This is a genomic window from Synechococcus sp. A10-1-5-9 (assembly GCF_047716785.1).
Lineage (GTDB): Bacteria > Cyanobacteriota > Cyanobacteriia > PCC-6307 > Cyanobiaceae > Synechococcus_C.
Window position 1 is genome coordinate 425033 of sequence record NZ_CP180406.1, and the last position, 445355, is coordinate 870387.

Here is a 445355-nt window from a genome sequence, read left to right on the forward strand (position 1 = left end):
CCGCTCGATGCCCTGAACCATCCTGCACAGATCGATCACTACCTCTCAAATTGCACATCGCTCACACGCCTGATCGTTGTGCGCCTCCTCGGAGGACGGGGGCATTGGTCCTACGGATTGGACCAGTGCTCTCTCTGGGAATCCGCCAGAACTGAGCGGAGACTTCTCGTTCTTGCTGGAACCGCCGATCAGGATCGCGAGCTTCACAGCCTCGGATCACTTCCTGAAGGTCTCTGCGACGCCATGGCTCTTCTGCTCCGAGAGGGTGGAGCAGACAATCTGGACATCTGGCTGTCGGGTCTCCGTTGGATTCTCGAGAGCGATCCCGACCGATCGGGATCCCAGGCACCACCGTTGCTCACGGCAGTTCCCACTCCTGATCCTGATCCCTACGACTGGCAGGAGGAGTCGGGCACACGGGTCGGCGTGGTCCTCTACAGAGCGCATCGCCAGTCTGGTGATCTGCTCTGGTGCGATGCACTGCTGAGCGTTCTTCGCCAGCGCGGACTCTCTCCCCGAGCTCTCTGGGTGAGCAGCCTCCGTGACGCCGCTGTGCAGGAGGCCGTCCAACGGATGTTCAGCCATCAGCAGGTTGCCCTGGTGATCACCACGACATCCTTCGCATCGGTTCAGTTTTCGGAAGCTGGTCTGGGCGCTCCGCTCTGGGACGGTCTCGATTGTCCAGTCCTTCAGCTCCTGAGTTCATCGCGTCCACGCAGTTCCTGGTTGTCGTCGTTTCAGGGTCTTGATCCCATCGATCTCTCTCTGCAGGTTGTTCTTCCTGAACTGGATGGGCGGATCACGACAAGAATCGGCGCTTTCCGTGAAGTGCTCAAAGCCGACGATCGGCTTTGCACGGCCGTGAAGCGACTCGAACCCGACAGCGCAGGGATCAACTGGACCGCTGACCATGCCCTCGCCTGGGTCGATCTTCAGACGACCGGTGCAAGTGAACGGCGCCTGACGCTCCTTTTGGCCAACTATCCAGTCCGCAATGGACGTTTGGCGAACGGTGTTGGGCTCGATACCCCAGCCAGTTGCCTGAACATCCTTCGCTGGCTGCAGGACGAGGGATTCGATCTTGGACGTCAGCCCTTGCCCCAGGATTCCGATGCTCTGATGGCGATGATTCTTGCCGGGCGAACCAACGATCCGGAGAGTCATCTCAGGCCTCCCCTGACCCACCTCCCGCTCGAGACCTATCTGAGCTGGTGGTCAACGCTTCCGCAATCGGCCCGCGACGTGATTGAACGCCGCTGGGGGCAGCCCCGTAGTGCTGAAGATCTCGATGCCGACGGATTCGCCATCCACGGAATCCGATTCGGAAAGGTCACCGTGCTGGTGCAACCGAGTCGTGGGTATGACCCGGAGCAGCTCAGTGATCTCCATTCACCGGATCTTCCTCCTCCCCATCGCTATTTGGCCCAATACCTCTGGTTGCGACTTGTGGAGCGCTGTCAGCTGATGATCCATGTGGGCAAACATGGAAGTGCCGAGTGGTTACCGGGTAAGTCCGTCGGACTCAGCGCGTCGTGTGGCCCTTCCCTGGCCCTTGGTCCAATCCCCCATCTCTATCCCTTCATCGTCAACGACCCGGGTGAAGGATCCCAGGCCAAACGTCGCGGCCATGCCGTGATCATCGATCATCTGACCCCTCCGCTTGGCAGGGCTGGATTACACGGATCCCTGCTCTCTCTTGAATCACTGCTGGATGAGTACATCGAGGCGCGTCAGCTCGGCGCGTCCCGCTGCCGCGCTCTGGAACAACAACTCAGTGCACTGCTCGTTGAATTGGATTGGCCTGGTCGTCCTGAAACACTCGATGCGGTCTCCGAGTCCTCACACTGGAGCGCAACCCTTGAGCAGGTCGAAACCTATCTCTGCGAGCTGAAGGAAGCCCAGATCCGCACCGGATTGCATCGACTGGGTGAACTGCCCTCATCAGCATCGCTTCTCGAACTGCTGATCGCTATTGCTCGAGCTCCTGTTGCAGACCGACCGGGTCTCACCCAATGGATTGCTCGCGAGTGCAAGCTCAATGTTGATCCTTGGGGCGATGAGGACGGACAGCTCCTGGTTGATCACGACAGAACCGTTCTGCGTGCCCTGGGTGCGCCAGCCTGCCGTCGGGTCAGTGATGCGGTTGAGTGGTTTGAGGGGCAAGCGCAACGGCTGTTGCAACGGTTGCTGGGTCTAGAGCTCGAAGCTTCAGGCGATGCTTCGTTCGCGCTGGCTGATCCGCTGATCCGCGTTTTCGAGGGACCATCGCTTCCTGCACCGCTTGAGTTCATCAGGACGGACCTTTGGCCTCGACTTCAGCACTGTGGGACACGGGAACGAGATGCCTTACTTGCTGGGATTTCAGGGCGACGCGTATCGAGCGGTCCGTCCGGAGCACCCACCAGGGGACGGGATGACGTGCTTCCAACAGGACGTAACTTCTACTCCGTTGATCTGCGTGGACTGCCCACGGAGGCAGCCTGGGATCTTGGTCGGCGCAGTGCCGAACAGCTGGTGGAGCTCTACGAGCTGGAGCACGGTGAACCGTTACGCCACCTTGCCTTGTCGGTGTGGGGGACAGCGACCATGCGTAATGGTGGGGAAGACATCGCCCAGATGTTCGCCTTGCTCGGCGTCCGCCCTGTCTGGGACGGGCCGACCCGTCGGATGGTGGATCTCGAGCTGATACCCCTCACCTTGCTTGAACGGCCGCGGGTGGATGTGACTCTGCGCATGTCCGGATTGTTTCGGGATGCCTTTCCCCAGCTTCTGGGCTGGGTGAATCGTGCGCTCACCCTGGTTGCTGGACTGAATGAGCCGGACTCGGAGAATCCCCTGGCTTATCTCACCCGATCGGAAGGACCACAGTCCAGGCTGTTCGGTTCAGCACCGGGAGCCTATGGAGCCGGTCTTCAGGCTCTGATCGATTCAGGTCAGTGGGAGCGGCGGTCTGACCTGGGCGAGGCTTATCTCGCCTGGAGCTCCTGGCGTTACGACGGCGATGCCGTGGGCCATGCGGACCGAATTGGTCTTGAACAGGCTCTTCGCTCGGTGCAGGTGGTGCTCCACAACCAGGACAACCGTGAACACGACCTCCTGGATTCCGACGATTACTACCAGTTCCAGGGAGGTCTGGCCGCCGCTGTCGAGCAGGCCGGTGGTCAGACACCCAGCCTTCTGTTCGCAGATCACTCTCGTCGCGAACGTCTGCGCATCCATGGCCTTGAACGGGAGATCGACAAGGTTGTCCGCAGTCGTCTGCTCAACCCCCGTTGGATCGAGGGGATGCAACGGCATGGGTATAAAGGGGCCTTCGAAATGGGTGCCAGCCTCGACTATCTCTTTGCCTACGACGCCACAACAGGAGCTGTTCCCGATTGGTGCTACGCCCAAATTGCGGAACATTGGTTGCTGGATGACGACGTTCAGGCGTTTTTGCAGAGAGTGAATCCCTGGGCTCTACGGGACATGGCTGAACGGCTGCTCGAGGCATCCCATCGCAAGCTGTGGAGCAATGCAGATGATTCCCTCCTCCAAGGGATCAAAGCATTGCTTCTGGCGGCTGAACGAAGGGTCGAATGCGGTGGTGGCTTGTACGAATGACGTACTGGTCAGTTGTTGAGGTCGCGGACCATTGCACGGAAGGGATCGATTGAGCCGGGTTTGCTGCTTGGAGCGGCACCACCACGAGTCGGGACTGGTTCTTCCTGAGGCTTGAGTTCTTCCTTGCGTGCAACGGGCGCGGAATCAGGCGCACTGGGAGTATTGACTCCAGATGCCTTCAGAGCACTGCCTTTGAGCTTTTGATCCAGCTCCGTCTTGGTCATGGTCTCGGCGAACGTCTTTTTCACCGGCTTGGGAATCCCGTCCTTGATCAAACTTTCCATGGGCTTTTCAGCCTTCCGATCCCCGAGACCATCGCTGCGTTTGTCCACCTTGAGATCGAGGGCGTCCACCTCAGTGACGAGTTCTTTGCCGCCAGGGTTATCAAGCGTGCCAGGGAAGGTACGACGGATGGTCTTGGCTTCCCGCATGTAATCCCTGTTCCCAAGGGTCGAGGAACTGTCACTATCGAGGTAATAGGCCTCGGGCTTGGGTTTTGCCTGCTTGGGTCCGGTGGCCTCACGGGTCCGATCGGAATCGGAGGAACCGGAATTGAGCAGACGGTCGAAGAAACCCATACCCGAGATCAGGGACGTTGGTTGAACTTAGCGACCTCTTAGGTCAACTCCGTGGCTGTCGGTTCCACACGTACGCAAAAGGCCAAGGTTCTTCAACTGATCATCGATCTGTTCACAGACCATCGGAGTCCACTGCCACTGCGTTTGCATGTCGTAGTCGTACCAGGCTTCGCCACCATCGATTCCCAGATCGGCAGCGGCATTGATCAGGTCACGGAATCCCAGCCTGTAACGCGCTGGATGAGCCAATACGGCCAGTCCACCAGCCTCGTGAATCGCATTAACAACGGTGTCGGCACGCAACGCTTCACCGACGGCTGCATCCCCGTGGTTATAAACCGCCAGAGCTCGATGCCTCGGCTCGAAGCCGAGGGCCAGGACGTGCACCAAGCAACCGCGCAGAGTGCAGCTGATTTCCATTCCAGTCCAGAGCGTTGGTGCTGGATGGTCCAGCTCTTTTTGGGCCTCTAGCCAACTCCGCATGGGCAGGTAGGCAGCAGAGGAATGGTGATCTGTCACTGCGAGGTGACGCAGTCCATGACTGCTCGCTTGTTGGATCAAATCCTCTGGTCGAAGACTCCCATCACTGCAGATGGTGTGACAGTGAAAATTGAGCTCGTCAGGACAGCTCAAAGGACCGACTGTCTCTAAGACCGCGCGGAGAGGATGCTGCTCAGCTGGCATGACCAGACTCCGCAGCGATGGATTCAGCTTTCAGCCGGCGCCACCGGGCATAGAACTGAATGGAAGCAGCCATGAAGACCACCAGACCCACGATGAACCAGGTGGCTGCACTGGTTGGGAATTGTGATTTGAAGACCACAAGCATCACCACGATCACCAAAAGCAGCGTTGGCAGTTCATTCAGGGCTCGTAACTGTTTTCCGCTCCACTGACAGTGACCTGCCTGGAGTTGTCCCATCAGCCGGTAACAGAACCAGTGATAAACAAGCAAAGCGGCAACGAACGCAAGCTTGACGTGCATCCAACCCTGTTGCAGCCAGGTCGGTTGAGCCACCAGTAATCCGATCGCCATCGTGACCGCCACGATCATCCCCGGGGTTGTGATGATGTTCGCCAGTCGCTTTTCCATCAGCCCGTACTGGCTTTTGAAGGCCAAGCTCAGGTCTGGATCCATCTCATCGGCCTCCACGTGATAGATGAAGAGACGCACGAGATAGAAGAGGCCTGCAAACCAGACCACGACACCAACGATGTGAAGGGTCTTGAACCAGAGATAGGCCTCGGGAGGAAGCGTCATCGCTAGGGAAGGACTAAAAGGGACCATAAGCAGGCTTCAGGCCAGCCCGTCAAGAAACTCAGACGCGCATCGCTGGTGAGCCAGGAGAGTTTCTGGATCCATGCGATCAAGGTTCCTTGCCATCATCGCCAGTCGGTATTGCTTTCGGAAAAAGTCTTCGTGGCGCTTGATGAAACTCCAGAACAGTCCGTCCCAGACGTCACACCAGGCACCCTTCTTGTAGTCGGACATCTTGCGGACATAATTCGAGCCTGAGAGATAGGGCTTGGTGGTGAAGAGTCCTCCGTCAGCGAATTGGCTCATCCCGAAGACGTTGGGAACCATCACCCAGTCGTAGGCGTCCACAAACAGCTCCATGAACCATTGGTACACCCGTTGGGGGTGAAAGCCGCAGAGAAGCATGACGTTTCCAAGCAGCATCAACCGTTCGATGTGATGGCAGTAGCCACTGCTCAGGGCGTGGCCGATGGCGTCATCAATTGGAGGGAGTCCCGTTGTCGCGGTGTAGAAAGCATCTGGTATTGGTCTGTCCTCAAACTTCCAGAAATTGCTGTTGCGCATGGCCACACCATGCCTGCGATACATCACGGCCATGAATTCCCTCCATCCCACGATCTGACGGATGAATCCCTCCAGGGAATTGAGGGGAATGTCACCGTCCGCAGCTCGTTCCAATGTGCGATCCAGAATCTGCTGCGGCGTTAGAAGGCCGATGTTCAGCATGGGTGTGAGCACGCTGTGCCACATCACCCGATGCTGGGTGCTGATTGCATCCTCATACGCACCGAAATCCCGCAGGCGATACTCGAGAAACGTTTGCAGCCACCGATCCGCGTCCTCATGCCGAATTGGGTAGCTGAAGGCCTCCCAGCTGCCGACGAAGGGCAGCGCCTCAGACTCGAGTTCTTTGCGGGCTTGTTCGATTTCGGCACCGTTGCGGTGCGAGGGTTCGGCTGGAACGCTGATCTCTTTCGGAAGCTTCTTGCGATTGTCGGCATCGAAACTCCAATGGCCACCGAGCGGTCCTCCGTCGTCTTCTAGAAGCAAGCCCATCCGCCGGCGCTGTTGCTCGTAGAACTTGGCCATGAAGGGTTTGCGTCCGCTGGCGAAGTGCTCCTCAACCATCGACGCTGGAGTGAGGAACATCGGTGAGGCCAGGATCCGTAGCTCTCCCCCCGTGCGATCCACGAACCGACGCAGGCGCTTCTCGAGCAAATCGTCGAGCGGATCAGCAAGGTGGTAACTGACGAACCCTGATGAACGAAGAGCTTGAAGGTGATCCTCGGTTGTGCTCGCTTCGTGATGTCGGCGGTAGAAAACTGTGTAACCCCGATGTCGCAATGTCTCGGCATAGACCGTCATCGTGGCTCTGTGCAGCAGAAGACGTTGCCTGTGAACCCGGATCGGCCAGTGAGGATCGGTGCCGAAAAGGAGCGGGTCTTCGATCAGGGCTACGGGACGACCTTTGGTGATCGCCGGATGGTCCGCGAACAACTGATGGGGATAAACCAGAGCGATCTCCATCGTCAGCGGCCCTCACCCGCTAAACGGCAGGCCCTGCGGCCGACGGCGGTTGCATAAGCACGGTCTACGGGTCCAGAGCTTGGGCTTAGCTGCCCTGCCAGGCAATTCATCACCACTTTTTCCCGATGACCCTGCTGGTCATTCAGTTTCAGCACCAGTTGCCAGTGGTTCTTCGCACTGCGCGTGATGTCATCAGCGCAGACCGGCCCCGTACAGAGTCCTGGTGAGGCGTTCGCTGCTCTAGGACACCAGAGACTTGACAGCATGCCAATCAGGCAGAGGATCAACGGCAGAACGCGGATCATCAGCTGATCGACTCCGAGACTTGAACCGCACCATCCTGCTGTGTGTCCTCCTCAGGGTGAAAGAAACAGCGAATATCGCGCGCTAGAGCGAGCCCCACACCTGGGGCTTTGACGAGGGTCTCAACAGAGGCCAATTGAATGGCATCGATCGAATGAAAATGCGCAAGCAGGTCTTTCACCCGCTTCGGTCCCACTCCTGGGATATCTGATAAACGCGACCGTTTCATGCGTTCCCCACGCTGCTGACGATGAAAGCTGACGGCAAAACGGTGGGCTTCATCGCGGAGTCTGCGCAGCAGGGCAACGCCCAGCTGGTCCATATCACTTTCGAGGGGCTGAGTCTCGCCCGGTAGAAACACCTCTTCCCGTTGTTTGGCAAGAGAGCAGATGGTGAGGTCTTCGTGCAGATCAAGTTCCCGTAACGCTTCCATCACTGCCGATAACTGACCTTTTCCACCATCGATCATCACCACATCAGGCCAGTCGTTCAGTCCATCGGTCTGCAAAGCACTGCCTCCTTTCTGTCGCAGTGCTCCGACATCCACACCCTCTTTCTTGGCCAGGGACCATCGCCGGAAGCGCCTGCGCATGATCTCTGCCATGGCCATGAAATCATCGCTGTGACCTGCTCGGATGCTGCTGCTGCGAATCTTGTATTTGCGGTAATGCTGCTTGGCAGGCAGGCCATCAATAAACACAACCTGGGACGCAACGGCATCGCTCCCCTGGATATGACTGATGTCGTAGCCCTCGATTCGTCGCGGCGGTATGGGCAGCTCGAGCAGCTGGGCCAGATCCTCCGTTGCCAAAGCCTGCTGTTCTTGTCCTTGTTTGGCGCGCTGCAGTTCGTAGTCAGCATTGCGCTGAACAAGCTCAATCAGATCAGCCTTCTGGCGCTGCTTCGGACAGTGAATCTGAACCTTGCGTTCCCGTTGCTCAGAAAGCCATTCTTCAATCAGTGGCTGCTGCGGCAGCTGATGCTGAACCAGCAGTTCGGGAGGAATTTCAACGGAATCCACCTGGCTGTAGTGCTCTTCGATCACTTTCTGCAGCGTCAGTCCGGACGGTTGGTTGGATGCGTCCGCGAGATAGCCCAGGCGACCGACAAGCTTGCCAGCCCGCATCTGGAACAACTGCACTGCTGCCAAACGATCATCACCGGCCATAGCGATCACATCGCGACTCACCGAGGCGTCAGGCAGGCTCATCTTCTGATCAGCGGTTAGTTGATCCAAACCCTGCAGCTGATCCCTGATCTTTGCTGCAGATTCGTAATCCATCCGTTCCGAATAGCGCTCCATCTGCTGATGCAGCAACATCTGCAATTCATCACTGCGTCCTTGAAACACCATCGCCACCTTGCGCAGCGTCCGGTGGTAGTCCTCAGAGCTGATTTTTTCCTGACAGACCCCAGGGCAACGACCAATGCTGTAATTCAGGCAGGTCCTGTCGGCATGAAGAGGTCGGGGTCGTTGCCTCAGCGGGAACACTCGCTTCACAAGAAAGAGAGTTCGTCTGAGTAGACCCACATCCACGTAAGGGCCGTAGAAGCGATCGAGCGGGCTGCGAAAGCGGCGGCGTCGAGTGATGAAAATGCGCGGATAGGGTTCACTCCAGGTGATGCATAGATAGGGATATTTCTTGTCGTCTTTGAGCAGCACATTGAAATGCGGCTGTTGGTTCTTGATCAAGTTCGACTCGAGAGCCAGGGCCTCGGCCTCGCTGTCGGTCACGATGAATTCAATCTCACAGATCTGACGCACCATCAACCTGATTCGAGGGCTGAGGTCGTGTCTGCTGCGGAAATAGCTGCGTACGCGACTACGCAAGCTCTTGGACTTCCCTACGTAGAGAAGTCGGTCCTCACCATCCCGCATCAGATAGCAGCCGGGTTCAGAGGGGATCTCCTTCAGGCGCTGTTCGAGCCGATCCGGTTGTTCGATCAGGGTAGGCATGGCTCGAATCCTAGGAATTGTGAGTGCATAGGATCCGTCCAAACCGCCATCGAGATTGGATGAAAGCGCTGTATCCAGGCAGCTTCGACCCTCTCACCCTTGGGCATCTTGATCTCATTGAGAGGGGTGCTTCTCTAGTGGATGAACTGGTCGTTGCTGTTCTGAAGAACCCTGGCAAGTCGCCAGCGTTTTCCCTTGATCAGCGTCTTGCTCAGATCAACGCTGCCACGAAGCACCTCAGCAATGTGTCCGTGACCAGTTTTGACGGGTTGACCGTGGCCTGTGCCAGAGCACAGGGAACTCGCCTGATCCTGCGTGGACTCAGGGCAATGAGCGATTTCGAATATGAGCTGCAGATTGCACACACCAATCGATCGCTCGATCCGGAATTTGAAACCATATTTCTCACGACGGCAGCCCACTACAGCTTTCTAAGCAGCTCAGTCGTGAAAGAAGTGGCCCGTTTCGGTGGTGCAGTTGACCACATGGTACCCAGAGAGGTGGCGGAAGACCTCGAGAGGTTCTTTAATTCGGCTTTCATACCCCCTTCACGATGAGCGAGATCCGGCTTTCCGTACTCGACCAGCTTGATCTGCTCGAGGAGATCATGCTCGAGGGAAGTCGTATCCCCTTCAGCGGAGGGAGGCTCGTCAATGAGCAGGACGCCGTCGAGCTACTGGATGCTGTCCGTGACGCGATGCCCTCCCAGGTTTCTCAGGCCGAACAGTTGTTGCTGAAGCGCGATGAATTCATCGCCACAGCGCGTTCCCAGGCTGATGAGATCGTCTCGAATGCTCAACAACAGCGCGAACTCCTTGTTGCCCAGGCGTCCATTCGACAGGAAGCTGAGCGACAGGTGAATGAGATGCGTGATCAGGTTCGTCAACAGTGCGAGCAGCTCCTGCACTCGGCTCGGGGTCAGGCCGCTCAGATGGAACAGGAGATGCAGTCGAAACAGGCTCAGCTGGAACAGCAGTACGCGTCCCGCAGGCAGCAGCTTGAGCAGGAAGCTTTACAGCGACGTCAGCAGCTTGATCAGGAAGCCACCGAATTGAAGCGTCAGCTCACGGAACAGCATGAACGGAGCCGTCAGCAGTCACTGCAGGAGCTCGATCAGATCCGTCAGGAAGGCTTGAGGATTCAGAAGGAAGCTCAGAGTGAAGCCGAACGCCTTCATCAGGATTCGCTGCAATTCCGTCAGCAGACCCAACAGCAATGCGAGTCCTTGATTCAGCGGAGTCGCCAGGAGGCTGCCTCTGTTCAGGACGGTGCCAATCGTTATGCAGAACAGACTCTTGGTGAACTCGAACAGCGCCTGAAGGAGATGTCTCAGGTGGTGTTGGCTGGCCGACAGGAACTGGTGAAAATTCAAACAGGTCGGAGTGAAACTCCGACTCCTGTCAATGAAATCAATGAGTCAAAGGCTGTTCCAATCAGCCGGGCACGCCGTTCTTCAGCGCGGATGAGGCAGATGAAGGGCACGGGCTGAATTTCAGTACAGAACGCAGAATTTGGCCGATCACCGTGTTCGGCCGAACGGAACCGTTGGAAATCATGCTCACGTAGCGGGGTCCATCAGCGGTTTGCAGAATTCCTGAAATGCTGCGAACCCCGCTTATGGTTCCGGTTTTGCCGCGAAAGCGTCCATCGATTGGAGTTCCTCTGTAGAGATTTCTGAGCGTTCCCCGGCGACCAGCAATGGCCATGGATGCTTGGTAATAAGCGGCATAGGGATGCTGATCCATACGCATCAGCAGAGCGGCAACGGTCTGGCTGGTCACCTTGTTGTTCCTGGACAGCCCGCTTCCATCAGCAACCCTCAGTCCTTGGATGGGAAGACCCTGTTCCCACATCCAGCGCTCTGTCGCTCTGGATGCAGCCTTCACGTCCCACAAGTCGGCCGCCTGACGCATCAACACCTCTGCGGTGAAGTTGTGGCTCTCAGTGTTGGCGAGACTGAGCAGAGCATGCATGGGGGCTGAAGTCTCTTCATGCAGAACCACCATTTCCTCTCGATCCCCCAAATCAGAGATCTCAGCCATGCTCAGAGGTTGGATCTGCTGAATGCGCACTGCACCGCCCCGCCGTTGCACCTCTTTCTGAAACAAACGCTGCAGTCGGTTGTAGGGATCACTGACGGCACCGCCAACAGCGTTGCTGGTGAGAGCAAGTCGCGTGATAGGTGCCCCGTAGGCATAGCCACGGTCCGCCGGATGCCAGTCACTCGGCCACCAGTTGCGACGTGGCTCCTCACGCACCATGAGATTGACAGGTCCTGACGTCACCCCTCGAGATCCACCTTGACGAAGAGCAGCGAGAGCAAAGCGCTGCAACCCGGCAATACTGAGATCGGGATCACCCTCTCCATTCAGTTCCATAGAGCCATCCGGTCGCTGGATCAGGCGCGTCTTCAGTCGGAAATCCGGTCCGAGACGATCGAGGGCGTAGGCCGTACTGATCAGCTTCTGATTGGAAGCAGGAATACGGGCGACCGAACCATTGATATCCCCCAGTACATCCCCATCACTATTCAGAACTGTGACTGACCAGACTCTCGTTTCGGAACCGAGATTGGCCTGAATAGCCGTCTGAAGCGATGGGCAGGAGCGGGGTTCCTGCAGCTCAGGGAGTGGTTGTTGTGTCTCTGGAGGAGGAGGCGAAATTAAGGGGATGATTTCAGCTCTGACCCCTTCCTGGAGTGTTCCCAGCAAGAGAAGGAAAGGAATGATTAGTGTCTTCATTGCAAGTCAATCCCGCTGACGATCCCATTCAGTCGATAGAGGCGGCCATCCAGTTCGACAGGAGTGCCGACTTTGAGTTTGGTCCCTGCAACAACAACTCCTGAAGGAGTGATGGTGGCATTGCTTCGCAGGATGAATCGGGCATCGATGATGCCTTGAATCTGCTGATTGGGATCATCAGCAAAAACCACTTGACCATCGGGTTGCACAGCCACGAGTTTCCTGCGGATGTCATCCACACGGATAAGTTCAGCGCTGCCAGCTGGTTGATTGCGAATGATCAGATTGGTGCTTCCGTTTCCAAGAGCTTCCTTGATCAGACGTTCAGGGTCTGCAGCTCTCGAATTGCGGACATCAACACTTACCAACACCGGTTTCACGGATCCTGTCGCCCTGGCAACCGTGTTGCTGAGTTTCGGGCTCCAGAGCACGCCAGCAACTGCGACCATCGCCACAAGAGCGGCAACGGTATCAACGACCGACAGGGAGCGGAAACGATCCTTGATGCCCATGACGCTCCGAGGGAGACCGCACACTAAAAGTGTTGCGGCCAGGGATCAACCTTTCAAATCATCGATCAACCGATCGACAGCACCCAATGTCTGTTTCAATCCATCCGCTGATGGGTTGATTGCTGCGTCGATCTGCTCACGCTCAGGTCGTTGTTCAAACCGCTGAATCCATCGGTACCCATCGGGATCACAGCGGAAAAGGTCCCATTCCTTCTCTCGTTCCATCAGCAGTGCGCCCTGAGGGAGCGGCTCCAGATGGAATGCGACGGTCCAGGTGGACAAAAAACCGCGACGTCTGGAACGAGCAACACTGCCGATGCCGACGCCGGCATCTTCAAGCCGTCCGTTGACGAGCACCACGGGTTCTTTCCAGAGGTTGCAGATCGCCTCAACGGTTTCATAATCGCTGGGTTGGGCACCAACGAGCAGCAGCAGTTCGCCTCGATCCGCCCAGGCAGGATCCCTCTGCAGCTGCATGAAATCAACGCAACAGTCGGCAAGATCGGTCGCGTCTCGTTTGGCGAGAGCCGCTGCGCCAGCATCGGGAAAAGCCACGAGCAGAGGACAGCCTTGTTCCCGAAGCGTTCTGGCCAAACGCAGTGCCGGACCCATGACTCTCAGACCTTCAAATCGCCAGGTCACCAACCATCGTCCTCGCCGGGCCCCACCGAGAACAGACTCCAACGCTGAAACCGTGCGCTTCTCTGCCTCGAGAAGATCAGCGGGAAGTACAGCGCTCACAGTTCACTATTGCGTCTTGGGCGGAGCGTACAGCGATCGATCCGCACTCATTCACTACAGACCTGCATTGCTCGTTCAAAACGTTCAACAATGCTTCCGATCTGGTTTGAGCTGTTCCAGAAACCGAGGCTGAGCCTCAGACCTGAGCGTCTCATCTCCTTTGGCATGCGCATCGCTGAGAGCACGCTGCTGTCGGTGTCTCGTCCTGAAGAGCAAGCACTGCCGCTGCTCACGGCCAACCCTTCTTGATCGAGTACTCGCACCATGCGTCGTCCTGAAAGCGGCTTGCCTGAACGATCGCGAAGCATCAAGGCGAGATGATGAGGCAGGCGTTGTTGAGGTTGACCGAGCGTTGCGACACCAACTGTCCGGCAGAGCTGCAGCTCCAATTCATCCCTGATTCGCCGGATGCCGTCGCCACTGTCAGGCAAGCCATCCACGTCACATCGTTGAATCTGCGCGAGCGCCTCAGCCATTCCAGCCACCAACACGACGGATTCAGTTCCACTGCGCAAGTTGTTCTCCTGCCCGCCGCCCGTCAGCAGGGCGGTGAGTTGCTGTTTCCAGGCTCGACGAATCAGCAGCAGGCCAACACCTCTTGGCCCCCCGCATTTGTGGGCAGACGCGCTGAGTAAATCCACTGGCAGGGTGTTCCAGTCAGGCAGGGCCTGGCTGATCACCTGGGTTGCATCCGTGTGGAAGGGAATTCCGTATCGACGGCAAAGAGCGCCGATCGTCTGAAGAGGTTGCAGCGTGCCCACCTCACTCTGCCCCCAAATCACGGACACCAACCGCGTGGGTGGGTGCAGTAGCTCCTCAAATCGATCCAGTTGCAGGCTGCCCTCAGAATCCACCGGGGCCGTGGCCACCTGCCAGCCCAAGAGGGTGAGTGCATGAGCGGCCGCCGTGACGGCTGGATGCTCAACAGCGGAGATCACGATCCGTCCTGGAGCGAAGGACGACGCCAAGCCCCGGATTCCGAGATGTATGGATTCAGTGGCTCCTGATGTGATCAGAACGTCATTGGCATCGGCGCCGAGCAATGCACCGATCTCAACCCTTTTGCGTTCCAGGGCTTCCGCTGCTGCAATCCCAAAGGAGTGCAGGCTGGAAGGATTGCCCCAGGCCTGGTTCTGTACATCCAGCATCCTCTGCTGCACACCCGGACGCAGAGGTGTCGTGGCACAAGCATCGAGGTAAATGGGCCCCGAGTCAGCTCTGACCATCACGCTGAATGCGGGACAGAGTGCGTTGTTCGAGGGACTCTCCGGCCAGGTTGATCATCGAGTCCAGCGATGTGGATGCCAGGAACGCCTGAACCTTTGCCTGAGCCTCCTCGCGCAGACAACGTTCAGGTTGCATGCAACCCTCCTTGCAGTCATTGGCACAGTCCAGAGCTGGAGGTGTTGAAGCCACTGCAGGTTTCAGTTCAGCAGCCATCTCTTCGGAACGCCCCCCAGGCATCAGGTCTGGATTCATCACGCCATCGAAGACGGCCACTGCTGGACCAGTCATGAAAACCGACCCCTGTTGATCAGGCCAGCTGATGCTCAGCGGTCCGCCTGGAAGCACGACGGTTGCCTCGCTGTCGCTGAGCCCAAGCAGAAATGCAGCCACCAGCGTGGCGCAGGCACCGGTCCCGCAAGCCAGTGTTGGACCCGCTCCCCGTTCCCAGACGCGAATCTCGAGATGCTGCCGACTGAGAACTTTGAGAAAGTGAACGTTGGTTTTAGCTGGAAAGATTGGATCACACTCCAGCTGGGCGCCGAGTGCTTCAAAAGGGATCGTCTCCAGATCGTCCACAGGAACCACCATATGGGGGTTGCCCATACCCACCGCGGCCAAGGAGAGGGTGAGACCTTCGCGGGTGACTTCGCCACGAGGCAGACCGTTTTCATCTGGGCTTAAAAGCGTCGGAACCGCCTCTGGTTTCAAGAAGGGAGCGCCCATATCGACGCGGATCTGTCCGTCCTGTTGAAGTTCGGGAATGATTTGACCAGCTGGTGTTTCGATCCTCCAGCTCCGTCCAGGTAAATCACCATCACTATCAGCAAGGAAGCGGGCAAGGCAGCGGATTCCGTTGCCGCACATTTCAGCCTCCGAACCATCGGCGTTGAAAATGCGCATGCGCAGATCTCCTTGGCCCTGCGGGGGCAGGGCAAGGATCAAGCCATCGCCTCCGAGGCCAAAGCGACGGTCACAGACCTTACGGACCCAGTCAGCATCGGGAGAGGTGATGCTCTCAGGAAGCCGACCATCCCGACCCTCCACCAAGATGAAGTCGTTGCCGAGACCTTGGTATTTGCTGAACTGCAGCATGGCGCTTCGTTACCCCTGAGTGATCCTATGGAGCCGACAAGCTTTGATCCCAGTCTTCCCGGAATCCGTCTTCTTCAATCCTGGATCCGCGACCAGCGCACTCTGAGTGTTGAACTGAGCGACGGAAAACGCATAGACGGCCGACTCTCATGGCAGGACCCCCTTTATCTGGCCGTTCAACGTGATGACGCGTCCGATCCGATCTTGATCAATCGTCAGTCCGTGCTCACCATCCGAACCTTGATCTGAACCGCCGGGTTTGATCCCTGGTTATGTCACGATCGCCCCAGGTGTTTTCGTGCCGTGACGGCCTCCAAGTCCTCCTCCGCCACCGCGACGGCCTCTGCACGACCGGATCGGTACGATCCCATCGCGCTCGAGCAGCGCTGGCAGAGCCAGTGGCAACACGACGATCTCTATGCAACCCGTTCACCGGAGCCCGGTCAGAACGCGTTCTATGCCCTTTCGATGTTCCCCTATCCGTCGGGAACCCTGCACATGGGACATGTGCGCAATTACGTCATTACCGATGTGATTGCCCGGGCTCAACGCATGCGGGGCGATGCCGTTCTTCATCCCATGGGGTGGGATGCGTTCGGACTCCCCGCTGAGAATGCAGCGATTGAGCGTCAGATCGATCCAGGGATCTGGACCGATCGCAACATCGAACAGATGAAAGCTCAGCTCGATCGGTTAGGCCTGTCAATCGATTGGTCAAGGGAGCAAGCCACCTGTCATGCCGATTACTACCGGTGGACCCAGTGGCTGTTTTTGGAGCTGCTCGACCAGGGATTGGCATACCAGAAAGATGCCACGGTCAATTGGGATCCTGTCGACCAAACCGTTCTCGCCAATGAGCAGGTTGACAGTGAGGGACGTTCCTGGCGTTCTGGCGCTCTTGTGGAGCAGAAAAATCTCAGGCAGTGGTTCCTGCGGATCACCCACTACGCCGACGCCTTGCTTGATGATCTTGACCTGCTGAATGGATGGCCCGAGAGGGTTCGCACAATGCAGGCCAACTGGATCGGTCGATCCATCGGAGCAGAGATTGATTTCCGTGTCAGCGGTCATGACGACGCGTTGATCACAGTCTTCACCACACGAGCCGACACGCTGCATGGCGTCAGCTATGTAGTGCTGGCTCCTGAGCATCCGCTGGTTGACGCTCTCACATCGGACAAACAGCGCGAGTCTGTCGCCGCTTTTAGAGATCTTGTAAGTGAGCTGAGTGCTGATGAACGCACGGCGGATGACCGTCCCAAGCGAGGTGTGCCCATCGGTGCCACAGCAGTGAACCCGGTCAACGGTGAATCAATCCCAATTTGGATCGCCGATTACGTTCTAGCCGGCTACGGCACCGGAGCCGTGATGGGTGTCCCAGCCCATGACGAACGCGATTTTCTGTTTGCACGCACCTACGAACTTCCGGTGAAACGGGTGATCGTGGCCGCCGGTGCCAACGAACATCTCAGTGATGGCGAGGCATGGACAGGACCGGGGATTCTGTTGAACAGCGGCCGCTTCGATGGCCAGTCAAGTGACGATGCCAGGCAGGCGATCACGGCTCACGGTCACGATCTGGGCTGGGCCCGACCCAAACGCCAATTCAGGCTTAGGGACTGGCTGATTTCGCGCCAGCGCTATTGGGGGTGTCCGATTCCGGTCATTCACTGCGACCACTGTGGCGCCGTACCCGTTCCAGCGGATCAGCTTCCGGTGACCTTGCCCAAGGATGTGGATCTGCAAGGCAAAGGAGGATCCCCCCTAGCCTCCCTGGAATCCTGGGTGGCCGTGGATTGCCCGACATGCGGGCGACCCGCCCGACGGGAATCGGACACCATGGACACCTTCATGTGCTCATCGTGGTACTTCCTTCGTTTTGCCGATCCGCACAACACGGAGCGTCCTTTCGATCCTGATGCTGTGGAGCGTTGGCTGCCCGTGCAGCAATACGTTGGCGGTATCGAACACGCGATCCTCCATCTTCTCTATTCCCGTTTCTTCACCAAAGCGCTGCGTGATCGTGGCTTATTGAACATCCGCGAACCCTTTGAGCGACTGCTCACGCAGGGGATGGTCCAAGGTGTGACCTACCGCAATCCCCGCACGGGTCGGTATGTGGCGCCCTCGGAAGTGAGTGACGAGAGCGCACCCAAAGACCCGTTGGACGGCGGCGATCTGGAGGTTCTGTTCGAGAAGATGTCGAAGTCGAAATACAACGGTGTAGATCCCGCCGCCGTCATCGACCGCTATGGCGCAGACACGGCTCGGATGTTCATTCTGTTCAAAGCACCCCCTGAAAAAGATCTGGAATGGGATGATGCAGACGTTGAAGGTCAGTTCCGTTTCCTGCAACGGCTCTGGCGCTTGATCGAGAGCATGCGCTCAGATCACCAGGATCAGCTTCTCAGCGAACCTGCCGTTGTTCCTGAGGGTTCTGTCCTGTCTGAACAGGAGTCTGGGATCCGCCGAGCAGTGCACACCGCGATCGAAGCCGTGAGTGACGACCTGAGGGGGGAGTACCAATTCAATACGGCGATTTCGGAGTTGATGAAACTCTCCAATGCCCTTTCAGGCTCGCTCGCTGAAGCATCAAGGGGTGTTCAGGCTGAAGCGATCTCAGCGCTGATCCGCCTTCTCGCTCCGTTTGCCCCCCACTTGGCTGAGGAATTCTGGTTCAGCCTCGGCGGACAGGGCAGCGTTCATAACCAACCATGGCCGGTGCATGACCCCGCTGCATTAAGACGAGACACCGTGGATCTTGTGATCCAAGTGAAAGGCAAGGTGCGCGGATCAATCAGCGTTCCGGCCGACTGCAGCAAAGAGAAACTGGAGGAATTGGCTTTGGCCAGTGAAGTGGCGGAGCGATGGTTGGAGGGCAAGCCACCCCGGCGCGTGATCGTGGTGCCGGGGAAGCTTGTCAATCTGGTGCCGTCCTGACCCTGCTTATCCCTTAACGAAGCGCAGAGATGCCGGGCTGTCCCAAGTTCCCTGAGCCTGGTATCCACGGTTGTTTCCAGTCAAATGACGCAGGATCCAGAAGATCGCTTCATCGGATCCCTCCCCGATCGCCTGCTGAATCTCCAGAACGGAACGGGATGTTCCATCACTGAGCACGTCCTCCACTTGTTTCTGAAGTTTCAGAATCGCTGCGGCTGCTTTCTTCCCTGCCTCAACTCCTGGCTGGTGATACGCATTGATGTTGACAAGCTCGCCGTAGAAGCCAACAGCACGTTCGAACAGGGCGATGAGCGCCCCGAGTCTGCGGGCATCGAATGTCCGCATGCTGATGCTCAAACTTTGACGCCCGCCTTCGGTGAGGGCAGAACGTGTTCCCTGGACAAAACCATCAAGGAAGTCACCAGGACGCTCACCCTTGATTTCAGGGATGTCTTCAACATCACGCAGAACTTCGATGAAGGTGACGAAGAAGTTATCGACGCCATCGCGAAGCTGCTGAACATAGGCATGCTGATCTGTAGAACCTTTGTTTCCATACACAGCGATGCCCTGGTGCGCAATGGCTCCACTGCGATCAAGGCGCTTACCCAGGGACTCCATCACCAACTGCTGCAGATAGCGGCTGAAGACTTCCAGACGGTCGCGGTAAGGCAGCACCACCATGTCGCGCTTGCCCTTCCCTTCACCTGCGAAGTACCAAGCAGCTGCCATCAGAGCCGCAGGGTTGCGACGTACATCGGCGAGGCGGGTGGCCTCATCCATCTGAGCAGCTCCGGCCAGAAAATCTCGGATGTCGGTGCCGATCAGCGCACCTGGCAAAAGACCGACGGCGCTGGTGATGCTTGTACGCCCACCAACCCAGTCGAACATGTCAAAGCGTTTGAGCCACTTCTCTTTCGAAGCCTGTTGATCAAGAAGGCTTTGAGACATTGTGATCGCTACAGCCTGAGCCGCCCATTGGCCCCCTAGCGACTCCAAACGGTGTCGCGCTTGTTCCATTCCCAGATGGGGTTCGGGCGTTCCGCCAGACTTGCTGACGGTGACCACAAGTGTCGTGAGCAGGTTATTTCCCAGTTCACCGAGCACCCGGCTCATGCCGTTCGGATCGACATTGTCGAAAAAGTGAAATGGCAGCCCTTGTCCGTTGTCCTGCAAGGCACGGACCATCAGCAGGGGGCCAAGACCGCTACCACCGATGCCAATCCAGAGAATGTCGGTGAAGGGTTGACCAGTGGGCGACTTGATCTCGCCACTGATGACAGCCTTGCCGAACTGCTCAATATCGTTGACCTCTGAGGCAATGTGCTGGCTGACCTCTGGATCGGGTGACAATCGAGGATCGCGAAGCCAGTAGTGGCCTACTTGGCGGTTTTCATCAACATTGGCGATGGCTCCACCCTCGAGCTTCTTCATCGCATCGAAGGCCTTCTCCAGCGGGGCAGTGAGCTCGTCCAATGCTGCGGAGTTGAGATGCATGCGGCTGACATCCAGCCAAATCCCGAGATCGTCGTGGTACCAGAGGAGATCGCAGAAGCGTTGCCATTGAATCTGTGTATCAGTGGCGCTGAAATCCGGGAAGCTCATCACGAGGTGCATGCACGCTCTGAAGGTATCCACAATCCGCTTGGCTGCCCATCAAATGGAACACCGGCGCTAATCTCCGAGCATGTCCACAGACAGGTCTCCGGTTCGGGTTGTCTCCATCCGTGGAGTTCTCTGCGGTGCCGCTGCGCTGGCAGCAACTTGCCTGGCATTTCATTCGTCGTTGCGTCCGATCTCTCTTTCGGATCTCTCTTCGCGTTCATCGAAGCAAGCTCGAGATCAGTCCTCACCCGGTGAACTCAATCCGGACCCAACTGATTTCAGTGTGGAGGAACTGGAGCTCCTGCAGCGCCGTTTTGGTGTACATGGTCCCCAGACCCCTCTGGCTCAGCTCTTCACCCGAGGAGTAGATCAGTTACAGCCACTTCGCGCCAACACACTCTCAAGGTTGAGGAGTTTGAAACCTGTGATTCAGCGGGAGGCTTCCCGCCATCGCATCAACCCGATGTTGATCACAGCCATACTCTTTGATGAAATTCAGCACTCAAAGCCTGGAGAAGATCTTCCTTTCGTAGTGCATTCCGGGTTGGTTGATACCCATGGACCAGCTCAACTTGGGATCAGTGAACTGATTCACCAGGGCCGCTTACCTGCAGAACCCACCCCCAAACAGATCAGCGAAGCCCGAGATCTGCTGATGAACCCTGATGCCAACATCGAGCTCCTGGCAGCGAAATTGTCGAGAATCAAAAATGAGCTTGGTCTCGACCAAGGATCGATCTTGATCGCTAGTCGCTCCTATGTGGATGCGAAGGCCATTGCCACCCTGGCCTATTTGCACAATGGAAAACTTGATTATCCCGCCAGGATTTTGCGCTACATGCAAGATCCTGCTCTGCATGGCCTCATTTACAGCGTTCGCCAATCGGCGAAGCCTTACCTCATCTAATGGTCATCCCTTATCGATGATCGTTAAGTGCAAAGCTTTCCAAGAGCTGCCAATCGAATTTGAAGGTCACTCCAAGAGAAACTGCGTGGGTCCCCACGCTCTCCGCCAAGGTCCACATGCTGATGCGTGGTGATGGCTGCGGGCTGAAACCCAAAGCGTTCCATCCATTCGTCGAGAACAAGAGCCATGGCGTCATATTGCGCCTGGGTATAACCACTGTGACGTCTGTCATTATCATGACCATCGTTGGGTGTTTCCAGACTCAAATGAAGCGCGAAATTATTCACTGAACCTTGGAATTTGGCATTGGTGACAGCCCATTCGCCAAGGAACGACGAGTAACCAGCACCGAAGGCCCGCTGAAGGGGATCAACGAGATCCACAATTGAGCCATCTAAACCAATCAAGGTGTGATAGCTGACCTGATCCTCATCACGGGGATGGGGCGTCACGAACGTGTTAATGGCGGACCCAAGTGAATAAACAGTTTCATGCAATACCACCACCCTCGGATCGGGGTTGAGTGGTTGCCCCCATGGATTGCGTCGATAGCGGCTTCCGAAATTGCTCGGATCGGCGGGGATGTTCTTCCGCTCTTCAGCAAGAGAGAGCTTGCGTTTCAGCAAACGCTCTCTCACGTTTGGATCAATACCGGAACACTGGCGGGCCAATGGAGAGGCCCAGGCCAGAGCCTTCGGAGGAACGGGTGGCTCACCCTTGATGGTTCGGCCGGAATCCTTGTCCTTGCCGACCTCATTGAGAAGGTCAAGCAGAGAAGGGCGCCTCGCTCCTCTGTCTTTTTCCGCTGTGACACCAACCAGAGCCACGACCACAAGCAGTGTGGCCGTACTGACCAGGACGATCCCCACACCGGGACGATGCAACCGCTTCAACACGGCTGCCAGGTTCTTTCTCAGAGAAAGGCGAACCATTGATCGCGGAGAGAACGTGCAGCCAGTGATGCACCAGGATCCCAGGCCAGTTCATGTCGGTCCACCCCTGGATCGTCGAGTGAGAGTTCCGTGGTTCTGAGGAGACCCCTACGGCTGTAGGTCACCTTGAGGGTTGAGTTGCCCTGCAAAAGCTCTGAACAGCGTTGCACCGAGCTGCATCGCCAGTCACGCAGTGCGATCAGTTCATCTCCCGCCACCAACCCTCCCCTTTGAGCCGGACCATCGACTTCGGTGCGATCAATCCAGACACGCCCCTGACGTTCACGAATCAGCCAGCCAGCTGAGGGCGTTTGGTCACGCACAGGATTGAGTGATAAACCAATCATCTGGAGGCTCGCCTCGATCGGCAGTGCCGAATGACCATCCAGCCAAACCGGCAGCAGTGTCTCAAGATCCTTGGAATACTCGCTCAAACAGTTGATTAGATCAGTGCGTCGGTAACCCCGTCCATGGACACCGAAGCGCTTCCAGAGACATCGCAACACCTTTGCAAGTGAGTGCTGCGAATGACGTAGATGAACATCAAGGCAAAAGGCCAACGCTGTTCCCAGTCGGTAGTAACTGATCTGACTGTGAGCATTCGCTGGTGTCTGTTTGTAGAGCCTCACCCACGCTTCCCTGGAACTGTCGGCGAGCGATTGAATGGCGTAACCAGGATTCAGCAGCACATGGGAGAGATCGGCGCCTAAGTCCTTGAGAAGATCAAGGCGAGAGGAGAGTCCAGCAAGCAGTGGAAGGGCAAGATCGAAATAACTCGTGACTCCTTCTGCGAACCAGAGGCCATCACTGATGATGGGCCTGTCGTAGCGATAAGGAATGAACTCGCTGGGACGGAGTCTGCGCACATTCCACTGGTGCAGATATTCATGGCCGACAAGTTGAAGAAGCTTGCGATAACCGCCTGGCTCCTGAAGGGTCGGCCAGGGAAACTGCATCACAGAGGAATTGTCATGTTCTAAGCCTCCATAACCTTGTTCCAAAGACTGGATCACGATCTGATACTCCTGATCAGCCGGCGGTTCTGAATCAACGAGATCGCAGACGGCCGTGCAAACAGCCTCGAGATCGTGCTTAAACCCAGACGGCCAGCCGAATGGCGGGGATCCGATCAGGATTAGTTGATGATCGTGCCCGCGAACGCTGAGCCTCTCGGGATGAAAGGTGCCGGCATGAACCGGAGCATCCACAAGCTGATCAAAATCCTTGGCCAAAAACACCGAGCCGATCGAATCATGCGGCAGCGGAACCGCCACAGACCAATGCTCTGGTACTGACACCTGAAGGCGATGTTCATTCCAACGTTCACCTTCAACCAACATCACCACAGCGGGGAGGCTGAGAGACGCGAAATCGGGGTCTAAGTGATTGGTGCGCACCGTGAGCTGCCTGGCCTCAAGCCGGTAGCGAATGCACAACGGCTCGCCTGGATGACACGTGAATTCCCAGCGTTCTGGTGAACGCTGTTCCAAAAGCAGAACTCGATCACCCTGGATTGCTGAGAGGCTGTGGAGGTGTTGGGAAGGATCACGAACTGTGTAAGAGCCTGGCGTCCAGACAGGGAGCGACAGGGTCTGCAGGGACAGTTGTGGCGTCCAATGCAACGCAACACCAAACGTCTGAGTGGCCGGATTGGTGAGATCCAGTTGGATGTTGACGCCTGCCATCAGCTCCTGACGGATGCTGGCGTTAGGAACCTGATCTCTTCATCAACACTGGCCACAGCAAGGTTCTGATGGTCGGCATTACGCAGCGCCTGCTGCAAGGCATAGCGACGCAGAACCAGGCTCAGCATCCGCTCCGCAGAAACGGCCGGCAACGGGCTGCCGAGATCCACCACAACATCGAGGGAGTCGTGATTGCGGTTCCAGGTCCAGCCAAGGGCCAATCCCATGGAATGCGTGGCCGCAAGAGCCATGTTGTGGGGCGTTCCGAACGAACAGATCTGTCCTTCGAGCTCCACGACGAAACCTTCAGCACGCAATGCTGAGGCCAGCAAATCGAGATCGTTGATCAGTGTGGGCAGGATGGAGAGATGGGACATGAAATCCGAATGCCCGCTTTTGTAGACACTAGCCAGGTCCATGAAGAAGAATCCACTGAATTCATTGTTCCGGCACTCGGATCCTGGCCACGGTTTACGCCGCCGCTCCGAATCGGCGTCATGGCATCCGGCTCTGGCAGCAATTTCGAAGCTCTTTACAAGGCGACGACACAAGGACGCCTCGATGCATCGTTGCGATTGCTGATTGTGAACAACCCGAACTGCGGAGCCAAGGAACGGGCTGCTCGTCTTCAGATTCCCTGCCAGCTCATTGATCACCGACTTCACAGCACCCGTGAATCCCTGGACCACGCCCTGGTGTCTGCGTTCCGGGCTGCCGATGTCGAAGCCGTGGTGATGGCTGGTTGGATGCGAATCGTCACGCCAACGTTGATTGACGCCTATCCCGGCAGGCTGATCAATCTCCACCCTTCTCTCCTTCCCTCGTTCAAAGGATTGGATGCCGTTGGTCAAGCCCTCGCCGCAGGGGTCAGAATCAGCGGATGCAGCGTCCATCACGTTCAGGCCGATGTGGACTCAGGAACAGTGATTGCTCAGGCAGCAGTCCCTGTCTACGCAAGCGATGATAAGAATGCTCTCTCCAGGCGCATTCAGAGCCAAGAGCATCGGCTCCTTCCCTGGGCCACAGCGTTAGCGGGCTTGCGATGGAGAGACGAGGGAGATGCAGATGTTCAGGGATAGAACGGTGTCAGAGGAAGCCCTTCGGTGGATTTCAGGCCGGCCATCAGGTTTAAACACTGAAGGCCTTGGCCTGCCTGGCCTTTAAGAAGATTGTCAACAGCGCTCATCAGCACGAGACGACCAGTTCTTGTATCCACTTGTACCGAAAGCATGGCTCGGTTGGTGTGTTTGGCCCATTTGGTCGCTGGATAGGTTCCTACGGGAAGAACCTCCACGCAGGGATGCTGCTGGTAAACGGTCTCCAGCACAGTTGTGCAGTCCTCTGCTGTTAGTCCCGGATCTCTCAACCTGGCGTAAACGGTTGAGAGAAGCCCTCGCACCATCGGTACAAGATGGGGCGTGAACTGAAGTTGGATGGGGCAGCCTGCGACGTTGCTAGCCAACTGTTCGATTTCAGAGGTATGGCGGTGACCGATCACGCCATAAGGGGCAATCGATTCAGACGCCTCGGCAAGAAGAAGGTGTTCCTTCGCGGCTCGCCCTCCACCTGACGTCCCTGTTTTTGCATCGATAATTAAGCCATCACTCTCGATCAATCCCTGCTTGAGGAAAGGGAGTAGTGGCAAGAGACTTGCTGTCGGGAAACAACCCGGCGCAGCAACCAACCGAGCATTGGCAATGTCCTGGTGATGCCATTCGGGCAGACCGTAGACGGCCTCCTCGCAGAGATCATGGTCTGTTCTTGCTGCGCTCCTGGCCTCCTGCACATACACGGAGGACCAATGGTCAAGCGATTTGTAGCGATAGTCCGCGGACAGATCGACCACCCTCACACCTCGCTCCAGCAAAGGTGGAACCAACTTGCTGGCCAGTCCGTTGGGCAAGCTCAGCACAGCCAAATCCGACGTTGAAGCGATGCGATCCGGGTCCGCAGCTTCAACGATCGGATCACCGTCCAGTGGGAGAAATGGGCAGATCTCCTTCCAGGGACGGCCAGCAGAGCGCTCGCCAGCCAGAAAGCTCACCTGAAATGAGGGGTGCTCTTTGAGAAGGCGCAAGGTCTGGAGCCCTCCATATCCCGAGGCACCCACCACGGCAACCCGTTGATTCACCATCCCTGCGCCAACACATCAACTGATCGTACCGGCGTCGATAATGGAGTTTGAACTCAGGACATCGAGAGCTCTGCCCGAATCTGTCGATCAATCAACGCAATCTCAAACCCTGTTTGACACCATTCCTGATGCGCTCAAAGCCATTCGCAACGGTGAATGCGTTGTTGTCGTCGACGATGAACGTCGGGAGAACGAAGGAGACCTGATCTGCGCAGCTCAGTTCGCCACACCCGAACAGATCAATTTCATGGCGACCGAAGCCAGGGGGTTGATCTGTTTGGCGATGCAAGGTGATCGCCTCGATTCCTTGGATCTTCCTTTGATGGTGGACCGCAACACCGATGCGAACCAGACGGCATTTACGGTCAGCATTGACGCGGGACCAGAGCACGGAGTCTCCACGGGTATTTCCGCTGAAGACCGGTCTCGGACCATTCAGGTGGCCATTCAATCCGAATCAAGACCTTCTGATCTACGGCGACCCGGACACATCTTTCCTCTCAGAGCCCGACCCGGTGGTGTGCTGAAACGGGCGGGACATACCGAAGCTGCGGTTGACCTCGCCCAATTGGCTGGACTGAATTCATCAGGCGTGATCTGTGAGATTCAAAATGCTGACGGATCCATGGCTCGTCTGCCTGAATTACAGGATTACGCGCGCCAGTGGGGGCTACGTCTGATCAGCATTGCCGATTTGATTCGGTACAGATTGGAGAATGAACGATTTGTCGTTCGTCAGGCCCAGGCATCCCTCCCAAGTCAGTTCGGCAGTTTTCAGGCCATCGGTTTTCGCAATGCCCTTGATGGCAGTGAACATGTGGCGTTGGTCAAAGGCACGATCGGATCGATGAAGGAACCTGTGCTGGTGCGGATGCATTCAGAATGTCTGACGGGTGATGCCTTTGGTTCACTGCGTTGTGATTGCCGTGGACAGCTTGAGGCCGCATTGCGTCGGATTGAGCAGGAGGGTGAGGGTGTGCTGGTGTATCTGCGCCAGGAGGGCCGGGGCATCGGTTTGATTAACAAACTCAAGGCCTACAGCCTTCAGGATGGAGGCCTGGATACGGTGGAAGCCAATGAAAAGCTTGGTTTTGCGCCAGATCTGCGCAATTACGGAGTTGGCGCACAGATCCTCAGTGACCTAGGAATTCATCGTCTTCGCCTTCTCACCAACAACCCCCGCAAAATTGCTGGCCTGGGAGGCTATGGCCTTGAAGTGGTGGATCGAGTCCCTCTAGAAATTGATCCAGGGGATTACAACGCCCAATATCTCGCGACGAAGCGCGAGAAACTAGGCCATCTGTTCGAAGAGCGCCCCGAGCGTTCCCACTGGGTGATTGGCCTCGACACTGATGCCACCGGTGAAACCGTCCTCTCCAAGCTGGTTCAGCGAATGGAACAGCTTGCGTTGGAGCACAAGCTGCAGCTGCAGGCCGAACACAATCCACGGTTGCTCGCTCTCTGGGAGCGGCCGAGATTCGTTTGGTCCATTCAGAATTCTGATCCCACGCTCTCAGTGGTGCAGAAGCTGCTGGTCACGATGGCGTCCTGGCAGGAGACTTCCCGCATCGGAGTGCTTCATACGGTGAAAACGATTCAGATCAGTCATCCTCCGCAGTGGCTCAACAGGGAAGAGCGCTCATTGGAGTCGCTTCGATCAACCATGGAGAAGGCCGACTGGTTCCAGAGAGAGAACCAGCCGGCGTTGATTCACTGGTCCTGAACCGTCACCGTTTGGATTTTGGTGCCATTTTTGATAGCCAGCACCACGTCCATATCTCCAGTTTGACCGAAAACGGTGTGAACTCCATCGAGATGGGGCTGGGAATCATGCACGATGAAAAATTGGCTTCCGCCCGTGTTGCGTCCAGCGTGGGCCATCGACAGCGCCCCGGGAACATGTTTCTTGCTGTTGATCTCACAATCGATCGTGTACCCCGGCCCACCGGTTCCAGCCATGCCACGGGCACCCTCACGGCTGTTGGGGCATCCACCTTGGGCCATGAAACCATCGATCACTCGATGGAATGAGAGGCCGTCATAAAAGCCTTCACGCGCAAGTTTGACAAAGTTGGCCACGGTGTTCGGGGCATCGTTGTCGAACATCTCCAGCTTGATCTGGCCGGCGTCCGTGGTCATCAGAACCGTGGTCAAAGCATCAACACCAAAACACCATGCTAGGCAAGTGCATAATTCCAGCGCCGCACCCTTGCTATGACCAACATTTACACTCCGCCGTCGCTGGATTCGGCCCGGGTTGGGGTGATCGGTGGAAGTGGTCTTTATGCCATTGATGGGTTGGAGGACGTGCAGGAGGTTGAACTGGAGACCCCGTTCGGTACACCTTCCGACGGCTTCAGGGTTGGTCGCCTCAACGGTGTGGACATCGTCTTTCTGGCCCGCCATGGACGTCATCACCATCTTCTTCCAAGTGAGGTGCCATACCGGGCCAATGTGTGGGCCATGCGCTCCCTCGGTGTGCGCTGGCTGGTGTCAGTGTCAGCGGTTGGATCACTTCGGGAGCATCTCCGTCCCCGCGACATGGTGGTTCCCGATCAATTCATTGATCGCACGATGCAGCGTCCACAATCGTTTTTCGGCGATGGTTGCGTTGCCCACGTGAGTCTGGCTGAACCCTTCTGTTCCAAACTCAGTGACCTTTTGGCCTCAGCAGCATCAACGGCGATGCCCGCCGGACACCATCTCCACAGGGGCGGAACCTATCTCTGCATGGAAGGGCCTGCGTTTTCCACGCGAGCGGAAAGTGAGCTTTACCGCCGTTGGGGATGCGACGTCATCGGCATGACTAATCACACGGAAGCTCGCTTGGCAAGGGAAGCTGAGATCGCCTACGCCTCCTTGAGCATGGTGACTGATTTTGATTGCTGGCACAACAATCACGACGCCGTCACAGTGGAGATGGTGGTGGGCAACCTCAAAGCCAACGCCCTGGCAACCGGCCCCATTCTTGGCCGTTTGATGGAGAGCATCCGCCAAGAGCCTCCTACGTCTAAAGCGCACTCCGCCCTGGCCGATGCCTTGATGACGCCTCCTGACGTTGTCCCTGATGCCACACGACACCGGCTTGATCTCTTCACCTCTCCTTATTGGGGAAGCGTGACAGCCTCCTGAGGAAGGCTGACTCCTCGGCTCAGCAGTGCTTGCCGGAGGTCAGATCCATGGTCGTTGAGCAGGGCATCAGCTGCGGCAGTATCCAGATTGCAGCTGCCCATCAGAAGGGCTCGCTTCACGGAACCTCCAGCTGAACCGAGCAGTGCTTGGGACGCAACGCGGTCCAGCCCAAGAAGATCACGAAGAATGCGCATAGAGCGGTCCACAAGCTTGCTGTTGCTCGCTGCGACGTCCACCATCCGATTGCCGTACACCTTTCCCAGCCTGACCATCACGCCAGTGGAAAGGATGTTTAGCGCCATCTTGGTGGCTGTCCCTGCTTTCAATCGGGTGGAGCCCGTCAGAAGTTCAGGCCCTGTCAAGAGACGAATGTCGATATCGCATGGCAAAGGAGCCTGATCAGATGGAACACAGGCCATGGCGATAGAGAGCGCGCCAAGCTCGCGGGCATAGTGCAATCCACCTTTCACATAGGGCGTCGTCCCGCCTGCGGCAATGCCAACCAGGCAGTCATTCCCCTTGAAGTCCCGACTCTTCAGATCAGACGCTCCTGCCGATTCAAGATCTTCCAGCCCTTCGGAGCTGCGCAACAGTGCCGCAGGCCCCCCCGCCAGAACACCTTGAACCAGATCAGGCGGGCTGCAGAACGTCGGCGGGCATTCGGCTGCATCCAACACACCGAGTCGTCCGGATGTACCGGCACCCAGATAAAACAAGCGGCCGCCAACTTTCAGGCGCTCCGCGATGGCATCCACAGCCTCAGTCAAAGCGCTGATGGCACCTTGCACGGCCATCTGGGGGCGTCGGTCTTCCTCAACGAAGAGACTGATGAGCGCATCGGTGGGGAGCAGATCCAGGCTTTCACTGGACGGATTGGTCTGCTCGGTCAGCAGATGGCCTCGATCAGCAGACGGCTCGATCACAGCAGTCCCTCAAGACGCCGACGCACCGCATCGAGATCAGAACTGTCTGGATCTGCCTGAATCTGGGTGCTGCTTGGATCATCGTCCTGCCAGTTGCTCACATCCCGATTGGCGGAGGGAGGCGCGAGCATCAAGCGATCCTCCTCGGATTGGGGAACAAAACCCGCTGAGACCAGGCGAGCCTCATAACCAGCTTCACGGCAGAACAACTCAACCTCCTCTCGATCAAGGGCTTCAACACTGGGAGTGGGGAAATCTTGCGCTTCGAGAAGTCCCGCGTAACGCTCAGCATCGTCGCTGTTTTCGAACATGAGCACCACGGTGTGACCTGAAAGCTCCAGGGAGTGAATGCCTTCGCTGTCCTGACCTGCGTCGAACAGGAGAACGTGAACCAACATGCAGATGTATCGCCCATGCGAGTCTCTCATCGCTCCCTGCTCAGGTCACTCCAGAGCGTTCGAGACTGATCTCCTGCAACCGCTGGTAAAGAGCGCGCTCATCGTCCTCCAGTGATGAGGGGATCACGATCACGATCTCAACAAGTTGATCGCCCCTCTGGGTTCCGAGTTCAAGACCTCTCCCTCGCAGCCTCAGCAAGCGTCCACTGGACGATGCAGGGGGAACCTGAAGTGTCACAGAACCCATCAGGGTGGGCACGTTGACGGCGCAACCAAGCGCAGCATCAGGAGGGAGAAGTTCCAGTCGGTAGTGCACCCGGAGTCCATCAATCCGTAACCCCTCCTCGGTGATCACACGCAATTGCAGAAAGTGATCCCTGCCGCCGGGCGCTACGCCTTCTAGTCGCAAACGCCATCCATCACCTGCCTGGGGTGGCGTCTTCACTTCCACAAGGGTTCCGTCACCTAGTTCAAGCTCCACCAGGGTTCCATGAAGGGCTTGGTCAGGAGAGAGTTCAACCACCGTCTCGAGATCATCGTGGGATCGAATCGGTGGTGACGGTTGTGGGGAGGGTTCAGGCCAGTGGTGGTTGTCATGTTCGAATCGAGGGTCTGGATCCACGGGATCGTCGATTCCAGCGCTTGAACTTCGATGGTGCCCCGAGCCAAACACCACATCGAGATAATCCTCGAAATCGGGGAATCCTGTGCTGAAGGGATCGGCACCCTCGCCCTGTCCCTGACGCAAACGGATCCATTCCGTTTTCCGTTCAGGATTGCTGAGGACCGCGTAGGCCTCATTGACGAGCTTGAAACGCTCTTCTGCCTGAAGGTCATTACCGTTGAGGTCGGGATGCCAGCGGCGTGCTTCTCGTCGGAAAGCACGCTTCAACGCCTCCTGATCCGCATCCGGAGTCAGACCTAAAAGAGACCAGTAATCGGTGTCAGCGGAAGTTGTCATCGTCCCAGGGGTCAAGGCCTCTTCGTCCACTCCGCGGACGAGAGTCGTAGCCGTAGCGGTCCTGGGGCGTTGACCAGGGATCATCATCCCAGTCATCGTCAGCGAACAACTCGTCTTTCAGGGTTCCAAGCGTGCTTTTCAACCCCTGGAATGGGCCCGATTCCGTGCGGCGCTCTGCCGTGAGCCGACGATTCAGCCCGAACAGCGCTTCCTGTAATCCGCTCACTGCCAGTTCCAGTTCCTGGAGATCCTCTTGCTCGAGTAAGTCCTGCACGTCACGCATGGCCATTTCAACTGCTCTTTGCTGGCGTTCTGCTCCGTAGGGGCCAAATTCGAGTGCCGCATCCCTCAGCCGCCGTTCCGCCTGAGCCACCAGGGTCAATGCCGAATTACGGCGCTCGATGGTGGCGCGGCGGCGGCGGTCTTCATCGGCACGGGCCTCGGCCTCGGCTAGTAGAGCTTGGATTTCATCTTCACTGAGGGTTGAACCACCCTGGATGGTCACCGATTGTTTTCGTCCGGTCGTTCGATCAGTTGCGTTCACCTGAAGAATGCCGTTGGCATCAATGTCAAAAGCCACCTGGATCTGAGGAACACCTCTGGGGGCTGGAGGGATACCGGAGAGACGGAAACGCCCGAGGGATTTGTTGTCTGCCGCCATCTGGCGTTCCCCCTGCCACACGTGAATCTCAACGGACGACTGATTGGATTCGGAGGTGCTGAACACATCGGACTGGCGTACGGGAATCGGCGTATTCCTCGGAATCAGGACTTTCATCAGCCCGCCGATGGTTTCCAGGCCGAGAGATAGAGGGGTTACGTCATTGAGCAGAAGATCTCTGAGGTCTCCCGTAATGATTCCGGCCTGAACCGCAGCCCCAATGGCCACAACCTCATCAGGATTAACCGATTGACATGGATCGTTTGGGACAAGCGTTCTCACCAGTTGCTGCACCATCGGCATGCGCGTGCTTCCTCCAACCAGGACCACATCGTCGATCTCTTCCGCGCTCCAGCCAGAATCTCTGAGGGCCGCCTGCACAGGCAACATCAGGCGATCGAGGAGGTCAGGACACAACCCCTCGAACGTTTCTCGATCGAGCGTGGTTTCGATATGCAGGGGACCGTCAGGTCCCGTGGCGATGAAAGGGAGGGACACGGGCGTCGTGCTGACACCTGATAACTCTTGTTTGGCCTTTTCAGCGGCTTCCGTCAGTCGCTGCAGGGCTTGGCGATCACGCCGGAGATCGAGATTGTGTTGTTGGAGAAACGACTGCGCCAGCCAATCGACAATGCGTTGATCAAAGTCGTTGCCACCAAGCTGGGTATCTCCATTGGTGGCTTTCACGTCAAAGACACCGTTGGCGATCCTCAGCAAGGACACATCGAAGGTGCCTCCACCAAGATCGAACACCAGGGCACGGCGCACAGCACTACGGTCGAATCCGTAGGCCAGAGCGGCTGCAGTCGGTTCGTTCAGGATCCGTTCAACCGTTAACCCGGCCAAACGCCCGGCGTCGCGTGTGGCCTGACGTTGCGCATCATTGAAATAGGCAGGAACAGTGATCACGGCTGATTCCACCTCTTCACCCAAGTAGGTGGAGGCATCGTCCACAAGCTTGCGCAGAATGCTGGCAACAAGCTCCTCAGCGGCGTATTCCCGTTCGGTTTGCGGGCAAGCCACACGCACATTGCCCTGGCTGTTGGCCCTCACGGTGTAAGGGACCGTGAGGGAGCCGTCGTCGAGTTCGTCCCAGCTTCGGCCAACAAAGCGTTTGAGGTTGGAAAAGGTGTTGCGTGGATTCAGCACCAGCTGCCGACGGGCAGGCTGGCCAACCAACAGTTCGCTGTCCTTGGTGTAACCAACAACGGAGGGAGTGGTTCTCGTACCTTCGGCGTTAGCGATCACCACGGGGCGACCTGCCTCTAGGACAGCCACAACGGAGTTGGTCGTACCCAGGTCGATTCCGACGATCCGTCCCATAGACGCCTGTGGGGACTCCCAAGTTAACGGCCGAAACCATTGTCTCCCAGTCCTAGACAAGGACAGATGCAGCTTGCGTTAAAGCGCTCTTAGTGAATTCGATACGGTCTCACCGTTACGTTTCAATCGTCTTTGCCTGAGCGGGATGTCCGAGTCCAAGGAGTTGTATCTCCTGAGACGCCGTCCACCATCTGAAAAGTTGGTGGATGTCAGTTTCAGGTATCTCGCAGTGACCCTGGCGTCGATGGTGGCTGTGGTCTTGTTCGCCATCCTCATCGTCGTCTTCTGGGGGTCGCTCGAGTCGATGGGTCGTTACGGCTGGAAATTTTTGGTCACGTCCAACTGGAATCCCGTCGATGACGAGTACGGAGCATTCACAGCCATCTACGGAACGATCGTTACGTCATTGATGTCGTTGCTCATTGCCGTCCCCCTCGGCGTGGGAACGGCTGTTTTCATTACTGAAAACATCATCCCTCGGCGGATCCGCAACGTGATCGGCGTGATGGTGGAGCTACTGGCTGCCATCCCCTCAGTAGTACTCGGTCTTTGGGCCATTTTTGTGATGGAGCCTTTCATCAGGCCCTTCCTCGAGTTTCTCTACACAACTTTGAACTGGTTGCCAATTTTCTCATCTCCACCCATTGGACCAGGCACGGCGCCAGCAATCTTGATTCTCGTGGTGATGATCCTTCCGATCATCACGTCTATTTCAAGGGACTCATTGAATCAGGTTCCCGACAAACTTCGCCAAGCTGCCTATGGCGTCGGCACCACACGCTGGGGAGCGGTTCTCAATGTATCATTGCCAGCTGCAATTTCTGGAATTGTTGGTGGTGTGATGCTCGCTTTGGGAAGAGCTATGGGTGAAACGATGGCCGTTACGATGATCATCGGAAATTCAAACAACTTCAGCCCCTCACTACTTGCTCCTGGAAACACCATCGCCGCAATGCTCGCGAATCAATTTGGAGAAGCCGATGGCAGTCAGGTTTCGTCACTGATGTATGCAGCATTTATTTTGATGATCCTCAGCCTGGCAGTGAATGTTTGCGCCCAATGGCTGGTTAAGCGCTTAAGCCTTAAGTACTGATCATGACATTTTCTTCTACAACTCGCTTAGCGAACGGCGTCCCTGATCTTGCCTACAAGCACGGGCTAAAACGGAATCTGATCAGTCGCTTGCTCACACTGATTGCTGGATTGTTTTCAGGAATCGCGGTGCTGCCACTGATCGCAGTTTTGATTTATGTATTGATCAAAGGTGGGCAGAAAATCAGCTTCACCCTGTTTACTGAGCTACCTCCCCCTCCCGGTCTTGAAGGAGGTGGAATCGGGAACGCCATCATCGGCAGTTTTGTCGTCACCATTATTGCGGCTCTCATTGCCATACCAGTAGGAGTTGGCGGAGGCATTTTCCTTGCCGAATACTCGCGTGGTGGAAGATTTGCTCAATTCATCCGCTTTGGAACCAACGTTCTTTCAGGTGTTCCCTCGATCATTGCAGGTGTCTTTATTTACGGAACAATCGTTACCAGTCGATTGTTGTTTGGCAACGCTTACAGCGCTACTGCCGGCGGTATGGCACTTTCAATTCTGATGCTTCCAACGGTGATCAAAACCACAGACGAAGGTCTGAAGCTTGTGTCAGATGATCTTCGTCGAGGTGCCCTAGGCATCGGAGCCTCCAAATTCGTAACGGTGGTGAGAATTACGCTCCCCACAGCATTTACACCGATTGCCACTGGAGTGGTCCTGTCCATTGCCAGAGCGGCTGGCGAAACGGCTCCACTGATTTTCACTGCTCTCTTTTCACCATTCTGGTCAGAAGGCATCGATGGAATCTTCAATCCCATCGCCACGTTGTCCGTTCTGATCTACAACTTCGCAATCATGCCCTACGAGGCGCAGAACGAGCTTGCATGGGCGGCCTCATTTGTCCTGGTTCTCTTTATTCTTGTCATGAATTTATTCGCGCGCTGGCTGGGTCAGTTTGCGAATAAGTAATTGATTCATCCTTTATTTACCTGTACTTCCTCATTACCAATGACTGTCTCCACCTCATCCCCTCAGTCAATTTCCGAGAACACCTGCATCTCGATTCAAAACGCAACCATCAGTTACGGCAGTTACGATGCCGTCAAGAACGTCTATTGCGATATCCCACGCGGAAAAGTCACAGCCTTCATTGGGCCATCAGGTTGCGGAAAATCAACCGTTCTGCGTGCTCTCAACCGCATGAATGACCTCATCGAAGATTGTTCGTTACGGGGACGTGTGCTGTTTGACGGCGCAGATCTCTACGACCCAAAGGTTGATCCTGTTGAAGTCAGGCGCAGGATCGGCATGGTGTTCCAGCAACCGAACCCTTTCCCGAAGACGATTTATGAAAACATCGCCTTCGGCGCACGAATCAATGGTTTCACAGGCGATATGGATGAGCTTGTGGAACGCTCCCTTCGCCAAGCCGCCGTTTGGGATGAATGCAAAGACAAACTCAACGAAAGCGGCTACTCACTGTCCGGTGGTCAACAGCAGCGTCTCTGCATCGCCCGCACGATTGCGATCCAACCCGAAGTCATCTTGATGGATGAACCCTGCTCGGCCCTCGATCCGATCTCCACTTTGAAGATCGAAGAAACAATGCATGAACTCAAAAAGAGCTTCACGATTGTGATTGTGACCCACAACATGCAACAGGCTGTTCGGGTGAGTGACATGACCGCCTTCTATAACGCTGAAGCCGTTGAGGGGGGATCCGGAAAGGTTGGCTATCTCGTTGAATTCAACGAGACTGAAAAAATCTTCAACGCACCGTCTCAACAGGCCACCCAGGACTACGTCTCTGGTCGGTTCGGTTGATCTGACTTGTCGGATCATCTGGTGGGGACTGCATCAGTTCCCACCAATGGCAAAAAAAAACCGGCCGTTTGGCCGGTGTAGAAGCGGAGAGGGAGGGATTCGAACCCTCGATAGAGTTGCCCCTATACAGCATTTCCAGTGCTGCGCCTTCGACCACTCGGCCACCTCTCCAGCGGCTGACGGGGCAATGGAGAATGTAGCAGGGCAGTCCTAGAGGAGTCGTATTGAAGCCAAGTCATCGCATCACCATTCACTGGCGCCAGCAGGGTCGTGTCATCAGCCATGACGTGTTGGACGGCGAGTACATCCTGCAAAGCTTTGAACGACAGGGAGATCCGCTGCCCTTTTCCTGTCGCAACGGGTGTTGCACATCGTGCGCGGTCAGGGTGTTGAGCGGTGAACTCGATCAGCGAGAAGCCATGGGCTTGTCTCGAGAACTGCGCGCCAAGGGTTATGGACTCCTCTGTGTGGCGCGTGCCATAGGTCCATTGGAGGCTGAAACCCAAGATGAGGATGAGGTGTATGAACTTCAGTTCGGACGACACTTCGGCAGCGGCGTCGTCACCCGTGGCCTTCCGTTGGATGAGGAGTGATGCCTGAACGTTTTGATTGTTGTGCCGTTGCTGCCGATGCTGGGTTGTCCCATGAGCGAATGAGAGCTCTGTCGGCGGTGGCGATTCAGGCCGCCGAACAGGGAGGCCAAAAGTTGATGGAGCACTTCGGGAAGCTGACGTCGATTCGCGAGAAAGGCCGATCAGGTGACCTGGTGACTACGGCTGATCATGCAGCTGAAGCTGAGGTTCTGAGCGTCTTGTCCCGTCTATCACCAGACATTGCCGTCCTCGCAGAGGAGTCTGGCGCCAGTGACACTGTGGCCGATCTCTGCTGGTGCGTGGATCCACTCGATGGAACAACGAACTTTGCTCACAGCTACCCATTGTTCGCAACGTCAGTCGGACTTGTCTGGCGCGACCAACCAGTTCTGGGTGCCATCGCAGTGCCTTTTCTCAAAGAGCTGTACTGGTGCTGCCCTGGTGATGGTTCATTCCTAAACGGTCAGAAAATATCTGTGTCGGAGTGCTCCTCTCTCGAGGAGAGTCTTCTCGTCACGGGATTTGCTTATGACCGCCGTGAGGTACTCGACAACAACTATGCCGAATTTGCGTGGATGACTCACCGCACACGGGGAGTGCGCCGCGGCGGTGCCGCTGCAGTGGACCTTGCGTTTGTGGCTGCAGGTCGGCTTGATGGGTACTGGGAACGGGGCTTGGCACCATGGGATCTGGCCGCTGGTGCAGCACTCGTTCAATTGGCGGGTGGATGGGTTGACGATTACCGCGGAGAGGGATTCGAACTTGGATCTGGAAGGATTCTGGCAACTGGCACTCAGCTCCATCAGCCTCTGAAACGCGAACTCGCAAGGGTGTCTCCGATTCCTACTTGTCTCTATGGGGGGAACCTGGACGTGGGATCCTGATCAGGTCAATGATCAAGTGTGATGGCCCTTCAGCCTGCCTCTGGTGTCAGGGATCTGAACCCTCAGCAGGTTCAACGCAATCATGAATTGCGTGAAACTCTGGCAGAGGTATTCAGACTCTGGGGGTACGAGGAAGTCTCTCCACCGAGGGTTGAGCGCATGGATACGCTCAAGGCTGGAGGGGCCATCGACAGTCGGGACATTGTCCGTCTAGTCGCTGATGAGCCCCTGGGCTTAAGGCCGGAAATGACGGCATCCATAGCCAGAGCAGCGTGTACGCGATTCCAGGATCGACAACGCCCCTTGCGACTCTGGAGTCACGGCACTGTGTTTGAGGGTCGTCAGGCTGACGAAGGCGGCCTCTGCATCGAAGAGAACCTGCATTGCGGCGTTGAGCTCTTCGGAGCCAGTGGTGATGAAGCAGAGCTGGAGCTTCTGACACTTCTGATGGCATCGTTAAAAGCCCTGAGACTTCCACTGAATGATCCTCCGAGACTTCTGATCGGACATACCGGATTGATGCAATTGCTGCTTCGGGATGTTGAACCAAACCTTCAACAAGCCTTCCGTGGCTGTCTGACGCGACTGGATCGTCTTGAACTCCAGGAACTGCTCAAGGGACAACCCCAGCATGCTCACCTGCTGCAGTGGCTAGATCGGCGGGGATCACCTGTGGGAGTCATCAAGCAACTTCAGGACGTCTTCCCGGAAGCGCCAGTACTCAAACAACTGTCCAGGTTGGTGGCCCATCTCAGCCCTCTTGCTGAAGAAACTGGTGTAGGCCTTCAACTCGATCCAACATTTCAACCGATCTATGAGTTGTATGACGGCGTCGTATTCCAGCTTGTCTGTCGTGGCGTTTCATCACCCGTTGTCGTTGCCCGTGGAGGAAGGTACGACACTGTTGTTCAGCGTCTTGGAGCACAAGGGAAAGATGCCACGGGCCTTGGATTCAGTTTTTGTGTGGATGATCTCAGAGATCTCCCTGGGGCATTCTCAATTCAGGCAGGAAAGCAGGAGAGAATTCTTCTGTGTTACGCACAGAATCAATCAATGGAGAAAGCTCTTCAAGTACAAGCCGAATGGCATCGCAGAGGCCTGAGCTGCCAAGTCGACCATCACCCATGCTTAACCAGAGTTGAAGCAGAAGCGCGCGTTGCAAGGGCAGGATGCAACACATTGGAATGGATCGGCGACTAAGATTTTGATGGTCTAAAAAAATCTATGGCACACACCATCGTCACAGACATCTGCGAAGGAGTAGCGGATTGCGTTGATGCATGTCCTGTCGCATGCATCCAACCAGGCAAAGGCAAGAATAAGAAAGGGACTGATTTCTATTGGATTGACTTTGAAACTTGTATCGATTGTGGAATCTGCCTTCAAGTTTGCCCCGTTGATGGAGCAATTCTGGCGGAAGAGAGACAAGAACTTCAAAAAATCAAATAGTTCACGTGTTCGGTGTCGCAACGAATCAATACGTCTCGGTACGGAAAACCCAACCGCAAGCACCTTGGGCAGTTGTTCACTAATGGATAAAATAGAATTTTAACGACAACATGGCAGTGGCAGAAGAAAACGGACAAATTCAAATTCATACTGAAAATATTTTCCCAATTATTAAGAAAGCAGTTTATTCAGGTCACGAAGTTTTTTTGAGAGAGCTCGTCAGCAATGGTGTTGACGCCATCAGTAAAAGACGCATGGCCTCGATAGCAGGAGACTGCTCAGAAGGAGACGAAGGAGTTATTCAGATCAGAATTGACCGCTCAAATAAGACCCTCACAATCAGTGATAACGGCATCGGTATGACTGCCGACGAAGTCAAGCGTTATATCAATCAGGTTGCTTTTTCAAGCGCAGAAGATTTCCTTGAAAAATACAAACAAGATAGCGAAGCAATCATCGGCCACTTTGGTTTGGGCTTTTACTCAAGCTTCATGGTTGCTGAAAGGGTTGAAATCTCAACACGATCAGCTCGCCCTGAGAGCCTTCCAGTGCATTGGAGCTGCGATGGATCACCGAGTTACTCACTGACAGAAGGGAATCGCGATCAACCAGGAACAGACATTATTCTGCATCTTCTTGAGGACGAACTCGAGTACCTAGAGCCGTCACGGATTAAAACACTTATCAATACATACTGCGATTTCATGGCAGTCCCTGTTCAATTAGAGGGTGAAACAATCAATAAAATGAATGCACCTTGGCGGAGCAGTGCCAGAGAGTTGCAAGATCAGGATTATATTGACCTTTATCATTATCTTTATCCTTTTCAGGGTGATCCTTTGCTGTGGGTTCATCTCAACACCGATTACCCCTACAGCCTGCAGGGAATTTTATTTTTTCCGAAACAGACTGGTCGAGCTGACTGGGAGAAAGGAGATATCAAGCTCTATTGCAACCAGGTTTTTGTAAGCGACTCAATTAAAGAAGTTGTACCTCGCTATCTTTTACCTCTCAGGGGTGTCCTCGACTCACCTGACATTCCACTGAACGTAAGCCGGAGTGCCCTTCAAACGGATCGAAGAGTGCGCTCGATCGGGCAATTTGTTTCAAAAAAGGTTGCCGATAAACTTCGCGATCTCAAAAAGGATAATCCTAATCAGTATGCAGAGGCTTGGGATGCGCTAGCTCCCTTCGTGAAGATCGGGGCGATGGAAGACGACAAATTCTCGGAGCAAGTTTCTGATTTAATACTCTTTCAGACAACAGCAAAAAAAGAGGAGAACGAAGATTTATTAGAGGGTAATGGTCGTACATATACAACAATATCGTCCTACAGAACACGTCAGACAAGTGAAAGTCAAAAACGCATTCTCTATTGTACAGATGAAATTGCTCAAGCTGGCGCACTCTCACTCTGGAAAAGTCAAGGTTCTGAAGTGCTATTCGCCGAAACTGTTTTGGACAGTCAATTCATTCCATGGCTGGAATCAAAAGAGAACGAACTGACTTTTCAACGTGTTGATTCCGAGCTTGATTCGAGTCTCCAGGATGATCAACCTGAGATAAGCGACCAGGAAGGAGAAACCAAAAGTGAATCACTCAGAACATTGATCAAGAAAGCGTTGAACAACGACAAGGTCACCGTTCAAGTGCAGTCGCTAAAGGGAGGAGCAGATGCGCCCGCTGCCTTGATACTGCTTCCAGAACAAATGCGACGAATGAACGACATCGGAGCCCTAATGGAACAAAGACTGCCCGGACTTCCTGATTACCACGTTTTACTGGTGAACCGACAGCACCCATTAGTCGAAGCTCTGCTCAATCTTGAATCGGGTTCGGTAGTGATCGCCGATGGAGCGACATCGCCCAGTCACCAACTCGCTGTGGACCTGGCTCAACACCTCTACGATCTGGCACGTCTGGCCGTTAATGGATTAGAACCTGCCGAACTAGGTCAATTTCAGTCCCGAGCGACTTTGCTGATGTCGAGCCTCCTGCGACGGGCGGCGTAGGTCCCTTTGCTAGGATTGCTTCTTGGCAGGTGCCATTTTTTTCAAGGAACCGGATCATGTCCAGGGTGTGTCAGCTCACAGGTACGAAAGCTAATAACGGTATGGCTGTCAGCCATTCCCATATTCGTACCAAGAAGCTGCAACAAGCCAATCTGCAACAGCGTCGCCTTTGGTGGGCAGAAGGAAAGCGCTGGGTGAATTTGCGGATCACAACACGTGCCTTGAAAACAATTCAGAAGAAAGGGTTAGGTGCATACGCCAAGTCCCTTGGAATTGATCTGGCCCGTCTTTGAATCTGGACGTCAAAATGAAACGGCGGCATTTGCTTCAAAAAGGCATCGTGGCTGCCGTTGCAATCACTCTTTTTCCGAGTAGGGGTTGGTCACTCGGGGGCACCTCCCCAGACATTGGCAGTTCAGCGCCTGACTTCGATCTTCCCGGTACAAATTTGCTAGTACCGCAACAGTCGCGTTGGTCTTTAGCAGACTGGAAAGGACGCTGGCTTGTTCTTTACTTCTACCCTCGAGATTTCACGTCAGGCTGCACCATTGAAGCCCATGGATTTCAAGATTCATTGGCGGATTTTTCAAGTCTCAATTGTGATGTTGCTGCAATCAGTGCCGATTCTGTAGAAGATCATGAATCATTCTGCAGTAGCGAAGATTTAGGCTTCACATTACTGTCTGATCATGACGGTGAAGTGAGTCGAAACTACGGTTCCTGGATGGCACCTTATTCACTGAGACACACCTTTTTGATCGATCCTTCTGGTCTTGTACAAGCACGTTGGACGGGTGTGAGGCCGGTTGGTCACGCAAAAGAAGTGCTTGAAACACTACAGAACTTGCAATCCACTTAAACGATTGACAATTCCGAGATTTTGTTCAATGGTATAAGAGGTTCTTGAGCGCTTGCTGAACATGACTATAAGTGAAGGGAAAAGTGACTTTATTATTCTTTATCATCGCACCCCATTTGATGAATCCGTCGATGATCAGGGGAATCGACTTTGGAAAGATCAAAAAAGCCCTAATGGAATCATTCCTACATTAAGGAATCTATTTCGTAGTCGAGACAATGGTACGTGGATAGCTTGGCGGCAAGTTGAGGATATCAATAGCCAGGAGGATGAGAGGATTCTCATGAATTATCCATCCAACTTTACACTCAGACGCATTCCACTGGAACAAAACCAAATCTCAAGCTTTTATCATGTAACGTCCAAGGAGTCTGTGTGGCCAATTCTTCATACCTTTCCAACTTACTTTGACGTCAATAATACTAATTGGTCAATCTTTGAAGAAGTCAATCAACGGTTTGCCGATGCTGCCTGCTCAGAAGCAGCCCAGGGTGCAACAATATGGATTCACGATTATAATTTATGGCTTGTTTCGGGGTTCATTCGTAAAAAACGACCTGATTTAAAAATAGCATTCTTTCACCATACACCTTTCCCTGGAAACGATGTATTTGCAATTCTCCCATGGAGGAAACAAATTGTTGAAAGTTTGTTGTCTTGCGATGTCGTTGGTTTTCACATACCACGTTACACTGAAAACTTTGCCCGAGCTGCAAGTTGTCTACTTGGAGTAAAAAAAGGGCCAAAGATTGATGTTTCACCAAAATTTCTTAAATTTGGATCAGCTTTAACAGAACCTTCTGAAACACCTTGGCTTGAATACAATGGTCGAAAAGTCAAATTGGTCTCTTCACCAGTAGGAACATCACCGGATGTCATTCAATCCTTGGTCGTGAGAGACGACGTTGCAACTTTAACAAAGCAGATTGACGAAGATACCAAAAAGGGGCGAAAACTAATTCTTTCGGCAAGTCGTGTTGACTATACAAAGGGAAATGAAGAGCTACTACTAGCTTTTGAGCGATTGCTTGAACGACGTAAGGATCTACGAGGCAAAGTTGTTTTGATGTTGGCGTGTGTAGCGGCCGCTTCAGGTATGAAAATCTACGAGGATACCCAGCGCCTTATTGAAGAAACAGCTGGGCGAATCAATGGTCGCTTTAGTTTAATTGATTGGGTTCCAATCCGATTCTCAACAAATCGCATTCCCTATGAAGAAATGGTTGCTTGGTTTTCGATGTCTGATATCTGTTGGATTACACCATTACGCGATGGTCTCAACCTTGTCGCTAAGGAATATGTAGCCGCACGAAAAGGAAGAGATGGTGTCTTGGTACTGTCAGAATTTACAGGAGCGTCTGTGGTGCTTGATGGAGCAGTACTAACCAATCCCTACTCTCACAAACAAATGGATCAGGCGATTGAATCAGCTCTTGAAATGCCTGAGGATGAGCAAAAAATAAGAATCAGCAAAATGGTTTCAGCTGTGGAAGATTTTACAGTTTCAGATTGGGCTAATGAACAAATGCAATCACTCGAAGTAGAATATAAAAACACATGATGTTCTCTCGTAGAAAATTTTCATCACTTCTTATTGGATTGATTTGCCTGGTTGCCTTAATAAGCACGACTCCAGCTTTAGTTGCAAGCCAAGTTGAAACAATTTCAATTTTGATGCCCGCTCCTTTCGCTGATTCAACAGTCAAACTTGTTGAGAATTTCAACACTCTCTATAAAAATCAAATTCATTTGAATGTCATACGTGGTCCAAGACAAACAGAATCTATGTCAGATCTTGCTATTAGTAGCTTGCTCTTAGGAGATACACCATTTGATGGACTATTGATGGACATCACTTGGCTACCCAAATACGCTCGCGCGGGCTGGCTAGAAGGTCTAGATCCATATTTCGATGAGACTGATATTGCAGACCTTGCTAGTGGTGCAGAAAAAGGAAATGATTTTGAGGGAACTCTTTATCGATGGCCATTAGTAGCTGATATGGGGCTCCTTTTTTGGCGTACTGATTTGATGAAAACTCCACCCAAAACTCCTTCAGAGTTAGTATCGATTAGCAATCAGTTGCAAACGCAAGGAAAAGTTCCCTGGGGATACGTTTGGCAAGGTCGACAATATGAGGGTTTGAGTTGCGTTTATTTGGAAATGATTGATGGATTCGGAGGAGATTGGTTCGATGTCAATAACCAATCATTAGGATTGAATGAGGTGCCCGGTGTCGAAGCAGCTCAATGGTTAACGGATCTAATTGAAACTGGTATTAGTCCTAGAGCTGTCACTACATTTGCTGAGCCAGAGGCTCTACGAAATTTTCAATCTGGTGAGAGTGCTTTTATGAGGAATTGGCCGTATGCATGGGCAGAACTTCAAAAACAAGACAGTCCGGTCAGAGGGAAAATTGGAATCTCAACAATGGTTTCATTGCCTGGTGTGGAACCAGCCTCAACGCTAGGAAGTTGGGGATTTACTCTGCTTCGTGGTTCAAACCATAAAGATGCAGTCATTAAAGCCATCAAATATTTAACCTCAGCCGAAGCACAGAGAGTTATGTTCATCGAACACGGTTATACACCGACGGTGAAAGCGCTTTACGAAGATCTAGAACTAATTCAGGACTATCCACACTTGGCGTTGCTATCCAGAGCATTAAATAATGCGGTGCTAAGGCCTGAAACTCCAATCTATGCACAAATCAGTGACGTTCTTCAGCGATCCCTTAGTGCCTCATTAACTGGGGAAGAAAAGCCTGAGTTGTCAATGAATAGAGCAGATAGATCATCTGAACAAATTCTAGTCGCTGCTGGTGGGACTCCATCATGATCTTGATCGCCTTATTACTTCCATCAATTATTTTTTTAGGAATCGTATTTGGTTTTCCTTTACTAAGCTATTTATGGTTAAGTCTTCACGCAAATTCTGTTTTAACATCTTTCAGGTCGATCTTTAACGGATGGGCAAACTGGAATCGTTTTATCCATGATTATCGTTATTGGCAAGATTTTCTCCAAACAATACGTTTTTCGGTTGCTTCAGTTGGAATAGAATTATTACTTGGATTGATCATTGCTTTGATCCTTCACCGCCCAATGAAGTTTCGAGGGTGGATACGTTCGTCATCATTAATACCCTGGGCTTTGCCTACAACAGTTATGGCCCTTGGATGGCGTTGGATCTTTAACAGCCCCTTCGGTCCTATTGATCAGTTCACCACTGCTCTGGGTGCTCAATCCCTCAATATTCTTGGCAATCCATCCACTGCTTGGATTGCTACTGTTTATTCAGATGTCTGGAAAACGACACCCTTTGTTGCCTTAATACTCCTTGCTGGCCTACAAAGCATTCCTGCAGACCTATATGAAGCCTGCAGACTTGAAGGGGCATCCGCTAGTTCCTGTTTCAGAAGAATTACCCTTCCCCTTCTTGTGCCTTACATTGGACTTGCTGCTATGTTTCGGTTAGCTCAAGCGTTTGGTGTTTTTGATCTTATACAGGTCATGACTGGAGGTGGTCCTGCTAGCAGCACTGAAAGTATTGCTCTGTATGCATACTTAAATGCTTTGCGATTTTTAGATTTCGGATACGGAGCAACGATTATAATCGGTAGCTTTATTTTGTTAAGCATCCTCGTTGCATCTTGTTGGTTTTTTGTGCACTTATTTAATAGAAAGCGTTCAATTATCATAACAAAATGAAATTCAAATCCTCCTTGATCGTCCTTCTTCTTGTTTGGTCAATCATGCCATTGCTTTGGCAACTTTATACCTCATTCTCTACTGATCAGGCTCTTGTGACACCCTTCGCTGAGTTATCAGAAAGATGGACATTGGACCATTATCGAAATGTCATTTCATCTGATCCACCTTTTTTCATGTACTTAGCGAACAGTTTCTTTGTTGGGATAATATCAACATTATTAACATTGTTTGTGGCTCTTCCTGCTGCTTATTCGATTAGCAAGCTCTCAAGAAAGACATCAAATTATGTGAGAGTTATTCTCGTTGCTTGTGCACTTTTTCCATATGTTCTCTTATTTCTTTCTTTACTAGAATTGGCGAGAACATTCTCTCTTGGCAATAATCTCATTGCACTTGCACTGCCCTACACAGCGTTATCACAGCCACTTGCTGTACTTCTGCTATCAAGCGCTTTTGTTTCCCTTCCTTCAGAACTGGATGATGCTGCAAGGGTCGAAGGCCTATCGCTAATAAAACGTTTTAGATGGATCTACATCCCATTACTGTCCCCAGCAATTGCGAGTACTGCAATCCTGATCTTTCTTTTCTCTTGGAATGAATATCCAATTGCACTAACTTGGATTAGTGATAATTCTAAGCTAACGCTTCCCGTTGCTATGGCTAGAATCGCTGGTTCTTCTATTCATTCTGTTCCCTACGGTGCTTATGCAGCTGCAACTGTACTTGGTGCCATACCTCTTATCTTACTAGTGATAGTATTTCAGAAGCCAATCGTATCTGGACTAACCAGTGGAGCCATCAAAGGATGACACTTGTTCTCAAATCTGTCGGTCGAAAAGTTGGAAATAACTGGATCGTCAAGGATCTCAATTTTTCTGTAAGGCAAAACGAGTGTCTTGTAGTCGTTGGTCCGAGTGGATGTGGAAAGAGTTCTACTCTTCGCTTAATTGCTGGATTAGATCGATGTGATCATGGATCAATCAAAATTGACGACCGTGATATCACTAATCTTCAACCATCAGAGCGTGCTATTGGTATGGTTTTCCAAAGCTATGCACTACTCCCTCATTTAACCGTCTATGAGAATCTGGAGTTAGGTTTGCGAGTTCGAGGTATGCGAGCAGAGCAGAGAGCAAGAAGAATCCAAAATATTCTTGATATAGTTCAATTAAGTGATCGTCCTAACCATTTACCGTCTGCATTGTCAGGTGGACAAAGACAGAGAGTGGCATTAGCTCGTGCTTTGCTGCGTGATCCAAAGGTTTATTTACTTGATGAGCCGATGAGTAATCTTGATGCTCAACTGAGAGAAAAAATCCGACCTGAACTAAGGAGCCTCATATTGAGTCAGGAAAAACCTACGCTTTATGTTACTCATGACCAAAATGAAGCCCTAGCTATGGCCACTAAAATTGCCATCTTAAACAATGGACAGATTGAACAACTAGACACTCCATTTAATGTGTACCATAACCCACAATCACTTTTTGTAGCACAGTTTTTAGGTCGCCCACAAATTAATTGCCTCAAAGTACGTAATAATACTATTGATGCTGTTAGGCCCGAAAATTTAACCATCAGTGATTCTGGACTACCATGCCGTCTACTCGCCCGTGAGTGGTTAGGTAATACGCAACTTCTCTATCTAGATTCTGATGAAGGTGAATTAAGAATGACAATTGATCCATCATTCGTCTGTCCCGAGCGGATATTCGTACAATGGGATAAGTCTAAAGTTTTTCACTTTGATGCTAAAACTGGACAGCGTAAAAGTTTTCATTGACTGCAAGTAGCTTAAGCTAAATTAACGACTTATCTATTTATTTGCTGTGTTAAGTCTGCGTACTGCATTATTATAATTGAAAAGTCTAAGGTGTGTCTTTCTCCTATATTGGTGGATTTAGCTCATGCTTTATTGGGTTGAGTATTAAACACATATGCATTGAGTGACGAATATTTTTTAACGACAGCTTCAATTTATTGTTAAACGAATCCGCGATACAAATGAATCTTTCAATGCACCTTCATAATGTGGTTGTTAGAGTCGCAACATGTCCGAACCAACATCTGATCAATCGTTATTTAAGCCTGGCGATCGATTGTCCCCTGATAGTATTCCTGAACCATTGCCTTTGCTAGAGCGTCCGGGTAACTTACCTGCACATTTATTTCTACATGGTGGAAAGGCACCATTTTCGTGCAAAATACTGCAATTTAATGATGAGCAAGTGTCAACCTTTAATGTTCGTACTAGTGAAGACTTACAGGAATTTCTTCCCTCTCAATCATTAATGTGGCTGCAATTTCGTGGACTTGGAAATTTAGAATGCCTTAGAAGATGCTTATCACTTTTATCATTGGATCAAAGTGTTGTTGATATATTGGTTACATTTCCGCAGAAGTCGAGGGTCACCTCTACGAACAATTGTGTTCTAGCTGTTCTGCATGAATTCTCGCTAGCTTCAGACCCTACGCATTTAATTAGCACCCAATACAATTTGGTTTTGACAAATCGAATGTTGATTACCATTCAAGAAAATCCGCAACGAAGCTTTAATGATCTTGAAGCATGGCTCAATGTAAAGACAAATCATCTTAAAGAAATTGACTTAGATAACCTTTTCCACTTTGTTATTGATGACATTCTTGATAGTTATCTGCCTATGCTTGAATCGATGAGTGTTTTTCTTGATGATCTTGAAGAACGTGCACTGTTAAAACCTAAACCATCAATTCTCAATAAGGCTTATCAGGTCAGGTTTAATCACAGGGTTACACGTCGACAGCTGTGGCCATTACGTAATGAATTGATTATTTTTCTTAGACAAAGCCAACGTTTGTTAGGACCAGTAGCACGCGACGGTCTTCATGATATGGCCGATCATGTCAATACACTTCTTGAAATTGGAGATAGTATTCGATTGCAGTTGAATAGTATTACTGAGGCTTACATGGCAAGCACTGGTAATGTAATGAACCAAATTATTAAAACGCTGACTATTGTTAGTACAATTTTTGCTCCTTTAACCTTTATCGCTGGTATATATGGAATGAATTTCGAGAATATGCCTGAATTAAAATGGAAATATGGCTATCTTTATTCATTAGTTTTAATGTCGTTAATTGCACTTTTTCAGGCTTATTTTTTGTGGAAGCGCGGATGGTTTCAGGACCTATCCGGTCGCAGTCGAAAATTTGGTTCCTAATGCATTGTTAACCCAAAGCTTCTTTGGCTTATCCACAATATAAGTATCGACTTTTACACAATGGGATTAAGTCGCTCTTTGGTCCTCGCTTCCATCGCAGTAGTTTCTTCTCTCTTGCCAACAGCTTCTGCTGCTGGAATTGCTATTGCAGGCTCTAGTACTGTCTATCCAGTTACATCACTTGCTATTAAAAAGTTTAGAGATACAAGCCAAGGAAATAAGATTTCATTTAATCTTCGTGCAACCGGATCTTCAGCAGGTTTTAGAGATTTTTGTAGTAATAAAATTCCTCTTGCTAACGCCTCTAGGCCTATCAGTTCAAAGGAGATCAAAGCTTGCCAACAAAATGGTGTTAACTTTATCGAATTACCCATTGCTTTTGACGCTATAACTGTCGTCGCCAATCAATCGAATGGTTGGCTGAATTCGCTAACACCTTCCGAACTCTCACGCTTGTGGTCCAAAGCTTCACAAGGCAAGGTATCAAGCTGGAATCAAGTCAATCTTGATTTTCCTGATCAACCAATCAAATTATGCGGACCAGGAAAAGACTCAGGTACATTTGATATCTTTAATAAAGCCATAAATCGCTCTGCTACTAATTCTAGAACTGATTACAAGGCAAGCGAAGATGACAATGTAATTGTCAGTTGTGTAGCAAATAACACCAATGCACTTGGCTATTTTGGTTTTTCCTATTTTCTCAATAATCAATCTAAATTAAAAGCCATTCGGATTGTAAATGGCAAGGGGATTTCAGTTCTTCCCTCTGTTGCAGCGGTGCAAAAAGAGTTCTATCAACCGCTTTCGCGTCCTCTTTTCCTCTATGTCAACGATCGTTCATTGCGCAATAACACCCCTTTGCGAAATTTTATTACCTTTTACCTGCGTAATGTTGAACAACTTGTGAAACAAACAAATTACATTCCTCTTCAAAGCGCAACTTATCGCCTTGTTGATTCAAAGCTGTATCGACATATCCTTGGTTCTTCCTTTGGTGGTAATATTCCTGTCGGATTAACTATTGGCCAGATACTTCAAACAAGTTTTGACGTTCATAAGAAGCCGCAGTTCCGTTGACAGATTCTGTGTTGACCTAGAGAAGATGGTGCATTAAATTGTCAGCTCCTGTAGCTTTTCATTTAACATTAACGAATGGACTTTGGCTTCATTCGTTAATGTGTTGATGTTGCTACTGTCGAGTGGTTTTTGCATCGCTATAGACCATTGATCAATTAATTCTTCTTCTGATATTGTATTGCTGAGCTCAGTACACAAAATGCTTGAAAGTTCTGCCGCTGCCTTCACTTTTGGATCGTAACTCAGTGCACTTGTTGGTACACCTCCGACTGCTGCCAAAATCAGAGCATGCAGTCGCATCGCAATAACCATTTTGGATTGACTGAAAAGTTTTTGAACTTGTCTTATTGACTCTGCAGTAACTGTTGACGATCGCTTCTCCAGATTTGAAGGAACAATATTTTCTTGAGAAAGATGATGGAATAAATCGGAATCTTGATGTGCATGGAAGGCTAGCCAAATGACATGACAATCATGCATCTCACTCAATCGTGAGAGAGCATTCACCAGCTTCAGCCAACCCTTGTGATTAAGAAGCGGAGTAGGTCTCCAACATACGACCAGCGACTTGCCGGATCTCCAGGTCGGTGCTGGGTGAGTCCAAACAGGATCTGGCCCCATCTTCATTGGAACTTTCAACTTCCATTCAATCGCTTGCTTCATTGCGCCTGGATCTCTCCACGTAACAGAGCTAAGCGTTTTCAACGTTGTTCGAACCAGCAACCGACTGATCCTTCGCTTCAACGGTCCTAAGCCTTGACCCCATAGAAAAACAGGCTTCTGAAGACTCTTCGCGCACCAGATAAGGATGATGTAATACATCAAACTTCGGGTACTTGTTGCGTCCTGAAGCAAGCTTCCACCACCCAGAACCAGAGCATCAACGTTCCTCAATGCAGTCAGCACAGATTTCAAAGATCGCCTGTTGACAGTTTCACTGCCTGGTGCCATGGCTTCCACTGCCTTTTGATCATTTGCCGTGATCACTGGGATCCATTGCCCCTGGATTTGACTCAAGAGAACGGCGAGTAGCGCATCGTCGCCAAGATTATGTTCTCCGTAGTATCCACAAATCAGGATCCTGCGTCGGCTGCCATTGCTTAAGTGCGCCACAGAATTCCTTTCGCTGCAATCCATTATCGAATGGCAGTGCCATTACGGTGTAGAGATTCGATCACTTGTCATGCACGAACTGTCCCTTGGAACCTGGTGGATTCACTGGGCATCTGTTGTTGAGTGGCTTGCTGCCATCGTTCTGATCCAACGCCGTTTCCCTGGACCCAGGTTTGCCGGTGCAAGCCTGTTCGGCCTAGCCATGATTCCAGCACTGATCAGTGCGATGGCGGCATGCACCTGGCACCTCTACGACAATTCTGAATCATTGCGGTGGTTGGTCACGCTTCAGGCATTCACCACCCTGATCGGCAATTGTTGTCTCGCCTTGGCAGCAGCGAACAGTCATGCAGCATCGCGTCCCGCATCTCCAGTGTTGGAGGAGCAGTGATGGGCAACTTTGATCCGGCACCCATTTTTGCGCTTTCACTTTTTCCGTATCTCTTCTTCCTGAACAAACTTGGAAGCAACGGCTGGTTCAACCGGCTTGTGCGCGTTGGCTTTCAACTCACACTTCTATTCGTTGGCGTCACCATCGTTGCTGCGATTGTGGCTCAGGTTCGCTTTCAGGCCGAACTCGTTGCCATCGATCCCCTTCATGGCGGTGCTGAAGCCTTCCTCACTTTCAGCAACGCTCTGATCGTGGCTGGTCTTCTCAGAGTTGATCTGCCAAAGCGATGAATATCTCTTACGAGAGGTGGGCTTAGGCTGTGTAAACGTTGAAGATAAAGCGTCGCCTGTTTACAGAATGTTCCTGTCCCTCCTGGCCATCACCCCTGCATCCGTGACCTGGACACCCAAGGTTGCTCTGGTGATGATCATCTGCAATGTGATTGCGATCGCTATCGGCAAGGCCACGATCAAGTATCCCAACGAAGGCGCGAAAATGCCCAGTGCATCCTTCTTCGGTGGGATGAGCCATGGTGCCATGCTGGGCTGCACCAGCTTCGGCCATCTGCTTGGAATGGGTGCCATCCTCGGCCTTTCAACCCGCGGCGTTTTCTGATCAATTGATGAACTCAGGAGGGCACTGTCCCTCCTGAGTCTTTAGCTCTCAACGACGGTCACACTCGGGTTCTGGATGAAAGGAGTGACTGATGCTCCTTTTGGACGCTGAACAAACGTCAAGATCGTTTCTGCCATCTGTGCGGGTGTCAGACCCAGCTTTTCGAAACTCTGCTGAGGGGTTGCATGATCAACAAGAACATCCGGGATTCCCAACCGCAGGATTGAGGGCTTGATGTCTGCGTCACTGAGTGACTCCGTGACCGCAGATCCGAATCCCCCTGACAACGTCCCCTCTTCAATGGTGACAACCTTGCCGATTCGTTGTGCCAGTGGATGCAGCAGCTCATCATCCAGAGGCCTGAGGAACCGCGCATTCACAACCGTGCTCTCCACCCCTTGAACAGCCAGCAGTTCGGCGGTCGCCATCGCTTTTGAGTTCATGGCTCCGTACGCCACGATCAGAAGATCGTTACCTTCGCGAAGCAGTTCGCCTCGACCAATCGGCAGTGGTTCCCAGCCCTCTTCCATCAGCGGTACTCCTTCACCCGGTCCACGAGGGATCCGAATGGCACAGGGCCCTGGATGCTGGAGGCTGCTCACCAGCATTCGTTGCAATTCGGCTTCATCTTTGGGAGCCATCACTGTGAAGTTAGGAATGGCCCGCAGGTAACTGATGTCGTACTGACCCTGATGCGTCGGGCCATCGGCACCAACGATGCCGGCGCGATCGAGCACAAACGTGACAGGAAGATTCTGAATCCCCACATCGTGGATCATTTGATCGAAGGCTCTCTGCAGAAACGTGCTGTAAATCGCGACGACCGGTCGAAGTCCATCACAAGCCATACCTGCAGCAAGCGTCACAGCATGCTGTTCTGCGATACCAACATCAACATATTGATCTGGCACAGCTTTTTGAAGCAAATCCAGTCCAGTTCCAGTTGCCATCGCTGCAGTAATGCCAACCACCTTGGAATTCTGTTCGCAGATTTTCACAAGTGTCTGCCCAAACACCTTGCTGTAACTAGGAGGTTTTGGGGTTTTGCTTGGACGTGCCTTACCGGTTCCAAGGTCAAATGCCGACTGAGCGTGATAGCCGACCTGATCAGCTTCCGCATAGGGATAACCCTTGCCTTTTGTGGTGATCACATGCACGAGAACAGGGCCGCCGATGCGATGCGCTGCCTGGAACGTGCGGATCATTTCCGCCATGTCATGGCCATCAATGGGTCCCATGTAGGTGAAACCCAGCTCTTCAAAAACAGCGCCGACCTTTGGCACCGCCAGTCGCCGCATGCTTTCTTTCAACCGATTCAGCTCCGGAGGTAAATCGCCGCCCATGAATGGAAGATGGCGCATGCTTTCTTCCACACTCCCGGATAGGAACTGCATCGGCGGGCTCAGTCGCATCCGATTCAGGTGGCTTGACAATGCTCCGACCGGAGGAGAGATCGACATGTCGTTGTCATTGAGCACCACAAGGAAGGGGCTGTGAGGCATATGCCCGGCATGGTTGATGGCTTCGAGGGCCATTCCGCCGGTCAAAGCGCCATCCCCGATCACTGCGACACACTTGTGGTCTAAACCCTGCCTGTCGCGGGCCATCGCCATCCCGAGAGCTGCAGAAATCGATGTGCTGGCGTGCCCAGCTCCGAAATGGTCGAACTCACTTTCACAGCGCTTGAGGTATCCAGCCACCCCCCCCTGCTGACGGAGAGAGTCGAACTCGGCGTAGCGCCCTGTGATCAACTTGTGCGGGTAAGCCTGATGGCCTACATCCCACACCACCCGATCTTTGTCCAGATCAAGAGTTTGATAAAGAGCAAGCGTCAGTTCAACAACGCCCAAGCCGGGGCCAAGATGCCCTCCGCTATTGGACACAACCTCGAGATGGCGTTGTCTGATTTGTTCGGCAACGTCTTGGAGCTCTGCAACAGAGAGTCCATGCAGCTCATTGGGATGGGCTAAGTCGCTCAGGTGCATGGGCCCGATTCTGATTCAGGCAATCTACGGGCCCTCCTTACCAGCCGCGACAACCGCTCAGTTGTCACACTGGGAAGATGGACGACTATCTCCAAAGGATTCTTCGTGCGCGGGTCTACGACGTTGCCCGTGAAACCCCCCTCGACGCTGCCAGCAATCTCAGTCGCCGGCTCTCCAACACCATCCGTCTTAAGCGGGAGGATCTTCAGCCGGTTTTTTCGTTCAAACTTCGCGGGGCTTACAACCGGATGGCCCAGCTGTCCGAAGAGGAGCTGAGTCGTGGGGTCATCGCCTCCAGTGCTGGAAACCACGCTCAGGGTGTCGCTCTCAGTGCTTCCCATCTCCACTGTCGGGCGGTGATTGTGATGCCGGTCACCACTCCGAGTGTGAAGGTCGAGGCCGTGAAGCAGCTGGGGGGCGAAGTGGTTCTCCATGGCGAGACCTATGACGAGGCCTATGCCGAGGCATGCCGGCGCAGCGAAAATGAGCATCTCTGCTTCATCCATCCTTTCGATGACCCTGATGTCATCGCCGGCCAAGGAACAGTTGGGATGGAAATCCTTCGCCAAAGCCCCCGCCCTCCAGATGCCATCTACATCGCCATCGGTGGGGGAGGTTTGATCAGTGGAATAGCGGCCTATGTCAAGGCCCTCTGGCCCGATGTTCAGATCATTGGTGTTGAACCACATGACGCTGCTGCAATGACCCTTTCACTGGAGGCCGGTGAACGCATTCGACTTCCACAGGTCGGATTGTTCGCAGATGGTGTGGCCGTGCGCGAGGTCGGAGAACACACCTTCCGCCTGGTGCAGCGTTATGTGGATGCGATCGTTACGGTCAGTACCGACGAGATCTGTGCTGCGATCAAGGATGTCTTTGAAGACACCCGATCCATTCTCGAGCCGGCGGGGGCTCTTGCGGTTGCAGGCTTAAAAGCGGATGTCGCCCGTCGCGGACTGAAAGATCAAGAGCTGGTGGCCGTCGCCTGCGGCGCCAACATGAATTTCGATCGGCTGCGCTTTGTGGCGGAGCGAGCTGAATTGGGTGAGGAGCGTGAGGCCATGCTGGCCGTGGAGATCCCGGAACAGCCGGGAAGCCTGAAGAATCTTTGTGAGCTTCTCCAGAAGCGAAGCTTGACGGAGTTCAGCTACCGCATGGGTGCTGGAGAACGTGCGCATATTTTCATGGGTGTGCAGGTTGCCGATCTGCAGGATCGTTCGGATCTTCTGAACTCCCTACGCAGTCACGGATACGACTGTCTTGATCTCAGTGACGATGAACTTGCGAAGGTTCACCTCCGACACATGGTGGGTGGGCGTCTGCCAGTCCGGACTGATGCGACGTCTTCACAACCCAAGGAGCTCCTCTATCGCTTCGAGTTCCCAGAGCGACCCGGAGCGCTCATGCGCTTTGTGAGTGCCTTGCGTGCGGACTGGTCCATCAGCATTTTCCACTATCGGAACCATGGAGCAGATGTCGGTCGCATTGTGGTGGGCGTACTGGTGAAGCCCGATGAACTTCAAGACTGGCAAGCAGTGTTGAGAGAGCTCGGCTACGCCAGCTGGGAAGAAACGTCCAATCCCGCCTACCGCATCTTTCTGGGTGCCTGATGGCCTTTAGGCATGCGCACGTTACTTTGAATCATCAGGTTGAAAGGTGGTGATTTGAGTGACGCCAAGTTGCCTCTGGTCTCGGGTTTTGAGCATCCGATCGAACAGGCTCTCTCTTTACCGGCTCGTTTGGAGGCCATCCTTTATTTAAAGGGGCGTCCACTCACTCTCCAAGAAGTGGCAGACCTCTCCGGTGTATCTGTTTCTGAAGCGGAGCAGGGGTTGCTCGTTTTGATTGCTGGTTACGCGCAAAGGGATACAGCGTTGGAGATCAACCACGCCAACGGCCGCTACGGCCTTCAACTCAGACCAGGTTTGGGCGATCTGGTAAGAGACCTTCTTCCCGTTGACCTTTCAACAGCTGCTCTGAGAACACTGGCCACGATCGCCTTGAAAAAGCGCATCCTGCAGTCGGACCTGGTGGATCTGCGCGGATCCGGTGCCTATGACCACATCAAGGAACTGGTGAGTCAGAATTTCATCGAGCGCAAGCGCCAGAGTGATGGTCGGTCGTTTTGGATCACGCTGACTGAGAAGTTTCATCGAACCTTTTCCGTGCTTCCTGAAATCGGCGGCACTGAACCGCCTCAAGCTGCATAGAGTTCGTTGAGTCCTTCCACTCCCATGGCTATCGAGTTGGTGTCCACCACGCTCCAAGTGTTGGCGCAGACCCTGCAGATTTACTCGCTGGTGCTGATTGTGCGCGTGCTCCTCAGCTGGTTTCCCAATATCGATTGGAGCAATCCTGTTCTGAGCACCGTGAGCTCGATCACCGATCCTTATCTCAATGCCTTTCGCGGCTTGATCCCTCCACTGGGCGGACTCGACCTATCGGCCATTCTTGCCTTCTTCGCGCTCAGCCTGATGCAGCAACTTCTCGTTTCCGCCAGCTATTCGTTTGCTGGCGGGTTTGGCAGCATCGGCTGAGTCTTTCAGCGATGGTCTCCATCGCCGTGCAAGGTTCCCCGTCGAGAACGGCTGTTTAGTTTCTCGATGTTCTTTTCCGCCACGTCTTCGAGGGTCATCCCCAGTTCCGTACAGAGCTGCGCGATGTACCAGAGCACATCTCCCAGCTCTAGAGCGAGGTCTTGCTTGAAGTTCTGGTCGACAAGGCCGTCACGGTCCCGGATCAGTTTCTTGACTTTGTCAGCCACCTCTCCGGCCTCCCCTGCGAGCCCCAGCGTTGGATAAATCAGATTGTTTCCAAGATCGGGGTATCGGGCAGTAGCCCTTGATTCCCGCTGATAGTCACTGAGATGCACGTTGATGGAGCGTCAATGGGCTTGACGGTAGATTCCGCTGGTTTGTGGCGCCAAGAATGGCCGTGATCGATCTGAACCGTAGAACCAAGATCGTTGCCACGATCGGCCCAGCAACCGAAAGCGCCGAGCGGATCCGTGAGCTGATTCAGGCTGGTGCCACAACCTTCCGTTTGAATTTTTCCCACGGAGATCACAGCGAACATGCCACCCGGATGGCCACGATCCGTCAGGTGGCCCATGAGCTTGGTGTTCATATCGGCATCCTCCAGGATCTTCAGGGTCCGAAAATCAGGCTCGGGCGTTTCGAGGAAGGACCGATCACCCTTGGGAAGGGTGATCATTTCGCACTCACTTCCAAGAAGGTGCGCTGCAACCAGACGGTTGCCACCGTGACTTACGACAAGCTTGCTGATGAGGTCACCGCAGGCAGCCGCATCCTTCTTGATGACGGACGCGTCGAGATGCGTGTGGACAGGGTGGATCTCGCTGATCAGACCCTCCATTGCGTCGTCACCGTTGGTGGCGTGCTCTCGAATAACAAAGGAGTGAATTTTCCAGACGTGCAGCTCTCAGTGCGTGCACTGACCCCCAAAGATCGTCAGGATCTCGCATTCGGTCTTCAGCAGGGTGTCGACTGGGTGGCCCTGAGTTTCGTGCGCAATCCTTCGGATATGCAGGAGATTCGAGAACTGATTCGTAAACATGGCTTCACCACCCCGGTGGTGGCCAAGATCGAGAAATTCGAAGCGATCGACCAGATAGATGCGATCTTGCCGCTGTGCGATGGGGTCATGGTGGCTCGCGGAGATCTCGGGGTTGAGATGCCTGCTGAAGAAGTTCCTCTGCTTCAGAAGGATCTGATTCACAAGGCCAACAGCCTGGGTATCCCAATCATCACGGCAACCCAGATGCTCGACTCGATGGCATCAAGCCCAAGACCCACCCGAGCCGAGGTGAGTGATGTGGCCAACGCGATCCTGGATGGAACCGACGCGGTGATGCTCTCGAATGAAACCGCCGTCGGGGACTTTCCCGTTGAAGCCGTTGAAACGATGGCGACGATTGCACGTCGGATCGAACGGGACTACCCGCAGCGACCGATTGATACACATCTGCCCAGCACGATCCCCAACGCAATCAGCGGAGCCGTGAGCAGCATTGCACGACAGCTGAATGCTGCAGCGATTCTCCCTCTCACCAAAAGCGGTGCCACAGCTCACAACGTAAGCAAATTTCGGCCATCCACTCCGATTCTCGCCATCACCTCGGAAGTGGCTGTCGCCCGCAAACTGCAACTGGTCTGGGGTGTCACCCCCTTGCTGATCGAAACGCAGAAGAGCACGACGGCAACATTCACCTTGGCGATGGCTGTCGCCCAGGAGATGGGGGTGCTCAAAGACGGTGATCTCTGCGTTCAGACGGCTGGAACCCTCGCAGGTGTGAGCGGTTCCACGGATCTGATCAAGGTCGGGATCGTGAGCGCCGTGCTCGGACGAGGAACCGGGATTGGGAATGGTTCGATCAGTGGCAAGGTCCGCATTGCACGCACCGCCAGCGACTGCGCACGGCTAGAGCCAGGAGAAATCCTTGTCGCCAGTGACACCAATGCTGATTACCTCGATGCGTTCCGTGAGGCCGCTGCGATCATCACTGAATGTGGAGGTGAAGAGTCGCATGCTGCAGTGATTGCCCGTCGGCTCGGCCTCTCCGTGATCACTGGCGTCGCCAATGCAACCAGGGATCTGCGTGAAGGTGAGGTAGTGACTCTCCATATCAAGGAAGGTGCGGTGCATCGCGGCACTGGCAGCAACATGCTGATGAAACTCGACACCATGCTTTAAGCACGAACAGAAGAATGGCGAGCAACCTGCCAATCGCCGAAACAGTCGGGATGGCTCTCACCACGCTGAGAGCCAATCGCCTTCGGAGCCTGCTGACCATGCTTGGCATCGTGATCGGTAATGCATCCGTGATCACCCTCGTTGGAGTGGGACGAGGCGCACAAAATCTGGCTGAAAGTCAGCTCAGCACCCTTGGTGCCAATGTGCTTTTTGTTGTTCCCGGCAACAACGACACCCGCAGGCAAGGTGTGGCGTTTCCGAAAACGCTTGTTCTGGAAGATGCTGAAGCAATTGCGGAGCAGGTCCCAAGCGTGAAGCGGGTAGCACCGCAGATCAATGCCAACGAAGTGGTCCAAGCTGGAGCGAGAAGCAACACCGCCGCAATCTTCGGAGTCACGCCAGAATTTCTTCCTGTGAGAAGTTTTGAAGTATCCAGAGGACGTTTCATCACGGATCAGGACGTCCAAGCTGCACGCAGCGTCGTGGTCATTGGCCCTGATCTGCGCAACAAACTGTTCCCCAATGGCGGTTCCATTGGGCAAACCCTGCGGATCCGTGATCAGAGTTTCACGGTGATCGGCGTGATGGCACCGAAGGGTGCTGTCTTCGGCTCCAATCAGGATGAAAACGCTTACATCCCCCTCTCCACCATGGTGAGCCGGCTGACCGGTCGTGATCCCACCTATGGCGTCAGTTTGAGTTTCATCAGTGCTGAAGCTATTTCAGAGCAGAGCACTGGCGCTGCAAAGTTCCAAATCTCCAACCTTCTTCGGCAGAGGCACAAGATTCTTCGCAGCGATGACTTTGCGGTGCGATCCCAGAAGGACGCCCTGACGATTGTTGGAACCATCACCGGAGGCCTCACCCTCATGCTGGGAGCGATCGGTGGTGTCTCGCTTCTAGTGGGTGGAATCGGAATCATGAACATCATGCTGGTGTCGGTCAGTGAACGCACTGAGGAGATCGGTCTGAGAAAAGCGCTCGGAGCCAGAAGTTCCGATGTTCTGCGTCAGTTCCTTGTCGAATCTCTCGTTCTGGCAAGCCTCGGCGGTGTGATCGGCACGGCAGCCGGTTATGGAGCCATTGCATTGGTCGCTGCATTCACTCCCCTGCCGGCCGCCATCGGCGCATCCACAGTTTTTGTCACCGTTGGGTTATCGGGATCCATCGGTCTATTTTTCGGAGTTGTACCGGCCAGACGAGCAGCTCGACTTGACCCGATCACGGCGTTGCGGAGTCTTTAGTGGGATCTGCGTCTGCAGTTCAACACCTACAGCTCTTACGATCTTCGAATTGGTACGAGAACCATGAACCAACGCTGGCGCCAGATCCTTCTTTGGGGTCTTCCAATCACGATTGCACTGGTGCTGGCTTGGCAGGTACTCGGGAGCGGTGGTCTCAATAGCCTGAAGCCTGGGGGTCCAACCGTTGCACCGCGGAATACCGCAGTTGCTCGCATGAGCTACGGACGCTTCCTTGATTACGTCGCAGCGGGTCGTGTCACGTCTGTTGATATCTACGACGGCGGTCGTGATGCTGTCGTAGAAGCTGTCGACCCAGATCTCGATAACCGAGTTCAACGCCTGAGAGTTGATCTTCCTGGGCTTGCTCCTGAACTCATCAACACACTCAAAGCTGAAGGCATCAGCTTTGACATTCACCCACCCAAGACAGCTCCACCGGCCCTAGGCCTTCTCGGGAATCTTCTGTTTCCTCTGCTCTTGATCGGATCGTTGATCTTCCTGGCTCGACGTTCCAACAACATGCCTGGCGGCCCTGGTCAAGCCATGCAGTTCGGAAAAACCAAAGCCCGCTTCGCAATGGAAGCAGAAACCGGCGTGATGTTTGACGATGTCGCCGGTGTGAATGAAGCGAAGCAGGATCTTGAGGAGGTTGTGACCTTCCTGAAGCAGCCTGAGAAGTTCACCTCTGTTGGTGCTCAAATTCCAAAGGGTGTTCTGCTGGTTGGCCCTCCAGGAACCGGCAAGACCCTGCTCGCCAAAGCCATTGCTGGAGAGGCTGGCGTTCCGTTTTTCTCTCTTTCCGGCTCGGAGTTCGTCGAGATGTTCGTGGGCGTTGGTGCCAGCCGCGTTCGCGACCTGTTCAAGCGAGCTAAAGAGAACAGCCCGTGCCTGATCTTTATCGATGAAATCGATGCCGTGGGTCGGCAGAGAGGAGCGGGTATTGGTGGAGGGAATGATGAACGTGAACAGACCCTCAACCAGCTGCTCACAGAAATGGATGGTTTCGAGGGCAACAGTGGAATCATCATCATTGCCGCGACCAATCGTCCCGACGTTCTTGACTCAGCGTTGATGCGTCCCGGTCGTTTCGATCGTCAAGTGACCGTTGACGCCCCTGATATCAAAGGTCGACTGTCCATCCTGGAAGTTCATTCCAGAAACAAGAAACTCGATCCAGACCTTTCACTCGACAGCATTGCCAGACGGACACCAGGATTTACAGGTGCAGATCTTGCCAACCTTCTCAACGAAGCAGCGATCCTGACAGCCCGCCGTCGTAAGGAAACCATCAGCCTTTCCGAGATCGACGACGCCGTTGACAGAATCATTGCCGGAATGGAAGGTCAACCTCTGACCGATGGTCGAAGCAAACGATTGATTGCGTACCACGAAGTTGGTCATGCGCTGGTGGGCACCCTGGTGAAGGATCACGACCCTGTTCAAAAAGTCACCTTGATTCCAAGGGGACAAGCCCAAGGTCTGACCTGGTTCTCTCCGGATGAGGAGCAGATGCTGGTGTCTCGCTCTCAGCTCAAAGCTCGGATCATGGGTGCACTTGGTGGCCGAGCAGCCGAAGATGTTGTTTTCGGTCGTGCAGAAGTCACCACTGGAGCGGGTGGTGACATTCAGCAGGTCGCGTCGATGGCGCGCCAGATGGTGACTCGATTTGGCATGAGCAACCTTGGTCCCATGTCTCTTGAAGGTGGGAGTCAGGAAGTTTTCCTTGGCCGCGATCTGATGACGCGGAGTGATGTTTCGGAAGCTATTTCAAAACAAGTCGATGATCAGGTGCGCAGCATTGTGATGCAGTGCTATCAAGAAACACTTGAGCTGGTGGGAGCTCAAAGGGAGGTGATGGATGATCTGGTCGAATTGCTTATTGAGAAAGAAACGCTGGATGGAGATGAGTTTCGTGAACTTGTTGCCAAAGTGACTGAAATTCCCGAAAAAGATCGTTTCTCTCCCGTTCTTAGCTAAAAGTTAACCTCCGGATTCCATGATGGTCTTTTAAGTTGATCTATGGAATCCGGAGGTGGAACACATTCTCCACTTGAGAGCTTCAGTAGTTATCGAGGAAATGATTGGTCACCAGAGCGCTTAGTTTTCCATCAGAATTTGGAGCAATTTGCTGAGCGTGTTGGTTTAATCGTTGGCTTGCAGGCCAATGGAAAAATCGAACAAAGCGAAGCCTACGCTGAAATCAAAATTCTATGGAATGAGTTGCGTTCTAGCAAAAAAGACTTATCTATTTAAAACAATACAAGACACCCATTCAGACAGCTTTTCATTGCCTGAATGGGTTTGTAGATTAAACAGAGTGAACGGGTCTTTTGTCAATCACACTATCGATTAATCCATAGTCAACTGCTTCGTGTGGAGACATAAAGAAATCACGGTCTGTGTCTTCCTGGATTTTCTCCAAAGGCTGGGATGTGCGATCAGCCAGCTCTTGGTTAAGACGATTTTTCAAAAATAGAATTTCATCGGCTTGGATTCTGATGTCACTTGCTTGGCCGCGAGCACCACCCAGAGGTTGGTGAATCATGATCCGAGAATGACGAAGGCTACTCCTTTTCCCCTTAGCACCTGCACAAAGCAGAAAAGCACCCATGCTCGCCGCGAGACCGACACAGACCGTCTGAACATCAGGCTTAATGTGCTGCATCGTGTCAAAAATTCCCAGTCCGTCGTAAACGGATCCACCTGGTGAATTGATATACAAGAAAATATCTTTCTCCGGATCCTCAGCTTCTAAAAACAACAGTTGAGCAACAATGCGGTTGGCGGATTCACTTGTGACAGCTTCTCCAAGGAAGATGATGCGCTCCCGCAACAAACGGGAATAGATGTCGAAGGCTCTTTCCCCGCGCCCGGATTCCTCGATCACGATGGGGATCATGCTGCTCTTGCACACTGACTTAATCCTAACGGCGGCATCGGCAGCGCTATGGTCATGCCTTGAATCAACTGCAGAAAACCTTGACAGGGCTTCGGACGATCGCAGACAGCAAGAGAGCGTTTCACGCAGCCTTTCCCTACGTGATTCCATCGCTCTATCGACGCACTGCCGATGAGTTGCTTGTGGAACTGCATCTGCTCAGCCACCAGACGCAATTCAAGTCGAATGCTCTCTTCGCTGTCGGACTCCGGCAGGTCTTCACTGCCTTTACCAAGGGATATCGACCTGCTGATCACCTCACCGAGCTGTTTGATGCCCTGTGCAGCTGCAACGGTTTCAACGCCCAAGAGCTGAATTCCGTTGCAGAGGGATCAGAAAAAGCTGTAGCCGGCCACAGCATGGAGGAGGTACAGGCTTGGTTGCAGTCGAAAGGAGAAGGAGCTCCAGAACCTCTCGCCACTGGTCTTGCCGACATCGCTGGTGAGCAGTTCCATTACTCAAGACTGATGGCCGTCGGTCTGTTTTCTCTTCTTTCCTCAGCGCAGGGCGTTGAGTCACAGGATCCAGAAGACCTCTGCAAGACAGCCCACAACATCGGTGAACAGATTGGACTATCCAGACCTCGTCTGGAAAAGGATCTCAGCCTGTACAGAAACAACCTTGAAAAGATGGCCCAGGCGGTCGAACTGATGGAGGAAACGCTGGCTTCAGAACGGCGGAAACGTGAGCGACAGTCCTCTGAAAGCAACCAGACTCAGGATTGAGGCAGCAGGAGCTGTCCTTGCATCCTCCATAGGCCCTTCGTCAGCCCTTTGGCATCCAGGGGACTGACCTGAAAGGTCATCGTTGAAGCCTTGGTCATCGGCTTAGGCCAACGTCCGCTCAGAAGATCCATCGATACAAGGGTGGACGGGTCAGCCTGAACAACCAACCCAGATCCCTTGGGTTGGTCAAAACCACGAATGAAAGCAGTCCCTTCCGGTTCAATACCGAATCCAATGCTGAGCAGCGGATTCTTTTTCATTCGGAGCCAACGCCAGCCACCGACGACCGTTTTCTTTGGATCATCCCCTTTAATCCAGAGTTGCTTCCCCTGATCAGACATCCCTGTTGCTGATGGGAGCGAAGCGTATCCCCGACTCCGAAGCCGTTCACTGACGGTGTCGAGCACTTTGTTCCATGTACCTAGATCTCCTGGAACAGGAATCTGCAACTGAAGCCCGGCTCTGTAAAACCCTTTGGGTCGGCCTCTGAGTCGAAGAGAAAAAGGCGATGCACTGATCTGCGTTCGCAACACTTCGTTGATGCCGTAATTCTGCTCAAGAGGAACCTGGATGATCTGCCGACTCAGCAGGGTGCCGAGAATCAACTGCAATGCAGATCCTTCAACCTGCAACAAGGTGAATTGATCGACTGGAGCCGGTTCAGTTGCAGCATTGTTCCAAACAACCAGTTTTGCTTGCGCAGGATTGTTCCGGAGAGGGCGTTGTGAAATCACGCCATTCCACTGCAGAACTTGTCCCTGCAGACGCAGTTCCATGCATCCTTCTCGTCCTCTCTGAAGTAACGGAGCAAGTGTTCCGCTGACAGATGCCAATGCATCTGCTGTCCAGTAGACGCTGGTTTGCTCTGCCAACGATTCAAGGCATGACGCAAACAACCCAGCCTCGGAGAAGGATCCAGATTGAGAATTTCCAGCATTGATGCGTTGCGAGAGCTGTTCGCGATGCAGTTGATCCGTTCCAACCACCACAAGATTTCCGTAGCGCTGGCTGAAAGAATCTTGCGATCGTGGCGGAATCAGAGTCGCAGGAAGAATTAAATAGGCTTCTCCATCGAGAGACCAGGCCTGCCACCAGAGCATTTCACCTTGGCGTTGCCAGAGGTCTCCAGCCGGTTTCACTCCAAGGCGTGCATTCCAGAGGGAAGGAACAGGACGACGAGGATCACCCTTGAAACTCTGAATCAGGATGAATGCATCAGCCACTCGGCCGAGAGAACGAATCGTTCCACCGCGATCAGACAGTCTGCGACTTTCAGTGAAAACAAGCCCAGTAATTGATCCGATTACGAGCAACAGGATGCCAAGTCCTGTAACGGGTAACGACCTCAGTGCAAAATCAAAAAACCTACGGCCTAATGAAGGGGACTCAACTGCGACCACGTGGTGAACGCCGACGACGGCGGTCTCTCCACTCAATGGTAGACAGATAAATCACAGCGACAGAAACAAATACGAGCAAAGCCGTGGCCGTGACAGCCAAACCTTGATTCAGTAACTGGGTTTGAACTGTGTTGAACACCTCAGAAGTTCAGCGTGCCGTCTCCGTTGCGACCCCAAACCACCATGGCGATCGAGAAACTGAAAACAGCTGCGAGAGAAGCCCAGGCCAGGGTGAACAGCATGTCTTAAACGAGAGTGCTCTGAGTTTACCTAATGTATTTGGTGGATCAGGCCAGTTGTTCACGAGCTCTCATGACTTCGTCATCACCGGGCGTTTCCACCGTTCTTGAACGGGATCGGCAAGCGCTGCGCTACCCCCAAGCTCGCGTGATCGTCCTCAACGACGACGTGAACACCTTCGAGCATGTTGTGGAGAGTCTTTGCAGGATCATTCCTGGCATGAACACTGACAAAGCCTGGGCTTTGGCACGTCGTATCGATGGAGAAGGTGCCGCAGAGGTCTGGTGTGGCCCTCTCGAGCAAGCGGAGCTTTACCACCAGCAACTGGGAGCTGATGGCCTAACGATGGCTCCAATCGAACGTTGCTAGTGATCGTAGGGTTCACTGGCATGCGATCGACCACGTGGGTTCGGCCCGGTTTTTTTTCCTCGCTTTTCGTCTGGGTCTTTTTCAGGCTTGTCTTGGAGCGTTATCAGTTCTCACCCTGGGGATCTTCAACAGGCTTCTGATTGAAGAATTCGCCGTGCCTGCAGCGTTGACGGCCCTTGCCCTTGGCTCACAACAGCTCGTTGCTTTTACTCGCGTGTGGTTCGGCCAACGATCGGATCGCTGCCGCTGGAAGGGACTTCGCCGAACCCCCTTCATCATTGGCGGAGCCGCTGCATTCTGCGTGCTCACCTGGATCGCAGGACGGCTGGTTCTTTGGATCGCTGCTGCATCCATGCTCGATGACGCCTCCGCTGTCATCGGACGAGGGCTGTTGTTGGCAGTCGTCTTTCTGTTCTATGGCCTGGCGATTTCCGCCAGTTCAACACCATTTGCGGCACTGTTGGTCGACGTGAGCACCGACAAGCAACGACCAGTTCTGGTCTCGATCGTCTGGTCCATGCTGATGGTTGGGATTGTTGTCGGTGCCATCCTCTTGAGCTCCTTTCTGGGCTCCTCCTGTGCAAGCTCGGAACTCACGGATGTCATTGATGGGGTGAGGCGACTGATCACAGTCGCCCCCATCGTGATCTTTGGCCTCGTGCTGGTCGCGATCACTGGCGTTGAGCCAAGAATCACCAAAAGCAATCGGATTGGTGAAGGTCAGAGCACGGATCAGGAGATCTCACTGGCGGTGTCCTGGAGAATTCTCCGATCCTCACCACAGGTGGGCTACTTCTTTGCAGTGTTATCGCTTTTCACGTTTTCGCTCTTCCTGCAAGAAGCCGTCCTAGAGCCCTACGCAGGAGCGACCTTCGCAATGGATGTCTGCGCCACCACAAGGCTGAATGCCATCTGGGGGATCGGAACGTTGCTCGGGATTGCCACGACAGGCTTTCTGTTTGTGCCCAGGCTCGGTGCTCAACGCACAGCTTTGGTGGGAGGTCTCCTGTCTGCGGTTTTTGTGCTTCTCATGGTGGTGGCCGGCGGCATGGGATCTGAACCTCTGTTCAGGGGATCGCTGTTTCTTTTTGGTACGGCTGCCGGGATTAGCACGAATGCCAGTCTCACCCTCATGCTGGGTCTGACCTCTCCGCTGATGGCAGGAACATTCATCGGAGTCTGGGGGCTTGCACAGGCTTATGCCCGGGGACTGGCCACCATCGGCGGTGGGGCTCTCCTCAGCTTCTTTGGTCAATTCACCGGATCTCAGAACAGTTTCAGTGCCTATGCAGGTGTCTTCATCGTGCAAGCCATCGGGCTTCTCATCGCAGGTGTGATGCTGCTCCGCGTTGATACCAATCTGTTTCAACGCAAAGTCGAGCAGGCGTTGTCCTCCGTTCTCACCAGCGAGCTCGATTGATCGAACCTCAGGCAGCCGGTTGGCGGCTGGCTCGGGTGAGCTTGAGCAGTTCCGTGGTTTTCAATTTCTGATTCTGAGCGACCAACACATACCGCATCACTTTCCCAGGACAGAAAGCCAGCCCCCTGACTTCATCACCGTGAACCTCCGCTGTTAAGACTCGGGCCTGAGGACCGCAGCGATCCCGGAGTGGGGCGGTCACTTCAAGACGAAGTCTGTCAACAGATCGGAGCATGTCAGGACAGCATCGCTGTCTTCTCTGTAGCCAAATCCCCTAGCTTCGACCAACTTGTTTCGCATTGTTGGTCTGGTTGTGGGACGCCTGGTAATCACGCACAGCACTTACCTGGAAGGTCTGATCCCCTGGCTCAAGGTGTTGGTTGCTGATCCTGCCATTCAAACGATCACTCCAGGTGTGATCAGTCGCGTGAGAGGTCGCTGCACAGCTTTACAGCTTCGAATCTCAACGCCGGTGCAAGGGGGATTCAAGGTCATGGCCCGCAGAGGCTCCACCGTTCAGGAAGTCTTTGTCGTGACACCGCTGAGCAAAGAGGAATTACGGGTAAGGATTGACGAATCGAGCCCTTGAAAGGGGTGAACCACCCAGCCGTGCAAGCCCCAGTGTTCGACCTGGAGTTACCAGAAGGGGCGACAAAGTGAGGCTTCGTTTCCGGCTACGAGGCCGGTCTACGGCACCATCACGACAGTTGCCCCAAGTCGAAAGAGAGTCAGATCAGAGCACTAGAAAAAGGCTGTCACCAACGGGGTAGTTCACGGTTCAATTTAGGGGATTCGGCCACACTTCTCGGATTTGGCGAAGGATGGCCATCGCTGTTTGGCGACGGGTCCCTGCGTTGTGCTCATGCAGCACAACGGTGACGTGACCCACTTTGCGGCCAGGTAGTTCCTGCTTTCCATACCAATGCACGTGGGCATTGGGTATCGCACGAAGCTTGCCAAGACGTTCGTTGAGGTCTGAGTGGCCATCACCTGCCTCAGCTTCTGGCAAGCCAAGAAGGTTGACCATAAAAGCGCCCTCCACCACGAGCTCTGTTGAAGGAACGGGTAGCCCTGCCGTGATGCAGAGCTGCTGATCGAACTGACTGCTGGAACAGGCTTCGATGGAAAAATGACCGGAGTTATGGGTGCGCGGAGCGATTTCGTTCACGAACAAACCTTCCGGTCCGTAGAAAAATTCCAGAGCCATCACACCCACATATCCCAGGCGCGTCAGCAGGGAGGCCGCGATGTTGTAAGCGGTTGCTTCCAGCAGGGGTTCCGCTTCGGCAGGGGCGAGAACCCAGTCACAGATCTGATTCTTCTGTTGGGTTTCCACCATTGGCAGATGGCGGATACGACCATGTCGATCGCGACTGACTACGAGAGCCAGCTCCCGTTCAAAGCGGACCCATGCCTCGAGCAACCAGTCCTGTGCTCGGACATTGCGCATGAGATGGGCCAGATCATTGAGATTGCCAATGATTTGCGTGCCCTTTCCGTCGTACCCACCGGACGCAGCCTTGGCCATGACGGGGAAGTTCCAGCCAGGAGGCAGAGCTGGCGAGCCTGGGTTGATCTCAGCCAGACAGATCCATCGAGGGCTGGGAATGGAGAGATCGTCGAGAAGTCGGCGCTGGGAGAGTTTGTTGACGAGGGGAACCAAGCTGGCCAGCGAAGGAACAAAGCTGACACCCTGACGTTCCAGAGGCATCAGGGCGTCCACCGACACCCATTCATTCTCGAAGGTGATGCCACTGCAATCGCGAGCCAATTCTCGGGTGGCGTCCTGGTCGGTCGGCAAAGCCTTCACCAATCGGCTGGATGCAGCAACGGCGCAATCGTCCTCGGACGAGGTTTGAACCAACACATCAATGCCGCGGAGAGAAGCCGCCTCCGACAGCATGCGGGCCAGCTGCCCGCCCCCAATCACACCGATTGCGCCGTCAGCGCTGCCCATGTCAGTTCTTTGCTCAACCTGAAGCTTGCCATCCGAGCGGAGATTGGACAGCTGATTCGGTCAAGCACATGATTCAGATGAGTGGACGATCATCCGTGAAGGCCAGTCGAACGGCTGACAGCAACAGGACGATCAGGAATAGAGCCAGACCGATTGTGCAGGCATAACTGATCTCAAGCTCCGCAAACGCTTGGTCGTAGACGTAATAAACAAGCGTGCGTGTGGAATCTGCAGGTCCACCCTGAGTCATCAGAAACACCTCTTCAAATACCTTGGTGGCTGCAATCGCTGAAATCACTGCAACCAAAGTGAGATATGGGCGTAACAGAGGAAGGGTGATATCAAGATGTTTCCTCCAGCCTTCACTGCCATCGAGTTCAGCTGCCTCATACAGCTCAGCAGGAATCCCTTGAAGTCCGCCCAGGAAAATCACCATGTAGTAACCCAATCCTTTCCACAGCGTGACCAACATCACCGAAGGAAGCGCCAGAAGAGGGTTGGTGAGGAAATCAATCGGAATGAATCCAGAGCCGATGAGAGCGCCGAGCCAGCCGTTGATCAGTCCGTTTTCCGCATAAAGCCATCGAAAGGCGATGGCTGCAACAACAATCGAAACGAGCACCGGGGTGTAAAAAGCAGCCCTGATGATGTGAATTGATGGAATCGCCCTGTTCACAAGCACAGCCAAACTCAGGGCACCGAGAACAATCGGTGGTACAACGCCGAAGAGATACAACAAAGTCGTTCCTAGAACTTTGTAGAACATCGGATCGCCTGCCAACCGCCGCAGATTGGCGAATCCGATGAAACGCAAAGGTTCTGAAACATCAAGACCAGTTTGCGTGAAGCTCATGACCAGCGCCATTGCGGCTGGAATCAGCACCGACAAACCAAGCAGGATGAGCGCAGGACTCAGAAAGCCCCAGGCCGTGAGGGTTCTGCTGCGATCAACCTCGGATTTCATCAAAATCCAACCCGAAACGTTTCGTGCTGAGGATAGGGTCAGTGACCATCACCCCAGAGACAACAACGGCAATGGAACCACAAGCCAGGATCCGTGTTGCCCTCGAACGCAACCCCTATGACGTGATCATCGGTCGGGGACAGCTCAACCATGTGGGTGACGCAATCTCTGCGCTGCAAGTGCGAGAAGGCACCCGAATTCTTGTGGTGAGCAACCCGGATGTCGCCGATCACTACGCCGCTCAATGCCTGACCAGTCTCGAGACAGGAGGTTTTAGGCCGGTGCTCCTCCAGATCGATGCTGGCGAGGAGCAGAAAACCCTCGACACCTTCAGGATCATTCTTGACGCCGCACAACGGAATGGTCTGGAACGCACCTCCTTGATGCTGGCCCTAGGTGGCGGAGTGGTGGGTGACATGACTGGATTCGCTGCTGCCTGTTGGCTACGAGGCATCCCGGTGGTGCAGGTTCCCACGACACTTCTGGCGATGGTGGATGCCTCGATCGGAGGCAAAACCGGAGTCAATCATGCCTGTGGAAAAAACTTGATTGGGGCATTTCATCAACCATCGCTGGTGTTGATTGATCCCCTCACATTGAGAACACTGCCCACAAGGGAGTTCCGTGCTGGGATGGCGGAAGTGATCAAATACGGAGTGATCGGCGATCCTGAACTGTTTGATCGTCTCGAACAGGCTGACGATCTCAGCGAGCCAGGCAGGATGGATCAGGAGTTGCTGCAGATGATTCTCGAGCGATCCGCTCAGGCCAAAGCTGCAGTGGTTGCCGCCGATGAACGGGAAGGCGGACGCCGGGCGATTCTCAATTACGGCCATACCTTCGGTCATGTCGTGGAGACACTCACGCGCTATGGCACGTGGCTGCATGGTGAGGCCGTTGCCATCGGAATGGCAGCTGTTGGTCATCTTGCCGTCATCAAAGGCCTCTGGACGGAGTCAGATCAGCAACGTCAGTTGACCCTGATCCGTAAGGCCGGGCTACCCACCCAATGGCCTTCACTGGCAATCGACAGAGTGCTTGACACACTTCGCTCTGACAAAAAGGTCCGCCACGGGCAGTTGCGATTTGTCGTGCCGAATGCCATTGGATCGGTGCTAATCAGTGATCAGATCAGTGATGACGACGTCAGGCAGTGTCTAGAGGGCCAGCACTGACCTGTTGAGGATCCCGCAGTAAACGGCTGAGTTGCCCGAGGGCATTCTCTGGTCTTTCGTTCTGCCGATGGAACACCATCCAGCGCAGGTCACCGAGACAGGAAGGATCCACCAGGCGCAGCAGAGTTTCTCGACGGCGCAGTGCCTCTCCCAGTTGCGCAGCGGGAAGGGATTGAAGGGCACTGAATCGTTCGGCCAAGCCAAGAGCAAGAAGAGCCTCCCCTTGACGGCGTTGTCCTTCAAACATCCAGCCATGCATTTCAGCTGCTGCAACCACACCGTCCACACAGAGATGGGCCGTGATGTCCTGGGTACCGGCATTGCGAAGGACATCATTGGTTGCGACCTGCTGTTGATAGGACAGCAACGTTCCATCGCTGCGATGGCAGGTGTAATAGCGATCAGCTTCAAAGGCATAATCCACCACCAGCAGCACACCCTGTTTCACTGCCGCAGCGGCATCACGCATCCAGGGGGCAACGGATGCATGCCATTCCGTGGTCCAGCCATCCTCGGCTCCAACGGGTGGGATCACCATTCCTGAGCGATCACATTCACTCTGGAACCGTGCCCTGAGCTCTCCATCGAACGGCCCCTCCGCCAGATGAATCTGTGCTGAGGAACCCTCGTCTCGGAGACGAACCATCTGACGTTGCAAGGTTCCGGATCTGAGCACCAACCGCTCAACGGAGAGAGCATCCAGCAGCTCATGTGCCACCACAACGCCGACCAAGGGGTTGAGGCGTAAGTCCTCGAGTGAACTCCAGCGGCAGGGAATGGCAGGGCTAGCGCCTAGGCGCTGCTTCTGCCGCAGTTCCATGCCTGGGTTGCACTCCACAAGAACGCAGTCCAAACGATCGACCAATCCAGGTGCCTTGCTGAGAAGCAGGGGGATGAGCTGGGCGGTGAGAGTGCCTTCACCCGGGCCCACATCCACCACTGAGAGGCGGTCATCAGGATGGAATTCAGCCAGGGCTTGAAGCCACTCCACCAGCTGATCCACAAGCAGTTCAGCGAAGTCCTCCCCGAGGGATGGCGATGTTGTGAAGTCGCCTTCCGGCCCGACCGCAAGACGGCCCGATCCATACGCCCCATGGTCGGGGTCGTGAAGGGCCCAGTGCATGAACAGTGAGAAGGGAACCTCTCCTCCGGATTGCCGAAGTCGGTCCAGCAACCAGGCTGGGCAGCACACATCCGAGACCATCAGTTGGTGAGAATGGCGGGCAGACGTTGACGATCATGGGCTTCCGCCGAACACTCTGTCGCTGGGCGGCAGTTCTAATCCTTCCTCTGCTGCTTCTGCTTGCAGCACCCGTACAGGCCATCGACAACCCTGAACTGCTTCCGGATCACCCGACCCCTGTGATTGATCTGGCCAGAATTTTCAGTGCAAAGGAACTGCAATCGCTAGAAGTGTCATTGGATGCCTTCGAGCAACGCAGCGGCTGGAAGATCAGGGTTCTGACCCAATACGAACGCACCCCAGGATTGGCTGTGAAGGAATTCTGGGGGCTCGATGAACGCAGCTTGCTGATGGTGGGGGATCCCCGCGGCGGCAATCTGCTCAATTTCAACGTGGGCGACGCGTTCTTCGCCCTGATGCCCCGTACTTGGTGGGTCGAGTTGCAAACGCGCTATGGAAATCAGTACTACGTGCGTGACCATGGCGAGGATGGATCGCTCATCGCCGCGATTGATGCTGTGGAACTCTGTCTTGACCGCGGTGGTTGCCAGGTGGTTCCCGGTCTTCCCACCGAGCAATGGCTCTGGACACTCAGCACCTCAGTACTCGGAGGCTTGATCGCCGGCTTTGCGGCCTATCCACGCAAGGAGGGGGAGCGTGTGGCGTGGGCGTGGTTACTGCTCCTTTCTCCTCTCTGGATCATGCTGTTTGGGGTCTTCGGGATCGCTCCGGTCGTGACACGCACCAGTGAGCTCCTACCTCTCATCCGCAACGCCATGGGATTCATCGGAGGGGCGGTTGGTGCGTATTTAATCGCGCAAGCAACGGTGGGCCGACGTTTAAGTGAATCAAACGATTAAGGGGTGAAATGCATCGATCCCTGAGGATTTTCCTCAGGGCATGTCACAAAGAATGGTGGGGCCTGTGCAAACAGGGGCTTTCGGCATGCCGGAATCAGTTTGAGAAGAATCGGCCGACAAGGATTCTCTCTTGGCATCACGAATCTGGCGCAGCTGGGCCAAATTCAAGTTGTAAAAACCTTTGAGATTGGTGAAACGCTTCACGGGCTGCCCGTAATAGCTGCGTCCGCGCAGTGTGGGAAAGGATGCCCATTCTGGGGCCAGTTTGGCCGCAAGAATCGGTGTCATGACACCTGTATCGGTCAGGCTCAAAGCCTTGCGGCGCTGAATCAGAAACAGCGCACCCTGATCCTGAACTTCCGGACCGAAACCACGAACGCCGAGGCTGCGCTTCACTAAATCCCAGGTGAAGGGCATGAACTGATAAGCACCCGCTGCAGCACTGGCATAACGGGAGGAATAAATCACCCTGTTGGGATGACGATCCAACGATCGCATCAGTCCACCACCGAACATCACCCTGTAACCCAGATCGAGGCCACCCTTCCAGGTTCCCTCTGCAAAACGAATGGTGTTGAGCATCGCCCGACGTTCCGGGGTGATGACGTAGGGGAGAGCCGACATCTGGGCTTCCTCAGGAAGCATCACCAGACGAGAACGATCGTTCCCCACCGGAGGAAGAACGGCAAACGCAGGAGCTGATAAAGACAACAAGGGCAAGACGCTTGCTGATACCGCCGGAAGAACACGACAGATCAAACGAGCAAGGGAAGTCATGCAGATGAAGCCGTAGAACAGGAAGTTATGAACGCTTTAAAAGCGAGATTCAGAACTCCAATGTTGAGAACAACACGGCCTGACTGTGTCGAATAGCGGGGTTGCCACCTAGATCACCTGTGACACGCCGCAAATCGTCCAACCCCCGACCAGCTGCCTCGACCCCGAGCAGGGCCAGATCAGCACTGCGATCACAGCAGAAATAAGCCAGGCCTATGGAGGCCATCAGATCCGCTGAACAGTATCGATTGCGACTCTCTTCACAGCCTTGGCGGCCTCAATCGCACCAGTGGAAGCAAGCCTGCCGTGGGTGGGCGGCTGCAAGGGCTGATCCAATCCCCAGCAACCCGATTCAAGCTCCTCCCGCCGAAGAATGCGATGGGACGCGTGCTGCCTGAGCCCTTCCATCAAGGTTTCGGCTTCGGCGAATCCCTGACGCTCCACCACATGCAGTCCCAGATCCGCTGCCATGGCCTCGCAGAAACTGCTGAAACCCGGTTTTCCGAGATGTCGCCTGCAGTAGGGCATCACATCCAGGGGGCGAACGTCGTCGGGGAGCAAGGTCACGTTGTTGATCAACGCGAGATGCTTTCTCAGATCGGGATTCCGCGGCCTGTTGAGCAAGAAGCGATGATCAGGCCAACGCGTAAACAGCGAAGGCTCCAGTCCCAGTCCGAGCCCTCCGAAGCCCACCAGCACGTTCGGAAATGAGTCCTTTTGCAACTCGGCCTCAAACGCTGCGGGAAGGGACCTGGGTTCAGCAGCGACCAACGTCAAACTGATTTCCCGCAGGTGCCAGTTCATCGCCAGGGAGAACGGGCAACGCAGCAGCAAGGACCCGCGTTGATAGCACTCCTGCGCGCGGCGGACCCATCCCTCGAAGGCGGATCCGAGAGGTGTGTAAATATCATCCCAACCGAAATTACCCATCCAGACCAATGGAGCCTGCAGCCGCTCGGCGAGCTCAGCTGCGACGGGTGGAATATCGCCGATAACGAGCACTGGCGTCTCCTGGTTGGATATCCAAGCCACTTCCTGATCCAACCGCTGGGGCAGGGCATCCTCCAGATCCTGCAACGCCTTCAGAGTGGCGGCCGGGTCAGCACCGAGAGCATCGGCCTGGAGCATCCCCACATCCCATTGCACAGGACGAAGCACCACGGGAAGGTCCCGAAAAACGAGCTCGAGGAAGCAGCGATCCACCATCGTGCTGATGACCAAGGTCCAGTCGGGACAGAGCGCATGCAGCTCCCGCAGCATGGCGGCCTGGCGGGCTGCATGGCCAAAACCATGACTGCTGATGCAGACATAGATCAACATCAATCGGGTCCCCGCGCGCTCAGGCGGTGGAGCGTCTGTTCGTAAGCGAGGTCCCCCTGCGGCCTATACCAGCGATGACTCACCAGCGTGGGCAGGGTGCCATCAAATTCAACCCAGGTGAAGTGATGGAGGGGTTGCCCCGATGCATCCACCCCCGTGCGTGGGACACAGGCTGCATTCACGTACAGCGTGCCCACCCGGTCGCGGTGAAAGGTGATGCGTTCGCCTTTACCCCCGCGCAGATGGTGGTGCATATGCCCAAACACCACGAGATCAGCACGCCGCCGCCGTTGCATGCGATCCAAGGCCAACGCAAGATCACGATCACCCCAATCAATCGCCGGTTGTTTCCAGTCCCGCCCGCAGGGACTCGAAGCATCAGACCCCAACCCAGTGGGACCGCTATGGGCAAGCACCACAAGCGGCCAGTCGTCGGGAACACGACCTGCGGCTGCAACGATCCGCCTGGCTGATTCCTCTTCCGTCACCGGACCGAACACAGCTTGAACCGCGTGAGAGAGGTGAAACCCTCCTCCGGCGCTGCAGGGACGGGCGCCGACAATGCCGACAGCAGGGGCCTGCCAGGAACGGAGTGCCCATGAACAGTTGAGTTCGCCCAGCAGAGTCAACTGCTGCTGGAGAAGAGCACCACTACGGTCTTTGCCCCGATCATGGTTGCCAAGGATGACCGCCACCGGACAGGCCAGCTGCTTGATCCGTTTGACCAGCCTCAGGTCACCATCACTGAGATCACCCACGAACAAGAGGGCATCGGCGCCCAGTTGCTCCACCAGCTCAGCATCACGGTCTCCCCAGTCACCGTGCAGATCTCCGGCAATGGCGAGACGGAGCGTCGTCAGAGCAACTGCCTAGGCTGAGTCCATCCTGCCCCAGAAGGCTCAGATGAGCGCTGACACCGCCCTTGTTGCGGCGATCAACCGACTCCGCAAGGAGCGCAACGCTGTGATCCTTGCGCATTACTACCAGGAGCCGGCAATCCAGGACATCGCTGATTTCATCGGCGATTCCCTCGAGCTCTCACGAAAAGCGGCAAGCACCGATGCGGATGTGATCGTGTTCTGCGGCGTTCATTTCATGGCTGAAACCGCAAAAATCCTCAGTCCAGAAAAAACAGTTGTTCTGCCGGACCTCGACGCGGGATGCTCCCTGGCGGATGACTGTCCAGCCGATGAATTCGCCAGATTCCGCGCTGAGCATCCGGATCACCTTGTGGTGAGCTACATCAATTGCACCGCGGCGGTGAAAGCACAGAGTGATCTGATCTGCACCAGCAGCAATGCTGTGGACCTGGTCAATCAGCTGCCGGCCGACCGGCCGATCTTGTTTGCTCCAGATCAGAATCTCGGCCGTTGGGTGCAGCGCCAGAGCGGCCGTGACCTCACCCTCTGGCCAGGACGTTGCATCGTCCATGAAACCTTCAGTGAAGAGGCGGTGTTACGCCTGAAGCTCGAGAATCCCAAAGCTGAGGTGATCGCTCACCCGGAATGCCAGGAGAATCTTCTGGATCTGGCCGATTTCATCGGCTCCACCAGCAAACTGCTCAATTACACACAAACAAGCTGTTCCGACACTTTCATTGTGTTGACTGAGCCGGGGATTCTCCATCAGATGAAGCAGCGGGTGCCGGACAAAACGCTGATCGATGTACCAGGACTCGATGGCTGCAGCTGCAACGCCTGTCCCTACATGCGTCTGAACACGCTGGAGAAGCTGCGCGATTGTCTTGAAAACCTTGCGCCTCAGATCGCCATGGAGGAATCGCTCCGTTCTGATGCCGAGGCTCCGATCCGCCGCATGCTCGAGATGAGTCGCTGAACGGCATTGGTGGGGATGCCGCTTCTCGAACACACCGACAGCGGTCTCTATTGCCGCGCTGCTGATGCCTGGATCGATCCGTCTAGACCTGTCAGACGCGCGCTGATCACCCATGCCCACGCTGATCATGCCAGGCCTGGCTGCCACGAATACTGGGCTGTTGATTCATCCGAAGGAGTCCTGAGACAACGCCTTGGGCAGGAGATCACTCTCCATGCCATGCCCTACGGCCGCCAGTTCTGGCTCAACCAGGCCTGCGTGTCGTTTCACAGTGCCGGGCATGTGCTCGGCTCTGCCCAGATCCGCCTGTGCGTGGAAGGTGAGGTGTGGGTGGTCACCGGTGACTACAAGCGATGTGACGATCCAAGCTGTGAACCGTTTGAGCTGGTGCCGTGCGATGTGCTGATCACCGAGGCCACCTTCGGGCTGCCGATCTATGCCTGGGAGCCGGGGTACCGCGTTGCTGAACAGATTCGAGCGTGGTGGCAGGGGGAACAGGAGCATCCATCCTTGCTGTTCTGCTACTCCTTCGGAAAGGCTCAACGGTTGATGGCGGAGCTGCACGCCATCGGCGTTGAAGACGAGGTGCTGCTTCACGGCGCCGTGGAAACCGTGACCCGCAGCTACCGAGAAGCCGGAATCGCCATGACGCCAAGCCGGCCAGTGAGCGCCATTTCCAGCAAAGATCCTCTTGCCGGACGCTTGATCCTTGCTCCGCCATCGGCCCATCGCTCCGCCTGGATGCGTCGGTTCCGTTCCCCCCAGACAGCCTTCGCCTCGGGCTGGATGGCTGTGCGAGGTGCACGTCGACGCCGCGGCTACGAACGTGGCTTCGTGCTCAGTGACCATGCCGACTGGCAGGGATTGATCCGCACCGTTCTCGACTCCGGAGCCAGAACGATTTACGTGACCCACGGCCAAAACGATGTGCTGTCGCGGTTTCTGAGGGAGCGCCATGGGCTCGATGCCCGCCCCCTTGAACAGCTCAGCTGACCTAAGGTCGGAGCACCGTTTCTTCACGATGCTGCTCAGACGTCTTGCTCTGGTGGGGACCGGTACCACTTTGGTTGTCCTGGTTTCACCGATGGCGGCTTAGACAGTGACCATCACGATTGAACAGATCAACAGCGTTGTGTTCCCCGCTGATGGCAAGTCCGCAGCGACGGACATCTGCACGGGCTTAAAAGAAGTTGTGCTCAGCAGAGATCGGATCGGAACAGCGCTCGCGGAGGTCCAGCAGGCTCTATGGCGCTATGCCGATCGGAGCTACGTAAAGTCAAACGAAACAGGCTTCAACCGTGCTGCTTTGTCGGTGCCGGGATGCAATGTGCAAGTGACTGGACCTGAGAACAGCAACCTCAATCGCTGGAGTTTCTGAGCGGCTCGCAGGCTGTCTGCACGGTTATGGATGCCTTCGCCACGTTGATTGACAGCCTGGATCAATCCACAGGCACGACGCGCAAGGTTGACCTGATCGCCGAGCATCTGCACGCCGGCGACGCCCACGACAACGCCTGGAGCACATTGCTGCTCATGGGCGAAAAACGAAGGCGACTGATGACCGGTCGCCGGCTTCGGGACGTTCTTCAGGCCTGCGACGCCATTCCCGACTGGCTCTTCGAGGATTGCCAGAGTCACGTCGGTGATTCCGCTGAAACGCTGGCCCTGCTCTGGCCGCAGCTCAAGGGGGCGATCCCGCCACAGTCGGTTGATTCCACGCTGAAACACTGGATCAGCACAATTGAGACCCATCCACCACTGCATTGGTGGATGGAACAGCTGCTACCGGCGCTGGCTGCGCTTGAACCCCAGCTCCAGAGCGCCGCGCTGCTCACGATCTGGAGCACCCTGCCTGACGAGCGCCATTTTCTGTTCAACAAGCTGCTCACCGGAGGCTTCCGCATCGGAGTTGCCAGAGGGCTGGTGGTCAAAGCGATCGCCAAGGGGTTTTCGCTTGAGGAGGCTTTGGTCCTGGAACGATTGATGGCACCACAGGAGCCGTCGCAACGCTGGTTTGAAGGACTGACGGCAGCACCAGAAGCGGAGCGGGTCAATCGTGGACCGGTCCCCTATCCCTTCTTTCTGGCCAGCCCCCTTCAGAGCGACACCCTTCGGGACACGCAAGCCAAGGACTGGTGGGTGGAACACAAATGGGATGGGATCCGGGGTCAACTGATCAAGCGCGAATCCGGAACGTATCTATGGAGTCGTGGAGAGGAATTGATCAATGAACAGTTTCCTGAGCTGATCGAGATGGCGGCTTCCCTTCCGGATGACACGGTTCTCGATGGCGAAGTGATCTGCTGGAGAGTCGATGCGGATCGGCCCCGACCCTTCAGTGATCTGCAGCGCCGTCTGGGACGCAAGAGTGTGAGCCGCAAACTCCGTGAGGAGTGCCCGATCTGCTTCGTGGCCTATGACCTGCTGGAAAGCCAAGGACAGGATCGTCGCAGCAGAACGCTTGAAGAGCGTTTGATCGCGATGGACGAACTCCTCTCCCCAATGAACAAGGCCCGATCTGCGGGACAGTTACGTATCAGCGCCGGGGAGACGCTCAGCGCGTGGGAGAACCTCGACACCCTTCGCCAGCGTGCCGTCAATGAAGGTGCTGAAGGGCTGATGCTGAAACAGATGCAGTCCCCCTACTTGAGTGGGCGCAAACGCGGTCACTGGTGGAAACACAAGCGCGATCCCATGACCCTGGATGCGGTGCTGATCTACGCCCAGGCAGGACGTGGACGCCGGGCCAATCTGTTCACCGATTACACCTTCGCGCTCTGGGACCGTCGATCGTCAGATCCTGAAGAACATCAACTCGTGACCTTTGCCAAGGCCTACTCCGGCCTAAGCGACCGAGAGATTCTCGATCTCGATCGCTGGATTCGCTCAAACACGCGGGAGCGTTTCGGACCCACCCGCTCTGTGAACCCGGAGCTGGTGTTTGAAGTCGGTTTCGAAGGCATTCAGCCATCCAAACGACATAAATGTGGACTGGCAGTTCGATTTCCCAGAATTCTGCGTTGGCGCCAAGACCGTTCGGCTGAAAGTGCCGATTCGCTCGAGCAGGCGAAGCAGCTTTGCGAAAACGAAGATCTGAGAATCCAGTCAGAACAAATGACTCACCAAAATGGTCTAAAGAGAATTTAAGAATGATTGATGAAGTCGCCGTTGGCAGGGTTGTTCTGATCTGACTGATCTCCTGACTCCCATCGAGCGCTGGTTTGCGCGTCAAGGCTGGACGCCCATGCCGTTCCAGCGACGGGCCTGGAACGCCCACCTGAGCGGTCAGAGCGGATTGATCCAGGTTCCAACCGGGTCTGGGAAGACCTACGCCGCCGTGATGGGCTCGATCGCTCGCATGCTCGAGGCACCTTCTGAGCAGAAAGGCGTTCGACTCCTTTACATCACGCCCCTGCGCGCCCTGAGCCGTGATCTCGCTCTGGCAATTCAGCAACCGATTGATGCCATGCAATGGCCTTTGAGGGTCGGCATCCGCAATGGAGACACGCCAACAGCCGAGCGCTCACGCCAGATCAAAACGCCTCCGGAGATTCTGATCACCACGCCCGAGTCTCTCTGCGTGCTTCTGGCTGGTCGCCACTGCGAGCGTCTCTTTCAAACTCTCGACAGCGTCATCCTCGATGAATGGCACGAACTGATCGGTAGCAAGCGAGGGATTCAGGCCGAATTAGCGCTCAGTTGGTTGCGACAACAACGCCCCGCGCTTCAGACCTGGGCCATCAGCGCCACCATCGGCAATCTGGAGGAGTCGGCACGGCATGCCCTCGGAGTCCGTTGCGATCCCTGTCTGATCACCGGAGCGCCGAAGCGGGGCCTCAGTGTGAGCAGCATCCTTCCGGACAGCATCGATGGCTTTCCCTGGGGAGGCCATCTCGGCCTCAGACGTTACGAAGACCTTGTCGGATCCCTGGTCCCCACCACCAGCACACTGCTGTTCACCAACACCCGCAACCAGGCGGAACGCTGGTTTCAGTGCCTGCGCTACGCCTGCCCTGAGATGGAGGGCCTGCTGGCTCTCCATCACAGCGCTTTGGATCGCAGCGAACGCGAAGCCATTGAAGCCTCGGTGAAAGCAGGGTCCATGCTTTGGGTGGTCTGCACCAGCTCCCTGGATCTGGGGGTTGATTTTCAGCCGGTTGAGCAGGTGGTGCAAATCGGATCTCCCAAGAATCTGGCCCGCCTGCTGCAAAGAGCCGGGCGTTCGGCCCACTTGCCCGGTGGCACATCGAAGGTGTTGTTCATGCCAACCAACGCCTTGGAGCTGCTTGAGCTCAGTGCCGTGCGTCGCGGACTGGAAAACGGTTTGGTGGAAGAAAGACGGCCACCCAAGTCACCGCTCGATGTGCTCCTTCAGCACCTCACCACACTCGCCTGCGGCCCGGGCTTCAAGCCTGCATCAACGTTGGATGCGATTCGCACCACGGCCAGCTACCGACACCTCAGCGAGAGCGACTGGCAGTGGTGCCTGCGCTTTCTCGAGCAGGGAGGCGATTGCCTCGGGGCTTACCCCCGCTACAGAAAGTTGGAAGCCACAGACGACGGACGCTTCGTGATCCGTGAAAACGCCATTGCCAGGCTGCATCGCTTCAACATCGGCACGATCACCTCCGCTCCATCCATTCGCGTGCGCTTCGTGCGTGGCTCGGTGCTCGGTCACGTCGAAGAAAATTTCATCAGCCAGCTCAAGCCCAAGGATGTGTTCTTCTTTGCCGGACGCCAGTTGGAATTCGTGCGCCTCAGGGAGATGACCGCATATGTAAAGAGCACCACCAAGAAAAGCACTGCTGTACCGGCCTGGGCTGGTGGGCAGATGTCGCTGTCTGATCTGCTCACCCATCATCTGCGCGAAGAAGTAGCCCGGGCCGGGCGCGGCGAGCTCGACACACCGGAACTGAAAGCGCTTGAGCCCTTATTTGAGCGGCAGATGGATCTCTCCACCCTGCCTGGAAGCGAACAGTTGCTGATCGAAACCTGCCGAACCCGGGAGGGGATGCACCTTTACGCCTATCCCTTTGAGGGCAGGTTTGTGCATGAAGGGCTTGGCTTTCTCTGGGCAACGCGCCTCACGCGCGTTCAGCGGGGAACGATCACCGTATCTGTGAACGATTACGGATTTGAACTGCTGGCTCCGAGGGGCTATCCGATGGACCAGCTGCTGGAGGACCACCTCGACGAGCTCCTTGATGACACAACGCTGGAAGAGGATCTGGAGCAGGCCCTGAACCTTTCGGAACTGTGCCGACGCCGGTTTCGCAGCATTGCCCAGGTGGCCGGACTGCTGGTGCAGGGATTCCCGGGCCAGAACAAATCCACCGGCCAACTGCAGATCAGCGGTTCCCTGCTCTGGGAAGTGTTCAGCAAACACGAACCCAACAACCTCCTGCTCCGCCAGGCCAGAGACGAGGTGCTGCAGGAGCAGCTCGAGCTCCCTCGCCTGCGATCCGCTCTACAACGGATACGCAAGGGCGACACCCTGCACTGCCCCACGCCGCGTCCAGGGCCACTCGCTTTTCCCCTGCTCGTGGAGAGGCTGAACAACCGCATGACCAACGAATCCGTTCAGGAGCGCGTGGAGCGGATGATGCGCGAAGCGTTGAACCAGGAGCAGTAGCGCCAATCAAATCGCTACGGCACGCACATCTACACCATCATTAATCTAATTTTCAAGCCATCAATCATTCCAGCCAAGGCCCACCAATAACCTCTCAATACCGCATCAAACCAAAAGAAGCGTCAAAACCAGTGAGTACACTAGGCGTCACAAAGAGCTTGCCTAAAAAACATTATGAACCGACAATTTTGCTATCGCAAAAGCGATTGCAGGCACCAGAAATCAGCACATTTCAACAAATTGACTGAGCAGCATCAGCACAAAACAAGAACTTCAAAAACGCAATCAACCTCGAGGCGCACCCTGCCGTAGAAAAAGACAATTTATAACCTTATGGATGACCAGCCAAAACGACGCAGACAATCACCGAAAGCACACAAAGCAGCAATGATCAAAAGTGCATCATAATTTACTGAACCTAAAATAACGCTCGCTAGGCTTGGCTCATCTACAAGCAAAGTCGTATGCTGAGCACGAAACAACGACTAAAACTAGAGTCGATTTGCAATCGAATAACAAAAGCTGTTGAAGTTGAACTTGATGAAATGATTTGGGTGTCAAAGCTGGCCAAAGCTAATGGCTCAGCAGGTGAGATGCTGCGCAAGGCAAGGCGAACTGTGGCTACACCAAACATGCAACCTGGTAACTTTGATGATTTTTTGAATCAGATGGACATCGGCTTTGTCGACCCTTGCAACCATCGCAATAACCTTCAAGGAGTCGATGACATTACACAATTCTTCAGCCAAGACAAGCCGGATGACTGGCGCCAACGAGACTAAGACAAACGCATTCAATAGACAAAAGTTAATAGAAACTGAAAAATGGTAGAGAACTGAGCATGCGTATACAACGACTCTAAAGATCATTTCATTCAAAGGATCCTTGCTACGACAGGAAACCTTCTGAGTAGCCCGGCAAAACCGAACGAGAAAAGAGTTGTCAGAACCATTGCATTGAGTGCAGTCAGCCAAGGATTGAGTCCAATGAAGCCGACCGCCATTAGAACCAACACCAACACCATTGGATGAATCACATAGGCCCCGTAGCTGTTCGATCCTGCAACTGACAACCATTGCCCAAAGCAGTCTTCATGCCTGTGAAACCACATGATTAGATACGACAAGACTCCCCATGCGATCGCAGGATAAATAAACTGTCCAAACAAAATAAGTGATGCTGGGTTTTTAAAAATGTCGGTATTAAAAGTCAAAGTCATATTCAGAAGCACCATCGAAAAACCGAATTGGCTCAGAAGCAAAAACATCGACAATCGGAACCACTTTATGACCAGATGCGGATCAATCCGCTCAAACCAGTGATGAAACGACGCTTTGCATCCAATAAAGAATAAAAATGCATAGGTGAATACATGCATTCCTTGAAAGCCCAGTCCATTCAAAGGTGTACTGCGCAAAAAGGCCCAGAGATCAGTTTGTGTTGACATAGCCACCTCAATGAATCCTAAAACGACAGCACTGATAACCCATGAATGCATTGTTGGTACTGGAATAGCTGTATCGACTACATAGTGATCACCCCTTAACTTAACCCAAGCACAATAAATCAAATCGAATACAAGTAGAACTAGCAAAAACCACAAAACGCCGATTCTGTTGAATGGAATATCGCTCAGAGATAAAAACTCTAATGGACTCGAGGGAGAAAGTCTACCAATTAGAAGTGAGAGGTTATTGACAATAAATAAACCAAAAACAAATGGAATACCGATGCGTATTGAGCGATTTTTTAAATACTGCACGACTCCCTTCTTATGCACTGATCGAGGAACAAAATAACCCGAAATTAAAAACATCATTGGCATGATGAAAGAATTAATGGCGTAGATGTACCAATTGAAGAATCCTATAAATCCTTCCCCTACCATTCCTTCAATGGGAATACGGACCCCACTCCAGCCCGTCGGGAAAAAGGCAACTGGAACATGGAGTGCAATGACCAGACCAACTATGACTGCCTTAATTTGGTCCAGATAAAGTAAACGTTTATGAGACATTGACAATCGAACAACCATCGAGCGGATTTCAATAAAACTAGCAAAAGGCTTCACTTCGCCATGGAAGCGAAGCAAAACTGAAATGTCAGTTCGTCCAAGGGACAATATGAAGCCTTAAGGAGTACAACTTCGCGCTTAAGTACTTCAAGGATACAGAGCAAAGAGATGATGATGCATACGCTTATCAATAGAGTTATTTATTTTTCTTTTAGTTCCAACGATCTTCACGGTCAAGCTTATTTGAAAAAGCTCGATCGTGTTATGATTATATTTTTACGCATCAAGGAGGCAGTCAATCAAGCCTTTCATTCCCTATTACTCTTATATTTAATCGTCAAGTCGTATCTCTAAAAAGCTTGCATGAATAGATCTTCACTCACACTCACAGCTCTTTTACTCGGTGGTTTATCTGCCATGGCCCAGGGAGTCGACCCCAAGATCCATGCAATGTGTCTTGAAGCCAAGGACTACGTTGGATGCGTTAAGGCGATGACCACTGACGTCAGTCAACAGAAAGTTATGCAGGTTGATCAAACCAACCGGCCTGGCCTGCAAAATGAAATGGGAAATTCGTGTCCTGCTGGTTACGCCTATTCAGGTGCAGGTCAATGCAGATCAATCGTCTGTCAATACCAAGGCATTTTTGGTCAAAATGAGCCTCAATTGGCTGGAAAGGGGCATACCTGCAAAGGCGCGAATCGGCGCTATGGCCTGTTAACCGGTCGTGCCACCTTGTTATGGGGTAACCAATACATGCGTGCTGTCAACAATCCGAATTGCCCAAATAGGGAACCTTCCATTGGTGGTCGATCAAGCTGTAGCTTGACCAGTCTGAATGATCGACTTCCAAAAACCGACTCAATGAACATCGAGGATTGGGAATCCGATGAATAGAATGAAGCGCGATGTTATGTGGTTTCTACGAAGCAGGGCTTTTCAAATGGCATTCTTCCATTGATGGACAGCCATCTGGAAAGCCTTGATTCAAAGCGCTGCACAAGGTGTCCTTCGCTGCAAAACAGCAGCTGTCTTGTTAGCAAACACAGCCGCTTTAATCGATTTCACGATGGAGTCCTGCAGCTCAATCGGTTCCTATCGTTGAAGAGTTAGACAATAATCAATGAATCGCACTGCAACCGCCGCAGTTATCATCGCCTTGAGTGCACCCGTGATGGCTCAACCGGTCATTGACCCTGTCGCAGTTGCAGACAAAACATGCGCTGCTTTCAAGGATCCATCCATGCCTCAGTCTTACAAAGACCAAATGCGAGACAGAACTTATATCAACATGGCTGGAGTTGTTCCAGCTGGAGCAACCGACGCTTATCGATCGATGTGGGAGGGCTACGCCCTTGTTCGCCAGCGAGGTTGCGGAAGATAATCCTCACAACACACCAATACACGTGAAACATCCGGGAACATCCATGGAAGGCGTGGTCGAGGTGTTCCGCCAATTCCTGCTGCTCGGATGCTCATCGTTCGGTGGACCGGTGGCACACCTCGGATATTTCCGTGAGCGGTTCGTGCAACGGGAGAAGTGGCTCACCGACGCGGCCTATGCCGACCTCGTGGCCCTTTGCCAGTTTCTGCCTGGCCCCGCCAGTTCCCAGGTAGGGATGGGCCTTGGCCTGATGCGTGCTGGTTGGCCAGGAGCCTTGGCGGCCTGGATTGGATTCACGTTTCCGTCGGCGATCCTGCTTGTGCTTGCGTCCGCTGTGCTGTCAGCCAATCCGGACTGGCTGGCCGGAGGCTGGGTTCAGGGCTTGAAAGTGGCCGCCGTTGCCGTGGTGGCGCAGGCCGTGCTGGGCATGCAGCGCAAGCTGGCACCTGATCGGAACCGAGCGAGCCTGATGGCTTTTGCAGCGGTGTTGGTGCTGCTGGTGCCTCTGGCCTGGGTGCAGCTTCTGGCACTAGTGATCGGAGCGGTCGCAGGTCTCACCCTGTTGCCTCCCCCCGACGATCGCTCCATGAGCCATGAACTGCTCAAGGTGCCCGTGCACAGAGGCGTGTCCCTTCTTCTTCTGGTGGCGTTGGTCGGCATGCTTGTAGCTCTGCCATGGCTTGCCGCAGAAGCCAGACCGGTGGCCATCCAGCAGCTGGCAGGTTTTCTTCAGGCTGGATCGCTGGTGTTCGGGGGAGGCCACGTTGTGCTCCCGCTGCTCGAGCAGTCTCTGGTGCCCCCTGGGTGGATCAGCCTTGACCAGTTTCTGGCCGGCTATGGAGCAGCTCAGGCTGTACCCGGCCCCATGTTCAGCTTTGCCGCCTTCCTCGGCTTTGATCTGCGCGGCGGGTTGCAGGGCGTCGGCGGCGCCCTGCTTGCCCTCCTGGCTCTGTTTCTTCCAGCCTTTCTGCTGGTTGGAGGCGCCCTGCCGTTCTGGAGTGTCCTCGGGAAGCGAACAACGATGCGACGCGCCCTCAAGGGCATCAATGCTGCTGTGGTGGGTGTGCTGCTTGCAGCACTGTTTCAGCCGGTCTGGCTGGCTGGCATCAAGTCCAGTGCCGATTTCAGTCTGGCGTTGATGGCCTTTCTGCTGCTGGTGGGTTGGAAGCAACCGGCCTGGCGGGTCGTTCTGGTTTGCGGGCTGGTGGGAGGCTTCGCCCTGTCGTCATGACCGATCAACCGACCCTGTTTCTTGTCGTCCTCGGAGGACGCACGGCGACATGCCACGTGGAACTCCACGATGTGCGCTGGATGGTGGGGTCTTGCATCGAAGACACCATTCCAGCACTGAAGCGCGAATGGTTCGGCTTGCAGAAGGGTCTGCATGTCGACAGCTACAAGGCCATCACTCATGTGGATGGCTTTGCAGTGCGCCCGCTGCCTGCAGCACCGATGCCAGAGAAACTCCTGACCTCAGCGAATACGCAACCTGTCGATCGACTTTGGTTCGTCAATCTCGGCGGTTATCAACGTGAGTCACTTCAGGAACAGCATCAATTCGGCCTGGTGGTGGCCAGATCTCAGCAGGCTGCCAAGGCACGGGCCAAAGCCCGTTGGTTGAAGGAATCCCTACAGGTTCACAAGGATGATCTCCATGGGATCGAGTCCATTAGCGACGTCGATGACTGTCTGCCGATCGACGGCATCGGCGGATGGCGAATCAGTTTGCAGTCAGTACCCAATCCACCGGAGACGGATCTGAAGCCTGACTGGTTCGGCTACTGGCGCATTGATGGCCGATTGCCGAAGCCAAGGCCGGATGCAGTGATCTGATCCAACGTCAACCCTGAACGAACCGCCACCAGGACTGAACGCTCTCAGGGCTTCCGTACCAGGGCGCACCGAACAGCCCACCATGGGCGGTGGAGTTCAGCACGAGATGACGCGCATCCTTCAACAGAGCTGAAGAGACCGGAACGAGGCCATCGCCTGCCACTGCAGCATCCCCGACGATGCTCCTGTAGCTGCCGGAAGCACTGCGTCGACTGAATGCTGACGCTGTCGAACCACTGAGATCCAACGCGCCAGCTACAGCCACGTAATCCACGCCGGGGTGATGGCAGCCCGGAAAGCGGCGGTCCACCATGGCGCGCAGGGGCGTTGCTCGGACGGCCTGATGGGGACTACCGAGTGTGACCAGGCGATTGCAGCGATCAGAGCCGCCGTATCGGCAACCCTGGAACTCCACATCACTGAGATAAAGACGCAGCATCACACCGCCTGAGCTGTGGCCGACCAACGTGACCTGACCACTTGCCGAGAGGGGTTGCAACGCATCAACAGCGGCAGCGACGCGATCCAGAACACGTCGCCAGCCGAATCCCCAGCTGGTGAGCAGCCAGTCGAACCGGCTGACCGGAACGACCACCACGTGCTCCACCCCCGAGAGCCGCAGGGCTTCGGCCATCGGCTGATAGGCCTCCTCGGTGATCAGAAATCCACCAAGGATCACCACCGGCTGGTGGGGGTCGACAGATCGCATCACTCCGGTGCAGCTGAGGCAGCGCCATCATCAGGTCAAATGATGACGACGCCATGGCACCAGAGAACGTCGCCGATTACCCCCGACCACCACGACTGGAACCAACCGATGATCACGTTCTGATCAAAGTCGCCGGTGAGGTGCTCTTCGATGGCAAGGGCTGCCAGCGCGTGCTCGAGACGTACCACCCTCCCACCTACTACTTGCCGCCGACGGGGATGGACATGGCCTTGCTCTCACCCGCAGCGGGACGAAGTTTCTGCGAATGGAAAGGAGTGGCGGAGTACTTCGATGTGGTGACATCACAGGGCAGGATTCATCGCGCTGTTTGGCGTTATCCATCACCCACAGCAGGGTTTCAAGCCATTGCTGGTTGGTTTGCGTTGTATCCGGGTTTGATGCAGGGATGCTGGGTCAATGCTGAACCGGTGATCCCCCAGCCAGGAGGTTTCTACGGTGGATGGATCACATCAGCTGTTCAAGGGCCATTCAAAGGCGATCCAATGCACCCGGAGCTGATCTGATCCGATGGACAAACTGATTCAGCTCCTCAGAGACCATCCCAACGACCCGTCCATCCCAGACTTGATCAAGAACGCCGAAGCCGGGTCTGATGTAGACCTCAATCAGCAGAGCGAACAACTCAGCGGGGTGTGGGAATTGCGCTGGAGCAGCGCAAGCCAACCCTGGCTGAAACAGGCGGCATGGTTGGACAATCTGCAGATCCTGGACCCAGTTCACAGCCGAGGCATGAATGTTCTCAGGCTCAATGGTCCCCTCAGAGGGTTAGCGGCGATCACTGTTGAGGCAGAGCTGTCGATCGCGAGTGCGACCCGGGTTTCAGTCTGCTTCCGCAAAGGAGGCTGGGTCGGACCTGGGTTGCCAGGAGGAGGCCGCCTGGAGTTCATGAAAAAGGTGAATCAATCATTCCCAGCCTGGCTTGAAATCACAGCCCTGGATGACATCCTGCGCATCTGTAGGGGAAACGCAGGCACGACCTTCGCTCTTCTGCGCCGCCGCGAGATGCGCATTGATTCTTTTCTACGACCAAAAGACAAATAATCTCATCGTTGACATTCGCCGAAGGTGCCTAAACAAATGATTGAACGCATCTGCGTCAATGATTGCCTGTGATCTGAACCACGACCGAATCAATTTCCTGTTAATTTCAGCCCGTTTTCAACCCTGCTTAATTCATGAAAAAGCTGATCTGGCTGGCGGCACTCGCTCCCCTGTTGACTCCAGCGTCAGCGCTAGCGCAGAAAGAGATCCCCAAGGCTCCCGGCTATGAGGAGTGTCCGCTGGGTTACGTCAACACCCTTGGAACAACCTGCGTGTCGCCGATCTATTACGAAGTGGCTCCCACCAACGGGAAAGCCTGCCTGTCCGGCTGGATGAATATCGGCGCCGGATATTGCAAGAAGAAGAAGCTCGGCATCTTCTGAGCAGCCGATGCCATTCGATGTCTCCATTGCCATGCTCCGACGTCATGGACGTTGGTTGCTCCAGCTTCGTGACGACATCGATGGCATCGCGGCTCCTGGATGTTGGGGCCTGTTCGGCGGACACCTTGAATCAGGGGAGACCGCTGAACAGGCACTTCAAAGGGAGCTGATCGAAGAAATCGGTTGGTGCCCCGCCAACGTCAGGCTGTGGATCAGATACAGCACCGCCGAACGCACTGCCCACGTGTTCCTGGGAGAGCTTCAAAGAGATCTTCACCTGCTTGAACTGAATGAAGGGCAGGACATGGTGCTGGCTTCCGCTGCAGAGCTGCGAACTGGGCAGATTCTGAGCCCCAGACTCAATGAACTCCGCCCCCTGGCGCCAACCCTGAAGCTGCTCACCGGCAGACTTCAGGACATTCAGAGCGACTGAACAACCAGAACGAGCACGAGTGCCATCAGGGCCAGAATCACCCAGAACCTGATGCCTTTGCGGCGCGGCCCGACCGAGGCGCGACCCTCGCTTCGCACGCGTTGGCCAGCAGGTGTCCCGCAATGGGAGCAAACGAGACGACCTCCGAGAGACCGATCGGCACGGAAACTGGTGGAGCCGCATCGGCTGCAGCGGTTGATCATCGGGATCCCATCGGCTCAGCAGCCACAATCACTCCATGCCCCTTCAGCACGCAAGCCATCAAAACGCACCATGGCTAGACCTTCAGGGCATTGAAGCCTGGGCTGGAGGTCAACGCATCGTCGAGGATCTGTCACTGCGTCTCTGGATCGGTGAATCCACAGCGATTCTGGGTCCGAACGGGGCCGGCAAGAGCACGCTCGTCAAGCTCATCAGTCGCTGCCTTCACCCCGTGGTTCAACCGCAGTCCTACCTGCGCATGTTCGGCGAGGAGCGCATCAATCTCTGGGCCCTGCGTGAGCGTCTGGGAGTGGTGGATTCGGAGCTGCAGCAACGTATCCCCGATGCAATGACCTGCCGTGAACTCATGCACTCCGCCTTCTTCGGAGCCATCGGGCTTAGACGCGGTCTTGATCCCAACCCAGAGCAGGTTCAAAGGTCCTTGGCACTCCTGAATCAGTTCAACCTTAAGGAGCTTGAATCCTCCTCTTTCGGAAGACTGTCCGAAGGACAGAAACGCAGGGTGCTGATCGCAAGAGCCATGGTGCATCAGCCGCAGGTCTTGGTTCTCGATGAACCGACCAACGCCCTTGATCTGCGAGCCCGGCACGGGTTGCTGGCCCAGCTGAGGCTGCTGTGCCGAAGCGGAACCACCCTGATCCTGATCACCCATCAAATCGACACGATCATCCCTGAGATCAACCGGGTGGTGGGAATGCGCAAGGGTGGTGTCGTTGTGGATGGTGCACCAGCAGAGGTCCTCAACGATGGCGTGCTGTCCGATCTTTTCGAGACTCCGTTGAAGGTTTTGGAAGCCGCTGGTTTTCGGCAGGTCGTACCAGCATGACCCCAGCGATGGCTTGATCGAAGAGGTCATGAAACAGGCCTATGCCCAGAGAGAAAAGAGCCAGGTGTTGGCAATCTGGCCTCGGTCAACCCTGGCTCATTGTCTGATTCCTAACGCCCGATGAAACGCCTGCTGCCCCTGGCGCTTTATGGCCTCCTGAGTGTTTTGAGCGCTCATTCCGGTCGGTCGGAAATCGTCGATACAACCCTGTCTCCTACCCCTCTTGAGCCCCATCTGGCGCGTCTGCTGCAGATCGCTGGCTGCACAACTGAGATCTCTCCAACAAATTCGCTCAATCGTGTTCAGGCGGCTTCATTGCTGCAGGACTGTTTACAACGTCAGGGATCGACAAGCGAAGCAATCCAGAGATTGCTCGATGAACTCAGCGATGAACTGATTCAACAGCGCAACAAGCGCGTGAACCACCTGGATGATGCCGTCAGGAGCCTTGAAGCCACAGCGTTCTCGCCCACGACTCAGTTAAAAGGAGTCACCACATTGGTTATCGGGGCCAATGCATTCGGCGGTAACTCCGCAGCGCAGCGCAACGACATTCGCAGCAGCTTTGGAGCGACGATCGTCGGCTATGACGAGAAGTTGATCCTGCGCACGAGCTTCACGGGCCAGGATGTTCTCAATGTCCGTCTGAGAGCTGGCAATCTCGATTCAAATCAAAATACTTTCGGTGGTGGTGGACCGAGTCAACTTTCAGAGCTGGATGTGGCCTTCCAGCAGGGACCCAATCCCAATAAGCTCGGCATCAATCGTGCCTGGTACAAGTTCCCAGTTGGGGAGAACTGGACTTTCACCGTTGGTAGTCGTGTGAATCAAAGCGTGATGCTGGCGATGTGGCCCAGTGTCTACCCCGAAGACTCGGTTCTGGATCTCTTCACCCAGGCAGGGGCTTCGGGTGCGTACAGCAGCAACCTTGGCGCCGGTGGCGGTGTGATGTGGGAGCGGGGGCCGCTGAGCATCAGCCTCAACTACATCGCCGGACAAGGCGAAAGCGGATCGTCCGGATCTGGACTCTTCGGGGTGGATGCAGGCAGCAGCGCAACCGCGCAGGTGGGTTACGCAGCTGATCAGTGGGGAATCGCGGCTGCCCTGGCAACCATTCAGAACGGATTCGGGATCATTGACTACGCCAGCCCCTTCACTCTTCGCAGCTTCAACCAACCGGGGATCACAACAAGCACGGCACTCAGTGGTTACTGGCAACCGGCCAGGAAGGGATGGGTTCCGTCCATCAGCGCCGGTTGGGGTTGGAACAGCACGCGCTACCAGAACGGTGTGAACAGCGAGGGACTGGTTTCCATCTCCCAGTCGTGGACAGTGGCGCTGCAGTGGACCGACTGGCTGTTGGACGACACGTCGTTGGGTCTAGCCGTCGGCCAGCCGATCTTTGCGACGGCATTGAAGGGTGGGGCGACTCCTGACGATGCGAGTTTCGCCATGGAGGGGTGGTTCATGGTTCCGATCTCGGATTCGATCAGCGTTACACCAGCCGTTTTTTATCTCAGCCGACCTCTCGGGGCTGATACGCCCCGAGGAACGTCCCTGAGCCAGCTGGGCGCTTTGATGAAAACCACTGTGCGCTTCTGATGCGTGGCTCCCGATGTCATAACCTCGCCACGCGTCTGACGTGACATCTTGAACAGCAACGCCAGGATCGATGCTCTTCAGCTGATGCTGACCGATCTACGCACACGCAATGAACCGATCCGTCATAAGGCCGCGTTCCGTGGATGCCAACCTGAGTTTCAGGCGCTCGTCACCCAGCTGATCGAACAATTAGAAGCCGAACTCTTGGAGGAGAAACAACGCTTTCGAGCGGCTCAGCGTGACTGATTGCGGTAAGCGGCTGGTGCGATCACGAGAAACAGCACCCACCAGCACACCACAGCAATCGCGATGGAGCCTGTCACCCAGAGGCGGTGGAGCATCAACCAGCTGCCACCCACCACGATCAGGCCGGTGAGAACGATCGTCCATGGCTGACACCACCATGGTTTGTGCGACCAAAGTCCGGTATCCGATGACTCACTCATCGAAGGGAATCAATCTGACCGCTCTGATGCAGCTGATGGAGGGCGGTGTAGTCGCCAAAGAAGTCGCCATCAACAAAGATCTGGGGAAACACCCTGAGCCCACTGCGTCTCTGACAGGCTTCGAAGGTGCTGTCGGAGTCGACAGCGATGATGCGATGGGGAATCGCTTGCCGCTCGAGAAGCTGGCGCGCTCGATGGCACCAGGGACAACCTTGGAGAACAGCCAACTCGACCCGCTCGTTGCTGGTTGGTTGGCTCTGTCCTGGTAATTCATTCAGCCCGACCAGCAGCTGGACACCCTTGTGAACGATGGTTCCAGGTTCGAGATGTCCACCCCAAACCTGACAAGCTCCATCCGAGAGGCTGAGATGGAGATGAACACCTTGTGGTGACAGCGTGCCGTTCAAGGTGATCACTTCCAAAATGCCTCGCATCTGGGTGGGATGGGGCTGACCGGGGCACTGAAAACAGGCCACTGAAAGATCGCCAACAACCCCCAGAACGAAGCCGCTGAGCTGGTGATCAGACGCAAGTTGATGAAGGGACTGATGAAGATCCTGACCGGGTTCCAGCTTGAGGGTCAGAGTCTCCATTCAATCCCTGAGAAAGCCGCAACAGAATAACGTCAGACGACTATCAGCCATTACGATACGATAGCGTTACGCCAGCGAGACGAAAACGTGTCGTTCCTTCAGACATTGCTCCATGAACTCCAGGAACAGCTGCAGTCGGAGCATCAGGACATCACTGCCGGACAGGTCGCTGAGGCCGCTGAATCGGAACGGGTGAATGTCACCCTTCCTGCCGGCGTGATGAATCGACTCAAGCAACAGGCACTGGCAGAAGGCCGGAGCTGCAGCAGTCTCGCCACATTTTTAATCGAGGATGGCCTGCGCAGGCATGGAACGCTGCTTTAAGGGCTGAATCTGAACGATCCCAGTCATTGCAGTAGAGAATCCGTGATCTTTTTCACCTCTCCCTTGCGCTGCAGATCGAGCAACACCACATCAATCGGAGTCCGCAATGGGCTATCGATAGGCACAACAAAACCGAAGGTCTGATTCGCAAGACTGAATGGGGCCATCTTGTAAGGAGCTCCAGGATTTTGCTGGAGGTAGTAGCGCAAGGGCGCTCCATCGAAAATCACCGCTTCGACCGCCTGCTTGCTGAGCAAATCAATGGCTTCATTCAGTGTTGAAGCTGTCTTCGCCCGCGCCCCATAAATCTTCGCCCAGGTTTGGCTGGACGTTCCATCCACAACAGCAACGGTCCTTCCGCGTAGATCCGACTTTTCGCGGACGCCCGATGGGTCAAGTCGAGTCAGCGAGACAGTGAACGCTGAGGCCAAACCCGCAGTGATGGATGAGAGCGCCAGGAGCGACATCACCATCCAAACGCCTGCGACGGCGCGACCGGTTTTGGAGAGCGGAGCCCGATCGCCATAACCCACTGTGGTGAGCGTCACCAGGGCAAACCACATGCCGTTACCCACACCCCTGAGGTAGTGACGAGGGAACTGAGCGGCGTTCCGCCGCCGTTCCGCCAGCCAAATCAGATTCCCAACCAGAAACAGCAGCAGCATCAATCCGCCAGCTGAGGACAACGCCGCCCAACCAAAAAAGGGGCGAAGTCGTTCCAAGAGCCCGGGTGCTCGCAACGGCAACAGCAGATCTTCTGTGCCGTGGAAATAAGGTTGGGTGAAATCGATTTTGGGGTTAGCCAGTCGATTAGGGGTGATGCTGATCGGCCCGATGGCGAGATCCACCTGTCCATTCACCACGGCTTCGATATTCGCCTCGGTGGTCGGAAATCGAACCAATTTGTAGGGCTTATTGAGGCGTGCAGCAGTTTCAGCCCAGATCTGGACACTGATACCGGGCAATGAACCGCCATCCTTCATCACGAAGGGGGGAGAGCCACTCACACCCACACGCAGGGTTTGGGCCAGACCATCTGCAGGCCAAGCGAGCGCCGTTAGACCCGCTAAAAGAAATGCGACCTTCACCTTCACCGCCTCAGCCGTTGTGCTCAAGCCGCCTCACGATGAAACCCATGGCGATCAGCGAACCGAGCAAAGCCAGCAGCAAGGCGAGTGTCATTGAGGTTCGGGAAACCGTGGAACTTTGAGATTGCCATCTTCAGCTCCAAGAATCCACTCCGCGATCTCCATCCTCAGGGCATAGGCACATTCAAAGCGCTCTTGCCGCTCGAGAGACATCAATCGACGCTGGAGCCAATACAGAGTTTCTCCTGCAGGTGCGAAGGGTTGGGAAGCACGTGACATTCAACCGACCCAGAATGAGTCGACAATGAACGATCAAGGGACTCATTGGCTGCCATCGACGCTACAGATGCAGATTCGGCGATCCCGGCGGGCTGCTTCAGCTGGCGTTGGCGTGAGGAACAGCTTGTGCTTCTGCCGGATCGAGGGATCTGGAGAGAGGCGAGCCGAGATCTTCTAGTGGCTGATCTCCACCTCGGGAAGGCCGAGGTGTTTCAGGCTTTTGGTATTCCAGTGCCAAGTGATGAGGATCGCGGAACGCTCCAGCGTCTCAAGCAGATTTGTATCACCTTCAATCCCGACCGACTCATTATTTTGGGCGATCTAATTCATGGTCGCCAAGGGCTCACACCCCGGTTGATGCACGACCTAGCCACGTTGTCTGAACGGCTTGGAACCAATGTTCTTCTGGTTGGAGGGAACCACGACAGGGACCTGCAAATGCCGGTGCTTCCCCGAACAACAGCATTCCGCCTGGGCGAACTCTGGTTGAGCCACGAACCCGAAGAAGGCCCAGACAAGGCCGAACTACTTAATGTTTGCGGCCATATTCATCCAGCAGTAACCCTGCGCCATGGTGCTGACCGCTTGCGACTTCCGTGCTTCGCCTTCGACAAACTCGAGCAGCGAATGCTGATTCCTGCCTTCGGAGAGTTGACGGGAGGGCATGACTGCGGTCACCGTTACCGCAAATGGCTGGTGGCCGAGGGCACCATCGTTCCTTGGCTCACTCCCGAACCCCAACCAAAAAAGCGACGGCAGGCCCGGTGAAACGGAACACTGCACCCGCGACCGGCAAAGAACGTCGGCGGCCTCAGCGAAGAAGGAAAGGGCTTGGGTTACGGAAACGATGGCTGGTTCTCGGGTTTCCACTCGCTGTCTTTGCAGGTTTGCTGGCGCTCGCACCAAGGACTCACGATCTTGACGTCACGCCGCGCACTGACAAAGAGATTGAAGGTGACGCGCTTGGCACCTTCAGGTACCAACCGGATGATGAGGTGTACGCCCTCGATTTCGACCCACGCAAAGTCAGGCTGGGTCTGCTCGAAGGATGGGATCGCGAACAGGATGCCTTCGAGGACTCAGCAGCGCTGGCCTACGTGTCCGGTCCAATGTACGAACGTCACATCGATAACGGTGGACAGGAGATCACCGTTCCTCTAGGCGATCTGAAATTTGGTCAACGCATCTGGCGAGGGCGCAACCGCACGGCTTCCCGCCAAAGGGCCTTCGTTGGAATCCGGAACGACGGAGGTGTGGACTTCGGCTACGGAGAACTCAACCCCGAACGCGAGCAGACCTACGACATGTTCATCGGTGGACTGCACAGCATCTACAACGATCTTGAGCAAGCCCCTAACAGCTACAAAGGCGCTTACAGCATCAGCATGGGGCAGAGAATCCGCTACTACTTGCCACGGATCAGGATGATCTTCGGCCTGCGCAGTGACGGACGCCTGGAAATGCTGATGAGCAAGGACGGCCTCACTCTCGAGCAGACCAAGGAATTGGCGCGGCGACGTGGACTGGTTGCGGCCTACATGCCAGACCATGCGTCCAAAAGCCGTCTGATCATCCCTGGGGTGAAGGGATTCACAGAGGAAGATGCCAACTGGATCAGCGGAGGGGCGACAAGTTTTGTCCACGTCCCCTACCTCCTCCGTCTGAGTGAACGGCGCAACCAGCTGCAGGGAGGCCTGATGGCCAATCTTTCGGAACGCCTGCAGTCTCAGGAATCCTGCAGCGGACCGTTGGACTGCGCCCAGTTGGTTGGAACGCGTCTTGCTGACAGGGCATTGGCTGGTCTCAACCGGGTGATGGAGCAAGGGGTTGAACCCATCGCCCGGATGATCTGGACACCGAAACCAACAACAAGAGACAGCAACACGGAGTCTGCAGATTCGCCCGAGGTCAGAGATCGGTCTCCGCTGCCTGAGCCGCCAATCACCGCTGACCCGTTGGTTCTGCTTGAACAGCCTCCTCGAGACGGGCTGACCGAACAGCTGGACCCAGCTCTTCCTCCATTTGAGATCAATCTGCCTCCGGATCTACCACCACCCGAAGTGATCGAACCCGATATTCAAGTCAGGCCCGCTCAGTCAGATTTAGAGAACGATGATGTGAGCGTTGACTCTATTGACTTGGTTCAGTCAGAAGAGAGTGGGAGAACATTGATTGGCGCGCCACCGCCTCCGCTTCTTCCACCTTCCCTCCCCTGAAATCAGCGGCGGAAGAGACCGTTGCAGTCCCCACGTGGGGGCTTGGAAAAACACACATTGTCTGGGGACCAGTAACCGATCGCCGGGAACTGCAGACCTTGGCGACGCGCTTCCGCGTTTACAGCCTCCACCCCTTTGGCGGTGATCAGAACATGACCGGGACCCTCGACCTGATCGAGAAACTTCTGTTCCGGCATCTCCTTCATCGCATAGGCCACAGCTGCCGATGTGGCCAAGGAGGCGAACCCTGTGATCAGCAGGGAGGGAAATAAGCGCTTGAACATGGCTGAGTTGATGAAGTTCAGTTGGTAGTTACGACCACAGGGGTGCCGACATCCACCTGCTGGAAGAGCGTGACGACATCCTTGTTGAGCATGCGAATGCATCCCAAGCTGACGGCGGCACGAAGCTTGACCCAATTCGGCCAGGCTGTGCCATGGATCGCGTACTCACCGGAACCGATCTGGAAGTAAGCCATGTAGCGAACACCAACTGGATTCTTCGGACCGGGTGCGATGACCTTGCCGCCCTTGTGGTAGACGGGAGCTTCTTCTTTGCGCGTGATCGCGTAACTGCCTGCGGGGGTCGGAGATTCCGGAGCACCGATGGCGACAGGGAAGCGTTCCACGACCTTGCCGTTGTCAAACAGCGTGAGGTATCTCTGCTTGAGGCTGATCTCGATGGTTTTTTCAGCCCGAGCCTGCATCGGAGCCAAGCCCACGCACAACAGGGCCAGCCCCGCCGGCAGGGCGATGCGCCAGGAAGGGAAGGGCATGGCTGAATTCGCGTTTGCGCGGCCATTGTGACCTAAATCGGGTCGGGCTAGCGTCACCCCACTTATCAGACTTTCCCGTGTCTCCCACCTCCGCTCTCCGATCCCTGCTCCGCTGCGGACCCTTGCGGGGTGTGATCGGTGCAGGCCTTGGACTCACGGCTCTGCTGGCTCCTGCCGCTAATGCAGGGTTCTCACCCGAAGAGCTGGCTGCATTTGAAGTCACCGAGATGCGAGCCACGGTGACCACCGCTCTGCCCGAAGAGAAAGTGATCGAGGTGATCGATCCCCACGGTCACAAAGAGATCCTGACGGTGGGCATCGATCTCACTCCCCTTGGCCTGAAAGCGGGGGACGAAGTCAACCTCTCCATTCTCGACGGCCTGGTGGTGGAACTTGAACCAAGTTCCAGCAGTGATTTGAGCTTCAATCGCGAAGACATCATCCTGCCCATGGACATGGGCAGGCTCAAGAAAGGCATGCGCGTGGCTCTGGCATCTGGAACCGGCCGTGTGATCCGCATCGATGCCAAGGACAACTCCATCGATCTGCTGGGTCCTCTTGGCGGAATCAACAACCTCGATGTGGTCCCCACACCCGGGGTGAACCCTTTTGACAGCCTCAAGGTCGGAGACACCGTTGACTTCCGGCTGATCCAGCCACTTGCGATCGATGTGCGCAAGCTCCCTGCATCAGAAGCGGCAATGCAGAGCTACAGGTTCAACGGACAGGCGCCGATGGTCAGCACCGTGATCGATGACGGCGCGGCCCTCAAGAGCGAACTGCTTGAAGCCTTCGAACTGGCTCAGCTGCAGGCCACGATTCAAAGAATCATTCCCGGTCAGAAAGTGATCGAGGTGAAAGGTGCCCAAGGCCACACCAGCCTGCTGACCAGTGCAATCGATCCCACCGCAGCGGGCCTCAAATCTGGAGATCACGTGTCCATCGAGCTTCTCCAGGGCCTGGTGGTGGATCTCAGGCCCTCGAACCAGACCAAACTCAGCTTCCAGCGGGAAGATCGCCGACTCGGAGATGACTTCGGTCCACTCCCGTCGGGAACGCGGGTCGCCATGGCGACCGGAACCGCCGAAGTCGTCCGGCTATCACGCACAGATAACAAAGTGACCCTGCGCGGTCCCCTCGGAAAGATTCACAAATTGGACATTCGTCCTGAACTCGAAGATGAAGTGTTCGCTGATCTCAAGGTGGGCGACATGGTGGACTTCCGGCTGATCAAGCCGATTGCCATCCGCATCCAGCCCCTCGCCCAGCGCTAGGGCTGGGCGGATGCCAGGGCTCTCACCACATCACCGCGGGTGAGCATGCCAACAGGCCGGCGCTCTTCATCCACCACGATCAATCGCTGCGTTCCTTTCTCGTGGAGCATGGAGGCAGCCTTCGGCAAAGGCAGGGAGTGCGCACAGCAGTGGCTGTCACGACTCATGAGATCGGCCACTGTGTTGCCCAACACCTGGTGAACCTGCTTATCCCAGTTGAGGGGATTGCGTAAATAAATCACGCTGTCGAGAAGCATCACATAAGGCCCCGCATCCACCCCGCTTTCGCGCACCATCAGGTTCTGTTCGGTGAGTTCACCCACAAGAGTGCCGTCATCACCTACCACAGGCACACCACTGATGTGGTGGTCACTCAACAGGGTCACGGCATCCTTCAAGGGCGTGGCAGGAGTGACTGTCAGCACCGGAGCGGACATCACCTCCCCGACCGTCTGCTGGAGCACCATGGAACCCGATCAACTGAACGCATTCTGAGCCTTGATCTCTCCCTGGCGATCCTGGGCGGATCGACTCACCCTGTTCCGTGCTGTTCTGGGCGCCCCCGTGCTGCTGGCTCTTGCCGCCGAGCAGCTCTCAACGGCTTGGGTCCTACTGCTCCTGGGTGCCTTCAGTGACTGGGCTGATGGCTGGATGGCCCGCAAGGCCGATGGCGGCAGCAGCTGGGGGGCCAGACTCGATCCCCTGGCGGACAAGCTTCTGATCAGCGCTCCATTGATCTGGCTCGCCAGCGAGCAGGTCCTCCCCCTCTGGTCGGTCTGGCTTCTGTTGGCCAGGGAACTGTTGATTTCGGGCTGGCGATCAGCAAGCCAGAGCGGAGCTCCGGCCTCCTGGCTCGGCAAAACAAAAACCACCCTGCAATTCCTAAGCCTGTTTTTGCTGATCTGGCCTCCGAGCTGGGGGGCCGGTCCAGTCGTCCTGGGATTGCGTCAGCTGGGCTGGAGCCTCTATTGGCCAGCCCTGGGGCTGGCTCTCTGGTCTGGGCTGGCCTACATCACGCCGCCGAAAGCAGGGCATCGTCACCGCTGAACTCAGGATTGGGCGTGGGGTTCAGCTGGTAATCCCGCTGAAAACTGTCAGCCATTGAGGTGGCAGCATCAAACCGGGGCATCCAGGCAAGTTCGCGCTCCGCCCTGGAGACATCGGTCAGAAAGTGACTGAGCCGCAAGGGGAACGCTTTGCGGGCTTTCGGATCCAGACCACTGGGGTCGAATGAACGCAGATCAAGATCAGCGCACTCGCGCCCACAGGCCTCGGCGGCGGCAGCAATCAGACCTCGGAAAGTGATTCCGCGATGGGACGAGCAGTTGTAAATGCGGTTGCAGGCGGCATCCACTTCAAGGCTGCGGGCCATGGCCTCAGCAAGATCCTCCACATGGCCAACCTGGGTGATCGTGGTTCCATCACCCGGAAGTGGGATCGGGCGCCCATGCACGATGCGGTCGAAGAACCAGCGCTCCACCGGGTTGTAATTGCCGGGGCCGACGATGTAGGTAGGCCGGAAACTCGTGAATGGAATCCCCTCACGCATCAGCCAGGCTTCGGTTTCAGCCTTGCCGGCATGGCGACTCTGCGGGTCCAGCGGACTCTGCTCATCAAGAGGCCAGCTTTCACTGCCGGCGTAAACCCCAGCAGAGCTCACGTAAAGAAAACGGTGGGAGGGAGCTCCAGTCCGTTCAATCACCTTTTGGCTGTCAGCAAGAGTCCGTCCAGAGCTGTCGATCACCACCTCGAAGCGGCGGCCACGGAGCTGCTCCAGGGCGGTGTCGTCCTGGCGATCACCGACGCAGGACTCAACACTGTCGGGCAGGGGCTGCCGACCACGAGTGAACAGGGTGAGCTGATGACCCTGCTGCAGAAGGCGACTCACGAGAGGTTTCCCAACAAAGCGGGTCCCACCCATCAACAGGATTTGCACAGTCAGTCCAGCGGATCGGCAGCTATTGAAGCGCGCTCAACCCAGCCATGCAGGATGGGGGTTGTTCCCTGACCCGGCCATGCAGATCATTCCCGCCATCGATCTGCTGGGGGGCAGCTGCGTTCGTCTGCACCAAGGTGATTACGACAAGGTCACTCGCTTCAGTGATGACCCCGTGGCCCAGGCCATGCGCTGGCAGGAACAGGGCGCCGAGCGGCTGCATCTGGTGGATCTCGATGGAGCCCGCAGTGGGGAACCTGCCAACGACAGCGCCATCCGTGCGATCACGTCAGCACTCACGATCCCCGTTCAACTCGGTGGAGGTGTGAGAACTGCGGAGCGGGCGGAGACTCTGCTCACCTGTGGTCTCGACAGGGTGATCCTGGGAACCGTGGCCCTGGAGCAGCCCCAGCTGGTAATGGATCTGGCCGAGCGCCATCCCGGGCGGGTCGTGGTGGGCATCGACGCCCGCCACGGGAAGGTAGCCACCAAGGGATGGCTCGAGGACAGCAACACTGAAGCCACCGCGCTGGCCGGCCGCTTCAGTGCCTCCGCCATCGCAGCGATCATCAGTACTGACATCAGCACCGATGGCACCTTGGAGGGACCGAACCTGCAGGCCCTTCGAGAGATGGCTGAAGCCAGTTCCGTTCCTGTGATCGCCTCCGGTGGTGTGGGATGCATGGCCGATCTTCTGGCCTTGCTGACGTTGGAACCGCTCGGGGTCGAAGCCGTCATTGTTGGTCGTGCGCTCTACGACGGACGGATTGATCTAGGCGAAGCGTTAAGAGCACTGGCGAATGGCCGGCTTCAAGATCCCCCATCGGACCTGCTTCAGGATTTCGCCTGAGCCATGCACCCTCCCGGGGAGGGTTTTAAAGTGAAGTCATTCCGACTACCGCTGTGGAGTCTCCGCTCGTGTCACCCCTCACTCAGGATGGAGGCAGACACAGGAGCCTTCAGCAAGCGTTCGAGCAGTGCCGAACACTCGGCATGCGCTTGAGCCGACAACGCAGGATGGTGCTGGATCTGCTCTGGAGCGAGGGAACCCATCTCAGTGCGAGGGACATTTTCGAAAAACTGAACCAGAGGGGCCGGAGCATTGGCCATACCTCGGTTTATCAGAATCTCGAAGCCCTGCAGAGCGCTGGAGTTATCGAGTGTCTCGATCGTGCCAGTGGTCGTCTCTATGGGTACCGCAATGACCCCCATAGCCACATCACTTGCCTGGAAAGCGGCGCGATAGAAGATCTTGACGTTGAACTTCCCCCGGCCTTACTTCAGGAAATTGAACAGCGCACCGGCTACAGGATCGAGTCCTACACGCTTCAGCTCAGTGGCCGTCGTGCAGAAACCACTGGAGGATCCTGAACAGGACCGTTACCTTGACGCCTGTAGGCATCAGAGCTGAGCACCGTGAACGTTCAGGCCAGGGAGATTCTCCTTTTCGCTCCCGACCTACTCGGTGAAAGCCTCGTAGCTGAACTCTCCACCGCTGAGCATCCCCTCAGCATTCGGCGCAGCAGTGATGCATTGGAGGGTCACCCCGACCTGGTGATCTGGTCGCTCCCCGGCCGCAGCCAGCCACTCCTTCTTGATCGTGAGATTCTCCAGCTCCAGCAACGCTGGACTCCGGCTCCGATCCTGCTTCTTCTTCCCTCGGATTTCAGCCGTGATCCAAGGGAGCTTTTGGCTTTGAACTGTGAGGGGATTCTTCAGGATCCCGATCTTGAGGGTCTGCGTTCCGCCATCCATCGCCTGTTGCAGGGGGGCCGGGTGCTCAACATCGAATCCCGCGCATCGGCTGCTGAGCATCCAGGCCAGCCTGTCGGCGCTGCCAGTTGGCTGCTGCTGAGCGGTCTGCAGCAGATCAGTGCCGATCTGCAGGTCATCGAGGCACTCTTGAATCCTCCACCCGACCAGTCGCTACTGCGCTTGCTGCTGGAAGGACGCCGGCGGGAGCTGTTGAGTGCGCGCAATCTGCTGCTGTGGCTCTGGGGGCCTCTCCAGATGGGTCTTGACGATGCCGTTGCCCTCTCGCAGCCGACGGAAAGCATCAGTCTCAGCCTCAGTGATCGCAACACGGAGGCGGTATGGGAGGCCATCCAGGACCGGCTTCAAACCGCCGTAAGCGGAGGCCTGGGCAATGGCACCGGACAGTTGCTCGCGATCGAGGGATTGCTTCCGGAGCGTCGCCGCGATCTGCTCCTGGCCCTGCTCAAACAACTTCATGCCGTGCTGCTGCGCCTACGGCATGAAGCCCCCGCGGCTCCATTGAGCCAACAGGACCTGAGAACGCGATGGAATGCCCTGCAGCCGGAGGTCCGCCAACAAGCTCTACGCAGTGTGGCGGGCAGCTACGTGCGCGTGCCTTTCGGCGAATCCATGCAACCGGTTGCAGAGGAGCTACTGAAACGGACCGATCTGTTGCGAGGCGATGAGGAACTTCCCGACCCCATGACCATGCTTGCGGCGTTGGTGCAGGACCAACCCGTTCTTGTGGACGGAAAACTGCTTCCCTCCGACGATCCCAGGGCCTTACTCCAGCTCGAGACACTCATCAGCAACTGGCTGGTTCGCACAGCGGAGTTGATCGGAGGCGAGTTGCTAGGCGTCTGCGGCGAGTGGCCTGAACTGCGTCGTTATCTGCTGGATCACGCGCTGATTTCCACCCGTGAACTCGAGCGGCTGCGCAACCAGCTCAACAGTCAGTCCCGTTGGCAGGAATGGATTGAACGTCCGATCCGCCTGTACGAGAGTCGCAGACTGCTGTACAGACTGCACTCAGGCCAGATCGAGCCCCTGTTGCTGACGGAACCGAGGGATGAGGAACTGAGACAGCTGCAGTGGTGGCAACAGCAGGTCGCCCTTCTGGTTGAAGCCCGCGATGCCATCGCTCCCCAAGTGCAGAGTCTGGTGAAGCGATTCGGTGATTTGATGGTGGTGGTTCTCACTCAGGTTGTCGGTCGCGCGATCGGTCTCATCGGCCGGGGCATTGCCCAGGGAATGGGGCGCAGCCTCGGGAGAAGCTGAGCGCAGAGCTAACAGGGTGCGGAGAGAAGGGTTCAGAATGCGTTGTCTTTTCTGCTGAACCATGGCTGGGTTCCTGTTTCGCTCCCTTTCGATGGTTCTTGCTTTGGTTCTGATGGCACTCCCTGGACAAGCTGCCAGGGAGACCGACAGCTACGACGGAAACATCTTCGCTCTGTACGCAGGCAACGGATCGTTGGTTCCACCCGCCACAACCCTGGCCGAATCGCAGGCCGCAGGCCGCACCAGCGTCTTGGTTTATTACCTCGACGACAGCAGCACCAGCAAGGTGTTTTCCTCATCAGTATCGGAACTGCAGCGCGTCTGGGGCAACAGCGTGGACCTGCTGCCCCTCACCACCGATGCCCTGCAGGATCGCGGTGACCAGGGTCAGAGCGACCCTGCCCATTACTGGAAAGGAGTTGTTCCTCAGGTGGTGGTGCTCGACGGCAATGGTGCAGTGATTCTTGATTCAGAGGGACAGGTGCCTCTCGAAGAGATCAATGCGGCGATCAGTGCTGCGACCGGAATCCCCGCCCCCACAGGCGGAAGTACGAGTCTGAGTTTCAACGAGCTCAACACCGAGGTGATCACCCGCTGAGCCCCCGGCTCGGACGCCTTACGCTGCGCGCCATTGCTTCCGGTCCAGGACCGGCGATTTCATGGATGGTCTCCTGCTGATTCTCTTGCTGCTGGGGCTGGCAATCGCCTGGATCGAAGCACGTCATCGACTCCGACCCGCTTCCCCTCTGGTGCTGCGTCAGAGCGACTGGTCCATCAACCAGAGGGGAGCATCTCTGGTCATGGAGGGGTGGCTGGAGATCAGCAATCCCCACGCGCGCATGGAGGTGATGGTTCCGGAACTTGAGGTCCACCCCACCCTGATCGGCAGCGCCGATCTGCGCGACATCGTGACCTCCACCCGAATCACACCGCAGCACCCCGACGAGGACACACGGGCCGATGGCTATTGGCCCGCATACATCGTGAAGGGTCACAAGAGCACCAAGGTCCACGTGGCAATCACGCTGACTGGTGACGCACCTGCACCTGTCGGCAAGAGGGTGGACACGGTCTGGGTGGACGTGAAGTGGGTGAATTACGGACCCTTTGGTCGCTTAAACCGTCGCCAGGGTGTGGTCGTGCCCCTGCGCCGACCGGCGGTCATGGCAGCCGCTCAGGCTGCATTCCGATCGGGCGAAGGATGCTCGGTGCTGCCGTTGAAGACCCATCTGCTCGGACCTCTCGATGACTCCATCGAGGTGTTGCGTCACTATGCCGGCGAGTTGCTTCAGAAGGGCGACATCCTCACGATCGGGGAGACACCAGTGGCGGTAATCCAGGGGCGTTATGCCCATCCCTCCACGATCAGTCCGGGATGGCTGGCCCGGCTGCTTTGTCGCGTGTTTCACCCCACTAGCAGCCTGGCCACCGCCTGCGGTCTGCAGACCTTGATCGACCAGGTGGGACCCACCCGGGTGTTGCTGGCCTGGCTGGTCGGCTCTCTACTCAAACCATTGGGACAGCGTGGCTGGTTCTATCGACTGGCTGGCGAACAGGCCCGCCTGATCGATGACATCACCGGAACGACGCCTCCTTACGACCAAACGATCGTGCTGGGGCCACAGGACCCTGAGCGCCTGTGTGATGAAGCGGCTGCAGCCCTCGGCGTTTCAGTGGCCATCGTTGATGTGAATGACCTCGGACGCGTCAAGGTGCTGGCGTCGAGCCGTGGATGTGACGAGGAACTGCTTCACCTCGCTTTGAAACCGAATCCCGCAGGAAACGCCAACGAGCGCACGCCTCTGGTGTTGGTGCGCCCTGCATGAACACGAAGTGAGAACGGCGGCGATACATTTGGTAGAAGCAGGAGGCCTGCGGTGGGACAGTCAGCGGGATTCCGGCTTCGGATCGAACCACTGAAGGCGGGTCACATCGCCAGGAACCCCCACAACGGAGAGTGCAACGAAGGGCTGCCGAACACCACTCTGCAAACTCTGCTGGTTCAGAACTGGGCCAGCGGATTGGGAGGTCTGATCCGCTCACCGCTGACGACCCGCACCACCCGGGTGCTCTCGCTGCTTGAAACGGCCTCCATCCATCAGGACCGACTGCTGGCGCTTGCCCTGCTTCGGCCTGGAAATCGCCGTTCTACCTGTTGGCATCTGGATCTTCTTCAGTTCCAAAGCCCTGAACGTTTCAGCCGCCCGCAGGCATTGCGACTCCTCATTCAGGAATCCATGAAGGATCCTGTGGCTCAATCGCCCAGCTGGCTGGTGCGGTGTGACCCACTGGATCGCATGACGCTGGATGTCTTGCGGGAGTCAGGTTTTCAGCCACTGCTTCAACGCCGCATCTGGACAGCCCCGCAGAAGCACCGATCGGCTCCAGAGGAACAAACCCTGGGCTTACCTGACGGTGTTCGGTGGAGTCCGATTTCGCGGAGCAATGTGAAGCCATTGTTGTCGCTTGAGCAGAGCAGCATCAGTCCCCAGCACCGCCATATCATTGATAGGCACTGGAGTGACCTACTGGATCGCCGGCAAGGATCGTTGGTGCTGATGGCGGGGGTTGACAAGGAACCGGTGGCCATCGCCGGGCTCCTCAACCGACCTTGGGGGTTAGACGCGTGCCGTTTCGAATTCGTGCGCGGTCCCGCATGGGATGCACGAATCAGCTCGGCTTTCAGTGACATCGTCCTCCGATGGGTGGTACGGGGCCGAACCCCAGAGCTTCTCGTGAATGAAGACGATCACAGGATGCAGAAGCAGCTGGAAAGCCTTGGCTGGACATCTGAGAAATCGGAGCTTCTCTTGGGGCGAAGCCTGTGGAGAAGGGTCAGTCAGAGAGAACCGGGAGGCCTCCGCTCTTTGGAGACCATGCTCGGCCATCTGCAGCCGCAGCATCCGCCGCTGCCTACCCCAACCCTGGCACCGAGGCGTTGAATCCTCGGCCTGTTCCCCGCTCGATGCTCAGTCTCGACGTCGGCCGGCGCCGCATTGGACTCGCCGGTTGCGATGCCCTGGGCCTGACGGTGTCACCCCTTCCGGCTCTGCACCGTGGCTCCCATGCACAGAATCTCCATCACCTACGAACCCTTTGCCAACACCGGAATGTGAAAGGACTGGTGGTGGGGCTCCCCCTGAATGATCAGGGACAGCCCACAGACCAGGCCCACCACTGCCGACGCTATGGACGAAGGATCGCCCGAGATCTCGGTCTTCCTCTCGCCTTTGTGAATGAACACAGCAGCAGCTGGGCAGCAGCTGAACGCCATGGATTGCAGGGAGATCGCAGCGGTCGGCTCGACAGTGCAGCCGCTGCATTGCTGCTGGAACAGTGGCTAGCGGAGGGCCCGGATGTGAAACCGGTCATAGCAGCGCCCGATGAACGTGGCGGGAATGAGGCTGATGAAGGATCCTGATCACATCCATCCACGACCCCATGAGTTCAAGCGGCCCGTCTTCCAGCGGTGAAGTCCCCACCGTTCTCGTTAAGGACAGCGAGGGACGCGATCTGCTCTGTTTTCTAGAGCAGCTCATCCCACTGGATGGCCAGGACTTTGCCCTGCTCACACCAGTGGACACACCCGTGTGCCTGTTCAAGCTCCGCGATGGCGAAGATCCCCAGCTGATCGACAGCATTGCCAGTAGTGAGCCGATCCTCTCGGTTGCTGATGTTGTGCTGCAGGAACACGACCTCACCTTGGTGCGCTCGGCCGTCACCCTCACTGTGAATGGTGAACTCGATGAACCCGATCCAGAGGACAACGAAGACGAAGAAGGAGACGATGATTCCGAAACGTACGAACTCCTGGTGAGTTTCCTCGTTGAGGATCAGGAATATGGGCTCTACATCCCTCTCGATCCATTTTTTGTCGTGGCACGCATGGACGACGGTTGCGCCGTTCTCGTTGAAGGGGAGGACTTTGACAGGATCCAGCCCAGAATCGAAGCTGAGCTCGACGAGCGTGATCTACCCGAGTGATGCAGCGTCACTGGTTACGGCCCGACTGGGACCCTGGTCTCACGTTGGCTCATCTGCCACTTGAACCCCTGCTAGGCCGAGGAATCAAGGTGCTGCTCCTTGATGTGGATCGCACTCTTCTGCCTGGGAAGGATGTCGTGCTTCCACCGGCGATGCGCCGCTGGCTGGTTGACGCCTCACGACAACTGCATCTGCACTTAGTCAGCAACAACCCCTCAAGACAGCGGATCAAAGCCGTTGCCGATCAAATCGGGGTTGACTTCACTTGCGGTGCGTCCAAACCCCGCAGGAGAGCCATCAGCCGGATAATCGAACAACTTCCAATCCCCTCCACGCAGATCGCCATGGTTGGCGATCGATTTTTCACCGACGTCCTGGCTGGCAACCGCCTGGGATTGTTCACAGTTCTGGTCAGACCTCCCAATGCTGAGGGGTTCCCCTGTCAGAACGATCGCGTGCAGCGCCTGGAACGCCGCCTGGCACTCCTGCTCGGGAGTCCATGTCGATGAAGCTCAGGGTTGTGAAGGTTGGGACCAGCCTTCTGAGGGAACGACCTGGTGCAACAACAGCTGATGCCATTGCGCTCTTGGCCAGCAGCTTGGCGGACAGCATGCAACACGGTGACAAGGTTGTTCTCGTGACCTCAGGAGCTGTCGGACTGGGGTGTCAACGCCTCGGGATGTCAAATCGGCCGACAAGCGTCAGCGGCCTGCAAGCCGCTGCAGCCATCGGTCAGGGGCATCTGATGAGCCTTTATGAGGAAGCCTTGTCGCACCGATCCATTCCTGTGGCGCAGGTGCTTCTGACGCGCTCGGATCTGGCTGACCGCCGGAGCTACCACAACGCGTCAGCGACCCTGCACCAATTGCTGCAGTGGGGTGTTCTTCCAGTTGTCAATGAAAACGACACGGTGTCGTCTGCCGAATTGCGCTTCGGCGACAACGACACCCTCTCGGCACTGGTGGCATCAGCCGTGGGCGCCGATGAACTGATCCTGCTCACAGACGTGGACCGTCTCTACACCGCTGATCCACGCTCTGACAGGGATGCAACACCAATCACTGATGTGCATCATCCCTCTGAAATCGCCCAACTGGAAGAGGGCGCCGGTGTCGGTGGCCGCTGGGGGACCGGTGGGATGACCACCAAACTGGCAGCCGCACGCATCGCCACAGCCAGCGGCATCACAGTCCATCTTGGAGACGGACGCGACCCCAACGGACTGCGCCAGATCCTTCAGGGAGGGCGGGGCGGAACGGTCTTCCATCCCCACCCCGAACCCCTGGGCAACCGCAAAAGCTGGCTGGTCCACGCTCTCCAGCCCACTGGGAGTCTGTCCATCGACAGCGGTGCCTGCAGGGCCGTAAAGCAACGAGGTGCATCCCTCCTTCTGGTGGGAATCACCGGTATTGAGGGTCAGTTCAGCGCCAATCAGGCCGTGCGCGTGCTGGACCCTGATGGGCTGGAAATTGCCCGCGGCCTGACATCGATTGACAGTGAACAACTCTCGTTAAGCATGAATCAATCATCCAGACCCAGAACCATCGGAGGTTCCCCCGTTGTGATTCACCGCGACGCCATGGTGCTGATCACACCTACGATCCGCCAGCCAGCCTCCTGAACCCATGCGATTCAATCAATTGATCGCCGTGCTGAAGAACGGTGAAGCAGGCATTCTCTGCACCTCTGAAGGCCGGGATCCGGAGTTGCGCGGTGCCGCCTCACTGGAGCGTGCAGTGGCGGATCAACTCAGTTTTCTCGAGAAAGGAAACGCGCTCGTTGGCAGCCTTGAACGCAGCGATGCTGGCGCGGTTCTGATTCCTGATCAACAGGAGCTCAGAGATCTAGCCGAGCAGCATCAGCTGGCCTGGGCCGTGTGCAGTGATCCCCGGCTGGCTTTTGCCGAAGCCCTCGAACAACTGCACCCCAAGCCATCTCCTCAGGCAGGGATCCACGCCAGTGCCGTCATCGCTGATCGCGTTCAACTTGGAGCCGGTGTCAGCATCGGCCCCCGGGTGTGCATCGGCGATGACACCAGAATCGGCCCACGGACCGTGATTCATCCGGGTGTGGTGATCTACGGGAATGTGGACATCGGTGAGGGCTGCGAGCTGCATGCCAACGCCGTTCTCCATCCCGGCAGCCGGATCGGTGATCGCTGTGTGGTGCATTCCAATGCCGTGGTGGGATCTGAGGGCTTCGGCTTTGTGCCCACCGCCAAGGGATGGCGCAAGATGCCGCAGACCGGTCTTGTGGTACTCGAGGACGGAGTTGAAGTGGGCTGCGGCAGCACCATCGATCGCCCCTCCGTTGGCGAAACCCGGATCGGCAGCGGCACAAAAATCGACAACCTGGTGCAGATTGGTCACGGTGTGGTGACAGGCCGCGGCTGCGCCCTGGCCTCTCAGGTGGGAATCGCCGGTGGCGCCCAACTGGGCAACGGGGTCATCCTTGCGGGCCAGGTGGGCGTTGCCAACAGAGCCGTGATTGGCGATCGAGCGATCGCAAGCTCCAAGAGCGGAATCCATGGGGAGGTTGCCGCAGGCGAGGTGGTGAGCGGCTACCCAGCCATTCCGAATCGGCTCTGGCTGCGCTGCTCGGCGGCATTTTCCAAACTGCCTGACATGGCGAAACAGTTGCGAGAACTGAAGAAGCAAATCTCTTCCGAAGAGACCAGGGGATCAAGCGAAGTCAATCAGTAACCTCAGCACCATCGTTGTCGGTCGGCTCAATGACTCACCATCGCGTCGTCCTGCTTCCGGGAGATGGCATCGGCCCTGAAATCACAGCAGTGACGCGCCAGTTGCTCGATGTGGTGTCCGAGCGCCACGGCTTCCAGCTGGACTTTGATGAACAGTTGATCGGAGGGGCTGCGATCGATGCCACCGGAGAGCCCCTCCCCGGTACAACCCTGGAAGCCTGCCGGTCAGCGGATGCGGTGCTGATGGCTGCGATCGGCAGTCCACGGTTTGACAGCCTGCCCCGGGAGAAACGACCTGAAAGCGGCCTTTTGGCGTTGCGGTCGGGACTGAAGCTGTTTGCCAATCTCCGCCCGGTGAAGATCGTGCCGGCACTGATCGAAGCCAGCAGCCTGAAGCCTGACGTGATAAATGGTGTGGATCTGATGGTCGTGCGGGAGCTCACCGGAGGTATTTACTTCGGCCAACCCAAGGGAAGAGTCGAGGCCGATGGTGAAGAACGCGGCTTCAACACCATGACCTATTCGGCGTCAGAGGTGGATCGCATTGCCAAGGTGGCCTTCGAACTCGCCAGGGAGCGAGGGGGGCGGCTCTGCTCTGTGGACAAGGCCAATGTGTTGGATGTGAGCCAGCTGTGGCGCGATCGTGTTGACGCCATGGCCCCCTCCTACGGGGATGTGGAGGTGAGTCATCTCTATGTCGACAACGCAGCCATGCAACTGGTGCGTGCACCTCGGCAGTTTGATGTGTTGCTCACCGGCAACCTGTTTGGCGACATCCTCAGTGATGAGGCCGCCATGCTCACTGGCTCCATCGGCATGCTCCCCTCCGCATCCCTGGGCAGCGATGGCCCAGGACTGTTTGAGCCGGTCCATGGATCCGCTCCGGATATCGCCGGAGAAGACAAGGCCAATCCAATGGCCATGGTGCTGTCTGCGGCCATGATGCTCAGAATTGGCCTCAAGCAGAAAGCCGCCGCTGACGCCCTTGAACAGGCCGTCGACCGCGTCCTTGCCGCTGGTTTCCGCACCGGTGATCTGATGGCCGAAGGATGTACACAGCTGGGATGTGAAGCCATGGGAGAGGAGCTTCGGAAGGTGCTTTAAACAAGTCGTACGAACGAAAATTCAGATTCGGCCTCGCGACCTGCCAAACTCGTCGGGCCAGATCTGCCTCCGTCGATGTCGAAGCGTCACCCCGTCGTGGCTGTCACGGGTTCCTCCGGTGCAGGAACCAGCACTGTGAAGCGTGCTTTCGAGCACATCTTCGCCCGTGAAAGCATCACTCCGGCAGTCGTTGAGGGTGACAGCTATCACCGCTTCGAGCGGATGGAGATGAAAAAGGCCATGGCCGAGGCCCTCTCCAAAGGGGAGAACTTCTCCCATTTCGGCCCTGAAGCCAACCTTTTCGACAAGCTCGAGGAGCTGTTCAAGGTTTACGGCGAGACCGGCGGTGGACAAAAGCGTTACTACCTTCACAGTGGCGAGGAAGCGGCTGAACACAACGCCCGTCTCGGCGTTGATCTCAACCCAGGACAGTTCACCCCCTGGGAAGACATTCCCGGTGGAACCGACCTTCTTTTCTATGAAGGTCTGCACGGTGGTGTGGTGGGCGACAGCTACGACGTGGCTGCTCAAGCCGATCTGCTTGTGGGCGTGGTGCCCATCACCAACCTGGAGTGGATTCAGAAAATCCACCGAGACAATGCCGAGCGGGGCTATTCCGCCGAAGCCATTGTTGACACCATCCTGCGCAGGATGCCGGATTACATCAACCACATCTGCCCACAGTTCAGCCGCACAGACATCAATTTCCAGCGGGTGCCCACCGTGGATACCTCCAACCCCTTCATCTGCAGAAACATTCCCACTCCGGATGAAAGCTTCGTGATCATTCACTTCCGCAAGGGAGCCAGAGAGAAGTGGGGGATCGACTTCAATTACCTTCTCAGCATGATCCACGATTCATTCATGTCGAGCCCAACGAGCATCGTGGTGAATGGCGGCAAAATGGGTTTTGCGATGGAGCTGATCCTGACGCCGATCATTCACAGAATGATCGAAGAAAAGAAGAAGCTAGGCTGATTTCAGCTCTGTTCCAGTCACGACGAACCGTCCTATCGTGGGTTCATCTGAACGATCAGGTGAACCCATTTCTTCGTATTCACCATCCTTTGTGATTTCAGGTGCTGGTGGTCATGCCGGACTGACACCACGCTGGGATCAAGTGGACAGCAGGCGTTTGATCGCCCTCGCGCGCAGGGTTTATTTCAAGCACCTCACCACCAATGGTTACCACTTGGATCCATTTGGAGTGGTCGTGAATAGTGACAATGATGACGGTCGCGTTGTGTTTGAAACGCCGACCCTGCTGCCCGAAGAGCAGTTCATCAGCGCAGAGCTGATCGGAGTAAGGCTCAAGCGCGCCAAAAGCCCGAGAGAACGGCAGAAAGGAGGCTCGCTTTAGTGACTCTTGTGCTGATCTCCCTGGCCCTCTTCGGTGCCTGCATCGGCAGCTTCACCAACGTCGTGGTGTGGCGACTGCCAAGACAGGAGTCTCCGATTTGGCCAGGCAGTCACTGCCCGAGCTGCGGTCATGCCGTGCGATGGCATGACAATGTCCCGGTGCTCGGGTGGTTGCGACTGAGGGGCCGATGTCGCGACTGCTCGGCAGCGATCTCGGCCCGTTACCCAATTGTCGAAACCTTCAGTGGTTGCCTGTGGGTCAGCGCCCTGATAGCGGCCCAACGCAGCAGCGACAACAGCATGGTGCTGATCACGCTGCTGATGGGGCTTGTGCTGGTGAGCCTCCTGCTGCCGCTGGTTCTGATCGATCTCGACCACCTGTGGTTGCCGGAACCGATCTGCCGAGCAGGGGTGATCTGCGGCGTCCTTGCCACAGCCCTTCTGGCCTGGGGGGGAGGCAGTGACAACCCAAAAGCGGTTCTGCTGAACCATCTGATCGCCAGCGCGACCGGACTTCTGGTGATGGAAAGCCTGAGCGCCCTCGCTGAACGAATCCTGGGCCAACCTGCCCTCGGCCTCGGAGACGCCAAACTGGCCTCTGTGGCTGGAGCCTGGCTCGGGCTAGGCGGCCTCGGGATCTCCATGGCTCTTGCGGTGTTCTCCGGTGCTGCAGTTGGAACAGTGGGTCGATGGACCAGCCGCCTTGGGCCCAGGCAACCGTTCCCCTTCGGTCCCTTCATCGCCTTCGGGATCTGGATGACATGGCTGATGGGAGCCTCGTGGTGGTGGCAACGCTGGCTGGCCCTGATGGGGGGGCCTGAACTCTCGTCTTAAATGGTTTCAGTAGAAGGGATTGCGTGTCGCTGTTCGACTGGTTCGCGGATCGCCGTAAGGAACAGTCCGTCGTGAAAGTTGTTCAAGAGCCCGAAGAAGGCGACGGTCTCTGGAGCAAATGCCCTGAATGCGGCCAGGTGGTGTACCGCAAAGATCTGCTGGCCAATGCCAGCGTCTGCAGCAACTGCGGACATCACCATCGGATCTACAGCGCTGAGCGCATCGCTTTGATTGCCGATGAAGGCAGTTTTGAAGCGATTGACGAAGCCCTGGCCCCAACCGATCCTCTCGTTTTTAAAGACCGTCGTGCCTACGCCGACCGACTGCGTGAGACCCAAGCCGGTACAGGGCTCCGCGATGGGGTGATGACAGGATTGTGCCGGGTGGACGACATCCCCATGGCCCTGGCAGTGATGGATTTCCGCTTCATGGGCGGATCCATGGGATCGGTTGTGGGAGAGAAGTTGACCCGCCTGATCGAAACAGCCACAGACAAGCGGCTGCCGCTGCTGATTGTCTGCGCGTCAGGGGGAGCTCGCATGCAGGAAGGCATGCTCAGCCTGATGCAGATGGCCAAGATCTCAGGCGCCCTGGAACGGCATCGCGAAGCAGGTGTTCTTTACATGCCCCTGCTCACCCACCCCACCACGGGAGGGGTGACCGCCAGCTTCGCCATGCTGGGTGACCTGATTTTGGCAGAACCGAAAGCCCTGATTGGCTTCGCCGGACGCCGAGTGATCGAACAGACCCTGAGGGAAAAGTTGCCCGACAACTTCCAGACGGCGGAATACCTCCAGGACCACGGATTCGTGGACACGATCGTTCCCCGCACCCAGCTGAAATCCACTCTGGCCATGCTGATGAAGCTGCATGGCTGCCTGCAGGGGAGTGCCGCAGTCTTATGAGCGTTGGCCCCCTTTTCAAAACCGCACAGTGGATCGGCATGGTGGTGGTTTCACTCCTGCTTCTCCTGCTTGCGGGTCCCGTCCTGGCAGGTCCTGTTGATTGGCGAGAGGTTCCATCCAGTTCCGAAGGCCAACAGTGGTGGGACGCTGGCAGTGTTCGACGTAGCAAGGACGGCACCGTTTCAGTGCTGAGCCGCTACAGCCTGAGAACGGAGGATGAATCACCGGCCTTAGGAACCTTGGTCGTGATGGACATCGATTGCGACCAACGCCTGTATCGAGACACGCAGAAAAATGGTCTTCCCCGCCTCAGGGCCTCCTGGGAAGCTCCGGCTGACGATGATCTGATCTCCGAAGTGATCGATGCTGTCTGCAGCTCCGGATTGGCCTGATCCCTCTTTGCTCTATTTCCCCCCTGATGCCCCATGGCTTTGAGCTCCAACCGAGATCCAATTGGTGTCGCCGTTGCCGGTCTTGGTTTCGGGGCATCCGTTCACCTTCCTGCACTGGAAGCGAACCCTGATCTCAAGGCCGTAGCGCTGTGGCACCCACGCAGGGAGCGCCTGGATCAAGTGGGCCGAGACACCAGCTTGAAGGGTTATGAGGCGTTCGACGCCTTGCTCGAGAATCCCAGTGTGGAGGCAGTCATCATCGCCACACCACCGGGACCGCGTTATGACCTCGCTCTACGCGCTCTGGCCGCCGGGAAGCATCTTCTGCTTGAAAAGCCAGTTGCCCTGAATGCTGATCAGGTGGCTGACCTGCAGCGGACAGCCTCGAGCGCAGGTCTCAGCGTGGCTGTGGATTTTGAATATCGGGCAGTGCCGCTCTTTCAGCAGACAGAAAAGCTTCTGAGCAACGGCGCAATCGGCACACCCTGGCTTGCAAGGCTCGACTGGCTGATGAGCAGCCGGGCCAATCCAAAACGCCCTTGGAACTGGTATGCCAAAGCCGACGAAGGCGGAGGTGTGCTGGGTGCCCTCGGCACCCATGCCTTCGACATGCTGGCCTGGCTGATCGGTCCGGTGCAGACCCTGCAATCAATCACGCAAACCGCCATCGCGCACAGGCCGGATGCAAGTGGTGACAGTCAGGCCGTCACAGCGGAGGACATCGCCCTGATCAACACAACGCTCACGACCCATCAGGGAGCACCACTGGCCGCACAGGTGGCTCTGGCATCGGTGGCGCGCAATGGCAGGGGTTGCTGGCTGGAGATCTACGGATCGGAGGGAAGTTTGAAGCTGGGCAGTGAGAACCAAAAGGACTACGTGCACGGGTTCTCCCTCACCCTTCAACGGGACGGCGAACCCCCTCGCAGCATTCAGGCGGATGAGGAGTTCCGCTTTGCGAAAACCTGGAGTGACGGGCGCGTTGCCCCTGTCGCTCGGCTGCAAGGTTGGTGGGCGGAGAGCATGCGCAGCGGCCGGCCGATGGTGCCAGGTCTGTTGGAAGGGCTTGCCAGTCAGAAGGCATGCGACCGCTGCCTTGAGATGGCCTTGGGACAGTGATCGAGGGGAGACAAGAATCCAGGGGTTAGATCCGGTAGATTCGCCCCCATTCGTCTCTAAGACGTTCCACCTCGAGGTTCTTTCCCATGGCGCTCGTTCCGCTTCGGCTTCTGCTCGACCACGCCGCCGAAAACGGCTACGGCATTCCTGCGTTCAACGTGAACAACCTGGAACAGGTGCAGGCGATCATGGAAGCGGCTGATGAGACCGACAGCCCCGTGATCCTGCAGGCCTCCCGCGGCGCCCGCAGCTACGCCGGTGAAATCTTCCTTCGTCACCTGATCCTGGCCGCCACCGAGACCTATCCCCACATCCCCGTGGTGATGCATCAGGACCACGGCAACGCTCCCGATACCTGCTACTCCGCTGCCATCAACGGTTTCACCTCCGTCATGATGGATGGCTCCCTGGAGGCCGACGCCAAGACTCCCGCCAGCTACGAGTACAACGTGGCCGTCACCAAGCAAGTGGTGGATTTCGCCCACTCCGTGGGTGTGAGCGTTGAAGGTGAGCTGGGCTGCCTGGGTTCCCTGGAAACCGGCAAGGGTGAGGCTGAGGACGGCCACGGTTTCGAGGGTGAGCTGTCCAAGGACATGCTGCTCACCGATCCTGCTGAAGCAGCTGACTTCGTTGCCAAGACCAAGTGTGACGCCCTGGCCATCGCCATCGGCACCAGCCACGGCGCTTACAAGTTCACCCGCAAGCCCACCGGTGAAGTACTGGCCATCAGCCGCATCGCTGAAATCCACAAGGCCATCCCCAACACCCACCTGGTGATGCACGGCTCTTCCTCCGTTCCCCAGGAATGGTTGGAGATGATCAACAAGCACGGTGGTTCCATCCCCGAGACCTACGGCGTTCCCGTCGAGGAGATCCAGGAAGGCATCCGCAACGGTGTGCGCAAGGTGAACATCGACACCGACAACCGCCTCGCCTTCACCGCTGCTGTGCGCGAAGCGGCCATGGCTGATCCCTCCAACTTCGACCCCCGCCACTTCAACAAGCCGGCACGCAAGTACATGAAGCAGGTGTGTCTCGACCGCTATCAGCAGTTCTGGGCCGCCGGCAACGCCAGCAAAATCAAGCAGGCCAGCATCACCCACTACGCCGGCCTTTACGCCAAAGGTGCTCTCGATCCAAAGGCTGCTGTCGCAGCCTGATTGTTGCCATCGAACCCATCAGAAGCGGGGGCCTGCAAAGGCCCCCTTTTTTGTGCTTAGGCAGACACCACATCCAGATCCATCCGATTGTTGGCCCTGCGACCTTCCACTTCGATCACCAGCTGTTCTGGATCGGCGATGACGGAGATTCTGTGGTCGCCCTTTGGCAGAGACAAGGGCATGGTGAAGTCTTCACTTTCACCGGCTTTGAGCCATGGAATGCGTACATAGCGGTGGTTGCTGTAGCGGTCATCGATCACGACAGCGACGCCCACATCACTGACGTCCATGCTGCCGATATTGCTGACACGGAAGTGAAGTGCACCTGCTCGATAGACAAGGCTCTCGATCGCCAGGTCACTGGCCAGTGCCTTGATGCTGCGCAGCGGATAAATCCATAGGCTCTCAAGCCGTGACAGGCGGGTTGAAGGATGTTCATGGTGGAGATGGCCGCCATAGGCCAGGTCGGTGCTGCAGCCATGCAGATGCAGATGGGCGCCTTCTTGTGGAACGGTCACCCGTCCCAGTTCCGGCTCCGTATCGAAGAACCCACAGCAATCCCATTGCATGGAGCGGCCGAGGTACCGGATTGGATCGTTTGCATCGACCCCAGGTTGCGGTGCGAGCCGGTAGTGCTGAAGCATGTCGTAGAGGCTGAGGCCGGCGACTGTGGTGCCTGCCTCACTGGAAGCAATCCCGAGGTTTCTGCGCTGTTGTCCCATGCAGAGCTTGGAGGCCACGGTGATCACCAGTTCATGCCAGTGCGCGATCAGACGCACGCCGTAGATCGGTGCCGCCTCCAGGGTGCCAAGACGCTGCCCCTGGGCGATGGCGTCCTCCACAAGGCCTTGCAGTGGCCGTCCCTCCGGGTCTCCGAGGATCTCGAGATCGACTGGTCGACGCAGAGCCCTGGCATCCCCGGTGAAACACACATAGGGGAAATGACCGCTGCCATCGCCAGGGGTGAGTCTGACGATGCTTCCGTCGTGGGCAACACATCGCCAGATCGAGGACTGCTCGTCGCCATTGCGTAGGAAAGTCAGTTCACCGTTATCGACACTGGTGGTTGTGCCAAGCCCTAAGACATCACCTTCCAGGGGGATCTTCTCCAGCGGAAGATGTTCACGCACATCCCCAAGGATCAGATCACAGACAGTGTTCGCAATGGTGAGGTCGGACATGAAACGGTGCGATCTTGCTCAGCGCTAGCGGACTTCAGCCCAGCCAACCAGCGTCTGTTGTTGATTCATCCAAAAAGTTGAAGGGTGCCATTGTTCCCATTCAGCCGTGCCTGCGCTCCCAATGGCAGGGACAGATTGGGCAGACCATGGCCCAGAGGCAGATCTAATACAAGAGGGACTCCGAGATCCGAGAGCCGTTCCTCGAGAATCTCAGCCATCGAAAAATCACCGGGAAGAATGTCGTCCTCCTTCCAGCTGAAACGACCGCAAGCCACACCCGCCACGTTGTTCAAAAGCCCCGCACTGCGCCACTGCGTCAGCATGCGATCCACGCGGTAAGGAGCCTCACCCACATCTTCAAGCACCAAAACAGATCCCTGAAGGGACGGAAACCACGGGGTGCCGATCAGATGAGTAGCCACCGTGAGATTGGTCACCACCAGGGGGCCCTGGGCTGAACCGGCACGCAGCGGGCGACCCTGCAACGGTGCTGTCGGCTCACCTTTTAGAAGCGAGACTGTGCGTTGCCATTGCTCCTCCGGTCCACCGGTGGAGCCATGAATGGCGCCAAGAAGTCCGGCTTTCCACTGCGCTAACAGCAGGGCGCTGCTGTCTGAAAAACCAAGCGACCAGAAGGACCGTTTCGGAAACCGAACGCCCGCTTCAAGGATCCGGGCAGCACCCCAGCCCCCACCCACATACATCACCCCATCCAACGTGGGATCGTTCCAGGCGTCCTCCAAGACCTGGCGTCGCTGAGCGTCGGTTCCCGAAAACCACTGCCACTGCCCACGCACTTGCGCTGGGACCTCCAGGACCCACCCCTGGGCCTCACAGCGTTGCACCAGAGGAATGAAATCCGTGTCTGGATCAATCCAGGTCCCAGGGTTGAGAGCGCGCAGCCGCGAGCCTCTCACCAGCGGTCGTAGAGGTGGAAACGATCGGGGCGTTTGGCGTGCCCTCACGCCACCAGGCCAGAGTGAAGCCATCGCCCCGGAACCGACCGCTAACGACGCCAGCTTCAGCAGCGATCGACGGCGCATGATTCAGGAGAGCAGAGCCTCCAGGATCGCGCGACCGGCGGTACTTCCGGTCACCGGATCGCAGGCGCGCTCCGGGTGCGGCATCAGACCCAGCACATTGCCCTGCACATTGGTGATACCGGCAATGTCGGCGACAGAACCATTGGGATTACGGCAATAACGCAGAGCGATGGCGTCGTCGTCCTGCAGCTTCTTCAGCGTGTCGTCACTGCACTGAAAGCGGCCCTCCCCGTGGGCGATCGGCAAGGAGAACTGGTCATCGCGTGCGCAGGTCGCCAGCCAGGGAGTGCGATCACTCACCACCGCAAGGGGAGTGGACTCACAGATGAAGTGGAGATGATGATTCCTAGTCAGGGCACCAGGCAGCAGACCGAGTTCCGTCAGCACTTGAAATCCGTTGCAAATTCCGAGAACGCGCCCTCCCTGAGAGGCGAAATCTCGAAGGGATTCGAGCACAGGCGCGAAACGGGCAATGGCGCCACAGCGCAAATAGTCGCCGTAACTAAATCCACCCGGCAGCACGACGGCCTCTAAACCACTGAGATCGCGATCCTCGTGCCAGAGGTACCGGGTCGGGTGACCGAGACACCCTTCTGTGGCCCAGCGGACATCGCGGTCACAATTTGATCCTGGGAAAACGACAACCCCAATGGTCATGACTGCGAGAGCTCCAGAGTCCAGTTCTCGATCACAGGATTGGCCAGAAGGCGATCACTGAGCAGTTCAACCCTGCGCCGCGCCTCTGCCTCATCAGGAGCATCCAATTCCAATTCCACTGCTTTGCCGATGCGGAGATGGGTAATCCCATCCACTCCAAGTCGCTGGGCAGCGGCACGGGTGGCTTCTCCCGCGGGATCGAGGACCGATGGGCGCAGTTGCACCAGAACGCGGGCTTGAAAACGCGGCACGAGCTCTGAACGGGGATTGTTAAATCTTGACAGGCCAGGGACCCGCAAAGACTCTGCCGACTGCACGTTGAAGACAGTTGAGTCAACCCGCTGACGCGTGACTGCCTCCAGCAACGCTGTTCGTCAATACGCCGCTCTGCTGATGGTCGCAGTGTCTGTCTTCTCGACTCCGGCCAAGACTGAATCCGCTGCAGCCGACACAATGGAGTGTCGCAATGCGAATCAGGCCTGGTCTCCCTGCCGCTACGTGAGCGAACAACCGGGAGCTCGCTGGGAGCTGGCGTTCAGCAACCAAGTGGTGCGTTTTCAGCACGATGGCAGCGGCACGATGCAGATGCAGATCGGAGACCAGACCCCCTGGGCCGAGGTGCAGACGCGCTGGAGTGCGGATGGAACGCTCTGCTGGAACACGGTCTGCGCCCGCGGCGACATTCCGCTGGACTGAGGTCAGCTTTCAAACGTGGCATTCACCGACAGCTCAAAGGGCACGGCAGATGTCGGCAGATTGAGCAGGTTGGCGCAGAGAGTCGCGAGGTCGCCCGGCTGCGTCATCAATTCGGGTGCCAGAGGACTCGTTGCGCGCGCCATATCGGTGTTCACCCAGCCTGGACAGATGGCGGTCACGCGGATTCCCTGATCCCAGCCTTCGTTGCGCATCGCCTGGCAGAGGCCCATCAAGGCGAACTTGCTGGCGGAATAACCCGCCAGCTTGCCCTTGCAGCGTTTTCCGCTCATGGAGACCAATACCTGAATCCGACCCTTTTGTGAGGCCACCAGCGCCGGCCAGGCTGCACGCGTCAGCCACCAGGGGCCCTTCACATTCACACTCCAGAGCTCGTCGGGCTCATCGGACTGCGCATCACTGAACAGCAACGGTGTGTTCCTGAGAATTCCGGCGCAGTGGATCAGGGTGTCGAGTGCTCCGAACGCCTGCTGCACCGCCTGCACAGCCCGCTCCGCATCCTCTGGATCCCTGGCGTCGTAGCGACAGAGCGAGAGGGCATCGCCATTGAGATGCGGATCAAGCCCTGTGTTGCGGAGGCGTTCAGGATCGCGAACAGCCAGACAAAGGCGATGTCCCTGAGACAGCAGCAAGGTGGCAATCGACCGGCCTATACCCCGGCTCGCACCTGTGATCAGAACCGTTCGCATAGTGGGATGACGTAGAGGAAGGCAAACCCATGGCGGACTGGACCCAGGCGTTCCAAGGCTGGAACCTGAGCTGGAAAAGCCTGCTCAGCAATGAACAGGGGGAATGGTGGCTGGTGGCCCAGCTGCTGCTGATCGTGGGGCATCTGGCTCGTCCATGGCCGAGCCTGAACGCGCTTGGCGTCCGCTGGCCGCTGGCAACAACAATGATTGGCCTTGGGGTCTTGGCCGCAGGACTGTGGATGGCCATTCAGGGATTCCGTGCCCTGGGACCAAGTCTCTCGCCCTTGCCGGAACCAAAGAAGGGGGCTGCACTGGTTACGACAGGGGTGTATGCCCACTGCCGCCACCCTCTTTACAGAGCGGTTTTGGTGTGTTCCTTCGGAGTGACCCTCGCCTTGGGAAGTCTGCTGCACATGGCTTTGCTTCTCGGTCTGGTGTTTGTCCTCACAGGAAAGGCGCACCGGGAAGAGCGTGAACTGCTCAAATGCTGCCCCAATTACGCGGACTACATGAAAACCACAGCATCAATCGTGGCTCGTATCCCTGGCCTGGACTGGCGCGCAACAGGGGCCGGATAAGAAACCGTTTATTTATTTTTGAACTGATAATGATTGCCCGTAAGACAGGTTCGTTTTTCTGTCAGCGGGATGCAAATCGTCCGAGACCGCCAAACCCTCTGCCGCTTCTTTGTACGAGCGGTTGTGGCCACAGCCTTGATCGGACTGGCTGTTCCCTCCGCAGCGCGCGCTGACCTTCGGGATGGCGAGCGTTCGTCCCTGATGGCCCTGCTCGAGCCCGTTGAACCGCAGATTGAGCCTGTCCCCACCCTTGTCCTGGAAAGGACCGACCGCCGCATCACCTCAACAGGCGATCCGATCTGGGATCTGAGGCTCGAGATTCCAGGGAAACCCACCCGTCGTTTTGACGCCGTCAGCGGACGGGCCAATCGTCAGAACGCTGACCGCGACCGCATGGGAAGCCGGGCTCCCCTGCCTGCAGGCACCTACAGCGTTGGCCCGGTGGAACCCCTCGCCGACGGGGCCTATCCCGAGCTCGGCCCTGTCTGGATCAGCATCGAGCCCACGTTCACAACAGGGCGCAGAGTTCTGGGAATCCACCAGGACCCCAGCGCCGGTCGCCTAAATACCCAGAGCGGCACTCTTGGTTGCATCGGCCTGGTGAACCGCAAGGACATGCTCGATCTCTCCGCTCTGATCGAACGGTCAGGAACACAGCGACTAGTGGTGATGAACTGAAAGGTGCAACCACGCCTTTTGCAGCGCTAGCGACTGGTCAGAAGCCTGCTCTCGAGACTCTCCGCTGCACCCTTTTCAAGGCCGATCACGACGAGCTCGAGACCGATGCCTTCAGCAGGCATCCAGGCATGGTCCGGAGCTGCCTCAAACCAGCTGTCCAACCTGGGGCCGACCATCTGGATCTGTAAAGGGAGGCTCTTCCCTGGAAGCCAGACACGACCTTTGAGTCGGATCACGTGATGCGTGCGGACGAACTCCGGCAGGAGCCGCTCAAGCGTGGTGCGATCAAAGGATCCATCCAGACGGATCTGACCGCTGATGGCCTCCACATGGCTGTGATCGTGATGATCGTGATCGTGATGATCGTGATCGTGATGCCCAGTTTCGTCAGCGTGATCAGCGCGTTGGCGCGATTCAAGGGACTCAAGCCCGAGCACCAGAGCTGGATCAACCTGCCCTCGGCTGATCGCCAGAGTGCCCGCACCGGGGCGCAGACGTGGCTCGATCGCCTGCAAAACGGTCTCCAATTGCGGAGGCTGTAGACAATCGGAACGGCTGATCAACACCAGATCCGCAGCCTGAAGCTGGTCCTCGAACAGATCCTCAATAGCGGTGAGATGGTCAAGGCTCTGATCCTCCTGTCGCTGACGTTCCAGCGCCTCAGGATCACCGACGGGACTGCCACCACTCATCGCTTCACCATCCACAACGGTGACAACCCCGTTCACATGCACGCGCCGACGGATGGCAGGCCACTCCAGAGCCTGGAGCAGGGGACGGGGAAGGGCCAGACCACTCGTTTCAACAACAATCCCATCGAGCTGATCCGACCGCTCTAGGAGCGTTTCCATCGTGGGCAGGAAATCGTCCTGAACGGTGCAGCACAGACAACCGTTGTTGAGTTCCACAAGGCGGCTTTCCACCTCATCCTCCGGGCAGAAACCGCAGCTGCGGATCAGATCGCCATCGAGCCCGACGGTGCCGAACTCATTCACCATCACGGCAAGACGCTGACCGCTCTGAGTGAGAAGGTGACGAAGAACCGTGGTTTTACCGGCACCAAGAAAGCCGGTGATGACCGTGACGGGGAGTCGCTTGGCCATCAACGGCAACCCAGAGATTCCCTGGTGCTCACACCACTGAGGCTGTTCACCCCGCTGGCGCGTCCGCAGAGAGCCTTGAGCTGGGAAAGGTCGATCACGGCATCGGTGAAATCGGTTCCTTCAATCTCAGCGTCGTTGAAGCGGCTCTGCATCAACATTGCGTTGGTGAAGTTCGCATTGCGCAGATCGGCCCCATCGAACCGGCTGGAGAAAGCCACTACATCTTCAAGATCAGCACCCCGAAGATCTGCCCCCTGAAGCTGTGACGTGTTGATCACAGCTCCGCGGAGATCGGCTTCCCCAAGATCTACCTCGCGCAGATCAGCTTTGAGAAATTCCTTTTCCTTTAGATCCCGTCCATGCATATCGGACGTGATGTCCTGCACCGCGCGCTGCCCGCGCAGCTCCGGAGCCGTGATCGCCTCAGCGGAGGGTCCATCAATCAGAACACCTGTGAATACAACCAAAGCGGCGAGCAAGGCAGTGGTCAGGTGGCGACGCAAGTTGCAGAGAAGCGCAGATACGGGCATGGGGAAGAAGCTCGGCGGGTGCCGGAAGCAGCTGCCGTAATTTGAACAGTCACGTTATGGCAGAGATCTGCCCAGCCACGTGTCATGGCCAAGACTCTTCGGGTGGTGGTTCCACCCCACCCACTCATTGCCCACTGGCTGACAGTGCTGCGCCATGAACGAACGCCAGCAGCTCTGTTCCGAACAGCTATGGAGGAACTGGGCCGATGGCTGAGTTACGAAGCGCTCCGCGATTGGTTGCCGCACCGCCGGGAGGTGGTCAAGACACCACTCGCAAGCACCGAAGGAACGATGGTCGAGGCAGGCGTTCCTTTGCTGGCGGTTCCGATTCTTCCTGGAGGCCTGCACCTTTGGGAGGGGGCACGCCAGGTGCTTCCGAATGCAGATCTATGCCTGGACGGAATCCCATCTGGAATCGATTCCCAGGCCGGGCTCCTGCTGTTTTTCGATCAGATCCGTGATGGTGAGGGTGTTGTTTCGATTTTGGAGAACCTGCAACAGGAAGGCGTCGACGGGCGTCGCCTGCGCGTGATCACCGCGCTCTGCGCGAGCCCCGGATTGAAACGGATCGGTGAGGCCTTCCCTGATATCACCATCCACACCGCCTGCATCGATGCCGATCTCGATGAACAGAACCGAATTGTCCCTGGAATCGGTGACCCCTTGCAAAGGCTCGGGATCAGATCAGGGCAAGCCACCTAAGGTTTAAAAATTGACTGGTTGCCCATGGTGCGACAGCAAGACTCTGCTTCAACAACGCTGGCAACGCTTGTCAGCGGTGTCGTTCTGGGAGCAGCCGGCCTTAGCTGGTGGCTGATCTCAGAAGCGGACCGCCGCAGGCGTCTGCGTTACAAGCAATCGATGTTGTATGCCCCGCGCATGCAGGATGGAAGCGAGGCACTGAGTCCGGGCGAGCGGCTGCCACTTGAGACAGACAGCCAGCTGGAAGCGCGGGTTGAGCAACTGAATGCCGCCATCGCGGATGTGCGCAAGCAGCTGGAAGATCTGGGCTCACGAGGGTCATCGGAGTGACCGGTAGGTTGACCTGAGTCTCGTGCCGGATCACGGCCTGATTCATGCTCCGCTCCGATGCCGTCACCAAGGGGATCCAACGCTCTCCCAATCGGGCGATGCTGCGGGCTGTCGGATTCGGCGATCAGGATTTCGGCAAGCCGATCATTGGCATCGCCAACGGCTACAGCACGATCACTCCCTGCAACGTCGGCCTCGACGATCTTGCTCGCCGTGCTGAAGAAGCGGCGCGATTGGCCGGTGGAATGCCGCAGACCTTTGGAACCATCACCGTCAGCGACGGCATCTCCATGGGCACCGAGGGAATGAAATATTCCCTCGTGAGCCGGGAAGTGATCGCTGATGCCATCGAGACGGCCTGCAACGGTCAGAGCATGGATGGCGTGCTGGCCGTAGGGGGGTGCGACAAGAACATGCCGGGCGCCATGCTGGCGATGGCAAGGATGAATATCCCTGCAATTTTTGTGTACGGCGGCACCATCAAACCGGGAAAACTGGGCGGCTGCGACCTAACGGTGGTGAGTGCCTTTGAGGCTGTGGGCCAGATCACCAGCGGCAAGATCGACGAAGAACAGCTGACAGCCATTGAGAAAAATGCCTGTCCTGGTGCAGGCAGCTGTGGGGGGATGTTCACAGCCAACACGATGAGCGCAGCGATCGAAACGATGGGACTGAGCCTTCCCCACAGTTCAACGATGGCCGCCGAAGATGAGGAGAAAGCCGACAGCGCTGCACGATCGGCTGAAGTGCTTGTGCAGGCGATCCAGGCCGGGATCCGCCCCCTCGATCTGATGACCCGGGAGGCCTTTGAAAATGCCATCAGCGTGATCATGGCGGTGGGTGGCTCCACCAATTCCGTGCTGCATCTCCTGGCGATTGCCCGCACAGCCGGCGTCGAACTGGCCATCGACGACTTTGAACGGATCCGCCAACGCGTTCCTGTGATCTGCGATCTCAAACCGAGTGGTCGTTACGTCACGGTGGATCTGCATCGTGCCGGAGGCATCCCGCAGGTGATGAAAATGCTGCTGGATGCCGGTCTGCTCCATGGTGAATGCCGAACGATCGAAGGCAAAACACTCAACGAGCTGCTTGCGGATGTGCCCTCCACTCCGCCCGCTGATCAAGATGTGATTCGGCCACTCTCCAATCCCCTGTACGCCAAGGGCCACCTGGCCATTCTCAAGGGCAACTTGGCCTCTGAGGGAGCTGTCGCCAAGATCAGTGGGGTGAAGAATCCAGTGATCACAGGCCCTGCAAGGGTGTTTGAAAGCGAGGAAACCTGCTTAGAGGCCATCCTCGACAACAAGATCCAGGCTGGCGATGTCGTGGTGGTTCGCAATGAAGGACCAGTTGGCGGTCCTGGGATGCGCGAGATGCTTAGCCCAACCTCCGCAATCGTGGGTCAGGGGCTGCTCGACAAGGTGGCTCTGATCACCGACGGCCGTTTTTCCGGGGGGTCCTACGGGCTGGTCATCGGACATGTGGCACCCGAAGCCGCCATCGGAGGCACCATTGGTTTGATCGAAGAGGGTGACAGCATCACCGTGGATGCCAATCAACTGCTGCTGCAGCTGAATGTGGACGATGCCGAGCTGGAACGTCGCCGGAATGCCTGGACCGCTCCGGTACCGAAATACCGAACCGGAATCCTGGGCAAATATGCGCGGCTTGTGAGCTCTAGCAGTCAGGGTGCTGTCACCGATCAGCCCTGATCAGCCAGCCCTGTCACCCTCAGCCAGGGTCCTCATGGGATGCGGAGTCCTCTCAGCCTGACCAACGTCGATGCCTTCACGGTGGTCATCCAGGCCTGAAGCGATGGTTCGAGGCTGATCACTGGCCAGACCTCCCGGTAACTGGTCTCCAGCCGCAATCCGCCATCCGTGTCCAGGACCCGTGCAGGTGCACCCGACCACGTGTCCTCAGCGGAAACCTAAGAGCCCCACAAGGCTCGGTGCTGACACTTTGCCTAGCCGAATCATTCCAGACCAGAGTTCAGTGCGGAACCACAGCGGAAGGTACCAGCCGATCATTGATCAACAGCTCCTGAAGCTGATGCAGCGAAAGTGCGCCGGAGCGATCGCCTGAGCCACCGACAGGGCGGCTGCAGCTCCCACTGGCTGGCCCACGTTCAACACCAACGGCTGCAACCGCGTGGCGCCATTCGCCATAAGGCTAGTGCTGATTGCCTTGTCGGGTACCAGCAGATTGGCGATGACCGAACTCACCAGCGCGCCAAAAGGGATGCAGAACGGTGTGCCGGTACAGCGGCCAAACCAGCGGCATCTGTTCGGTGCCAGGGGCCAATCCGGTCCCAGATAGTGATAGCCATTGGCGAAGTTGCCCACCGCAATCGACAGCACCACCCCGGCGGAATCACGGGGGAGTGCGGCCCCCAAAGCCCCGTTAAGAAAACAGAGCCATCCAACGCACCATGAGGCGCGACCGCGTCCATCCATGCCTCCAGATTCAGCAGGGCCTGAAGGTGGGCGTTTTCATTGATGATCAGAATGCAGCTGGTGTGATTGACATGCATAGCCAAAATCCCAGTCCAGAAAGCGCTTTTAGCGAGACAAGCATTCGGATCAGCGATGATGTCTGTAAAACCTTTCCTTGACTGATCACATACCAGCTCACAAAGGCCTTACTTCATGGTCAGAAAGATACACAGCAGGGCAGCCCTCCACAGACCCAGGCGCCAGGCGCTATTCGTAGTCCTGATCACAGTGGAATTCGATAACTTTGGCCTGGATGTCGTGAGCAAGTGAGAAATAACGGCCATTAACGCTTTGCAATCGTAAGCTGAACGAAAAATACTCAAAAACATTGAATTCACACGCAGATCACAAATGACTTGACAAAGGCGATGACACACTTAAGATAAATATAGAAAAAATTTGATGATGTCACTTTTCGACAAACTCAACGAAATTGACAAAAACATTAGCAGTTTTCAATCAGCAGAATTCGGGATCTGTCTGCTGACGTTTTTAGCCCATTGGCAATCAGATTCCGACAGTCACAACTTAAGCCCGAACGAATTACTTAAGAAAGCTGAGGATGATGGTTACGACTGCACAAGTTTCACCTCAATTCTCCGGCAGATCTCAAGCTACGAGTTAGGAACGGCATCGACCACCTCTCTCATCTCTTACATTCAATCAATAGCAGACAATCCAAATGGGGTTAACTTATTAAGTGAACATATTGCAGATCACTTTCCCAAGTTGGAAATGAAACTGATGGACTTCGGAGCAATAGCAGCAGAAGAAAATAAAGATCTCTCGGAAACAGCTGGAGGCAAAGGCATCGGAGAAATTGCTGGAATTTCAACTGGAGGTTTAGCACTTATTGGTCTTGGTGCTGTAGGTATTCACAAGTGGCGCAAAGCTTCGGCGAAAAAAAAGACCTTCTTAGCGCAGAAAGCAGAAGCCGACAGTCAAGCAGCTAAAGAAGCAGCTAATAAAGCTTACAACAAGGAAATTAATAGTATTTTAGAAGATGCCTTTACTCCACTAGATTTCAAGGAAGGCCAAATTGTGGAAAATGCTACGAAGGATTATGATGACCTTATGGAACATCAAGAACTGTTTGCCAAGATTTCTAATGATTTTGACTTCAAAGCTTATGCACGAGATGCAGCCATGAAGGGTGAGAGATCGCTCGCATTTGGCGAAAGGGAGTTAGAGTTAAAAGTGGCTAAAAAAATAAGAGTAGGGGGACTTAAAGATCTCAATGATTTGAGTGATGTGGAACGAAAATTATACGAAACAGCAAAAAAGAATGAAACAATTGGAATATCATTCGAGCAAAAGCTGGTTGAAGATCCAAGATTCAAAGATTGGGCGAAAGGAAAAATTGTTACAGACAAGTATTATGAAACATTTGCAAACAAATTTGGTAGCATTAAATCCGATGCCGAGATCAACGACATCCTTGAACAACTTCATAATGATCATCCGAAGTTTGTAAGAAATAAACTTGTAAAAGAAGAAGGGGTCCTTGAGACTGATGTCAAAAACGAAGCAGAGAAAGCAGTAGATAAAGCAAAGACGGACCTCTTAGAGACAGCAAAGGTGGAGGAAAAAACGTTGGAAAGCGATGTAGTTGGTGCAACAGATAAAGCTGCGCAAAAAGCTGAGAATGAACTACTAAGTAGCATTGGAAGTTTAGAGGATGCTGCAAAGAACGCAGCCGGCGATATCGAAAGTGTATAGTTTCAGCATATTTGACAATTAATGAAAGTCCGTCTACGAATACTTTCACAATGTTCAATGCCATAGACGTTCGTCACGTACAGTGCTCTCACGTCTAGTTAAGATCTCTTTACGCGGCATGCCAGTGAGCCGCCTCAAGTAACAACATCCCACGGAAAACCTCGTGTTGGTAATGTCGTAAGCTGCTATATTCCCGGCGAGAGCTGTTGTCACTGTCCCGTGCCATACCAACCGTGATGAACAGCTCAAAGTACAAAGAATCATGCTTTAAGGAGCATCATCCGGCAGCCCAACATGAATAGCGACTAATTGATAAAAAATCTCAGAATAAATATATAATAATTCACCCTGAAACCAAAAAACATAACATCAAAAGTTGAACATATTAAAGAAGTCGAAAAACAACATGAATCAACTGATCAAGGATCCCTTGCCGATGCATAATAAATTCGATCAAGAAAACATATGAGCATACGATGGATACATAAAATAAGTTAAATAAGACTTAATTACTGTGCAAAAGTCACAAAGAGGATAAGGCATCAGTAGCAATAGTATCAGCCTCTTGCGTAACAACATCGATATCTTCGCTAATTTTTGGAGCAACGTCAGACACCGTCGCATTGATTTTATCGACAGCAATCTCAATAAGAGCATCAGAATCTGTGATGAGATCATCTGTAAGACTCTGAGTAAGTTCATCGCAATCCGTTTTTAATTGATCGTCCAGATCACCTTTCAAACTACCGGTATCATATGATTCAATATCTTTAATTTGGGATTTAGCACGCTCAATCTCATCACTAGATTCAATTTTATTTTTAACTTTAGTATCGAGATGCTCACGCCGAAAAAGATCTTCTTGCATATCAACAATATCTTGTTCTGCCGCTTCCCATCTTGCTGCTGATTCCTTAAAGCCAGAGTCAGACAAAAGATCCGATTCAACTATATCTTGTTCTGTCGCTTCCCATCTTGCTGCTGATTCCTTAAAGCCAGAGTCAGACAAAAGTGATTCATCCCATTCTTCAGTCTCTTTTTCTGCCAAATCTTTCTTGTTAGATCCTTTGAATCTTTTTATGACTTGCGTATAAAGGAATATGGATTGCAATGTTGTGTGAAGTAGATTCACTGAAATTGTGTGCGAATTATTTGGTTGAGAGGAATGTGAATCACCACCTGATTGCGAAGAAGGAGTTGCATAGTTTTGAATCTGGGTAATATCAGCAATAGGTTCCCATTTGCTACTTGACGGCATGCAAGTTTTTACAATTTGACCAATGGTCATATTGGCACCCGAATTAATAGACTTAACATCTGTCTTTATGTCAAGAAAGAAATAATAATCAAATTTAGTATCTTTAGATAGACTCTTAGCAATCAATTTTTTTAACTCTTGATGCTTGTTATCATAACTTTTAATTGCATTATAGTTATTGATAATATTTTCCTGTTGGCTTTCAGATAGTGATGCCCATTTTGCAGAGCTAAGAACAATATTGACAATAGGCTGCAGAAGAATATGGTCTTTCCATTTACTTGTAAGGGAAGATATCGTTTTACTGGAAATTTGAATAGAACCTATTCTCTGAAAATTATAAATTACTTTAAGACGCTTATTCAGAGATTTAAATCTGTCGATAATAGAAGAGGAACCAACAAAAAACCTAAAGATAGAGCCTAGGTCCTTGTCAAGTTGCTGATGCGAATATTTAAAACGAGATGCAGAGGCATTAACATCCTGTAAGAAACTGTGCGGGATAGCATAAGATAACAGAATATCCGAAAAAACTTTATAACCTAGATTCTTATTTTTAATTAGGGTATTAAAATTTTTCTTTGTTTGGTTGTTCTCAATAAGTAAGCTGTCAATACCGAACCTAAAGCCTTCAAATATTTGCTTACCTCCTCCTTGGACCCAATCATTTTTGATCTCTTTTTGAACAGCATTAATATAGTTTTTTATTGCTGAGCTTTTGTGAATAGCACTGATGATACCAACATCATGAAAAAAGGAGTGATGCTTTCTTACGTAATGGCTAATGCTGCCTTGGTTGGCAACCAGTATTGTTAGAGATCCTTTTTCTATGCGATCGATTACTCGGTTTTGAATATTTTTAGTAATATCTTGGATCTTAGAATATGACACCCAACCTTGGGCAATGTCTTTGGAATAAAAAGGACTTGAGATACTATAGGAAAAGCCTCCTGATGAAAGTTCTATATTCATATTAAGTAAGTTATCATTGTTTTTATTGAATAATGCTATCTGTTGCTCACCTTTAAAATAAGAAGACCAGGTAGCAAAGCCAGATTTTCTATTGGCTATCACATTTTTGGCATAAAATCCATTCCAAGAAATGAAATAACCATCATTGTTAGCCGTAGTTCTTAACTTGGATATAAGAGCTGTTTCCTTCCGTCTCAATTCTTTTTTAGATAGATAGCTAAGGTCTCGCTTTAAATGATAACGATACGAAATATAGCCATCTCGAAGCAATCTATGATCACCTGCGAGAGAGCGAACAAACTTATACTGGCTTAAATCAGTAGAGAGCTGAGATTTAGACCATGCTTCTAAGGACTTAGCTGTAACATTAATGTAAATCCATTTATATGCTGCAACTTTGGCTGACTTTTCATAAGTTATTAGAGCGGCTTTTTCGTGGGAGATGATTTCAGATCTATTATTATAGGCTTTATTAGCTTCAGCTAATGCTTGCACAGGATTAGAATCGAAAAAAGCCTTTCCTTTAGCTATTTTAAACTCAGCTTTATCATATGCTTTAGATATAGAAGGTATCTGTAGTAGATATTTATTCGGATGTAGAATATGAAGCCTAGAGTGAATGTCGGATTTAAGACTATGCTTTAATAAGTCTAGATGTACGGCGCTCTTGAGAGCAAGTTTTTTGGGAAAAATGCCAATTATCTTAAAAACAAATATAAGCTTCATCTCATCTTTAATTATAACATTGTTGAATACCAAACCACCTGTAAAAAACCAAGCTGTTGCTTCACCTGCAAATTTGAGAGTCTTTTGGAGTCCCTTTGTATCACGGTCTAATGCAGCGCCCCAGCCCTTAATACCATTGCCATTGACACGACAACCTTTAATAATTTGGCGCGTTAAGAGATCAACATTTTTTCCAAATTTTACTGGTAAATTGAGTAAACTTTTTCCAATAAAATGCAATGTATCGCCAAGACCATGCCAAATTGCAGAATCAACATTATGTAGCCACGTACTATCAATATGGAAGACGTTTTTAAATATAAAGTGCATTGAATGACCTATTGAATACCAGATATCATGGCCAATTGAGCCAAGAAAATGCTTAAAACCTCTCCATGGATGAAAACCCTCTAATGTATTGAGAGCATAGTTTTGAGCCTTAGCGATATTGTTTTCAACAAAATTACCTCTAATAACATCAAATCTAACCCTTGTCTTCCATAAAAAAGAATGCCTATCGATACGAATAATTGATTTAGCAATATTTATTTGTCGATGAAATGCCAGAGGAAGGTATGGAGTTAATGTTGATGAAATCGGCCGGTCATTCAATAAAAAAGCGAAAGCCGCCAACTTCATATCTGAATGAAGGAGTGAGCCAAAATAACTTAAGGACGCAAGATTTCTTGCTTGTCGTGCTGTATCGCCATATTTAATGTCTGCTAAATAGGTAGCTTGCGCTTGCTTGTAGGCTTTCTTCTCAGGATTATAAAAGTAATTTTGCTCTTGATACACCCTGTTGATGAAATGTCCTTTTTGATGGTCGTTGTCTTTTTGGTAATTATTATAAGCTGTCTTAATATTAAAGCTTTGGTATTTGTTCTTGCCTTTCTGCCATTCAGTTCGAAATGAATAAAAATCGTTATTACGCTTACTAAACTCCTCCGAAAGCAGCATTTCGGTTGTAAACGAGATTCTTTTATCTTTTAGATTGCTCCTTAGTTCTTGAATCCTTGATCGGTCATGATTATAATCAGAAATCAATGAATTCTTAAAATTAATTAGCTCTCTATCAACTTGCGAAACTGACCCAAACTGAGTTTGTAATATGGCATGCCAATGCTCGGCCTTTCGCAAATCAGATACGACCAATTTGATATGCTCTCGATCCTTGATATAGATAGATTTAAGTCTATTGATAGTTTTTGAAAGTTCTTTTTGCTCCTTCCAAACAGTATACAGTTTTTGTTTATTACTACTAACCTTGAGTTGCAATTGCGATGTATGTTGGGACCATTTTGTATTTAGCGCGGTCTTTTCTTTTGACTTAACATCAGAGGCTAAGAGTCTGCGCTGATTATCAGAGAGTTTATGGAAAGATGAATACTGCTTTCTATCTTTAGAGAGCTGACTAGAGAGCCCTGGTTTTGAGCTTTTAGCATTAGAGAAGAAGTTATGTATTTCTCTTCTTTGATTTTCCGATTGATGAATATCCTTCACCCCTGCTGGAGAAAGTGCCTCGTGTACTTCTGACGCAGCTTTCTCAATCAAGATAGATTTCGATTTAATTTTATTCTGTCGTCTGAGACCAATCGAAACCTGATGAAAGGATAAACCACCAGCAGTATCACGACTTGGATTGTTGTAGAAAGAGGAACTTTTCTCTAAATAGTAAAGGTAGGATTTATAGTCATAAGAAATTTTATGAATCAAAAGATGATAAAAAATCTGTCCAAGCCAAGAACCATAAATGTTTATAACAATACTAGAGAGCTCTGGCGAATGGAGTAGGTGTACGTCAAAACCATTATCAACAATCCAATCCTGCCAGTCGTTTCCCTTTCCCGCATTACACCATTGTTCAAATAGCTCTTCTGACGAAAGAATGTAAATTAAAAGGGCTTGTATCTCCGAAGAATAGATGCTCATCGAATTTAACAAGCTAATTTATTTTAACAGGGTTGGTTTAAATGTCAAGTCGCGACCATGCCTGAACAAAGACACTAAAGAGATCAACAAGTATCACAAATGGAAAAATAGCAGCTCAATATGCACTTGATCGAAGCGTCTTCAGATTACTGGCTCTTGCATAGTTCAATAAAAGAAGCTATAGGACAAAAGGGAGACAAACGCACGGAGACGTGTAAATGGAATTCGTTAAAAATTACGTTCTGACTTGAAAAAAGAGTGAGCATTATACATAACAAAACATAATCTATTTTGGTGCAGTTTAGGTTTGAATATCAACATCTTGAGGGGGGGGTGATTCATTCATATTGAGGTCCATTGGCTGTATATTCCGTAGCAGGCCAAGAACAACTTCTAAAATCCCAAGATCCCTGGTCCAAGCGGCTGCTTGCTTAGCGTCATTCGTATTAATAGCTTCCTCTAAGCCTGATTCATGTAACTTGGCAAGGGTATCAAGCCATATCAGGGCCCTGGCTTGGGCTTTCATTGGAGTGGAATCTTCAAATTCACCTTGTATCTTTTCTGCTTCTTCTTGAAGACACTTTGTGAAGTTAGCAGAAAGCTCTTCTGTCATGGCAGCTTGTTGGGTACCGCTCATACCAGATTGACGGGAGTCTTCAGGCATTTGTTTACAACAATATTATCACTATAGCTGGTAAATAGCGCATTGCAGCGCCTTTTTAAGAATTCTTTTTACTCAAAACTTCTGCATCGCTCTCTGTCTAACCATGGGAATACTTACTCTTAGAGTGCTAACTAAATATGCCTTCCGATAATTTATCTAAACATCAAACTTGTGTACAAATAGTCTAGCCTAATGGTCCTACAAAGAAAAACAACAAGAGATACAATTGATCTTGAAGATTATACAGGGTTGCTGAGGAAGAATGGTTTTCTTGCGTGCATACTTAAGTGCATTTCGAAAAATAGACGATGCTGCAAGGGTTTAACGGCATTAGAAAGCCGCGACATGGCAGCAACATCCTATGCACTCATAAGCGCGCAGGTGCATATCTGATTAAGTCGATAAACGCACAAATTGCGAAGCCCTTCCTTAGTAAGATGCACCCTCAGGCAGACTGGAAGCGTGCTGGAGATATCGGGGGAAGTTGTACAAAAGGTTTTTGAGTCCCTAACATGCCTGGTTCTCGACAGCAATCGTTTTGGTCGCCTTTCAGACCATTTAAATTGACATGCGAACAAAGTCGTTCTCAACACATACTCTGGTTGCAAATTTGATGCGTTTCAGTTCTTTAAAGGCTTCGCTAAAGCTTGCGCGCGCCCTTTTCGTGGATCAAGCATTCGCAACGGCCGAGACTGAATAGATCCTCGAAACATTCTCCTGTCTACGCCGAATCGGCACAGACATAGTCGTGTTCATTTTCGGGATTTAGCAGGAGTGGAAAAATTTGAGCGTCATGGAAATTAACAGGTATAACGGCGTAGCGGCAGATCAAGCCATGGTCGACATCAATGCAGATACTGCTCTTGTATCCGTAATGATTGACGCCATTCTTGTTGACCCAATAAACATCTAAGTCCCACTGCTGCGAGCGATCTGGTTTTGATCCACAACCATTCGGTAGACACTCAGCTTTGATCTCTGCATCCTCATCACGGGTATTGCGTTACATGAAAACGCGAACAAAAATTGCATCGATGATCTAACCGCCTCGGGCTTGTAGACCCTACGAAGGGAGATAGGGCTTCCTAGAGAAAGACAGATGCCTGCAGTGCAAAAGATCTCCACAGTTATTGGAAATAAATTGTGTAAAATAAATTAGGCCTAAATACCGTACAGATTTCTCCAGGTGTATCGGCGCAAGAATCTTTCGTTCAAGGATTTCATCCTACTATTTGGATGTCAAGTCTCAGGTATCAACAGCTAAATCAAGCTGGCGGAGCTGATCCCATGGGAAGAACTTGAAAATAACTTGCAGTCAAGTTCATCAAGGAGATTGGTTCGCCTGCGAAGCCATTTCGCATGACACTGGGAACATTGATCATCAAAGACCGCTAGGAGCTCACAGATGAGGAACTCGTTGAGCAGAACAAAAAGAATCCTTATCTCAAGTTACTCATTAGCTTAGAGAGATTTCAGTCTTCAGCAACATTTAAACCGGCGATGATGGTGTGTTTCCGTAAACGGCTACCGGAATCGGGGGTGAATGACTGCAATGAACGAATCGTGTGTCATGGCCTGAATGCGATCCATTCCTCCGGCGCTACTGATCGCGATGACGACAGCAGCGGTAAAGCGGATGCTCAGGTCCAACTGATCAGCAGATTGGAAATGACAGAACACAATCAGGACAAATTACTGATTGATGCAACGTGTGGACCTGTAGAAGTTCGCCATCCAACTGATTTCTCGCTGCTCAATGAAGCCCAAAAACTCACCGAGACACTAAGCGACACAATGATTTCGCAGGTCAGAGACTCCATTTGATGTGGCCCCCGGAAACCGGTCCAGGGTTAATGAGAATCCTCAGCTGGACAAATTGGGACAAGGACTTGACCATGAAACACGCCAAGCACACGACCAAGCAGATCATTCGAAAGCTCAAGACCGACGAGCTGATTGCCCAGGACAAGACCGTCGAAGAGGTCTGTCGTGTCATCGAGATGCCCCAAGATTTCGCCCAGCGAGACTTCAGAGCCAGGAACGGCGCCGCAAGGCTGACGCGCTTCTGCAGAATCGTTAGTGAGCTTCAGAACGGTTTTTCTGCCGAGTGGCGGGGCAGCAACGCAGCACACAGCGCCATCGCAACAAACTTGTCGACATCGAGGGGGATAAAGCTTCGCCATCGGCTCCGCAAGATCGCCGCTGGGGCCAGCGGATGGCCTACGCCACTTGCAACGGGAGGGCTGGTCGGTGAACCACAAAAGGGTTCCAAGTCTGTGGCATGAGGTAGCCGTGCAAATGCCCATTCCCCGAATAACTAAGCAAGCACGTCCCGAGGAAGGCACAGTGCGGAGTCAACGGGCTCAGCATCCCCACTGCATAGTGGCCATGGTCTTTCAGTTTGATGCAACCGCTGATGGTCGTCGTCTCAGTTGCTGAATGTGTTCAAAGAGAACAACCGCGTCTGCCTGGCCATCCGGGTAGAAAGGCGTTGCAAGGCCAAGGATGTGGTTGGGATGTTGGAGGATCTCACCAGTGTTTACGAGGCTAAGGCGTTTATCCGCGGGGGCAACGGCCCGGAGTTCAACACCCAGGCCCTATGGAAATGATACGAGGCCATCCACACCACTTGGACGGCCTACTTCACGCCAGGGTCCCCTGGGAGCAGGGATACGCCGAATCGTTCAATGGCCGATTCAGGGATGAGTACCTCACACGGAGTTGTTCAGTACGGCTCCAGAGGCCCAGATCCTGGCTGGTTGCTGGCGCTGGGAGTGCACTGACTCAGCCCCCACTCGGCCTTCAAGGGGCTGACACTCCAGGACGCAGCTCAACAGGAAAATAGAGCATGAGCACATCCAACCACTCTCATAAGCACATGAGCAATGAAGGGAGTCACCGCGTTGATTAATGACATGACGAGCGAGCAAATGAACAAATAGCAACTGCTTATACATCTGGTTGTCAAGTACTAGCGACCACTCATCGGCAGACGCCAAGAACGAAATCATGACGTTCGATAATGCCGACAGAAGCAGCAGAAAGACCAGGTTGCCACTGGTGCAGTAGCGATGCGAATGAACGTATTGGACGACATGCTCTTGAGTATCTAGCAGAAAGCTCACTAGAGGCCTTTACAGCGGTTAGGAAGTTATTTTCGTTAATACATACGATATAAGTGACAATAATTTAAAAGCTCACCATCGACAGATTGCGCAAGAGTATCAATAGAGGATTCAACGCTAGAAGAAACCAATCGATCAACCACTTTCGACAGAGGTCAACACAAAGCCGTCTTAAGCACCACAACAAGCAGTGGCATTAGAATCAACAGGTCGACAATTGCTTTCAGAAGTCAAAGCAGACAACCAGACTGTTCTTCTCAACGATAAGCGAAGTCTTGAGGATCAGAAGATTCGTGAGCATTAGGAGTCAACACAACTAAAAAAGAGGTTGATGCAGTTGGAGATGTTGGCATAAAGCTGTAATACAATATCCTAGGTCTGTCTCAACCAACGTTGAGAAGGTTGCGAGCAGCAGTTGAATAGGAAACTCTCAATATTGGCTCACTTTGGCACAGGCATCGAAGCAAAAACGAACAAAAACAACTATCGAGAGGGCTTGAATGTCTTCTACTTTAAATATTGAAACCTAAATTTTCTATCGTTAGTTCATCTATCGTCTCAAGAAACGAAAGGCTAGATTTCTAAATCATCAACTATGTCTTCGGCGACATTTTTTATATCTCCTAAGCCTTCTTGAACTGTGTCGACAGTTAATTTAAAGAGATGAGATTTCAGCTCTTTGCTGACATCAGTTGCAATTTCTTCTAGAGGTATATCGTCATAAAGATTCGATAGAGTTTCCTTTGCGTCCTTGACTCCAGCCCTTTCGAGGGCTTGAATTCGTCCATCAACCACACTTTGTATCATTTCACCGTAGGACTTAGTTGCCTCGTTAAGTATATTGCTATCAAGAGTTGTCGTTAGATCATCAGTCAATTCTCCTAGGTTGGCTTTATTAGCAACTTTGTACGTCAACTGCGTAAGCAAGTCTTGGTCAGCGCAATATTTCATCAGTTTTTTATCTAGATAATTTTGACAAGCAGGAAGCAGATCGGAATCCTCCCCTAACCTTTCTGAAGCTATCTTTTCAATGTCCATCCCAGCTTTGAATTTCCCCAATTCACTCTTAAAGTCGCTGTAGGCCTTGTCTGTAATTGTATTAATATTTGTCGGGACCTCTTCAACTGCATCTACCAGAGCTTTCCCGAAACTCCTTTCAATTAGATCTTTGCCTAGTCTTTCACTTTGCCTTGCGGCACTTTTTAAGACAGGATCTAGGTCACTTTTCGATGTCTCGATCACAGTATTTCTTAAGTTTCCTTCCTTGAAGTCCATGCCAGCCTCATACAGAACTCTTTCGGGATCTCTCTCAAGGTTATCAACAACACGATCCTCAGACCGAGCTGCATCTGCCTTAAATGAACTCTCAAGAGAACCTAGTGATTCGTTGATAGAGCCTCGTACTTCAGGGATATCATGGGCAAAATCTGCGTTTAAGTCATCCACAAAAGCCCTATCAACATGTGCTCTTTCTGCGGCTAAGCCTCTATCTAGCCTCTTTTTGAGCGCCGCGGCAAGTCCAACTCCACCAAAAATCGCACCCGCAATTCCTAAGCCTTTTAATCCATCTTTTTCCAAATCCTTAAGCCCGCCGGCAGTTTTTAGAAGAGAAACATCTACAGTGGAATCTCCTATTCCATCTAACAACCCAGCAAGAAAAGTGTCACCGAGGTATAAGTTAATCTCCTGAAATGATATGTCATCGATAAGCGGTTTATTTGCGCAAAAGGTACTCACGCCTGGAAAAAACTCAAGCAGTGAACTAACTATATCTCCATAATCTAGGCCCTCCTCTTCGCAAGCAACAAGAGCTTGCTTGAGGGTCAAGCGAAGAAGCGAATCTTGATCTTGATTGTATCTATCATAAAAGTAGAGCAACGTAGCGCAGGACTCTGGATTCTCAATGGATAATGAGGCAAACATGTAAGCCCTTACTGTTGAAGTCATTCAACTGCCTATATCTCTATAAATCATAGTCAAGAGGCGATGGCTGAGGGATAGAATTAACAAATAATTCTCAATTCAGTCATTTCTCGTATATGCTTCAAGAATGGATGTTATTCAATTGAGGGGATTCAAGATTAATACTTTTTATGCGTAAAAGTCTCCTAGGCCATAGCTCCTGACAGACACAAAATAATGAGGATCGAGATTTTGCTAGTGCGCATCTTTGCTCGTAAAAAAGTATATAGATTAGTGGGCTCTGAATACTGTCTCTCTTCCAATCTATGTGTCCCCGTGGGCAGTTGTTGCTTCACATGTAACCTTTCTTGCCTCTTCTGATTTGCTTCAATTCGTACATTAGTACATGCAATTGGATACTTCTGTATGCGGATTAAAAAACATGAGTATCAACAAGCAGTAAAGCCTGACGTGGCGCCAGTTTTCTACGTTTTATTCAATTGATCTTAGTCTTAAGATTCATAAAGGGCTGTTAGGGCTCGCCGGAAGTACAGCATGGTCTCCCGTTCCTAAGGCTCTAAACATCGGTCAAAAAAAAAGATAACCACCCGAACAGACGCAAACTCAGCGATGTCGATTTCACGAAAAGCATCGCCGCTCAAGAATGGCACTTGTGTCATGGGTCGTGATGGTAGTGGTCAATAGAAAGAATATTCACGTGTGTTGGATCGTGTCCGAAAAGAGTTGAAAGCCACAAAGGATCCCCGCACTCAATTATGCAATACCGATTATGCTGGGTAAGGAGTAAAAAATGAAGCCAAGTCACTCATTCCTCCTCGAGGTTAGGCCAAGTTCAATCTAAGCCAACGATTGAAGCGGCTTGCCCACGGGTTAACTTAGTAATCATTATTCTTTTACAGTGGTTTTACCTTGTCAGGCGTGAGCAGCTTTCGATCTACACTTTCTACAAGTAATACAAGCAGATCTATACCGGTAGGAGCTAATCCCAATAATCACCTAGAGAAAAAGTTACCTAGATGACTTTTAATCCGCTCATTTGTTTGTCAATCAAGTTGCTACCATCTCAATCGATACTTTCCACCACATCCATGGAACCGTGTTCTAGATGAAACATTACATCCAAATCAGCCTTAGCGAGGCCTGTAGGAACGACACGCGAAATGCGGCGTTCAATTCAACCGACCGCGTTGAATGACTGACCACGTCATCATCGGAGTGACGAGCAAACGAACAATCCAGTGCCTCACTCATGTGCTTAGAAGCCCTGTAATGAAAACGACGCACCACATCAACATCATCCAATCCCCCGCTAGCAAAATTCTCGCTTTCGTCGCTGTGGCTCCTTAAGGAATATCTCTTTTCGGTCTGGCACAAAATCTTCGTAAGCAGTCACAAGGATTTCCCCTTGTTCGATCGCATAATGCACTGCACTCGAGTTAGTAACAGGAAAAGGATTATCTCTACACCTACGAAGGATATCCTCTTTTTGATTTCATCAAAAAGCTCCGACCGAACAGGCTCTGGCCGCTAGCGGGCGTAATCCATAACAATGCTGAATGTGAATCGTAGGAGCTGCTTCAATATCGCTAAAAAAATACTAGACAATTCCCTTTCTTACCATGAGAACGATATTAATACCTAAAACATTTGAAGGAGCAACAAAATTCTGCTGGTCAACGCAGTGCCCAGGCGCTGAGCGTAAATCACTCTATGCCTGCTTCTTCTCGAACTATGATTAACAGCTTGTTTATCGATGTTGATCAAAACTTGAAGTATCCTTTCTCATATAATAAAGGTCTTGCATTTAGTTTCTGGTGCTTGATCCCTTGATGGATATCCTCTAGATCCTGGCCAAGCCTTTAGTAAAAACAATCCAGATCAACCCAACAACTCTCACGGATCAAGCATACATTGGCTTTAAAGGACATGCTCCTGTGACCACAAGGATAGCCCTCACTTTTCAGCAAAGGATTCTCTGCTTGTGGTTTTATCGCAAGCAAGGCCTGGAATCACCTGAGTTCTTTTCAGGTTCTTGCTTGAGATGCTCACTTTGCTAAGCAGAACCAACTTATTCCACCACAAACATTTTTTAATATCCCACTAAACCAGCTGAAAATACTACTGCAATACTAACTGAGGTGCCACAACCACGTACCTGCACTCTCACGTTTTTATTACGTGAGCATTTGGTGCACAACATGGTCGTACCACTTCCGCCCAACAATCCAATCTTTGTACAATCCGATGTCTGCAGCAACCCATCAGCATCAACCAAGGCCAAGAGGGCTGCTGAACTATGGTCTCGATCAGGTCATATGCCAACACCGGATAGTAGTCTTGAATCTCGCGCGGTGATAAAGCCTAAATTGCACTCTCTTGTATCTGATCTAGCAGCACACGGCCGTGATCAGAACCGACACTCAGATTTGCTTCAATCGCTTCCCACACCAATAAACCGGAAGAATCCTCCACATCAAATTGCCCCAGAATGGCTGAGAGGTTTTCGCAGCAAACACTAAATCAATCTGGCATCCTCTGCCACGGCTCGGAGTAATGCGACAAGTTCAGCTGTGGCAGCCGAGCCAGAATTAGATGATGCAGAAGTCATCAATCGCAATCACTCACATATTGGAAATTAAGATGCTGTAGGTTCATTAATATGAATAAATCATATATTTTTCACAGGCAAATACCTTCAATCTGTTTAAGGCCAGATTTCGCACAGAATTAAAGACTATTTAGATGCTTGTGTAGAAAAAAGATCTTGATCTTTATAGGAACCAGCCAACCTCTTGAGCTCTCCAAATGTTTTAATGTAAGAAGCTAACGACTGAATCAACTGAAGTCGCGATTGATGAACTTGAATCTTCGAACTCAAGATATCACTCTGTTCTGCAAGACCCACAGCGGCACGAGCTGCTGTATCCGAAGAAATCTGTTCTGCACTCTGTAGATCCTGCAAACTAAGAGCAATTAGCTGCTCACTACCGACGAGTTGATTGAGGCTCTCGAGTGTCTGTGTCTTCAGCTTTGTTGCAGCATCACGATATTGAGCTTTATAAGATACAGCTGTTTGTTCATAAGACTTCGCCTGATTCCGCGTTGCGTAACCATCAAACAAGTTCCAAGAGATTGATAAACCAGCATAGTTACTGAGTGTTGATGACCTTGCTCCGCTCGGCTGTGTTGGTGGTGCAAAATTCTGGCTGCCGGCTGTATATTGATATGTAACATACCCAAGCAGACCAATAGTCGGCAATATACCTCCCCATTGCTCGTTGGCATTATCTGTTGCAATTGCAGCTTGAAGCATCAGCCGCTTCAAGGCTTCTGAGTATGACAATGAACGTTTTATGGTTTCATCTCGATCCCATGGCCATGCTTCCAAGCTCGGGCCAAGTATGTTGTGCAGGCTCAGAGGAGAGAAAGCAGTAGCAGCATTGCTGAGTTTCTTCCCATCAGATTCCACCAAGGGCAACAGCAGCGATTCGAGCTTCACAGCAGCATTTGACTGCTGAATCTGCGTAGACCTGAGCTGTCTTTGGTAAGATAAAAAAGTACGAAATTCCTGATCAGCTTGAAAGCGAGGAAGAAGTTTAAGATTTACACGTGCACGAGCCTGGCTAACTATCTGCTGCTGAAGGTTAACAAGTTGTAGAATCTCAGCAAGCTTGAAACCTGATAACAAATAGTCACCATAGGTGAGCATGACTGCTGAACGCGTTTGCTGGGTGGCCTGAAGCAGCTGAGATTTTGAGAGAGCCAGCTGATGTTTAGCCGCAGCAATCTGTGGATATCGAGTTGGGTCAAGAAAATTCCATTGGATCTGGATGACTGGATAGGCCTGAGTATAGGTTGCGGAGCTCTCAGAGAAGCCGGTCAATTCGCTACTGGATGAACGCCGCGATCCATCACGCTGTGAGCTGCCATTAAATGGATTGAACGCGCTCCCTGCCGTGGCCGGTGATGATGATGCGTTTGGCGCACCACCATAATTCTGTGATGATAAAATATCGGTAAAAAGTACCGAACTATTAGACATAGAAACGCTGGGCCACCAAGCTCCATTCGCTGACTTCAATGAATATTCCGAAGACTTTACCTGCATTGCGTAAGACTGTACTGAAGGGTTTTGCTCGATAACATTATCTAAAAATGACGCATTATTCTCTCCTTCGATGTTAGTTTCAATTTCACCCTTGCCAATGACTGGGCTACAAAAAACCAATGCGGGCAGTTGTGGTACTGACGGTAACTCTGTGCCCAATTCCACTTGTTGGCATGCCATGTCTTTACTGACCACCCCAGCCAAAGAAGGGAGTGGCATGAGAAACAACACACCGCTGAGTAGATGAAGTTTACGAATAAGTGGATTCATGATTAAGAGACAGGTACAGGATTCATGCTGATGTAACCTTGACGGTCGATCTCAATTACTTCATCAAAAAGATGAAGAGCTGATGTGCGATGTAGAACTGAAAGATGAATTTTGCTTCTCTGATTCAGAAGCTGCATCATTTCAAGATGCTGATCTTCAGGTAAATGACATGTGGCTTCATCACTAATGATGATGTCGTAATCAGCAACTAACGCTCGCGCTATCTTGAAGCGTTGCAATTGCCCCAAGGAGAGATCACGACTGAACTCATTAATTGGTGTCTGCCAACGCAGCGGAAGACTATCTAGCAGGTGAGTGAGATCAAGTTGTGCGCAAGCTTCTTCAAGCCTTTCATACGGAATATTCTTTGAGGGGTCGACGACATCAGACAAGCGACTTCCATAAAGGTTCGTCTCTTGGCTTAAAACAAGTAGCCGACAATCGATCAGTGAATGGTCAAGCCTTTGCTGATTCTCGTCGAAAAGTTGAATCGATCCACTCTTTGGGCTCAGATGACTAGTCAGAAGTCCAATCAAGGTGGACTTTCCTGATCCAGAAGGTCCCACTAGCGCGTAGCTTCTATCAGCTCTTAGCGTGAGGGAAACCGGTTGACTAAAGGGATAGTCAGCATCTACAGCGGTGTAAATAACTTCGGAAAATGCTACAGATGCCGGGCACGGGATGGGTTGGGGTGATGGTGCATTTCTAAAAACATTGATATCACGAATTGCGTTTGGCATCCAATACGTGGGCAAGCTCTGAGCAATCGAAACAAGATCATCCGCAATAGAGCTGAGTGAACCACTTAATGAGCCGATTGCGAAATAAATAACAAGTAAAGAACCAACAGATAGGTTCGATCGAGCAGGATCAAGGTAGCTCTTGTAATATTCATAAAAGATGAACGCATACAAGAAACCCTGGAAGAGGTTATTGAGAACTGAACTTACTGCATCCAACCTTCCTGCTCGCAACAGGCTCTCTGAGATCGCCACACGAGCCCGAGCAAAACGATCAATAAAAATTGCCTCTGTATTGCTAAGCCAAATGCCCCTAATCTGTCTGACTGCTTCATAAATCGTTGACTGAATTGCAGACTGCTGACCAATTACACGTATCGAGATATTAGAGCTGAGATATGTAATTCCAATGCTTAAGGCTGTTGGAATAAGGAGAATGAGGAATAGGTTCCATACAGCAGATAAATCCGTAAAGGCACCAATCACCAAAATGTTAGCCGCCATAGATATAACTGCTAGCGGTATTGATATGAATAGAGAGTTGATAGAGCCCAGAAAAGCGCTTGACACACTGAAAGTGAGGCGCCAGCTACCAATGTCTTTCTGTGGTAAAGCACTTGCCTTGGCCAGCAAGTAGCGTTGTGCCGTTGAGACTTTTGTTTCTAGATCCAGATTCTGCGTAAAATAGCTCTGCGTCAGAGTCTGCATCGTGCCGATAATCTGACCTGTCAGCTGAAGAGCAATCGATGCAAAGCCAACTAAGACGATTGCTGGAATCTGACCTTCTGGAACAAAGTTGTCAAACAAAGGCTGCTGTAACAGCTCAGCTAAGGCCCCCCCAATAATTGGCGGGGTTCCAAGCGCTAGCGCCAGTCCGATGATGGACCAGCGTCGATCCATTAACGTGTTGACAAACTGTTTCTTCGATAGCTTTTGCTTTGGCAGTGCTGCAGATAAGAAATACATGCGGATTTCATCCGAAGCAATTGAATTCGATTCAAGGCCCCTGAAATATTCAGAAGGCAAAATACTATTACCCTTCACCAAGAATGCCACTTGAGACAGTCTCACCACTGAATCCACCTGCCCTTCGTGAAAAGGTATTTCATTCACTTGCATCATGCCTTCTAGGTATTGAAGGAGCTGCGAAGTTAGCAACCCTTCTTGTTCACTTAGGAAGAACAAAGTTTGCTGAATTTGCTCTCCATGGAGCAAAGCGCAGTTTTTCTTTTGTGCAATGAGATAAGTAACATATTCCGATGCCGAGATCCAACGTGCACGTATTGGGACATTTGGTGTGTTCTGCATCAACATCAGTTTGCCTCCTTCTGCAGATCTCTCATCGCAATCGTTGGTAGATTGCTGATGACTGGACTGTCCCCATGTTGCACAACTAATGTATTAATCCGCATCTTGAGAAGCCCCTGAAGGACAGGCTTATGAAGTTCTTGAGGTATGCTGACTAAGGACTCATCAATTAGCAAGAGTTGTGGTTTCATCAAGGCTGCACGAATAATTGAGATCATCACTGACTGACCTGTACTGACCGACGTCTCATCTTGAAGAAGCCTTGCATTCTGTTGGCTAAAAATGGCCTCTTGAGCAAGCCCCAGTCCTGACAGAGTCTGTTCATAGTCTTCGTGGCTGGCATGTGTGCCCAGACGTGCATTAAATTCAACAGTTCCTCGGACTATCAATGCAGAGCGATCAACATATTGAACTATCTTTCGTTTGTCGTCTAGTTTTAAACGCGCAAGATTAGCACCACATATACTGACCTGCCCTGACACTGGGCTGATCAGCCCCATCAGTAAATTGAGCAGAGTACTCTTACCTGAACCGCTATCTCCATCAAGCCGAATAGCGAGCGGTCTTCCTGATTTTGACCTTATTTTTAGATTGGCAGCATTTAGGATTGGTTCTGAATACTTAGAGTATCTGTAAGTGACGCTCTGTAGCTCAATTAGTGGAGCAGTTTCAATCTTTGCAGGTAGAGACTCATTAGCAGATTTATTGTTTTCAGTTGTCGTTTTTGTGGGTGGCCGCAGTTCCGCAGCAGACTGGAATGTGAGTCGCGAATTCTGGAACGTTTCGAGTAATTGAGATAAGGAACGTATGGGCTCCAATGCTGTACCAATGATTACATTGATTGCTGCATAAGTACCGGTTGTTAGGTTACCATTCACAATCAGGATTGAAGAAACTACCAGTAGAAGGGCATTGAGTGATTGATCGATACTACCTAAAAATAATTCGTTGATCGCCCCAATCCTTGATGTCGCCAACTCGGCTTTACCTAAGGAGGCGTAGCCTGCAGTTAGTTCACGCTGAGTAGCATCCTCTGCGTGCTCGAGAATGATTTGTTCTCGACCCTTGATCAACTTGAACTCAGCTGTGGCAACAACGCACTCAGCCTCTCTTATCATGTAGTTATTCTGAATATTATAACCGTAGAATTTCAAGCCAACATAAATAAATGCTGCTATACCCGCAGCCGAAACAAGCGCAAGTGGTGTGCTAACAAGCATCACTGCAATCACATAAACCAAGAGATTTAAACAGCCGGTGAAGGCTGCCAGTACCGCTGATTGATAGCCGGATAAAGCTTCCTCAACCTGGCTAAATCGTGATGCAATTAACCCCGTAGTCTTATTGATGAAGAATGAATAGGGAGCTGTAAATAGCGACTTAAATAGATCGATATTCCAGGCCTGAATGACAGTCTGCAACTGCCGCTGCACAGCAACCTGCATCATCAGGCTTGACAATGCGATAAGGACAGACAGCGCGATGGTCACAAGGATCAGCCCCCTTGTCCAAAGAATCTCCCCTTCCTCAACGACATAGGTCATAAACACATCCTGCGCACCTGCATTCAGCAAGGCGAGGACAGCAGATACGGATGCGAGGATACAAATCAGCAACACAATCACTGTCTTACCGATCAGCAGCGATGACAGCTTCTGCGATACATGCCCTGCTTGCGTTAGATCCTGGTTCTCGAAAATACGCTTAATCGGGCGGAATGTAATCTGAAGACCAGAGTAATACTCGATGAAGTCTTCCTCTCCAAAGCAAAGAATGCCATCGCTGGGGTCGGCAATGTGGTACGTTCTGCCTTGTTTTGCATCTTCTTGAATTTTCCACAACACACTGAAGTGATCAGTGCGTACAAAAATAATCGATGGCGTCTTCTCTAACTTGTCTTCTTCCAACCTTGCAGGAATTCCCCTGAGGCCAACGGTTGCTGCAAACTCACATAACTCACCGACAGTCATTCCTCCTCGCGTCGAGCCATAGAGAACTCTGAGCCGCTCCAATTCACAGGTTGATCCCAAACCTCTTAAGACCATGGTCAGGGATGCCAGGCCACATTCCGTTTCATCCGACTGAATCGCCAGTGGGAAGGGGGGGTGGCGATTGATTCGTTGGAACAGCTCTTGCGCCAGATTTATAATACTCCTCATAATCCGCGGAAGAAGGGGATCAAGAGGCTGATTGGACGCACTTGCTCAGAGATAATGCGAGCTGTTGCCTGGCTGCCAGATCGAACCCCCCAGGGTGGTTGCCGTCCCAACGTCCATACCGGCTGTTGATTCTTCTCCTCGAGTTGAACTTTGACCAGATAGGGAAGATTCACCTGGCGGCCCTGACTAAAACTTTGTTGCAGAGACTGAACGATGTCCTGGCTGCCAAAGGCCTTAAGCAACTCAGCTCCTGTGGCTGGGGCGTCCGCTTTTGCAACCACTTTTCCTTTGATATAGCCGAAGCGGATCGAGGGGCTCGCAGAAGGCGAAACCAAGACCCGATCACCCTTTTTAATGCGTCCAAACTGATCCGAGCCAACAAGCATGATTGCAGTTAAAGGGCCAGTCTTCGGGGAAATAGTTATAAGAGGATCACCTCGGTTGACAAACCCACCCAGTTGCACGTCATAACTGACCATCGTGCCATCTATAGGCGAGCGAATCAGCTCTGATTGGTCTAGAACAAGTTGCGACTGAGCCACATTTGAAGCCGTGGAAATATTCTGCGATTCCAGATTAATTTTTCCCTGAGCATTGGACTGCCTGATCTGCTGGTAATTAATCCTCTGTTCTCGAACACTATTCTCAAGTCCAACCAATTGCTGCTTGAGCTGCACCAAACTTGAATAAGCCGAGGCGAGTTCATCACTGCTAACTTTATTGCTTGAATACAGCGTTAAGACTCCATTGTATGCATCCTGCTGTTTCTGAATTAAACTGCGCAGAGAGTCTGCATTGCGTTTATACATCTCTTCCGCAGAGCGAATATTCTCTATTGCAATAAGCTCAGCACGTTTGCCAGCTTGATCATTCAGCAGCGACAGCGGCTTTGTTACTTCCAGAGTTTTGGCCGCTGCGTTCAAACCAATCTGATTGGTCTGCGTATCAAGAGACATCAGCACGTCGCCAGCCTTGACCTCTTGATCAAGTTCAAAGTATTGCTTTGAAATGACACCCTGCTGCTTACTACTGACGGTAACAAAATGCTTGCCTCGAACAATCAAACCTACACCTGTAGATTCTAGCTTCAAGCTGCCAAATAAAGACCACAACAGTGTGCTGACAGTGAGCACAGCTAAACTTCCCGAAACATAAACGAAAGGCCTATCAACTAAGTCGTTAGCGCGTTGTTCAAGCACTCGCGTAATGCAAATAAAAAACAATATAACTGTAGTACATTTAAATACCACCCACAACCGAGGATTCGTGGACGCCCTGCAAATCGGCATACATTAACTGTAGATTTATATCATTGAGCACAACTTTTCCCACTGGTTGCATTCAACTTAACCATCAAGCTCCATATTTTTACAAATTGTGTCAGGCGATACTGACAGGCTCATTACGGTTTTAATTGTCATGTCCAGCTGAAAGCGTTGCAGCACTTGCTTGTGCACGCTGCGTCAATACCTCCGTTCGCTTTCGGAAATGATTCTCTGAAATGTTGGGTCTCGATAGCGCCGTTCGGCCGACAGCCCTGTCAGCGCATCCTCAATGATTTCCGTTTCAATCGAGGCTACTAGCACCACTGCATCAAGATTAAAACCCCTTATGACTACTTCAAGCAACCCATCCTGAAGGATTATTAATATTCTAATTAGTTTTTCTCATTATTCTGCAGTTTTTAATGAGCTAAAGGTGAAGGCCATGATCAACCCCAAAGACTCGTTCCTTACGTTTAGTGTAGGTCATAATGTTGTAAAACCTTATTTTCGACCAAACCGCAGATACAAAATTGGGGATGCAATTACTCAGGCTAAGTCCTTATGAGTTGCGCTTCAACGGTCGAGCCAGTAGCCTCAACAACATTGAATAGCTTCAATACATCATCTGTTCTTGCTATTCTTATCTCAAAGATGTTTTTTCTTAGGTCAAAGCGATTAGTAGCTTCGGTTGAGTCCATCACCCCTTAGTCGCCATTATTGTTCTTGCTAAAATCCAAGGGCCGGCTGAATTGTATGTCCCTACAATCGAAACCTCTAATGGCACACTGAGCTGATTGAGGACTGCTTCCACTGAAGGCTCTAGTGTGATAACCGGCAACATCGCTCCATCACTCATTTTGAGAAAATAAGATTGATCTGACATCGGCTCCAATGTTCCCTCTATTGTTTGCAATCGCTTGTGAACAGGCTCGATTTGAGCACTTTCGCTGCCGATGTTACTGATCAGAGTGCATCGATCAACAGTTTTGTTCATCAGGCACAACTGCCGGTCAAGCCAACTGGTGTGATGCCAGGCGATCTGCCAATCGGGTGCCACTGCGGCTGGTGCCTGAGCATCAAATAGAAGAGATTTCTGCACGTCCCACGCCTCGATCTGGCACGGTGTAGAGCCTGATGCCACAGCCAGAGCGGCAGCCGCTCCCGCGGCTTGGCCAACATTAAGTACCAGCGGTTGCAGGCGCGTTGCCCCGTTGGCCATATGGCTGGTGCTTATCGCTTTATCGGCAGCTAGCAAATTATCAATGGCATCGCTTTGCAAGCAGCCATAGGGAATGCAGAAGGGTGTGCCCGTCCAGCGGCCGCCCCAACGACAACTTTTCGCGGCCAAGGGCCAATCCGAGCCAGGATAGTGATGGTCGTTGACGTAATTGCCAATAGCAATCGATTGCAGGTCACCGGACTGATTCCGCGGCAGAGGCGCGCATGATGCTCCTTCCGAAACGGGCAATATGTCCTGTTCAATCACCGTGGATCGACCCACCATCCGTCGACCTTCACGCCAGTAGGGCATCGCTGCCAGCCAGGGTGCCGGGCTGCCCGATTCCCGCGGGAACCCATCACCCAGCTGAAGCCACCCACCACTCGCTTCCTGCAGCGCCTCAGCGAAGCGGAGGCCGTGGGCCTGCATCTCCCCATACAGCTCGGCTTCCTGGTTGAGATCACCACTGAAAGCTCGCTCCAAGCCCCAGTGCCAGTCGTTGCCCTGCAGAGGCCAGTTGAGCATCACCAACCCGCCCGGCAAGCGGCCGTAGGTGATCGTGCGCTCGAGGCCAAAGCTTTGGCAGGCATGCTCAAACGGTGCTTCCAGGTGCGGAGAGCCATCTGGATCAATGCCTCGGGACGGATCCGATCGCAGCCGATCGCTTTGAAGCTGCCCCATCACCACCCAGGTGGGCGACTGCACGGGCTGCTCGCGGAAGAAGGCCTCCGAGTTGAGCCGCTCCTGGCTGGGAGCACTCGGTTCCCCCCACTGCTCCTGCGCTTCCCAACCCAAGCGGAACGCGGCCTCGGCAAACGGCAGCAGATCGCCACGATCGCTGCCGTCGATCACCACCTGGCAGCGCACACGCCGCTGCTCGCCCTCGACCTCAACGCGCACCGCTGTGATCAGCGAACCTTCACGCTCCACCGCCAGCAACCGGCAGCCGGGCCACCAAAGCAATTTGGGTTCGGCGCGCACCCAGTCCTGCAGGATCGCCTCGGCGGTGGCGGGCCGGTAGCCAAAGCAGCTCACCCAGTTGTGATCCAGCCCTTCCGGTTCACGGCGCTCCAGTTCTCTGAGGAAAGCCCCCCAGAGACCGGTTTGCCAGGGGGTGAGCTCATTGCCATCCGGGCAGCAAACCCCGGCGGCACTCACCATCCCGCCAAGCCACCGGCCGGGAGTGAACAGAAGCGTGGAGGCACCACCGCGGGCCGCCTGGATCGCAGCAGCCACTCCGCCGGTCCCGCCTCCCCACACGAGCACCTCAATCGCATCGATGGGCGTGGTCATCACGTACCGCAGTCCCTGAGGCTGATCCGCAACTGCTCGTCCTGCGGGAGGCGGCTCAGGCAGCGGAAGCGCAGACCCAAGAGTTGGTCGTAGAGCGGATTCAGTTTGCACATGGGCGGAATGTGCACGAGTTTGTGGCCAAAGAGCACGATGTCCCTTTCAAACGGACATTGGGCCGGGATCAGGCTCACGATGAAGCCCGCGACGGACGGGTCACTGGGCTCCAGTGCATCCAACCACTGCTTCAAGGGCTCAAGTGGATGCACATCCCGCGCCTTGGTCGGGTTTTCGCACGCCTGCAATCCCTTCAGAGGTGACGGATCACAGCCGAGTACTTCCACCCAGTGGTGCAGAAGATCCAGTTCACTCCCACTGAGATGGCCATCGGCCAACGACACCACCACGGCTGAGCGGAGAAACTGCTCGGCGAGGGGCCGATCCTCTGCGAAGGCCTCGACCAGATCTCTTTCCTGAACAGGAGGCAAGCCATCCCAGTCGAGGTTGACGTCAGGCAACGTGATCGCCAAGTGGTCGGCCAGCGCCTTGCGCTCATCGCCGCTGAAATCACCGTCTGCAAGAGCCAGTTGATGCAGGGCTGACAACCAGACGCTCCGAAGCGTTGCCCGTTGGATTGAGGAGGTCATCGAAATCAGAACGCAAAAAGGGGGTCGTTAAGATCCAGCCCCAGAGCCAGAGGCTTCAGAGGAGAGCCGAAGCGATGACCTACAGCCTCACAACCCCGCTTTATTACGTCAACGCCAAACCACACCTCGGCAGCGTTTACACCACCCTTGCCTGCGATGCGCTCGCCCGCTTTCAGCGCCTTGAGGGCGAGCAGGTCGTGTTCATCACAGGCGTTGATGAACATGGTCAGAAAATCCAACGCACAGCAGAGGGGCAGAGCATCAGCCCCCAGGATCACTGCGATCGGATCTCCGCTCTGTACACCGATCAGTGGGCCCGTTGGGACATCTCGAATGATCGCTTCGTTCGCACGACGAGCACTCGCCACCTGCCACTCGTGCAGGACTTTTTCAAACGCTGCGAAGCGGCCGGCCATATTCGCACCGGCCATCAGGAGGGTTGGTACTGCGTTGACTGTGAGGAATTCAAGGATGATCCGGCTGACGCGGAGAGTCCTGACTGTCCGATCCATCGCAAGCCTCTGGAATGGCGCGACGAGGAAAATCTGTTTTTCTGCCTCTCGCAGTTTCAGGAACGCATCGAGGCATTGATTAGAGATCCTGAGTTCATTGCACCAACCAGTCGTCGTCGGGAGATCGAAAATTTCGTGGCCGGTGGTCTGCGGGATTTCTCCATCTCCCGGGTCAACGTGTCATGGGGTCTGCCGGTTCCCGGACATTCAGGGCACACGTTCTATGTGTGGTTTGACGCTTTGCTGGGGTATCTCACAGCCCTTCTCGATGACGGTGGCCCTGTCGATCTCGATCGCCTCGCCTCGGTGGGCTGGCCAGCGAGTGTTCATGTCATCGGCAAAGACATCCTGCGCTTCCACGCGGTGTACTGGCCGGCCATGTTGATGTCGGCGGGATTACCGGTGCCGAAACGTGTCTTTGGGCATGGCTTTCTCACCCGAGAAGGTCAGAAAATGGGAAAAGCTCTGGGCAACGTGCTCGACCCCGACACCCTGCTGGAACGATGCGGAGCTGATGCCGTGCGCTGGTATCTGCTGAGGGACATTCAATTCGGAGAGGACGGAGATTTTCAGCAGCAGCGATTCATGGATCTTGTGAACAACGATCTCGCCAACACCATCGGCAATCTGCTGAATCGAACAGCCTCGATGTCGCGCAAATGGTTCAACGGCTCACTGCCTTCAATCTCGGAAGACGTGCGAGCGGACCATCCTCTCAAGAAGAGCACGGAACAGACGATCGACCTTGTGCGGCAATCGATCCCATCGCTGGCATTTCAGAACGCCGCCGAAGCGGTGTTGCAACTCGCAATCGAGGCCAACGGCTACCTCAATGAACAAGCGCCATGGAGCCTGATGAAACAACCGGGCCATGAACAGAAAGTGGGGGATGATCTCTATGCAGTTCTGGAATGCTGCAGGGTGATCGGCCTCTTACTTCAACCCTTGGTGCCGGGCCTCAGTTCCAGGATCCTGGCCCAATTGGATCAGCGTCCCAGCGAGAAGGGTTGGGCCCATGCGCTGAGCTGGGGACAATTAGAGCCTGGCGCCAGCCTTTCAAAACCTGAACCGGTGATGCAGCGACTTGAGCTTGAGTCCCCCCTCTGATGACCATGCCTTCGCGCCATGCATGGTTTTCAAGTTGTCTGCTCGCAAGCCTTCCCTGGCTGGCCGGTTGCGCCGATGGGGATGCTCCAGTCGCAGTCGAGGCACCCCCTTTCGTCTTTCGTTCACTTGAGCTTGAACAGAAGTCGAGTACCGGGCAGAAGGAATGGAGCCTGTCGAGCCCAGAAGCCCGTTATGAGCTGAACAGACGTTTGGTTCGCGCCCGACGGCCGGTTGGACTTCTGTTTCGCAACGGGAAGCCGTCCTTTCGGATTCAGTCTGATCTGGCCCAAGTGATCAACGACGGCGAAAAAATTCTGTTGGAAGGGAACGTCAAGCTTCAGCAACTCACTGGCTCGAAATTACTGATCCAAGGCGACCGGCTGCGCTGGCGTCCCGATCAGGGCGTTCTGACCATGGAGCAGCGGCCCCGCGCTTCGGATCAGGAGTCGCGAATTTCTGCCAGCGAAGCCGAACTTCAACAAACCACCAATGAACTCACGCTGACGGGCATCGTTCAACTGGATCGCTGGTCAACCTCCGATCGCAACGCCCGACCTGACAGCTCCCTGCGCAGTGGTAAGGCCCAATGGAATCTTGATACGGGGCTACTCAACGCCAAGGGACCGATCCTCGGCCAGCGCAGAGATAAGGAAGGGACTGTTCTCGAACAACTCGAGGGCCAATCCCTGGAGGGAAACACTCTCAAAGGAGAGATCACGGTGCAAGCACCAGTGATTCTCAGAATCCCCCGCGAGAAGGGCGTGTTGAGGGCCAAAGCCACAACCTGGGTGTTCCGAGATCAGATCATTCGCAGTGCAAAGCCGTTTAAGGCTGATCTTGATCGCACCACAATTCGAGGTGAAAGCTTCCGCGCCGATCTCGGTCAAAGCTACGTGGATGTGAACGGAGCCTGCGAAATCCGTCAGCCAGGAGAAGCATTGAAAGCTGAACGCTGCCGTTGGAACTGGAGCAACGAAGCCGTCTTGGCCGAAGGCAAGGTTGAGTTGCGTCGAGATGAGAATGATCAGGTGACTCGAGCTACTCGGCTGGAGGGAACCGTGGGGAAGGAGGGGCGCATTTCCTTCACCGCGCCTGGATCCAAGGTGCAATCGGAAGTCAGGATCCCGACTGAGGGGCCGGAAGGGACACCGGAAGCCCGGCCCCAACCGAATCCAGTGTCCTTCTGAGGCGCTCGCTCCATCCCGCCAACCAGCGTTCGTCTGATCGGGTAAAGCAGCGCTCGGACCACCCCCCCAGGACGACCCAGCCCCTTTGCCCTAGGGGGTGCACCATCACCGATGGCAAGCCCGGCAGCACAGGATCAAATTCTTCGCGTCCGGGATACAGCGCCGTTTTTACAAGAGAGATCAGTTCCTGACGCTGGGTCGCTCGTTGACAGATGGGACCAGGCACAAATGAATCCGCCGTGATCAGCCCCCGACGGAGAAGAACTTGCCCATCCCACATCACAAGAATGGAGGCTGCTGATGTAGCAGTCAGAAACTGATGGCTACCCCAGGCCAGTTCCAACGTCAAGGCTTCGTCCAGCCCCTCGATGAAACGAAGACCCTGCTCACCGCTGAGTTGCGCTGCTTCAGCGGGACGGGGAATGGCACGTGTCCAAAGGACAGCAACCAACATCAAACCAACGGCTGACAATCCAGCAAGAACCTCTGCACGCTGCAGGGAAGGGGGGAACTCTCCAGCCGTCAGAGCATTAACAAGTGACAGGGTCAGCACCAACACTCCGGCGATCAGAGAGAGACGGGCGGAGCCAGGCATGGTCTGCAACGTGCTGCGGTCAGAACAACACACTCTTGCTCAAATGAGAGAGAACGGACCAGCCGACATGACTGACGCTGAAGCCTTTGCCGCCATCGCACTCGCCGCAGTGGCCTGTGATGGAACGCTTGGGCGCGATGAGGCCCACGCTCTGCGCCGCTCACTCGAATACCGCACGCCTTACAAGGACAGAAGTGAAAAGGAGATGGCCGCCCTGTTCGATCGCCTCTTGGCTCAGCTGCGAACCGACGGAGTTGAACGTCTTGTAGACGATGCCCTGCCAGTGCTGACTCCTGTTCAGCAGGAGACAGCACTGGCCGTGGCCGTTCAGCTCACCCATGCCGACCGGGACGTCACCCCCGAAGAAAAACACTTTCTGAACAATCTGACGGGACGTCTCAATCTTCCTGAGGGACGCGCTGTGATGGTGCTGGAGGCGATCATGGCCCTGAACCGGGACAGCCTCGCCACTTAAAGGCAGACTGACTCGACGCTGAGCATGACCATGAATCGCTTCACCCAGCTCACAAGCGGAATTCTGGCCGCGACTCTCTGTTTGCTGTTCTGCGCGCCGATCGCGTTTGCCGTCTCTCCCCAAGACTTCCCTCCCCAACCACCTGACGAGCTGGTTCTCGATTCAGCAGAAGTGTTGAGTCGTTCTGGACGCAACGAAATCAGCAGCAGCCTTCAGGAGCTGGATCGGTTTCACGTTGATGCACGGCTGGTCACCCTGCGGCGTCTTGATTACGGCCTGAGCCTTCCAGCCTTCGGGGAGGAACTGCTCAATCGCTGGACTGCGGCCACAGGCGAATCCGACAGGCCCCTTTTGCTGTTTCTAGAGGAAAGCCAAAGCAAACAGGCCGCAGTGGTCGCCTCACCGGCCCTGTTGGAGCAACTGCCGGAGAGCCTGTTGCGCAGCACAGGGCGAACAACAATGAGCCAACCCTTGCGGGATGGCGATCGCTTCCGCCAGGCCACCCTCGACGGTATCGCGCGACTCGAGATTGTGCTCGACGGTGGCGAAGATCCAGGCCCCCCGGTTCAGGTGGAGAGGGTTTCGCTTCCAACCAATGTTCCAACTGCTGAAGAAACCGAAGAGAGCAATGCCTTCACTTGGGTTGTCGTTCTACTGGTGGTCGGCACGATAGTTCCGATGGCCACCTGGTGGATTTTCTCCCGGTAACAGCACGATGGCAGGACGCAACTGGCTCGACACCTTCGGAAGGGCCAAGTCCTTCGATGTGAATGCCGATCTTGATCGCGGCTATGAAGCCGCTCTCTTGATTCAAAGCCTGGAACTTGAATATTACGGAGACCGGCCGATCCGCCCCGATCTTGAGCTCTCCGTTCCCAGATCCGTGCAGGCCACCGTTCTGCGTAAATTCCGTGCTGCCATCAACGTCTGCCGGGCTTCCCTCGACAAGTTGGAGTACCAACGGGGCCAACTTGATCCCCAGGAGTTGCGCCAGTTGCAACTGATCGAGGGCGTTGTCAACCGCTACAGCCCGCGACGTGAAGCCTCAGCTCCGACCATCAGCCGAACGCCTGATCCGCTTCCACGCTCTCTGCTCGGAATCTTCGACACCCTGCGACGTCAACTGAATCCCACCTCAGAAGCGACTCTGGTGGCTGGATTCCGGCGGCGTCGCGATTCAACCTTGATTTCACTCAAGGTGCTGCTGCTGCTGATTCTTGTTCCCCTTTTGGTGCAACAAGTCAGCCGCACGTACATCATCAGCCCTGCCGTGGATCGTTATGCGCCAGACCTGCCATTTTTGAGTTACCCCAAACCGCAACTTGAAGAACAAGCTGTGGAGAAGCTGCGTGTTTATAAGGCCGAGATCGAATTTGATGCACTTCTGCGCGGCGACTCAATCCCTACACAGGAAGAGCTGCAGAAGAAATTATCTGCAAAAGCGGAAGAGTTAAAGGAGGAAGCAGATTCAGAAAGTACCCATGCCGTGAAGAATGTACTCGCTGATCTAGCCGCCACAGTTGCGTTCGTTGTGGTCTGTGTGTTCAGCCGAGAAGAATTACGCGTTCTCAGGGGATTTTTCGACGAAGCTGTGTACGGACTCAGTGATTCAGCCAAGGCGTTTGCCATCATTCTCTTCACTGATATTTTCGTTGGCTTCCATAGTCCCGAAGGCTGGACGGTTCTTCTCGATGGAATCGCCAATCATTTCGGATTCCCCGCCCGAGAGAATTTCATCCTTCTTTTCATCGCCACCTTCCCGGTGATCCTGGCGACGATCTTTAAATATTGGATCTTCCGCTATCTCAACCGCGTCAGCCCTTCCTCGGTGGCGACGCTTCGCGGTATGAATGGTGGCGGCTAATCATCCTGAAGGTCTGGTTCTTGTTACTGGCCCGAGCCGTGGAGGCAAGAGCCAATGGGCCGAACATTTGGTGTCCTTTTGTTCTGAGGTGACCTACGTGGCCACATCCCCTTCCTTCCCTGAGGATGAATCCTGGCAGGAACGACTGCGCCTCCATCGTGAGCGTCGACCTCCCACCTGGACTCTTCTGGAGTGCGACGGGCAGCTCACCAGTGCACTCGAGGAAGCCCCCGAAAACCATGCGTTGCTGATTGATGCTCTCGGTAGTTTCACGGCCGCTTATCTCCAGAACGATGCGGAGCAATGGAACGCCGTGCAAAACGATCTGCTGATCACCCTGAAACAGCGCCGTCAGCCTGTCGTGATCGTGATTGAAGAAACAGGCTGGGGAGTGGTTCCCCCTACAGCGATTGGCGGACTCTTCCGCGATCGCCAGGGACAATTGGCCCAGCGATTGGCCAGGCAGGCCAACCGAAGCTGGCTCGTCGTTCAGGGCAGAGCTCTCGATCTTCACGCCTTAGGCCAAACCATCCCGCTGTGACCCTTCTCAAGCCCTCCCCGCTCAGCGTTGCTTTATTCGAACCACGCATTCCTCCGAACACGGGGAATATCGCGCGCACCTGTGCTGCATTTGATCTGCCACTGTCTTTGATCGAGCCCCTGGGCTTCTCGATCGACGACAGACAGCTCAAGCGAGCCGGACTGGACTACTGGCCCCATGTCAATCTCTCTGTTCACACCGATTTCAAAGCGTTCAAAACCAGTCTTGCCAAGCCTTCCCGTGTGATCGGCTGCAGCCGCAGGGACGGCGTTGCACTGCAGGATTTCTCCTTCGAACAAGGGGATGTTCTGCTGTTCGGACGAGAGGACACAGGGCTGCCTGAGCCAGTACGAGACCAATGCGACGACATTTTGACGATTCCGATGCCATGCAGCGCTGGGGTTGATGGACAAGGAGGCGTGCGCAGCCTGAATCTGTCTGTCGCTTGCGCGATCGCCTGCTTTCAGGCAGGCCTGAAACTGCAGCTGTGGTAGTCGATGATCTGCCACGAGCACCCTTGCGGGGAGGTGTTCAGCTCGCTACCTTCAGCCAGATCTGATGCTGTGGCGTCGTCGGATCTGTTCTTCACTTTTTCGATGAATGAAGCCTTTGCTCCTCGCCGTGACCGTTGTTGCTTCCAGCGGTGCTTTATTCGCGATGTCACACGCCTCCGGTTACGCAGATTCCGATCACATCAGCTCGAAACAACTGCTTTCGGCTCTTTCAACGGAGCCATCGCAGATCTGGGTTCGCCTCATCAAGCGCAGCGATCTTGAAACACTGTCGCGTGACCTTGATCAATCCCTAAATCAGCTCAAAAAGCTGAATGAGCTGGATGCCAATACGCCACTTGAAGCTGGAACCTGGGTGGTCCTCCCTTCAGAGAGTACAGAAAGCATCAGTGCATCCAAAGCTCTTGACGGAACTGAAATCAGAGAATCACCACCTTTGCAGACTCCTCCTGCACCAATGGAGGTCGTTGTGAAGACTCCTCCTGCACCAATGGAGGTCGTTGTGAAGACTCCACCTGCACCAATGGAGGTCGTTGAAATCCAGTCCAATCAATCGTTGATGTCCGTGGTGCGGGAGCACGGCATCACTCTGACGCAGCTGAAGGCTTTTAACCCTGGGGTCAAACTCTCCAAACTCGTCGTGGGAAGCAAGGTGCGTGTTGCCAAAGCCAGTAATGTGTTGGCTGTGCGGCCCTTGCGTTCCGGTGGAGCGAGCTGGCCAGACCTTCCTGCACTTCCCGGAGTTGGTCAGTTCGATGCGTCCCAGACGTATATCTGGCCGACGAAAGGTGTGTTCACCTCTGGATACGGATGGCGCTGGGGAAGGATGCACAAAGGCATTGATATTGCCAACAATGTCGGCACTCCAATTCTGGCTGCAAAGGATGGTGTGATTGCTTATTCCGGCTGGAGCAGTGGCTATGGCTATCTGGTTGAAATGTCCCATGGAGATGGTTCTTCAACGCGTTATGCCCATGGCAGTCGACTCTTAGTGAAGAAAGGACAATTGGTTCCTCAAGGTGCTCGCATTGCGCTGATGGGTAGCACTGGGCGAAGTACCGGTCCTCATCTCCATTTTGAAATTCGCAAGCCTGGTGGAGCCGCGATGGATCCATTGGCCATGCTCCCTTCCCGTAGAGGCTAGGTGAAGAGTTTCATTGCATTTAACAAGAAAACTACAGACAAAGTGAGTTCACTCGGAACCACAGATGTTTTTGAAAATGTCAGAGGAGAGACTTGAACTCTCGACCTCAGGGTTATGAATCCTGTGCTCTAACCAGCTGAGCTACTCTGACGAAAGGCCTTTCAGGCCAGTTGCCATCATACATCTTTGGGGGACAACTTCAGCGCATATCAATGGCGTTGAGTCTCTCTCGGAATGATTTCGGCGACGATGTGACAACAGCATCAGAGAGCGAGGACATGCCTTCAGGCATGGCATTCGGCCTTCGCTGTTGACGGACCGGCTGTCCGCGATGCGGTCTGGCCTTGAGCAACAGAGCCCGGCTGGAAGGATCGCGCACTAAGGGCTGACTGCTGAGCTCACTTCGGACCTGATTGAGCAAGCGGAAGTGACCTGTGCTGCTGAATTTTCTGAGAAGCGCCTGATCCCAGGCCATGGATGCATGAATCATCTGTTCAGCTTAAGAGCCAGAGAGAGCACCGATGGGTACGGCGGGTGACCGTTGTGTCGCGCGACAGCGTGATAAATTGTTGCCCGCAATTGGAAGTCGTAACGACTTCGAGCTAGGTCCTCACGCTTCCTTGCCTTCCTTCGCCCGTTCATCATGACCGCCAACGGTTGTCTGCGCGTGGGTCATCAGGCCCCCGACTTCACCGCCACAGCAGTGGTTGACCAGGAATTTAAGGAGATCAGCCTATCCCAGTACCGGGGCAAGTACGTTGTGCTGTTCTTCTATCCGCTGGATTTCACCTTCGTTTGCCCGACTGAAATCACGGCCTTCAGCGACCGCTACGCAGACTTCTCCAGCAAAAACACCGAGGTGCTCGGCGTTTCCGTGGACAGCCAGTTCAGCCACCTGGCCTGGATCCAGACCCCTCGCAATCAGGGTGGACTGGGAGATATCAACTATCCCCTCGTTGCTGACCTGAAGAAGGAAATCTCCACGGCCTACAACGTCCTCGATGAGGCTGAGGGTGTTGCTCTGCGTGGTCTGTTCATCATTGATCCCGATGGTGTGATCATGCACGCCACGATCAACAACCTGCCCGTTGGCCGCAACGTTGATGAAACCCTGCGCGTTCTGCAGGCGTTCCAGTATGTGCAGTCCAACCCCGATGAGGTTTGCCCTGCCAACTGGACTCCTGGTGAAAAGACCATGAAGCCTGATCCCAAGGGTTCCAAGGAGTACTTCTCCGCCATCGGCTGATCAAGCCAAACCAACTGAATCTTTCCGTGCCCTGTCGCCGTTGGCGACAGGGTTTTTTGTCTTAGAAGCTAGAAGGAGCCAGGAAGAGTGTCGACCAGCGTGATCGTTCTCCCATGATGGATCACCATCTGTATCTGAGAAGGCAAGCCTCCAACACAGACCCACAGAGCAAAAAGTTCGATAGAAATAAGGACGTTATAACGTAATCCAAAGGCTAAACATCTTACTGATTTAAGAGACCTGAACAATCAGCGCGGTTTTTATCGCTGGGATTCCGCTGAATTCTTCAAAAGGGCCTGCAATCCTTGCCAGAGATCATTCGCCATCGCAACGCGTCGCCCATCACTGACAACAACCCTTGTCAACGTCGGCAGACCTCCCTGACGCGCCTTGAGATAGATCGGCTCCACGTATAGCAGCGAATCGCCGACAGGAACCACCAGGAGGTTTCCCTGAACAACCTGAGAACCTGCTCTATCCCACAGACCGAATTGCTGACTAATCTCAGGGTTTTGATTGATTAAAGCCTGAACTTGCTCAGGGCCAAAGGTGGCAATATCGCTCGGGAAACGCAACAGAATCAATTCACCATAATTCTCTCCATCACTGCGTGCAGCTAGCCACGCCGAAAGATTGGGACGAGCCAATGGAGTGAGTGGTTGAAGAAGCAGAAATTCAGATCGTTCATTCGATTTGATCTGAGCGGTGATGTGATAAGGAGCAACCGGTATCTGTTTGCGCCCATAGAGCTCAAGTGGAACCTGCCAGACATCATCTCCGCTATAGAAAATCCTTGGATCAGTGACGTGATAACGCAAGAGTTGCTGAACCTGAAGCTCAAATTGATCTTTGGGAACCATCAAATGGGCCCGAAGAGTCGAGGGCATCGCATCCCAAGATTCAAACAACGTAGGGAATATTTTGCTCCAACCACGGATAATTGGATCCTCTTTCTCACTCACATAAAAATGAACTTTACCGTTGAAGGCATCCACAATAACCTTTACCGAATTGCGCAGATAGCGGAGGGGTTGTCCATCGGGGAGGGTGGCTGCGTAGGGATAGGTCCTTGATGTGGTGTAACCATCAACAATCCAATACTGATGCTGATCCTTCGAATAACCATCAGGAGGATCCTCCAGCGGAACGGATACAAGATACGGATCACCCATGAAGGTGAGGAATGGAGCCAAAGCCTTGACCCTCTGTTTTACATCGCGCCTCAAAAGCAATTTGGATTGCGCCGTCAACGCACCGGTGTTCAGCAGTCTGGGATCAGTGAGATAGGTGGCCGCAATGATGCGCTGCCATAGCGTGGACAGTGGGATCCCCGCTGATCCAGAGTAATGGTTGTAAGTATTCTGATCACCCTCGGGATAATCAAATTCCTCGATTCGCGTGGGTGCCACTGCGTAAGGGGAGGGCAATAAGCCGAAATACAGTGCAGCTTGGCCAATCGGCACTTCACGCTTAACATCGGCCTGAGTGATGCCAAGAGAAAGATTTCCTTCAATCCTGGTTGAACTTCCCAGATCACTGATGAAGTAATCAGGAAGACCATCTGGCGCGCTCGTATTCACTGGATTAAGCGTGAAACCGAAGCCGTGGGTGAACACGAAATGTCTGTTCTGCCAAGTTCTGGATCGCCTGGGAAGGGCTGTTTGATCCAGTTCCCGCGCCGCCATCATCACCTGCTGCCGTTCCTTGCGATCAGGACGCAACGGATAGCGATCCACTGCAGCTCTGGCGAAGCGGTAATACACCCTGAGCTGTTGAAGTTGCCGATTCGACGCCAGCAACGGTTGACTGTCCCAGAGACGAATGTTCTTTAACGTGCTTTCTCCTCGAACCAGATCGTCCGCCTCGAGTTGCTTCGACGGGTTGTACGGTCGCGTCGTCATGCCGTCGAGTTGAAAAGCATCGCGGGTAGCTGTGATGGCATGACTGAGGAACGGCTTCTCGAGCTGAAATTCTCGTGGGCGGACCACCATCCACTGCAATAGGGGTGCCAAAAGAAGTTCGGCAAGCAAGAGCACCATTGCCAAGGCCACAACCACCCCCCTGACACCACGTCGTCGCCGCGAGGACACTCCCGGCCAGGGACATGTGGTCGCCGCCAGAAACAGCAGGAGAACAGTGCCCCCATCCCTGAGTGGCAACACCAGATGCACATCCAGCCAACCTGCGCCTGCCACAACATCGTTCTGGGTCCAGAGCAACTGATGGCGTGACAACCACAACAGTGCGGCAAGCACCAGGAACAACGCTGCGAGCAGAGGACGGAGCAAGCGACGCTCCTGCAGTGTCCAACCAGGAAAGCCCCAGTCACTGAGACAGGGACTCCGAGTCAGTCGGCTCCAGATCGCGGTGCTAAGGACCAGGAGCAGATGAAGCAGAAGCAATTCCAAGGCCAGAGCCATGGCCGAAAAACGACCAAGCCCAAAGCTGACGTCAGCTCCAAGTAGTGGTTCAAAGCGGTTGGCGTCAGGAATCGTCAGCGCCAAGGCCCAAAGTCCCCAGGCTCGAGCCGTAATCAGACAGAAGCAGGCACTTCCATAGAGATGGGCCAAACCCAATCGATGGCTTCTCGTCAATCCGAACGTGATCGTCAGGATCAGCAGAATGGAGAGCGTGAACAGCGGCCAGGTGCTCTGGAAGGGAACACTCCACCAGTGCGCAAGGAGGAAGGGCTGGGATAAGGCCAGCCACGCAAGGCGGGTGTACACCACCAGCACACTCAGCAGCACCAGAAGCGCGCTGGCCAAACAAAGGGCATAGGTTCTCCCCCTCAGGGCAGGAAGTTCCCCCCTGGGCGTGGGCTCATAGGCCGCCATCCACTTCTGCCGCCAAACAGTCGTGAGGACCGCAAGACCAAGGGCAGCAGCCCCTCCAGCACCTTGAAGGCCAAGCCGTTTGAGGTAGACCTCCTCGAGGTTGAACTGTTGAAACCAGGCCACTTCGACCTGAAGACGGGCCAACAGCACAAACAGTGGAACCAGCAGCAGCAGCCAGCGTGCAGATGCGGGACGGCGAAAGAAAAGGGCTTGCTTGGACAGATTCAAGTCCAGGCCGGCAGTTGCCCCAGGCTATTACTCCGATCTGGTGGATCCATCCCTAACAGGGCATGAAAGCGATCCGATTGAAGCGTTTCCTCCTCAATCAGAGCGTCAACCAGGACATCCATCTCTTCCCGCCTGGACTCGAGCAGATGGATGGCTTGCTGCAGAGCTTCGGTTGCCAGGGAGCGAACGCGGAGGTCAATCTCGCGACCGGTTCGTTCGCCGTAAGACGGCCGGGTATGAATCAGATCTCGGCCCAAGAACACCTCCTGGTCCTGTCCCTCGAGGGCGACAGGACCCAGATCTGAAAATCCGAACCGGGTCACCATCTCCCGTGCAAGTTGCGACACCATCTGAAGATCACCGCTGGCACCTTGGGTGACCTCGGACGCTCCAAACACAACAATCTCTGCTGCACGGCCTCCAAGAGCCATCACCAAACGGGCCTGGAGGTAGGCACGGCTGACCAACCCGGAATCAAGCACTTCCTCATCAGGGAAAAAGCGCGTAAATCCGCCCACACCACCACTGCGAGGCAGAAGCGTGACTTTGTCGACGGGATCGGCATGGGGCGTCAATGCTGCAACAAGCGCATGACCGATTTCGTGGTATGCGATCAATCGCTTCTTGGCACCATCCTGGAGTGGGGCAGCTGTTAGCCCCATGGTGATCCGCTCGAGAGCCATTTCCAGCTCCTTGTTGCCGAGGGTTGTCGACTGATGGCGGGCCGTGAGGATGGCCGCTTCATTCAGCAGATTGGCCAGGTCAGCTCCGGAGAAACCAGGCGTGCGTCGGGCCCAGTCCGCCAAGGACACCTCTTCAGCCAAAGGCCTGGTACGAGCATGAACAGCAAGAATCGCCTCGCGCCCTTTGCGATCCGGCAGTCCAACGGCAATCCTGCGGTCGAATCGCCCGGGACGCATCAAGGCTGTATCAAGGACATCGGCACGGTTGGTGGCCGCCAGAAGAATGACGCCGGAGTTATCAGCGAAGCCATCCATTTCAGTGAGCAGCTGATTCAGCGTCTGCTCCCGCTCATCGTTCCCTCCGCCAATCCCTGCACCTCTCTGCCGGCCGACAGCATCGATCTCGTCGATGAACACGATGCAAGGAGACTTCTCCTTGGCTTTGCGGAACAGATCGCGAACGCGGCTGGCACCCACACCCACGAACAACTCAACGAATTCGGAGGCGGCAAGTGAGAAAAATGGAACACCAGCTTCCCCGGCAATGGCTTTCGCCAGCAGGGTCTTGCCGGTGCCAGGAGGGCCGACCAGCAGGACTCCGCGGGGAATACGCGCTCCCAACTGAATAAACGTCTCCGGTTGCTTGAGGAAGGTCACAACCTCTTGAAGCTCGTCTTTGGCTTCTGCGATCCCGGCCACATCTTCAAAGCGCACAGTCACATCGCTCTGTGGATTGGTACGCGCCTGGGTACGACCAAAGCCCATCGCCTTGTTGGCCACCTGGGCCGATCGTCTCAGCAGGAACGACAGTCCAACAACGATCAGCATGATCAGGGCCAGATTGCCGACCAGCCCGGCCAGGGCCTGTTCCTGCCGGACATCCTTGACGAGGAGGGGAGTCCCAGCAGCCTCTGCGGTTCGCAGAATTTGTTGATCATTGGCCAGGATTGCCACCGTCGCGCTGCGTCCGTCGGGGTAGGTGACGATCACCTCACGACGGGCCGGTACCAACTGCAGCTCTTTGACCTTCCCGGAGGAGATCTGCTTCAGCAATGCGCTGTAACTCGGAGGTGGTTCTGAACGGAAGCGAGAAAATGGATTGCTCGGTTGATCCGTTCCGATCGACCTCTGGGCGTCAGGACCCGGCTGCGACTGACTCTTCTGCTCTGGGCTCACACCGCTATTGCGTTAAGTCAAGACTAGCGATTTGACGTGGGGGCTCTCCAAAGTGGATCATGTCTGTTTGGCAGTGATCAGCCCGAGATGGCCGTCCCGAAGAAGAAAACCTCGAAGAGCAAGCGCAACCAACGGCATGCCGTCTGGAAAGCCAAGGCTGCAACTGCAGCGCAAAGGGCTCTTTCCATCGGCAAATCCGTTCTGAGCGGTCGTGCTCAAGGTTTCGTCTATCCCGTGGCGGAAACCGACGACTCCGAAAGCTGAGTTAGCTGAAACGGACTTCACGAACGGCTCTTTCGCTCGTGAGGTCCACAATGATCGTGGCTCCAGGAATCCAGTTAAGACAACTTTTTGGGAGAGCCGCCTCAACCATTCGATTGAACCCGGAGAGGTCGTTCTCAGCAAAGCTCACTCCGGTACTTTCAAAGAGGGTGTTCAACTGCTGACGCTTCCAACGCGCGGAAGCATCAATGTTTTCGATGCGCAGATGCCAGAGCTCGTTGAGCATGGACCAGATTGACGCGTACTCCCTGAGTTGCCTGAGTGCTTGGGGACGCCACTGTCGTTCGGCTGGCGTCAGGGAGTGCTCCATTGCATCATTTCCTTCCTCACCAACAACCGCACCGAGGAACCATCCCTCCAGCAACACCACCCGTGGCTTGGAAATGGATGAACCGCAACGGTCACCACGTCCTCCCCTAAGGGATTTATCAAACCGCGGAGCTTGCAGTCTGCCCCCTTGCAACCAAGTCTGCAGAGAACGTTCCATACCGATTAGGTCATGACTGCCAGGCAGAGCCCGGGGCACCCCCCAAGGGTTACCGGCCATGCTGCGTTCCAGTTCGTCTGCAGGCCAGTAGAAATCATCGATCGATAAATGCTCCACCGACCAGCCGAGATGGTCGGAAGCATGTTTGATCCAGCTGCAAAGGGTGGTCTTGCCACAACCCGGCAGGGCGCTGACACCGATCAGCTTCAGACCATCCTCGACATGGGCTTGTTCGACTCTGGTGAGCAGGGGAAGAGCCAGGGACGCGATCCAGGCGTCATCGACAGGAACTGACCAACGATCCCGCACCAAGTTGACACCACCACGGGCCTGCCAGTGGTGCCACCAACCCTCGGGATTGGGCCAACCCAACAGCTCAAGCAGGGCATCCCCCCCGAGTGGTGCTGGCGGCCGACGGTCAAGATCCAAGCTTGAAAGCCTCAAACACAACGGCGTAAACGGTTCCAATCCTCAGATTGTCGAGAGCCAGCCAACTCAGAGGCCATTGGTCGATTCGGACCCGGCTCCTCAGCCTCACTTGCATTTCCAGAACCAGAACCACCATCAGAACGGCAAAGGGCCGTTGCTGACCCGATTTCTGAAACCAGTACATGGTGACGTTGCTGCCCACGATGAAACCGAACAGCAAAGACAGAAGTCCCACACTCCTGCGACGCCAAGAACCGACCAGCGCCTGGGACAGATGGGTTCCCACCCGACGCTGAAACTGGTCGTATCGCGTATCTTGCAGCGTCATCCCTGACCCAGATCAAGAAGCATCTCCAGATACTTCAGCGTGACCCGGCCGCCTTCACAAGGGGGCCCACTGAAGATCCGGCACGAGGTTTCAGCTCCAAAGTGATCCATAACTGCCGTGGCATGGTGATTCTCCATCGGCAGTGCAGAGTCCCAAGGGGATGGAGTCAGCAAGCAAGGCAGTCCCGCTGCACGAGCCGAACGCAAGCCGGGTGCTGAGTCTTCCAAGGCAATCGCGCAATCTGGATCGACACCACTGCGTCGCAGAGCAAGAAGATAGGGCTCTGGATCAGGTTTTGAACAACGGACATCGTCCGCTGTCACCCAACCGCAGAAAGGGCCTGCGCTGAAACCGTTCAGAACCTCGAGAAGAGCCTGAACGGACGCAAGTCCGCTGCTGGTGACGATCCACTGCTGGACACCGGCCTGCTGAAGGTCCTTGAGAAGCCGCAGCACTCCTGGTCGCCACTGCACGGCACCGGAGCGAATCAAGGCGAGGTAGTGACGCTGCTTGGCCTCGCGTAACCGTTGGAGCAGGTCCGGTGTCAGAGATACAGAGCTCATCTCCGCAAACCGCTGCATGCGCTTGGTTCCCCCGGGAATGGTCAAGAGCTCGGCATACAGGGCAGGGTCCCAGTTCCAGTCGACACCCAGCTCGGCGAAGGCACGGTTGTAAGCCACCCGATGGCCGGACATCTCCGTATCAGCAAGCGTTCCGTCCACATCCCAAAAGACGGCTTGCAGTTGAGACATTGCAGCGATTCAGCATGGGTTCAGCCTGATGGAACACCATCGGTGGCGGAACCCCCCACAATGCGTCCATCGGAGATGAGGGATGGTTGAGGTCGCCCGACAGCAGCAGTGGCGCCTGCCGCGGCCCATCGATGGCATCCCCCTTGATCGCGCTGCTTTACCCCAACCGCTCAGAGCTGTCCTTTATCGGCGCGGCCTTCTTACAACAGAGGACGTGGAGGCTCTCCTGAGCGATCAGGACCCGCCGGCTCCTCACGACCACTTCCCCCAGCTCGCCCCTGCGCTTGCACGCCTTAAGACGGCGTGCGGGTCGGGGGAGGCTCTGGCCGTTTGCGGTGATTACGACGCCGACGGCATGACCAGCACCGCCCTGCTCCTGCGAGCCTTTCGCTGTCTTGGTGCCCGACCCAAGGCGGCGATTCCAAGCCGAATGGATGACGGGTATGGGTTGAACCCAGGGATGGTGGAACAGCTCCATGCAGAGGGGATCAGACTTTTGATCACGGTCGACAACGGAGTGGCCGCGAAAGAAGCACTGGAGCGCGCCGAAGATCTCGAGGTGGATGTGATCCTCACGGACCACCACACCCTTCCGGATCAGCAACCGAAAGCCATGGCCCTGATCCATCCGGCCACAACTCCTGAAAACTCGCCGTATCGAAGTCTTGCGGGCGTTGGTCTCGCTTACATCGTGGCCCGCACTCTGGCGTTAGAGATGAACAGGCCCGAAGCGATTGCCAACTCCCGGGATCTGTTCTGCATCGGCACCGTGGCCGATATGGCACCCCTGACAGGGGCCAACCGCAGTCTGCTGAAAGAAGGTTTGAAGCACCTTCACCGCAGCAGCTGTCCGGGTGTGCAGGCCCTGCAGCAGCTGGCTGGACTGGGTGATCGCCCCCTTGTCGCTGATGACATCGGTTTCCAGCTGGCACCCAGGATCAATGCCGTCGGCCGCATTGGTGATCCGGTTCTGGTGGTCGACCTCCTCACCGCGGAGGATCAGAACCAGGCCTATGAACTGGGACGCCGCTGCGACGTCCTCAACCGTCAACGCAGAGACCTCTGCGATGCGATCGAAGCGGAAGCCATTGCGTTGTTGGAGAGCGACCCATCCCCCCTACCGTCCTTCGTTCTGTTGGCCCAGAGCCATTGGCATCATGGGGTGATTGGGATCGTGGCCGCCCGTTTGGTGGAGCGTTACCAAAGGCCGGCGGCCCTTTTGGCAGCGGATGGAGAAGGATTGATGCGGGCATCCGTCCGTGCCCCTGAGGGTTTCGCGGTGGATGAAGCTCTGCGGCACTGCGGCCATCTGCTCGAACGCTTTGGCGGACATCCGGCCGCGGGAGGCTTCACGGTTCAGGCATCGGCCGTGACGGAGTTACACGAAGAGCTCAACCGACTGGCCACAGCCTGGATCGATCAGAGAGGGCAGGGTTTGCTCGTGGAGCCTGAAGCTCTTCTGACGCTGGAAGAAATCAACCATGACCTCTGGGCAGGTCTGCAGAAGCTGGAACCCTTCGGAGCAGGCCATCCCAAACCGCTGTTCTGGTCGAGGGGATGTCGGGTGACAGATCAACACTTCCTGCGCGGTGGGCATCGACGCCTGACGCTTGAACAGAACGGAACGGAGCGACAGGCCATCTTCTGGCGCTGGCCAGCCACCGAAACACTTTCCCAGACGATTGATCTGGCCTACCGGATCACCCAGAACCACTGGAGAGGGGAAACCCGGTTTCAGCTTGATATCCAGGCCCTGCGAGCTCACCATCCCGAAATGGAAGTCCAGCGAGGTTCTGGGAGTTACAGGATGCAGCGCCTTGGGGAGAACAGCCTGAAACTGCTGAATTCGGCCGGCGAGTCCATGATCTGCAGGATCAACGACAACGGTGTGCTGGAAAGCGACGACAGCCGAGCCCGACACCCCTACGTTGCGGAATTACTACAAGAGGCCTGCATAGGTCTTGGCCTTTGCCCATGAGTCCGGACAGTCGCCAGGACGTTGCCCTGATTCCAGGGATGCTGCCTTCACAAAGCCGGATCGAAGGCTTAGCCCGTCATTTCATTGGCCTGGTGATCGTTGGCGTTCTGATCGGCATCGCTTGCCTGCCGCTCAATCTGGTGGATCGCGTTCAGGAGCAGTTCTACGCACTCATGCCAACGGACGCATCGAGCCCGTGGACTCTGCCCGGCATTCTTGTGGCGCTGGCGCCACTGGTCGTGATGCCGGTCCTGCTTCTGCTGCAGCGAGGTCCATGGCATGAGGGAGCAGGGTCTGGAATTCCATCCACGATGAATGGATTGAAGGATCCGTCCCTGCTGCCAAGGGCCATGGCCGCTCCAGGCACGGTGCAACGCGGCATCCTCTGGTCGATCGCAACCGTCGCCATGTTTCCTCTGGGAAGGGAAGGGCCTGTTGTGCAGTTCGGTGCAGCGGTGGCCAGGGCCTTCCATCAGCGTTTCAAGACATGGCTGCCGTCGCTGAGCGAACGTCAGATGGTGGCCATTGGGGGAGGAGCCGGCCTGGCCGGCGGGTTCAACACACCTCTGCTCGGAGCCGTTTTCATGCTGGAAGAGCTCACGGCCGATTACGCCATCGTGACGATCTGGCCGGCTCTTGTGATCAGCGTTGCAGCAGCAGGACTATCGAACATCGGCGGGCAACCGATGTTCGGCCTCGGCGTTCTCAACGTTGTGACTCCCGAGATGGAGCAACTGATGATGGCGATCCCGGTTGGACTCGTTGCAGGACTTTTTGGAGGGCTGTTCAACAGGGGACTGGTCTGGCTGACCAGGACACTGTCGGAATCAGTGAAACGCTGGCCACTACAAACAGGTCTCTACCTGGGGGGAGGTCTCAGCCTGCTGGCTTTGATGAGTTGGGGAACATCGACATCAGACGGAGAATCCCTGGTGCGACAGCTGATCGAGCAGGGCATGCCTGATCCGGTTCGCGAGGGTAATCACTTGACCGCAGGCCTCACCAGTCTCTGGATCACCACCGTGCGCATGATCGGTCCGATGCTGGCTCTCAGCCCTGGAGTGCCTGGAGGCCTGATTGATCCCTCACTGTCCTTCGGAGCCGTGCTGGGTTACACCATCTGCAGCAGCGCGGGATACAGCGGTCAATTGGGGATCGGACTGGGTCTCGCTGCAGGCCTATCAGGCGCGACTCAACTCCCCCTGGTCTCCATCATTTTCGCCTGGCGACTTGCCGGTGATCAGCAGTTGTTCGCAGGCGTGGTGCTGGCGGCTGTTCTTGCTTCCTACACCGGTCGCCTGGTGTGCAGGGATCCGGTGTATCACGGATTGAGCAAGCTCAATCGTCAGAGTGCGCCGCGGCGATAGAAGAGGATGAAGATCACTGCTGGTCCAGCCAGGGTGATCAAGGCCAGTGCGCCGAAATTGGCGATCAGGTGGAAATCGATTCCCATGGGTTGAAACAGGTAAGCAACAGTTTGCCGAAACTAGGTTACGAGCCTTCCGCCAGAAACAATTCAAACCGGGCTGGCCTCTGTGATGGCTTGTCACAGCCCGGACAGAACACAACCAACCACGGATTGTCATCATGAGTCGCCATTCCCTGCACTGGGCCTGCCTCCAGCACTGCGGAGCCTGCTGCAGGCTGGCCCCAGAGGAACGTCAGGAAGCGATCGAGGCACTGACACCTGAACAGCAGAGCCAATACCTCGCCATGGTGGGGGCCGATGGATGGTGCATTCACTTCGACAGTGGTGCCAGGCGATGTCGCATTTACGAAGAACGCCCAGATTTCTGTCGTGTCGCCAGCCTCTGCAGCCTCTTCGACGTTCCCAAAGACCATGCTGATGCCTTCGCCATCTCCTGCTGCCGCCAGCAGATTCGGTCGGTTCATGGTGGACGCAGTCTGGAACTGCGTAAGTTCGAACGACTGATTCGATCCACGCCTCCATTGCGATGACCGACGCCGGAAGCTCTCAGCGTCCAGGATTCACAACCGTTCTGGTCAGTACCTTCTCCACCGTGTTCCTGGCGGAACTTGGGGACAAGACGCAGTTGGCGACGTTGCTGCTCTCTGCAGAATCCGGACAACCGTGGCTGGTTTTTGGTGGTGCCGCTCTGGCTCTGATCTGCTCAAGCCTGGTCGGCGTGCTGGTGGGACGCTGGCTTTCCTCAGTTCTGCAACCCGAACGCCTGGAACAAATGGCAGGGCTGCTGATGGTGGGGCTCGGACTATGGCTCGGATCCCAGGCGCTGCGATCAGTCCTAGGGGACCATCTCCTCTGAGCGACCCGGTCGACTCTCAGCCCAATCCAACCAACTCAACGATGAATCTCACGCTGCTGCTCTCAACCTTCGTCACTGTGTTTCTGGCTGAGCTCGGAGACAAGACGCAGCTGGCGACCGTGGCAATCAGCGGGACCTCGGACCGACCGCTTGCCGTCTTCCTGGGATCATCGAGCGCCCTTGTGATCGCCAGCCTGATCGGGGCTGTTGCTGGGGGATCTCTCTCGGCGATCATTCCTGCTGACTGGATCCAGCTGTCGGCATCCATCGGGTTTCTGGTCATCGGACTCCGCCTTCTTTGGCCGAAGCTCAATACTGAGTCCGGTGTCCTTCCAGAACAGGACTGAATCACATCCCGTCAAGGCATCGGCTCGTAAGATCGAGTGGATTAAATGGTTGCGCGGTCCCTCTGCTGCTTGCGCACCCGTTTTGTCCTCCTCCCGGACCTGAAGTCCGGTTTCCGAATCCGTTCTGATGAAATTCACGGTTGCTGATCTACTCGACCAGGTTCCTTCCGATGGAACCCTGGAAACGACAAAGCTCGAGAAGATCCTCCGTTTGAGCAATCGATCAGAGAAACACACTCTTGGATTGGCTTTAGAAGCCCTCACGCGCCTTGGAATCCTGAACACGGATGAGAGCGGTGGCATTCACAAATGCATCACCGATGATTTGGTGCAAGCCCGGCTTCGATGCAGCACCAAGGGTTTTTGTTTCGCCATCCGAGATGACGGTGGTGATGACATTTACATCCGCGATCATCAGTTGAATCACGCTTGGAACGGTGATCGCGTGCTCGTGCGCATCACCAGGGAAGGCGGCCGCCGCCGTTCACCTGAGGGAGGTGTGCAATGCATTCTCGAACGGGCCACAACAAGTCTTCTGGCCACTGTTGAACAACAAGAAGAGAAACTCATCGCCATTCCCCTCGATGATCGTCTTCTTGCGGCCATCGACCTACCGGCTGAGGATGCGAGCTACGCAACGACTTCAGCGGATGAGGCAGTCGCGGAGGTGGTCCTGGACCGTTACCCCGTGGCCCAATTTTCGGCCCAGGGCCATGTCGCTCGCTCTCTTCCTCTCAATGGAGGAGCGGAGGATGACAGAGATCTGATGTTGACAAAAGCCAATCTCCATCAACGTCCCACTCCACCACGAGCTTCGCTTAAGTCACCCGCAGCAAAGAAGAGGAACGATCTCACTGATCAACCTGCTCTTCTTCTCAAGCCCTGGTCTGACGATGAGGCTGTCTGTTTACCGGCCATCCATGTCATTCCTCATGAAGGAGGGACACGCCTGTGGGTCCATGCGCCAGCGTTGGCCGAACGCCTAACGCCAGGAAACAGTCTTGACCAATGGCTCTCGAACCAATCAGAAAGCATCTGTCTTGGCCGGCAGTGGATACCGCTGCTGAGCCCGGCACTGACCAAGGCAAGCGCATTCCGCGTCGGCGAGGTTCAAGATGCAGTCACGCTGCGGCTAGACATTGGCCCTGACTGTGAATGGAAAGACTGGGAGTTCTCCCTGACCAAGATCCGTCCAGTTGCAGAACTCACACACGAACAACTGGCAGCTCTCGACAATCGCAAACCGAAATCGCGGGCGATCCCAGCGTCCCTTAAACCGATCAAAGAGCAGATCAACCAACTAGAGACTCTGATTTTTTGTGCCAGGAACGCCCATGAGTGCGAAAAGTCTGCAGGCCTGATCGAACTTGACCTGCCCAAACCGCAACTCGACAGTCTCGGGGATTTAAATCAAGTGTCCCCTGATGGTGATGGCACCAACTGGACGGAACCGTTCAATGCTGCCGCTCCGGAATGCCTGATGGCAGTGCTGCTGCGCACGGCACACCGTGTGTGGAGTTATCACTGCAAGAACCTGAATCTTCCAGCTGTGCTGCTTGAAGCTCCCCCTGCCGATGATTCAGCACTGACGGATGTTGCTAAAGCTGCAGTTGCGCTTGATGTGCAGCTGGAGCTTGACGAGGACGGCACGCCTTCTGCGGGCGAACTCGCCAAGGCCGTCGCCGGTTGCCAGTACAGCCGCGTTCTGAATCTGCAGCTTCGCCAGGCACTGCCCTACACCATGTACCGACTTGCTGATGTTGCTGAGACCGCAACAGGTGTTCAAGTTGATGACGCGATCACGGAGTCTGAAACTGAGGTTGCGTCAGAGATGCAGGCCGATGATCAAGACAGCCAAAATCCCAAGACTGATGGTTCATTCTGGTCTCAATCCCTAGCACCCTGGTGTTGCCCGACACTCCATTACGCCGATGTCCTGAATCAACAGGTCCTGTGTCAACTGCTGAATGAGGGAAAGGATCGTCCCAACGTGCGTCATAAAACCAAGGTGGAGATCGGACGTCAGGGAGCTGGTGATCAGATCACCTGGCCGCTTTTCACCGCATCCCAGGATCAAAAACTGGCAGAACTGTTCCGGGAACGGATGCTTCAGCGTCTCAACACGCGCCGACGCCAGGTTTCAGATCTACGCAAGGACATGATCGCGATGGCTCATGCCAGAAGCGCCGAGCCCATGGTGAATCAGGAGCAAAACGGTGTGATTAGTGGAGTGCAAAGTTATGGATTCTTCGTCGAGATTCCGCCATCGATGGTGGAAGGGTTAGTGCACGTCAGCTCGTTGAATGACGACTGGTATGAATACCGTTCTCGGCAGAATCGACTGGTGGGACGGCGGAGTCGACGGGTGTATCAACTTGGAGACCTCGTGAAGGTCAAAGTGCTGAAAGTCGACGTATTGCGCAATCAGATCGACCTGGAAGTAGTACCCACTGATCAGTCCACTGAACAGGACCCCTTGCCTGTTGCCGTGTCAGACGCATGATCTCTCCTTTCGTGATCGGCGTGAGCGGCGCGTCCGCCCAACAATTAGCGGAACGAAGCATTCAATGGCTTCTTCGCGGTGGTCACAGCGTTCATGTGATTGTCAGCAGGGGAGCTCACGAAGTTTGGAGAGCTGAACGGGGCATCGCTGTCCCTGTGGATCCCGACCAGCAGCAACGGTTCTGGCGTGACCATCTCGACGTGCAAACCGGCGAGTTGATCTGCCATCGCTGGGATGATCAAGCCGCTGTGGTGGCCAGTGGCAGTGTGGTGACGCGGGGAATGGTGGTTGTCCCCTGCTCGATGGGAACCGTGGGGCGCCTGGCGGCTGGACTGGCAGGAGACCTGCTGGAGCGCAGCGCGGATGTGCACCTCAAGGAAGGCAGACCCCTCGTCATTGCCCCGAGGGAAATGCCATGGAACCTGATTCATCTGCGCAATCTCACAACGCTTGCCGAAGCTGGAGCCAGGATTGCTCCGCCCATTCCAGCCTGGTACACCCAACCGGAATCCCTCGACGACATGCTCGACTTTCTTGTCATGCGCCTGTTTGACGGTTTGGGCGAATCGCTGACTGAACAGAGCCGCTGGCAGGGACGACGCCCATGACTCCGCTGCAACGGCTGCTTCTGATTCCATGCCTGTCACCCTTGCTGCTCACGTTGCTGGTCGCAGGTCTGAATCTCGGGAAGGGAGGAAGCCTTCGGATCCTCACCTGGCAGCTTCCCACTCTGCCCATCGGTGCCTGGATGGCCATTGCAGCTGCAACCGGCGCGGCACTGGGTTCAGGAGGTGCCTTGGCGGCATCTCCCCAGCAACCCACGCTCCAGCGCGAAGTGCGGCGGCCCTTTCAATGGCCGCCTGAGCGTTCGGAACCACCTGAACAGCCGAATTCTCCCCCCGATGCCGCGTCCGTGACGTGGCCTGAACGGGATGTGCGTGATCCAGCGCCAACCGTTTCCGTACCCTTTCGGGTGATTCGACGCGGCGAAGCACAAGCTGAGACGGTGCCGATGGATGATCAGGCGAAGACCACGGCAGCTGGAGCATCCAAGGCTGCAGAGCCTGATGACTGGAATCAGCCCCTCAGCGAGGACTGGTAGGCGGCGATTGGTGAGGTAACACCAATGCTGTCTACAGTCCCGCCAGTGACCGACAACCGGTGAGCGAAACCCCTGCCAAGCCGAAAGGCACGACCAAACCCGCTGGTGAAGGCAAAGCAAAACCTGCCGCCAAACCAAAGCCCGAGGACAAAGCTTTCGCCTCCTTTATCCAAGAGGACTTCCTCCCCTCGCTCTCGAAGGCCTTGGCCGATCGAGGACATGCTCCAGTGAGCCTTTCTCTCTCGGAGGGAGAGCGCCCCGTGGTGGGTGGTTTGTGTTGGATGGTGAAAGGAGAGCTCAGTAGCGAGCGCAGGTTTTGGCTCTGCTTCGAATCCGATGCCATCACCTCCGGCAAAACCATTGCCCTTGCCGAGTCCGCAGCCGAACCAAGCCTGCTGGAATCGTTTCTGATCGACGAGAAGCGAATTACCCTCGCGCTTCTGCAATCGCGACTGCTCCAGCGGCTCAACGGTCAGAAATGGCTTGGTGGCAACTGAACCACTCGCTTCACAGAGACCTCGGCAACCTCACGGTGCCACTTACGATGACTAGTACTGAGCAAAAACAGATGGTGCCTCCTACCGCCGTCAACGACGCACCTGCCGCAGGATCAGCCGTTGCCGTTAAGGATCCGGCCAAGGACACGATCCTCACGCCGCGCTTCTACACAACGGACTTCGAAGCCATGGCCGCAATGGATCTGCGGCCAAACGAAGCAGAACTGGAGGCCATCTGCGAGGAGTTCCGCAAGGATTACAACCGTCATCACTTTGTTCGCAACGCAGAATTCGACGGAGCCGCCGACAAACTCGACCCGGAAACACGCCGTGTTTTCGTTGAATTCCTTGAGCAGAGCTGCACATCAGAGTTTTCAGGCTTTTTGCTCTACAAAGAACTCAGCCGTCGCATTAAGACAAGAAATCCGCTTTTGGCTGAATGTTTTGCTCATATGGCCCGTGATGAAGCCCGCCATGCCGGGTTTCTGAACAAATCGATGAGTGATTTCGGTTTGCAGCTCGATCTGGGCTTCCTGACCGCTAATAAGAAGTACACATTTTTCAAACCCAAATTCATTTTCTACGCCACCTATCTCTCTGAAAAGATTGGTTATTGGCGCTACATCACGATTTTCCGTCATCTGGAGAAGAACCCCGACAGCAAGATCTTCCCGATTTTCAATTTCTTTGAAAACTGGTGCCAAGACGAAAACCGCCACGGTGATTTCTTTGATGCCTTGATGAAGGCACAACCCAATACTGTTCGTGGCATCCGAGCACGCCTCTGGTGCCGCTTCTTCCTACTGGCCGTTTTCGCGACGATGTACGTGCGCGACGTAGCCCGCAAGGAGTTTTACGAAGCTCTGGGACTTGATGCGCGTGACTACGACCGACTGGTGATTGACAAGACCAACGAGACAACCGCCAGAGTTTTCCCCGTTGTCTTAGATGTCAAAAATCCTAAGTTTTTTGCAGGGCTTGAAAACTTGGTAACCAACAACGCAGCCCTGGATGCCGTAGATGCCAGTGCTTCACCAGCACCGATCAAGTGGTTGCGCAAACTTCCCCACTGGATTGCCAACGGTGGGCAGATGGCGTCGCTCTTTTTGATGGCTCCAGTGCGCAGCGAGCAGTTTCAACCCAGCGTGCGCTGATGCAAACCACGACAACTTCTACAACCGGGATCTTCAACCTGGATCCCTGTTGTTTTCCATGGGAGCAACGTCTCAACACCTTGTTGAGTGTCGGTCTGGCAGCAGGAGCCGATCTCGTTGAAGTCTTCCTCGAGCGCACCGACCACTTGGGAGTGCTCGCTGAACAAGACAAGATCACCAGTGTTTCGCCGGCCTTCGGAATGGGAGCAGGCATCCGGGTGTTCCGGGGTGCGAGGGATGGATTCGTGAGCACCAACGATCTCAGTGACACCGGTTTGACCGAGGCACTGGATCAGGCTTTGGCCATGCTTCAACTGGAACGATCCACCCTCTCCGGTTCCAATTCATTTCAAGGTGTCAGCGCTCTCAGAAATTTCGCTGCGACGAAAAACGATTGGTTGGAGCGCACACCCAACCTTGATGTCATCACCCAGCGACTGCTTGAAGGAACCCAATGCCTGCAGCGCCTTGGCCAGCATCTTGAAGTAAGGCGCGGCAATTTCTCCCGGGACTGGCAGGAAGTGCTCGTGGCTGCCAGTGACGGCACCTTCGCTCGCGACATCAGGCTGCATCAATCCAGCGGACTCAGTGTGCTGGCTGCAGACGGTGACCACCGCGCCAGCATCGCTCGTCGGTACGGAACCACCGACAAACCCAATGATCTGTGCGACTGGAACATCGAAGCCTCCGCTCAAGAGGTGTGCGGCAGTGCGTCCACCATGCTGCGTGCTGACTATGTGGACGGTGGCCAGATGCCTGTGGTGCTTGCCAACCGATTTGGTGGCGTGATCTTCCATGAAGCCTGCGGGCACTTGCTGGAAACAACCCAGATCGAACGCGGCACCACACCATTCGCCGAGAGCATCGGCGAATCCATAGCCCATCCAGCCGTAACTGCCATCGATGAGGGGTTGAGTGACGGGGCCTTTGGCTCCATGTCCATGGACGACGAGGGAATGGAACCGCAGCGAACAGTTCTGATCGAAAAAGGAGTCCTGAAGCGGTTTATCAGCGACCGTGCAGGAGAGCTGCGCACCGGTCACGCCCGTACCGGCAGTGGTCGCCGCCAGAGCCACGGATTCGCAGCCGCAAGTCGGATGCGCAACACCTACATCGCTGCTGGTCCTCACAGCATTGATGATCTGATCGGATCCGTGGATCGCGGGCTTTACTGCAAATCCATGGGAGGCGGAAGTGTCGGCCCCACAGGACAGTTCAACTTTTCCGTTGAAGAGGGCTATTTGATTGAAAACGGAACCCTGAGCAAGCCTGTGAAAGGAGCCACCCTGATCGGTGAAGCCAAAGAGGTCATGCCACGGATTTCTATGTGTGCCGATGATCTTGATCTTGCCGCCGGCTATTGCGGTTCAGTGAGCGGAAGCGTCTTCGTGACCGTGGGACAACCCCACGTCAAAGTTGATTCCATCACCGTGGGAGGCCGCTGATCGTGGGAAATACACCTCTGAACGTCTCGGCTCTGCGTGATCGGCTCCACCATCTCGCATCCCGTGAAGGGATCTCGCAATGGGATCTCGGAGCCAGTCGGAGCAACAGTGCATCTGTTCAGGTTGATCGCGGTGAAGCCAAACAGCTGAAAGCGTCCCAACGCAGTTCCATCACCGTGCGTGTGTGGAATCAGCAAGGCCTGGTGGGAATCACCAGCACCTCCGATCTTTCGGAATCAGGCCTGGAAAAGGCGTTGATGGGCGCCCATCAGGCCAGCGCCTTCGGGAACAGCGATGAGGTTCCCCACTTCTCCCCCCTGGCAAACGCTCCAACAGAACCTCTGGATCGACCTCTCAAGGACTCCGAAGGCATTCAATCCCTGCTCAAGCATCTTCTTGAGGCAGAGAAGGAGCTCCTCAGCAGGCACCCTGCAATCGAAACGGTCCCTTACAACGGCCTCAATGAGGGGAGCAGCGAGCGCATCTACCTCAACAGTGATGGCGCTCTCCGTCAGGCACAACGCACCCAAGCCAGTCTTTATCTGTTCGCCCGCGCTGAAGAACAGGGACGGAAACCCAGAAGTGGTGGTGCGGTACGACTGGCTCTCGGCAGCACCGATCTGGATCTCAAGGGATGCATCGATGAAGCAGCCGAACGCACCATCAGCCATCTGAACTACAGACCGATTGATACGGGTCGCTATCTGGTGTGCTTTACACCGGAAGCTTTTCTCGATCTCATTAGTGCTTTCAGCAGCATGTTCAATGCCCGCGCCGTGCTCGACGGTGTGAGCCTGAGCAAGCCCGACACGATCGGCCAACAACTGGCCGTTCCCTTCTTCAATCTCATCGATAACGGGCTTCACCCTGCCCACGTCGGAGCGATGCCCTTCGATGGCGAAGGAACACCAACCCGTGCCCTGCGACTGATTGGGGATGGGCATCTGGAGAGCTTCCTGCACTCAGAAGCCACCGCCAGAAAGTTTGGGGTGCAACCCACCGGACATGCCGGTTTAGGAGCCAAGGTTTCTGTTGGACCGGACTGGTTTGAGGTTCATCGCAGTGAAGGGTGCAGACCTCCAGCCGATCATCTGGATCACAGAAAAACCCAGGATTCGTTCGTGATGATCGAGAGCCTCAATGCTCTCCATGCCGGAGTCAAGGCCAGCCAAGGATCGTTCTCGCTTCCCTTCGACGGCTGGATGGTGAATGGAGGTGAGCGCATTTCCGTTGAGGCAGCAACGGTTGCTGGCGATATACGAGAGCTCCTTCGATCCATTGTTCAGATCGAAGCCGATTCCATCGTCACCCACGAAGGGGTGTGTCCCCATGTGTGGGTGGATGGTCTCGCCATCACCGGCGAAGCCTGATTCAATCACAGCGCGACTGCTTTGGCTTTAAAGATCCTGTTCTGGGGCACACCGGCCTACGCCGTACCAACCCTCGACACACTCCATAAGGCAGGGCATCAGATCGTCGGAGTGGTGACCCAACCGGATCGGCGACGAGGTCGAGGCAAACAATTGGTGGCGTCGCCTGTCAAAGCAAGGGCTCAAGAGCTGGGCTGTCCCGTGTTCACTCCGGAAAAGATCCGACGGGACTCGGAGTGCCAGCAAGAGCTGAATGCTCTGGATGCCGATGTGTCTGTGGTGGTGGCCTTCGGCCAGATCCTGCCCAAGGAGATCCTTCAACACCCGCCTTTGGGCTGCTGGAACGGGCATGGCTCTTTGCTTCCCCGTTGGAGAGGTGCGGGACCGATTCAATGGTCAATTCTCGAGGGGGACCCAGAAACAGGCGTAGGGATCATGGCCATGGAAGAGGGCCTGGATACGGGTCCGGTGTTCCTTGAGCAACGCCTGCCGATCGGCCTCCTTGAGAATGCCCATCAACTGGGAGAACGACTCAGCCTGCTCACCGCCGATCTGATGCTGGAGGCGATGCCAGCGATCGAGGCGGCTGGACCAGGGCCGGAAGCAGATCGTTGGTCGCGACTCAACGTGCGCCGACAACCAGACCAGGGCACCTACGCCCGCATGCTTACCAAAGACGACGTTCAATTGACCTGGAGTGATCCAGCTCTAACAACCCATCGAAAGGTGATGGGTTTGTACCCAAGAGCCTTCACGGCCTGGAAGGATCGCCGCCTGAAGGTGCTGGCAACGGAACCGCTGATCGAGCGTCTCAAGGATGCACTGTCTGAAGACGCCCGCGGCTTGGTAGGGCGTTGGAGCACAGGTGCGCATTCCCCCGGCCAGGTTCTTCACTGCTCTGGTTCAGGCCTGGTGGTGAGTACCAGTGGCTGTCCAATCCTGATTCGTGAAGCCCAACTGGAGGGGAAGGCAAGAAGCAGCGGGCAGACTCTGATCCAACAGCTCCAGGCAGTCCCTGGAGACAGCATTGGGCGCGAAGCAAACCTCTAACGATGACGACCGCGCACTGTTGAAGAAGGTGCGTTGCGCGCTCTGGGTTTCCCAGGTGGGCGCTTGCGACCACCGCTGAGATCCAGGGGCGGAGCCTTGAGCACAGTGGGCTCAAACCCGTTCACGGTCTGACGCTTCAGCTCTTCACCCGTCAGCCGCTCGATCGCTTTGAGGAGAAGAGCTTCTTCAGCGGCAACCAGGGACACTGCATGCCCCGTTTCCCCCGCACGACCCGTACGACCGATGCGGTGCACGTAATCTTCCGCAACATTCGGCAGATCCAGATTCACCACATGGGGAAGCTGCTGAATATCGATGCCTCTGGCGGCGATATCCGTAGCGACGAGCACCCGGATGTTTCCTTGCTTGAAACCCTGAAGGGCACGGGTTCTGGCCCCCTGACTCTTGTTGCCATGGATGGCCGCAGCGGAAAGGCCTTCCTTGCTGAGACGGTCAGCAACCCGATTGGCTCCGTGCTTGGTGCGCGAGAACACGAGCACCTGACGCCAGTCCCCCGCACGAATGAGATGGCTGAGCAAATCACTCTTGCGCGCCATGTCACAAGGATGCACCACTTGCTCCACCGATCGCGCCGTCTGATTTTCAGGCGTGACTTGAAGATGCACTGGATCGTGGAGAAGGCCCGACGCCAACTTGCGAATTGGTGCACTGAACGTGGCGGAAAACAGAAGTGTTTGACGCTTCACAGGCATCAGCCTGATCAAGCGACGGATGTCATGAATGAAACCCATATCGAGCATGCGATCAGCTTCATCAAGAACCAGACACTCCAGCTGATCAAAGTGCAGGGCCCCCTGTTGATGGAGATCAAGCAACCGGCCGGGCGTGGCCACCAGCAGATCCACTCCCCCACGAAGGCGATTGATCTGTGGGTTGGCCTTCACGCCGCCGAACACAACATCGCTGCGGAGAGGCAAGTGACTGCTGTAAGCCCTCACATTCTCCAGGACCTGGGCGGCGAGTTCCCTGGTGGGCGTGAGGACAAGAGCGCGAATCTGGCCTCGTCCAGCCGGTTTGCCGTGCCGAAGTCTCTCCAGCACCGGCAACGTGAAACCAGCTGTTTTCCCTGTACCGGTTTGCGCAGCTGCCATCACATCCCTGCCATCAATCACTGCAGGAATCGCCTGCGCCTGAATCGGTGATGGATGGGTATAACCCTTGTCCTGGAGTGCCTCCAGCAGGGGTTCACCTAATCCCAGATCCGAAAACAAAGCCTGAGGATCAATAGAGACAGAAACTGCGCTGATTGTGATGCCGCCGCAAGCCACACCCTACGGGGCCATCCATTCACCTCTTAGTGATCGGCGTAGAGCAACTGCGCCTGGTTCCAGACCTCATCGAGCTGCTGATCACTGAGCACGAGTGCCTGGGGGTGAACGCGCGCCAGCCAGGCACGACGGTGCTCGGGGGTCTCATCACTGAAAAAGGTCTGCTGAGCTGCGAGAACGCGAAATTTGAGAAATTCCAAAAGCACAGCTCTGACCCGCAAGGAGGAATGCTGCATCCAAGGGCCCTCAGAACAATTGCCAAGCAGCATTGTCAGGGATCTCTGGAGCGGCATGGGGATCACTGGGTTCCTGCTGCGTGACCCTCCAAGCAGGAACCCTGCAATCGCGATACGTCGAGTGCTGAATCAGGATCCCTTCCTGATCATCCGTGGAGGCATAAAAACCACCGACCCACTGGGGCAACTCATTGATGCCACCTCGAAACCACACCCAGCATCGCTCGCGTTTCATCGATCCTCAGTGTTTTCACCGCTCCATTCTGAAAGCAGAAGCTAAGGCGCAACCTCACGGTGCACACAGCGTTCGCAGGGACCCTCCGGGAGCACGGCACAACGCAAGAGTGGGCTTCGTGCATTAAACCGACAACTGGGATCGCCGATCACCCAGCCATGAAGGAACCAGCGAGCATCGTCCGGTTGCTTCTGTGTCTTCACCAGCAAGACAACAGACCGGAGTTCATAGCGTCCAGAGCGAAGGCGGTACCGATGCCGCCTCTGCATCACCAGGAAACTTCTGGAGTCGATCGAAAACCAACGGCCTGGGTGGGGAGGATCCTCCATTTCCAACCGATCAATCGGCTGCTCACTTCCGAACTGACGAATCTCGATGAGCACGGCTATGTCTCTTCAGCAATGAGAGGCAGACGAATCGAAAATCCCCAGACCATCAAAAGGGCCACCACCGATAGGGTCAACAGCTCAGGAACATCGATCATCGGGAAGACCAGCTGGATCAGCAACTTGAATCCAACGAATGCCACTGCGAGGTATCCAGCCGATTCAAGTCTTGAATAGATCTTCAGCCATTGGATGAACAAGCCGGACGTGAAGCGCAGAGCGACCACACCGATCAGAGCGCCAGTGATCACAAGGAACAACTGATCACTGATCGCAACAGCGGCAGCGACACTGTCGATCGAGAAGGCCAAATCAGTGACTGCCAGAGTGACGACTGTTCGGCGAAAGCTCACCGTCGACGAAGAGTCCAATGAGGTCTTTGAGTTGTCATCAAGGTCTGTGGGTCGCCAATGTTGATAACAAAGCCATAGGAGATACCCACCTGCCAACAGCTGGATCGGTGGGAAGGCGAGGACCCATTGCGCCATGAGGATGAGGGCCACACGGAGCACGAACGCCATCAACACACCCAGATTGAGAGCCTGGCGTTCGAGAGCAGGATCACTCTGCTTTCGGGCAATCGCGGCCAGCGCAATGGCATTGTCAGCCGATAACAGCAGTTCCAGACTCACTAAAACCGGTAACAACGGGAGTAGCTCACCAAGGTGATCAACGCCATCCAGCCAGGCGGTTAAGGAGGGCAATGCAGCTGTGTCCATCAACCCAGCCTAGAAATGGGACGCGCCGACCAGTGGCATGAAAACTCAAGCCCAGCTTTGCCACCACAACGACCAGCGCTGCATTGTTCGAGTGGAAGGCTTTGACGGCGACACGTCGCTGGGCAGTGCCCTGGGCGAAGCACCCACGGCAACCGAAGCAGAGGATCAGGCCATTGCCCGACTGAAGCAAAGACTGGACACGTTCAGGGCACCCGCAGCAGGCAGCAAAGAACTCGTGCGCAGCAGCAGCCAGGAAGGAGATCGAGTTGCACAGAAGCCAACACCTGTCTCTGAGCCGCCGATAGCAACAACGGTCGAACCAATCCAGCCCTCGGGCGATCACGCGGCACCCACCGCGGTCAATGAGGCACCCACTGATCCCGACGATTGGAGCGAAGAGCTCACGGCAATCGATCTGGAATTGCAACGCATCGGCTGGGATCGTGCCAATGAATCCATTTATCTTGAGCGGGCGTTTGGTCACAGCAGCAGACATCGACTCACACGCTTCAGTGATCTCGTGGCTTATCTCAAGCGCCTGCGTGAACTACCAGCTTCTAGCGATGCAAAAACTGCTGGAATCCCTTTACGGCGTTCTGATCTTGTCAATCAGTGCGATGAGATTCTGAAACGCCTCAATTGGGAGCAACAGCAGGCTCGAGAGTTTCTCCAAAGCAACTTCCAGGTGGGATCAAGGCAGCAATTGAGTGATGAACAACTACTCGGATTCAACATGCTGCTGGAGGAGCAGTTGCTGAAATAGCCATGAAACCAGTGACACCGTCGAAGAATCCTTTCACCATTGCGATTAGCCGCACACATCCCCATTGCAAGGGTGGAATTGCACCGACAACAGACTGATGCCAGTCGCCAATGACCAACTGAAGCCAGCAGCAGCAGGGTGAGTTCTCAAAGGCTGTGCCTGACCCTTCAAGAGCGACACTGCCGAGTGGATGGTCGGAGACCTCGGTTTTCAGGAGGTTATCGACGGATCCAATCCCGATTGCTAAGTAATTAGAAGACCCCCTTTTTGATAATGGGCAATCTCCTGCGTTTCAACTTCCTGGCAGCGATTTTGATCATGCTCGGAGTTTGCGGATGCACCACGAACCAATCCTCAGCCAACTCCTCTTCAGTACCAGAAGCGCCGACAAAGGCCGATGAAACAGAGTCGAAACAAAAGCCGCACTTGGCAAGCGAAGACACCGTGAAGACGATGAAAGGGAGAGCCACTTGGTATGGCCCGGGGTATTACGGACGCAAAACCGCAAGCGGTGACGTACTCAAAAAGGGAACAATGACGGCGGCTCACAGCAGCTTGCCGCTGGGCACTGAGGTAAAAGTCACCAGAGTCGACACCAATGAAAGCGTGACGGTGGTGATCAACGACCGCAAGCCCTACAAAAAGGGCACGGTGATTGACCTAGCCCACCGTGCAGCCGATGCCCTCGACATCGATGAAGACGGCACAGCCAGCGTCATCGTTGAGGTGATCAACTAAGGACGATCAGGTTCTGCTCAAGAGGAGATCCGCCTCCTCTAAGCCTTAAAGGTTGAACGTTGCCGTCGGTGTGAGTATTTCACCGGGGGGGGGTCATCGCAGCAACAAGTCCATGACAGAAAACAACTTCTCACCGCAAGTGAGAGTGTATTGCGAAACGCTTGCTGCCCAGATTGTGATTCTAACGAGCTAACATCCTCTTTCTCATTGCTTACTCGAATTCCCAAAGCATCAGATCTGACAAGTGATGGAAGTCACGAGCACGCGATTCAAAGCTCATGTGGCAAGTTTATTACAATCATGGAGACTCAATCGAAGCCATTGCCTTAGTGAGCCACTGGATCCACATCCAAAACCAAGGGTTTTTGTCGTCAACTTCGAATGGGTTATGAATCAATCTTCCTCATCAACCACCAAGGCAAGGTCTGCGTAGGGGAAGAGGGACTTTGCTTGAGCCCAAGCGGCTTGCAAGCTATCGGCTTCGATGGTGCTGATGAGATGGGTCTTGGCGCTGATGGATCACCGTTGCAAGACCTAGCCCCATCACGAATCCCACATTGGAGTGATTTTTGCGTACCAACATCTGAAAATTTCAGACAGAGCCCAAGCTCCCGCTGGGTTTCCTTGCTGATCACCTGCTGCAGAGGCGCAAGGATGGCATCACTGAATGGATTCAACTGATCCCTAACCAGTCAGCCTCAACGGATGTCAACCCAGGAATTTCGACAAATCCGTCAGCTCGCTGATCGCCATCATCATCAATAGCCAGACTGACACCCTGAATCATCCAAGGCTGCAGATTGCCTTCTTGGCCTGGTATCAGATCTACCATCCAAGTAATGGCTTGAACCTCACCCGGACGTCCTGTAAACCCCTGTGAACCAACGAAATGGCTGGCTCCTTCAATAAGAATCCGATCTCCCTGATCCGGACGAAAATCCGTGATGGTGTCAGAAAAAATAGAGTCAACACGCTCCGAGTCGCGAAAGAGGAAGAGATCAGCGCCTGCACCTCCAGACAGAAGGTCATCACCCGAACCGCCGATCAGGATGTCATCACCCGAGCGACCGAAGAGTATGTCATCGCGGCGACTTCCTATTAACTGATTGTTTCGACGATCACCCGATATCAAACCGCGTTGTCTGAGCTTTGCATTTGTTTCTGCTTTAACACGAATTCCCAGAGACTCCGGCAAGCGATCAAGAGGAGACTCTTGAGGCCTTCGATTCAATTTGACTGCAAGCGGAAGCTCCTCGAGGTCTGACAGCCGATCCACCAAAAGTGAATTGCGTTTTGCGAAACGCTCATAAGCACCCCAACGGGTGCTGCTGATCCCTCCGAGAACGGGATGAAGCCGGTAGTCCTTGGTTTCAACCTGCAGGCGAGAGAATTGTGGGCTGATATAAAACGCTTGTGCCAGTGCTGAAGAGGGCATCATCACCACAGATCACCACGGCTCAACACTCCATTTATAAGAACGATCCACTGATTGAACAGCAGTCCCAAAAAAAATCACAACCAGGGATAGTCTTTGTTGGTTGCATCCTCAGGACACGGATCCTGGCCACGACCTCCCTGGAGATCCTCATCGGTCACGATGTGATCCAAATAGGCAACACATCATTGCTCTGGGCTAAGGCTGTACACCCAAGACTCCAAAGCACCAACAGCATCGGAACGAACAGGGAGACCATTGGTGCAAGCAACCACCAAACCAACCCATTCTGAGTCGAGATCAGCTCAGGGAGGCCAGGGGATCTGGGATGGTGTTGGTGGGAGCCTCAAAACGACCTTCAAGCACAAATTCAAGACGCAACTTCATAAATGTTATGAACGTTGCGTCGGTGGACACCACAGCTGCAGAGGGCTCAGGGACCTCCTTCTTTACCACTGAGAGTTCCGGACTGCTCAGAAAAGCTGGTCTGCGCACCAGCCAGAAATCGATCTCTCGTCCTTCCTCGGCGTAATGACGTCTGCGCTCCTTCAGCACCTCTTCAAGAGGCTCCTCCTCAGTGAGGAAACGCTCGCTGGCAGCGACGAAGTGATAAGTGGTCATCCTGGATAGCTTCCGAACAGAGGTTCCCGACGAGGATTCTGAACCAAGGACCTCATCTCCCGGACGGCCTGCTGCAGCCCCACAGCAAGAGACCTGGCCACGATCGAATGACCGATATTCAGCTCTTCCATCCCGTCGATGCAAGCAACCGGTTCAACGTTTTGATACGTGAGGCCATGCCCCGCATTCACTCTCAGGCCAAACGAGCGAGCCAAGGCTGTCGCTTCAATCAGCCGAGCCAGTTCTGCTGGTTGATCGGTCCAATTTGATTCGGCATAGGTGCCGGTATGCAACTCAACCCAACGGGCCTTGCAATCACGGCAAGCCTGCAGTTGACCCTTTTCTGGGTCCACAAAAAGGCTGACTGGAATCCCCGCGTCCTGCAGAGAGCTGATCTTGATGGTGAGGTCAGCGCGTTGGCTGCTTACGTCGAGTCCGCCTTCGGTCGAAACCTCTTCACGTCGTTCCGGCACAAGAGTGACCATATCGGGTTGTACCCGAAGCGCGATGGAGATCATTTCATCGGTTGCTGCCATCTCAAGATTCAGGCGGGTACGCACCGTCTGACGCAACAGATCCACATCCCTGTCCTGAATGTGGCGACGGTCCTCGCGAAGGTGAACGGTGATGCCATCAGCGCCGCCGAGCTCTGCCAGAAGAGCCATCGGCACAGGATCGGGTTCCACCGTTCTCCGTGCCTGGCGCACGTTGGCGATGTGATCAATGTTGACCCCGAGGCTGGCCACGGCGAACGATTTCAAACCTGAATCCTATGGAGCCAGGTGAGCGCACCGTCCGCAGGATCAACTGCCCTGCAAGATGCTGGGAAGTGGAAGGCCAAGGCCTAGCTTTCTCAACGATGAACTGTGGCTCAAGGCGGTGCCCAGCAGCCTGGCAACACGAGCTTCCGCCCTTGAAACGGGTATCAACCCTTTTTGGGCGCCTTTGGCCATGGTGGTCACGCAAGATTTCGCGCTGCGCGGATTTTTTCGAGAAAGAATCGTGCTTGGACGCCACCATCTGCCGATGCAGGGCCCAGTCCTTCTGGCCCCCACCCATCGCGCCCGATGGGACGCATTGATGCTTCCTATGGCAGCCGGTCGTCGCGTCACCGGACGGGACTGTCGATTCATGGTGACGCGCACGGAAATGGCAGGGCTCCAGGGATGGTTCCTACAACGACTGGGGTGCTTCGCCGTTGACCAGGACAAGCCATCCCTGACAACACTCCGTTTTGCGCTGGATCTGCTGGCGAACGATCAACAATTAGTAGTTTTTCCGGAAGGACGCATCAATCGTGATGACGAGCCGATCGTGGTGAAAGAAGGGTTGGTACGCCTAGCTCAGCTCGCCCTAAGACAAGGGGTGCAGGTTCCTGTGGTTCCTGTTGGTTTGGCGTACAACCCGAACCGACCGGCCCCCTTCAGTCAGGCTGCCATCTGTTTTGAGGAGGTGCTGAAGATTTCAGGCCGGGGCAAAGAAGAGACCAAGCATTTCAACCAATTGCTTGTGAAGGGCATGAAGGCGGCTGAACAAGCGGCAAGGATGGCCGTTGGACGACCTATGGAATGCCTTTAAAGTCCGCTGACCAGAGGTTTTCATCATGCGCTCACGCCTCATCTGCTCAGCGCTCGCACTGACGGCTGGATTATTCGTCAGCCCAGCACTGGGTCAGACCGCGTCGGACGCGACTACAGCGACCGTCAATAAGGTTCTTGCCTCGACCGGTGCGGGGTTCAACGTCGCAGCCGTCGAATCGCTCATCCAACGCGGAGATTCCGCTGTGTCATCCGGCAATTTGGATCGGGCCAAAAAGGATTACGACAATGCACGCACCGCAGCAAAACAGCTCCTTGCTTTTTATCGAGACTTGAGTGGAGCTTTCCGAGGTCTCGACGCCAGAATTCCGCGAGAAATGGATGCAAAGGGGCGCAAAGCACTGTCTCTACTGGCGCAGGCAAACCTGAGACTCGCTGCTCTGTTCCGCCGCCAGAATCAACCTGAAGTGGCCGTGCCTGTGCTCGTTGAAGTGGTTCGCCTGATGACACCGGCAAAACCGGAAGGTCAGAAGGCCTACCAAAGTCTTTTGGAGCTGGGTTTCGTTGACACTCCCTTTCGGGGCGGCCAGAGCGCAACAGGCAGCTAAATCCGACCAACTGTCGCGCTCATCTGCCAGCATCAGTGTCTGTATTGTCTCGACTCCATGGTTCAGCCAGATGCAGTTGGCGCTGCCATACGCAGTGCCTTGCCTGATGCCAAGGTCAGCGTGGAAGATCTCACCGGTGGCGGTGACCACCTTCAGGTGAGTGTGGTGTCTGAAGCGTTTGAAGGTCTCAATCGCATTCGTCAGCACCAGCTGGTATACAAAGCTCTGAAGGAGGAACTGAAAAGCGAAGCGATCCACGCTTTGGCTCTCAACACCTCTACGCCAGACTGACTCTCTCTAGTACTAAGAAGAAAAACCATGGATGCTCAAACCAAGACCCGTATCGAAACTCTCATCAATTCCAGCCCAGTGTTCGTCTTTATGAAGGGCACTAAATTGATGCCCCAGTGCGGATTCTCGAACAACGTAGTACAAATCCTCAATGCACTCGGAATCGGCTTTGAAACGTTTGACGTTCTCACTGACATGGAAATTCGCCAAGGAATCAAAGACTTTTCCGATTGGCCGACGATTCCTCAGGTTTATGTGAAAGGTGAATTTATGGGCGGTTCAGATATCCTGATCGAGATGTATAACAACGGTGAGCTGAAGGACAAACTAGAGATCGCACTCGCTAGCTGAGATCAATATTGCTGAGGATGCTGGTAGAGCGTACGTAGATCACCATCCGGACCAATGAAACTTGATGGGTCCATGATCCAGCGTTCGACCAGCGCCTCGAGCTTGGCAAGCTCTCTGGGATCGAGACTGCCCGTTCGTCTGAGAGCATGCAAATAACCATCTGCGTAGAGACGCAGTTCGGAAGGACCATGGAAGCGACTGGTCAGTTCCTGACAGGCATCACACAGCGATTGGAAGTGACGAATAGCTTCCGGATGCTGAAGGGATGTCATCTTTGGTGAGGTCGGCAGCCCCTGCTACCAGATTGCCGTTGAATTGGGCTTAGCCTATAGCCGCTTGACCACATCGTGTGACTCCTCTTTCCCGAGATCTGCTCACTAACGGATCCGGACTGGCGCCGGTCCAGCAGAACCCAGCTCCAAGCACCCCGGCACGTGAACCGGCGCGCGTGCTTGTGGTTGAACCCCATCCAACCCTTCGAACCGTTCTCGTGCAGCGCCTGCGTCAGGACGGGCACCTCACGGCGGCAGTGGCCTCATCAGCTGAAGCCATTGAACTGTGTCAGGACCAATCACCCGATCTGCTGATCAGCGCAGAGATCCTGGAAAAGAGCTCGGCATTACGCCTCGGCCAGCAGCTGCGATGCCCTGTGATCGTTCTCACGGCTCGCAACGGTGCGGAACCCGTTGTGGGCCTGCTCGATGACGGTGCAGATGATGTACTCCGCAAGCCGTTCGGCTTAGAGGAGCTCGCTGCACGTTGCCGGACCCTCTTGAAACGGGAACGCAGTGGCCTCCAGGAACGTGTCAAAGTTGGCCCCCTCGAAGTGCATCTTCTGCTTCGTCAGGTGACTTTGAGCGAAAAACCTGTTGAACTGAGTCCTCGCGAATTTGCTCTCCTCTGTGCACTGCTGATGCCTCCTGGCATGGTGCGCAGTCGGCAAGAATTGCTGAGAATGGCGTGGCCACCGTTCAGCGGAGGTCCACGATCAGTCGATACCCAGGTTTTAACTCTTAGGCGAAAGCTTGAGCAAGCTGGCCTGGGTGATGGAGGAGGAATTACAACTGTTCGCCAGCAAGGTTATCGTTTCAGCCTTGATAACCTGCTGGAATAGCCAGCCAGTTGAATTGAATAGCAGAAGCAATCGATAATTCCGCGATAAGCATCAAAATAGCAAGCATTGCAAGTAACTGGTAAGTCCAAGGAGGCGTTAGCCTTCCAATGCCACGTGTATCGATACCCGTTTGTTCCTCAACAACCTTCAAAAATTGATCAAAACGCTCTAATCGTTGGGGGAGAAGACGATGTCCCTCACCTAAGGTTTTGAGATAATAAACAGTGCCGCCTTGACTGGTACCAACAGGTACAACTCGGCAAATTTGATCCCAGCGCAGCTGCCATCCCCGACGCAACAACCATCGGCACCAAAAAGGATATCCAACGACAAAACCATTGTCATCCACGGAAACTTCTTCACTCAATAATGCCACCACGAAGAAAAGGCCGAGTGGAGCGGCTAGCCAGAGCCACAGTTGTAGGGGATGCGGTGCCATCAAGGGCAGTGGAAGCACCAGGGCCAGATAAACACATATCAAGGTTCCACGGATCAATATGGAAAGGCGATATCGATCGTTCACTGTTCACCGATCCTCTGGAGATCCTGGCCTGGGTTCGATCACCTGAGAAGGGACATAACCACCGGTAAACACCTCGGATTCACGGCCTTTCCAGAATTCGCCCATGCGCATCAGATCGGCATGAGCGTCCTGCAGACTTTTTATATAAGCCTCGGGCGACATCGAAGACTTAGCTTCTTTGAGCTTCGCCAGCCGCAACATCTGCAACATCCAAGGCTTACCAAGCTCCCCGCGTTGCTCCATGTACCGAGCGAGATCCGCTGCGCTGGGTTGAGACGGCGGGGCCATAACCGAAAGAGCTACCTGAAAACCTTAAGAAGCAACGCAAAGACCTGTGGCTCGCTAAGCCGGCAACGCCCAGGCGTTTAGGCCTAGATCGGCGCCGATGCGATGGCTGCAGGCATAGCCACTGAACGCCACCGCATTGAGACCCTGTCCAGGGAAACAGGAGTCACCCACGCAGTACAACCCTTTCAAACCGGTTCGGTTGAACGGCATCGGCAGCAATCCCGGCAGGCGCATGGATGGAATCGGGCCATAGCTACCTCCCATTCGCCCGAGGAAACGGCGATGGGTGCGAGGTGTCCCCACCTCCTTGAGTTCGATAGAGGCACCAAGGTTCGGCAAAATCGATTCCAATCGTTGAATCATCCGTGCGGAATCGGCCTCTTTCTTGGCCTTGTACTGGGTGGGAGTCAGTCCAGACCAGGCGGAAATCTCACTCATCGTGAAGGTATGCACGATGTGGCGACCTTCAGGAGCCAGAGACGGGTCAAGCAAGCTGGGAATCGAAACAAAGATCACCCCCTGTTCAGACTCGAGCTCATTCCAGTTTTCAAGGAGGAGGTGATGGCAGTGCATCCCCTCTGGAATGACGCCGGCCCTGACGCCGAGATGCAACGACAGAAATGAACTCGAAGGTTGGTAGCGGCGACGCCAGGTTGCTTCCGCGACTGGAGTATTGCCTGAATCCACGAGGGTTGCAGAAGGAGAGCCATCCCCCGCAAAGGTGTCCCAGCGGGTGGCGTTGCTCACCACGCGGCGGGCAAAAAGTTCCTGTCCATCGGCGAGGCGAACGCCCACGGCTTGCCGGTCTTCGATGATGACGTCAGTGACTCTGGAGCGATAGCGAATCTCACCGCCATGGCTCTCGAGGCCAGCAACCAGTTTCTCGGCGATCGTGCCGACGCCTCCCTTCGGGTAATTAATACCACCGGCGTGACGATCGGAAAACACCATGCCCGCATTGATCATTGGTGTGCGGTCGGCGGGCATCACCGACCAGCAGAAGCATTCCATGTCAATCAAACGCAGAAGCTCTTCATCGCGGATGTGCTGACGTGCCACATCTCCGACGTTGAAAGGAAGCCAGCGAGCCAAACCAAGACAGGCCAGGGGAGCACGGAAAAACACCTTGGCCAGATAAGCCGGATCCTCGAGGGACAACAGCGGCATGGCATCAAGACAACGAAACACCTGCCAGCAGGTGTCATAAAACGCACGGATGCCCTTGGCCTCGTGGGGAAAGCGAGCCGCCATGCGAGCAATGAATCCGCCGTAATCACGGTCCACCTGCATGGTGAGACCGTCAGGCAGGTGGTATTCAAGCTGCACGGGGTCCGGCACCGTTTCACAGCTCTGACCTACATCAGCCAAGGCCCGAGTCAGCAGATTGGTATGGCCGTGCTCTCCGAACCCGAAAATCATCGAGGCACCCACATCAAAGGTGTATCCATCCCTCCTGAAACTCCCGCCCGACCCACCAGGAATCACGTAGCGCTCGAGCACCAGCGTCTTCGCCCCTTTGGCAGCCAGCTGAGAAGCAGTCACCAGACCACCAATCCCCGAGCCGATCACGATCACATCCCAGTTCGGCTTGGTGCTCGAGGCCACGTGCTCGGTTCGCGTCAGCGTCCAAACCTAGGAGGCGCTGCTTGCTGAGAAGGGAGAAATGGCGGTAAGAATCACCTCCGTCCGAACAGGTCTGGCCAGCAAGTCACGACAGCGTTCCTGGATCCGGTCGCGAATCACATCGATGGCAGCACCATCCATGGGTTGGTTTGGATTGAGGTACACCACAACAAAGGCAGTGCGCCCCATCTCGTAAACCGTGAGATCGAGCAACCAGCACGAGAGTCCAGCAAGAAGATCCTCCAAAGCCAGTCGTGTGCTGCGGATCAGATCGGATTCAGCCGACATTCCAGCAGCCTGGCCGAGCGCGGTCAGAAATCCCTCCAGTGGTTCGCGCAGCACCGCAACACTCACGACCAACACAAGGACTGAATCCACGATCGGTATCAGTACGGCCAGCACTGAGCCCTGAAGCAGAGGCGTCCCCAGCAAGGCGAGCCCTGTCAACCCACTGATCAACCCATCCACGCGCGCAGCCTTCGCCTCAGTGAGAAGGATCCGGGAGTGGCGACCTGCCATCACCCAGTCATATTGGTGACGCCAGGCCAGGCCCCAGCAGATCACCACCATGGCCAGGGAATAGAACGCCACAGGACCGAGGCGAACGGCCATGACGGGAGTGCCGTTGGCGTAATCAACAATTGTGCTGAATGCCGAAACAGCGGCAAATGACAACACACCGATCAAGACAAGAGAACGGAACAGCACATACAACGCTTCCTGACCGTCGTATCCATAGGGATAGGCCCGATCGGGGGGGCGCACCACATTGCGGCTGATCCGTGCTGCGACCAGTCCTGATCCCACCATCACCGCGGAATACAGACCATCAAGGAGCACGGCATAAGATCCGGAAATCACGTGGACACCGATCCCGGCTGCGGCCATCACAGCGCTGGCGATCACCCCGATTTTCAGGGACCGACGTTCAATTAGTCGGTCTTCAGGCCGGACAGGCGACATCCAGAGGGGTCCTTTTCTCCGTTGCTAGCAGAAGATCGGCTAGCGCCCTGTCCCGATAAGCGCCGTAGCGGGCGCGCTTGTCGCGGATGCGCTCGGGAAGTTCAGGCAGCAACCCGAAATTGGGAGGCATCGGCTGAAATTTTCCGGACGGTGCTTCGCTGATGAAATGCGTCAACGCCCCAACCATCGTGGTGCGAGGAAGATCAATGGGATGTTCTCCCTGCACTAGGCGGGCTGCATTGGTGCCAGCGAGCCAGCCTCCGGCCACGGCGGCGGCGTAGCCCTCTGTACCGGTGATCTGGCCAGCAGCCAACAGGGTGGGCCTTGAGCGGAACTGCAGGGTGGCATCAAGCAACGCTGGAGCTTCCAGAAACGTGTTGCGGTGCATCACGCCGAATCGAACAAATTCCGCCTGTTCAAGGCCAGGAATCATCTGCAATACACGTTTCTGCTCCCCCCATTTGAGATTGGTCTGAAAGCCCACAAGGTTCCACAACCGGCCGTCCTTGTCTTCCTGACGGAGCTGCACCACCGCATAGGCACGTTTGGCCCGGCGAACATCCCGGTCATTCACATCACCCCAACGCGGATCCCAAAGGCCAATTGGCTTGAGGGGGCCATAGCGCATCGTGTCTTCACCGCGCCTGGCCAGTTCTTCGATGGGCAAACATCCTTCGAAGAATGTGGCATTCGCTTGATCGAAGTCTTTGAGCTCTGCCTGTTCTGCCTCCAACAAGGCATCGCGGAAAGCCAGGTACTGCTCACGATTCATTGGGCAGTTGATGTAATCCGCGTCGCCTTTGTCGTAGCGACTCGCTCGAAAAGCCTTGGTCATATCAACGCTGTCACCTTCAACGATCGGGCTCGCGGCATCGAAGAAATGACAGTCCGCCCGTCCGGTGAAGCGGCGCAGATCATCAGCGAGAGCATCACTAGTGAGTGGGCCCGTCGCGAGAACGGTGACCTGGTCAGAAGCAGGAAGCGCAATCTGCTCTTTGCGCTCAAACGAGACCCGGGGATGCTGATCCAGCAATTGGGTCAGCGATGCGCTGTAACGGCCACGGTCAACGGCAAGAGCCCCTCCCGCGGGAACGGCATGACGATCGGCCATCTGAATCACGACAGACCCCAAACGCCGCAATTCTTCCTGGAGAAGGCCCGCCGCCCTGTCACTACTGAGGGCTCCAAAGCTGTTGCTGCACACAAGCTCCGCACATTCAGAGCTGTGATGAGCCGGAGAGCGACGAATGGGCCGCATCTCCACCAAATGAACATCGATGCCGGCTTCAGCCACTTGCCACGCTGCTTCCGTGCCAGCGAGTCCAGCACCGATCACCACAACGGATGGAGTTGCCAAATGGATCAAGGTCGGTGGAACTCAACCCTATCGATCCAGGCGGTCGATCTCAATCAGACCCGACTGCGCTTGATCATCAATTGAAGCTGCCCAACAGCGGCACGACCGATGTTGAAGCCGGCCCAACCCAGAGCAAGAAGGATGGGAGATGCCACGAGGACGAGCCGGAGGTCCATGAATCCAGTCGGGAGATTGGGAGATCCTAAGGATTGCAGAGCCCAACGACGCTGCGTTGCATCAATGCGTTTGGATTTGCAGCATTTGCTGCCAAGTGCGCGCCAGTTCGGCATACCGGCGTGCATGCTCCCTCTGAGCATCAAGTGCGTCTTCATCCTGCTGACGCTTGACCTGCGCCGGCACACCAGCAACAAGGCTCCCCGCCGGAACATCACGCGTCACCACGGCACCCGCAGCCACAAGGGCACCACGGCCGACGGTGACGCCATTGAGGACGATGGCACCGATGCCGATCAGACACCCATCTTCAAGGGTTGCGCCGTGGATGACGGCTCTGTGCCCGACGGTGACGTCGCTGCCGATGATGACGGGTGCTCCCGGATCACCGTGCAGAACGGCTCCATCCTGAACATTGCTGCCCGATCCGATGGCGATCGGTGCCAGATCTCCACGCGCGACAGCCATCGGCCAGAGGCTTGCAGCAGCGGAAATCTGGACATCACCCATCACAACAGCACTATCAGCCACCCACGCGCCTGGATCGACCCGGGGGGAGGAAAAGACTTCGTTCAGGGGGCCGGTCGGTTCAGTCATCGGACCTGCTGCGGGATGAAACCCATGCTTTCAGCTCATCTGAACTCATGCAGGGCGGCCCCTTGGACGAAGGTTCCCCCGGGTGATACTTTTCAGGGGTGCTTCACGGCACAACCTGTACCTGTGTCGATGCACCGGTTCAAGTAGGGTCGCTAGCTCAGCGGTAGAGCACTCGGCTTTTAACCGATTGGTCCTGAGTTCGAATCTCAGGCGACCCATATGCTTCATTCTTTACATGTCTAAAGCGACACCCGCGCAGTTGTGAACCATGGGTGATCTTTATAAGGTCGCAATCGTTGATGACGATCCACGACTTCGCAAATTAATTGCGGAGGAGATGATCGACGAAGGCGTAAATGCTTTTCCTTGTGAGACAGGTCTTAAGCTTCTTCAATTACTGGAGCGCGAATCAGTTGATTTGATTTTTCTCGATCTAATGATGCCTGAAATGGATGGCTTTGCGTGTCTTAAGGAACTTAAAGACCGATCGATCACTGTACCCGTCATTGTAGTAACCGCACTTAACGATGAAACCAAGCGCCTGCAAGCTAACGATCTTGGCGTAGTCGACTACATCCTTAAGCCTGATCTGTTTGAACATCTTCCTGAACTTTTGGATCAACATCTGCCTGGACCACGTGTTCCCCGGAAATAGTTTTAACAATAGGAAAGCGAAGATTGACCTTGAATGGCTTCGAAGCTCCAGCTGCAGGACTCTCTCCTTCAAACAGAACCTCCCCCCGCATCCCTTCGACAAGACTCTTCACAACACACAAGCCAAGGCCGCAACCATCACCTTCTCCAAGGGTTCGGTGAGCCTCTAGCCTGCTGAAACGCTCAAATAGCGTGCTGACGTCTTGATCATCAGGAATCCCGGGGCCATTATCGGAAAAACTCAGATCGACGAAAGATGAGTTGACGACAACGTTGATCGTGAACGTGACGTCAGATCCACCAAACCTCAAGCTATTGCCGAGAAGAGAGTCAAAGATTCGATTCACCGCAAGCTGATCAAACTCCATCAAGCAATTTGAAGGGGCACTTTGCCAATGCATATGAACTTTCGATCGATCATCTGCGACAAGCGAGTTCAACCATTGATCAAGAAATTGATCCAGTGGCGCACGCTTGAGATTCCAATTAAAGCGATCAGTATCCAGTTCTGAAAGAAGCAGTAGTTTGTCAACGAGAGCGGCCATTCGCTTGGTTTCATCGATGGCATTGTTCAGAGCTCTGTCCAGGGGGGCCGCCAATGGACTCTTCCGATCGAGGCGACGCAAACTTCCAGAGAGAATGGCAAGAGGAGTTCGCAACTCATGAGCCAGGGAGTTGATGAAGGCACGTTGCTGTTGGAGCGACTTTTCAAGTGGCTCAAGATCTCTGAAGATCAGCAGTGTGAAGACACCGCCCATTTCGGTGATTGGCCGCCAAGACACCATGCGTTGAAGGACATCCGGTTGGCTGCTTTCAAGGGACGAAATCGCCTGAACCAACAAGGAGACCTGCCCTTCACCCAGACGAGATTGATTGAGAGGATGGTTAGAATCAGTCAACGGAAGCAACCGTTGATCCAGATGGCGTAAGCAAATAAGGGCTTCCAAGCGCTTACCAATCACGCGCAAAGGAAGCCCGCCCCCCCAAAGTTCAGCGGCTGTCTGATTCACCCAGCGCACCTGGCGCTCGGAATCAACGATCAGCATGGCTTCACCCGTGGCATCGAAGGCCACCCTCAGCAAACCGAGTGACTGTCTCAGCTGGGAGACGAGTGCAGAAGTCTCGCTCTGCGGTGTCGCGGATCCTTCAGCAGGCATGGGGGCCCTCCAAGGGCCTCAACGTGGCCGCAAAACTCCAGCCTTCTTTCGAATCTTTTTCAGCCACGATGAAGTGCTCACTGCGAATCACCGAGCCGTTGGCACAGATTGTGGCCAACTCAAGAGGATGATTCACCACCTGCGACGACTCGGTGATCTGAAAACGGGCGAACCCAGCATGGTGAAGTTCACGGAACTCCTCCGGAAGGATCATCCCGAGCGTCTCCCCAAGGAGAGACGAATCCCATCCGTAGATCGTGCCGAAGCGATCATTGAACTCAACCACAAGCCCTTCGCGATCTGCACGCACGAAGGGGAGGTCGAAACGTTCCCGCAAGGACGCAACCGCTCCGGGGGTCCAGTCCATTAAGGAGTAATCATCTTCTCTAAGGGTAGGCATGAGAGTTGATGGCACACACAAGCAAACAACCAAGCAGCGCACGGGCCAGCACTTACAATCTTGAAAACGGGGCGTGGCGCAGCTTGGTAGCGCGGGTGCTTTGGGAGCACTAGGTCGCAGGTTCGAATCCTGTCGCCCCGACTGATAAAAAGCTTGTAACCGCAACGGTTTCACGCGACAACCCAACTCCACCCTATACGCCCGGCGGGTTGCAGAGATGCGTGGATTCGGGCGAGATGCAACTCGTGGTGCAACTCAAGCGGGTTGCACAGGGCTATATTTGTGCAACTCGAAGCACCCGTGCATTGAGGTGGGTCAGCGCGGCGGCAACCGCCTGACCCATGACCAACCCAACCACTGATTGGATTGATGAAATCAATTCTGACGGCTGCACTGCTGATGGCAGTGGCCAGCCCTGCATTCGCCAGGGAACATGTCACCATCAAACGCTGCTATGACGGCGATACCTGCACCACAACTGCAGGTGAAAAGATTCGCCTCGCTTGCATCGACACGCCCGAGCTGACGGGCAGCAGGGCTAACCCAGTTCCAGCCAAAGCAGCACGCGACTATCTGCGCAGTTTCCTCTTCGGAAAGGAAATTACGCTTGAGCGCATCACCACTGATCGGAATGGCCGCACCGTGGGGCAGTTGTATGCCAACGGCGTAAACGTTCAGCAGCAGCTCGTGCGTTCTGGTCATGCCGAGATCTATTGGCGTTATGCCAAGCCCTGCAGTTGGACCCGGTGGCAGTGATGGCAGTTAAGACAAAAACCCATCCCGTCGTCGGTCCGTTCCAGCGCAAGGTCGCGACGGTGATCAAAGAGATGGAATCCCAGAGCGTTCCCGATGCCCAGATGACGGCGATCGAGCTTCAGCACGAGATCGGATTCCTGTTGCGTCTGCACCAGTGGTCTGAAAACAGCTGGCAACACCGGCAGCTGTCAGCACTGATTGATGAACTCGAAGAGGCCATCGTCGGACACACCACCATCGAAAAGAAGTGCCGACCGTCCGGCGCTTCTGTGGAAAAGAAGGTGGTGCAAGTGACTTCACGCAGGCGGATGCACAGCGAGGTTCGAGTTAGTCACGGATTGATGGTGGCAGGGCTATTCGCTCTGACCTTCTTTTTTGCTGCTGCACCACTCGCGGCGTTTGTATTCACAGCGGTCGTCATCGTTCCAACGGCGATGGTCTGCTGGTTTTGGTTTCTGTAGGAGAGATATGGCCAGCTCCACAACACCGGCATGGGTCACCACGCTTCGAGCGATGGTGAAAACTCAGTTCCCACTGGGTGGCTTCACCGTCCACGAAGGCAACAGCAGAACCGGCACCCCCAACACCCGATTGCAGAAGCGCTGGAAGGACGGCACCCGCCAAAACGCAGTGCTGCCCATCAAGTGGGAAGCGGCGAACAGCATGGAGATCCTCGGAGCAATCAAGACTGTTCACGAGCACATGTGCAGCCGCAGTGGAATGTCACTGCAGGAAGCAGTGCGTCTGCTGACTGCCGTTGAAACCACCACAGGGCTGGATGTGAAGGTCAGCTGGAGTGATGTTGTGGATCGGTACCGAAGCCACCTCGTCGACTCCGGCATGGTGAAAGCTGAGGTTTTCGATGTTCAGCACGTCTATGCCCTGCGGCGTGTGCTGGAAGTGGTGACAGGGCTTGGCGCACCCACCACTGCAAAAGGTGTTCTGCAACGGATCGCCACCGGCAAACCAGGAACACGTGGACGGGTTGTGCGCGTCGAACGTGCAGCAGCGTTCTTCAGATTCGCGGTGAAGGAGGTGGGGATGGATGTCCGCTGGTGGCCGCCCGAGGGTGAAGAGCTGGTGACGATCAAAGGCAAACGCCCACCGAATGACACCAAGACCACCCGCGAAGGCAAAGCCGCCTATCTGCTGGATGATGCATTTCTCCGGTTGTATGACTCGATCGCTGATCCACGTTGGAAGCTGGCGTTCGGTCTGCTGGGAGTGTTCGGTCTCCGGGGCGTCGAGCTGAAGTATCTGGAAGTTCGCAGCGGTCGGTTGTTCTGCAGTTACCGGAAGCGGAGCGGTCGGGGTGAACCAACACCACCGCGATACCTGGAACCGCTGGATCCCAAAGGTGCAACAGGGATGGGCGAGAGATTGCTGGTGCAACTCAGCAGCGGAATCACGGGATTGCCGCCCCTAGGCACCAAGGACGGTGAGACGAGCGACAAGCTGCTGAAGCACCTGAAGCGGAATGAGGTTTGGCAGCAGCTGCAATCCGAAGCGCAGGGCCAGACCGATGAACGAATGTCGATCTACAGCTTCAGGCATGGTTTCGCCTATCGCAGCAGCATGGTCTACAACCTGCCCATCAGGGTGGCGGCGAAGCTGATGGGTCACTCGGTCGACACCCATATGAGGGATTACGGCGAGCGTCTCTATGGCGATGATCTGCGCGATGTAGTGGAAGCAGCCCGCACCCGCCTCAAGGCCGAGGTGGGATGAGTTGGGAAGTGCCGCTGATCTAAGTGGCACATCTCGGGGTTGGGGGTTGCTGCCCTGATCCATAGCTTGTCACCACCGAGGGTCGAGTGTTGTTCTGCTCCACCCCTGCCGGTGGCGGCAACTTCAGCGCCGAATTGTGGGAACGAGCGAAGTCCACACCTGGATGGGACCGCTGGAGCTTCAAATCAGTTGACGGTGGCTGGATCAGCCCCGAATTCGTGGATGAAGCCAAAGCAACGATGGATCCCTCGCTGTATCGGCAGGAATTCGAAGCCTCGATCGAATCCCTCCTAGGTGCCATCTATGCGGACTTCAGCAGGGCCAACAACGTCGGCGCCGGCCACTACGACCCGAACGAACCGCTGCTGATGGGATGCGATTTCAACCGCAATCCGATGTGCGCCTGTGTCGGTCAGCTGCAGGGCGAAAAGCTGGTGATCCTGCGGGAATTCGTGCTGATTGACGCCGACACCAGGATGCTGGCGCAGGAAGTCCGCAGGGCCTACCCGCGCATGGAAATCATCTGCTTCCCCGATCCAACGGGCAGCAGGAGCCAGACCAGCAGCATGGGACTGTCGGACCATGCAATCCTTCGCCAGTCCGGCTTCAAGGTGAAGGCACCGAAAGCACCTTGGGCGATCCGCGATAAATACGCTGCCGTTCGAATGTTCATCCGCGACGCACAGAACCGTCGCAAGTTGCAGATCGACCCCAGCGCCAAGCGACTCGTGCGTTCCCTCGCCTCACTGGAATACGCCCCAGGTAAATCAGTTGCCGACCCCAAGAGCGATCACGGGCATATGAGCGATGCTCTGGGATATATGTGCCTCGGCATCGCCAAAGGTCTGCTGCCGTACAAGCTCGGCGTCAGCAGCTTCAAGATGTACGGCAACTAGCCGACCACTGGGGGTCGGTCAGGTTGATAGCTCAAGACGCCATCAAAAAATCCGATCCGTTATCGATGCTCAGATGGGTCCTCACGCAGGTGATGACACATTTCCCATCATCGAGGTCGCACTCGCTGATGCAGTCGAAATAATCATCGACGGCCTGCCATCGTTCAGTGATGGATTGATGCTCGTGTTCTCGTTTGAGTGAATGCATTTAGTTCTCCCAAGTGCAACACTCCTACCAGTACTTTTGAGTCAGATCAATTTAAGTATTGCAATAAATAGAATACCTAGGAAAATCCTCTCAGGCGCAAATACTTAGTCTTAGTCAGTCAAACTGGATCAGTTGCACTGATAGTGATGGGGATAGCGAGTCCTGAGTAGATGCGACCTATGCCAGGACTCGCTATGAGCATCAGCCCCCAATCGACGGGGTATCCCTGTCCCATCGACAGTTCAAGTGAAATCCAGATTGCAGGATGAAAACACCCCCAAACGGGGTCAGTTGCACGGGCAGTGAGCGACTTGTGCAGATTTGTGAAATCTCGGGAATTCTGCAACTTTCGCTGCAACTCAGCCCTGCTGCTGCCCGACAAAAGCCAGTGATTGCAAGCACTCTCAGCGATTTTGAGGACGCTTTGGGAGCACTAGGTCGCAGGTTCGAATCCTGTCGCCCCGATTAGTCTTGTCATCTCAGCATTCGTAGCTGTTGAGACGTTTCTTATCGTTGACAAAGGTCAATGTTTGGTGAGTTGTCAATGAAACGGTGGAAGTTCTTACTGCCCTAGCCATCCTTCCCTTTTTGGCTGCCCTCGTCGTCGGAGCTCGTGAAGCCGAAGAAGCCAGCCGCAACAGCTAACCCCAAACACACTTGAACACTCGAATGTGAAGGTTCGGGTCTGATAGGGGTTGTATCGGTGGTACTCGCCTGAATTCCGTTGCTAAGCCGGAGTCAGAGCCCTTTAATGCAATGCGCTGGAAGCTTGTCCTGGCCAGTCTCATTCTGGGAAGTTTTGCATCGACATCCAAGGCCGACACCTCCAGCGTGACCCTGCAAAGCGGTCAGTCCATCGTGCAAGCCAATGCTTCTCTCACTGCATCGGGATGGCGTCCTGCACCTGAACGCCCAGTTCTTGACTTTGAGAAGACCCTGTCAGGAACTGATCTACGGGCTCTAGCGTCTTGCTCAGGCACAGGGCCAGGCTTTTGTCGGTACGACTATCAACGCGATGGTCAGCGTCTGTTCGTTGTCACAGTTGCTGACGGCAGCCGTTCAGACAATGCTGGCATCGTGTCGCAGTGGTGGACTGAACCCTAAGGGCAGCCTGGTTGGTCTTAAGCCAACCCGTTGACAAGACGAAGGGTTCCCCAGAGATCGAATACACAGAAGACGATTCCGATCACAATCAGATCCCAGGCTTTGTGGCGCAGGGCCCAAGGAGCAAGAAACACTTCGGCAATTCCATGAAGAGCTGTGCCTAGGGCAATGTGCTCGAGCACCAGCAGTCCATGAGCCAGGAGAAAAAGACCACTGGCGACGAATCGCATCGACACCGTCCAGGAAGCTGACACCCTCGTCCTCAAACAGGACGCCACACTATCCGGTTCACTCTGGATCGTCCTGGACTGAAGACCAGCGCAAGAGTCGCTCCTGCACAGAACCATCTCCCATGAGATCGAGCACACGTCCTCCGGGGTCCCAGGCCCTTCCGAGCGGACAGGGCTGCACAGGATCAAATGAGGCAAGCGTCGAAGGGCAACCGAGCAAGGTGAGCTGAAAGTCGGGGCTTAGCTCGTCCTGCCAATGCTGATGAATGTGTCCGAACAGCACAGCCCTAACCGACGAAAACATTTTCAGAACATCCATCAGCTGCGCTCCATCAAGGAGACCGATGCTGTCCATTGCAGGATCACCAATCGGAACAGGAGGGTGATGAAGAGCAACCACCACGAACTTTCCGAGCGTCTCTGCCTCCCTGAGCTGACTGGTGAGCCAAGACATCTGAGCACCACCGATCAGTCCGGCGCATCCCCCTGCTCGGTGACTGGACAGAACAAGCACACGCCACCATCCTTTATCCACCATCCCGGGAGCTACGACCCAGCGGCGCCCAAGAACGGCCCGCAGCCGTTGGGGATGATCATGATTGCCGGCCAACAGGCCAAAGCGAAATGCACTTGCAGAGTTTTTTGGGATCGCATCGTCAAGCGAGTCCCGCAGCCGCACATAACCGCACCAGGTTTCGTCGTGGCAGCAATCTCCAGTGACCAGAACGAGGTCAGGCTGTTCATGCAAGGCCCGATCGAGAGCCTTTCGGAACAAAGACAACGCTGATCGTCCGCGAACCCTCCCATCGGCTTGCGCCACCAGGTGTGGATCACTGAGTTGGATCAGTCGTGGCATGAGCAGCGTCAGGAAGGCCAGCGCCAGGCACTGCGGTCCAGCATGGTCTGTTCAGGGATTTTTGTGGATCCCAGCTCGCGCTCCAAATACACCTGGTGACAGCCGTCACCATCCGCTAGGGCGTCGATCAATCTGGGGGAGTGGGCGATCACCCAGACCTGCGTGCGTTGAGAAATGGAACGAATCAAACGGGCGAGACAAGCCATCAGATCACCGCAGGCAGCGGCCACGATCAGCGTGCGGGCACGGACAAGATTGGATTGATCGCTGCCGTTGGCCCATAATCTCAATAAACATTACTATTGAGAAACGCTGCAGGATTCGGTTGCCTTCTGTCTCCACGCAACCTGAGGTTGGCGGGTCCTTAAAGCAAGGGCTCCATCAAGAGGGACGTCGACTCACACCCCAGCGACGTCTGATCCTGGAGCTGTTCGAATCGCTGGGAAGTGGACGACATCTCAGCGCGGAGGACGTGCACCACCAACTGCTGCACCTTCAATCAAAGGTATCGCTTGCCACGATTTACCGCACATTGCGACTGTTGGTGGAGATGGGGTTTCTCCAAGAACTGGAAACCAGTAACGGCAGTCGGTTCGAACTCGCTGACGCCGAACACATCCGCCATCACCACCTCGTTTGCGTGCGATGCGGACGCACAGAGGACTTTGAAAGTGAAGCTGTTCTGAATGCAGGACTGAAAGCCAGCACAGGATTTGGATTTGACCTCATCGGGTCCAGTCTCACAGTGAGCGGCATTTGCCCTCAGTGCCAATGAAGCGGGATCAGTGATGTCCCTTCGGATGCTCCGAGCACGGCATCCAGAAATTCCCCATTTGATGGGCCCCCTTGCAGCCAAGGTTCTTGGCTTGGTCTTCGGCGAGCTCTCGGGTTGGATAGGCGAGAGTACGAGGATCGCCTGCGGTAGCGGACTGTGAGCCTCCACCGCCATGGTGCGCGTTGTGATCATGAACACCAGGCTGTGCTCCCATTCGCACTAAACCCATACTCATCGGTCCAGCGGTCCACACCCCCATGGTGTTCACTCCAACTGCCAGCAGACCCATTCCCACGATCGAGAAATTGATCACCCCCATGGCCACAACGCCAATGGAGACAACACCCATCGGCACGATTCCGATGCACACAACGCCCATCGGCACGATTCCAATGGACACCGTTCCCAACGGAGCGATACCGATGGCAAGACGTTTGGGTTTGCTGCCGCAATGGGCCGGCCCCTGATCAGACAGTTGTGAGGCGTTCATGCTCCCATGATGACGTTTGTTCCCACCGCACCTTCACCTCGCCAAGTTGGATGTGATGAATATTGGTCAACTCCAAGCATTCCACGAGGTTCTCGTGATCACCCCCCTGAGATTCGAGCAGGGAGCGGAGGCGGTCCTTGCCGTTCGCGAACAATGCATCGTGGTCCTGAATCTCACGGCCATGGAACCGTCTTTGGCGCAAAGAACTGCCGATTTCGTTTCCGGGGGAGTCAGAGCACTGGATGGCCAGGAACATCGCGTTGGAGATCAGGTTCTGCTCTTTGCGCCAGCAAACGTCGACGTGAATCTCAGCTGAGCGAACCGCCACAGCTGGAACCTTGTCCAGCTGTGCAACCGAAGCAGTGATCCGCTACGGCAATCGGCTGATCGACCAAGCCATCCTTCGTTGTCAACAAATCCTCGAGCACAGCTGGCTCTGCGCCGACTGAACAACCGAGTTGTTGGTTGAAATCGCAGTCATGAAGTGCACCGGTCCAGCTGACGCTGATTAACGTCCGACACATAACCCCATCCAGATTGTCTGAACAATGCGCCTCTCGAAGGAGGGTTTGATAACCCTCTAGCTCTCCGCTGACCTCCAAGTCTCGAGCAAAACGCTTGATCGGCATGTTGGCAAGCGTCAGCAGATGATGAAAAGAAATCCCGTGGGATGCCTTCAATTGCTCCCTGTATTGCTCTTCCAAAGACTGCTGGGGCGGAGGCAAGGAAGGACCTGATGGGTTGTAAACAAGATCCAGCTCCAGAGGAGATCCAGGCATTCCATATCCCAAGTGATTCAGCACTTTCAAGGCATCAAGACTGCGCTCGAACACACCTCTGCCCCGCTGCAGATCGACCCGTTCCTTTTCATAACAAGGAAGCGAGGCCACGATGCGCACACCTGACTCGGCTAGGAATTCAGCTAGTGATTCCTGCCCAGGTTCCGACAAAATCGTGAGGTTGCAGCGATCAATCACCGCAACGCCTAGGGCTCGGGCGGCACGTACAAGGTCTCTGAACTGCGGATGAAGCTCGGGGGCACCCCCTGTCAGATCAAGGGTTTTCAACTGGCAGTGCCTCAGGACCTGCGGAATGAGCTCAACCTGGTGAGACTCCATCATTTCCGTACGCCAGGGACCTGCATCCACATGGCAGTGACGACAGCTCTGATTACAGCGGTAGCCAAGATTCACCTGAAGTGTTTCAAGGCGTCGTCGTCGTAGAGACGGGAATGGCGAGGGCAGAACACTCATGGCGTCAGGACTCAATTTTAAGGACGCCGCTTTCAATGATCCGCAGCCATCCGGTCGAGTAACGCCACCGTTCAAGCATCACCTTGGGTCTGTCGGTGAGCAGCACACGGCTTGCACTTCCCTGCTGGTCACGCGTCACGGTGAGGCCACAGGCGGACACTTTTTGCCAACGTCTCTGATAGAGGATTTCGCTGTAGCGACGTCCAATACGTAGAAAGCGTCGACCACGGACCGATCCATCCTCCGACCAGGTCTCCAGCTGCAAACCACCCAGAAGGGCATCGCCACGCTGACCCTGGCGGATCACCAGAGAACTGCCAAGACGAGGAAGAGCGCAGTCCGCAGAATTCAGCAAATTGATCCATTATCGGTATGCGATTTTGAGCTGCAGCTGTGCGCATCTGGCCGCTGATCGCACTCGGAGTATTCGCCGGGATCGCCGGGGGAATCAGTGCCCGCATCTTCAGTGGCGGAGCCTTGAACTGGCCTGAGCCGTCAACTGCACTGATCACGGTCCTGCGCAAACAGCCGCCGCCCCAACCCCCATCACGGGATGAGATTGCTCGCCTCGTCCCTGATCAACGTGCCGAACTCGTCCGAGCGAACGGAGACCCCATCGCAGTTGAATACAGCAGTGTGATTTTGGATCCACGCTGGATTGATCTGGAATTTTTCGGAGGTTGGAACCGGGAATTCGAAGCCAATGAGGATCCCGAGGCCCTGCTTTTTTTCACCGGCCCAACCTTCGAAAAGCAGTTCGGCCGGGGGGAACTGGATATGGCTCTCCATGGCGATCTGATGCTGAGCAATGGAACCTGGCGGGCTGGAAATCGAGCGGCGGCGGCTGGAAGGGCCTACATCGCTATTACACGTGAAGGAGAACTGGTCTTCGGATACGGGGATCTCACACCGTCTCGAGAGGAGAAATTTCGTCTCTTTGTTGGTGGATTGCATGCCTTCAGTCATCAAGATCAGATTCCTCCAGCCGACTATCGCGGTGTCTACGGAGAGATGAGGCTGGCCGACGTTCGCATCATCTATGCACTGCGATCCGATGGCGCTCTTGAAGTGATTGAGACAGCCGACGGTGTCCATTTCAATGACCTCAAGCTGCTGGTGGAACAACGCAACTTCACGGCAGCCTTTCTGCCCGACCATGCCTCGAAATCCCGGCTGATCGTTCCGGGCACCAGGCCGTGGAGTGAGGAACAGGCCGTCTGGGTGAGTGGAGGCAAACCTTCCATCACCCAGTTGCCGTTCATGCTGAGAGTGCTCGCCCGTGATGCGCTTCCGCAAGCGCGATAAACCAGTTCACATACCGCTCCGGGCCTTCAGGGATGCAGACATCAAACCGCAGTGAGTCGTTTGGATCACTGATCCCCTCGAAGCAACCATCAAGCAGGGAAGGACGATCCACTTCCCCGCCGCTGCTATCGACGAGAACAACCCGGTTGTGGAGCCCATAACTCTCACCAAGCTCCTGGAGAAGGGTGAGAAATCCGCGGTCACTGCCACCACGTAACCAACCCTCCCCTGAAGGACAAGGCGTTGAGGTAACGGTGTCGCCAACGCCAACAAGGTGGGGCATCAGGTCCTTGGCAATTCTCTCATGGCAGAGCGCGAGCAGTGCCCCATGGTCGTGTGGAGCTGTACGCACGTTGAAGTTCTCACCCAAGGGTGCATTACCAGTTCGATTGGCAATGTGGCGATTGATCAAGACCAACAATCCAACTTCCTTGATTGCACCCCGCAGCATGAACTGAATATCGGTGCTTCCCACATCGCCGGCTTCAGATGGTTTGAGGCGCTCAAGACCTTCCTGATCCCGTCCAAGGTTCGGAGCCACATGCAAAAAGAAGGAATGGCCCAGACCTTCGGCTGCTGCCATCGCCATCAACTGATCCATGAGCTCCTGAAGCATCGCCTGCAGCTGCCGTTGCCGGGCCACGTCATTCGGAATCAGGCTGAAGAGGCTGTTGAGATTGATGGTTGGCGAGACCTGGGTGTCGAGGATCGCCCGCTGAATCTCCATAGCCATTGCTTCGTCTCCGAGCTCGGGCATGACGGAAGGAAGGCGCTGGACAAGAAGACCTTGCATACGCGTTGGCACCTGGGCGAGAAACGCCATCTCCGCATCACTGACGCCTGGATGGGTGAGCTCTCCGTAACAGTCCTGCAGCTGCACGCCACCAGCTGCCAGTCCCGGGAGGTAAAGGCCTTCCCGTGCGGCCGTTGCAGCATCACCAAGGGCAGCCTCCACAAGCCGGTTCACACCACGGCGGCCCTCATGCTCTCCGTTGGTCAGAACTTGAAAGCGACCCTTCAGTAGCGCGGCCGCTCGCACATAATCCGCTGGCATCCGGCGGGTGAGCGGATCCTTCACCAGCGGCATGCAAACACCGTCCAGGTCCTGAACGATCAACAGATCAGAACTGGAGAGGAGCTCCTCATGGAGTTGGGCAAGATCCATCCGAAACACCTCGATCGCTAAACCGGTCGTCACGATCCCACGATCAGGCCATCCAGCCAATCACTCACTGGAGGCAGCTTGCCGGTACGTATGAGATGGATCGTGGCCACTGCTTAGGCTTAGGCATCAAGGCTTGATCAAAGGAGATTGCGCCGAACGCATGAACACGGCCCTGAACAGCAACGGCTTCTTCCCTCGCAGCTTGGATGGCGATCTGGTTCGGCAACGCATCCGCGATCTTGAGTCAGGGAAAGTGGGCTTCTACAGCGTGGGGTTGTACCCCGCCTCACTTGCCTACAACTGCGCTATGCAGCAGGACGAACCTGCGTCACTGCTGCTGGCTGCCCGCCCTGGGAGAGAACTTCTGGGTGCCTTCTCCCAGGATGCTCTCGATGGGATGGACCCGGATCACGTTGCCAGCGTGGAGCGGATGGGAAGTCATCTCCAAAACGGTCAGCGCTGTCCCAACACCCTCAAGGACCTGTTGCAGCGCTGCGAGCTGGTTGTTCTCAGCGCAAACAGCAATCACGTGGAGGAAGACCTGCAGGAAGCCTGCCGATTGCGTGAGGAACTCGGCCGTGAACATGTGGTTCTGGCCTGCCTAGCCGGGTCATTCAGCCACGACCACATCGCCAACGAGTCGTATGTGCTCTGTGAGAAAGTCCCCAATCTCGGATTCTTCTCCGGATTCCATCGGCACGGGGCACTGCGCAACCCCCACGACAGCTTCACGGCCAACTTCTGCCACCCCAGTGCCCTCACAGCCCTGCTTGCAGCACGGATGCTGGATCGCCTCTCCCCGAATATCCAGGTCTCACCTGGGGTTCACAACATCGAGGGGCAATACATCAAAGCCGCCAAGAACATGTCATCGGTGTTCGCTGGTTTCGGCTACACCTACCACCACGACAATCCCGGGGTTCTCCCCACCTTGCTCACCCTGCTGCTGGATCAATGCCTCGATCAGGCAGCCACCGTGTCGATGGCTCGCCGGAACAGGCAAAGCCTCTACAACCGGCAACCCTTTCCCCTCACTGAACTCGGCTACGGGGTCCAGAGAATCGAAGCCGCTCTTGTTCGAGGAGGGGATATGGAGAAGGTGCGGGATCACACCTTTGCCCAACTCACGGCGATGGTCGCCGATGTCCGCGGCAGCATGATGCGTCCTGTTTCCGGAAAGCCAACCCGGAATTTCCAGGCAGGACAAGTGCTCGCCGAACACATGCGCGCGGAGCAACGCTGCCCTCAATCCATGGAGGAACTGGAAAACTGGTGCGAAGACGCAGGCTTGCGCAAGGGAGGACTTGAGGGACTCAAAGCACTGCGCTACTGGCCTCAGATCGCCCGAAAATATGCGATTCCCGTCCATGACGCCTCCATGGTGAACCTTCTGTATATGGCGATCTATGGCCAATCCAGCACCAAGGATGTGGCCTTTTCGGTGATGACCGAAAGCCGGGAGCTTTCGAATTACTGTCAGGAATCTGTTCGCCCCACGCACAGCCGTCGCTACGCGGACGCGCTTCAAAACCTTGATCAGCCAGAAGCGATGGACCTGGTGGTGAATGCGGTGATCGCTGACAACGCTCGCCGGTTAATCCGAGACGACTCAGGAATCGAGGAGTCGGAGGCCAACGCCGAGCCTCCCGCCTATCTCAAGGCCATGAATGTGATTGAGAATGCGCTCTGAACCGATGGCTACACAGGCGGAAGCATCACGCAGGAATCGGCAATCTCGCGGTAGGGCTCTGGATCACAGCTCAGCACGACCACCTGAAGCCCAAAATCAACAGCTTGGCGCAACATCGTCAGTACTGAAACCAAACGCTTGGGGTCGGTGTTGGTGAAGGCATCGTCGAACAGCAGGGGCAGGCAACCGTCATGACTGCTGCTCAGGGTGTCGGCCATCGCCAGGCGCAGAGCGGCATTGAACTGCTCCTTCATGCCTCCACTGAGCTGGGCAAAATCAAATGACCGCCCGGATCGTTGCAGCCGCAGGGCATTCAAGCCTTCAGTGGGATCGACATTCAGCTCACACTCGTCCGAGGCCTCCAGGAGTAGAGGAGCCATAAAGCGATTGATGCTTTGCCTGAGGGGCATGGAATAGCGCCTGGACAGATCCCGTCGCGCCTCCTGGAAACGCCTCAGAAGCAGCTGGCGCGCCTCAGCCACCAAAGTTGCCTGTTGTTCAGCCCGGATCGCCAGATCCCTTGCGGCTGCTGTCTCCTCGACCAGCGCGTGCAAGTCGCTACGGCCGAGACGATCGCAACGCTCAAGCAGGCCACCTTGTTCACGATTGAGATCCTCACGCCGACGGGAAAGAGTTTGTTCTTTCTGTTCAAGAGAGGCGAGCTGCATCTTGGCGTCGGCCGTTCGATCAAGACCAGCCTCGGCAGCCAGCGCGAGAAGCTTGGACTGCTGCACGCGGCTTGTCTCCATCAGAACGTCCAGCTGACGCTGGATCTGTGCCGATTCACCGTGAGTCTCCACCAAGGCTTGGCGTTGTTGGCGTCGTTGAAGCTGCTGGGCTTCCAGGCGTTCCACAGTCACCCGTCGCTCTTGCCGTTCCGACTGAACAGCGATCAGGCTGCGTTCCAGGGCCTCAAGGCCCGCGCGAAGCGTCCGTGTCTGCTCCTGGACCGATTTATAGGAGGCCCGGCAGTCGAGGAGTGCCTGATCTAGAGCCGTGGCATCCATCGTGAACGCTGTCTCAGGTTCGAGGTCCTGCTGAAGGGCTGACAGTGTTTGCCGCAGGGTTTCAAGGGATTCATTGCCGTCACCTTGGGCAGGACGCTGATGATCCAACTGCTGGAGGCGCGCATTCACAAGAGCGAGCTCCTGGGTGAGTTTTTGCTGCTGAAGCAGCTGCTCCCTGGCCTCATCCAGGGATGACGCGCCCCACTGACGCAGTCCTTCGTCGAACGCCGCCTGGAGTTGTGAGCGCTCAGTGGTCAGTGAGGCCATGCCTGTGCCTTCTCCGGGAATCACCTGCACCATCACCCCCCCACCAACTTGGAGTCGGAACGCCCCATAACGCTGCAGGGTCTGTCCTTCCAACAACGCATCACCATCGAGCACCACCTCCTGATCAGCCGCTTCCAGATGAATGGACGACGCCATGCTGTTCAGTCGGATCTGCAGTTCTCGAAGACGCTCCTGCAAACGCTGCAGGGCAGAGAAAGCCTCGGTGGTTTGTCCCGGTGCAGCATCAAGCTTGTTCCGGAGTGATGTCTGTTGCGATTGAAGCTGTGCTCGCAGATCATCCCGTTGTTGATGGTCACGAATCCGGGTTTCGAGGGTCCGGAGCTCCTGCTGTCGTCGCAGTGCATGACCGCGCTCCTCAAGCGCATGTCGCTGCTCTTCTAGAGCGTTGAGAGAGGCCTGCCTCGTTTTGAGTTGCTCGGACTGCTGTGTGGCCAGCACCACCGCTTTCTCCAGATCGTGGCGGTGGGCCTGGATTGAACAGCTTGTCGACTCTGTTTCGGCATCAAGAGACTTCAGGCTGTTGAGCTGCTGCTTGAGCTGTTGTTCCTCCTGAATCAGCGGTGCGAGCGACCGCTGCAGATCGAGCAGGGTGGTTAGCCGGCTGCGCTGCTGTCGTAGTTCAGGAACAGCGCCAGTCTCAAGATCTCGCAGGGCCTGCTCATTGCGATCGAGCTCTTCGCAGGCCGATTCATAGATCTCCAGCTGTTGGCACGCGTCCTGATGGCGCTGCTCAGCCTGCTGCAACTCCTGACGCCGCTTCCAGAGTTCGCTCTGCTGCTTGACGCCACGACTGGTGAAGCTGGAGGCGACCAACGCCTCCAGCTGATCGTGAATGTCTTGATCCAGGGGTGATTGCAGTGATTCCGAAGCCTGGCTCTCCAAGGCAGCAATGAGGCCATTGAGGTCGTAATGGCTGCCATCGAGATCAAGAAGATTGCGGCCTGCAAGCCCTTGCATCACCCAGAGATGGGCCCAGCGGCTGGGCAGGACCCGGTTCACTTGCCGACTGCCGATGATCTCCTCAACACCGAGCAGTGAAGCCAGGCGATCCTCGGCTTCTCCGCCCAGATGCGCTGACGCACCGATCCGACTGAGGCGGCAGGTGCCACCGGAACCACTGAAAGATTTCTGCAGAGACCAGTGATGCCCATCCGCTTCGAAGTCGAGTTCCACTTGGGGATGACCGGCATGCACCGCGGAGCGCAGATCACGAACGGCGGCACCGGTAGCTGTGGCACGCACGAACAACGTGCGATGCATGGCCTCCACCAGTGAGCTCTTCCCCGTTTCGTTGCCACCGCCGATCAACGTCAACCCCGGAACAAACGCCACCTCCAGTTCTCGGTGGCGGCGCACACTCTCCAGCCGGCAGCGGATTAAGCGCATGAAGTGGCGACGCAGAGCTGATGGAGTTCAATCAAAGCCTGCTCGATCAGTGGGTCAGCACCACCCTCGAGCTCTTGTTTCAAACCTGCCGCAATGCTGCTGAGGAGAGGACCATCGCTCCGGTTTAAACACTGATCGAGTTCTCCATCGGTTGGATGTCGCCGAAGCTCACCTCGCAAGCGCAGATGCAGAAGCTGCTCTGAAAGCTCTTCAAGAAGTGCTTGCAAACGACAATGGGCGTCCAAGCCAAGCCGGCCGTTCAGTTCAAGTCGCAGTAGATCCCTGCCCACGCGACTGCCGATGCAAGCGTCGAGTTGATGGTGCAGGCGCTCCAGATCGGGCATCCCCTGGAGCTGCATGGTGATCCGATGCCAAGCAACCCGCCCTGTCGTGAACATCTGAACCCGAGGATCGTCCCCCCTTGTGAGGTCGGCCAAAATCACCTGCGACCGCTGATCATCTGGACCCGTTGGGAATCGATCAGGCTCAGGTGTACCGCTATACCAGGCATTGCTCTGAACCTGCATCAATCCATGCCAGTCACCGAGAGCGATGTAATCGAGCTCTCCGGTGGGAAGTTGCTCCAGGTTCAAGGAATTGACATCAGTCCCTGAGCCGAAGCCCTGCACCGATCCATGGGCCAGCAGAACGCGTGGAGCCTCTGGATCCAGATCCTGCCAGTTGAGCTGATCAAGCCAGCGCATCGGACCGACACTGTCGTGACGACGAAGCAGGGGACAGGGCAACAGGGTCAACCCCGCTCTGCTCATGGGCTCGGGTTGGGTCAGAAGCTCCAGATTCGGGGCCCGTTCACGCATCCGGCGCTGAAGATCCTCCCGCCGCCAGATACCACCCGCACCACCGTGGTCATGATTGCCGGGGATCACAAGAACAGGGCACGGCATCGCACCGATCAGCTCCATCACCTCCAAGACCTCCGCGGCCGGAACGGTTGAGGAATCAAAAAGGTCGCCGGCCACGAGAAGGGCATCCACCGATTCATGGCGGGCAACGTCGCCGATGCGGCTGACGACCTCGACACGTTCTCTCTGGAGACGAGCCTGTTTCTGAGGATTAGTAATCCATCGGTAGGGCTTGCCGATCTGCCAGTCAGCCGAGTGAAGAATGCGGGGCACGCGCTCCCTTGATGCTGTCGGAGCCCATGGTGCCGCCTCCCCGGCTGTTTTTCCGCACACTCCTTACTGGCAAATCGGTTGGAAGACGGCATGGTTTCGCTGTGAGACCCAGGCGATACACCGTGACCAAGGCTCCCTCTGGCTCCAGCACATCCCTGGAGACCATCGCCGGACTGTTCCATCCACCAGAACAGATCAAGGCCATCGATCAGCTGGGGGCTGGAAACGTGAATGACACTTTCTTGGTCACCCTGGAAGCCACCGCACCGAGGCAAGCCTTCGTGATGCAGCGTCTCAACACGGACGTGTTCGAGAGCCCGGAGCTGGTGATGCGCAATCTCCTGCGCCTTGGTGATCACGTCGAGCGACGATTAGCTGAGGAACCACCTGAGCTTTCGGGGCGACGCTGGGAGATTCCAAAGGTTCTTCCCACCCTCGATGCCGACGGGCACTGGGTTGAACACGAGGGTGAATTCTGGCGATCGATCTCTTACATCGGAGCAGCAACAACAACTGATGTCATCAAGGATGAAGCCCATGCCTGGGAGCTGGGTTACGGCCTTGGGATGTTTCACCACCTGATCAGTGATCTGCCCACGGAAGAGCTGGCGGACACCCTTGAAAATTTCCACATTGCACCGGCGTATCTGGCTGAGCTCGATGCCGTTATCAGGAGAACAGCTCCCATCACAGACGCCAGAGTGAATGAAGCACTTGCCTTCGTGGATGCGCGTCGTGAAGGCCTAGATGTGCTTGAGCAAGCGTGCGCCAGGGGTGAACTGAAGCGCCGACCCATTCACGGAGACCCGAAGATCAACAACGTGATGATTGATGACCGCACCGGGCATGCGGTGGGGTTGATCGATCTCGATACGGTCAAGCCCGGATTGCTCCATTACGACATCGGCGACTGTCTCCGCTCCTGCTGCAACCGCCTCGGCGAGGAAACCGCAACGCCGGAGCAAGTGGTTTTTGATCTTGGGCTCTGCCGCTCGATCCTGGAGGGTTACCTCAAGGTGGGGCGATCCTTTCTCAGCGATGACGATGTGCGCCACCTGCCTGCGTGCATCCGCTTAATCCCCTTGGAACTGGGTTTGCGTTTTCTCTCTGATCACCTTTCAGGCGACACTTATTTCAAAACCGAGCGAGCCGGTCACAATCTGGATCGGGCCTGGGTGCAGTTTGCTCTCACCCGCTCGATCGAGCGGCAGTGGGATGAGCTGGTTTCCCTGATCGAGAGCCTTCACGGAGTGAACTGAAATGGCACGCCATCCTGTGATGGTGCGTCAGGTCTGCCCGCTGGTCCCCTTCTCTCCAGACGCATCCCCGACCCTTCTGACCAGTGCCGAATTCGTATGGGAAGAACACAACACCCTCGAATTGAGTTTCAGCCTGAGGCCAACGCGATTGGGTCAGGAGCTTCCCATGCTGGATTTCATGGACACTGCACCTGGCTCGAGCCTGCGCAGCGGGCAGCGCCTCGATGGTCTCTGGGAACACACCTGTTTTGAAGCGTTTTTTGCCCAACCCAACCAAGATCGTTATTGGGAGCTGAATGTTTCACCAACGGGCGACTGGAATCTCTACCGATTCGAGAGCTATCGGACTGATCGAGTGCGCGAACAGACTCACAAGCCAATAATTCATTGGCAAAGCTCAAAGCGGGATTGTCGCTGCACCATCGTGTTGAGCCTTGATCCCTGGTGGACTCCGGTGCAACTGCCGGAGTTAGCGATCTCCATGGTCCTGAAAGACAGTCACAACGACCTCAGCTACTGGGCTTTGTCTCACCACGGAAACGAGCCAGACTTTCACGACAGGCGAGCCTTTCTCAGCGCATGACCCGGTTCCTCATCCGTCGTCACCACTGGGCGACTCTGCTAGTGGGTCTGCCGCTTCTGTTCACGCCTCTCACCGTTGCCTGCAGGCAGCTGAACGCGCCGGCATCGGAGCCCCCTGAAGCCGTCAAGCCAACGCTGGCTGGCGTTGGAATTGAACTGCCAACCCGATCAGACCTTCCCGTGGCCCCGAACGGAAACCACTACCCCCTGGTCCCGGCCAAAGCAGATAACACAGCCTCTCTTCTGGTCAGCATCGAAACCGCTTTGGTGGACTCGGATCACGATCCAGCGGAGATTCCTCAACTGGCCCATCAACAACAGGTCATCTACCGGGTGTTGTCCCATAACCCGGTCTTATCTGAAGCGGTGCGGAATCGTCTGCCCTCGCGGTGGCACTGGGTGTTCGATCAACACATCTCCGCAAGACGCTCGTTCCTGGCCATGCACCGCGGACCAGCCTCCACAACCCTGCCCGCGTGGCGGATCCAGGCTCCTGCACCACAGGAGGATCTTCTCAAGGCCTACCGCAGCGCAGCGGATGCCACCGGAATTCCATGGGAAGTCCTGGCCGCTGTGAATCTTGTGGAAACCGGAATGGGCCGGATCGATGGTGTGTCCGTCGCCAATGCGCAGGGACCCATGCAATTCCTGCCCACCACCTGGGCCGAGCCTGGAATCGGCAGAGATGGAGACATTCGCGATCCATGGGATGCCATCCACGCAGCCGCGCGATACCTTGTGCGTCGTGGCGGCCTCAACGACATCCGCCGTGGTCTCTGGGGGTACAACAACAGTGACCATTACGGCAAGGCCGTTTTGCATTACGCCGCGTTGCTCCAACGGGAACCACTCACCTATCGAGGCCTTTACAACTGGCAAATCCATTACGCCGCCTCAGCGGGTGATCTCTGGCTGCATGAGGGATATGCAGCAGCGTCACCTGTCCCTGTGGCCGAGCATCTGAAGCGCTATCCCCACAGTGCGCCTCCTCAACCTGCAAAACCCAACTGAACCCTGCACGATGGCGACCAGAAGATGGTCAGCCCCTCACCTTTAAACCTCATCCCTGAGTCAACTCGCTGGCGCGATCGGCAACACGTTGGAGTGATTCGATTTCGCTGTGTATGGCGACTTCGCTGAATCAATCGGTGCAGCTTTTCCCCAGAGGATTCACCAACCCTGCAATTTCTGAGCGCCTTTGGGGTCTTTGCCGCCGAATACCTGATGCGTCCAATCGGGGGACTGGTGTCGGCCCCATTGACGACATGTTCTGACGACGAATCTGTTGCTGCTCCTGCGGATGATTCAGGGTCTTTCAGTTGGGGGCGGAAGACTCCGGCTCGATCCCCTGAAGTGTGAAGACATCCCCCCAGCAAACGCGTTTGCTTTGCAATCAGGCAAGCCATGGTGCTGCTTCCAATCGTTTTCTATTCAGGGATCACCCCCCTGCTCCACCCGCTTTTTCCTGGGGGGATCGCGATGCGCCAGTTTCTCCTTCTCTAACAGCCTCGTGGTGGCCGTGGTCGGAGGCACCGCCTCACTGCTGTCTACCTGGCTCAAGGATCTGAAGGGCTGGCCCAATGGGCTGATTCTCTACCTGCTGATGCAGGCCGATCCCAGCGTTCTGGGCCTGGTCTTCCAGCCCCTGGCATTTACGCTTCCAGGAACAGGACTGAACAAGCTGCGTGTCCAAGGAACTTACCCATCGCGCCGATGAACTGGCCTCTCTTGGCTGGTCAGCGGAAGACGTGAACCGCTACGCCGAGCTGTGGGACTACCGGCAACGCTGGGGTGCGATGAACCTTGAGCGGGAAGACCGCCTGTTTCTGCGCAAAGCCGAGGCTGCACTCCCTGTACTCATCACAGGAAAGTCTGCAGCGAAAAAAAACACCAAAGACAAGTCGTACTACCGCTGGCTCACCTTTCATCTGGATGCCATGACGGCATTCGAAGCCCAGATGACCATTCCCGATGGAGCCCGCGGGGCATGGCCGATCCTTCTCGAGGAGGAACTTCGGCTTCTGGATCATTACCAGCCCGTTCTCGGATTGCCTGACACCCTGAAAGCCAAGGCGTTCGATGCATTCCGTGAGCTCATGGGCGAACAGGCAGCGGCTCTGCCTGAAGGAAACATGCAGATGGGCAGTTACGACTTCCAGAACGCGTTACTCGTTCTCAAAGAGAAAGAAAACAGCAAATGGCGCCATTTGCGCGAACAGAGCGGCGAGCAGCCCTATCCAGTCCTCTTGCCGGGAGTTGTTGACACCTTCCGTACCGACGTACGCAGCCAGTTCACCCCCCTACTCCGTGAGACCCTCCCATCGCTCAAGGACAGCGACAAGCCCGAACCCACAGAACCAACAGCCGGTTGAGTCGCGGCCGAACGACCAGTGGCTAGAAAAGGGGATAGACATCAACGACGCCGTGACGGATCAGCGTTTCGAAACCCTCCAGCTCCACGCAGGCCAGGTTCCTGATCCAACCACGAACGCCAGGGCTGTTCCGATTTATCAGACCAGTTCCTACGTGTTCAACGACGCCGAGCACGGCGCCAATCTGTTCGGACTGAAGGAATTCGGGAACATCTACACCCGTCTGATGAACCCCACCACCGACGTGTTCGAGAAGCGGGTGGCGGCTCTTGAAGGAGGTGTAGCCGCTCTGGCCACCGCCTCCGGCCAGTCCGCACAGTTCCTGGCGATCACAAACTGCATGCAGGCTGGTGACAATTTCGTCTCCACATCATTCCTTTACGGGGGCACCTACAACCAGTTCAAAGTTCAGTTTCCTCGGCTGGGAATCAATGTGAAGTTCGCCGAAGGTGATGACGTTGACAGCTTTGCGGCACAGATCGACGAGGGCACGAAGGCGATCTACGTGGAGGCCATGGGCAATCCTCGATTCAACATCCCCGATTTCGAAGGTCTTTCTGCCCTTGCACAGCGAAACAACATCCCACTGATCGTGGACAACACCCTCGGAGCTTGCGGTGCTTTGCTCCGGCCAATCGAACATGGCGCGAATGTCGTGGTGGAGAGCGCCACCAAATGGATCGGTGGCCATGGCACCAGCCTTGGTGGAGTGATCGTGGATGCCGGCACCTTCAACTGGGGCAACGGCAAATTCCCTCTCATGAGCCAGCCGAGTGCCGCATATCACGGACTCATTCACTGGGATGCCTTTGGTTTCGGCAGTGACATCTGCAAGATGCTGGGTCTTCCTGATGACCGCAATATCGCCTTTGCGCTCAGAGCACGCGTGGAAGGACTTCGGGATTGGGGGCCAGCCGTCAGCCCCTTCAACAGTTTCCTGCTTCTCCAGGGACTCGAAACGCTGAGCTTGCGAGTAGAACGCCATGCACAGAATGCAATGGCGCTAGCCACCTGGCTGCAAGCCCATCCCCAGGTGTCGGATGTCAGCTATCCCGGTTTACCCGGTGACCCGTACCATCCAGCGGCAAAGAAATACCTCACCGGCCGCGGCATGGGCTGCATGCTCATGTTCTCGCTCAAAGGTGGCTATGACGATGCTGTTCGCTTCATCAACAGCCTCAAGTTGGCGAGTCATCTGGCCAACGTTGGCGATGCCAAGACGCTGGTGATTCATCCAGCTTCAACAACCCACCAGCAGCTGAGCGAAAGTGAACAAGCCTCAGCCGGTGTCACCCCCACCATGGTGCGGGTCTCCGTGGGCCTGGAACATATTGATGACATCAAGGCTGACTTCGATCAGGCCCTTGCATCAGGTGGTTGATGGGGAGGAGTAGCTGAATGGCGCTGATCCTTCCGCCCAACTATCACAAGATCACAGCGGTTGAACGCAACCGCATCTCCTGGATCGAACCGAAGGAGGCTGAACGACAGGACATCCGTCCTCTACGAATCGGCATTCTGAACATCATGCCGCTGGGAAAGCAGTATGAGTTCAACCTCCTCCACCCTCTCGGCCTCTCTGTGCTCCAGATCGAGCCGATCTGGATAAGGCTGCAAAGCCATGCCTACAAAAGCTGGGATCAATCCCATCTCAAGGACCTGTATGTGAGTTGGGATGAAGCCCTTGCCAAGGGCCCGCTCGATGGCCTGATCATCACCGGTGCCCCCGTTGAACATCTGCCCTTTGAAGAGGTCACCTACTGGCGAGAGCTGGTGGCTCTTGTGGAGGAGGCTCGCTACACATGCGCCAGCACGCTTGGACTCTGTTGGGCTGGATTTGCTTTGGCCTATCTGGCCGGCGTAAACAAGGAGACCTTCAACCGCAAACTGTTTGGGGTTTATCCAATGCGCAGCCTGGTTCCAGGCCACTCGTTGATGGGCACCCAGGATGATCAATTTCTCTGTCCCCAAAGCCGCCATGCCGGCTTGCCAGACGCAGCCATGGAATCAGCGCAACGGCAGGGACGGCTGCGCCTGCTCGCCCATGGTGAATCGGTTGGCTACACCATTTTTGAGACCCCCGATCAGAGGCAGCTGATGCATCTCGGGCACCCTGAATACAACGTTGGCCGCATCGTCGCTGAGATGGAGCGAGACAAAGCCCGAGGTGACGTACCACCACCGGAGAATTTCAACGCAGACCATCCCAGGACCCTCTGGCGTTCCCATCGGAATCTGCTGTTCCAGCAATGGCTCTGGTTCTGTTACCAGCGGGTTTCATTACTGGGATAACCGCCGACCAACCACCTCGATGCATCCACTTGATCTGTACGACCAATGGCGGCGACGTGTCCTTCGCTGGCTGCCGATTCGACAGGCGTTTGACCGGACTCCCGATGACGTCGCGCCCCACGGATCAGAGGACTGGTTGTTGGAGCCCATCGATGTCGATGAAGCCTGTCGACTGTTCCCGCACCTTGAAAAAGACCGGGCGGTTCTGCAGTACCAAAGATTGCGTCTGCAAATCAGAGAGCAGGACGGCCGAGGGTTCTAAAACGCGAACCGTTCAATGGCAGAACTCAATCGAGACCTGACAAGCTACTTAGAAACCTTGACAGGAAGTTGAGCTTCTGCAGGGCTGGCTGCAGCACGGTTCAACTCCCGTTCCAGCGATTCAACCCGCCTCTCGCGCAGGCAATGGCGGCACCCTCCAGTTGTTTGCAGATGCTTTTCCGGAGTGATGGTGATGGGGTGAACCGGATGCTTACGGCATCGGATTTTCACCGGACTCTTGTAGCTTCTCCATTGGATCTCCGAGTAATCAAAAAGGTCACCGAAGCGCTGCTTAGCCCGCTCCAGGAAGATCTCGAGGGTAATTCGTGCTGCCATTCGGGCAATCTATGGACGAATGGATTCGGAACTCCTCTGCTGTTATCCGTCTTCACGTCGACACGATGAACTGGACCCTTCAGTCCCACTGGCTTCCCCAGGACTGCTGTCGACAGTGGATGGAGCGGTGCAACGAGCAAATCAACTGGGAGCAGACCAAGGTCAGGGTCTATGGGCGGTGGCACAAGGTGCCGAGGCTCACAGCATTCCTTGCCGAACGATCGGTGTCCTATCGCTACAGCGGCGCTCTTCACCGGGGCTCAGGTTGGCCGCCGTGGTTCCTCCCGCTGCTCGAGAAAGTATCGATACAGGGCAACGCACCCTTCAACGGGTGTCTGTTCAACCTCTATCGCAACGGCGAAGACCGGATGGGTTGGCATGCCGACGACGAACCAGAGATCGACGCTTCATTCCCGATCGCCTCACTCTCGTTCGGAGCAACGCGAGACCTGCAGTTTCGTCACCGACAGACTGGGCAGCGACTTGATCTCACGCTCTCAGATGGCGACTTGTTGCTGATGGATCCTGAGTGCCAGAGTCTGTGGATGCACGGTCTTCCGACCCGCCGCAGGATCACAACGCCGCGACTGAATCTCACCTTCCGTGTGTTCAGAACAGACGATTCAGTACAACGCTCCACAGAGGCACACTAATTAAAGCGATGAGCGTGCTTCGCAGAATCAACTGTGCGGAAGCCGATGCATCACATTGCCCAGATTCCGCTATCAACAACACCGAAATTGCTGTCGGAGCAGCGGCCTGAAGCACCAGAGCTTTCTTGGCGAGGAGAGGCAATGGCAGGGGAAGACTGATCAGCAGCATCAGCATCGGAAACAGCAGCAGCTTGCAGACCAGGGGAGACAGCAGACGCTCGGGCACAGCCGAAGGCGCGCGCGAGGAAATGGTTCCCAAACGCATCCCCACCACAGCAAGTGCCAGAACAATCACCACCCGAGAAGGCAACCACAACCCCGCACTGATGGCGTCATGCCATGGGGTGGCCAGAACGATCAGGGCCCCGATCAGACCGCGCGTCGCAGGGCTGGCCATGAGATGGCTTGCCAACGAGCCCCAGTCGTAACCATGGCCTTGATGGTTGGCCTGGTGCAGCCAAAGAGGGCCCAGTCCCCAAGCTAGAAGCGTGGCCCCGAAGTCGTAGCCGATGCTCACTGGAAGCGCCTCGGATGGAAGCAGTGCCAACGCAGCGGGAATGCCGAAGTAGGCCGTATTGCCGATACAACTGGCCAGCTGTCGGTCAGGCATGGCCAGAGCGTCAGTGATGAGCCCCGACCCACGCAACAGAGCAAGCATGAGCCCGATCGCTGTCACGGAGAGCAACGCCATCAACAGAAGAGAGCGGTTGAGCCCACCGTGAAGCAGCAACCCCATCAAGCTCAGGGGAACGCCAAAACGTACCAAGGGTGTGGCCAGCGGAGTGATCCATTGCGGACGACAACGACCGATCAGTGCCCCTGTCAAAAGACTGGGAACCATCTCCCAGAGCAAACTCAGCACATTTCACCAAAAGAGAAGGCGAACAAAGACATCAGACCTTGCAAAAATCCCTGACCTTTTTCTAGAAGTTGCTTCGCCATATAATTATGTCGTACAGGTTCAAGAAGAAGTCGTTATTTTGCACTAGCCCCATATGATCTGTAAAGAAAAACATCGCATCGTACCACGGGATAATTGAGTTATTATAGGGAGAATCAATATCCCTTTTCTTCGTGCTCTCCAAGGTATAAGCGCTCGCCCTTAAGACCGCTCCATCGCCAGCTTTTTCTCGTTTCGCTGACCATGTTTTGTTCTCAGTATTGACAGTCACTTTCGATTCCGTGGGCTTGCCAACACCAGCAAAAAGCCAAAAGTAGAGACCATTGGGAGATTCAACTTTTTTGTCCAAGCGTGAGTGGAATAACCTTGCATTGCCAAGTAATTTTGCCTGAAGGCGTTTTGCCTGGAGGTATTTTGACGATGGCCGTTCTGCTCCTTTGGTGGAGATTTGGGTCAAAACTTTTTCTTGATTTGGGTCAAGTAGCCCCCAGCTCATATCTTGCCATAATTGCGGATCAAGAAGATCAACCTCTTTGCCCTCGTGATTGGTCGCCTGGGAAATATCTTGTCTTGGCAAGAGCTCGTACATCGAAGGCCATGTACCCAGAACTGCAGGGGGATATTTCAAAAGTTTAATTTGATGCAAATAAAAGCCATTCGTGAGATTGCTCAATGCCTCTACCGAGCCTTTATTTGGCGGTGCGACCATAATAATATTTTCAATTTTATCACTGCCGCGCCAATCAAGTTCAGGAGGGTTGTCGGACGTGCCAAGGCCTTGATTACCGTAGCGAAGATAATATCTAGAGACAAGACATCCCATCGAATGGCAAATTAAATCAAATTTTTGGTTGTCGCCAAAACGCTTTTTAATCATTGGATTTTCGGACTTTTCCCTGACAAACTTGTCTAAAATGACGGCATTTTCCGCATTTGACTTGCGCCAATCATATGCAAACTCGAACAACGGAGTTCCTTCATTCTTTGTATTTCCAATCCTGGACAACACCTCCTTTTCAGAAATGTATCCCGCGGCGATCATGGATTTTTTTATTGTCGCGTAGACGGCAAACTCAATGGACGAAAAAGGGAAAAAGCTGAGTCGCCATGTTTCCAGGACTGACTTGGGTATGGCCTTGTTGAATTCCTGAGCGGAAGATGTATTTTCAGGCTCTAAAGGAAGTGACAACAATTGATTGTCTTTTTCTGTTGATGGCCAATAAGTGTTAAAACCATAGGACCCCCAGGCCGTTTTTCCGCTTTCTGCGTCTACAAGTTGAGTGCCGCCAATTCCTGGCACAACGATGATCGGATTTGAAGTTTTTATCTTAGGAATAATTTCATCTGTCAGCGGCCCAAAGGTTGGGGTATACACGGAGTCGACTCTTGCACAGGCAGTTAGCAGGCCTACAGCTGAGAGCAATAATGATGTCTTAAAACGACTCAGCATTGCCACTAATTACAAAAAGATTCGCGTAGCGATGTCGTTACTAATTTAAGCCAAGCCTTGGACATGTGCCATTGACATCCTTGGGCTTGCTGATAGCTGTGACTGCAGTCGTGTGGATTAAGTTGAGGCCGTAGCACAAGCCAAATCAGCTTCCACAAGCCGACTCCCCAGATCGGATCCATGTCGCGGATGAAGTGTGTCGCAAGTTGGGTTGATTCGATGATCAGAAGTGTTTCAGCTTTGGTGTGTGCAGCGGCTGGGCTTCAGTTGAAACTGCCGGTGATCACGGTTAGCCATCGATCACAGCGAAATTGTGATGCAGCTTGTCGCCAAGACTCAGCCGGGGGTGACCACGTTCCTTAAGGGGTTTGTCCAAGGGTTGTTGCCAGCCTCCAGCCGACAGCAGTGGACGGCTGCCGGCTGGCACTGCAGATCAATTCATTCGAAACAACTCCTGTGGGCAAAGACAAGATCCACCAGCACCCTGATCTCCACGCTCTGCTTACGCCTGATCGCCAGCACATCGGCCAAATCCTGGGCTGAGAACAGAAACAGAGGCAAATCAATGCTGCGTTTGGCTTGATCCTGCTGCTGACGCATCAGCGCGAGGTCTTGATGGGAGGGGCATCGCGCTGCGGGTGGGGCAAACAAAGACACCAGGCCTTGTGCCAAAATCCTCACCGTCCTCTTCTGACCGGCAGCATGGCCTTCGCTGCACCGTCCTGCCTGATCCAGCAACATCTTCTGCAACTCAGCACTGCGCTGATGGAACGCTGTGAACAGCTGCAACTTCATCTGGCCGAACAGGTCGACCAACTTCCGCTCGGCAATGAAAGCTGGCTTCAGACGGAGCGGGAACTGGTTGCCGCTGAACAAGCTCTGGATCGACTTCATCACGCGTATCAATGGGCCATCTGATTGAGAAAACGTTGAGAACGTTCTTCCTTGGCATGGGTGAAGAACTCTTCAGCATCGGTTAGTTCAACAATCCGTCCCGCATCCATGAACAACACCCTGTCCGCCACCTCACGGGCGAAACCAAGTTCATGGGTGACCACCACCATCGTCATTCCATCGGCAGCCAGTTGCCGCATGGCATCGAGAACCTCCTTCACCCGTTCAGGATCAAGGGCGCTGGTGGGCTCATCGAACAACATCAACTCTGGATCCAAGGCCAACGCTCTGGCGATGGCGACCCGTTGCTGCTGTCCACCACTCAGCTGAGCGGGGTACTTGAGTGCCTGATCAGCAATTCCCATTTGATCGAGCAGAGCATGCGCCCGGCGTTCAGCCTGGAGCTTTGGGATCGACTTCACCTGAATCGGCGCCAGGGTGATGTTCTGAAGAATCGTGAGGTGGGGAAACAGGTTGAACTGTTGAAACACCATCCCCACACGACGACGGATTCTGCGGATCTGACGTTCGTCGTGGTCGGAATCCAAAGGAATGCCAACCACTTCCAGCGATCCGGAATCGATTGACTCCAAGCCGTTGAAGGTGCGAATGAGCGTGCTCTTCCCCGAACCGGAAGGTCCCATGACCACAAGGACCTCACCATGGCGAACAGTGAAGCTCACTTCGTCAAGCGCGCGATTCCCGGCTTTGAAGCTCTTGTTGACTGACTCAGCACGAACAACAACGGTCATGAACGGCGGGCTGCAAGGAGATTGGAGGGGTCTTGGCGTTCAAACTGCCGCGCCATCAGTGCCATCGCAGTGCAGAACAACCAGTACAACGCCGCGAGCCAGACATAGACCTCCAGGTGGCGTCCGATATAGGCCGGATTGGCCAGCAAACTTTGGCTGATCCCAAGCAATTCCACCAAACCAAGAATGGCCATCAGACTTGTGTTCTGAAGTAAACCAACAGCCTGGTTCGTGAGCGCAGGAACGGCAATGCGCAGAGCCTGCGGAAGAATCACCAGGCGCTGGATCTGCCATGGTCCGAGTCCAAGTGCAGCAGCAGCTTCAATCTGCGTCGGAGACACCGCCTGCAGTCCACCTCTTAAATCCTCAGCCACATAGGCAGCTGCAAACAAGGCAAACGCCACAACCGCACGAAAGACACGATTGATTTCGATCTGAACAGGCAGGAACAGCGGAAGCAGTAGCTGGCCAAAGAACAGAACAGCAATCAGCGGAACAGCTCGCATCCCATCGATGTAGATCTTGGAGAGAAGGCGTGCCGTAGTGAGCTCGCTGCAGCGCCCCAGAGCGAGAAGAATGCCGAATGGAAGAGCAATCAATCCACTGAACAATGTCAGCAAGAGGGTCAGAACAAGACCTCCCCAGAGACGGGACGGGACGGGATCAAGCACACCACCACCGGCCAGCAGCCACAGCCCGAGGGGCATCATCAACAGCCAGCTCCAGGACAGCATTGTGCTGTTGAGGCGTAACCGCTGCAGGAGAAAGGGCTGAGCCAATGTGAATCCCGTCAGCAGGACCAGCAACGCGAGCCAAAGGATTGGCCTCCATCGGGAGGCCTCCGGGTAGCCACCGACTGCGAAGAGCGGCAGATTTCCTGAGACCACCGACCATTCGGCTTGCTGGACAAGCCAGAAGCCTGTTGACCAGATCGACCAGGCAATGCAACCCAGCAGAACAACACTGAAACAAGCTTGAACAGGATGCCGGCGGAAATGTCGCAACCCAACGCGAAGGGACGAAGACCTTGTCAATGCTCAGACGCCAGGCTGGTCAGAGGCAGTCTGAAACAGATTCAGGGCTGAGAGAAACAGAGCGACACCGAAGAGAGTGCCCAAAGCCCAGAGACTGTCCGTTGGCCACTCAAGAACGAGGAGCAACCCCAAGATCGACGTAACCACACCATCCACAACTGCCAAACCAGCAGCAGCACCAGGGGTTGTGGCGCCAGAAGCCAGTTCCATCACCCCTTCAACAAGGAGAAGAACGCCTGCGAACAGCGTGAGACTGATTTCACTGTCGATCGGGTCGACCAAAATGAAGACCGCGCCACCGATGTATAGAAGCGCAGACAACACTCGAAACAGCTTGCCCTGAGATGTCGACTCAGCACCAAGGCGAAGTAGTTGTCCGATTCCGGCGGAAAAAGCAATCCCACCGATACCGATGGTCAGCAATGTGGCTGAAACGAATGGGAGAAGAATTGCTGCAATGGCCGCAACAACCAATAGAACAGCGGCAATACGGCGCGAGCTCATGAATCCAACCAAGGATGATCAACGCTAAGTGCGCTTCCCCTTGTTGAGCACAGAGTGATTGAGAATCTGCATGCTGCTGTTGATCAGCAGGTTGAGCAGAAAGAAGCTCAGCAATAAGAGCAGAAACCCTTCAATTGCACGTCCCGTCTGGGTGATGGCCGTATCACTGACGGCATAAAGATCTGCGTAGCCAACAGCGATCGACAAGGTGCTGTTCTTGGCAAGATTGAGATATTGGCTGCTCAGAGCGGGGAGAATGGCAGGAAGAGCCTGAGGCAGAACCACGCGTTGCAAGCCCAGACCCTCACCGATTCCTAGGCTGCGAAAGGCTTCCCACTGTCCCCGCGGAACGGCATCCAGTCCTCCACGAACCACCTCGGCGATAGCAGCGCCTGTGAAAACACTGAGACCAACCAGCACAGCTGCGAACTCAACGCTGAGATTGAGTCCCATTACCGTGATCGCCTGATTGGAGACTCGGATCAGTGCCCCGAGGGGAGCCAGCGGTTCGGATGGCAGACCGAGAAAGGCCACGAAATACCAAAAGAGCAGTTGCAGAAGCAGAGGGATCTGACGGATCAGCCCTACATAAAGACCTGCAAGTGCGCTGAACAGTGGGTTGTTGCTGCGAGATGCCGCGCCTGCAACCACGCCCAAGACCGTGGCAAAGGCAATGCTGCAGGCGATCACTCGAAGACTGTTCAACCATCCCATCAGCAAAGCCCAAGCCATGCTGTCGCCGGGTTGAAACGGCAGTAGATGCTCGCTGATTGCAAATCCTGCTGGCCGACTCAGCCAACGAAAACTCAGTCCTAACCCTGTACGGATCAGATTGACGGTGAGATTGTTGATCAGAATTCCAGCCAGCGTGAGCACTGCCACCAACAGCAGAACCTGGATCCACCAGCGTTGACGACGCGTCATTGGAACGGTGGAGCAATCAGAACACCACCATCCCGATGCAGCTGATTAAGTCCTCGCGGGATGGGGACGGCACTCTGCGGGCCGAGATGGCGGTCATAAATCTCGCCATAGTTGCCGGTGGTCTTCAACACGCTGACAACGAAATCATTTCGCAGCCCCAGCTTGGATCCAAGCTCTCCATCAACCCCCAAAAAACGCCGCAAAGCAGTTTTGCTTGGATCGCTCGTCGCTTCCTGAAGCTTGACGTCCACATTGGCCTTTGTAATTCCCATCTCTTCAGCAGTGATCAAGGCGTAGACCACCCAGCGCATGGCATCAGCCAACCGTTGATCCCCTCCGGAGGAAAGGGGTGCCAAAGGTTCCTTACTGAGCACTTCAGGCAAAATCTGATGGTTATTCGGTTGTGCAAATCCGGAGCGAGCTGAAGCCAATTGGGATCGATCCGATGTCATGGCTGAGCAACGACCCTGCAAATACCCAGCCACCAACTGATTCAGATCCTGATATTTGACCGGTTTGTAGGCAATGCCCCTGGCTTGGAAGACATCATTGAGGTTTTGCTCCGTCGTGGTTCCCGATCCCACACAGATGGTCTTATCTCTGAGATCGTCCAGTCCATTGATACCGGAATTTCTGCGAACCAGAAGACCTTGACCATCATGAAAGACAACCGGTGCAAAGGTGACGCCATTCCCACCTGATGCATCGCGGCTGAGATTGAACGTTGTATTTCTCGACAGAAGGTCGATTTCACCTGTTCTCAGAGCCGTGAAACGCTCAGGTGCCGTCAATGGTCTGTATTCAACCTTGCTGGAATCCCCGACAAACGCCGCGGCAAAGGCTTGGCACATGTCCACATCCAATCCTGCGTAACGGCCATCGCGCTCCAAAAAACTGAATCCAGGGATCTTGCCGCTGACGCCACAGCGAAGTTCACCACGCTGCCTGATGAGATCAAGACGAGACGCGCCACCCTCTCCAAGGGTGGCGCAGGCGTACAAACCGAACAGCAAGACGCCAAAAGGGACAAGACGACAACACTGCACCGCGCGAATGATCAAAGCCAGCCCAATTGTGTCAGAGATTGCACATAGCTCTGAATTGAATTCAGCGCTTTGCTGGACTGAACTTAGTGTATTTAAGGTTTTTTTGAACGTAATGCTTCGATCCCTCCAGGGATCAGTAGTGCTAGGAGCAATCGGTGCTCTTTTAGCCTTCTCACCCGCTGGAGCCTGGGAGATGGGTGACCGCCAGGCTTACAACAACAAAATGACCATTCTTAAAGTCATGTTGGAAAGCGCTCGAGAGCGAGCAATTGAAAGTGACGACCTTGAGACAATGTGTCTCATCATGAGTATTGGAAACGATGTTACCGAAACTTATCTGCGGGCTAGCACCGGTGAGGAAATGATTCAACAACGTCTCAATGGAATGCGCAACGATCTAACCGCATGTCTTGCATTGCTCTACAACCGCCGCTGATCAATCAGCCGTGTGCACCCTCCGGTTGAGAGCCGATGCGCTCAAAAAGGTCACGACTTTCTGTGTTAAGCCCTAAAACCTCCACCTCAGATCCACCTTGTTTTAGTTTTCTGATCAACTGATTAAGCGCTCCAACACCACTCTGGTCCCAAATGTGCGCTGACGTCATATCAATGATGATTTTCGCTGGATGGTCATGCACATCAAAACCTTGAAGAAAATAGATCTTGCTCACGAAAAATAGTTGACCTGTCACCACATATCGACGCAGATCTGGAGCAACATCCACAGGCTCCACTCGAATCACTTTCGCTACTTTTCTGCTGAACAGGATCCCGGCCAGCGCCACACCGGCCAACACACCGAGTGCAAGGTTGTGGGGGGTGGTCAGCATTGTCACAGCAAAGGTCATCAACATCACCGCTGTATCACTTTTCGGAATGGAGCGGATCTTGCGCAGGCCAGCCACATCCGCGGTGCTGACAGCGATGCTGATCATCACGGCAACCAGTGCAGCCATGGGAATCTGCTGAAGCCAGGGTCTGGCCAGAAGGATCATGGCTAGCAGGCTGACGCCTGAGAACAGCGTGGAAAGCCGCGAACGCCCCCCGTTATCGATGTTCATCACGGATTGCCCCACTAGAGCACATCCCGCCATCCCCCCGAAGAACGACGAGACAATATTGGCGATGCCCTGCCCGCGTGCCTCCCGGTTTTTATTGGACGTGCTGTCAGTGCGGTCGTCGAGAATGTCCTGGGTAAGGAAGGTTTCCATCAGTCCAACCAGAGAGATAGCCATTGCCGTTGGCAAAACGATCCCAAGGGTTTCCAAACTGAAAGGCACGCGCCCATCCGCCAATGCACCAAAGGGGATCTGAAACACAGGCAGACCTGAAGGCAAATCACCAAGGCTCTGAACGGTAGGAATGTCAAAGCTGAAGCTCATTGAAATCGCAGTGAGCACAACAATGGCCACCAACTGTGATGGCAAAGCACGGGTCAGTCGTGGGAGGCCATAGATGATCAGAAGTCCCAACAGCACCAACCCCCAAACCACAGGCAGCTGAGCACCTTGAGGGAGAAGGTCGTGCGCATGGCCTGCAGCCTCCGCCTCACCGAAATGGAGATTGATGCCGAGTTGGGGGAACTGAGCTTGGAAAATCAACAGTGCCAGAGCATTGACGAAGCCGCTGAGAACACCCAGAGGCACGAAACGCATCTGATAGGCCAGGCGCAACCAGCCCCACAACAGCTGCAAGAGGCCTGTGACGATCCCTGCCACAAGCAGGTAAGTCAACCCCAGTCCGGGCCCCCGGGATTCACCTGTTGCCACAAGGCCTGTCATCAACAGGGCGGTGGATCCCGTCGCCGACGTGATCATTGCGGAACGCCCACCGACAAAGGCGATCGTGATCGACAGGCAGAAGGCTCCGAACAAACCAACCTGGGGGTCGACGCCTGCAATTCCTGAGAAGGCAATGGCCTCGGGAATCATGGCGAAGGCCACCACCAAGCCGGAAAGAAGCTCCTTGCTGGGGTTACCGATGAGGGACTCCAACCGCAGCGCCGCGGGTCCGGTTGCCATAAAACAATCTGTGCGTGAGGCGACCGTATCTCAAAGCCGGCACAGACGTTGGTCGGGATCGAGCTCGACCTTCAATTGCTGGAGTGATGGCAACCAGGATCCAAAGGCATCCTTCAATTCCTGGTCATGACAGGGAAGATGATCATGGAGCTGAGCGAGATGAACCCCTGGGTTCAGCGCCATCAAGGCATGGCTCACACTATCCATCCATTCCAAGGCATGCTTCCGTCCAGGAAGGTCCCCAGGTGTCCAGGCCGCAGTGATCCAGGGTTTCCACACTGCATCGCGATAAATGAAGGATGTCGAAGCTGCCGCAACAGTGCCGGTTGCCCCACCCAGTTGCTGAGCGCTGATTCGGCAGGAAGGATGCGGTCTCCTCATCATCTGCTCCCGAAGACGATCAACAACTGACTCGGCCTGCTCACCCCAACTGCTGCCGAGCCTGCCGAGCACCTCACAGTGGAAAGGCGAGGGTTTTTGATCACTCGTCAGCCGGCCGAAAACCGGAAGTGACAGCTGATCAGCACAGATCTCAGCGGCTTCCCCCGCCAACGCCGGGAGCAGATCAGGTGTGCCCCCATCGGGAACACATTCCACGGCGTAGACCTCGACGTGGTCACCCCAGGACCATTGGAGACTGGCTGAAGGGGGCCACTGCTCTGCCGAACGGATCCAATTCGGCAATGCATCAACAGTGATGCGCTCCTGCAGAACGGCCAAGGGCTTGATCGGGCGAGTCCTCAGGTCCAGTCCTGTCACGACGGCAAGAAAAGGTGCCGCTCCAAGAAGGGCACGCCAGTACCTGGCAGCCCGTTCATCACCGATGACGTCATGACGGTGAACATTGAAAGCAACACCATTGCCCCAGACACCCTCGATCCGCTGGATGTGGTCCATGGCTAAACCTTGTAAGCGACTCAGCGGACCCATGCCACCGGTGAGAAGGAAGCCAGATCCAGGCACTCCCGACAGCCCGATCGGCAGAGCGCGTTGATGGGAGCGCAGGCCTTCCAGCAGTTCAGCCATGGTGAGGCCGGTACCGATTGTGACCAGAGAAGATGCCTCGTGATACCGGAGCTCCCGGTAATGCCTTTTGAGATCAAGCGTCCAGAGTCCATTGCCAGCACAACGACTGCTGGTGGCACCGGAGCTCACCAACAATGGGGTTGGATGCAGAGGGTGAGCCAGAACGGCCGGAAGTAGATCAGGGTTAAGGCTCAGCCGTCCTTCAGACCTTGCATCCTTAGCCAAAGCATTCATGAGATCACGCGCACTGGAGACGAATAGGTTCGTTGCAGATGCACCCTCAGTGTGACCCTGCCGCTCGATGCTCTTTCTGATCGGAAACATGGTGTTCTGATCTGCGGCCATGGGAGCCGGAACCGGCTGGCGGTTGAGGAATTCGAAGGCCTCGCCCACGGCCTGAAGGCCAGGCTTCCAGATCTTCCTGTGGAGTACGGATTTCTTGAATTTGCACAACCCATTCTCCGTGAAGGACTCGATCGCCTCCGGGCCCAGGGAGTTGAAAAGGTTCTGGCCATCCCAGCGATGCTGTTCGCCGCTGGCCACGCAAAGAATGACATTCCATCGGTCCTTAACACCTACAGCGCTGAAACGGGTCTGGACATCGATTACGGACGGGAACTGGGCGTTGATCGACTGATGATTGCGGCGGCGGGGGCACGGATCCGCGAGGCCCTTTCGGCGGCGGGTCCATGCCCAGCGGCGGACACCCTGTTGGTCGTCGTTGGACGTGGATCGTCCGATCCCGATGCCAATTCGAATGTGGCCAAAGTGACTCGCATGCTGGTGGAAGGCTTTGGCTTCGGCTGGGGCGAAACGGTGTATTCAGGCGTGACATTTCCCTTGGTCGATCCAGGTCTGCGGCACGTCGTGAAGCTGGGGTTCAAGCGAATCGTCGTCTTTCCTTATTTCCTGTTTTCAGGGGTCTTGGTCAGCCGGATCCGACAGCACACCCATGGCGTTGCGGATGATCACCCCAACGTCGAATTCCTTGAGGCCTCTTATCTCGGAGATCACAGCTTTGTGCTCGACACCTTCATGGAGAGGGTGAAGGAAGTGCTGGGGGGAGAAGCGTCCATGAACTGCTCGCTATGCAAATACAGGGCACAGGTGCTGGGGTTCGAGCAGGAGGTGGGTCTGGACCAAGCCAGTCACCACCATCACGTAGAGGGCCTGACAGAAGCCTGCGACCTATGTGAAAAGGAGTGCACCGGCGCCTGCCAACCTGACGGAATCCCAATCCCGCTTGGAGGCGCCCACCACCATCATCACAACCATGATCACGGACATCACCATCCTTACCCCCACGCCGACCACCCCCTCGGACCGAGCACACTTCGGCGGGCCCCGTCAAAAGAAGACACACCTGAGGCTGAAAGCTGAAGCAAATCAGTCATATCTCCATGCTCACCCGTCTCTGTCGCGACGAGTCCAAGAAGACACAAGATCATCAGCGAAACTAATCGGTCATTGAATTTGTGGAGAAGACGGGTCTTTTTCCACTGATTGGCGAACTTTTCCACAGCTCTTCTCATGAAACGACTGTTCCAGCGATGAGGCTGTGGTTATTTCAAACTGCAACCAAATCGACTTGACAACTGAGACATTTCCGCTGAGGGAGCCGATCAACACCGCAACTTGCGCAAAGAACACTCTCATGGCAATGAGTCTCAATCAAGATCAGGATTTGATCGCATAGAAACGCCTGCTTTGACGAGAAGGGGTTTGTTGTGGCTTCCTTGCGTGTGAATGATCGCTGCCTGAAGGGCTTAATGGACCGCAACCACCTGGAACGCTGCATTGATACGGAAGTACCCCTTAATGAAGCTGAGGCTCCTTTTGTGAGTCTTGAAGCGGAAATTCCTGAAGTTCTCTACAAGGGCCTGAAGGAGTTCATCGTCTCCAATCCTTCTTGGGACCAATACCAGGTCATGAGCTCAGCACTCGCCCATTTTTTGTTTCAAAATGGTTGTTCCGAAAGGGCTGTCACGCAGCGCTATCTCGATGATCTGTTCAGCCGCAAGCAGGCTTGAGAGCTTCCAGGCAGGCTCGACGGGTGATGGCCATCATTGTGAGGGTTGGGCTTTGCCACCCGGATGAAGGCCAGCAGGCACCATCCACCACCAGCACATTCCGGCACCGCCACAGACGGTTGTAAGCGTCCACCACACTCGTTTGTTCACTGTGGCCCATGGGCGCCCCACCCACTTCATGGATGTAATAGCCCGGCGGAGGGGAATCCTCCTGAACAGCGATGGCTCCACGAATGAGTGGTTCCACGAAAGGGAGATGAATCAAATCAGGAAGTGATGCAGGCGTACCGCCGGCAACGCCAATGCAGTCTTCGATTGTCCCTTGCATATGGGTCACCATTGCTTTTTCGTTGTCCCCCCAGCGACAGCTGATCATGGGCATCGGCACCCCAAACTGATCACAACGATCGGAGAGCGTGACTCGATTGGTCTCTGAGGCCAGGACCTCTCCATGGCCAATCAGAAAGCCGAGGCGTTGATCCTGGTGACGCTTCAGCCACCAAGGGGGATCAAAGCGATTGATCGCCCCCCAGAGTCCATATCCCCGCAGAAACGAACGCCCCTTGCAGTGGGCAGGATCATTTCCGAACGGCAGGAAAAAGCTTCCCGCACCGGAAAGGAGGCTCGAAGGATCATGCACCTGCATGGGCTTGCGGCCGGTCAGCGATGGCACCGAAAAGAATCGGCAACAGGACACGTGATCCATGAGGCCCTGTCCCAGCAAGCACGATGGATCGTGGAAACCGCGGGAATCCTGCTTTTGCTCCGATTGCAAAAGCAACCGAAGGCTGGCGATGGTGGAAGCGCACAGCACAATCAAATCGGCCTCGAGCAAACGCTGCTCTCCGCTGGAACGATTCACCACAACGACGGCTCGGGCTTTGTCCTGTCCGGGATGCAGCACCAAATTCACGGCCATGAAGCCACTGAGCATCTCCACTCGGCCCGTGGCCATGGCACGACGCAAAGTGGATCCGTTACTGCTGGACTTGGGCCAGGACGACTGGGAACCAGCCGCGTGTGCTTCAAAACCGCGGGAGTGAATGAATGGAACATCCCGATGCCTGAGCAAGGCGGTCCGGAAGCGCTCTTCCTCAGGGAGCAGGGGCAGAGGAGGTGCCAGCAAGCCATCGGGAAGATGCTGGAGGCCATCGGTGTTCCCCCTCACCTCAAACAACCGCTCTAGAGCGCCGTAATGAGGGTCAAGATCCTCGTGACCAATCGGCCAGCTTTCCCCGTAGCCATCGGCATCAGCGGCCTTGAAGTCATAGTCAGAAAGACGCAGAGTGATTCCACCCCAGGTCAGGCTGCGACCACCCACCTGACGGCCTTGAGTCCAAAGGAAAGGCTGATCCGCGGGAGTGCTGTAGGGGTACTGATATTCATCGGCATAGAGCGCTGGATTCTGCTTCCAGTAACCAGGATGCTGGGATTGCCGTTGATGACGGCCGCTCAACAGCCCCTCGGCTCGCCGACAGCTATTTATCGGTTCTGATCCCAGTGCTTGTTCAGAGGAAAGATCAGGGCCTGCTTCTACAACAAGAACGCGAACGCCTGCTTCGGCAAGGGTCATCGCAGCCACACCTCCGGTGGCTCCGGATCCGATCACGATGGCCTCAAATGGATGATGCGGCATTGGTTTGGAGTCGATCCAATTCAGGGCGCTCGATTGTCAGAGAATCCAGAGGAGTTGCGATGTTGCGATGGCCAAGAAACCCTGCAAACATCTTCTTGCCAAAACGAACAATCGCCAAAAAGCAATAAAAAAACCCCACGACTGTGGGGCTATTTTGGAATTGGTGGCGGGGGGGAGATTTGAACTCCCGACCTTCGGGTTATGAGCCCGACGAGCTACCAGACTGCTCTACCCCGCGGTGACTCAATCATCATACAACTTGGTGTCGAACGACACCACGAATCTCGTTTAAGAACGCAGCTCTCCTTCCACCACGAGCTGAACCCCAGCGTTGAGAAGGAGGAGTTGCTCCTCCAGCTCCTGAAGACCGCTGGGCGTGAGCCAATCCAACTGGCGCAACACATGCAAAGCAACAGCCTGCTTGGCGCGACGAGCACCATCGACCACCTTGATGGCAACACCGAGGCCGTCGCCTGTTCGACTCAGGCATTGCATGCCCTCAGCACCTCCTTTGCTAATCACCTGCTTGTGTGAGCGGCGCATCAGCTCAGTATCAAACCGTCCCTCCCCTGCCACAATCTCGGGGTGAGCCAGCATGGCCCGACTGATCTGCTCCATCTCCGCATGAGTAGAAGCACCGAGATGGGCGTAGAGGAGACCGATCTGGGCTAACTGCAATCTGAGAGTGGGAGCTCCGCAATCGTCCCGTTCCGCCACGAGCTCTTCCACAGGTAGACCGAGCAGTTCAGCGACACGACGATTCACCTCTTGCTGAACGGGATGATCTCCACGCAGATACGTGTCGAGAGGCCAACCCATCTTCTTGGCTGTAATCAAGAATCCGGCATGTTTTCCGGAACAGTTGTGTTCGAGTGGACTGCGAGCGCCATCAGGAATGGGGCATTGGAGATGGTGACTGTCCAACTCGGCATTCCACAGCAGACGAAACGCCTCCCTGGCATGGGATGGAGTGCCGGCATGAGAAGCACAGCTGATTGCGATTCCACGTTCCCCACAGCTGTAAGACTCCGATGCTCCGCTGCTCAATAAAGGCAAAGCCTGAAAGGGTTTGAGTGCAGAACGAACGAACGTCTCATGATCCGGCTCTCCGGCTCTCATCAACACACGACCGCGGCTGTCACACACCACGACATGAACCCGATGGGTGGATTCAATCGACGCGCCTCGCTTCAGGTGCACTTCCAGTGGGGGAGTCGCGGTCGATCGAGCAGAACCTCTGTATCCGGATGGAAGCGGCATGAAAGTGACGATGTCCCTCGGATTCAGAGAGCTTGACAGATGCTCGCGCCCCCAAGCATCAGACCGGTAACAAGCGCCATTGCACGGCCGAGGCGGCCGAGAATCGGACGAACTTCGTGTTGGGCAAGAAGGAGATCACGCTCGCGCCAGGACAGGGGCTTTTCCCAGACCTGACCGTCGTACCAACCTGACTCTTCATATTCGACTTTCTCTGACAGCAAGCGTTTATGCACATAGCTCCATCCAAGCCATTGACGCACCAGAAGCAGCATCGGCAGCACGAGGGCTGCGACACCCCCCGCCAGACACAGTCGTACCGGGTCATGACGAAGGGTCCAGCTTCCACTGGCTACAAGAACACTGACCGGTGAGATCAAAAGCCAATTGATCAGAAGAGCCCGGTCGAGATCATTCTGCGACTGACAAGGCCACGAAAAAAACCAAGAACGGGTGAATTCAATGAACTCCTCCTGGGGACGCTGCTCAGGAGGAACAGGACAGGACACGCTGGAGACCATGAAGGGATCTCAGTCCTCGGTGGATGTGGAGGTTAGATGGGGACGTCGATGGCCGTGGCTCCAGAACGCTTCCAAGTCGTAGTAACGGCGCTCTCCTGGCTGAAGAACATGAACGATCAGTTCGCCGTAATCCAAAAGGGCCCATCGCCCTTCATTGATGCCTTCCTTGCGGAGGGGCAGGCGCTGAGCTTCGTCCTCCAGCCGATCTTCGACGGAACGGGCGATTGCGCGAACCTGAACGTCGCTCTGTCCACCAGCAATCACCATCCAGTCCGCCAGGCTTGAGACTTCATCCACGCGAATCAGCTGGATGTCCACAGCCTTGCGGTCATCACAGGCCTCAGCTGCCAGTTCAGCCAGCTGCTCACTATCCATAAACGTTCTCACTGGTGACGGATTGACGGGACCCCTGTTGCTGGGCCATTTCGGCCCGCGCCTTTCCAGCACTCTTGCGCAAAGCCTCGAGACGGTCCTCATAAAACCCCCTCTTCTTCTTCTTTCTGGTCTTCTCCACCAGATCCTTGAGAGCGCCACCGAGGCTCTTGTATGCATTCGGAACGCTGTAACCGAAGCGGCAGGCGAGATCGATCGCCCGCTCATCTGCCGCAATGGCATCTCGCAAGCGCTTCTCGGCGTTGTTTTTCAGGTAGAGCCGGTAACCCGCGAAACCCGATAACCCCAAGGCCATGATCAGCAGGAGTCCATCCTGGACCCAGAGCTCGCCGATCGCACCCCCAAGACCGATGGCCAGCGCTGCCATCTCCCAACCATCCCTGGGGATGGTGTCGTTCTGAATCCGCCCCACCTCATGCCAGAAGAGCAAGTTGCGGTAATCCAGAGCCAGGCTGTCCCAGGCATCGAGATCAACCTGGATCTCCACTTCGTCGCGACCGATTTCCTCCAGGGTGATCAGAGCAGGATCAACTGCTGCTGCGGCCTCAACGAACACCCAGCTCTGCATTTCGGGAGGCAGCAGCCCCTTCAGGCGCTGGAGTTCGCTCATAATCGTCAATGATTCACCTGACCCTCAAAGTTAGCGACTGATCAGCTCGCTCTGCTGTAGGCGCGAGCAAACCCAATGGGCTGCGTGGGAGACTAAGCATGTTTGGCCACTGACGATCTATGCCCAGGCGGAACGATCTGCATCGCATCCTCCTGCTGGGTTCGGGGCCAATTGTGATTGGCCAGGCCTGTGAATTCGACTACTCAGGAACGCAAGCCTGCAAAGCCCTGAAAGCAGAAGGATATGAGGTTGTTTTAGTTAATTCCAATCCCGCCTCGATCATGACTGATCCGGAGATGGCGGATCGGACCTACGTCGAACCGCTCACTCCAGAGGTTGTCACGCGGGTGATCGAGCGGGAGAGACCGGATGCTCTTCTACCAACAATGGGGGGACAGACAGCGCTGAACCTGGCTGTTGCGCTGGCAGAGGACGGCACTCTGGATCGCTTCGGCATTGAATTGATTGGTGCTGACCTCAAGGCGATTCGCAAGGCGGAGGATCGGCAGCTCTTCAAGGAGGCCATGGAGCGGATCGGTGTGAAGGTTTGTCCTTCGGGAATCGCTTCCTCGATGGACGAAGCAAAGGATGTTGGAGCCTCCATCGGCACATTCCCTCGCATCATTCGTCCTGCCTTCACGCTGGGAGGCAGCGGTGGAGGCATTGCCTACAACCCAGAGGAGTTCGACGCCATCTGCAAGAGCGGCCTGGATGCAAGTCCGGTTTCGCAGATCCTCATCGAAAAGTCACTTCTCGGCTGGAAGGAATTCGAACTTGAGGTGATGCGCGATCTCGCCGACAACGTCGTGATTGTCTGCAGCATCGAAAACCTTGATCCGATGGGGGTGCACACGGGCGACTCGATCACAGTGGCACCCGCCCAGACGCTCACCGATCGTGAATACCAGCGCCTGCGGGACCAGTCCATCGCCATCATCCGTGAGATCGGCGTCGCGACAGGTGGCAGCAACATTCAGTTCGCGATCAATCCTCAGGATGGCGACGTTGTGGTCATTGAGATGAACCCTCGAGTGAGCCGATCGTCTGCTCTGGCCAGCAAGGCCACGGGGTTCCCGATCGCAAAGATCGCTGCAAAGTTAGCCGTTGGATACACCCTCGATGAAATTCTGAACGACATCACAGGCAAGACACCGGCCTGCTTTGAGCCGACCATCGACTATGTCGTCACCAAAGTCCCCCGCTTCGCCTTTGAAAAGTTCCGCGGGTCACCAGCCGTTCTGACCACGGCGATGAAATCCGTTGGTGAAGCCATGGCGATCGGCCGATGTTTCGAAGAATCGTTCCAGAAAGCCCTGCGATCTCTTGAAACAGGCCTCTCAGGCTGGGGAGGGGATCGTCCTGAACCAACGCTTGAGCCAGCCGAACTTGAACGGTCCTTACGAACCCCTTCACCCGAACGGATTCTCAGTGTTCGCTACGCGATGGTTGCAGGTCGGACCGATGCCGAGATCCATTCCCTCAGCAGCATTGACCCCTGGTTCCTCGCCAAACTTCGCCGCTTAATTGATGCCGAGGAACGGCTTCTGCGTGGAAAGCGTTTGGATCAGCTCTCAAGCGACACCATGCTTGAGCTGAAACAGCTCGGCTTCTCTGATCGTCAAATTGCCTGGCAGACAGGCAGCAAGGAGCTTGAAGTCCGCGCCCGTCGCAACACACTCGCCATCCAACCGGTCTTCAAAACCGTCGACACCTGCGCGGCTGAATTCGCTTCCTCAACGCCATATCACTACTCGACGTATGAGCGACCAGTGGGTCGCATCAACACCAAAGGAGATCTGGTTTTTCAGGCGCCAACAAGCGAAGTGTCAACTGACACCCGACGCAAGCTGATGATTTTGGGTGGTGGTCCGAACAGGATTGGCCAGGGCATTGAGTTCGACTATTGCTGCTGCCATGCCTCATTCTCCGCGCAAAACCAGGGGTACTGCACGGTGATGGTCAACAGCAATCCGGAAACGGTCTCCACCGACTACGACAGCAGCGATCGCTTGTACTTCGAGCCTCTCACCTTCGAGGATGTGCTGAACGTGATTGAAGCGGAGCGGCCGGCAGGGGTCATCGTTCAATTCGGTGGTCAGACGCCCCTCAAGCTCGCTCTTCCTCTCCTGAGATGGATTGAAACATCGCAGGGCCAGACAACCGGTACTCAGATCTGGGGGACCTCCCCTGAATCAATCGATCTTGCGGAAGACCGTGAACAGTTCGAAGCGATTCTCCGGGAACTGGAGATTCGGCAGCCACGCAATGGCCTGGCACGCAGTGACGGGGAGGCCAGGGCAGTCGCTGAAACGGTCGGATACCCGGTTGTGGTCCGCCCCTCATACGTTCTGGGCGGTCGCGCCATGGAAGTGGTCTACGACGAGAGCGAACTCAATCGCTATATGAACGAAGCCGTTCAGGTGGAGCCAGATCATCCGGTGCTCATCGACCAGTACCTCCAGAACGCCATTGAGGTTGACGTGGACGCCCTCTGTGATCAGGAGGGCACAGTTGTGATCGGAGGGCTAATGGAACACATCGAACCGGCAGGCATTCATTCCGGTGATTCCGCCTGCTGCCTTCCATCAATATCTCTGGGGGCTGAGGCGCTGAACACCATCAAAGCCTGGACAAAAGCCCTGGCGCTTCGGCTGAACGTACGGGGATTGATCAACCTTCAGTTCGCCGTGCAAAGAGCCGAAAACGGTGAAGAGAGGGTCTTCATCATCGAAGCCAACCCGAGAGCATCAAGAACCGTTCCTTTCGTCGCCAAGGCCACGGGGGTGCCTCTCGCTCGCATAGCAACACGCGTGATGGCAGGAGAGAGTCTCGCGACCATCGGGTTGTTGAACGAACCAAGTCCACCCCTCCAGGCGGTGAAAGAAGCAGTGCTGCCGTTCAGACGATTTCCAGGGGCAGACTCGCTTCTGGGCCCTGAGATGCGTTCCACTGGAGAGGTGATGGGATGGGCCCCCGACTTCGGAATGGCTTATGCCAAAGCCGAGATCGCTGCGGGTGATGCCCTGCCAACGGAAGGTACGGTCTTCCTGTCAACCCACGACCGGGACAAACCTGCGTTGATCCCCGTGGCACAGCGCCTAATCGCGCTCGGTTTTGATCTGATCGCAACCTCTGGAACAGCTCAGACCCTCTCTGGAGCAGGGCTATCGGTGACCCCTGTGCTCAAGGTCCATGAAGGTAGGCCAAATATCGAAGACCAGATCCGCTCAGGAGGAGTTCAGCTTGTGATCAACACCCCCATTGGTCGCCAGGCCGCCCACGACGATCGCTACCTCAGGCGTGCGGCCCTCGACTATTCCGTACCAACTGTCACCACCCTGGCTGGAGCACGTTCAGCGGTTGAAGGAATTGAGGCTCTCCAGTCGAAGAACATTGAGATTCATGCCTTGCAGGATGTTCATGCAGGCGCTGAATCCCGGTAATGTCAAAGAACATTGACCCACGTCTGTGACCGTCAGCACACCAGCGCTAGTAACACCAGGCAGTGACTGCCGCGAAGCATTCAGGGCGGCCTATGAAAACCGTTACACCTGGGATCCTGGCTTCTCCGGATACAGCGGACGTTGCATCTGGCAACAGGGCGAGCGCACTGTCGAGGGCCGCTTCGAGGTTGGTGCCGACCTGAAAGCCAAGTTGACAGGAGTTGACGATGCAGAGGTGGAAAAGGCCATGGCATCCCAGCTCTGGGAAGTTGCCATCCACCGCGTTCGGAGGACCTTCGATCAGGTGCACGGTGACAACACCTTCACCGCAGGTTCAACCACGGATGAAGGATTAGAAGTGTTGGTTGGCGGCAAAGGTGAGGGTGACCGCTACTGCATCAAGAATCGGGTTGTCACCATGGTTCACCGCCATATTCACGGCACAGTCGTCACGATTCACACCGGCAGCACGACGGACACGGGGAGCGGTTACCTCAGTCGTACATACACCAGTCAGTACGCCGATCCCACCACGGGTGAGTTGAAAGGCGGAAAAAGTACGTTTGATGACAGGTTTGTACCTCTCAAGGGAGAGGGTCCTTGGGTCCTCGCCTCTCGGCGTGTCATTACGGCTGCAGGCTCCGGCGAAGACGCCTCTGAGCAGACATTCTTGTTTGAAGACTTACAGCCTCTGGCGTAAAACACGAAAAGCTGGGCATACTGGCCAAAGCTATTGATGAATATTGGACTCTTTGCTTGCTGCAATCAATGGTTTCGTTTGGGGCCCGTTTACCCTTTGGCTGATAGGTCTGACCGGACTCTATTTAATGATGGGGCTGAAGTTTCAGCCCCTGCTCAGAATTGGGTTTGGATTTCGCGAAGCGATTACATCTATTCGCAATAGTGGTGGTGAAGGTAATGTCAGTGCATTCAAAAGTCTGACAACCGCTTTAGCGGCAACGATTGGCACTGGAAATGTTGCCGGTGTTGCAGGTGCTATTGCCGTCGGTGGTCCTGGAGCCGTGTTCTGGATGTGGCTCATAGCCCTGGTAGGTATGGCAACGAAATACGCCGAGTCGCTGTTAGCAGTTCACTACCGCGAAGTGGATGAGCTGGGCGAGCACGTCGGCGGCCCGATGTATTTCATTCGCAACGGTCTTGGCAAAAATTGGGCCTGGATGGGCTGGTTGTTTGCCTTCTTTGGTGCCCTTGCTGGTTTTGGTATTGGAAATGGTGTACAAGCCAACGCGATGGCCGAAGCCCTGCAAGCGTCATTTGGGGTACCACCATTGCTCACTGGAATCGTGGTGGCCTCGATCACCTTGGCGGTTCTAATTGGTGGCATCGAGCGGATTGGTCAAGTCACTCAGATTGTTGTGCCAGTGATGGCAGCTGTGTATGTCATCGGTGCGCTAACCATTCTCGTAGCCAATCTTGACCAGATTCCTGGCGCATTGGGTCTCATTTTTTCCAATGCCTTTAATGGAGAAGCTGCTGCTGGTGGTTCGCTCGGTGTGGTAATTCAACGAGGAATTGCTCGGGGTGTGTTCTCGAATGAGTCAGGGCTTGGTACGGCACCGATTGCCCAGGCTGCAGCCAAGCCTGGTGATCCTGTTCTTCAAGGCTCTGTGGCGATGATTGGAACGTTCATCGACACCATCGTGATTTGTTCAATGACCGCTCTTGTGATCATTATCAGCGGCTTGTATTCCCAGGCTGATTATGTTTCTGGGGCTAAAAATGTTTCTCTAACCATTAATGCGTTCGGAACTGCCCTTCCTGGGTTTGATTGGATTGTTGTTTTCGGCACAGTTTTCTTCACGTTGACAACGATTTTGGGATGGGGTTACTACAGCGAGAAGTGTCTTGAATTCTTGGCTGGGGTCAAGGCAATCCGTCCTTTCAGGCTGGTTTGGGTTGCTGTGGTGGTATTCGGTTCTGTGGCTTCAGGCGGTGCGGTCTGGACAATTGCTGAAATTCTCAATGGACTGATGGCTATTCCCAACCTGATTGGCTTGCTGTTGTTGTCTCCCGTCGTGTTTCGCTTGACACGTACCTACGATTTCAAAACTCGCCAGCAACAACCAACGCTCCGTTGATCGTTGTTTCGTTTGCTGCTTGATGTCAAAAGAGGGGAGACTTCCTTGAGTCACTCGTTCAGCTGCATGGCCGTCGACTGAAGCCCTACTGCCAGTACCTCAATGATCCCAACCACGGAATGTTTAAGTGCAACGCGCCAATCGCTGTGGTTGAGAGGTTAACGGTGCTGAACGATTTCTTCTACAGAACGGCTTTTTTGCCAGGGCTCAGCAGCGAAGGCCGCGCACTAGATGCACTCCTTTAATGGCCTCTCCAAGCAGGCCTGCCAATTCGCTGACTGTTTTGGCATCGTTCTGTGGAAACCATCACACTCGCGCCAATCAGGCTGATCAACCAGGCAACGAAGGCTGCGAGTAGCAGGATGCATTGCAGATCTCCCAATCCCACATCGGGCAACTAGTCGACCCAGCAGTCGCTTCAGCACCAATTGGCCGTTGACAAAAATCAGCATTCGGAAAGTACCGATCAGTCGGGAGATGGAGAGGTCAGCACCTTTCAGAGATTGATGACTGTGCTTGCAGCAACAATCGACGCCGGGGGACAAGGGACTGTGTTTTGGATGTGGCTCGCTGCATTGCTTGGGATCACCACGAAATATTTCGAGTGCATGTTGGCAGGATTCGGGATCGGCAACGGCGTGTAATCCCTTGAGATGGCGGGCGTTCTCAGCAGCTACGGAATCCCAGATTGTCGGAGGAATTCGACGCATTGGCTGAGTGGCTGGTGTTGTAGTTCCTTTAATGGCTGGGATTCCTGCAGCACTTCAGGTGATTGTGCAGGATGCCTTCACCTCTAAAGCAACTGCAGGAGGTGCTGTGGGTGTGGTGATCCAGAAAGGAATCTCCCGAGGGGTGTTCTCCAATGAGGCTGGTCTTGGCACAGCGCCAATTGCTCAAGCCTCCGCCCGCCCTGTAGATCATGTGTTGCAGGGATCGGTGGCGACGCTCGGCACAGTGATCGACACTCTGATTATCTGCACGATGACAGCCCTCGTCATTGTGATCAGCAGCAAATATCTCTGCTGCGGCCAGGGAGTGATTCTGACAAAAAGTGCATGTGATTGGGCTTTCCGGGTGTTGGCCACCTCGTGAGCTTTGCGGCAGTTACGTTCACAGCAACCACTATTCTCGGTCGGTGATTTTATAGCGAACGTTGTTAAGAGTTCTTGGCAGGCGTTAACCGATTCGTTAGTTTTGCTTGATTTGGATGATTACAGATATTCTGAATGGATTGATGGCTATCTCCACTCCAGATCCCTTCCCCTTTGTCCCCAGTGATCTTAAAAATCACTGGGGACTACAAACTCAGCCGTTCTCAGGCAGAGGAGTCACACTCTTCAGTTGTTCGTTGAGCTGAGCTGCCATGGACTGACGACCAACTGCAAGAACTTTAAGGGTGTCTTCATGCATACGGAGCTGAGCATCAGCCACCTGCATACCTTTGACCAACTCTTTCAGTTCTTTAGAAAGACTGTTTAAGTCATAGCGCTTTCCTTCAAACGTAAGGATGGCGTTCTTTTGAGGGGATTCAGACATGAAGCAGTGCTAATAGCGCGCAAAGCTGGGCGATTTTAGCAAATTTCCTCTCGAATCATCTGTTTTTGACACAATTCCCGGTAACGCCCGTACTGTTTCATCAGAGCATCGTGCGTTCCCTGCTCGATGATCGAACCCTTCTCGAGAACAACGATCCGATCCGCCTCTTGTACGGTTGCCAGACGGTGAGCGATCACCAGCACCGTGCGCCCCCGCATGGCCTGGCGAAGACCAACCTGAACTGCTGCTTCCGCTTCAGCATCAAGAGCACTGGTGGCTTCATCAAGCAGCATCACCGCAGGGTCTCCAAGAACGGCGCGGGCGATGGCAATGCGCTGAAGCTGTCCCCCGGACACATTGGTTCCTCTCTCCTCCAGATGGGTCGCGTATCCCTCCGGCAGGTTGATGATGAAATCGTGGGCATTCGCCAGACGAGCTGCCTCCATGACCTGTTCTTGGCTCGCCGCTCGGCCAAAGCGAATGGCCTCGGCGATGCTGCCTGAGAACACGCTGCTTCGCTGCGGAACCAGGGCCACCTGCTGGCGCAAGTCCCGGGCCCTCACTTGGGCCAGATTCTTGCCGTCAAGCAGAACCTGGCCACTCTGTGCTGTGTTGAAGCGCAACACCAATGAAAACAATGTGCTCTTGCCGGCACCCGAAGGACCCACCAGGGCCACGACACTTCCCGCTTCTATCTTGAGGTTGAGGTCATGCAGAACAGGTTGATCGGAGCGATAGCCGAACTGCACATTCTCGAAGACAAGATCACCGCGAAGGCGATCCAGGGGAAGAGCCGGATCGGGATCAGACGGCTCTGAAGGCTCCCGTTCGATCGCCCTCAGACGGCGCAACGAGGCCTGACCTTGCTGAAACTCGTTGTAGTTCGTGGTGAGGTGCGCGATGGGGTCGATCAACACCACGAGACCCGTTACATAGCTGGTAAGTCCCTTGCTATCAAGATCACCATTGCTCAGCCTGTAAGCAGCAAGAACGAGAACCACTGCAATACCGAGCACTTCAATGATTCCAACAACAGGATGTTGCAGGGCAACCAACCTGTAAGTGTTGTAGCGGGCCCGCCTGTGCTGATCGATCTCCTGTTCGAAGCGACCCTGCAACCAAGGTTCTGCCGCAAAAGCCCGAACCAAGGGCAAGCCCTCAATCGCTTCGCCGAGAAGACCAGCCAACTCACTGACTTTTTTCTGACTGCGTTCGGTGGCGGCCATGACCCTCCCACCAAACAAACTAATCAACCAAATAATCAGCGGCGCCAGCAGAAAAATCCCCAGGGTGAGTTTCCAGTCGAGCCACAGCATGTAACCCAGAACAGCCAGAAGCTGAAGGGCGCTGGGGATCGTGTCGTGGAGAGTTTTGTAGATCACTTCACTGACACGGTCTGCGTCTTCAGTCAGCCGGTACGTGAGATCCCCAGCCGAAAGCTTCTCCAGGGCACCAAGCTCCACCTGCTGAAGCTGCTGGAAGAGATCCCTGCGCAAGCTCTGGCTGACCTGCAATGCTGGGCCGGCCAACAAAGAATCCTGCGCAAACTGAGCCAGCTTCTGAAGCAGAAAAACCACCAGAACAAGCCCGATCACCGGAAGAACAATCGACAAATCACCGGAGCCAAGAGCAGGGATCAGGCGCCCCACCAGATTCATCAACAGCGGCCAGCTGCTAACAAAAAGGATCATGCTGAGCGCACCCCAAAGCAACTGGACGGAATGCGGCCGCAGGAGGGGAAGAAGTCTGCGGAATCCGGCTTCGGAAGGGGTCAGCATCGGTGCACACTATCAATGGCATCCAGACGCACTGCCCTGATGAAGCTCGATCAGTTCCTCAAATGGCAGGGATGGGTTTCCACAGGAGGCGAGGCCAAACTGCGTATCCGCGATGGCCAGGTGCTGGTCAACGGCATTGTGGAATCCCGACGAGGCCGGCAGCTGGCCGCGGGAGATCAAGTCGAACTTGGAGGAGAAACCGCCACAGTCCCTGAAGAGCCTCAGGCAGGGCCTTAAGTTGGCTGCTGCTGAACAGCAGAGGACGCAAGCGTGCGCAAACCGGTGATCGCAGGCAACTGGAAGATGCACATGACCTGTGCCCAGACTCGGGACTGGATGGGTACGTTCCTACCCCTGATCGCTGAGACCCCGGATGACCGTCACTTGGTGGTGGCACCGCCCTTCACCGCGATCAGCACATTGGCGACTGTGGGAGCTGGGAGTCGGGTTGAAATCTCGAGTCAAAATGTGCACTGGGAAGGCCACGGGGCCTACACAGGCGAGATCTCACCAGCGATGCTTCAGGAGCATGGCGTGAGTTACGCCATTGTTGGCCACAGCGAGCCTCGTAAATACTTCAGCGAAAGTGACGAACAGATCAATCACAGGGCTCGTTCAGCGCAAGCTCACGACCTGATCCCCATCGTGTGCGTAGGCGAGAGCGATGAGCAACGCAGCCGTGGTGAGGCGGAACGAGTCATCCGTCGACAGGTGGAACAGGGCCTTGAAGGTCTCGATCCGGCTCGGTTGGTCGTGGCCTACGAACCAATCTGGGCCATCGGAACGGGAAAAACCTGTGAGTCCGCGGAGGCGAATCGAATCTGTGGACTGATTCGAAGCTGGGTGGGTTCACCTGATCTGATCATTCAGTACGGAGGTTCGGTGAAGCCGGCAAACATCGATGAGCTCATGGGCATGAGCGACATTGATGGTGTGCTGGTCGGTGGAGCATCACTTGACCCGGAGGGCTTCGCGAGAATCGCGAACTACCAGAAAGCCTGAGCGACCGATGCGCCATCCCACCTGCTGGGGACAAAGACCAGCTGTGATGGGTGTGATCAACCTCACCCCAGACTCCTTCAGTGATGGAGGCCAGTTCAACGGTGAGGATCAGGCCACAAGAGAAGCCGATCGACAGATCCGTGATGGAGCCGATGTGCTCGATCTTGGTGCTCAAAGCACTCGACCTGGGGCCAAGGAAGTGGGTGCGGAAGAAGAACTCAGTCGTCTGATCCCCTGCCTCAAAGCGATCAGACACGCCCATCCAAATGCCATCATTTCCGTCGACACGTTCCTGGCTGCTGTGGCCTCAGCGGCACTCGATGCAGGTGCCGACTGGATCAATGATGTCAGCGGAGGCCTCCACGATTCAGCCATGCTTCCGCTCATTGCTGAAGCGGGATGTCCTTATGTGTTGATGCACAGCCGGGGAAACAGCGCAACGATGGACTCTTGCACCAATTACGGGACGGAGGGTGTGGTGAACGCAGTCCGGCGAGAACTGAGAGATCGCACCAAGCACGCCATGAACGAAGGGGTGAATCAGGAGCAACTGATTTGGGATCCAGGCCTTGGTTTTGCCAAAGACGATGAACAAAACTTGGAACTGATCCGCCGGCTAGAAGACCTCAAAAACGATGGCATTCCGTTGTTGCTGGGCCCCTCACGAAAACGTTTCATCGGCGCGGTTTTAAACCAGCCACAACCCAAAGCAAGAATCTGGGGGACTGCTGCAGTCTGTGCCCGTGCACAATCCGCAGGCGTGCATGTCTTGCGGATCCACGATGTAGGTCCGATCCATCAAGTGGTGACCATGGGGGCTGCAATCAAACGAAAGCCATGAAGGAATTCGCTAGAAAGGATCAATTCACTCAATCTGTATGAGAACGGGCATCGAACTCACAATCCTTTACGACGGAGGTTGCCCACTCTGCCTCAGAGAAGTGAACTTTCTCCAAAGACGAGATCAATGGGAAAGGCTAAAATTTGTGGATGTGAATGAAACTGAGTATTCACCCGAACACTTTCAAAACATCACATATCGGCAAGCAATGGAACGAATTCATGCAATCCGCTCAGATGGCACTGTCTTAAAGGATGTAGCCGTATTTCGCGAAGCGTACAAACTCATCAATTTAGGCTGGATTTATAAACCAACAACATGGCCATTATTCGGATACTTCGTCGACAGGCTTTACACAATATGGGCGAAAAACAGACTTAAAATAACAGGGAGAATGAGTCTTGAGCAACTGTGCAGTGAGCGATGCGTCAAGAAGGAAATCTAAAACAAACTAGGAAACCGCCCCGTCAATAACAAAAAAACTTATAGTTAAAGAAAAGACAAGGAGCAAAGGCAATAACTGATAACAAGAAGTTATCTCATTAATACTAAACTTACACAGAGTTTTCACTGAGATGGATCCGACCCGTTTCATCGACATAAACGACTTGAAAAAAATTCGCAGTCACAGGCGAGATAAAACCGCTTTTAATTAAGGTCTCAGCGAGAGCACCATCAATATCTTGCTCTTGCTGACACGCTGAAATGAGATCACGGTTTCCGATGAGACCTAAAGAACAAAGTCGTTGGCCTAAAGGCATCTGATTAAATCCTTGACGTTGGAAAACATCTGGTTCAAGGAAAAAACGTATGACACCGTGTGGAATTCGGTGATTAAGCCTCAAGAATTCGCCAAAACGAAACTGAGTTGAAAGGGATTGATACTGAAGCAAGAGCTGGTCCAACTCATTCTTATCCAAAACCCCTGCCTCAACGAGCTTCAATCCAAGTGGTTGATCAGAAAAGCAAGGCATTAAGGAAATATCAATTGCCTCAAGATCACCACTAACAAGCTCAGGGGCATCAAAAAATTCACCAATCCAGGGATCTTGGACTAAAAACAAAAACAAACACAGATAACCTTACCAAGCTATCAAATAGAGTTTCTTTTGAGCTCGAAATAGAAAAATTATCAGCAGAAAAGAATAGACATCAATATCGATATTCTTTGCTTATGCTCGATATTGATAATTTCAAACTTCTCAATGATATAAATGGCCACATCATTGGTGATCAATTTTTAAGAGAAATAAGCAATCGTTTAAGGCTTATACTTAGACCAATGGATTTTATTGCAAGAATTGGTGGTGATGAATTTGTAATCATCGCTCGATTTCCTAATAGCAATGATGAGGATATCATAAGACGAAGTCTCGCGATTGGTGAAAAAGTCAGGAAAGCAATATCCAAGCCATTTTTAGTTCATGATCTAGCATTACAATACAACTGCAGTATCGGTATATGCATCGATAAAGACCAATCAGATAGTCCATTATCTATTCTTGATAATGCTGATCTAGCACTCTACGATGCAAAAGACAAGGGAAGGAACAAAGTTTCTTTCTTTAAGAATTCCATGAAGGATGTTGTTACTCGAAGAGCATCACTGAAAGAAATGATTAGCGAAGCCATAAACAAAAAGATGATTTATATTCACTACCAACCAATATTTGACATATCCTTAAAAAAAAGAGGCCAACAAAAGCTTCAAATAGTTGGGTATGAGGCTTTATTTCGATGTGATCAAATTAATGCTAGTCCAGGTCAGATTATAAAAACTGCCGAAAGAACAGGTCAGATAGATCAAGTAACAGAAGCTGTTATTGATGCTATTGGCAATGACATTAAATACAATAAGATTCGTCTCATCTCAACTCAAAAAATATCTATTAATGTCAGTGCCGTAGAAATTTTAAATCCTAATTTTTCAAAACAATTGCTTGATCGTTTAGCGCAAAATAATATCAATAATCATCAGATTTGCATTGAAGTAACTGAAACTGCATTTATCAGCAACATAGAATTGGCAAAAAGAAATATTGCTCTACTGAGGTTAGAAAATATACAAGTTGCAATGGATGACTTTGGAACAGGATATGCATCAATCCAGACCCTGAGAAATATTAAATTTGATCAAATAAAAATTGATCAGTCGTACATACAAGGGCCGATGAATGATATCAATTTGGCGTTAATCAAATCATTGATATGGACTGCAAGAGCAATCAATGTTGATTTAGTAGCAGAAGGGATTGAAACCGAAGAACAACTTAACACCTTGAGTTCACTGGGATGCACATTAGGCCAAGGTTTTTTTCTTGATCAATTTGATGAACGTAATATGGAAGCCAAAACTCCACTCGATAAACATATCTGAAATAACTAATGGCAAATACTGCGCGATAAGGTTTTTGGGCAAAACATTTGGTTACAAACAGAATACTTTACGAAGTTACGCCCTCGATCCGATCTTCTACTTCCTGATAAAGCTCTTGAAGCTGTTGAATATTTTCATCGGATGTTTCCCAATAACCGCGTCCATTCACTTCCAGCAGCGTTCCAACAATGCGCCGGAAACTATGAGGGTTCAACTCCAACAGACGCTTCCTCATCTCAGGATCATTGATGAAGGTGTCATTGGCTTCCTCGTAAACGAAGTTGTCAACAGCGCCACTGGTTGCACTCCAACCGAGAGTGAAGTTGAGACGCTTGGCCACCTCACGAACGCCCTCGTAACCGGAATCAAGCATGCCTTCGTACCACTTGGGATTCAGGAGCTTGGTCCGTGAATCCAGGCGAATCGTCTCACTCAGGGAACGAACCTGGGCATTGGCTGTTGTGGTATCAGCGATATAGCTGGTTGGTGCTTTACCGTCGTCACGCAACCCTTTAATTAATTTAGTGGGATCACTATCGAAATAATGGCTCACGTCCGTGAGTGAAATCTCTGCGGAATCAAGATTCTGGAAAGTGACATCAGCAGTTTTCATCACGTTCTCAAACACATCACGCTTCTGGTTCATTTCACCAGGATTATCCGCATTGAATGCAAATGTTTTACGGGAGAGGTACATCTCCTGCAACTCTCCTTCCTCTTCCCAAGTGCTGTTTTCTACAGCGAGGTTCACATTTGAGCTGTAGCTGCCACTCGCATTCGAGAACACTCTGCAAGCCGCATCGCGGAGACTTGTACCCTCCTTCTCGGCCTGTTCCAAAGCATGGCGACGCACAAAATTCTGCTCGAGCGGTTCATCAGCTTCAGCGGCCATTTTCACAGCCTGATCAATCAAGGCCATCTGGTTGATGAACAGATCACGAAAAACACCCGAGCAGTTCACCACCACATCAACCCGAGGGCGTCCCAACTCCTCGAGGGGGATCAACTCAAGCTTATTCACCCGACCGACAGAATCAGCCATCGGCTTGACGCCAACAAACCAGAGGATCTGCGCTAGAGATTCACCGTAGGTCTTGATGTTGTCCGTACCCCAGAGAACACAGGCAATGGTTTCAGGCCACGTGCCCTGCTCTTCACGCTGTCGCTCAATCAACTTATCAACCACACCCTTCGCAGCTGCGACAGCAGCTCGAGTTGGTATCGCCTGCGGATCAAGGGCGTGAATATTCTTGCCGCTGGGAAGAACACCGGGGTTACGGATGGGATCTCCGCCTGGCCCTGGAAGCACGTATTCACCATCAAGCGCCCGGAGCAAACTTTCCATCTCCATATCCGCGCAGATTTGCTCAAGGCAAAAACGCAGGTAGGCGAAAAGCTTGTCGAGCTCGGTGGAATCGATGCTGGTAAAACCAGCGCCACAGCATGCCCTCAGCCAGGGAGTGGGGAGCTTCAGGCCGAACTTGGTGAGGAGATCAAGAAGCCAACCGAAATTGCCGCGCATGTTCACCCGGCCATCAAGACCGGTCAAGGAACGAACCATGGAGCCGATGGCCGCCCGGGATGTTTCGGTGATTGTGCGATTCAGTTCAACATCAGCAAGAACCCCCTCATCATTTCCTCGATAAATGTCTTCGATGGTGCGTCCCATCGCTTCAGCGAGAAGCCCCGGGAGTGAACGAAGACCGTCTTCCTCACGCTCAAGTGCCGCAATATTGACCAAGGTTGCGACAGCCTCTTCAGCAGTCGGAGGCTTGCCAATGGTATGGAGACCGCAGGGGAGGAGACGACTTTCAATCTCCATCAATTGGCGGTAAACAGCTCCAACCAGAGCATCCCGTCCATCGAGATCAAGGGATGCGGCATCGTCCTCAGGAAGGTCAACATCCTTGTCCAGATTGCATTGTCGGGCCGTTTCAACAATCGTGTTCACGATTTGAACGCCGCGACCACCCTCGCGCAATTGCTGATAGGAACCGACGAGTTCACCAAGCTCTTTGAGGCCCTTGTAGAGGCCGGCATTCTCTGCAGGTGGCGTGAGGTAGCTGATCGTGGAGGCATAGCCGCGGCGTTTGGCAATCGTGGCCTCAGAAGGATTGTTTGCTGCGTAGTAATAGAGATTCGGCAAGGAGCCAATCAATGAATCCGGATAGCAGGTTTCGCTCATGCCCATCTGCTTGCCCGGCATGAATTCGAGCGAGCCGTGGGTTCCGAAGTGGAGAACGGCATCAGCGCCCCACACTTTTTCGAGGTAGGTGTAATAAGCAGCAAAACCGTGGTGCGGGCTAGCGCTGCGGGAATAGAGAAGGCGCATGGGATCACCTTCGTAACCAAATGTGGGCTGCACACCAACAAACACATTGCCGAAGTGACGGCCGTAAATCAGCAGGTTCTGCCCGTCACTGTTGAGATTTCCGGGAGGCTTCCCCCAGTTCTCCTCCAAACGCTCTGAGTAAGGAGTCAGCCGCACGTACTCCTCCACACTCATGCGGTGGGCAATCGAGAGCTCTGGTGCTCCCTGCATCGCTTCGGGGTCATTGATCACCGCTTCCATCAGAGTTTTGGAATCACGCGGAAGATCCTGGATGTCGTATCCCTTCGCCTTCATCTCTTCGAGAACACGATGAATGGATCCGAACACATCGAGATAGGCCGCCGTTCCCACATTTCCCTTGTCCGGTGGAAAGCTGAAGACGGTGATCGCTAACTTCTTCTGATTGCGCGGCTTGATTCGCAGAGAGGACCAGCGAATCGCCCTCTCGGCGATGGCATCAACACGATCTTGGAGGGTATGAGCTTTTCCGGTTGCATCATCACGACCGGACAGAACAATGGGTTCGATGGCACCATCCAGCTCTGGAATCGCAATCTGCAGTGCCACTTGCACGGGGTGAAGGCCGAGGTCGCTGTCCTCCCATTCCTGGGTGGTCTGGAAAACCAATGGCAAGGCCACCATGTAGGGGCGATTGAGCTTCTTGAGCGACTCGATTGCCTTGGGGTGGTCTTGGCGAGCCGGACCACCAACCAGTGCGAAACCAGTCAGCGAGACGATGCCATCAACCAATGGCTGTTCCGGATTCAGCGGGTCATAGAAAAAAGCGTTAACAGGCTTGGAGAAGTCGAGACCACCGCAGAAGATCGGGATCACCCGAGCACCGCGGAATTCAAGTTCCTGAACCACAGCAACGTAGTGAGCGTCATCACCGGTCACGATGTGACTCCGTTGAAGAACAAGACCAATCACAGGGCCTTGCCAAGCCTCATCAGATAAATCGGTTCGGCTCGACGTCCAGTTGAGGTATTCCTTGAGATCCTCAAACATGGTGGGAGCGAGTGGGTGCCAAATCCCCAGATCAGGGAACACCTCCGGCTCCGCCACCTCCATAGCCGGACGCTCTTCACCCTCAACAGCTGGAAAAACGTATTTGTCGGCAAGCATCAGCAGGAAATTCCTGAGGTTGTCCGGCGTTCCGCCCAGCCAATACTGAAAACTGAGCATGAAGCTTCTCGCGTCCTGTGCCTTCTCCACTGGCAGGTATTTGAGAACAGTCGGAAGCGTGTTGAGGAGCTTGAGCATGGCGTCCTGAAAGCCAGCTCCGCCGGCTTCTTTCCGCTTTTTCATGAAGCCGGCAATGGCGCTCTTGCTCTGCCCAAGCTGCGCCATCGAAAAGGAGCCGAGCTTGTTCAGGCGCATCACCTCCGGCATCGAAGGAAACACCACAGCCGCTTTGAGACGGTCGCGGTGGGGGGCCACTGCCTCGACGACCTTCTGCGCTAGATCCTCAATAAAAATGAGAGAGGCGATAAATACATCCGCCTCACTGACATCCTGCTTGAAATTTTCGTAATTATCAGGATCACGTAGTTCCTCAATCAAATAGCCGCAAAGATCAATGCCCAGATCGCCTTCAGCCGCATTCAGAGCGGTGGCGGCCTGAGTGAGTGAGTTTTGGTACTGAGGTTCCAGAACCACATACACCGCCTTCATCACGGACTTGTGGTTTTGACCCTCCACAGGAGCAACGCGACGATCTGCGGAGCGGACCTGTGTAAACATCTGCACTCTTTGAGCAATGTGAAGAACATACGGCGGTCTGCGCTCAAGATGCGAGTGTTTGGGGTCTGGTGTTACAAGTCCCCCGAGCCCATAGGCTCAAGCGAGTGACAGCAGTGCCATGAATTCAGCAGCGGGTGGTTCAATCCCTGTCGTGGTAACGGGAGCCCTTGGACGGATGGGTGCCGAAGTGATCCGAGCCATCAGGGCCGCCGAGGACTGCCACCTTGTAGGTGCTGTTGATACCACTCCCGGGAAGGAAGGTGAGGACGTCGGTCTTGCCCTTGGCCTGGGAGAGCTCGAGGTGGCCGTCACAGCAGATCTCGAAGGCTGCCTGTGCTCATGCAGCCAGGCTGTGCGAGATCAAGGCCCCGGCGGGGGTGCCGTGATGGTGGACTTCACCCATCCATCGGTCGTTTACGGCAATACCCGCGCCGCAATCGCTTACGGCGTGCACCCCGTGATCGGCACAACCGGTCTATCACCGCAGCAGATGAACGATCTCAGTGAGTTTGCGCAGAAAGCCTCCATCGGCGGCGCCGTGATTCCCAATTTCTCCGTGGGAATGGTTCTGCTGCAGCAGGCAGCAGCTGCAGCGGCACGCTTCTACGACCATGCCGAACTCACGGAGCTCCATCACAACCGCAAGGCTGATGCACCCAGCGGTACCTGCATCAAAACCGCTGAACTGATGGAAGAACTTGGCAAATCCTTCAACCCTGAGGAGGTTGAAGAACATGAATCGCTCGAAGGCAGCCGGGGGGGGAGCCGCCCCAGTGGGCTTCGCCTCCATTCACTGAGGTTGCCAGGCTTGGTCGCCCACCAGGAGGTGATGTTTGGTGCTCCGGGAGAGACGTACACCCTTCGCCATGACACGATCGATCGTTCGGCTTACATGCCTGGGGTCCTTCTATGTGTGCGCCGGGTTCGTCAACTCGAGGGGCTTGTCTATGGCCTTGAACGCCTGATCTGATTCACGATGCTTCTGCCTCTGCGACCGGGAGAACTCCAGCGTCTGATCCCGGCAGTCGCCACGGGAACTCAATTCAGAGCAACCCTCGGTAATCCACGCAAAATCCTCCAGCGCTTGCTGATTTCTGGAATCGGTGGGGTGATCACGCTTCTAATCAGCCAGAGCTTGTCATTCAATCGCTGGGGGTCGGTCTGGCTCATCGCAGGGGTCATCCTGCTGCTTTACATCCTCTGGGGCCCGATCGTTGAAGCGGGTCGCCGCAATGCCGAGCTTCGGCGCTATCCCGCAGCTGCACTTTTTGAAGGCGAGGTGGTGGAAGCCTTCACACGAGAACGCGTGGAGAACCAGCGGGAACAGGCCGATGCCAACGGTCGTCTCGAACTGGTTGAGAACAGGCGAACCTGGATGGTCCTTGACCTCGCCGATGAAGATGGTTACCTCGGACGCATCAGCTTTCCGAAGACCAAGGCCCATGGATTAATTCGGGCGGGGATGGTGGTCCGTTGCGTCGTGCTCAGTGATCGCAAGGATTTCGGCCGCTTGGGAGCGTTGACCGATGCCTGGTTGCCTGAAGTCCGGCTCTGGGTTGGGGACTACCCATTCCTGCTTAGGCCAGCCTTCGAAGATCTTTGCCGACTGCGCTTGCATGCGAGCTCTCGTCATCCAAAGTTCTGAAAAGATGCGTTACGCTATGTAAAGACGCACGAGTCAAATGTCCCAAGTACCTGCAAATTCGCCAGTCATTCGCGGAGCAACCGTCACCACTGAGGATGGTGGTCGTTTGAACGCATTTGCCACTGAGCCCAGAATGGAAGTGGTGGACACTGAAAGCGGCTGGGGCTTCCACGAGCGCGCTGAAAAACTGAATGGACGCATGGCCATGCTTGGATTCATTGCTCTCCTGGCAACCGAATTCGCCTTGGGCGGCGAAGCCTTCACCCGCGGCCTTCTGGGCATCGGCTGATTCCTTGCCAGACGTTGCGGCATTTCACCGGTTCCTCATCGTTGGAGCCGGTCCAACAGGTTCACTTCTCGCCCTCGGTCTTGCGCAGCAGGGATATCAAGTCCTCTTGTGTGATCAACTGTCACGAGCCGAACTTGCCGCAAGAAGCCGTGCCTACGCCTTAACTCATTCGTCCAGGCGGTTATTGGAGCGACTTCACGTTTGGGATCAATTAAAAACGTCTCTGGCGCCATTTGAATCCCTGCGGCTGGACGATCGAGTTCTGGGATTAACGGCTTGGTTCCGCCACCGTGATTTAAGACTCGGTAATCGAGGGTTTGAAGCGATCGGATGGATTTTGGATCACAAGCCGTTGATGACGGCGCTTCTGAGTGAGCTTGAAATCAACACACTGGTTGATCTTCGCTACGGAATTGACGAACGATCTTTCTTTCAATTCCATAAGCATGCCGATTGGGTTGTCGCTGCAGACGGTGCTCGCTCCACGCTTCGTCGCTCCAGGGCTATCCCGTTCTGGAGTCACACCTATGAGCAAGGTTGCTTAACAGCCAAGGTTTCTCTTGAGGGCACTGAACAACGTTGTGCCTATGAATTGTTCAGGTCAGAAGGACCGATGGCTGTTCTGCCGTTAGGTGGAACGCGTTACCAGGTTGTATGGAGTGCACCCTTTCAGCACTGTCAGGAGCGCTCCAGCCTGCAAGCCGATCAGCTGCTCCAGCAGTTAGCGGCCGTGCTTCCGAAGGGAGTTCGTCCCACTGCTCTTTTGGATCACCCAGGAGCCTTCCCTCTGGAACTCAGTCTCGCCCCACAACTCAACCGCTCCAACCTGTTGTTGGTGGGGGAATCGGGGCATCGCTGCCACCCCGTTGGTGGTCAGGGATTGAATCTCTGCTGGAGGGACGTGAGCGACTTGCTCGATCTCACGCAATCCAGAGGTGTCAGCGGATCCCTTCCATCACATCTGGGGCGCCTCTACACCTGGCGACGCCTTCCTGATCTGATCAGTGTTCTGCTCTCCACAGACCTCCTGATCCGATTGTTCTCCAATCGACAGCCACTGATTCTGCCGATACGGATCCTGATCATGAAGCTTCTGGCGAACCTCCGTTGGGTTCGTCGCATCAGTCTTTCAGCCATGACCGACGGGCCTGGCAACTTGTTCTCCCGCTTGCCAAAGTGTGGCCAAACGATTGCCCACCATGGTGATCAGCAGCGATCCACAACCTCAGCCAAGTCCAGCTCTGCTCAGTTTTCTTCAGCAGAAAATGGGACTTAGTGACAACGCACTCAATTTGGGATTGCGTCAAGCCGCATTGGAGCAGGCTCCACTCCCTGTCGTGCTTTGGAGCTTCGGACTGCTGAACCTCAGCCAGTACCAAGTTGTCCTGGACTGGCAACATCAACACGAGTGAGGAATCACTCGTAAATAATCAGAGATTCGACAGGAACACCAGCTGGCAGCTTCCTGCGCCCATCAAGTTCCGCTAGTTCAATCACGAAACCGCAACCGACGAGCACTCCGCCGGCCTTGGTCACCAATTCAGCCGAGGCCGAGGCAGTCCCCCCGGTGGCCAGCAGGTCGTCAACAAGCATCACCCTCGGATGATCAGTCAGAGCATCCGCGTGAATCTCCAGTCGATCACTGCCGTACTCGAGGGTGTAATCGATTCCGATCACTTCACCAGGCAATTTGCCTGGCTTGCGAACGGGTACAAACCCCTTCTGCAGCTGGGTTGCCAGCGCCGTTCCAACAATGAACCCCCTGGATTCGATGCCCACGATCAGATCCGGTTGCCATCGCTCACACACAGCAATCAGGCGTCGGATCACCTCAGCCCAGCCGGTGGGTTCTCGAAGCAAGGGGGCGATGTCTCGGAACAAGATTCCGGGCTTAGGGAAGTCGGGAATATCACGGATGTATTGCTGCAACTGGATTTCGGGCATGTGCTCAAAAATTGCTCAAAAAATATACCGTGACGTAATTGGAAATCAAAATGTCCAATACAGAAACGGCGGAACCGCTGAAATGCCTTTATACAAGAAGAGTTTGCCTGATAAGGAAATTTTATTATCCAATCTAAACTACGACAAAGACACTGGTATTTTTACTTGGAAGAAAAAATCTTCCAGAAAAGGGCGTGCAAACGATGGTAACGTCGCTGCCCATTTCGAGGTTGCCTCATCCATGAAAAATGGCTATAGAAAGAAAGTCTTTTCTTTTGTGCCATGTTTCGCTTCAAGCCTGTATTGGGTAGCTTTGCAGCGGTTGGATTAGGGCTTTTTAGTGCTGCACCTGCATTTGCTGAACCTTATCTACAAGTTTTCAATAACACCATCACCGTCAATGAAGTTCTAGAAGCCCAAAGGGGTTGGTGTTCAGCGTTGCTCGCTATCAGTGACGCTTATCAGAAAGGAGGCTTTAAGGCTGCAGAAGCCAAAGCAAGCGGTGTAATCGATGCTGCTTATGGATACCAATATGGTCCCGTGGCGTTCAAACCCACCTATGCCACAGGAGAAGGTACATTTCGCCTAGAGCGTGCTGGAGCCTTGGCTTATTTCGTTGGACCTGATCCTGAGATTAAACAGTTTGGTGAGGATCAGGGGTTTGCTACATATCGCCACTGGAAGAGCTGTGAAATTGTTGATGAAGTGGTGCAATTATTTGGTCAGACAGCTAATACGATGGGATTTGTGAAGGTTGTTGATTCGAAAGGTGTTGAAGGGAAAGTGGAAAAAACTTGGACATTTTTAAGGACACCGGATGGAAGCATTCGGATCGTTCTGCATCAATCGTCAGTCCCCTTTTCGGCTCGTTAAGTCCAAAACCTGTCCAGTGGAACCTGATGCATCAAACTCAATGGGTTGCAACCAACTCTGGCGATGCGCCTCTCCCCATCCGCTGGGCTGCTTTTGAGCTTGCTGGCTTTTACGACTCCGGCAATCGCACATCACGAGATTGGTTCTAACCACAGTGGTGCATTGCTTTCGATGGGCAAGGAGCCTGCCGCGTCAAAACCCGGCAGACCTAAGGGATAAACAGCAGACCGCTCAAAAACTAAGTTTCCTTTCTTGCCTGCTCACAAAAGCGCTCAAAAACACACAGCTGTAACTGGGGTCTGAGTACAGCTCAATTTCGGCTCAAAACTCAAAAGCCAGTCCACCACTGGTTCTTGAGTTGTCGGGAATATCGCGAACGTACTGACGAAGATCCACAAGGTGGTGACGTAAAGGCCTTAACCCTGGCATCATCGCAGCCATGACCGATGTTTCAGTTCCGGCGGTATCCGATCCGTCTCAACCCGAAGCCGTTCTCGGCCGTCGTTCGCTTGAGCGCCTGGACCTTCTGCTGCTGACCGTGGAGTCACTTGATCTCAATGGTGGTGAAGCCATGCTTTGGGCAACCCGACAGCTGGGATTCGAAGCGGTCTTCCCCAATCGTGTGGAACTCTGGAAGCGCCGATGCCACAACCCTCTGCGACGCTCAACCCGTCGTGGCTCTCTCTCAGCCGTTGAAACGGAAGCCTTGATCCGCATCCTCTGCGCGATGGCTGATCGTCTTTATCCGATGCTGCGTCAATTGCTGTCAAGCAGGGAACCGAAAAATCTCACCAGCGAGCGCTGGGCTCTTCTGGATGAACGCCTCAGGAACCTGATTGAGGAGCGCATGAACCTCCGCAGAGGAGCGATTCAACGACTTCTCGATGGCGAACAATCCAAGCCCCTCCAACGCCAGCTTGTGCTCACACTGGCCTTGGCGGCCGGTCCCGGGGGAGTCGATCGACTCCGCGCCAGTCTTCTCGATCCAAATCCCTAATGGTGATGCTGAAACAGTCCTTCCGATACGACCAGACCGCTGCACGCTTGGAAGTTGAGGGTCTTCCCGACTTTTCAGCTGACCATGGCAGCAATGCGATCGGAATTCTCTCCAGCTGGCGACTCACCATGATCGGTGCACCGGAAATGGAAGGACAACGGGACCATCTCGAAGCCCTCATGGCTTCAGTCATCCCTTATGCCCGTCTTCAGCTTTCAGGAGTAGGAAAAGTCCAGGGCAACGATGACGGCCCTGTGCGGATCCATCCCGCCGAGCAGGGGCACCAACTGGAACTGATTAGCAGTCGCAGTGGAGTGCCTCCTCTAACCCTTCAGCTCGATGACGCGGACCTTGCAGACCTGGTTCGCTGTCTCGATGCTTTGCGCGGCGATCCAAGGGTGCGTATCAATTGGCCTCCAATTGTTCATACCCCCCTGCCAAAACGGGAATTAGCAGAGCGAACCCCTCTGCATCAACGCTTGGCTGCTCCTGTTCTCGGTGCCGGAACCTTCATGATCCTCGGACTTGCAGGCCTGCTCGTGCCCATTCCTAATCCTGATGCCCCCTCCCAGACAGAGAACCAGACGAATTCGCAGGAAAATCTGATTAGCAATCCTTCACAAGCCGATGGAGAGCCTTGACCTCATGAGAGAGATCCTCAGAATGATGAAAGGAGATCAACGATTGAATGACATCAAGCTGGTCAGATCTCCGACGTAAGGTTGCGAGAATTGGAGCGACACTTGATGTCGTCGTCCGGAGCGATCCGGAAGTTTGCGGTCTCAGTGGATCTGGCTATCACATCACTCTCCATCACAGTGGATATGGAGATTGCACAGTCGGCGATCTCACCTTGATCGATTGTCCTAATGAGCTTGTGCTGACGGAGTTCGAGCGGTGGATGCGAGGTGCCGGCCATGAGGCGACGTCATGAAACCCTCGAACTTTCGTCCTGTGCTCAAGGGCCAGTCCCAAAAAAAAGTCTTCAGTAAAGGACGGGCTCACCAATCGACATCGATTGTCCGGCAGCTTCTCGAATCTGTTCTGCTGCTCAGCCTCGGAGCAGGTGCCTTCGCCTTTCTGAGCTGGCTTCCTCAGAAACTCGATGCCATGGTTCTGGTGAGTGAAGCCATCGCGGATCTCATCCGTGGAGTCACTCAACTTGTGGAAGCCTGCCTGGGTATTGCAGCGGTGATCCTGATCGCCCTGTTACTCATGTTCGCTTTGGTCACTTTCTTCGCCGGAGCTATGCGATTGATCAAAGGGTGCATCAGGCTGTCACAAGTAATGTCCAAGAAGCGCGTTCGACCAATCCATCCACAGCCAAAACGCAGACGTTGAAGGACGTGTATCCGATCAAGGTGCTGGAGCTCGAGGAGCGAGTGCGCGCTGAACAGTCCAAAGCTCCTCAAGAGTCAGACCTCCATTGCCATCGAGATCGAAGCTGACGAAATTACGGTTCAGCCAAGGCAAAGAACGACATTCCGCTCGATTCAATTGACCATCGTCGTTACGGTCTGCCTGACGAAAGCGTTGCTGCAGACGCAGGCCACTGGGATGCGTCGTTGAGGGCCTGAGATCATCCAGACGCAGGAAGCCTCGCGAATCTTGCCGTCGCAGTCTTCGTTCCAAGTAAGTCACCCCCTTCACCTCTCCTGACTCCAACCGGCCGTCGCCATTCACATCCATACGCACAAACAGGGCCTCCATCCGTTTGCCGTAATTAACGACAGGTCTGGCTTCAGGCCACACGGGGACAGCAGTCAGTGGAATGATCAGAAGGCCACTCGCCCCGATCAACAGTGATGGCGTTGAAAACATCATCAAGACAGATTATGGACATTCAGGGACGTGAGGATGCCTCAGTAGTGACAATGCTTTGATCAGCTGTGACAAGGTCCTTCACTGAGCGACAAGGCGCTGCCATCTCCATACCATCAATGCAATGAAATTCAGGGATGGGAACCATGGGACGCTCTTCAATGATCTGGGTCGTCGACGATGATCCTGAGCTGCGCCAAATGGTGGGTACATACCTGATCGACCAGGGGTACGACGTGCGGAGCCTCAGCGACGTCAAGCAACTCGAGGCAAGGCTCGAGTTTCAGAGGCCTGATCTTGTCGTTCTCGATCTCATGATGCCAGGAGACGATGGTTTGACAGCCCTTCGCCGACTTCGCGATGCGGGAGACGACTTACCCGTCGTCATGTTGACGGCCCGCGGCGAAGGAGTCGACCGCATCATCGGCCTCGAACAGGGTGCTGATGACTATCTCGCCAAACCTTTTCTACCAAGGGAACTCTCAGCGCGAATCGAAGCGGTTCTTCGGCGCCGCAGCTCTTTGCCGGCCGGCACCCCTCTGGCTGAGGGAGGGGATGTCGTCTTTGGCGAAAACGTTCTCGATTTGGCCGCCAGGACGCTATGCCGCGATGGAAAGTGTGTGGTCATCACCAGCGGGGAATTCAGCCTGCTGGCCGCTTTCGTACAACACCCCCACCGTCCGCTCTCAAGAGAACGACTCATCGAGCTAGCTCGGGGGCCTGGTTGTGACACCGACAGCCGCAGCATGGATGTGCAGGTCTCCAGGGTGCGCAAACTGGTGGAACCTGACCCGACGCGCCCCCGCTACCTGCAGACCGTCTGGGGGTATGGCTATGTGTTCGTTCCTGATGGCCAGCCACGCTCTCGCTGAACCCTTCCCATGCCCTCGACGTCCTGGCAGAAGCGCATCAGCTCACTACTTGGATGGGGAACCCTGGCGCTGGGAAGTTCAGCGTTCTGTCTAATCGTCTTCCAAGCCCTATTCGGTCGCCAGTTGGAGCAGCTTCAGACCATTCAGCTCGGACGCGACTTAGCCCTCAACGTCAGACTCACAGAACTGGCCCTGGAACGCTACCCGCCACACCTTGTGGCAGAACTGACAGGACTGGACTTGGTGGTCACGGTGCGACCCAAACTCTCGCCACTGACTCCATCAACTGCGTTCAAGCGCCAGGCTGAAGCGCTGCAACAACAGCTTTGCAAACGGTTGTCCCACTGCCCCATGGTGCATCCCCATCACTCGGCCCGGGAGGACCGAAGTGTATGGATCGAGTTGATTTCCCCCCTGGAACCCATCTGGTTGAGAGTGAAAGTGCCTTCGATGATGCGATGGCCCCCGGAGCCGACCCTTTTGGGCCTTTCACTGGTGGGAGCGGGCATCATCTGTGGAGGTCTGTTCTTGCTTGTGGAGGTTGAAGCCCCTCTGCGCGGCCTGGAAAAGGCACTTGCCAGAGTCGGGGAAGGGGGCGGTCCTGATGCGGTGCCAGCTCGAGGCGCACCGGAAGTGCAACGCCTGACCCAGCGCTTCAATGCCATGGTTCAGCGGTTAGCAGCCAGTCGGCAAGAGCGGGCAACCATGCTGGCTGGGATTGCCCACGATCTACGGGCACCGATTACACGCCTTCAGTTCCGGCTCTCCTTACCTGAACTCTCCCCGGAAGACCGGGAACGTTGCGCCGGAGATCTCCAGTCCCTCGAGCGGATCACAGGACAGTTTCTGCTGTTTGCAGGAGGAGGTGAAAGTGAAGCTTCGGTTGAGGTCCCGCTCGAGCAGTTGTTGGCAGAAGTCGCCAATAGTCATCCCGCTGACGAACTCCAGCTGGATCTGTCGCCTCTGTCTTTGGCGGTGAAACCGGTGGCCTTGGGCCGGGCGGTTGCCAATCTGATTGACAATGCCTTTGCTTACGGTTCGGCACCAGTCGTTCTACGACTACGTGAGGTCGACTCACGGTGCATCATCGAGATCTGGGATCAGGGTGAAGGAATGCCCGCAAACCAATGGGAACAGGCGCTTCAGCCCTTTCACCGCCTCGATCGTTCCAGAGGGCAGCAGGGTCACTGCGGGCTTGGGCTGGCGATTGTGTCCCATGTGGCGAGGATTCATGGTGGACGTCTGGAATGTTTGCGAGGAAAACTTCAATCCCAACAACCCCCTCCGGGGCGATTTGCCATCCGCCTCAGCATCCCGATTGCTTTGAACGATCAGCCCTCTGCACCGATGCAAAGCTGATAAAAAGATAAGCACTGACGACGTGACGCCAAGAATCAATCACCAATGCAGAGGAGCGTTGCAGAACCATGGGCCATAAAGAGAAGGGGAAGGAAAAGGGTCACGACAAAAAAAAGCACAACGGCGACAAGCTGCCTGACACAGTGTTGGAAAGAATGGCTGGAAGCGAGCACGATCTCGACAGTCCGTCAGAGCTGCTGGAGGACCTGCTGGAAGGTCGGAATCACAAGATCGAAAGGCTGAATAAAAAGCTGTACGAAGACGAACTGGAGAAACTCCAGACCCAGCTTGTGAAAATGCAGTACTGGATCAAGGACACCGGTTACCGGATGATCGTGCTGTTCGAAGGTCGGGATGCGGCTGGAAAAGGCGGCACGATTAAACGCCTTACAGAGCCGATGAATCCAAGGGGCTGTCGTGTTGTCGCTCTTGGAACACCAACCGAACGACAAAAAACACAATGGTATTTCCAGCGCTACGTGGAACATTTCCCCGCAGCCGGTGAAATCGTGGTGTTCGATCGCAGCTGGTACAACCGTGCCGGAGTGGAACGGGTAATGGGCTTCGCGACGCCGGAGCAAGTCGAACAATTCCTTGATGATGTACCCGAATTCGAGCGGATGTTGGTGCGCAGCGGCATCCTTCTGCTGAAGTACTGGTTCTCTGTCAGCGACACGGAACAGGAGGCCCGTTTCCAATCGCGGATCGACGACCCCACCAGACGCTGGAAGCTGAGCCCCATGGATCTGGAAGCACGTAATCGTTGGGTGGATTTTTCCCAGGCGAAAGACGCCATGTTCAACCGCACCAACATTCCGGAGGCACCCTGGTTCACCGTTGAAGCCGACGACAAGCGCAGAGCACGCCTCAACTGTCTGCGACATGTGCTGAGCAAAGTTCCCTGGGAAGACATGACTCCTCCAGCCATCGAACTTCCCCCGCGGCCGAAGCAGGGCAACTACACCCGCCCACCCATCAACGAACAGTTCTTCGTGCCGAATGCCTACCCCTACAACTGAAAGAACAGCGGAGTTAATGCATGCCGTATGAAATCCCCGCACAAGAACAAACGCGCAAATGGTTCCGTAGCCATCTGCTCGGTCGGGAGGTGGAATTGCAGGATCTCTACGAACTGCCGCAAGAAGAACTTGACCTCTTGATGGCAGAAACGGCTGAAATACGCTCGGATCCTGAAAACCGAGTTCGCAGCCACGGTCGCTGGTGCACTGCAGGCTATGTACTAGAACTCGCCCGGATCATTGATGCGCGACGGTTGAATGATTAAAACGCCAGAACTTCCAGAGCTCGGCAATGCTGGCTATGAAAAGACACAGCTGCATCACTCCAATGCCAAACATGATTCAGATTTTCGCAGCATTGATCCTCACTAGCGGCGCCATGGCAGCTCATGCGGGATCAGTGACCATGGGTGGGGTCAGCGAGGAGCTTGCAACCAATCGAGCACTAGCCAAAGTACCTCAGGGAAAATCCGTAACGGATACAACCTGTGAAGTAATTGGAACAGCAGGACATTCGAAGACCTACCGATGCACGGTCACATGGGACTAAATAAAAAGATCCGAGCTCTGATGGATGCTTCCTGTCAGGTTCAACCCCGGAGCTGCGCAAACCAGAATCCTGCAAGCTGCCAGCTGGACCAGAGAAAAATACCCAAGAACAGCCAGTTCACCCAAGCAGGACGATTTTTGTTCTCAAACATCGAAGCTAGGATCTGGAATTCCATTCTGATGGAGAACCAGCCGTTCAGACAGGGGAGTGAATGGGTTGTTTGCGCTTGAGATCGTGCATCCCCTCGAGCTGCTGATGCACGGCCTTGAGTTGTCGTTGAATGTGATCGCTATTGGGAAGAGCACTGAGAGATGTCAACGCAAGCTCGAGATGGTGCTTGGCGTCAATTAACAAACGGCAATCCGTGCTTCCTGGTTCGTAACTCATCACGTTGATGACTCTCATATTATTCAGATCCACCTAGACAGAATCGGCTGTGTCAACCACAACGGTTTTGGATCGTTCAGGGAGCAAGGCGTCCACCAGACGCCTCAATCAGATTCCACGGGCGTTGGATACCTCCTGGAACGCTCCAGATCCCGAGCTGAGCTGTTTTGGCAGTGCTCTCAAAACGGTCATAGTCGAGGTCATTGCACTGACCCAAATAACCGTCGTAGGCGAACACTGCACCTTGTCGCAGCAGTGGAGCAGCCACATCAGCCCCATCGTTGATCAATCGCGCCACAACCCTGCCGTAGACATCCCTGGCCCTTAATTCGAGAGCGACGATGCTTCCGGGCTGGAGTGAACGACGAAGCTGGGCCGTGGCACGCTCCGCCCAGGGCTTCTGCTCAGCAAGCGGCGCCTGAATGCAGGCCAGTCGGACAGCCCGCCCTTCACCCTGAAGATCCACAAGAACTTCTTGCCCATTATTCACGGTCAGAACCGTGACCTCCCGACGCGGATGAGGGTCAGCAACGGCAGTCGTTGTTAGGAGCGCGGGCCAGAGCATCACCGCGCCAGCAAAGCTGATCGGTCTTGGGAAGAGTTTTGGTTGCAGTCTTCTCATCAGCCCGCCACCGCCTCGACATCGATGAAGTCACCAGATTCCATGGCCTGCGCCGTGAGATACCGGAGCGTTCGATGACGAATCAATTGAACCTCAACAGCATTCCAGGTGCCACCAATCACGCACCCCACCAGGGGAACCGTCTTGGTGATCAAGGCACGTTGGCTCACTCTGCGTCCGAACACCCTGGTCATCACACCATTGATCAGCGCGAGGCTGCGCTTGTTGATCAGTTTCAACACCATCTCGCGAGTCGCTGTGTGAGCAGCCTTCAACCCCAACTCCACTCCTACCTGACTGATCACACTGGACCCGAAGACCGGGAACAGCAGCTCGTGGCGGGCGTTCTCACTCTCCAGAAAACCTGGGATTAAGAGCTCGGCAGCGCATGCAGCTGCGAACAGCTGGGTCCGGGTCGTGACTGACAGATCAGCCAGCGCACCAGCAACACTCAGAACGGGATTAGCGGCGAGTCCCGAAGCGGCACCGGCTGTGATCACGCGCAATCGTGCGTCGCCAAAGGCACGTTCAGCGAGTTCGTACGTTGTGGCATCCGGATAACGGCGGCGCAGACGATCAACTTCGAAACGAACCTTCTTGGCATCAAAACTGATGACCCAGTCGAGCAAGTCGGCAACGGAGTTCAGCGGCAACGCACAATCCCGCACATCATTCACCCTATCGGGATTAGCAAGAGTGAAGCCTTAGCGAACAAAGAGCATCTCCCGGTAAGAGGGCAAGGGCCAGCGATCATCATCCACGAGTTCCTCCAAGCCATCCACAGCCTCACGCAACTGCTGCAGACGGGGAAGGATCACACCCGCGCAGTGGTTCATGGCTGCGGCGGTGTCTCCGCTATGTAATTGATGCAAGTCCCCTTCCAGAGCCGTTGCATGGTCGTCCATACGCCCGTGCAGCAAAGCGATCTGGTGGAGAACACGGGTTTCAGGCTGAAGTCCGAGAGCCTGTTGCTGCTGAAGGCTGCGTGCCAAACCGCTCAGATGCTTCTGAACAGCAGGACTGATCTGCGTACGCACCATGGAGAGAGCCACCTTGGCCTCCACTTCGATCGCGAGGGAATACTGCTCTCCATACACCTCATAACGGCTTTCCATCTCCACAGGTGAAATCACCCCATGCCGCTGGAACAGGCTTCTCACCTCCTCCCGGCGCAGCACCGGCAGTGCTTCAGCGGTATTGCGGAGATTTTCCAGGCCACGATCATCGGTCGCTTCCCGATGCCACGCGTCGGAATAGCCATCACCGCCGAACACAACGGCACCATGCAGCTCCATGATCTGCCGGAGCACTGACGCCGCCGACTGTTCGAGACTCTGGCCAGAGCCCATTTCAGCGTCGAGGCGATCGCTGATCCATTCCAGAGAATCAGCCAATACAGTATTCATGGCCACAAGAGGGCCAGCAACAGACTGGCCGGAGCCAACCGCTCGGAACTCAAATCGGTTTCCGGTGAAGGCAAAGGGGGATGTGCGGTTGCGATCTCCGGCATCTTTGGGGAATTCAGGAAGAGAATCCACACCGAGACACATAACTCCGCCACTGGAGCTTCCTGTGACCTCTCCCTGTTGAATCTGCTGAAAGACCTTCTCCAGCTGCTGTCCGAGATAAACGGAAATAATCGCCGGAGGGGCTTCATTTGCGCCAAGGCGATGGTCATTGCCTGCCGTGGCCACAACAGCACGCAACAAAGGGCCATTGCAGTGCACACCACGGATGACCGCGGCGCAGAACAACAGGAATTGAAGGTTGTCGTGGGGAGTATGTCCGGGATCCAGAAGGTTGCCCTGGGTGCTGTTGCCAACCGACCAGTTCACATGCTTCCCAGACCCGTTGATCCCAGCAAAGGGCTTCTCATGAAGCAGGCAGGTGAAACCATGACGCTTAGCGGTGCTGCGCAGCGTCGACATGATCAGTTGCTGATGATCCGTCGCGACATTGGCGGCTTCATAAACCGGCGCGATCTCGAACTGACCGGGCGCAACTTCGTTGTGTCGAGTTTTGGCTGGAATTCCCAGTCTGTAAAGCTGATTTTCAACGTCCTGCATGAACACCTGCACCCGTTCCGGAATCGCACCGAAATAGTGATCATCGAATTGCTGCCCCTTGGGTGATGCCGCGCCGAACAGCGTGCGACCCGCGAGAAGGAGGTCGGGCCTGAGGGTGGCGAACTGAGTATCCACCAGGAAATATTCCTGCTCGGCGCCACAGGAGCTGTTGACAGGGGCCACATCCACATTGCCAAGGATGCGAAGCAGCCTCTGCGCCTGCCGGTTCATGGCGGCATTCGAGCGGAGCAGCGGTGTCTTTTTGTCGAGGGCCTCACCTGTCCAGCTCACAAACACTGTGGGAATGCAGAGCGTCACCCCATTGGGAGTGCGCATTAGGTAGGCCGGACTGGTGATGTCCCAGGCCGTGTACCCCCGGGCCTCAAAGGTGGAACGGATACCTCCATTGGGGAAGGAGCTGCCATCAGGTTCACCCTGCACGAGGAGCTTGCCTGAGAACTCATGGATCGCCTGACCATCACCTTGCGGGCTGATGAAACCGTCGTGCTTCTCCGCAGTGGAGTTGGTGAGGGGATAAAAGACGTGGGCGTAGTAATGCGCGCCCTTGGACACAGCCCAGTCCTTCATCGATTGAGCGACGACATCCGCCACATCGAGATCGAGACGCCCGCCATCACGGATCACTCGACGAACAGCCTTATAAGACTCCTTTGGGAGAGCACTCTTCATCCTTGCGAGCGTGAACACATCGCTGGCCCAAATGTCTTCAAGGGGTTGTGCAGGGGCACAATCCACAGGAGTGCGCTGCTGGATGGCCTGAAGAGCAGCCAGACGGGCGGGATGGGGCATGGTGAGGAACCCGCAGAACAGCGGGATGGGGCTCGTTAATCCGACGCTAAGCCGCCGACCTCCGAACAGCAGGAAGCCGCAGACTGGTGAACCACGAGAGGAAGACAAGGAGAGATGAAGTCCAGAGGCAGGCCTGCATCCCTGAGGAGGGAGTTCCACCGATCAGAAACACGGCACCGGAAAGCAAGGTTCCAACCAGACGGCCTGCCGCATTCGCCATGTAATAGAAGCCCACATTGAGGCTCACGTTCTCCTCATCGGTGTAAGCCAGCACCATGTACGAGTGAATCGAGGAGTTCATCGCGAAGACGACTCCAAAAGCCGCCAAACCGCCCACGATCGCGACCGCCACATCAACCTCACGAAGAAGGGCGATGGCAATGAGCGCGGGAATTGCGGTGAGAACGGCACTCCAAAACTGCACAGCAGACGCCCCGGGACTTTCACGCTGTCCCCAGAGGCGACGCAGCCCGGGGGCTGTGCCCTGCACGATCCCGTAACCAATCACCCAGAGGCCGAGGAAGCCGCCGATTTCCCAGAACCCCCAGCCAAGGGAGGCTTCCAGAAACACCGGAAGTGCCACCACAAACCACACATCGCGGGCACCGAACAAAAAGAAACGAGCGGCCGAAAGCACATTGATGCCTTGGCTCTTCGAAAACAGAGACGAAAACGCAGGCTTGGCCTTCATTTTTCCGATCTCGCCCGGCAACACCAGAGTGACGAGAAAAGCCAGTGCCAGACCTGCAGCCATCCAGGCCACGGCAGCATTGAAACTCAATGCTGTGAGCAGAACTCCGCCAAGGAAAAAACCAACCCCCTTGAGAGCATTTTTGGAACCGGTGAGGATCGCCACCCACTTAAATAATTGCTTCTCACCTTTTTGAGCATCATCTGGGGTTTCGGGAACCACCGTTTTAATGGCGCTCTTGGCGCTCATCTTGTTGAGATCCTTGGCAATCCCACTGATCGCCTGAGCAACCATTACGTACACCACGCTCAGGAGCTTTGGCCAGGATTCCGCGACGGGAACCAGCATCAACAACGCAAAGATCTGCAGAAGCGTCCCGACCCAAAGGGTGAGACGCAATCCATAACGAGCTCCGATCCAGCCTCCATAGAGATTGGTGAGAACCCCGAAGAATTCATAAAAGAGAAATAGAAAGGCGATCTCGAGGGTGGAGTATCCGAGCTCGTGAAAATGGAACACAACCAACATGCGCAAGGCGCCGTCAGTGAGGGTGAACGCCCAATAATTGGCCGTCACAATTCCGTACTGCTGCAGAGCGGAGAGCTTCATGCCTCACTCTCCACAACATGGCAAGTGAGATCAGCCATTCTCGAGCTGTAACCCCATTCGTTGTCATACCAAGCGAACACTTTCAACTGAGTGCCATCAACAACCATCGTGGACAGCGCATCAATGATCGAACTGCGATTGTCGTTGGTGTAATCACAAGACACCAAAGGGCGCTCCTCGTAACCCAGGATCCCCTTGAGTTGACCTTCCGCAGCAGCCTTGAACGCTGCATTCACCTCTTCAACCGTGACGCTGTGCTTGAGCTCGAACACGGCATCGGTGAGGGAACCATTGAGCAGCGGTACACGGACCGCATGACCATTGAGCTTGCCCTTGAGCTCAGGGAAGATCATCGCGATCGCCTTGGCCGATCCGGTCGTGGTGGGGATCAGTGAGGTGAGGCCAGAGCGGGCCCGTCGCAGATCACTCTTGAAGGCATCGATCGGCACCTGGGTGTTGGTGATGTCGTGAATGGTGGTGATCATTCCGTGCTCAATGCCGAAGCTCTCATGCACCACCTTCACCACAGGCGCCAGGCAGTTGGTGGTGCAGGAAGCCGCGGTCACCAACCGGTTCCGATCCGGCTCGTAAAGGTGATGGTTGATGCCGTAAACAATGTTGAGAGCTTCCGCACCGGCAACGACACCCTTCACAGGGCAAGCCACAACAACACGTTTCAGCCCTACCTGCTCGAAATAGGGGTTGAGGGTCTCTGGCGTTTTGATCTTGCCGCTGGCCTCCAGCACCATCTCCACCCCGCGCTCAGACCAAGGCACAGCGGTGGGATCTTTCTCACTCGACCATGTCAGAAGGGCCCCCTCCACGGTGAATCCCTCAGCGCTGCTGCTGATCGCGCGATCCCAGCGGCCATGGACCGAGTCAAACTCCAGAAGATGAGCGGCGGTTGCGGCATCACCGGCGGGGTCATTGACGTGAACCAGTTCGATGCCGGGTCGCCCCCACAGCGCTCTGAACACAAGGCGACCGATGCGCCCGAAGCCATTGATGCCGATCCGCATGAGATCAAAGGGCTCGATCGCCCGAAAAGATCAAACTATCTTGATTGATCAACATTGATTGATGCAACCACCTGGTTCCCAGGACGAACCCGATGGGCAGCCTCATGGGTCGCGCTCGACGGACAAGAACGCTTGAACACAATGAGCTTGCAGGCAACGCCGATCCCTAGCAAAATTTTCAGAAGTGAATGAATCGCCAATGAACGTGAGTCATCTCCTCTGGACCGTTCTGGGCGGCGCAGCAATCACCTTGGTGCTTTCCTACCTGTTGCGGCGAGTTTTACCTCAACTCACTCGCAAAACAAAAGGCGATTTTGACGATTTAGCGATCAGCGCACTCGCGGATGCCGTCATCCCCATCGGCATCATCATCATCCTGGTTCTCACCGAGCAGGATCTTGGCCTAACCAGCAACTTAAAGGTGGCCTATGGCGTCGGCCTGCGGACCGTCGTCACAATCGTGATGGTCCGCTATGCGAATCGAGTCGCCTCCCGATTCCTCACCATTGCCGCGAGGCGCTCTGGAGGGGAAGAGCTGCAACAGCTGCTCACAAGCCTTCTGCCTTTGCTTAGGGCTTTGGTGTGGATCGTCGGAATCTTGGCCCTCTTACAAAGCCTGGGCGTGAAAATGACCGTGATCTGGGGTCTGCTCAGCGCCGGCGGCATTGGCATCGGCCTCGCCCTGAAAGAACCCGCCCAAGAACTTTTTGCTTACCTCATGATCCTTCTGGACAAGCCCTTCACTCTGGGGCAAACAATCCAGTCAGGATCGATGACGGCAACGGTGGAAAAGATTGGGGTTCGATCCACTCATCTACGAAGCCTGCGTGGTGAGCTTGTGGTGATGAACAACTCCACTCTCACGGAAAATACAATTCAGAATTTTGCTGAAATGAATCAGCGACGAATGATTTACTCCATTGGCGTCACATACGACACGACCGTGGATCAGATGAAAGCGATTCCGGCGATGATTGAAGCCATTATCGCCCAGCAGGAACACAGCACCTTCTCCCGTTGTCATTTCACTGAATTCGGAGACTCCAGCCTGAATTTCGAGCTTGCTTACTACATCGATACACGCGATTACACCGTCGCCCTCAATGATCAGCAGGCGATCAATCTCAAAATCATGCAATCCTTTGAAGATATGGGCATCGAATTCGCATTCCCGAGCCAAACCGTTTACCTGGAAAGCGATTCAGGGCTGAACAAGGAATCCTGAACAAGTTGCAGACCTGCAGACAATCCCTCGAAACTGGCCCACTTACGCTGGCATGAATGCCGACGTAGTCCATGACGTCCTCCGTGGACAAAGTGCTCAATTTGGATAGCGACCAAGCCCAGAGCCTGCTCAAAGCACTCTCAGACCCCCTGCGACTCCGGATACTCGATCAGCTGTCCACCGGCGAGCGCTGCGTGTGTGACCTAACAGAGGCTCTGACCTTGTCCCAGTCACGCCTTTCATTTCACCTCAAAGTCATGAAGGAAGCAGGTCTGCTGGGGGATCGTCAAAGCGGACGCTGGGTGTACTACCGCATCCGAGCTGAAGCCCTGAACGCGCTGCAGGGATGGCTTCACGAGCTCACTCGCTCCTGCGAAACACCGGCCAACAGCTGCAGCGACTAATCCTGATGGATCTCTCCAGTCCCGACGCAAGGCTGTTTTTTCCAGCGACGCAACGCAATAGGAGGCCGATCGGGGATGTCCTGGCCGAGGCTCTCCCCCCGAAGGGACTCATTCTCGAACTGGCCAGTGGATCGGGCGAACACGGCGTTGCCTTTCAAAAGCGATTTCCCCAGATCACCTGGCAGTGCAGTGATCCAGACCGTAATCACTGCCGCAGCATCAGCGCATGGATCAGCAAAGAAGGACTGACCACTGTGATGCCGCAGCCTTTGTCATTGGATGTGTGCTCCCATGACTGGTTAGCGCATGGTTCAGAGGCTCCGGTCATGGTTGTGGCTGTGAACCTGCTCCACATCTCCCCCTGGGAGTGCACACGATCTCTCATGCAGGGATCCGTCCGCCACCTGAAACCAGGAGGGAAGCTCTTGATTTACGGCCCATTTCGGGTCAGTGGAAAGCATGTGAGCGAAAGCAATCAACGCTTCGACGACGCGTTGCAGGAACGCGATCCGAGCTGGGGAGTCCGCGAGCAGGAGGCTGTGGTCGAGGAGGCCCGGAAAGCCGGACTCGCCCTTCAAGACATTCGCTTAATGCCCTCAAACAATCGAATCATCCTGCTTGAACGATGAGAGCGTGAGCATTAATCCAGCTCAAAGCACCTTCAGAGATACCCAGCAGCTACCCACAAGTTGCTCAGCAGCATCTCTAGGCTAAATTTGACTCACTCCAATCTCCCGTCGTATGGCTGTCCCACGGGAAAACCAGGTGAAGCTGACGGTCTCTGTTCCGCCAAGCCTTCACGTCTTGCTGCGCAGCTGGGCTCTCTGCGAAGGTCGCGAGCTCACCAGTGTTGTCTTGCAGTGCGTGGAACTGTCCGTACGCCAGCTAAAAAGCAACGGCTCCATCCCTGCCGGCGCGATCCGCAATTACGAAATGGCGTGCGAAGAGCGCCTGACCGCTGGAGGAGCACTGTCATGACCCTCAAGCAAGCCTCAATCGAGCAGGCGTTGCTGGCTCCGTGCATGGAAGCGGTGATCGCCGTGACCGAGCGGTATCAATTTCTGGAGGATCACCGAGGAGCGCGCGTTTTCACCGCTTACAGGGAGATCGACCACGTGATCCAGCTCGGCTTCAGTGAAGACCTCAGTGGGCAGACCCGGATTGATCTGGAGGAACGGGGGTTCCAAATCCTGGAAGCGCGGGAGGGAACCCGACGGGAACATCGCCTGCTGATGCTCACCTTGAAGGAAATCGGCTACGCGCCTCAGTACAGCAATGGGTACTACCAGGCCTCGAAAGGCCTGCTTCGCCATCTACGCAACCTCGGATGGCCCCTTGGTGAGCTTGCTCAACTGCTCAAAAGCCAGCACACTCACTGATCACGCCGACGACGGCGGATTCCGCGCCCGCTGAAATCCCAATCCAAGGGCGACAGTTCACCGGTTCAGCATCTCGCCACGACTCAGAACGTGTCTCCGATACCAGGGCCATACCAACCGTCCGGCCAGAAATCATCGTCGTAATCCACACTCCACTGATCTTTGGGAATGGGCCCCGATGAGGGTTGACTTCCATCCAGGCAGCCATCAGGCGTGGTGAAACCGCTGGAAAATGCTTCACAGGTCACCGAATTCTTCTGTGCAAGAACTGGTGTCGCCTGAAGTGCGGCGGCCAAGACAACAATGAACACGCGCATGCCCGATCTCACATCTCAAGCAAGTCTGATAGGCCTCAGCCCAGGGTGAGCTGTGCCTGCAACTCCAGACCTGCCCAGCTCTGGAGAGCACCCCACGACCGGACCCGCTGCTCGATCCAGTAATGCCCGTCACTGTTGAGATGGATGCCGTCAGGCTCAATCCAGGCCAGCCACCCCGGCTCTGCCTGCATCGCCGCGTGGAGAGGCATGAAGGGAACATCCACCTCGAGGCAAGCCTCTTCAATTTGGGCTTCATGCACAGCGATGTCGTTGTTGCTGTACCAAAGACAGTCAGCAAACGGCATCACCTGTTCATCCACCGGCGACAGTCCCAGAACAAACACCTGGGTTCGAGCCGTCATGGCGTGAAGCATCTGTTCGAACCCGAAGCGCAAGGCCTGAGCATCAAGTGGTTGCCGGCCGTCGGCACGACCAACCCTGGCTGAATCATTCAGGCCCACCGCCACCAGCAAAGCCTTCGGATGTTGGCGTCGCAGCTCCCCACGACAGGCCCATTCATCCTCCCATCGTTGCGACACCGACTCGAGTCCGTCACCGCGAATCCCCAATGGATAGATCACAGGTGCATCCGGAAGCGCCATCCAGGAGCGCCGTAACCGCTCGCACCAGCCGCCACCCTCGGTGTCTCCCCAGCCGACCACGCCACTATCACCAATCACCACCAGTTGACGGGGATGGCGCATGGATTCAGTCACTCACAACGGGTGATCAGCTTTGCAGCCAGCGGTCCCGACACTGATCATTGAGCCACTCCCCGAGCAGGGTGATCAAGGCATAGGCCCCGATCAACACCAAAACAGCATCCCAGTGGAAGGAACTGAGCGATTCCAGCAACTGCCAGCCCAGTCCACTTCCACCGATCAGGCCCACCACAACGGTCTCCCGCAGGATCACATCACTGCGATAGGCCCCATAGGCCAGGTATCCGGGGCTGCGCGGCGTGAACAGGCCATAGAGCCAGCTGAGCCGTGCAGAAGCTCCCAACGCGCCCATGGCCTGCTGTTGATCAGCAGACTGCTGCTCCAATTCTTCGCGCAACAAACGTCCCATCACCCCGCCGTTGTGCAACCCGAGCGCCAACGCACCGATTGCAAGGGTTGGACGGTTGCTCAGCAGCAGAAGCAACACCGTGAGCGGTGGGGGGATGAGACGCATCAGAGCCCAGACAGCGTTGAGAACGACCTGCCACGGCCGTGAGGGGACCAACAACATCGCCAGCGGAGGAAGTCCTACCGCAATCCCAGCGGCCAGCACTGTGAGCAGGAGCGTCTCATAGATCAGCCGCAACCAGGGAAGTTCTGCAGCGGCCAGCATCAGACGGCCCCAATCCGGCAACGCCAGTCCCTGCCAGACGACACTGCCGGAATCCGGCAACAACACATGGAGCCAGGTGCTTCCTGTGATCCCCGCCACAATCACACCGGCGAGGAAGAGACACAGGCGTCGCTGGCCTGCCTGGGCCTTGTGGGATTGACGTCGCCAAAGCGTGAGCAGGATCTCCAAAGAAACACTGAGAAGGCCAAGCAACCACAGCCCACTCCAAAGCTCTCTGAACTGCAGCGACTGCAGGCTGAGTTGCAGATCAGTGCCCAGGCCTCCCAGGCCAAACACACCCAGAAGCGTTGCACTTCGCAATGCGCACTCGAGTCGATACCCGCCATAACTCATCAACACTGTGCCCATGGCGGGGGACAGTGCGGTGCAACAAGCGGCGAGGGGGGGCGCACCGCCCTGCAGCAGTGCCTGAAGCCTGGATGGATCAAGCGCATCCAGCTGGTCGCGCCAAACGCGAGCGACCAGGGCCGCATAGGGAATCGTGATCGCGGCGACCGCCACCCAGGGATGCAGACCGAGAACCTGCAGAAGCAGCAGTCCCCAGATCAGCTCATGCACCGATCGAGGCAGTGCCAGGGAGCGGCGAAGGATCCACGCCGGCCAGGTTGGCCATCTCCACGTCTGCATGAGACGTTCTGAGGCAAAGCACCCAAGCAGCACCCCAAGAACCAGGCTGAGACTCCATCCAGCCAAAGCCATCGCCAGCGTGACCTGCAGAGCTCTCAATAGAGCTTTGAGCAGTAGTGGGTCGAGGGACGGATGAACCGCTGCAGAGAGAAACGCCATCCAGATTTCAACGCCACCGGCGTGAATCCCAGCGAGAACGGTGATCAAGACCGGCAGCAGTGCCAAGGCTGGCAGCACGGCGAGCGCGGGTGCACTGGGTCGGGGCAGAGCCATCACAGTGCGTAGAGATCCTGAAGCTCCCCAGGCGTCACAGCCCTTGCCGGTGCATCGATCAACAGACGTCCATCCCGCAGGGCCAGGACACGATCAAAACGATGAATCAGATCCGGTCGATGCAGCGACACCATCACCGCTTCCGCACCGTAGGCGAGGGAGCCATCAGCGTCTCGTTCCAGAAGGCGATCGAGCACTTCGGCGGCAATGGCTGGGTCCAGACTGGCCAAAGGCTCATCGGCAAGAACCAGAGACGGTTGTTGCCGGAACAACCGGGCCAGGGCAACCCGTTGTCGCTGTCCTCCCGACAGCCGTTTCACGGGGCGATCCAAACCTTCAGAGCCCAAAACCTGGGGCTCCAATCCAGCCTGGCGCAAGCACTGCAGACAGGGCTCTGAGCCGATGGTGAACAGAAGATTCGCCAACGCCCAGGGCAATCCACGCCGACCAAGGACGCCGGCATTGATGTTCTGCCCAACACTGAGTTCCTCAATCAAGCGCAGGTCTTGCCAGAGGGTGCCGATCTCACAGCGCTGACGGCGGTTGCGTTGCTGCAGACTCCTGCCTCGCCAGAGAACCGTTCCCTGTTGTGGGATCAGGGTGCCATTGATCACAGACATCAATGAGCTCTTGCCGGCGCCGCTGGGGCCCAAGAGAGCCACACGCTCTCCGCGGTGGACCTGCAGCGACAGGCTGATCAGCCGGTCTCTCTGCGAGCCGACCAACTGAACCTCTTCAAGCTGAAGCAGGGAACTCAACGAATTTTGCCGAGCTGGCGACCCACCGTTTCGATCGGCTTGTACTGGCTGGCATCAGCAGGAATGAAACGTTTGGCAGCGAAGAGCTCGAGAATCGTGGTCTGGCGGGGGGTGGTTGGCTGTAAAGCCAGGATCGCCTTCTGCAGGCGCGTTGTGAAACCCGAACCGAAGCGCTGATCAAGATCAGGGCGTGCAACCCAGTGGTAGTCAACATATTCAGGGGTTCGCCAGATCACAGCGACCTTGTCGGTGTTGACCCGACCCTCTTTCAGAGCGGACGTCCAGACCTGCTCATTCAAGGCACCTGCCTGGTACGCCCCGCTTTGCACCAAAGCGATGGTGGCGTCATGACTGCCGCTGAAGCCCGCCCGGCCTCCGCTGAACTGACTGGGAGTGACCCCGGCTTTCTCGAGGAAATGCTGCGGCATCAAACGGCCGGACGTTGAGCTCTCCGAGCCAAAGGCGAAGCGCTTCCCGCGCAAACTGGTGAGGCCGCCGATGGACTGGATCGGTTGGAGACCCGCTGAGGCATTGGCGATGAACACACTGCGGAAGCGAGCATCGATATCCCGCTGCGCCAAGACCTTGGCTCCGGGAGTCTGGAGACGGGCCTGAACCCCGGTCAGGCCACCGAACCAGACCAGATCCAAGCCACCGGTCCGGAAGGCACTAACAGCAGCGGGGTAGTTGCTCACCGGCACGTAGCGAACGGTCACCTTCAGACGGTCGCTGAGCTCATCACCAAGCTGGCCATAGAGACGATTCAGTCGCTCGGGGTTCTGATCGGGAATGGCGCCGACGCGAAGCGCCGGTTTGGCCATGGACGGCAGGACCGTCAACCCCTGGCAAAGAGACAAAGCCAGAAGGGCGACGGCCCCTCGTTCTCGAATGGGCATGAACTGGTTTCTGGTGAAACGATCCTTCAGGAACTGCGAAAAAGGTGTCAATTCACAGCAAGCAGGCGGGCCAGTCGGGCCAAGCCATCTGTAATCGTCTCACGCGAGACCGCACAGGACACCCGTACACAGCGGTCGTCACCGAAGGCGACTCCGGGAACGATCGCCAACCCTTCATCTTCCAGGGCCCTGCGGCAGAAACTCATTGAATCGCCGCACCCTTCAGGCAGCTGAGGAAATGCATAAAAGGCACCCTGGGGGGGGACCAGGGTGATACCGCTCATCGCCTGCAGGCCTGCCACGAGAAAGGATCGGCGGCGGTTGTAGCTCTCAGCCATCGTCTGAACGCAGTCCCGTGGAGCCGTCAGAGCGGCAATGGCTCCCTGCTGGGCAAAACTGCAGACATTGCTGGTGCTCTGGCTCTGGAGAGCGGATGCAGCTTTGATCACGGATTCAGGGCCGCTGAGATAACCCAGGCGCCATCCGGTCATCGCCCACCCCTTGGCGAAACCATTCACCATGAAACAGCGATCCTGAAGATCTGGAGCAAGAGACGCAAAGCTGTCGTGGGTCACGCCGTCGTCGAGCAGGTATTCATAGATCTCATCGCTCATCACCACAAGCCGAGGGTGACGACGCACCAGCTCAGCGATGGCTAACAGCTCATCGCGACTGAGCACACGGCCTGTCGGATTGCCAGGAGAATTGATAATCAGCACCCGGGAGGCCGGAGTGATCGCGGCTTCAAGCGCATTGAGATCCAGGCGGAAGCCATCGTCAGCCGACGAGGGAACAGCAACCGGACGGGCACCGGCGAGGCGAGCCATCTCCGGATAACTGAGCCAGTACGGCGCAGGAATCAAGACCTCGTCGCCGGGGTTCAGCAAAACCTGAAAAAGGTTGTAAATCGCCTGCTTCCCGCCATTGGTGACCAGAACCTCGGCCGCTGAGGTTGGAATGCCGTTCTCCTTACTGATCTTGCTGGCGATCAGCTCACGCAGGGTGGAATCCCCGGCAGCGGGACCGTAACGAGTCATGCCGTTCCTCAAGGCCTCAACAGAGGCCTCAACAATGAACTCAGGAGTATCGAAATCTGGCTCTCCGGCGCTGAGGCTGCAGATGTCGCGCCCCTCCTGTTGCAGGGCCTTGGCCCGAGCGCTGATCGCCAGCGTGAGCGAAGGCTGCAGGGCTTCGGCCCGGCTGGATAGAGAGAGCGGGCGTGACATCAGCGCGGCACCCCTCCAGTGGATGCGCAGGTACGAAAGAACTCATCCTGCCTGATGTGGTGTCACAGACAACCAAGCGCCAAGGCAGAAGGGCCTCGATCCGAGGGAGGACCATGGGGAAATGGACAACCCAAAGCCCTCCCTCAGCTGGGTCCTGGCCGCACGGGACCCTCAGAGACTGGCAGCGTTTTATGCCGGTCTTCTTCAGACCAGAGCCCAATCGGGCCTGGCTGAACACCACTGGATCGTCCCCTTACCGGAGGGAGGGTCGCTGCAGATCTACACCCCATCACGACGTCGCCCCTGGCCGGCCTCAGGCGCCGTGCTGGCACCTTGCCTTCAACGGATCACACGCCACAACCCCCTGCAGGAACTTTGCTCCTGGCGAGATGAGGTCATCGCTCTGGGCGGATCCAGTGCGGAAGAACCCCGCCAAGAATCATTCGGCGCAGAAAGCTGGCTCAAGGATCCTGAGGGTCAACGCTTTTTGCTGCTGGTCACTCAATCAAAAGAATCACCCGAGGAAGCGAAGTGAAAGCTCTCGACGCCTTAAACAGCCAATGTGCAGCCTGCCGGCGCTGTGATCTCGCTCATCATCGGCAAAAGGCAGTGGTTGGCAGGGGAAACCCCGGGTCCGATCTGATGCTGATCGGTGAAGCACCCGGAGCCGACGAGGACAGCCTGGGGCTGCCCTTCGTCGGCCGCTCAGGCCGGCTGCTCAGTGCGCTGCTCAAGGAAGCAGAACTGGATGAAGACCAAGACCTTTACATCTGCAACGTGATCAAGTGCAGGCCCCCCAACAACCGAAAGCCCACGCTTGAGGAGATCAGGCAATGCAGACCCTGGCTAGAGGAACAACTCGAGCTCGTGAACCCTTCCTTGGTGCTGATGGCTGGAGCAACGGCTCTTAAGGCGCTGCTAGGGATCAAAAGCGGGATCAGCAAGCTGAGAGGTCAGTGGCACGAGCAGGAGGGAAGGGCCTTCATGCCGGTGTTTCATCCCTCCTATCTCTTGCGGTTTCAATCGCGGGAAGCAGGATCCCCCCAGGCCCTCACCCTCCAGGATTTGCAGGAAGCGAAACGCAGGCTTAGCGCACAAGGGGGATAGGTATGCCATGGTTTGGCCAAGGTCCCTGAACGATCCATGACCGGCTCCCTGGCCACCGCTTCTCAGACCGGCAATGACACCGCTCGGAGTCAGCGGTACGACACGGTGATTCACCGGCGTCGGACCCGCACCGTCATGGTGGGCGACGTGCCGATCGGCAGTGAGCACCCGGTCGCCGTTCAGTCGATGATCAATGAAGACACCCTTGATATCGAGGGTGCCGTGGCTGGCATCCGAAGGCTCGCCGATGCCGGCTGCGAGATCGTTCGCGTCACCACGCCCTCCATGGCGCACGCCAAGGCCATGGGAGACATCCGCGCAGCCCTCCGATCGCAGGGCTGTGGTGTTCCTCTTGTTGCGGACGTGCATCACAACGGCATCCGCATCGCCCTTGAAGTGGCAAAGCACGTTGACAAGGTGCGCATCAACCCGGGGCTGTTCGTGTTCGATAAACCCGACCCGGATCGGCAGGACTTCAGCCGTGAAGAATTTCAGGCGATTGGTCAACGCATCAAGGACGACTTCGCTCCCCTTGTTGAAGTCCTCAAGACGCAGAACAAGGCCCTTCGCATCGGCGTGAACCATGGATCACTGGCCGAACGGATGCTGTTCACCTATGGGGATACACCGGAGGGAATGGTCGAATCCGCCATGGAGTTTGTGCACCTCTGCGATGAACTCGACTTCCACAACATCGTGATCTCGATGAAAGCGTCCCGGGCCCCGGTGATGCTGGCGGCTTATCGCCTGATGGCCGACACCCTGGATCGTGAGGGCTTCCACTACCCCCTTCACCTCGGGGTGACGGAAGCGGGTGATGGGGACTACGGCCGGATCAAAAGCACCGCCGGGATCGCCACACTCCTGGCCGAGGGCCTCGGAGACACGATCCGTGTGTCTCTCACCGAAGCACCTGAGAAAGAGATACCTGTCTGCTTTTCAATCCTTCAAGCCCTCGGATTGCGCAAAACGATGGTCGAATACGTGGCTTGCCCAAGCTGCGGTCGCACTTTGTTTAATCTTGAGGAGGTTCTAAATCAGGTTCGGGATGCCACATCCCACCTGACCGGTCTCGACATTGCTGTGATGGGTTGCATCGTGAATGGCCCAGGTGAGATGGCCGATGCCGACTACGGTTACGTCGGCAAGACCCCTGGAGTGATTTCCCTCTATCGAGGGCGTGATGAGATCCGAAAGGTGCCGGAAACCGAAGGAGTTGAAGCGCTGATCCAGATCATCAAGGACGACGGACGCTGGGTGGATCCCGACTGATGTCGTTACTGTGAGCTATCAGTCCTCTAGGACGTTATGCCCACTCCCCGACTGCGCCCTGAGCACTCCCATCGCCAAGGCATTCTGCTGATTCTTGGTGCCGGAGGCATCGCAGCCGCCGTGGCGATCGCGGCACCGGGTCTGGGTCTTCCCAGTACAAATTCATCGTCGATTACTGACAGCCCGAAGGAGGTCATTGACCAGGTCTGGCAGATCGTCTATCGCGACTACCTGGATTCCACCGGCAACTACTCACCGGAGCGCTGGACACGCCTGCGCCGTGACCTGCTGACCAAGAATTACGCAGGCACCGATGAGTCGTATGAAGCGATTCGGGGAATGTTGGCCAGCCTCGACGATCCCTACACGCGCTTTTTGGACCCCAAAGAGTTCAAACAGATGCAGATTGACACCTCAGGTGAACTCACCGGGGTAGGCATACAGATCACTCTCGACAAGGACACCAAGGAAATCGTGGTGGTGTCGCCGATCGAAGGAACTCCGGCATCGAAAGCTGGCGTTCTACCTAAGGACGTGATCGTTTCGGTCGACGGCAAGACAACCAAGGGGATGACCACCGACGACGCGGTGAAGCTGATCCGCGGCAAAGAAGGCAGTGAAGTCACCCTCGGTCTGCGCCGAAAGGGAGAGGTGGTCATCGTTCCCCTCAAACGGGCCCGCATCGAGATCAACGCCGTCGAGAGTCGGCTCAATACCAGTGCAGACGGCACAAAGGTGGGCTACATCCGCCTCAAGCAGTTCAATGCCAAAGCCTCCCGGGAGATGAGGGCGGCGATCCGGAAACTTGAGCAGAAGGGTGCCCAAGGCTTTGTCCTTGATCTGCGCAGCAATCCTGGCGGCCTTCTGGAAGCCAGCGTGGACATCGCCCGCCAATGGCTCGACGAAGGCACGATTGTCAGTACCAAAACACGCGATGGCATTCAGGACATCCGCCGGGCCACCGGGAATGCGGTGACGGATCGTCCCGTGGTGGTGCTTGTGAATGAGGGATCCGCCAGCGCCAGCGAGATCCTCTCGGGAGCACTTCAAGACAACAAACGAGCGGTCCTCGTTGGTCAGAAGACCTTCGGCAAAGGATTGGTTCAGTCGGTCCGGGGGCTTTCGGATGGCTCCGGACTCACCGTCACGATCGCCAAATACCTCACCCCGAAAGGAACGGACATTCACAAGAACGGGATCCGTCCTGATGTACCGGTCGAACTAAGCGAAAAGGAGATTCAATCGCTCACGGTTGAGCAGCTGGGAACGGGCAAAGACAGTCAATACCGGGCAGCGGAAACCACGCTGATCAAAGCCCTGCGCTCCCCGGAACGTGGCCAGGCGTTCCAACCGGGCAGCGCCAATCTCCAGTCAGCGCTTCAACGGTAGGGATAGAGACCAAAGCCTTCCATCGCACTGCGACTCGAGCCAAAACGCGGCCGCTCGCTCACGGGAACGACCCCCGAGTAAGGCGAAATAGTCCTTGTTTCCTGAATGCGGTTCACCATCGCCGCGCAGCCACCTGCAGCACCAATGGCTTGGTCGACCCGTCTTAAGGGGATGCGTCGGCCCCACTGGGCATCCCACCCCCAGACATCTCCCTGACGCGAGAGCATGCTGCGAGCCTGGTCGCGGCTGATCTGACCTTCACGCAACAAGCAGGTCGCTGTGGCGAGGGAGGCCAGCTGGAGCGAGAAGGTCTGGTCAACGCTGGGCACACCAATGCCGACCGGAAAACCGCCAACGGGCATGCCGATCGGCATGCTGCTTCCGCCAGCGGCGAACTGACCGAGTGCGGCCGCAGCAAGTTGCATGAGAAGTGAATTCATTTGAAAAAAGATGAAAGAACAACGGGGTCTCCAGAGCCAAAGCCCCCTAAATGCGAACCTGCGATCCGCAATACCGGTCAAACAGCTCGAGAACCTGCTGGGACGGAAGCTTCGCCGTGTACCGAGCCTCCAGCTCTGCCAGTTGCTGTCCCAGGGGGTAGGCACGCATGGAACGGATCTCGGCGGGATGACTGCGCACGAGGGCGGCCGCCATTGCCCGGTGATGCCGCTGGTCGGTGATCAACCCACCGGCGCACTGCTGCATGCGATGAGTGGCCTCATGGGCCAGGGTGTCCCACACCTGAGACGGGGTCTGATGGGATCGGCACACCACCAGAGTGTCACTCCTGGGGTGATAAAAGCCCTGCAAACCGCTGCGAGAGCAGTCTTGTTGAATGACACGCACACCGGCGCTGGTCAGCCGTCCCCGCAAGGCATCGATGGCATCCCAGGAGGAGGCGCGCGCAGGCAGAACGCCCAGAACAAAACCAGAAACTCCGACCAACAGAAAGGATTGACACCTTGAAGGCAAGGACATGGACCGCTGCAAGGGACTCGGCCACCCTCGGACGGAGCATTAAAAAAACCATCCCCCAACTGGGGGATGGTTTAGGGAATATGACGAATCAAAAAAAAAACGTTCAGGCGACCGGTTGCATCAAGCCGCCACCAGGAGAAGAGTCATCGTCGTCATTTTGGGAATCGTCCTGCCAAAGAGCAAAGATGCCAAGGGCAGCTGCCCCAACGAGGCTTGACAGAAGTCCGAAGGAGCCAACGGAACTGATCGGATCGATGAATTCGCCCATGGTTCCAAATACCTGAAGTGACTGTAACGAAGAATTGCGCAATGTGTCGGACGTTTCTCATATTCATCTGGTTCCATCAGCGCCCCCATGGCTCAGACGCTCAGAACAGCCTCGTTACGGTCTTTCTGCTGCTGCTCTCGCTGCTCAGCAGTCAATCCGTCAGCATCTGGGATCTGAGCCGCCATCTGCTCCAGCCAGCCCTTGAGCTCATCCAGCTGTTTCTCCATCGGCAGAACCCCCAGTCCCCGGGCCAGCACCTTGGCAGCAGCACCAGGTCCAGCCTGGTACACCAACCGGCCGTGCAGGTGTTGGGGCAAGCCCTGCCGGAGCAACCTGAAGGCCGGCTCTTCCATGGGCGTCTCCAAAACAATGTTCGGCTTCTCCGGACGGATGCGGGAAAAACCGCAGCGTTTGGCCAGAAGCTTCAGATTCATCAGCTGCAGTAACGACTGAACCGGTCCTGGCAGCGCTCCATAACGGTCAGCCCAGAGAGCCGCCAACTCCACGAGCTCATCACTGCTGAGGCATTCCGCTGCAGCGCGATACGCAGCCATCTTCTCGTCTGCATCGGTGATCCAGTCCGCAGGAATGAAGGCTGTCACCTGCAGATCCACCTGGGTGTCATCCACAGAAGGAATGTCTTGCCCTTGAATCTCCGCAAGCGACTCCTGCAACATCTCCATGTAGAGATCGAAGCCGATCGCTTCCATCTGTCCGCTCTGTTCCACACCAAGCAGATTGCCGACGCCCCGGATCTCCATATCGCGCATGGCCAGCTGATAACCACTTCCCAACTGGGCGAATTCCTGAATCGCGCGCAGACGCTGACGCGCCGCCTCACTCAAGGAGGCATTACCTGGATAAAACAACCAGGCATGGGCCTGAATGCCACTGCGGCCCACACGACCGCGCAGCTGATACAGCTGAGCCAGTCCGAAACGGTGCGCGTCCTCGATGAGAATCGTGTTCACCCGTGGAATGTCGAGACCGCTCTCCACGATGGTGGTGCAAAGCATCACATCGGCTTCACCACCGTTGAAGGCCACCATGGCACTTTCAAGCTCACCCTCGGCCATCTGGCCATGAGCCACCAACAACTTCAGCCCAGGAAGCATCTGACGCAACTGACCAGCCACATCCTCAATCCCCTCCACGCGAGGCACCACGTAGAACACCTGCCCACCCCGATCCAGTTCCTGACGGATCGCGCTACGAATCGCCTCCTCATCGAGAGCGGCAAGATGGGTCTTGATCGGACGCCGCAACGGAGGCGGTGTGGTGATCAGGCTCATCTCCCTCACACCAGAAAGACTCATGTAAAGCGTTCGTGGAATCGGCGTTGCCGAAAGCGTGAGAACGTCGACGTCCTTGCGTAAGGCCTTGATTTTTTCCTTCTGGTTGACCCCGAAGCGTTGCTCCTCATCCACCACAAGCAGGCCGAGCTTCTCGAAAGCTGTGCTTTTGCTGAGCAACTGATGGGTACCGACCACGGCATCGATGGTGCCTTTTTTCAATCCCTCGAGGATTGACTTGCGTTCTCCAGCCGTGCGGAACCGGTTCAGCAAAGCCACCTTGATCGGGTAAGGGGCAAAACGTTCGGAGAGGGTGCGCCAGTGCTGCTGGGCCAGCACCGTGGTGGGGGCGAGCATGGCCACCTGACGCCCCGCGGTGATCGCCTTGAAGATCGCCCGGATGGCCACTTCGGTCTTGCCGAAGCCCACATCACCGCACACCAACCTGTCCATCGGTTGGGACTTTTCCATGTCCCGCTTCACCTCTGCCGTGGCTTTGAGCTGATCGGGTGTCGGTTCGTAGGGGAACGACTCCTCGAGCTCGGTCTGCCAGGGACCATCCACAGGGAAGGCGAACCCCGGAGCCTGATGGCGCTCGGCATAGAGCTTCACCAGATCGAGCGCCACTTTGCGCAGGGCCTTGCTGGCCCGTTCCTTGGCTTTCACCCAGGCCGAACCGCCCATCTTGCTCAGCTGAGGCGGAGCATCGCTGTTGGCTCGGTATCGCCCCAGACTTCCCAATTGGTCTGCGGCCACCCGCAGGATGCCATCGGCGTATTGCACAACGAGGTAGTCGCGCACCTCACCGCTGATGGCCAGCTTCTCGAGTTTCTGGAAGCGACCGATGCCGTGGTTGCGATGCACCACAAAATCGCCGGGGCGCATTTTGTTGGGATCCACCGTGCGACTGGCCGCCTTCCGCCGCCGACGCACATACCCCGTGCTGGTCAGTGTCTGCTGCCCGAAGAATTCACGGTCAGTGATCAGAACCACGCGCCAGGCGGGCAGCTGCAGTCCCTCGAGATCAGCGGTGCCACGGGTTTTCAGAGCCACCGGTGTGCTCTGCTCGACCAGCCGTTCAATGGCCGCAGCATCGGCCGCATTGGGAACGAAACGACTGACACAGTCGTGTTCTTCGAGCAGGGCGACGGCACGACTCGGCTGGGCCGACAGCAGCCACACCGCCTGCTTCTCCTTCTGGTAGCCCTTGATCAGCTCACCAAGCTTGCCGAACTGATTGGGATACGCCGAAACCGGCCGGCTGTTGAGATCAAAAGCATTGGGGTGATCGTCCTTCTCCTGCAGTTCAGCTAGATCGAAACCACGAAAGGCATCAGCCAGAGCCATGGCCTCATCAATCGGGCGATGGAGCTTTGGCAACGGCAGTCCGAGATCACCATGGTGCTCTTCGGCGTGGTCGAACCATTGATCGCCATGGGATCGCCCATGCCGGCGCTCATCAATGGCAACGCAGCACGCTGCGGGAAGATAGTCGAGAAGAGACGCGGGCTCCTGCCAGGCCAGTCCGAGCAACCGACGCATCCCTTCCGGGGTGCCGCCGTCGAGAAGCTCATTGAGAGCCTGCTCATTCAGAAGCTGATCCAACCCATCGGGCATCGACTCGCGCAGGGCTTCGGCGATGAGAGGGCTAAACCCGGTCGGGGTCAGCCGCAGGCTGTCGATCGGATCCAGGGATCGCTGACTGGCGGGGTCAAACTCCCTGAGTTTGTCGAGTTCATCGCCGAAGAACTCAAGCCGCACCGGCAGCTCACTGCTCACCGGAAACACATCCACGATGTCCCCGCGCCGACTCCAGGTGCCTTCCTGGTCGATCGTCGACACCCGCTCGTAACCCAGCTGGCTGAGAGAAAGGGCCAACACCTCGAGATCAAGAGTGTCGCCTTTGCGCAGGGTGCGGCAGCGGTCAGCGAGCACCTGCGGGGGCGGCAGGTGGGGCTGAAGACAGCGCTCTGTGGCCACGATCGCCAGGTCGTTGCTCTGCCCTTCGACCTGCAATTCACTGAGAACCTGCAACTGCCCCCAGGTGATCTCACTGGTGGGATCAAAGGGTTCATAGGGAGACCCCTCACTGGTGGGATACAGCTGGGCACTGCGCCAACCCATCAGATCAAGCAGCGCGGTCCAGCGTCCGGCCTCCTCCAGAGTGGGGACCACCACCAACAGAGGCCGGTCTTGATGGCGGGCCATGGCGCTAGCCACCAAAGCGCGGGCAGCGCGCCCAGCTCCACGCAGCAGCAAACGGTCCGAGCGATCGAGCCGATCACACAGCTCACCGCTCAGCGCCGAGGTCTGCAGCAGACGCACCAGGGAGCTGAGAGGCATGGCGTGACCACAAGCGGCAACGCATGATTGTCGCAATCAACTGCACGCGTTCGTGTGCTGCCATCGGTTTCGTTCCCCATGCCTCGGTACCGCTGCCCCGAATGCTGTTGTGGTCCAGCGATCGTGCTGCATCCTCCAAAAGGATCCGTGCCGGTGTGTTCTCGCTGTCGCACCGTGATGGAACGTCAGCCGCTGGTCCGGCCGGGGCCTCTGTTCGTGCTGCTGACGGTCGGGTCCGCTTTGATCGCGTTCTCCATCCCGGCCCTGCTGACCCCGACGCCGCAACCACGGCCTCCTGCGGCTCAAACCACGGCCTGATGGGCACCTGGCTGCTAAGGAAGAGCGAGTGATCAGTCGAGCATGGGCGACAACCTCAAACCCACACGCAAGCTCCGTGTGGAGCGACGCTTCGAAAGTGCGATCTGGAGGTTCCGCCTGATCACGCTCATCCCTGTGGTGATGAGCCTGATGGGCAGCGTCAGTTGCTTCGTGCTTGGAACCTACGAAGAGCTCACCGTGCTCACGAAGGTGATGCAAGGTCATTTCACCTACGCCAACAGCACACTGTTGATCGGCAAGGTTGTTGGAGGCATCGACTACTACCTAATCGGCATCGCCTTGCTGATCTTCGGCTACGGCATCTATGAGCTGATTATTTCCGACATCGATGTCCGCCAGCAGGACAACTCTCAGGAACGTCGAAATCTTCTCAATATCGAATCCCTCGATGGTTTGAAGCACAAGCTCACCAAGGTGATCATCGTGGCTCTGATCGTTACCGCCTTCAAGGTGATGGTGGGTTTCGAGGTGAAAACCATCACGGAACTCCTTCAATACTGTGCCGGTGTGCTGATGCTGGCCTTCAGCGCCTATCTGATCGGTCGCACCGGCAAGCACTGAACCGGGTTCGGGAGTTGCATCCCCCTGAAGGGTGAACAGCATTCATCCGCAGGGGGGAGGCATCGAAAGACACAGGCAGCGGACGGTGAAAAGGTCCCAACGCAATGCCTGCGAATGACCTCCACCACACCACCGACCCCGCCCTGCCGCCGGCTCGAACGTCTGCAGCGCCGGGAGCAGCACCGCCCGATTCCTGCATCCATCCAAAAGCGCAATGGACAGGTGCTGCAACACCTTGGGCTGGCTCACCATGCGGCCAATCAACAGTTGCCCCGGGGCGGCGGCGAGTACGACGACCTCCGCCAAGAAGCTTGTCTCGGACTCGTGAAAAGTTTGAACTGCTTCGAGCCCTCCCGTGGCCACCGGGTGAGCAGTTACGTCATGCCCAGCGCCACGGGTCAGATCCTTCACTACCGGCGCGATCGTCTGCAAACACTGAGAATTCCCTGGCGACTGAAGGATTTGCACACCCGTGGCATGCGGCTGCAGGAGCAGCGCCTGCATGCAGGCCAGGCAACCTTCAGCGATGCAGATCTGGCCGCCGCTCTGGGGGTGTCCCCTCGCCGCTGGCAGCAGGCGAAAAGCGCCCATCTGGATCAACGCCTGGTGTCGTTGAACACCCCGATTTCAACGAAAAAAGGAGCAAGACCAACCGATGGCGACGAACAGATCGAGCTGCTTCCCAGCCCAGGGAGCGAGGCTCACGACGACCCCCAACAACGCTGGTTGCATGAGGCCCTGCAAAACCTGGATCCGGATCATCGCCGCTGGCTCTGGTCGTACTGGATCGACGGCATTCCCATCAGCCGCCTGGCTGAACAGGAACAGATGAATCGAAGAAGGTTGTCGACAATCCTGCAGGACACACTGCGGGACCTGCGCTACAAGGCTGGATCAACATTCAATTCATCACCCCCAGGAATGCCGCCGCTGCCATCGCCAGCAAGGCAGCCCAGGCTGTCTGCAAGGCATTGACGATTTCATTGCTGAGCCAGGGCCATCGACCCTGGCCGGTGGCTCCCAAAAAGCTCTCGAGCAGCGTGGCAACCAGCCCAACCACAAACACCAGCACCACAGATGAAGCCGTTGTCAGCAGGCCTAGCAGTGCCATCACGAAGGTCATCAACAGGCTTCCCAGAGCACTGGCAAGAGTCCCCTCAATGCTCACGGCACCCTCAGTGCCTGCCGGCACTGGCCGCAATGTGGTGATCAGCAGGGTGGTCCGTCCCCAGCGCTTCCCGATTTCACTGCCGAACGTATCGGCAAGCTTGGCCGCGAAACTGGCCGCAAACCCGACCAGCAAGAGGTGCTCAGATCCCAGTCCAGCGGCGACAAGCATCGCCAGCACCAGGCCGGTGAAGGCTGAACCCCAGACATTTTCAGGCCCGCGGCGTCCTCCCCGGGCCTCGGCAAGACCCAGATCTCGCTTGCGCGCGAATCCCAGCTTGGTGACCAATGAACCCAAGACCAGGTAAGCCACCACCGCGAGCCACCCCCGCCAACCCAAGGCACCCCAGAGCACCGTGCCGAGAAGTCCCGCATGACACCAACCAGCACGCGTCAGCACCGGAAAGCACTGCGCCACGCTGATCAGAACACCGTTCACCACCAACGCCGTCAGCCAGAGCATTGGCTCCTGGGTTGGGAAATCTGGCGTAGCAAAGGCCATGGCATGTGTTGCACTGCCCTAAGCATCAACGCTGAAGGCTTCGCTTGCGCGGATAATCACCACTGGTGTCATTCCGGATCCGCATGGTGCTGCTGCGTAAGGGTTTTTATCTCGAACTGGATACGGCGAAGTCGGCGGAGACGCAAAAGCTCCAGCTCGGCACGGTGAGAGTCGTGTCCGAATCCCCAGAGGAATCGGACGGTACGGTCAGCGCATCAGCTGTTCTGACAGCCGCAACATCTGCAGTCGCAGCAGCACCAGCTCCTGGCAGGGTTCAGACCACATCCACCAGCACCGAACCAAAACCCTCCCTCACCACAGCAGAGGCGATGGCCGCAGAACTGGCTGCTGCGGAAGCATCCCGTCCTGCCATTCAGTACGTGACGTTTGCACCGCAAGCCCTGCAGCCCGGCACCGGACTTCGCCCTGGCAAACGCAAGCCCGGCCGCAATCTCTCCAATTTCCGCTCGATGGCCTCAGAGCTGTTCAAGAGCTGAGTCAGGCCTAAACATCCGAGATGACGTTGAAATCCAAGCGAGCAGCTGGCTTTCTGAGCTGGATCGGGCTCAGTGATCAATCCAATTCTGAGGAGGCCAGGCCCAGGGCGGTCCGCGAGCAACCTCTGACGAGTGCACGCATTGCCCGACTGCGCCGGATGGGGGTCAAGGCCCGCCAGCTCATGGATGCCTACAAGGATCAGGAGCGCTGAACCTCTCGCCTCCAACTGCAGAGAGCCGTGGTTGCAGCCACTGCCGCCGTTGAGCTGCGCAGGATCGTGTCACCGAGGCCCACTCCACACCAGCCGGCCTCGGCTGCGGAGAGAAGCTCTGCGCTGGTCCAGCCACCCTCAGGCCCGATCGTGATCCAGCAGCCATCAGGCAAGGACTTCGTGACCGCCAACAGAGTCGACAGATCAGAACAGGCCTGATCACGGGTCACCGCGATCAGGCGGAGGTGCTCCGCGGAAGGGTTGCCCCACCAGTCGTCGGTCGACAGGACAGGCAGAAGCTCAGGAGCCCAGAGTCGTTCACACTGCTCTACCGCCTCGCGCAGGATCACTCCCCAGCGATCAGGCCTGTACTCCGCCTGCGGTACACAGCGTTGGGCCTGAAGAGGTTGCAAGCGATCCACCCCCAGCTCGCAGGCCATGCGCATCACCTCATCCATACCGCGGCGCATCAAGGACACGGCCAGCCCTAACGGTGGGTGGGGTGCTGCAACGGTGTAAGGGAGCGCGCCAAGTTCACTATCCAGCGCAAGATCACCCTCTGTTGTGAGTCGAGTGCTGAACAACTGGCCGCAACCACTCACGACGTGCACCTCAGCACCGGGCCGCAAGCGGAGCACTCGCTTGAGGTAACGCGCCTCCGCCACGGTGAGCCCAATGCGGCTCAACGCCTGAGCGCTACGAAGCCTGGCGGGTTCAATCAGCAGCCGCCGTCGCTCAGCCACAGCCGCTCAGGTCATACCCGGGAAGATGCTGTCTGGATGGTCCTCAACTGGCCAATCCTCATTCACGCCTCCGATCAAGAGTTCCTCGATCTGTACAAGATCAGAATCGAGTTGACGCAAGGCGTTGATCAGCACATCAAGGGAGAACCCATCACTCGTTCCAAGATCGACCCAGCAACGAGCCCAATCCTGCTCATACTCGAGTTGGCCCATGTTGTGCATCAACGCCGGCATCACTGAGGTGGACTCTTCATTGTCGTAACTCATCCAGCTGAGCTCATCACCCTCTTCGTGCACCTGCATGGATTCCGCATTGAAGCCTCCAAGCCTTCCCAGCACGTACCAGCTGTCGAAGATTCCATCGACATAGTTGCGCTCACCTTGGCTAGGAACTTCGCTGAAGCGCAGCCAGAGCCAGCAGTTGAAGGGATCAACCTCTCGGAAGCGAACGTGCATGGCCTTCAGGTGACCACCGCATCATCGCTGGCTTCAGCCTGATCGACCATGCTGGGTTTGCCTGGATAAGGGATACAGCGCGTTTTAGGAAATGCTGGAACTCACCGATATCCACTACAAACCGGCAACCGCAGGAAGTTCCATCCTCAACGGAGTCTCCCTGACGGCGCAACAGGGCAGCCCCCTGCTGATTTCAGGGGAAAGCGGCAGCGGTAAAACAAGCCTCCTGGAGATCATCAGCGGCATGGTCGGAGCCCAATCCGGCAGCATCACCTGGAAGGGAGCAAGCCTGAATCAACGCCAGCGACGCTGGCTTTGCGGTGTCGTGTTCCAATTTCCTGAACGTCACTTCTTAGGACTGAGCGTGAGCCAGGAACTGAAACTGGGTCATCGCCGACTGGCCGGTGACGACCAGATTGAGGTCCTCAGCCAGGTGGGACTGCATGGGGTGGACAACCGACAGGCTCCGGAGCGGCTCAGTGGCGGGCAACAACGACGGCTGGCTTTGGCCGTGCAGCTTCTGAGAAAACCAGAGGTCCTGCTCCTTGATGAACCGACCGCGGGCCTGGACTGGTCGGTTCGAGGTGAGGTCTTGGACCTGCTCTTCAACCTATCCAGACAGCATGTTTTGATCGTGGTGACCCATGAACCCGATCTGTTCCGGAGCTGGAACTGCAAGCACAACCAACTGCGCGACGGCCAGCTGCTCGCTCTGTCACCATGACCGCTGCGATGCAGGGCAGCCATGGCTGATCGGCTGGTGCGGGCGACCGCAGCTGGGGGGGGAATCAGGCTTGTCGCCGTGACCACCAGCGACACAACCCGATACGCCCAGGTTCGCCACGGGCTCTCCTATCTCACCACTGTGATGCTTGGACGGGCCATGAGTGCAGGGCTGCTTCTGGCCAGTTCCATGAAGGTGAGCCACGGAAGGGTCAATCTCAGGCTGGGGTCGGACGGCCCTATCCGAGGTCTCTCGGTGGACGCCGGACGGGATGGACGGGTTCGTGGCTATGTGGGCAATCCAAATCTGGAACTCGATCCAGTCCGCTCCACCAACGGTCAGGCCAGTTTTGATTTCACAACGGCCGCGGGAACGGGCTACCTGCATGTGGTGCGAGACGAAGGGAAAGGTGAACCTTTCAGCAGCACGGTCGAGCTCGTGAGCGGATGCATCGGTGAAGATGTGGCGTCCTACCTGCTGCACTCCGAACAGACTCCATCGGCAGTGTTTGTGGGTGAAACCATCAACAGCGATGGCTTGGAAAGCAGCGGTGGACTGCTGGTGCAGGTTCTTCCCAAAGCCGCTGAAGAGCCCGCCTTGGTGGCCTTACTTGAGGAACGCTGCCGTGAGATTCAGGATTTCAGCAAACAGCTGAACAGCTGCGGTGATCATCCGGAGCAATTGATCCAACAAGTCTTCCCCGATCTGGATCCACAACCGATTCCGAGTGGTGAACCGATGCAATCAGTGTCGTTCCACTGCCCTTGCAGCAGAGAGCGCAGCTTGGGAGCCCTCACGCTGCTTGGCCCTGATGAGCTCACCGACATGTTGAAAACCGATCGGGGCGCAGAGCTCACCTGTCACTTCTGCAGCGAGGTGTACAAGGTCGATGAGGTTGAGCTTGCGGAACTGATCAAAACCTTGGCTTGATCAGGCCAGAAGCAGCGTTCCAGCGAGGAGCAGCAGCAGGGCAGGCAATGCTTGCAACTGTTCCATGGTGAAAGGCAGACCCGAGCCGGCCACAGCAACACTGAGCAAGGCCCCAACCACAAGACCGAGGATTAACAACAAGACGCCCCAACCCAAGGAGCTAAGGGGACGGCGTCCACGGCGGATCTGACTAAGGAACAAACCGATCGTTCCCAAAGCGAGAAGCAGCTCGATCGTCTGCGGTGCAAACAGCAACAAGAGCAGAGCAAGAGCTCCTAGGGAGAGGCGGACCACCAGCCCCTGACCTTCAACAAGCGTGAGATCGGGCACCATCGCCGATCCCTTAAAAGAAGGAGCTGGAAGTGAAAGATTGCGAAACCGAGTGAGCAGAGCCGCCGGTCCGTTGGTGGTTTGAACCATCCCTCCCTCGCCCTGCTGACGCTCTACGCGCGAAGCTGTCGCCGCTTCAGCGCTCAGGCGGCCGGACTGACGATCGCGAAGACGATCCATGAGAACGCCGTCATAGGCCGCTTCGACCTTCGCGCGAGCCACTACATCGTCACCGCAGGCCTTGAGAACTCGATCACGGGCGCGTTGAACCTCGTCAAAACTGGCGTCGGACTGAATTTGCAACAGCTGGTAAGGATCCTGTCCATCGGAGTCCTCACCAGGGTTCAGCCCTGCCGCCATCGGTGTTCTCTTCTCTTGATGAATGGTATCGAGGATGAAGACCAGATGAGTTGATCAATCGCCATCGACAAACGATTCAGAACAGAGGGGGGCCATGCCGGAAGCCTTGTTGACGTTCGCAACGATGGCGGAAACCGGGAACTTCAGTGCTGAGAAGAAATTGGCGATGCTTGATCAACGGCATCTGCGGCGGCAGGTGATATCCCTCAAGCACCTCCACGCGATCTCTGCAATCACGGAAGCAAACGTAATCCGTTCCTCCGTCATCACAGGGCCGAAGCAGCCAGAGGGTGTCCAAACCACACCACACAACAATATGCAGTCTGGCGATTTCAATCTGCTGCCGTGAGGACCATCCGGGGATACGGACAGCCACGCCGGACGCAAGTAAAGAGTGGGATAAGGCTGAATGGAGATGAAAGAGGCTGTGATGCAAACCCTGACCCGACCCCCATCCAATCGTCAGAGCCAGCCATTGGCGTTTGAGTCCGGCACTTGGCCCGTGGCTGCTGCCCACGATGTCAAGACCTGGCTTCAAGCTCTGATCAACGTTTGGTTCAAAGGCTGATCGGCTCGACACCACTCACCACAGGAGCAACCGTGCTGAGCTCGAGAGCAGGATGCTCTTCAGACAATTGATTGAGGTTCCACTGATTCTTGAATAACAACACCGGGCGGTTCCATGCGTCGCGAACGGTCTTGCAGTTGAAAATCCGACCCACCTTCTCTAGCGCTGGCCAACCACCATTCACCCAGCGGGCTACCTGATAACCCAGAGGTTCAAGCCTGGTGTCTACGCCATATTCATTCTCTAAACGGTGCTGAACCACCTCAAGCTGTAGTTGACCAACAGCCGCGAGGATCGGATCGCGTTTGCTCTCATCGGTGTCATAGAGAATCTGCACGGCACCCTCCTCGCGCAGCTCATTCACACCTTTGCGGAAATTTTTGAAGGCTGAGGGATTCGGATTGCGGAGCCAACTAAAGATCTCCGGACTGAAACAGGGAATGCCCTCGTACTCAACCTTGGAACCCACATAAAGAGTGTCCCCGATCGAAAACATGCCTGGATTATTGAGACCGATCACATCCCCGGGATAGGCGTCCTCCACCACAGCACGATCCTGACCAAAGAGCTTCTGGGGCCGGGAGAGACGAATGGTTCGGCCTGTTCGCGCGTGGCGGACGGTCATGTCCTTCTCAAACCTGCCGCTGCACACCCGCACGAAAGCCACACGATCGCGATGGCGTGGATCCATGTTGGCCTGAAGCTTGAACACGAAGCCACTGAAATCTGGGCTCAATGGATCAACAGGCCCGTCATGACCGAGTCGAGCCACTGGTTTCTGCGCCATCTCCAGAAAGGCGTTGAGGAAAGGACGCACACCGAAATTGGTCATCGCTGATCCGAAGAACACCGGCGTGAGCTCACCGGCATGCACCAGCTCGAGGTCGAGCTCCGCTCCGGCAGCGTCCAAAAGATCCATCTCCTCAACCGCCTGATCCAGGAGGTCGGACTCCACCAGATCCAGAAGTTCTGGATCATCCAGAGACAGATGTCGTTCTTCTGACTGCTTGCCGCGTTCAGCACGACTGAACAACACCACCTCACGGGTCCGCCGGTCGATCACACCTCGAAACTGCTCGCCACTGCCGATTGGCCAGTTGACAGCCCAGGGCGTCAGTTCCAGTTCAGCTTCGATTTCATCGAGAAGCGCCAGAGGCTCGCGCCCTGGTCGATCCATTTTGTTGATGAAGGTAAAGATCGGGATCTGCCGCATTCGGCAGACCTCAAAAAGCTTGCGCGTCTGAGGCTCCAATCCCTTGGCCGCATCCTCAAGCATCACGGCATTGTCAGCCGCCGCCAGTGTCCGGTAGGTGTCCTCTGAAAAATCCTGGTGTCCGGGAGTATCGAGCAGGTTGATGGTGTTGCCCGTGTAGTCGAACTGCAGCACCGTTGAAGTGATCGAAATCCCCCGCTGCTTCTCCAACTCCATCCAGTCGGAGGTCACCTTGCGCTGCTCTCCCCGGGCCTTGACGGCTCCAGCCTGCTGGATGGCACCGCCGTACAAGAGCAGTTTTTCTGTGAGGGTGGTCTTGCCCGCGTCTGGATGGGAAATGATCGCAAAATTTCTGCGGCGTGCCACCGCCTCCAACAGTTCGCTGTTGTCTTGTGGACCTGATTCCGTGCTCATGCGCTGGGCTGATCGAGACCAGCCTGACAGCCCGTGATCCAGCCACTGATTTCGAGATAGCGATCCTCAAGTTCTCGAACCTGGAGGTGATCGAGTTGGGCGTCCCGCAGTTGCTCTTTCACCTCCTCGACCGTGAAAGCTGCGTGAAGAGAAGCCCGATAGTCCCTCTGAAGTAACTCCGGAGCATCAGCCGTGTAGCACTCACAGAGCTGATCCAGCTCAGCTGAACTGGACGGTCGCCTTAAGTCCCGATGCAGAACCAGACAGTGGCTACCGGCGAGGGGACGAAGGCATCCCCAGAGTTTCTGAGGATCATGTAAGTGATGCAGGAGGCTATTGCTCACAATCAAAGACGCCTGGGATGAGGGCGCATGCCAGGGGAGCGGAGCGACGACGTATTGGAGCCGATCACTGGGGATACTGTTTTGCCGGCGGCGGTCCTCCGCCTCAAGGATCATCTGTTCGGCGGCATCCACACCGACAACAGTGCAACGCGGCCAGCGCCGGGCCAGACGTTCACTGATGTTGCCGGGACCGCAACCAAGATCAATCAGGCAGTCGCCATGGGCAGGCCAACGATCAGCGTCCCGCAGCAACTGATCAAGGCGCTCCACCAGCGCCTGGTCAGTTGAAGCAAAATCCGCCGCCGCGTAAGCCTTCACCTGCAGTGGCTCATTCATGAGCTCCGGCTCAGGCGTCCGCTGGATCATCGGGTCGAGTCAGTGGACTTCAATTCCAAAGTCTGACTTCAAAAGGGACGCGCGATGGCCGACGCGCTCAGAAACCGAAAGAATGCATCGAGGAGGGTGAATGCAGCCACCGCTACCAAGGCAGACACAACGCCGAGTTGAACACTGCAGGTGGTGCTGGCACACCCTTGCTGGCCCCATCGCTGGCGTTAGGGTGCCAGTAATGATCCCAAGCCCTGTGACCCTGACTCCAACCCGCAGCGTCAGCTCGGACACCAATGCAACGCTGCCTGGGAATGGCGATTTCCCAGCGACCGCCCCCGCCGCCAATCCCGTCTTTTACCGGACCTACAGCCGTCGCAGCAGCGTGGGACGGGAAAGCTGGACGCAGGTCGGCGCACGCAACCTTGGCGGACTGGAGAAGCTTGGCAGCCTCACGTCCGAGGAAATGGAGTTGATGGCTCGGATGCAAGCCGAGAAGAAAGCACTCCCATCCGGACGATGGCTTTGGATCGGTGGCACACCGTGGATCGAGCAGCAGGAAAATTTCTCCGGTGCTTACAACTGCACCTCCACCAACCTTGTGGATTGGGAAGCCTTTGGTCTGATGATGGATCTGGCGATGATGGGCTGTGGTACTGGAGCCATCATTGAGCCCCATCTGATCGAGCGTCTGCCGATGGTCAGTAACCCGATTGAGATCCTTTCGGTGTCTGACATCGGTGTCACCCCCGCTGGAGAGCGTCAAGAGCAGACCAGCCACACCATCAGCAATGACTTGGTCTCCATCAAGGTCGGAGACACCCGACGCGGCTGGGTGGACAGTTACCAACTTCTGCTGGAACTCAGCAGTGATGCTCGGTTTGCTGGCAGAACCGTCAAGGTTGAGGTTGATCTCTCTGATGTCCGCCCGGTCGGCGAAACCCTTAAGGGCTTCGGCGGGATGGCCAATCCAGTGAAGCTCAAAGATCTGTATGGGAGGGTTGCACGTCTTCTCGGCAAAGCGATCGGCCGCAAGCTCACCTCCGTGGAGTGCTGCTTGCTCATCGACGAAGCCGCCGTCACCATCGTGGCGGGCAACATCCGTCGCAGTGCTGGCATGCGCCAGTTCGCCTCTGACGACTCCAGCGCAGCCGGTGCCAAGGACAATCTCTGGCAACAGGATGACGAGGGCAACTGGCGCATCGATCCTGAACGGGATGCTCTGCGCATGGCCAATCACACTCGCGTCTATCACACGCGTCCGACTCGCGACGTGCTCCTTGAAGCTGTCACCCGCCAATTCCACAGTGGTGAGGGTGCCATTCAGTTCGCGCCTGAGGCGATCGCGCGCTCAAACGCCGATCTCCTCAACACACCGGAACTGCGCCGGGAGTTCATCGAGATCTACTGCGATCAAGGCCGGGACGAGGCCGGCCGCTGGCTCGATCTCAACCACGGGCCCATGGATGTGGCCGAACTGGAGCACCGTCTTGGCCGTTACGGCCTCAACCCCTGCGGCGAAATTCTCGGTGCCGATTTCCACTGCAACCTGGCGGAGATCCACCTCAACCAGATCGACCCCAGCGATGACGAGGGCCAACGCGATGCCTTCCGCGCGGGTGCGCTGTCAGTGGCCTGCCTGCTCAACCATCAATTTGAAGTGGAGCGCTACCGCCAGAGTCGTGCCTGGGATCCGATTGTGGGCGTGAGCTTCACCGGCCTGTTCGACTTCTTCGTGCATGCCTTCGGCACCCCCTGGCTGCAGTGGTGGGAAGCCGGACGACCCAACACCGAGGAAGGCAAGGAGTTCAAACGGCGTGAAGCGGAGTACCTGAGCCGCTGGAAAGCCACGGTGAATGAGGCCGTGTGGGAGTACTGCGACCGCCATGGCCTGCGTCGCCCCAACCGTTGCACCACCGTGCAACCCGCAGGCACCAAGAGCCTGCTCACTGGCGCGGCACCAGGCTGGCACCCCCCCAAGGCCCAGCGTTTCATCCGCCGCATCACCTTCCGCAAGAACGACCCCGTTGCCATGGCTTGCATGGACTACGGCTACACCGTTGTGCCATCGCAATCCGACAAGGACGAGCAGGGTCGACTTCTCGATGATCCATTTGATCCGCGCTGCACTGAATGGTTGGTGGAAATCCCTACGGAAGTGAGCTGGGCCAATCTTCCCGGGGCCGATGCCGTGGACATCAACGCGTTCTCGGCAATGGCGCAGTTCGACTTCTACATGCAGGTTCAGACGCATTACACCGCGCACAACACCTCGGCAACCATCGAGTTCCGCGAGCACGAGATTGAAACTCTCACCGATGCTCTTCACAAGACCATCGAAAACGGCGACGGCTACATCTCAGCAGCCCTGCTGGCCCGTTTCGACGCTAATGCCACGTTCCCGAGGCTCCCTTTTGAGCCCATTGATGCCGACACCTATGAACGCATGCAGAACGAGGTGATCCAGCGCCGCGTGAGCGCGGACTTCTTCGAAGCCCTCCAGCGTTACGACATGGGAGAGATCAGCGAGGCGGGTCCTGCAGGCTGCGATTCCGATAAATGCCTGCTGCCTCTGGCCAAGCCGAACTCCTGACCACAATGGAGGAGTCCCTGCAGAGGGACTCCTTTAAGATGGGTTTTCAACCTTCAGTGAGGGTTGTGTCAGGAGAGGTGGTCGAGTGGTTGATGGCTCTGGTCTTGAAAACCAGCGATGTGAAAGCATCCGTGGGTTCGAATCCCACCCTCTCCGTTCTTTTTCACAGTAGTTCCAACGCATGACTGTGAACCGCCTGATACTGGCCTTTGGATCCATCATTGGACTGATCGCCATCGTGGCTTGGGTCGGCGAGCTGGATGTGGTGTTGTTCGAAGCCGTGCCGAACGAGCAGCCAGCAAACACTCAACAAAAAAACTGAGAATCAGAGCAAAGAGAACATATTTCTCTCACGATTAATGACGCTTCCAACGCAAACATCCATCGAACCAATCCACCTAAAATAGACCTTAAATCACATCAATTTGCATCCAATGTAGATTCATTCAAGCTCCTCCACAGTCACTACAGAACTAACTGCTGGTGATCGTCTCTAACTGCCAATTGTGATCGGCGCTTCTTTGTTTTTCCACCACACCCAGTCCCGGATGGGTGGGGTGTTGGCCAGCTGCTCGCGCGTCAGCCCAAGCCCAAGCTTTTGAGACGCACCCAGCAAGACATCGAGCATTTCCTCTCCGTTGTTGCAGCGTGCTAAGGCCTCGTTCGTTTTTTTCGCTCCATCAAGAGCCTGAACCAACAGGGTGACCCGACGGGCCACAGGGAGGGAACGAGGATCCATAACCAGCGACGAAAGTCGCTCACCGTAACCACGTCCACTGACAGAAGCAGGCTCAGCGGGCAGAATCTCTAGAGATTGTTCATGGCAATGGCACCTCCGCCGAAACACCACTGGATCATCGGTGATGTGCATGGATGCCACGAAGCCCTCGTCAGGTTGCTGTCGGTTCTGCCACGCAACGACCACTTGGTGTTCTGCGGTGATGTGATCAACCGAGGTCCAGCCATCGCCGACTGCATGAATTTGGTCTGGGAGCTGGTTTGCGAAGGACGGGCCACATGGTTGCGTGGCAACCATGAGCAGGCCTTGATCTTGGGACTCGAAAGTTCCCCCGCCATCGGCCATCCCGAACTCTTGACGATGGACACCTACCGCCAACTTGGGGACGGTCTCTCGCACCAGTGGCTGCATCGTCTTAAGCAGCTTCCTGATGTGTTTCAAGGCGATGGGTGGATCGCTACCCACGCAGGATTTGACGACAGTGGTCGCCCCGACCTGAACATCCGTGAACCCTTTTGGGAGCATTACAACGGGCGCTACGGAAAGGTTGTGGTGGGGCACACCCCGCGTCCGACTGTTGAGTTTCAAGGCCAGATCGTGATGATTGACACCGGCGCGGTCTACGGAGGCCTGTTAACCGCCTATTGCCCTGAAACCGAATCGGTAGTTCAGGTGCATGGACCCAGAGCCGTGTCTGTGAGTCCAGCTCACCAACAGGAACTGGCCACAGGGCTGCCTTGCTGAGGATCTACCGCAGCAACAGAGCGGAGCTTCTGGCTCAGCTCCTCGCCCAGGATCTCAATCTCAACCCTCCCAACCCGTTTGAACAGGTCGAGGTGGTGGTCAATACCTGGCCTACCAGCCGTTGGCTGGGGGAACGACTGGCCAGCATCAACGGAATCAGCGCTCTTGTGCGCTTCCCTTTCCCCGGGAGCCGCCTGCGCCAACTGGTGCAAGCGGTGCTGAGCACGGAGCCCCCCATTGATGATCCCTGGCGAGCCGAACGGTTGGTCTGGACGGTGCTCGCTGTGCTGCCGCAACTGATGCAGCGCAAGGAGGCTGAACCGCTCAGGCAGTGGTGGAACAGTCACCGCACAGCATCCGAGACTCTGACGCGGGAGCAGTGGTTGCTCGCCCGCCAACTGGCGGATGCGGTGGACGATTACGCGCTTTACAGACCTCAGGAACTGGCTAACTGGCTGGCTGGAGATGACGGGGGGAACCTCCCGGGCGTGCTGCGCTGGCAGCCCCTTCTCGTGCGTGCGCTCGCTGACCGGCTTCCGAGCGATCCCTTCGGCTTACAGGTTCAACGGGCCGTTGATCACCTCCGCTTGGGGCAAGCACCGGCCACAACGCTGCCGAGGCGCCTGAGGCTGTTCGGTCTCAGCAACCTCGCCCCGGTGCAGATTGATTTGCTTCAGGCGCTGGCCGGAGTGATGCAGGTGGAGCTTTATTTGCTCACACCATGCCCGGATCTATGGGAGCGATCAGCGCGAAGACGGCGCCGACTGGGCGAGAACTGGACCGCATCCCCAGATGGAACCTGGCTGATCGAGGCCCCGAAACTGGAAGCCATCCTCGGTCGCATGGGAGGGGAATTCCAGCTGCTGCTGGAGGGCAGTGGTGACTGCCTGCTCAGCAGCACGGACCAGGCTGATCTGTTTGCCGACCCGGTGGCGATGGCAGCCTCCGAAGGCCGGCAGGCGTCGTTGCTGGAGCAACTACAACGACAGCTCGCAAGCCCCGAGCACGCTTCGTTACAGCTCAAGCGTTCGGATCAATCCCTGCTGTTCATGGGCTGCGCAGGCCCCTGGAGGGAGGTGCAGCTGGTGCGGGATCGCATTCTTCGCTGGATGGCCGACGATCCCACGCTTCAACCACGGGACATCCTCGTGATGACGCCTGATGTTGAGCGTTATGCCCCGCTGCTGGCCTCAGTGCTCTCTGACCAGGACGCCACCGGAGTGGATCTGCCCTGGCGCCTCACCGACCGCAGTCAGCAGAACAGCCCTGGATTGCAGCAGGCCTTCATGACCCTGCTTCAGCTCAGTGCGGAGCGTCTCACCGCCACAGGACTGGAAGCACTGATGAGCAATCCGGCCTTTCTCAGTCTTCAGGGTCTCGTAGCCCAGGAGGCGATGGACATCACCGCGGCTTTGCAACGCAGCGGCTTCCGTTGGGGGCTCGATCGTGAGGAACGCCATGGCGATGACACCCACAGCCTGCGCTGGTGTCTTGATCGCTGGCTCATCGGCCTGATCCTCCCCGATGAGCCTGGCCTAGCACTTGGCACCTGTGCTCCCGCCCTCCCAGATCTGAGCCTTCAGCAGCTCGAGCGCTGGTGGCCGCTCTTGGATCAGGTTGCACGATGGATCGCTCAGTTGCGCCAAAGCGGAAGCTGCTCGGTGTGGGTGGAACGCTTGCGGCGGCTGCTCTCCGATCTCTTCGGCGACGGTGGTGCCTGGGACTGGGAACTGCAAGCAATCCAGCAATGCCTGGACTGCTGGGTGCTACAGGCTGGCCACTGCGAACTCAACCTGGAAACCACTGTGGTGATCTCGGTTCTCGAGGAAGCACTTTCGGCCGACAGTGGCCGCTTCGGGCACCGCAGCGGTGCCATGACCGTGAGCGCCCTCGAACCAATGCGTGCCATTCCCCATCGGGTCATCGTGCTCATGGGGCTGGATGCCGCCTCCTTTCCTCGTACACGGGAACGCCCGGGATTTCATCTGCTGGAGCGGCAGCGGAGGCTTGGGGATCCAAGCAGTACGGATCAGGATCGCTACGTGCTACTCGAGGCGCTGCTCTCCTCCCGTCAGCACTTGTTGATCAGCTGGAGCAGCCGTGATGAACGACGCGGAGACACGCTGCCACCCTGTCCGCCCGTGCAGCAGTGGCTCAGCCTGCTGCGACAGGAGCTCAGCGAGGAGGCGATGGCTCAGGTGTTGATCGAACCACCGGCCAACCCTCTGGACGCAGCCAACTTCATCCCTGCCAAAACTGACGCGTTGAGCTGTGATCGTCGCCTGCTTCAGGCCAGGCAGTGCCTCGATGATCCGCAACGCCCGGCCCCAGGCCATGCCCCCCTCGGTCTCGCCCTGCCCATTCACTGGACCCTGGAAGCGAAACCCGCGGCAGCGCAGGCCAACACTCTGAACAGCGACCAAGTGGAACAGCTGGAACGCTGGCTGCAAGCTCCCCAACGGGCCTGGCTCCGGCAGCGGGGCATCGAAGCTGGGGAGTGGTGTGATGCCGTTGAAGATCGATCACCGCTGGCCCTACCCGAACGCGCCCTTCGCGCCTTGATGACAGAGCGCCTGCATGATGAACTCGATGCGCTCACGAGAGACCCTGAGGCCCGGTGGGACACCTCCAAGTCCGGAGACTGGTTGCAATGGAGCTGCGGCCGAGGGCTGCTACCGCCCGGGGCTGGGGCGGCGCTGGACGACAGCCGCCTGGAACAGCGCTGGCAAAACCTACAAACCGCCCTGTTCAGCCTCGGAACCCTGCAGCAGCCTCCGCGATGGGAGAAGCTCGCGATTCCGCCACTGCCAGTGGCGGGAGAAACCGCTGTGATGATCAGCACCTCCAAGCTTCAGGCCCGCACCGTGCTGGAGGGCTGGTTCAAACACCTTCTCAACCAGCGGGAGGGCCGAGGCTCTCCGACCGTGGTGATTTGCCGCGGTGATAGCAGCAGCAAAGCCGAGACGTTCTCCGTCGCCATGCGCTGGATGCCGATGGAGCCGCAGCAGGCTGATGGATTGCTAAGCGACCTGTTTGCACTGGCTGATGAGGGGCTCCGGATCTGCTGGCCGATCCCCCCGGAAAGCGGACTGGCCAGGGCGATCACCCTGGCCAAAGGGAGAGACGTTGCCGACCGCGCCTTCAGCACCTGCTGGCATGGCGGGATCAAGCGTTGGGCCGAACGGGATCGAGGTGATCTCCAGGCCTGTTTCGGTGACGATTGTGATGCGGACTATCTCCTCAACAGCCCCGGGTTCGACAGCGCCTTCGACAGCCTGTATGCCCCGCTTCTCGAGGCCAGAAGCCAATGACAGGTCAAGGGGAAGCCCGCACCATCCGCTTCGAGCCGAACCGCTACCCGCTCACCCCGGGGCTGAGATTGCTGGAGGCCAGCGCAGGCACCGGCAAAACCTTTGCCTTGGCCCATCTTGTGATGCGGCTTGTGGTGGAAAGAGAGCTCAAGCTCGATGCACTTCTTGTGGTGACGTTCACAGAAGCAGCGGCCGATGAACTGCGTGACCGCATCGGCAAGCGACTCGACGGAGCGCTTCAAGGGCTCCTGCGTCTTGAACAGGGAGACGATGGCGGGGCAGCGGCAAGCGATGCGGTTCTCCAGGAGTGGCTGGAGGAGCACGGCCGCGATCGAGCTGGGCGCAAAAACAAGGCCAGCCTGCTTCTTGAAGCTCTCGAAGCGCTTGAGCGAGCCGATATCACCACCATTCATGGCTTCTGCCGGCGCACCTTGCGCCGGCAAGCCCTGGAAAGTGGCAGGAGCCTGGATCTCTCGCTCGACGATGACCCTCAGACCCTGGTGGAAGAGGTGGCCCATGACCTCTGGCGGGAGCAGATTCTCACGCTTGATCCCGGGGATGTCGCCGGGCTCCTGCAGACAGGGCTGCGGGAAGACACCCTGACGGCTGAACTCTTGCGTCTTGATGGCGATTGCGGTGTGCGCATCGCCGAAGACGCCGAGACCATCAATCCTGAGGACGCTCTACGGGATATTTTTCCCCTCTGGCTCAAGCAGCGATGGCTGCACTTCCACGAGCTCTGGAGCAGCGAAGGCGTTGAACTGGAGCAGTGCCTTCGCGATTGCGCCCAGGAATGGCACAGCCTCGGCTGCAAGGACACGAAGCCCTACAGCCGCAAACCCACGAAGAATCGCGCCGCCCTGCTGAGCAACTGGATTGAAACGCGCAATGACACGCAATCGTTACCAATTCGTTACGAATACGTACGCAACCAGGCCATTCTTGGCACTTTTTTCCACCCAGGCGTCTTCTCCAAAACAGCCCGCAAATGCGGCGAAACCTCACCAAGCCTGCCTCGACCAGAGCTGATGCAAGCCATCGCTGCGCTCTGGGATGGACCTGGGGAGCAGACCTGGCGCTATTTGCTCATGCGCGGACTGCGCGAGATCGATCAACGACGCCAACGTCGTGGAGTGGTGGGTTTCTCCGGCCTGCTGGATGCACTGAACCCCACGGATCCATCCAGGTCTCAACCATGGATTACAGCCCTGCGGGCCCGCTACAAGGTTGCGTTGATCGATGAATTTCAAGACACCGATCCCCTGCAGTGGACACTCCTGCGCCAGACCTTTGCCTCCCGCGAGCATCTCCTGCTGATGGTGGGGGACCCCAAACAGGCGATCTATCGCTTTCGCGGCGGTGATCTCAACACCTACAAGAGCGCACGCGCTCAGGTCGATCGCATCGACGATCTGCTCGACAACCGGCGCACCACACCTCCCCTGATGGAGGCCATGAATCGCTTGATGTCTCCAGGACTCAAACACTCCGAACTCGGCGTACCAGCGGTATCGGCGAAGGCCAGCTGCACCCCTCTGTCACTGCCGGCAGGCGAGGCACCGTTGCAGATCCTCGCGTTCAATCCCGAGGATGCCGGCGGCAGCAGGAGCCGAACCGATCTGGAAGCAAGCATCCCCTGCTTCGCTGCGGATCTGCTGCTTCAGATCCTCAGCAACGACACCTCCCTCACGCCTGCAGACCTCTGCATTCTTGTCAGTCGCCACCGGCAGGCTGAAGCAATCCGTGACCAGCTCTCAAGGGTGGGCCTGCCCAGCCGCCTGATCAGCCCCGGGGATGTGCTCAGCAGCCGTGGAGCCGTTGAATTGCAATGGTTTCTTGATGGTCTGGCCCGCCCGGCGGACAATGAACGACTGCGCCGACTGGCGGCAGGAGCCCTGATGCAATGGCCTGCCGACACCCTTGAAGCATGCGATCGAAACGGGCAACTCGACCAGTTCGCCGCCAAACTCCAGGCCCTCGCCGATGCCTTGCCTCGGCTTGGAGTGATGGGCTGCCTGGCCCAGCTCCTGGAAGGGGAAACCCTGGCCGACCTGTCGACACGCGGACGTCTCTTGGGAGATCTGCAGCAATGCGCGCGCCTGGTGCAGGACTCCATGCACCGACAAGGACTCAATGCTGCAGGCGGAGCCGACTGGCTGCGCCGGCAACGCCTGCATCCACCGGATAACGTGCCGGAACAGCGTCAGCCCTACAGCGATCTAGTGGCCAGCGCAGTGGCCGTGGTCACGGTGCACCGCAGCAAGGGTCTTCAATATCCAGTTGTGATCTGTCCCTACCTCTGGGAGGCGCCATCCCCTGGGAAAGGGCCGCTGTGGCGTCTTCCCGCAGGTGATCGCTCAGGGAGCTGGAGGGTGGCCCTGAATCCGCACTGGGGCAGCGGGCACGCAGCCGCCTGCGCCGATGCCCTGGATTGCATGGCGGAGGCCGAACGCTTGGCCTACGTGGCAGTCACCCGCGCTGAACGCCATTTGGTGCTCTTCAGTGCCGGTGAAGCCAACCCCAGCGGCAATCCTCTGGATCCCTGGCTGGATGCACGCGCAGGCGATGACGATCCGCGAATCAGCCTGCATCACCCGCGATCCATCCCTCCAGACCTGCGCTGGAGTCCATCCAGACAACCCCAGTCGCTTCAGTGCGGACCGGTACCGAAGGAAACCCTGGATCGCTCCTGGGGACGCAGCAGCTACTCAGCATGGATTGCTAGTGCCTCCAGCCCACACCAAAGCAATCGCAACAACCCCCACGAACTCGAAGAAGGCCGGGATGTGGATGCCGGAACCGAAGCGCCATCCACAAGCGCACGAGACCTGGGGCCAGACGAGGTGCCAGACGTCCAGCCAAGCGGAGAGCCACTGCCGCGCACCGGCTCTCTCGGTACGTTTCCGCGTGGAGCGACAGCAGGCGATTGCCTGCACCGGATCCTGGAGCAGATTCCCTTCGATCAGCCGATCGATCAGCCCAGCAACCATGAGCTCGTCGAGCGCGAGCTGAGTCGTTCCGGCCTGGATCTCACGTTGAAAGAGGACGTTCTCAAGGCCGTCAACACGGTGCTCCGCTCACCCCTCGGCGGCCCCCTCGACAGTCTGCGCCTGGCTGATCTCCACAGCGGTCGGCGCCTGCATGAACTCAGCTTCGATCTTCCAGTGGCCCATACGGGCAGAGCTGTGCGGGCATCGGCTCTCGCCAGTGCCTTCCGCCGCGACCCCCACAAGCGGTTCGGTCCGGACTATGCCGCTCGACTGGAGACCCTGGACATTCACAGCCGGGGCTTCCTCACAGGCTCAATCGATCTGGTGTTCACCGATGGTGATGATCTCGCCACCGCCCGCTGGTGGGTCGCCGACTGGAAGAGCAACTGGATCGGCGAGCGGGACGGCGGAGGACAGCCCCTTTATTGCGGCCCATGGCACTACACCCAATCCGCGATGGAGGAGCAGATGCTCCAGCACCACTACCCCCTCCAAGCCCATCTTTACCTGGTGGCCCTGCATCGCTTCCTGCGGTGGCGCCTGGTCGACTACTCCCCGGATCGCCATCTCGGCGGCTATGCCTACGTCTTTCTTCGCGGTGTCAGCGAGCGGGGGGGAGCGGCGTGATCCTCGAACCGGCACCGTTGCAGCGGCTGGAACGTCTGAATCAGCTGCTCCAAGGAACCCAGCCATGAACCGCAGCGAAGGCGCACAACTCAGCCAGCAACTCGCCAACGGAGTCATGGCCATGCTGCGCCGCCGCCGTCCGCCCGTGGCAAGCCTGTCAGCAACGGATGAACAGGCGCTCGAGGATCTCGTACAGGCACTCACGGCAGCTCTCAGCGTGGGAGAAACAAGCCTGAGCATCGAGGAAGGGCAGCGCGAGCTCCTCGAGCGCAGCGGATGGCTGACTGATCCGCCCCAGTTGATGGTTCTCGATGGCGATCAATTGCACTGGAAGCGATGGCATCAAGCCATGCAGTGCCTGGAGAAGGAACTCATCGATCGCAGTCACACCCTGCCCAGCGGGGGCCAAGCCAACGCCGTGAATCCGCCAGAGCTCGGGACGCTCAATGCGGAGCAGCGGGCCGCTGTCCAAGCCATCACACGCCATCGCCTGGTGATGGTGAGCGGCGGCCCGGGGACGGGGAAAACCAGCACCGTGCAGGCGATGCTGCTCCAAGCAATGGCTGAACGCGAGGCCTTGCGTATCCATCTGGCGGCTCCCACCGGCAAGGCGGCCCGACGCCTAGAGGAAGCGCTTCAGAGCGACCCGCAAACCAAGGGCCTGCCCTGCACCACCCTGCACCGCCTCTTGGAAGCGCGCCCAGGAGGCTTCGGCCGTAACAGCCGGCACCCACTAAATCTTGATGTGCTCGTGGTTGATGAAGCATCCATGGTGGATCTCAACCTGGCTCAGGCACTGCTGGCGGCCCTACCTCAAGAGGCACAGCTGGTGCTTGTGGGAGACGCCAACCAACTGCCGCCCATCGGCGTTGGAGCGGTCTGGCAACACCTCCAGCACCCAGAACGCCGGCACCGTTTCGGTGATGCAGCCATCTGCCTCAACCGGATTTACCGCAACAGAGGAGAGCTGGCTCGGCTGGGGAGCCTGCTGCGCAACGCGGGGGAAGAGGCTTTCTGGGAGGCGTGCAACGGGTTGGACGAGCAGGCAAATGTCGCCCTCCAGATTTGCCATGACCGTCGGATCCCCGACACCGTGATTCAAGTCTTGCGAAACCGTCTGGCTGAACTCGGCCGCTCAACGGCCCAATTATCCACGGACTCAGAGGGCCATCCCAACCCGACAACCAGCGCAGCACTGCTCAGTCGGCTCGACGATCTCATCGTTCTTTGTCCTCGCCGCCGGGGCCCCTGGGGTGTTGATTCCCTGCATCGCGATCTGGTCCAAGGAGATGATCCTTCGGGATGGCCTGAAGGTCTGCCGGTGCTGTGCAGCGAAAATCAGATGGATCTCGGACTCGCCAATGGAGACTTGGGTCTCGCGGTCGGCAAGGGTGCGTCGCGACGGTTTTTGTTCCGCTGCAACGACGGCAATGCAGGCAGCCAGTTCCGACTGATTCATCCTGCGCGCATCCGCCAGCTAGAGCCAGCGCTGGCCCTCACCATCCATAAGGCGCAGGGGAGTGAGGTCACCAATGTGATTCTGCTGTGGCCTCCGCAAGACGCGTTGGATTCTTCCGCCCTTCTCTACACAGCGATGACTCGGGCACGCCAACAGCTGAAGCTGTACCGACTGGCGCATGCCTTCAATGACGGCATGCTGTGAGAGAAGCAGTGACGGTTCAAAGCGTGTCAACACGGGTGGAACGCCCCTGGGGTTGGTATGAAGACCTGCTTTCAGGTCCTGGCTACAAACTCAAGCGACTGCTGGTGCGCCATGGCTGCAGACTGAGCTTGCAGCGCCATCGCCATCGCAGCGAGAATTGGACTGTGGTGGCTGGAACAGGACAGCTGCTCTGCGATGGTCACCTAGTGAAAGCCAAGGCAGGAACCACGTTCCATATCCCCTGCGGCTCGATTCACCGCGCCAGTGGTGGGCCGGGCGATCTCCTGATCATCGAGGTACAACACGGAGGCACGCTCGAGGAAAGTGATATCGAACGCCTCGAAGATGACTTTGGCCGGGTGATAAATTAAAAATTCACCTTTGAACAGACGGCAAGCAATACTGCGCGGCATTTGCCGATGGGACGTTGCAAGCCTGATTTGAAGGATCAATCAGGCTGAGCGCCGTCTTCACCATGACCCAGACACCCCCGCAGGCCGCAGTGCCTTGCGCCGTGGATCTCACTGTTTCCGAGCAGTCTTCGGAAACAAACCCCAACGAGGAGCTGTTCACCACCGTGATCGCTCCCTGCAACGACGCAGAACCCGCAGAGTCCATCGCAGAAGAGTCGACCAAAGAAGAGTCTGGATTCGCCGGGTTTGGCTTCAGCGAAGCGTTGCTGAGAACTCTGGAGGAGAAGGGATACAAGGAGCCTTCCCCGATCCAGAAAGCAGCCTTTCCCGAGCTGATGCTCGGTCGTGACCTTGTTGGTCAGGCCCAGACAGGAACAGGCAAAACAGCAGCTTTCGCCCTTCCTCTTCTCGAGCGTCTTGAAGGACGCAGCAGCAAGCCCAGGGTGCTGGTGCTGGCCCCAACCCGGGAACTGGCCATGCAGGTGGCTGACTCGTTCAAGGCTTACGCCGCTGGTCATCCCCATCTGAACGTGCTGGCGATTTACGGGGGATCAGATTTCCGCTCCCAAATCCATACCCTCAAACGAGGGGTCGATGTGGTGGTGGGCACCCCAGGGAGGGTGATGGATCACATGCGGCAAGGCACCCTCGACACCACAGGGCTTCGCAGCCTGGTGCTCGATGAAGCCGATGAAATGCTTCGGATGGGCTTCATTGATGACGTGGAGTGGATTCTTGACCAGCTCCCTGAGGAGAGACAGGTGGTGCTCTTCTCGGCAACGATGCCGAATGAAATTCGTCGCCTCTCGAAGCGTTATCTGCAGGAACCCGCTGAAATCACGATCAAAACCAAGGATCGAGAGGCGAAACGCATCCGCCAGCGGTCGATCACGATGCAGAACTCACACAAGATCGAAGCTCTCAATCGTGTACTCGAGGCCGTCACTGGCGAAGGCGTGATCATTTTTGCCCGCACCAAGGCAATCACCCTGACGGTGGCTGAATCTCTGGAAGCGGCGGGTCACGATGTCGCAGTCCTCAATGGAGACGTCCCGCAGAACCAGAGAGAGCGCACCGTTGATCGGCTGCGAAAGGGGACTGTCAATATCCTCGTGGCCACCGATGTTGCAGCACGCGGCCTTGATGTGGACCGCATCGGCCTTGTCATCAATTACGACATGCCGTTCGACAGCGAGGCCTATGTGCACCGCATCGGCCGCACGGGTCGAGCAGGTCGAACGGGCGAAGCCATCCTGTTCGTCACACCGCGTGAACGGCGCTTTGTAGGCAACCTCGAACGGGCTGTGAACCAGTCGATCGAGCCAATGGACATTCCCAGCAACGCGGAAATCAATCAAAGTCGTTTGGATCGACTTAGAAATCGCCTGAGTGAGGCTGCTGTCTGCGAGGCCGATGACGAGACTCCCCTCCTGCAGGAGCTCATTCAGCGCGTGGCCCAGGAGCATGAGCTCTCAGCAGATCAACTGGCCCTGGCTGCGTTGAGACTTGTGGTTGGCGATCAACCGCTGCTGGTGAGTGGTGATGAGAGCTGGCTTCAGGCGCCTGTGCGCACCGAGCGCCGCGATGATCGGCGGGGTGATCGAGGGCGGGATCGCCGTCGCCCCGAGCGTGATGCCCGCCCTCCCGAAGACAACATGACGCGCTACCGAGTGGAAGTTGGCCATCGCGACCGAGTCAAGCCGGGCAATCTTGTGGGAGCAATCGCCAACGAATCTGGTCTTCAGGGACGGATGATCGGTCGGATTCAGATCTTTGAATCCCACAGCCTGGTGGACCTGCCGAAGGGTATGCCTGACGATGTTTTCGATTCGCTGCAACGCCTTAAGGTGCTGAATCGGGAATTGCAGATCACGAAAGCTTCATGACCCTGACGACTGCCCGTTTCTCTGCGATCACTCTTGCGCTGAGCTTGGTGGTCGCACCGGTCTTGCCCGCGATTGCATCAGAAGATCAAAACATGATTCATCGTCTGTGCATGGCTGGCTTCAACGGTGCCATGGCCAGCGCCGGCAAGACACCTCCTGCGGGAATGGGCGAATACACCTGCACGTGTTTTCTCGATGAGGTGAATGCAGGAGTGTCAATCCAATCCGCTCAGGACAATTGCAAGCAGAAAGCAGCTGACCGCTACAAGCTCTAAAAGCTTGTCAATGGAGTGATTTCGAGGCTTGCGCAGGGCTGGCGCAGTGCTGTGGCTTCGATCAAATAAATCAATTCGATCTGAACATCCGGCTGCGCGCCCAACAACAGCATTTGCAGCAATTCAAGTTGATCGGATGGATCGAGTTCTCCCTCGGCCGTCCATCCGAGACAACGAAGGCTGAGTGCAGTCATCAACTTCTCCGTCAGGGTCTCCTGACAATGCCCTGCCCTGAAGGAAATTCGCCCACCCCTTCCAATTGTCTTCTGATTGTCGTGACGTTGCTACAGGCCAGGCTGTAGCTTGGGAATGCATCAGATTCAGCGTTCGGCTCTGAACGGCTCGCTCCCCCAGGCTTCAGCTTTCCGGCTTCAGCATCAAGGACTTTCCAATTCGGACCACGGCTTCACTGATCAAATGTCCATCGGTCCCAACAGGAAATGACCATCTACATCGGCAACCTCTCCTTTCAGGCCGAGCAGGAAGATCTGCTCGATCTGTTCAGCCAATACGGCGAGGTGAAGAGTGCCAGCCTTCCTCTTGATCGCGAAACCGGCCGCAAGCGCGGTTTCGGATTCGTGGAAATGAACAGCGATCAAGACGAACAGAAGGCCATTGACGACCTTCAGAACGTCGAATGGATGGGTCGCATGATCCGTGTTAACAAGGCAACTCCTCGTGAGCGCACTGGTGGCGGCGGCGGCGGCCGTGGCGGTTACGGCGGTGGTGGCGGCCGCGGAGGAGAAGGCGGCGGGTACGACGGTGGTGGAAACCGCTGGTAACAGCTGCCGGAGCCGGCTCAAAAGGCCGGCTCCTCCTCCGTCAAGAACTCAAGTCGCTGGTCAAGGCTGATGGCACGCTTCATCAACCTCCCACTGACATCAATGGGTTGACCGGCATCAGCGCAAAGTGAAGGAACAGCTCCCCTCAGATCTTGGCGATGTTTCTTTGCCAGATAGCGATTGAATCGGGTGTTGTCGCGGGAACGGGCCATAGGTCCTCCTCGTTCTTATTCAGGTCTACAGCGCCCTTGCTCTTGTGGATGTTCAGGTGCAACACAACGCTTGAATACAAGGACTGCAGAATCCGCGGATGCCGTCCTCTGTTGCTCCAGCACGAAGTCCGGCCGCACTCAGCCGTCTGATTCTCCACTTGAGGCCTTATCGGCGGAGAGTCTGGGTGGCGGCAAGCTGTTCAGTGATCAACAAGATCTTCGACCTCGCTCCGCCAGTGCTGATTGGCCTTGCGGTAGATGTTGTGGTCCAGCAGGACACGTCCTGGCTGGCGAAACTCGGTGCGACAACGGTGCCGACCCAGCTCACAGTGCTGGCTGGGATGTCCTTCATCGTCTGGACAGCTGAATCGCTCTTTGAGTACTTGTATGGAGTGCTCTGGCGAAATCTCGCCCAATCCACGCAGCACAGTCTTCGGCTTGAGGCCTACGACCATCTCCAGAAGTTGGAGATGGATTTTTTTGAGCGCGACAGCAGCGGCCGGCTGATGACCGTTCTCAATGACGACATCAACCAGCTCGAGCGCTTTCTTGATCACGGTGCCAACGAAATCCTGCATCTGATCACAACCGTTTTGCTGGTAGGAGGCGCCATGACCGTTGTGGCTCCAGGGGTGGCGCTGTTCAGCTTTCTGCCCATTCCAGTGATTCTCTGGGGATCCCTGCGTTTTCAACGCCAGCTGGCTCCGCGGTACCGGGAGGTTCGTGAACGGGCCGGCAACCTGGCAGCCCGACTCAGCAACAACCTAGGGGGAATGCTCACCATCAAGAGCTTCGCCAACGAGGCCTGGGAGCTGGAGCAACTGCGGGAGGAGAGCAATGCTTACCGGCACTGCAACCGCAGCGCCATTCGCATCTCGGCTGCCTTCATCCCTCTCATTCGCTTTGCGATCTTGTTCGCGTTCCTGGCAATCCTCCTGATCGGAGGTCTCCAGGCGTGGCAAGGCGTGATCGCTGTTGGCACCTACAGCTTTCTGGTATTCATCACCCAGCGATTGCTTTGGCCTCTCACCACGCTCGGCCGCACGCTTGATGATTACCAGCGGTCCATGGCCTCCACCCACCGGGTACTGGATCTGATCGACACACCGATCCGGATCGCTGGAGGCAACCGGACGCTGGATCAAGCCCGCATCCGGGGCGAAGTGCGTTATCTAGCCGTGAACTTCTCTTACCGGGACCGGCCACCTCTCCTGAATCACTTCGATCTGACCATCAAGGCAGGAAGCACCCTGGGAATTGTCGGCGCGACCGGATCAGGGAAAAGCTCTCTCGTGAAACTTCTGCTGCGTCTGTATCCGCTGAGCGGAGGCCAGATCCTTCTCGATGACATCCCGATCGATCAATTGCAACTGGGTGACCTGCGGCGAGCGATCGCTCTCGTCAGCCAGGACATTTACTTGTTTCATGGCACCGTGAGGGACAACATCGCCTATGCGGCTCCGGAGGCCACCGAAGCGGCGGTGCGTGAATCGGCCCGACGGGCCGAAGCGCTCGACTTCATCGACGCCCTCCCGGATGGATTTGACACGGTGGTGGGCGAACGAGGCCAGAGGCTCTCGGGTGGTCAGCGTCAGCGCATCGCCCTCGCACGGGCCATCCTGAAAGATGCGCCGATCCTGGTGCTCGATGAGGCCACAGCCGCCGTTGACAACGACACTGAAGCGGCGATCCAGCGATCCCTGATGCACATCACCGCCAACCGCACCACACTGGTGATTGCCCATCGCCTCAGCACGGTGCGTCATGCCGATCGAATCGTCGTCATGGATCAGGGACGCATCGTTGAAGACGGAACCCATGATCAACTTCTGCATCAGCCAGGTGCCTACGCGGACCTTTGGCGCGTGCAAGCCGGTCTCCGAAGCGACGAAGCTCTGGCCCTCTAATCGCAGGAGCTGATGTCAGCTTCACTACATCACATGATGGAGCATCCGCTGGGCATTTTCGCCCTGCTGGTGGCCATCGCCGTGCTGGTGCCACCCCTCACCAGACGCCTGCGACTGCCAGACCTCGTGGGCCTTTTGGCAGCAGGCGTTTTGGTGGGTCCCCATTGCCTGCAATGGCTTGATGCCCAGGGAGAAACCATCACCCTGCTCTCCGACATCGGCGCGATCTACCTGCTGTTCACCGTCGGGCTGGAGATCGATCTCGAGGAATTCAACCGCGTCAAAAACCGCTCGATGGGATTCGGTTTGTTGGTGTTTGCCTTCGGCGTCGCCACAGGGGTCGGTATCGGCCAGCTTTTTGGTTTCTCCCTGGTCCCCAGCCTGCTCCTCGGGGCTCTGATGGCAACGCACACACCCCTTGGCTACCCGATCGTGCGCAGCTATGGAGCCCAGCGTGATGAGTCGGTAATCGTCAGCGTTGGCAGCACAATCCTCACGGATATCGCCGCGTTGCTCCTGCTCGCTGTCGCCCTGGGTCTTGGTCGCGGAAACCTCACAGCAGCGGGGATGACAGGGTTGTTCGCCAGCATCACGCTTTTCTCTCTGGGGGTGGTCTGGGCGATCCGATGGCTCGGACGACGTCTCTGGATGCGAAGCATCACCGATGAAAACCGCGTTTTTCTCACAGTGTTGCTTGCTCTGTTCATCGCCTCACTTGGCGCTGAACTCGCAGGTGTCGAAAAAATTGTGGGCGCTTTTCTCGCTGGACTGGCCGTTAATTCCGTGTTGCCGGAAGGGAGAGTGAAGGAGCAGGTGATCTTCGTCGGTGGGGCACTCTTCATTCCCATCTTCTTCATCCACCTTGGGCTGCTGCTCAATCTCAGTGACCTCGCCGCGAGCGTTAACACGCTCGACTTCACCGCGTTGATGCTGATTGGGGCTCTTGGCTGCAAGGCCCTGGCCGCTGTGATCGCCGGCCGCTGGTTCCGGTACAGCAACAATCAGATCTTGCTGATGTGGTCCCTGGCGATGCCAAAGGTGGCCGCCACCCTGGCCACAGCCTTCGTGGGATTTCAAGCCGGACTGCTTGATGCCACGGTGCTGAACAGTGTGCTCGCCGTGATGGTGGTGACGGCGACCCTTGGCCCGACCCTGACCACCCGCTCCGTTGTGGCGCTGATGGAACCAGATGAGAGCAGCTCCAAGCCGATCTTCAGCGGCTCAGCAAGGAATGAAAACGCCAACACGCGCATCCGAGCCGTGGTCCGAAGGCCCCTGAACGTGGTTGTGCCCATCTCGAATCCAGACACAGAGAGGCGCCTTCTGACCATTGCTGCACGCTTGCTCAAAGGAGACGATGCCAAGAGCGGAATGCTGCTGCCCCTGGCCCTGGTCAGCCCCAATCTCGAGGATGCAAGAGGTGGTCTGAACAGAGCACTGGCCGCGGCACGAGAGCGCCTCAAAGAGGCGTCAGTGATCGGCAACCACCTCTCGGTGAACACACGGTGCTTACTCCGATTGGATGAGGACATCCCTGGAGGCATGAGCCGCAGCGCCCTTGAGCAAGGAGCCGACTTACTTCTGTTAGGTGCTGGCCGTCCCGATCGCTTGCGCAACTGGCTCTTCGGCGACTTGGTGGATGGAGTCTGCAGAACGGCGCATTGTCCCGTGGTGGTGGTGAATCTGAAGGAAGAGACCGAGACGAAATTCCGCAGAATTCTTGTTCCAATCAAGGATCTCTCCTCCAATGCGCGGGAACAGTTCGAGTTGGCATTGCGCCTTCAGGGCAGCGCAGGGGAGACCAATGGCGCAAGAATCACCCTCCTCCACATTCATGACCCTCGCTTCAATCGGCATGACCGATCTTGGATGCGTGAAGAACTGCTCAGTTGGTCTGCTCGGGACGACGCCGAAGGACTTGATCTGCGCATTGAACTCTGCGAAGGGCCTGGAATCGATCGATTCATTCACGTCCAGAGCCGTAATCACGATCTGGTGATCCTGCGCTCTCAGCGACGGCGAGTTGCAGGTCTGCCGATCCCTGCCAGTGACCGCACCAGCAATCTGGTGAACCAGCTGAAGTGCGCTTCCTTGGTGGTTAGCGACCCCCTGCACTAAGCAGCAATATGAAGAAAGCCTTAAGAGTCGGGAAATAACCGCCTAAGTTAAAGCCATGAACTACCGGCAGCGAGTCGGAATCAAAACCCTTCTCATGGCGGCTGCCGGAGGGCTGGCAGGAGGATTTCTGTTGGCAATTCCGCTGAGCCGAGCCCTGATGCCGGATGCGGACGCCCCGCCACTGATTCCGGTCAGCAATCCATTCTCAGCCTGGTCGGTCTTCGACAATCGCGAGATCCTGGTTTTGGGGGTGGATGAAGGAGGCGGAAACACCGACGCCATTTTCACCGTGAGGCTCGAAGCGGGCCGAACTTCGATCACCCAAATTCCAAGGGACAGTTACATCGATTCACGCAGCTTCGGTCCGCTCAAGGCCAATGCCTTGTTTGCTCGTGGTGGCGCGGACGCCGTGAAGAAGGAACTTTCACGGCTGATGGGACGTCCGATCGACCATCACATCCTTGTGAATCTGGAAGGAATCCGCACCCTGAGCAATCTGGTGGGCGGCGTGGAAGTGGATGTTCCCAAACGGCTTTACTACCGCGACAACAGCCAGGGTTTGCTGATCGATCTACAGCCGGGCCCCCAAGTGCTCCGCGGCCGTGAGCTAGAGGGATTCTTGCGCTGGCGCCATGACGGGGAAGGAGACCTCGGACGACTCGAACGTCAAAAGCTGGTTCTGAAAAGCCTGTTCAGCACCCTGACGAAACCCCAGCATCTGCTGAAGCTCCCAGCACTGATCAAGGCGGCGGACGGGAACCTTGACACAGATCTCGGCGCGATGGAACTGGGGGGGTTGATCACGGCGATGGGTCTCACCGAACTGGAAACCGAACGGCTACCGGCGCGACCCTTCTATCGCAATGGAATCAGTTACCTGGAGACGGAGTGGCCGGGTGAGAGGCCTCGGGGCAGCGATGCCACTGAGTCCAGCAGCTGGCGCTATCGCTTTCTGTTCTGAGCCAAAGGCAGAGAAGACAACCACACTGTCGGAGATGTCAGGAATGGATTGGACAGCAATCTGCTGCGACAGAGTATTCGACTGGGTCACAGCATCCTGATCACCTGTACCGTCGAAGGCGATCTTGGCTTCCGTCACCTTCAGCTTGCGCTTGAGATCGTCGATCTTGAAGGTTCGATCGAGTTGTTCGGTTTCGATACCAAGCTTGATCTGCTGAAACTTTACGATTTCATCTTTGCGCTGGATCTCGATGTCATCCAGCTGAACACTGGTCGTTGTCAGGCCTTGTTCAGCGGACACCACAGCCCTTGACAACGGAGCCACACCATCGCGCTGGGCCAGCCAATCGAGATTCTTGAGCTTGCTGGTGTCAGTGGATTGCAGCTGAGCCAGGCGCTTCTGATCGTCATCAAGCTTGGCCAGAGCCGTGTCCAGGGCTGCCTTGGCAGTGGCGATGCGCAGTGCATCGCGTTGGTTGAGCTTCTCGTTCTGAAGGATCAGCTGCTCGAGATTGCCTTTCTGCTGCTCGAGCTGCCGTTCCAGACGCCCTGACCTTCCACCTGGGTCGGGACAGGCCAAAAAATCAGCCAAAGACCCAATAAACCGCCGATGCCAACCAAAAACGTCCCCACCTGCTGGTGGTCAGAGAGGCCACTCCAGCGACCTCTGAGTCGTTCAACCCGGCTGGATGTCGTCATAAAAACATCCTGCTGCTGACTCGCGACTGCCGCTTCAGGCAGGAGGACAGTTCAAACAAACGGCAGCAACTCAGATCAGCAGGGTGAAGGAGGTGATCACTGACTCGAACAATCCCTGCACTTTTGTCCAGCGGTCCTCGTTGGTGCTGGTGGCCAGGGTGTAAAGGCGACCGCGATCGACCACGACAGTGGCCAGCTCGTGTCGATCACGGTCCTGAAGATGAACCGCGTATTCCAGGTCATAAAACGTATGACCGTCGCTCTCCCGTTCACGCGCTTCGATGAGATCTGCCTCACGGCCACTGCCATCCGGAGCAATCACGTCCCGGCGGAGTCGTTCGCCAACGGCAACTGCACTACCCAGCTCTTCAAGGTCATCGTCTGGATCCACATCCGACACCACCAGGCTGACGGTCTCATCGCTGTTGATCAGATCGTGAAAGACCACCTGCGGCCCCCCGGTCACGGCCACGCGGGTCCACCCGGTCGGATAGAGGAAGGCATAACGTCCATCTGGGCTCTTGAAGGAGTTGAGCCCCGCCCCCGCTCCGCTGCAAGCGGTCAGCATCAAGACGCAGAGCAGTGCGCACAACGTTCTGAGCGAAGAGTGCAGCGAAAAACGCATCGGGCCATCGTCAGGATGTGGCCATTCTGCCCGCGCAAATGCCTGCCTAGATTTCAGACACTTGCCAAAGAGTTCTGAGCGGCTTCACCCGCCCACTGGCACGGCTGATCGATCAATTCGAGCGGTTGCCTGGTATCGGACCACGCACTGCCCAGCGACTGGCCCTGCATCTGCTTCGCCAACCGGAGGAGCAGATCCACAGTTTTGCCAATGCACTCTTGGCAGCGCGAACGGAGGTCGGCCAATGCCAGACCTGCCATCACCTCAGCGCAGAGCCAATCTGTGAGATCTGCCGCAATCCCGAACGGTCCAACGGCCAGATCTGTGTTGTGGCCGATTCACGCGATCTCCTGGCGCTAGAGCGCACACGGGAATTTTCCGGCCACTATCACGTTCTTGGAGGCCTGATCTCGCCCATGGATGGAATCGGACCCGACTTGCTTCAGATCTCCAGCTTGGTGAAAAGGGTTGCAGCCAGCAACACCGAAGAAGTGATCCTTGCCCTCACACCCAGCGTGGAAGGAGACACAACGAGCCTCTATGTGGCTCGGCTGCTGAAACCTTTCACCACGGTGAGCCGAATCGCCTACGGACTACCGGTGGGCAGCGAACTGGAATACGCCGACGACGTCACCCTCAGCCGGGCGCTCGAAGGGCGAAGGGTTGTCGAGTGACATGGTTCAGATCAGTCGCTATTCCTCCATCCCACCGAGGGAACGTCTACCCGAATGGTTGCGGCGATCCGTAGGCGACGCCTCCGCGATCGAACGTGTTCAGACCCTTGTGAAATCCAACGCTCTTCACACCATCTGTGAAGAAGGACGCTGCCCAAATCGGGGCGAGTGTTATGCCGCCGGCACGGCCACATTTCTGCTGGGTGGGTCCATCTGCACCCGCAGTTGTGCGTTCTGTCAGGTGGACAAGGGCCGGGCCCCCGAAGCCCTGAACCCCTTGGAAGCGGAGCGGGTGGCGGATGCCGTGATCACTATGGAGCTGCGTTATGTGGTGCTCACCGCAGTCGCCCGAGACGATCTTGAGGACCATGGAGCATCCCTCTTCACCAGTGCCATGGAGGCGATCCGACAGCGCAATCCGTTGATCGCGATCGAGGTGCTCACTCCAGACTTCTGGGGCGGACGGCCAGACCAGCGCGAAGGAGTCCAGGTCCAGCGGCAGCGATTGAAAACGGTTCTGGATGCCCTACCCATCTGCTTCAACCACAATCTGGAAACCGTTGAGCGATTGCAGGGCGAAGTGAGACGGGGAGCGACCTATGAACGCTCGCTTGGATTGCTGGCCGCTGCGAAGGAACTCGCACCTGAGATTCCCACCAAGAGCGGACTGATGCTCGGGCTGGGCGAGACCCGGGGGGAAGTGATCCAAACCATGGAGCACCTCCGCTCTGTGAACTGCCAGCGCCTGACCATCGGTCAGTACATGCGGCCTTCCCTGGCCCACATTCCCGTCGCCCGCTACTGGCATCCGGATGAATTCGCGGAACTGGGGAGTATCGCCAGGGAGCTTGGCTTCTCCGTAGTGCGCTGCGCACCACTGGTGCGCAGCAGTTATCACGCCGCAGCCTGAGCACGCCAACGCCCAAGAGCGCCTTCGAGCACAACAGCACAGTCGCCCACCATCAGTTCACCTGCACCGCCCCACACCATGCGCAGAGGGAGATCCAAAAGAGCAGCCTGCACCTCCCGCACCGACTGGAATCCCTTGGCCTGGAAGTATCGGACCAGTCGCCGATGCTGACGCTCGTCATCTCTGATGGCGAGCAAGCGGGCACGGCAGCACGGGGTGGCTTCAAGGGCCCAGGCCATGGTCGCGGCCCAGATCAGATCAGCGCATCCCGCCGGTGCACCGGGGAGAACACGCAGCGTGTCGAGCTGAAGTCCTCCGGAGCGTCCATAGGCCCAGGCTTTCATCTCCCCGAGCAACTGCAGTCTCTCGTCGCTGGAGCGGGCCACCACAAGACGCAGACTCCACAGGCCCAGGGGACGTCCCACCTGCAACCTCAGCAACAGGTCGCGGCTGCAAGCCTCGCGTTCAAGTTGATCCAGCATCGGCTCAGTCTGAGGGGTAAGAGGTGACCGAGGTCACCGCCTCAACAGGCAAGGCGCCATAGAGGTGGGGGAACAGCTCTCCACTGGGCACGGCATCAGCGCGCAAGGGGGCCTGAATCTGCATCGGATCCACGGTGAGCAAGCGAACATCACCGGCATCAGCGTAAAAACGCCGAAAGGTATCGGGTATCTGGTCTCGCCAGGACAGGTGAATGAAACCCACCTGTTCCACAGACAACCCTCGGGTTGAGGTGGAGTAGTGGCCGCAACGCTCGGCCTGCGACCAGTCCTCTGCAAGAGCCAGATGGAACAGAGGTTGGTCCTTGGGTACGGCGATGGCGTCGGCTGGGAAATGGGGCTGATGCCCCCCTGGAGCCCATGGATCGGCCCGTTGCATCAAGCGTTCAAATCCAGGGTTGTCGAGGAAGCCCTGCAACCAGCCGCGCAGGCCCTTCAACCCCTGATCACTGTCGAATCCCTGCGGATCGGCAATCCGCCACTGACGGACAAATGGGAACAAGGCCCCATCCGCCAGCGAACATCCACTGTCGAGAAGCCAGCCTCCATGGCCGTCGATCCGCTGCGACCAGCGATGGAGAACCTCCAGACCAGCCTGTTGGTGGTGTTCTTTGCAGGCTCCGGGATAACGATCGGTGTATTTGAAGCGATCCAGATGATGCTTGAACACACCATCGTTGGCGTTGATCAGATCACGGATCTCGGCTTGCTGCTTGAGGCACTGCCGACGGGCGAGGTCGCGGGGATCAGCCTGGTGAAGAGCCCAGTGGATCACATCCGCACTTTCATCGACGGTCGTCCCGTCGGAGAGCACAAGAACAGGAACGGTCCCTTTCGGCGACCTCTCCAGCATGGCAGCGGGCTTGGCCTTGAGTTCCACCTCCCTCCATCGCACCAGGAGGCCTGCCTCGAGAATGGCCCAGCGGGCTCGCATCGCGTAAGGACAACGCCTGAAGCTGTAGAGGATCGGCAGGGCTCTCATAGTCAGTGACCACCTGCGTGCTGCTGCTCCCACTGGCGTTGGCGTTCACGGAAACGGGCACGATCCCGATCCGAGAAGAGGTCCTTGCAGTAAAGACACTGCACACCGGGGATGTAACTCTCCATGGTCCGTTGCTCAGGCGTGAGCGGCAGGCCACAGGCATGACAAAGCCTGTGCTGCCCAGGTTGAAGCTGGTGGTTGAGAGCGACACGCTGATCGAACACGAAGCACTCCCCCCTCCAGCGGCTTGCGGATTCGGGAATCTGCTCCAGGTAGCTAAGAATCCCTCCCTGAAGATGATGAATCTCAGGAAAACCGTTCTGCATCAGATAACTGCTGGCTTTCTCGCAACGGATGCCACCAGTGCAGAACATGGCAATCCGAGCTGGAGCCCTGCTCTCTACGAGCGGGCGAAGTTCCTTCTCAACCCATTCAGGAAACTCTCTGAAGCTATCGGTGCCTGGATCGACAGCACCCTCAAAGCTGCCAATGGCCACCTCGTAGCGATTGCGCGTGTCGATGAGGAGCGTGTCCGGATCGTCCACCACAGCATTCCATTCGGACGGGGAAACGTACGTGCCCACTCGCGCGCGCGGATCGACCGACGGGACACCCATGGTCACGATCTCCTTTTTCCGCCTCGCTTTGAACCGCCGGAAGACCTGGCGGTCACAGTGACTGAATTTCACCTGAAGGCGCTCAAAGTGCGCATTGCCAAGTTGCAGGTCAGACCGCAAACGCTTCAGAAGTTGGCCAACCCCCTCATCGGAACCGGAAATGGTTCCATTCACCCCCTCAGATGCGAGCAGCACGGATCCGAGAACGTTCCCCTGAGCAGCCAGTGCTGGAAGCTCCTCCAGCAATCGTGCGAGCGTTTCCCCCTCTAGCGGCGTGAAGGCGTAGAACGCAGCCACCAGGAACCGGGATGGAGCCGGAGGCTTCAGGCTCATGCGACAGAGCGCTCCTGCCAGCTGGCCTGCACTCCAGCTGCAGCGAGAAGGGCTCGGTCGGACTCAACCGCTGGGTTGCTGGTGGTGAGCAGGGAATCTCCATAAAAAATCGAGTCGGCTCCCGCCTGCAGACAGAGGATCTGAGCTTCTCGATTGAGCTGCTCACGCCCAGCACTCAGCCGTACCCTGCTGTGGGGCATCAAGATGCGGGCGACAGCCACCATGCGCACAAGCTCCAAGGGGTCGATGCTCGGTTGGGCCTCCAATGGGGTTCCCTCCACAGCAACGAGCGCATTGATCGGCACACTCTCAGGATGGGGATCCAGACACGCCAACACCTGCAGCATTGAGGCGCGATCCCGCAGAGATTCGCCCATGCCGATAATTCCGCCACAGCAGAGCGTCACGCCCGCCTGACGAACCCTCTGAAGCGTTTCCAAACGCTCCTGATAGGTGCGAGTCGTGATGATGTTGTCGTAGTGCTCCGGGCTGGTGTCGAGGTTGTGGTTGTAGGCCGTGAGCCCAGCCTCCGCCAGTCGCTGAGCCTGCATGTCAGTGAGCATGCCGGCGGTCACGCAGGCCTCGAGGCCAAGCTCCCGTACACCACGCACCATGGCCAGCATCGATTCGAATGCAGGCCCCTCACGGATCTCACGCCAGGCCCATCCCATACAAAAGCGATCCGCACCGGCCTCGGCGGCCACACGGGCCCTGTCCAGAACCGCCCTCACCTCAAGATCCGGCTGACCGGTGACATCACTGCTGTGATGCATCGACTGAGGGCAATAGGCACAGTCCTCCTCGCAGCCTCCCGTCTTGACGCTGAGCAGTGAAGCCAGTTGCACCCTGTAGCCGGGATTGGCGGCCCTGTGGACACCCTGAGCACTCCAAAGAAGATCCATCAAAGGGCTCTGGAGAAGGTCTTCAATCTCCCCCAGAGTCCAGTCATGGCGTTGATCTACCTGTTCGCTCATCGCACCAGCCACGTGTCCTGCAGTGATCAGGATCCCAGAGCATCCGGCGTGACCCCGTCAAGGCCACCAAAGCGCCGGCAACGACTCTGGTAGTCGAGCAGAGCGGAGAACAGCGCATCGGCACCGAAATCCGGCCAGAACACGTCGGTGACATGAATCTCCGCATAGGCCAATTGCCAGAGCAGGAAGTTGCTGATCCTCCGCTCTCCGCTCGTGCGGATGAGAAGGTCCGGATCGAGCTCTCCAACGGTGTAAAGCTCTGCGGCCAGTGTGTTCTCATCGATCTGGGAAACCTCAAGTTCCCCAAGGGCTACCCGCTCAGCGAGGCGTCGTGACGCTCTGACCAATTCCCGGCGTCCGCCGTAGTTGGTACAAACATTGAAATGGATGCCACGGTTGTCGGCAGTTCGCCTCATGGCATCAGCGATCAGCGTCTGCAGTCGCAATGGGAGATCTTCCAGATCACCGAGAAATCTGATTCGAACCTGTTCTGATTCCAGAGCATGGAGTTCCCGCTGCAGCACCCGTTCGAACAGGGTCATCAAGAAATTCACTTCCTCTCCGGGGCGCGACCAGTTTTCCGTCGAAAACGCATAGGCCGTGAGGGCACGGATGCCCAAGTCGTTGCAGAGTCGGAGTGTGGACTTGAGTGCTTCGACACCTGCTCTGTGACCCATCACCCTGGGCAACCCTCGAGCTTTGGCCCAGCGTCCATTGCCATCCATGATCACCGCTAGGTGCCCAGGAAGCTTGGACAGATCCAGACCGTCGGGAATGCATCTGGAATGAACCTGATCGGCACTGGTGGCCAGTTGACGACTCAAGGCAAAGATTCCTGAGTTCCTGTCTTAACGCTACGTGGAGACGGAACTTTCATCGATGCCGATGAAACAGAAGCGGCAATTAATTCGGTGAGGAGGTCCTGAAGACGAGAACTCGTGATCGGGCGCTCGAGCCTTCCCTGGTTTGCCAACGAGAGGGTTCCAGACTCCTCGGATATCACCACGCAGATGCAGCGGTCGAAGCGTTCGGTGATTCCCAGTGCCGCCAGATGTCGGGTGCCGTAGCGACTGACCCCCTGCCTGGACAGAGGCAGGATCACACCAGCTGAAATGATGCGATTCCCCTTAATCACCACCGCACCATCGTGAAGAGGGGTATCGGAAGCGAACAGATTGAGAAGAAGCTCTTTACTGAGCTGCGCATCGACAGTCACACCAGGATTGAGAAAGTCCTCAGGCCTGAGATCACTGCCGAGATCAACCACGATCAGAGCCCCACGTCGGCTCTTCGACAGGCGCCCAGCAGCCTCGGTGAGCTGAGCAACCGTGCTAGCAGTCGTTCTGAGTCGACTCTGTGGATTCCCAAGCAGCACTGCCAACCGGCCTGTGCCGAGAAGTTCCATCAACCTTCTCAGCTCACCCTGCCAGAGAATGGCCAGGGACAAAGAGCATGCCAAAACCAACGCATCAATGAACGTTGATGTGAGAGGGAGCTTGCCAGACCACTTGAAGAACCACGCCAGAAAAACAAGAAAGAGATATCCCCTGAGCAACCAAAGAGTTCGCGGTTCCCTGACGCGAGAGAACAGCAAGAACCCGACCAATACTGCACAAAGAATGTCGAGAAGGCGCCACTGCACAACTGAAGCCCAGACAAGGTCGAACAGCTGGCGCCACTGCATTACCGCCAACACGTTCATCCATCCCTCCTCTTTTTTTAGACTAACGATCGCAGCCGTTCTGGCAGCAGGTCGTAGCGCAGCAAATCCTCTGGCTGTTCCCTCCGCTGAACCAGCTCCGCTTCAGACGCACTGATCAGAACAGCAGCAGGTCGAGGGATTCGGTTGTAGTTGGAGCTCATCGAACTGTTGTAAGCGCCAGTCGCAAGAACAACAAGAATGTCCCCACTGCTGCAGGAGGGAAAGGCGAGGTCCTTGAGCAGAACATCACCTGACTCACAGTGCTTGCCGGCGATAGTGACCATTTCCTCAGCTCTTGCCTGGGGGCGATCTGCAAGGCAGGCGGTGTACTGCGATTGATAGGTAATCGGTCTGGGGTTGTCGCTCATGCCTCCATCCACAGACAAATAGGTACGGATCCCTGGCACTACCTTTCTTGCACCGACTGTGTACAGCGTCACTCCTGCTGTAGCCACAAGAGACCGACCGGGTTCACAAAGAAGGCGCGGCAACTCAAGATTCCGTTCTCGGCAAGCGGACGCCACAGCCGAACCGACGACTTGAACCCATGCATCAATGCTTGGGGGGTCGTCACTGGCTGTGTAGCGGATCCCCAGACCTCCACCCACATTCAGATCTTCAACAGGGTGCCCAAGAGTTCTCGCCAGAAGGAGGGCATCGGCCATCACAGCGGCGAGATCTCGGTGGGGCTCTAGCTCAAAAATCTGAGAGCCGATATGCGCATGCAGACCCTCGACCCTGGCCCAGGACGCGCCTTGCAAAAAACGGAGGACCGGCTCCAGCTGATCCGGGTCGAAGCCGAACTTGCTGTCAAGGTGCCCGGTACGAATGTACTCATGGGTGTGACATTCGATCCCTGGCGTGAAGCGGAGCATGAGCCGCACCGGTTCACCCTGGTCTGGAACGATGGTTTGGAGTAAATCCAGATCGTGTTGATTGTCGGCGACCACCATCACGCCGTTCCGATAAGCAAGAGCAAGCTCCTCAGAAGATTTGTTGTTGCCATGCAGCACCATCCGATCGGCGGGCATGCCTCCATCGAGAGCTGTGATCAACTCCCCAGCCGATACCGCATCGAGTCCGAGTCCTTCGGAAGCCACGACAGCCGTGAGAGCCATCGAGCTGTTGGCTTTGGAGGCGTAGATCGCCAGAGAAGGGCCCGGATAGTGACGCTCAAGAGCCTCTCGATAGGCCCTACAAGCCTGACGGATACTGGCTTCATCCAAAACGTACAGCGGTGTCCCATAGCGCTCTGCCAGTTCGCTCAACACACAACCGCCGATTGAAAGTTTGCCCTGGTCATCGATCTCCGCGGTGATCGGTGCGAGGTTCCGGTTGGGACTCTTCAGGTCACACCCGGGGTCGAAAGGCTGAGGCATTGAAGTGTGGACCAACAGTGAAAAGCAATGTACGGAGCCACGTCATAGGGAGAGTTTTCATGCAGCCACCTCCAGGCCTGAGAGGGCCGCATCCACTCGGTCCAGCAGATCTGGGCGCTTGTCTGGCCCTCGATCGCATCGCGCTGAAGGGCCTCTGGACGCCAGAACAATGGGAGAGGGAACTGACCGATGAATCCAGGCTTGTGTTGGGGTTGGAAGACGAACAAAGAGACCTCATCGCCCTTGCTGCAGGGTGGCTGGTGGCTGACGAACTCCAGATCACGGCTGTAGCTGTTGCCCCCCATCAGAGGAAGCGAGGGCTAGGGAGCTTGATCGTGAAAGCTTTGATCCAACAAGGGCAGCTGAAAGGAGCTGTCGAAGCCAACCTGGATGTTTCAAGCAACAATCCCGCAGCGATTGCCTTGTACGGAAGTCTGGGCTTCGTGACCACCGGATTCCGACGTGATTACTACCGAGATGGGAGTGATGCACTCCTGCAGCGGCTAAAAATCAAAACGGGTAGGGATATCCACACTGAAAAAACAGAAAACCCATAACATTTCGGCATTGATTAATACTTTCTACGGCGTTCAACCCAAGGCATCACAGGGATCTCGCACACAGTCCTTTTAGGTCACGCAAACCCGTTACTCCTGATAGCTTGGTCCTAACAGCTGCCGGCCTGAACGATGTTCGAGAGGTTTACGGAAAAGGCCATCAAAGTGATCATGCTGGCCCAGGAAGAGGCTCGTCGCCTCGGCCATAACTTTGTTGGCACAGAGCAGATCCTCCTGGGTTTGATCGGAGAGGGCACGGGCGTCGCCGCCAAAGTACTCAAATCCATGGGTGTCAATCTCAAAGACGCCAGAGTCGAGGTTGAGAAAATCATTGGTCGCGGGTCTGGGTTCGTCGCTGTCGAGATCCCCTTCACTCCGAGAGCCAAACGGGTCCTCGAACTCTCGCTGGAAGAAGCTCGTCAACTTGGTCACAACTACATCGGAACTGAACACCTATTGCTCGGACTGATCCGGGAGGGTGAAGGCGTTGCGGCGCGCGTTCTGGAGAACCTTGGAGTCGACCTTGCCAAGGTGCGGACGCAGGTGATTCGCATGCTTGGAGAAACTGCGGAAGTAGGAGCAGGGGGTGGCAGTGGTTCCGGAGCAAAGGGATCCACGAAGACCCCGACACTCGATGAGTTCGGAAACAATCTCACCCAGCTTGCTGGCGAAGCCAAATTAGATCCGGTTGTTGGTCGTCATAACGAAATCGATCGCGTGATTCAGATTCTTGGTCGACGCACCAAAAACAATCCAGTTTTGATTGGTGAGCCAGGTGTCGGCAAAACCGCAATTGCTGAGGGACTCGCTCAGAGAATTCAACAAGGAGACATACCAGACATCCTTGAAGACAAACGTGTGCTTACTCTCGATATAGGTCTTCTTGTCGCTGGAACGAAATACAGAGGTGAATTCGAGGAGCGCCTCAAAAAAATCATGGAGGAAATCAAGTCAGCCGGGAATGTCATTCTTGTGATTGACGAAGTGCATACCTTGATTGGCGCAGGTGCCGCTGAAGGTGCCATCGATGCAGCAAACATTCTCAAACCGGCCCTAGCAAGAGGCGAACTTCAGTGCATCGGAGCTACCACCCTCGATGAGTACCGCAAACACATTGAGCGTGATGCTGCCCTTGAACGACGCTTCCAGCCCGTCATGGTTGGAGAACCTTCGATTGAGGACACCATTGAGATTCTCAGAGGACTGCGTGAGCGCTACGAACAACATCACAGACTGCGGATTACTGATGAAGCTCTTGAAGCAGCAGCAACCCTCGGTGATCGTTACATCTCCGACCGCTTTCTTCCAGATAAAGCCATCGATCTGATCGATGAAGCCGGCAGCCGCGTTCGCCTCTTAAATTCCAAGCTTCCTCCTGAAGCCAAGGAGGTGGATAAGGAACTTCGCTCCGTTCAGAAGGAGAAGGAAGATGCCGTTCGTGAGCAAGATTTCACCAGAGCAGGCGAACTACGAGATAAGGAAGTTGAGCTTCGAGACAAGATCAGATCCCTGCTGCAGACCTCACGCCAAGACATCCCCGCTGAGCAGCAGGCTGCAGATGAAAATTCCGGAGAGCCTGCAGTGGCAACGGAAGCGTCCGAAACATCGGAATTAGCGGTCACCGGCACAACCCCGGTCGTGAATGAAGAAGATATCGCCCAAATCGTTGCCTCTTGGACGGGTGTGCCTGTTCAGAAGCTCACTGAAAGTGAATCAGTGAAACTTCTCAACATGGAAGAAACGCTGCACAAGCGTTTGATTGGTCAGGACGAGGCTGTCAAAGCCGTATCCAAGGCCATTCGTCGGGCTCGTGTCGGTCTTAAAAATCCCAATCGTCCCATTGCCAGCTTTATCTTCTCTGGCCCGACTGGTGTGGGTAAAACCGAGCTCACCAAAGCACTAGCGGCTTACTTCTTCGGAAGTGAAGACGCCATGATCCGCCTCGACATGTCTGAATTCATGGAGCGGCATACGGTCAGCAAACTGATTGGATCTCCTCCAGGCTACGTGGGATTCAATGAGGGCGGCCAACTCACTGAAGCCGTTCGTCGCAGGCCCTACACAGTGGTGCTTTTTGACGAGATTGAGAAAGCGCACCCTGATGTCTTCAACCTGTTGTTGCAGCTCCTCGAAGACGGCCGCTTAACCGATTCGAAGGGTAGGACTGTGGATTTCAAGAACACCTTGATCATCATGACGTCGAACATTGGTTCGAAAGTGATTGAAAAAGGTGGCGGCGGCCTCGGCTTTGAGTTCTCCGGCGAGAATGCCGAAGAGAATCAATACAACCGAATCCGCTCCCTCGTTAACGAAGAGCTGAAGCAGTACTTCCGCCCTGAGTTCCTGAACAGACTCGATGAAATCATTGTGTTCAGGCAGCTCAATCGTGACGAAGTCAAAGAGATCGCAGAGATCATGCTGCGCGAAGTCTTCGGGCGTATCGGCGAGAAAGGGATCACTCTCACTGTGTCCGATGCGTTCAAGGAACGACTCGTCGAGGAGGGCTACAACCCTGCATACGGCGCAAGACCACTCCGTCGTGCCGTCATGCGCCTGCTTGAAGACAGCCTTGCTGAGGAAGTTCTAACGGGTCGCATCAAGGATGGGGACGAAGCCGAAGTTGATGTGGAAGATGGCAAGGTGGTTGTTAAACACCTCAACCGCACGCCCAGCGACATACCCGAGCTGGCCAGTGCCGGTCGCTGACCTGGATGTCCTCAACAGACAGCAACTGTTTGATCTCTCAACACTGCATTGCACCGGACCTCGTGATTCGCGGCTCCGGTGCATGGCAAAGCGCTCTGACCAAGATCCGTGAGCTCAGCTCCAGACCGCTGTTCTTGGGTCGAAGCGCAGCAACCCAACCACTGCGCAAAGCACTGATTACCAGCCTGGTATCCGCAGGTCTTGACGTCACGCCTGCATGCCTGAATCACGACTGCTGCGAAGAGGATTTAAGTCGTCTCGAAGCGGCTTTCACAGTTCACCGCGGTGATGCCGTCATTGCCGCAGGCGGGGGCAAAGTGTTGGATGCTGGCAAGCTCTTGGCCGATCGACTTGATCTGCCGTGCATCACAGTGCCTCTGAGTGCGTCAACTTGTGCCGGCTGGACCGCGCTTTCCAATCTGTACACCCCTGAAGGAGCCTTTCTTGGCGATCAGGCCTTGAAACGCTGTCCTGATCTTCTGGTGTTCGACCACGATCTTCTTCGCCAGGCACCACCCCGCACTCTCGCCAGTGGCATCGCTGATGCCCTTGCCAAGTGGTATGAAGCCTCAGTGAGCAGCGGCGCCAGCCACGATGGACTGATTCAGCAAGCTGTCCAGATGGCGCGGGTCTTGCGGGATCAGCTCCTGATTGACAGTGTGGATGCCATGCAGTCCCCCAGCGGAGACGCCTGGGTGCGGGTGATTGAAGCCTGCGGGCTGACAGCCGGCCTCATCGGAGGACTAGGGGGAGCTCGCTGCCGCACGGTTGCAGCCCATGCTGTTCATAACGGGCTCACCCAACTCCATGCTTGTCACGGATCCCTCCACGGCGAAAAAGTGGGCTTCGGAGTGTTGGTTCAGTTGCGACTCGAAGAACGTTTGGGTGGCAATCGCTTGGCAGAACAAGCCCATCGCCAATTGTTACCCCTGCTCAGCCAACTCGGACTACCGGTGAGCCTCGACGATCTCGGTCTTTCCAATGCCAGTTTGAGTGACCTTCAACAGGTGTGCGAGTTTGCCTGCCGTGAAGGATCCGATCTTCACCATCTTCCCTTCTCCGTAACGCCTGGAGCGCTTCTGGAAGCTCTTGTGGGAGCAGCCGAACCCAGCGTTCGACGCCCTTGAAAACTCAACTCGAGGCCATCCGCTCCAACCTGTTGGACCCCCAGGCTGTTGCGCTTCTCGACCATCTGCAGTGGTGGGACCTCCCTGAACTGGGGATCGATTCTCCTTTTCCTGTCGCCGTTCTCGGCCAAGGGCAGCCCCTCTTGCTGCTCCATGGATTCGATAGCAGTTTTCTGGAGTACAGACGGCTCGCACCACTGCTTTGCAGTCGGTTCCAGTTGTTCATCCCCGACTTGTTCGGTTTCGGTTTCAGCCCAAGACCACGCACGGCTCACTACGGCAGAGAACCGGTTCTGCTCCATCTGGAGCGCGTTCTTCAACGGATCCCCGGCAACCATCCGATCGGTGTGGTCGGCGCATCGATGGGAGGGGCTGTCGCGGTGGAGATCGCCCGTCGCCAGCCAGATCGGATCAACACACTGCTCCTGCTGGCACCGGCTGGACTGACCGGGCGTCCCATGCCCGTGCCACCCCTACTGGATCGACTCGGTGCCTGGTTTCTCAGCCGCCCGGGCGTGCGCCGTGCTCTTTGCCGACAGGCGTTTGCCGATCCAGACCGTGATGTCGGTCCTGCGGAAGAGCAGATTGCGTCTCTCCATCTTCAATGTCCAGGCTGGAGTGAAGCGCTGGCAGCTTTTGCCCGCAGCGGTGGCTTCTCAGGCAGTGGCCACCCACTGCCTCAACAACCCATGCATGTGCTTTGGGGAAACAACGACAGGATTCTCAGGGCGGGACAGCAACAAGCCTTAAGCGCCCTGCTGGAGCATCCGGTGGAAGCCCTCGACGCCTGTGGTCATCTCCCGCACATTGATCGACCTCAGGACGTCTCTGAACGATGCAACACTGTGTTCCTGCCTTGTTGATCCATGTCCAGCCCCAGTTCAGGCCCGGTCTTACAGCTGCTGGCCAGCGGTCTGCAGCGATGGATCCGCTCCCAATGCGACTCTGTTGAAGACTTGACTCTCTCGCTGCAGGGATCCGCCTTCGCGTTGTTGAAAGGCCGCCTCAAGGGTGTGACGTTGCAGGCCAAACATGTTCAGTTCCAGCAACTGCCTCTTGTCAGGGCTGAGCTTCAATCAGGAGAACTGAAGGCTTCGCTACGGCCGGGTCAGCCCACTCAACCGGTGCAATTCGAAGAACCTTTCTTGGTATCGGGTGAAGTGGTGCTCTCGGGTGTCGAACTCAACCAAGCCCTCGCCAGTGATCGCTGGCGCTGGTTGGGCGACCTGCTTTCGGAACAACTGATGGGACTGACTCCCCTGAGATCCCTCACCATTGACAACGACATCCTCAAGCTGACGGCTGATGTGATCACAGGGAAAGACCCCGTACGCCGCAGCTTCCGCATGTACGCCGAACAGGGAACGATCCGGGTTGATCACTGTGACGCTGAAGGAAGCATGCTGATTCCGATGGATCCTGCGATCCAGATTGAGGAAGTCCGTCTCAAGGCCGGCCAGCTCGTGTTGAAGGGAACGGCCAAGATTCAGCCTTAGGAAAGCACCGGCAACGCAAGGGTGACGGCATAAAAAACAACGGCAGGAGTGAAGAGATAACTGTCGATGCGATCCAGGATTCCCCCATGACCAGGCAAGGCATCGCCGGAATCCTTCAACCCTGCATCCCGTTTCATCATCGATTCGGTGAGATCGCCGACGAGCGCGAAGAGAGCGACAAGAGCACCAAGACATCCCCCCGTGAACCATCCAAGGGGCCACATCAACAGCGCACCGGTACAGGCACCAATCACGATGGCGGAGGCAAGACCTCCATAGGCACCCTCAATGGTCTTGGCAGGTGAAATCGGCGAGAGAGGACGGGATCCAAAGCGACGGCCGATGGCATAAGAACCGATGTCGCTGGCCACGACCATCAGACAGGCGGCAAAGGTGATGAGCAGACCTGAGCTAATCCAGGATCCATTGACTGACTGGAGGATCGGCGCAGCATCTGGAGTCACGAGGTTGCGAAGACGCAACCAGTGGCTGGGCAGAAACCCCAGATAGAACAATCCGAAAATCGATGCCGCGATGTCTGCGATTGATCCTGTAAGGGGCTGGAGAATGAGCCAACCGCAGATCGCAGCACCTGACAGGGGCAAAACGGCATCAGCAAGGTGTGAGGCCAGTCCCCCGTTCACAGACCACTGGGTGCTGACGAGCAGGAGCTGGCAGGCCACAAGGGTCGTTTTCGTGGCTGGACGCATGCCCTTGAACTGGGCCATCCGAAAGAATTCCAACAGGGCGAGATGAACAATCACGCCAAGGGCAATGGTGAACCACCAACCGCCCAAACCAACGACAACAACCCCGAACACGCCGGCCAGAAGACCACTACTGAGACGCTTGCGATCGACGCCGCTGCGCCTGAGAGTCGCCTCTCTGATTGTGCCGTCAGCAACCACCCGTTGGATCCCGCGGCCTGTCAGGCCAGAACCTTCACCATACCCGGCACCTGCTCGGGCCAGCGCCGGTGCTGCAGTTGCAACCATTGCACCCGAGCGTGATCAATGCGCTCTCCAGGCACCAACAAGGGAATCCCTGGCGGGTAGGGACAGATCATCTCCGCTGCGATCCGATCAGCACATCGATCAAGAGGAAGCTCAAGACTGGGGCGATGGAGGACAGCAGAGGGAGACAACTCTGCGCCCCTTACCGAATCAAGGGGAGGCGCTGCAACGGCGGCGAGGGATGGCCCGCCCTGCTCCTTGATCAACAACTGCCAGAGATGCCGAAGACGCGCTGTCAGCCCACGATGCCTGGCAAATCCCAGGCACAGGGTCAGGCAAAGAGGCTCCGGGAGCTCGGCAATCACCCCATGATTTATGAACCAGGTGTCTGCCTCCAAGCCACTCACCCCAACAGAGGCTGTGTTCAGGATGAGCCGTAGGGGGTCGTCGCTCTCGTGCAGCGCCACGCCATGGCGACGCAAATCATCAGTAAGCTTGCGGGCTTTCACCAGCCTTTGATGCAGAAGGCTTCTCCATCGGGTTGACAGCATCCAATCAAGGGTTGCTTCACAGGAGGCCAGCAGCAGCGCACTGGGACTGCTGCTCTGCAAACGCTGGAGGGAGCGACGCAACCTTGTTGAGGAGATGCGCGTCGTCCGCTGCCAGAGCACCGCGGTCTGAGCCAGCCCAGGCGCTGATTTGTGCAGTGAATGCACAACGAAATCAGCCCCGGTGGTCAGGGACGACGACGGCAATCCCATCCCAGGAGCAAACGCGAGATGGGTGCCGTGGGCTTCATCCACCAACACCGGCAAACCACGCGCCTGAAGACGGTCCACCAGAGGAGCGATCTCTGCGGCGTACCCGTGATAAGTGGGGTGAACAAGCACTGCGGCGGCGACCCGACAGCCAAGGTCTGGCAGGCCATCAAGAGAGCGGATCAAACCATCGGCCGTCATGGCCCTGGGGTGGCCCCGTTCCCCATCGAATGGAACCGGCAGGAACACCGGCAGCAATCCCCCCAGTTCGCACGCGGCGATCAGGCTGCGGTGAACATTGCGAGGCATCAGAACAGCCTCACCAGGGGCGGCCATCGCCAACAGTGCTGCCTGCAGAAGACCGGTGGCTCCGTTCACACCAAACCAACAGCAATCCACACCCATGCGGGCAGCACAGAGAGCCTGGCTCTCTACGACAGCCCCATCCAGTTCCAGAGGCCCGCCGATCTCTGGTAATTCAGGAAGATCCCAGCGTCCCGGCTGCCGACGCAACAGGCATCTAAGCCGCGGTGGCAAGGCTTCACCCCGGCCATGCACGGGAAGATGCAGAGCGAATCGCGGGTTTGAATCGAGCAGGATCCGCAGCAGGGACATGAATACAACAACAAAACACCGCAGCCACCCGCTCGAACTGCGGCTAGAGGCTGAATCGTGGCATCAACCGTGCCCACCCCATGGAGCAGTACTTACACACACACATGAACCCCTTGCTTGTGTGTGAACGCCTGAGAGAGTCACCAATCAGGAGCAGCTCATCACTGGCCGTCGTTGGTGCTGGCTGAATTGATCCACTGGTTCGGCGACCGGCGGCATCGGCACCCTGATGAAAAGAACTCTCTAGGATCTGCCGCGGGAGTTGAGATCTGAGCGTGGAGTCTGTGCGGTACAACCCTGGCCGAGATGCCCGTTGGCTGCTGCTGCGTCCGTGGATTTCCATACCCCGTGTTCTCCAGATTGTCTGGGCATTGTCCGGGCTGGTGCTGAGCTTGCTGATCCGAGGCAACAGCAGTGATCCCAAGGTTCAGAGAAATCTGGCGCGCATGCTCCTGCGCACACTCACGAATCTTGGCCCTTGCTTCATCAAGGTGGGACAGGCCCTGTCCACCCGCCCCGACCTGATTCGACGGGACTGGCTCGATGAACTGACGAAACTTCAGGACGACCTGCCTGCGTTCAGCCATGCCACTGCTCTGAAAACCATTGAAACCGAGCTGGGGTCACCGGCCGATCAACTGTTTGAAGAGTTTCCCGATTGTCCTGTTGCTGCAGCAAGCCTGGGCCAGGTGTACAAAGCCAGGGTTCATGGTGAGCACTGGGTAGCCGTCAAGGTGCAGCGCCCCAATTTGATGTTCATCCTCCGGCGCGACATGGTGCTGATCCGGAGTCTGGGCGTACTAACAGCTCCGTTCTTGCCGCTCAACCTTGGCTTCGGCCTGGGTGAGATCATCGATGAATTCGGCCGCAGCCTGTTTGAAGAAATTGATTACTTCTGCGAAGCCGACAATGCCGAGCGTTTCGCAGCCCTGTTTGCCAACAATCCTGCTGTCACGATCCCCACAGTGGAGCGTTCGTTATCGAGCAGGCGAGTCCTGACAACCAGCTGGATTCATGGAACCAAACTGCGCGATCGCCAGGAACTCAAAGCCCAACGACTTGATCCGGCCGCTCTGATCCGAACCGGCGTCATCAGTGGCTTGCAACAACTTCTCGAATTCGGGTATTTCCACGCCGACCCCCACCCAGGCAACCTGTTCGCACTCAGCGGCCGAAGCGGTGACCTCGGGCATGTGGCCTACGTCGATTTCGGCATGATGGATTCCATCAGCGACAGCGACCGCCTCACCTTGACAGGCGCCGTTGTGCACCTCATCAATCGTGACTTCGAGGCTGTCGCACGCGATTTTCAGCAACTTGGTTTTCTCTCGAGTAACGCAGATCTTGCTCCGATCATTCCGGCGCTTGAGGATGTATTAGGAGGAAGTCTCGGTGATTCTGTGGGGTCATTCAATTTCAAAGCGATCACTGATCGCTTTTCAGAATTGATGTACGACTATCCATTCAGAGTGCCGGCCCGTTTCGCCCTGATCATCCGAGCTGTGGTGAGCCAAGAGGGCTTGGCCCTTCGCCTCGATCCACAGTTCAAGATCATTGCCGTGGCCTATCCCTACGTCGCCAAGCGTTTGCTTGCTGGGGACACCCACGAAATGAGGGAAAAATTGATGGAGGTGATTTTCGACGGTGATGGCAGCTTGAGGCTTGAACGACTTGAAAGCCTTCTTGATGTTGTGGGGAAAGAGCAGACGCAAGTCGGAACAGAGTTGATTCCAGTGGCAGGGGCAGGCTTGAAGTTGCTGCTGGGGCGCGATGGAGGCGACCTGCGCCGAAGGCTTCTGCTCACCCTGATCAAGGACGATCGACTGGACACAACGGATTTGAAAAATCTCACCGATCTGATGCGCCGAACCTTTGGTCCGGCTCGCCTCGCGCAGGGGATGCTCCAAGGACTCAACCCTCTTGCAGCCTGATCTTGCATCGGACCCTCCGCTACAAGGTTCCGGCGGTGATAATGCCCACTTGATTCAGTCGTACGGCCCCCATGTCGATCGCACCAGACTTCTCACCGATCGATCTTGATCAAGCCGACCTGGATGTCCTTTCCGGAGCGTTCGGTGATCTCAGCGCTGATGACATTCTTCTGGAGTTCGCCCCGCTCCAGCAGCCTCCTTATCTCGTAGCCGGCCTTGGATTGGCCATTGGTGTGCTCTGCGGTCTCACCTTCGCCCGTCTTGTCCAGAACCGGCTGGATGGCTGGAAAAATGACAGATTGGCAATGCTCCCCCTAGGGACAGCGGAAACCAGCATCAGTTTTGCCGGAACACTGATCGGAATCAGCCTTTTTATCGGAGGGTCCCTCCAGGTTTTTGGTTTTGCATCCGGAGCGGCTTATCTGATTGCCTTCTTGCTCTCAATTCTCACCGGCGGAGCCTTGTGGGTCCAGCTGGAGGGTCTGATGACCCAGGTGGAATCTGGAAACTTCAAAGCTGTTGATTTCGATAACTTCGACGAATTCTTTTGATTGATTTGTCTCAGGCTGCCACGGTGTAATCCCTAAGTTCAAGAGGTGCCTGACGCAGCGATTGCAGACCCTCACGCTCTAGACGACGTGTGCGGTCCCGACTCATCTTGAGTGTTTTAGCGATGCCGGTGAGACTCATTGGCTCCTCACCATCCATCCCATACCGCATCCGCAGCACACGCTCCTGCAATTCAGGCAGTTGGCCCAGCAGATCCCTCAGATCTCCCTTCAGGCACTCGCCCTCCACCTGCTCACTCGGCAGTTCTCCATCGCCAGCCAACAGATCCAGCAGCTCCGTATCATCTCCATCCCCAACCTTCATCTCCAGGCTCACTGGCTGACGGGCACGGCACATCAGCTCTTTCACCTCATCCTCCGGCAGCTCCACAAATGACGCCAACTCCGTCACTGATGGCGTTCGCCCCAGTTCCTGGCTCAACTCACGCTGACCTTTCTTCAGTTTGTTCAGCATCTCGGTGATGTGGATCGGCAGCCGGATCGTCCGGCTCTTCTCCGCAATTGCCCGGGTGATTCCCTGACGGATCCACCAGTACGCATAGGTACTGAACTTGTAGCCCCGCGTTGGGTCGAACTTCTCCACACCACGCACCAGGCCGATCGTCCCTTCCTGGATCAGATCCAGCAGCTCCATATTCCGCTTCGTGTATTTCTTCGCGACGCTCACCACAAGCCTCAAGTTGGCCGCCACCATCCGCTCTTTGGCGCGGCGACCGGCCTGCAACTTGCGCTTCAGTTGCACAGCACTCAATCCCGCAGCCTTGGCCAACTCCGCTGCAAGCACCGATTCACCACCGCGTTTCTCCTGCAACTCGGCTTCCACGGACTCCAGCTCCATCAGCTCCTGCACCTGACGGCCCAGGGTGATCTCCTGCTGATGACTCAACAACGGCACACGACCGATATCACGCAGGTAGGAGCGCACCAGGTCTGCATCGGGAAGCAGGGCCAGGGGTGCCATGAGTTACGAAACCTATAGGTTTCTTAATCTTACATCAATCCTGATGCCGCCCCCACTCAACCCAAAGCGTTGAACCATGGGCAGAATGGAACTAGCGAATGATTCCTCGTGGTCGCTTCCGCAACAAGCTCGGTGTGTACAGCGAAACTGCTGGTTGTTGAAGACGATGATTCGATCAGAGAAACAGTTGAAGAAGCCCTTCGGGCTGAGGGGTTCGAGGTCAGAGCGTGCGGTGACGGCGCAGAAGCCATGAACCTTCTCACTGCGACGGATTCAATGGGAGTGGATCTGCTTGTGCTCGACCTGATGCTCCCTGGACTAGGCGGACTCGATCTATGCAGGCAGATCCGCAAACTCAATAACAACACTCCCGTGCTGGTCATCAGCGCTCGGGATAGTGAAACGGACCGGGTTCTTGGCCTTGAAGTTGGTGCTGATGACTACCTCGTCAAGCCCTTCGGCTTACGTGAACTTGTCGCCCGTTGCAGAGCTTTGCTGCGGCGTTCTCAACAGAGTGAATCCGTTTCAAATCAAGATCGACAAGTCATCCAGAGTGGCAATCTCTGTCTTTTTGTACGCGAGTGCCGTGTCACCCGCGACGGCGAAGACCTCACGCTTTCGCCAAAGGAATACAAAATCCTCGAACTCCTGATCCAAAATCCCAAGAGGGTCTGGAGCAGAGACCAGCTGCTGGAACGAATCTGGGGAATCGATTTTGTCGGAGACACCAAAACCGTTGATGTGCACATCCGCTGGTTGAGAGAAAAGATTGAGGAAGAACCTTCCTCTCCTCAACACATTCGCACTGTCAGGGGATTCGGCTACCGCTTCGGCTAAAGATTGTGAGCCTAGGAACTGGAGTTGTCCTCGGATTCGTCATCGGTGTATCCGGTAGTTGGCTCTTGGCCACTCGAAAGCGACGCTCATCGGCACGCGGTGCCAAAGAAAACCTGACGTCACCGCTGCTGGCAGGACATTCACTGACCACTCCCCAACTGCTGGCCTGGATTGATGCGGCCACCCAGGGATGGTTAATTCTCACGCCTGATCTGACGATCGGATACATCAATTCCCAGGCTGAACGCCTGCTCCAATTTTCAAGAAATCTGCTGGTCCGTGGCCTGCCACTCGATGAGGTTCTCTCGGTGCCTCAGCTAGAAGAGTCCATCTTCAGCGTGCGTCATCAACAGCGCCCTCAGCGCTGTGAGTGGGAGCAACAAGGGATTCCGCTGGAGGCGATCGTGATTCCAGGATCGGATGAATGGCTGTTGGTCCTGCTTCAGAACAGACAGTCCCTGGAAGCGCAGCAGCAGCAGCAGGAGCGATGGGTGAGCGACGTTGCCCATGAACTGAAAACCCCACTGACAGCCTTGATGCTGGTGAGCGACAGGCTCGAGGGAGCCGTGAACGCCGATGATGGCGTTCTGGTGGAACGGCTGCAGAAAGAACTCCGCAGGTTGCAGTTGATGGTTGAGGATCTTCTGGAGCTTTCTCGCCTAGAGAACATCCTTCCGCGGGAAGAAAGTAATTATTCGGCTTTGAACCTGGAGCAACTTGTCGAAGGGGCATGGAACAGCATTCGCCCCCTGGCTGATCAAAGGGATGTGTCCCTGTCAATCAACACCCATGAAACAGGACCACTCCTTGGAGATCAACGACGATTGCATCGCGCTGTTCTCAATCTCCTCGACAACGCACTGCGTTATTCCCCCGATCACGGCTTTGTCGAAGTCGACATTCTTCCCAGCGGCGGATGGTGGTTGCTCTGTGTCCGAGATCACGGGCCAGGACTGAGCGAAACCGATCTCAGCAATATGTTTCAGCGTTTTTATCGGGGCGATCCCTCCAGGGCCCGATCCAACCGCAGCGGTAGTGGACTCGGTTTGGCCATCGTCCAACAGATCGCAGTGAATCACGGTGGCCGCGTTCAAGCCAGAAATCATCCAGAAGGGGGAACATCCATGGAACTTCTGCTCCCGAAGGGACCGGCATGAGGGGAGCCCAACGTTGACGCGTCAACGACTGCAAAAACTGATTGCTGCTGCAGGAATCTGTTCCCGACGCAGGGCCGAGGATCTGTTGCGACAGCATCGGGTGAAAGTGAATGGACAATTAGCAGCCATCGGCGACCAGGCTGATCTCGACCAAGACGATGTAGAGGTGGACGGGCGCCCCCTTCAACGAGCCCTAGTACCACGCGTTCTTCTGCTGAACAAACCACCGGGAGTGATCTGCAGCTGCCGTGACCCACAGCAACGCAAAACCGTGCTCGACCTTGTGCCAGCGCATCTGAGGGATGGTCTGCACCCCGTCGGTCGACTGGATGCAGAGAGCAGAGGAGCCCTGCTGCTCAGCAACCAAGGGGAACTCACGTTGCAACTCACTCACCCCCGCTACAACCATTGCAAGACTTACCGAGTCACGGTGGCTGGCTTGCCCCCTGAAAAGCAGCTGAGGCAGTGGAGGCGAGGCGTGGTTCTCGACGGCACGGTCACGCGCCCAGCCGAGGTGACGCTTCTCGAGGGGACAACCCGGTCCAGTGTGCTGGAAGTCGTTCTTCGTGAAGGCCGCAACCGCCAGATCCGCAGAATCGCACTCTCCCTCGGCCATCGCGTTCTTGATCTCCAGCGGATCGCTATCGGTGACCTGGTGCTTGGCTCTGTAGCAGAGGGCTGCTGGAGAGAACTTTCCAGGCAAGAATGGTCAGGTTTGATCCAGCACCGAGGGAGGCCGCTCATCAACAAGACATGATGTTGATCAAACGCTTTCTCCAGTGGCGCCGACGCCAATCCGGCAAGCACTCGCCCGACACATCAAAAACAAACAGCATTGTTGACCCTGCAGAAGCTGCTGGGCAACTGCTGCGACAGCAGCGCGAGCAACGCGCACTGAGCTTGAGGGATCTGTCCAGACAAGTTCGCATAACCACCCCCGTACTGGAGGCTTTGGAGCGGAACTGGCAGGATCGCCTACCGGAGGCTGCCTATCTGACAGCGATGCTGTACCGCTTGGAGGAGTGCCTTGAACTTGAGCCGGGTAGCCTCCAGGGAGCCCTGCCGGAGCAGACCCTTCAATCGCAGGACCCTCGAAAGAATCGGCTTACCCGGTTCACAGTGGGCAGCATCGATATCTTCACGACCTGGCAGGGAAGTGTGCTGTACGGGTTGGTGATCCTTGGTTCAGTCTTTGCACTGAACCACCAGCAGCGGCAACTGGCGAGCAGCAACACGATCACTCTCGCTCCCATTCCGCTTGATCGTCCAAGCGAGTCCGAGGCGTTGCTCAAGGGACTTCGCCCGCTCACGGAACTTCGTAGCTCCACCCCCCTTGAAGCGCTTCCTGATCTCTCGTCACCACAGCCACGCACTGGAGTGCTGGAGATCCAACTCAATCAGCCAAGCAGCATTGATCTGAGCAGCGAAGGAGGCGATCGGACCAAACTGCAGGGAGCGATCGGTTCGTTCACTCTCCAGCTCCTTCCTCCTTTGCAGATCAAAATCCAGCCAGCTCCTCAAGCTGGATCAGTTCTTTGGGATGGCGCCGCTTTGAAGTCTGTGAAAGACAAACCTGAGCTTTACCGCCTCGACCAAACCTCAGCACGCAATCCATAGCCTTCAAGAGCACCTACGAGAGCTGCATCAAAGGCTGGCAATCTCCACATCCAATTGCCCCCCACCGTGCCTGGTGTGTTGAAACGGGCCGAATCATCCAGATGAAGCAGATCCTGAACAGGAGCCACCACCAACGCAGCGGACGTCGACAGACCCAGTTCAAGCAGCTGCCACCCGGGGGCCTCAACGGTTCGCTGAAGCGTGGCGGCGAACTGGTCTTTTGACGACTGATCCAGACGCTCCCACCAACCCAGGCTTGTGGGATTGTCATGGGTTCCGGTGTAAACAACCCAGCCGCTGCCCTTGATGTTGCTTGGAAGGTAGGGATTGACCTGATTGCCATCAAAAGCGAACTGAAGAACCTTCATGCCGGGGAGATGAAAACGATCGCGAAGTCGCTCCACATCAGGGGTGATCACACCGAGATCCTCGGCCACGATTGGCAAACGTCCACCGGCATCACGTCTTAGACAGGCCAGAAGCTCACCACCAGGAGAGCGTTGCCAACGTCCGTTGATCGCCGTGTCATCGTCACCGGGAACAGACCAGTAAGCCGCCAAAGCACGGAAATGGTCGAGTCGAAGCCTATCGGCGAGATCCCATTGACGTCTTAAGCGGTCACGCCACCAGCGAAAACCTGTCTGACGATGGCGCCCCCAGGTGTAAACGGGTGTCCCCCAAAGCTGGCCGGTGGCAGAGAAGTAATCCGGCGGAACACCACTCTGCTGATGGAGACGTCCATCACCGGCAATCGAAAACAGCGAGCGGTTGCTCCATACATCGGCGCTGTCGCGAGCCACATAGAAGGGAAGATCACCAAGGATTTCCACCCCAAGGTCGCGCGCAAGGGCGCGGAGCTGACGCCACTGACGATCGAGATGCCACTGGAGAAGATCCTGCTCAAGAAGTTCATCCTGATGTGAGCAGCGCCAATGCTCCAGTGCCGTGTCGCGATGCACTGCCAGCTCATGGGCCCAAGCCCACCAAGGCAACCCTGCAGACTCATGACGCAGCACCATGAAGGCAGAGTGATCACGGAGCCAAAGCGCCTGATCAACACACCACCGCTGAAAGGCCTGGTGGCGATCGGCGGACTGCGCTGACCAACGGAGACGCAGAGATCTGGCCAGCGCATTGACCCGTTGATCGGCCAAGGCGAAATCAACGGTCTCGGCTCCCTCTCCGTCCGCCCCAGTCCCCTGGGGAAGGGCCATCACATCATTGGGGTCGATGAACCCCTCGTCGCTCAGATCCTGGGCATCGAGCAACCAGGGATTGATGGCGAAACTGGATGGTGAGCTGTAGGGAGACCCCGTGCCGTCCGGTGGGGCCAGCGGCAGCACTTGCCACACCTTGATTCCCTGGCGAGCGAGTGCATGAAGCCAGCCACGAGCCGCAGCACCAAAACTGCCGCACACCGGTGATCCAGGAAGAGCTGTGGGGTGCAGGAGCACACCAACCCTGCGACTCGATGCGGTCCCTCTTGGATGGGGCATAGACGCTATGAATCAGCGGGCGGGCAAGCGATAGCGCTCAACGATGCGTCGCGCAAAGGCGGGCAGATGGCGCTCCACCATCTCAGGATGATGCCGCCGGAGCCAGAGCGCATTTCTGGTGAAGTGGGAATCAATGGAGAAGCGGCCGTATTCCAGTCCTTTCGGCCCGACCCGCTGCACGATCCAGCCCACAAGCTCTGCCAGCCACATGGGCAGTCGCAGGGCTTTGTCATAGGCGTCGATGCCCTGCTGAACAGCCTGGCGGCGATCACCTCGGCTCGACACCGGCGCCTGATCGAGTTCCGCTTCCACCAGCTTGAGCAATTCCTCCCCTCGTGAATTACGCACAACCAACCACTGGCGTCCGAATTCAGCACCCATGTAGCCAACGACCAGATCAGCACCGGCGTTGACGTAGTCGAAGCAACTCAGACAGCTTGGTGCGAAGACATCCTTGAGAGCGGGCGTGTCCAGACCGAAGAAGGGGACCGTCTCCACGTGACCATCGCTGTGCCTGAAATGGATCCTGAAATCCTGCATGAATTCATAGTGCACCACCGTGTCCGGCGAGGCACTGGCGCTCTCCAGAAAGGTCTGAAGCCCCTCGCGAGAGACATTGTCCACACAGGGGAGGCCCAAAACGTAGAGCGCGTCGAGCGGCAGGGTGTCCTGCACGGCTCTCAGCGCCTGAACCTGGCAGCCCACACCAATCGCCAGCAGTCGTTTGATCCCACTGCCTGGCAATTGCTCGAGAACCGAAAGGTTGTTGGACAAGGTGGGCTTATTGACCCTTGCCGCAAGAACCTCCTCCGGAGTGCGTGCCAGAACAGGCATCGGCGTGAAGCGATCGTCAGGGCTCTGCTGAACGCAGAGCACGGCATCAACCAGCCCACTCTCCAAGGCGCGGACGCCCAGACGACTCACAATCCCGGTCCACTGGGCTCCATCGATCGGTGTCTGCAAACGTGCAGTGAGCATCCGCTGCTGGACCCCGAAATACAGCTCGTCCTCTTGATCAAGATTGCGGGTACGGCCATGGGCCTTGCGTTCCATCCCATCGAAGTCTTGATTCAGGAAGGCACAGGCCTGGCGGACATAGGCAATCCAGCGCGAATCACAGAGGCCGCAATCACTGCAGAGGTCCTTGGCAGGACGGATCCGATCACGGGGAATCGGCCGCGCCTGGTCGTGGGGAAGCGGTGAAGCGGGGGAAGACGTCACAGACAGCTCGAGCCTGGAGAGAGGTCAACGCTAATCAGTGAGAGTTGAGCAAGACTGGGACGCCTGAAGCAATCACTGCGCGTCATGGAGGGTTCGGCACCGGCAGGAGACGCAGCGCAACCACGTCTGAAGCGATGGCTGGGCACAAAACCAAGCCGCACAGTGCTGAGGGTCGCTGCCGCAGTGATCGGAGCAGGACTCATTGGAGGAGGGCTTGCGCTGATCTGGCCGAAACCTGATCCGATTGCAGCTGCTCCACCCACCCCTGATGACCCTGCAAGCCTGGCACCTCTACCGCAACGCTCGGTCATGGTTCTGCTGGTTGGCGTTGATTCGGAGGAGATCAATGATCCCTCAAACCGTGCAGCACCCAAAGGCCCGGCCAATGCAGACAGTCTGATGCTGATCCATGTCACAGCGAAAGAAGCGCTGCAAGTGCTTCAGGTGCCAACGGAGCTTGCTGTCCAACTGCCCGGCCTGGAAGGGCTGCAGTCCCTTGCCAGTGCCTACCGCGTTGGCGGAGTGGCACTCACCGCTGACGTCATCGCCGAAATGATCGGACTTCCTGCAGGCCAACTTGATCGCTATCTGGTGATGCCCCGCCAAGCCCTCCGAGCCCTCGTCGACGGCCTCGGCGAAGTGGAAGTGAGCCTCAATCAGTCGTACAACCGCGAAGACAAAGCACAGAATTACAGCGTGAATCTGCAGGCAGGCCGCCAGACGCTCAATGGCCGTCAAGCCGAACAGCTGGCCAGGCATCGCCCTGATCCCAATGGCGACGCTGAAAGAAGACTCCGCCAACAGAGTTTGCTGCGCGGCATTCACGACCAGCTCCGGCAACCCAATGCCTTAATGCTTCTCCCTAACGTGATCGGGGAAGTTTCAGCGCAGGTTTCGACCAACCTCAGCTCCGCGGAAATACTGAGTCTCACCGCAGCGGCCCTCAGTAGCTCCGAGCCCCCCGTGATCAACCAGTTGGAACTCGCGCCGCGAGCCGGGCAGCAGCAGCTGCGGGAGCTCAAGCCGGATCAGCCCCTTCCCCTCTGGCCACCTGAGCCCAACGCGTCCGCAGGCAACTGATCAAGCCGCAGAGATCATCATCAGCCCCCTGGAGACATCCGCACCAGGGAAGGCCATCAGCCCTGCGGGCGGCACGATTCCAGGTTCCGCCCAATTGCACAAGACCGAGAAGCTCAACGTGAAGCGAACGGGCCAGGGCGACTGATGCTGGAACGATGCCGGCAAAGCGTCCGTCGTCCCTGGGCTCAACAAGCATCAAAACAGGGACATGCCAGCAGGCGAGGGCCTCAAGCCAGCTGCCTTCCCCGCACTCATCCACTGCCACATCGCCACTCACCCGTAGGAGCTTGGGCTCCAATGGTCCGTCAGCGGATCGGCTGGTGATTCCTTGCAGACAAGGATGGGGTGCAGCACCGGAATTCTGTTCCATCAAGGTGGCCCCAAACGCCTCCGCCAGGCTTCGACAGGCGGCTGTCATGGCACCCGTACCCAGCGTTCCGGCTCCAATCACCACAAGAAGGTTGTTTGCCATCACCGCAGCCTAGAAGTAGTGGATGGGTGGAAGAGTGTGGTTTGGATGTCCCATGCACCACTACCATCGGGATACCAAGTCTCTCGTTCGCGGGCATCGTGACCGGATTCCTGACTGCAGCCCGCGCCGAACAAGAGAAGATCCAGCACGACACCAGGCGGCTTCGCCTGTTCAGCGGCACGTCAAATCCTGCCTTAGCACGGGAAATTGCAGCGTATTTGGGAGTCCCAGACGGTCCGAGGGTCTGCAAACGATTCGCTGATGGTGAGCTTTATGTGCAGATCCAGGAATCCATCCGAGGCTGCGATGTCTTCCTGATCCAGCCCACCTGTGCTCCGGTGAATGATCACCTCATGGAGCTGCTGATCATGGTCGATGCCTGCCGTCGCGCTTCAGCAAGGCAGATCACGGCAGTGGTCCCTTATTACGGATACGCACGGGCGGATCGGAAGACCGCAGGCCGAGAATCCATCACGGCCAAGCTCACAGCCAATCTCCTGGTGAAGTCAGGGGTTGACAGGGTACTCGCCATGGATCTTCATTCCGCGCAGATTCAGGGTTACTTCGACATTCCCTGCGATCACATTTACGGATCCCCAGTGCTAGTGGATTACCTCTCCGCCCAGGAGCTCGGGGAAGTGGTGGTTGTCTCACCAGATGTGGGTGGAGTGGCACGGGCGAGAGCCTTTGCCAAGCAGATGAATGATGCTCCCCTGGCCATCATCGACAAACGACGCACGGGTCACAACATGGCCGAGAGTCTCACGGTGATCGGGGATGTGCACCAGCGCACCGCAATCCTCATTGATGACATGATCGATACGGGTGGCACGATCTGCGCCGGAGCCAAATTGCTGCGGCAACAAGGGGCCAGCCGCGTAATCGCTTGCGCGACCCATGCTGTGTTCTCTCCTCCCGCGTCCGAGCGCCTCTCAACGGATGGACTGTTTGAGCAGGTGGTTGTGACCAACAGCGTTCCGATTCCATCCGATCGCATGTTCCCTCAACTCCAGATTCTGTCTGTCGCCAACATGCTCGGAGAAGCGATTTGGCGGATTCATGAGGAAAGTTCTGTCAGCTCGATGTTCCGCTGAAGTCATGGCGTGATGACCTCATTACGGGCTTTTTGCACGGCTAAGGCCGTGGGCATGACAGCAATGGCCATGATCCTGACCACATCAGTGGCACAAGCCGGGCTTCCATCTGTTCAGCCCAAACGAACCCTGGGGGTCTGGCTCACCAACAGCCCAAGCCCTCTTTACTACGACAAAACAACGCTCCTAAAGGCGATGGACGAACTGCAGCAGGCAGGGTTCACAGCGTTGTATCCGAATGTCTGGAGCCGAGGAACCACCTTTCATCGCAGTCAGTTCGCGCCCATCGAACCGCCCCTCCTCAAGGCGGGGCTCAATCTTGACCCGATCTGCGCCATCAGCAAAGAAGGCCGCAAACGCGGGATGAAGGTGATCCCTTGGTTTGAGTATGGCCTGATGGAGCCCGCTGATGCAGCCGTAGTGAAACAGCATCCCGAGTGGGTGTTGACACGGCGGGACGGCAACCCCGTCATGACCATGCACGGGAAAGAGATGGTCTGGCTCAACCCTGCCCACCCTGGAGTGCGTGAACGGTTCATCGGTCTCGTCGTGGAAGTGATGAAGCGCTGCAAGATGGATGGACTGCAACTCGATGATCATTTCGCCTGGCCTGTGGAACTGGGCTATGACCCCTACACAACAGCGCTCTACCAACAAGACACCGGCGTTCAACCACCCAAAGACCATACCAATCGCTATTGGATGACATGGCGAAGGCGTCAGCTGACAGGACTCCTTCGCGAGCTACGCCAGCGATTGGATGACGAATCACTCCCACAAAGAATCAGCCTTTCTCCGGGCCCCTTCCGGTTTGCTTACAACCATTGGCTGCAGGACTGGGAGCTCTGGGCGGTTGGCGAATTGATCGATGATCTTGTGGTTCAGAATTACGCTTACTCGCTGAAAGGTTTCGCCAAAGACCTCAATCAGCCGGCCCTCCGCAAGGCACGTCAGTGGGGACTTCCTGTTCAAATCGGAGTCCTTGCAGGATTCGGGAAACGCACCACACCAATCCCTGTGCTGGCTGAAAAAAAACGGCTCAGCAACGAACAGGGCTATGGAGTGATCTACTTCTACTGGGAGGGTTTATGGGGAAAATACAGCGGAAAAGAAGGGTCTGCTTTCCGCTTTGATGCCTTTCAAAGCCTCGGTGCTCAAGATTGAACGCCGAGGCTTTGGCCTTCTCAGGCCTGCATCAGTGTGACCACTTCACGGGTATTGGTCGAGAGATCAGCTGCCGCCAGCACAGCCAAGGCGTGTTGGACTGCCGCTTTGCGCTCTTGTCCGTAGGTATGCCAACGACTGAAGACCTTGGCCAGCCTTGAGGCTGTAATCGGATTCCTGCCGTCGACCGCGATGATCTGGTGGGCCATGAACCGGTAGCCGCTGCCATCCAGCGCATGAAACACGCTGGGGTTAGCAACAAGCCCACCCAGCACGGCCCGCACGGAGTTGGGAGCCATCGGATCAAATCGGGGGTGCTGCAGAAGAGCCTCGACGCGCGCGAGTGCATCCGGTCGAGGAGTGGATGCTTCCAACGCAAACCAGGTATCGAAGATCACCGGGCGGTCCTGCCAGCGGTCATGAAACACCTGGAGCGCTTGCAGACGCTGAGCACAGTCGATCGGCTGAAGGGCTCGCAGGGCTGCACGGGCGAGGGTCATCGATGGACCACTCACAGCCGCCAGCGCAGCATCGCGCACCCCTTCTTCGCCGGACGCCGACAGCCAGCTCCAGATCAAAGCGGTGAGCTGCCGATCTCCCTGACCGGCAGGCCATGCCGCATGGAGGGACTCTGCACTGGATGCAAGACGTCGCTGAAGCGCTTCAGCAAGCTGTGAACCCAACGTTGCGCGCAGATCACAGGCTGCCTGAAACAGCGCCGGTGGATCGGCCTCATTCTGCAGGGCCTCCAGCTCGGCTCGCCCAGGGAAAGCCAGCAGTGTGGCGAGAACGGCCGGGTCCTTCTCCCCAGAAGGCGACAGCAGCTGGCTGAGCGCATCCAGCATCCGCCTCTCCAGATGTGAATCGTCACCACCTGATGCCCGGGCCAGGAGGAGACGCTTCCAGATCTGCTGCCCCGCATCCCAGCGGGCAAAAGCATCGGAGTCTCCAGCAAACAGAGCAAACAGGTCATCGTCGTCCTGATCAGCCGTCCAGGTCACCGGAGCTGAAAACTGCCGAAACAGGGACAGCGCGGGAGGATGGGGCGTGCTGGCCAATCCCTCAAGAACGACAGTCTGCTGATCTTGATCAAGAACAAGCAAGCGCTCATCGCCAGCACGACCATCAGGATTCAGAATTGCCCAGAGAACTGGGATCACGACTGGAAACTTGTCAGGCTGCCCAGGGGTAGGCGCCGTGGACTGGCGAAACGTCAGCGTCAAACGTCCTGACGTTGCATCCCATCGCCGATCCACCGACACATGGGGAGTTCCGGCCTGGAGATACCAACGTTTGAATTTCTCGGGCTGAAAATTGAGAGGTGTTCCATCTTCAGTCGCGCCCTCAACAATCGCCTCCACAAAATCCTCCGTTGTGGCAGCTTCTCCGTCATGACGTTGGAAATACAGACGCATCCCCCGCATGAAGCGCTCGTTCCCCAGAAGGGTTCGCAACATGCGAATCAGCTCAGCACCTTTCTCGTAGATCGTCGTCGTGTAGAAATTATCGATGGCCTGGTAGGCATCAGGCTTCACCGGGTGGGCTGTGGGCCCGGCATCCTCTCGAAACTGGGTGTTGCGCAGCATCGCCGCATCCTCAATCCGCTTGAGCGCTGCGGAATGCAGATCGGCCGTGAAGCACTGGTCGCGAAACACGGTGAGACCTTCCTTGAGCGACAGTTGAAACCAGTCGCGACAGGTGATTCGATTCCCCGACCAATTGTGGAAATATTCGTGGGCGACAACGCTCTCGATGCGTTCAAGTTCACCATCAGTGGCCGTTTCTGCGTCAGCGAGTACCAGCTTTGAATTGAAGATATTCAGACTCTTGTTCTCCATGGCCCCCATGTTGAAGTGGCGCACCGCAACCGTGTTGAACTCATCGAGGTCGTACTCAAGTCCATAGACCTGTTCATCCCACGCCATTGAACGTTTCAGGGATTCCATGGCATGGGCGGTGTAGGGCTCATCTCCCGCCTCCACATGCAGCCGCAACGTCACGCGACGGCCCGATGAAGTAGTGAAGTGATCTCTGATCTCCCTCAGATCACCGGCAACCAACGCAAAGAGATAGGACGGTTTTGGGAATGGGTCTTCCCAAACCACGGCGTGACGGCCAGGTGCCTGGGGAATTGGCCCGGCATCGATGGCGTTGCCGTTAGAGAGAAGCACCGGATAATGCTCACGATCCGCCTCAATGCGAACTCGGAAGCAACTGAGCACATCCGGACGATCGGGATGGAAGGTGATGCGCCGAAAACCCTCGGCTTCGCATTGGGTGGTGAGCATGCCACCACTGACGTAGAGCCCCTCGAGCGAACCGTTGGCTGCCGGATCGAGCTTGCACACCGTCGTCACGGTGAAGGGCTGATTCGGCGTGACGTGAATCCGGAGCGTGTCGACGCCCACGCTGTAGGCATCAGCCGGGAGAGCATGGCCATCAAGGCTCACTGAGATCAGCTCAAGATCAACACCCTGAAGAAGCAGTGGCTCGGAGGATTGCAGAACTGGCTCTAGGTGAAGATCAGCCGTCACAAGAACGTCGTGCTGCTGAATGACGACATTCAGCTCGGTGTTCGGAATCTTGAAAGGAAACGGTCGGTAATCCTCTAGACGGACGCTGGGTTGAGGGGAAGGCGTAGTGACCATGAACAACTCACTCTGGTCAGATCCTGACGCCCCAGTGTCGAAGATGACGGGGGTGAAAGCCTCACCCCCAAGTCAATCGATCACTGGCCTGCAGCCCTTTGCTTCTTCAGAGCTTCCTCCACCTTGGTTTTCACATCGGCTGGCACCTTGTCTGGACAGAACTGAAGTGCTCCAGTGATGATCTGAAATTCAGCACCCGAGAACAGCTGCTCATTGGTGAGCTTCTTGTTGCCCGTGGACGCCACGAGGCCACCGTGGCGACCGTTCAGCAGCTGGACGTACGTCGCTGCAGCAATTCCGACAGCCTTCGGAAACTCAACGCCCGCTGTCCTGGCGTTACAGACATAAGAGGAACCCATGCCCCGATAAAGAAAGATGTCAGCATCTGACGCTGGCTTGGTCTGAGGCTTGGCTGCGCCCTGAGCCATCACGGCGGGGCCGGCCAACATAAAAGACAAAATGGCCAGTGGTGTGGCCATCACGGGACGAAATCGACGGAGTGAAGCCAAGAATCCTGACCAGTAAACGCGATCATGTTGCACCATTTCAAACCATTCTCAACACTCGGACAGGAATGAACGGCAACCGTCCCCTGATTCAGCCTGGAATGGGTGCGGAAGCATCTTCAACGCGGGTTTCGTGGTGGTGCTCGACGATTTCCAGATCTCCTTTCTGCCAGCTGTAGATCGCTCTTGAACGAAAACGGTCTTGATCGATCAGGCGAGTGTATTCCTGCACATCCCAGTCGAGGTAATGGGACTCGAAAACAACCTCGTGCTCATCAACCTGACGGATGCGCGTTTTTGATTCCACCTCCTCAAGATAGGCACGGCTACGCTGCAGCTGATGGCCCAGCAAGGTGGCCTCCATAACCCCTTCCTGCTGATACCGGGGTTTTTTGTCGAAAAAGTCGGTGTCATGCTCTGGCCACCAACTCATGCGATAGCGAGGCTTGCCGACGCGGGATTCCGCAAAAATTTCCACTCGAATCATCATGTCGAGGAACAAAACTTCCTCGTTTTTGAAGACGTACTGACGGCGAGAACGCCAGAGACCCAGATTTCGCGCAAACCAGCGTCGCAAATTGCCATCGAGAGGAACCCTCGGGGAAGCGGGGGATTCCCCGTCTGGCGGCTGCGCGCCGCGACGTTCGACCGGCAGAAGGGGCATGCTGTGTCCTGGGTGACAACAGTCTGTTCAAATGTGTCTTAGCGGATCTGCCGCTCTTTGCAAAAACCCATAAGGTGAGGCTCATCTTTGCGAGCATCGCCTGGTGGTCGGGTTGGATCCCACACCACGTCAGCAACTAGGCCTTCTTCTTGTTGCAGGCCGTCATCACCTCTCAAGCGGTGATCTGCGTTCCCTGATCCAGTTTTTGGAACATGAGGATTGTGGCTTTGACGTGACACTTCAGGTCGCTGATCCGATGCAGCAACCAGAGTTGCTGGAACTTCATCGCCTTGTTGTAACACCAGCGCTCGTCAAGCTTCAGCCTCTTCCGAAGCAGGTCTTTGCCGGTACAAGCATTTTCCAGCAGCTCAGAGGGTGGGTGCCCCGCTGGCAGCAGGACGAAGTTGTCAGCGGGCTCGGACTCAGCCTCAAGCCGACAGAGCTGGATGGCAGCAGGACGCAGCGGGAGCTCCAGCTGGAAGATCAACTCCTTGTGCTGCGTCAGGAGAACGAAACACTGATTGATCGTTTGCAGTCCCAGGAACGGTTGCTGCGAATGGTGGCTCACGAACTGCGAACACCTCTGACCGCGGCCACCCTCGCCTTGCAGAGCCAACAACTGGGACAAATCGACCTCAATCGCTTCAGGGATGTCTTGAAGCGACGCCTCGACGAAATTGCCCTGCTGTCGAAGGACCTTTTGGAAGTTGGAAGCACCCGTTGGGAAGCTCTGTTCAATCCGCAGAGGCTTGATCTAGCCAGCGTGGCAGCTGAGGCGATCCTGGAGCTCGAGAAACTCTGGCTAGGAAGAGACGTCACCATCCATACCGACATTCCAGCCGACCTACCTCTGGTTTACGCCGATCAGCGGCGCATGCGCCAGGTGCTTCTGAATCTTCTCGAGAACGCTCTGAAATACACCCAGGACGGCGGAACAATTTCCGTTGCAATGTTGCACCGGACAAGCCAATGGGTCCAGGTCAGCGTTAGCGACAGCGGTCCAGGAATCCCTGAAGGGGAACAGCAACGCATTTTTCTCGATCGGGTCCGTCTTCCGCAAACCTCTGGGGGAACATCTGGGTTCGGAGTTGGCCTGTCGGTCTGTCGACGCATTGTGGAAGTGCATGGCGGCCGGATCTGGGTCGTCTCCGAACCAGGCAAGGGAGCTTGCTTCACCTTCAACGTTCCGGTCTGGCAAGGACAGGGGCAGGAAAAAGATTCAACTGTCTTGACGGAGGGTCTGTCGGCCCCGTAATTTCTTTTGGTGACCGGGAGCACACCCGCAATCACGGCCTCGCCCCCATCGTCTAGAGGCCTAGGACACCTCCCTTTCACGGAGGCGACAGGGGTTCGAATCCCCTTGGGGGTATTAATAAGAATCTAAATTATCAACCAAAAAAGAAGTATTCGCTCGTTATTTGCGGCGTAGAGCTTCTTTTTCAACAGCTAGAAGGTTGTCATTCAGGTCTTGCTTCAAGCGCTGTTCGATCAGAGCCACCGGCATACCCATACATCCTTGAACTGTCAAGTCGTACAGAATCAGAGTGGCATCTGGTACAGCTTGAAGCCTCCAACAGCCCTCAAAACGGCGGAAATCTCCTCTCAGCATTCGAAACCGAAGCAAACCTTCCGGTCGATGTTCAATTAACTCCAGCTGCACTTCAGCTGAAAATTTGAGTCCTAAAAACTGTTGACTTCCCACTTGGGACAGAGTCACCAAGTTGCCCTTCCTCGAAAGCAGGGTGCTGCTTGAGAGATTGGGAATGAAATCGCTCAGACCCTCGTAATCGGTCAGGACCGGCCAGACCTCATCCACCGAAAGAGATGACCGCAATTGAACAGCAAGCCTGCGCACTCCTTGAGGCAAGCGCTCCATGGTCTGTTCGATTGGGTGGTGCACACCCCGGGATGCTCGCTGGAGAGTCTTCAAGGAGACTTCGATGGTCAACCTGAGAAAGATAACAGCAGAATCTTAATGAAAGTCAGCCAACCGACCAGTGCGTTGAGCCAACCCATGACAAAGCGCATGAAAATTCAAGGTCACGCCTATGATCACGCCTTCTTCAAGGGAAGCGAGATCTCATGCGCGTCAGCTCTGCAGCCAGCAACACCTACAACGAACGGGTGTTCACGTTGGTTGTTGTCGGCCTGCAGGCTTCAAAGCAGCGGCGGTCTGAACAAACCTTCAAAGTGTCTTATGACCGACTGCAGTCCACCGTTCAGCGCATTAACTCTTGTGGTGGAAGAATTCTTTCAGTGACAGCTGGCTCCTCCAGGACCACTGCTCACACTTCTGTTTCAACAGCCTCCGCCACCTCCACCGTGACCGAAACCCCAAGCAAGCCGGCACACAAGGCTGTGCCTGTGAACCTTTACAAGCCCAAGTCACCCTTCATTGGCACCGTCACGGAGAACTACAGCCTGCTGAAAGAGGGGGCCATCGGCCGGGTGCAGCACATCACCTTTGATCTCAGCGGTGGAGATCCCCATCTCGCGTATGTCGAGGGTCAGTCCATCGGCATCATTCCTGAAGGTGAGGATGCCAAGGGAAAACCCCACAAGCTGCGTCTGTATTCCATTGCCAGCACGCGCCATGGCGACAACTTGGCTGACAACACAGTTTCCCTCTGTGTCCGCCAGCTGGAATACAAGAACGATGCCGGTGAAGAGATCAAGGGGGTCTGCTCGACCTACCTCTGCGATATCGAACCTGGAACCAAAGTGAAGATCACGGGTCCAGTGGGCAAGGAAATGCTCCTTCCCGATGATGAGGAAGCCAATGTGATCATGCTCGCCACAGGTACTGGCATTGCACCGATGCGTACCTATCTCCGCCGCATGTTCGAGCCTTCAGAACGGGAAAAGAACGGTTGGACCTTCCGAGGTAAGGCCTGGCTCTTCATGGGTGCTCCGAAGACCCCGAACCTTCTCTACGACGAGGACTTCGAGCATTACGAGCGCGAGTATCCCGACAATTTCCGCTACACGAAGGCCATCAGCCGCGAACAGCAGAACAGCAAAGGTGGACGGATGTATATCCAGGATCGTGTCCTCGAATACGCCGATGAAATCTTCGCAATGATCGAAAACCCCAAAACACACGTTTACATGTGCGGTCTGCGGGGGATGGAACCGGGCATCGATGAGGCGATGAGCGCGGCGGCGGCGGCGAAGGGGCTGGACTGGTCCGAGCTGCGTCCCCAACTCAAGAAAGCCGAACGTTGGCATGTGGAAACTTACTGAGTCCATCCACTGGGACTCGAAATGTTGGGAGCCCGCTTCACAGCGGGCTTTTTTGATGAAATGACGCCGGGACAGCCAGCACCAAAACAGGGCAGGTTGTTCTAAAGCACTGTCAGGACGGAAATTCCTGGTTAAACCTGCGTCAGAGCGACCTGTGCCATGAGCGCAACGATGACGAACCCACTGAGGGTTGGCCTGCGTCAAGAGCGAGTGATCGCGCCTCAGTGCCTTGTGATCTTCGGAGCAAGCGGTGACCTCACGCACCGGAAGCTTGTCCCAGCATTATTCGAACTGTTCCTGCAGAGACGATTGCCAAGCGAATTCGCTCTTCTGGGATGCGCCCGTCGGCCCTGGAGCGATGAAGAGTTCCGTCAAAAGATGGCCGAGGCCATGGAGAAGACGGTGAACGAGAACCGCGTGGCATGGGACCAATTCTCAGCTGGAATGTTCTACGAGCCGGTGGATCTGCAGCAGCCTGAGGATCTCGTGAAACTGGGGCACCGACTCGACAGCATCGACCGCCTGAGAGCAACACGCAGCAATCGCACGTTCTATTTATCGGTCTCACCGAAGTTCTACGGCAGTGGATGCCGGGCGCTGTCCGATGCCGGCCTGCTGAAGGATCCCCAGCGCAGCCGGGTGGTGATTGAAAAGCCCTTTGGACGGGACTACGGCAGCGCCCAGGCTCTGAACCGCATCGTTCAGAGCTGTGGTCAGGAGAACCAGATCTTCCGCATCGACCACTATCTGGGCAAGGAAACAGTCCAGAACATCATGGTTCTGCGTTTCGCCAACACCATTTTCGAACCGATCTGGAACCGGAATTACATTTCCAGTGTTCAGATCACCGCCGCTGAAACCGTTGGTGTTGAAGAGCGAGCCGGTTATTACGAAACCTCCGGTGCACTGCGCGACATGGTGCAGAACCACCTGACGCAAATGCTGGCGATCACCGCCATGGAGACACCCGGGCGTTTCGACCCCGAGGCCATTCGCAGCGAAAAAGCCAAGGTGCTTCAGGCAGCCCGTCTTGCAGATGAAAAGGAGCCCTGGAACTGCTGTATCCGCGGTCAGTACGGCCCCGGTGGAACCCTGGACAACCCCCTTGCCGGATACCGACAGGAACCCGGGGTGGATCCCAACAGCACCACGGAGACCTACGTGGCCATGAAGTTGTTCATCGACAACTGGCGCTGGCAAGGGGTGCCCTTTTATGTCCGCACGGGCAAGCGGCTGCCGAAACGTCTCAGTGAAGTGGTCCTCACCTTCCGAGAGGCCCCGGTTCACTTATTCGATGCAGCAGGCGGCGGTCCCACCGCGAACCAGCTGATTTTGCGCATCCAACCCGACGAGGGCGCTGAATTCCGTTTCGAGGTCAAGTCCCCCGGATCCGGGATGCGCAGCCGCCCTGTTGAGATGGAATTCTCTTACGACGAATCCTTCGGTGAACCCTCAGACGAGGGTTACGTCCGTCTTCTGGCTGATGCGATGCTCGGCGACCCGACCCTATTTACGCGCAGCGATGAAGTGGAAGCGGCCTGGCGCCTCTACACGCCCCTGCTTGAGCTCATCGAAGACAGCCCATGGCAGCTGCCGATTCATCCCTACGAATCACGAACCTGGGGACCCGCTGCTTCGGACGCGCTCATGGCCCGTGATGGCTTGCTCTGGCGCCGTCCCTGATTGTTTTTGACAAACACTGAAACCTTGCTCACCAGCTGAACCATGTCACCCCAGCTCACGCTTCAGACCCCCCTGGAACTCCCCCCCGCAGAGGTCCCCAGCTACCTGGAACAGCTCTGGTCGCGCGACCAACCGGCAGGCGTCGGATCCCACACGTTCTGTCTCCTGATCTGGCAACCCTCATGGGTGGAACAGCAACTGGTCCGAACCGGTCGCCTCGAGGGACCGATCACTGGGGTGCAGCGCGCTGCTTTGATTCAGGCCGGTCGCCAGGCCATCGTGGATGGAGATCTGCCGTTAAGTACATCCCCGCTCACCGATCCGGTGGCAGCGTGCCTGAGCAGTCTGGATGGATCCCAGAAGGCCGATGATTTGCGTGGGCAGCACATTGATGCGGCCCTCAGCGCCTTGAGACCGCGGCGACTGATCACTCTGGCCCCAAGCCTGGATGACCAGCAGGCGTTGGAAACCCTCGTCGCCGCTTACTGCCCTCTCCCTGAAGAAGGAGGTGGAACTGTTGCTTGCGGTGATGTCGTCGTTCTGCGTGGGGGGAACACAGCCTTGCAGGACGGCCTCTCCATCCTGCAGCCGCTGATGCCTGAGGATCTGCCCTCATGGGTGTGGTGGAACGGATCCCTTGATGAGGCGCCTGAACTGCTGATGCAGCTCACTTGCTCTCCACGGCGCCTGATCATTGACTCGGCACTCGGCGAGCCTGGGTTCTGCCTGAATCTTCTGGCCACAAGGATCGAAAGCGGACAGGCCGTCAACGACCTCAATTGGCTGAGGCTCGGGAGCTGGCATCAAACGCTGGCCATGGTGTTTGATCCTCCGACTCGCAGAAATGCCCTCAGCCACGTGGTGCAGCTGGACATCGACGTGGAAGGAGACCATCCGGTTCAGGGTCTTCTGCTGGCTGCATGGATCGCTGATCGTCTGGGATGGCACCTGCAGCGCACCCAGCATCACGACGACCACAGCATCAGTGCTGAATTTGTGAGAGCTGATGGCGTGGAAGTACAGATGCGCGTCTCACCTGTTCCCATGGGACAGCCCAGTATTCATCCAGGCCAGATCGTGGGACTGCGCCTGATCTGCAAACCCGACGACAAGCCTGCGATCTGCGTGATCCTCTGTGCAGAATCGGGTGGGTGCATGCGCCTTGAAGCCGGTGGAATGGCCAGCATGGAACTAATCGAGGAAGTGGTGTCAGTTCAGTCCATGCCTGTCGAGGCCGATGTGGCCAAGCTGCTTGAAGGTGGTCATGACTCCACCAATCCACTACTGGAAGCCGCTGCCCCCCTGGCTGCCAAGCTGATCAAATGATGTCCCGCTGAGCGGGGCCAACGTTCCACTGTTCCGCTCAGTTCATGGCCTGTGTGATCGCTGCTCCGGCCAGCGGCAGTGGCAAAACCCTGCTCACTCTCTGCCTGATTGCCTGGGCGCGTCGTCAGGGGAGGAGCATCCAGCCCTTCAAAGTGGGGCCGGACTATCTCGATCCCCAGCTCCTCAGCCTCAGCGCAGGCAGAGTTTGCCGAAATCTCGACCTTTCACTCTGCGGCCAGGAGTGGGTGGATCTCAGTTTCCGGGGGTTTGGTGGATTGTGCGACATGGCCGTCGTCGAAGGGGTCATGGGCCTGTACGACGGCATCGGGGCCAGCTCCGAGGGGAGCACGGCTGCTGTGGCACGGCATCTGAACCTGCCCGTGGTGCTGGTCGTGGATGCCGGCCGGCAGGCCCGATCCCTGGCGGCAGTGGTGCTCGGATTCCAGAATCTGGAGCCACACGTGCACTTGGCGGGGGTCGTCCTCAACCGGGTATCCAGCCAGCGCCATCGTGAGCTTCTGCAGAGCGTGCTGGACGAGATCAACGTTCCCTGCCTGGGAAGCCTGCCGAAGGACGTGAGTCTGTGTCTTCCCAGTCGACACCTCGGCCTAGCCCCAGCCCATGAGCTCGGACCTATACAGGACCGGATCAGTCGCTGGGCGGCGCTGGCGTCCTCCCATCTGGATCTGCAGAGATTCGGCCCGTTACTGAAGGCACCTGCAGCAGGCGCCAATCCAATACGAACCATTCTGGCGCCGGTGCTGGACCAGCAGCCCGTTCGTACTCCCATACCAGTGGCCGTCGCCCAGGACGAGGCTTTTCACTTTCGCTACCCGGAAATGCAGGAATGCCTCGAAACCATGGCCATGCCTGTGATCCCTTGGAGCCCACTGGCGGATGAGCCGCCACCACCCCAGGCCCAGGGGCTGGTGCTGCCGGGTGGATTCCCAGAACTGCATGCAGAGGCGCTCAGCCAATGCGGCCGCAGCCTCTCGGCCTTGCAGCAGTGGATCGCCCAGAAACCCCTCTATGCCGAATGCGGCGGCATGCTGTTGCTGGGTGAGTCACTCAGTGACGGGGAGGGAAAGCACCACCCCATGGCTGGCTTGCTGCCCTTCCGCGCAGAACGAGGAGCGTTGCAGGTGGGCTACAGGTCGCTCTCTACAACCCACAACGGGATGCTGCTGCGCGCAGGGGAAAGCATGAGAGGCCATGAATTCCACCGGTGGCAATTGAGCAAAGAATCCGGAGATTTCTTGGAAAAAGCGAGACCCCTATGGCAGGTTGAAGGGTGGAAAATCTCGCGGAGACACGAGGGATGGAGCCTTCCGACCCTGCACGCCAGCTGGGTGCACCTCCACTGGGCCGGCTCCTCGACGATCTCATGCCGATGGCGCGCCGCTCTCGAAACCGCGGCGACGCGGAACGCGGACGGTTCCTGAATCGAGGCAAACACAAGCCCACAATCCAGAAGGAACGCTGGCGATTTCTCGTGGAGGGCAAGGTTCAAGGCGTGGGATTCAGACAGGGGTGTTGCCGCAGAGCCATGGACCTCAACCTGAGCGGTTGGGTTCGGAACCTCCCCGATGGTGTCGTGGAGGTGCAAGCAGAAGGATCTCCATTGGCTCTCAGTGAATTGCGCCTGTGGTGCGAACGCGGTCCCACAGGCGCCCGGGTGAGCCTGGTGAGGCCTTCACAGCTACCCATTACAGGAGCTGACTGGTTCGAAATCCGCAGCTGATCAGGCGCTGGGATGACACCGGCGACACCACCATTGGTTGCTCTGCTGGTCAAAATCCTTTGAGAAGGACACGATCAAGAGATGGCCGACAATCGTCAGCTCTGGCTCTTGCGCCACGGAGCAACGGAATGGGCCAAAAACGGACGCCACACAGGCAGCACCGACCTTCCCCTGTTGCCGGAAGGCGAAGATGAAGCCCGACGTCTGGCTCCCACGCTGACAAGCCAGACCTTCGCCGCCGTCTTCAGCTCCCCTCTGCAGCGAGCCCGTCGAACCTGCGAGCTCGGTGGCCTTGGAGACCGACTGACGGTGATGCCGGAACTGATGGAGTGGAATTACGGCGACTACGAAGGGATCACCACAGATGAAATCCGCAAAACGGTTCCTGGTTGGACGGTCTGGAGCCATGGGTGCCCCAACGGGGAGGATGCCGATGCCGTGCAGAAGCGCTGCGAAATCGCCATCCGTCGCGCTCTGGAAGTCTCCGAAGCAGGAGATGTGGCTCTGTTCGCTCACGGACACCTTCTGCGAGCGCTGGCGGGAACCTGGCTTGGTCTGGGTGCTGTAGGTGGCAACTTGTTGAAGCTCGGTACAGGAAGTATCTGCGTGCTGGGATTTGAGCGAGAAAAGCGTGCGATCGTTCGCTGGAATGCTCCGGCCGACGGACGGTTCTGATGAGCGACACCACCCTTTGGGCTGAACTTCTGGCCTACGGCACGGGCATCGGTCTCTCGCCGATTCACATTGCGGTGTTGCTGCTCCTGTTGCTGGGCCCCCAGCCCCTACGCCGCGGCGGCTGGTTTGTTGCGGGCTGGATGGTCACCACACTGCTCACCGCAACGCTGCTGGTGACTGTTGGCCACACCCTTGTTCTCGACATGAGCCACGGCTCTCATCACCGCACAGGACTCGATCTACTGGCAGGAGGCGCGCTCATAGCCATCGGCGGCAGGGAGCTCCTGCGTTCCTTCGCCGATGGAGCCGAACCACCGGCATGGACCACCAGCATCGATCGCTTTGTGGCGATGCCATTGCCGCTGCTGCTTCTCCTTGGCGCAGCAGGTGAGATCATCAGTCCTGATGATCTCGTTCTCTTTGCAAAGTCGGCAGGCGTTGTTCTCGCAGCCCAGTTGCCCACCTGGCAGGAGTGGATCGGATTGGTTGCCTTCACAATCGGTGCAAGCATTTTTCTGTTGACCCCGCTTGTGGCCGTGATCATCGGACGGGACAAAGTGATTCCAATCCTCGAGAAAGGGAAGCAGGTGTTGTTTGCACGAGGTGGACTGGTGGTGGGAGGTGTCAGCCTGGGCCTGGGTGGCTATCTGGGTTGGCAAGGAATCAATGGTCTCAGCTTGCTTTAGGGGATCAGCCACACATTCAGTTGCACTTAACAACTGGTTCAGAAACGTTTTGCGGTAGAGCACTGCATACGCTTGCAGCAGCCACCTTCTGGTCATGCTTTCACTGCATCAGTTCAGTCTTTCTGCACTCACTGTCGTCGCAGCGGCGTCTCTCCTGTCATCACCGGCCAGTGCTCATCCACAGAAGCAGCGCCATGGCAATGAGAAGCAGAAGGACTACAACCGTGGGTTCCAAAAGGGTTACAACAGGGCCATCAAACAGGTTCGCCAGCCTTATTACGTTCCCCAGAAGGTTTACAACCGGAACTTCAGACGAGTCGTGAAAGATGCTTACCGGCCCTATTACGTTCCACAGCGCACCTACTATCAACGGCCGGTTGTGGTCGCACCGGCACCGTGGAGAGCGCCACGGCCCCTGATCTTGAATCCCTACGTGCAGGGAACACGCGTGAATGTTGGTTTCGGTTTCAACGTTCACTAAGGGAGACGAGGGTCAGCCAGCGCGTGGAATTCTCTGACAGCAATCAGTCGACAAATGAAAATCGGATCCAAAAGATTGGAGCCTGATTTCTGATTGCTCCCACCCAAGTCTGATGATGAATCAGGATGGGACAAGCAACAGCCCATGCGCTCAAGCTTTCCGGGTTGCTGCATCGGGCTCAATCGACGGATAGGCACGTGGTGACAGAGAGAGTGATTGTGGTGATGGACAGTGCAGATCAACTGATCATCGAAACAAAAGCCTTCCACGAAGCTCCTCCTCTGGAAGCCACGGTTTTGATGCAGCACATTCTCTCAATCAACAGCGATGTGATCTAAAGCCGCTTCCGGCTTTCAGAATGTCGAAAGCCATCAGGCACATCGATCAAATCAATCCGGTCGCTAACCGTGATGGTATCGATGGCATTAGTGCAGGGCAGGGCGTCGTTCCTGATCATTCCTATCGGTGCGGCGATGTTGATCGTGGTCCCTATCGAATTGGTGACGTTGACCGTAAGGCTTTCAGCAAACCACTGAACATAATCAACGAAACAGATTGATCTAGGAGAACAGCGTTGGATGCTGCAATCGATAGCCGAGATCCTTCAGTCGATGATTGCTGATACAGCGGATGAATGGAGGGGCAGGTCCAGGAGCACCTGTCCATTGACCCCTTTCAAGACCTTATTGGATCAAGGTGCGATCCACAAGATCTCTATCCCGTAGGGTTCATCGTTGACCACATTCACCAAGCCGGTCCAGCAACCGTTGATCGCCGCGAGCGCTGCTCCCGCAGCATCATCCACATGGACCCAGTTGCTGAACGATCCACCGAGACAAGTGCTCACTACAAAGACAATCCAACCGAAGAGTTCATTCAAAGGGCAAGTCCGATCAAGAGATCAGCAAGGATGCTTCGAGACAACCACTAACCGAAATCTTGCCGCCGAGGAGTAAAAAGCAGCGATCAAAACGCATTGACAGCAAAAAGTTAACACAAAGTCAAAACACTCAAGAATTCTTGTTTCATTAAATTCTAAGCAAAATCAAAGCAATTTACCATTGATCCAACCCCCAAATTGATGTCATAACAAAATCAGCATGATTTAACTAATGAACTTGCTCAAGTACTGGCAAGCAGCTTTCAATCCCAGCGAATTTGAGCGCTGGATGGATCAGAAAATTTCATTCTTTGGCATAAAATCGAGGGGTAATAGTATCCTTGCCGATCATTCAGACAATTATATTCGTGGCGGAGGAAGAACTGACCTACTGATCGCAGGCAAAGGAATAGATTTTGTCGACGGACGCGGAGGAGACGATTTTCTCGTGGGGGACAGACTACCCAATCAAAATGATTACAACGCAGATGGATCAATCTTCGCGTCAGCCACATTCAACAAGGATGAATCAGACATCTTGATCGCAGGAAAGGGAGAAGATATTCTGATCAATCAGTTTGGATCTGACTACTTCTCGGGAGACAAAGGAAACGATCGGATCATCAGCCTGAGCGACTCAGGCATTCCAACAGGAAACAATATTCCAATTCTAGACAATGATTCAACAGAGAATCAACTTTCACAACTAGATTTCTCAACCAATAATATCAATCCCAATGGCCTGGCAGCAGATGACACCCTCATCGGAGGAAAGCACGCTGATCGCTTTGAATTTCATCTACTCATTAATGCACGCAAAGAAATTGTCGACAAATACACTGATGTTGAGACAGGAATTATCAACTGGGGAATGAACGGGGTTGCGGGTGAGAACGACAACTACCATGATCATTGGGTCGACGGAATCGGAAATGACATAATCCTAGATTTCAATTCAAAAGAAGGGGACAAAATTCTTATATCCGGCCATACAGTCCAGGCAATTTTGCTGGAAAACAACGAAACCCTCAACGAAGCTTTAGTCGGGGTTTATAGCGACCAAGGTGCAGACGGTAGGCGCGGGAATGGCGCTCATGATTTGGATGTACTTGGAACCATTAAAGTCTTTTACAAAGGAAGTTTTGATTTTGATTCCGACGTCGACATCCAGCAAAAAGAATATGGAGCCTATGGCGTTGATAGCAACGTCGCTGCAGAAATTGAATCCAATGACGACGTCTTGCTGGCGAGCACGACTGCAAGAATTACAGGAAACGCTAGTGACAATGATTTAGCAGGCGATTCGGGTGAGAATCGCATCGACGGTCTTTCCGGCGACGACAAGATTGTCGGATACGACGGAAACGACAAACTTTTTGGAGGCTCCGGCGCGGATCACCTCCTTGGCGATAGAGAATCCAGGCAAAGTGATTTTCATGAAAAAGGTTACTTTATTGCTGACAAGCAAATGTCTTATGACGACAAACTCATTGGAGGCTCAGAAGATGACTTGCTTGTCGACCAGTATGGGGCGGATCGCTACAGCGGAGACGCTGGAAATGATCGACTTGTCAGTTTAAGTGATAGCGGTGTTCCTAATGACAACAAGTCGCTACCAGCAGGCGTGGATGACGGCAGCGACATCGATAAGTTAGTTTTCGCAAATGAGTATTTCAATCCTGTGGGGATTTCTGCTAATGATGTTCTGACAGGTGGAGAGGGAGCAGATACTTTTGAATGGCGTTTATTAATCAATGCATCGAAAGAAATCGTCGACAGGAACACAGATACTTCGACGGGTGTGATCAATTGGGGAATGAATGGGGTCGCAGGCGAAAACGATAAGTATCACGACCATTGGGTCGACGGCATTGGAATTGACACAATCACCGACTTCAGCGGAAATGGTGGTGAGAATGATCACATACTCATCCAGGGACACACGGTACAAGCACTCCTACTCTCAAGTAGTGACAATTCTGCTTTGATTGGTGTTTACAGTGATCAAGGCGCCGACGGCGAACGTGGGAATGGAGCACATGACTTTGATACTTTAGGAGTCATCAGAGTCAATCACGATGGTAACTTCTCAATTAAAGAAGACTTATCAGTCAATAGTGCAGATTTTGGCGCTTACGGACCTGGATCTGGCCTAGATGATTTATGGGTCTGAATTTATCTATTTCCAATGACAATCTAGCCATTAATCTAAATAGTCAAGAAAGAGTATTCCCCTCAATCAGGAGAATTATTTTCAAGAGCTAATCATACATCGTTTAGATCGATTGAACCGGCTAGGGATGCTTGCCCTTGCCATGTACATCTGGTGTTGGTATCAACCGTATGATCAAAAGATGCTTTGAAAGGACTTTTCACCAATACTCGACCTTGAATCCAAAGGTTGATCAGGACAGTCCACCGAAAGCATTGAAATCACTAGCTTTTTGAGATGTCTATTCTTAACTCATGAATTCGCCAGGGTTCGGGTCCAATGTTGCGTTGACGCTGGCGAGCCATTCCGGCCTGCCAGCCAGACTCCCTGTCGGGCACGGCTGACTGCCACGTAGACAAGCTGCCTGCGCAGATCAAGATCCTGGGGCCAGAACACATCGTCGGCGACGAACACCTCACCGAAACTGCTGCCCTGGCTGCGATGGACAGTGAGCACAGCCGCAGGTCCAAGCGATGCGAACGCATCACGCACAAGGAAGTACCGGCGCCAGAGCGGACGTCCCCCCTGTTTTCCAGCCTCTCGGGCCTGTATTCGCAAGTGCTGAAGAAGGGCATCCAACTGCTGCCTTGCCGGAGTGCCGACAGGCGGTTGCAAGCGCAGGTTGAGCTCGAGCTCCCCGCTACGCACCCGTGCAGTAAGGGTCTCAATCACTGGTGCAACAAGGCCAGCGAGCGAAAGCTGAGCGTCGCAGGACAGGCCGAACTCCGCCAGGTCACAGCGCTCAGGAGCGACATCCTCCACCACGAGTTCACGATTGGAGCCCAGCACCAGATCGGGCTCTTCACCGGTCTCGCCGCCATCGCGTGAGGCCGGGGCCATCACCGCCGTGCGCGTGATCAGCACCTCGCCAGGCAAAACAGCCATCTGATCGGCCATGTCGCCATGAATCGCCCGGCGGGCGTGGGGGACCAGTACCTCAAGCCTGCGGTTGGTGTAGCAAAGAATTCTGGCCGCGTCGGGGTTATCGCAGGCTGCTGCCTGTCGTAAAGACTCCTGAGCACGACTTAGCCAATCGGAGCGGTTCATCACCCCCACCTGCCCCAGATCCGTGCACACCGGAGCCAAAAGCGGTGGCACTTCACAGGGCAGTCGGCCATCACGCAGACAACTGGCCAACTGCAGCACAGGTCCCTGATGACGAACCACTTGCCGTAGGCAGGCATTCACGGCCCGCGTCATCGCAAACACAGGGCTGTCGCGCTCTCCCACCGGCGGCAGCTGTGCCGGATCCCCAACGAACACCAGCCTGGTGCTGAAGGTGTGCGCGCACTGCAGCGCGATGGACAACAACGAGCTATCCACCATGGAGGCTTCATCAATCAGCACCAGACCGAGATGCTCAAGAGCTGCTGCCGTCTGCTCTGTGGTTTCACACAACTCGCGGTCACCCTGTCGCTTGAGCTTGAGGCGCAACAGGCGGTGGATTGTGGATGGATACCAAGTGGGGTGCAGGCCCTCAAGCAACAGAGCTTGCCTTAGAACGCCCACGGCCTTGTGGGTTGGAGCCACGACGGTCCAGCAAAGCCCACTGGCCTCCACCTGCTGGAGGAGGCGCATCGAAAGGAACGTCTTGCCGCTGCCGGCAAAGCCGCTCAACACGAAAGGCACCGTTGCATCGGCTTGATGCATCCAGTCAGCGAAGGCATCAGCGGCCTGCTGCTGATCACTGGTGAGAACCAGAGCGGAATGGGCGGACGTGCTCACCCGAATGCGTGGGAGAGAACCTGGATGAGGTGAAGTGGCGAGCCCACAAACACCAGACCTGGCAGGGCGATCGCTGGGCCAAGAAGGCTTCCGACCAGCACTTCAAGCCTGGAATGACCCAGGCTTTCCTTGAGCGCTTGCTCAGGTTCTGGATCCCAAAGACCGTTTGGCAAAGCATTCACTCTCTGGGCAGTGAACCCCGCTGCCCGACGGACACCACTGGCGTCATACATCACCACAAAGGCCACCGTGGACGCCAAAGCAAAAACGGGGGAGTCAAATCCATTGAGCCAACCGACCGCAGCCGCCGTACCGGTCACCAGAGCCGAATGGCTCGAAGGCATGCCGCCCGTTTCAATCAGCACCTCCGGCCGCCAGCGGCGTTGGATGACCAATTCGATGAATAACTTGGAAAGCTGTGCCAATCCGCAGGCAGCGAGGCCCCAGGCCAGGGGGCCGTTGTCGAGAAGCTGAAGCGGCACGCTCAACGAGGCAAACAGCATGGTCAACGGTCTCGGCTCGCGACGTAGTCAGCGAGAGCCAGAAGCGGCTGAGCTTTGGATGTCCACGGCTCGAGAGCCGACTTGGCCTGAGCAACCAACTCAAGAGCGCGAGCCCGCGAAGGCTCGAGACCAAGAAGTTTCGGATAAGTGGTTTTATCGGCAATCAGGTCTTTTCCTGCTGTTTTACCGAGGACTTCACTGCTGGCCGTGACATCAAGGATGTCGTCCACGATCTGGAAAGCGAGACCGATGCCGTTGGCGTAAGTACGCATCGCTTCGACCTGATTCGCATCGGCACCTCCGATCAGAGCGCCTGTAACCACACAGGCCCGGAGCAGAGCTGCGGTCTTGTGGAGATGAATGTATTCAAGTGTTTCCAGATCAACCTCGCGACCCTCACTTTCCAGATCGACCACCTGGCCTCCCACCAACCCCGGAGCTCCAGACACGAGTGCGAGCTCAGCCACCACTTTCAGCAACCTCTCGGGGGGAACCCCTGGGCTACGAAGTGACACCATTTCGAAGGCTCTGCTGAGCAAAGCATCACCGGCGAGAATGGCCATGGCATCGCCATAGACCTTGTGATTGGTGGGGCGGCCACGACGCAAATCATCGTTGTCCATTGCCGGTAGATCGTCATGGATCAGCGACATGGTGTGGATCATTTCCAAGGCCACTGCCGTCGGCATCGCAAGGGAGGCATCACCGCCCACAAGCTCACAGGCTGCGAGGCAAAGAATCGGTCTGAGCCGCTTGCCTCCGGCGAGGAGGGAGTAGCGCATCGACTCGCGAAGGGACTCAGGTCGCTCAGGACCTAAAGCTGCATCAAGGGCTCCCTCCACGAGGTTGCGCGTCTTGGCCAAATAGGCACTGAAGTCAAAATCCGCCTGATTTTCACCCGACGGCATGAGACCTTCAGGACTTCTCGCCGTGGCGGTCATGAAAAACATGATGCTGGCGAGATTCTGTCAGGCCGCAGGCCCCTTGAGCACGATCACGGAATCAGGTCGTCGAGATCATGACCGATCTGGTGACGCCGGCTCCAGGCCAGCACTGTATTCACAAGAAGCATGGTGACGGTCATCGGACCGACGCCGCCTGGCACGGGGGAAAGGGCTGCGACCAAGGGCTCCAGCTCGGCAGCGTTCACATCACCGCACAACCCACCCTCGGGCCTTCGGTGAATGCCCACATCCACAACCACGGCACCGGGAGCGACATGCTCAGCCCCGATCATTTCCGGACGTCCCGCTGCGACGACCAGAATGTCGGCCTGACGGGTCAGGGCAGGAAGATCGCTGGTGCGGGAGTGCGCCACCGTGACCGTTGCGTTGGCAGCCTGAAGCATCAGGGCCATCGGCTGGCCTACAAGGATGCTGCGTCCCACCACAACAGCCCGTTTACCGGAGGGATCAATTCCCTGGCTGCGCAACATGGCCATCACGCCTGCTGGCGTGCAACTGCGGGGGCCTGGTTCCCCTTTCAACAGCCGTCCAAGGTTGAGTGTGTGCAGGCCGTCAGCATCCTTTTCAGGATCGATCGCTGCCAGGAGAGGGGTTTCATCGAGCCCTGCCGGAAGGGGCAGCTGCAACAAAATCCCATCCACCCGCTCATCAGCATTGAGCTCGCTGATGGCATCCAGAACGGTATCCGGTTCCGAAGATGCAGGCAGGTGGGCTCCAAAGCTCTCAACCCCCACCCTCGCGCAGGCTTTCTCCTTGTTGGCGACATACACCGCGCTAGCCGGATCATCACCCACCCGCAGGACCGCGAGACCCGGCGGGCGTCCTGCCTGAGCGCTACCGCGACGAATCTGATTGGCCAGTCGCTCTTCTAGCTCCTTGGCCAGAGCTTTTCCATCCAGTCTGAGGGCCATCGCCGACCGATGCACGTGAAACCAGCATGCCGCTCTATCAGAGCTAGCGTTTCCATTGAAAGCATCCAGCCATCTTGCGTTCGCATCCCCTAGCAAGGTTCTGGAGATCCTGGCTTAGGAGTGAATCTCCAAGGCGGCCGGTGCTGCGTTGGAATCGGCTGCAACGCAGTGTGCTTCTTGCGCTATGCCTGCTCGTAGCCCTCGCATCAAGCTGGCCATGGCTGGTAGAGCCGGACATTCGACCAGGTCTGACAGCGCCATTCGACGCGGTGGCACCGAAGGATGCACGGGTGGTCGATAGTGAAGCGCTGAAGCAACGAAGATCCAGCCTGGTGCCTAGCACCCTGGTTCAGGTCATCGACGTTCAGCAGGATCAGCAGCTGCGGATGCGCCTCGAGCGCCATCTTGGAGAGCTGGAACGGGTCGCCAGTAGTGACGATGCAGATCGAATCGGTCCAGTGAATCTCAGCGGCGAAGAACAGGACTGGCTCGAGGAGCGTTCACCAGAGGAACGCCTGAGCTGGGACATGGATCTGCGCCGGGCGCTGGAACGCATGCTCAGCCAAGGATTGGTCAACAACCTGGCCGAAGAGCAGCTGCGTCAGGCCTCATCCCTGCAGCTGTATGCACTGGGAACCGCCAATACTCCATCAAGAACCCTCGGCGCCAAGGTCCTCACCACCACCTTGCAGGGTGCCAGCAATCTCAAAACCGACCCGCAGCGCAGCCAAAGACTGATCGAGAAACTGATCACTCAGCAGGGCATCCCAGTCATCGAGGTGAGCCGAGGTGACCTGATCACACAGAAGGGAGAACCCATTAGTTCCCAGGCTTACGACGTTCTCGATTTCTTCGGCCTTGTGAACCGGAGACCCAAACTCGGAATCTGGGTGATCCGGTTTACAGAATCTTTGGCCGGATGTGGAATTCTCCTCCTTGTGATGCGCCGAGAGAGGCCTTGCCTTGAAGCACCCCATGGACTGCTGGCCCTGGGGTTGCTGCTGATCTCCCAGGCCTGCAAAGTTTGGTTTGGTGCAGCCGTGAGCCCTCTGGCTGTGATCGTTCCACCCACACTGCTGCTAGCGCAGGGCCTCGGAACCAGCAGCGCCCTGGCATGGATGGCAGTCGCCAGCCTGCTCTGGCCAACACCGGTGACAGGCCTTGGTGAGGGGCGCCTGCTGATCGCTGCGGCCACAGCCACCGCGGTCGCCCTTCAGGCGGGCAGGCTCAGAAGTCGTGCCCAGCTTCTGCAACTAGCGGTGCTCTTGCCGCTCGGGGCGCTCGTTCTTGAGCTGCTTCTCCTCAACAGGAGTGCCGAATCCTCGGTGGATCAGGACTGGACCCGATTGCTTCCCAACTCGGGAGATCTGACATCCGAAGCCTTGTTGCTGGGACTCCTGATGATGCTGGCAATCCTGGTCATCCCCCTGCTCGAAAGTTCCTTTGGTCTTCTGACCCGAGCGAGGCTGATGGAGCTGGCCGACCAGGAACGTCCACTGCTTCGCAGGCTCTCCTCAGAAGCCCCGGGCACTTTCGAGCACACCCTGATGATCTGCAGCCTGGCCGAAGAGGGAGCGCGTGCGATCGGTGCCGATGTGGATCTGATCAGAACAGGGTCGCTGTATCACGACGTTGGCAAACTCCATGCTCCGAATTGGTTTATCGAGAACCAAACCACTGATCACAACCCTCACACTGAATTGAATGATCCGCTTGCGAGCGCTGGCGTATTGCAGGCCCATGTGGATGAGGGCCTGAAACTGGCCAGACGCCACCGCTTGCCCAGACCGATTGCCGACTTCATTCCAGAGCATCAAGGAACCTTGCGGATGGGGTATTTCCTGCACCAGGCACGGCTGAAAGATCCCCTGATTTCAGAAGATCGCTTCCGCTATCACGGCCCTACCCCTCGCTCCAAGGAAACGGGAATCATGATGGTCGCCGATGGCTGTGAGGCAGCTCTTCGCTCCTTGCCCCCCGACACAAGTGAGAAGGAAGCCCGAGCCACGGTGAAACGCATCGTTGAAGCTCGCCTCAGCGATGGACAGTTGAATCAGAGCAGCCTCAGCCGCGCAGAGCTTGAGCTCGTGATGAAGGCCTTTGTAAAAGTGTGGCGGCGAATGCGCCATCGGCGTATCCCTTATCCCATCCCGGCCAAGCGCAGATTCAGTGCTTAAGCGTTGAACCATGCAGGCCAAGGAGCGCGCACTCGCACCTGGCCACTGGGATCATCAGGATCAGGGAAACGCAAGGCCATCGCCCTGAGCCGCAGCCCCACGGCGCATCCTGGGTTGTAAATCGGGTCCCCAATGATGGGATGGTGCAGGGCTGCCAGATGGGCGCGCAGCTGATGGGAACGGCCCGTCCTCGGGCAGAGCCAGAGTCGTGTGCTGCTCTCCATCAACTTCAAACGACGCCAGAGCGTGACGCACGCTTTTCCACCTGGATGAACGCCGTAAGTGGGCGGCTGACGCTTCAGACGCGCCAGAGGGAGACCAATCAGTCCGCTGACATTTTCCATCTGGCCCTGAACATCAGCGACGTATAGCTTTCTGACCCTTCGAGATGCAAAGAACATCCCCAACAACCGAAGCATGTCCGGATCCTTCGCCAGAAGCACAAGTCCTGAAGTGTCGCGATCAAGGCGATGAACCAGGCGTAGCGCGGGACACGCAAGTTGAAGGCGGTTGATCAGGGAATCCTGCTGATGACTACCCAAACCAGGCTGGCAAAGCAGTCCTGCCGGTTTGTCCACCACCATCAAACGCGGATGATCAAGAACGAGGGGCAGCCCAGCCACCTGGCGGTCTGCCGCGAGCACTGGCCTACAAGCGACCACCGCGCCGATGGGCTGGACGACACCAGTAGATAAGGGCCAACACGTTCACAAGCCCAAGCAACACCGACGCGAGACCAAGGGGTCGGGCCCCAGGGCCAAGCACCACTCGCACGATCCCGTAAGGCAAGGCACCACCAAGGGCCAGCGACAGAGCAACGATGGTGAGGATCACTCCCCAGCGCCGCTGTGCCAGCAGTCCGGCCGATGCCACGATGCCCACGATCGCCGCGGGCCACGCCAGCGAAAAGGCCATGGTGATGTTGGTGATTTCAAGGCCTGTGGATTGATCAGGCTGAAAGGCCCCCCAACCGATCACGGGTAAGGCCAGGAGATTGGCCAGCAACCCAATCCAGGTCATCAACCAGTACCCGCGCAGCCTTGGCCCCATGGAGTCAGCGTGCAAACTTGCTCACCGTAAGGGGCCGGGGCCGCCGCTCTCTTCATCGTCGGCGTGCAAGACGGATTCCAGGTTGCTGAGCAGCATCGCAACGGCTTCATCACGATCCATGGCCTCCATGGCAACACGTTTGATCCAGTCGTGACAGAGCGCTTCGATCTGATCAAACAAAGGCCCTGTGGCCTGCAACGCAGCACTTACGCGCTGGGACGCCTCATGATCAATCTCTAGATGGTCCAGCACCCGATAACACTGACCGTCCTCTCCGAGATAAGTCAGGTGACCCGCGTCATCCAGTTTTGGTGCGGTGATGGGAGTGACTGAGGAATCGTCCATGGTTGCTTCAGCCTCAAGGAGTTTCAGGGGAAATCGCTGGGGGAGCCGACACGGAGCCCCGGGGCAAACGATCGGCGCAGAAATTGCGAAACAGTGCTTCAACCTCCTGTGGAGGCAGGACTTGCACCAAACGCGCCTCGATCTCTTCACGCTGCTGCGACTGGTGATAGAGACGAAGTTCCTGAAACGTTGTTCTGGAACGGGCCTCGATGGCCTCCAGCGCGTCGTTGATCTGATGGTCAGCCAAAAGGGCACCGCCTTGGCAGTGCTGCATCACGTGCGCTGACTCATGGGCGAGCACCACCCAGATCTGCTTGGGGTCGTTTTCGAGATTGTTGGAACAGAGAAGAAGGGCGTTGCGCTCAGCGTGAAACGCTCCCAGGAGAGAAGGCGGACAATCTTTGGCCACCATTGTGTCGGTGCCGGAACGCCGGATCAAAGAGGCATAGCGACCGATGCGATCCCAGCTCTCAGCGCGCACTGGCCCGGACACCAGAGAAGACAGTGACGACACCGCCAGGATCACCACAACAGACCGAACAAACCCGAACGCCATTCCCCAGTCCCACACCTCCTCTCATTAGAGACAGAAGAGACGCCGACCGGCCGAAGGTGCGGTTCTTCTACTGATTCAGCCGCTGAACGCTGTCAACCTTGTCCCGAAAGGACTGCTCGCGATCAATACGCGTATTCACCCGCAACGTGGCATGAATCCTTGGAACTCCGTCTTCATGCAACCGCTCATGACAAGCCTTGACACAGGCAAAGACAGCGTCCCATTCACCCTCAATCGCTGTTCCATCGGGCCCAAGCTGATGCTCAAGCCCCGAGGCCTTAATCACCTCCTGGCAAGCCCAGACATAGGGCGCAAGGGATACGCCTACGCCCAGCGGCACGAGGCAGAGGTCAACACTGACGCGCATCCATCGGTCCAGTCATGCCCTGTCATGGTTAGTCAGGAGCTCTGACAGACGCAAGTCCATCCATCCAGCGAAACTTGAACAAGCTGGGGCGGCATGGCCGGCGAGAACCCCAGTACCGAGGAGCTCCTTAGAGGGCTCCTGTTTTTTTCTTCAGATCACCATGCCCGAGAAGACAGGCACTGGGGTAGCCAAGAGTTCGCCACTCGCCACAGCCTGTCTGAACTTCGAGGCCAATTCCCTGCTCGAAAGCTGAACGGGAGCGTCCTTGCCCTTCACACCAACGACTGGCGGCCGCCTCCGCAGCTGCAATCGATTCATAAGGCGCATCAAGCACTGGATGGGGGCTCCCATCCAGTGACACCAATCGATAGAGGGTGTGCTTGGCATTTGACACTATTCCACTTCCCCAACTGTCACCAGTGTTCCATGCTTCGCAAGGGTGCGCCATCCCGGAAGCCGAATCCACTTAACCCATCGCCATGACGAGCCACCGCCTCACCAATGCCTACAAGGCCCTACTGAGCTGTGCCCCAGCCCCCCTCTTCCGCAAGGCCAGAGACCTTTATCTCAAGAAATACGCCCTTGATGGCCGAAAAAGTAATAGCCCCTTACGCCTGTTTCTGGCCAGCGAAAGCCTGAACGAGACCATCACCCCAGATCCAGATGCACCACCCCATGGACGCATTGCTCGCCTCGAAGCCATGACCGATGAACTGGCTTTGGTCCACTGGCAACGCCCTGGACCCGCAGATCACAACGCTGTGGAGCGCTACCTGCGCGACACCTGGGACCTAAGCGATAGCCCACTTGCTCCCTGCGAAGCCCCTTGGTTCCGAGATAGCGGTCACCAGCAACGGCTGACACTTCCCAAAGCTCTCATCTGGATCCGTGAAGCGCGCTACCAGGACGTCGAACAATCTTTGAACAATGAAAACCCATAAAAAGCTGAAAGCCCAGGAATGACCATGGGCTCCTAGCTATGCCGGAATCAAGTCTCAGTGGATCAAAGATGAGAACACATCTCCCAGAGCGCTACGTCCTGCGCCACAGGGGCAGCGGCCAGTACCTGCGTGTCAATGACCAAAACCAGCAGATCGAGGCGATCGAAAGCCCCGAATCCGCTTGGAATTTCCACAGTCATGAAGGAGCCATCACCCACGCCCTCTGGATAGGCGAAGTGCATGGACAGACCCCTGATGTGGTGAAGATGCGCTGAAGAGCCGACAGACTCAGAGCTCGTCTTCGACCTCAGCCTTGATCATGCAGTCAGCCATGGGATAGCTGACGCAGAGCAGGGCATAGCCATTACCCATCTGCTCATCATCCAGGAAGCTTTGGTCCGACTGATCAACGCTTCCGCTCAGTACTTTGCCGGCGCAGGTGCTGCAGGCACCAGCACGGCAAGAGTATGGAAGGTCCACACCCTGCTCTTCAGCAGCATCAAGGATGTACTGATCGTCCGCGCAAGAGAAACTTTTCCCCCCTTCAAGGGTGATGGTGAAGGATGCCATGGGATTTCATTCAATCAGCTCCTTCGTAGTGATCAATGGCAGAGGCAGCAGCACTGCGTGCGTGATCCCTGACGAATCAACGCTCAACGCTGACCGACAAGATCTTCCCAGGTGAGGAACTGACAACGATCCACTTGATCGTTGGATGAACTTTGCTGATCGTTTGAAGTCAACGCGTCCTCGTCGAAGCACTTAAAACTCTGATCCGGGCAATAGACACCTGACCACTCTTTCCAGAACGACATCTCAAGCTTTGATCTTGAGACCAGCATTGAGTCTTTGTAGCAAAACATCAGTGTCCAGGGCTACCTCAGAAGGTGCACAGGGGCACAGTGTCAACCCTGGATGAAATGCCGGAGTCGCCTGGAGTCTTCTGCCATCCTGCGTTGCAGCTCAGCCGAAGGGGCGTCAGCTTCTTCCCGGGCCTGTGCTGAAAGAACATCCTCGGCAGTGATCTTGAATCCATGCCCACGAGCGAGCTCAATGAGTGCCTCGACCGACAGGGGTTCGGCCAGGCTTGCCGCCAAAGCCGCATCGGTTTGGCGTTGACGTAGGAAGGCGTCGAGATCCTGAAGCGACATTCGGTCCTGATGTCGAAGTTCACCATTCCATCACTGCACCTTGCTAAGACTCCGTCAATGCGGTTCAGATGCATGTCGATCAAACGCCTGCCCTCGGTTCTTCTCGGAGCGGCTGGCTCTCTGTTGATTCTGGATTCAGGCTCGATGGCGAAGGCTTCCTGCGCGTTTCTGCCTCCAGTAGGAGGCGACGGGAGTAGCAACATCGTCAAGAAGCGCGTTGGCAAGGGAAAACTTCTCGGAAAAACAAACTGGAACACCGATTTCGCCGTGAACAGGCCTTACGGGAGTTACAAGCTCTTCTTCACTGCCGATTCGACAGCGACGGGGACCTATCCGGTTGAGGCCTTTCTGAAGTTCACGGACGGGAGCAATCTCCGCGTGGTGAAGGAATCACTGACTCCTCCGATCGGCCAAGGTCGCATGTTTGGACCGTTCACTGTTCCCCAAGGCAAACAACTGAAGCAGGTGAATTTCAAGATCGGCGCGGGCAGCGACCCGAACTCCACAGGGTTCAGTTACAGGATTTCCGTTCAAGGCTGCAACTAGAGACTCCTCAACAAGGATGCGTGAGCGACTCCTGCTGCTGATTCCAGTTGCTGGCTTCACCTGTTTGCTGGTGTTGTTCATAGTGCTTTGGCAAGCCTTGCAACACCAAAACAACAGCTTGCAAAGCCTCACAAATCGCTTGAAAGAACTCGAACAACGCGAGGAAGTGAACAGCCGGCAGCTCTTGGAGCAACAGCTTGGTGTCTTGAAGAACCGTCAACAGAAGCTGCAAACAGATATCCAAAGCCTGCAGACCTTTCAAAGCGAAAACGCAAAGCGAGAAGCACGCCTGCTTGAGTCCCTCAAGCAACGCATTCCGCTGGAATCGATACCCGAGGAGATTTCGCCTGATGATCAAGCGAATCCCAATCCCCTCACAACAGATCCATCAGCCCTTAGCCCTTAACCGCATCCCCACTGGCGGTCGGCAAAATGAAACGCTGCAGCAGCACAAATAGGATCAGGACAGGAAGGATTGACACCACCGAACCAGCAGCGACGATCCGCCAGTCAAGGGAAAAGCTGCTGGCGAGCTGCTGGAGTCCGAGGGGCAGTGTGAATAGATTGGGATCATCAAGGATGACCAGGGGCCAGAGGAAGTCACTCCATGTTCCGATGAACACAAACATGGCCAATGTGATGAGGTCGGCCCGGGCCGCTGGAATCATCACGTTCCACCATTCCCCCAACTTGCTGCAGCCATCGATGCGAGCAGCCTCCTCCAACTCCACCGGCACGCCGAGAAAACTTTGGCGCAATAGATAAAGGCCAAAAGCCGTTGCAGCCTGGGGAATCACCAGAGCAAGAAGGGTGTTTCTAAGGCCCAGCTGCACCATCAGGAGATAAAGAGGAATCATCACCACCTGAAAAGGAATGAGGATGGTGGCAACAACCAGAGCCAGAACCAGACCTCGTCCTGCAAATTGCATGCGCGCCAGGGGATAGGCCGCCAGCGAACAAAACAGAAGATTGGCCACGACCGCCACCAGGCTCACGATGGTGCTATTCAGCAGGTATTGCCCCAAAGGATTGTCTTGGAACAATCGGCCATAGGCGTCAAGGCTCGGTTGTGCCGGAAGCAACGCCGGGGGGCTGGTGAAGATGTCCTCTGCGGGTCCTTTCAGCGACGTGCTCACGAGCCAAAGCAGCGGAACCAGCACCACCAAAGCCAGCAGGATCAGCATCAGAAGCTGAAGCAGTGAGCGAAGCGTGATGCGGTCCTTCGCCGGTGCCGCTCGGATCTGGTGACGGGCCATCGGTTCAGAGGGTGGGGCTGGCATCCAAAGGCGTGGCATCCCGCTGGGGATGAAGGGCCGGGTTCAAGGAACCGGCCACCAAGCGATTCAGGGCATTCACGAAGGCCTGAGCGGCGGCCACCACCACATCAGTGTCGGCAGCATGGCCGGAAAAGAGCTGCCCGTCGCGTCGCAACCGGATCGTGACCTCACCCATGGCATCAATGCCCTCTGTAACGGACTTCACCGAAAACTCCACCAGCTCGTTCGGTTCCCCGGCCAGTGCATTGAGGGCACGGCACACGGCATCCACAGGGCCTGTACCAATAGCCGCCTCACTCTGTTCTTGACCCTCTTCATCCAGCAGGGTCACGGTGGCCGTGGGCTGCAGGTTGCTGCCGCAGCTCACTTGCACAGACGTGAGCTGATAGCGGGCGTCGGGTTGCTGAACCTGCTCGCTCACGATGGCTTCGAGATCGCGATCGGTGATATCGCGCTTGCGATCCGCCAACTCCTTGAACCGGGCGAACGCATCGTCAAGGTCTTCACGGCTGAGGTCGTAGCCGAGCTCCTCGAGACGGGCACGCACCGCACTGCGGCCGCTCAGCTTGCCGAGGGAGATCCTGTTGTCCGTGAGACCGACCGTGCGGGCATCGACGATCTCGTAGGTGAGACGGTTTTTGAGAACACCGTCTTGGTGAATGCCCGATTCATGGGCAAAGGCATTGGCACCCACGATCGCCTTGTTTGGCTGCACCACCATGCCGGTGAGATTGGAGACCAAACGCGACGTTTTCGTGATCTCCTCGGTCCTCACACCAGTCAGGGGAGTGGGTGAATCGTCCTCTCGGCCAAAGAAGGGATTGAAGTACCGGCGGCGTACGTGCAACGCCATCACCAGCTCTTCAAGGGCCGCGTTACCAGCTCTCTCGCCGATGCCATTGATGGTGCACTCCAACTGGCGGGCACCGTTTTTCACGGCCTCAAGAAAGTTGGCCACAGCCAAACCGAGATCGTTGTGGCCATGGACGGAGAGCACGGCATCAGCGATGTTGGGCACGTGCTGGTCAATGCCCGCGATCAAGGCGCCGAACTCGGCCGGCGTGGTGTAGCCAACGGTGTCAGGGATGTTGATGGTGCTAGCGCCGGCAGCGATGGCAGCTTCGATCACCTCGTAGAGGAATTCGGGATCACTTCGGCCAGCATCCTCACAGGAGAATTCCACGTCGTCGACGAGCGAGCGGGCATAGGCCACCATCTCGGGCACGATCGCCAACACCTCCTGGCGGCTCTTGCGCAATTTGTGCTCAAGGTGAATGTCGCTTGTGGCGATGAACGTGTGAATGCGGCGGCGGGGGGCTGGGGCCACCGCATCAGCGCAAGCCTTAATGTCCCCGCGGGACGCCCGGGCAAGACCGCAGATAATTGGGCCCTGCTCACCACCCACCTGCTGGGCAATCCGCTGCACGGCGGCGAAATCCCCGGGGCTGGCAAAAGGGAAGCCCGCTTCGATGACATCAACGCCGAGACGTGCCAGTTGTTGGGCAATGGCCAGCTTTTCCTCGAGGTTGAGGCTGGCTCCCGGCGACTGCTCACCATCCCTGAGGGTGGTGTCGAAGATCAGAACGCGGCCTGGATCATGGGCCATGGCAACAGCCTCGACGCGATGTAGTCGGAGTGACTATGAGTTAGACCACTTTAGGGGAGTGGTCCTGGGAAAACCCATGGAAATGGCACTGATGCCGGGTACATTCATTCCACTGCACAGGGGGATGGTGGCCAACGGAGCTCTCGCGCTCGTTCTCCACGCCCACCTGCCTTACGTGCGCGGAGCTGCACCGCAGTCCCTGGAAGAGGACTGGTTCTTTCAGGCACTGATCGAGTGCTATCTGCCGCTTCTCAGCACCCTGGAATCGGCTGCTGCGGATCCGCAGCAACAGGCCCAGCTCACTATGGGGCTCTCACCCACCTTGCTGTCGCTTCTGGCCGACAGCACGTTGCGGAACCGCTTTCCTGCCTGGGTTGAAGCAAGGCTGAATCTTCTGAAGGAGGCACCCGACGATCGTCAGGAGGCTGCTGAAGACCTCCGCCTTTCGTTTGAGAAACACCTGAAGTCCTGGAAAGGCTGCGAAGGCGATCTGATCGGACGCTTCGCGGCTCTGCAGCGGCAGGGCGTTCTCGATCTCCTCACCTGCGGGGCCACCCACGGCTATCTGCCGCTGCTGCGGGAACACCCGGAAACCGTACGGGCCCAGCTGCGCACGGCTGTACGCGAACACCACCGCCTGATCGGCGAGCGACCGCTGGGAATCTGGCTGCCGGAATGCGCGTACTACGAAGGTCTGGATCGGTGGATGCGGGATGCCGGCCTGCGCTACGCGGTACTTGATGGCCATGGCTTGCTCCATGCTGAGCCCCGTCCGCGCTACGGGGTCTATGCCCCGATTGTGAGTCAACGGGGCGTGGCATTTTTCGGACGCGACAGCGATGCCACCCTGCCGGTGTGGTCCGCCAGGGACGGCTACCCCGGAGATCCTCTCTATCGGGAATTCCACCGGGATCTGGGATGGGATCTGCCGGCAGAACAGATCGAGGCTCATGGCCTTCCTTCAGGACGTCCACTGGGGCTCAAGCTGCATCGGGTCAGCAGTCAAAGCAGAGGGCTCGACGGCAAATGCCCCTATGAGCCGGAGAAAGCACGCAACCGAACGCGTGAGCATGCCAAGCACTTTCTGCAGGGTCGGCGCGAACAGCTCGACCGGTTGCAGGCGGGCATGACCACCGAGCCTCTCCTGGTGGCACCGTTTGATGCCGAGCTATTCGGACACTGGTGGTTTGAAGGTCCTGACTTTCTGCAGGAGCTCTTCCGCCAGGGGCCTGCAGAGGGTGTGCGCTTCACAAGCCTGCGCGGGATCCTGGCGACCAGCCCGAACCTACAGCTGTGTGCACCGTGCCCATCCAGCTGGGGCCGAGGAGGGTTTCACGACTACTGGCTCAATGAAACCAATGCCTGGATCATCCCTGAGTGGAGCCGTGCCGGGCGGGCCATGGTTGAGCGCTGCAGCCGCGGCGTGGGCAGTGAGGCCGATCTGCGCCTGCTCCACCAGGCGGGCCGGGAGCTGCTGCTGGCGCAGTCATCCGACTGGAGCTTCATCCTGCGGGCCGGCACCACCACCGAACTCGCCAAGGAAAGGATCGAGCGCCACCTTGAGCGCTTCTGGCGGTTAATGGCCGCGATTGACCGGCGTGAGGACCTGCCTGAGCAATGGCTGGATGATGTTGAAGCTGAAGATGCCCTCTTCCCTCTGATTCAGCCGGCCGACTGGGTGAACATCGGCGACTGAGCAGAAGGGAAGCCCAACACCAAGCCTCGCCGCAGCTCCCACGGGGAAAGGGCAAACAAGCGGAGCATCACCGCCATCAGCCTCGGCAAGGGCAGGGTGTTGGTGAGGAAGCCAAACCACTCCTCCTGAGGAAGCGAAAAGAAGGTGGCGAAATGGGTGCGCAGCAAGGCTTCGTTGAACCCCATCAACCGCCCAAGCCCGAACTGATAGAGCTGATGGCGCAACACCAGTTCGGTGGGCCAAAGCGCTTGCCAGCCACGCCGGGCCAATGCCTCTGATCCCAGGGCTGGATTCGCCAGCGCCACCGCCAGCGCCTGGGCCAGATCCGGCCCACGCCGCAGCAACGCCCCCACCATGTAGCCCGAAGCAGGATGCACCATGCTCGCCGCACCACCGAAAGCCAACACCGACTGGCTTCGATCGGGCAGGGGCAGGTTCATCGGAAACAAGCAGAACTCTTCATGGATCACCTCGGTGATCTGAACTCCTCGCAGAGCAAGCCGTTGCTGCAGCCGTTGCTTGAGCACGTCGTAGGGAACCCCAGGTGCGAACGCCAGCGAGGTCTCCTCCACGAAGAACAGCCCATCGCCGAGATCCATGGCATAGAGAAAGGTTGGCGGTTCCTGGCGCTGCGCCGCGCTGAGGTGATCGCAGCGGTAATCCATCAGCACAAACCGGCCCGCCTCGATCGGTGCCTTGGAGAAACGGCCCACCACGCCGTAGGCGGCTTGTCCGGCCACTGGCCCCTGATCGGGCCGCCGGATGTGCGGTGTGCGCGAGCCAGAGGCATCGATCACCAGGCGCGCCCGCAAGGTTTCGCCGGATGCACAGGTCACTGTGGTGATCGCAGACCCAGCCTGCACCCTTTCCGCGCGGCCCTGATGCCAGCTCACCCCCTCAGCTCGACCCAACCAGTAGCGCTGCAAAGCGGCCCGATCAAACAGGCCGTAGTCGATTCCATGGACTTGGCTGTGATCTTGCGCCGTTGATCCGCCTGCACCGAAGTAGCTGACCGTGTCGCTCCAGCGATGCTCCAGCAAGTGATCGAGCCCGACCGCTTTCAATTCATTAGCCCAGATGCCGTAGGTATTCGGCCAGGGCGCATCGACGGGATCAGGGGCGACACCAGCAACAGTCACGCCCCGTTGGTTCAGTTCCGAGGTGATGCAGAGAGCGGCAGGACCGCCCCCCAACACCAAAACATCCACCCGATCGGCCAAGGTCAGCTGTCCTGGGGTTCTGCGCTGACGGCCGTCTCAGCAGTCACCTCCTCGCCTTCACCTTCAGTCGCATCATCTGACTCAGCCTCAGGCGGCACCATCACCACCTCTGAAAGGCGATCGCCCTTATCCAAACGCTGCAGGCGCACACCCGTGGCCGCCCGTGACTGCTGAGGGATGGCATCTGCGCTGGTGCGCACAATCACGCCCTTTTCGCTGACCAGCAACACCTCTTCGCCGGCGCCGAGCACGCGCAGACCCACTAGGGCATCAGCGTCGGTCCGGAACTTCATCGCCCGCAGGCCCATGCCCGCCCGCTTCTGCAGACGGAACTGGGTGACCGGCACGCGCTTGCCCAGACCGGAGGCTGAGGCCACCAGCACCCAGGGGCCATCGCTGGCCGCGCCGGCCTCGTCATCGTCTGAGTCGTCATCGCCGCTCTGGGCCACCCGATCAGCCAGCTCCACGGGCAACACATCCATGCTCACCAAGGCATCACCGTCGCGCAGATTCATGGACCGCACACCACGAGCCGTGCGTCCGAGAGGCCGGAGCTCATCGTCACTGAGGCGGAAGTGAATGGTCATGCCGGCCCGCGAACCGATCAGCACGCTGTCGCCTGACACCGCAAGACGCACCCAAGTGAGGGCATCTCCCTCCTCCAGTCCGATCGCGATCAAACCGTTGGAGCGGATATTGCTGAAGGCCGACAGGCGCGTGCGCTTGATGAAGCCTCCCTGGGTGAGCATCAGCAGATCCGTGTCGTCGTTGAACTCAGACACCGCCAGCAGCGAGGTGATCATCTCCTCGCGTGGAATGGGCAGCAACTGCACAACCGGCGTCCCCTTGGCGGTGCGGCTGCATTGAGGCACCCGATACGCCGGCAGGGCGTAGGACACTCCCCGATCACTGAACAGCAGCAGGGTGTCGTGGTCGTTGCAGCCGATGAACAACTTCACGGCCTCCTCTCCCTGGCTACGCGTGCCGGCCTTGCCGCGGGTGCCACGACTTGTGGCTTCGAACTCGCTCACCGGCATGCGCTTGAGGTAACCGGTTTCGGTGAGCAGCACCACGGAGCGCTCATTGGCGATCAGGTCGATGTCATCCAGACCGCCCCCGAGATCGAGAATTTCAGTACGCCGGGGAATGGCATGCCGGTCGCGCAACTGAGCCAACTCGTCCTGAATGATTCCGAACACCCGCTCGCGCCGGCCAAGGATGTCCTTGTAATCAGCAATCTTGGTAACTAGGTCCTCATGCTCCAGCCGGATCTTGTCCGCCTCCAAGGCGGTAAGGCGCCGCAGCTGCATCTGCAGAATCGCGTCCGCCTGCACCTCAGACAAGCCATGGCGCTCCTGTAATTGAACGCGTGCCGTGGCCGTATCGGGAGCAGCCCGGATCAAGGCAATGATCGGGTCGAGCTGATCAAGGGCCAGCAGCAAGCCCAGTAGGATGTGGTCGCGCTCCTCGGCCTTGCGCAGGAAATAACGGGTGCGCCGTTCGATGGTCTCGACCCGGAAGTCGAGGAACACCTCGAGCATCTTGCGCAAGGTGAGCAGGATTGGTTCCCCGTTCACCAGCGCCAACATGTGCGCGCTGAAATTGCTCTGCAGTGGGGTGAGTTTGTAGAGGTTGTTCAGCACCACCTGGGGATAGGCATCCCTGCGCAGCTCCACAACGATGCGCATGCCATCGCGGTCGCTCTCATCGCGGATATCCGAGATTCCCTCAAGCTTTTTATCGTTCACCATCTCGGCGATGCGCTCAATCATCGCCGCCTTGTTGGTCTGGTAAGGCAGCGCTGTGATGATCACAGCATCACGGTCGGGGCGACCAGGAACCTCAAGGGTCTCGATCGCTGCCACACCGCGCATCGTCACGGACCCCCGCCCGCTCAAATAGGTCTCCTTGATGCCTGTGCGTCCAAGGATCTGCCCCCCCGTCGGAAAGTCCGGCCCGGGGATCAGAGCCATCAACTCCTGATCACTGAGTTCGGGGTTCTCGATCAGTGCGAGCAAGCCGGCGATTAACTCCCCCAGGTTGTGAGGAGGGATATTGGTGGCCATCCCCACAGCGATGCCGGCAGACCCATTCAGCAACAGCTGAGGTATCCGCGACGGCAACACCGTGGGCTCTTGCTGAGAGCCATCGAAGTTGTCGACGTAATCGACCGTCTCCGCCTCGATGTCTTCCAGCAGGCTGTCGGTGGTGAGTGCCTTCAGCCGCGATTCCGTGTAACGCATGGCTGCCGGCGGATCGTTGTCCACCGACCCGAAATTGCCATGGCCGTCGATCAGGGGCATCGACATAGAGAAGTCCTGGGCCATCCGCACCAGGGCGTCGTAGACGGCGGTGTCGCCGTGGGGGTGGTACTTACCAAGCACCTCACCCACCACACGCGCACACTTTCGATAGGGCCGATCACTGGTGAGGCCAAGCTCGTACATCGCATAGAGAATGCGCCGATGCACGGGTTTGAGACCATCGCGAGCATCGGGCAAAGCCCTGCCCACGATCACGCTCATTGCGTACTCGAGGTACGAGCGCGACATCTCGTTGCGCAGATCCGTTTGGATGATCCGATCGTCCGAATCTCCGGGACCACCACCACTGGGCCCCAATGGATCCGCCATAGAAGACCTTAACGCCGTTAACCAGCTTATCGCGCACGAGGCTTACAACAACAAAGCCTGTTTTCGTTTCTTCGAGGGTGGGAATCGATCTGAGATCCGGCCGTAAAATGATGCTCCTTCAGGTTTTGCAGTCGATGTCGTCTGACTCATCCTCCGAATCGAAGACCCCTCAGATCGACATCACCGCAGCAGAGAGCGAGATGCAGAACGAGACTGCATCACAAGCCGCTGAGCCCGTGCAAACTGCAGCATCAGAAGCTGCGGTGACGGAGCAGCCTGAAGAAACAAAGCGAGTACCGGAGCCGCTCACTCCCTCGATCGTCGAGAGAGTGAGCGTTCCTGAAACGCCTTCCCTCAGCGACGCCGACGATGAAGGTGGTGAATGGGAAGTCCTCAGCACCAAAGTCAAGGAATGGATCGAAGATCGCGACCTTGCTGATCAACTACAGCGCCTGCGTCAGCCACTACTGATTGCGGCTGGACTGGTTCTATTCATTCTCGTTTTAAGAATTTATGGTGGGATCTTGGCAGCCATTGCCACCGTGCCACTTGCGCCCAGGATTTTCGAACTGATCGGCGTCATTTACGCCACTTGGTTCGCGACAACACGCTTAGTCCTCAGCGAGGAGAGGCGCAAAATCAGCGCAGGGCTCGGCGATCTGTGGAGGACCGTCCGCGGCGGCAAGCCCGAACAAAGCTCCTAGCGCTTGCACGGTCGATTGGTAGCTTGTTCACACTCTGTGATGACCGTGGTGGACATTCAGCTCGGACGCTCCAAGGCTGTACGTCGGGCCTATGGCATCGACGAAATCGCCCTGGTTCCGGGCGGTCGGACCGTAGATCCCGAGGTGACCGATACCCGATGGATCCTTGGCGGCATCGAACGGGAGATCCCGATCATCGCCAGCGCAATGGACGGCGTGGTTGATGTCGAGATGGCTGTCCAGTTATCCAAATTGGGTGCCCTCGGCGTCCTCAATCTCGAGGGTGTTCAGACCCGTTATGAGGATCCCAACGATGCGCTCGACCGCATCGCGTCCGTTGGGAAAGAGTCCTTCGTGCCTCTCATGCAGGAGCTGTACAGCAAACCTGTACAAGAGCATCTGATCCGCAAACGCATCCAAGACATCAAGGCCAGCGGTGGCATCGCCGCCGTCAGCGGCACTCCTGTTGCCGCCATGCGCTTCGGCAAGGCCATCGCTGAAGCAGGGGCCGACCTGTTTTTTGTTCAAGCCACCGTCGTATCGACCGAGCACATCGGCCCACAAGGACAAGACACCCTCGACCTTGAGGTCCTCTGCCGGGACATGGGAGTCCCCGTCGTGATCGGCAACTGCGTCACTTATGACGTGGCTATGCAACTGATGCGCGCAGGCGCCGCCGGCGTGATGGTGGGAATTGGCCCTGGCGCAGCCTGCACATCGCGCGGGGTTCTTGGTGTCGGCATCCCCCAGGCGACCGCTGTGGCCGACTGCGCCGCCGCCCGAGCCGACTACGAACGGGAAAGTGGTCGGTACGTTCCGATCATTGCCGATGGCGGCATCGTCACCGGCGGCGACATCTGCAAATGCATCGCCTGTGGCGCCGATGCCGTGATGATCGGCTCACCGATCGCTCGTGCCGAGGAAGCACCCGGGAGAGGCTTCCACTGGGGCATGGCGACTCCGAGCCCAGTCCTTCCCCGCGGTACCCGCATCAACGTGGGCAGTACCGGCAGCCTGGAGCGGATCCTGCGGGGTCCTGCAAAACTTGATGATGGCACTCACAACCTGCTGGGGTGCCTCAAAACCTCGATGGGAACGCTCGGGGCTCAAACCATCCGCGATATGCAACAAGTGGAGGTGGTCATTGCCCCCTCCCTCCTGACGGAAGGCAAGGTCTACCAAAAAGCCCAGCAACTCGGCATGGGCAAATAGTCACAAGTCTCCAGACGAGTCGCAAGACGAGCACGCGAGACACGCGGTACTCTCATGGTGTGCGGGCGTATGCCCACACACTCCTCACACCCCCCGGCCCGACGCGTTCGGGCTTTCTGTCTTGTTCAGTCATCCATCACAGTTCAAGAGTTGAGTGATGACAATGAACGGCAACCAAGAAAACGGTTGCTAAATTTCGCCCATCTCGATTGCCACGGAATGTCCAGCGCTGCCGCTGTTACCGACGCCTCATTTGAACAGGACGTCCTGCAAAGCGACGTTCCCGTGCTGGTGGATTTTTGGGCTCCCTGGTGTGGCCCTTGCCGGATGGTGGCTCCCATCGTTGACGAAATCTCCAAAGAATTCGAAGGCAAGATCAAGGTGTTCAAGCTGAACACCGACGAAAATCCCAACGTGGCCAGTCAATTCGGGATTCGAAGCATTCCAACCCTGATGGTGTTCAAAGGGGGCCAAAAAGTGGACACGGTTGTGGGAGCCGTTCCCAAGGCAACCCTGTCTGGCACGATTGCCAAATATCTCTGAGTCTCCCACTGGCTTTAACAACAGTCGGTTTGATCGATTACGGGATGGGGAACCTCCATTCCGTGAGAACTTGCTTCGCGCGTCTGGGACAAGCGATCACCCCCGTTAGTTCACCGAAGGATCTTCAGCGTTGCGATGCCTTGATCCTTCCAGGAGTCGGCGCGTTTGATCCGGCGATGGAACGACTCCGCCACACAGGATTGGTTCCCCACCTAGCCGAGTGGGGCCGTCTTGATCGTCCACTCCTTGGTATTTGCCTCGGCCTTCAGCTTCTTTTCGAAAGCAGTGAAGAGGGAGACTCTCGAGGTCTTGGTCTATTCAAGGGCAGCGTCAGACGCTTACCAAGCGGTCAAGGTGAACGCATCCCCCACATGGGCTGGGCGAAATTAGAACGCTGCAATCCCAACCCCCTTTTGCCTGCAGGCGAACAATCGCCCTGGGTGTACTTCGTGCATTCATTCGCAGCCCATCCAGTCGATGAGACAGACCTCGCTGCCAATGTCGGTTTCGGCAACGACGTTGCCACGGCCATGGTCTGGCATGGACGCGTCGGAGCCTGTCAGTTTCACCCTGAGAAATCAGGACAAGCCGGAGCTGTTCTGTTGACGCACTGGCTCTCATGGCTCCATGCAGGGGCACCATTGCCCGCGTGAGCAGCGCCCAGTTACGAATGATCGGCGGCCGTCGTCTTCGCAGTCCACAAGGACAAGGAACTCGACCAACCACCGCGAGGGTGAGAGAAGCACTTATGAATGTTCTCGCCGGCGAGTTGGATGATGCGCACTGGCTGGATCTCTTCAGCGGCAGCGGAGTCATGGGCTGCGAAGCGATTCAGCGGGGAGCAGCAAGGGTATGGGCCGTCGAAAACAATGCTCGGGTAGCAGCCATATGCCGGCAGAACCTCGAACTCGTAGCTGCGTCAACGGATGAACCAGTCGAGATCCGTGTGATTCGAAAAGATCTGATTGCATGGCTCGACGCTGGTCGTCCCGAAGCTGTGAAACCGTTCACCCTCGTTTATATCGATCCACCCTATGCATCAGGAGACCACTACAAAAAGACCCTCGAACGTTTGTTGAAGAGGAACTGGATAACAGCCGATGGGCTGGTGATCTGCGAGTACGCCAGTGAACTCCGACTCGAATCGCCATCGAATTGGGCCGAAATGGACCGACGACGCTATGGAACGAGTTCGCTTCTTTTTCTTAGCCCCCGAGAGCACTGCCGCGGCGGTACTGGTTCCAAGCCGCCACAAACAGACCCAGAAGGGTGACCGGAATCAGCCCCAGAACAATGCCGCAGAGAAGGGGTTCGATCATCTGGTCGCGCCCGGTTGATTGATTAAGCACAATTGTTTCATGCAACTCTTGCCTCTGTGACGGCTCCGTCATCAACTGCTGCATCACCTGACCGCAAACGTGGTCTTGTTTCAGCACTCATCGCTGTTGCAGGCGCCACTGCTCTCGTCATGCTGATCTGGCTGTTCGGGGTGAATCGACTTGACCCTTACAGCAGAGCGACACTGTCACTAAGCGGAGATGTTCAACATGGAGGCCAACTGTTCCGCATCAACTGCGCTGGCTGTCATGGCATCGCAGGCCAGGGCTTAGTGGGACCCAGTCTTCAAGGGGTCGCCGGGAAGCGATCGGATCGTTCGATCATTCATCAGATTGTCAGTGGAGAGACCCCACCGATGCCTCGCTTCGAGATCGAACCCCAGGGCATGGCCGATCTGCTCAGCTACCTCAAGACAGTCACTTAGAGATCTTGGGTCTTGCCGTTGTCTTGGTTGAGCCTGCTGGCCCTCTCAACGTGGGCAGTGTGGCCCGGTTATGCGCCAATTTCGGAATCGACGATCTACGGCTTGTCGCCCCGCGCTGCAGGATTTCAGATGAAGAAGCCCTGCGTATGGCCGTGCACGGTCAAACGGTGCTTCGAAAAGCAAAGACCTTCGAGACTCTTCTCGAGGCCATTGGCGACTGCAAGCGCGTCGTTGCCAGCTGCGGACGCATCGACCATGGTCACATTCCCTTGCAAACATCTGACCAGGCCATGCCTTGGGTCGAAGAAGGCCTGAGGTCTGGCGCTCAGGTGGCATTGGTGTTTGGCCGCGAAGATCGAGGACTGAGTAATGAGGAGTTGCTGCTCAGCCAACGCGTGGTGCGGCTTCAGACAGACGATCAATATCCATCACTGAACCTGTCCCATGCAGTGGCGATCGTGCTGCATGATCTCCAGCGCTGCAAGCTTCTGGTTCGATCAGATCATCCTTGCCCGCAACTGGAACCCGAGGCGGCCGCACAGCCGCAGCTTGATGACTGCATGCAGGATGCACAGGAGCTTCTGTTGGAAGCAGGATTTCTGCTGCCTCACACGGCAAGAGCCCGCATGGCAAAGATTCGAAGCCTGCTGCAAAGGGCCAGCATCCGCCCACAGGAGTTGGCCATGCTGCGCGGCATGGTGCGTCAACTGCGCTGGGCGATCCGTTGCCACCGCCCGTAATCTCTGGTTTTCCAAAACAGCCCCTTGTCCTCCAGTCGATCCAGTCGCCAGTCCTCAGGCTGGGGTCGCCCGATGCGGTTGCTCCTGAGACTCATCCTGATGGGTGTAGGGCTCGGCGTGATCACTGGATCCCTACTCAAACTGGCGGGCCCGGCTTTCCAGAGAGAGAGCCTCACCCTGCCTCCATGGCTGATGTTGCCAGGAACAACTCGCGCGACTGAAGCGGAGGCCGCGAAGCCCACAACAAAGCCCAAGCCCACGAGACGTGATCTATCGCTTGGACTTTTCCAAACGAAGAACGAACTCACCGCGCTGAGTGATCGCTGGAATCAGCTGGCTGCTAGCGAGCCTGATCTCACAGTCAGTGCCTTCATGCTTGTGCTGGACGACGGACGTTATGCGCAACTCGCACCCGACACCGCTCTTCCCGCTGCCAGCTCGATCAAGACACCGATTCTGCTGGTCACCCTTGAGGAGATTGACGACGACAAGCTCAGCTGGAATGAACCGCTCACACTCACCAAAGAAGTGGTGGGCGGCGGTGCGGGATGGATGGCCTCCAAGCCCCTGGGCTCACGCTTCCCCACCCATGAAGTCGCCACCGAAATGATCCGGGTGAGCGACAACTCAGCCACCAACCTGCTGATTGATCGCCTTGGCGGAAAAGACGCGCTCAACGCCCGTTTCATCGCCCTTGGCATGAGTGCGACTGTGGTCAACAACTGGTTGCCAGACCTCGAAGGAACGAACACCACGAGCGCAAGGGACCTCGCCCGTTCCATCGCCCTTGTCGACACCGGCAAAGCCCTGTCGATTCGCAGCCGGGATCTGTTCCGAGAGGTGATGGGCACTTCAGTGACCAACACGTTGCTCCCCAGAGGGCTGTTAAGAGGGCTTGGCGGTCAGCAGGGTGAACCTGACGACAGCCTGATGATCAAGGGCTACAGGGTGCTTAACAAAACTGGAGATATCGGGATTGCCTACGCCGACGCGGGGCTGATTGAACTTCCAGATGGCAGCAGAGCCGTTGCCGCTTTCTTGGTGAAAGGCCCTTTCAATGATCCCCGTTCAACGGAACTGATCCGCAAGCTGGCTGCCGCGATGGCGCCGGTTCTCAAACCCAAACCCGCCGTGGCCCGCAAAACACCCGACGCCGCCAGCATCAACCCATGAACTGTTCTCGCTCCTGGCACCCTCTGACGGCCTTCGCCCTGCTGGTGACTCCTTGGATCTTCTCACCCTCCATGGCCCGGGGAGACCATCTCCCGATGGAGGTGGCCAAGGCTCCACAGGCGGTAATTCGCAGTCAGCAGGTGCGCGTCCTTCCGGGACAGCTGGATGAGGTGCTGGTCGTGAACGACAACAACCCTGAGCTGATCACCGGTGAAGGCATCCTGGTGTCCACGTTCCGCCAACCACCTGGCCTCAATCTGGCTCTGAGCGGTCGCTTCGACCTCTTCAGCCATCACGTGTTTGCAGGCAAAGAAGACGAATCAAAATCCACCCTTTGGCTTGCGGTGCTGGCGCAACCGACCGGAGATGCGGCGGTGACCATGAAGCTGCTGGGAGGCAGCACCTCCCTGTCTCAGGCCACCCGAAAGGGGCAAACAGCAGCCCCCTTCCTGCCCCTGCCCGCGCTGATGAGCGAGTCCGGCACCCCCATCGCCGCAGGTCCCGGAAGCCGTGTTGCCGGAGACATCCTGCGGGACGAGAGCGCACCGGAACTGCCAGACAGCTGGCGGATCGCCCCGGGATCCGCCAGTGCCCTTGTGGTCTTACCCATTCCGGTCGAAGGTCTCGATCCCCTCCTGAACGGGCGCAATCTGCAGATGCGTCTGCACAGTTCAGGGCCTGTGCATCTGGCCACGGTGGCCGCCTACGGCGAAGGCGACAGGGCACCATCGCTCAGTCGTTTGCAGAGCCTGCTGGCATCAGGCCAGCAGAGCCCGAAAGAACACACCCCCACACCGCGCGGCAGCCAAGGAAAGATCATTTATTCCAGGGTGAGCGGTGTTCAAATCGGCTCAACCTGGACAGCCACTCTGACCGACCCAGGCTCCCGTGATTTGGCCCTGACCGATCAGGCGGTGTCCTGGCCGATCAGCAGCCTCGAACGCGGAGACCTGCAGACGGGCCAGGTACAGACAGCCGAACTCAAAGTGTTCGAGAAGGGCACCGCCTGGGCCGCCCACGGCAACTACGGCGTGGAATATGACCTCTCCCTTCCCCTCAGAAACCCCGGCCTCACACATCGCACAGTGGCGCTTGCCTTGGAATCACCTGATAAGAACGGAAGCAACGCAAACCGACTGCGATTCAGCGGTGGAGACAGCAGCCCAGTGATGTTCCGCGGACCGATTGAAGTCCGAGGCCTGGATGATGAACAGGGGCAGGCTCAAGGCCGAAGGCGATTTCACCTGGTGTTGCGCCGCGGCCAGCAGGGGCCACAACTCGGTCGGGTGACCCTGGCGCCGGGCGAGCGTCGCCAGGTGCGAATCCGGCTGATCTACCCGGCGGATGCGACCCCACCACAGGTTTTGTCAATCCTGCCTGTGAAACAATCCACAACAGCATCAAACCGTCGTCCGTGAGTTCACCGCGCAAGCGCAGAGTCTTCCCTTTCACCGCCGTGATCGGCCAGGAGGAGATGAAGCTTGCCCTGCTTCTGAATGTGATTGATCCCCGCATTGGCGGCGTGATGATCATGGGTGACCGAGGCACGGGAAAATCCACCACGATCCGTGCGCTGGCCGATCTTTTGCCCGGAATAGAGGTGGTCGCCGGCGATCCTTACAACAGCTCTCCCAGCGATCCCGACCTTCAGAGCAGCGATGTACGCCAGCGCCTTGACCATGGCGAAACTCTGGCCACCGAAGAGCGTCAGGTCCCCATGGTGGATCTCCCTCTCGGTGCCACCGAAGACAGGCTCTGCGGCACGATCGACATTGAAAAAGCCCTCAGCGAGGGAGTGCGCGCCTTTGAACCTGGCCTGCTGGCCAAAGCCAACCGAGGGCTTCTGTATGTGGATGAGGTGAATCTCCTCGATGATCACCTGGTGGACGTACTTCTCGATTCAGCAGCCTCGGGCTGGAACACGGTGGAACGGGAAGGGGTTTCGGTGCGTCACCCGGCACGCTTTGTTCTGATCGGATCCGGCAACCCCGAGGAAGGCGAACTGCGACCCCAGCTGCTCGACCGTTTCGGCATGAGCGTGGAGGTTCGCACCGTTCGCGATCCTGAGCTGCGTGTTCAGGTAGTGGACCAACGGACAGCCTTCGATACGGACCCTGACGGCTTTTCCAGCGCCATGGAAGAGGGACAGCAAGCCCTGCAGCAGCGGGTCGTTGAGGCGCAACAGCGTCTGGATCAGGTTGAGATCGACGATGACCTGCGTCTGCGCATCTCTGGCGTGTGCGGAGAGCTGGATGTGGACGGATTGCGAGGAGACATCGTCACCAACCGAGCCGCTCGAGCCCTCGCAGCCTTTGAGGGTCGTACGGAAGTCACCGAGGATGATGTGGCACGCGTGGCCTCCTGCTGTCTGCGTCACCGTCTGCGCAAAGACCCGCTCGAGCAGATCGATTCCGGCGATCGGGTGGTGAAGGTGTTCTGCAAGGTGTTCGAACGCAACGACAGCGGCGATCGAACCGAGTTCGAGTTGGCTCTGGCAGCCTGAACACCGCCCTCCTTCCTAGTGCGCATTCTCGGCATCGACCCCGGCCTCGCTCGGGTGGGCTACGGCGTGATCGAGACCGCGGGAGGGGAGCAGACCATGCTCGATTGCGGCATCATCCAAACCGATTCAGGGCGTCCTGAGGGTGAACGAATGGTCGAGATTGCCCGGGATCTGCGCCAGCTCATCCGAGCCTGGAATCCGGAGCTTGCGGCCGTCGAGAAATTCTTTTTCTACCGATCCAGCAACACGATCGCCGTCGTGCAGGCGCGTGGAGTGGTGATCATGACCCTCGCCCGATTCGGACTGCCGATCGTGGAATTTCCGCCGATGCAGATCAAACAAGCCCTCACAGGCCATGGGCATGCGGACAAAGATGAAGTACTCGAAGCCGTGATGCGCGAGCTGTCTCTCGACAAGCCACCGAGACCGGATGATGCGGCTGACGCCCTTGCCGTGGCTCTGACGGGTTGGTTTCAACGCTGACAGGTTTAATCCCGATGAACAACCGCAAGCGGGAGCTGCGCCGCGTGTATCGGCAGCGGCGGCTACAAGCTCTGGTTGATCACCGGAATCTTCAAGCCGTGATCGCCCAACAGGTTCTCGACGAGATCCGCGAGCGGCATTCCCAAAGCCCGTTCCAGGGACATCTCGGTCTGTACTGGCCCCTCCCGGGGGAAGTGAACCTCACGGTGCTTCGGCCCCGTCTTGAGGAGGAACTGACGTTGAAGCTGGCCCTGCCGGCTGCCGATGGCCAGGGTCATCTCAACTATCACCTCTGGGGCCCTCAACCCTTAATCCCTGACGGCTGCGGTATTCCTGCCCCTCTCAACCACCACCCACTCACGGCTGATCAGCTGGATCTGCTGCTGGTTCCAGCCCTGGCCGTTGACCGAGACGGCATTCGCCTTGGCTACGGCGGGGGCTACTACGACCGCCTCAGGGCCCAGCCACTCTGGTGCGAGGTGCCGGCCATGGTGGTGCTTCCAGGAGCCTGCATCAGCCGAGACGCTTTGCCCCGGGATCCCTGGGATCGCCCCTTCGATGGATGGGCGAGTGAACAGGGCGTTTGTAGGGTCGGAGGTTGAGATCCCAAGGCAAGCTGGTGAATCCAAACACTCCCATCAGCCCGGCGCGGCGCCTGCAGGATTCATCAGACCCGCAACATCTGACACTGGCCCAGAGGGTGATTGCCCGTGAACTCAGCGAGCGAGGCACCGATCAGCATCAGGCGGTGGGGTTGATGCTGGATTCCATGGGGCACATGTTCCGCGCTGTTGCGCACCAATCCTGAGCCCCCCTCTGGCCTCAGGCCCGTATCAGCCGCAGGATGGGGTCCTGAGTCCTGGAAGCCCATGCCCCTGTGGCCACGCCTTTTTGCACTCTCCGCCGTCTCCGTGATCTCCGGAGTGATCCACCAGCCATCAGCTGATGCCCACGGCGTGGAAAGCAGCTTGCGCTACCTCGATGGACAGCTCGAGTTAACGAGCAGTTTCTCGACGGGAGAGCCCGTGGAAGGGGCTGTTGTGAGATTGCTTCAGGCTGACGGCAGCGCTGGCGAAGAACTGGGCACGATCGACGCCGACGGACGCCTACAGCTTCAACTCTCGGCGCTGGAGGATGGATTGGTGGACCTTCAGGTGGACGGGGGACCCGGTCACCGCGATTACCTCACCCTTCCGCTTCAACAGGGCGTCGTAAATCTCGACGAAGTGGTTGAGACCCCAAAGCCTCTTCCCTGGATCGCCTGGCTGTCCGCACCGGCTTTGCTTGGCTTGGTACGCACGATGGCTAAGGTTCGAGGCCACGATCGCGATCACTGACTCGGCCATGGCAGACCAAGGCAACGCGTCGACCCGCTATGGCAGCGCAGCCTTAGATCAGCTCACCGAACGCCTTAGCGGCACGCCAGATCCACGCAAACGTTATGAATACGTGCTTTGGTTGGCCAAAAAACTTCCGGCCATGCCTGCCGAGCTTCAGACGGAGGAACGCAAGGTGAAGGGATGCGTCTCTCAGGTGTTCATCGCCTCCGACCTGATTGACGGACGCCTGCGCTGGCAGGGTGATTCGGATGCCCTGATCACCAAGGGACTTCTGGCGCTTCTGATCAAGGGGTTGACGGACCTGACCCCAGCAGAGGTAGTGGCGGTGGACCCAGACGTTATCGCCGCCACCGGACTGCAGGCAAGCCTGACCCCCTCACGCGCCAACGGTTTTCTCAACATCCTGCGCACGATGCAGGCCCAGGCCGAAGCCCTAGCGACCGGGTCAGGGTCGACCGCTGCCTAAAGTTTGAGGTTCATTGCAATCAATGGACCCGCCCCATGGCGACAAGGATCGGCATCGGCCTGCTTGGCCTCGGAACCGTCGGCGCCGGTGTGGCCTCTATTCTCTCGAGTCCTGAAGGTCGTCACCCACTCATTGCCGAGCTGGACCTCGTGCGGGTCGCCGTACGCGACCTCAATCGTTCCCGCCCAGTCGCCATCCCCCAAGAGAGGCTGACCACCAATCCTGAATCCGTGGTGGACGACCCCGAGGTTCAGGTGGTGGTGGAGGTGATGGGCGGCATTGAGCCTGCCCGCACCCTGATCATGCGCGCGATCGCTGCGGGCAAGTCGGTAGTGACTGCGAATAAAGCCGTGATCGCCCGCCATGGCGAGGAGATCGCATCCGCCGCCGCTGCAGCAGGGGTGTATGTGCTGATCGAAGCCGCTGTTGGCGGTGGCATTCCGATCATCGAACCGCTGAAGCAGTCCCTGGGCAGCAACAGGATCAACCGGGTGAGCGGGATCATTAACGGCACAACCAACTACATCCTCAGCCGCATGGCTGATGAGGGGGCTGACTACTACGCCGTTCTTAAGGACGCACAGGATCTCGGTTACGCCGAAGCCGATCCCGCCGCAGACGTCGAGGGTCACGACGCCGCAGACAAGATCGCCATTCTCTCCGGCCTGGCCTTTGGCGGACCGATCAATCGCGACGCCATTCCAACCAGTGGGATCAGCAATCTGCAGAGCAAGGATGTGGACTACGCCACGCAGCTCGGATACGGCGTCAAACTGCTGGCCATCGCTGAGCGGATTGAAAGCACCAGCGACGCTTTACCGGCTCTGCCCCTGGCCGTACGCGTGCAACCCACCCTGGTCCCGAAAGACCACCCCCTAGCCGGGGTTCATGGGGTCAACAACGCCATTCTCGTCGAGGGAGACCCGGTGGGCCGGGTGATGTTCTATGGGCCCGGTGCCGGTTCAGGGCCCACCGCCTCGGCGGTGGTGGCCGACATCCTCAATATCGCTGGAATCCGCCAACTTAACGCCGCCGCTGGCGGCCTCGACCCACTGCTGGCGGCAAGCAGCTGGCGCGCGTGCCGCCTCGTTCAGGGAGGTGAGATCCGCCAGCGTAATTATGTGCGTTTCAACACGGATGACGCGCCCGGGGTGATCGGCCGAATCGGCAGTTGCTTTGGAGACCAGGGGGTCTCCATCCAGTCGATCGTGCAGTTTGATGCCTGCGACGAAGGCGCTGAGATCGTTGTGATCACGCACGAAGTGAGTGATGGGGCCATGCAGAAAGCCCTGCGTGCGATCACGTCTCTTCCGGAGGTTCGCCTCCTGGCCTCACACTTGGGCTGCCTCTGACCCCTGGCGGACACCCCCAGCCATGGGGCAGAGTCGTAAGAACCATCACAGAGCAGGTCTGCATTCGCAGATCTGTGCTGAATACCGTTCATGCCGAACGAAACCTCCGTCCTGATCGGGCAACGCTGCATGCAGCTCGAATCACCATCCGTCATGAGCCTGCATCAAGGCGACTGCATCCGGCTTCGCAGCAACATCGGGTTGTTCCAAGTGATTGGAATCGATGGTGATCACGATCGTTGCTGGGTGCGTCAGTGGCCTTTGGAACCCAAAGGATCGCCCGTATTCGAAGTGCCTCTCCATCAGATTCACAGCGAAGCACGTGCCGATTAAGGCCTCAGGGCTTTTGAATAGCCACGTCTGAACCCCCAGGCGTGAGCGAATCCAGCACGACAGGCCGCGGCCAATCAGCGTTTCCTTGGCTCAGGGGTTCCCTGAGCCTGATCGGGACCCTGGCTCTTTGTGTTGGCCAGATGGCCTGTCAGCCCAGCCGCACCAGCGACCGCCTCATCGTGGCCAGCGCAGGACGCATTAGTTCCCTCGATCCGGCCCGCGCCAATACCTTCGGGGCCCTGCAGCTCCTGAGTGCCATCGGGGACACGCTCTACAAGCGTTCAGCTAACGGGGAACTGCAACCGTCCCTGGCCTCAGCCCTGCCTGAGATCAGCGAAGACGGACGCACCGTCACAATTCCGTTGCGAGACGACGTTCTTTTCCATGACGGCACACGCTTCGATGCTGAAGCGATGGCCTTCAGTCTGCGCCGGTTTCTGCGCATCGGACGTCTGAATTACATCGTGGGCGGTCGCATCACCGCCGTGGAGACCCCGAAGCCGTTTCTGCTGCGACTACGGCTCAGCCGACCGTCCACCTCTTTGGTGAATCTGCTTACAGCCACGAATCTCACGCCGGTCTCACCCACCGCCTACAGCGATTATGAGAATCGTGCTCTCAACGACCGCTTTGTCGGCACTGGTCCTTACCGACTGGCCAATTTCAGAGCCGTTCAGCAGCGACTGGAGCCCTTCGAGGAGTACTGGGGAGAGCCACCACGCAATGCAGGGCTGGACCTGATCTACCTGAGCAATTCAACGGCTCTCTTTGGCGCCATGCGCAGCGGCGAAGTTGATGTGCTGCTCTCTGATGCCATCGACGAAGATCAGCGCCTGGCCCTCAATCGCATGGCCGAGAACGATCAGCTGCGGGAGGCCCAAGGTCCGGCCCTCGTGATCGGCTACGTCACCTTGCTGAGCAATACCCCACCGTTCCAAGACCCACGGGTGCGCAGGGCCATGGCCCTTAGCCTCAACCGGGAACTGATTAGCCTGAGGGTCAGCCACGGGCTGCGCCCCCCGCTTCGCTCCCTCGTTCCGCCGGCCTTGCCGGGGGCTGATGGTGTTTCCTGGCCCAGCTTCAACATCGCGAAGGCGCGAACCCTGCTGCTGGACGCGGGATATTGCAATGGGCGGGTGCTCACTGTGCCCTTCACTTATCGGTCGAATGTGCCAGCCGATCGCCTGATGGCCCTGACCTGGCAAACGCAGCTGCAGCGCGACCTCCCCGACTGCCTGGCCCTGAACCTGAATGGCATGGAATCGACCACCGTGTACCGCCAGCTCGGAGATGGAACATTTCCTGCCGTAATGCTCGATTGGCGGGGGCCCTATCCGGATCCAGAGGCTTACCTAGCTCCGCTGTTGAGCTGCAAGGTCTCCAAGGGGTTCATCTGTGAACGCGGTGAAGCGGCCATCAGTGGAAGTTTCTGGACCGCTCCAGGCCTTGATCAAGCCTTGAAGCGATCCGATCGCAGCCGCGGACGCAAGCGTCTGGATGATCTCGAAGCCATCGAAGCTGTCGCTGCCCAAGGAGCTGCCTACATCCCCGTCTGGCTGGTCACAGCCCGAGCCTGGAGCCAGACCACACTCGCCACGCCGGAATTCGACGGCAACGGACAGGTCAGGTTGGCCCAACTCAAGGAGGTGCGTTGATGAGTCGCGGACGCGAACTGCTGCGCTACGTCAGCACGCGCCTTGCCCTGGCGCCGGTCATGCTTTGGTTGATTTCCTCCTTGGTGTTCCTGCTTCTGAGGGTCGCTCCTGGCGATCCGGTGGATGCCGTTCTGGGAAGCCGCGCACCTGAGGCCGTCAAGGCTGAGCTACGCGCCCAGCTCGGCCTTGATCAGTCCCTGGGCAAGCAGTACTTCGATTTTCTCTGGGGTCTTGTGCATGGCGATCTGGGCATGGCGTTGATCGATGAAAAGCCTGTGACCGAGATCATCAGCAGGGCCCTTCCCGCCAGTCTCGAGCTGAGTGTCACCGCTCTGGTGGTGGCTGCAGTGGTCGGACTCTCCGTGGGATTTACAGCCATCGCCCGATCCGAAGGACGCCTGGATCTTGCCGGACGTTTTTATGGAATCGGCACCTACGCACTGCCGCCATTCTGGGTGGCCATGCTGGCCCAGCTTCTCTTCGCGGTGATGCTCGGCTGGTTACCCGTAGGGGGTCGTTTTCCCCCTGGAATGCTCCCTCCAGAGGGAAGCGGCTTTCTGATTGCCGACAGCTTGTTCAGCGGAAATTGGCAAGCCCTTCAGGGCAGCCTGCGACACCTTGTACTCCCAGCCTGCACATTGGGGCTGCTACTGAGTGGAGTGTTTACGAATGCGCTTCGCCTGAATCTCAATCGAACCCTTCGCTCCGATTACGTAGAAGCCGCACGCAGTCGCGGGCTGAATGAAACGCAAGTGGTGCTCAGGCATGCACTACCCAATGCGCTGCTCCCAGTTTTGACCATCGCCGGCATCACCGTGGCTTCATTGATCGGCGGTGCGCTGCTGATTGAAGTGACATTTTCGTGGCCCGGCATCGCCCTGCGTTTGCAGGAGAGCATCAACCAACGTGACTACCCCGTTGTGCAGGGAATCGTGGTGGTGGTGGCCTCTCTAGTCGTCCTGGTGAGTGTGGCGGTGGATCTGCTGGTGGCACTTCTCGATCCAAGGGTGCGCTACTAGCCAACCGATGCAGCGTCAATCGAGCAAACGCGTGGCTGCCCCCTGATTCAACCGATAAAGATGCAGGGAACCCACCTGGACATGTTCGGCGTCTCTCTCTCCTGGCTTCACCATGCGACCGGTTTCCAACCTGTCGAGAAAGCGCAGGATTTCCTGTTCCAGCAAAGCCTGAACCTGAAGCGGCTGCACACCGACGAGCTCCTCCCCAAGCTGGAACAGATCTTGCCCCTGACTGCCGCTCTGACCCTCCACACGCACCGGGGAAAAATGACTGGCTCCTTCCACCAGCACAACGCGCGTCCCAGGGTTGGGCGGCAAGGCCCGCAAAAGACCCAACTGTTCGCTGATGGGAGGTGTGATCAGGTCCAAGGAACCACCGCTGAGCAATACGGGCACATCGCTGGCAACGGCCACGTTCTTTGGCCAGAGCAGGCTGCCGAAACTGTTGAGACCCACGACACCCGCCAGCGAGGGAGGGGGGACAACAGGCGGCAGAGACACATCCTGGATCTGGCATTGCAGAAGGCGGGAGAGATTGCTGAGTGGCAGATCATCCAGCGCCCTTTGGCAGCGAAGGCCCAGGCCAGGCTCAGGCTGCGCTCCACTTGCCAGTAGAGCCGTCAGAGCACCAAGGGAATGCCCCAAAAGCACCAGTTGATCGCCCGAGAGTGGTAGCTCTCCCCTCTCGAAAGCCGAGAGCACTTCCTGAAGATCTTGCAGACGTTCCGGAAGCACTTCGGCGCCTGGTGGAGGACGCCGCCCCTCCAAGAGGGCCTGTACAGCGACGGCATCACTTCCCGGGTGCTCCAACACGACCACTGGCCAGCCGTTGCGGCTGAGAGCACGCCCTAACCAGCCGAAGTGATCAGGGCTTCCGCCCAACCCCGGCATCAGCACCAGCCAGGACCTGCGTACCAATTCGACCGAAGTGTCAGGCAACCACAACTGCAGTTGAAGAGCATGCTCGCGATGGGGCACTGGCAGAGCCCAACGCTCGAACCGCGCATCGGCGATCGCTGACGATTGAGTGGCTTGTACCAAGCGTCGCTGAGACACAGGCTCGCGGCCAAGACGCTCCACCAAAGAAAGTTGACGCTCGAGTTGCAGGCGCCAACTGGCCGCTACATCCAGCAGCGCATCGAGATCAAGACGAACCTTCTGGGCCGGGAGAGCCTCTAGTAACTCAAGCGTGGTCACCTCCGGGCGCTCCTCAAGAAGCCGCTCAAGGGTGGCCTGAACCGTCACACCTGTCGTTTCGTTATCCACCTGCACCAGATCACCCACCTGATCCAACAGCTGGCGACCTGCCCAGCTGTTGAGGATCTGGCGCGTCATGCTGCTGTCATTGATCAGGGGTGCTTGAAGCAGATCGATCACACCTGACCTGCTTTGCTCTTCCAGCAGGTTGAACCAGACGCCCAGCTCAGAAGAACGCGTCCCTCCACTGCGAACCCAGACACTCAAATCGTCGATGGAAATCGGCAACGCCATCCCGTCAAGACGAACCTCCAGCTCACTGGCTGCATGTCCTGGTCGCGGAGGGGCAGCCCAGAGCAGCAGACTGCTCATGAATCCCGCAGCAATCAGTCGTCCTGTTAAGCGTCCTCCCAAGGCCAAGGCCAATTCTCTGGTGGAGCCAGTTTCCCGCATCTCTGCAGGAAGTGGCGTCAATCCGGTTGCTGGCTTCTCTCGGCGCAGGAGGGGTCATCTACATGACACCGATCGTGTTCCATCAAGCCAGCTTCTCCGCCAGTCAGGTCGGCCAGGGACTGGCAGCTTCGGCACTGATCGGCACGGCGGCACGGCTGATGAGTGGAGTACTTCTCGATCGAGGCCTGTCCTGTTCCTGGCCAGTCCGTATTGCAGCTGTTCTGGCTCTTCTTGCTGATCTCGTGCTGTTCCAGGCCCAAGGTTTCAGCGGATACCTGGCCGGTCAGTTGTTGATTGGAGTAGCGGCAGGTTTCTATTTCCCAGCGATTGAACTGGCTGTTCCCCTGAGTTGTACGGGATTTAACTCCAGTCGCGGGTATGCCCTCGCCCGCAGTGCCGACGCCCTCGGCGTCGCCATCGGAGCCCTGATCGGTGCGGCGTTGACCGCTTTGGGGCTGATCCGTGTGGTGTATCTGGTGGAGGCAGCGGCCGTGATCCTGATGCTGGTAGTGCTCAGCCTGCGCCCCCTTCCGGATGGCCGCGCCGCCCTGCTGCATTCCACCGTTGAAGACTCAACCAACACGGATCCGGCTTCTGAAGGCTGGCATTGGCTACCCCCTCTGGTACCGGTGCTGGCGGTGAGCATTGTGGCCACTGGCATCATCGCGCTCATGCAGAGCGCGCTCCCCCTGGATCTGGTGCGCGGCGGCCTGGCCAGAGCACCTCTGAGTGAAGCCTGGAGCGGCACACTGATCGCCCTACAGCTGGCACTTCTCGTGACGCTGCAATGGCCTGTCGGCAACTGGGTCTCACGCCACAGTCTCCGATTCGGGCTTGGAATTGGGCTCGGGGGCTTTGTGTTGGGATGCGTTTTGTTAGCCGCTTCCGCTCTTTGGAGTGGAGGAATCGCACTCATTGCGCTGGCCATGCTGCCGATTGCCTTTGGAGAAGCCGCCTTCCTTCCCACAGCCGCCGAAGCGATGGTGGAGGAAACACCCCTTCAGCATCGAGGCCTGGCCATGGCACTGTTCTCCCAGTGTTTTGCCATCAGCGCCACTGGAGCTCCTCTGATGGCAGGGTTTCTGCTTGATCAGCAAGGCCATGGCCTGCTGCTCTGGGTCTTAATGGGCTCGCTTTGTTTGCTGATGGTGCCGCTGCTGAAAACGGTGAGGCCCCGCTATACCCCAGGTTTAACCGCCATTCCCCTGGAACAACCCAACAATGTCTCGAGCCCGAGAACTGCTCCGCTCCGTTAAGAATCTGTCGATCATCCGTGAGATGGCCGCCACCGACGGCGGCCTCCAGAGCGTGGGGGATTTGGTCGACAACTTCATCGACAGCGAGGCGATGGCCATCTGTGTGGAACGTTTCAAGGCCTTGCCAGGAGGTGCCGACATGGTCGAGCAGCGCTATCCCCCCTTCCAGCCAGACCTTTCTGCGCTGGAGGCTCTCCCAAAAGGAAGTCTAGGCCAGGCCTATGCGGGCATGATCCGCAACCTCAACTACGACCCCGACTTTTTCCGACCTAGAGACACCAGCAGTGAAGCGCTTTGGCTGACCCAGCGGATCGCCACCACCCACGATCTCCATCACGTGATCGGCGGGTTCAACACCCAGGCTGCTGGCGAATCGGGTGTGCTGGCCATCACGGCAACGCAGATCGGCTTTCCTGTCTACGTGCTCATCAATACCTTGGCGTCCTTCCGCGCCTTCCGCTTCGCCCCGGCAGAGCTGGCCGGCGTCAGCCGGGGTATTGCCTTCGGCAACCGCATCGGACTTGAAGCGAAGCCCCTGGTGCTGCAGCGCTGGGAAGAGGCCTGGGACAAGCCCCTGCGTCAGTGGAGGCAGGAACTCGGTGTTCACAGTGCGGAAAGCGAGGCGTTCGGTTCGGTGTACTAACGCTCGCCGCGCAGGAAGCGGTGGCGGATCTTCTTCTGCAGCACGAAGGCCGCAGGAATGAACGTGAGGCCATTGGCCACGATCAAAGGACCATTCCCTGTGAGGCATCCGAACACCCCCCAGATCGCCACACCACTGGTGAACAGGCCATACATCGAAAGCGAAATGGATCGCGTGTCATCCAGACGCAGTGTCTTGATCGCCTGAGGGAAGAAGCTGATGGTGGTTAGGGCTGCAGCTGTATAACCGATCGCATCCACATCCATGGCATGAGGGATCGGCGAGATCCATAAACTGCCGCCAGTATTGCCAAAGCCATGGCGTTCTCTCGCTCAACCGTGCAAATCCTGGCGGGGGCATCGAGCGCACTCGCGCTGCTGGCCTGCAGCATCGGGGAGCTTGTTCAACCCGTTCAAGCATCCGAAACCCGGCAGGCTCTGGTGGGATTGGCCGCCTACGCCGAATGCAAGGTTTTAAACAGTGGCTACAGCCGGGCAAGGGCACAGGCGATCGTGCAGAGCGGTATCAAAACCAATGGATGGCAGCAACAGGCTGAATGGTTGAAATCGCCGCAAGCCATCCGTGTCGTGGCACTCACCAGCGAAGCCATGAACCAAACCTGCGATGACTTTGATCAGAACAGCCCTGACTTCATCCCAGCGATGAAGGCCCTCGATGCGCTGTGAACGAAGCGCTGAACGTGATTACACGTTGAACAAAAACTCCATCACATCTCCCTCATCCACGACATACTCCTTCCCCTCACTACGGAGCCAACCCTTATTTCGCGCTTCAACCAGAGACCCGGCCTCAAGCAATTTGTCGGTGCTGATGGTCTGGGCGCGGATGAAACCCCTCTCAAAATCAGTGTGTATCACCCCGGCGGCCTGGGGAGCAGTCATTCCGGCCTTGAAGGTCCAAGCCCGTGTTTCCTTCTCACCGGTGGTGAAGTAGGTGCGAAGGCCGAGAAGCCGATAGGTAGCCCTGATCAGACTCTGCAGACCACCCTCAGTCACACCCAGACCATCGAGATAGTCCTGACGTTCTTCATCACCGAGCTCAACCAGTTCAGCTTCCACCTGGGCAGAAATGCGCACGGTTTCCGCGCCCTCCTTTGCCGCTAGGGCAACAATCTCCTCACAAAACCCGTTTCCGGCTGCCAGATCGTCCTCGCTCACATTGGTGGCATAAATGATTGGCTTGGCCGTGAGCAAGCCCAGCGGTTTCACCATCAGAGCCTCCTCATCACTGAGCTCCACACTGCGTGCGGCACCACCCTGCTCAAGCACCACTTGAATGCGTTCGAGAGCCGCATCCTCAACCTGGGCCTCCTTGCTGGTACGCACTTGTTTCTTGAGGCGCTCCCGCCGCTTCTCAATCTGCGACAGGTCCGCCAAGCCGAGCTCAAGATTGATCACCTCGGCATCTCGGGCCGGGCCGACCGCACCAGACACGTGGATCACATCGTCGTCTTCAAAACAGCGGATCACGTGAACGATCGCGTCCACTTCACGGATGTTGGCAAGGAACTTGTTACCTAGTCCTTCTCCTTGGCTGGCGCCTTTCACAAGCCCAGCGATGTCCACGAACTCCATCCGCGTGGGAATGATTTCAGCACTGCTGCTGAGATCAGACAGCAACTGCAACCTGGAATCAGGCACGGCCACCGTGCCGACATTGGGCTCGATGGTGCAGAACGGGAAATTGGCCGCCTGTGCCTGAGCGTTGGCCACCAAGGCATTGAAAAGAGTGGATTTGCCCACGTTGGGCAACCCGACGATTCCGGCTTTAAGCATGCCGTGAAATCTATCGTCAGTGGTTCTTTTTACCCAGTCATGGCGCTTACGCGCGAGAATGCGTAAAGAATCATGTTCGGCGTCGATGGGGAGCCAAAAAAGCGAGACCTCCGAAGGGGCCACGCAAGAAGCCCTCAGGTCACTCACCCGACTGAGCGGGATCAAACGCAGACGATGGAGATTGATCGCAGCCACTGCAGCCGTTCTTGTACTGAGCGGCGGTGCTCTGCTTTGGATCAAGGGGTTTGGATCCGGAAGGGAGAACAAACTTGCGAATTACACCGCCACGGCTGAACGGGGAACCCTTCCAGGTGTGATTACTGCCAGTGGTGAACTCGAAGCGATTCGACGCGTGAACGTGAGCCCAAAGCGTCAGGGCCTGCTGGATGCACTTTTTGTCGATGAAGGCGATGCCGTCACCAAAGGACAGGTGCTGGCCCGCATGGAGATCGGAGACTTCACTGATCGCAAGGACGAGCTCTCGGCCCTCGAGCGCCAGGCACGGGCGGACTACGAGGCAAAACGGGCCGATTACCTCCGCTACAGAAAACTCAAGGACAGTGGAGCGATCAGTGCATCTGATCTTGACGGTTTCCGCGCAGCCTTCCTGAGCAGCAAGGAAGCTTTGGCCGCAGCCAGGGAGCGCATTCAGCAGCGTGACGTGGAAGGAAGTGAACTTCTCATCCGAGCCCCCTTCAGCGGGGTGATCACCGAGCGATTCGCCGAACCGGGTGCCTTCGTGACTCCCACCACCACCGCCTCAGCGAATGCCGGAGCCACCAGTGCATCCATCGTTGAGCTCTCCGAAGGTCTGGAAGTGGTGGCGAAGGTGCCTGAAAACGACATCGGTCGGATTCTGGTCGGCCAAAACGCGAGCGTACGTGTGGATGCCTTCCCCGATCAGCGCTTCCCTGCACGGGTCAGGGATATCGCTCCGCGGGCAGAGAAAACCGACAACGTGATTTCCTTTGAAGTGGAGTTGACCCTGATCGATCCACCGCCGACCCTGCGCATCGGCATGACGGTGGACGTGGATTTCCAGACCGGTCGGACCGCTGAGAGCACCCTGGTGCCCACCGTGGCGATCGTGACGGAGAACGGCCAGCCCGGTGTTCTCCTCGTTGGCAAAGACAACCAGCCCCGCTTCCAGGTGGTGGAACTGGGCTCCAGCAGCGGCAGCCAGAGTGCGATTCTCTCGGGGGTGAAACCCGGTTCAAAGGTATTCATCGACCTTCCGCCTTGGGCGAAGAAGCGCGACTGATCGAGAACGACCTGCCCGAATCCATGCCTGAAACCCCCGAGAAACCCCAGCTGTTGCTTGTGGATGGCCACTCTCTGGCCTTTCGCAGCTTTTATGCCTTCAGCAAAGGAGGTGAGGGCGGACTGGCCACAAAAGACGGCCGGCCAACCAGCGTGACCTATGGCTTTCTCAAAGCCCTGCTCGACAACTGCAAAGGCCTGAAACCGGAAGGGGTGGCGATCGCCTTCGACACCGCTGAGCCCACCTTCCGCCATCAAGCCGATGCCAATTACAAGGCCCATCGGGATGTGGCCCCTGAGGTGTTCTTTCAAGACCTGGATCAACTGCAAACGATCCTGCGCGAACGCCTGAAGCTCCCCCTCTGCCTGGCTCCTGGATACGAAGCCGATGACGTGCTGGGAACCCTGGCCAACCGTGCTGCCACCTCGGGCTGGCGCGTCCGTATCCTAAGCGGGGATCGGGATCTGTTCCAGCTGGTGGATGACCAGCGGGACATCGCCGTGCTCTACATGGGGGGCGGACCATACGCCAAGAGCAGCGGACCGACCCTGATCGATGAAGCCGGCGTTGTGGCCAAGCTCGGCGTGATGCCTGACAAGGTGGTGGACCTCAAGGCTCTCACCGGCGACAGCTCCGACAACATCCCTGGCGTGAAGGGGGTCGGCCCCAAGACGGCCATCAATCTTCTCAAGGAAAACAACGACCTCGACGGTGTTTATCGCGTGCTGGAGGAGGTTGAAGCCGAAGGTCCCAAAGCCAGTCGCGGTGCCGTGAAGGGTGCGCTCAAGGGAAAGCTCAGCGCCGATCGCGACAATGCCTACCTCTCCCGCCATCTCGCTGAAATCCTCGTCGACATCCCCCTACCGGAGGAGCCTGTCCTGGAGCTTGGAGCGGTGGATGGTGAGGGACTGGAGGAGCAGCTTCAGGAGCTCGAACTCAACAGTTTGGTCCGCCAGATCCCAAGCTTCGTGGCCACCTTTTCGAGCGGCGGACTAACGGCGAACGCCCATCTTCTTGAAGATGCAAGCACCAAAAGATCGACGTCCAATTCCGCCGCTGCTGGCACTGATCCAGCACCTGCACATCAAGCACCTGCGACGGACATCGCCGCATCCACCCTTCCCCAACTCACGCCGCTGGTGATCTGCTCGCAGGATCAACTGCAGGGCTTGATGCAGCAACTGATGGGGTGCACCAACCGAACTGAACCGGTGGCCGTGGACACCGAAACCACGGATTTGAACCCCTTCAAGGCCCAGCTGGTGGGCATCGGTGTGTGCTGGGGACCCAGGCTCAGTGACCTGGCTTACATCCCTGTGGGGCATCAGGCCCCTGAAACATCCCAACTGCCACTTGAGGTCGTGTTGGAGCAGCTCGCCCCCTGGCTGAGCAGCCCCAAACACCCCAAAGCGCTGCAGAACGCTAAATACGACCGCCTGATCCTGCTGCGTCACGGTTTGCTCCTGGGCGGCGTGGTGATGGACACCCTGCTGGCGGATTACCTCCGCGATGCCGCGGCCAAGCACAGCCTCGACGTGATGGCCGAGCGGGACTACGGCATCACTCCCACCGTGTTCAGTGACCTGGTGGGCAAGCCCAAGGACGGCAAGGCCAGCTGCTTTGCCGAAGTTCCCATCGATCAGGCAGCGCTCTACTGCGCGATGGATGTGCACCTCACCCGCAAGCTTGCGCTTGATCTGCGCGAGCAGCTCCAGACCAGTGGCCAGCAGCTGACCAACCTGCTCGACCGGGTGGAACTACCGCTGGAGCCAGTGCTGGCCCTAATGGAAGCCACCGGCATCCGCATTGATCTCACCTATCTGGACACCCTCTCTAAAGAGATGGGCGAGACCCTGACGCGACTCGAGGCCGATGCCAAGCAGGTGGCCGGCGTGGACTTCAACCTGGCGTCTCCCAAGCAACTGGGAGAGCTGCTCTTCGACAAGCTGGGCCTGGACCGCAAGAAATCTCGCCGCACCAAAACGGGCTACAGCACCGATGCCACCGTGCTGGACAAGCTCGCGGATGACCACCCCGTGGTGCCGCTGGTGTTGGAGCATCGGGTGCTGAGCAAACTCAAAAGCACCTACGTGGATGCGCTGCCCCAGTTGGTGGAGGCCGAAACCGGGCGCGTGCATACGGATTTCAACCAGGCTGTAACGGCCACAGGCCGTCTCAGCAGCAGCAATCCCAACCTCCAGAACATTCCAATTCGCACCGAGTACAGCCGTCGTATCCGCAAAGCCTTTCTGCCCCAGGAGCACTGGACCCTTCTCAGCGCCGATTATTCACAGATTGAACTGCGCATCCTCACGCACCTCTCCGGGGAGGAGGTGCTGCAGCAGGCTTACCGCGATGGCGATGACGTGCATGCCCTCACCGCCCGGCTGCTCCTCGACAAAGAGGAGGTAACGGCCGACGAGCGCCGGCTGGGCAAAACGATCAATTTCGGTGTGATCTACGGCATGGGCGCCCAGCGCTTCGCCCGCGAAACCGGGGTGAGCCAAATGGAAGCCAAAGAGTTCCTCAGCAAATACCGGGAGCGGTATCCCAAGGTGTTCGCGTTCCTGGAACTGCAGGAACGCTTGGCCTTGAGCCGTGGCTATGTGGAAACGATCCTGGGCCGGCGCCGGCCCTTCCACTTCGACCGCAACGGCCTCGGTCGTCTTCTCGGCAAGGATCCCTTCGAGATCGATCTCGATGTGGCTCGCCGCGGTGGCATGGAAGCCCAGCAGCTACGCGCCGCTGCGAACGCACCGATTCAAGGCTCGAGTGCCGACATCATCAAGCTGGCGATGATTCAGCTGCAGGCTGCTCTGCAGCAGCAGTCCCTACCCGCTCGCATGCTGCTGCAGGTGCACGATGAACTGGTGCTGGAGGTGGAGCCTTCTGCTCTGGAAGACGTGAAAGCTCTGGTGGTCTCCACCATGGAGACGGCTGTGGAGCTGAGCGTGCCCCTCGTGGCCGAAACCGGCAGCGGCAGCAATTGGATGGAAGCGAAATAACTGACCTCAACCGTTCACCGGTTAGGCCGTAACCTCGCCCGCAGATCCCGAATGCCTGTGTCCCTGCGGTTCACCAACACACTTACCCGCCGCACGGAAACGTTTCAGCCCCTGAAAGAAGGGCAGGTGAGCATTTATTGCTGTGGTGTCACGGTCTACGACCTCTGCCATCTGGGCCATGCCCGCAGCTACATCAATTGGGATGTGCTGCGCCGTTATCTGATTTGGAGTGGCTACGCCGTCACCTTCGTGCAGAACTTCACCGACATCGACGACAAGATCCTCAAGCGTGCTGCGGAGGAGGGTTCGTCGATGGAGGTGGTGAGTGAGCGCAACATCGACGCGTTTCATGCCGACATGGATGCCCTGGGCATCTTGCGTCCGGATCGCATGCCCCGAGCCACCCGCTGCCTTGAAGGGATTCGGGCCCTGATTTCTGAGCTGGAGGCGAAGGGTGCTGCCTATTCCGCCGAAGGAGATGTGTACTTCGCGGTGATGAAACATGCCGGCTACGGCAAGCTCAGCGGCCGCGACCTGGCTGACCAACAGACCAATGCGGACGGACGGGTGGCCGATGCCGAGGAAGCGCGCAAGCAACACCCCTTCGACTTCGCCCTCTGGAAAGGGGCCAAAGCCGGTGAACCCAGCTTCCCCTCACCCTGGGGTGACGGCCGGCCCGGTTGGCATATCGAGTGCTCCGCCATGGTGCGCGAGGAGCTCGGCGACACCATTGACATCCACCTTGGGGGTGCCGATCTCGTGTTCCCACACCACGAGAATGAAATCGCTCAATCCGAGGCAGCAACCGGCCAGGAGCTGGCGCGCGTGTGGCTGCACAACGGCATGGTGAATGTGGGCGGAGAAAAGATGAGCAAATCACTCGGCAACTTCACCACCATCCGCGCCCTGCTGGAGAGTGGCCTCTCCGCCATGACGCTGCGGCTCTTTGTGCTCCAGGCCCACTACCGCAAGCCGCTCGATTTCACCAGCGATGCGTTGGAGGCCGCAACGACCGGTTGGAAAGGGCTGAACGCAGCGCTCAGCCTTGGTGATCTCCATGCGGAAGCACTCGGATGGGGTGCCGCAGCCCCCATGAACGGAGAAGCGGTTCTCGCTTCTGCGCCCTCAGCCAACGAGATGCTGCTCGGCGCACGACAGCGCTTCAGCGATGCCATGGACGATGACCTCAACAGCTCCGGGGCGCTGGCGGTGCTGTTCGACCTGGCCCGTCCGTTGAGGGCACTGGCCAATCGCCTCGACCGGGGCGATGCACCGACCCACAGCAATGACGAAGGCCGGGGGCTTCAGCAGCGCTGGTTGCTGCTCAGGGAGCTCGCTGGGGTTCTGGGGCTACGGCTGGAGCACCCGTCAGGCAACGACACGGAGACGGACCTCGACAGCCAGGCCATCGAAGCAGCGATTGAGGCTCGCCGGATGGCCAAACAGTCGAAGGACTTCACAGAAGCGGATCGGATCAGGGCGGAGCTCACCGCCCAGGGCATCGAACTGATCGACAAACCGGGCGGAATCACCGAGTGGCGACGGGGCTGACCAGCAGAGCTCAGGGCTTGCGCTGCTGATTGGCCATCAGCGCTTCGATCTTGCGGATTCTCGTGAGAGTGGTGGTCCAGACCTCAAGACGAAAGCGTTGATCGCCAAGCGTGGGATCGGAGGGATCCGCACCGTCGATCCAGGCCTGCAGTGCGCTGATCTTGTCTTCTGGATTCTCCCTGGCTTCGAAGGCGTCCCAGAGCTCCCGTTCCAGCCGAGCTCGCTCAATGAAATTCCAGCGTTTGAGCCACAGCATGGAGATCCCTACATCTGGGCACCTGTCTACCGGATTCAAGCGGCCATCAGAGCTAGCTTCAAGCGATCCGAGCCATGAATAGGAGATGCAGCCGGAAAGTCTCTCCAAAGCAATCCAGCTTTCTGTGGCTCCGGTGTTCTTGCTGACAGGCATCGGCGCCTTGATGAATGTCCTGTCGGGGCGCTTGGCCAGGATCGTTGACTACGCCAGACAATTACGCAGCACCGCCGATGCCGGTAAAGCCGTGAATGACGTGGAGCGTCGTCTGATTAGGCAGCGGATGCAGCTCGTCATTCGCTCAATCGAACTGATGACAGCGGCCACCCTCCTGATCGCCGCCATGGTGTCGGCGATGTTTCTCAGTGTGATTTCCAGAGTCAACCTCACCCTCGTGGTGGCGCCGCTTTTCATCACCTCGATGAGTCTGATAATGATTGCTGCGATCTGCTTTCTCCGAGAAGTGCGGCTGGCGTCAAATCAGCTCAAGCGAATGATCTGAGACCTCTCAAGAGGCTGCAAACCACGTGCGAAGAAGATCCACCACGCTGATCAGCAAGCCAGCAGCGATCACCACTGGGGAGATCCACTGAAGACAGAAGATCAGCACGCGTCTGATCTGAGGAGATGAAGCGTCACTGTCCTTGAGGTCGTTCAGAAACAGAGTCGGCACCACCCAGCCCATCAGTACGGCAATCAACAGACCACCGGTCATCAGCAACACATTGCCGAAAACAGCATCCATGACCCCCAGCACCTCCAGGCTCATGCTGGCTGGGATCCCGAGCACAAAAATCAAAGCGGTACTGATCCAGGTGGCCCTGCTGCGGCTCCAACCAACGCGATCCATCAATGACGACACCGGCACCTCCAGCAAGGACACCGATGAGGTGATCGCCGCCAAGTAAGCCAGTGCAAAAAACAGAACGGCCACCACCTGACCGGTCATACCGATCGAGGCCAGTCCTGTGGGTAAGGCGATGAAAATGGCTCCGATTGTTGAGTCGCTCACCACATCTGACAGGTTGAAACTGATCACCACCGGGAACGTGAGCATGCCGGCCAAAAGCCCCACGCTCGTGTCAAGACCGACCACAGCGGCAGCTTGCTGAGGAAGACGAGCCCTTTGGTTCAGATAGACGGAGTAAGCCATGATCGAACCAATGCCTGTTCCGATTGAGAAGAAGGCCTGGCTGAAGGCATTGCGAATGGTGGTGAGGTTCATGAGTTGCGCCCCATCCCAGCGGAACAGGAACGTGCGATAGCCCTCGCCAGCACCCGGAAGCGTGCTGGCCCAGATCACCAGGCCAATCAGCAGAACAAGAAGCAGAGGGAGAGCCCAACGCGAGAGCCGTTCGATACCCCCCTGAACACCGGCAGCCACAACAAGGGCAGTGAGCAGAAGGCTGATTCCCTGACCGGCCAGCGCACCGTTGCCCCCGCTGAGAGCATCAAAGAACGCATCAGCGGCCTGCTTGTTCTCAGGTAACCCGACGAACAGGGCATGAAAGAGAGTCTGTCCCGTCCAGCCCATCAACACGGCGTAGAAGGCCAGGATTCCGCAGGATGCCGCGATGAACATCCAGCCCATCGGCCACCAAGCCTGACCGGCAGCCTTGATCGGAGCGAGCAGTGGACTGTGGCCGGTGCTGCGACCCAGCACCATCTCCGCCACGAGAACGGGCAGGCAGATCAAGCCAACGACCAGGAGGTAAAGAAGAACAAAACTGCCACCGCCACCCTGGGACGCTCGGTACGCAAACCCCCAGAGATTGCCCAAGCCAACGGCACTGCCAGCAGTAGCCAGAACAAACCCGACGCCGGACTGCCACTGCTCCTTTCTCACCGCCGCCATGAACGTGCTGTCCAGCTCTCTCGGCGGAAGTTTGCCAGCTTCTGGAAACAAAGTGGGAAGATGGCAGCACTTGCCGGGATCCGTGTGAAAGCCATCAGCGTGCTGGGCTCCACCGGCTCAATCGGCACACAGACTCTCGACATTGTTGAAGGCTTTCCGGAACAGTTCCGGGTTGTTGCCCTCTCGGCGGGCCGGAATCTCTCGCTGCTCGTGGAGCAGATCCAACGCCACAGCCCCGAGCTGGTCGCCTTGGCTGATGAATCGTTGCTCCCAGAACTGGAGCAGCGCCTCCAGGCTCTGCCGGCTGAACACCAGCCGAAACGCAAGCCCCAGCTCGTGGGTGGTCCCAGCGGATTGAACGTGGCCGCCTCCTGGGACACAGCCGATCTCGTGGTAACGGGGATCGTGGGCTGCGCCGGCCTGCTGCCCACCCTGGCGGCCATCCGCGCCGGTAAGGATCTGGCCCTGGCCAACAAGGAAACCTTGATCGCAGCAGGCCCGGTGGTGCTGCCCGAGCTCAAGAAAAGTGGGAGCAGGCTGCTGCCTGCAGATTCCGAACACTCGGCCATCTTCCAGTGCCTGCAGGGAACGCCCTGGGCTGAAAACGCCCGCCTCTCCACCGGTGCACCAACTCCGGGTCTGCGGCGCATTCAACTCACCGCCTCCGGCGGCGCCTTCCGTGACTGGGCCGCAGCCGACCTCGAAAATGCCACCGTGGCCGATGCCACCTCCCATCCCAACTGGAGCATGGGCCGCAAGATCACCGTGGATTCCGCCTCACTGATGAACAAGGGGCTGGAGGTGATCGAAGCCCACTACCTCTTCGGGCTGGATTACGACCACATCGAAATCGTGATTCACCCCCAGAGCATCATCCACTCCATGATCGAGCTGGCGGATTCTTCGGTGCTGGCCCAACTGGGCTGGCCCGACATGAAACTGCCGATTCTGTATTGCATGAGCTGGCCATCACGGCTGGAAACGCCTTGGCGACGCCTTGACCTCACCGAAGTGGGACAGCTCACCTTCAAAAACCCCGATCCCGCCAAATACCCCTGCATGGAACTGGCCTATGCGGCAGGGCGTGCTGGTGGAACCATGCCGGCTGTTCTGAATGCAGCCAATGAGGAGGCCGTCGCCCAGTTCCTCGAGGAACGCATCCATTTCCTCGACATTCCCGATCTGATCGAAGCGTCCTGCGAACGGCACAAGCCCGATCGTATCGACCACCCCCAGCTGGATGACGTGCTGGCCGTGGACCAGTGGGCTCGCCTTGCCGTGCGTGAGCAGGTGGCCCGGGGAACTCAGCGGATGTCGATGGCGGCGGTGGCTGCTTGATCAGCCATCACTTGCTGCTCTGCGCGACTCCGACGAATGCGAAGTGCTGCGATCCGGCCAAAGGACTGGAAACCTGGAATGAACTGAAACGCCTCGTGCGGGATCTTGGGCTCGAGAGTCAACAGCGCCCAGAAGGAATCGTTTTACGAAGCAAAGTTGACTGTCTGAGGGTGTGCGAACGTGGGCCAATTCTGGTGGTTTGGCCTGGGGGCATTTGGTACGCAGACGTCACAGCAGACAAGATAGAGGCGATTATTCGCAGCCATATCATCAACAATCAACCCATCAAAGAGTGGATTTACAAGACAACTCCATTTCAAAACTATCCACTCCCATCAGGCTAGCGACTCTGCGAAAAAGAAACATCGCGACCACCAATTCACGAAGAAAAAAATTGATCAGTCAAGAAACTGATCACGCATCGGTATACGAACAAACGACGTCCCAACAGCCAAAAGCCACAGAGCAGCTCAACCAACTACTAGAATCTTAAGCAAATCTAAAGCACCATTTAAGTGGTGCTTTTTGCAGGCATTCTTTTGGCATCGGCAATCACGACGACCTCCACCACTCGCCCATCATCACCTCGTTTCAATCGCAGCTCCCCACAAGCGACCTATCCGAGCAAGGCAGAACTCCTCAGTGCTTTACCGCCAGAGCTGACTCAATTCAACCCAATCAAAGCGTGGGGGAGCCTGATCATGTCGGCAGGCCTGTCTCTCGCTGCTTTAGGGATTGGGACCCAAATCCCCATCACCCTCCTGGCCACTCCGCTGTGGGTGCTGTACGGCATCGGTTGCGGCACCATTGCCATGGGCTGTTGGGTGTTAGCCCACGAATGTGGCCACAACGCGTTTCACCCAAACCGACGCATTGAATGCGTCGTTGGATTCCTGCTTCACAGCGCACTGCTGGTGCCTTACTACAGCTGGGCGCGCAGCCACAGCGTTCACCACGCCCACTGCAATCACCTTGAGCAAGGGGAAACCCACGTCCCTCCGCGGGCCTCATCGGCTCTAGGTCAAGTCACAGAACAACTCAAAAGGAAACTGAACCCAACGTTGTTTGGGATCATCTCTCTCCTCAATCATTTGGTGATCGGCTGGCCGCTCTATTTGCTTCTAGGAGCCACTGGCGGGGAAGACTACGGCTTTCCCACGTCCCATTTCTGGAACGGCCATCCATTCTCAAATGGCAAGCGAAGTCTATTTCCTAAAAGATTTTGCACGTTGATGGTGCGGTCCAACATCGGCTGCCTGGCGATGATCACCTTTCTCATCATCGCCGCAATTCAATCGTCTCCCCTACGTGTGATGTGCGTGTATGGATTGCCATACCTGGTGATCAACATTTGGCTCATCACTTACACCTGGCTGCAGCACACTGACCAGAATATTCCCCATTTCTCCAATACAACGTGGTGTTGGGTGAAGGGAGCGCTGCAAACGATTGATCGCCCCTATGGCCCCTTACTCAATCTGCTGCACCATGGCATCGGGTCTACCCATGTTTGCCACCATGTGAACTCTGCCATTCCTCACTACAACGCCTGGCGGGGAACCGCTCTACTCAGAGAACGATTCCCTGAGTTGGTGCTCTACGACGCCACACCAATCCCCGAAGCACTTTGGAGAATCGCAACGAAATGTGGCGGAGCTGTGTATCAAAATCCTCACGATCAAGCCTATTACTTCTAGTGAAAAATCTCGGGTTAAAAATTCTCTATAAAGCAGCCCACCAGTAGCTCATTCGATGCCTGAGATCTCAATCCCATGATTGAACCAGGAACAAGCCAAGCGATCAGACCAACACCCTTTGAGAAGACTGTCTCCGGGACCATGAAAGCCGTTGTGGCCACCCTGGGCCGTCAACAACACCTCAAGGCGTCGTCGACCCGGAGGCAAGCCATCAGCAACCACGGTGGTTTGGAGTTGGATCGCAGAGGTCGCTGGCACCCAAGGATCATCCAGGGCCTGCAAGATCAAGGTCGGCGGGAGTGGCTGCGATGCCGACAGAAGACGCGGCAGGGGTGAAGCACCGGCGTAGTAATCGTCAACAGACGAGAAGCCCCAACGCGGTGCCGTTACCGCTTCATCAAAGGCACGGATCGACCGGGGCGGTTCACTGGTGAGTCGCTGCTGCTCTTGGGCACTGACGCCGAAGGGATCCGCCAGTGTCTGGCGCACGAGGCGCTTCAGAAGCCAACTCTGATACACGCGATTGCGCGGACGTTCGATCGAAGCACTGCAGGCGGCAAGATCCAAGGGACTGCTGGCGCAGAACAGACCATCCAGCAGCGGTGCATGGCCTTCCCAGCCATGCGTTGCTCTCTCCTCCACGCTGGCCATGCAGGCATTGAGCAGCATGGTGCCCCCCAGGGACACTCCAGCACCAAACAGGGGCAATGGCCTGGCTGATGCGACCAACTCAGCACACAACTGACGCGCGCGCTGAATCACCGGCAGAAGATCACTGTTGCAGCGAGCTGCATAGGTGCCTCCAGCCAGATGGCGACCGGGATCCGCTCCGCGCAGATTCAGCCTGAGCACAGCGAAGCCGCTGTTCTGGAGAGTGATGCCAAGACGCCTCAGACCCTCACGGCGACTGGAGCCGCCAAGACCGTGCAACAGCAGCACCAGTGCTCTAGGAGGTGCGCCTTGCAAGTCGAAGCTGAGATGCGGGCGATCCAGAAACGCCAGCAATTCACCAGCGGCTGCAGCACCACTCGCCAAAGCAGGGACAGCGATCGGAATCGGTTCCCCACGGTCAGGAGGAAGCGAGACCGGGCGGAGCGTGTCGCGCAAGGTCTGAAGGTCTCCACCGATCCAGGGAAAACGCTGCTGATAAGGAACAACCCCCAGCTGCTGCAACAGCTGGGGGTTGTCTGGAGGATTAGCGTGTGCTTTCAAAAGCCGAATGGGGTCGCGCTGATCACTTTTTGCCGACACCGAGCTCTTTGAGCTCGCCCAGCAAGTCGCCCAGCACCTTCTTGGCATCACCAAACACCATGGAGGTGTTAGCCAAGTCGAACAAGTCGTTCTTGATGCCGGAGTAGCCGGCGCTCATGCCCCGCTTGACCACAAACACAGTGCGGGCCTGCTGCACATCGAGAACTGGCATCCCGTAAAGCGGCGAGCTGGGATCGTTCTTCGCCTGGGGATTGACCACATCGTTGGCGCCGAGCACCAACACCACATCGGTGGCAGGGAACTCGGGGTTGATCACATCCATCTCCTTGAGCTGCTCATAGGGCACATCGGCCTCAGCGAGCAGCACATTCATGTGACCCGGCATGCGACCAGCCACCGGGTGAATGGCGTAATCCACCTGAATACCGGCAGCCTCCAGCGAGCGCGTGACCTCGCGCAGGGTGTGCTGGGCCTGAGCCACGGCAAGGCCGTAACCGGGCACGATCACCACCCGCTCAGCAGCCTCCAGGGTGAGGGCACATTCCTCCACACTGCAACTGGTGATGTTGGTGTATTCACCACCACCCCCTCCAGAAGCAGCACTGGCGCCCAGAGCACCGCCAAAGAGCACCGACACCAGCGAACGGTTCATTCCATTGCACATCACCTGGGTGAGGATCAGACCGGCGGCGCCGACCATCGCACCCGCCACGATCAGCAACTGGCTCCCCACCACGAAACCTGCAGCGGCAGCCGCCACACCGGAATAGCTGTTCAACAGCGAAATCACCACGGGCATGTCTGCGCCGCCGATGGGCAGGGTGACGCCGATGCCGAGTAAACCGGAGGCCACCACCAACAGCCACAGCCCCTGGGTGCCATTTCCATCTGTGATCAACTTGATGGCGGCAACGAGAGAAGCCACAGCAAGAGCGATGTTGACCACGTGACGGGACTTGCTCTGCATCCAGGCGGGCGTCGACAGCCAGCCCTGGAGCTTGGCCATGGCCACGATCGATCCCGTGAAGGTGATGGCACCCACAAACACGGAAATCACAATGGACACCACGGCGACCAGTCCCGCGGCCTCGAGTTGGAGCGGGAAGAAGGCTGCGGCAAGCGCCACAAGCAGCGATGACATGCCACCACAGCCGTTGAACAGCGCCACCGTTTCCGGCATGGAGGTCATCGGAACCCGCTGGGCCGTGATGGCACCGAGAACGCCGCCGATCACCGTGCCGATGATGATCCACGTCCAGGCCGCAGCCGAAATGCCTGATGTACCCAAATAGTTGATCAGAAGGCCCAGAACAGCCAAGGCCATCGCCACAGCGGCCAGCTGGTTGGCACTGCGGGCAGAGCGCACTTTCGACAAGCCCTTGATGCCCAGGGCGAGCAGCAGTACGGCAACGAGTTCAATGGCGTACTTGAGAAAATCCATCAGCGGTTCTCCTTGCGGGCGGGCTTACGGCTGAACATGGCCAGCATGCGATCGGTGACCAGGAACCCCCCGATCACGTTGAAGAGGGCAAAACCCAGGGAAACGGCTCCGAGGATCAGCAGCACCAGGTTGTCCCCGGAGCGGATGATCGCCGTAAGCGCGGCAAGCACGGTGATGCCTGAAATGGCATTGGCCCCGCTCATCAGCGGAGTGTGCAGGGTGGGGGGGACCTTGCCGATCAGTTCCAGTCCCAGAAGGCTGCCCAGCAGCAGCACCCAGAGGAACTCCACAAAGCTTGTTTCCATCAGTTGGCTCCTGGGGTGAGAACGTCGCTGCGGCGAATGTTGCCGTCCTGACTGATCAGGCAACCGGCAATGAGCTCATCCTCGAGGTCGAGGGTCAGCTGGCTGTCTTGAAGCATGGGCTGCAGCAGCGCCAGCAGGTTTTTGGAGTAAAGGAAGCTGGCGTGGTTCGGAACGGAGCATGGGAGGTCATTCGCACCGATCAACTTCACACCGTTGCGATCAACGGTCTGAGAGGGAACGGTGTCGGCGCAGTTGCCTCCCTGCGCGACGGCCAGATCCACCACCACCGCCCCGGGGCGCATGCGATCGAGCATATCTTCACTGATTAAACGCGGTGCACGCCGACCTGGCACCTGTGCGGTGCAGATGGCCACGTCGGCCTCGGCGAGCTGATCGGACAGCTGCTGACGCTGGGCCGCAAGAAAGGCATCGGAGGCCTGTTTGGCGTAACCACCCGACTCGGCGGGTTTGTCCTCCATCTCGGGAGGATCGATGAAGCGGGCACCGAGGGATTCCACCTGCTCCTTGACCGCCGGCCGGATATCGCTGACGTAGACCACGGCACCCAGCCGACGTGCAGTCGCCACAGCCTGAAGACCGGCCACCCCTGCACCGAGCACCACGACCCTTGCAGGCTGGACGGTGCCCGCCGCGGTCATCAGCATCGGGAAGTAGCGATCCAGCGCCGCTGAAGCCAACAGAACAGACTTGTAACCGGCGATGTTGGCCTGTGAAGACAACGCATCAGCGGACTGGGCACGGCTGATCCGAGGCAACAGCTCAAGGGCCATGGCCGAAAGGCCGCAACGCTTCAACGCTGCATCGAGCTCGACATTGGCGTAGGGAGCGAGCAGACCCACCACCAGCGCGCCTCGGCGCAATCGGCCGAGGTTGGCAGGAGAGGGCGACTGGACGCACAGAAGCACGTCGGCCTCTTCCCAGGCCTGACTGTCTCCTGGAGTCACCAGATGCGCACCGGCCTCGGAAAAGGCCTCATCGAGAAAACCGGACGTTCGTCCGGCTCCACGTTCGAGCACCACCCGACAACCGAGAGCGATGAACTTCTTGACTGTTTCCGGTGAGGCCGCAACGCGGGTTTCCCCCGCCGCTGTCTCCACCGGGATCAAAAGTATGGGCAAGATCGTGATGCCGCCGACCAAATCGAGGTTAGGCCGTCGCCGGATTCCGCCTAGATCTTTTCTGAAGAAGCCGATAAGCGAGGGCTGTTGATGGCTATGGAAAGGATCCTGTTTGCAACACCATGGGACTCACCGCGATCGAATGCCCGGACGGCGTCTGTCACAGCCATCACGGCGGCCACGCCGTTGAGCGCAATGCCATGGAAAAGCTGCTGGCAGACCATGGCCGCGAATGGTGCGAACGGCTGGCCGAGCGCATCTACGAGATGTCTGTGGACACTTTCTCCCAGACCGTGATGCCCAGCCTCCATGCGGCCGGTTGGCAGCGACGCCACCTGGACTGGGAGTTCAAGCTGAGTGAGCAGGATTCAGAACCTGACCGCACGCTTGTCGACGGCATCATCAACGCCACGGAAAGCTTTCTGCGCAGCAGTGAGGTTCACCGCCTGTTCATCCAGGAGCTGGTTCAGGGCACATTTGATGAAGCCTCGGACGACCACCTGCGCAGCCAGGCTGTGCGCCAGCTGATCGACGAAGAAATTCTTGGACTGCTGAAATCAAAACGAGAGCAACTCCTACAGCGAATTAGCAGCCGTTTGGTGGAGCCTGCAGGAGGACGGATGGACCGGGCCCAACAGGCCGCTGAAGATGGACTTGTGGAAGTGGAGCGGTTGCTCTGCAACCACAACGAATCGCTCTGAGTCCAGACGCATCGCACGAACGAGCAGGACCTGAGCCCTCAGAACAAAGGCATCAGTTCCTGCTCAACCGACTGCGCCATGGGCCGGCGGCCCTGGTGATGCAGCAGACGGGCGCGAAGGATGAGCGGATCCAGATCACAATCAAGGGGCCAACACCGCTCGAGGGAGCGCCTGGATTCCGGACCGGTCATGGGCGGATAGCGACGTCGGGCCATAGAAAAAAGGGCGAAAACCCGAGGGCTGATGGTCGGAAGGTAAGGGTGGCGAAAGCGATTGGAATGGTTAGAAAGACCTATCTTTCAGATCCGCTATCACAACGCCGTCCTTTGCTCTCGGTGGACCTGCACCAGGCCACGCGATCCGGCCCCGTCAGTGGCAGCAGCAACTGATCCAGCTGCTGCGCCGACGACTTGATCCGGTTGCTTCGGGCACACGAGATGTGCTGATCCATGCGGGGCCTGGGGCCGGTAAAACCCTCGGCGCCCTACTCGCCTTCCAGGCGATGAAGCAAGAGGAGCGTCTCAGTCGTGTGCTCGTGTTCTGCCACCGCACCTCGATTCTCGAACAGTGGCAACGAGCGGCCGAGTGCCTGGGACTGCAACTACAAGCCTGGAACGGTCCCGGAAGTGCCCCGTTCGAAGCCGACGGTTGGATGGTGAGTTATCAGGGGGCAGGCCGACAAACCGAGGCACTCAAGGCCGAGCTCGCCCTATGGAGCAAGGGCGAGCATCTGGCGATCGCAGACGAAGCCCACCATCTCGGCGTGGAGCCGGAAGAGCCCGAAGGACCGGTGTGGGGCCGGACGTTTTTAGACCTGAGTCAGAGCGCCAGGCTGCGGCTCGGGCTGACTGGAACGCCCTTCCGCGCTGACAACTTGGCGTTCTGTGCCGCCCGGAGAGTGCAGGTGGAGCAGGACGGTGAGCGGATGGAGCAGATCCAGCCAGATCTCAGTGTGGAGCCGCGGGAACTGATCGCCGCCGGTGACGTGAGACCGCTGGAATTTCGATTCCAGGATGGATGGGTGGAACACAGCCAGGACGGTCAGCCTGACCGGGAGGTGTCGCCGTTGTCGTCTGAGCAGCGGGAGAGCTGGCGGGCACGCAACCTGCGCAGGGCCATCCGCCTGGCGGACAGCAGCAGCATCGCGCTGCAACTGTTGCTTCGCGCCCGAAGCCAACTGGAGCGAGTGCGCCAGCACCATCCCCGTGCGGCAGGCCTGGTGATCGCTCGGGACATCGACCACGCCCGAACCATCTCCTCCCTTCTCAAGGAGCAAGGCGACCGGGTGGATCTGGTTCATTCCCAGGACCCGGGAGCTTCGGATCGACTGAACCGCTTTGAACGGGGGGATGCCGACTGGCTTGTGAGCATCGATATGTGCGCCGAAGGATTCGATGCCCCCCGGCTGCGGGTGGTGGCCTATCTGACAACGGTTGCCACCCGTAGCCGTTTCATCCAGGGCATTACCCGGGCCGTACGCCTCTGCGGTGAGAGGGCCAATCTTGAAGCCATTCCCCGCGATCCCTCATTTGTGTTCGCACCGGCCGACCCCCTGTTGATGCAATACGCGCGCAACTGGTCGCTTTCTGAGCCATATCGCATTGCGGCTCCTGCCAGATCAGAAACGCCAGAGGAGTTCGCGACGGGAGGATCATGGCGAGGGCCGAGCCTGCCCCTGGAAGCCGTCGGTGACGGTGCCGGTGCGGTGATCCGTATGCGAACCCCGGAATTACCGGATTTTTTGCAGCGCTGAAAACATCTTCTTGAAAGAAAAAATGCGACGGTCTGCTAAATCAGGCCTGATGGAACGCCATCAGCATTCAGCCTGGGCACCATCTGGGAGAAAGTCATGGACGCAGCTCTTGAACGTCGCGTCAGCGTTGCCACCTGCTGGGCAACAACCCGGATTGCAGTACTGGACACTGCTGAGCGCTACGAAGACAGCTATGCCTTGACCCAGGAATTCCGGGAATGGATCCTCTGCATCGGAGAGCATCCGGAGATGCTCGAGGACTCCGTAATGAGCCTTAAACAATCGCTTGGCAAGCGTCAACACTTGCGCGTGGACACCCCCTCAGAAGACACGCTTGAAATCTAAAGAAACTATTAATTGGCCGAATTCTGAGTGAATCGAATCGACAAAAATCTGGCCTTATCGCCGAAGGAACAGCTCATCAACGCCACCCGACCGCCTACACTTAACTCATAGTCATTCCGCATTAGACATGGCGGTCGAAAACCTGGTGATCGTGGGGTCTGGCCCTGCTGGATACACCGCAGCGATTTATGCCGCCCGCGCCAACCTCAATCCGCTTCTGATCACGGGGTTTCAGCGCGGAGGAATTCCGGGTGGTCAGTTGATGACCACCACCCATGTGGAAAATTTCCCTGGTTTTCCTGATGGAGTGCTGGGTCCTGACCTGATGGACCTGATGAAGGCGCAGGCGGAACGCTGGGGAACGCGCCTGCTAGAGGCTGATGCAGACAGCATCGACCTGAGCCAGAGGCCTTACAGAATTGAAGCCGACGGCAACACCATCGAAACCCAGGCACTGATCATCGCCACAGGTGCAAGTGCCAATCGCCTGGGCCTCCCGAACGAAGAAAGATTCTGGAGCCATGGAATCAGCGCTTGCGCCATCTGCGATGGCGCAACGCCCCAGTTCCGCAATGAGGAGTTGGCCGTGGTGGGCGGCGGTGATTCCGCCTGCGAAGAGGCTGTGTACCTCACTAAATACGGAAGCCATGTGCACCTACTAGTGCGCTCAGACCGCTTGCGTGCCAGTGCCGCCATGGCTGACCGAGTGCAGGCCAATCCGCAGATCACCGTGCACTGGAACACTCAGGTGGCTGACGCTGAAGGAGAGGCATGGCTGAGTGGGTTGCGATTGCAACGCCGAGATAGCGGCCTGGAAGAGCACCTGCCGGTCAAGGGCATGTTTTATGCCATCGGCCACACGCCGAACACAGAACTGGTGCGCGATCAGCTCAACTGCGATGGCACGGGTTACCTGATCACCCAGCCTGGCCGTCCTGAAACGTCAAAAGAAGGAGTGTTTGCGGCCGGAGATGTCGCGGATGCGGAATGGCGGCAAGGGATTACCGCCGCAGGAAGCGGCTGCCAAGCAGCCCTCGCCGCTGAGCGATGGCTCAGTCACAACGATCTGGCTCAACTCGTGAAGCGCGATCAGGCCGAGCCCGCCAAGGCGGACACACCCAAAGCCACGGCGGAAACCACGGAATCCAGCTACGACCCGGACGCTCTTTGGCAGAAAGGCAGTTACGCCCTCAGGAAGCTCTACCACGACAGCCGGCGTCCGCTCCTGGTTGTTTACACATCCCCCAGTTGCGGCCCATGCCACGTGCTCAAGCCCCAGCTCAAGCGAGTGCTCGATGAGCTCGGAGGAAGCGCTCAGGGGATCGAAATCGATATCGAAACCGACCAGGCCATTGCTGAACAGGCCGGCGTCAATGGCACACCCACCGTGCAGCTGTTTTACGACAAGCAGCTCAAACAGCAATGGCGGGGCGTGAAGCAGCGCAGTGAATTCATGGCCTCGATCCGCTCATTGCTGCAGGAGAGTTGATCCTCAACGGCGGCGTGGTCCCCCGGGGCGGTTGCCACCGGGACGACCACCTGGTGCTCCGGCATTGCGTTCCCTGTATGTGATGCGTCCCCTGGTGAGGTCATAGGGACTGATCTCCACCAGCACCTTGTCACCAGCGAGGAGTTTGATCCTGAACTTTGTGAGCTTGCCCGCCGCACGGCAAAGGCATTGATGACCTGCGGGCTGCTCGAGGGTGACCAGGTAGAACCCGTTGCCCTGCTCTTTTTCAATCACACCCGAGGTTTCAATCATGCGCCGGAATAAGCCTGAATCAAGAGTGGTTCAATTTTAGAAGGCCATCGGCGCTCCCCTCAGTCGCAGCCGCTGAGCACCGTCCCTAGGGTCGTCCTCCTCGAATCAAGGAGCATGATCTTGCCCCCGTTGTCCATGGACCTGGGCCTGCTGATGATTTCGATCGGAGCTGTGAATCTGTGGCGGTCACGGCAGAAACCCACTTAACCTTCGGGAATTGCATCCATCCATGTCCGAGTGAGCCCTCGTTGCTTTCGCATCACTGGTGCAGTCCGATTCTCAAGTGAGAGAGCAGGTCAGACAAGCCCAAAGCCCTCAACATGTGGTGGATCTCGCCAAGGAGCAGAGTCACGAGTTCACGCAGGCAGCGATGATGAAAATGCAGGCTGAAAAGATGCAGCACTTGCATGACGACCATCTGAACAAAGCGACGAGCTGGGGCAAAGCCCTGCTGCTCTGCTTCGGAGGTCAGTTCTGACCCTGCTGCTGCATAAGCCGTTCGGGGTACTCAGTCAATTCACCCGAGAGCCCGGCAGCCGCTGGGGGTGCCTGGCCGACTGGGTTGATGTGCCGAATGTGTATGCAGCCGGCCGACTGGATGCCGACAGCGAGGGGCTTTTGATCCTCACAGAGAACGGTCGCCTGCAGCAACGGCTCACCGACCCCCGCTTCGGCCACTGGCGAACTTATTGGGTGCAAGTCGAGGGTTTGGTTGAAGACTCCCAACTCACTGCCCTGGAACAAGGGGTAGTGATCAAAGGGCAGAGCACCCGTCCAGCCCAGGCGACATTCCTCGACGCCAGCCATTGGCGTGATCTACCGGAGCGGACACCCCCCATCCGTGTACGCCGCTCCATCCCCACCTCCTGGCTCAGCATCAGCCTGCGCGAAGGCCGCAACCGCCAGATCAGGAGAATGACAGCGGCTGTTGGCCTGCCGACCCTGCGTTTGATTCGCCGCAGCATCGATTTGATGGATAGTGAACCTCCTCTCAGCCTTGAGGGATTGGCCCCAGGACAATGGAGACCAGTCAAGCCTGCAGAACAGGAGCGGCTCAAAGCCTTACTCAGGACCCAGGGAGCACGCCTGTGAGGGTGACCGCCCGGAACTCAATCCCCTCCACAACCCTCCAGGGCGTGTCGGAACGGTCGGCATAGCCCACCTGCTCAAAACCAAGGGCACGGAAGTCGGCCAGCAAGGCATCCTCAAGCCAGGCCCCGCTGATGCAACCGCTCCAGAGGTCAGGATCCTGCTGAAGACTCATCGGCACAGGCCGATCGCACACGATGTCGCTGATGGCCACGCGCCCACCCGGACGCAACACCCGGCGGATGTTGGCCAGAAGTACAGCACGGGCAGAGGGGTTCACCAGGTTGAGTACACAGTTGCTCAACACCACATCAACACTGGCGGATTCAATCAAAGGGGAGCCTGATGCCGTCGAAGCATCCAGGGCTTCGATCGCGCCTTTCAAAAAGCGCACATTTGCGAAGCCGATGCGGTTGGCGACCACCGGCGCTGCCGCGCAGGACAGAGCCAGCATGTCGTCGTTGCGATCCACGCCGATCACCGATCCACGCTCCCCCACCACCTGAGAACAAATAAAGGCATTTTTGCCGCTGCCGCTTCCGAGATCGAGGACATCGTCGCCGACCTGCACCCATCGGGTGGGATCACCGCATCCGTAATCGCGCTCCACAACATCAGCAGGGATCACCTTCAACAGCGACGCATTAAATGCGACAGGGGTGCACAGGCAGGCTTCCTGTTGATGGGCCGCTGCGCCGTATCGGGATTCAACGGCCTGGGTTTGGTCTAAAGCCGGTCCACAACATTGTTCTGCCATCACCCCAAGGCCTCCTGAAGCTCTCGTGCGGTCATCCATTGACCGTAGTAATAATTGGCGCTGGCCCGGCGGTCACTGTCATCAAGGCCATCGAAGGCATCAAAACCCAAGGTGCGCCAAAGCTCATGTCCGCACGTACGGGTGAGCTCGGTTTCGGCCTCACGGCAGAGGTTGTCGAGACGCCGCTGCAGATTCTTGACTTGAGCAACCGACATAAAACAAATCAGGCGGGACCCGACACTAACGAAAACCAGTACAAATCAACCACTCACAAGCAGGTATAGGTCTTCAGAACGGAAGCTTCTTCTTGGCGTCCTTGTCGAGATCCGCCTCCATGGCACGCAGGCGCTTAAGAATCGTGTCGTAGTACTCCCGGATGTACTCCTCAAGGCCGGTCACCTCCGACGCATCGATACCAAAGTGGCTGTAGCTGGACTCCATCGGTGCGTCGAGGGCACCACCGCCACCGGTGACTTCAGCGAAGGCCAAACGCTCCGCCACATTCACGGCAGGCTCGAAAAAGGAGCAAGCACCTTCCATTAACCGCATCAGAACGGGGGGAACTCGGAACACGCGAGCTGACTTCCCGGAGGCGAGCTCACAGAGCTGAACCACCTCGCCTGTATTCCAGGCTTTCGGGCCGACGACAGGGAAACTGCCGCGCACCGTCTCCGCGTGATCCAGAGCAGCCACTGCGAAGCGGGCCATGTCCTGGGTGTTCATGTAGGCAATCGGCGTGGGACTGCCGCTCACCCAGACGGTCTGGCTCTCCAACACCGGGATGGCGAACTGACTGATCACCCCCTGCATGAAAGCGGCACCCTGGAGGATGGTGTAGTCGAAATCTGACTCCTTGAGCAGCTTCTCGGTGCAGTATTTGATGTCCATAAGCGGCACATCACGATGCTTCTCTGCACCCAGCAATGAGAGGAACACAAACCGCTTAACCTCCGCGCGTTCGCAGGCTCTGAGCAAGTTGAGTTTGCCGTCCCAGTCGGTGACATAAACGCTCTGGGGATCGTTAGGGCGGCTGGTGGCCGCATCGATCACGGCATCCACCCCATCGAGGGCGTAATCGAGGCTGGCTGGCTCGAGCAGATCCCCGCGGGTCAGCTCACACCCCCACTCCTGCAGAAAAGGAGCTTTGCGCGGAGAACGCACCATGCAGCGCACTTCGTGCCCTTGATCTAAGGCACGACGGGCAATCTGCCTGCCCAGGGTTCCCGTTCCACCAACCACCAGAACCTGCATGGGGCTCGCTCTTCCAAGGCAGGAGCCTAAGGGGCGTTCAACCTTCTTTGAGGGTCAATCCTTCTGAAGCTTCAAGAGAAGGGCACCTCCGGCCAGACCCACAGGAATCAGCACCCAGAACACCACTGCAATGCCGAAAATCTCCGAAGCCATGGGGATGTGTTCACAATCAACACCTATTAAAAGCTGCCCTCAGGCCAGATCGGCACACCGTTGTAACAACACCTTCCATGGCGCATCCGTGCGCAGCTGCCCAGCCATCACGCCACTGACACCAGCCTGATAACCGACATCCTGCAATGACTGCACAAGCCTGTGCAGAGAAGGGGGGCCGGCGAGCCCCAAACGATGCGCCAGTTCATCGGTGGACCAGCAACACACCGGCAGCCCCGGATCCCCCTGCAAGCGTTCGAGAAGCCGACGGCTGGGGGGCGTCAGAGTCTGCGGCATGGCTTCGCTCAGGGTGAGCAGCTCCTGCAACAGCGCCGGGGACTGCAATGGACCCAGCCAGAGCGGGCCCGACACGGCCCATCGCCCAGTGTCAGGCAGGCAGGCACAGGCGCGTAAGCCGCTGAGCTTCAGCACAGGCTGAACGGTTTGATCGCCACAGTGTTCACAACGGGCGAGGAGGCCCAGGTTGCCTTCTTCATTAGAGGCAACACGCCTATGCAGGCGAACGGCCAACCGGAAGGTTCGGCCATCACTGAAGCAAGCCAGCGGTTCAAGCCCTCGCCCCAACATCCAGGCCTCCCGCGCCAAAGCCGCGAGCTGCAGCCGCAAGGCCAACTCCCAGCTGGATGGATGAGCGCGTGCCGCCGCCGCAAACCGCCGCACCGCAGCCAAGCGGTCATGGCCTGTCGGCGAGCGACCATCGGTGCTGGCCAGGATCAACACCCCTCCGAAACGCAGCACCGAAAGCACCGACTGCAGAAGCCCGTTCGGGCAACCAAAAGCATCCAGATCGATCAGATCGAAGCGGCGCTGATCGAGATAAGCCTGCCGCAGCAAACGTTCTGCAGGCTGCTGGGTGAGCATGAGGTCAACGCCGGCATGGCCAGACAGAGGCTTGAGATTCGCCTGGAGGTGGTCCATCCGCTCGGGATCGGCATCATTCAGCCAGAGCACGAGGGGGTGCGGCGTCTGGGGCGCGCTTTCCAGCCCCCAGCGCAGGCCACGGATGCCGCAACCAGCCATCAGGTCCAGCCAGTGCTGAGGGCCCTTGGCCCTGGAGGCCTGATAGGCGGCCAGCAGCACAGACAGGTCCCTGGATGGACGGGACTGCGCCCGGAAGAAGCCTGATCCCGTCTGCAAACAGGCAGCGCCTTCGCGATAGTGAGAATCCTGGAAGTCCAGTCGCGTGTCTGCATCCACATTCCAGCCTGCCTCCACCGGTGCTGACTGGGGCGATGCGGCCACCTGGACATGGAAAGGATTCCAATGTCACTGGCGCGTCCTCGGCGCCAGAAGCGCCCCCGCCGTTGTGCTGCTGCATGGCTTTGGCGCTAGCAGCAGCCACTGGCGCCACAACGCCGGCCCACTCGCAGACGCTGGGTACCGCGTGTATGGCTTGGATCTGATCGGCTTCGGCCGCTCCGATCAGCCCGGCTTACAGAGCCGGATGGCCCTCGATAACCGCCTATGGGGACGACAACTGACCGCCTTTCTCGAACAGGTGGTGCAGTCGCCAGCGGTGCTGGTGGGCAACTCTCTGGGCGGTCTAACCGCTCTCACCACAGCAGTGCTGGCCCCACGACTGGTGGCTGCGGTGGTCGCCGCCCCACTGCCGGACCCAGCCCTGCTCAACCCGGTTGCCATGCGGCAGAAGCGAGAAGCGAGGCGACTCAAGCGCGCCATCGTGACGGTGCTGTGCAGGTTGCTGCCACTGGAGCTTTTGGTGCCACTGATCAGTCGCACGCCACTGCTCAAGGCAGGTCTGCAGGGGGCGTATCACCGGCCGATCGGCATGGACAGGGAACTGCAGCGCCTGATCGCTTTGCCGGCGCGACGCCTCACGGCACCCAGAGCACTGCGGGCGATGAGCGTCGGCATGGCCCTTCGTCCGAAAGGTGCCACGGCACCGGCTCTGCTGCAGCAGCTGCGCCAGAGCCCGCAGCCCCCACCGATGCTGTTGCTCTGGGGGCGTGAAGACCGCTTTGTGCCGTTGCCCATTGGTGAGCGTGTGCAGAACGAACACCCCTGGATCGAGCTCAAGGTGGTGGAGAACAGTGGCCACTGCCCCCATGACGAAACCCCCGAACTGTTTCATCAGGAGCTGCTGCACTGGCTGGACCGTAATTTGGGACACGAACACGCATCTGGGATCGAGCAACAGGCATGAAGCACACCCTGTCGGTTCTGGTGGAAGACGAATCCGGTGCCCTCAGCCGCATTGCTGGTTTGTTCGCCCGCAGGGGCTTCAATATCGACAGCCTGGCCGTGGGACCCGCGGAAGCAGACGGACGTTCGCGGCTGACGATGGTGGTAGAGGGTGATCAGCAGACCCTCCAGCAGATGACCAAACAGCTGGACAAGCTGGTGAATGTTCTGCAAGTGCTTGATCTGTCCCAGCGACCAGCGGTGGAACGGGAGCTGATGCTGATGAAGGTGACAGCGCCAGCCAGCCAACGCAGTGCCATCCTTGAGCTGGTGCAGGTCTTCCGGGCCAAGGTGGTGGACGTGGCGGACGACGCGCTCACCCTGGAGGTTGTTGGCGATCCAGGGAAACTGGTTGCCCTGGAGCGATTGATGGGTCCCTACGGCATTCAGGAAATCGCTCGCACCGGCAAGGTCGCCTTGGAGCGAGCCTCGGGGGTGAACACTGAACTGCTGAAAGCGTCGATCTCAGGAGGGCGAGTTCCCGCCTGAGAAGCACTGGATGCTGGTCAAAGACCAGGGGTTAGCAGGGTGGCTTTGATGATCATGTCATCTTGACGAATGGCATCCACCACCTCCATGCCATCGGTAACCCGGCCAAAGACGGCGTAACGACCATCCAGCTCAGGCAAGGGTTTCAAGGCGATATAGAACTGAGCACTGGCCGAATCTGGAGACTGGGATCGGGCCATGGCCAGGGCACCGCGGTCATGACTGAGCTTCAGCTGCAGCAGTTCACTGGGGTTGCTCACCACCCGCCCATAGCGAGGTTGATCCTCCCCCTCAAACGCCACTTCCAGGGGAATGAATCGGGCCTGCCCGCTCTCAGGATCGATAAAGCTGCCGGTGCCGTACTGAGCCTTTGGCGTTTGAGGATTGCTCGAGGCAGGATCGCCGCCTTGAACCACGAACGGAACAGGATCCCTGACGACCCGATGGAACACGGTGCCGTTGTAGATGCCGCGTTTAACAAGATCAGCGAAATTACCGGCGGTGACTGGCGCCGCATCGCCATCCAGCTCAAACGTGATCGTGCCGCGACTGGTCTCCATCGCAACGCTGGCCTTGCCCTGAAGACAGGGACTCGAAGCCTGCACACAGCCATCTGGAACGGAGGCGGTGGTGGTGGCACAACTCACCAGTAGAGGAACGCAGAGCGCCAGGGTGATCAGAGCGCGCAATGAACGGTGGAACATGGTGAGTTCAGAGTCCCTCGAGATTCACGCCCAGAAACCGGGCGAGTTCGGCTCCATCCTGCTCCAACTGGGCGAGGGGAAGGGGTTCACCCACGCGGGTGAGGGGCATGTCACGCCGGCCCTGAACGCGCAATGAAACGCGCCTGCGCGTGTTGAAACCATCGCGCACTTCCACCTTCACAGCCTGAACATCCTTCAGCGGAATTTCCACACTGATCGGCTTGCGAAACCCGCGACGGGAGATAGTGATCACTCCGGCCCGCTTATCGAAGCGATTGGAACCTGAGCCCACATCAATGGCAATCACGGCCCACAGATAGGTCGCTAAAAGAGCAGCAGCAATGCTGTAGAGCCCCATCACCAATCCCTGAGGGACGAACACCAATCCAGCCGGATGCCCAAGGGGCAGCAGGTCCCTGCCGAGATAGCTGGACAGGGAAGCGAACAGAAAGCCAACGCCGCCGATGGTGACCATCACGGCGACCAAAACGTTGGACAGACGGCGCGAGCCCAGCACCGGCTGTTCGAGCAGATCAGCGGCCATCGAAGCCTGGAAACAGTGCTTATTGTGAACGGTCGAGCCTCAGTGTTGACGAGACGCCATAGCACTGCCACGAAAGGCCCTGAAAAATCGAAAGAAAGCCCGAAGAAACGCTCCGATACAACGGATTTCAGCTGCAAGCAATCATCCCCGCAGAGCCCGTTGAGATTGTTAAGGTCGCCTGGTATCCCACAGCCTGCGGTTAACCGCACCGTTCTCCTCTCATGACGATCGCTGTAGGACGCGCGCCTCAGCGGGGATGGTTCGACGTCCTCGATGACTGGCTCAAGCGCGACCGCTTCGTTTTTGTCGGCTGGTCCGGCATTCTTCTCTTTCCCACGGCCTACCTGGCCATCGGTGGCTGGCTCACAGGCACCACTTTTGTTACCTCCTGGTACACCCACGGCATTGCCTCCTCGTACCTGGAAGGTTGCAACTTCCTGACCGCTGCTGTCTCCACCCCCGCTGATGCGATGGGACACAGCCTGCTGCTGCTCTGGGGCCCTGAAGCCCAAGGCGACTTCGTTCGCTGGTGTCAGCTCGGCGGTCTCTGGGCCTTTGTGGCTCTGCACGGTGCCTTCGCCCTGATCGGCTTCATGCTGCGTCAGTTCGAGATTGCTCGTCTCGTCGGCATCCGTCCTTACAACGCCATCGCCTTCTCCGGCCCGATTGCGGTGTTTGTCAGTGTCTTCCTGATGTACCCCCTCGGTCAGAGCAGCTGGTTCTTTGCGCCCTCCTTCGGTGTGGCCGCAATCTTCCGCTTCCTCCTCTTCCTCCAGGGCTTCCACAACTGGACCCTGAATCCCTTCCACATGATGGGCGTGGCCGGCATCCTCGGCGGCGCACTGCTTTGCGCCATTCACGGTGCCACCGTGGAAAACACCCTGTTTGAGGACGGTGAGCAGGCCAACACCTTCAAGGCGTTCGAGCCCACTCAGGAAGAAGAGACCTATTCGATGGTCACCGCCAACCGCTTCTGGAGCCAGATCTTCGGAATCGCTTTCTCCAACAAGCGCTGGCTGCACTTCTTCATGCTGTTTGTGCCTGTGATGGGCCTGTGGACCAGCTCCATCGGCATCATCGGCCTGGCCCTCAACCTGCGTGCCTACGACTTCGTGTCGCAGGAGATCCGCGCTGCAGAAGATCCCGAATTCGAGACCTTCTACACCAAGAACATCCTTCTCAATGAAGGTCTGCGTGCCTGGATGGCACCGGCTGACCAGCCGCACGAAAACTTCGTCTTCCCTGAAGAGGTTCTGCCCCGTGGAAACGCCCTTTAATTCCGGTCTTATCGCCACTGGCGGTAAAGACCTCGACTCCACCGGCTATGCCTGGTGGTCTGGAAACGCCCGTCTCATCAACCTGTCCGGCCGTCTGCTGGGTGCCCACGTGGCCCACGCGGGTCTGATGGTGTTCTGGGCCGGCGCCATGATGCTGTTCGAGGTGAGCCACTTCACCTTTGATAAGCCCATGTATGAACAGGGTCTGATCCTGTTCCCCCACGTCGCAACACTTGGTTACGGCGTGGGTCCTGGTGGTGAGGTCACCGATCTCTACCCCTTTTTCGTGGTAGGTGTGCTGCACCTGATCAGCTCCGCTGTGCTCGGCCTCGGCGGTCTCTATCACGCCCTGCGTGGCCCCGAGATCCTCGAGAACTACTCCTCGTTCTTCTCCCAGGACTGGCGTGACAAGAACCAGATGACCAACATCATTGGTTATCACTTGATCCTTCTAGGTGTCGGTTGCCTGCTGCTGGTCTTCAAGGCCATGTTCTTCGGCGGCGTTTACGACACCTGGGCTCCGGGCGGTGGTGATGTGCGTCTGATCACCAACCCAACGCTTGATCCCGGTGTGATCTTTGGTTATCTGTTCCGCGCCCCCTTCGGTGGCGAGGGCTGGATCATCGGTGTGAACTCCATGGAGGACATCATCGGTGGCCACATCTGGCTGGGTCTGACCCTGATCTTCGGTGGCATCTGGCACGTGATCACCAAGCCTTTCGGCTGGGTGCGTCGCGCCTTCATCTGGAACGGTGAGGCCTACCTGAGCTACAGCCTTGGAGCTCTGAGCTTCATGAGCTTCATTGCTTCGGCTTACATCTGGTTTAACAACACCGCTTACCCCTCCGAGTTCTACGGCCCCACCAACGCTGAGTCATCCCAGGCCCAGAGCTTCACTTTCCTCGTGCGTGACCAACGCCTGGGCGCCAATATCGGTTCGGCCATGGGCCCCACCGGTCTTGGTAAGTACCTGATGCGCTCCCCAACCGGTGAGATCATCTTCGGTGGTGAAACCATGCGTTTCTGGGACTTCCGTGGTCCTTGGCTGGAGCCCCTGCGTGGCCCCAATGGCCTGAGCCTCGACAAGCTGCAGAACGACATCCAGCCTTGGCAGGTGCGTCGTGCCGCTGAGTACATGACTCACGCTCCCAACGCTTCCCTCAACTCTGTGGGCGGCATCATCACCGAGCCCAACTCGGTGAACTTCGTGAACATCCGCCAATGGCTGGCTGCCACGCAATTCATCCTCGCCTTCTTCTTCTTGATCGGTCACCTCTGGCATGCGGGCCGCGCCCGCGCTGCCGCTGCTGGCTTCGAAAAAGGTATCGACCGTCAGGCCGAGCCCACACTGGCTATGCCCGACCTCGACTGATCCACGGATTGATCCCCAACGATCGTCAACCCACCCTCGCCGGAAGGCGGGGGTTTTTTTATTGCACCGATCGGGCCAGGGTCACGGGGGCTGAGCAAGGGTGAGTCAGCGCAATGGAAAAAACTGTTGGGTCCTAACTCCGTTGATCTCGGCATCGGCTTCCGTGACGGACAGCAGCGGAAAAGCGCGCTCGCGATCAGACAGCCGGGCCTCAAGACCCTTGTTGCCCTTGCCGTCGGAGACGATCTCCTACCCAACTGGATGATCACTGAACGCCATCCCGGGGCCAAGACCAGCGATGCAGACATTCGCTCAAACGTTCCCCTTGACCACAGAGCTGGCTGGGGTCGTCAAGACGTTGAAGGCACGCCAAAGATCTTGACCTGGGCCAATTCGGACTTACCAACGGAAAGCGTCCATCCCTTTTTGGACGCCTTGAGCATTCGACATTGAATCCGGGCATGCCATATCCGGATAATTTGTTGGAGGCTGCTGCCAACGAAGGATTCACCACGGTCAACAGCAACGCCAGTTAAGCCACCAGCGCTGCTTTGAACGATCGGCGAAAACAGCGCAACATGGACGAGCGATCAGAAACTCATGTCCAGCAGGCCATACCCCTTGGGCGGCTGATTCCGCTGCACCGCCGGGTCTGGCAGGCGGAATCCCTCCGCTGAGCGACTCCAGTCGTCACTGGATTCAGTGAAATAAGCCTGTTCAGCATCCAGCACCATGGACTCATCAGCCTGATCCGTGGCGCTGATGGCGAGTGGCTCCATGGCGGAAGCACTCAGGGTGAGGGAGCCAGACAGGAGCAGCACGCCGAGTCCGGGGAGCAAAAAACGATGCATGGCCAAAGGTGTGAGGAGGGCCTGCTTTTGCTTTAGCTACGGCAAAAGAAAAATGGCAACGCAGCCCATTGACGGTCAAGATCCCTGCGGTAACCAGCAACGCAACAGCGGCAAACTGAGGCCGATCACGTTGGAGTAACAGCCGTCGAGGCGCTCAATCACGCAG

Annotated in this window: 478 protein-coding genes, 7 tRNA genes, 1 other RNA gene and 3 pseudogenes (2 of these 489 running past the window's edge); 277 read left to right on the plus strand and 212 right to left on the minus strand. The window is 56.5% G+C overall.

The window, feature by feature from the left end; genetic code table 11:
- A protein-coding gene (gene cobN / locus ACLM45_RS02580) for a cobaltochelatase subunit CobN (protein ID WP_415410418.1) crosses the window boundary here: on the plus strand, nucleotides 1-3603 show its 3' portion. 174 nt of this gene lie to the left of the window's left edge; only the last 3603 of its 3777 coding nucleotides appear in the window; its start codon lies beyond the left edge, outside the window; it ends in the stop codon at nucleotides 3601-3603.
- Between the two features lie 8 nt (nucleotides 3604-3611).
- Here cobN and ACLM45_RS02585 read toward each other — a convergent pair whose 3' ends face one another.
- From ACLM45_RS02585 to uvrC, 6 genes are read right to left on the minus strand one after another with little or no spacing between them, the layout of a single operon-like run.
- Nucleotides 3612-4181 (minus strand): hypothetical protein, encoded by a 570-nt coding sequence (locus ACLM45_RS02585; protein WP_006041335.1) that lies wholly within the window; start codon nucleotides 4179-4181, stop codon nucleotides 3612-3614.
- A gap of 27 nt (nucleotides 4182-4208) precedes the next feature.
- On the minus strand, nucleotides 4209-4865 hold the full coding sequence (locus ACLM45_RS02590) for a PHP domain-containing protein (protein ID WP_415410419.1): 657 nt from the start codon (nucleotides 4863-4865) through the stop codon (nucleotides 4209-4211).
- A complete protein-coding gene (gene hemJ, locus ACLM45_RS02595; protein WP_006041337.1) occupies nucleotides 4855-5442 on the minus strand; it encodes a protoporphyrinogen oxidase HemJ in 588 nt (195 codons plus the stop codon). The genes ACLM45_RS02590 and hemJ overlap by 11 nt, the downstream gene beginning before the upstream one ends.
- 36 nt (nucleotides 5443-5478) lie before the next feature.
- A complete protein-coding gene (locus ACLM45_RS02600; protein ID WP_415410421.1) occupies nucleotides 5479-6966 on the minus strand; it encodes a cryptochrome/photolyase family protein in 1488 nt (495 codons plus the stop codon).
- A 2-nt stretch (nucleotides 6967-6968) separates the two neighbouring features.
- Entirely contained in the window at nucleotides 6969-7271 is a 303-nt protein-coding gene (locus ACLM45_RS02605; protein WP_006041339.1) for a hypothetical protein, read from the minus strand.
- Nucleotides 7271-9226 carry an excinuclease ABC subunit UvrC gene (gene uvrC / locus ACLM45_RS02610; protein ID WP_415410422.1) on the minus strand — a complete coding sequence of 652 codons (1956 nt, stop codon included), beginning with the start codon at nucleotides 9224-9226 and terminating at the stop codon, nucleotides 7271-7273. The genes ACLM45_RS02605 and uvrC overlap by 1 nt, the downstream gene beginning before the upstream one ends.
- A gap of 59 nt (nucleotides 9227-9285) precedes the next feature.
- Here uvrC and coaD point away from each other — a divergent pair, with 59 nt between their 5' ends.
- Nucleotides 9286-9783 carry a pantetheine-phosphate adenylyltransferase gene (coaD, locus tag ACLM45_RS02615; RefSeq protein WP_006041341.1) on the plus strand — a complete coding sequence of 166 codons (498 nt, stop codon included), beginning with the start codon at nucleotides 9286-9288 and terminating at the stop codon, nucleotides 9781-9783.
- Nucleotides 9780-10715, plus strand: coding sequence for a hypothetical protein (locus ACLM45_RS02620; RefSeq protein ID WP_415410423.1), 936 nt, complete (start codon nucleotides 9780-9782; stop codon nucleotides 10713-10715). The genes coaD and ACLM45_RS02620 overlap by 4 nt, the downstream gene beginning before the upstream one ends.
- Here ACLM45_RS02620 and dacB read toward each other — a convergent pair.
- The 5 genes from dacB to dapF are packed head-to-tail and all read right to left on the minus strand — an operon-like array spanning nucleotide 10660 to nucleotide 15539.
- Nucleotides 10660-11967 (minus strand): D-alanyl-D-alanine carboxypeptidase/D-alanyl-D-alanine-endopeptidase, encoded by a 1308-nt coding sequence (dacB, locus tag ACLM45_RS02625; protein WP_415410424.1) that lies wholly within the window; start codon nucleotides 11965-11967, stop codon nucleotides 10660-10662. The two genes, ACLM45_RS02620 and dacB, sit on opposite strands and share 56 nt — an antisense overlap.
- Nucleotides 11964-12479 carry a DUF4330 domain-containing protein gene (locus tag ACLM45_RS02630; protein ID WP_415410425.1) on the minus strand — a complete coding sequence of 172 codons (516 nt, stop codon included), beginning with the start codon at nucleotides 12477-12479 and terminating at the stop codon, nucleotides 11964-11966. Before ACLM45_RS02630 ends, dacB begins: the two co-directional genes overlap by 4 nt.
- Nucleotides 12480-12524: 45 nt before the next feature.
- The gene (locus ACLM45_RS02635; protein ID WP_415410427.1) at nucleotides 12525-13220 is read right to left on the minus strand and encodes a DUF1995 family protein; all 696 of its coding nucleotides are present in this window, start codon (nucleotides 13218-13220) and stop codon (nucleotides 12525-12527) included.
- 47 nt (nucleotides 13221-13267) lie between these two features.
- The gene (locus ACLM45_RS02640) at nucleotides 13268-14446 is read right to left on the minus strand and encodes a cysteine desulfurase family protein (RefSeq protein WP_415410429.1); all 1179 of its coding nucleotides are present in this window, start codon (nucleotides 14444-14446) and stop codon (nucleotides 13268-13270) included.
- A complete protein-coding gene (gene dapF, locus ACLM45_RS02645; protein WP_415410431.1) occupies nucleotides 14433-15539 on the minus strand; it encodes a diaminopimelate epimerase in 1107 nt (368 codons plus the stop codon). Before dapF ends, ACLM45_RS02640 begins: the two co-directional genes overlap by 14 nt.
- A 27-nt stretch (nucleotides 15540-15566) precedes the next feature.
- Here dapF and ACLM45_RS02650 point away from each other — a divergent pair, with 27 nt between their 5' ends.
- Together ACLM45_RS02650 and leuS are read left to right on the plus strand one after the other, a co-directional pair.
- Nucleotides 15567-15788: an Hfq-related RNA-binding protein gene (locus tag ACLM45_RS02650; protein WP_006041348.1), complete on the plus strand. Its 222-nt coding sequence runs from the start codon at nucleotides 15567-15569 to the stop codon at nucleotides 15786-15788.
- 54 nt (nucleotides 15789-15842) lie between these two features.
- Nucleotides 15843-18479: a leucine--tRNA ligase gene (gene leuS / locus ACLM45_RS02655; RefSeq protein ID WP_415410432.1), complete on the plus strand. Its 2637-nt coding sequence runs from the start codon at nucleotides 15843-15845 to the stop codon at nucleotides 18477-18479.
- A 6-nt stretch (nucleotides 18480-18485) separates the two neighbouring features.
- Here leuS and ACLM45_RS02660 read toward each other — a convergent pair whose 3' ends face one another.
- On the minus strand, nucleotides 18486-20084 hold the full coding sequence (locus tag ACLM45_RS02660) for a glucose-6-phosphate isomerase (protein ID WP_415410433.1): 1599 nt from the start codon (nucleotides 20082-20084) through the stop codon (nucleotides 18486-18488).
- An 82-nt stretch (nucleotides 20085-20166) separates the two neighbouring features.
- Between ACLM45_RS02660 and ACLM45_RS02665 the strand changes: the two genes are divergently transcribed.
- Nucleotides 20167-20991 carry a helicase DnaB gene (locus ACLM45_RS02665; protein ID WP_415410435.1) on the plus strand — a complete coding sequence of 275 codons (825 nt, stop codon included), beginning with the start codon at nucleotides 20167-20169 and terminating at the stop codon, nucleotides 20989-20991.
- Between the two features lie 23 nt (nucleotides 20992-21014).
- On the opposite strand, the gene ACLM45_RS02670 is transcribed toward ACLM45_RS02665, so the two are convergent.
- Genes ACLM45_RS02670 through ACLM45_RS02680 form a run of 3 tightly spaced genes read right to left on the minus strand, consistent with a single transcriptional unit; the run spans nucleotide 21015 to nucleotide 23985 of the window.
- Nucleotides 21015-21923: an N-acetylmuramoyl-L-alanine amidase gene (locus tag ACLM45_RS02670; RefSeq protein WP_415410437.1), complete on the minus strand. Its 909-nt coding sequence runs from the start codon at nucleotides 21921-21923 to the stop codon at nucleotides 21015-21017.
- Complete coding sequence (locus ACLM45_RS02675) at nucleotides 21905-23608, minus strand: M61 family metallopeptidase (protein ID WP_415410438.1); 1704 nt, start codon at nucleotides 23606-23608, stop codon at nucleotides 21905-21907. Before ACLM45_RS02675 ends, ACLM45_RS02670 begins: the two co-directional genes overlap by 19 nt.
- Nucleotides 23608-23985, minus strand: a complete 378-nt coding sequence (locus tag ACLM45_RS02680) for a DUF1257 domain-containing protein (protein ID WP_415410440.1) — start codon at nucleotides 23983-23985, stop codon at nucleotides 23608-23610. The genes ACLM45_RS02675 and ACLM45_RS02680 overlap by 1 nt, the downstream gene beginning before the upstream one ends.
- A gap of 9 nt (nucleotides 23986-23994) precedes the next feature.
- On the opposite strand from ACLM45_RS02680, the gene purN reads away from it, so the two are divergent.
- Entirely contained in the window at nucleotides 23995-24687 is a 693-nt protein-coding gene (purN, locus tag ACLM45_RS02685; protein WP_415410441.1) for a phosphoribosylglycinamide formyltransferase, read from the plus strand.
- Here the strand turns inward: purN and argC are convergent.
- Nucleotides 24678-25742 carry an N-acetyl-gamma-glutamyl-phosphate reductase gene (argC, locus tag ACLM45_RS02690; RefSeq protein ID WP_415410442.1) on the minus strand — a complete coding sequence of 355 codons (1065 nt, stop codon included), beginning with the start codon at nucleotides 25740-25742 and terminating at the stop codon, nucleotides 24678-24680. The genes purN and argC overlap by 10 nt on opposite strands.
- A 40-nt stretch (nucleotides 25743-25782) precedes the next feature.
- Between argC and ribBA the strand changes: the two genes are divergently transcribed.
- A complete protein-coding gene (ribBA, locus tag ACLM45_RS02695; protein ID WP_415410443.1) occupies nucleotides 25783-27465 on the plus strand; it encodes a bifunctional 3,4-dihydroxy-2-butanone-4-phosphate synthase/GTP cyclohydrolase II in 1683 nt (560 codons plus the stop codon).
- On the opposite strand, the gene ACLM45_RS02700 is transcribed toward ribBA, so the two are convergent.
- Complete coding sequence (locus ACLM45_RS02700; RefSeq protein ID WP_198005723.1) at nucleotides 27453-27881, minus strand: peptidylprolyl isomerase; 429 nt, start codon at nucleotides 27879-27881, stop codon at nucleotides 27453-27455. The two genes, ribBA and ACLM45_RS02700, sit on opposite strands and share 13 nt — an antisense overlap.
- Before the next feature lie 75 nt (nucleotides 27882-27956).
- On the opposite strand from ACLM45_RS02700, the gene mtnP reads away from it, so the two are divergent.
- Nucleotides 27957-28874, plus strand: a complete 918-nt coding sequence (mtnP, locus tag ACLM45_RS02705; protein WP_415410445.1) for an S-methyl-5'-thioadenosine phosphorylase — start codon at nucleotides 27957-27959, stop codon at nucleotides 28872-28874.
- On the opposite strand, the gene murQ is transcribed toward mtnP, so the two are convergent.
- From murQ to dnaK, 4 genes are read right to left on the minus strand one after another with little or no spacing between them, the layout of a single operon-like run.
- Entirely contained in the window at nucleotides 28847-29797 is a 951-nt protein-coding gene (murQ, locus tag ACLM45_RS02710) for an N-acetylmuramic acid 6-phosphate etherase (RefSeq protein ID WP_415410446.1), read from the minus strand. The genes mtnP and murQ overlap by 28 nt on opposite strands.
- The gene (locus ACLM45_RS02715; protein WP_415411328.1) at nucleotides 29794-30195 is read right to left on the minus strand and encodes a DUF3110 domain-containing protein; all 402 of its coding nucleotides are present in this window, start codon (nucleotides 30193-30195) and stop codon (nucleotides 29794-29796) included. Before ACLM45_RS02715 ends, murQ begins: the two co-directional genes overlap by 4 nt.
- A 40-nt stretch (nucleotides 30196-30235) precedes the next feature.
- Nucleotides 30236-31156 carry a DnaJ C-terminal domain-containing protein gene (locus tag ACLM45_RS02720; RefSeq protein WP_415410448.1) on the minus strand — a complete coding sequence of 307 codons (921 nt, stop codon included), beginning with the start codon at nucleotides 31154-31156 and terminating at the stop codon, nucleotides 30236-30238.
- Nucleotides 31140-33140: a molecular chaperone DnaK gene (gene dnaK / locus ACLM45_RS02725; RefSeq protein WP_415410449.1), complete on the minus strand. Its 2001-nt coding sequence runs from the start codon at nucleotides 33138-33140 to the stop codon at nucleotides 31140-31142. The genes ACLM45_RS02720 and dnaK overlap by 17 nt, the downstream gene beginning before the upstream one ends.
- Before the next feature lie 145 nt (nucleotides 33141-33285).
- Here dnaK and pstC point away from each other — a divergent pair, with 145 nt between their 5' ends.
- The 3 genes from pstC to pstB are packed head-to-tail and all read left to right on the plus strand — an operon-like array spanning nucleotide 33286 to nucleotide 36002.
- Nucleotides 33286-34233, plus strand: a complete 948-nt coding sequence (gene pstC, locus ACLM45_RS02730; protein ID WP_415410451.1) for a phosphate ABC transporter permease subunit PstC — start codon at nucleotides 33286-33288, stop codon at nucleotides 34231-34233.
- A 2-nt stretch (nucleotides 34234-34235) separates the two neighbouring features.
- Entirely contained in the window at nucleotides 34236-35147 is a 912-nt protein-coding gene (pstA, locus tag ACLM45_RS02735; protein WP_415410452.1) for a phosphate ABC transporter permease PstA, read from the plus strand.
- Nucleotides 35148-35186: 39 nt separating this feature from the next.
- Entirely contained in the window at nucleotides 35187-36002 is an 816-nt protein-coding gene (pstB, locus tag ACLM45_RS02740; protein WP_415410453.1) for a phosphate ABC transporter ATP-binding protein PstB, read from the plus strand.
- Nucleotides 36003-36086: 84 nt separating this feature from the next.
- Here the strand turns inward: pstB and ACLM45_RS02745 are convergent.
- Nucleotides 36087-36173 (minus strand) — tRNA-Ser (locus ACLM45_RS02745).
- Between the two features lie 53 nt (nucleotides 36174-36226).
- Here ACLM45_RS02745 and ACLM45_RS02750 point away from each other — a divergent pair.
- From ACLM45_RS02750 to ACLM45_RS02815, 14 genes are all read left to right on the plus strand, one after another.
- Nucleotides 36227-36595 (plus strand): 2Fe-2S iron-sulfur cluster-binding protein, encoded by a 369-nt coding sequence (locus ACLM45_RS02750; protein WP_415410455.1) that lies wholly within the window; start codon nucleotides 36227-36229, stop codon nucleotides 36593-36595.
- Nucleotides 36595-37479 (plus strand): inositol monophosphatase family protein, encoded by an 885-nt coding sequence (locus ACLM45_RS02755; RefSeq protein ID WP_415410456.1) that lies wholly within the window; start codon nucleotides 36595-36597, stop codon nucleotides 37477-37479. The genes ACLM45_RS02750 and ACLM45_RS02755 overlap by 1 nt, the downstream gene beginning before the upstream one ends.
- Before the next feature lie 21 nt (nucleotides 37480-37500).
- Entirely contained in the window at nucleotides 37501-38679 is a 1179-nt protein-coding gene (locus ACLM45_RS02760; RefSeq protein ID WP_415410457.1) for an ATP phosphoribosyltransferase regulatory subunit, read from the plus strand.
- Nucleotides 38680-38703: 24 nt separating this feature from the next.
- Nucleotides 38704-38928, plus strand: coding sequence for an indolepyruvate ferredoxin oxidoreductase subunit alpha (locus ACLM45_RS02765; protein WP_006041371.1), 225 nt, complete (start codon nucleotides 38704-38706; stop codon nucleotides 38926-38928).
- Between the two features lie 110 nt (nucleotides 38929-39038).
- Nucleotides 39039-40940, plus strand: coding sequence for a molecular chaperone HtpG (htpG, locus tag ACLM45_RS02770; protein WP_415410459.1), 1902 nt, complete (start codon nucleotides 39039-39041; stop codon nucleotides 40938-40940).
- Nucleotides 40941-40996: 56 nt separating this feature from the next.
- Nucleotides 40997-41233: a 50S ribosomal protein L28 gene (gene rpmB, locus ACLM45_RS02775; protein WP_006041373.1), complete on the plus strand. Its 237-nt coding sequence runs from the start codon at nucleotides 40997-40999 to the stop codon at nucleotides 41231-41233.
- 14 nt (nucleotides 41234-41247) lie between these two features.
- Complete coding sequence (locus tag ACLM45_RS02780) at nucleotides 41248-41799, plus strand: peroxiredoxin (RefSeq protein ID WP_415411329.1); 552 nt, start codon at nucleotides 41248-41250, stop codon at nucleotides 41797-41799.
- Nucleotides 41800-41860: 61 nt separating this feature from the next.
- Nucleotides 41861-43360: a glucosylglycerol-phosphate synthase gene (ggpS, locus tag ACLM45_RS02785; RefSeq protein ID WP_415411330.1), complete on the plus strand. Its 1500-nt coding sequence runs from the start codon at nucleotides 41861-41863 to the stop codon at nucleotides 43358-43360.
- Nucleotides 43360-44637 (plus strand): ABC transporter substrate-binding protein, encoded by a 1278-nt coding sequence (locus ACLM45_RS02790; protein ID WP_415411331.1) that lies wholly within the window; start codon nucleotides 43360-43362, stop codon nucleotides 44635-44637. The genes ggpS and ACLM45_RS02790 overlap by 1 nt, the downstream gene beginning before the upstream one ends.
- Nucleotides 44637-45509, plus strand: a complete 873-nt coding sequence (locus ACLM45_RS02795) for a carbohydrate ABC transporter permease (RefSeq protein WP_415411332.1) — start codon at nucleotides 44637-44639, stop codon at nucleotides 45507-45509. The genes ACLM45_RS02790 and ACLM45_RS02795 overlap by 1 nt, the downstream gene beginning before the upstream one ends.
- Nucleotides 45506-46321 carry a carbohydrate ABC transporter permease gene (locus tag ACLM45_RS02800; protein ID WP_071933667.1) on the plus strand — a complete coding sequence of 272 codons (816 nt, stop codon included), beginning with the start codon at nucleotides 45506-45508 and terminating at the stop codon, nucleotides 46319-46321. The genes ACLM45_RS02795 and ACLM45_RS02800 overlap by 4 nt, the downstream gene beginning before the upstream one ends.
- Entirely contained in the window at nucleotides 46318-47295 is a 978-nt protein-coding gene (locus ACLM45_RS02805; protein ID WP_006041381.1) for an ABC transporter ATP-binding protein, read from the plus strand. Before ACLM45_RS02800 ends, ACLM45_RS02805 begins: the two co-directional genes overlap by 4 nt.
- Nucleotides 47296-47563: 268 nt before the next feature.
- Nucleotides 47564-48718, plus strand: coding sequence for a magnesium/cobalt transporter CorA (gene corA, locus ACLM45_RS02810; protein ID WP_415410460.1), 1155 nt, complete (start codon nucleotides 47564-47566; stop codon nucleotides 48716-48718).
- A gap of 60 nt (nucleotides 48719-48778) precedes the next feature.
- On the plus strand, nucleotides 48779-49798 hold the full coding sequence (locus tag ACLM45_RS02815; RefSeq protein WP_415410461.1) for a PstS family phosphate ABC transporter substrate-binding protein: 1020 nt from the start codon (nucleotides 48779-48781) through the stop codon (nucleotides 49796-49798).
- 33 nt (nucleotides 49799-49831) lie between these two features.
- Here the strand turns inward: ACLM45_RS02815 and csaB are convergent, their stop codons facing one another.
- Nucleotides 49832-50911 carry a polysaccharide pyruvyl transferase CsaB gene (gene csaB / locus ACLM45_RS02820; protein WP_415410463.1) on the minus strand — a complete coding sequence of 360 codons (1080 nt, stop codon included), beginning with the start codon at nucleotides 50909-50911 and terminating at the stop codon, nucleotides 49832-49834.
- 70 nt (nucleotides 50912-50981) lie between these two features.
- Between csaB and ACLM45_RS02825 the strand changes: the two genes are divergently transcribed.
- From ACLM45_RS02825 to psaK, 3 genes are all read left to right on the plus strand, one after another.
- On the plus strand, nucleotides 50982-51302 hold the full coding sequence (locus ACLM45_RS02825) for a DUF2499 domain-containing protein (RefSeq protein WP_415410465.1): 321 nt from the start codon (nucleotides 50982-50984) through the stop codon (nucleotides 51300-51302).
- Entirely contained in the window at nucleotides 51302-51592 is a 291-nt protein-coding gene (locus tag ACLM45_RS02830; RefSeq protein WP_006041384.1) for a DUF3593 domain-containing protein, read from the plus strand. The genes ACLM45_RS02825 and ACLM45_RS02830 overlap by 1 nt, the downstream gene beginning before the upstream one ends.
- Before the next feature lie 67 nt (nucleotides 51593-51659).
- Entirely contained in the window at nucleotides 51660-51917 is a 258-nt protein-coding gene (psaK, locus tag ACLM45_RS02835) for a photosystem I reaction center subunit PsaK (RefSeq protein ID WP_006041385.1), read from the plus strand.
- A gap of 41 nt (nucleotides 51918-51958) precedes the next feature.
- Here the strand turns inward: psaK and dxs are convergent, their stop codons facing one another.
- Entirely contained in the window at nucleotides 51959-53902 is a 1944-nt protein-coding gene (gene dxs, locus ACLM45_RS02840; protein WP_006041386.1) for a 1-deoxy-D-xylulose-5-phosphate synthase, read from the minus strand.
- A gap of 77 nt (nucleotides 53903-53979) precedes the next feature.
- Here dxs and ilvA point away from each other — a divergent pair, with 77 nt between their 5' ends.
- From ilvA to ACLM45_RS02855, 3 genes are read left to right on the plus strand one after another with little or no spacing between them, the layout of a single operon-like run.
- Nucleotides 53980-55512: a threonine ammonia-lyase, biosynthetic gene (gene ilvA / locus ACLM45_RS02845; protein WP_006041387.1), complete on the plus strand. Its 1533-nt coding sequence runs from the start codon at nucleotides 53980-53982 to the stop codon at nucleotides 55510-55512.
- Nucleotides 55513-55566: 54 nt separating this feature from the next.
- A complete protein-coding gene (gene scpB, locus ACLM45_RS02850; protein WP_415410466.1) occupies nucleotides 55567-56112 on the plus strand; it encodes an SMC-Scp complex subunit ScpB in 546 nt (181 codons plus the stop codon).
- Between the two features lie 24 nt (nucleotides 56113-56136).
- The gene (locus tag ACLM45_RS02855) at nucleotides 56137-56439 is read left to right on the plus strand and encodes a YggT family protein (RefSeq protein WP_006041389.1); all 303 of its coding nucleotides are present in this window, start codon (nucleotides 56137-56139) and stop codon (nucleotides 56437-56439) included.
- A gap of 5 nt (nucleotides 56440-56444) precedes the next feature.
- Here ACLM45_RS02855 and ACLM45_RS02860 read toward each other — a convergent pair whose 3' ends face one another.
- Entirely contained in the window at nucleotides 56445-56774 is a 330-nt protein-coding gene (locus ACLM45_RS02860; protein ID WP_006041390.1) for a nucleoside triphosphate pyrophosphohydrolase family protein, read from the minus strand.
- 56 nt (nucleotides 56775-56830) lie between these two features.
- Between ACLM45_RS02860 and pyk the strand changes: the two genes are divergently transcribed.
- From pyk to ACLM45_RS02880, 4 genes are all read left to right on the plus strand, one after another.
- Nucleotides 56831-58615, plus strand: a complete 1785-nt coding sequence (pyk, locus tag ACLM45_RS02865; protein WP_415410468.1) for a pyruvate kinase — start codon at nucleotides 56831-56833, stop codon at nucleotides 58613-58615.
- A gap of 14 nt (nucleotides 58616-58629) precedes the next feature.
- A complete protein-coding gene (locus tag ACLM45_RS02870; RefSeq protein WP_006041392.1) occupies nucleotides 58630-59859 on the plus strand; it encodes an ABC transporter permease in 1230 nt (409 codons plus the stop codon).
- Nucleotides 59860-59922: 63 nt separating this feature from the next.
- Nucleotides 59923-61836, plus strand: a complete 1914-nt coding sequence (gene ftsH, locus ACLM45_RS02875) for an ATP-dependent zinc metalloprotease FtsH (RefSeq protein ID WP_006041393.1) — start codon at nucleotides 59923-59925, stop codon at nucleotides 61834-61836.
- Between the two features lie 42 nt (nucleotides 61837-61878).
- Entirely contained in the window at nucleotides 61879-62112 is a 234-nt protein-coding gene (locus ACLM45_RS02880) for a hypothetical protein (protein ID WP_415410469.1), read from the plus strand.
- A gap of 55 nt (nucleotides 62113-62167) precedes the next feature.
- Here ACLM45_RS02880 and clpP read toward each other — a convergent pair whose 3' ends face one another.
- On the minus strand, nucleotides 62168-62758 hold the full coding sequence (gene clpP / locus ACLM45_RS02885; protein WP_415410471.1) for an ATP-dependent Clp endopeptidase proteolytic subunit ClpP: 591 nt from the start codon (nucleotides 62756-62758) through the stop codon (nucleotides 62168-62170).
- Between the two features lie 80 nt (nucleotides 62759-62838).
- On the opposite strand from clpP, the gene psb29 reads away from it, so the two are divergent.
- The gene (psb29, locus tag ACLM45_RS02890; protein ID WP_415410472.1) at nucleotides 62839-63522 is read left to right on the plus strand and encodes a photosystem II biogenesis protein Psp29; all 684 of its coding nucleotides are present in this window, start codon (nucleotides 62839-62841) and stop codon (nucleotides 63520-63522) included.
- On the opposite strand, the gene ACLM45_RS02895 is transcribed toward psb29, so the two are convergent.
- Together ACLM45_RS02895 and petN are read right to left on the minus strand one after the other, a co-directional pair.
- Nucleotides 63513-64745, minus strand: coding sequence for a hypothetical protein (locus tag ACLM45_RS02895; protein ID WP_415410473.1), 1233 nt, complete (start codon nucleotides 64743-64745; stop codon nucleotides 63513-63515). The two genes, psb29 and ACLM45_RS02895, sit on opposite strands and share 10 nt — an antisense overlap.
- 317 nt (nucleotides 64746-65062) lie before the next feature.
- On the minus strand, nucleotides 65063-65164 hold the full coding sequence (gene petN, locus ACLM45_RS02900; protein ID WP_006041398.1) for a cytochrome b6-f complex subunit PetN: 102 nt from the start codon (nucleotides 65162-65164) through the stop codon (nucleotides 65063-65065).
- Between the two features lie 70 nt (nucleotides 65165-65234).
- Here petN and clpS point away from each other — a divergent pair, with 70 nt between their 5' ends.
- Together clpS and ACLM45_RS02910 are read left to right on the plus strand one after the other, a co-directional pair.
- Complete coding sequence (gene clpS / locus ACLM45_RS02905; protein ID WP_415410475.1) at nucleotides 65235-65531, plus strand: ATP-dependent Clp protease adapter ClpS; 297 nt, start codon at nucleotides 65235-65237, stop codon at nucleotides 65529-65531.
- Between the two features lie 34 nt (nucleotides 65532-65565).
- On the plus strand, nucleotides 65566-66951 hold the full coding sequence (locus ACLM45_RS02910) for a BCD family MFS transporter (protein WP_415410476.1): 1386 nt from the start codon (nucleotides 65566-65568) through the stop codon (nucleotides 66949-66951).
- Between the two features lie 7 nt (nucleotides 66952-66958).
- Here ACLM45_RS02910 and ACLM45_RS02915 read toward each other — a convergent pair whose 3' ends face one another.
- Complete coding sequence (locus ACLM45_RS02915) at nucleotides 66959-67186, minus strand: hypothetical protein (RefSeq protein ID WP_415410478.1); 228 nt, start codon at nucleotides 67184-67186, stop codon at nucleotides 66959-66961.
- Nucleotides 67187-67264: 78 nt separating this feature from the next.
- Between ACLM45_RS02915 and ACLM45_RS02920 the strand changes: the two genes are divergently transcribed.
- Entirely contained in the window at nucleotides 67265-67540 is a 276-nt protein-coding gene (locus ACLM45_RS02920; protein ID WP_415410479.1) for a DUF2103 domain-containing protein, read from the plus strand.
- Nucleotides 67541-67543: 3 nt separating this feature from the next.
- On the opposite strand, the gene ssrS is transcribed toward ACLM45_RS02920, so the two are convergent.
- The 3 genes from ssrS to ACLM45_RS02935 all read right to left on the minus strand — a co-directional run bounded on the left by ssrS (nucleotide 67544) and on the right by ACLM45_RS02935 (nucleotide 69872).
- A non-coding RNA gene (ssrS, locus tag ACLM45_RS02925) (6S RNA) lies at nucleotides 67544-67727 on the minus strand.
- Between the two features lie 2 nt (nucleotides 67728-67729).
- Entirely contained in the window at nucleotides 67730-68908 is a 1179-nt protein-coding gene (locus ACLM45_RS02930; protein ID WP_415410481.1) for a 5-(carboxyamino)imidazole ribonucleotide synthase, read from the minus strand.
- Nucleotides 68909-68981: 73 nt separating this feature from the next.
- Complete coding sequence (locus ACLM45_RS02935; protein ID WP_006041404.1) at nucleotides 68982-69872, minus strand: carbohydrate ABC transporter permease; 891 nt, start codon at nucleotides 69870-69872, stop codon at nucleotides 68982-68984.
- Between the two features lie 71 nt (nucleotides 69873-69943).
- Here ACLM45_RS02935 and aroB point away from each other — a divergent pair, with 71 nt between their 5' ends.
- Nucleotides 69944-71047 carry a 3-dehydroquinate synthase gene (gene aroB, locus ACLM45_RS02940; RefSeq protein ID WP_415411333.1) on the plus strand — a complete coding sequence of 368 codons (1104 nt, stop codon included), beginning with the start codon at nucleotides 69944-69946 and terminating at the stop codon, nucleotides 71045-71047.
- On the opposite strand, the gene ACLM45_RS02945 is transcribed toward aroB, so the two are convergent.
- On the minus strand, nucleotides 71019-72251 hold the full coding sequence (locus ACLM45_RS02945) for a class I SAM-dependent methyltransferase (protein WP_415410482.1): 1233 nt from the start codon (nucleotides 72249-72251) through the stop codon (nucleotides 71019-71021). The two genes, aroB and ACLM45_RS02945, sit on opposite strands and share 29 nt — an antisense overlap.
- A 35-nt stretch (nucleotides 72252-72286) precedes the next feature.
- On the opposite strand from ACLM45_RS02945, the gene ACLM45_RS02950 reads away from it, so the two are divergent.
- Complete coding sequence (locus ACLM45_RS02950; RefSeq protein WP_415410483.1) at nucleotides 72287-73090, plus strand: TPM domain-containing protein; 804 nt, start codon at nucleotides 72287-72289, stop codon at nucleotides 73088-73090.
- Between the two features lie 33 nt (nucleotides 73091-73123).
- Here ACLM45_RS02950 and ACLM45_RS02955 read toward each other — a convergent pair whose 3' ends face one another.
- Genes ACLM45_RS02955 through ACLM45_RS02970 form a run of 4 tightly spaced genes read right to left on the minus strand, consistent with a single transcriptional unit; the run spans nucleotide 73124 to nucleotide 75978 of the window.
- Nucleotides 73124-73867 (minus strand): endolysin, encoded by a 744-nt coding sequence (locus tag ACLM45_RS02955; RefSeq protein WP_415410485.1) that lies wholly within the window; start codon nucleotides 73865-73867, stop codon nucleotides 73124-73126.
- Nucleotides 73868-73916: 49 nt separating this feature from the next.
- Nucleotides 73917-74093, minus strand: coding sequence for a hypothetical protein (locus ACLM45_RS02960; protein ID WP_415410487.1), 177 nt, complete (start codon nucleotides 74091-74093; stop codon nucleotides 73917-73919).
- A complete protein-coding gene (locus ACLM45_RS02965) occupies nucleotides 74093-75187 on the minus strand; it encodes a hypothetical protein (protein ID WP_415410488.1) in 1095 nt (364 codons plus the stop codon). Before ACLM45_RS02965 ends, ACLM45_RS02960 begins: the two co-directional genes overlap by 1 nt.
- Nucleotides 75187-75978, minus strand: a complete 792-nt coding sequence (locus ACLM45_RS02970; protein ID WP_415410489.1) for a TIGR04168 family protein — start codon at nucleotides 75976-75978, stop codon at nucleotides 75187-75189. The genes ACLM45_RS02965 and ACLM45_RS02970 overlap by 1 nt, the downstream gene beginning before the upstream one ends.
- A gap of 112 nt (nucleotides 75979-76090) precedes the next feature.
- Here ACLM45_RS02970 and nadA point away from each other — a divergent pair, with 112 nt between their 5' ends.
- The 6 genes from nadA to ACLM45_RS03000 all read left to right on the plus strand — a co-directional run bounded on the left by nadA (nucleotide 76091) and on the right by ACLM45_RS03000 (nucleotide 83437).
- The gene (nadA, locus tag ACLM45_RS02975; RefSeq protein WP_006041412.1) at nucleotides 76091-77023 is read left to right on the plus strand and encodes a quinolinate synthase NadA; all 933 of its coding nucleotides are present in this window, start codon (nucleotides 76091-76093) and stop codon (nucleotides 77021-77023) included.
- 15 nt (nucleotides 77024-77038) lie between these two features.
- Nucleotides 77039-78016: a ligase-associated DNA damage response exonuclease gene (locus tag ACLM45_RS02980; RefSeq protein ID WP_415411334.1), complete on the plus strand. Its 978-nt coding sequence runs from the start codon at nucleotides 77039-77041 to the stop codon at nucleotides 78014-78016.
- A gap of 106 nt (nucleotides 78017-78122) precedes the next feature.
- The gene (locus ACLM45_RS02985; protein WP_415410491.1) at nucleotides 78123-78401 is read left to right on the plus strand and encodes a DNA ligase; all 279 of its coding nucleotides are present in this window, start codon (nucleotides 78123-78125) and stop codon (nucleotides 78399-78401) included.
- A 26-nt stretch (nucleotides 78402-78427) separates the two neighbouring features.
- On the plus strand, nucleotides 78428-80170 hold the full coding sequence (locus ACLM45_RS02990; protein ID WP_415410493.1) for an ATP-dependent DNA ligase: 1743 nt from the start codon (nucleotides 78428-78430) through the stop codon (nucleotides 80168-80170).
- Nucleotides 80171-80210: 40 nt separating this feature from the next.
- Nucleotides 80211-82655: a ligase-associated DNA damage response DEXH box helicase gene (locus tag ACLM45_RS02995; protein WP_415411335.1), complete on the plus strand. Its 2445-nt coding sequence runs from the start codon at nucleotides 80211-80213 to the stop codon at nucleotides 82653-82655.
- Between the two features lie 464 nt (nucleotides 82656-83119).
- On the plus strand, nucleotides 83120-83437 hold the full coding sequence (locus ACLM45_RS03000) for a hypothetical protein (protein WP_415410495.1): 318 nt from the start codon (nucleotides 83120-83122) through the stop codon (nucleotides 83435-83437).
- 92 nt (nucleotides 83438-83529) lie between these two features.
- On the opposite strand, the gene ACLM45_RS03005 is transcribed toward ACLM45_RS03000, so the two are convergent.
- Nucleotides 83530-84777 (minus strand): acyltransferase family protein, encoded by a 1248-nt coding sequence (locus ACLM45_RS03005; protein WP_415410497.1) that lies wholly within the window; start codon nucleotides 84775-84777, stop codon nucleotides 83530-83532.
- A gap of 384 nt (nucleotides 84778-85161) precedes the next feature.
- Here ACLM45_RS03005 and ACLM45_RS03010 point away from each other — a divergent pair, with 384 nt between their 5' ends.
- From ACLM45_RS03010 to ACLM45_RS03020, 3 genes are all read left to right on the plus strand, one after another.
- Entirely contained in the window at nucleotides 85162-85566 is a 405-nt protein-coding gene (locus tag ACLM45_RS03010) for a hypothetical protein (RefSeq protein WP_415410499.1), read from the plus strand.
- 530 nt (nucleotides 85567-86096) lie between these two features.
- Entirely contained in the window at nucleotides 86097-87284 is a 1188-nt protein-coding gene (chrA, locus tag ACLM45_RS03015) for a chromate efflux transporter (RefSeq protein ID WP_415410501.1), read from the plus strand.
- Complete coding sequence (locus ACLM45_RS03020) at nucleotides 87281-87886, plus strand: DUF1543 domain-containing protein (RefSeq protein ID WP_415410503.1); 606 nt, start codon at nucleotides 87281-87283, stop codon at nucleotides 87884-87886. The genes chrA and ACLM45_RS03020 overlap by 4 nt, the downstream gene beginning before the upstream one ends.
- A gap of 7 nt (nucleotides 87887-87893) precedes the next feature.
- Here ACLM45_RS03020 and ACLM45_RS03025 read toward each other — a convergent pair whose 3' ends face one another.
- Nucleotides 87894-88595 carry an esterase/lipase family protein gene (locus ACLM45_RS03025; protein ID WP_415410505.1) on the minus strand — a complete coding sequence of 234 codons (702 nt, stop codon included), beginning with the start codon at nucleotides 88593-88595 and terminating at the stop codon, nucleotides 87894-87896.
- Nucleotides 88596-88648: 53 nt separating this feature from the next.
- On the opposite strand from ACLM45_RS03025, the gene ACLM45_RS03030 reads away from it, so the two are divergent.
- From ACLM45_RS03030 to ACLM45_RS03045, 4 genes are all read left to right on the plus strand, one after another.
- Nucleotides 88649-89119, plus strand: a complete 471-nt coding sequence (locus ACLM45_RS03030; protein WP_415410507.1) for a DUF427 domain-containing protein — start codon at nucleotides 88649-88651, stop codon at nucleotides 89117-89119.
- Between the two features lie 4 nt (nucleotides 89120-89123).
- Nucleotides 89124-89657, plus strand: a complete 534-nt coding sequence (locus ACLM45_RS03035) for a PAP/fibrillin family protein (protein ID WP_415410509.1) — start codon at nucleotides 89124-89126, stop codon at nucleotides 89655-89657.
- 134 nt (nucleotides 89658-89791) lie between these two features.
- Nucleotides 89792-90040, plus strand: coding sequence for a hypothetical protein (locus ACLM45_RS03040; RefSeq protein ID WP_006041427.1), 249 nt, complete (start codon nucleotides 89792-89794; stop codon nucleotides 90038-90040).
- Nucleotides 90041-90047: 7 nt separating this feature from the next.
- Nucleotides 90048-90473: an NUDIX hydrolase gene (locus ACLM45_RS03045; RefSeq protein WP_415410511.1), complete on the plus strand. Its 426-nt coding sequence runs from the start codon at nucleotides 90048-90050 to the stop codon at nucleotides 90471-90473.
- Here ACLM45_RS03045 and ACLM45_RS03050 read toward each other — a convergent pair.
- Complete coding sequence (locus tag ACLM45_RS03050) at nucleotides 90461-90676, minus strand: hypothetical protein (RefSeq protein ID WP_006041429.1); 216 nt, start codon at nucleotides 90674-90676, stop codon at nucleotides 90461-90463. The two genes, ACLM45_RS03045 and ACLM45_RS03050, sit on opposite strands and share 13 nt — an antisense overlap.
- Nucleotides 90677-90711: 35 nt before the next feature.
- Here ACLM45_RS03050 and ACLM45_RS03055 point away from each other — a divergent pair, with 35 nt between their 5' ends.
- The 3 genes from ACLM45_RS03055 to ACLM45_RS03065 all read left to right on the plus strand — a co-directional run bounded on the left by ACLM45_RS03055 (nucleotide 90712) and on the right by ACLM45_RS03065 (nucleotide 93369).
- Complete coding sequence (locus ACLM45_RS03055) at nucleotides 90712-91521, plus strand: ABC transporter ATP-binding protein (protein ID WP_415410513.1); 810 nt, start codon at nucleotides 90712-90714, stop codon at nucleotides 91519-91521.
- Nucleotides 91522-91641: 120 nt separating this feature from the next.
- Nucleotides 91642-93123 (plus strand): iron uptake porin, encoded by a 1482-nt coding sequence (locus ACLM45_RS03060; protein WP_415410514.1) that lies wholly within the window; start codon nucleotides 91642-91644, stop codon nucleotides 93121-93123.
- 48 nt (nucleotides 93124-93171) lie between these two features.
- Nucleotides 93172-93369: a hypothetical protein gene (locus ACLM45_RS03065; RefSeq protein WP_006041432.1), complete on the plus strand. Its 198-nt coding sequence runs from the start codon at nucleotides 93172-93174 to the stop codon at nucleotides 93367-93369.
- Here the strand turns inward: ACLM45_RS03065 and ACLM45_RS03070 are convergent.
- Both ACLM45_RS03070 and ACLM45_RS03075 read right to left on the minus strand, forming a co-directional pair.
- Nucleotides 93357-93569: a DUF6737 family protein gene (locus ACLM45_RS03070; protein ID WP_006041433.1), complete on the minus strand. Its 213-nt coding sequence runs from the start codon at nucleotides 93567-93569 to the stop codon at nucleotides 93357-93359. The two genes, ACLM45_RS03065 and ACLM45_RS03070, sit on opposite strands and share 13 nt — an antisense overlap.
- The gene (locus ACLM45_RS03075; protein ID WP_415410516.1) at nucleotides 93566-94162 is read right to left on the minus strand and encodes a PCC domain-containing protein; all 597 of its coding nucleotides are present in this window, start codon (nucleotides 94160-94162) and stop codon (nucleotides 93566-93568) included. Before ACLM45_RS03075 ends, ACLM45_RS03070 begins: the two co-directional genes overlap by 4 nt.
- Before the next feature lie 87 nt (nucleotides 94163-94249).
- Here ACLM45_RS03075 and ACLM45_RS03080 point away from each other — a divergent pair, with 87 nt between their 5' ends.
- On the plus strand, nucleotides 94250-94486 hold the full coding sequence (locus ACLM45_RS03080) for a ribbon-helix-helix domain-containing protein (RefSeq protein ID WP_006041435.1): 237 nt from the start codon (nucleotides 94250-94252) through the stop codon (nucleotides 94484-94486).
- A gap of 23 nt (nucleotides 94487-94509) precedes the next feature.
- Here the strand turns inward: ACLM45_RS03080 and ACLM45_RS03085 are convergent, their stop codons facing one another.
- Both ACLM45_RS03085 and ACLM45_RS03090 read right to left on the minus strand, forming a co-directional pair.
- On the minus strand, nucleotides 94510-95601 hold the full coding sequence (locus ACLM45_RS03085) for a transporter substrate-binding domain-containing protein (RefSeq protein ID WP_415410517.1): 1092 nt from the start codon (nucleotides 95599-95601) through the stop codon (nucleotides 94510-94512).
- Nucleotides 95602-95664: 63 nt separating this feature from the next.
- The gene (locus ACLM45_RS03090) at nucleotides 95665-95853 is read right to left on the minus strand and encodes a hypothetical protein (RefSeq protein WP_415410518.1); all 189 of its coding nucleotides are present in this window, start codon (nucleotides 95851-95853) and stop codon (nucleotides 95665-95667) included.
- 45 nt (nucleotides 95854-95898) lie between these two features.
- On the opposite strand from ACLM45_RS03090, the gene pdeM reads away from it, so the two are divergent.
- Both pdeM and ACLM45_RS03100 read left to right on the plus strand, forming a co-directional pair.
- On the plus strand, nucleotides 95899-96621 hold the full coding sequence (gene pdeM / locus ACLM45_RS03095) for a ligase-associated DNA damage response endonuclease PdeM (RefSeq protein WP_415410520.1): 723 nt from the start codon (nucleotides 95899-95901) through the stop codon (nucleotides 96619-96621).
- Nucleotides 96618-98069 (plus strand): hypothetical protein, encoded by a 1452-nt coding sequence (locus ACLM45_RS03100; protein ID WP_415410522.1) that lies wholly within the window; start codon nucleotides 96618-96620, stop codon nucleotides 98067-98069. The genes pdeM and ACLM45_RS03100 overlap by 4 nt, the downstream gene beginning before the upstream one ends.
- A gap of 2 nt (nucleotides 98070-98071) precedes the next feature.
- Here the strand turns inward: ACLM45_RS03100 and ACLM45_RS03105 are convergent, their stop codons facing one another.
- Both ACLM45_RS03105 and ACLM45_RS03110 read right to left on the minus strand, forming a co-directional pair.
- The gene (locus ACLM45_RS03105) at nucleotides 98072-98353 is read right to left on the minus strand and encodes a hypothetical protein (RefSeq protein WP_415410523.1); all 282 of its coding nucleotides are present in this window, start codon (nucleotides 98351-98353) and stop codon (nucleotides 98072-98074) included.
- A 17-nt stretch (nucleotides 98354-98370) separates the two neighbouring features.
- Nucleotides 98371-98844, minus strand: a complete 474-nt coding sequence (locus tag ACLM45_RS03110; protein WP_415410525.1) for a L,D-transpeptidase — start codon at nucleotides 98842-98844, stop codon at nucleotides 98371-98373.
- A 77-nt stretch (nucleotides 98845-98921) separates the two neighbouring features.
- On the opposite strand from ACLM45_RS03110, the gene ACLM45_RS03115 reads away from it, so the two are divergent.
- Complete coding sequence (locus tag ACLM45_RS03115; protein ID WP_415410526.1) at nucleotides 98922-100118, plus strand: hypothetical protein; 1197 nt, start codon at nucleotides 98922-98924, stop codon at nucleotides 100116-100118.
- Here ACLM45_RS03115 and ACLM45_RS03120 read toward each other — a convergent pair.
- On the minus strand, nucleotides 100115-100585 hold the full coding sequence (locus ACLM45_RS03120) for a CBS domain-containing protein (protein WP_415410527.1): 471 nt from the start codon (nucleotides 100583-100585) through the stop codon (nucleotides 100115-100117). The two genes, ACLM45_RS03115 and ACLM45_RS03120, sit on opposite strands and share 4 nt — an antisense overlap.
- Nucleotides 100586-100616: 31 nt before the next feature.
- On the opposite strand from ACLM45_RS03120, the gene pgsA reads away from it, so the two are divergent.
- Nucleotides 100617-101165, plus strand: coding sequence for a CDP-diacylglycerol--glycerol-3-phosphate 3-phosphatidyltransferase (gene pgsA, locus ACLM45_RS03125; protein WP_415410528.1), 549 nt, complete (start codon nucleotides 100617-100619; stop codon nucleotides 101163-101165).
- Here the strand turns inward: pgsA and ACLM45_RS03130 are convergent.
- Nucleotides 101131-102054, minus strand: a complete 924-nt coding sequence (locus ACLM45_RS03130; protein ID WP_415410529.1) for an NAD-dependent epimerase/dehydratase family protein — start codon at nucleotides 102052-102054, stop codon at nucleotides 101131-101133. The two genes, pgsA and ACLM45_RS03130, sit on opposite strands and share 35 nt — an antisense overlap.
- A 79-nt stretch (nucleotides 102055-102133) precedes the next feature.
- Here ACLM45_RS03130 and hisA point away from each other — a divergent pair, with 79 nt between their 5' ends.
- From hisA to fba, 19 genes are all read left to right on the plus strand, one after another.
- Nucleotides 102134-102904 (plus strand): 1-(5-phosphoribosyl)-5-[(5-phosphoribosylamino)methylideneamino]imidazole-4-carboxamide isomerase, encoded by a 771-nt coding sequence (gene hisA, locus ACLM45_RS03135; RefSeq protein WP_006041447.1) that lies wholly within the window; start codon nucleotides 102134-102136, stop codon nucleotides 102902-102904.
- Between the two features lie 143 nt (nucleotides 102905-103047).
- Nucleotides 103048-103425, plus strand: coding sequence for a Fur family transcriptional regulator (locus ACLM45_RS03140; protein WP_232199026.1), 378 nt, complete (start codon nucleotides 103048-103050; stop codon nucleotides 103423-103425).
- A 45-nt stretch (nucleotides 103426-103470) separates the two neighbouring features.
- Complete coding sequence (locus ACLM45_RS03145; protein WP_415410530.1) at nucleotides 103471-105087, plus strand: DUF3685 domain-containing protein; 1617 nt, start codon at nucleotides 103471-103473, stop codon at nucleotides 105085-105087.
- A gap of 61 nt (nucleotides 105088-105148) precedes the next feature.
- Nucleotides 105149-105685: a thylakoid membrane photosystem I accumulation factor gene (locus ACLM45_RS03150; RefSeq protein ID WP_006041450.1), complete on the plus strand. Its 537-nt coding sequence runs from the start codon at nucleotides 105149-105151 to the stop codon at nucleotides 105683-105685.
- A gap of 61 nt (nucleotides 105686-105746) precedes the next feature.
- On the plus strand, nucleotides 105747-106913 hold the full coding sequence (locus ACLM45_RS03155) for a F420-0:Gamma-glutamyl ligase (protein WP_415410531.1): 1167 nt from the start codon (nucleotides 105747-105749) through the stop codon (nucleotides 106911-106913).
- Nucleotides 106914-106964: 51 nt separating this feature from the next.
- Complete coding sequence (locus ACLM45_RS03160; protein ID WP_415410532.1) at nucleotides 106965-108029, plus strand: hypothetical protein; 1065 nt, start codon at nucleotides 106965-106967, stop codon at nucleotides 108027-108029.
- Nucleotides 108030-108052: 23 nt separating this feature from the next.
- Nucleotides 108053-108508 (plus strand): Holliday junction resolvase RuvX, encoded by a 456-nt coding sequence (ruvX, locus tag ACLM45_RS03165; protein ID WP_006041453.1) that lies wholly within the window; start codon nucleotides 108053-108055, stop codon nucleotides 108506-108508.
- A gap of 20 nt (nucleotides 108509-108528) precedes the next feature.
- Nucleotides 108529-109071, plus strand: coding sequence for a DUF3727 domain-containing protein (locus ACLM45_RS03170; protein ID WP_006041454.1), 543 nt, complete (start codon nucleotides 108529-108531; stop codon nucleotides 109069-109071).
- Nucleotides 109071-109580, plus strand: a complete 510-nt coding sequence (locus tag ACLM45_RS03175; RefSeq protein ID WP_415410534.1) for a YqeG family HAD IIIA-type phosphatase — start codon at nucleotides 109071-109073, stop codon at nucleotides 109578-109580. The genes ACLM45_RS03170 and ACLM45_RS03175 overlap by 1 nt, the downstream gene beginning before the upstream one ends.
- Nucleotides 109577-110692 carry a glutamate 5-kinase gene (proB, locus tag ACLM45_RS03180; protein ID WP_415411336.1) on the plus strand — a complete coding sequence of 372 codons (1116 nt, stop codon included), beginning with the start codon at nucleotides 109577-109579 and terminating at the stop codon, nucleotides 110690-110692. Before ACLM45_RS03175 ends, proB begins: the two co-directional genes overlap by 4 nt.
- Nucleotides 110693-110696: 4 nt before the next feature.
- Entirely contained in the window at nucleotides 110697-111773 is a 1077-nt protein-coding gene (gene lpxD, locus ACLM45_RS03185; protein WP_415410535.1) for a UDP-3-O-(3-hydroxymyristoyl)glucosamine N-acyltransferase, read from the plus strand.
- A 29-nt stretch (nucleotides 111774-111802) separates the two neighbouring features.
- The gene (gene leuB / locus ACLM45_RS03190; protein ID WP_415410537.1) at nucleotides 111803-112876 is read left to right on the plus strand and encodes a 3-isopropylmalate dehydrogenase; all 1074 of its coding nucleotides are present in this window, start codon (nucleotides 111803-111805) and stop codon (nucleotides 112874-112876) included.
- A gap of 75 nt (nucleotides 112877-112951) precedes the next feature.
- Nucleotides 112952-113854, plus strand: coding sequence for a phosphoribulokinase (locus ACLM45_RS03195; RefSeq protein WP_413331237.1), 903 nt, complete (start codon nucleotides 112952-112954; stop codon nucleotides 113852-113854).
- A gap of 37 nt (nucleotides 113855-113891) precedes the next feature.
- Complete coding sequence (locus tag ACLM45_RS03200; RefSeq protein ID WP_006041460.1) at nucleotides 113892-114236, plus strand: hypothetical protein; 345 nt, start codon at nucleotides 113892-113894, stop codon at nucleotides 114234-114236.
- Nucleotides 114236-115069 carry a prepilin peptidase gene (locus ACLM45_RS03205; RefSeq protein ID WP_415410538.1) on the plus strand — a complete coding sequence of 278 codons (834 nt, stop codon included), beginning with the start codon at nucleotides 114236-114238 and terminating at the stop codon, nucleotides 115067-115069. The genes ACLM45_RS03200 and ACLM45_RS03205 overlap by 1 nt, the downstream gene beginning before the upstream one ends.
- 23 nt (nucleotides 115070-115092) lie before the next feature.
- The gene (accD, locus tag ACLM45_RS03210; protein ID WP_415410539.1) at nucleotides 115093-115974 is read left to right on the plus strand and encodes an acetyl-CoA carboxylase, carboxyltransferase subunit beta; all 882 of its coding nucleotides are present in this window, start codon (nucleotides 115093-115095) and stop codon (nucleotides 115972-115974) included.
- Nucleotides 115971-116366 carry a hypothetical protein gene (locus tag ACLM45_RS03215; RefSeq protein ID WP_006041463.1) on the plus strand — a complete coding sequence of 132 codons (396 nt, stop codon included), beginning with the start codon at nucleotides 115971-115973 and terminating at the stop codon, nucleotides 116364-116366. Before accD ends, ACLM45_RS03215 begins: the two co-directional genes overlap by 4 nt.
- 33 nt (nucleotides 116367-116399) lie before the next feature.
- On the plus strand, nucleotides 116400-117485 hold the full coding sequence (locus ACLM45_RS03220; protein ID WP_415410541.1) for a Gfo/Idh/MocA family protein: 1086 nt from the start codon (nucleotides 116400-116402) through the stop codon (nucleotides 117483-117485).
- An 86-nt stretch (nucleotides 117486-117571) separates the two neighbouring features.
- Nucleotides 117572-118645, plus strand: coding sequence for a class II fructose-bisphosphate aldolase (gene fba, locus ACLM45_RS03225; RefSeq protein WP_415410543.1), 1074 nt, complete (start codon nucleotides 117572-117574; stop codon nucleotides 118643-118645).
- 56 nt (nucleotides 118646-118701) lie between these two features.
- Here fba and ACLM45_RS03230 read toward each other — a convergent pair whose 3' ends face one another.
- The 4 genes from ACLM45_RS03230 to purS all read right to left on the minus strand — a co-directional run bounded on the left by ACLM45_RS03230 (nucleotide 118702) and on the right by purS (nucleotide 121777).
- A complete protein-coding gene (locus ACLM45_RS03230) occupies nucleotides 118702-119826 on the minus strand; it encodes a CARDB domain-containing protein (protein WP_415410544.1) in 1125 nt (374 codons plus the stop codon).
- Between the two features lie 65 nt (nucleotides 119827-119891).
- On the minus strand, nucleotides 119892-120869 hold the full coding sequence (locus ACLM45_RS03235; RefSeq protein ID WP_415410546.1) for a S66 peptidase family protein: 978 nt from the start codon (nucleotides 120867-120869) through the stop codon (nucleotides 119892-119894).
- A 3-nt stretch (nucleotides 120870-120872) separates the two neighbouring features.
- On the minus strand, nucleotides 120873-121526 hold the full coding sequence (purQ, locus tag ACLM45_RS03240) for a phosphoribosylformylglycinamidine synthase subunit PurQ (RefSeq protein ID WP_415410547.1): 654 nt from the start codon (nucleotides 121524-121526) through the stop codon (nucleotides 120873-120875).
- Entirely contained in the window at nucleotides 121523-121777 is a 255-nt protein-coding gene (gene purS, locus ACLM45_RS03245; RefSeq protein ID WP_038004940.1) for a phosphoribosylformylglycinamidine synthase subunit PurS, read from the minus strand. The genes purQ and purS overlap by 4 nt, the downstream gene beginning before the upstream one ends.
- Before the next feature lie 97 nt (nucleotides 121778-121874).
- Here purS and ACLM45_RS03250 point away from each other — a divergent pair, with 97 nt between their 5' ends.
- Nucleotides 121875-122222, plus strand: coding sequence for a hypothetical protein (locus ACLM45_RS03250; RefSeq protein WP_415410549.1), 348 nt, complete (start codon nucleotides 121875-121877; stop codon nucleotides 122220-122222).
- Nucleotides 122223-122224: 2 nt separating this feature from the next.
- Here ACLM45_RS03250 and ACLM45_RS03255 read toward each other — a convergent pair whose 3' ends face one another.
- Nucleotides 122225-122929: an SDR family NAD(P)-dependent oxidoreductase gene (locus ACLM45_RS03255; RefSeq protein WP_415410550.1), complete on the minus strand. Its 705-nt coding sequence runs from the start codon at nucleotides 122927-122929 to the stop codon at nucleotides 122225-122227.
- 29 nt (nucleotides 122930-122958) lie between these two features.
- On the opposite strand from ACLM45_RS03255, the gene ACLM45_RS03260 reads away from it, so the two are divergent.
- Both ACLM45_RS03260 and ACLM45_RS03265 read left to right on the plus strand, forming a co-directional pair.
- Nucleotides 122959-123507 carry a methyltransferase family protein gene (locus ACLM45_RS03260; RefSeq protein ID WP_415410551.1) on the plus strand — a complete coding sequence of 183 codons (549 nt, stop codon included), beginning with the start codon at nucleotides 122959-122961 and terminating at the stop codon, nucleotides 123505-123507.
- A 69-nt stretch (nucleotides 123508-123576) separates the two neighbouring features.
- Complete coding sequence (locus tag ACLM45_RS03265; RefSeq protein WP_415410553.1) at nucleotides 123577-124185, plus strand: hypothetical protein; 609 nt, start codon at nucleotides 123577-123579, stop codon at nucleotides 124183-124185.
- A 26-nt stretch (nucleotides 124186-124211) separates the two neighbouring features.
- Here the strand turns inward: ACLM45_RS03265 and cobW are convergent, their stop codons facing one another.
- Complete coding sequence (gene cobW / locus ACLM45_RS03270; protein ID WP_415410554.1) at nucleotides 124212-125288, minus strand: cobalamin biosynthesis protein CobW; 1077 nt, start codon at nucleotides 125286-125288, stop codon at nucleotides 124212-124214.
- Nucleotides 125288-125818, minus strand: coding sequence for a pentapeptide repeat-containing protein (locus tag ACLM45_RS03275; protein WP_415410555.1), 531 nt, complete (start codon nucleotides 125816-125818; stop codon nucleotides 125288-125290). The genes cobW and ACLM45_RS03275 overlap by 1 nt, the downstream gene beginning before the upstream one ends.
- Nucleotides 125819-125902: 84 nt before the next feature.
- Between ACLM45_RS03275 and ACLM45_RS03280 the strand changes: the two genes are divergently transcribed.
- The 3 genes from ACLM45_RS03280 to ilvD are packed head-to-tail and all read left to right on the plus strand — an operon-like array spanning nucleotide 125903 to nucleotide 128565.
- Complete coding sequence (locus ACLM45_RS03280) at nucleotides 125903-126520, plus strand: uracil phosphoribosyltransferase (RefSeq protein ID WP_415410556.1); 618 nt, start codon at nucleotides 125903-125905, stop codon at nucleotides 126518-126520.
- 24 nt (nucleotides 126521-126544) lie between these two features.
- Nucleotides 126545-126850: a hypothetical protein gene (locus ACLM45_RS03285; RefSeq protein WP_415410557.1), complete on the plus strand. Its 306-nt coding sequence runs from the start codon at nucleotides 126545-126547 to the stop codon at nucleotides 126848-126850.
- Nucleotides 126851-126894: 44 nt separating this feature from the next.
- A complete protein-coding gene (gene ilvD / locus ACLM45_RS03290) occupies nucleotides 126895-128565 on the plus strand; it encodes a dihydroxy-acid dehydratase (RefSeq protein WP_415410558.1) in 1671 nt (556 codons plus the stop codon).
- Nucleotides 128566-128597: 32 nt separating this feature from the next.
- Here the strand turns inward: ilvD and ACLM45_RS03295 are convergent, their stop codons facing one another.
- Both ACLM45_RS03295 and ACLM45_RS03300 read right to left on the minus strand, forming a co-directional pair.
- Nucleotides 128598-128723 carry a hypothetical protein gene (locus tag ACLM45_RS03295; protein ID WP_415410559.1) on the minus strand — a complete coding sequence of 42 codons (126 nt, stop codon included), beginning with the start codon at nucleotides 128721-128723 and terminating at the stop codon, nucleotides 128598-128600.
- Nucleotides 128724-128886: 163 nt separating this feature from the next.
- Nucleotides 128887-129309: an FAD-dependent oxidoreductase gene (locus ACLM45_RS03300; protein ID WP_415410560.1), complete on the minus strand. Its 423-nt coding sequence runs from the start codon at nucleotides 129307-129309 to the stop codon at nucleotides 128887-128889.
- Nucleotides 129310-129750: 441 nt separating this feature from the next.
- On the opposite strand from ACLM45_RS03300, the gene ACLM45_RS03305 reads away from it, so the two are divergent.
- Nucleotides 129751-131067: a hypothetical protein gene (locus tag ACLM45_RS03305; RefSeq protein WP_415410562.1), complete on the plus strand. Its 1317-nt coding sequence runs from the start codon at nucleotides 129751-129753 to the stop codon at nucleotides 131065-131067.
- Between the two features lie 523 nt (nucleotides 131068-131590).
- Here ACLM45_RS03305 and ACLM45_RS03310 read toward each other — a convergent pair.
- The 3 genes from ACLM45_RS03310 to ACLM45_RS03320 all read right to left on the minus strand — a co-directional run bounded on the left by ACLM45_RS03310 (nucleotide 131591) and on the right by ACLM45_RS03320 (nucleotide 137592).
- Nucleotides 131591-135952, minus strand: coding sequence for a hypothetical protein (locus ACLM45_RS03310; RefSeq protein WP_415410563.1), 4362 nt, complete (start codon nucleotides 135950-135952; stop codon nucleotides 131591-131593).
- A gap of 301 nt (nucleotides 135953-136253) precedes the next feature.
- A complete protein-coding gene (locus tag ACLM45_RS03315) occupies nucleotides 136254-136616 on the minus strand; it encodes a hypothetical protein (RefSeq protein ID WP_415410564.1) in 363 nt (120 codons plus the stop codon).
- A gap of 721 nt (nucleotides 136617-137337) precedes the next feature.
- Nucleotides 137338-137592: a transposase gene (locus ACLM45_RS03320; protein WP_415411337.1), complete on the minus strand. Its 255-nt coding sequence runs from the start codon at nucleotides 137590-137592 to the stop codon at nucleotides 137338-137340.
- Nucleotides 137593-138179: 587 nt separating this feature from the next.
- Here ACLM45_RS03320 and ACLM45_RS03325 point away from each other — a divergent pair.
- The 3 genes from ACLM45_RS03325 (at nucleotide 138180) to ACLM45_RS03335 (ending at nucleotide 139225) form a co-directional block, all read left to right on the plus strand.
- Nucleotides 138180-138440 carry a hypothetical protein gene (locus tag ACLM45_RS03325; protein WP_415410565.1) on the plus strand — a complete coding sequence of 87 codons (261 nt, stop codon included), beginning with the start codon at nucleotides 138180-138182 and terminating at the stop codon, nucleotides 138438-138440.
- 71 nt (nucleotides 138441-138511) lie between these two features.
- The gene (locus ACLM45_RS03330; protein ID WP_415410567.1) at nucleotides 138512-138901 is read left to right on the plus strand and encodes a hypothetical protein; all 390 of its coding nucleotides are present in this window, start codon (nucleotides 138512-138514) and stop codon (nucleotides 138899-138901) included.
- 147 nt (nucleotides 138902-139048) lie between these two features.
- Complete coding sequence (locus ACLM45_RS03335) at nucleotides 139049-139225, plus strand: hypothetical protein (protein WP_415410569.1); 177 nt, start codon at nucleotides 139049-139051, stop codon at nucleotides 139223-139225.
- Nucleotides 139226-140314: 1089 nt separating this feature from the next.
- Here the strand turns inward: ACLM45_RS03335 and ACLM45_RS03340 are convergent.
- From ACLM45_RS03340 to ACLM45_RS03370, 7 genes are all read right to left on the minus strand, one after another.
- A complete protein-coding gene (locus tag ACLM45_RS03340) occupies nucleotides 140315-141688 on the minus strand; it encodes a hypothetical protein (RefSeq protein WP_415410571.1) in 1374 nt (457 codons plus the stop codon).
- Nucleotides 141689-144398: 2710 nt separating this feature from the next.
- Nucleotides 144399-146042 carry a TolC family protein gene (locus ACLM45_RS03345; protein WP_415410573.1) on the minus strand — a complete coding sequence of 548 codons (1644 nt, stop codon included), beginning with the start codon at nucleotides 146040-146042 and terminating at the stop codon, nucleotides 144399-144401.
- Nucleotides 146043-146044: 2 nt separating this feature from the next.
- A complete protein-coding gene (locus ACLM45_RS03350) occupies nucleotides 146045-148096 on the minus strand; it encodes an ATP-binding cassette domain-containing protein (protein WP_415410574.1) in 2052 nt (683 codons plus the stop codon).
- Nucleotides 148096-150249 carry a cysteine peptidase family C39 domain-containing protein gene (locus ACLM45_RS03355; RefSeq protein ID WP_415410575.1) on the minus strand — a complete coding sequence of 718 codons (2154 nt, stop codon included), beginning with the start codon at nucleotides 150247-150249 and terminating at the stop codon, nucleotides 148096-148098. The genes ACLM45_RS03350 and ACLM45_RS03355 overlap by 1 nt, the downstream gene beginning before the upstream one ends.
- Nucleotides 150246-151448, minus strand: a complete 1203-nt coding sequence (locus ACLM45_RS03360; RefSeq protein ID WP_415410576.1) for an HlyD family secretion protein — start codon at nucleotides 151446-151448, stop codon at nucleotides 150246-150248. Before ACLM45_RS03360 ends, ACLM45_RS03355 begins: the two co-directional genes overlap by 4 nt.
- Nucleotides 151449-152211: 763 nt before the next feature.
- A complete protein-coding gene (locus tag ACLM45_RS03365; protein ID WP_415410578.1) occupies nucleotides 152212-154026 on the minus strand; it encodes an FAD-dependent oxidoreductase in 1815 nt (604 codons plus the stop codon).
- Complete coding sequence (locus ACLM45_RS03370; protein WP_415410579.1) at nucleotides 154026-154670, minus strand: Mo-dependent nitrogenase C-terminal domain-containing protein; 645 nt, start codon at nucleotides 154668-154670, stop codon at nucleotides 154026-154028. The genes ACLM45_RS03365 and ACLM45_RS03370 overlap by 1 nt, the downstream gene beginning before the upstream one ends.
- 74 nt (nucleotides 154671-154744) lie before the next feature.
- Between ACLM45_RS03370 and metG the strand changes: the two genes are divergently transcribed.
- Nucleotides 154745-156289: a methionine--tRNA ligase gene (gene metG / locus ACLM45_RS03375; protein ID WP_415410580.1), complete on the plus strand. Its 1545-nt coding sequence runs from the start codon at nucleotides 154745-154747 to the stop codon at nucleotides 156287-156289.
- Nucleotides 156289-157476 (plus strand): LPS export ABC transporter periplasmic protein LptC, encoded by a 1188-nt coding sequence (lptC, locus tag ACLM45_RS03380; protein WP_415410581.1) that lies wholly within the window; start codon nucleotides 156289-156291, stop codon nucleotides 157474-157476. The genes metG and lptC overlap by 1 nt, the downstream gene beginning before the upstream one ends.
- Here the strand turns inward: lptC and ACLM45_RS03385 are convergent.
- Complete coding sequence (locus tag ACLM45_RS03385; RefSeq protein WP_415410582.1) at nucleotides 157406-158071, minus strand: cofactor assembly of complex C subunit B; 666 nt, start codon at nucleotides 158069-158071, stop codon at nucleotides 157406-157408. The two genes, lptC and ACLM45_RS03385, sit on opposite strands and share 71 nt — an antisense overlap.
- A gap of 67 nt (nucleotides 158072-158138) precedes the next feature.
- Between ACLM45_RS03385 and ACLM45_RS03390 the strand changes: the two genes are divergently transcribed.
- The 6 genes from ACLM45_RS03390 (at nucleotide 158139) to ACLM45_RS03415 (ending at nucleotide 162607) form a co-directional block, all read left to right on the plus strand.
- Nucleotides 158139-158546 carry a tellurite resistance TerB family protein gene (locus tag ACLM45_RS03390; RefSeq protein WP_415410583.1) on the plus strand — a complete coding sequence of 136 codons (408 nt, stop codon included), beginning with the start codon at nucleotides 158139-158141 and terminating at the stop codon, nucleotides 158544-158546.
- Nucleotides 158547-158576: 30 nt separating this feature from the next.
- Nucleotides 158577-159254, plus strand: a complete 678-nt coding sequence (gene psb32, locus ACLM45_RS03395; RefSeq protein ID WP_415410584.1) for a photosystem II repair protein Psb32 — start codon at nucleotides 158577-158579, stop codon at nucleotides 159252-159254.
- A gap of 7 nt (nucleotides 159255-159261) precedes the next feature.
- A complete protein-coding gene (gene pxcA, locus ACLM45_RS03400) occupies nucleotides 159262-160410 on the plus strand; it encodes a proton extrusion protein PcxA (protein ID WP_006041495.1) in 1149 nt (382 codons plus the stop codon).
- Nucleotides 160397-160951, plus strand: a complete 555-nt coding sequence (cobU, locus tag ACLM45_RS03405; RefSeq protein ID WP_006041496.1) for a bifunctional adenosylcobinamide kinase/adenosylcobinamide-phosphate guanylyltransferase — start codon at nucleotides 160397-160399, stop codon at nucleotides 160949-160951. Before pxcA ends, cobU begins: the two co-directional genes overlap by 14 nt.
- The gene (locus ACLM45_RS03410; RefSeq protein WP_415410586.1) at nucleotides 160948-161445 is read left to right on the plus strand and encodes a tRNA (cytidine(34)-2'-O)-methyltransferase; all 498 of its coding nucleotides are present in this window, start codon (nucleotides 160948-160950) and stop codon (nucleotides 161443-161445) included. The genes cobU and ACLM45_RS03410 overlap by 4 nt, the downstream gene beginning before the upstream one ends.
- 106 nt (nucleotides 161446-161551) lie before the next feature.
- On the plus strand, nucleotides 161552-162607 hold the full coding sequence (locus tag ACLM45_RS03415; RefSeq protein ID WP_415410588.1) for a M23 family metallopeptidase: 1056 nt from the start codon (nucleotides 161552-161554) through the stop codon (nucleotides 162605-162607).
- 77 nt (nucleotides 162608-162684) lie between these two features.
- Here the strand turns inward: ACLM45_RS03415 and ACLM45_RS03420 are convergent.
- Nucleotides 162685-162758: transfer RNA gene (locus tag ACLM45_RS03420), tRNA-Met, on the minus strand.
- Between the two features lie 48 nt (nucleotides 162759-162806).
- Nucleotides 162807-163097 carry a hypothetical protein gene (locus ACLM45_RS03425; protein WP_415410590.1) on the minus strand — a complete coding sequence of 97 codons (291 nt, stop codon included), beginning with the start codon at nucleotides 163095-163097 and terminating at the stop codon, nucleotides 162807-162809.
- 153 nt (nucleotides 163098-163250) lie between these two features.
- Here ACLM45_RS03425 and ACLM45_RS03430 point away from each other — a divergent pair, with 153 nt between their 5' ends.
- Complete coding sequence (locus ACLM45_RS03430; protein WP_415410591.1) at nucleotides 163251-163853, plus strand: peroxiredoxin; 603 nt, start codon at nucleotides 163251-163253, stop codon at nucleotides 163851-163853.
- Between the two features lie 260 nt (nucleotides 163854-164113).
- On the opposite strand, the gene ACLM45_RS03435 is transcribed toward ACLM45_RS03430, so the two are convergent.
- Nucleotides 164114-166915 (minus strand): UPF0182 family protein, encoded by a 2802-nt coding sequence (locus tag ACLM45_RS03435; protein WP_415410593.1) that lies wholly within the window; start codon nucleotides 166913-166915, stop codon nucleotides 164114-164116.
- Nucleotides 166912-168774 carry an ATP-dependent zinc metalloprotease FtsH gene (ftsH, locus tag ACLM45_RS03440; RefSeq protein ID WP_415410594.1) on the minus strand — a complete coding sequence of 621 codons (1863 nt, stop codon included), beginning with the start codon at nucleotides 168772-168774 and terminating at the stop codon, nucleotides 166912-166914. Before ftsH (ACLM45_RS03440) ends, ACLM45_RS03435 begins: the two co-directional genes overlap by 4 nt.
- Before the next feature lie 87 nt (nucleotides 168775-168861).
- Here ftsH (ACLM45_RS03440) and rpmF point away from each other — a divergent pair, with 87 nt between their 5' ends.
- Complete coding sequence (gene rpmF / locus ACLM45_RS03445) at nucleotides 168862-169038, plus strand: 50S ribosomal protein L32 (RefSeq protein WP_038004947.1); 177 nt, start codon at nucleotides 168862-168864, stop codon at nucleotides 169036-169038.
- Nucleotide 169039: 1 nt separating this feature from the next.
- Here rpmF and ACLM45_RS03450 read toward each other — a convergent pair whose 3' ends face one another.
- The 3 genes from ACLM45_RS03450 to ACLM45_RS03460 are packed head-to-tail and all read right to left on the minus strand — an operon-like array spanning nucleotide 169040 to nucleotide 171052.
- Nucleotides 169040-169972, minus strand: coding sequence for a kinase (locus ACLM45_RS03450; RefSeq protein WP_415410595.1), 933 nt, complete (start codon nucleotides 169970-169972; stop codon nucleotides 169040-169042).
- Nucleotides 169962-170300 (minus strand): DUF565 domain-containing protein, encoded by a 339-nt coding sequence (locus tag ACLM45_RS03455; RefSeq protein ID WP_415410596.1) that lies wholly within the window; start codon nucleotides 170298-170300, stop codon nucleotides 169962-169964. The genes ACLM45_RS03450 and ACLM45_RS03455 overlap by 11 nt, the downstream gene beginning before the upstream one ends.
- The gene (locus tag ACLM45_RS03460; RefSeq protein ID WP_415410597.1) at nucleotides 170297-171052 is read right to left on the minus strand and encodes an HAD-IA family hydrolase; all 756 of its coding nucleotides are present in this window, start codon (nucleotides 171050-171052) and stop codon (nucleotides 170297-170299) included. The genes ACLM45_RS03455 and ACLM45_RS03460 overlap by 4 nt, the downstream gene beginning before the upstream one ends.
- An 82-nt stretch (nucleotides 171053-171134) precedes the next feature.
- Here ACLM45_RS03460 and recJ point away from each other — a divergent pair, with 82 nt between their 5' ends.
- Both recJ and ACLM45_RS03470 read left to right on the plus strand, forming a co-directional pair.
- Nucleotides 171135-173030 carry a single-stranded-DNA-specific exonuclease RecJ gene (gene recJ, locus ACLM45_RS03465; RefSeq protein WP_415410598.1) on the plus strand — a complete coding sequence of 632 codons (1896 nt, stop codon included), beginning with the start codon at nucleotides 171135-171137 and terminating at the stop codon, nucleotides 173028-173030.
- The gene (locus ACLM45_RS03470; RefSeq protein WP_415410600.1) at nucleotides 173027-174397 is read left to right on the plus strand and encodes a chloride channel protein; all 1371 of its coding nucleotides are present in this window, start codon (nucleotides 173027-173029) and stop codon (nucleotides 174395-174397) included. The genes recJ and ACLM45_RS03470 overlap by 4 nt, the downstream gene beginning before the upstream one ends.
- Here the strand turns inward: ACLM45_RS03470 and psb30 are convergent.
- A complete protein-coding gene (psb30, locus tag ACLM45_RS03475; protein WP_006041509.1) occupies nucleotides 174376-174483 on the minus strand; it encodes a photosystem II reaction center protein Ycf12/Psb30 in 108 nt (35 codons plus the stop codon). The genes ACLM45_RS03470 and psb30 overlap by 22 nt on opposite strands.
- Nucleotides 174484-174617: 134 nt before the next feature.
- Here psb30 and ACLM45_RS03480 point away from each other — a divergent pair, with 134 nt between their 5' ends.
- The 11 genes from ACLM45_RS03480 (at nucleotide 174618) to fmt (ending at nucleotide 184783) form a co-directional block, all read left to right on the plus strand.
- Nucleotides 174618-174989 carry a YkgJ family cysteine cluster protein gene (locus ACLM45_RS03480; protein WP_006041510.1) on the plus strand — a complete coding sequence of 124 codons (372 nt, stop codon included), beginning with the start codon at nucleotides 174618-174620 and terminating at the stop codon, nucleotides 174987-174989.
- The gene (locus ACLM45_RS03485) at nucleotides 174986-175315 is read left to right on the plus strand and encodes a TMEM165/GDT1 family protein (protein WP_006041511.1); all 330 of its coding nucleotides are present in this window, start codon (nucleotides 174986-174988) and stop codon (nucleotides 175313-175315) included. The genes ACLM45_RS03480 and ACLM45_RS03485 overlap by 4 nt, the downstream gene beginning before the upstream one ends.
- A gap of 41 nt (nucleotides 175316-175356) precedes the next feature.
- On the plus strand, nucleotides 175357-175662 hold the full coding sequence (locus ACLM45_RS03490) for a TMEM165/GDT1 family protein (protein WP_006041512.1): 306 nt from the start codon (nucleotides 175357-175359) through the stop codon (nucleotides 175660-175662).
- Nucleotides 175663-175789: 127 nt separating this feature from the next.
- Nucleotides 175790-178165: an RNB domain-containing ribonuclease gene (locus tag ACLM45_RS03495; protein WP_415410601.1), complete on the plus strand. Its 2376-nt coding sequence runs from the start codon at nucleotides 175790-175792 to the stop codon at nucleotides 178163-178165.
- Nucleotides 178162-178773: a flavin prenyltransferase UbiX gene (locus ACLM45_RS03500; protein ID WP_006041514.1), complete on the plus strand. Its 612-nt coding sequence runs from the start codon at nucleotides 178162-178164 to the stop codon at nucleotides 178771-178773. The genes ACLM45_RS03495 and ACLM45_RS03500 overlap by 4 nt, the downstream gene beginning before the upstream one ends.
- A complete protein-coding gene (locus ACLM45_RS03505; protein WP_415410603.1) occupies nucleotides 178770-179267 on the plus strand; it encodes a hypothetical protein in 498 nt (165 codons plus the stop codon). The genes ACLM45_RS03500 and ACLM45_RS03505 overlap by 4 nt, the downstream gene beginning before the upstream one ends.
- Before the next feature lie 59 nt (nucleotides 179268-179326).
- Nucleotides 179327-179764, plus strand: coding sequence for a DUF2996 domain-containing protein (locus ACLM45_RS03510; protein ID WP_415410605.1), 438 nt, complete (start codon nucleotides 179327-179329; stop codon nucleotides 179762-179764).
- Nucleotides 179765-179835: 71 nt separating this feature from the next.
- Entirely contained in the window at nucleotides 179836-180918 is a 1083-nt protein-coding gene (gene acsF, locus ACLM45_RS03515) for a magnesium-protoporphyrin IX monomethyl ester (oxidative) cyclase (protein WP_415410607.1), read from the plus strand.
- Complete coding sequence (locus tag ACLM45_RS03520) at nucleotides 180918-182363, plus strand: TldD/PmbA family protein (protein ID WP_415410609.1); 1446 nt, start codon at nucleotides 180918-180920, stop codon at nucleotides 182361-182363. The genes acsF and ACLM45_RS03520 overlap by 1 nt, the downstream gene beginning before the upstream one ends.
- Before the next feature lie 2 nt (nucleotides 182364-182365).
- Complete coding sequence (locus tag ACLM45_RS03525) at nucleotides 182366-183733, plus strand: TldD/PmbA family protein (RefSeq protein ID WP_415410611.1); 1368 nt, start codon at nucleotides 182366-182368, stop codon at nucleotides 183731-183733.
- Between the two features lie 21 nt (nucleotides 183734-183754).
- On the plus strand, nucleotides 183755-184783 hold the full coding sequence (fmt, locus tag ACLM45_RS03530; RefSeq protein ID WP_415410612.1) for a methionyl-tRNA formyltransferase: 1029 nt from the start codon (nucleotides 183755-183757) through the stop codon (nucleotides 184781-184783).
- Here the strand turns inward: fmt and ACLM45_RS03535 are convergent.
- The 5 genes from ACLM45_RS03535 to ACLM45_RS03555 all read right to left on the minus strand — a co-directional run bounded on the left by ACLM45_RS03535 (nucleotide 184780) and on the right by ACLM45_RS03555 (nucleotide 187648).
- On the minus strand, nucleotides 184780-186015 hold the full coding sequence (locus tag ACLM45_RS03535) for a DEAD/DEAH box helicase (protein ID WP_415410614.1): 1236 nt from the start codon (nucleotides 186013-186015) through the stop codon (nucleotides 184780-184782). The two genes, fmt and ACLM45_RS03535, sit on opposite strands and share 4 nt — an antisense overlap.
- Before the next feature lie 83 nt (nucleotides 186016-186098).
- Nucleotides 186099-186308 carry a hypothetical protein gene (locus ACLM45_RS03540; protein ID WP_415410616.1) on the minus strand — a complete coding sequence of 70 codons (210 nt, stop codon included), beginning with the start codon at nucleotides 186306-186308 and terminating at the stop codon, nucleotides 186099-186101.
- Between the two features lie 10 nt (nucleotides 186309-186318).
- Nucleotides 186319-186543, minus strand: a complete 225-nt coding sequence (locus ACLM45_RS03545; RefSeq protein WP_006041523.1) for a hypothetical protein — start codon at nucleotides 186541-186543, stop codon at nucleotides 186319-186321.
- Between the two features lie 41 nt (nucleotides 186544-186584).
- Entirely contained in the window at nucleotides 186585-186926 is a 342-nt protein-coding gene (locus ACLM45_RS03550) for a DUF6464 family protein (RefSeq protein ID WP_006041524.1), read from the minus strand.
- 2 nt (nucleotides 186927-186928) lie between these two features.
- Nucleotides 186929-187648, minus strand: a complete 720-nt coding sequence (locus ACLM45_RS03555) for a TerC family protein (protein WP_415410618.1) — start codon at nucleotides 187646-187648, stop codon at nucleotides 186929-186931.
- Nucleotides 187649-187685: 37 nt separating this feature from the next.
- Here ACLM45_RS03555 and ACLM45_RS03560 point away from each other — a divergent pair, with 37 nt between their 5' ends.
- Nucleotides 187686-188411 carry a hypothetical protein gene (locus ACLM45_RS03560; RefSeq protein WP_415410619.1) on the plus strand — a complete coding sequence of 242 codons (726 nt, stop codon included), beginning with the start codon at nucleotides 187686-187688 and terminating at the stop codon, nucleotides 188409-188411.
- Between the two features lie 251 nt (nucleotides 188412-188662).
- Here the strand turns inward: ACLM45_RS03560 and ACLM45_RS03565 are convergent, their stop codons facing one another.
- Nucleotides 188663-188854, minus strand: coding sequence for a hypothetical protein (locus ACLM45_RS03565; RefSeq protein WP_232198930.1), 192 nt, complete (start codon nucleotides 188852-188854; stop codon nucleotides 188663-188665).
- A 10-nt stretch (nucleotides 188855-188864) separates the two neighbouring features.
- Between ACLM45_RS03565 and ACLM45_RS03570 the strand changes: the two genes are divergently transcribed.
- A complete protein-coding gene (locus tag ACLM45_RS03570; RefSeq protein WP_415410621.1) occupies nucleotides 188865-189149 on the plus strand; it encodes a septal ring lytic transglycosylase RlpA family protein in 285 nt (94 codons plus the stop codon).
- Nucleotides 189150-189822: 673 nt separating this feature from the next.
- Here the strand turns inward: ACLM45_RS03570 and ACLM45_RS03575 are convergent.
- The 3 genes from ACLM45_RS03575 to ACLM45_RS03585 form a co-directional block, all read right to left on the minus strand.
- Nucleotides 189823-190587, minus strand: a complete 765-nt coding sequence (locus ACLM45_RS03575; RefSeq protein WP_415410623.1) for a hypothetical protein — start codon at nucleotides 190585-190587, stop codon at nucleotides 189823-189825.
- 297 nt (nucleotides 190588-190884) lie between these two features.
- The gene (locus ACLM45_RS03580; protein WP_006041531.1) at nucleotides 190885-191205 is read right to left on the minus strand and encodes an MgPME-cyclase complex family protein; all 321 of its coding nucleotides are present in this window, start codon (nucleotides 191203-191205) and stop codon (nucleotides 190885-190887) included.
- Nucleotides 191202-191951 carry a pyridoxine 5'-phosphate synthase gene (locus ACLM45_RS03585; protein ID WP_415411338.1) on the minus strand — a complete coding sequence of 250 codons (750 nt, stop codon included), beginning with the start codon at nucleotides 191949-191951 and terminating at the stop codon, nucleotides 191202-191204. The genes ACLM45_RS03580 and ACLM45_RS03585 overlap by 4 nt, the downstream gene beginning before the upstream one ends.
- A gap of 133 nt (nucleotides 191952-192084) precedes the next feature.
- On the opposite strand from ACLM45_RS03585, the gene ACLM45_RS03590 reads away from it, so the two are divergent.
- The 4 genes from ACLM45_RS03590 to grxD are packed head-to-tail and all read left to right on the plus strand — an operon-like array spanning nucleotide 192085 to nucleotide 193993.
- Nucleotides 192085-192783: a lysophospholipid acyltransferase family protein gene (locus ACLM45_RS03590; RefSeq protein WP_415410625.1), complete on the plus strand. Its 699-nt coding sequence runs from the start codon at nucleotides 192085-192087 to the stop codon at nucleotides 192781-192783.
- Between the two features lie 25 nt (nucleotides 192784-192808).
- A complete protein-coding gene (locus ACLM45_RS03595; protein ID WP_006041534.1) occupies nucleotides 192809-193351 on the plus strand; it encodes a hypothetical protein in 543 nt (180 codons plus the stop codon).
- A 57-nt stretch (nucleotides 193352-193408) separates the two neighbouring features.
- A complete protein-coding gene (locus ACLM45_RS03600; RefSeq protein ID WP_415410627.1) occupies nucleotides 193409-193642 on the plus strand; it encodes a BolA family protein in 234 nt (77 codons plus the stop codon).
- A 27-nt stretch (nucleotides 193643-193669) separates the two neighbouring features.
- Nucleotides 193670-193993: a Grx4 family monothiol glutaredoxin gene (grxD, locus tag ACLM45_RS03605; protein WP_006041536.1), complete on the plus strand. Its 324-nt coding sequence runs from the start codon at nucleotides 193670-193672 to the stop codon at nucleotides 193991-193993.
- Nucleotides 193994-193995: 2 nt separating this feature from the next.
- On the opposite strand, the gene ACLM45_RS03610 is transcribed toward grxD, so the two are convergent.
- Nucleotides 193996-194265: a DUF6761 family protein gene (locus ACLM45_RS03610; protein WP_415410629.1), complete on the minus strand. Its 270-nt coding sequence runs from the start codon at nucleotides 194263-194265 to the stop codon at nucleotides 193996-193998.
- 77 nt (nucleotides 194266-194342) lie between these two features.
- On the opposite strand from ACLM45_RS03610, the gene ACLM45_RS03615 reads away from it, so the two are divergent.
- Complete coding sequence (locus ACLM45_RS03615) at nucleotides 194343-195107, plus strand: response regulator transcription factor (RefSeq protein WP_006041538.1); 765 nt, start codon at nucleotides 194343-194345, stop codon at nucleotides 195105-195107.
- Here ACLM45_RS03615 and ACLM45_RS03620 read toward each other — a convergent pair.
- The 7 genes from ACLM45_RS03620 to ACLM45_RS03650 form a co-directional block, all read right to left on the minus strand.
- Nucleotides 195082-195630: a hypothetical protein gene (locus ACLM45_RS03620; RefSeq protein WP_415410631.1), complete on the minus strand. Its 549-nt coding sequence runs from the start codon at nucleotides 195628-195630 to the stop codon at nucleotides 195082-195084. The genes ACLM45_RS03615 and ACLM45_RS03620 overlap by 26 nt on opposite strands.
- 3 nt (nucleotides 195631-195633) lie before the next feature.
- A complete protein-coding gene (locus tag ACLM45_RS03625) occupies nucleotides 195634-195918 on the minus strand; it encodes a hypothetical protein (protein WP_415410633.1) in 285 nt (94 codons plus the stop codon).
- A 54-nt stretch (nucleotides 195919-195972) separates the two neighbouring features.
- Nucleotides 195973-197523 carry a carotenoid isomerase gene (gene crtH / locus ACLM45_RS03630; RefSeq protein WP_415410634.1) on the minus strand — a complete coding sequence of 517 codons (1551 nt, stop codon included), beginning with the start codon at nucleotides 197521-197523 and terminating at the stop codon, nucleotides 195973-195975.
- 27 nt (nucleotides 197524-197550) lie between these two features.
- Nucleotides 197551-198504: a cation transporter gene (locus tag ACLM45_RS03635; RefSeq protein WP_415410636.1), complete on the minus strand. Its 954-nt coding sequence runs from the start codon at nucleotides 198502-198504 to the stop codon at nucleotides 197551-197553.
- On the minus strand, nucleotides 198485-199861 hold the full coding sequence (gene trmFO, locus ACLM45_RS03640) for an FADH(2)-oxidizing methylenetetrahydrofolate--tRNA-(uracil(54)-C(5))-methyltransferase TrmFO (protein WP_415410638.1): 1377 nt from the start codon (nucleotides 199859-199861) through the stop codon (nucleotides 198485-198487). The genes ACLM45_RS03635 and trmFO overlap by 20 nt, the downstream gene beginning before the upstream one ends.
- Nucleotides 199862-199914: 53 nt before the next feature.
- Nucleotides 199915-200037: a photosystem II protein Y gene (locus ACLM45_RS03645; protein WP_006041544.1), complete on the minus strand. Its 123-nt coding sequence runs from the start codon at nucleotides 200035-200037 to the stop codon at nucleotides 199915-199917.
- 61 nt (nucleotides 200038-200098) lie between these two features.
- Nucleotides 200099-200632 carry a gamma carbonic anhydrase family protein gene (locus tag ACLM45_RS03650; protein WP_415410639.1) on the minus strand — a complete coding sequence of 178 codons (534 nt, stop codon included), beginning with the start codon at nucleotides 200630-200632 and terminating at the stop codon, nucleotides 200099-200101.
- 146 nt (nucleotides 200633-200778) lie between these two features.
- Between ACLM45_RS03650 and ACLM45_RS03655 the strand changes: the two genes are divergently transcribed.
- Both ACLM45_RS03655 and ACLM45_RS03660 read left to right on the plus strand, forming a co-directional pair.
- Nucleotides 200779-200850, plus strand: a tRNA-Lys gene (locus tag ACLM45_RS03655).
- A 50-nt stretch (nucleotides 200851-200900) separates the two neighbouring features.
- Nucleotides 200901-201287 (plus strand): response regulator transcription factor, encoded by a 387-nt coding sequence (locus tag ACLM45_RS03660; protein WP_415410641.1) that lies wholly within the window; start codon nucleotides 200901-200903, stop codon nucleotides 201285-201287.
- Here the strand turns inward: ACLM45_RS03660 and ACLM45_RS03665 are convergent.
- Together ACLM45_RS03665 and ACLM45_RS03670 are read right to left on the minus strand one after the other, a co-directional pair.
- Nucleotides 201211-202443: a sensor histidine kinase gene (locus tag ACLM45_RS03665; RefSeq protein ID WP_415410643.1), complete on the minus strand. Its 1233-nt coding sequence runs from the start codon at nucleotides 202441-202443 to the stop codon at nucleotides 201211-201213. The genes ACLM45_RS03660 and ACLM45_RS03665 overlap by 77 nt on opposite strands.
- Nucleotides 202433-202843 (minus strand): PAS domain S-box protein, encoded by a 411-nt coding sequence (locus tag ACLM45_RS03670; RefSeq protein ID WP_415410645.1) that lies wholly within the window; start codon nucleotides 202841-202843, stop codon nucleotides 202433-202435. Before ACLM45_RS03670 ends, ACLM45_RS03665 begins: the two co-directional genes overlap by 11 nt.
- A 67-nt stretch (nucleotides 202844-202910) precedes the next feature.
- On the opposite strand from ACLM45_RS03670, the gene ACLM45_RS03675 reads away from it, so the two are divergent.
- The 6 genes from ACLM45_RS03675 to ACLM45_RS03700 all read left to right on the plus strand — a co-directional run bounded on the left by ACLM45_RS03675 (nucleotide 202911) and on the right by ACLM45_RS03700 (nucleotide 207535).
- Nucleotides 202911-202984 (plus strand) — tRNA-Pro (locus ACLM45_RS03675).
- A 228-nt stretch (nucleotides 202985-203212) separates the two neighbouring features.
- Nucleotides 203213-203599: a thermonuclease family protein gene (locus tag ACLM45_RS03680; protein ID WP_415410647.1), complete on the plus strand. Its 387-nt coding sequence runs from the start codon at nucleotides 203213-203215 to the stop codon at nucleotides 203597-203599.
- Nucleotides 203599-204060, plus strand: coding sequence for a hypothetical protein (locus ACLM45_RS03685; RefSeq protein ID WP_415410649.1), 462 nt, complete (start codon nucleotides 203599-203601; stop codon nucleotides 204058-204060). Before ACLM45_RS03680 ends, ACLM45_RS03685 begins: the two co-directional genes overlap by 1 nt.
- Before the next feature lie 7 nt (nucleotides 204061-204067).
- Nucleotides 204068-205327 carry a hypothetical protein gene (locus ACLM45_RS03690; protein ID WP_415410651.1) on the plus strand — a complete coding sequence of 420 codons (1260 nt, stop codon included), beginning with the start codon at nucleotides 204068-204070 and terminating at the stop codon, nucleotides 205325-205327.
- A gap of 89 nt (nucleotides 205328-205416) precedes the next feature.
- Nucleotides 205417-206223 carry a hypothetical protein gene (locus ACLM45_RS03695; protein WP_415410652.1) on the plus strand — a complete coding sequence of 269 codons (807 nt, stop codon included), beginning with the start codon at nucleotides 205417-205419 and terminating at the stop codon, nucleotides 206221-206223.
- Between the two features lie 964 nt (nucleotides 206224-207187).
- Nucleotides 207188-207535, plus strand: a complete 348-nt coding sequence (locus tag ACLM45_RS03700) for a hypothetical protein (RefSeq protein WP_415410653.1) — start codon at nucleotides 207188-207190, stop codon at nucleotides 207533-207535.
- Nucleotides 207536-207552: 17 nt separating this feature from the next.
- Here the strand turns inward: ACLM45_RS03700 and ACLM45_RS03705 are convergent, their stop codons facing one another.
- Genes ACLM45_RS03705 through ACLM45_RS03715 form a run of 3 tightly spaced genes read right to left on the minus strand, consistent with a single transcriptional unit; the run spans nucleotide 207553 to nucleotide 208911 of the window.
- Nucleotides 207553-207789: a hypothetical protein gene (locus ACLM45_RS03705; RefSeq protein WP_006041550.1), complete on the minus strand. Its 237-nt coding sequence runs from the start codon at nucleotides 207787-207789 to the stop codon at nucleotides 207553-207555.
- Nucleotides 207790-207823: 34 nt separating this feature from the next.
- On the minus strand, nucleotides 207824-208621 hold the full coding sequence (locus ACLM45_RS03710; RefSeq protein ID WP_415410655.1) for a metallophosphoesterase: 798 nt from the start codon (nucleotides 208619-208621) through the stop codon (nucleotides 207824-207826).
- A gap of 8 nt (nucleotides 208622-208629) precedes the next feature.
- Nucleotides 208630-208911, minus strand: a complete 282-nt coding sequence (locus ACLM45_RS03715) for a hypothetical protein (RefSeq protein ID WP_415410657.1) — start codon at nucleotides 208909-208911, stop codon at nucleotides 208630-208632.
- A gap of 35 nt (nucleotides 208912-208946) precedes the next feature.
- On the opposite strand from ACLM45_RS03715, the gene ACLM45_RS03720 reads away from it, so the two are divergent.
- The gene (locus tag ACLM45_RS03720; RefSeq protein WP_415410659.1) at nucleotides 208947-209396 is read left to right on the plus strand and encodes a Fur family transcriptional regulator; all 450 of its coding nucleotides are present in this window, start codon (nucleotides 208947-208949) and stop codon (nucleotides 209394-209396) included.
- 7 nt (nucleotides 209397-209403) lie between these two features.
- On the opposite strand, the gene ACLM45_RS03725 is transcribed toward ACLM45_RS03720, so the two are convergent.
- Nucleotides 209404-209886 (minus strand): hypothetical protein, encoded by a 483-nt coding sequence (locus tag ACLM45_RS03725; RefSeq protein ID WP_415410661.1) that lies wholly within the window; start codon nucleotides 209884-209886, stop codon nucleotides 209404-209406.
- Between the two features lie 16 nt (nucleotides 209887-209902).
- Between ACLM45_RS03725 and ACLM45_RS03730 the strand changes: the two genes are divergently transcribed.
- Nucleotides 209903-210202, plus strand: coding sequence for a cell division protein SepF (locus ACLM45_RS03730; RefSeq protein ID WP_415410663.1), 300 nt, complete (start codon nucleotides 209903-209905; stop codon nucleotides 210200-210202).
- Here the strand turns inward: ACLM45_RS03730 and arsS are convergent.
- The gene (arsS, locus tag ACLM45_RS03735; RefSeq protein ID WP_415410665.1) at nucleotides 210195-211139 is read right to left on the minus strand and encodes an arsenosugar biosynthesis radical SAM (seleno)protein ArsS; all 945 of its coding nucleotides are present in this window, start codon (nucleotides 211137-211139) and stop codon (nucleotides 210195-210197) included. The two genes, ACLM45_RS03730 and arsS, sit on opposite strands and share 8 nt — an antisense overlap.
- Nucleotides 211140-211143: 4 nt before the next feature.
- Nucleotides 211144-211494 (minus strand): hypothetical protein, encoded by a 351-nt coding sequence (locus ACLM45_RS03740; RefSeq protein WP_415410667.1) that lies wholly within the window; start codon nucleotides 211492-211494, stop codon nucleotides 211144-211146.
- A gap of 38 nt (nucleotides 211495-211532) precedes the next feature.
- Between ACLM45_RS03740 and ACLM45_RS03745 the strand changes: the two genes are divergently transcribed.
- Nucleotides 211533-212444 carry a hypothetical protein gene (locus tag ACLM45_RS03745; RefSeq protein ID WP_415410668.1) on the plus strand — a complete coding sequence of 304 codons (912 nt, stop codon included), beginning with the start codon at nucleotides 211533-211535 and terminating at the stop codon, nucleotides 212442-212444.
- Here ACLM45_RS03745 and stpA read toward each other — a convergent pair.
- Nucleotides 212398-213618 carry a glucosylglycerol 3-phosphatase gene (gene stpA / locus ACLM45_RS03750; protein ID WP_415411339.1) on the minus strand — a complete coding sequence of 407 codons (1221 nt, stop codon included), beginning with the start codon at nucleotides 213616-213618 and terminating at the stop codon, nucleotides 212398-212400. The genes ACLM45_RS03745 and stpA overlap by 47 nt on opposite strands.
- A 151-nt stretch (nucleotides 213619-213769) precedes the next feature.
- Here stpA and ACLM45_RS03755 point away from each other — a divergent pair, with 151 nt between their 5' ends.
- Nucleotides 213770-215299 carry a hypothetical protein gene (locus ACLM45_RS03755; protein WP_415410670.1) on the plus strand — a complete coding sequence of 510 codons (1530 nt, stop codon included), beginning with the start codon at nucleotides 213770-213772 and terminating at the stop codon, nucleotides 215297-215299.
- A gap of 8 nt (nucleotides 215300-215307) precedes the next feature.
- On the opposite strand, the gene ACLM45_RS03760 is transcribed toward ACLM45_RS03755, so the two are convergent.
- On the minus strand, nucleotides 215308-217980 hold the full coding sequence (locus ACLM45_RS03760; protein ID WP_415410671.1) for an AAA family ATPase: 2673 nt from the start codon (nucleotides 217978-217980) through the stop codon (nucleotides 215308-215310).
- Nucleotides 217971-219116: a metallophosphoesterase family protein gene (locus ACLM45_RS03765; protein ID WP_415410673.1), complete on the minus strand. Its 1146-nt coding sequence runs from the start codon at nucleotides 219114-219116 to the stop codon at nucleotides 217971-217973. The genes ACLM45_RS03760 and ACLM45_RS03765 overlap by 10 nt, the downstream gene beginning before the upstream one ends.
- Nucleotides 219117-219127: 11 nt before the next feature.
- On the opposite strand from ACLM45_RS03765, the gene ACLM45_RS03770 reads away from it, so the two are divergent.
- From ACLM45_RS03770 to ACLM45_RS03805, 8 genes are all read left to right on the plus strand, one after another.
- On the plus strand, nucleotides 219128-220375 hold the full coding sequence (locus ACLM45_RS03770; RefSeq protein ID WP_415410674.1) for a phosphotransferase enzyme family protein: 1248 nt from the start codon (nucleotides 219128-219130) through the stop codon (nucleotides 220373-220375).
- Between the two features lies 1 nt (nucleotide 220376).
- On the plus strand, nucleotides 220377-220958 hold the full coding sequence (locus tag ACLM45_RS03775; protein ID WP_415410675.1) for a DOMON-like domain-containing protein: 582 nt from the start codon (nucleotides 220377-220379) through the stop codon (nucleotides 220956-220958).
- Complete coding sequence (locus ACLM45_RS03780) at nucleotides 220955-221968, plus strand: transglycosylase SLT domain-containing protein (RefSeq protein WP_415410677.1); 1014 nt, start codon at nucleotides 220955-220957, stop codon at nucleotides 221966-221968. Before ACLM45_RS03775 ends, ACLM45_RS03780 begins: the two co-directional genes overlap by 4 nt.
- Nucleotides 221969-222470: 502 nt before the next feature.
- On the plus strand, nucleotides 222471-222674 hold the full coding sequence (locus ACLM45_RS03785) for a hypothetical protein (RefSeq protein WP_415410679.1): 204 nt from the start codon (nucleotides 222471-222473) through the stop codon (nucleotides 222672-222674).
- Complete coding sequence (locus tag ACLM45_RS03790; protein ID WP_415410680.1) at nucleotides 222643-223329, plus strand: hypothetical protein; 687 nt, start codon at nucleotides 222643-222645, stop codon at nucleotides 223327-223329. The genes ACLM45_RS03785 and ACLM45_RS03790 overlap by 32 nt, the downstream gene beginning before the upstream one ends.
- Before the next feature lie 52 nt (nucleotides 223330-223381).
- On the plus strand, nucleotides 223382-224710 hold the full coding sequence (locus ACLM45_RS03795; RefSeq protein ID WP_006041570.1) for an O-acetylhomoserine aminocarboxypropyltransferase/cysteine synthase family protein: 1329 nt from the start codon (nucleotides 223382-223384) through the stop codon (nucleotides 224708-224710).
- Between the two features lie 17 nt (nucleotides 224711-224727).
- Nucleotides 224728-225621, plus strand: a complete 894-nt coding sequence (locus tag ACLM45_RS03800) for a homoserine O-succinyltransferase (protein ID WP_006041571.1) — start codon at nucleotides 224728-224730, stop codon at nucleotides 225619-225621.
- Nucleotides 225622-225640: 19 nt separating this feature from the next.
- The gene (locus tag ACLM45_RS03805) at nucleotides 225641-225883 is read left to right on the plus strand and encodes a hypothetical protein (RefSeq protein ID WP_006041572.1); all 243 of its coding nucleotides are present in this window, start codon (nucleotides 225641-225643) and stop codon (nucleotides 225881-225883) included.
- 44 nt (nucleotides 225884-225927) lie between these two features.
- Here ACLM45_RS03805 and ACLM45_RS03810 read toward each other — a convergent pair whose 3' ends face one another.
- A complete protein-coding gene (locus ACLM45_RS03810) occupies nucleotides 225928-226218 on the minus strand; it encodes a hypothetical protein (RefSeq protein WP_415410681.1) in 291 nt (96 codons plus the stop codon).
- Nucleotides 226219-226283: 65 nt separating this feature from the next.
- Between ACLM45_RS03810 and ACLM45_RS03815 the strand changes: the two genes are divergently transcribed.
- Nucleotides 226284-226871, plus strand: coding sequence for an alpha-ketoglutarate-dependent dioxygenase AlkB family protein (locus tag ACLM45_RS03815; protein ID WP_415410682.1), 588 nt, complete (start codon nucleotides 226284-226286; stop codon nucleotides 226869-226871).
- On the opposite strand, the gene ACLM45_RS03820 is transcribed toward ACLM45_RS03815, so the two are convergent.
- From ACLM45_RS03820 to ACLM45_RS03835, 4 genes are all read right to left on the minus strand, one after another.
- Nucleotides 226828-227712, minus strand: a complete 885-nt coding sequence (locus ACLM45_RS03820; RefSeq protein WP_415410683.1) for an AEC family transporter — start codon at nucleotides 227710-227712, stop codon at nucleotides 226828-226830. The two genes, ACLM45_RS03815 and ACLM45_RS03820, sit on opposite strands and share 44 nt — an antisense overlap.
- An 82-nt stretch (nucleotides 227713-227794) precedes the next feature.
- The gene (locus ACLM45_RS03825) at nucleotides 227795-229147 is read right to left on the minus strand and encodes a lipase/acyltransferase domain-containing protein (protein ID WP_415410684.1); all 1353 of its coding nucleotides are present in this window, start codon (nucleotides 229145-229147) and stop codon (nucleotides 227795-227797) included.
- Between the two features lie 364 nt (nucleotides 229148-229511).
- Nucleotides 229512-229649 (minus strand): hypothetical protein, encoded by a 138-nt coding sequence (locus ACLM45_RS03830; RefSeq protein WP_415410685.1) that lies wholly within the window; start codon nucleotides 229647-229649, stop codon nucleotides 229512-229514.
- A gap of 11 nt (nucleotides 229650-229660) precedes the next feature.
- Nucleotides 229661-229879 carry a hypothetical protein gene (locus ACLM45_RS03835; protein WP_415410686.1) on the minus strand — a complete coding sequence of 73 codons (219 nt, stop codon included), beginning with the start codon at nucleotides 229877-229879 and terminating at the stop codon, nucleotides 229661-229663.
- Nucleotides 229880-229924: 45 nt separating this feature from the next.
- On the opposite strand from ACLM45_RS03835, the gene ACLM45_RS03840 reads away from it, so the two are divergent.
- Nucleotides 229925-230140: a hypothetical protein gene (locus tag ACLM45_RS03840; RefSeq protein ID WP_415410687.1), complete on the plus strand. Its 216-nt coding sequence runs from the start codon at nucleotides 229925-229927 to the stop codon at nucleotides 230138-230140.
- Here ACLM45_RS03840 and ACLM45_RS03845 read toward each other — a convergent pair.
- From ACLM45_RS03845 to ACLM45_RS03865, 5 genes are read right to left on the minus strand one after another with little or no spacing between them, the layout of a single operon-like run.
- Nucleotides 230125-230868 (minus strand): amino acid ABC transporter ATP-binding protein, encoded by a 744-nt coding sequence (locus ACLM45_RS03845; RefSeq protein ID WP_415410688.1) that lies wholly within the window; start codon nucleotides 230866-230868, stop codon nucleotides 230125-230127. The two genes, ACLM45_RS03840 and ACLM45_RS03845, sit on opposite strands and share 16 nt — an antisense overlap.
- Nucleotides 230865-231872, minus strand: a complete 1008-nt coding sequence (locus tag ACLM45_RS03850) for an amino acid ABC transporter permease (protein WP_415411340.1) — start codon at nucleotides 231870-231872, stop codon at nucleotides 230865-230867. The genes ACLM45_RS03845 and ACLM45_RS03850 overlap by 4 nt, the downstream gene beginning before the upstream one ends.
- 33 nt (nucleotides 231873-231905) lie before the next feature.
- The gene (locus tag ACLM45_RS03855; RefSeq protein ID WP_415410689.1) at nucleotides 231906-232406 is read right to left on the minus strand and encodes an HdeD family acid-resistance protein; all 501 of its coding nucleotides are present in this window, start codon (nucleotides 232404-232406) and stop codon (nucleotides 231906-231908) included.
- 24 nt (nucleotides 232407-232430) lie between these two features.
- Nucleotides 232431-233330, minus strand: coding sequence for an ABC transporter permease subunit (locus ACLM45_RS03860; RefSeq protein ID WP_006041581.1), 900 nt, complete (start codon nucleotides 233328-233330; stop codon nucleotides 232431-232433).
- Nucleotides 233327-234343 (minus strand): amino acid ABC transporter substrate-binding protein, encoded by a 1017-nt coding sequence (locus ACLM45_RS03865; protein WP_415410691.1) that lies wholly within the window; start codon nucleotides 234341-234343, stop codon nucleotides 233327-233329. The genes ACLM45_RS03860 and ACLM45_RS03865 overlap by 4 nt, the downstream gene beginning before the upstream one ends.
- Nucleotides 234344-234383: 40 nt before the next feature.
- Between ACLM45_RS03865 and ACLM45_RS03870 the strand changes: the two genes are divergently transcribed.
- On the plus strand, nucleotides 234384-234812 hold the full coding sequence (locus tag ACLM45_RS03870) for a hypothetical protein (RefSeq protein WP_415410693.1): 429 nt from the start codon (nucleotides 234384-234386) through the stop codon (nucleotides 234810-234812).
- 4 nt (nucleotides 234813-234816) lie between these two features.
- Here the strand turns inward: ACLM45_RS03870 and ACLM45_RS03875 are convergent, their stop codons facing one another.
- Both ACLM45_RS03875 and ACLM45_RS03880 read right to left on the minus strand, forming a co-directional pair.
- Nucleotides 234817-236397, minus strand: a complete 1581-nt coding sequence (locus ACLM45_RS03875; RefSeq protein ID WP_006041584.1) for a SulP family inorganic anion transporter — start codon at nucleotides 236395-236397, stop codon at nucleotides 234817-234819.
- 30 nt (nucleotides 236398-236427) lie between these two features.
- Nucleotides 236428-237657 (minus strand): FAD-binding protein, encoded by a 1230-nt coding sequence (locus ACLM45_RS03880; RefSeq protein WP_415410695.1) that lies wholly within the window; start codon nucleotides 237655-237657, stop codon nucleotides 236428-236430.
- Nucleotides 237658-237708: 51 nt separating this feature from the next.
- Between ACLM45_RS03880 and ACLM45_RS03885 the strand changes: the two genes are divergently transcribed.
- The gene (locus tag ACLM45_RS03885) at nucleotides 237709-238803 is read left to right on the plus strand and encodes a sirohydrochlorin chelatase (protein ID WP_415410697.1); all 1095 of its coding nucleotides are present in this window, start codon (nucleotides 237709-237711) and stop codon (nucleotides 238801-238803) included.
- Nucleotides 238804-238887: 84 nt separating this feature from the next.
- Here the strand turns inward: ACLM45_RS03885 and ACLM45_RS03890 are convergent, their stop codons facing one another.
- Complete coding sequence (locus tag ACLM45_RS03890; protein WP_415410698.1) at nucleotides 238888-239079, minus strand: hypothetical protein; 192 nt, start codon at nucleotides 239077-239079, stop codon at nucleotides 238888-238890.
- 113 nt (nucleotides 239080-239192) lie between these two features.
- Between ACLM45_RS03890 and ACLM45_RS03895 the strand changes: the two genes are divergently transcribed.
- On the plus strand, nucleotides 239193-239453 hold the full coding sequence (locus ACLM45_RS03895) for a DUF2811 domain-containing protein (RefSeq protein ID WP_038004355.1): 261 nt from the start codon (nucleotides 239193-239195) through the stop codon (nucleotides 239451-239453).
- Here the strand turns inward: ACLM45_RS03895 and ACLM45_RS03900 are convergent.
- The 6 genes from ACLM45_RS03900 to ACLM45_RS03925 all read right to left on the minus strand — a co-directional run bounded on the left by ACLM45_RS03900 (nucleotide 239434) and on the right by ACLM45_RS03925 (nucleotide 243870).
- On the minus strand, nucleotides 239434-241089 hold the full coding sequence (locus tag ACLM45_RS03900; protein WP_415410699.1) for a GMC oxidoreductase: 1656 nt from the start codon (nucleotides 241087-241089) through the stop codon (nucleotides 239434-239436). The two genes, ACLM45_RS03895 and ACLM45_RS03900, sit on opposite strands and share 20 nt — an antisense overlap.
- A 161-nt stretch (nucleotides 241090-241250) precedes the next feature.
- A tRNA-Met gene (locus ACLM45_RS03905) sits at nucleotides 241251-241327 on the minus strand.
- Between the two features lie 50 nt (nucleotides 241328-241377).
- A complete protein-coding gene (locus ACLM45_RS03910; RefSeq protein ID WP_038004358.1) occupies nucleotides 241378-242349 on the minus strand; it encodes an asparaginase in 972 nt (323 codons plus the stop codon).
- A 23-nt stretch (nucleotides 242350-242372) separates the two neighbouring features.
- Complete coding sequence (locus ACLM45_RS03915) at nucleotides 242373-242867, minus strand: CGLD27 family protein (protein WP_006041591.1); 495 nt, start codon at nucleotides 242865-242867, stop codon at nucleotides 242373-242375.
- Nucleotides 242868-242876: 9 nt separating this feature from the next.
- Nucleotides 242877-243242: a ribosome silencing factor gene (gene rsfS / locus ACLM45_RS03920; RefSeq protein ID WP_415410701.1), complete on the minus strand. Its 366-nt coding sequence runs from the start codon at nucleotides 243240-243242 to the stop codon at nucleotides 242877-242879.
- Nucleotides 243235-243870 (minus strand): DUF3318 domain-containing protein, encoded by a 636-nt coding sequence (locus ACLM45_RS03925; protein WP_006041593.1) that lies wholly within the window; start codon nucleotides 243868-243870, stop codon nucleotides 243235-243237. The genes rsfS and ACLM45_RS03925 overlap by 8 nt, the downstream gene beginning before the upstream one ends.
- Nucleotides 243871-243989: 119 nt before the next feature.
- On the opposite strand from ACLM45_RS03925, the gene carB reads away from it, so the two are divergent.
- The 5 genes from carB to ACLM45_RS03950 all read left to right on the plus strand — a co-directional run bounded on the left by carB (nucleotide 243990) and on the right by ACLM45_RS03950 (nucleotide 250504).
- Nucleotides 243990-247313: a carbamoyl-phosphate synthase large subunit gene (gene carB, locus ACLM45_RS03930; protein ID WP_415410702.1), complete on the plus strand. Its 3324-nt coding sequence runs from the start codon at nucleotides 243990-243992 to the stop codon at nucleotides 247311-247313.
- 25 nt (nucleotides 247314-247338) lie between these two features.
- Complete coding sequence (locus ACLM45_RS03935; RefSeq protein WP_415410704.1) at nucleotides 247339-248013, plus strand: DUF3386 domain-containing protein; 675 nt, start codon at nucleotides 247339-247341, stop codon at nucleotides 248011-248013.
- Between the two features lie 43 nt (nucleotides 248014-248056).
- Nucleotides 248057-249412, plus strand: coding sequence for an alanine/glycine:cation symporter family protein (locus tag ACLM45_RS03940; RefSeq protein ID WP_415410705.1), 1356 nt, complete (start codon nucleotides 248057-248059; stop codon nucleotides 249410-249412).
- Between the two features lie 506 nt (nucleotides 249413-249918).
- Nucleotides 249919-250056, plus strand: coding sequence for an alanine:cation symporter family protein (locus tag ACLM45_RS03945; protein WP_415410707.1), 138 nt, complete (start codon nucleotides 249919-249921; stop codon nucleotides 250054-250056).
- Nucleotides 250057-250129: 73 nt separating this feature from the next.
- The gene (locus ACLM45_RS03950) at nucleotides 250130-250504 is read left to right on the plus strand and encodes an alanine:cation symporter family protein (protein ID WP_415410709.1); all 375 of its coding nucleotides are present in this window, start codon (nucleotides 250130-250132) and stop codon (nucleotides 250502-250504) included.
- Nucleotides 250505-250717: 213 nt separating this feature from the next.
- Here ACLM45_RS03950 and ACLM45_RS03955 read toward each other — a convergent pair whose 3' ends face one another.
- Together ACLM45_RS03955 and ACLM45_RS03960 are read right to left on the minus strand one after the other, a co-directional pair.
- Complete coding sequence (locus tag ACLM45_RS03955; protein ID WP_006041600.1) at nucleotides 250718-250948, minus strand: DUF6447 family protein; 231 nt, start codon at nucleotides 250946-250948, stop codon at nucleotides 250718-250720.
- A gap of 35 nt (nucleotides 250949-250983) precedes the next feature.
- Nucleotides 250984-252726, minus strand: coding sequence for an ABC transporter ATP-binding protein (locus tag ACLM45_RS03960; protein ID WP_415410711.1), 1743 nt, complete (start codon nucleotides 252724-252726; stop codon nucleotides 250984-250986).
- 15 nt (nucleotides 252727-252741) lie between these two features.
- Here ACLM45_RS03960 and ACLM45_RS03965 point away from each other — a divergent pair, with 15 nt between their 5' ends.
- Genes ACLM45_RS03965 through ACLM45_RS03980 form a run of 4 tightly spaced genes read left to right on the plus strand, consistent with a single transcriptional unit; the run spans nucleotide 252742 to nucleotide 255014 of the window.
- On the plus strand, nucleotides 252742-252963 hold the full coding sequence (locus ACLM45_RS03965) for an RNA-binding S4 domain-containing protein (RefSeq protein ID WP_006041602.1): 222 nt from the start codon (nucleotides 252742-252744) through the stop codon (nucleotides 252961-252963).
- Nucleotides 252964-252996: 33 nt separating this feature from the next.
- Nucleotides 252997-253728 (plus strand): triose-phosphate isomerase, encoded by a 732-nt coding sequence (gene tpiA / locus ACLM45_RS03970; protein ID WP_006041603.1) that lies wholly within the window; start codon nucleotides 252997-252999, stop codon nucleotides 253726-253728.
- Between the two features lie 7 nt (nucleotides 253729-253735).
- Nucleotides 253736-254569 (plus strand): dihydropteroate synthase, encoded by an 834-nt coding sequence (gene folP, locus ACLM45_RS03975; protein ID WP_415410713.1) that lies wholly within the window; start codon nucleotides 253736-253738, stop codon nucleotides 254567-254569.
- 37 nt (nucleotides 254570-254606) lie between these two features.
- Nucleotides 254607-255014, plus strand: a complete 408-nt coding sequence (locus ACLM45_RS03980) for a thiol-disulfide oxidoreductase DCC family protein (protein WP_415410715.1) — start codon at nucleotides 254607-254609, stop codon at nucleotides 255012-255014.
- Nucleotides 255015-255123: 109 nt separating this feature from the next.
- Here the strand turns inward: ACLM45_RS03980 and ACLM45_RS03985 are convergent, their stop codons facing one another.
- Nucleotides 255124-255639 (minus strand): hypothetical protein, encoded by a 516-nt coding sequence (locus tag ACLM45_RS03985; RefSeq protein WP_415410716.1) that lies wholly within the window; start codon nucleotides 255637-255639, stop codon nucleotides 255124-255126.
- On the opposite strand from ACLM45_RS03985, the gene ACLM45_RS03990 reads away from it, so the two are divergent.
- Complete coding sequence (locus ACLM45_RS03990; protein WP_415411341.1) at nucleotides 255600-256946, plus strand: putative bifunctional diguanylate cyclase/phosphodiesterase; 1347 nt, start codon at nucleotides 255600-255602, stop codon at nucleotides 256944-256946. The genes ACLM45_RS03985 and ACLM45_RS03990 overlap by 40 nt on opposite strands.
- Nucleotides 256947-257013: 67 nt before the next feature.
- Here ACLM45_RS03990 and ACLM45_RS03995 read toward each other — a convergent pair whose 3' ends face one another.
- Complete coding sequence (locus ACLM45_RS03995) at nucleotides 257014-261021, minus strand: magnesium chelatase subunit H (protein ID WP_415410718.1); 4008 nt, start codon at nucleotides 261019-261021, stop codon at nucleotides 257014-257016.
- 118 nt (nucleotides 261022-261139) lie between these two features.
- Here ACLM45_RS03995 and dapB point away from each other — a divergent pair, with 118 nt between their 5' ends.
- Genes dapB through ACLM45_RS04020 form a run of 5 tightly spaced genes read left to right on the plus strand, consistent with a single transcriptional unit; the run spans nucleotide 261140 to nucleotide 264367 of the window.
- Nucleotides 261140-261991 carry a 4-hydroxy-tetrahydrodipicolinate reductase gene (dapB, locus tag ACLM45_RS04000; protein ID WP_415410719.1) on the plus strand — a complete coding sequence of 284 codons (852 nt, stop codon included), beginning with the start codon at nucleotides 261140-261142 and terminating at the stop codon, nucleotides 261989-261991.
- A gap of 6 nt (nucleotides 261992-261997) precedes the next feature.
- On the plus strand, nucleotides 261998-262666 hold the full coding sequence (locus ACLM45_RS04005) for a hypothetical protein (protein ID WP_415410720.1): 669 nt from the start codon (nucleotides 261998-262000) through the stop codon (nucleotides 262664-262666).
- Between the two features lie 37 nt (nucleotides 262667-262703).
- Nucleotides 262704-262955, plus strand: a complete 252-nt coding sequence (locus ACLM45_RS04010) for a hypothetical protein (protein ID WP_006041616.1) — start codon at nucleotides 262704-262706, stop codon at nucleotides 262953-262955.
- A 4-nt stretch (nucleotides 262956-262959) separates the two neighbouring features.
- Nucleotides 262960-264231 carry an FAD-dependent monooxygenase gene (locus ACLM45_RS04015; protein WP_415410722.1) on the plus strand — a complete coding sequence of 424 codons (1272 nt, stop codon included), beginning with the start codon at nucleotides 262960-262962 and terminating at the stop codon, nucleotides 264229-264231.
- Entirely contained in the window at nucleotides 264155-264367 is a 213-nt protein-coding gene (locus ACLM45_RS04020) for a DUF2949 domain-containing protein (RefSeq protein WP_415410723.1), read from the plus strand. The genes ACLM45_RS04015 and ACLM45_RS04020 overlap by 77 nt, the downstream gene beginning before the upstream one ends.
- A gap of 4 nt (nucleotides 264368-264371) precedes the next feature.
- Here the strand turns inward: ACLM45_RS04020 and ACLM45_RS04025 are convergent, their stop codons facing one another.
- Nucleotides 264372-264899, minus strand: coding sequence for an adenine phosphoribosyltransferase (locus ACLM45_RS04025; RefSeq protein WP_415410724.1), 528 nt, complete (start codon nucleotides 264897-264899; stop codon nucleotides 264372-264374).
- On the opposite strand from ACLM45_RS04025, the gene ACLM45_RS04030 reads away from it, so the two are divergent.
- The 6 genes from ACLM45_RS04030 (at nucleotide 264898) to ACLM45_RS04055 (ending at nucleotide 268110) form a co-directional block, all read left to right on the plus strand.
- On the plus strand, nucleotides 264898-265230 hold the full coding sequence (locus ACLM45_RS04030; RefSeq protein WP_415410725.1) for a hypothetical protein: 333 nt from the start codon (nucleotides 264898-264900) through the stop codon (nucleotides 265228-265230). The two genes, ACLM45_RS04025 and ACLM45_RS04030, sit on opposite strands and share 2 nt — an antisense overlap.
- Nucleotides 265182-265772, plus strand: coding sequence for a hypothetical protein (locus ACLM45_RS04035; protein WP_415410727.1), 591 nt, complete (start codon nucleotides 265182-265184; stop codon nucleotides 265770-265772). The genes ACLM45_RS04030 and ACLM45_RS04035 overlap by 49 nt, the downstream gene beginning before the upstream one ends.
- Nucleotides 265773-266211: 439 nt before the next feature.
- A complete protein-coding gene (locus tag ACLM45_RS04040; RefSeq protein ID WP_415410729.1) occupies nucleotides 266212-266769 on the plus strand; it encodes a DUF3038 domain-containing protein in 558 nt (185 codons plus the stop codon).
- A gap of 5 nt (nucleotides 266770-266774) precedes the next feature.
- A complete protein-coding gene (locus ACLM45_RS04045; protein ID WP_415411342.1) occupies nucleotides 266775-267410 on the plus strand; it encodes a DUF4335 domain-containing protein in 636 nt (211 codons plus the stop codon).
- A gap of 47 nt (nucleotides 267411-267457) precedes the next feature.
- Nucleotides 267458-267703 carry a hypothetical protein gene (locus ACLM45_RS04050; RefSeq protein WP_006041622.1) on the plus strand — a complete coding sequence of 82 codons (246 nt, stop codon included), beginning with the start codon at nucleotides 267458-267460 and terminating at the stop codon, nucleotides 267701-267703.
- On the plus strand, nucleotides 267700-268110 hold the full coding sequence (locus ACLM45_RS04055; RefSeq protein ID WP_006041623.1) for a hypothetical protein: 411 nt from the start codon (nucleotides 267700-267702) through the stop codon (nucleotides 268108-268110). Before ACLM45_RS04050 ends, ACLM45_RS04055 begins: the two co-directional genes overlap by 4 nt.
- A gap of 15 nt (nucleotides 268111-268125) precedes the next feature.
- On the opposite strand, the gene ACLM45_RS04060 is transcribed toward ACLM45_RS04055, so the two are convergent.
- Nucleotides 268126-268593 carry an EF-hand domain-containing protein gene (locus tag ACLM45_RS04060; RefSeq protein WP_415410730.1) on the minus strand — a complete coding sequence of 156 codons (468 nt, stop codon included), beginning with the start codon at nucleotides 268591-268593 and terminating at the stop codon, nucleotides 268126-268128.
- A gap of 143 nt (nucleotides 268594-268736) precedes the next feature.
- Between ACLM45_RS04060 and ACLM45_RS04065 the strand changes: the two genes are divergently transcribed.
- The 4 genes from ACLM45_RS04065 (at nucleotide 268737) to ACLM45_RS04080 (ending at nucleotide 272106) form a co-directional block, all read left to right on the plus strand.
- Nucleotides 268737-269462: a response regulator gene (locus tag ACLM45_RS04065; RefSeq protein WP_415410731.1), complete on the plus strand. Its 726-nt coding sequence runs from the start codon at nucleotides 268737-268739 to the stop codon at nucleotides 269460-269462.
- 9 nt (nucleotides 269463-269471) lie between these two features.
- Complete coding sequence (locus ACLM45_RS04070; RefSeq protein ID WP_415410733.1) at nucleotides 269472-270821, plus strand: ATP-binding protein; 1350 nt, start codon at nucleotides 269472-269474, stop codon at nucleotides 270819-270821.
- A gap of 68 nt (nucleotides 270822-270889) precedes the next feature.
- Nucleotides 270890-271840 carry a polyphosphate kinase 2 gene (gene ppk2, locus ACLM45_RS04075; RefSeq protein WP_006041628.1) on the plus strand — a complete coding sequence of 317 codons (951 nt, stop codon included), beginning with the start codon at nucleotides 270890-270892 and terminating at the stop codon, nucleotides 271838-271840.
- A 20-nt stretch (nucleotides 271841-271860) separates the two neighbouring features.
- Nucleotides 271861-272106, plus strand: a complete 246-nt coding sequence (locus ACLM45_RS04080) for a hypothetical protein (protein WP_006041629.1) — start codon at nucleotides 271861-271863, stop codon at nucleotides 272104-272106.
- 479 nt (nucleotides 272107-272585) lie between these two features.
- Here the strand turns inward: ACLM45_RS04080 and ACLM45_RS04085 are convergent, their stop codons facing one another.
- The 6 genes from ACLM45_RS04085 to ACLM45_RS04110 all read right to left on the minus strand — a co-directional run bounded on the left by ACLM45_RS04085 (nucleotide 272586) and on the right by ACLM45_RS04110 (nucleotide 278594).
- Nucleotides 272586-272777: a hypothetical protein gene (locus tag ACLM45_RS04085; protein ID WP_071933728.1), complete on the minus strand. Its 192-nt coding sequence runs from the start codon at nucleotides 272775-272777 to the stop codon at nucleotides 272586-272588.
- 76 nt (nucleotides 272778-272853) lie between these two features.
- Nucleotides 272854-273399: a thermonuclease family protein gene (locus ACLM45_RS04090; protein WP_415410735.1), complete on the minus strand. Its 546-nt coding sequence runs from the start codon at nucleotides 273397-273399 to the stop codon at nucleotides 272854-272856.
- On the minus strand, nucleotides 273399-274076 hold the full coding sequence (locus ACLM45_RS04095; RefSeq protein ID WP_006041634.1) for a hypothetical protein: 678 nt from the start codon (nucleotides 274074-274076) through the stop codon (nucleotides 273399-273401). The genes ACLM45_RS04090 and ACLM45_RS04095 overlap by 1 nt, the downstream gene beginning before the upstream one ends.
- A gap of 27 nt (nucleotides 274077-274103) precedes the next feature.
- The gene (locus ACLM45_RS04100; RefSeq protein ID WP_006041635.1) at nucleotides 274104-276275 is read right to left on the minus strand and encodes a glutamine synthetase III; all 2172 of its coding nucleotides are present in this window, start codon (nucleotides 276273-276275) and stop codon (nucleotides 274104-274106) included.
- A 46-nt stretch (nucleotides 276276-276321) separates the two neighbouring features.
- Nucleotides 276322-277575, minus strand: coding sequence for an organoarsenical effux MFS transporter ArsJ (arsJ, locus tag ACLM45_RS04105; RefSeq protein ID WP_006041636.1), 1254 nt, complete (start codon nucleotides 277573-277575; stop codon nucleotides 276322-276324).
- Nucleotides 277572-278594: an ArsJ-associated glyceraldehyde-3-phosphate dehydrogenase gene (locus ACLM45_RS04110; protein WP_415410736.1), complete on the minus strand. Its 1023-nt coding sequence runs from the start codon at nucleotides 278592-278594 to the stop codon at nucleotides 277572-277574. The genes arsJ and ACLM45_RS04110 overlap by 4 nt, the downstream gene beginning before the upstream one ends.
- Before the next feature lie 199 nt (nucleotides 278595-278793).
- Here ACLM45_RS04110 and ACLM45_RS04115 point away from each other — a divergent pair, with 199 nt between their 5' ends.
- The 5 genes from ACLM45_RS04115 to ACLM45_RS04135 all read left to right on the plus strand — a co-directional run bounded on the left by ACLM45_RS04115 (nucleotide 278794) and on the right by ACLM45_RS04135 (nucleotide 281602).
- On the plus strand, nucleotides 278794-279819 hold the full coding sequence (locus ACLM45_RS04115; protein WP_415410737.1) for a mechanosensitive ion channel family protein: 1026 nt from the start codon (nucleotides 278794-278796) through the stop codon (nucleotides 279817-279819).
- A gap of 71 nt (nucleotides 279820-279890) precedes the next feature.
- Nucleotides 279891-280223, plus strand: a complete 333-nt coding sequence (locus ACLM45_RS04120) for an ArsR/SmtB family transcription factor (protein ID WP_415410739.1) — start codon at nucleotides 279891-279893, stop codon at nucleotides 280221-280223.
- Nucleotides 280166-280852, plus strand: a complete 687-nt coding sequence (locus tag ACLM45_RS04125) for a DUF938 domain-containing protein (protein WP_415410740.1) — start codon at nucleotides 280166-280168, stop codon at nucleotides 280850-280852. The genes ACLM45_RS04120 and ACLM45_RS04125 overlap by 58 nt, the downstream gene beginning before the upstream one ends.
- A 112-nt stretch (nucleotides 280853-280964) precedes the next feature.
- Complete coding sequence (locus ACLM45_RS04130; protein WP_006041641.1) at nucleotides 280965-281201, plus strand: hypothetical protein; 237 nt, start codon at nucleotides 280965-280967, stop codon at nucleotides 281199-281201.
- Nucleotides 281198-281602, plus strand: coding sequence for a hypothetical protein (locus tag ACLM45_RS04135; protein WP_415410741.1), 405 nt, complete (start codon nucleotides 281198-281200; stop codon nucleotides 281600-281602). The genes ACLM45_RS04130 and ACLM45_RS04135 overlap by 4 nt, the downstream gene beginning before the upstream one ends.
- 83 nt (nucleotides 281603-281685) lie before the next feature.
- Here ACLM45_RS04135 and ACLM45_RS04140 read toward each other — a convergent pair whose 3' ends face one another.
- Genes ACLM45_RS04140 through ACLM45_RS04165 form a run of 6 tightly spaced genes read right to left on the minus strand, consistent with a single transcriptional unit; the run spans nucleotide 281686 to nucleotide 287055 of the window.
- Nucleotides 281686-281919: a hypothetical protein gene (locus ACLM45_RS04140; protein WP_415410743.1), complete on the minus strand. Its 234-nt coding sequence runs from the start codon at nucleotides 281917-281919 to the stop codon at nucleotides 281686-281688.
- A 35-nt stretch (nucleotides 281920-281954) separates the two neighbouring features.
- Complete coding sequence (locus ACLM45_RS04145) at nucleotides 281955-282623, minus strand: GDSL-type esterase/lipase family protein (protein ID WP_415410745.1); 669 nt, start codon at nucleotides 282621-282623, stop codon at nucleotides 281955-281957.
- Between the two features lie 25 nt (nucleotides 282624-282648).
- Nucleotides 282649-284175 (minus strand): hypothetical protein, encoded by a 1527-nt coding sequence (locus tag ACLM45_RS04150; RefSeq protein ID WP_006041645.1) that lies wholly within the window; start codon nucleotides 284173-284175, stop codon nucleotides 282649-282651.
- Nucleotides 284175-284933, minus strand: coding sequence for a phosphonate ABC transporter ATP-binding protein (locus tag ACLM45_RS04155; protein WP_006041646.1), 759 nt, complete (start codon nucleotides 284931-284933; stop codon nucleotides 284175-284177). Before ACLM45_RS04155 ends, ACLM45_RS04150 begins: the two co-directional genes overlap by 1 nt.
- On the minus strand, nucleotides 284930-285829 hold the full coding sequence (locus tag ACLM45_RS04160) for a putative selenate ABC transporter substrate-binding protein (protein WP_415410747.1): 900 nt from the start codon (nucleotides 285827-285829) through the stop codon (nucleotides 284930-284932). The genes ACLM45_RS04155 and ACLM45_RS04160 overlap by 4 nt, the downstream gene beginning before the upstream one ends.
- A 47-nt stretch (nucleotides 285830-285876) precedes the next feature.
- A complete protein-coding gene (locus ACLM45_RS04165; protein ID WP_415410749.1) occupies nucleotides 285877-287055 on the minus strand; it encodes a pyridoxal phosphate-dependent aminotransferase in 1179 nt (392 codons plus the stop codon).
- Nucleotides 287056-287176: 121 nt separating this feature from the next.
- Between ACLM45_RS04165 and ACLM45_RS04170 the strand changes: the two genes are divergently transcribed.
- From ACLM45_RS04170 to ACLM45_RS04185, 4 genes are read left to right on the plus strand one after another with little or no spacing between them, the layout of a single operon-like run.
- Nucleotides 287177-287590 carry a VOC family protein gene (locus tag ACLM45_RS04170; protein ID WP_006041649.1) on the plus strand — a complete coding sequence of 138 codons (414 nt, stop codon included), beginning with the start codon at nucleotides 287177-287179 and terminating at the stop codon, nucleotides 287588-287590.
- Nucleotides 287587-288162 carry a uracil-DNA glycosylase gene (locus ACLM45_RS04175; protein WP_006041650.1) on the plus strand — a complete coding sequence of 192 codons (576 nt, stop codon included), beginning with the start codon at nucleotides 287587-287589 and terminating at the stop codon, nucleotides 288160-288162. Before ACLM45_RS04170 ends, ACLM45_RS04175 begins: the two co-directional genes overlap by 4 nt.
- A gap of 36 nt (nucleotides 288163-288198) precedes the next feature.
- On the plus strand, nucleotides 288199-289434 hold the full coding sequence (ispG, locus tag ACLM45_RS04180; RefSeq protein ID WP_415410751.1) for a (E)-4-hydroxy-3-methylbut-2-enyl-diphosphate synthase: 1236 nt from the start codon (nucleotides 288199-288201) through the stop codon (nucleotides 289432-289434).
- 36 nt (nucleotides 289435-289470) lie between these two features.
- The gene (locus ACLM45_RS04185) at nucleotides 289471-290823 is read left to right on the plus strand and encodes a S41 family peptidase (protein WP_415410753.1); all 1353 of its coding nucleotides are present in this window, start codon (nucleotides 289471-289473) and stop codon (nucleotides 290821-290823) included.
- Here the strand turns inward: ACLM45_RS04185 and ACLM45_RS04190 are convergent.
- From ACLM45_RS04190 to mfd, 4 genes are all read right to left on the minus strand, one after another.
- Entirely contained in the window at nucleotides 290814-291263 is a 450-nt protein-coding gene (locus tag ACLM45_RS04190) for a hypothetical protein (RefSeq protein ID WP_415410755.1), read from the minus strand. The two genes, ACLM45_RS04185 and ACLM45_RS04190, sit on opposite strands and share 10 nt — an antisense overlap.
- 46 nt (nucleotides 291264-291309) lie before the next feature.
- Entirely contained in the window at nucleotides 291310-291768 is a 459-nt protein-coding gene (locus tag ACLM45_RS04195) for a hypothetical protein (RefSeq protein WP_415410757.1), read from the minus strand.
- Between the two features lie 136 nt (nucleotides 291769-291904).
- Nucleotides 291905-292069 carry a hypothetical protein gene (locus ACLM45_RS04200; protein WP_006041655.1) on the minus strand — a complete coding sequence of 55 codons (165 nt, stop codon included), beginning with the start codon at nucleotides 292067-292069 and terminating at the stop codon, nucleotides 291905-291907.
- Nucleotides 292070-292161: 92 nt separating this feature from the next.
- Nucleotides 292162-295704 carry a transcription-repair coupling factor gene (gene mfd / locus ACLM45_RS04205; RefSeq protein WP_415410759.1) on the minus strand — a complete coding sequence of 1181 codons (3543 nt, stop codon included), beginning with the start codon at nucleotides 295702-295704 and terminating at the stop codon, nucleotides 292162-292164.
- A gap of 23 nt (nucleotides 295705-295727) precedes the next feature.
- On the opposite strand from mfd, the gene ACLM45_RS04210 reads away from it, so the two are divergent.
- The 3 genes from ACLM45_RS04210 (at nucleotide 295728) to ACLM45_RS04220 (ending at nucleotide 297579) form a co-directional block, all read left to right on the plus strand.
- Complete coding sequence (locus ACLM45_RS04210; protein WP_006041657.1) at nucleotides 295728-296054, plus strand: hypothetical protein; 327 nt, start codon at nucleotides 295728-295730, stop codon at nucleotides 296052-296054.
- 10 nt (nucleotides 296055-296064) lie between these two features.
- Nucleotides 296065-296604, plus strand: a complete 540-nt coding sequence (locus ACLM45_RS04215) for a YqhA family protein (RefSeq protein WP_006041658.1) — start codon at nucleotides 296065-296067, stop codon at nucleotides 296602-296604.
- Nucleotides 296605-296718: 114 nt separating this feature from the next.
- Nucleotides 296719-297579, plus strand: coding sequence for a sigma-70 family RNA polymerase sigma factor (locus ACLM45_RS04220; RefSeq protein WP_415410761.1), 861 nt, complete (start codon nucleotides 296719-296721; stop codon nucleotides 297577-297579).
- Here the strand turns inward: ACLM45_RS04220 and ACLM45_RS04225 are convergent.
- Nucleotides 297506-298273: a DUF92 domain-containing protein gene (locus ACLM45_RS04225; RefSeq protein ID WP_415410762.1), complete on the minus strand. Its 768-nt coding sequence runs from the start codon at nucleotides 298271-298273 to the stop codon at nucleotides 297506-297508. The two genes, ACLM45_RS04220 and ACLM45_RS04225, sit on opposite strands and share 74 nt — an antisense overlap.
- Nucleotides 298274-298338: 65 nt before the next feature.
- Between ACLM45_RS04225 and ACLM45_RS04230 the strand changes: the two genes are divergently transcribed.
- Together ACLM45_RS04230 and ACLM45_RS04235 are read left to right on the plus strand one after the other, a co-directional pair.
- Complete coding sequence (locus ACLM45_RS04230) at nucleotides 298339-298770, plus strand: hypothetical protein (protein ID WP_232198944.1); 432 nt, start codon at nucleotides 298339-298341, stop codon at nucleotides 298768-298770.
- A gap of 20 nt (nucleotides 298771-298790) precedes the next feature.
- Nucleotides 298791-298982 carry a hypothetical protein gene (locus ACLM45_RS04235; RefSeq protein WP_415410764.1) on the plus strand — a complete coding sequence of 64 codons (192 nt, stop codon included), beginning with the start codon at nucleotides 298791-298793 and terminating at the stop codon, nucleotides 298980-298982.
- Here the strand turns inward: ACLM45_RS04235 and ACLM45_RS04240 are convergent.
- Together ACLM45_RS04240 and ACLM45_RS04245 are read right to left on the minus strand one after the other, a co-directional pair.
- A complete protein-coding gene (locus ACLM45_RS04240; RefSeq protein ID WP_415410766.1) occupies nucleotides 298970-299725 on the minus strand; it encodes a 16S rRNA (uracil(1498)-N(3))-methyltransferase in 756 nt (251 codons plus the stop codon). The two genes, ACLM45_RS04235 and ACLM45_RS04240, sit on opposite strands and share 13 nt — an antisense overlap.
- 6 nt (nucleotides 299726-299731) lie before the next feature.
- On the minus strand, nucleotides 299732-300181 hold the full coding sequence (locus ACLM45_RS04245; protein WP_006041665.1) for a DUF3531 family protein: 450 nt from the start codon (nucleotides 300179-300181) through the stop codon (nucleotides 299732-299734).
- A gap of 91 nt (nucleotides 300182-300272) precedes the next feature.
- Between ACLM45_RS04245 and ACLM45_RS04250 the strand changes: the two genes are divergently transcribed.
- Nucleotides 300273-300905, plus strand: coding sequence for an ABC transporter ATP-binding protein (locus ACLM45_RS04250; protein ID WP_006041666.1), 633 nt, complete (start codon nucleotides 300273-300275; stop codon nucleotides 300903-300905).
- Nucleotides 300906-300926: 21 nt separating this feature from the next.
- A complete protein-coding gene (gene hslO, locus ACLM45_RS04255) occupies nucleotides 300927-301835 on the plus strand; it encodes an Hsp33 family molecular chaperone HslO (protein WP_415410767.1) in 909 nt (302 codons plus the stop codon).
- On the opposite strand, the gene ACLM45_RS04260 is transcribed toward hslO, so the two are convergent.
- From ACLM45_RS04260 to ACLM45_RS04275, 4 genes are all read right to left on the minus strand, one after another.
- Nucleotides 301836-302525, minus strand: coding sequence for a CPP1-like family protein (locus tag ACLM45_RS04260; protein WP_415410769.1), 690 nt, complete (start codon nucleotides 302523-302525; stop codon nucleotides 301836-301838).
- Nucleotides 302526-302601: 76 nt separating this feature from the next.
- Entirely contained in the window at nucleotides 302602-302823 is a 222-nt protein-coding gene (locus ACLM45_RS04265; RefSeq protein ID WP_038004995.1) for a hypothetical protein, read from the minus strand.
- 259 nt (nucleotides 302824-303082) lie between these two features.
- A complete protein-coding gene (locus ACLM45_RS04270; protein WP_006041672.1) occupies nucleotides 303083-304720 on the minus strand; it encodes a peptide chain release factor 3 in 1638 nt (545 codons plus the stop codon).
- Nucleotides 304717-305400 (minus strand): methyltransferase domain-containing protein, encoded by a 684-nt coding sequence (locus tag ACLM45_RS04275; RefSeq protein ID WP_415410770.1) that lies wholly within the window; start codon nucleotides 305398-305400, stop codon nucleotides 304717-304719. The genes ACLM45_RS04270 and ACLM45_RS04275 overlap by 4 nt, the downstream gene beginning before the upstream one ends.
- 232 nt (nucleotides 305401-305632) lie before the next feature.
- On the opposite strand from ACLM45_RS04275, the gene nrdJ reads away from it, so the two are divergent.
- The 3 genes from nrdJ (at nucleotide 305633) to ACLM45_RS04290 (ending at nucleotide 308306) form a co-directional block, all read left to right on the plus strand.
- Complete coding sequence (gene nrdJ, locus ACLM45_RS04280) at nucleotides 305633-307984, plus strand: ribonucleoside-triphosphate reductase, adenosylcobalamin-dependent (RefSeq protein ID WP_415410771.1); 2352 nt, start codon at nucleotides 305633-305635, stop codon at nucleotides 307982-307984.
- Between the two features lie 71 nt (nucleotides 307985-308055).
- A tRNA-Ser gene (locus ACLM45_RS04285) sits at nucleotides 308056-308140 on the plus strand.
- Nucleotides 308141-308165: 25 nt separating this feature from the next.
- Entirely contained in the window at nucleotides 308166-308306 is a 141-nt protein-coding gene (locus ACLM45_RS04290; RefSeq protein ID WP_006041676.1) for a hypothetical protein, read from the plus strand.
- Between the two features lie 171 nt (nucleotides 308307-308477).
- On the opposite strand, the gene ACLM45_RS04295 is transcribed toward ACLM45_RS04290, so the two are convergent.
- Entirely contained in the window at nucleotides 308478-308723 is a 246-nt protein-coding gene (locus tag ACLM45_RS04295; protein ID WP_038004371.1) for a hypothetical protein, read from the minus strand.
- An 87-nt stretch (nucleotides 308724-308810) separates the two neighbouring features.
- Here ACLM45_RS04295 and ACLM45_RS04300 point away from each other — a divergent pair, with 87 nt between their 5' ends.
- The 7 genes and pseudogenes from ACLM45_RS04300 to ACLM45_RS04330 all read left to right on the plus strand — a co-directional run bounded on the left by ACLM45_RS04300 (nucleotide 308811) and on the right by ACLM45_RS04330 (nucleotide 320632).
- On the plus strand, nucleotides 308811-309467 hold the full coding sequence (locus ACLM45_RS04300) for a metallophosphoesterase (RefSeq protein ID WP_415410773.1): 657 nt from the start codon (nucleotides 308811-308813) through the stop codon (nucleotides 309465-309467).
- On the plus strand, nucleotides 309461-312778 hold the full coding sequence (locus ACLM45_RS04305; RefSeq protein ID WP_415410774.1) for an exodeoxyribonuclease V subunit gamma: 3318 nt from the start codon (nucleotides 309461-309463) through the stop codon (nucleotides 312776-312778). Before ACLM45_RS04300 ends, ACLM45_RS04305 begins: the two co-directional genes overlap by 7 nt.
- Nucleotides 312775-316463 (plus strand): annotated as a pseudogene (locus ACLM45_RS04310) (UvrD-helicase domain-containing protein). Before ACLM45_RS04305 ends, ACLM45_RS04310 begins: the two are co-directional and overlap by 4 nt.
- 53 nt (nucleotides 316464-316516) lie before the next feature.
- A complete protein-coding gene (locus ACLM45_RS04315; RefSeq protein ID WP_415411343.1) occupies nucleotides 316517-318058 on the plus strand; it encodes an ATP-dependent DNA helicase in 1542 nt (513 codons plus the stop codon).
- Nucleotides 318059-318066: 8 nt separating this feature from the next.
- Entirely contained in the window at nucleotides 318067-318429 is a 363-nt protein-coding gene (locus tag ACLM45_RS04320; RefSeq protein ID WP_038004997.1) for a phosphomannose isomerase type II C-terminal cupin domain, read from the plus strand.
- A gap of 104 nt (nucleotides 318430-318533) precedes the next feature.
- Nucleotides 318534-320357, plus strand: a complete 1824-nt coding sequence (locus ACLM45_RS04325) for a DEAD/DEAH box helicase (RefSeq protein ID WP_415410775.1) — start codon at nucleotides 318534-318536, stop codon at nucleotides 320355-320357.
- Entirely contained in the window at nucleotides 320354-320632 is a 279-nt protein-coding gene (locus ACLM45_RS04330) for a hypothetical protein (protein ID WP_415410777.1), read from the plus strand. The genes ACLM45_RS04325 and ACLM45_RS04330 overlap by 4 nt, the downstream gene beginning before the upstream one ends.
- On the opposite strand, the gene ACLM45_RS04335 is transcribed toward ACLM45_RS04330, so the two are convergent.
- Entirely contained in the window at nucleotides 320629-320826 is a 198-nt protein-coding gene (locus tag ACLM45_RS04335; protein WP_415410779.1) for a hypothetical protein, read from the minus strand. The two genes, ACLM45_RS04330 and ACLM45_RS04335, sit on opposite strands and share 4 nt — an antisense overlap.
- 246 nt (nucleotides 320827-321072) lie before the next feature.
- On the opposite strand from ACLM45_RS04335, the gene ACLM45_RS04340 reads away from it, so the two are divergent.
- Nucleotides 321073-321414: an RNA recognition motif domain-containing protein gene (locus tag ACLM45_RS04340; protein ID WP_415410781.1), complete on the plus strand. Its 342-nt coding sequence runs from the start codon at nucleotides 321073-321075 to the stop codon at nucleotides 321412-321414.
- Nucleotides 321415-321431: 17 nt separating this feature from the next.
- On the opposite strand, the gene ACLM45_RS04345 is transcribed toward ACLM45_RS04340, so the two are convergent.
- Nucleotides 321432-321626: a hypothetical protein gene (locus ACLM45_RS04345; RefSeq protein ID WP_006041688.1), complete on the minus strand. Its 195-nt coding sequence runs from the start codon at nucleotides 321624-321626 to the stop codon at nucleotides 321432-321434.
- Between the two features lie 98 nt (nucleotides 321627-321724).
- On the opposite strand from ACLM45_RS04345, the gene ACLM45_RS04350 reads away from it, so the two are divergent.
- From ACLM45_RS04350 to ACLM45_RS04360, 3 genes are read left to right on the plus strand one after another with little or no spacing between them, the layout of a single operon-like run.
- Nucleotides 321725-323533: an ABC transporter ATP-binding protein gene (locus ACLM45_RS04350; protein ID WP_415410783.1), complete on the plus strand. Its 1809-nt coding sequence runs from the start codon at nucleotides 321725-321727 to the stop codon at nucleotides 323531-323533.
- A gap of 12 nt (nucleotides 323534-323545) precedes the next feature.
- Nucleotides 323546-325651, plus strand: coding sequence for a cation:proton antiporter (locus ACLM45_RS04355; protein WP_415410785.1), 2106 nt, complete (start codon nucleotides 323546-323548; stop codon nucleotides 325649-325651).
- A gap of 55 nt (nucleotides 325652-325706) precedes the next feature.
- Nucleotides 325707-326612 carry an LCP family protein gene (locus tag ACLM45_RS04360; protein ID WP_415410787.1) on the plus strand — a complete coding sequence of 302 codons (906 nt, stop codon included), beginning with the start codon at nucleotides 325707-325709 and terminating at the stop codon, nucleotides 326610-326612.
- 768 nt (nucleotides 326613-327380) lie between these two features.
- Here ACLM45_RS04360 and psbP read toward each other — a convergent pair.
- On the minus strand, nucleotides 327381-327935 hold the full coding sequence (psbP, locus tag ACLM45_RS04365; RefSeq protein WP_415410789.1) for a photosystem II reaction center PsbP: 555 nt from the start codon (nucleotides 327933-327935) through the stop codon (nucleotides 327381-327383).
- Nucleotides 327936-328039: 104 nt separating this feature from the next.
- Here psbP and recR point away from each other — a divergent pair, with 104 nt between their 5' ends.
- Both recR and lipA read left to right on the plus strand, forming a co-directional pair.
- Complete coding sequence (recR, locus tag ACLM45_RS04370; protein ID WP_415411344.1) at nucleotides 328040-328609, plus strand: recombination mediator RecR; 570 nt, start codon at nucleotides 328040-328042, stop codon at nucleotides 328607-328609.
- A gap of 10 nt (nucleotides 328610-328619) precedes the next feature.
- Nucleotides 328620-329519, plus strand: a complete 900-nt coding sequence (lipA, locus tag ACLM45_RS04375; protein ID WP_415411345.1) for a lipoyl synthase — start codon at nucleotides 328620-328622, stop codon at nucleotides 329517-329519.
- Here lipA and ACLM45_RS04380 read toward each other — a convergent pair.
- Genes ACLM45_RS04380 through lysA form a run of 7 tightly spaced genes read right to left on the minus strand, consistent with a single transcriptional unit; the run spans nucleotide 329504 to nucleotide 336006 of the window.
- A complete protein-coding gene (locus tag ACLM45_RS04380; RefSeq protein WP_415410791.1) occupies nucleotides 329504-330001 on the minus strand; it encodes a hypothetical protein in 498 nt (165 codons plus the stop codon). The genes lipA and ACLM45_RS04380 overlap by 16 nt on opposite strands.
- Before the next feature lie 4 nt (nucleotides 330002-330005).
- Entirely contained in the window at nucleotides 330006-331001 is a 996-nt protein-coding gene (locus tag ACLM45_RS04385) for a DUF952 domain-containing protein (RefSeq protein ID WP_415410792.1), read from the minus strand.
- 2 nt (nucleotides 331002-331003) lie between these two features.
- The gene (locus ACLM45_RS04390; RefSeq protein ID WP_415410794.1) at nucleotides 331004-331951 is read right to left on the minus strand and encodes a rhodanese-related sulfurtransferase; all 948 of its coding nucleotides are present in this window, start codon (nucleotides 331949-331951) and stop codon (nucleotides 331004-331006) included.
- Entirely contained in the window at nucleotides 331948-332925 is a 978-nt protein-coding gene (gene bioB, locus ACLM45_RS04395; protein ID WP_006041699.1) for a biotin synthase BioB, read from the minus strand. Before bioB ends, ACLM45_RS04390 begins: the two co-directional genes overlap by 4 nt.
- A 26-nt stretch (nucleotides 332926-332951) precedes the next feature.
- Nucleotides 332952-333749: an isoprenyl transferase gene (locus ACLM45_RS04400; RefSeq protein ID WP_415410795.1), complete on the minus strand. Its 798-nt coding sequence runs from the start codon at nucleotides 333747-333749 to the stop codon at nucleotides 332952-332954.
- On the minus strand, nucleotides 333746-334627 hold the full coding sequence (gene cdaA, locus ACLM45_RS04405) for a diadenylate cyclase CdaA (protein WP_038004383.1): 882 nt from the start codon (nucleotides 334625-334627) through the stop codon (nucleotides 333746-333748). Before cdaA ends, ACLM45_RS04400 begins: the two co-directional genes overlap by 4 nt.
- 17 nt (nucleotides 334628-334644) lie before the next feature.
- The gene (gene lysA, locus ACLM45_RS04410; protein ID WP_415410796.1) at nucleotides 334645-336006 is read right to left on the minus strand and encodes a diaminopimelate decarboxylase; all 1362 of its coding nucleotides are present in this window, start codon (nucleotides 336004-336006) and stop codon (nucleotides 334645-334647) included.
- 59 nt (nucleotides 336007-336065) lie between these two features.
- Between lysA and ACLM45_RS04415 the strand changes: the two genes are divergently transcribed.
- The 5 genes from ACLM45_RS04415 (at nucleotide 336066) to ACLM45_RS04435 (ending at nucleotide 341892) form a co-directional block, all read left to right on the plus strand.
- Nucleotides 336066-336563 (plus strand): GNAT family N-acetyltransferase, encoded by a 498-nt coding sequence (locus ACLM45_RS04415; RefSeq protein WP_415410798.1) that lies wholly within the window; start codon nucleotides 336066-336068, stop codon nucleotides 336561-336563.
- A gap of 132 nt (nucleotides 336564-336695) precedes the next feature.
- A complete protein-coding gene (locus ACLM45_RS04420) occupies nucleotides 336696-339269 on the plus strand; it encodes an ATP-dependent Clp protease ATP-binding subunit (RefSeq protein ID WP_415410799.1) in 2574 nt (857 codons plus the stop codon).
- Between the two features lie 5 nt (nucleotides 339270-339274).
- Nucleotides 339275-340396 carry an iron-containing alcohol dehydrogenase family protein gene (locus ACLM45_RS04425; RefSeq protein ID WP_415410801.1) on the plus strand — a complete coding sequence of 374 codons (1122 nt, stop codon included), beginning with the start codon at nucleotides 339275-339277 and terminating at the stop codon, nucleotides 340394-340396.
- Entirely contained in the window at nucleotides 340393-341259 is an 867-nt protein-coding gene (locus ACLM45_RS04430; RefSeq protein WP_415410803.1) for an alpha/beta fold hydrolase, read from the plus strand. The genes ACLM45_RS04425 and ACLM45_RS04430 overlap by 4 nt, the downstream gene beginning before the upstream one ends.
- Before the next feature lie 3 nt (nucleotides 341260-341262).
- On the plus strand, nucleotides 341263-341892 hold the full coding sequence (locus tag ACLM45_RS04435) for a DUF2993 domain-containing protein (protein ID WP_415410804.1): 630 nt from the start codon (nucleotides 341263-341265) through the stop codon (nucleotides 341890-341892).
- Here the strand turns inward: ACLM45_RS04435 and ACLM45_RS04440 are convergent.
- Nucleotides 341889-342887, minus strand: a complete 999-nt coding sequence (locus tag ACLM45_RS04440) for a phosphatidate cytidylyltransferase (protein ID WP_415410805.1) — start codon at nucleotides 342885-342887, stop codon at nucleotides 341889-341891. The two genes, ACLM45_RS04435 and ACLM45_RS04440, sit on opposite strands and share 4 nt — an antisense overlap.
- Nucleotides 342821-344218, minus strand: a complete 1398-nt coding sequence (locus ACLM45_RS04445) for an aminotransferase class I/II-fold pyridoxal phosphate-dependent enzyme (RefSeq protein WP_415410806.1) — start codon at nucleotides 344216-344218, stop codon at nucleotides 342821-342823. Before ACLM45_RS04445 ends, ACLM45_RS04440 begins: the two co-directional genes overlap by 67 nt.
- Before the next feature lie 284 nt (nucleotides 344219-344502).
- Between ACLM45_RS04445 and ACLM45_RS04450 the strand changes: the two genes are divergently transcribed.
- Nucleotides 344503-346149 carry an ABC1 kinase family protein gene (locus ACLM45_RS04450; RefSeq protein WP_415411346.1) on the plus strand — a complete coding sequence of 549 codons (1647 nt, stop codon included), beginning with the start codon at nucleotides 344503-344505 and terminating at the stop codon, nucleotides 346147-346149.
- A gap of 71 nt (nucleotides 346150-346220) precedes the next feature.
- Nucleotides 346221-346700 carry a hypothetical protein gene (locus ACLM45_RS04455; protein ID WP_415410808.1) on the plus strand — a complete coding sequence of 160 codons (480 nt, stop codon included), beginning with the start codon at nucleotides 346221-346223 and terminating at the stop codon, nucleotides 346698-346700.
- A gap of 10 nt (nucleotides 346701-346710) precedes the next feature.
- On the opposite strand, the gene ACLM45_RS04460 is transcribed toward ACLM45_RS04455, so the two are convergent.
- Nucleotides 346711-347679: an RpoD/SigA family RNA polymerase sigma factor gene (locus ACLM45_RS04460; protein ID WP_415410809.1), complete on the minus strand. Its 969-nt coding sequence runs from the start codon at nucleotides 347677-347679 to the stop codon at nucleotides 346711-346713.
- A gap of 108 nt (nucleotides 347680-347787) precedes the next feature.
- Between ACLM45_RS04460 and ACLM45_RS04465 the strand changes: the two genes are divergently transcribed.
- The 4 genes from ACLM45_RS04465 to ACLM45_RS04480 all read left to right on the plus strand — a co-directional run bounded on the left by ACLM45_RS04465 (nucleotide 347788) and on the right by ACLM45_RS04480 (nucleotide 351290).
- Nucleotides 347788-348516 (plus strand): response regulator transcription factor, encoded by a 729-nt coding sequence (locus ACLM45_RS04465; RefSeq protein WP_415410810.1) that lies wholly within the window; start codon nucleotides 347788-347790, stop codon nucleotides 348514-348516.
- Between the two features lie 65 nt (nucleotides 348517-348581).
- A complete protein-coding gene (locus tag ACLM45_RS04470; protein WP_415410812.1) occupies nucleotides 348582-349673 on the plus strand; it encodes a sensor histidine kinase in 1092 nt (363 codons plus the stop codon).
- A gap of 13 nt (nucleotides 349674-349686) precedes the next feature.
- Entirely contained in the window at nucleotides 349687-350430 is a 744-nt protein-coding gene (locus ACLM45_RS04475; protein ID WP_415410813.1) for a pseudouridine synthase, read from the plus strand.
- Nucleotides 350427-351290 (plus strand): helix-turn-helix domain-containing protein, encoded by an 864-nt coding sequence (locus tag ACLM45_RS04480; RefSeq protein WP_415410815.1) that lies wholly within the window; start codon nucleotides 350427-350429, stop codon nucleotides 351288-351290. Before ACLM45_RS04475 ends, ACLM45_RS04480 begins: the two co-directional genes overlap by 4 nt.
- Here the strand turns inward: ACLM45_RS04480 and malQ are convergent.
- Nucleotides 351254-352786, minus strand: coding sequence for a 4-alpha-glucanotransferase (gene malQ, locus ACLM45_RS04485; RefSeq protein ID WP_415410817.1), 1533 nt, complete (start codon nucleotides 352784-352786; stop codon nucleotides 351254-351256). The two genes, ACLM45_RS04480 and malQ, sit on opposite strands and share 37 nt — an antisense overlap.
- A gap of 12 nt (nucleotides 352787-352798) precedes the next feature.
- A complete protein-coding gene (locus ACLM45_RS04490) occupies nucleotides 352799-354007 on the minus strand; it encodes a Coenzyme F420 hydrogenase/dehydrogenase, beta subunit C-terminal domain (protein ID WP_415410818.1) in 1209 nt (402 codons plus the stop codon).
- An 84-nt stretch (nucleotides 354008-354091) separates the two neighbouring features.
- On the opposite strand from ACLM45_RS04490, the gene ACLM45_RS04495 reads away from it, so the two are divergent.
- Nucleotides 354092-355087 carry an LCP family protein gene (locus ACLM45_RS04495; protein ID WP_415410819.1) on the plus strand — a complete coding sequence of 332 codons (996 nt, stop codon included), beginning with the start codon at nucleotides 354092-354094 and terminating at the stop codon, nucleotides 355085-355087.
- Here the strand turns inward: ACLM45_RS04495 and ACLM45_RS04500 are convergent.
- On the minus strand, nucleotides 355026-355559 hold the full coding sequence (locus ACLM45_RS04500; protein ID WP_415410821.1) for a hypothetical protein: 534 nt from the start codon (nucleotides 355557-355559) through the stop codon (nucleotides 355026-355028). The two genes, ACLM45_RS04495 and ACLM45_RS04500, sit on opposite strands and share 62 nt — an antisense overlap.
- Before the next feature lie 98 nt (nucleotides 355560-355657).
- On the opposite strand from ACLM45_RS04500, the gene ACLM45_RS04505 reads away from it, so the two are divergent.
- A complete protein-coding gene (locus ACLM45_RS04505; protein WP_006041722.1) occupies nucleotides 355658-356653 on the plus strand; it encodes a ribose-phosphate pyrophosphokinase in 996 nt (331 codons plus the stop codon).
- A gap of 63 nt (nucleotides 356654-356716) precedes the next feature.
- Nucleotides 356717-357817, plus strand: coding sequence for a glycoside hydrolase family 10 protein (locus ACLM45_RS04510; RefSeq protein WP_415411347.1), 1101 nt, complete (start codon nucleotides 356717-356719; stop codon nucleotides 357815-357817).
- A 20-nt stretch (nucleotides 357818-357837) separates the two neighbouring features.
- Here the strand turns inward: ACLM45_RS04510 and pepN are convergent, their stop codons facing one another.
- The 3 genes from pepN to ACLM45_RS04525 all read right to left on the minus strand — a co-directional run bounded on the left by pepN (nucleotide 357838) and on the right by ACLM45_RS04525 (nucleotide 361635).
- Nucleotides 357838-360465, minus strand: coding sequence for an aminopeptidase N (pepN, locus tag ACLM45_RS04515; RefSeq protein ID WP_415410822.1), 2628 nt, complete (start codon nucleotides 360463-360465; stop codon nucleotides 357838-357840).
- Nucleotides 360466-360545: 80 nt separating this feature from the next.
- Complete coding sequence (locus ACLM45_RS04520) at nucleotides 360546-360944, minus strand: cAMP phosphodiesterase (protein WP_415410823.1); 399 nt, start codon at nucleotides 360942-360944, stop codon at nucleotides 360546-360548.
- A 118-nt stretch (nucleotides 360945-361062) separates the two neighbouring features.
- Nucleotides 361063-361635 carry a hypothetical protein gene (locus ACLM45_RS04525; RefSeq protein WP_006041726.1) on the minus strand — a complete coding sequence of 191 codons (573 nt, stop codon included), beginning with the start codon at nucleotides 361633-361635 and terminating at the stop codon, nucleotides 361063-361065.
- Between the two features lie 103 nt (nucleotides 361636-361738).
- Between ACLM45_RS04525 and ACLM45_RS04530 the strand changes: the two genes are divergently transcribed.
- Nucleotides 361739-362890, plus strand: coding sequence for a histidine kinase (locus ACLM45_RS04530; RefSeq protein WP_415410825.1), 1152 nt, complete (start codon nucleotides 361739-361741; stop codon nucleotides 362888-362890).
- A 41-nt stretch (nucleotides 362891-362931) separates the two neighbouring features.
- Nucleotides 362932-363004, plus strand: a tRNA-Glu gene (locus ACLM45_RS04535).
- A gap of 45 nt (nucleotides 363005-363049) precedes the next feature.
- Here ACLM45_RS04535 and ACLM45_RS04540 read toward each other — a convergent pair.
- Nucleotides 363050-363583, minus strand: a complete 534-nt coding sequence (locus ACLM45_RS04540; RefSeq protein ID WP_415410826.1) for an SRPBCC family protein — start codon at nucleotides 363581-363583, stop codon at nucleotides 363050-363052.
- A 134-nt stretch (nucleotides 363584-363717) separates the two neighbouring features.
- Here ACLM45_RS04540 and ACLM45_RS04545 point away from each other — a divergent pair, with 134 nt between their 5' ends.
- From ACLM45_RS04545 to ACLM45_RS04590, 10 genes are all read left to right on the plus strand, one after another.
- Nucleotides 363718-364878 (plus strand): phycobilisome linker polypeptide, encoded by a 1161-nt coding sequence (locus ACLM45_RS04545; protein ID WP_415410827.1) that lies wholly within the window; start codon nucleotides 363718-363720, stop codon nucleotides 364876-364878.
- Between the two features lie 159 nt (nucleotides 364879-365037).
- Entirely contained in the window at nucleotides 365038-366561 is a 1524-nt protein-coding gene (gene zwf, locus ACLM45_RS04550; RefSeq protein WP_006041730.1) for a glucose-6-phosphate dehydrogenase, read from the plus strand.
- A 42-nt stretch (nucleotides 366562-366603) separates the two neighbouring features.
- Entirely contained in the window at nucleotides 366604-367887 is a 1284-nt protein-coding gene (locus ACLM45_RS04555) for a glucose-6-phosphate dehydrogenase assembly protein OpcA (RefSeq protein WP_415410829.1), read from the plus strand.
- A 44-nt stretch (nucleotides 367888-367931) separates the two neighbouring features.
- Nucleotides 367932-369329 (plus strand): cobyrinate a,c-diamide synthase, encoded by a 1398-nt coding sequence (locus tag ACLM45_RS04560; RefSeq protein WP_415410830.1) that lies wholly within the window; start codon nucleotides 367932-367934, stop codon nucleotides 369327-369329.
- Nucleotides 369278-369628 (plus strand): acylphosphatase, encoded by a 351-nt coding sequence (locus ACLM45_RS04565; RefSeq protein ID WP_006041733.1) that lies wholly within the window; start codon nucleotides 369278-369280, stop codon nucleotides 369626-369628. Before ACLM45_RS04560 ends, ACLM45_RS04565 begins: the two co-directional genes overlap by 52 nt.
- Before the next feature lie 81 nt (nucleotides 369629-369709).
- The gene (locus ACLM45_RS04570) at nucleotides 369710-370303 is read left to right on the plus strand and encodes a histidine phosphatase family protein (RefSeq protein WP_415410831.1); all 594 of its coding nucleotides are present in this window, start codon (nucleotides 369710-369712) and stop codon (nucleotides 370301-370303) included.
- Entirely contained in the window at nucleotides 370303-370989 is a 687-nt protein-coding gene (locus ACLM45_RS04575) for a GAP family protein (protein WP_415410833.1), read from the plus strand. Before ACLM45_RS04570 ends, ACLM45_RS04575 begins: the two co-directional genes overlap by 1 nt.
- A 94-nt stretch (nucleotides 370990-371083) precedes the next feature.
- Nucleotides 371084-371470 (plus strand): hypothetical protein, encoded by a 387-nt coding sequence (locus ACLM45_RS04580; RefSeq protein WP_415410834.1) that lies wholly within the window; start codon nucleotides 371084-371086, stop codon nucleotides 371468-371470.
- A gap of 125 nt (nucleotides 371471-371595) precedes the next feature.
- Entirely contained in the window at nucleotides 371596-371808 is a 213-nt protein-coding gene (locus ACLM45_RS04585; RefSeq protein WP_415410836.1) for a hypothetical protein, read from the plus strand.
- A gap of 20 nt (nucleotides 371809-371828) precedes the next feature.
- Nucleotides 371829-372029, plus strand: coding sequence for a hypothetical protein (locus ACLM45_RS04590; RefSeq protein ID WP_415410838.1), 201 nt, complete (start codon nucleotides 371829-371831; stop codon nucleotides 372027-372029).
- Nucleotides 372030-372161: 132 nt separating this feature from the next.
- On the opposite strand, the gene ACLM45_RS04595 is transcribed toward ACLM45_RS04590, so the two are convergent.
- Nucleotides 372162-372350, minus strand: coding sequence for a hypothetical protein (locus tag ACLM45_RS04595; protein ID WP_415410839.1), 189 nt, complete (start codon nucleotides 372348-372350; stop codon nucleotides 372162-372164).
- A gap of 232 nt (nucleotides 372351-372582) precedes the next feature.
- Here ACLM45_RS04595 and ACLM45_RS04600 point away from each other — a divergent pair, with 232 nt between their 5' ends.
- The gene (locus ACLM45_RS04600) at nucleotides 372583-374523 is read left to right on the plus strand and encodes a calcium-binding protein (protein ID WP_415410840.1); all 1941 of its coding nucleotides are present in this window, start codon (nucleotides 372583-372585) and stop codon (nucleotides 374521-374523) included.
- Nucleotides 374524-374814: 291 nt separating this feature from the next.
- On the opposite strand, the gene ACLM45_RS04605 is transcribed toward ACLM45_RS04600, so the two are convergent.
- Genes ACLM45_RS04605 through folD form a run of 4 tightly spaced genes read right to left on the minus strand, consistent with a single transcriptional unit; the run spans nucleotide 374815 to nucleotide 378666 of the window.
- Nucleotides 374815-376287 carry an AAA family ATPase gene (locus tag ACLM45_RS04605; RefSeq protein WP_415410841.1) on the minus strand — a complete coding sequence of 491 codons (1473 nt, stop codon included), beginning with the start codon at nucleotides 376285-376287 and terminating at the stop codon, nucleotides 374815-374817.
- Nucleotides 376284-376790 carry a divergent PAP2 family protein gene (locus ACLM45_RS04610; RefSeq protein WP_415411348.1) on the minus strand — a complete coding sequence of 169 codons (507 nt, stop codon included), beginning with the start codon at nucleotides 376788-376790 and terminating at the stop codon, nucleotides 376284-376286. The genes ACLM45_RS04605 and ACLM45_RS04610 overlap by 4 nt, the downstream gene beginning before the upstream one ends.
- Nucleotides 376791-376792: 2 nt before the next feature.
- Complete coding sequence (gene crtE / locus ACLM45_RS04615) at nucleotides 376793-377731, minus strand: geranylgeranyl diphosphate synthase CrtE (RefSeq protein ID WP_050752010.1); 939 nt, start codon at nucleotides 377729-377731, stop codon at nucleotides 376793-376795.
- Between the two features lie 53 nt (nucleotides 377732-377784).
- The gene (gene folD / locus ACLM45_RS04620) at nucleotides 377785-378666 is read right to left on the minus strand and encodes a bifunctional methylenetetrahydrofolate dehydrogenase/methenyltetrahydrofolate cyclohydrolase FolD (RefSeq protein WP_415410843.1); all 882 of its coding nucleotides are present in this window, start codon (nucleotides 378664-378666) and stop codon (nucleotides 377785-377787) included.
- A 71-nt stretch (nucleotides 378667-378737) separates the two neighbouring features.
- Between folD and ACLM45_RS04625 the strand changes: the two genes are divergently transcribed.
- The gene (locus ACLM45_RS04625) at nucleotides 378738-380843 is read left to right on the plus strand and encodes an HDIG domain-containing metalloprotein (protein ID WP_415411349.1); all 2106 of its coding nucleotides are present in this window, start codon (nucleotides 378738-378740) and stop codon (nucleotides 380841-380843) included.
- On the opposite strand, the gene ACLM45_RS04630 is transcribed toward ACLM45_RS04625, so the two are convergent.
- From ACLM45_RS04630 to ACLM45_RS04655, 6 genes are all read right to left on the minus strand, one after another.
- Nucleotides 380840-381427, minus strand: a complete 588-nt coding sequence (locus tag ACLM45_RS04630) for an RluA family pseudouridine synthase (RefSeq protein WP_415411350.1) — start codon at nucleotides 381425-381427, stop codon at nucleotides 380840-380842. The two genes, ACLM45_RS04625 and ACLM45_RS04630, sit on opposite strands and share 4 nt — an antisense overlap.
- Before the next feature lie 64 nt (nucleotides 381428-381491).
- Nucleotides 381492-381893 carry a hypothetical protein gene (locus ACLM45_RS04635; RefSeq protein ID WP_038004396.1) on the minus strand — a complete coding sequence of 134 codons (402 nt, stop codon included), beginning with the start codon at nucleotides 381891-381893 and terminating at the stop codon, nucleotides 381492-381494.
- A gap of 21 nt (nucleotides 381894-381914) precedes the next feature.
- A complete protein-coding gene (locus tag ACLM45_RS04640) occupies nucleotides 381915-382238 on the minus strand; it encodes a hypothetical protein (protein ID WP_415410844.1) in 324 nt (107 codons plus the stop codon).
- Nucleotides 382239-382251: 13 nt separating this feature from the next.
- Complete coding sequence (locus ACLM45_RS04645) at nucleotides 382252-382794, minus strand: hypothetical protein (protein WP_415410846.1); 543 nt, start codon at nucleotides 382792-382794, stop codon at nucleotides 382252-382254.
- Between the two features lie 67 nt (nucleotides 382795-382861).
- Nucleotides 382862-383161, minus strand: a complete 300-nt coding sequence (locus tag ACLM45_RS04650; protein WP_006041751.1) for an MTH1187 family thiamine-binding protein — start codon at nucleotides 383159-383161, stop codon at nucleotides 382862-382864.
- A gap of 127 nt (nucleotides 383162-383288) precedes the next feature.
- Nucleotides 383289-383555, minus strand: a complete 267-nt coding sequence (locus ACLM45_RS04655) for a hypothetical protein (RefSeq protein ID WP_415410848.1) — start codon at nucleotides 383553-383555, stop codon at nucleotides 383289-383291.
- Nucleotides 383556-383640: 85 nt separating this feature from the next.
- Here ACLM45_RS04655 and ACLM45_RS04660 point away from each other — a divergent pair, with 85 nt between their 5' ends.
- The gene (locus tag ACLM45_RS04660) at nucleotides 383641-384102 is read left to right on the plus strand and encodes a hypothetical protein (protein ID WP_415410850.1); all 462 of its coding nucleotides are present in this window, start codon (nucleotides 383641-383643) and stop codon (nucleotides 384100-384102) included.
- Nucleotides 384103-384170: 68 nt separating this feature from the next.
- Entirely contained in the window at nucleotides 384171-384377 is a 207-nt protein-coding gene (locus tag ACLM45_RS04665; RefSeq protein WP_038005013.1) for a hypothetical protein, read from the plus strand.
- Nucleotides 384378-384390: 13 nt separating this feature from the next.
- Here the strand turns inward: ACLM45_RS04665 and ACLM45_RS04670 are convergent, their stop codons facing one another.
- Entirely contained in the window at nucleotides 384391-384672 is a 282-nt protein-coding gene (locus ACLM45_RS04670; protein WP_415410852.1) for a 2Fe-2S iron-sulfur cluster-binding protein, read from the minus strand.
- Between the two features lie 335 nt (nucleotides 384673-385007).
- Nucleotides 385008-385253, minus strand: a complete 246-nt coding sequence (locus ACLM45_RS04675) for a Nif11-like leader peptide family natural product precursor (protein WP_006041757.1) — start codon at nucleotides 385251-385253, stop codon at nucleotides 385008-385010.
- Between the two features lie 72 nt (nucleotides 385254-385325).
- Between ACLM45_RS04675 and ACLM45_RS04680 the strand changes: the two genes are divergently transcribed.
- A complete protein-coding gene (locus ACLM45_RS04680) occupies nucleotides 385326-385799 on the plus strand; it encodes a hypothetical protein (RefSeq protein WP_415410854.1) in 474 nt (157 codons plus the stop codon).
- A 16-nt stretch (nucleotides 385800-385815) separates the two neighbouring features.
- Nucleotides 385816-386205, plus strand: coding sequence for a signal protein (locus ACLM45_RS04685; RefSeq protein ID WP_415410856.1), 390 nt, complete (start codon nucleotides 385816-385818; stop codon nucleotides 386203-386205).
- On the opposite strand, the gene ACLM45_RS04690 is transcribed toward ACLM45_RS04685, so the two are convergent.
- Together ACLM45_RS04690 and ACLM45_RS04695 are read right to left on the minus strand one after the other, a co-directional pair.
- A complete protein-coding gene (locus ACLM45_RS04690) occupies nucleotides 386195-387055 on the minus strand; it encodes a carbohydrate ABC transporter permease (protein WP_415410858.1) in 861 nt (286 codons plus the stop codon). The genes ACLM45_RS04685 and ACLM45_RS04690 overlap by 11 nt on opposite strands.
- 4 nt (nucleotides 387056-387059) lie before the next feature.
- Nucleotides 387060-388682, minus strand: coding sequence for a 2-isopropylmalate synthase (locus ACLM45_RS04695; RefSeq protein ID WP_006041761.1), 1623 nt, complete (start codon nucleotides 388680-388682; stop codon nucleotides 387060-387062).
- Nucleotides 388683-388806: 124 nt separating this feature from the next.
- Here ACLM45_RS04695 and ACLM45_RS04700 point away from each other — a divergent pair, with 124 nt between their 5' ends.
- Complete coding sequence (locus ACLM45_RS04700) at nucleotides 388807-390378, plus strand: glycoside hydrolase family 57 protein (RefSeq protein ID WP_006041762.1); 1572 nt, start codon at nucleotides 388807-388809, stop codon at nucleotides 390376-390378.
- On the opposite strand, the gene crtL is transcribed toward ACLM45_RS04700, so the two are convergent.
- Together crtL and gyrA are read right to left on the minus strand one after the other, a co-directional pair.
- Complete coding sequence (gene crtL / locus ACLM45_RS04705; RefSeq protein ID WP_415410860.1) at nucleotides 390345-391598, minus strand: lycopene beta cyclase; 1254 nt, start codon at nucleotides 391596-391598, stop codon at nucleotides 390345-390347. The two genes, ACLM45_RS04700 and crtL, sit on opposite strands and share 34 nt — an antisense overlap.
- 2 nt (nucleotides 391599-391600) lie before the next feature.
- Entirely contained in the window at nucleotides 391601-394231 is a 2631-nt protein-coding gene (gene gyrA, locus ACLM45_RS04710) for a DNA gyrase subunit A (RefSeq protein ID WP_415410862.1), read from the minus strand.
- Between the two features lie 134 nt (nucleotides 394232-394365).
- On the opposite strand from gyrA, the gene ACLM45_RS04715 reads away from it, so the two are divergent.
- From ACLM45_RS04715 to rsmD, 5 genes and pseudogenes are all read left to right on the plus strand, one after another.
- Nucleotides 394366-394935: a CAAD domain-containing protein gene (locus tag ACLM45_RS04715; RefSeq protein WP_415410864.1), complete on the plus strand. Its 570-nt coding sequence runs from the start codon at nucleotides 394366-394368 to the stop codon at nucleotides 394933-394935.
- 48 nt (nucleotides 394936-394983) lie between these two features.
- Nucleotides 394984-396147, plus strand: coding sequence for a GuaB3 family IMP dehydrogenase-related protein (locus ACLM45_RS04720; RefSeq protein WP_415411351.1), 1164 nt, complete (start codon nucleotides 394984-394986; stop codon nucleotides 396145-396147).
- A gap of 219 nt (nucleotides 396148-396366) precedes the next feature.
- Nucleotides 396367-396690: a thioredoxin gene (gene trxA / locus ACLM45_RS04725; protein WP_006041767.1), complete on the plus strand. Its 324-nt coding sequence runs from the start codon at nucleotides 396367-396369 to the stop codon at nucleotides 396688-396690.
- Between the two features lie 8 nt (nucleotides 396691-396698).
- A complete protein-coding gene (hisH, locus tag ACLM45_RS04730; RefSeq protein WP_415411352.1) occupies nucleotides 396699-397343 on the plus strand; it encodes an imidazole glycerol phosphate synthase subunit HisH in 645 nt (214 codons plus the stop codon).
- Nucleotides 397344-397360: 17 nt separating this feature from the next.
- Nucleotides 397361-397885 (plus strand): annotated as a pseudogene (gene rsmD, locus ACLM45_RS04735) (16S rRNA (guanine(966)-N(2))-methyltransferase RsmD); the annotation flags it as partial.
- A gap of 10 nt (nucleotides 397886-397895) precedes the next feature.
- Here the strand turns inward: rsmD and petG are convergent.
- Nucleotides 397896-398009: a cytochrome b6-f complex subunit V gene (gene petG / locus ACLM45_RS04740; protein ID WP_006041770.1), complete on the minus strand. Its 114-nt coding sequence runs from the start codon at nucleotides 398007-398009 to the stop codon at nucleotides 397896-397898.
- Nucleotides 398010-398041: 32 nt separating this feature from the next.
- On the opposite strand from petG, the gene ACLM45_RS04745 reads away from it, so the two are divergent.
- The 14 genes from ACLM45_RS04745 (at nucleotide 398042) to ACLM45_RS04810 (ending at nucleotide 409516) form a co-directional block, all read left to right on the plus strand.
- Nucleotides 398042-398452 (plus strand): c-type cytochrome, encoded by a 411-nt coding sequence (locus ACLM45_RS04745; protein ID WP_006041771.1) that lies wholly within the window; start codon nucleotides 398042-398044, stop codon nucleotides 398450-398452.
- A gap of 5 nt (nucleotides 398453-398457) precedes the next feature.
- A complete protein-coding gene (locus ACLM45_RS04750; protein ID WP_415410866.1) occupies nucleotides 398458-399192 on the plus strand; it encodes an RNA methyltransferase in 735 nt (244 codons plus the stop codon).
- 24 nt (nucleotides 399193-399216) lie between these two features.
- Nucleotides 399217-400365, plus strand: coding sequence for a serine hydrolase (locus ACLM45_RS04755; RefSeq protein WP_415410868.1), 1149 nt, complete (start codon nucleotides 399217-399219; stop codon nucleotides 400363-400365).
- Nucleotides 400362-401783 (plus strand): DUF3370 domain-containing protein, encoded by a 1422-nt coding sequence (locus ACLM45_RS04760; RefSeq protein ID WP_415410870.1) that lies wholly within the window; start codon nucleotides 400362-400364, stop codon nucleotides 401781-401783. Before ACLM45_RS04755 ends, ACLM45_RS04760 begins: the two co-directional genes overlap by 4 nt.
- Entirely contained in the window at nucleotides 401780-402868 is a 1089-nt protein-coding gene (gene bchI / locus ACLM45_RS04765) for a magnesium chelatase ATPase subunit I (protein ID WP_415410872.1), read from the plus strand. The genes ACLM45_RS04760 and bchI overlap by 4 nt, the downstream gene beginning before the upstream one ends.
- An 18-nt stretch (nucleotides 402869-402886) precedes the next feature.
- Nucleotides 402887-403351 carry a crossover junction endodeoxyribonuclease RuvC gene (ruvC, locus tag ACLM45_RS04770; RefSeq protein WP_006041776.1) on the plus strand — a complete coding sequence of 155 codons (465 nt, stop codon included), beginning with the start codon at nucleotides 402887-402889 and terminating at the stop codon, nucleotides 403349-403351.
- A gap of 14 nt (nucleotides 403352-403365) precedes the next feature.
- On the plus strand, nucleotides 403366-403953 hold the full coding sequence (locus ACLM45_RS04775; RefSeq protein WP_415410874.1) for a 5-formyltetrahydrofolate cyclo-ligase: 588 nt from the start codon (nucleotides 403366-403368) through the stop codon (nucleotides 403951-403953).
- 17 nt (nucleotides 403954-403970) lie between these two features.
- A complete protein-coding gene (locus tag ACLM45_RS04780; RefSeq protein WP_415410876.1) occupies nucleotides 403971-404159 on the plus strand; it encodes a hypothetical protein in 189 nt (62 codons plus the stop codon).
- A 61-nt stretch (nucleotides 404160-404220) separates the two neighbouring features.
- Nucleotides 404221-404688: a hypothetical protein gene (locus ACLM45_RS04785; protein WP_415410878.1), complete on the plus strand. Its 468-nt coding sequence runs from the start codon at nucleotides 404221-404223 to the stop codon at nucleotides 404686-404688.
- Between the two features lie 7 nt (nucleotides 404689-404695).
- Nucleotides 404696-405157: a SufE family protein gene (locus ACLM45_RS04790; RefSeq protein ID WP_415410880.1), complete on the plus strand. Its 462-nt coding sequence runs from the start codon at nucleotides 404696-404698 to the stop codon at nucleotides 405155-405157.
- A gap of 35 nt (nucleotides 405158-405192) precedes the next feature.
- Entirely contained in the window at nucleotides 405193-406509 is a 1317-nt protein-coding gene (locus tag ACLM45_RS04795) for a homoserine dehydrogenase (RefSeq protein WP_415410882.1), read from the plus strand.
- A 90-nt stretch (nucleotides 406510-406599) separates the two neighbouring features.
- Nucleotides 406600-406842 carry a hypothetical protein gene (locus tag ACLM45_RS04800; protein ID WP_415410884.1) on the plus strand — a complete coding sequence of 81 codons (243 nt, stop codon included), beginning with the start codon at nucleotides 406600-406602 and terminating at the stop codon, nucleotides 406840-406842.
- 41 nt (nucleotides 406843-406883) lie between these two features.
- Complete coding sequence (locus tag ACLM45_RS04805; RefSeq protein WP_415410885.1) at nucleotides 406884-408497, plus strand: ABC transporter substrate-binding protein; 1614 nt, start codon at nucleotides 406884-406886, stop codon at nucleotides 408495-408497.
- Complete coding sequence (locus ACLM45_RS04810; protein ID WP_006041784.1) at nucleotides 408497-409516, plus strand: ABC transporter permease; 1020 nt, start codon at nucleotides 408497-408499, stop codon at nucleotides 409514-409516. The genes ACLM45_RS04805 and ACLM45_RS04810 overlap by 1 nt, the downstream gene beginning before the upstream one ends.
- A gap of 15 nt (nucleotides 409517-409531) precedes the next feature.
- Here the strand turns inward: ACLM45_RS04810 and ACLM45_RS04815 are convergent, their stop codons facing one another.
- Entirely contained in the window at nucleotides 409532-411166 is a 1635-nt protein-coding gene (locus ACLM45_RS04815) for an alpha/beta hydrolase (protein WP_415411353.1), read from the minus strand.
- 62 nt (nucleotides 411167-411228) lie between these two features.
- Here ACLM45_RS04815 and ACLM45_RS04820 point away from each other — a divergent pair, with 62 nt between their 5' ends.
- Entirely contained in the window at nucleotides 411229-412422 is a 1194-nt protein-coding gene (locus tag ACLM45_RS04820) for an MFS transporter (RefSeq protein ID WP_415411354.1), read from the plus strand.
- Nucleotides 412388-413065, plus strand: a complete 678-nt coding sequence (locus ACLM45_RS04825; RefSeq protein ID WP_415410886.1) for a Coq4 family protein — start codon at nucleotides 412388-412390, stop codon at nucleotides 413063-413065. The genes ACLM45_RS04820 and ACLM45_RS04825 overlap by 35 nt, the downstream gene beginning before the upstream one ends.
- Here ACLM45_RS04825 and ACLM45_RS04830 read toward each other — a convergent pair.
- Nucleotides 413062-413331, minus strand: a complete 270-nt coding sequence (locus tag ACLM45_RS04830; protein ID WP_006041788.1) for a SemiSWEET family sugar transporter — start codon at nucleotides 413329-413331, stop codon at nucleotides 413062-413064. The two genes, ACLM45_RS04825 and ACLM45_RS04830, sit on opposite strands and share 4 nt — an antisense overlap.
- 51 nt (nucleotides 413332-413382) lie before the next feature.
- Between ACLM45_RS04830 and ACLM45_RS04835 the strand changes: the two genes are divergently transcribed.
- Nucleotides 413383-413751 carry a hypothetical protein gene (locus ACLM45_RS04835; protein WP_006041789.1) on the plus strand — a complete coding sequence of 123 codons (369 nt, stop codon included), beginning with the start codon at nucleotides 413383-413385 and terminating at the stop codon, nucleotides 413749-413751.
- 18 nt (nucleotides 413752-413769) lie between these two features.
- Here ACLM45_RS04835 and ychF read toward each other — a convergent pair whose 3' ends face one another.
- Nucleotides 413770-414861 (minus strand): redox-regulated ATPase YchF, encoded by a 1092-nt coding sequence (gene ychF / locus ACLM45_RS04840; RefSeq protein ID WP_415410888.1) that lies wholly within the window; start codon nucleotides 414859-414861, stop codon nucleotides 413770-413772.
- An 85-nt stretch (nucleotides 414862-414946) separates the two neighbouring features.
- Between ychF and ACLM45_RS04845 the strand changes: the two genes are divergently transcribed.
- The 3 genes from ACLM45_RS04845 to cysS are packed head-to-tail and all read left to right on the plus strand — an operon-like array spanning nucleotide 414947 to nucleotide 420678.
- Complete coding sequence (locus ACLM45_RS04845) at nucleotides 414947-416122, plus strand: efflux RND transporter periplasmic adaptor subunit (protein ID WP_415410890.1); 1176 nt, start codon at nucleotides 414947-414949, stop codon at nucleotides 416120-416122.
- 23 nt (nucleotides 416123-416145) lie between these two features.
- Nucleotides 416146-419127 (plus strand): DNA polymerase I, encoded by a 2982-nt coding sequence (gene polA, locus ACLM45_RS04850; RefSeq protein WP_415411355.1) that lies wholly within the window; start codon nucleotides 416146-416148, stop codon nucleotides 419125-419127.
- A gap of 51 nt (nucleotides 419128-419178) precedes the next feature.
- Complete coding sequence (gene cysS / locus ACLM45_RS04855; RefSeq protein ID WP_415410892.1) at nucleotides 419179-420678, plus strand: cysteine--tRNA ligase; 1500 nt, start codon at nucleotides 419179-419181, stop codon at nucleotides 420676-420678.
- Nucleotides 420679-420688: 10 nt separating this feature from the next.
- On the opposite strand, the gene ACLM45_RS04860 is transcribed toward cysS, so the two are convergent.
- The gene (locus tag ACLM45_RS04860; RefSeq protein WP_415410893.1) at nucleotides 420689-420934 is read right to left on the minus strand and encodes a hypothetical protein; all 246 of its coding nucleotides are present in this window, start codon (nucleotides 420932-420934) and stop codon (nucleotides 420689-420691) included.
- 85 nt (nucleotides 420935-421019) lie between these two features.
- Between ACLM45_RS04860 and ACLM45_RS04865 the strand changes: the two genes are divergently transcribed.
- The gene (locus ACLM45_RS04865) at nucleotides 421020-421433 is read left to right on the plus strand and encodes a DUF2721 domain-containing protein (protein WP_006041795.1); all 414 of its coding nucleotides are present in this window, start codon (nucleotides 421020-421022) and stop codon (nucleotides 421431-421433) included.
- Between the two features lie 6 nt (nucleotides 421434-421439).
- Here ACLM45_RS04865 and ACLM45_RS04870 read toward each other — a convergent pair whose 3' ends face one another.
- Entirely contained in the window at nucleotides 421440-422786 is a 1347-nt protein-coding gene (locus ACLM45_RS04870; RefSeq protein ID WP_415410895.1) for a sodium-dependent transporter, read from the minus strand.
- Between the two features lie 84 nt (nucleotides 422787-422870).
- Here ACLM45_RS04870 and ACLM45_RS04875 point away from each other — a divergent pair, with 84 nt between their 5' ends.
- Nucleotides 422871-424124: a 1-deoxy-D-xylulose-5-phosphate reductoisomerase gene (locus ACLM45_RS04875; RefSeq protein ID WP_415411356.1), complete on the plus strand. Its 1254-nt coding sequence runs from the start codon at nucleotides 422871-422873 to the stop codon at nucleotides 424122-424124.
- On the opposite strand, the gene ACLM45_RS04880 is transcribed toward ACLM45_RS04875, so the two are convergent.
- Entirely contained in the window at nucleotides 424091-424246 is a 156-nt protein-coding gene (locus ACLM45_RS04880) for a hypothetical protein (RefSeq protein WP_415411455.1), read from the minus strand. The genes ACLM45_RS04875 and ACLM45_RS04880 overlap by 34 nt on opposite strands.
- On the opposite strand from ACLM45_RS04880, the gene ACLM45_RS04885 reads away from it, so the two are divergent.
- Both ACLM45_RS04885 and ACLM45_RS04890 read left to right on the plus strand, forming a co-directional pair.
- Complete coding sequence (locus tag ACLM45_RS04885) at nucleotides 424190-424468, plus strand: (2Fe-2S) ferredoxin domain-containing protein (RefSeq protein ID WP_415411357.1); 279 nt, start codon at nucleotides 424190-424192, stop codon at nucleotides 424466-424468. The genes ACLM45_RS04880 and ACLM45_RS04885 overlap by 57 nt on opposite strands.
- 357 nt (nucleotides 424469-424825) lie before the next feature.
- Nucleotides 424826-425821: a fatty acid desaturase gene (locus ACLM45_RS04890; RefSeq protein WP_415410897.1), complete on the plus strand. Its 996-nt coding sequence runs from the start codon at nucleotides 424826-424828 to the stop codon at nucleotides 425819-425821.
- A 48-nt stretch (nucleotides 425822-425869) separates the two neighbouring features.
- Here the strand turns inward: ACLM45_RS04890 and ACLM45_RS04895 are convergent, their stop codons facing one another.
- From ACLM45_RS04895 to ACLM45_RS04910, 4 genes are read right to left on the minus strand one after another with little or no spacing between them, the layout of a single operon-like run.
- The gene (locus ACLM45_RS04895) at nucleotides 425870-427033 is read right to left on the minus strand and encodes an alpha/beta hydrolase (RefSeq protein WP_415411358.1); all 1164 of its coding nucleotides are present in this window, start codon (nucleotides 427031-427033) and stop codon (nucleotides 425870-425872) included.
- Nucleotides 427034-427055: 22 nt separating this feature from the next.
- The gene (locus ACLM45_RS04900) at nucleotides 427056-428474 is read right to left on the minus strand and encodes an NAD(P)(+) transhydrogenase (Re/Si-specific) subunit beta (protein ID WP_415410899.1); all 1419 of its coding nucleotides are present in this window, start codon (nucleotides 428472-428474) and stop codon (nucleotides 427056-427058) included.
- Complete coding sequence (locus ACLM45_RS04905; protein ID WP_006041802.1) at nucleotides 428474-428779, minus strand: NAD(P) transhydrogenase subunit alpha; 306 nt, start codon at nucleotides 428777-428779, stop codon at nucleotides 428474-428476. The genes ACLM45_RS04900 and ACLM45_RS04905 overlap by 1 nt, the downstream gene beginning before the upstream one ends.
- Nucleotides 428779-429897: a Re/Si-specific NAD(P)(+) transhydrogenase subunit alpha gene (locus tag ACLM45_RS04910; protein ID WP_415410900.1), complete on the minus strand. Its 1119-nt coding sequence runs from the start codon at nucleotides 429895-429897 to the stop codon at nucleotides 428779-428781. The genes ACLM45_RS04905 and ACLM45_RS04910 overlap by 1 nt, the downstream gene beginning before the upstream one ends.
- Before the next feature lie 143 nt (nucleotides 429898-430040).
- Here ACLM45_RS04910 and ACLM45_RS04915 point away from each other — a divergent pair, with 143 nt between their 5' ends.
- Nucleotides 430041-430619: an EF-1 guanine nucleotide exchange domain-containing protein gene (locus ACLM45_RS04915; protein WP_415410901.1), complete on the plus strand. Its 579-nt coding sequence runs from the start codon at nucleotides 430041-430043 to the stop codon at nucleotides 430617-430619.
- A 38-nt stretch (nucleotides 430620-430657) separates the two neighbouring features.
- Here ACLM45_RS04915 and ACLM45_RS04920 read toward each other — a convergent pair whose 3' ends face one another.
- Nucleotides 430658-430834 (minus strand): hypothetical protein, encoded by a 177-nt coding sequence (locus tag ACLM45_RS04920; RefSeq protein WP_415410903.1) that lies wholly within the window; start codon nucleotides 430832-430834, stop codon nucleotides 430658-430660.
- A 179-nt stretch (nucleotides 430835-431013) separates the two neighbouring features.
- Between ACLM45_RS04920 and ACLM45_RS04925 the strand changes: the two genes are divergently transcribed.
- The 3 genes from ACLM45_RS04925 (at nucleotide 431014) to trxB (ending at nucleotide 434206) form a co-directional block, all read left to right on the plus strand.
- A complete protein-coding gene (locus tag ACLM45_RS04925; protein WP_415411359.1) occupies nucleotides 431014-432372 on the plus strand; it encodes a DEAD/DEAH box helicase in 1359 nt (452 codons plus the stop codon).
- A 96-nt stretch (nucleotides 432373-432468) separates the two neighbouring features.
- The gene (locus tag ACLM45_RS04930) at nucleotides 432469-432717 is read left to right on the plus strand and encodes a hypothetical protein (RefSeq protein ID WP_415410905.1); all 249 of its coding nucleotides are present in this window, start codon (nucleotides 432469-432471) and stop codon (nucleotides 432715-432717) included.
- Between the two features lie 127 nt (nucleotides 432718-432844).
- On the plus strand, nucleotides 432845-434206 hold the full coding sequence (gene trxB, locus ACLM45_RS04935) for a thioredoxin-disulfide reductase (RefSeq protein WP_415410906.1): 1362 nt from the start codon (nucleotides 432845-432847) through the stop codon (nucleotides 434204-434206).
- Nucleotides 434207-434209: 3 nt separating this feature from the next.
- On the opposite strand, the gene infA is transcribed toward trxB, so the two are convergent.
- Nucleotides 434210-434479, minus strand: a complete 270-nt coding sequence (infA, locus tag ACLM45_RS04940; protein WP_006041809.1) for a translation initiation factor IF-1 — start codon at nucleotides 434477-434479, stop codon at nucleotides 434210-434212.
- Between the two features lie 241 nt (nucleotides 434480-434720).
- Between infA and ACLM45_RS04945 the strand changes: the two are divergent.
- Nucleotides 434721-434957: pseudogene (locus ACLM45_RS04945) on the plus strand (Nif11-like leader peptide family natural product precursor); the annotation flags it as partial.
- A complete protein-coding gene (locus tag ACLM45_RS04950; RefSeq protein WP_415411360.1) occupies nucleotides 434936-435571 on the plus strand; it encodes a pseudouridine synthase in 636 nt (211 codons plus the stop codon). The pseudogene ACLM45_RS04945 and the gene ACLM45_RS04950, both read left to right, overlap by 22 nt.
- Here ACLM45_RS04950 and ACLM45_RS04955 read toward each other — a convergent pair.
- The 5 genes from ACLM45_RS04955 to ACLM45_RS04975 all read right to left on the minus strand — a co-directional run bounded on the left by ACLM45_RS04955 (nucleotide 435546) and on the right by ACLM45_RS04975 (nucleotide 438992).
- Nucleotides 435546-436325: a methyltransferase domain-containing protein gene (locus ACLM45_RS04955; protein ID WP_415410908.1), complete on the minus strand. Its 780-nt coding sequence runs from the start codon at nucleotides 436323-436325 to the stop codon at nucleotides 435546-435548. The two genes, ACLM45_RS04950 and ACLM45_RS04955, sit on opposite strands and share 26 nt — an antisense overlap.
- Entirely contained in the window at nucleotides 436325-436540 is a 216-nt protein-coding gene (locus ACLM45_RS04960) for a hypothetical protein (protein WP_006041815.1), read from the minus strand. The genes ACLM45_RS04955 and ACLM45_RS04960 overlap by 1 nt, the downstream gene beginning before the upstream one ends.
- Nucleotides 436541-436613: 73 nt before the next feature.
- Nucleotides 436614-437576, minus strand: a complete 963-nt coding sequence (locus ACLM45_RS04965) for an NAD(P)H-binding protein (protein WP_415410910.1) — start codon at nucleotides 437574-437576, stop codon at nucleotides 436614-436616.
- 54 nt (nucleotides 437577-437630) lie between these two features.
- The gene (gene petM / locus ACLM45_RS04970) at nucleotides 437631-437729 is read right to left on the minus strand and encodes a cytochrome b6-f complex subunit PetM (protein WP_006041817.1); all 99 of its coding nucleotides are present in this window, start codon (nucleotides 437727-437729) and stop codon (nucleotides 437631-437633) included.
- A gap of 39 nt (nucleotides 437730-437768) precedes the next feature.
- The gene (locus ACLM45_RS04975; protein WP_415410912.1) at nucleotides 437769-438992 is read right to left on the minus strand and encodes a N2,N2-dimethylguanosine tRNA methyltransferase; all 1224 of its coding nucleotides are present in this window, start codon (nucleotides 438990-438992) and stop codon (nucleotides 437769-437771) included.
- Here ACLM45_RS04975 and ACLM45_RS04980 point away from each other — a divergent pair.
- Nucleotides 438934-439914 (plus strand): alpha/beta fold hydrolase, encoded by a 981-nt coding sequence (locus tag ACLM45_RS04980; protein ID WP_415410913.1) that lies wholly within the window; start codon nucleotides 438934-438936, stop codon nucleotides 439912-439914. The genes ACLM45_RS04975 and ACLM45_RS04980 overlap by 59 nt on opposite strands.
- Entirely contained in the window at nucleotides 439911-440441 is a 531-nt protein-coding gene (ilvN, locus tag ACLM45_RS04985; RefSeq protein ID WP_006041820.1) for an acetolactate synthase small subunit, read from the plus strand. Before ACLM45_RS04980 ends, ilvN begins: the two co-directional genes overlap by 4 nt.
- Nucleotides 440442-440458: 17 nt before the next feature.
- Here the strand turns inward: ilvN and ACLM45_RS04990 are convergent, their stop codons facing one another.
- Both ACLM45_RS04990 and ACLM45_RS04995 read right to left on the minus strand, forming a co-directional pair.
- Nucleotides 440459-441145 (minus strand): peptidylprolyl isomerase, encoded by a 687-nt coding sequence (locus ACLM45_RS04990; protein WP_415410914.1) that lies wholly within the window; start codon nucleotides 441143-441145, stop codon nucleotides 440459-440461.
- Nucleotides 441146-441152: 7 nt separating this feature from the next.
- Nucleotides 441153-441689: a photosystem I assembly protein Ycf4 gene (locus tag ACLM45_RS04995; protein ID WP_415410915.1), complete on the minus strand. Its 537-nt coding sequence runs from the start codon at nucleotides 441687-441689 to the stop codon at nucleotides 441153-441155.
- A gap of 221 nt (nucleotides 441690-441910) precedes the next feature.
- Between ACLM45_RS04995 and psbD the strand changes: the two genes are divergently transcribed.
- The 3 genes from psbD to ACLM45_RS05010 all read left to right on the plus strand — a co-directional run bounded on the left by psbD (nucleotide 441911) and on the right by ACLM45_RS05010 (nucleotide 444791).
- Nucleotides 441911-442966 carry a photosystem II D2 protein (photosystem q(a) protein) gene (gene psbD / locus ACLM45_RS05000; protein WP_006041823.1) on the plus strand — a complete coding sequence of 352 codons (1056 nt, stop codon included), beginning with the start codon at nucleotides 441911-441913 and terminating at the stop codon, nucleotides 442964-442966.
- Nucleotides 442950-444338, plus strand: a complete 1389-nt coding sequence (gene psbC / locus ACLM45_RS05005; protein WP_006041824.1) for a photosystem II reaction center protein CP43 — start codon at nucleotides 442950-442952, stop codon at nucleotides 444336-444338. Before psbD ends, psbC begins: the two co-directional genes overlap by 17 nt.
- Before the next feature lie 126 nt (nucleotides 444339-444464).
- Nucleotides 444465-444791: a hypothetical protein gene (locus tag ACLM45_RS05010; RefSeq protein ID WP_415410916.1), complete on the plus strand. Its 327-nt coding sequence runs from the start codon at nucleotides 444465-444467 to the stop codon at nucleotides 444789-444791.
- 137 nt (nucleotides 444792-444928) lie between these two features.
- On the opposite strand, the gene ACLM45_RS05015 is transcribed toward ACLM45_RS05010, so the two are convergent.
- Together ACLM45_RS05015 and ACLM45_RS05020 are read right to left on the minus strand one after the other, a co-directional pair.
- The gene (locus ACLM45_RS05015) at nucleotides 444929-445189 is read right to left on the minus strand and encodes a hypothetical protein (protein WP_415410917.1); all 261 of its coding nucleotides are present in this window, start codon (nucleotides 445187-445189) and stop codon (nucleotides 444929-444931) included.
- Nucleotides 445190-445264: 75 nt separating this feature from the next.
- Nucleotides 445265-445355 carry the final stretch of a Maf family protein gene (locus ACLM45_RS05020; protein WP_415410919.1) on the minus strand. The gene runs 485 nt beyond the window's last position, so only the last 91 of its 576 coding nucleotides appear in the window; the start codon falls outside the window, past its right edge; the stop codon is at nucleotides 445265-445267.

Excerpts from the sequence above, each read along its gene's own strand:
- ACLM45_RS02585 (WP_006041335.1), bottom strand. The coding sequence starts at position 4,181 with ATGGGTTTCTTCGACCGTCTGCTCAATTCCGGTTCCTCCGATTCCGAT.
- ACLM45_RS02590 (WP_415410419.1), bottom strand. The coding sequence starts at position 4,865 with ATGCCAGCTGAGCAGCATCCTCTCCGCGCGGTCTTAGAGACAGTCGGT.
- hemJ (WP_006041337.1), bottom strand. The coding sequence starts at position 5,442 with ATGACGCTTCCTCCCGAGGCCTATCTCTGGTTCAAGACCCTTCACATC.
- ACLM45_RS02600 (WP_415410421.1), bottom strand. The coding sequence starts at position 6,966 with ATGGAGATCGCTCTGGTTTATCCCCATCAGTTGTTCGCGGACCATCCG.
- ACLM45_RS02605 (WP_006041339.1), bottom strand. The coding sequence starts at position 7,271 with ATGATCCGCGTTCTGCCGTTGATCCTCTGCCTGATTGGCATGCTGTCA.
- uvrC (WP_415410422.1), bottom strand. The coding sequence starts at position 9,226 with ATGCCTACCCTGATCGAACAACCGGATCGGCTCGAACAGCGCCTGAAG.
- coaD (WP_006041341.1), top strand. The coding sequence starts at position 9,286 with ATGAAAGCGCTGTATCCAGGCAGCTTCGACCCTCTCACCCTTGGGCAT.
- ACLM45_RS02620 (WP_415410423.1), top strand. The coding sequence starts at position 9,780 with ATGAGCGAGATCCGGCTTTCCGTACTCGACCAGCTTGATCTGCTCGAG.
- dacB (WP_415410424.1), bottom strand. The coding sequence starts at position 11,967 with ATGAAGACACTAATCATTCCTTTCCTTCTCTTGCTGGGAACACTCCAG.
- ACLM45_RS02630 (WP_415410425.1), bottom strand. The coding sequence starts at position 12,479 with ATGGGCATCAAGGATCGTTTCCGCTCCCTGTCGGTCGTTGATACCGTT.
- ACLM45_RS02640 (WP_415410429.1), bottom strand. The coding sequence starts at position 14,446 with ATGGTCAGAGCTGACTCGGGGCCCATTTACCTCGATGCTTGTGCCACG.
- dapF (WP_415410431.1), bottom strand. The coding sequence starts at position 15,539 with ATGCTGCAGTTCAGCAAATACCAAGGTCTCGGCAACGACTTCATCTTG.
- ACLM45_RS02650 (WP_006041348.1), top strand. The coding sequence starts at position 15,567 with ATGGAGCCGACAAGCTTTGATCCCAGTCTTCCCGGAATCCGTCTTCTT.
- ACLM45_RS02660 (WP_415410433.1), bottom strand. The coding sequence starts at position 20,084 with ATGAGCTTCCCGGATTTCAGCGCCACTGATACACAGATTCAATGGCAA.
- ACLM45_RS02665 (WP_415410435.1), top strand. The coding sequence starts at position 20,167 with ATGTCCACAGACAGGTCTCCGGTTCGGGTTGTCTCCATCCGTGGAGTT.
- ACLM45_RS02670 (WP_415410437.1), bottom strand. The coding sequence starts at position 21,923 with ATGGTTCGCCTTTCTCTGAGAAAGAACCTGGCAGCCGTGTTGAAGCGG.
- ACLM45_RS02675 (WP_415410438.1), bottom strand. The coding sequence starts at position 23,608 with ATGGCAGGCGTCAACATCCAACTGGATCTCACCAATCCGGCCACTCAG.
- ACLM45_RS02680 (WP_415410440.1), bottom strand. The coding sequence starts at position 23,985 with ATGTCCCATCTCTCCATCCTGCCCACACTGATCAACGATCTCGATTTG.
- purN (WP_415410441.1), top strand. The coding sequence starts at position 23,995 with ATGCCCGCTTTTGTAGACACTAGCCAGGTCCATGAAGAAGAATCCACT.
- argC (WP_415410442.1), bottom strand. The coding sequence starts at position 25,742 with ATGGTGAATCAACGGGTTGCCGTGGTGGGTGCCTCGGGATATGGAGGG.
- ribBA (WP_415410443.1), top strand. The coding sequence starts at position 25,783 with ATGGAGTTTGAACTCAGGACATCGAGAGCTCTGCCCGAATCTGTCGAT.
- ACLM45_RS02700 (WP_198005723.1), bottom strand. The coding sequence starts at position 27,881 with ATGACCACGGACGCCGGCCAGATCAAGCTGGAGATGTTCGACAACGAT.
- mtnP (WP_415410445.1), top strand. The coding sequence starts at position 27,957 with ATGACCAACATTTACACTCCGCCGTCGCTGGATTCGGCCCGGGTTGGG.
- ACLM45_RS02715 (WP_415411328.1), bottom strand. The coding sequence starts at position 30,195 with ATGTTGGTTCACGTTCTCCTGTTCGACGCAGGTCAGGACAGCGAAGGC.
- ACLM45_RS02720 (WP_415410448.1), bottom strand. The coding sequence starts at position 31,156 with ATGACAACTTCCGCTGACACCGATTACTGGTCTCTTTTAGGTCTGACT.
- dnaK (WP_415410449.1), bottom strand. The coding sequence starts at position 33,140 with ATGGGACGGATCGTCGGAATCGACCTGGGTACGACCAACTCCGTTGTG.
- pstC (WP_415410451.1), top strand. The coding sequence starts at position 33,286 with ATGTCCGAGTCCAAGGAGTTGTATCTCCTGAGACGCCGTCCACCATCT.
- pstA (WP_415410452.1), top strand. The coding sequence starts at position 34,236 with ATGACATTTTCTTCTACAACTCGCTTAGCGAACGGCGTCCCTGATCTT.
- pstB (WP_415410453.1), top strand. The coding sequence starts at position 35,187 with ATGACTGTCTCCACCTCATCCCCTCAGTCAATTTCCGAGAACACCTGC.
- ACLM45_RS02755 (WP_415410456.1), top strand. The coding sequence starts at position 36,595 with ATGCCTGAACGTTTTGATTGTTGTGCCGTTGCTGCCGATGCTGGGTTG.
- ACLM45_RS02760 (WP_415410457.1), top strand. The coding sequence starts at position 37,501 with ATGGCCCTTCAGCCTGCCTCTGGTGTCAGGGATCTGAACCCTCAGCAG.
- ACLM45_RS02765 (WP_006041371.1), top strand. The coding sequence starts at position 38,704 with ATGGCACACACCATCGTCACAGACATCTGCGAAGGAGTAGCGGATTGC.
- htpG (WP_415410459.1), top strand. The coding sequence starts at position 39,039 with ATGGCAGTGGCAGAAGAAAACGGACAAATTCAAATTCATACTGAAAAT.
- rpmB (WP_006041373.1), top strand. The coding sequence starts at position 40,997 with ATGTCCAGGGTGTGTCAGCTCACAGGTACGAAAGCTAATAACGGTATG.
- ACLM45_RS02780 (WP_415411329.1), top strand. The coding sequence starts at position 41,248 with ATGAAACGGCGGCATTTGCTTCAAAAAGGCATCGTGGCTGCCGTTGCA.
- ggpS (WP_415411330.1), top strand. The coding sequence starts at position 41,861 with ATGACTATAAGTGAAGGGAAAAGTGACTTTATTATTCTTTATCATCGC.
- ACLM45_RS02790 (WP_415411331.1), top strand. The coding sequence starts at position 43,360 with ATGTTCTCTCGTAGAAAATTTTCATCACTTCTTATTGGATTGATTTGC.
- ACLM45_RS02800 (WP_071933667.1), top strand. The coding sequence starts at position 45,506 with ATGAAATTCAAATCCTCCTTGATCGTCCTTCTTCTTGTTTGGTCAATC.
- ACLM45_RS02805 (WP_006041381.1), top strand. The coding sequence starts at position 46,318 with ATGACACTTGTTCTCAAATCTGTCGGTCGAAAAGTTGGAAATAACTGG.
- corA (WP_415410460.1), top strand. The coding sequence starts at position 47,564 with ATGTCCGAACCAACATCTGATCAATCGTTATTTAAGCCTGGCGATCGA.
- ACLM45_RS02815 (WP_415410461.1), top strand. The coding sequence starts at position 48,779 with ATGGGATTAAGTCGCTCTTTGGTCCTCGCTTCCATCGCAGTAGTTTCT.
- ACLM45_RS02825 (WP_415410465.1), top strand. The coding sequence starts at position 50,982 with ATGCACGAACTGTCCCTTGGAACCTGGTGGATTCACTGGGCATCTGTT.
- ACLM45_RS02830 (WP_006041384.1), top strand. The coding sequence starts at position 51,302 with ATGGGCAACTTTGATCCGGCACCCATTTTTGCGCTTTCACTTTTTCCG.
- psaK (WP_006041385.1), top strand. The coding sequence starts at position 51,660 with ATGTTCCTGTCCCTCCTGGCCATCACCCCTGCATCCGTGACCTGGACA.
- dxs (WP_006041386.1), bottom strand. The coding sequence starts at position 53,902 with ATGCACCTGAGCGACTTAGCCCATCCCAATGAGCTGCATGGACTCTCT.
- ilvA (WP_006041387.1), top strand. The coding sequence starts at position 53,980 with ATGGACGACTATCTCCAAAGGATTCTTCGTGCGCGGGTCTACGACGTT.
- ACLM45_RS02855 (WP_006041389.1), top strand. The coding sequence starts at position 56,137 with ATGGCTATCGAGTTGGTGTCCACCACGCTCCAAGTGTTGGCGCAGACC.
- pyk (WP_415410468.1), top strand. The coding sequence starts at position 56,831 with ATGGCCGTGATCGATCTGAACCGTAGAACCAAGATCGTTGCCACGATC.
- ACLM45_RS02870 (WP_006041392.1), top strand. The coding sequence starts at position 58,630 with ATGGCGAGCAACCTGCCAATCGCCGAAACAGTCGGGATGGCTCTCACC.
- ftsH (WP_006041393.1), top strand. The coding sequence starts at position 59,923 with ATGAACCAACGCTGGCGCCAGATCCTTCTTTGGGGTCTTCCAATCACG.
- ACLM45_RS02880 (WP_415410469.1), top strand. The coding sequence starts at position 61,879 with ATGGAATCCGGAGGTGGAACACATTCTCCACTTGAGAGCTTCAGTAGT.
- clpP (WP_415410471.1), bottom strand. The coding sequence starts at position 62,758 with ATGATCCCCATCGTGATCGAGGAATCCGGGCGCGGGGAAAGAGCCTTC.
- petN (WP_006041398.1), bottom strand. The coding sequence starts at position 65,164 with ATGCTGTTCACCCTGGCCTGGGCTTCTCTCGCAGCTGTTTTCAGTTTC.
- clpS (WP_415410475.1), top strand. The coding sequence starts at position 65,235 with ATGACTTCGTCATCACCGGGCGTTTCCACCGTTCTTGAACGGGATCGG.
- ACLM45_RS02915 (WP_415410478.1), bottom strand. The coding sequence starts at position 67,186 with ATGCTCCGATCTGTTGACAGACTTCGTCTTGAAGTGACCGCCCCACTC.
- ACLM45_RS02930 (WP_415410481.1), bottom strand. The coding sequence starts at position 68,908 with ATGGGCAGCGCTGACGGCGCAATCGGTGTGATTGGGGGCGGGCAGCTG.
- ACLM45_RS02935 (WP_006041404.1), bottom strand. The coding sequence starts at position 69,872 with ATGAAATCCGAGGTTGATCGCAGCAGAACCCTCACGGCCTGGGGCTTT.
- aroB (WP_415411333.1), top strand. The coding sequence starts at position 69,944 with ATGGAACCACAAGCCAGGATCCGTGTTGCCCTCGAACGCAACCCCTAT.
- ACLM45_RS02945 (WP_415410482.1), bottom strand. The coding sequence starts at position 72,251 with ATGGTCTCGGATGTGTGCTGCCCAGCCTGGTTGCTGGACCGACTTCGG.
- ACLM45_RS02950 (WP_415410483.1), top strand. The coding sequence starts at position 72,287 with ATGGGCTTCCGCCGAACACTCTGTCGCTGGGCGGCAGTTCTAATCCTT.
- ACLM45_RS02955 (WP_415410485.1), bottom strand. The coding sequence starts at position 73,867 with ATGACTTCCCTTGCTCGTTTGATCTGTCGTGTTCTTCCGGCGGTATCA.
- ACLM45_RS02960 (WP_415410487.1), bottom strand. The coding sequence starts at position 74,093 with ATGGCCTCCATAGGCCTGGCTTATTTCTGCTGTGATCGCAGTGCTGAT.
- ACLM45_RS02965 (WP_415410488.1), bottom strand. The coding sequence starts at position 75,187 with ATGTTGATCTATGTCTGCATCAGCAGTCATGGTTTTGGCCATGCAGCC.
- nadA (WP_006041412.1), top strand. The coding sequence starts at position 76,091 with ATGAGCGCTGACACCGCCCTTGTTGCGGCGATCAACCGACTCCGCAAG.
- ACLM45_RS02980 (WP_415411334.1), top strand. The coding sequence starts at position 77,039 with ATGCCGCTTCTCGAACACACCGACAGCGGTCTCTATTGCCGCGCTGCT.
- ACLM45_RS02990 (WP_415410493.1), top strand. The coding sequence starts at position 78,428 with ATGGATGCCTTCGCCACGTTGATTGACAGCCTGGATCAATCCACAGGC.
- ACLM45_RS03000 (WP_415410495.1), top strand. The coding sequence starts at position 83,120 with ATGCTGAGCACGAAACAACGACTAAAACTAGAGTCGATTTGCAATCGA.
- ACLM45_RS03010 (WP_415410499.1), top strand. The coding sequence starts at position 85,162 with ATGACCACTGACGTCAGTCAACAGAAAGTTATGCAGGTTGATCAAACC.
- chrA (WP_415410501.1), top strand. The coding sequence starts at position 86,097 with ATGGAAGGCGTGGTCGAGGTGTTCCGCCAATTCCTGCTGCTCGGATGC.
- ACLM45_RS03020 (WP_415410503.1), top strand. The coding sequence starts at position 87,281 with ATGACCGATCAACCGACCCTGTTTCTTGTCGTCCTCGGAGGACGCACG.
- ACLM45_RS03025 (WP_415410505.1), bottom strand. The coding sequence starts at position 88,595 with ATGCGATCTGTCGACCCCCACCAGCCGGTGGTGATCCTTGGTGGATTT.
- ACLM45_RS03030 (WP_415410507.1), top strand. The coding sequence starts at position 88,649 with ATGGCACCAGAGAACGTCGCCGATTACCCCCGACCACCACGACTGGAA.
- ACLM45_RS03035 (WP_415410509.1), top strand. The coding sequence starts at position 89,124 with ATGGACAAACTGATTCAGCTCCTCAGAGACCATCCCAACGACCCGTCC.
- ACLM45_RS03040 (WP_006041427.1), top strand. The coding sequence starts at position 89,792 with ATGAAAAAGCTGATCTGGCTGGCGGCACTCGCTCCCCTGTTGACTCCA.
- ACLM45_RS03045 (WP_415410511.1), top strand. The coding sequence starts at position 90,048 with ATGCCATTCGATGTCTCCATTGCCATGCTCCGACGTCATGGACGTTGG.
- ACLM45_RS03050 (WP_006041429.1), bottom strand. The coding sequence starts at position 90,676 with ATGATCAACCGCTGCAGCCGATGCGGCTCCACCAGTTTCCGTGCCGAT.
- ACLM45_RS03055 (WP_415410513.1), top strand. The coding sequence starts at position 90,712 with ATGCCCCTTCAGCACGCAAGCCATCAAAACGCACCATGGCTAGACCTT.
- ACLM45_RS03060 (WP_415410514.1), top strand. The coding sequence starts at position 91,642 with ATGAAACGCCTGCTGCCCCTGGCGCTTTATGGCCTCCTGAGTGTTTTG.
- ACLM45_RS03070 (WP_006041433.1), bottom strand. The coding sequence starts at position 93,569 with ATGAGTGAGTCATCGGATACCGGACTTTGGTCGCACAAACCATGGTGG.
- ACLM45_RS03075 (WP_415410516.1), bottom strand. The coding sequence starts at position 94,162 with ATGGAGACTCTGACCCTCAAGCTGGAACCCGGTCAGGATCTTCATCAG.
- ACLM45_RS03090 (WP_415410518.1), bottom strand. The coding sequence starts at position 95,853 with ATGTCACGTGCTTCCCAACCCTTCGCACCTGCAGGAGAAACTCTGTAT.
- ACLM45_RS03105 (WP_415410523.1), bottom strand. The coding sequence starts at position 98,353 with ATGTTCAAGCGCTTATTTCCCTCCCTGCTGATCACAGGGTTCGCCTCC.
- ACLM45_RS03110 (WP_415410525.1), bottom strand. The coding sequence starts at position 98,844 with ATGCCCTTCCCTTCCTGGCGCATCGCCCTGCCGGCGGGGCTGGCCCTG.
- ACLM45_RS03120 (WP_415410527.1), bottom strand. The coding sequence starts at position 100,585 with ATGGTGCTCCAGCAGACGGTCGGGGAGGTGATGTCCGCTCCGGTGCTG.
- hisA (WP_006041447.1), top strand. The coding sequence starts at position 102,134 with ATGCAGATCATTCCCGCCATCGATCTGCTGGGGGGCAGCTGCGTTCGT.
- ACLM45_RS03140 (WP_232199026.1), top strand. The coding sequence starts at position 103,048 with ATGCGCTTGAGCCGACAACGCAGGATGGTGCTGGATCTGCTCTGGAGC.
- ACLM45_RS03150 (WP_006041450.1), top strand. The coding sequence starts at position 105,149 with ATGGCTGGGTTCCTGTTTCGCTCCCTTTCGATGGTTCTTGCTTTGGTT.
- ACLM45_RS03155 (WP_415410531.1), top strand. The coding sequence starts at position 105,747 with ATGGATGGTCTCCTGCTGATTCTCTTGCTGCTGGGGCTGGCAATCGCC.
- ruvX (WP_006041453.1), top strand. The coding sequence starts at position 108,053 with ATGCTCAGTCTCGACGTCGGCCGGCGCCGCATTGGACTCGCCGGTTGC.
- ACLM45_RS03170 (WP_006041454.1), top strand. The coding sequence starts at position 108,529 with ATGAGTTCAAGCGGCCCGTCTTCCAGCGGTGAAGTCCCCACCGTTCTC.
- ACLM45_RS03175 (WP_415410534.1), top strand. The coding sequence starts at position 109,071 with ATGCAGCGTCACTGGTTACGGCCCGACTGGGACCCTGGTCTCACGTTG.
- proB (WP_415411336.1), top strand. The coding sequence starts at position 109,577 with ATGAAGCTCAGGGTTGTGAAGGTTGGGACCAGCCTTCTGAGGGAACGA.
- lpxD (WP_415410535.1), top strand. The coding sequence starts at position 110,697 with ATGCGATTCAATCAATTGATCGCCGTGCTGAAGAACGGTGAAGCAGGC.
- leuB (WP_415410537.1), top strand. The coding sequence starts at position 111,803 with ATGACTCACCATCGCGTCGTCCTGCTTCCGGGAGATGGCATCGGCCCT.
- ACLM45_RS03195 (WP_413331237.1), top strand. The coding sequence starts at position 112,952 with ATGTCGAAGCGTCACCCCGTCGTGGCTGTCACGGGTTCCTCCGGTGCA.
- ACLM45_RS03215 (WP_006041463.1), top strand. The coding sequence starts at position 115,971 with ATGAGCGTTGGCCCCCTTTTCAAAACCGCACAGTGGATCGGCATGGTG.
- ACLM45_RS03220 (WP_415410541.1), top strand. The coding sequence starts at position 116,400 with ATGGCTTTGAGCTCCAACCGAGATCCAATTGGTGTCGCCGTTGCCGGT.
- fba (WP_415410543.1), top strand. The coding sequence starts at position 117,572 with ATGGCGCTCGTTCCGCTTCGGCTTCTGCTCGACCACGCCGCCGAAAAC.
- ACLM45_RS03230 (WP_415410544.1), bottom strand. The coding sequence starts at position 119,826 with ATGTCCGACCTCACCATTGCGAACACTGTCTGTGATCTGATCCTTGGG.
- ACLM45_RS03235 (WP_415410546.1), bottom strand. The coding sequence starts at position 120,869 with ATGCGCCGTCGATCGCTGCTGAAGCTGGCGTCGTTAGCGGTCGGTTCC.
- purQ (WP_415410547.1), bottom strand. The coding sequence starts at position 121,526 with ATGACCATTGGGGTTGTCGTTTTCCCAGGATCAAATTGTGACCGCGAT.
- ACLM45_RS03255 (WP_415410550.1), bottom strand. The coding sequence starts at position 122,929 with ATGCGAACGGTTCTGATCACAGGTGCGAGCCGGGGTATAGGCCGGTCG.
- ACLM45_RS03260 (WP_415410551.1), top strand. The coding sequence starts at position 122,959 with ATGGCGGACTGGACCCAGGCGTTCCAAGGCTGGAACCTGAGCTGGAAA.
- ACLM45_RS03265 (WP_415410553.1), top strand. The coding sequence starts at position 123,577 with ATGCAAATCGTCCGAGACCGCCAAACCCTCTGCCGCTTCTTTGTACGA.
- cobW (WP_415410554.1), bottom strand. The coding sequence starts at position 125,288 with ATGGCCAAGCGACTCCCCGTCACGGTCATCACCGGCTTTCTTGGTGCC.
- ACLM45_RS03275 (WP_415410555.1), bottom strand. The coding sequence starts at position 125,818 with ATGCCCGTATCTGCGCTTCTCTGCAACTTGCGTCGCCACCTGACCACT.
- ACLM45_RS03280 (WP_415410556.1), top strand. The coding sequence starts at position 125,903 with ATGGCCAAGACTCTTCGGGTGGTGGTTCCACCCCACCCACTCATTGCC.
- ACLM45_RS03285 (WP_415410557.1), top strand. The coding sequence starts at position 126,545 with ATGGTGCGACAGCAAGACTCTGCTTCAACAACGCTGGCAACGCTTGTC.
- ilvD (WP_415410558.1), top strand. The coding sequence starts at position 126,895 with ATGCTCCGCTCCGATGCCGTCACCAAGGGGATCCAACGCTCTCCCAAT.
- ACLM45_RS03300 (WP_415410560.1), bottom strand. The coding sequence starts at position 129,309 with ATGGATGGACGCGGTCGCGCCTCATGGTGCGTTGGATGGCTCTGTTTT.
- ACLM45_RS03305 (WP_415410562.1), top strand. The coding sequence starts at position 129,751 with ATGATGTCACTTTTCGACAAACTCAACGAAATTGACAAAAACATTAGC.
- ACLM45_RS03310 (WP_415410563.1), bottom strand. The coding sequence starts at position 135,952 with ATGAGCATCTATTCTTCGGAGATACAAGCCCTTTTAATTTACATTCTT.
- ACLM45_RS03315 (WP_415410564.1), bottom strand. The coding sequence starts at position 136,616 with ATGCCTGAAGACTCCCGTCAATCTGGTATGAGCGGTACCCAACAAGCT.
- ACLM45_RS03330 (WP_415410567.1), top strand. The coding sequence starts at position 138,512 with ATGAAACACGCCAAGCACACGACCAAGCAGATCATTCGAAAGCTCAAG.
- ACLM45_RS03340 (WP_415410571.1), bottom strand. The coding sequence starts at position 141,688 with ATGACTTCAACAGTAAGGGCTTACATGTTTGCCTCATTATCCATTGAG.
- ACLM45_RS03345 (WP_415410573.1), bottom strand. The coding sequence starts at position 146,042 with ATGAATCCACTTATTCGTAAACTTCATCTACTCAGCGGTGTGTTGTTT.
- ACLM45_RS03350 (WP_415410574.1), bottom strand. The coding sequence starts at position 148,096 with ATGTTGATGCAGAACACACCAAATGTCCCAATACGTGCACGTTGGATC.
- ACLM45_RS03355 (WP_415410575.1), bottom strand. The coding sequence starts at position 150,249 with ATGAGGAGTATTATAAATCTGGCGCAAGAGCTGTTCCAACGAATCAAT.
- ACLM45_RS03365 (WP_415410578.1), bottom strand. The coding sequence starts at position 154,026 with ATGACCACGCCCATCGATGCGATTGAGGTGCTCGTGTGGGGAGGCGGG.
- ACLM45_RS03370 (WP_415410579.1), bottom strand. The coding sequence starts at position 154,670 with ATGACCTCCTCAATCCAACGGGCAACGCTTCGGAGCGTCTGGTTGTCA.
- metG (WP_415410580.1), top strand. The coding sequence starts at position 154,745 with ATGACCTACAGCCTCACAACCCCGCTTTATTACGTCAACGCCAAACCA.
- lptC (WP_415410581.1), top strand. The coding sequence starts at position 156,289 with ATGACCATGCCTTCGCGCCATGCATGGTTTTCAAGTTGTCTGCTCGCA.
- ACLM45_RS03385 (WP_415410582.1), bottom strand. The coding sequence starts at position 158,071 with ATGCCTGGCTCCGCCCGTCTCTCTCTGATCGCCGGAGTGTTGGTGCTG.
- ACLM45_RS03390 (WP_415410583.1), top strand. The coding sequence starts at position 158,139 with ATGACTGACGCTGAAGCCTTTGCCGCCATCGCACTCGCCGCAGTGGCC.
- psb32 (WP_415410584.1), top strand. The coding sequence starts at position 158,577 with ATGAATCGCTTCACCCAGCTCACAAGCGGAATTCTGGCCGCGACTCTC.
- pxcA (WP_006041495.1), top strand. The coding sequence starts at position 159,262 with ATGGCAGGACGCAACTGGCTCGACACCTTCGGAAGGGCCAAGTCCTTC.
- cobU (WP_006041496.1), top strand. The coding sequence starts at position 160,397 with ATGGTGGCGGCTAATCATCCTGAAGGTCTGGTTCTTGTTACTGGCCCG.
- ACLM45_RS03415 (WP_415410588.1), top strand. The coding sequence starts at position 161,552 with ATGAAGCCTTTGCTCCTCGCCGTGACCGTTGTTGCTTCCAGCGGTGCT.
- ACLM45_RS03425 (WP_415410590.1), bottom strand. The coding sequence starts at position 163,097 with ATGATTCATGCATCCATGGCCTGGGATCAGGCGCTTCTCAGAAAATTC.
- ACLM45_RS03430 (WP_415410591.1), top strand. The coding sequence starts at position 163,251 with ATGACCGCCAACGGTTGTCTGCGCGTGGGTCATCAGGCCCCCGACTTC.
- rpmF (WP_038004947.1), top strand. The coding sequence starts at position 168,862 with ATGGCCGTCCCGAAGAAGAAAACCTCGAAGAGCAAGCGCAACCAACGG.
- ACLM45_RS03455 (WP_415410596.1), bottom strand. The coding sequence starts at position 170,300 with ATGACGCTGCAAGATACGCGATACGACCAGTTTCAGCGTCGGGTGGGA.
- ACLM45_RS03460 (WP_415410597.1), bottom strand. The coding sequence starts at position 171,052 with ATGTCTCAACTGCAAGCCGTCTTTTGGGATGTGGACGGAACGCTTGCT.
- recJ (WP_415410598.1), top strand. The coding sequence starts at position 171,135 with ATGGTTGAGGTCGCCCGACAGCAGCAGTGGCGCCTGCCGCGGCCCATC.
- ACLM45_RS03470 (WP_415410600.1), top strand. The coding sequence starts at position 173,027 with ATGAGTCCGGACAGTCGCCAGGACGTTGCCCTGATTCCAGGGATGCTG.
- psb30 (WP_006041509.1), bottom strand. The coding sequence starts at position 174,483 with ATGGGAATCGATTTCCACCTGATCGCCAATTTCGGCGCACTGGCCTTG.
- ACLM45_RS03480 (WP_006041510.1), top strand. The coding sequence starts at position 174,618 with ATGAGTCGCCATTCCCTGCACTGGGCCTGCCTCCAGCACTGCGGAGCC.
- ACLM45_RS03485 (WP_006041511.1), top strand. The coding sequence starts at position 174,986 with ATGACCGACGCCGGAAGCTCTCAGCGTCCAGGATTCACAACCGTTCTG.
- ACLM45_RS03490 (WP_006041512.1), top strand. The coding sequence starts at position 175,357 with ATGAATCTCACGCTGCTGCTCTCAACCTTCGTCACTGTGTTTCTGGCT.
- ACLM45_RS03495 (WP_415410601.1), top strand. The coding sequence starts at position 175,790 with ATGAAATTCACGGTTGCTGATCTACTCGACCAGGTTCCTTCCGATGGA.
- ACLM45_RS03500 (WP_006041514.1), top strand. The coding sequence starts at position 178,162 with ATGATCTCTCCTTTCGTGATCGGCGTGAGCGGCGCGTCCGCCCAACAA.
- ACLM45_RS03505 (WP_415410603.1), top strand. The coding sequence starts at position 178,770 with ATGACTCCGCTGCAACGGCTGCTTCTGATTCCATGCCTGTCACCCTTG.
- acsF (WP_415410607.1), top strand. The coding sequence starts at position 179,836 with ATGGTGCCTCCTACCGCCGTCAACGACGCACCTGCCGCAGGATCAGCC.
- ACLM45_RS03520 (WP_415410609.1), top strand. The coding sequence starts at position 180,918 with ATGCAAACCACGACAACTTCTACAACCGGGATCTTCAACCTGGATCCC.
- ACLM45_RS03540 (WP_415410616.1), bottom strand. The coding sequence starts at position 186,308 with ATGCAGCATTCCTCCTTGCGGGTCAGAGCTGTGCTTTTGGAATTTCTC.
- ACLM45_RS03545 (WP_006041523.1), bottom strand. The coding sequence starts at position 186,543 with ATGAAACGCGAGCGATGCTGGGTGTGGTTTCGAGGTGGCATCAATGAG.
- ACLM45_RS03555 (WP_415410618.1), bottom strand. The coding sequence starts at position 187,648 with ATGGACACAGCTGCATTGCCCTCCTTAACCGCCTGGCTGGATGGCGTT.
- ACLM45_RS03560 (WP_415410619.1), top strand. The coding sequence starts at position 187,686 with ATGAAAACTCAAGCCCAGCTTTGCCACCACAACGACCAGCGCTGCATT.
- ACLM45_RS03570 (WP_415410621.1), top strand. The coding sequence starts at position 188,865 with ATGAAAGGGAGAGCCACTTGGTATGGCCCGGGGTATTACGGACGCAAA.
- ACLM45_RS03575 (WP_415410623.1), bottom strand. The coding sequence starts at position 190,587 with ATGATGCCCTCTTCAGCACTGGCACAAGCGTTTTATATCAGCCCACAA.
- ACLM45_RS03580 (WP_006041531.1), bottom strand. The coding sequence starts at position 191,205 with ATGACCACTTATCACTTCGTCGCTGCCAGCGAGCGTTTCCTCACTGAG.
- ACLM45_RS03595 (WP_006041534.1), top strand. The coding sequence starts at position 192,809 with ATGCGCTCACGCCTCATCTGCTCAGCGCTCGCACTGACGGCTGGATTA.
- ACLM45_RS03600 (WP_415410627.1), top strand. The coding sequence starts at position 193,409 with ATGGTTCAGCCAGATGCAGTTGGCGCTGCCATACGCAGTGCCTTGCCT.
- grxD (WP_006041536.1), top strand. The coding sequence starts at position 193,670 with ATGGATGCTCAAACCAAGACCCGTATCGAAACTCTCATCAATTCCAGC.
- ACLM45_RS03610 (WP_415410629.1), bottom strand. The coding sequence starts at position 194,265 with ATGACATCCCTTCAGCATCCGGAAGCTATTCGTCACTTCCAATCGCTG.
- ACLM45_RS03625 (WP_415410633.1), bottom strand. The coding sequence starts at position 195,918 with ATGGCCCCGCCGTCTCAACCCAGCGCAGCGGATCTCGCTCGGTACATG.
- ACLM45_RS03635 (WP_415410636.1), bottom strand. The coding sequence starts at position 198,504 with ATGTCGCCTGTCCGGCCTGAAGACCGACTAATTGAACGTCGGTCCCTG.
- ACLM45_RS03645 (WP_006041544.1), bottom strand. The coding sequence starts at position 200,037 with ATGGACCTCCGGCTCGTCCTCGTGGCATCTCCCATCCTTCTTGCTCTG.
- ACLM45_RS03650 (WP_415410639.1), bottom strand. The coding sequence starts at position 200,632 with ATGACTGAACCGACCGGCCCCCTGAACGAAGTCTTTTCCTCCCCCCGG.
- ACLM45_RS03660 (WP_415410641.1), top strand. The coding sequence starts at position 200,901 with ATGGGTGATCTTTATAAGGTCGCAATCGTTGATGACGATCCACGACTT.
- ACLM45_RS03665 (WP_415410643.1), bottom strand. The coding sequence starts at position 202,443 with ATGCCTGCTGAAGGATCCGCGACACCGCAGAGCGAGACTTCTGCACTC.
- ACLM45_RS03670 (WP_415410645.1), bottom strand. The coding sequence starts at position 202,843 with ATGCCTACCCTTAGAGAAGATGATTACTCCTTAATGGACTGGACCCCC.
- ACLM45_RS03680 (WP_415410647.1), top strand. The coding sequence starts at position 203,213 with ATGAAATCAATTCTGACGGCTGCACTGCTGATGGCAGTGGCCAGCCCT.
- ACLM45_RS03685 (WP_415410649.1), top strand. The coding sequence starts at position 203,599 with ATGGCAGTTAAGACAAAAACCCATCCCGTCGTCGGTCCGTTCCAGCGC.
- ACLM45_RS03690 (WP_415410651.1), top strand. The coding sequence starts at position 204,068 with ATGGCCAGCTCCACAACACCGGCATGGGTCACCACGCTTCGAGCGATG.
- ACLM45_RS03700 (WP_415410653.1), top strand. The coding sequence starts at position 207,188 with ATGCGCTGGAAGCTTGTCCTGGCCAGTCTCATTCTGGGAAGTTTTGCA.
- ACLM45_RS03710 (WP_415410655.1), bottom strand. The coding sequence starts at position 208,621 with ATGCCACGACTGATCCAACTCAGTGATCCACACCTGGTGGCGCAAGCC.
- ACLM45_RS03725 (WP_415410661.1), bottom strand. The coding sequence starts at position 209,886 with ATGAACGCCTCACAACTGTCTGATCAGGGGCCGGCCCATTGCGGCAGC.
- arsS (WP_415410665.1), bottom strand. The coding sequence starts at position 211,139 with ATGAGTGTTCTGCCCTCGCCATTCCCGTCTCTACGACGACGACGCCTT.
- ACLM45_RS03755 (WP_415410670.1), top strand. The coding sequence starts at position 213,770 with ATGAACACGGCCCTGAACAGCAACGGCTTCTTCCCTCGCAGCTTGGAT.
- ACLM45_RS03760 (WP_415410671.1), bottom strand. The coding sequence starts at position 217,980 with ATGCGCTTAATCCGCTGCCGGCTGGAGAGTGTGCGCCGCCACCGAGAA.
- ACLM45_RS03770 (WP_415410674.1), top strand. The coding sequence starts at position 219,128 with ATGCTGTCGGAGCCCATGGTGCCGCCTCCCCGGCTGTTTTTCCGCACA.
- ACLM45_RS03775 (WP_415410675.1), top strand. The coding sequence starts at position 220,377 with ATGGCACGCCATCCTGTGATGGTGCGTCAGGTCTGCCCGCTGGTCCCC.
- ACLM45_RS03780 (WP_415410677.1), top strand. The coding sequence starts at position 220,955 with ATGACCCGGTTCCTCATCCGTCGTCACCACTGGGCGACTCTGCTAGTG.
- ACLM45_RS03800 (WP_006041571.1), top strand. The coding sequence starts at position 224,728 with ATGGCGCTGATCCTTCCGCCCAACTATCACAAGATCACAGCGGTTGAA.
- ACLM45_RS03805 (WP_006041572.1), top strand. The coding sequence starts at position 225,641 with ATGCATCCACTTGATCTGTACGACCAATGGCGGCGACGTGTCCTTCGC.
- ACLM45_RS03810 (WP_415410681.1), bottom strand. The coding sequence starts at position 226,218 with ATGGCAGCACGAATTACCCTCGAGATCTTCCTGGAGCGGGCTAAGCAG.
- ACLM45_RS03815 (WP_415410682.1), top strand. The coding sequence starts at position 226,284 with ATGAACTGGACCCTTCAGTCCCACTGGCTTCCCCAGGACTGCTGTCGA.
- ACLM45_RS03820 (WP_415410683.1), bottom strand. The coding sequence starts at position 227,712 with ATGGTTCCCAGTCTTTTGACAGGGGCACTGATCGGTCGTTGTCGTCCG.
- ACLM45_RS03840 (WP_415410687.1), top strand. The coding sequence starts at position 229,925 with ATGGCCTTCGCTGCACCGTCCTGCCTGATCCAGCAACATCTTCTGCAA.
- ACLM45_RS03845 (WP_415410688.1), bottom strand. The coding sequence starts at position 230,868 with ATGACCGTTGTTGTTCGTGCTGAGTCAGTCAACAAGAGCTTCAAAGCC.
- ACLM45_RS03855 (WP_415410689.1), bottom strand. The coding sequence starts at position 232,406 with ATGAGCTCGCGCCGTATTGCCGCTGTTCTATTGGTTGTTGCGGCCATT.
- ACLM45_RS03860 (WP_006041581.1), bottom strand. The coding sequence starts at position 233,330 with ATGACGCGTCGTCAACGCTGGTGGATCCAGGTTCTGCTGTTGGTGGCA.
- ACLM45_RS03870 (WP_415410693.1), top strand. The coding sequence starts at position 234,384 with ATGATCAAAGCCAGCCCAATTGTGTCAGAGATTGCACATAGCTCTGAA.
- ACLM45_RS03875 (WP_006041584.1), bottom strand. The coding sequence starts at position 236,397 with ATGGCAACCGGACCCGCGGCGCTGCGGTTGGAGTCCCTCATCGGTAAC.
- ACLM45_RS03880 (WP_415410695.1), bottom strand. The coding sequence starts at position 237,657 with ATGAATGCTTTGGCTAAGGATGCAAGGTCTGAAGGACGGCTGAGCCTT.
- ACLM45_RS03890 (WP_415410698.1), bottom strand. The coding sequence starts at position 239,079 with ATGAGAGTGTTCTTTGCGCAAGTTGCGGTGTTGATCGGCTCCCTCAGC.
- ACLM45_RS03895 (WP_038004355.1), top strand. The coding sequence starts at position 239,193 with ATGGACCGCAACCACCTGGAACGCTGCATTGATACGGAAGTACCCCTT.
- ACLM45_RS03900 (WP_415410699.1), bottom strand. The coding sequence starts at position 241,089 with ATGCCGCATCATCCATTTGAGGCCATCGTGATCGGATCCGGAGCCACC.
- ACLM45_RS03910 (WP_038004358.1), bottom strand. The coding sequence starts at position 242,349 with ATGCCGCTTCCATCCGGATACAGAGGTTCTGCTCGATCGACCGCGACT.
- ACLM45_RS03915 (WP_006041591.1), bottom strand. The coding sequence starts at position 242,867 with ATGGTCTCCAGCGTGTCCTGTCCTGTTCCTCCTGAGCAGCGTCCCCAG.
- rsfS (WP_415410701.1), bottom strand. The coding sequence starts at position 243,242 with ATGGATAGTGAGCAGCTGGCTGAACTGGCAGCTGAGGCCTGTGATGAC.
- ACLM45_RS03925 (WP_006041593.1), bottom strand. The coding sequence starts at position 243,870 with ATGAGCGAACTCCAGCGCCTGAAGGGGCTGCTGCCTCCCGAAATGCAG.
- carB (WP_415410702.1), top strand. The coding sequence starts at position 243,990 with ATGCCCAGGCGGAACGATCTGCATCGCATCCTCCTGCTGGGTTCGGGG.
- ACLM45_RS03945 (WP_415410707.1), top strand. The coding sequence starts at position 249,919 with ATGACTGTGCTTGCAGCAACAATCGACGCCGGGGGACAAGGGACTGTG.
- ACLM45_RS03955 (WP_006041600.1), bottom strand. The coding sequence starts at position 250,948 with ATGTCTGAATCCCCTCAAAAGAACGCCATCCTTACGTTTGAAGGAAAG.
- ACLM45_RS03960 (WP_415410711.1), bottom strand. The coding sequence starts at position 252,726 with ATGCTGACCCCTTCCGAAGCCGGATTCCGCAGACTTCTTCCCCTCCTG.
- ACLM45_RS03965 (WP_006041602.1), top strand. The coding sequence starts at position 252,742 with ATGGCATCCAGACGCACTGCCCTGATGAAGCTCGATCAGTTCCTCAAA.
- folP (WP_415410713.1), top strand. The coding sequence starts at position 253,736 with ATGCGCCATCCCACCTGCTGGGGACAAAGACCAGCTGTGATGGGTGTG.
- ACLM45_RS03980 (WP_415410715.1), top strand. The coding sequence starts at position 254,607 with ATGAGAACGGGCATCGAACTCACAATCCTTTACGACGGAGGTTGCCCA.
- ACLM45_RS03995 (WP_415410718.1), bottom strand. The coding sequence starts at position 261,021 with ATGTTTACACAGGTCCGCTCCGCAGATCGTCGCGTTGCTCCTGTGGAG.
- dapB (WP_415410719.1), top strand. The coding sequence starts at position 261,140 with ATGAATTCAGCAGCGGGTGGTTCAATCCCTGTCGTGGTAACGGGAGCC.
- ACLM45_RS04005 (WP_415410720.1), top strand. The coding sequence starts at position 261,998 with ATGCTTCTGCCTCTGCGACCGGGAGAACTCCAGCGTCTGATCCCGGCA.
- ACLM45_RS04010 (WP_006041616.1), top strand. The coding sequence starts at position 262,704 with ATGTCCCAAGTACCTGCAAATTCGCCAGTCATTCGCGGAGCAACCGTC.
- ACLM45_RS04020 (WP_415410723.1), top strand. The coding sequence starts at position 264,155 with ATGGTGATCAGCAGCGATCCACAACCTCAGCCAAGTCCAGCTCTGCTC.
- ACLM45_RS04030 (WP_415410725.1), top strand. The coding sequence starts at position 264,898 with ATGTGCTCAAAAATTGCTCAAAAAATATACCGTGACGTAATTGGAAAT.
- ACLM45_RS04025 (WP_415410724.1), bottom strand. The coding sequence starts at position 264,899 with ATGCCCGAAATCCAGTTGCAGCAATACATCCGTGATATTCCCGACTTC.
- ACLM45_RS04035 (WP_415410727.1), top strand. The coding sequence starts at position 265,182 with ATGTTTCGCTTCAAGCCTGTATTGGGTAGCTTTGCAGCGGTTGGATTA.
- ACLM45_RS04040 (WP_415410729.1), top strand. The coding sequence starts at position 266,212 with ATGACCGATGTTTCAGTTCCGGCGGTATCCGATCCGTCTCAACCCGAA.
- ACLM45_RS04045 (WP_415411342.1), top strand. The coding sequence starts at position 266,775 with ATGCTGAAACAGTCCTTCCGATACGACCAGACCGCTGCACGCTTGGAA.
- ACLM45_RS04050 (WP_006041622.1), top strand. The coding sequence starts at position 267,458 with ATGACATCAAGCTGGTCAGATCTCCGACGTAAGGTTGCGAGAATTGGA.
- ACLM45_RS04055 (WP_006041623.1), top strand. The coding sequence starts at position 267,700 with ATGAAACCCTCGAACTTTCGTCCTGTGCTCAAGGGCCAGTCCCAAAAA.
- ACLM45_RS04060 (WP_415410730.1), bottom strand. The coding sequence starts at position 268,593 with ATGATGTTTTCAACGCCATCACTGTTGATCGGGGCGAGTGGCCTTCTG.
- ACLM45_RS04065 (WP_415410731.1), top strand. The coding sequence starts at position 268,737 with ATGGGACGCTCTTCAATGATCTGGGTCGTCGACGATGATCCTGAGCTG.
- ACLM45_RS04070 (WP_415410733.1), top strand. The coding sequence starts at position 269,472 with ATGCCCTCGACGTCCTGGCAGAAGCGCATCAGCTCACTACTTGGATGG.
- ppk2 (WP_006041628.1), top strand. The coding sequence starts at position 270,890 with ATGGGCCATAAAGAGAAGGGGAAGGAAAAGGGTCACGACAAAAAAAAG.
- ACLM45_RS04080 (WP_006041629.1), top strand. The coding sequence starts at position 271,861 with ATGCCGTATGAAATCCCCGCACAAGAACAAACGCGCAAATGGTTCCGT.
- ACLM45_RS04085 (WP_071933728.1), bottom strand. The coding sequence starts at position 272,777 with ATGAGTTACGAACCAGGAAGCACGGATTGCCGTTTGTTAATTGACGCC.
- ACLM45_RS04090 (WP_415410735.1), bottom strand. The coding sequence starts at position 273,399 with ATGAGAAGACTGCAACCAAAACTCTTCCCAAGACCGATCAGCTTTGCT.
- ACLM45_RS04100 (WP_006041635.1), bottom strand. The coding sequence starts at position 276,275 with ATGCCCCATCCCGCCCGTCTGGCTGCTCTTCAGGCCATCCAGCAGCGC.
- arsJ (WP_006041636.1), bottom strand. The coding sequence starts at position 277,575 with ATGAAGCTCTCCGCTCTGCAGCAGTACGGAATTGTGACGGCCAATTAT.
- ACLM45_RS04110 (WP_415410736.1), bottom strand. The coding sequence starts at position 278,594 with ATGCGGATCGGCATCAATGGCTTCGGGCGCATCGGTCGCCTTGTGTTC.
- ACLM45_RS04115 (WP_415410737.1), top strand. The coding sequence starts at position 278,794 with ATGAACGTGAGTCATCTCCTCTGGACCGTTCTGGGCGGCGCAGCAATC.
- ACLM45_RS04120 (WP_415410739.1), top strand. The coding sequence starts at position 279,891 with ATGACGTCCTCCGTGGACAAAGTGCTCAATTTGGATAGCGACCAAGCC.
- ACLM45_RS04125 (WP_415410740.1), top strand. The coding sequence starts at position 280,166 with ATGGCTTCACGAGCTCACTCGCTCCTGCGAAACACCGGCCAACAGCTG.
- ACLM45_RS04130 (WP_006041641.1), top strand. The coding sequence starts at position 280,965 with ATGGCTGTCCCACGGGAAAACCAGGTGAAGCTGACGGTCTCTGTTCCG.
- ACLM45_RS04135 (WP_415410741.1), top strand. The coding sequence starts at position 281,198 with ATGACCCTCAAGCAAGCCTCAATCGAGCAGGCGTTGCTGGCTCCGTGC.
- ACLM45_RS04140 (WP_415410743.1), bottom strand. The coding sequence starts at position 281,919 with ATGCGCGTGTTCATTGTTGTCTTGGCCGCCGCACTTCAGGCGACACCA.
- ACLM45_RS04145 (WP_415410745.1), bottom strand. The coding sequence starts at position 282,623 with ATGCGCCATCCCCGTCAACTGGTGGTGATTGGTGATAGTGGCGTGGTC.
- ACLM45_RS04150 (WP_006041645.1), bottom strand. The coding sequence starts at position 284,175 with ATGGCTCTGCCCCGACCCAGTGCACCCGCGCTCGCCGTGCTGCCAGCC.
- ACLM45_RS04160 (WP_415410747.1), bottom strand. The coding sequence starts at position 285,829 with ATGCCCATTCGAGAACGAGGGGCCGTCGCCCTTCTGGCTTTGTCTCTT.
- ACLM45_RS04165 (WP_415410749.1), bottom strand. The coding sequence starts at position 287,055 with ATGTCACGCCCGCTCTCTCTATCCAGCCGGGCCGAAGCCCTGCAGCCT.
- ACLM45_RS04170 (WP_006041649.1), top strand. The coding sequence starts at position 287,177 with ATGGACAACCCAAAGCCCTCCCTCAGCTGGGTCCTGGCCGCACGGGAC.
- ispG (WP_415410751.1), top strand. The coding sequence starts at position 288,199 with ATGACCGGCTCCCTGGCCACCGCTTCTCAGACCGGCAATGACACCGCT.
- ACLM45_RS04185 (WP_415410753.1), top strand. The coding sequence starts at position 289,471 with ATGCCCACTCCCCGACTGCGCCCTGAGCACTCCCATCGCCAAGGCATT.
- ACLM45_RS04190 (WP_415410755.1), bottom strand. The coding sequence starts at position 291,263 with ATGAATTCACTTCTCATGCAACTTGCTGCGGCCGCACTCGGTCAGTTC.
- ACLM45_RS04200 (WP_006041655.1), bottom strand. The coding sequence starts at position 292,069 with ATGGGCGAATTCATCGATCCGATCAGTTCCGTTGGCTCCTTCGGACTT.
- mfd (WP_415410759.1), bottom strand. The coding sequence starts at position 295,704 with ATGCCTCTCAGCTCCCTGGTGCGTCTGCTGCAGACCTCGGCGCTGAGC.
- ACLM45_RS04210 (WP_006041657.1), top strand. The coding sequence starts at position 295,728 with ATGATTGTCGCAATCAACTGCACGCGTTCGTGTGCTGCCATCGGTTTC.
- ACLM45_RS04215 (WP_006041658.1), top strand. The coding sequence starts at position 296,065 with ATGGGCGACAACCTCAAACCCACACGCAAGCTCCGTGTGGAGCGACGC.
- ACLM45_RS04220 (WP_415410761.1), top strand. The coding sequence starts at position 296,719 with ATGACCTCCACCACACCACCGACCCCGCCCTGCCGCCGGCTCGAACGT.
- ACLM45_RS04225 (WP_415410762.1), bottom strand. The coding sequence starts at position 298,273 with ATGGCCTTTGCTACGCCAGATTTCCCAACCCAGGAGCCAATGCTCTGG.
- ACLM45_RS04235 (WP_415410764.1), top strand. The coding sequence starts at position 298,791 with ATGACGTTGAAATCCAAGCGAGCAGCTGGCTTTCTGAGCTGGATCGGG.
- ACLM45_RS04245 (WP_006041665.1), bottom strand. The coding sequence starts at position 300,181 with ATGCACGTTCGCTTCCGAGAGGTTGATCCCTTCAACTGCTGGCTCTGG.
- ACLM45_RS04250 (WP_006041666.1), top strand. The coding sequence starts at position 300,273 with ATGCTGGAACTCACCGATATCCACTACAAACCGGCAACCGCAGGAAGT.
- hslO (WP_415410767.1), top strand. The coding sequence starts at position 300,927 with ATGGCTGATCGGCTGGTGCGGGCGACCGCAGCTGGGGGGGGAATCAGG.
- ACLM45_RS04260 (WP_415410769.1), bottom strand. The coding sequence starts at position 302,525 with ATGGCGGCAGGGCTGAACCCTGGTGAGGACTCCGATGGACAGGATCCT.
- ACLM45_RS04270 (WP_006041672.1), bottom strand. The coding sequence starts at position 304,720 with ATGAGCACGGAATCAGGTCCACAAGACAACAGCGAACTGTTGGAGGCG.
- ACLM45_RS04275 (WP_415410770.1), bottom strand. The coding sequence starts at position 305,400 with ATGAATGAGCCACTGCAGGTGAAGGCTTACGCGGCGGCGGATTTTGCT.
- nrdJ (WP_415410771.1), top strand. The coding sequence starts at position 305,633 with ATGATCCCAAGCCCTGTGACCCTGACTCCAACCCGCAGCGTCAGCTCG.
- ACLM45_RS04290 (WP_006041676.1), top strand. The coding sequence starts at position 308,166 with ATGACTGTGAACCGCCTGATACTGGCCTTTGGATCCATCATTGGACTG.
- ACLM45_RS04295 (WP_038004371.1), bottom strand. The coding sequence starts at position 308,723 with ATGGATCCTCGTTCCCTCCCTGTGGCCCGTCGGGTCACCCTGTTGGTT.
- ACLM45_RS04300 (WP_415410773.1), top strand. The coding sequence starts at position 308,811 with ATGGCACCTCCGCCGAAACACCACTGGATCATCGGTGATGTGCATGGA.
- ACLM45_RS04315 (WP_415411343.1), top strand. The coding sequence starts at position 316,517 with ATGCTGCGCCGCCGCCGTCCGCCCGTGGCAAGCCTGTCAGCAACGGAT.
- ACLM45_RS04325 (WP_415410775.1), top strand. The coding sequence starts at position 318,534 with ATGACCCAGACACCCCCGCAGGCCGCAGTGCCTTGCGCCGTGGATCTC.
- ACLM45_RS04330 (WP_415410777.1), top strand. The coding sequence starts at position 320,354 with ATGACCCTGACGACTGCCCGTTTCTCTGCGATCACTCTTGCGCTGAGC.
- ACLM45_RS04335 (WP_415410779.1), bottom strand. The coding sequence starts at position 320,826 with ATGACTGCACTCAGCCTTCGTTGTCTCGGATGGACGGCCGAGGGAGAA.
- ACLM45_RS04340 (WP_415410781.1), top strand. The coding sequence starts at position 321,073 with ATGACCATCTACATCGGCAACCTCTCCTTTCAGGCCGAGCAGGAAGAT.
- ACLM45_RS04345 (WP_006041688.1), bottom strand. The coding sequence starts at position 321,626 with ATGGCCCGTTCCCGCGACAACACCCGATTCAATCGCTATCTGGCAAAG.
- ACLM45_RS04350 (WP_415410783.1), top strand. The coding sequence starts at position 321,725 with ATGCCGTCCTCTGTTGCTCCAGCACGAAGTCCGGCCGCACTCAGCCGT.
- ACLM45_RS04355 (WP_415410785.1), top strand. The coding sequence starts at position 323,546 with ATGTCAGCTTCACTACATCACATGATGGAGCATCCGCTGGGCATTTTC.
- ACLM45_RS04360 (WP_415410787.1), top strand. The coding sequence starts at position 325,707 with ATGAACTACCGGCAGCGAGTCGGAATCAAAACCCTTCTCATGGCGGCT.
- psbP (WP_415410789.1), bottom strand. The coding sequence starts at position 327,935 with ATGCGTTTTTCGCTGCACTCTTCGCTCAGAACGTTGTGCGCACTGCTC.
- ACLM45_RS04380 (WP_415410791.1), bottom strand. The coding sequence starts at position 330,001 with ATGCTGGATCAACTTGAACGCGAGGCTTGCAGCCGCGACCTGTTGCTG.
- ACLM45_RS04385 (WP_415410792.1), bottom strand. The coding sequence starts at position 331,001 with ATGAGAGCCCTGCCGATCCTCTACAGCTTCAGGCGTTGTCCTTACGCG.
- ACLM45_RS04390 (WP_415410794.1), bottom strand. The coding sequence starts at position 331,951 with ATGAGCCTGAAGCCTCCGGCTCCATCCCGGTTCCTGGTGGCTGCGTTC.
- bioB (WP_006041699.1), bottom strand. The coding sequence starts at position 332,925 with ATGAGCGAACAGGTAGATCAACGCCATGACTGGACTCTGGGGGAGATT.
- cdaA (WP_038004383.1), bottom strand. The coding sequence starts at position 334,627 with ATGAACGTGTTGGCGGTAATGCAGTGGCGCCAGCTGTTCGACCTTGTC.
- lysA (WP_415410796.1), bottom strand. The coding sequence starts at position 336,006 with ATGCCTCAGCCTTTCGACCCCGGGTGTGACCTGAAGAGTCCCAACCGG.
- ACLM45_RS04415 (WP_415410798.1), top strand. The coding sequence starts at position 336,066 with ATGCAGCCACCTCCAGGCCTGAGAGGGCCGCATCCACTCGGTCCAGCA.
- ACLM45_RS04420 (WP_415410799.1), top strand. The coding sequence starts at position 336,696 with ATGTTCGAGAGGTTTACGGAAAAGGCCATCAAAGTGATCATGCTGGCC.
- ACLM45_RS04425 (WP_415410801.1), top strand. The coding sequence starts at position 339,275 with ATGTCCTCAACAGACAGCAACTGTTTGATCTCTCAACACTGCATTGCA.
- ACLM45_RS04435 (WP_415410804.1), top strand. The coding sequence starts at position 341,263 with ATGTCCAGCCCCAGTTCAGGCCCGGTCTTACAGCTGCTGGCCAGCGGT.
- ACLM45_RS04440 (WP_415410805.1), bottom strand. The coding sequence starts at position 342,887 with ATGGTTGCAACTGCAGCACCGGCGCTGGCCCGAGCAGGTGCCGGGTAT.
- ACLM45_RS04445 (WP_415410806.1), bottom strand. The coding sequence starts at position 344,218 with ATGTCCCTGCTGCGGATCCTGCTCGATTCAAACCCGCGATTCGCTCTG.
- ACLM45_RS04455 (WP_415410808.1), top strand. The coding sequence starts at position 346,221 with ATGTCGATCGCACCAGACTTCTCACCGATCGATCTTGATCAAGCCGAC.
- ACLM45_RS04460 (WP_415410809.1), bottom strand. The coding sequence starts at position 347,679 with ATGGCACCCCTGGCCCTGCTTCCCGATGCAGACCTGGTGCGCTCCTAC.
- ACLM45_RS04480 (WP_415410815.1), top strand. The coding sequence starts at position 350,427 with ATGATGTTGATCAAACGCTTTCTCCAGTGGCGCCGACGCCAATCCGGC.
- malQ (WP_415410817.1), bottom strand. The coding sequence starts at position 352,786 with ATGCCCCATCCAAGAGGGACCGCATCGAGTCGCAGGGTTGGTGTGCTC.
- ACLM45_RS04495 (WP_415410819.1), top strand. The coding sequence starts at position 354,092 with ATGGAGGGTTCGGCACCGGCAGGAGACGCAGCGCAACCACGTCTGAAG.
- ACLM45_RS04500 (WP_415410821.1), bottom strand. The coding sequence starts at position 355,559 with ATGGCAAACAACCTTCTTGTGGTGATTGGAGCCGGAACGCTGGGTACG.
- ACLM45_RS04510 (WP_415411347.1), top strand. The coding sequence starts at position 356,717 with ATGGCCATGATCCTGACCACATCAGTGGCACAAGCCGGGCTTCCATCT.
- pepN (WP_415410822.1), bottom strand. The coding sequence starts at position 360,465 with ATGGTCACTACGCCTTCCCCTCAACCCAGCGTCCGTCTAGAGGATTAC.
- ACLM45_RS04520 (WP_415410823.1), bottom strand. The coding sequence starts at position 360,944 with ATGGCCACACCACTGGCCATTTTGTCTTTTATGTTGGCCGGCCCCGCC.
- ACLM45_RS04525 (WP_006041726.1), bottom strand. The coding sequence starts at position 361,635 with ATGCCCCTTCTGCCGGTCGAACGTCGCGGCGCGCAGCCGCCAGACGGG.
- ACLM45_RS04545 (WP_415410827.1), top strand. The coding sequence starts at position 363,718 with ATGCGCGTCAGCTCTGCAGCCAGCAACACCTACAACGAACGGGTGTTC.
- zwf (WP_006041730.1), top strand. The coding sequence starts at position 365,038 with ATGAGCGCAACGATGACGAACCCACTGAGGGTTGGCCTGCGTCAAGAG.
- ACLM45_RS04555 (WP_415410829.1), top strand. The coding sequence starts at position 366,604 with ATGTCACCCCAGCTCACGCTTCAGACCCCCCTGGAACTCCCCCCCGCA.
- ACLM45_RS04560 (WP_415410830.1), top strand. The coding sequence starts at position 367,932 with ATGGCCTGTGTGATCGCTGCTCCGGCCAGCGGCAGTGGCAAAACCCTG.
- ACLM45_RS04565 (WP_006041733.1), top strand. The coding sequence starts at position 369,278 with ATGGCGCGCCGCTCTCGAAACCGCGGCGACGCGGAACGCGGACGGTTC.
- ACLM45_RS04570 (WP_415410831.1), top strand. The coding sequence starts at position 369,710 with ATGGCCGACAATCGTCAGCTCTGGCTCTTGCGCCACGGAGCAACGGAA.
- ACLM45_RS04575 (WP_415410833.1), top strand. The coding sequence starts at position 370,303 with ATGAGCGACACCACCCTTTGGGCTGAACTTCTGGCCTACGGCACGGGC.
- ACLM45_RS04580 (WP_415410834.1), top strand. The coding sequence starts at position 371,084 with ATGCTTTCACTGCATCAGTTCAGTCTTTCTGCACTCACTGTCGTCGCA.
- ACLM45_RS04585 (WP_415410836.1), top strand. The coding sequence starts at position 371,596 with ATGGGACAAGCAACAGCCCATGCGCTCAAGCTTTCCGGGTTGCTGCAT.
- ACLM45_RS04590 (WP_415410838.1), top strand. The coding sequence starts at position 371,829 with ATGTCGAAAGCCATCAGGCACATCGATCAAATCAATCCGGTCGCTAAC.
- ACLM45_RS04600 (WP_415410840.1), top strand. The coding sequence starts at position 372,583 with ATGAACTTGCTCAAGTACTGGCAAGCAGCTTTCAATCCCAGCGAATTT.
- ACLM45_RS04610 (WP_415411348.1), bottom strand. The coding sequence starts at position 376,790 with ATGCTGTTTGCCTCGTTGAGCGTGCCGCTTCAGCTTCTCGACAACGGC.
- crtE (WP_050752010.1), bottom strand. The coding sequence starts at position 377,731 with ATGACCGCCACGGCGAGAAGTCCTGAAGGTCTCATGCCGTCGGGTGAA.
- folD (WP_415410843.1), bottom strand. The coding sequence starts at position 378,666 with ATGGCCCTCAGACTGGATGGAAAAGCTCTGGCCAAGGAGCTAGAAGAG.
- ACLM45_RS04630 (WP_415411350.1), bottom strand. The coding sequence starts at position 381,427 with ATGGTGGTGGACAAACCGGCAGGACTGCTTTGCCAGCCTGGTTTGGGT.
- ACLM45_RS04635 (WP_038004396.1), bottom strand. The coding sequence starts at position 381,893 with ATGGGGCCAAGGCTGCGCGGGTACTGGTTGATGACCTGGATTGGGTTG.
- ACLM45_RS04640 (WP_415410844.1), bottom strand. The coding sequence starts at position 382,238 with ATGGACGATTCCTCAGTCACTCCCATCACCGCACCAAAACTGGATGAC.
- ACLM45_RS04645 (WP_415410846.1), bottom strand. The coding sequence starts at position 382,794 with ATGGCGTTCGGGTTTGTTCGGTCTGTTGTGGTGATCCTGGCGGTGTCG.
- ACLM45_RS04650 (WP_006041751.1), bottom strand. The coding sequence starts at position 383,161 with ATGCGCGTCAGTGTTGACCTCTGCCTCGTGCCGCTGGGCGTAGGCGTA.
- ACLM45_RS04660 (WP_415410850.1), top strand. The coding sequence starts at position 383,641 with ATGACGAGCCACCGCCTCACCAATGCCTACAAGGCCCTACTGAGCTGT.
- ACLM45_RS04665 (WP_038005013.1), top strand. The coding sequence starts at position 384,171 with ATGAGAACACATCTCCCAGAGCGCTACGTCCTGCGCCACAGGGGCAGC.
- ACLM45_RS04670 (WP_415410852.1), bottom strand. The coding sequence starts at position 384,672 with ATGGCATCCTTCACCATCACCCTTGAAGGGGGGAAAAGTTTCTCTTGC.
- ACLM45_RS04675 (WP_006041757.1), bottom strand. The coding sequence starts at position 385,253 with ATGTCGCTTCAGGATCTCGACGCCTTCCTACGTCAACGCCAAACCGAT.
- ACLM45_RS04680 (WP_415410854.1), top strand. The coding sequence starts at position 385,326 with ATGTCGATCAAACGCCTGCCCTCGGTTCTTCTCGGAGCGGCTGGCTCT.
- ACLM45_RS04685 (WP_415410856.1), top strand. The coding sequence starts at position 385,816 with ATGCGTGAGCGACTCCTGCTGCTGATTCCAGTTGCTGGCTTCACCTGT.
- ACLM45_RS04690 (WP_415410858.1), bottom strand. The coding sequence starts at position 387,055 with ATGGCCCGTCACCAGATCCGAGCGGCACCGGCGAAGGACCGCATCACG.
- ACLM45_RS04695 (WP_006041761.1), bottom strand. The coding sequence starts at position 388,682 with ATGGCCCATGATCCAGGCCGCGTTCTGATCTTCGACACCACCCTCAGG.
- ACLM45_RS04700 (WP_006041762.1), top strand. The coding sequence starts at position 388,807 with ATGGTGGCCAACGGAGCTCTCGCGCTCGTTCTCCACGCCCACCTGCCT.
- gyrA (WP_415410862.1), bottom strand. The coding sequence starts at position 394,231 with ATGGCGGATCCATTGGGGCCCAGTGGTGGTGGTCCCGGAGATTCGGAC.
- ACLM45_RS04715 (WP_415410864.1), top strand. The coding sequence starts at position 394,366 with ATGTCGTCTGACTCATCCTCCGAATCGAAGACCCCTCAGATCGACATC.
- trxA (WP_006041767.1), top strand. The coding sequence starts at position 396,367 with ATGTCCAGCGCTGCCGCTGTTACCGACGCCTCATTTGAACAGGACGTC.
- petG (WP_006041770.1), bottom strand. The coding sequence starts at position 398,009 with ATGATCGAACCCCTTCTCTGCGGCATTGTTCTGGGGCTGATTCCGGTC.
- ACLM45_RS04760 (WP_415410870.1), top strand. The coding sequence starts at position 400,362 with ATGAACTGTTCTCGCTCCTGGCACCCTCTGACGGCCTTCGCCCTGCTG.
- ACLM45_RS04775 (WP_415410874.1), top strand. The coding sequence starts at position 403,366 with ATGAACAACCGCAAGCGGGAGCTGCGCCGCGTGTATCGGCAGCGGCGG.
- ACLM45_RS04785 (WP_415410878.1), top strand. The coding sequence starts at position 404,221 with ATGCCCCTGTGGCCACGCCTTTTTGCACTCTCCGCCGTCTCCGTGATC.
- ACLM45_RS04790 (WP_415410880.1), top strand. The coding sequence starts at position 404,696 with ATGGCAGACCAAGGCAACGCGTCGACCCGCTATGGCAGCGCAGCCTTA.
- ACLM45_RS04795 (WP_415410882.1), top strand. The coding sequence starts at position 405,193 with ATGGCGACAAGGATCGGCATCGGCCTGCTTGGCCTCGGAACCGTCGGC.
- ACLM45_RS04800 (WP_415410884.1), top strand. The coding sequence starts at position 406,600 with ATGCCGAACGAAACCTCCGTCCTGATCGGGCAACGCTGCATGCAGCTC.
- ACLM45_RS04810 (WP_006041784.1), top strand. The coding sequence starts at position 408,497 with ATGAGTCGCGGACGCGAACTGCTGCGCTACGTCAGCACGCGCCTTGCC.
- ACLM45_RS04815 (WP_415411353.1), bottom strand. The coding sequence starts at position 411,166 with ATGCGGGAAACTGGCTCCACCAGAGAATTGGCCTTGGCCTTGGGAGGA.
- ACLM45_RS04820 (WP_415411354.1), top strand. The coding sequence starts at position 411,229 with ATGACACCGATCGTGTTCCATCAAGCCAGCTTCTCCGCCAGTCAGGTC.
- ACLM45_RS04825 (WP_415410886.1), top strand. The coding sequence starts at position 412,388 with ATGTCTCGAGCCCGAGAACTGCTCCGCTCCGTTAAGAATCTGTCGATC.
- ACLM45_RS04830 (WP_006041788.1), bottom strand. The coding sequence starts at position 413,331 with ATGGATGTGGATGCGATCGGTTATACAGCTGCAGCCCTAACCACCATC.
- ACLM45_RS04835 (WP_006041789.1), top strand. The coding sequence starts at position 413,383 with ATGGCGTTCTCTCGCTCAACCGTGCAAATCCTGGCGGGGGCATCGAGC.
- ychF (WP_415410888.1), bottom strand. The coding sequence starts at position 414,861 with ATGCTTAAAGCCGGAATCGTCGGGTTGCCCAACGTGGGCAAATCCACT.
- ACLM45_RS04845 (WP_415410890.1), top strand. The coding sequence starts at position 414,947 with ATGGGGAGCCAAAAAAGCGAGACCTCCGAAGGGGCCACGCAAGAAGCC.
- polA (WP_415411355.1), top strand. The coding sequence starts at position 416,146 with ATGCCTGAAACCCCCGAGAAACCCCAGCTGTTGCTTGTGGATGGCCAC.
- cysS (WP_415410892.1), top strand. The coding sequence starts at position 419,179 with ATGCCTGTGTCCCTGCGGTTCACCAACACACTTACCCGCCGCACGGAA.
- ACLM45_RS04860 (WP_415410893.1), bottom strand. The coding sequence starts at position 420,934 with ATGCTGTGGCTCAAACGCTGGAATTTCATTGAGCGAGCTCGGCTGGAA.
- ACLM45_RS04865 (WP_006041795.1), top strand. The coding sequence starts at position 421,020 with ATGCAGCCGGAAAGTCTCTCCAAAGCAATCCAGCTTTCTGTGGCTCCG.
- ACLM45_RS04870 (WP_415410895.1), bottom strand. The coding sequence starts at position 422,786 with ATGGCGGCGGTGAGAAAGGAGCAGTGGCAGTCCGGCGTCGGGTTTGTT.
- ACLM45_RS04890 (WP_415410897.1), top strand. The coding sequence starts at position 424,826 with ATGTCGGCAGGCCTGTCTCTCGCTGCTTTAGGGATTGGGACCCAAATC.
- ACLM45_RS04900 (WP_415410899.1), bottom strand. The coding sequence starts at position 428,474 with ATGGATTTTCTCAAGTACGCCATTGAACTCGTTGCCGTACTGCTGCTC.
- ACLM45_RS04905 (WP_006041802.1), bottom strand. The coding sequence starts at position 428,779 with ATGGAAACAAGCTTTGTGGAGTTCCTCTGGGTGCTGCTGCTGGGCAGC.
- ACLM45_RS04915 (WP_415410901.1), top strand. The coding sequence starts at position 430,041 with ATGGGACTCACCGCGATCGAATGCCCGGACGGCGTCTGTCACAGCCAT.
- ACLM45_RS04920 (WP_415410903.1), bottom strand. The coding sequence starts at position 430,834 with ATGGCCCGACGTCGCTATCCGCCCATGACCGGTCCGGAATCCAGGCGC.
- ACLM45_RS04930 (WP_415410905.1), top strand. The coding sequence starts at position 432,469 with ATGGACGCAGCTCTTGAACGTCGCGTCAGCGTTGCCACCTGCTGGGCA.
- trxB (WP_415410906.1), top strand. The coding sequence starts at position 432,845 with ATGGCGGTCGAAAACCTGGTGATCGTGGGGTCTGGCCCTGCTGGATAC.
- infA (WP_006041809.1), bottom strand. The coding sequence starts at position 434,479 with ATGATTGAAACCTCGGGTGTGATTGAAAAAGAGCAGGGCAACGGGTTC.
- ACLM45_RS04955 (WP_415410908.1), bottom strand. The coding sequence starts at position 436,325 with ATGGCAGAACAATGTTGTGGACCGGCTTTAGACCAAACCCAGGCCGTT.
- ACLM45_RS04960 (WP_006041815.1), bottom strand. The coding sequence starts at position 436,540 with ATGTCGGTTGCTCAAGTCAAGAATCTGCAGCGGCGTCTCGACAACCTC.
- ACLM45_RS04965 (WP_415410910.1), bottom strand. The coding sequence starts at position 437,576 with ATGCAGGTTCTGGTGGTTGGTGGAACGGGAACCCTGGGCAGGCAGATT.
- petM (WP_006041817.1), bottom strand. The coding sequence starts at position 437,729 with ATGGCTTCGGAGATTTTCGGCATTGCAGTGGTGTTCTGGGTGCTGATT.
- ilvN (WP_006041820.1), top strand. The coding sequence starts at position 439,911 with ATGAAGCACACCCTGTCGGTTCTGGTGGAAGACGAATCCGGTGCCCTC.
- ACLM45_RS04990 (WP_415410914.1), bottom strand. The coding sequence starts at position 441,145 with ATGTTCCACCGTTCATTGCGCGCTCTGATCACCCTGGCGCTCTGCGTT.
- ACLM45_RS04995 (WP_415410915.1), bottom strand. The coding sequence starts at position 441,689 with ATGGCCGCTGATCTGCTCGAACAGCCGGTGCTGGGCTCGCGCCGTCTG.
- psbD (WP_006041823.1), top strand. The coding sequence starts at position 441,911 with ATGACGATCGCTGTAGGACGCGCGCCTCAGCGGGGATGGTTCGACGTC.
- ACLM45_RS05015 (WP_415410917.1), bottom strand. The coding sequence starts at position 445,189 with ATGCATCGTTTTTTGCTCCCCGGACTCGGCGTGCTGCTCCTGTCTGGC.